This window comes from Mesorhizobium sp. B2-3-4 (assembly GCF_006442315.1).
GTDB lineage: Bacteria > Pseudomonadota > Alphaproteobacteria > Rhizobiales > Rhizobiaceae > Mesorhizobium.
Genome location: NZ_VFVY01000001.1, coordinates 109,494 through 549,844, shown reverse-complemented (window position 1 = coordinate 549,844; position 440,351 = coordinate 109,494). Strand labels below are relative to the sequence as shown.

Genomic DNA, 440,351 nt, shown 5'->3' with positions numbered 1-440,351 from the left:
GCGCAAACTTAGGCGCTGAAAAATATCGAGCTGAAGCGCGAAGAGATTATGCGCGCCTAATCCACTCACCGTCATTTCGGCGGCTTCAGGGAAAGACGCAACTCTTTCCCTCTCATGAAAGCGACTTCTTTAGGAATCGGCTTACGCACTCGTTGGAAGTCGCCCAAATAGCAAAATCTGTTGCAATACGGATTAACAGCACCAACCCGTTCTTCTCCAAAAATCCCATCAATGTTGATCTCGTGGAGTTCGCCGGACTTGCCCATGATCTCGGCCATCCTCCGTTTGGCCACAACGGCGAGGCAACGCTTGATCAGTTGATGCTCGAACACGGCGGGTTTGAAGGCAATGCACAGACTCTACGGCTACTAAGTCGAATTGAGAAAAAGGCCACCACCGAATATCCTGCAATATCTGCTTATCCGCGCTCGGTGGACGCAACAGCGTCGAAGGACTTAAGGCTCGGATTAAATCTCACCTATCGTAGCTTGGCTTCGATCCTAAAGTACGATCGATCGATTCAGGAGACTCTGACGGCGCGCCAACAGGCCAACAACGATAAAAAGCCTGTCAAAGGCTACTATGCCAGCGAGCAGTCGCTGATATCCGCGATCAAGGCCAACGTCGCTCCTGGGTACTCTGGCGATTTCAAAACCGTTGAATGCGCGATTATGGATGTAGCGGATGACATCGCTTATTCTACGTATGACCTCGAAGACGCATTCAAAGCTGAATTCCTGTCGCCACTAATTATGATTTCAAAGGATGATGCTTTTAAGGAGCGCATTGCAAAAAAAGTAAAATCGAACCTCGATGAGAAATACAAAGCCTCCCCAGAGAGCGATCGAATTTTCGACGTTAGTCACGTCAATGACATTCTGGCCGAATTGTTTTATCCGCTTTTCAAACCCGACGACGCGACATTGAAACGGCTTCTGGATGGCGTGACTCCGGAGGAAGCAGCGTTTCTGCTGTCGGCCCAGACTGCTGATCGTTCACAACGCCTTGGCCAAGTCGGCTATTTCCGAACTTCATTCACTTCTGATTTGGTCGGTAGGTTTATAAGAAAGATTGAAGTCGAACCTAATCCTGATTTCCCTTCCATGTCAGCGGTGAGTCTAAATATTTCGACATTCAAATATGTGGAAACTCTTAAGCACTTTGCATTCGAGCTCCTAATATCATCTCCAATGCTGAAGATAGCTGAAAAACGCGGCGATCAGATAATACGTACGCTATTTAAATGTTTCATTGACGATAGGGCGCTCCTGCCAAATGACTGGAGAAACCTATTCGTTGAAATAGATAAAAAAGACTGGCAAGCTCGAGTAGTATGCGACTATATTTCGGGAATGACCGACCGCTATTGCGTAGAAATGTACGCCAGATTGACGAGCGAAAATCCACAATCTATCTGGAAGCCGCATTAAGCACGCCAATTGGTACGAAATTGCTTTAAACGAACTCTATCAGACTTAGCAGCCGCCCGTAATCACGCTACCAGCGTTTGATTTGTTAGTAGCCTATGGTTCTAGAGAAGGAACCACGTGAAAATATCAATAAATCAATGTGAGCTGGCGGAGGGAGTGGGATTCGAACCCACGGTGAACTTGCGCCCACGCCGGTTTTCAAGACCGGTGCCTTAAACCGCTCGGCCATCCCTCCAGTGACTGTCAGCCACTGGCGTCTGCTCTAGAGTGCGTGGCGAAGGCCTGTCAACCGGCTTGCACCATGCGGGCCGCTGTGTGTCGGACGGGGATGGCAGCCGGCGTCACAATCTTGCCCGGTTCCGGCCACAATCGATTAATACCGTGATAAACAATTCCTGCGCACAAAGGATCGGGGTTCAAAGGCGTCGTTGTCGTTGTCGAGTGAGCGCTTTGGCTCCTTCAATGGTCGGATACGATGTCTTTGGTTGAGACTTTAGGGGGCAATCAAGAATGCAGGCTGTGACGCACCCGCGTCTTCGTCGCGTTGCCACAGTTGCGTTGCTGGCGGCTTCGGCTGCATTGCTTGCCGCTTGCGCGTCACAACCCGAGCCGAAAGCGATGGTCTACAAGAAGACCCGCTCCAAGGAATATTTCGCCGAGACCGAATATGGCGTGAAGGCGAGCCCGCGCGTTCAATTCATGCGCCGCGGCGGCGGGCGCGACCAGCTTGGCAAGCCCTATCAGGTGCGCGGCAAGTGGTACTATCCCAAGGAAGACAAGAAGTACGCCAAGGTCGGTCTGGCCTCCTGGTATGGCGACGCCTTCCATGGCCGGTTGACGGCCAATGGCGAGGTCTACGACACCGCGCAACTGACGGCGGCGCATCCGACCATGCCGCTGCCGAGCTACGCCCGCGTCACCAATCTCGAAACCGGCAGCTCCGTCATCGTGCGCGTCAATGACCGCGGCCCCTATCACGAGGGTCGCATCATCGACGTCTCCGAGCGTGCCGCGCAGATGCTCGACTACGCCAAGGTCGGCACCGCCAAGGTGAAGGTCGAATATGTCGGCCGCGCACCGCTCGACGGCAATGACGACCAGTATCTGATGGCCTCCTACCATCCAGGCAACCGCATACCGGATCCATCGGATGGCTTGCCAACCGGCGTCATGGTGGCCATGAACGGACCTTCGCCAAGCCTCCCGGTCGGGGCCGCCGCCGTGCCGTTTCCCGGCCAGCTGATCGATTCCGGCACCCCGGTCCAGGCACAGATGTCGCCGCCGGCCTTCGGCGATCTGGCGCTGCCCGATTTCGGGCCGATCGTGCCGGAGCGGCCGGAGATCGGCCTGCCGCCGCAATCGCCGTTCGCCATGGCCTCGCTGTCCTATGCCGACGAGCGGGTGCGGCGCGCGGATGTCTTTGCCACCCTGGACGACAGCGGCATGGCGCCCGCCGACATCCTGCGGTCGTGGAAAAAGTCCAACCCGCAAGCAGCGCAGCCGAACACCGACTATGTCGCCGCCGGCACCTTCGACGATGCCGCCGAAGCCAAACGCGTGGCCTCGGCACTGAAGCCCTTTGGCAGAATAGAGATCCAGCGTTCCGATCTCGACGGCAATGACTGGTATGCGGTCAATCTCTATCCGAACGGTCATGGCGGGCTGGACGATTTGCTGAAGGCTGCATGGTCGCATGGCGCGCCCGACGCGCTGGTCGTGCGCGACTGATCGCAAAGCCGGCCTTGCGTCCGGCAGTTGATCCGTCACCGAAAAAGCCCGATAGTTTCGGCACGCCGGAGGGGCCGGCCAACGGGTCGCATTTCATGCAGTTTCGCTTGCTTCAGCCTTTCGCCGCGGTTCTTCTTCTCAGTCTCCTGCTTTCCCTGGCGCCGGCCCGCGCGCAGCTTTTCGAGACCAAGGCCGCACAGGCCTTCATGATCGATGCCGACACCGGCACGGTGTTGTTTTCCAAGGACGCCGACAAGCCGATCCAGCCGGCCTCGATGGCCAAGCTGATGACGATGGAAATGGTCTTCAACGCCTTGAAGTCCGGGCGCCTCAAGCTCGACGATGCGTTCGTGGTGAGCGAGAACGCGTGGCGCAAGGGCGGGGCGCCGTCGGGAACCTCGACGATGTTCGCCAAGCTCAAATCGGCAATCCGCATCGAGGACCTGATCCAGGGTGTGACTGTGCAGGCAGCGAATGACGGCTGCATCGTCATCGCCGAAGGGATGGCCGGGTCCGAGGACAATTTTGCCGCGCAGATGACCGAACGCGCGCGGCAGATCGGCCTCAAGACGTCGATTTTCGTCAATTCGACCGGCCTGCCGGCCGACGGCCAGCAGACGAGCGTGCGCGAACTGACGCAGCTCGCCCTGCATCTGTGGCGCGAGTATCCGGATTTCTATCGTTATTACGGCTTGAAGGATTTCAGCTGGAACAAGATATCGCAGAAGAACCGCAACCCTCTGCTGGCGATGGACATTGGCGCCGACGGCCTGGCGGTCGGCGCCAGCGAGGCCTCCGGCTTCGGCATCGTCGCCTCGGTCAGCCATGGCGGCTCACGGGTCATCGCAGCGATGAGCGGGCTGGCCAATGACAAGGAACGCGCCGAGGAGGCGCGCAAGCTGCTCGATTGGGGCGGGCGGTCTTTCGAGAAGACCGAGATTTTCGCCAAGGACGAAGTGGTCGGCGAAGCCCAGGTCTTCGGCGGCGCGAAATCCGGCGTGACGCTGAAGGCGAAAGGGCCGATCGACATCTTCCTGCCGATCACCAATCGCGACAAGCTGACGGCCAGGATCGTCTATACCGGTCCGGTCGCCGCGCCGGTGGCGGAGGGGCAGCCGGTGGGTGCGCTGCGGGTCTGGATCGGCGATACGCTCAGCCAGGAGACACCGCTGTTCGCGGCCGAGTCGATCGGCGTGGGGACGCTGCCGCAGCGTGCCCTCGATGCCGTCAAGGAACTGGCGATCGGCTGGCTGCGATAGCACCGATGGCATGGATTTTTTCCCGGGCGCGGACTATCTAGAGCGCAACAATCCACTCAAACAGGAACAAGGGCCCTCGGTTGGCGCGCGGATTTTTCATCACCTTCGAAGGCGGCGAAGGCGCAGGCAAGTCGACGCAGATCGAGCGGCTGGCCAAGAAGATGCGCGCCAAGAAATATGATGTCGTACGCACGCGCGAACCGGGCGGCTCGCCGGGCGCCGAGGCGATCCGGCATGTGCTGCTTTCAGGAGCCGCCGAACCGTTCGGGCCAAAGATGGAAGCGCTGCTGTTCGCCGCCGCGCGGTCCGACCATGTCGAGCAAGTCATCCGTCCGGCCGTCGAGCGCGGATCGATCGTGCTTTGCGACCGTTTCCTGGATTCCTCGCGCGTTTATCAGGGCGTCACCGGCGGAATAGAGCCGGCGTTCATGGCCACGCTGGAGCAGGTTGCGATCAACGGCATGATGCCCGACATGACGTTGGTCTTCGACATAGACCCGGCCGAGGGCTTGAAGCGCGCGACATTGCGGCGTGGCAGCGATGCCGGTGCCGACCGCTTCGAAAAGGAGACGTTGGCCATCCACCAGGCGCGCCGCGAGGCGTTCCTGGCGATCGCCGCGGCCGAGCCGGGGCGCTGCATCGTCATCGATGCGTCCGCCGATCCGGACACGGTGGAGGATGTCGTCACCGCCGCCGTATTCGCGGCACTGGAGGCGAGGGCGCCGGCGCGCAACAGGCAGGCCGCGCCCGTATGATCTTCGAACGCATCGCGCCCGAACAGCACGACACGCTGGACGGCGTGCCGGAACCCTCCGAAACGCCGCGTCTGGTCGGGCACGGGCAGGCCGCCGCCATGCTTGCCAGCGCCTATCGTGCCGGAAAACTGCCGCATGCGCTGATCTTCGCCGGACCGGTCGGGATCGGCAAGGCGACGCTCGCCTTCCATCTTGCCCATCACCTTTTGAAGCATCCGGCCGTCGACCAGGCACCCGCCAACCTTGCGGTTCCCGATCCGGCCTCGTCGCTGTTTCGCCAGATCGCCACCGGTGCGCATCCCGGCGTGCTGCATCTGACCCGCCCCTTGAACGACAAGACCAAGAGCTTCAAGACCGTCGTCACCGTCGACGAAATCCGCAAGGTCGGCCGCTTCCTGTCGCTGACGTCGCACGACGGCAGCTACCGGGTGGTGATCGTCGATCCGGCCGACGACATGAACGCCAATGCAGCCAATGCCTTGCTGAAGAACCTCGAGGAACCGCCGGCACGGACCCTGTTCATTCTCATCGTCCATGCGCCGGGTAGCCTGCTGCCGACGATCCGCTCGCGCTGCCAGGTCGTGCGGCTGACGCCTCTGGAGCCTGACGACTTGCTGGCGGTGCTGGAGACCGCCGAACCGCCGCCGCCGGTCGATCCGGCCGCGCGCGCAGCACTGGTCGAGCGGGCAGGGGGGAGCGCCCGCAACGCGATCCTGTTGACGCAATATGGCGGGCTGGAGATCGCGCAGACGCTCGATGGCCTGGTGGCGACGGGAAGAAGCGATATCGGCGGTGCCTATCGCCTCGCCGAGGCGGTCGCGGGCAAAGACCAAGCGATCCAGTTCGACATTTTCAACCGCCGGGCGCTGGACCTGCTGTCCGATGCGGCAAGCCGGGCGGCGCTGGCTGGCGATCTCGATCGGGCCAAAACGCTCTCGGATACTTGGCACGAGGCGCTGGACGCGATATCTGAGACGGACACCTACAATCTCGACAAGAAGCAGCACGCCCTGACCATGATCGACCGCCTGAATTCTGCAATGCGAATGTGACGGCCTTTTCGGTGCACGCCGTTGGCCCGCAACCGGGGCCACTTTTGGGCGGCATGCATCGGTCTCGGGATGGCAATCGCCATTCCGATGCGATATCCACCGCCACGGCTTCCATTCAGACATTCATGACGGTTCATTCATGTCACGCGACACATTCTACATCACGACCGCGATCTCCTATCCGAACGGCAAGCCGCATATCGGCCATGCCTATGAACTGATCGCCACCGACGCGCTTGCCCGCTTCCAGCGGCTCGACGGCAAGCAGGTGTTCTTCCTCACCGGCACCGACGAGCACGGCATCAAGATGCTGCAAACGGCCAAGCGCGAAGGCATTTCGGCGCGCGAACTGGCCGATCGCAACTCGGCCGAGTTTAGGCGCATGGCGACCGCGCTCAACGCCTCCAACGACGATTTCATCCGCACCACGGAAGATCGGCACTACGCATCCTCGCAGGCGATCTGGAAGGCCATGGACGCCAATGGCGACATCTACAAGGGTGGCTATGCCGGCTGGTATTCGGTGCGCGACGAAGCCTATTACGGCGAGGAGGAGACCGAGGTCCGCCCCGACAATGTCCGCTACGGGCCGCAGGGAACGCCGGTCGAATGGGTCGAGGAAGAGAGCTACTTCTTCCGCCTGTCCGCCTATCAGGACAAGCTTATCGCGCTTTATGAAACCCAGCCGGACTTCATCGGCCCGGCCGAGCGCCGCAACGAAGTGATGAGCTTCGTCAAGGCGGGACTGAAGGACCTGTCGATCTCGCGCACCACTTTCGACTGGGGCGTGCCGGTTCCGGGCGACGAGAAGCATGTGATGTATGTCTGGGTCGATGCGCTGACCAACTACATCACCGGCGTCGGCTATCCCGATGAAAAAGATGAGAAATGGAAGTTCTGGCCAGCCGATGCGCATATCATCGGCAAGGACATTGTGCGCTTCCACGCCGTCTACTGGCCGGCCTTCCTGATGTCGGCCGGCATACCGCTGCCGAAGCGCGTCTTCGGCCATGGCTTCCTGTTCAACCGCGGCGAGAAGATGTCCAAGTCGGTCGGCAATGTCATCGATCCGTTCACGATGGTCGAACATTACGGCCTCGACCAGGTGCGCTACTTCTTCCTGCGCGAAGTGCCGTTCGGGCAGGATGGCAGCTACAGCCACGAGGCGATCGTCAACCGCACCAATGCGGATCTGGCCAATGGTCTGGGCAATCTGGCGCAGCGCTCGCTGTCGATGATCACCAAGAATTGCGGCGGCGTGGTGCCGAAGCGTGGCGACCTGACCGAAGCCGACAGCGCGATCCTGGACCAGGCGGTCGACGCCTTGGCCACCGCGCGCAAGGCCATGTCCGAGCAGGGCATCCATCTGGCACTGGCGGCGATCTTCGGCGTGGTGGCGGAAGCCGACCGGTATTTCGCCGGGCAAGAACCCTGGGCGCTGAAGAAGACCAATCCGGAGCGGATGGAAACGGTGCTTTGGACGACGGCTGAAGTGGTGCGGCGCGTGGCGGTGCTGTGCCAGCCTTACATTCCGGGATCGGCCTCGAAGCTGCTCGATCTGCTGGCGGTGCCGGCCGACGCGCGCGACTTCGTGCATGTTCATGCCGATCATGCATTGGTGTCCGGTACGGCATTGCCGGCGCCGGAGGGCGTGTTTCCGCGCTATGTCGAACAGACGGACGCGAACGCCTGATGCTCGTCGACAGCCATTGCCATCTGGACTTTCCGGATTTCGCGGAGGAGCGGGCGGCCATTGTCGCCCGCGCCTTAGCCGCCGGCATCGGCCGGATGGTAACGATCTCCACGCGCGTGAAGCGGTTTCAGCAAATCCTTGAAATCGCGGAGACTTTCGACGAAGTCTATTGCTCGGTCGGCACCCATCCGCACAATGCGGCGGAAGAGCTCGACGTCACCACCGCCGACCTTGTCCGCCTGTCAGCCCATCCCAAGGTGGTGGCGATCGGTGAAGCAGGGCTCGACTATTTCTATGACAAGGCACCGCGCGATGCGCAGGCGCAGGGTTTTCGCGCCCACATCGCCGCAGCGCGCGAAACCGGGCTGCCTCTCGTCATCCATTCCCGCGATGCCGACGACGACATGGCCGCCATTCTTCAGGACGAGACAGGGAAGGGCGCCTTCCCTTTCATCCTGCACTGCTTCTCCTCGGGACGGCGGCTCGCAGAGGTTGGCGTCTCTTTAGGCGGCTATGTTTCGTTCTCGGGTATCCTCACCTTCAAGAACTCGGTCGAATTGCGCGCCATCGCCGCCGATGTGCCGCATGACCGTTTGCTGGTCGAGACCGACGCGCCGTACCTGGCGCCAGTGCCATTTCGCGGCAAGCGCAACGAGCCGGCTTACGTCGCCCAAACCGCCCGGGTTCTGGCCGAAACGATCGGTGTCGACGAGGCTGAGATCGCGGCGTTGACAACCGGTAATTTCTTTCGGCTGTTTCGAAAAATGCCCCGCCCCGACCAGCGGGCGCCCGAGGCATGAGCGACCGGCTGCGCCTGACCATTCTCGGCTGCGGGTCGTCACCGGGCACGCCACGTATCACCGGCGACTGGGGCAATTGCGACCCGACCAATCCCAGGAACCGGCGCATGCGCACGGCCGCACTTGTCGAGCGCATTGCCGCCAATGGTGGCCGCACCACGGTCGTCATCGACACCGGCCCGGATTTTCGCGAGCAGATGCTGATGGCTTCGGTGAGGCGCATCGACGGCGTGATCTACACCCATCCGCACGCCGACCACATCCACGGCATCGACGATTTGCGCGGCTATGTGTTGGAGCAGCGGCATCGCATCGACATCCATGCCGACCAGCCGACCATGCTGCGGCTGCGCGAGGCGTTCGGCTACTGTTTCGAGACGCCGCCCGGGAGTTCCTATCCGCCGATCGTCGATGCTCACATCATCGACCATGGCAAGCCGGTCGTGATCGAAGGAGAGGGGGGTGCCCTCACCTTCGATCCGCTGCCACAGATTCACGGCGACATCATCTCGCTCGGTTTCCGCATCGGTGGGCTCGCCTATTGCCCCGATATCAGCGATTTTCCCAAAGCCACCGCCGAGCAGCTGCGCGGTCTCGATGTGCTGGTCATCGACGCGCTGCAATACCACACCCATCCCAGCCATCTGTCGCTCGGCCAGGCACTTGCCTGGATCGAAAAGCTGGCGCCCAGGAATGCCGTGCTGACGCATATGCATGTGCCGCTGGACTACGTCACGGTGATGGCTGAGACGCCAGACCACGTGGCGCCGGCCTACGACGGCATGGTGATCGAAATCTCTTATGACTCAGCGTGATGTGAAGCGCGGTTCATGAAGACCGTTGTTTCTTCGGCGCGAAAATAAACAGCGTTCCAATCTGCTCATAGCCCATACGGAGATACAGCAGCGCTCCGGCATGCATGGCCATCAAAACCGAACTGCGCGCGCCGTGCGCCCGGTCGTCGCGCAGCATTTTTGCCATCAGCGCCTGACCAATGCCGCGCCGCCGGTGCGAAGGTTCGACATCCATGGCCTCGCACCAGGTGATGCCAAGCCCATGAAAATCCCCGGCAATTCCCGGCGGCCTATCAACGTGTTAGTTCCATAATCTATCTTATGCGACTTTTGGACATGGGTCCCGAGGTAAGCCTGGTGGTGTCAAATGCAATGTCGCGCTGGCCCTGCTCTCCAACCTCACTTACAGTTCCGGCAGACCAGTAATCCCGGGATGGATATCCGCAAGAATGGCTAAGCTCGTCTTCGGAATGAACCTGTCTCTAGACGGCTATGTCGACCATCAAGCCTTTGCGCCCGATGTCGTGCTCTTCCGCCACTGGATCGAGCACGTGCAAGGCCTGACGGGCAGCGTGTACGGTCGCCGCATGTATGAGGTCATGCGCTATTGGGACGAGGACCATCCAGAGTGGACGCCGGATTTGCGAGAGTTCGCAGCGGCATGGCGGCGCCTGCCGAAGTGGGTCGTGTCGCGATCGCTGAAATCAGTCGGCCCTAATGCGACGCTTGTCGCTGAAGACACGGAGGCAGCGATACGCAGGCTGAAAGACGAGCTGGCGGGCGAGATTTCGGTTTCAGGACCAGAGATGGCGCAGAGCCTGACCGATCTTGGCCTCATCGATGAGTATCGGCTCTACTTCCATCCCGTAGTACTCGGTAGCGGCAAGCCTTTCTTTGCCGGCCCCCGGCCGCCGCTGCGTCTCGTGGCCAACGACTTGATCGGTGAAGACGTGATCAGGTTGACATATGTTCCCGCCTGAAAGGCTCAAGGCATGACAGCTCCGTCCACCTTTCTCGGCTTGCCCGGCCGCCTCACCGATGGCGCGAAGCCTCGCGCGGTGATCTTCGGCATCGGCCACGGCACCGCCTATCCCGCTGAAGACAGCAGCGGCTATGCCTCGGCGGCCAACACCGTCCGCGCCGCGAGCCTTGATGACGCCGGGTTCCTGGAACACTGGGATTTCGACCTCGGCGGTCCGCTATTCGACGGCAAGCCGGTCTGCTGCGTCGATGCCGGCGATATCGCGTCCACCATGCATGACAATGCCGGCAATCGCGCCCGGATCGAGGCCAGGACGCGCGAAATCCTGGCGGTGCCGGCCGTGCCCATCCTGCTCGGTGGCGACTGCTCAGTGACCATCCCCTTCCTCGCCGGCTTTGCGGATGAAGGACCGGTCTGGGTGCTGCAGATCGATGCCCATATCGACTGGCGCGACGAAGTGCATGGCGAACACCACGGCTATTCGAGCCCGATGCGGCGCGCGAGCGAGATGGCACATGTCGTCGGCATGGTGCAGGTCGGTCTCCGCAGCGTCGGCAGCGCCCGCGCCGGCGACGTCGAAGCAGCACAGCGCTATGGCAGCCGCTTCGTGACCGCCCGTGAGATCCACGCCCAAGGTATCGAAGCCGCTCTGCGGCATATTCCGGAAGCGGCGCAAGTTGTCGTCACCCTGGATTTCGACAGCCTCGACCCTTCCATCATGCCGGGCGTGGCGGCCCGCACCCCCGGCGGCCTTACCTACACGCAAGTGATTGACCTGATCGCGGGCCTTGGCAGGCGGGCCAGAATCGCCGGTTTCGACCTCGTCGAGTACTACCCTCCAGCCGACATCGACAATCTGTCGGCGCTTACCGCCAGCCGGGTCCTGGTCAATGTTATTGGGACCATCGTCCGGCAGGCTTGAAACCCTGGTTTTGAAATTGAATTCGGTCTCGGGCGCCCGTCCGCGGCTCCCTAGCCAAGGCCGATGCGATAACCAAGCAAGCGCCTGGCACCGGGCTCGATCAGCATCACGCCCGGCTTGTCGGCGAATTCGCCGTCAAAATCGACCGGGCTGGCGATGCCGTGCCAGGGCTCGATGCACAAAAACGGCGCGCCGCCCGGCTTGGACCAGATGCCCAGTTCGTTGCACCCGTGCCACGACACTTCGATTGCCGGCCCACGCTCGGCGGAATAGCGCACGCTGGTGCTGGCCGGCCGGTCCAGAATGACGGCGTCATCGTCGAACAGCCGCTCAGAGAGTGCCAGGGTCTTGCCCTGGATCGGCGTGGGTTTTGTCTCGGGCAGCAGCAGGCCGTCCTTCAAACGGCGGATCGGCGCAGGCTCATCCTCGGCAAAGGTCAGGCAATAATCCTCCTTGGGCACCTGCGGCAGCAGCGGCCAATTGAACGCCGGATGCGCGCCGATCGACGCAGGCATCGGCTCGTCGCCTGTGTTGATGATCTCGAATTCTATGTCGAGTTGCCCCTCGCCCAGCCTGTAGGTCACGGCCAGGCGAAACGCGAACGGATAGCGCGTCCGGGTTTCGGCATCGTCGGTGAGCACCAGGGTACAGGATCGAGAACTCCTCTGGGCCCAGGCAAACGGCTTGTCGCGGGCGAAGCCGTGCTGGGTCATCGGATAGGCCTGGCCGCGATGGCGCAGCTGATCGCCCTTCAGGCGGCCGACGATCGGAAACAGCACCGGGGAATGGCGCCGCCAGGCCGGTCCGGCCTGCCACAAAAGCTCCAGCCCATCCGCATTCCGCAGCGAGACCAGTTCGGCCCCCTGCCCGACTATAACGGCCGAGATTCCCTCGCCATGAAGTGCCTGGCTGTCCTGTGCCATATGTCCTCGCGGTTTGCCCTGGCGTGGTCCGCAGGCTAGCAAATGGCCGGACGTAAACTCAAGGCGGCGGTTCGCATTCGTCTTTCACACAGTTGCGATAGACGTGCGACGGCAGAAGCCAGCGGAGGTCGCTCCAGACGAAAAAGTGGCCGGAGGTTTCCCTCCGGCCACGGCAGAACCGAAATGTTGCCTGCTACGGTTCGGACTATTCGCGCTCGCCGGTGAAATTCAGCAGCAGCTGGAAGATGTTGACGAAGTTCAGATAGAGCGAGAAGGCGCCGAACACGGCGAGCTTCTGGCGCGATTCCGCATCGAAATTCTCCGCATACTGTTCCTTGATCGTCTGCGTGTCCCAGGCGGTCAGGCCGATGAACACGGCGATGCCGATCACCGAGATGGCGAACTGCAGCGCCGTCGAGCCGAGGAAGATGTTGACGATGCTGGCGATCACCACGCCGATCAGGCCCATGATCAGGAAGGACGAGAACTGGGTCAGGTCACGCCTGGTCGTGTAGCCGTAGAGGCTGGTGGCGCCGAACATGGTGGCGGCGATGAAGAAGGTGCGCGCGATGCTGGTTCCGGTGAAGACCAGGAACACCGAGGCCAGCGACAGGCCCATGACAGCGCAGAACGCCCAGAACATCGCCTGTGCGCTTGCCGCCGACATGGTCTGCATCTTGAACGAGAACAGGAGCACGAAGGCGAGCGGCGCCAGCATCACCACCCATTTCAGCGGGCTGGAAAAGATCGGCACGTAAAGCGCCGGCGTCGACGACACCATGAAGGCGATGAGGCCGGTGACGACCAGGCCAAGGCCCATATAGTTATAGACGCGCAGCATATGCTGGCGCAGGCCCTCGTCGTAGACGGCTCCGGACTGGGCGCCCGCGCCGACGCGGTATCCCATATTGGGGGTATTCATCTCAATTCTCCTTTGCGGGTCGATCAGTAAAGCGTTCTGGCGAGCGTCTCGGCGGCGCGGTCGAGGTCATGGACCCCGCTTTTCGCGACCACGGCATAGGCGACCTCGCCGATCTGGAAATAGGCCGACGAGATGTCGCCCGAGGGCGCCACGGCCGGCTTGACCACGTCGAAGCTGCCGGGCCGGATCGCGAACAGCGACACCAGCCCCATCTCCTTCGTGTCGAGCGCCATCTCGACGCTCGGTCCGAAGCGCGACGGATAGATCTGCACGTCGCGGACCTTCCAGTCCGCAGGCAGCGAAGGCATGACGATGGCGGTGGCGGCGCGGATTTCGCCGGCATTGTAATTGGGCGCCTCGGTTTGCGAGGGCATGCTCTCGCGCACCAGCGTCGTCCTGTGTGCCCGCACCGCTTCCTCGACATAGGCAGGCGGCTGTGGCGAGGCGACGACCTTGGTCACCGACATCGGCCCGATGATGCCGTTGGCCAGCCAGCCGGCGCCGATCAGGGCGGCAATCGTCGCCGCGCGCTGCAGCACGGCAAAGATACGGCCCTGGCCAAGCCCCCTTTCCAGCCGCCGCGCCGCATCGGCTGTCGCCGGACGCGCCATGCCCTCGGAGCCGGCCAGCGCCACGCGCAGCTCGTCGCGGGTCCTGAGATCCAGCATCACACGCGCGGCCGTCTCCGGGCGCGCCGACAGGAAAGCCTCAACCTCGATGCGGCGGGTGACGTCAAGCTGATCGTCGACATAGGCGTCGAGATCGGCGTCTGTAACCGGGTCGACCAGAGCGGTCATGAGTCGCCTCCCACGATCCTGAGATGATTCTTGCCGCGCGCCGGCGCCTCTTCCATCTGGCGCAACGCAGCGCGCGCCCGGCCGATGCGCGACATCAGCGTGCCCAGCGGCACGCCGCTGGCATTGGCGGCCTGCTGGTAGGAAAGCCCTTCGATGGCAACCAGATGCAGCGCCGAGCGCTGCTCTTCCGGCAGTCTGAAAAAGGCTTCGCGCACCTCGGCCAAACGCACCGAATGCTCCTGCGGCGCCGGCGTGCTGCCGTCGGCAAGATATGCCGCCTGTTCGAGGCGCGCCGCTTCCGACCGGCGCGAACGCACGCGGTCGATGAAGGTGTTATGGACGATCGACAGCAGCCATGCACGAAGGTTTCCGCCGGAGCGGAACGTGCCGCGCCGCTCATAAGCGCGCACCAGCGCGTCATGCACGAGATCCTCGGCCTCGACGCCGTCGCGCGTCAGCGAACGCGCGTAACGCCGCAGCGACCCGAGCTGTCCTATGATGTCAAAGCGTGGCATCGACCGTTTCATGCCCTGTTTACGGAGCATGTGGGGATTTTAATCCCGGCCGCCGGCTTTTTTCTTCGCCTGAATCTGCCGCCGCCTGTCAGACCTCGCGCGGATCCGCCCTTTTGGGAGCGCTCACGCCGCAGGCGCGCAACACCCACCGGCGGCCGTCGCTGCGAAAATCGGTGATGCTCAAGGGCTCGATGTCGATCCTGGCAGCAGCGGCAAGCGGCGCACCGAGAACGTGCAGGATCGCGGTACGGATGACGCTGGCATGCGTCACGGCGATGGTGTGGCCAGCCTGAGCAATCAATCCGTCCATCAGCTTTGACGCCCTGCCCGCTACGTCGGCCAGCGACTCGCCGCCATGCGGGGCCGCATTGGGATCGGTAAGCCAGGCGGCGATGCCGTCGGGCTGTAGTTCCCGTACGTCCTCAAAACCCCTGCCCACCCATCGGCCATAATCCTGGTCCGCCAGCAGCGGTTCGACCGATGCTTGCAATTCCAGCGCCTCGGCGGTCTGGCGCGCCCGCAGCGCCGGAGCGGTCCAGACGCGGTCGGCGCGGCGCAGTGTTCCGCGCATGGCTTTGGCAGAGGTCAGGGACCGAGGCTCCAGCGGCTCATCGACTGGGAACGCGCCCTTTCGGGTCGCGGCCGTTGCGCCGTTGCAGATCATCGTCAGACGTACGAGCATGGACATGCTTTCTGCAAAGTGTGGAAGGCTTCACCATCAGGCGCCCTCTTTCGTACCTGTGCGACCAAAACCGCTGGTGAAACGCGTTCGATTTGCGTATCACTCCGCCGCGCCAACGGAACCATAATTATGTTCGAAGACCTGCAGCCAGCTCCCGCCGACAAGATTCTCGCGCTGATCGGCCTCTATCGTGCCGATCCACGGCCCGGCAAGGTCGATCTCGGCGTCGGTGTCTATAAGGACCGCGACGGCAAGACGCCGGTCATGCGCGCGGTGCGCGAGGCCGAGAAGCGGCTGCTGCAGGGACAGGACACCAAGACCTATCTCGGCCTTGCCGGCGATATCGGCTTCAACACCGTCATGGCAAAGCTCGCCTTCGGCCCGGGTGCCGACCTGACGCGCATCCGCGCGGCACAGGCGCCTGGCGGCTCCGGTGCGCTGCGGCTGGTGGCGGAGCTGCTCAAGCGCACCCGGCCCGACGCGACGGTCTGGGTCTCCGACCCGACCTGGCCGAACCACATGCCGGTGATGCGGGCCGCCGGCCTGCAGATCCGCGAATATCCCTATTTCGATGCGGCTTCCGGTGCCGTTCGTTTCGACGACATGCTGGCCGCGCTGCGGACGGCGCAAAGCGGCGACGTGGTGCTGTTGCATGGCTGCTGCCACAACCCGACCGGCGCCAATCTGGATGCGGCGCAGTGGGCTGCCGTGACCGATCTTGTCGTGGAGCGCGGTCTGTTGCCGTTTGTCGATATCGCCTACCAAGGCTTCGGCGACGGCCTCGAAGCCGACGCCCTCGGTCTGCGGCTGTTGGCGGCGAAAGTCCCGGAGATGGTCGTCGCGTCGAGCTGCTCGAAGAATTTCGCCGTTTACCGTGACCGCGTCGGCGCGGCGATGGTCCTGGCCAGGGACGGTGCCCAGGCCGACGTGGCGATGAGCCAGATGCTGTCGGCGGCGCGCGCCATGTATTCGATGCCGCCGGATCACGGCGCCGCCGCCGTCCGCATCGTGCTCGAAGACGCCGCGCTGCGGGCGGATTGGGAAGCGGAGCTTGAAGAAATGCGCCTGCGCATGCTTCGGCTGCGCGTGCAGTTCGCCGAGGCACTGCGCCGCCAGTCCAACTCCGACCGCTTCGATTTCGTCGCCGATCACCGCGGCATGTTCTCTCGCCTCGGCCTGACCGAGGCACAGGTCGAGCGGCTGCGCGCCGAGTACGGCGTCTATATGGTCGGCGACAGCCGCATCAATGTCGCCGGCCTGCCCGAGGACGGCATGGACGACCTTGCCAAGGCGATCGTTTCGGTTCTCGACTGAAGAGCCCCGCTGACTTGTGGACAAGGCGCGCCGGCCGGCCGACAGCGTTGGCCGCGCAGCTGGCGGCGCGCTAGAATCCGCGGCATGACGCCATCCAAAGACATCTCACGCCTGATCGAGATCATGGCTGCATTGCGTGCGCCAAAGACCGGCTGCCCGTGGGACATCGAGCAGGATTTCTCCTCCATCGCCCCCTATACGATCGAGGAGGCCTATGAGGTGGCCGATGCCATCGCACGCGGCGATCTCGACGATCTGCGCGACGAACTCGGCGACCTGCTGCTGCAAGTCGTCTATCACGCACAGATGGCTGAGGAGGCCGGCGAGTTTGCATTCGGCGACGTGGTCCAGGCCATCACCACCAAGATGATCCGCCGCCATCCGCATGTCTTCGGCGACGAGAAGGCTCGCAGCGCCGGCATGGCCAAGGGCATGTGGGAGAAGATCAAGGCGCAGGAGAAGGCCGAGAAACGGCAGTCCCGGCTAGCGCGCGGGCTCGACCCCGAAGACAATGGCAAGGGCTTCCTGGATAGTGTTCCGGTCGCCCTGCCCGCCTTGACCCGCGCTTTGAAACTTCAGGAAAAGGCCGCCCGCGTCGGCTTCGACTGGAGCGAGGCGGCCCCCATCCTGGACAAGATCGAGGAAGAGATCGGCGAACTGCGCGAGGCGCTGGCAAAGGGCGAGACCGCCGAGATCAAGGACGAGTTCGGCGACATGCTGTTTGCCGTCGTCAATCTCGGCCGCCATTTGAAGCTCGATTCCGAGGCCGCGCTCAGCGGCACGAACGAGAAATTCCGCTCACGCTTCCACTATGTCGAGCAGGCGCTGGAAAAATCCGGCGGCACGCTGGAACAAGCTACGCTGGAGGAAATGGAAGCGCTCTGGCAGGAAGCAAAAACCGCGAAATAACCGAGATTACCCGTTGTTTTTACGGCGCAATCGGCTCTCTATCTCTTCGCGGGCGCTCTGCGTAGCCTTCAATGAAATGGTCGCGCTGCCATCCTCATTGTCGGTCCGCGAAACCACATCACCATTGCGGTAAAGCCAGTCGACCAAGCCGAACTGGGCCGGCTCGATCGTCACTGTCAAATCTTCAAGCTCACCGGCCATCCGCGTTTCGATGATCGCCTTCAGCGCATCGATGCCCTCGCCCGACACCGCCGATACGGCGATTGGCGGCTCCTTGCTGTCGTCGGCACCATCGGCAAGCAGCCTCGCCCTGTTGCCTTCGTCCAGCAGATCGATCTTGTTCCAGACTTCGATCACGCGCTTGGTATCGCCGGCGTCGACGCCAAGGTCGGCGAGGATCCGCTCGACATCTTCGGCCTGCGCCGCCGTATCGGGGTCGGAAATATCGCGCAGGTGGATGACGAGATCGGCCTCGACTACCTCTTCCAGGGTCGCGCGGAAAGCCGCGATCAGATGTGTCGGAAGGTCCGAAATGAACCCGACCGTATCGGAAAGAATAATCGGCGTGCCGTGCGGCAGGCGCACGCGGCGAAGCGTTGGATCGAGCGTGGCGAAAAGCATGTCCTGCGCCAGCACGCCTGCCCCGGTCAGCCGGTTGAACAGTGTCGACTTGCCGGCATTGGTATAGCCGACGATCGCCACCACCGGAAACGGCACCTTCTTGCGCTTGGCGCGGTGCAGGTCGCGGGTGCGGCGCACGGTTTCCAGCTCGTGCTTCAGCTTGATGATCTTTTCCTGCAACTGCCGCCGATCGGATTCGATCTGCGTTTCACCGGGGCCGCCGAGGAAGCCGGCACCGCCGCGCTGACGCTCCAGGTGGGTCCAGCTGCGTACCAGGCGGCCCTTCTGGTAGTTGAGATGGGCAAGCTCGACCTGCAGCGTGCCTTCCTTGGTGCGCGCCCGCTCGCCGAAGATCTCCAGGATCAACCCCGTGCGATCCAGTACCTTGGCGTTGAATTCCTTCTCGAGATTACGCTGCTGAACCGGCGTCAGCGGATGGTCGACGATGACTACTTCCGCGTGCCCTTCCTTGACGATCGCGGAGAACTCCTCGACCTTGCCGCTGCCCAGCAGCGTCGCCGGGCGCGGGTCGTTGACCGTCACGACCGCCGTATGGATCAGATCGAGGTTGATGGCTCGGGCAAGGCCGACCGCTTCGTCGTGACGCGCCTCGGCCGAACGCGTCAGCCGGGGACGGTTGGTGTCGTCGTCCCCGCGCGGCTGGCGGGTCAGCACCGGCACGATGACAACGGCACGGGTCGGGGCTTCGGCTTCCGTCCCGTGATGATGCGCTGTTTTTCCGCGAACCGTGGCGTCCGCGTCTCTCTCACGTGCCAATCAGGCGCCCTGGCTTTCCTCGCCATCGAACATCTGAACCGGCTGGCTCGGCATGATCGTGGAAATGGCGTGCTTGTAGACGAGCTGGGAGTGGCCGTCGCGGCGCAGCAGGACGCAGAAATTGTCGAAGGAAGTGACCACGCCGGTCAGCTTCACGCCGTTGATGAGAAAGATGGTGAGCGGGTTCTTGCTCTTGCGAACTGAATTCAGGAACAGGTCCTGAAGGTTTTGCGATCGTTCCGCCATTGTTCTTGTCTTTCGCCGATCCCCTTCGGTTTGCAGCCAATGCGCCAAATTAGCGGGCACATGTCAAGCGCGCAAACACCCTCTTGCCGTCAGTAACGACAAGCAGAACGAGATATATTGATGTTCATTCCACCTGTGCGGTTATCAGGCTGGACTTTTTTCCGCAATGTCAAAAAAGGCTTGCCGCAACGAAAGTGTTACAGAACCGGGGTGTCCATTGGCCACGGGAACACCGTCAATGGCCACGATCGGCATGGCAATTGTCGTTGCCGAGCTAATGAATGCTTCCCGCGCCGCCTTGGCCTCGGCGACGGAAAATCCGCGCTCCTCGATCTTCAGGCCGAGCTTTGCCGCGACGTCGAACATGGTGGTGCGCGTGATGCCGCGCAGAATGCCATGTTCGGCCGGCCTGGTGACCAGAACGCCATCCCGGGTAACGATCCAGGCATTCGACGAGCCGCCTTCCTTGACGTTGCCGTCGGTATCGACGAACCACGCCTCCTGTGCGCCGGCTTCCTTGGCTTTCTGCTTGGCCAGCACATTGGGCAGAAGCCCGACGCTCTTGATGTCGACACGGTCCCAGCGATTCTCCGGCACGGTGATGACGGCGATGCCGGTTTCGGCCCGCTTGGCGGCGGCGGCAGGATCAGCCTTCTTGGCTGTCACGACCAGAGAGGGCTTGGTGTCGGCCGACGGAAAGACAAAGTCGCGGCTGGCGACACCGCGCGTCACCTGAACATAGACCAGACCATTGACGACCTGATTGCGGTTGACCACCTCGCGCAGGATCAGCGGCAGCACGTTGCGCGTCACCGGCCAGGCGATCGACAGCTCGGAGAGCGAACGGTTCAGCCGGGCCAGGTGGCGCGGCATGTCGACGATGAAGCCGCGCGCCACCTCGCAGACCTCATAGACGCCGTCGGCGAACTGATAGCCACGATCCTCGATATGCACGGCGGCATCGGCATGAGCGATGTAGCGCCCGTTCACATAGGCAATGCGCGGCATTTGTCACCTCGGGGAATTCGGTTCGGCCTGTTTAAGCGATTCCGCCCTGGACGTAATGGACAATCGCGTGGGCCACTGGACGTCTAATCAGACGCCCAGCGACTTCAACTTGCGGTGCAAGGCGGAGCGCTCCATGCCGATGAACTCGGCGGTCTTGGAAATGTTGCCGCCGAACCGGTTGATCTGGGCAATCAGATAGTCCTTTTCGAACTGTTCGCGTGCCTCGCGCAGCGGAAGCGCCATGATATGCTGGTCCGACTGGTTTGGCGTGCGCGGCATGACATCGCCGATCTCGGACGGCAGCAGGTCCGCGGTGATCGGTGCGTCGACGTCCTCGCCCCGCGCCAGGATCATCAGCCGTTCGACATTGTTGCGCAGCTGGCGCACGTTGCCCGGCCAGTTGTGCGCCTGCAACACCGCCAACGCGTCGTCGCCGATACGGCGCGGCTTGATGCCGGCCTGCCGGGCGATCTGCTTCATGAAATTGTCGACGAGATAGGGAATGTCCTCGCGCCGCTCGGCCAGCCCCGGCACCATGACCGGAACCACGGCGAGGCGATGATAAAGATCCTCGCGGAACCGCCCGTCGGCGATCATCGCCTCCAGGTTCTGCGAGGTCGAGGAAATGATGCGGACATCGACCTTCACCCGCTTGGTGCCGCCGACGCGCTCGAACTGCTGTTCGACCAGCACGCGCAGGATCTTGTTCTGCGTCTCGCGCGGCATGTCGGCCACTTCGTCGATGTAAAGGATGCCGCGATGGGCTTCCTCCAGCGCTCCCACCTTGCGCTCGACCCCGTTCGATTCGGTGCCGAACAGTTCGATCTCCATGCGTTCGGGCGTGATGTTGGCGGCGCTCAGCGTCACGAACGGCCCGCTCTTGCGTGTCGACAGCGTGTGGATGGCGCGCGCCGCCAGCTCCTTGCCCGAGCCGGAGGGGCCAACGATCATCACCCGGCTGTTGGTCGGGGCGACGCGTTCGATCGTCTGGCGCAACTGGCTCATCGCCGACGACATGCCGATCAGGTCGAAGGTCTCGCCGCTGCGCTGCTTGAGGTCGGAAACCTCGCGGCGCAGTTTCGAGGTCTCGAGCGCACGTTCGGCAATGAGGATCAGCCGGTCTGCCTTGAATGGCTTCTCGATGAAGTCATAAGCGCCGCGACGTATGGCGGAAACCGCCGTTTCGATGTTGCCGTGGCCTGAAATCATCACGACTGGCAGGTTCGGGTGCATGGTCTTGATCTCATCGAGCAATGCCAGCCCGTCCAGACGCGAGCCCTGCAGCCAGATGTCCAGGAAGATCAACCTTGGCGCGCGATCGGCAATGGCCGCCAGCGCGCTGTCGGCGTCGAATGCCGTCCGGGTTTCGTGACCTTCGTCGCTCAGAATCCCTGCGACGAGTTCGCGGATGTCTTCCTCGTCATCGACGATGAGAATATCAGACGCCATTACCGACCTTTTCAGTTTCTCTTTCGTGTTCCGCCTTGCTTTCGCCGCGTGGTAGCGCGCCGGCCGCAGGCGGCAGGATGATGCTGATCATCGCGCCCCGCCCGCCATGGAAATCGGCGGGCGCATCATGGAGTTCCAGCCGACCGCCATGGTCCTCCACGATCTTCTTGACGATAGCCAGACCAAGTCCGGTGCCCTTTTCGCGTGTCGTCATATAGGGCTCCAGCAACCTTTGGCGATTCTCGCGCGGCAGGCCTTTGCCATTGTCGATGACATCGATTCGAATCGTCCCATTCTGACGGCCGGCTTGAATCCGGATTATGCCGTGCGAGCCGTCCTTCTGTTCCAGCCCGTCGATCGCCTCGGCGGCGTTCTTGATCACATTGCCGAAGGCCTGAGCCATCAACCGGCTGTCGAACGTGCCCTTCAGCGGTTCGTTTCCGAACATCCGCTCGAAGGTGATGTCGGCACGGCTGACCTCGACCAGGAAGGAAGCCTCACGCAGGGATTCACGCAGGTCGATCGCTTTCATCTCGGGCTTAGGCATGCGCGCGAAGGCCGAGAATTCGTCTACCATGCGGCCAATATCCTCCACCTGCCGGATAATGGTATCGGTGCACTGGTCGAAAACCTCGCGGTCTTCGGTGATGACCTTGCCGTAGCGGCGCTTGATGCGTTCGGCGGAAAGCTGGATCGGCGTCAGCGGATTCTTGATCTCGTGGGCGATGCGCCGCGCCACGTCGGCCCAGGCGGACGAACGCTGGGCCTGAACCAGATCGGTGATGTCATCGACCGTCACGACGTAGGACTTCTCCTCCGAGCCGTCATCGCCTGCCTCGATGGTGATCTGCACATTGAAGGTCCGTTCGGCCCCGGTGCGGTAGAAAGTCACCTGCTCGCGGTAGACGGGCTTGCCGGACTTGCGGCCGATCTCGAAGACACGGCCGACATGCGGCAGAATGGCGGAGAGGTTCTGGCCAAGGGCCGCGCTGGCGGAAATGGCCAGCATGGTTTCAGCCGAACGGTTGACGATGGTGACGATGCCGTAGGGATCGACGCCGATGACGCCCGCCGTGACGCCGGCAAGCACCGCCTCGGAAAAGCGGCGGCGCTCGTCGATCAGGTCCTTGGCGGACAGGATTTCGTTGCGCTGCGACTTCAGCTCCAGCAACATCTTGTTGAAGGTGTCGCCAAGCGAGGCAACATCGCCGTCAGAGGGCCGCACCGGCACGGCCACGTCGAGATTTCCGGTCGCGACCTCGTCGGCCGCGCCGATGAGCTGGCGGATCGGCCGCACCAGACGGTCGGCCACGGCAATGCCGGTCCAGATCGCCGACAGGATGACAATCAGCGTCAGCGACAGATAGGGCAGCGCGAAGGCCACTTGCGAGGTACGGCGATTGTCTTCCAGACCACGGTATTCATCGGTGTTGGAGCGCACGATCTGGCGCGCCTTGATCACATCGGGATCGACAAGTCGGATGGTGTAGAGATAGAGCCCTTCGATCTCGCGCAGCTTGACGATGGCGCCCATGATGTTGCGCGTGCGCGGTTCAATCAGCACGGGCTTGCCGTCTTCGGCACTCGACACGGCGCCTTCGGGCGGTTCCGGCATGGCGAAATCAGCATCAGTCTTGGCGCTCATGACGAAGGAGCCGTCGGGCTTGATGAGCGCGGCATGAGCCAGCGAGCGGCCCACGGCCTCCTTGTTCATGAGATCGAGAAAACCAGTTCTATCAAGGCCATAGAGCGTGCGGGAGGCATCGAGGTCGTAGGCCATGGACAGCGTCGTGCCTTGCAGGTTGCGGGCGTTCTCCTGCACGTAGGCGTCGGCGATCGACAGCGACGAATTGACGATCGTCTTGGTGCGAATCTCGAACCAGCGATCGAGGCCGATGTCGAGTGTTATCGAGGCGATGATCGCCACCATGATGGCCGGAATGGCGGCGACCAGCGCGAACATGGCAACGATGCGCACATGCAGCCGCGACGCTGCCTTGCCGTGGCGGCGTGCCATGACGATGCGATGGACCTCACGGCCGATCAGCGCAATCAGGAACAGCACGAAGGCAGCGTTGAGCGCGATCAGCGCCCAGGTCGCCTTGGCGTCAGGCGCGATCGGTGTCGCACCGACCAGGATGGCGAAGGAAATGGCGGCCATGACCAGGGCACCGGCGATCGCCACCACGCCTGGCAGCGCCAGCAGCCGGCGGCCATCGCGCGCGCCGGGTTCGCTGAAAAGCGGTTGGTTGAGTACAGGTGCCTGCGGAGCCATGTCGCCGTCTAGAGCCAATGATTGCGTCCGATCTATGCAACGCATTGTGGCGATTATGCAACAAGTGTGACAATGACGGGACTCTTTCCCGGATCGTTCCCCTGAAAAGATCGTGCGGCTGGCGCGGGCCTCAGGTCTGGCGCGACGATTTGTAGACGTTGACGCCCAGGTCGCGGATCTTCTTGCGCAAGGTGTTGCGGTTGAGCCCCAGCAATTCCGCGGCCTTGATCTGGTTGCCGCGCGTTGCGGTCATGGAGGCCAGGACGAGCGGATATTCGACTTCGGAAAGAATGCGCTGGTAGAGGCCGGCCGGCGGCAGGTCGCCGGCAAACGAGGCGAAATAGCGCTGCAGGAAGTGCTCCACCGCCTGGCCGATCGACAGATCGTCGGGGATGAGGTTGCCGCCGCCGGGCACAACGGGTCGCTCGCCGGTTTTGAGCTCCGCCTCGATGATCTCGGCGGATATTTCGTCCTGGGAATAGAGCGCGGCGAGCCGGCGCACGAGATTCTCCAGCTCGCGCACATTGCCCGGCCACGGGTAGCGCTTCATCAGTTCGATGCCGCCGGACGAGATGCGCTTGGTCTGCAGCCCCTCCATCTCGCCGAGCTTGAAGAAATGCCGCACCAGATCCGGCACGTCCTCGGAGCGTTCGCGAAGCGCCGGCAACCTCAGCGGAACGACGTTGAGACGGTAGAAAAGGTCCTCGCGGAACAGGCCCTGGTTAATCAGGGTGCGCAGGTCCTTGTTGGTGGCGGCGACGATGCGCACATCCGTCTTGATCGGCGTGCGGCCGCCGACCGTCGTGTATTCGCCCTGCTGCAGGACACGCAGCAGGCGCGTCTGCGCCTCCATCGGCATGTCGCCGATCTCGTCGAGGAACAACGTGCCGCCCTCGGCCTGCTCGAAGCGGCCGGTGGAGCGATTCTGGGCACCGGTAAAGGCGCCCTTCTCGTGGCCGAACAGTTCCGATTCGATCAGGTCGCGCGGGATGGCCGCCATATTGATGGCAACGAACGGACCGCCACGACGGCGTCCATATTCATGCAGCGCACGCGCCACCAGTTCCTTGCCGGTGCCCGATTCGCCCGAGATCATCACCGTCAGGTCGGTCTGCATCATGCGCGCCAGCATGCGGTAGATGTCCTGCATGGCGGCCGAACGGCCAACCAGCGGCATCGTTTCGGGCTGTTCTTCGGGTCGTGCGTCGATCTTGGGGCGGCGCGGCTCCGACAGCGCCCGGTTGACGATGTTGAGGAGTTCGGTCAGGTCGAAAGGCTTCGGCAGATATTCGTAGGCGCCGGTTTCGGAGGCGCGGATCGCCGTCATGAAGGTGTTCTGGGCACTCATGACGATGACGGGCAGTTCCGGCCGCGCCTTCTTGATGCGCGGCAGCATGTCGAACGCATTTTCGTCCGGCATCACGACGTCGGTGATGACGAGGTCCCCCTCGCCGGCCGCCACCCAGCGCCACAAGGTCGAGGCGTTGGAGGTGACGCGCACCTCATGGCCGACGCGCGAGAGAGCCTGATTGAGCACGGTGCGGATCGCCGCGTCGTCGTCGGCGACGAGAATATTGCCGCGAGCGGTCATTTGCGGTCTCCTTCGCCGTCCTGATCGGCGCCCAGCGCCGTTTCTTTCCAGGCCGGCATCAAGACCCGGAACGTCGTCGCGCGCGGTGTCGAATCGCATTCGATGATGCCGCCATGTTCACCGACGATCTTGGCGACCAGCGCCAGTCCCAGCCCGGACCCGTTCGGCTTGGTGGTGATGAAGGGATCGAACAGGATCGGCAGGATGTCTTCGGAGACACCGGAGCCATTGTCGCGCACACAGAACTCCAGCGGCAGCGACACGCGATCCTGCGTGCCCGGAACCGAAACACGAATGCCCGGCCGGAAGGCCGTGGACAGGATGATCTCGCCCTGGGGGTCGCTGCCGATCGCCTCGGCGGCGTTCTTGACAAGGTTGAGGAACACCTGAATCAGCTGATCGCGGTTGGCGAAAACCGGAGGCAATGATGGATCATAATCCTCCAATATCTTGATTTTCTTCGCGAAACCGTTCTTGGCAATTGCCTTCACATGGTCGAGCACGACATGGATGTTGACGGGATAGCGATCGATCGGCCGCTCGTCGGAAAACACTTCCATGCGGTCGACCAGAGACACGATGCGGTCCGTCTCGTCGGTGATCAGCCGGGTGAGCGCGCGATCCTCGTCGGACGCGGACAATTCGAGCAGCTGGGCCGCGCCCCTGATGCCGGAGAGCGGGTTCTTGATCTCATGCGCCAGCATCGCCGCCAGGCCGGTCACCGAGCGCGCGGCGCCGCGATGCGTCATCTGGCGATCGATCTTGTCGGCCATCGACCGTTCCTGGAACATCACCACCACGGAGCCCGGAAATTCCGGCACCGGCGCGACATAGAGATCGACGACCTTCTCGATGCCCAGACGCGGCGACGACACGTCGACCCGATATTCGTTGACGGGCGCCCGGCGCTCGCGCACCTGGTCGACCAGCGTCAGCAGCGGGCTGCCGAAAGGTATGAGCTTGGACAGCGTGTTGCGTGCCAGCATGGTTGCGCTGGAGCGAAAGAAATCCTCGGCATCGGCGTTGGCGAAGGTGATGAAGCCTTCCTCGCTGATCATGATCACCGGGCGGCGGATCGTGTTCAGCACGATCTGTGCGGCATCAGCCATTTCAGCGCCCTGGCCGGCGGTGGCGGTCATGCGGCGCTCCGCAGGTGCGAGCTTTGCGGATCGCGGGAAAACACGTCGCGCAGCAAAGCGATGACGCGGGCCGGTTCAAAGGCGGTCAATATCGCTTTTCTGCTGTCGCCAGTGACGTCTCCGGCATGACGGTCGAGATACCAGCCCAGATGCTTGCGCGCCTGGCGTAGGCCGCTCTCGATGCCGTAAAGCGCGAGCATGTCTTCGTAATGGGCAACGACATAGTCGGCGAGCGCCTGGCGGGTCTCGGGAATGCCGGATGCAAATGCCCCGGCGGCTGCCGCAGCGATGCTGCCTGCGATCCAGGGCGCGCCATAATGGGCGCGGCCGGCCATCACCGCGTCGGCGCCCGACTGTTCGAGAATGGCCGAGGCTTCGGCCGGGGAGCAGACATCGCCATTGGCGACGACCGGGATGGATACGGCTTCCTTGACGCGGGCGATGGCGCGCCAGTCTGCCTTGCCCTGGTAGAACTGGCAGCGCGTGCGGCCGTGGACGGTCACCATTTTGACGCCCGCCTGCTCGGCGCGGCGTGCCAGGATCGGCGCGTTGAGCGCGCCTTCATCCCAGCCGAGCCGCATCTTGACCGTCACCGGCACGTCGACGGCGCCGACAACGGCCTCGATCAGCGACAGCGCATGGTCGAGATCCAGCATCAAGGCCGAGCCGGCATAGCCGCCGGTGACCTTCTTGGCCGGGCAGCCCATGTTGATGTCGATGATGTCGGCGCCCTCGCCGGCGGCGATCCGGGCGGCCTCGGCCATGTGCGCGGCCTCGCGGCCGGCGAGCTGCACCATGTGGACGGGCAGGCCGGAATGCCGTATGCGCAGGTCGAAGCCGGCACGGCCCTTGGCAAGCTCGCCGCTGGCCACCATTTCGGACACGACCAGACCGGCGCCATGCGCATGGGCGCGCTGCCTGAAGGGCTCGTCCGTGATCCCGGACATCGGCGCAAGGAAGACGCGGTTGCGGATTCTCACGCCGCCGACGTCGAGAGGTTCGGCCAATCTGATCAAGTTAACCATGCACAAAAACCAAGCATGTCCAATCGTTGCACATTCTCTAGCCAGATAGAGAGAAATGTGCAACGCGCAATGACGCCACATTAAGGCGCAATTGGGAAAAAGCTGGCCTTCGGCCTTGGCCGCGACTAGGACCAGACGGCATGACGGGCGCAACTGAAAATCAGGCTTCGGATCGAGGTGGCAAGGTCGCGGTGGTTATCGTCGCGGCGGGCCGCGGCGCGCGCGCCGGACAGGCCGATGGTCCCAAGCAATATCAACGGATCGGCGGCCGCGCCGTCATCGCCCGTGTCATCGACATTTTTCTGGCCCATCCGCTCATCGGCCCGATCGTCGTGGCCATCCATGCCGAAGACCAGGAGCTTTTCCGGCAGGCCGTCGGCACCGATGCCGATCGGGTAACGGCAATCGCCGGTGGTGCAACGCGGCAGGATTCGGTTCGGCTCGGGCTGCAGGCGCTTAGAAGCCACGCGCCTGACAAGGTCCTCATCCACGATGCCGCGCGCCCCTTCGTCGATATGGACCTGATCGACCGCACCATCGCAGCCATCGGCGAGCGCGAAGGCGCCCTGCCCGCCCTGCCCGTTGCCGACACGCTGAAACGGGAATCGGCCACCGGCACGGTCGGCGAAACGGTCCCCAGGAGCGGGCTGCACGCGGCGCAAACACCGCAAGGCTTTCCATTCCTCGCCATCATGACGATGCATGAGGAAGCCTATACCAGCGGCAAGACCGACTTCACCGACGACGCGTCGATCGCGGAATGGATGCAGATGCCGGTAAAGCTCGTTCCCGGCTCGTCGGACAATGTTAAACTCACATGGGCACGGGACATCGCCATGGCGCACCAGCGGCTTTCCAGCGAGAGGGCACAGTTTCCCGATATCCGCACCGGCAACGGCTATGACGTCCATGCCTTCGAGCCCGGCGACCACGTCACGCTCTGCGGCGTTGCCATCCCGCACGACAGGAAGCTGTCAGGCCATTCCGACGCCGATGTCGGCCTGCACGCACTGACGGACGCGCTACTCGCCACCTGCGGCGCTGGCGACATCGGCACGCACTTTCCTCCCTCCGACCCGCAGTGGAAGGGTGCCGCGTCGCGGATCTTCGTCGAGCATGCGGCAAGGCTGGTGCGCGAGCGCGGTGGGCGCATCGCCAATGCCGATATCACGCTGATCTGCGAGGCGCCACGTGTCGGCCCGCACCGGGAGGCGATGACGGCGGTCCTCTCCCGGATGCTGGGCATTTCCGCCGACCGCATTTCGGTCAAGGCGACAACCAACGAGAAACTCGGCTTCGTTGGCCGCGAGGAAGGCATAGCGGCGATCGCCACCGCGAGCGTGGTGTTCCCCGGCGAGGTTCCCGAATGAGCAGTGGCGACCTGGCGATTGCCCTGTTCGAAGCCTGCCGCGAGCGCGGTATCATGCTGGCCACCGCGGAAAGCTGCACCGGCGGCATGATCATCGCGGCAATGACCGACATCGCCGGTTCCTCGGCCGTGGTCGATCGCGGCTTCATCACCTATTCCAACGAAGCCAAGATGGACATGCTCGGCGTTTCGGCCGCCACGCTCGACGCGCATGGCGCGGTATCGCGCGAAACAGCCATCGAGATGGCGAAGGGCGCGCTCGGCCGTTCCCGCGCCGGTCTTACCCTGGCCGTCACCGGGATCGCCGGACCTGGCGGCGGTTCGCTGGAAAAGCCCGTCGGCCTGGTCTGGTTCGGTGTCGGCGTGGCCGGCGGGACGGTGACCGCCGAACACAGGCTGTTCGCCGACAAGGGGCGCGACTTCATCCGCCGCGAAACGGTCGCCCATGCGCTGGAGCTGGGTCTGCGTGCGCTCGACGAGGCCTAAGCCGACGGCGTGACACCATAGATGACGTCGGCGCGCTTCTCGAAAGCCTCGGCGAACATGCGGAAGGCACGGTCGAACATCGTGCCCATCAGGACGCCCAGGATACGGCTCTTGAATTCGTAGTCGATGAAGAAGCGCACGGCGCAGCCGGCGCCGTCGGGCTCGAAACGCCAGACATTGCTCAGATATTTGAAAGGGCCATCGATATATTTCACGTCGATGGCGTTCTCGTCGGGCTTCAGCAGCACCTGCGTGGTGAAGGTTTCGCGGATCGCCTTGTAGCCGATGCTCATATCGGCGACGAGTATGGTGCGCCCGTCACGCTCCTTGCGAGAGCGGACCGTCAGCGCCTCGCAAAGCGGCAGGAATTGCGGATAGGCCTCGATATCGGCGACCAGCGCGAACATCTGCTGCGGCGTGTGGGCAACGCGGCGGGTGGCTTCGAATTTCGGCATGACCCGGCTCTAGAGGGCGTCGCGTCGGAAATGCATCAGAGCGATTTCGCGAGTTGCGCTTCGCGTGCCGCACGCAGCCTGGCGAAATCGTCGCCGGCATGGTGCGAAGACCGGGTGAGCGGGCTCGACGCCACCAGCAGGAAGCCCTTGGTCCTGCCAACCGTCTCGAAGGACTTGAACTCCTCCGGCGTGACGAAACGGATCACCGGATGGTGCTTCTTCGACGGCTGCAGGTATTGGCCGATGGTCATGAAGTCGACATTGGCGGAGCGCAGATCGTCCATCAATTGCAGGATCTCGTTCCGCTCCTCACCCAGGCCCACCATGATGCCGGACTTGGTGAAGATCGACGGATCGAGTTCCTTGACCCGCTGCAGGAGCCGGATCGAGTGGAAATAGCGGGCGCCGGGACGGACCTTGAGATAGTTCGACGGTACCGTTTCAAGGTTGTGGTTGAATACGTCAGGCCTAGCGGCCACGACGATCTCCAGCGCGCCGTCCTTGCGCAGGAAGTCGGGCGTCAGGATCTCGATCGTGGTCGACGGTGTCGCCGCGCGGATCGCCCTGATAACGTCCGCGAAATGCTGCGCTCCGCCATCGGCAAGATCGTCGCGATCGACCGAGGTGATGACGACGTGGCTCAGCCCCATCTGCTTGACGGCGTGTGCGACGCGGGCCGGCTCGTCCGCGTCGAGCGCGGTTGGAATGCCGGTGGCAACATTGCAGAAGGCGCAGGCGCGGGTGCAGATCTCGCCCATGATCATGAAGGTGGCGTGCTTCTTTTCCCAGCACTCGCCGATATTGGGGCAACCGGCCTCCTCGCACACCGTCACCAGCTTGTGCGATTTCACGATCTCGCGTGTCTCGGCATAGCCCTTCGATACCGGCGCCTTGACGCGGATCCAGTCAGGCTTGCGCAACACCTCCTGGTCGGGCTTGTGCGCCTTCTCGGGATGCCGCAGGCGCGGTGCGTTGGCGATCGTGTCGAGGACTGTGACCATCTCAAACCTGGCTTGGTTCCGCGGCCATCGCTTGCGATAGCCGCCTAAACGTCATCTAGGACTTTTCAACGCAAAGAAAAAGGCCGTCGCGGCGCATGCCGCCACGGCCGTTTTCGCATAGCGGGGATCGTCCGGCCTTAACGGCGCACCAGCCGCCCGGCGAAGATCAGCAGGCAGGCGCCGATGAAGCCGGTGATCAGATAGGCTGTCCAGCCGATGCCGAAGGGCTCGATATTGAGGGCTCGCAGAATGGCGTTCAGCACCACCGCGCCGGCTATGCCCATAATGATGTTCATGAAGATGCCGGTATTGCTCTTCATGACCATTTCGGCGAACCAGCCCGCCAGGCCACCGATGATGATGGCTGCGATCCAGCCCACGCCATTCACGTCCATATGCGCTCTCCTTGAGTAGGTGAAAAAGCACCCGGAAACGAACTACCTTGCCGACGGGTTCCCAAGGCTTGCAAGCCTGAGTCCCGTGCGGCCAATCTATCACGCGTTGAGCGCCCGGCCATAGGCGTCGAGCACGCTCTCCTTCATCATCTCCGACAGGGTCGGATGCGGGAAGATGGTGTGCATCAGCTCTTCCTCGGTCGTCTCCAGGTTCATCGCCACGACAAAGCCCTGGATCAGTTCGGTCACTTCGGCGCCGACCATGTGCGCACCCAGCAGTTGACCGGTCTTCTTGTCGAAGATGGTCTTGATGAAGCCCTGGTCCTCGCCGAGCGCGATGGCCTTGCCGTTGGCGGCGAACTGGAAGCGGCCGACGCGGATGTCCTTGCCTTCGGCCTTGGCTTTCGCTTCCGTCAGGCCGACCGAGGCGACCTGCGGATTGCAGTAGGTGCAGCCGGGAATCTTCAATTTGTCGATGGCGTGCACGCCCGGGAAACTGGCGATCTTTTCAATGCACACAACGCCTTCGTGCTCGGCCTTGTGAGCGAGCATCGGCGGGCCGGCGACGTCGCCGATGGCGTAGATGCCTGGGATGTTGGTCTTGCCGTAACCATCGACGACCACGCATCCGCGATCGGTCTTCACGCCGAGCGCCTCGAGGCCGAGGCCCTCGATATTGCCCTGGACGCCGACGGCCGAGATCATGCGGTCGGCGGTGATCTTCTCGACCTTGCCATCCTTCATCTCGACATGCGCGGTGACCGAGTTCGCACCCTTCTCGACCTTGGTCACCTTGGCCTCGAGGATGATCTTCATGCCTTGCTTCTCGAACTGCTTCTGCGCGAATTTCGAGACTTCGGCATCCTCGACAGGCATCACCGCCGGCAGCAGTTCGACGACCGTCACCTCGGCGCCCATCGTGCGGTAGAAGGAGGCGAATTCGATGCCGATTGCGCCGGATCCCATCACCAGCAGGGATTTCGGCATCTCCTTCGGCACCATAGCCTCGAAATAGGTCCAGATAAGCTTGCCGTCCGGCTCGATGCCGGGCAGTGCGCGCGGCCGCGCGCCCGTCGCCAGGATGATGTGCTTGGCGGTGTAGGTGCCCTCGCCCTTGACGCCCTTCGGCACCGGCGGCTGCGGCTCCATCGGCTTCTTGGCGGTCTTCGAGACAACGATTTCGCCGGGCTTGGAGAGCTTTGCCTCGCCCCAGATCACGTCGACCTTGTTCTTCTTCATCAGGAAGGCGACGCCGCCATTGAGGCGCAGCGAAACCTTGCGCGAGCGATCGACGACAGCTGCGGTATCGGCGCTGATCTTGCCGCCATCGAGCTTCAGGCCGTAATCCTTCAGATGATCGGAATAGTGCATGATCTCGGCCGAGCGCAGCAGCGCCTTGGTTGGGATGCAGCCCCAGTTCAGGCAGATGCCGCCCAGATGCTCGCGCTCGACGATCGCCGTCTTGAAGCCAAGCTGGGCGGACCGCACCGCCGTGACGTAGCCGCCGGGGCCGGAGCCGATGATGATGACGTCGTAGTTCTCAGCCACGATTTTCTCCTTAAAATCACAATTCCAGCATGACGCGCACGAGCGGCGTCAGCGCTTTGCCGATATTTCGCGTGTTTTCGGCATCGAGGTGAACGCCGTCGAGCGGCGTGGTTTGCGCCACCGTGCCGGCATCGAAGAAGCCGCAGCCCGCTTCGTCGGCAAGTGCTTCGTATTGCGGTGCAAGTTGCTTCGAGGCGTCGTCGCCGCCGGCGAACATCTCCTTGAAATCGGCATTATCGGTGCGTGTGACAAGGGGCGGGGAAACGATCAGGATCTGCGGCGCGGCCGAGCCGAATGGATAGTCGTGGCCACGCACAATATCGATCAGCCGCTGGATGCCCTGCTTGGCCGCGACCGGATTGCCGTGGATCCATGGCTTCATGTCGTTGGCGCCAAGCATGATGACAATCAGGTCGATCGGCGCATGCGTCATCAAAACCGTCGGCAGCAACCGCGCGCCGTTGCGGTCGGCTCCGGCCAGATGATCGTCGAAAGCCGTGGTGCGGCCGTTGAGACCTTCGGCGATCACCTCAACGCCGCCACCGAGCCCAGCTTGCAGCACGCTCGGCCAACGATCCTCAAGCGCATGGCGGCCACCCTCGGCATTGTAGCCCCAGGTCAGCGAGTCGCCATAGCAAAGCACCGTCTTCATGCGCTCACCTGTGCTGTGGCCAACCGCGCCGTACCCGCCAGCGCACGAACAGCCATTGTGTGATGATGGTCACCAGACCCGGCAGGGCGAGGCCGATAACCAGGGGCATGTCCTTCTTCACCACTGCGGCGCTGCTGTCGGTATAGAGGATCAGGGCAATCAGAAGGGCTATCAGCACCAAAAACACGATCAGCAGCCACTTGCCTGACGTGGCCACCGCCGCGAGCGGGTCGTTCATGAACTGCGCCACGAAGAAGACGAAGGTGACGACGAAGGTCACCAGCATCGAGGCCATGAAAACGAGGATGTACTCTTCCTGCGCGTCAGCCGCGACAGCAAGCCATTGCGCCACCAGCCCACCGGCGAAGCCGGTGAGCACGAAGGCAAAAAGGCTGGTGAAGAATTTCCGCACCGCCCCCTCCCGTTTCTAGACGAGCATGCCCATCGGGTTCTCGATCAGCCGCTTGAAGGCGACCAGCAGTTCGGCACCCAGCGCTCCGTCGACGGCGCGGTGATCGGTCGACAGCGTCACCGACATCACGGTGGCGATCTTGATCTCGCCGTTCTTGACCACCGCCCGCTCCTCGCCGGCACCGACCGCCAGGATCGTCGCGTGCGGCGGGTTGATGACGGCGGCAAAGTCCTTGATGCCGAACATGCCGAGATTGGAGACGGCCGTCGTGCCGCCCTGGTACTCTTCCGGCTTCAGCTTGCGGCTGCGCGCGCGGCTCGCCAGGTCCTTCATCTCGTTGGAGATGGTGGACAGCGTCTTTTCGTCGGCCTTGCGGACGATCGGCGTGATCAGACCGCCAGGGATCGACACGGCAACGCCGACATCGGCATGCCTGTGCTTGACCATGGCGCTTTCGGTCCAGGACGCATTGGCGTCCGGCACCGCCTTCAAGGCCATCGCCATGGCCTTGATCACCATGTCGTTGACCGACAGCTTATAGACGGGTGCATCGCCCTTGTCGGTCTTCTTCATCGGCGCGGCCGCATTGAGCTGCGAGCGCAGCGCCAGCAGCGCATCGAGCTCGCAGTCGAGCGTCAGGTAGAAATGCGGGATCGTCGACTTCGCTTCGACCAGGCGGCGCGCGATGGTCTTGCGCATATTGTCGTGCGGGACGAGTTCGTAGGAGCCTGCCTCGAACAGTTTCAGCACCTGATCGTCCGACATCGCCTTCACGGCAGGGGCGGATGCGGCGGCGGGAGCACCAGCCGGAGCCTTGGCCGCAGGTGCTGCCTTGGCGCCGCCGCCGGCGATCGCGGCGTCGACATCGGCCTTGACCACGCGGCCATGCGGACCGGTGCCGGTCACCGCAGACACATCCACGCCGGCGTCCTTGGCAATGCGGCGCGCGAGCGGCGATGCGAAGACGCGCTCGCCACCGGCATGCCCACTGGCTGCCGGAGCGGGTTCAGTTTTCGCCGGCGCGGGTGCGGCGGACGCCGACGGCTTGGCTGCTTCCTTGGCTGCCTCGGCCTTCGGAGCATCGGCTTTCGCAGCTTCAGCCTTGGGCGCGGCACCGCTTCCGCCCTTGGCAGCTGCGCCCGCATCCTCGCCTTCACCGGCCAGGATCGCGATCAGCGCGTTGACCTTGACGCCTTCGGTGCCGGCCGGCACGACCAGCTTGGCGACGGTGCCTTCATCGACGGCTTCGACTTCCATCGTCGCCTTGTCGGTCTCGATCTCGGCGATCACGTCGCCGGGCGAAACCTTGTCGCCCTCCTTGACCAGCCACTTGGAAAGATTGCCCTCTTCCATCGTGGGCGAGAGCGCCGGCATGGTGATGTTGATTGGCATTTTGTCCTCCCGCCCGGTTCAGCGATACGTGACGGCTTTGACCGCTTCGATGACCTCGCCGACATTCGGCAATGCCAGTTTCTCGAGGTTTGCCGCGTAAGGCATCGGCACATCCTTGCCGGCGATGGTGATGACCGGCGCGTCGAGGAAATCGAAGGCGCGCTGCGACACCTGGTTGGCGATATGGTCGCCGACCGAGTTCTGCGGGAAACCCTCTTCCACCACGATCAGCCGATTCGTCTTCTTGACCGATGCGATGATCGTCTCGAAATCGAGCGGCCGGATGGTCCTGAGGTCGATGATCTCGGCATCGATGCCCATGCCGCGCAGCTCGGCCTCGGCCTTGACCGCATAGGTCATGCCGATGCCGAACGAGACGATGGTGACGTCTTTGCCCTGTTTGTGGATGCGCGCCTTGCCGATCGGCAGCACGAAATCATCGAGCTTCGGCACATCGAAGGACTGGCCGTAGAGGATCTCGTTCTCGAGGAAGATGACCGGGTTCGGATCGCGGATCGCGGCCTTCAGCAGACCCTTGGCGTCGGCGGCCGTGTACGGCATCACCACCTTCAGACCCGGGACGTGGCTGTACCAGGCGGCATAGCACTGCGAGTGCTGGGCGGCGACGCGGGCGGCAGCACCGTTGGGGCCGCGAAACACGATCGGCGCACCCATCTGGCCACCCGACATATAGAGCGTCTTGGCGGCGGAGTTGATGATCTGGTCGATCGCCTGCATGGCGAAGTTGAAGGTCATGAATTCGACGATCGGCTTCAACCCGGCCATCGCAGCGCCGACCCCGACACCGGCAAAGCCGTGCTCGGTGATCGGCGTATCGACGACGCGGCGCGGGCCGAATTCCTGCAGCAGGCCTTGCGTGATCTTGTAGGCGCCCTGGTATTCGGCCACCTCCTCGCCCATGACGAAGACGTCGCCGTCGCGGCGCATTTCCTCGGCCATGGCATCGCGCAACGCTTCACGCACGGTGGTCGAGACCATCTCCGTGCCGGCCGGGATGTCGGGATCGGCAGCGATTTCCGTTTTCGGCGCGGCCGCGACAGGTGCGGCGGCCTCGCTCTTGGCCGCAGCCGGCGCAGGCGCCGTTGCCTGAGCCTTCGAAGGCTCTTCGCCAATGCCCTCGCCGGCCTTGTCGGTATCTTCGCCGTCAACCGCAAGCACGGCAATCACGGCATTGACCTTGACGCCCTCGGTGCCGGCGGGAACCACGATCTTGGCCAGCGTGCCTTCGTCGACGGCTTCGACTTCCATCGTTGCCTTGTCGGTTTCGATCTCGGCGATCACGTCGCCGGCGACGACCTTGTCGCCCTCGTTCTTCAACCACTTGGAAAGATTGCCCTCTTCCATGGTCGGCGAGAGAGCGGGCATGAGAATTTCGATCGGCATGTCCTGGCCCTCCCTTACAATACGATATCGGTCCAGAGCTCGGACGGATCCGGCTCGGCATCGTTCTGGGCAAATTCGGCGGCGTCGGCGACGATGTCGCGAACCTCCTTGTCGACGGCTTTGAGCTCGTCCTCATCAGCCCATTTCTTCTCCATGAGCCGCGCCTTGACCTGTTCGATCGGATCGTGCTCGGAGCGCATCTTCTGCACTTCCTCCTTCGAGCGATACTTCGCCGGATCGGACATGGAGTGGCCGCGATAGCGATAGGTCTGCATTTCGAGGATCAGCGGGCCATTGCCGGAGCGGCACCATTCGGTGGCGAGATCAGCGGCGGACTTGACGGCACGCACATCCATGCCGTCGACCTGGATGCCGGGAATCTTGAACGAAGCGCCGCGGTGCGAGAAGTCGGTCTCGGCCGAAGAGCGCGACACCGAGGTGCCCATGGCGTAGCGGTTGTTCTCGATGATGTAGATCACCGGCAGCTTCCACAGCGAGGCCATGTTGAAGCTTTCATAGACCTGGCCCTGATTGGCGGCGCCGTCGCCGAAATAGGTCAGCGAGACGTTCTTGTTCTCGCGGTAGCGGTTGGCGAAGGCAAGGCCGGTGCCGAGCGATACCTGCGCACCGACAATGCCGTGGCCGCCATAGAAATGCTTCTCCTTGGAGAACATGTGCATGGAGCCGCCCTTGCCTTTCGACAGGCCGCCGCGGCGCCCGGTCAATTCAGCCATGACACCGCGCGGCGACAGGTCCATGGCCAGCATGTGGCCATGATCGCGATAGGCGGTGATCATCTGATCGCCTTCGATCAGCGCCATTTTCATGCCGGTGACGACGGCTTCCTGGCCGATATAGAGGTGGCAGAAGCCGCCGATGAAGCCCATGCCGTAGAGCTGGCCGGCCTTTTCCTCGAAACGGCGGATGAGCAGCATGTGCCGGTAGGCGGACAGCTCCTCCTCCTTGGTGAAGTCAGCAGGCTTGGGTGCTGAAAGACCGGATTTGCCGTCGGATTTCGATTTGGCAGGCGCTTTTCTGGCTGCGGTGGCCATGCATCACTCCCTGTTGGCGTCTCTTTGCGGACACTGGAGCAGACTGGGTCTGCTCCGGGGAGATCGCCCTCCCCTTCGATTTATGGGAGGCTAACACGGAAAAATGCACTCCGCCATGTCGAAATTGCATAGCTGGCATGCGCCTAAGCGATTAAAATCATTGAAAATATTGTCGATTAACCGAAATACGATTAATTCGCTGAAGCCGGCAGCATTATGGTTATTTCATCCGCCTGGGACAGATTGAGCGCCCTGCGCGCCTGCTCGTCAAGCATGTCCTTCTCCAGCGTGCCATCGTGCATGAGCTTGACGCGCCGCTCAAGCTCCATCCGGCGCGCCTTGATCGCGTCGAGCTGACCCTGCAGCGCGACCGTCTCGGCCTCGAGCTTATATTTGGAATTGATGCCGAATTCACCGTGATAGGCATGGAAGCCGAAATAGGCCAGGAACACCGCGCACAAAGAGGGGATGATCAGCCGCCCGGTGTTTCTCTGCTTGTGCTGACGCGTCCACATGACCGATTCCCCGTGGCCGCGAACTCGAACGGCTCCCAGCCTTTTTCGCCTGATTGTGCTTAACGGACGGTTACGGGGCACCGCGCGGGCCGGCGTGAAATGAAAAAGGGCGGGATAGCCCGCCCTCTCCGTAGCAACGATGCGCGGCCGGATCAGCCCTTGATCACCGACTTGCCGGCATAGCGCGCCTGCTTGCCGAGTTCTTCCTCGATGCGGATCAGCTGGTTGTATTTGGCCATGCGGTCGGAGCGCGACAGCGAGCCGGTCTTGATCTGCCCGCAATTGGTGGCGACGGCGAGATCGGCGATGGTCGAATCCTCGGTCTCGCCCGAACGGTGCGACATGACGGCGGTGTAGGCCGCCTTGTGCGCGGTCTCGACGGCGTCGAGCGTTTCCGTCAGCGAGCCGATCTGGTTGACCTTGACCAGGATCGAATTGGCGACACCCATCCGGATGCCGTCGCGCAGGCGCGCCGTGTTGGTGACGAACAGGTCGTCGCCGACAAGCTGCGTCTTCTTGCCGATCAGGTCGGTCAGGTATTTCCAGCCTTCCCAGTCGTCTTCGGCCAGGCCGTCCTCGATCGAAATGATCGGATAATCGGCAGCGAGCTTGGCGAGGTATTTGGCCTGCGCCTTGGGATCGCGCGTCTTCTTCTCGCCCTCATAGACGTAGTTGCCGTCCTTGAAGAACTCGGTCGCGGCGCAATCGAGGCCGAGTGCGATCTCCTCGCCCGGCTTGAACCCGGCTTTCTCGATCGATTCCATGATGAAATCGAGCGCAACCGGCGCGCTCTTCAGGTTCGGCGCGAAACCGCCCTCGTCGCCGACATTGGTGTTGTGGCCGGCATCCTTCAGCTTCTTGCGCAGCGTGTGGAAAATTTCCGAACCCCAGCGCACGCCTTCGCGCAGCGTTGGGGCGCCGACCGGCAAGATCATGAATTCCTGGAAGTCGATCGGATTGTCGGCATGCGCGCCGCCATTGATGATGTTCATCATCGGCACCGGCAGGACATGCGCCTTGGTGCCGCCGACATAGCGATAGAGCGGCAGGCCGGCGGCATCGGCCGCGGCCTTGGCGACCGCCAGCGAAACGCCCAGAATGGCGTTGGCGCCGAGCCGGCTCTTGTTGGGCGTGCCGTCGAGCTCAATCATGGTCTGGTCGATGTGGATCTGGTTTTCGGCTTCCATGCCGCCGATCGCCTCGAACAGTTCGCCGTTGACCGCCTCGACGGCCTTGAGCACGCCCTTGCCGAGATAGCGGGCGCCGCCGTCGCGAAGCTCGACGGCTTCATGGGCGCCTGTCGAGGCGCCAGACGGCACCGCGGCGCGGCCCATCGAACCGTCTTCGAGAACGACATCGACCTCGACGGTCGGGTTTCCACGGCTGTCCAGGATTTCACGCCCGACAATATCGATGATGGCGGTCATTGCGATGTCCTCGATTTTGATCTGGAGAAAACGTCGCGCCCGTCTTAGCCAAAGCGACGCAAAACGCAATCGGGCCGCGGCCGAATATTGCCGGCCGCCCGATTCACGAAGCGCAAATCTCTGTCATCATAAGTCATGCCATCGAGCATGGTTTTTCGGCTATGGCTATCGCTGCGCGGGGCGAAACAGGAGGAGTTTCGCCATGTCCGAGTTGAGCGGTATCGTCAGTCTGTTCCTGATCGCGGCAGCGTTCCTGACGTCATGCGACAGTCAGCCGCCGGCCAAGGCCGCGACGTCGCTGCCGGCGTTGCACCTCAGCGAATAGGCTTAGTCTTTGAATCAAAGAGGGCCCCGCTGAACGAGGCCCCTTTTGATTGCAGTCAGTGCAGATATTGCAGTCAGTGCCAATAGGGCGTGACCTTATAGTATTCATAAGAGGCGTCGCGCGCGCTCTCGCCGTCCGCTCCGGCCAGTTCGTTGATCGAATAGGCGGGCGCCGCCTTCAGCTGTTCCTTCGAGAAGGGCACGACATAACCGCCCTTGTCCTCGTTGTAATCAAGGCTTGCCCAGGGAACGGCGTGGTATTTCTCGCCGATGCCGAGAAAACCGCCAAAACCGATCACCGCGAACATGATGCCGTTCGACGTCTTGTCGAGCATGATGTCCTCGATACTGCCGATGCTGGTGCCTTCGGTGTTGTAGACCGACGTGCCGATGACCCGCGAAGCGGCAATGGCTTCGGTGTGGCCTGTCTGGGTTGTCATCATCATACTCCTCGTTGTCGTTGATCTCTGCTTCGACAATGAGGGGCGCGGGCGAAAGTTCCCGACTTTCTGGCTATTGTCCGATCACTCTGCCAGGATGAAAGTCACCTTCATGTTGACGCGATAGGCCGCGATCTTGCCGTCTTCGACGACGATCTTCTGGTCCTGGATCCAGGCGCCCTCGACATTCTTCAGGGTCTTCGAGGCGCGCGCGATTCCCTTCTCGATGGCGTCCTGAAAGCTCTTCTTCGATGACGAGGTGATTTCGGTGACGCGGGCAACGGACATGGCTTCCTCCTGCCAAAACGCTCATTTGCCAGCCAAGCGTACAACCGCCGCTTGCCGGCCACAAGCCGGGCGGCGGGGCTGCCTGCCCGCCGCAGTCTTCGCGTCGAGATAGAGGCTGGGGCCTAGCGGCCCTTCGCTATACGGTCGAATGCCATCAGCTTTTCCAGCAGCGCCGGCATGTCTTTCAGCGGCAGCATGTTCGGCCCGTCGGACGAGGTCGAATTGTCGGGATCCTGATGGGTCTCGATGAACACGCCGGCAACGCCGACGGCGACCGCGGCACGGGCCAGCGTTTCGACAAAGCGGCGCTCGCCACCGGACGAACCGCCCTGCCCGCCCGGCTGCTGGACCGAATGCGTGGCGTCGAAGATCACAGGAGCGCCGATCTCGGCCATGACAGGCAGCGCCCGCATGTCGGACACCAGCGTGTTGTAGCCGAAGGAGGCGCCGCGCTCGGTGGTCAGGACATTGGCATTGCCGGAGCCGGTGATCTTGGCGACCACGTTCTTCATGTCCCACGGCGCAAGGAACTGGCCCTTCTTGACGTTGATCACCTTTCCCGTCCTTGCGGCGGCGACCAGCATGTCGGTCTGGCGCGACAGGAAGGCCGGAATCTGCAGCACATCCACATGCGGCGCGACGATCGCGCACTGCTCCTCGGTGTGGACGTCGGTCAGCACGGGAAGCGAGAATTCCTTCCTGAGTTCGTCGAAGACGGGAAGCGCGGCATCCATGCCCGCCCCCCGCGTCGCCGACAGCGAGGTGCGGTTGGCCTTGTCGTAGCTGGTCTTGTAGACGAGACCGATGCCGAGCTTGCCGGTCAATTCCTTCAACGCGCCGGCCATGTCGAAGGCGTGCTGGCGAGATTCGAACTGGCATGGCCCGGCTATCAGCGCCAACGCCGCATTGTTGTCGAAGACAACGTTGCCGACGGTGACGGTGGCGTTGGGCGCCGTCGAATTTGAGGCTTGGGGCTTGCTCATTTGGTCTCCCGGAAGATGAAAGCGGCACCTTGGCCGGCTGTCGGCGGCACGACAATGTCTGTGCCCGCTATATCGTGCTGGATTGCGTTGGCTGCAAGCAGCCGCGCCGCGGCATCGGCACTGCGGACAGCAAAGATGACGGCAGCGAAGCGAAGTTCCGTCGCCGGGCCGGCCGGGATGCCAAAATGCGTGGCGAAGGACGCGGGATCGAGCACACGCAAGTCTGCATTCGGCAAGTGGAACGCGCGGTCTTGGCGGCCGGCGGACGGATCGTTGATCGCCACGGCGATCAGCCTGCGCTGTTCGGCGGGAGCACTGCTGATGGCGATCACCTCGACGATCCCGTCGACGCCGTTGGGATGAGCCTGCAAGGCCGTGCGGTCGACATCGGGCGCGTTGATGCGCTGGCAGGCGAAGAGAAAAGCGTCCCCGGCGTGACTGGCCGAGGCAAAGGCGAGCTTGAAGGAGGCGGTATCGCTTTTGCCCGCCGTGTCGGTGAAAGCGCGCGAAAAGCTCAGCATGTCTCCCGCCGAGAGCCCGGCTTCGGCATAGCGTTCATAGTCGGCATCGGCATTGTCGGTGCCGAGAACCACGGCGGAAAATCCCTCGTCGCCATGGCTTTCACGATAGAGGCGGTCGCGCGCAACGAAGACATTGCCCTTAGCCGCGGCCTCTGCCGTCGCCGCTTCACTGCCGATCGCAAGCGGCTCCATATAGGTGCCGTCAGCAAGGAAAACGCAGCAGTTTTGCGTGCCGAACGGATGGATACCGATCGGGGCGACGACGAAGCCCAATGAACCAAGCCGGGTGCGCGCCACATCGAGGCTCCGTGTCGGCAGAACCAGATGATCGAGTGGATGAATGCCTGATGCGCTCGATGTCATGCAGGCGCGATGTGCATCATTCCAAAGATCGGTTCAAGACTTGATCGCAACGCGGCCGCCGGCAATATCGCAACGCCCCCACGGATAATCATGGACTTTCCCTTCTGCCGTATTCGGATTTGACGTAAGGATATCCCCCGCATGGGGGATGTTCCGAATTCCGGCCTGGACGATTGTCCCAACGTCGCGAGTCGATGCCGACCGCGCCCTGTTGCCCTGCTTGCATGGCTGGAACCACGGATGACGGGCAGACGCATGCTCAGGATCTTGCGGATCACGCCGCATTTCTACCGGCCCGGCAAATGGCCTGTCGCCTTTGATCCGGTCGGCGGATTGCAGAACCAGTCGTGGACGATCGCGAAAGGCATGGACCAGGCGGGCGCCAGCCAGACGATCCTCACCAGCTACATCCCCGGCAGCCCAAGGCACGTCGAATTGTCGCCAACGATGCGGGTCAAATGCGTGGGCCCATGGCTGCCCGGATTCCTCGCCGGCCCGATGCTCTGCTTCAGCTGGTTTCTGGGTGTGATACCGGAATTGCTTCGGGCTCGACGGCACTACGACGTCGTCCACATCCATTTCAACCACTCGATCTGGTGCAGGATCACCGCCATTGTCGTCGGCAGGCTGAAGATACCGCTCGTCGTGTCCATGAATACGCCGCTGTGGTCCGGATTTCGCGATGCGCTTGGCCTCGAAGGCAAGCCGTACGACATCACCTGCTGGTTCGAGCGGATGGCCTTGAAGTCGGCGAACCGGATCGTCGCACTGACCGAGACATATGGCAGGAATGCCGCAGGCGCGTTGGACCTCGATGCCTCGCGCGTCGAGGTGATCCCGGATGCAGTCGACGTCGAGGCGTTCCGGCGGCCAATTGCTCCGACCGCGCTTCAGGCCTTTCGAACCGAGCACGCCATTCCAGAAGGACGTCGCGTCGTCAGTTTCATCGGGCGGATCAGCGCGGAAAAGGGCTGGCAGGATTTGCCCGCGCTCGTCCGGCACCTGTCCGAACAGGGCGTGTTCCTGCTGGTTTGCGGCGACGGTCCCGACCGTCATAGGCTGGAAGCGGCGCTGACCGCGATCGCGCGGCCAGGCTGGTGGACCATCACCGGATTTGTCTCGCCGGCCGAGGTCATGAAGGCGCTCAGGATTTCCGACCTCATGGTCCTGCCGTCCCGGCGCGAAATGTTCGGCAGCGTCCTGCTCGAAGCGATGGCCGCCGACGTGCCGGTGGTCGCTTATGCCGTCGGCGGCGTTTCCGACGTGGCCGGTCGTCCCGAGGCGCTGGCGCTCGTGCCCGAAGGGCGGCGGGAAGACTTCATCGACCGGACGCTCCGCTTGCTTGCAGACGGGCGGGAACGGGGCGTGCTGACCGCAAGAGGGCGTCGGCGCGTCGAGGCGTTTTCGCTGGCTTCGGCCGTAGCGCTCAACCTTGCCCTTTTTTCCTCGGTTCTCGCGAACTCGGCGAAGGGATCGCGACAGGTCGTCGGCGCCCTGACATGGCAGGAGGACGGCGGCCCGCCGGATGGCGCTTGATCAATTTCGTCACCACGCGCAGTCACGGCTACACCGTTCGCCATCTGGTACGCCAGTTGGGCAACGCTTGCCATTGGAGCTATGAACGCCTCTTCCGGCAGAAGAGCCTGCGCTCCGGCACCTGGGTTTTCACGGACCACGAACGGCTTTCGAGCTTCGAGATCGCGCTGGCGGCCAAGGTCGCCAATCGGCTCCAACGCGGCGGTGCCCGTATCCTCAACCATCCTGCCCACGTGCTTGGCCGTCATGACCTGCTGAAAGCGCTGAACGCGGCCGGGATCAACCATTTCTCGGCCTGGCGCTGTGAAAGCGGGCCGCGTCCAAACACCTTTCCGGTCTTCATCCGCAATGAGTTCGACCACCTTTCCGCCGATCTGGAGTTGATCGCGGACCAGCCGGCGCTCGATGCACAGCTCAGCCGAATGAAGGAAGACGGCATACCTTTGGCCGGCAAACTGGTGATCGAATATGCCGGGCAGGAGGTGAGCCCCGGCGTCTGGCAGCGTTTTGCCACCTATCGCGTCGGTCACCGGCTGATTGCCCATCACAATGCCGTCGATTTCCGCTGGGCCGCAAAGGACGTGAAGGACACACAGCGTCTCGTTGCCCACCCTATGTTTTCAGCCTTCCTCGAGAACGAGCGCCGGTTCGTCGAAGGCAATCTCTATGAAGACGTGCTGCGCCGGGCCTTCGATCTTGCGGGAATCGACTATGGACGCGCCGATTTCTCCCTGGTCGACGGACGCCCGCAGATCTTCGAGATCAACACCAATCCAGCGCATGGTTCGCACGCCGTAATCTATCGGGAAACGCACCCGCAGCGGGCCGACACGCAAAGACTTTCCGAGGACAGGCTGTACGCCGCCTTGCGTGCCGTGAATTCGGCGGCGGGCAACCGCATCGCCCTGGACGATCCCGCCCTTGTCCCACAGCAGGCATTCAGAAGACTTTTCACGGGGCTGAAACGTGCTTGACCTCGCCGCCCCGCAACATCCGATCGACGATCGGCCTCTCATTATCGAGGTCGCCGATGGTTTTGACTTCAGCGGCGAGGAATATCGGCGGCTCTATCGCAACGCGTCGGCATCGGCCTTCCAGCATCCCGACTGGCTCGCCGCTTTCTATCGACACCTTGCGGCCGCCCTTGACGCCGAGCCGCTGGTGGTCACCGGCAGGGACAGTGATGGAAAGCTCCAGTTGCTGGTTCCCTTGGTTAAGCGCAAGAGTGGCGGCGGAGCGGGGTTGATCGAATATGCATTTCTGGGCGTCACCGACTATGTCTGCCCGATCGTGGCCAAGGGCGTGACGATCGGCGCCCGGACCAGACGGCATTTTCGCGATGCCCTTGACCCCGACGCGGGCTTGAGAATCGGACCTGTTCATCACGCCCATCTGCAGCAATGGCGGTCATTGCTCGATGCCGAACCCGCGACCATGGGCTTCGGAGCACATGCCGTGCGCTACGGCCATCCCTACGCCGTATGGCGTGGATCCAATCTTGGGTCCCGTCGCGCGGCTGAGCTCGACCGCAAGGCACGCAAGCTCGCCGAGGCAGGCAGGCTCCGGCTGGAATTGCTCAAGCCGCACGAGGCGCGGCAAGCCTTGCTGACAGCGCGCGATTTTCGCGCCGGCCGTTTTCCCGACGATCCGCTGCAGACGAAGCACGGCCTCGAATTCTACATCGAGGTCGCCACCAACGGCGCGTGCTCGGGCCTTGCCAGGACCTATCGCCTCGCCTCGAAGGATGATCCGATCGCCTTTGTCTTCGGCCTGGTCGACAGCGACTGCTTCCGCTACATCCTGCTGGCCTGCGACTACGCTTCTCATGCCCGCTTTTCTCCAGGTCGAGTGGCACTCGACCAGGTGATGGCGGCCTGGGCCGCCGAGGGCGGCAAGGCATTCGACTTCACCATCGGCGATGAACCCTTCAAGGCGCAATTCGGCTGCGTCCGCACCGCCATGCACGAGTTCCGGCCATGACAATGGCGTCGAAAACGCTTCAGGCCGAAACGGACGTCGTCGCCATGCCTCGCCTGGCGGTGGTCATCCCTTCCAGGAACCGCCGCGAAAGCCTGCCGCGCGCGCTGGCGTCGATCCTTTGCAGCCGGCGAACGGACATAGAGCTCGCGGTCATAGACGACGGATCGAACGATGGCACCGACAGCTATCTCGCCTCGCTCGACGATGCGCGCCTGAAATGGCGCCGCTTGCCGGTGCCGGCTGGCGCCAATCAGGCGCGCAACGAAGGCGCGGCGCTGTCCAGCGCGCCGCTCATCGCGTTTCTCGATTCGGACGACGCCTTCCTCCCGGGCCGATTGGACAGGCTGATCGCCTTCTTCGACGAGAACCCCGAAATCGCCTGCAGCATCGATGGTTTCAGCGACATTTCCGGCAACGGCGAACGCATACATCGATTGCCGCTGGTCACTCCCGATGGCGAAAAGCTACGCCAGCTTTTGCTTTGCCATTGCGTGCCGCTGACCAATTCGACGCTCACGGTTCGCCGCGCGGCCTTCGATGCGGTCGGTGGTTACGACGCGAATCTGCGCCGTCATCAGGATCGGGAGTTGCTGCTGCGGCTGGCCAGGCAGCATCGCATCGCCTTCGGCTCCGCCACCGACGTCCACAAATACCGATCGACGAATTCGATCTCGCGCACCCATTCGGGCTATATAAAGGGGCTGGACGACTTCGTCGGCCGCTGTCCCGACTATCGGTCAGCCGGCTATGGGTCGATCCTCAGCTATCTCACCGTGCGCGGTACGCTGAAAGCGGTGGCGCAAGGCCATTTCGGCGTCGCGCTGGCCGAATTGAGGGCGTGGCGAAAGGCCGACAACCTGCCCGGCGGTTTTCACGTTTTGCCGGGCTATTTCGTGGGGCGCCGCGAGCGGCACCTCCTGGAGCAGGCGCTGGATCAGCCGCCGGCCACGACATCGGCGGAATAACGCAGCTCGCGCAATGGTTTGACCTTGCTGGTGGTCTGCGCATAGAGAGGGTGCGCCTTGTAGGCGGCCAGCGCCGCGTCATCGGCGAATTCGGCGTAGACGACGACATCGACTTCATCCGACAGCGGGTCCACCTTGGTGTTCAACGTGACCTCGAAGAGGCTGGAATGAGGAATGCCGCCGAGCGCCAGCAGCCCGGTGCGCACTGCTTCAACATCTTGCCTGTGCCGCGCGCTGAAGAAAACGATATGCCGGATCAATCCCGCCTCCTCGATCTGAATGTCGGGATCTTTTGTGACGGCGGTCTCCTGGCGTCAACCGGTCATGGCGCCACGCGTCCTTGCGACGCGCCTCGATGGTGCTGGATCCGATTTCGCGCATCAGGCACGAAATGCGGGCCGCTTATCCAGAGGGAATGTCTAGACCTTGCCGGTGACGTAGCGCACCGCATGGGAAACTTCCCTGACCGTGACGTCGAGGTACCGGCCCTGATTGTAGAGACCGTCCCAGATCAGGAAGAAAGCGATGGCGGCAATGACGATTACATAACGCATGACTAAAGCTATCGCACAAGCGCAGCGGCTCTCATAGCGTTTTTGATGTTGGGCCGCACCAATCCGACGCCAAGACGGCGGAGGCCAGGCACCGCTTGGCACAGTCCAGCTCTCGGCATGCCTCTTGAAGTTCCCCTCGTGACGTAGAAGATTGTGACAGGTATTCGCCGGGAAACGCTGAAACTTCGGCTAGCAGGCTGCGTTTCTGTTCGAACAGTCCGTCGCCGAACCCTGAAGCAAGCGGGACGAGGCAACGGCGTTCGAATTCGGCGGATGATCCAAGAGAACCGTGGCTCGGCAATTGCGCCGGCACCGCGGAAATCCAGGGGCATGGTATGGCACACAGGGAACATCATGGCGTAGCGCCGGGCGACGCGGTCAGGCTCGACGAGTTCAATTTCGCCGAGATCGTCAAGGGCTTGCCGGCCAAGGCGCGCATGGTGCTGTCGGCGGCGATGAACCTGCCGCGCGGATCGCTGAAGGTCAGGATGCCGGACGGCCGCGCCGTTCTCGTCGGTGGCAAGGCGCCGGGTCCGGACGCCGAACTCGTGCTCAAGAACTGGCGCCTGCCGGGCCGCGCCTTTTCGGGCGGCACGATCGGCGTTGCCGAATCCTATATGGACGGCGACTGGGAAAGCCCGGATGTGACGAGTTTTCTCGAACTGTTCGTGGTCAACTCCGCCTTCGGCGAAAAGGTCGCCGGCGGAGCAAGCTGGCTCATCAACACCGTCCAGCGCATCCGCCACTGGTTCAACGAAAACACACGCTCCGGGTCGAAGCGCAACATCTCGGCGCACTACGATCTCGGCAATGCCTTCTACAAGGAATGGCTCGACCCGAGCATGACCTATTCCTCCGCGCTTTACGCCAATGGCGCCAACGATCTCGAAAGCGCGCAGGCCGCCAAATACCGGGCGCTCGCCAGGGATACGGGCATCGGCGCAAAAGATCATGTGCTGGAGATCGGCTGTGGCTGGGGCGGCTTTGCCGAATTCGCGGCGCGCGAAATCGGGTGCCGGGTTACCGGGCTCACGATCAGCCGCGAACAGCATGACTTCGCCAAGGCGCGCATCGCCAAGGCCGGGCTCGCCGACAAGGTCGACATCAAGTTGCAGGATTATCGCGACGAGACGGGAACTTACGATCGCATCGCCTCGATCGAGATGTTCGAGGCCGTCGGCGAGAAATACTGGCCGGTTTTCTTCTCCAAGATGAAGGCCTGCCTGAGGCCGGGCGGCACGGCCGGGCTGCAGATCATCACCATCAACGAGGCCGCATACGATACCTACCGCGCCAGGCCGGATTTCATCCAGCGCTACGTCTTCCCGGGCGGCATGCTGCCGACGCCATCCATTCTGAAATCGCTTGGCGCGGCACACGGCCTTGCCCATTTGCGCGAACGGGTTTTCCCCGAGGACTATGCCCGCACGCTCGCCGAGTGGCGCCAGCGCTTCTGGGGATCGTGGGAGAAGATCATGCCGCTCGGCTTCGACGACCGTTTCAAGAAGCTCTGGGAATTCTACCTGCACTATTGCGAGGCCGGCTTCCGCGCCAGCTATATCGACGTGCGCCAGGTGGTCTACAAGGCTTAAGCCTTCGTAGCAGAACGATTTCCTCAGCCTAAAGCAATGTCGGTCATGTTCTCGACATTGCCCTACGATGGTCGTCAAAAAGTCCGATCCTGAAGCAGGATGCCGTGCCGGACAGGCGAGCGGGAATCATGCGCAAACGGACAATCTTCTTCACCGGCATTCTCTTCGCCACCGCATGCATCTGGCTCAATAACAGTTCATTGCTGTCGAGCCGTCCCGGCGGCATTCCCACGGTACTGGCCCATCGCGGCCTGGCGCAGGATTTTGACCGCACGGACCTTGGCCCGGACACCTGTACGGCCAGTCGCATGCTGCCGTCGCGACATGCTTACCTTGAAAACACGATCGCCTCGATGGAGGCGGCCTTCGCGCTTGGCGCGGATGCACTCGAGCTGGATATCCACCCGACGACCGATGGCAAGTTCGCGGTCTTCCATGACTGGACCCTGGATTGCCGCACCGAAGGCAAGGGAGAGACGCGCAGCCATTCCATGGCTGAACTGAAGAGGCTGGATATCGGCTACGGTTACACGGCCGATGGCGGCAAGACTTTCCCCTTTCGCGGCAAGGGGATCGGCATGATGCCATCCCTGGATGAAGTGCTGGCCCACTTCCCGACACGCCGCTTCAACATCAACGTTAAGAGCAACGATCCGGGCGAAGGCGAAGCGTTGGCGGCGTGGCTGGGCACGCTGGCGCCTGCCCAGCGCGACTATCTGTCGGTCTATGGCGGCGACAGGCCGGTCGCAGCGGTCAAGAAGGCCCTGCCCGATATGCATACGCTGAGCCACGCGTCACTCACGCAATGCATCATCCGATATGCGGCATTGGGCTGGAGCGGCTATGTTCCGGATGCCTGCAACAAAGGTACGTTGCTTATACCCGTCAACATCGCGGAATGGATGTGGGGTTGGCCCAACCGCTTCCTCGATCGCATGCGGAGTGTCGATACCCGCGTCTATCTGCTGGGGCCGTATTCAGGCGGCGATTTTTCTCAAGGGCTCGATGATCCGCAAATCATCAGACAGCTTCCGGACGGATATTCCGGGGGTATTTCCACCGATGCCCTGGATCTCGTCATGCCGGTGATCAGGGATCGTTTCGGAACGGGGGCTCCCCCACGGAGCTGAATTGCCCAAACGGCCCGCTCGCGATTTCCTGATGCGGCGTGATGAAACCGCGATCATGGAGCCCGCGTTCCGCGGCATCCGACGCCCGCGCCCCAACACCCTCAATGCCCGAGCGCCTCTGGCCATAGGAGGCTTTGTTGAAACGAACCGCCGTCACCGTCCTGATTCTGCTTGCCGCCATATCCGCCGCTGAAGCGCGGCGCATGTCTCCCCCCACCGTCATGAATGATCCTCTTGGTGTCAGCATCAGCCCGACCATGAAACCTGGCACCGGCGACCTCATCGACGACACGCCGACTTCGACCATCCACGAGATCCACGCACCCACGGGAATGACGCCCCTGACCGTGCCGAGCGACCCGACAGGCTCCTCCCTCGAGCCTACGCTACCAGTCAGCCCGCAAGCTCCGGCGACGGCCTTGCCGCTGACGCCAGCCAACTGAATGCATAGTCATGGGAGGGCCCCGCGCCGCTTGTCGCGGCGCGGGGCCCAGGCTGTCGGTGCCGCGGCTCACCAGGGCCAGATGCAGCGCTCGCAGGGCTGACAGGAATATTGCAGGCATTCGGGAATGCAGCGTCCGTCGCCCGTGTACCAGCAATTGCCCCAGAGGATGCAATCGCAGCACTCCGATTCCCAACAGCCCCAGGCGTTCAGGCCGCCATTGCCAAGGCCGCCAAAACCACCGAGCCCGCCGGCGATGCGCGCCGCGGTCTGCGGCCGCCCACCGGTCGAGCCGGACGGCGAACCGCGTCCTTGACCCGAAGCGGCCGCGCGACTGAAACTTGCGCCTGATCCCATCTGGGGCATCATCTGCGGCTGCATCGGAGGCGCTCCCGCGCCCTGCGGGGGACGCCCGCCACCTTGCGGCACCGCGGCCAACAAAGCGGCAAACACCTTTGCCTCGGCATCCTTGGGTTCCTTCAGCGTCAGCTTGAAGATCGGATGCCAGTGGTCCTTGCAAGGCGCCTTGCCGAGTTGCTCGGCCTTTTCGATGACACCAACCGGTATGTCCACCCAGTTTTCGCAACCGGACCGGGTGAAGGCGATATGCCCCGCCTTCTTCGATGCCTTGACCATGCCGGTCATTTCCGTGCCGGACAGGCCAAAATCGTCATTCTTCAAAGCTTCTTCGAGAGTTGCTCCCGTAAAGATCTTGTCGGTCATGCAAGGGCTCCTTTGATCCCCAAAGGGTCCCACCCATGGATTTCCGACGCGGCGCGTCAGGCCGGCCCGCCCGTCACAGGCACGGCTTCGTTGTGCCGGCGGCACGCCGCCGGTCAGTTTCAAAACAAGCTTGAAATGTCACAATCCTGGTCGCCCGACTGCAGGGCTACCAGGAGCCGCGATGATGCCACGACATCAATGGCGAGGTCATCTCCCACACGGGAGATGCGGTCAGAGATCGACCGCATCAGGCCTCGACAGCCGCATCAGAGAAGGATGCGGTACCTGGCAAAGCCGGCTTCGCCGTCACCCGCCGGCTCGATCTTTAGCGACTTCACATCGGCGATGAAGTCCTTTGCCTTGACGCCTGTCTCGAAGACGACACTGGTTCCCGGCAACGGCGCGAACGACCAGTTGGCATCGGCCGAAGGATTGATGGTGCCCTGGCTGACGACGTAGCGGACGATGACGTCGCGGTTGGTGTCCGGCGCCTCATAGATGATCTTGGAAGCGTTGATCTCAGGAAAATTGCCGCCGCCGCCGGCCCGGTAATTGTTGGTCGCGACGACGAATTTCGCCAAGGGATCAATTGGTTTGCCGTCGAACTTGAGATCGACGATGCGGTTGGAACCGGCATTGGCGATGCCGCCCTTGGCATCGTATTTCGGCGGCTGCGACAGGTCTATCCTGTAGCTGACGCCGTCAATAACGTCGAAATTATAGGACGGAAAATCGGTGTTGATCAGGATCTGGTCGGCTTTCCCCGGTTCGATCCGGTTGAAGATGCCGGCTGACATTTCCAGCCATTCCTTGACCTGAGCTCCGGTGATTTCGACCGCGCGCACGGTGTTGGGATAAAGGTAGAGGTCGGCGACGTTTTTGATGGCTATGTCGCCCGCGGGCACGTCGGTATAATAGTCGGCGCCATTGCGGCCGCCGGCCTTGAAGGGCGCGGCCGCCGACAACAGCGGTACGTCCTTCCACTGCGTGCTCTTCAAGATGTCCTTGAGATACCAGGTCTGCGCCTGGCTGACGACCTGCACCGACGGATCGTCCGCGACCAAGGCGAAATAGGAATAGAGCGGCGCGGAGGTCTTGCCGACGGGACGGCGCACATAGGCGAGCGTCGCCTCATGATCCTGTTCGAGCGCGGCGATGATGCGTTTGTCGTCAGGCACTGTCGGCTTGTTCTTGTTGTCGACCCGTTCGAAGATCGGGCGCGCCTCGGAGGTCGCCGAAACCACTTTCCACTTGGCCCCGTCGCGCTCCAGCATCAGGTCGATCAGGCCCATGTGCGAGCCCCAGAAGCCGCCCATGACGGCGGGCTTGCCTTGCAGCGTGCCCTTCTGCGTGTCGACGCCCTCGAGCGCCTGGAAATCCTTCTTCCCAGGGAAAACCAGGTGCTGGTGGCCGGTGAAGACCGCGTCGATGCCCTCGACGCCGGCGACGAAGAACGAGGCATTCTCCATCATGTCGCCATGCTTGATGTCGATGCCGGAATGCGAGAGCGCGATGACGATGTCGGCGCCCTCCTCCTTCATCTGCGGCACCCAGGCCTTGGCCGCTTCGACGATGTCGCGCGTCTTGACGTTGCCTTCGAGGTTCTTGAGGTCCCAGACCATGATCTGCGGCGGCACGAAACCGATGATGCCGATCTTGATCGGCTGCTCGGAGCCTGAACCGTCCTTGATCTTCTTGTCCAGGATCACATAGGGCTTGAGATAGAGCTTGTCGTCGCGCGGATTGGCGGCAAGCTCCGTGCCACGGATCAGGTTGGCGCAGACAAATGGAAAATTAGCGCCGGCCAGCACCTTGTCCAGGAACGACAGGCCGTAGTTGAACTCATGGTTGCCCAGCGTCGAGCACTCGTAGCCGAGCAGGTTCATGCCTTTCATGATCGGATGCAGGTCGCCTTCCTTCAGGCCCTTCTCATAGGCGATGTAGTCACCTATCGGATTGCCCTGCAAAAGATCGCCATTGTCGATCAGCATCGAATTGACGGCTTCCTTGCGCACCGCGTCGATCAGCGACGCCGTGCGCGACAGGCCCATCGTGTCATTGGCTTTGTCGGCGTAGTAATCATACGGCAGCACGTTCACATGGATATCGGTGGTTTCCATGATCCTCAGATGCGCCTGGTTGGCCTGCGCCCGGGCGGAGAAGGGATGAAGCATGATCAGTGCCCCTGTGGCGGCGGCTCCCGCAAGCAGACCACGGCGGGAGATGGGGTGGAGCAGTTGCGACATGTTCTCTCCTTCTTCGACGACCTGAGAAGCCCTGCCCGAAGCGAACTTCGCGCTGAAACCCTGTCGAGTCCATTCAAGAAGTTGCGCGCATCGGAACCGGCAATCGATCAGCAACAGATGACGCGCGGATGAACAGGTGCCGACGTCGAGATCAGCCCTTGTCGTCGTCGCCCTGCGTAATCAGCCGGGCGCTGCGCTGGCCGGTGACATAGATCCATAGCCAGCTCAGCGAAACGGCAAGCCGGTTGCGAAAACCTATCAGGAAATAGATATGGGCAATGCCCCACAGCCACCAGGCGAGCCAGCCGGTGAGCTTGATCCAGCCGAAATCGATGGCGGCGGCGCGCTTGCCGATCGTGGCCAGATCGCCGGCATGCTTATAGTGGAAAGGCCGCGGACTCTGGTCGCCGGCAAGCCTCGACTTGATGGTCGCGGCGACGTGCCGGCCCTCCTGCTTGGCCGAAGGCGCCACGCCGGGCACCGGCCGTCCATCGGGCCGCAGCACGAGAGCAGCGTCACCGATGACAAATATCTCCGGGCTGCCCGGCACGGTCAGGTCGGGTTCGACCAGGACCCTGCCGGCACGGTCCGCCTTTGCTCCCAGCCATTCGGCGGCGGGCGATGCGGCAACGCCGGCTGCCCACAGGATCGTGCGGGCCGGCAGAACCGTGTCGCCAAAGACCACGCCTTCGGCGTCGCAGCGCGTAACGGCCCGGCCAAGCTCGACGGCAACGCCAAGCCGTTCCAGCGCCTTGCCCGCATAGTCGGAGAGCTTTGGCGCGAAATTGGCCAGGATGCGGTCGCCGGCCTCGATCAGCACAACGCGCGTCTGGCGCGTATCGATGTTGCGGAATTCGCCGCGCAACGTGTCATGCGCCAGTTCGGCGATGGTGCCGGCGAGTTCGACGCCGGTCGGGCCACCACCGACAATGGCGATGGTCAGCAGCGCCTGGCGCTTGACGGGATCGGTTTCGCGCTCGGCCTGTTCGAAGGCCAGGAGAATACGCCGCCGGATGGTGGTGGCATCCTCCAATGTCTTCAGGCCCGGCGCGAAGGGCTCCCATTCGTCATGGCCGAAATAGGCGTGCCGCGCCCCGGTGGCGAGCACCATCGTGTCGTAGGCGACCGCGCTGCCGTCATCGAGCAGAACGCGCTTGCCGGCCCGGTCGACCCCCGTGACGTTGGCCAGCAGGGTGGTGACATCCTTGCGCTTGCGCAGGAGATGGCGGATCGGCCAGGCAACTTCCGAAGTCGCCAGCGCCGTGGTCGCCACCTGATAGAGCAGCGGCTGGAAGAGATGATGGTTGCGCTTGTCGATCATGGTGATGCGCACCGGTGCTCCGGCCAGTGCGCGGGTGAATTCGAGACCGCCGAACCCGGCGCCGACAACGACAACATGATGTCTGGCATCGCTCATTTCATTCACCCCTGACGGGCAGGATTGCCTGCCCTGAATGTAGGTACTTTTGTGCAATGCAACAATGGCAGGACAGTGCCCGAGACTCGTCGTTCAATGTCGTGAACGCACAAGATGTATCGTGTCGCGAGGTATAGCGTTATCGGACACGCGATGAGGTGAGGCATGGCTAACGATCATGACGACCGGGGTGCGGCGCAGTATGCCTCGCCTCCCTGCTTCATGCATGAGCTCGATCCCGCTTTTCAGACACCGCCAGCCGACTGGACCGACGTCCGGCGCTGGCGCAAAGCCGAGCGCGAGCGGCTGATCGCCGCCCGTCTGGAAATGTCCGCCGACACCCGGGCCGCGATGTCGCAACGCATCGCGGACGGGATCGATACGATCATCGGCGACATTGCCGGCCGCATGGTCAGCCTTTACTGGCCGTTTCGCGGCGAGCCGGACCTGCGGCCCTGGATGGCCTCGATCAACGAACGCGGCGGCCGCACGGCGCTGCCGATCGTGATCGAGAAGGGACGGCCGTTGATCTTTCGTGCGTACAAACCCGGCGACAGGCTGGAAAAAGGTGTGTGGAACATCCCGATTCCGGCCGAAGGCGACCCGGTATTGCCTGATATCGTGATCTCGCCGATCGTCGGTATCGACCCGGCAAACTATCGCCTGGGCTATGGCGGCGGTTTCTTCGACCGCACGCTGGCCGCCATGCCGTTCAAGCCGCTGGTCATCGGTGTCGGCTACGAATTGCAGCGCATCGCCACCATCTATCCGCAGCCGCACGACATCCCGATGGATCGCATCGTGACGGAGGCGGCCCCGGTATAGGGCTCTAGGCCATCTCCGGCTTCAGACCCATGGCGGTGCGGTCGACGATTTCGCGCAGGGCGAAGGACGAGTTGATCTTGGTCACATGCGGCATGGCCGACAGCCATTCCTTGTGGATGCGCTCGTAGTCGACCAGGTCCTTGGCCGCGATCCTCAGTATATAGTCGTACTCGCCCGACATCAGGTGGCAGGACAGCACGTTGGGACAACGCTTGATCGCCGCCTCGAAATCCGACAGCGTCTTCTCGAACTGGCCGGAGAGCGATATGTGGACGATCGCCGTCATCTGGTGGCCAAGGGCTGCGTTGGAAAGCCGGGCGTGATAGCCGCGGATGGTTCCGGACTTCTCCAGATTGTCGAGCCGCCGCGAGCAGGCCGACTGCGACAGGCCGACCTTTTCGGCAAGGGCCGCGTTCGGCATCCGGCCATCCTTCTGCAACGTCTCAAGAATGGCGATATCGATCCTGTCGAGCGGCATTTTTCGTGATTCCTGCGAATATTTATTCATTTTGCGCAACGATTATCGAACCACACGCGCTTGCGCAAGCGCATTCGCAAACACTTGCGCGTCGATTCATGGTTCACTGCGCCAATACAGGGAGTGAGCCCAAAAGGGCCCGGATCAGGAGAAGAAAATGCGCGTCGGCTGCCCCAAGGAAATCAAGAACCATGAATACCGCGTCGGCCTCACGCCGGGCTCGGTCCGCGAGTATGTCGCCCATGGCCACGAAGTGCTGGTCGAGACCGGAGCGGGTGCCGGCATCGGCGCCGATGACAACGCCTATCGCGCCGCTGGCGCCACCATCGCCAAGACCGCCGCCGACGTGTTCGCCAAGTCGGACATGATCGTCAAGGTCAAGGAGCCGCAACCCAATGAATGGGCGCAGCTGCGCGAAGGCCAGATCCTGTACACCTATCTGCATCTGGCTCCGGATCCTGAGCAGACCAAGGGCCTGCTCGCCTCGGGCGTGACCGCGATCGCCTATGAAACCGTGACCGACGATCGTGGCGGCCTGCCGCTGCTGGCGCCGATGTCGGAAGTCGCTGGCCGCCTGTCGATCCAGGCCGGCGCCACGGCGCTGCAGAAGGCCAATGGCGGCCGTGGCGTGCTGCTCGGCGGCGTGCCCGGCGTGCTTCCCGGCAAGGTCACGGTGCTGGGCGGCGGCGTGGTTGGTCTCCACGCGGCCCGCATGGCCGCCGGCCTTGGCGCCGACGTAACCATCATCGACCGCTCGATCCCGCGCCTGCGCCAGCTCGACGACCTCTTTGCCGGTCGTGTCCATACACGTTACTCGACCGTGGAAGCGCTCGAGGAAGAATGCTTCTCGGCCGATATCGTCGTCGGCGCCGTGCTGATCCCGGGCGCAGCCGCGCCGAAGCTCGTCACGCGCGAAATGCTGTCGGGCATGAAGAAGGGCTCGGTGCTGGTTGACGTCGCCATCGACCAGGGCGGCTGCTTCGAGACCTCGCATGCGACGACCCATGCCGAACCGACCTATGAGGTCGACGGCGTCATCCACTATTGCGTCGCCAACATGCCCGGCGCCGTGCCGGTCACTTCGGCGCACGCACTCAACAACGCGACGCTGCACTATGGCTTGCAGCTCGCCGACAAGGGCCTGAAGGCGCTGATCGACGACCATCACCTGCGCAACGGCCTCAATGTCCACAAGGGCAAGATCACGAATCGCGCGGTCGCCGAAGCCCTTGGCTACGAACTGGTCGAGCCGAAGGCCGTGCTCGCGGCCTGATACACCCAGAAATAGTCAGATTGCTGAATTGCCCGCCGGTTCACCCCGGCGGGCTTTTTCTTGGCCGATCCAGGGCTGCGGGGCTGCTCACAGCCCAGATTGGCATCTGCCCAGGCCGCGGGTTTGCGTAAAACTGTTGCATATTTGTCATTCCTAATCTGGCCAAGGCCAGCTAGAAACAGTCTGGGCTTATTGATTAGGGGTACGGGCTATGTTCGTTCGCGTTTCCGCGAAATCCATTCTTCTCGGTGCAGTTTCTGCGGTGGCACTCATGTCAGCCGCGCATGCTGCCGATATCGTGCAGCCGGTCGAGGCATCCGGTTTCAACTGGAGCGGTGCCTACATCGGCATCGGCGGCGGTTTCGGCGCCAGCGTGCACAAATTCAGCGTGGATCCGCTTGTCGACTTTAACGGCATTGGCGGCAATGGCGTATTCGGCGAACTGACAGCCGGCTACGACTATATGGTCAGCGAACGCTTCCTGCTCGGCGGCTTCATCGACATCAATGGCGGGAATATCGGTCCGTCGATCAGCATTCCGGGCGCGGATATCGACCTCACAAACTCCTACGGTTTCGACGTTGGCCTGCGCGCCGGCTATCTTCTGAACCCCAGCACGCTCGGCTATGTGCTCGGCGGCTACAGCTGGCAGCACTTCAAGCTTGATGGATCGGGCTTTGCCGACGGGCTGAGCTTTACAGAGAACCGCGGCGGCTATGTACTGGGTGCCGGCATGGAAACCGTGCTTAGCGGCAACTGGACCTTGAAGACCGAATATCGTTATGCCAACTACGGCGATAAATCGGTTATTGATTTCGGACCGACGTCCCTGAACGTCGAGCCATCGACTCACACCTTCCACATTGCTGCGAACTATCGCTTCGGTGGCCAGAGCGGCGGTGGTGTGTCCTTTGCGGCACCGACCTATAACTGGACCGGCTTTTATGTCGGTGGCGCGCTTGGCGCGGGCACAGCGGTGCATGATCTCGGCGTGGACCTTGGCGGCGGCGGTCTCGACCTCAACGGTATTGGCAGCGAAGGCGTGTTCGGCGAAGCCAGTGTTGGTTATGACTACGATTTCGGCAGCTGGGTTGCAGGCGTCCAGCTTGACGGAAGCTATTCCGGAATTCGGTCGAAACTCGACATCCTTGGCGGCTCGATCAAGCTGAACAACGACTATGGTTTCGATGCACTGGCTCGCGTCGGCGCCAAGGTCAACGAATCGACCCTGGCCTATGTCATCGGCGGTTACAGCTATCAACACTTCGATCTGAAGGCCTCGGATCCGATCGGCGACATCATCGATTGGGGCAAGAGTGGCTTCACGATCGGTGGCGGCCTCGAAACGGCGGTTTCCAACAACATGACCGTTGGTCTTGAGTATCGCTACTCGCAGTTTGGCAAGAAGGACTTCTCGTCCGAATTCGGAGCGCCGGACGGCACGCTGACCGACAAGGCATCCTTCCAGACCGTGCGTATCGGCGCGAAGTACAAGTTCAACTAAGCCCCTCCAGGCAAACAGTCGAAGCCCGTCGGCCATGCCGGCGGGCTTTTTTCTTGGCGGCGAAGACTTTGGGCTGAGCGCAGGCAACAAAAAAGCGGAGCCTAGGCCCCGCTTCCTCGATATCGAGATTTCCCGCCGGTTCATCCGCGGTCGGCCAATCGATCGACAATCGCCTTATAGATCATCAATGCGACGGGAGTGCGACAATCCAGTCGAGAGCCGGCCAGGCACGCCCCGTCAGGCACGCTCGATGCGGCACTGATAGCAGTTGTTGCGCGCCGAGCGGACATGCACATAGGCAATGTCGTCGCGCTCGAACAGCGTTTCGGCGCGCGCGGCGATGGCTTCGGTCGCAATGACACCGCCGCTGCCATAGACAATGCGATCATCCCTGCCATAGCCGCGCACGATGTAGTCCGGGCTGCCGAGAATCTCGGGGAGCAATTCCGTTTCGCCAGCGCGCTCGCATTCCTGCGCATGTAGGAAGATAGGCCCGGTCTCGGCGTAGGGTTGAAGGCTTGGGAACGGCCGGTAGGCCAGAATGAGGTAGGCATCGCCGGCAGCAATGTTCTTCAGACAGTGCCTGCAGGGCATGCCGTCGCCGTCGGAAATCTTGCGCTCGGGCGTGTGACCATAGGCATCCGGCCCGCCGGACTGCAGCGCCCTTACGTCTTCGGTCGGCAAAGCCTTGAACTGGATCGTCATTGTGAAATCTCCGGTGTGTCGACCGGAAACTATGCGCTCACGCCAAAGCCTCCCACCCGATTCATGCCAAGGGGAGAGGGACTGATTTTTATACCAGTCCCTCGATAGCCGCTTCGCGTCGGCGAGAGCGCGAACCGTGAAACTTAGCCGGGTAACTAATGCGCCAGTCCAGCCGTGATCACCTGATGAAATCGTCGAAGCGGCGCAGCGTCACCCGGCGATTCTGCCAATTTTCACTCTGAGTGGGCACGAGCAGGAACTCCTCGCCATAGCCGACGGTTTCCAATGCATGGCCTGGCACGCCGAATTCGCGCACCAGCGTGCGCTTCAGCGATGCCGCGCGTTGTTCGGACAGGGCCTGGTTGGACTGGAATGAGCCGACCGCGTCCGTATGGCCCTCGATGAGCACGCGCGCGCCGGGGTCGCGGCGCAGGATGCGTTGCAGCGCGTCGGCGATGGTCTCGATCTTGCTGTACTGCGAACTGGAAATGGCAGCGGAGCCGAAGGCGAAATTGATCGACTGGATATCGATCGACCGCGCCATGCGGCGCAGATCCGGCCGGCGCTTGAATTCGCGGATGGTGACGCGCTCGTTCGGCCGCAGCTTGACCCGGGGTGCAGCCTCGAGCTTCCGCTCGATCGTCGCGGCGGAGGGTGTTGTCGCCTGGGCGGCTGCAAGGCTCGGCATGGCAATCGCCGCGATCAACGCGGCGGCAAGAGTGCGTCGGGTCAGCATGTTTTTCTCCTTCGGCTTCGGCCGCATTGGCAATGCGGACAACATGCCAAAGCCAGGCTGAAGCGCCGATGAACGGGAGGTTCAGGTTTCCGGCTGGAGTTACGGCCGCATGACGCTGGCCGAGCGCTCGGCGAAAGGCAGCGGATGCACGACTTCCTTCTTTTGCGCCACCGGCTTGAACCCGAGCTTCTGATAAAGCGGCAGGGCTGCGGGATGATCGAGCGTGCAGGTCTGCACCGTCACCCTTTTCGGCCCATGCGACCATGCGGCCGCGATCGCCGAGCCAAGGAACCAGCGGCCAATGCCTTGCCCGGTGGCGTGTTCCATCATGCCGAAATAGGCGAGTTCGACTTCCTCGGGCAGATGCGGCTTGAGATCGAAGAAGCCCGCCGGCGAACCGTCGAGATAGAGCACCCTGATGTCGCGATCCTCGCGGTGGATTCCGGCGGACAACTCCTCGTCATTCAGCCTCAGAACATTGACCCAGTGCCATTTGCGCCCCACTCGGTCCATCAGGTAGCGGTAGAAATGCAAGGGAACGTCCCTTGTCTTCAGCAGTGCGACCTGGCGGTTGTAGGGCACCGGCGGCGAAACGGCCGGAGGGGCATGCATCTCCAGAAAAGTCACGGTGACTTCGATGTCCTGCAGCACGCCGTTTTCCATCGTCTTCATTCCTTGCCGGCCGTCGCTGGGCCGGTCACGACAGCGGTATCGGAGAGCCCGCCCCATTCGGTCCAAGAGCCGTCATAGAGCCTGTTGTCGGTATGGCCAAGCGTCTCCAGCGCCAGGGTGATCACCGCGGCGGTGACGCCGGAGCCGCAGGAAGTGACCACAGGTCTGGACAGGTCGATGCCGGCGTCCTCGATCACCTTGCGCAAGCGGTTCTTCGGCAGCAGCGTGCCGTTTTCGGAGAGCGCCGAATAGGGGATGTTGCGTGCGCCTGGCATATGGCCGGAGCGGATGCCGGCGCGGGGTTCGGGTTCTGTGCCGGTAAAGCGCCCTGCCCCACGCGCGTCGGCAATCTGGCTTTCGCCCGTATCGACGACGCGGCGCATGTCTGCCAGGCTGACGACGCGCGCGGCATCGAAATCGGCATGGAAGATGCCCGGCGCGATCTTCGTCGGCTCCGCGGTTACCGGGCGGCCTGCCGCCTTCCAGCCGTCCAGGCCGCCGTCCAGAACATAAGTCTGGAAAACGCCCATGATGCGGAACATCCACCACGCCCGGGGCGCCGAGAAGAAGCCTGGGCCATCGTAGACGACGATGGTGTCATCGGCCGAAACACCCATCGCGCCGACATACTGGGCGAAATGCCGAGGCGATGCGAGCGTATGCGGCAAGGCGGCATCGGGATCCGAAACTGCATCCTGATCCAGAAACCGGGCTCCCGGAATATGGGCCGCATCATATTCGGCGCGCGCGTCGCGCTTTTGTGCCGGCAGATACCAGGACGCGTCGACAATCGTCAGGCCCGGCTGGCCCAGGCGCTCCTGCAGCCAGTCCGCATCGACGGTGAAAGCACTGTCTTCGGGCATTGTCTCTCCTGCCGCCTTTGATGGGCTGTTTGTTCAATTCGCCGGCAGTGGACCGAAGCGGATGCGGAAACGCCTGTTCTCGCGGCCCTTCTTCTCGATCTTGCCGATGTGGATTTCGCCGATTTCGCCGGTGCTCTTCACATGCGTGCCGCCGCAGGGCTGGCTATCCACCGAGGCGTTCTCGCCGATGCAGACCAGGCGGATCTTGCCCGTGCCAACGGGCGGCCGGACATTCTTGGATTTCACCAGGCCGGGATTGGCGGCCAATTCCTCATCGCTGATCAGCCTGGTGAAGATAGGATGGTCGGCCCGCACCAGATCCATCAGGCCGGCGGTTGCCTCTTCCTTGGTGAAACTGGCGTCCGGAATGTCGAAATCGACGCGGCTGTCGTCCTCGGAAACCGCCGCCCCGGTGATCGGGAACGGGCAGACCACCGTCAGCAGATGGCAAGCCGCATGCATGCGCATCAGCAGGTGCCGACGCTCCCAGTCGATGGCGAGCTTCACCGTCTCGCCCGCCTCCGGCAGCGCTTGCTCCGGCGCCGGCACATGGATGATCTCGTCCTTGGTCTCGCCGGTAATCGTGGCGGCAATTGCCAATCGGCTGCCGTCGGCGCGCTGGAGATAACCGGTGTCGCCAGGCTGGCCGCCGGAGGTGGCGTAGAAGATCGTCCTGTCGAGAATGATGCCGCCGCGATCGTTGACGGCAACGATCGTCGCGTCCGCCGTGCGCAGATAGGCGTCGTCGCGAAACAGCGCTTCCGTTTTGTGCGCCATCACGCGACCTTTTCGAACGGCACCGAGATCCTGCTCTTGCGTTCCATCCACTCCGGCACAGGCAGGTTCTTCTCGCGCAGGAATTCCGGATTGAACAGTTTCGACTGATAGCGCGTGCCGTAGTCGCAAAGGATGGTCACGATGGTGTGGCCGGGACCCAGTTCCCGCGCCAGCCTGATGGCGCCGGCTATGTTGATGCCGGTCGAGCCGCCGACGCACAGGCCCTCTTCCTGGATCAGGTCGAAGACGATCGGGAGCGCGTCTTCATCTTTGACCTGGAACGAGAAATCCGGCGTGAAGCCATCGAGATTGGCGGTGATGCGCCCCTGGCCGATGCCTTCGGTGATCGAACTGCCCTCGGACTTCAACTCGCCGCTGGTGTAGAAACTGTAGAGCGCGGCGCCCAGCGGATCGGCGAGCGCGATTTTGACGTCCTTGCTTTTTGCCTTCAGGCCCATCGCAACGCCGGCAAGCGTACCGCCCGAACCGACCGCCGAGACAAAGCCGTCGACCTTGCCGCCGGTCTGGCTCCAGATCTCCTGCGCCGTGGTACGGACATGGCCGTCGCGGTTGGCGACATTGTCGAACTGGTTGGCCCAGATGGCGCCGTTCGGCTCGCTCCGGGCCATCTGCTCGGCCAGCCGCCCCGACAGCTTCACGTAATTGTTGGGGTTCTTGTAAGGCACGGCCGGTACTTCGATCAGCTCGGCGCCGAGCAGCCTGATCGTGTCTTTCTTTTCCTGGCTCTGCGTATCGGGGATGACGATGACGGTGCGGTATCCCAGCGCCTTGGCGACCAGCGTCAGCCCGATGCCGGTGTTGCCGGCCGTGCCCTCGACGATGACGCCGCCCGGTTTCAGCAGACCGCGCTTTTCGGCGTCACGGATGATGAAGAGGCCGGCGCGATCCTTGACCGACTGTCCCGGATTCATGAATTCGGCCTTACCCAAGATCTCGCAGCCGGTCGCTTCGGAAGCTTTGTTGAGGCGGATCAAAGGCGTGTTGCCGATCGCGTCGATCACAGAACGGGGCATTCAGGATTCCTTGTGTGCGTGCGCCGAAACCCTAGAAACCCAACGCTCCGGTTTCAAGGCAAGAATTGGTCTGGTCCAGTCGCATTTCCGGCGCCATGCGCGTCAGCGCCCGCCGGGACCGGGCGCGATAGCATACAGTCCATTTGCACTTGTGATCGAAAAGCACCCTTTTCATTCGATTTCTTCGCCGCTAGAGCAAGGCACCAACAAGTCGACAGGGCGCAGCATGACACTCTATCGGGCCGATCCCAAACACGGCGTCGCCTGGGTCACGGGCGGCAGCAGCGGCATTGGCCGCTCGCTGGCCAGGGATCTTGCGTCACAAGGCTATGCGGTGGCGGTGACGGCGCTGGACAACGATCCGATCGATACGCTCATCGTCGAGACCGCGCAGATGCCGGGCAAGGTCGTGTCCTTTCCCTGCGACGTCACCGACGAGCCGCGCATGGCAAAGACGGTCGCCGCGATCGAGAAGGATCTCGGGCCGATCGTGCTCGCGGTCTTCAATGCCGGGAACTACATCTCGACGCCCGGAGAATCCCTCGTCGTCAAAGATTTCCGCCGCTCCTTCGAGGTCAACTATTTCGGCATCATCAACGGTCTGGTGCCTGTCGTCGAGCATATGCGGGTGCGCGCACGCGGCCATGTCGTCCTGGTCGGCTCGGTGACCGCCTATTTCGGCTGGCCGACCACGGCCGCCTACGGCGGCACCAAGGCGGCGATCAATATCCTGGCTGAATCGCTGAAATATGATTTCGACAAGATGAATATCCGCGTCCAGGTGATCAATCCCGGTTTCGTCGACACGCCGCTGACCGAAAAGAACATGCTGCCGATGCCGGGCCTGATGCCGGTCGGCCGCGCGACGCGCCGCATGGTGCGGGGCATCAAATCCGGCGGCTTCGAAGTCACTTTTCCGTACCGGACGAGCTGGCCGCTGAAATTTCTTGGCCTGCTGCCAAGGCCCTTATGCAGGGCGGTGATCAGCCTGATAACCAGCTGGAAGGCAAGGCCGCTGCACTACGAGCGCAAAACGCCAGGCAAATAATACGCCGTCGAAATTGTTGGGGCCGCGCCCGGCCGGCCGTTGCCTGTTTGTGGTCACCACCATACGTTGAGATCATCTAGCGTGGAGTCTGCCATGGGGCGACGGATCGTGCTTGCTGTGCTGGGCCTTGTCGCCATCCTTGCATTGGCCTTCGTGCTTGGTCCACGCGTTCCCGTCGACACCACGATCCGCTTCGATCCTTCCGTCATAGGCGACGACCCGCAAGCCTATGTGGCCAAGGAAGAAGCCGCCATACCTGGCATCCGCGACGGGTTGGAGAAGGAGATCGTCTGGGCGAACCCGATGGTGCACGCCAAGACCCCGCTGGCGATCGTCTACATCCACGGGTTTTCAGGATCCAAGGGCGAGGTCCGCCCGCTGCCCGACGAGATTGCCGACCAACTCGACGCCAACCTGTTCTACACCCGCCTCACCGGCCATGGGCAGGACGGCGAGGCAATGGCTGAAGGCAGCGTCAATGCCTGGATCAACGACTATGAGGAAGCTATCGCCATCGGCCGGGCGATCGGCGACAAGGTTGTCGTCATTTCGACATCGACCGGTGGCTCGCTGGCGGCCTGGGCGGCGACGCAGCCGAACGCATCGGAAGGCGTGGCCGCGATCGCGTTCATCTCGCCGAATTTCGGGGTAAAGGCATCCGGCGCCGAGATCCTGACCATGCCGTGGGGCAAGCAGATCGCCGAACTCGTCATCGGCAGGGAGCGCAGCTTCGTGCCGCGCAATGCTCTGCACGAGAAATTCTGGACCACCAGATATCCCGTCGCCGCGACCTTGCCGATGCAGGCACTGACCGAACTTGCCTATGGCGCGCCGGTGGAGAAAGCCGACATTCCCGCCCTGTTCATCTTCTCGGATTCAGACAAGGTCGTGCGGCCGGACCGCACCCGTGAGATTGCCGCACGCTGGGGGGCGCCGCACGAGCTGGTGCCACTGGAAGCCACGGGCGATCCCGACAATCACGTCATAGCAGGCGATGTGCTGTCGCCTTCGACGACGGCGTTTCTCGCTCAACGGATTTCGGTCTGGATCGAGGCCGTGGTCAAGTAAGCCCGCCGGTACTTAGACAACGGCCGATATGGAAAGAGCGACCACGGCCTTACCGTGGTCGCCCTTGATCCTTGCAATCGGTCCGCCTCGGAAAAGGCGTGGCCGCGACCGAGCCCGGCTTTATGCAGCCCGCGTCGCCGGCCGTTTGCCGCCGAAGCGGCGCTTGTTGTTGCCTTTGAACGGCTTGCGGCCTTCGGGGCGCTCGCCTTGCGGCTTGCCCGCGAACGGACGGTCGCCGGCCGGCTTGCCGCCGAAGCGCTTCTTGCCGTTGCCGTTGCCGCCCGGCCGCCGGCCGTCACGACGGCCATTATGGTCGGCGCGGTCATTCGCCGGCTCGTGGTGACGCTCGTTCCTCTCCGCGGGATTGCGCTGCGGATCCGGGCTGCCGAGATGGTCGGCTATGATGGGCAGCTTGGTGCGGATAATGCGCTCGACCTGGCGCAGCTTACTGTTCTCGGATGGATCGCAAAGCGTGATTGCAATGCCGTCCTTGCCGTTGCGGCCGGTGCGGCCGATGCGGTGGACGTAGCTTTCAGCCTCGTCGGGCAGATCGAAATTCACCACATGGCTGATGCCGGGAACGTCGATGCCGCGCGCCGCGATGTCGGTTGCGACCAGGATGCGCACCGATCCGTCACGGAAATCGTTGAGCGCCTTCTGGCGGGCATTCTGCGACTTGTTGCCGTGGATGACGGCGGCCTTGAAGCCGTCGCGCTCGAGGTCCTTGGTCACGCGGTCGGCGCCATGCTTGGTGCGCGAAAAGATGATGACGGACTTCATCGCCTCGTCGGCGAGCATGGTCGACAGCACCTGGCGCTTCTGCTTGGTGCGGGCAAAGACGACGCTCTGCACGATCTCGGCCGCCGCGGTGCTTTGCGGCGAGACCTCGATGCGGACAGGGTTCTTCAAAAGGCCCTTGGCGAGTTCGGCAATCTCGTCCGGCATGGTGGCGGAAAACAGCGCCGTCTGACGGTCGGGCGCGGTCGCCTTGGCGATGCGCTTGACGTCATTGATGAAGCCCATGTCGAGCATGCGGTCGCCCTCGTCCAGCACCAGCCATTTGGTGTCGGAGAGGATGAGGTCGCCCTCGCGCACCAGGTCGGTCAGGCGCCCGGGCGTGGCGATCAGGACGTCGACGCCGGGAGCGATCTTCTTCACCTGGCTGAAGCGCGAGACGCCGCCCAGCACCAGTGCCGTCGACACATGCGCCCCCTTGGCGAGGATTTTGATGGTCTCCTCGATCTGCACCGCGAGCTCGCGGGTCGGCGCCAGAATCAGCGTGCGGGTCGTCTTGGCGCGGCGCTTGGTGCCCAGCGCGATGATCTTCGACAGGATCGGCAGCGCGAAGGCAGCGGTCTTGCCGGAGCCGGTCTGCGCGATACCGAAAATGTCACGGCCTTCCAGCTGCGGCGGGATCGCCTGCACCTGGATCGGCTTCGGATCGGTGAAACCGGCATTGTGGGTGGCCTTGAGCAGCGCACCGGAAATTCCCAGCGCCGCGAAACCGGAGAGTTCCGCCGGGTTTGTGCCGGGCATAGTGTTTTCGTTGGTCAAAATAATCTTCTTTCACGCGGCCTCTGGCCGCAAACATCGATGGCGGCAGGGCGCAACCTGCCGTCGGATATCTCTTATGGAACGACAAGGCGGCGGACGATTTCGTCCGCGCGGCTGCGCTGTCGTGCCCGCAGGCATTGTGCCTCGGGGCTTTTTCGCCACCTTGCCGATCAGCCGGAAAGAGGGAAAACAGACGCAACCAGTCTCATTCGAGGAGAAGGCCGGATTCGTTCCCGGCCCAAGCGCCTATGGGCTGCATATGGCTGAGTTCGCGCTGAAATGCAAGGGCATCATGTTGCAGTGCAGCAAAACTGGATGAAAATGGGCTTGAAATGGCCGCCTAAACCTCGTCCGGCCACCGCCTCGCACCATGCTGGACGAACAGAACCTCTATCTGAGTGTCCTTCACGCGGTACGCGACGATATAGGGCGTTCCGGGAATCACCAGTTCACGGGTGCCTTTGATCTCTCCAACGCGTCCGATAAAGGGATTGGCCGACATTAGCCGAGCGGTCCTTGAGTGGATGTCATTGACGATCCTGGCGGCAGCCCGTGGGTTGCGCTGGCCGATATAGTCACTGATTGATGTAAGCTCGACCAGATAGTTTCGGGTCCAGACTATCCGCACAGAGCTTTATGCCTGGCCGTACTTGCTGAGGACCGCCGCGATCTCGTCCTCGGTCGCGAAATCACCGCGGTCTGCAGCGTCGATTCCCGCCTGAACGCCGGCAACCCACTTTTCCTGCCACGCCAGCGAACGGCCGTGGGACAAGGCATCCTCGATGATCTGATCGCGCGTAAGTGTCGAACGCGAGGTCAACATCTCGATCCGGCGGTTCAAATCCTCGGATATCTCTATGTTGTTCTTCATGGACCAATTCTGCCATATCTTGCGAATGCCTGCCAACAAACTTCGCGCATGATCGACCAACAGAAAACGATCGGAAGCCGGCGCTTGCGCACGTCTGCGGGCGTCATTACCACAAACGCAGCTTCCGTTTTGAGGGCCGAACGATGAAAGACGTGCTGAAGGAACTCGAGCGCCGGCGCGACATCGCCCGCATGGGCGGCGGCCAGGCCCGTATCGACGCACAGCACAAGAAGGGCAAACTCACCGCGCGCGAACGCATCGAGGTGTTTCTCGACGAGGGCTCGTTCGAGGAGTTCGACATGTATGTCGAGCACCGCTCGACCGATTTCGGCATGGAGAAGACCAAGATCGCCGGCGACGGCGTCGTTACCGGCTGGGGCACGGTCAATGGCCGCCCGGTCTATCTGTTCGCCAAGGATTTTACCGTCTTCGGCGGCTCACTCTCGGAAGCGCATGCCGAGAAGGTCATCAAGGTGCAGGAGATGGCGCTGCGCAACCGCGCGCCGATCATCGGCCTTTACGATGCCGGCGGCGCACGCATCCAGGAAGGCGTGGCGGCGCTTGGCGGCTATGCCGAGATCTTTCAGCGCAATGTGCTCGCCTCCGGCGTCATCCCGCAGATTTCGGTGATCATGGGTCCATGCGCCGGCGGCGATGTCTATTCACCTGCCATGACCGACTTCATCTTCATGGTGCGCGACACCTCCTACATGTTCGTCACCGGGCCTGACGTGGTGAAGACCGTCACCAACGAGACGGTGACAGCCGAGAGCCTCGGCGGCGCGTCCGTCCACACGACGAAATCCTCGATTGCGGACGGCGCCTATGACAATGACGTCGAGGCGCTCTTGCAGATGCGGCGGCTGGTCGACCTGCTGCCGGCCTCCAATACTTCCGATATTCCCGAGATCGAATGCTACCAGTCCGTGTCAGACCATGACATGTCGCTCGACCGGCTGATCCCCGACAACGCCAACAAGCCTTACGACATCAAGGAACTGATCCTGAAGGTCGCCGACGAGGGCGACTTCTTCGAGATCCAGCAGAGCTTTGCCAAGAACATCGTCACCGGCTTCGGTCGCGTCGAGGGACGCACGGTGGGCTTCGTCGCCAACCAGCCGATGGTGCTGGCGGGTGTGCTCGATTCAGATGCCAGCCGCAAGGCGGCCCGCTTCGTGCGCTTCTGCGACTGTTTTTCCATCCCCATCGTCACCTTCGTCGACGTCCCGGGCTTCTTGCCGGGCACCGCGCAGGAATATGGCGGCCTGATCAAGCACGGCGCCAAGCTGCTCTTCGCCTATGCCGAGGCGACCGTGCCGAAGATCACCGTGATCACCCGCAAAGCCTATGGCGGCGCCTATGACGTGATGGCCTCCAAACATCTGCGCGGCGACATGAACTATGCCTGGCCGACGGCGCAGATCGCCGTCATGGGCGCCAGGGGCGCGGTCGAGATCATCTACCGCAAGGACATTGGCGACGCCGAAAAGATCGCAGCCCATACAAAGACTTATGAGGATCGTTTCCTGTCGCCCTTCGTCGCCGCCGAGCGCGGCTATGTCGACGAGGTGATCATGCCGCATTCGACCCGCCGCCGCGTCGCCCGCGCGCTTCGCATGCTGCGCAACAAGGACATGCAGAACCCCTGGAAGAAGCACGACAACATCCCGCTATAGCGCTTCCGGCAGCCTACTCCTCTTCCGCCGCCCCAAACCCGGCCCCCATGGTCGCGCTGGTCGCGCTTGCCCAGGGCGTTGCGTGATTGTCGATGCGCATCTGGAAAATGAAATAGGTCGGCGAGCAGAAGCCGATGCCCTTGACCTTGGCGGCGCCCGGCGTGTCCGGCGGCAGCGACTGGCACATATAGTCCTCGCGGCAGAAACGATCGGCCGAGCAGGCCGGCCGGTTGCCGCGATTGACGGCGCCGCCCAGGCACTGGTCGAAATTGTTGGTCGCCACGCATGTGTCGAACTTCTTGCCGCCGACCATGCCGCAGATTTCGGACGGCATCGGCTTGCCCGCCTTGAAGGCGGCGAAGTTGCGATCGCTGTCGTCGCAGGCGCGGTAGGCGATGCCTGCCGGCACGCCGATCTTCGGTGGCCGGCAGGTGTATTCGGTCCGCGAAAAGGTCGGCGCGAAGGCCGCGAACTGGCCTGATATCTTGTAGCGGTCGTTGAAAGGTTGCGACGGGTTGCTGGCAATCGAGCCGGTCAGGCATGGATGGCCGGAAAACATTTTTGGGCTGTCCTTGGGCAGCAGGCATTGCGCCAGCGTGGTGCGCACGCCCGATGCCGTGGCGAGCGGCGTGCAGACAGTGCCGCCGCCGCATTGCCAGGTCGCGCCGAAGCGCTTGGCATCCTGCGGCAGCAGGCACGGCATGGTCATCTCGGCCGGCGCGTAGTCGACATCCCCGGTGTCGGTCCACGTCGCCGGCGGGGCGAAGGAGAGCGGCCGGTAGCGGTTCGGCGCCTTGCCCTCGTCCGTTGCGCGCAGCCAGGCCCGGCGGCGCGGAATTTCGGCATGGAGATGCGGCGAGATGCCGACCTCGATGCGGTTGAGCGGCGATGTCGTCTTGTCGTCGAGGCCGATGAAGTGGAAGCCGGCCGTGGACCCCGCCTGGTGACAGCCCTGGCAGGCGCCATTGTCCAGCCGCTCGACCAGCGCTTCGGGCGTACGCACCAGTTTCATCGCGGAATAATCTATCCCTGCAAAATCCGTCGGCTGGAATAATGGCGTAAACGGGTGATTGGCTTGTCTCGCGCTGCCGAAGGTCGACCACGAGATGACTTTCCTGGCCAGGAAATCGTCGGGGATTTCATAGACGCCGAGATCGATCGCCGCGACATTGGCACTGACATAGTCGCCAAGCCTTTTCTTGAGCGCGGCATCCTCCGACAACCGCTCGACATCAGGCGTGTTCTCCAGCGGCATCTCGCCGACGGCGGCGCCATCGATCCCAAAAATCCGCATGAGGTAGGCGGCCTGACCGCCGAACTCGGTCTCCTGGCCGGAGGGAAAGCGCACCACCTGCGCGTTGAGCTCGAGTTGCTTGAAGGTCAGTTCTTCCGGCGCCAGCGGCCCGCCGGTCAGCCAGCCGGCATCGACGCTTTCGTCCATCTGCGGCGTCCAGCGTCCGGCAACGCCGACGCAACCGCCATCGGCATCCGGCGCGACGCTGAAGACGGCGTTGAAATTGAACGGCAGCCGCGAGGCCAGCACCTTGCCGTTCTTTCGGAAGCTGTAAGCCAGGCGATAGATGAAGCGCACCTCGCCGCAGCTCTTGTCGCCCTGCAGGACGGCGAAGTCGCGCCGGTCGACCCGGTTGACGACACCGACCAGGCGAAAGCGCGCCGCCTCGGTCTTCAGCCAGCGCATGTCCATGACGCGGCCGACATTGCCGTCGGTCACCTCGTAGAGCGTGCGCCCGCCGGCCTTCATCTCGGCCCGCAGCGCGGCGACATCGGCCGCTATCGTGTCGACAACGGCATGATAGGCCGGCGCTTCGGTGTAGAGCGACTTCAGATCGTCCTCGCCATCGACACCGAAAACACCGGCAAAGCCAAACCCCTTGTCATCGAGGGTGGCTAGCACCGCCGGATCATCGACGATGGTCACCGGCTGTTCGGCGCGCACGCCATGCGGTGCGAACGCGATGATGGCAGCGACGACTCCTGCAAGCAGCTTCATCCGAAGGGCGCCTTCTGCCGCGCCTCGACCAGTTCGCGCAGCGCGGGCACTATCGCCGGCGGCAGATCCTCGGCGATCAGCCCTGGCCCGAACCGGCAGCCTGCCTCCGCATGGATCCACACCGCCGCGCAGGCGGCTTCGAAAGCCGGCATGGCTTGGGCAAGCAGTCCGGCCGCGATGCCTGACAAGACATCACCCGACCCCGCGGTGGCAAGCCAGGCCGCGCCGTTGGAATTGACCGCGGCCCTGCCGTCGGGAGCGGCGATCACCGTGTCGGCGCCTTTGTAGACGATGAAGGCATTGGCTTTCGCGGCGGCCGCGCGTGCCTTGTCCAGCTTGGACAAGGCATCGTCATCGGCGATATCTGGAAAAAGCCGGGCGAACTCGCCTTCATGCGGCGTTATCACCAGCGCGGGCGCGTCCGGCCGGCGGGCGGCCTCGAACAGAATATCCGGAGCCTCACGAAACGAGGTGATTGCGTCGGCATCGAACACAAGGCCATCGATTTGTGCGGCAATCTTCTTCTGCCGGCCGAAGGCGAGAAGAGTGAGCGCGAAGGTCCGTGTTTTTTCGCCGATGCCAAAGCCAGGTCCAAGAACAAAGGCCGACGGCCTGCGCTCGCCGATGAACGCCTCTATGTCCGCGACATCGTCGCTTTTGCGAAGCATGATCGACGTCAGATGTGCGGCATTGACCTGCATGGCGTTACCAGGTGACAGAACCGTCACCGCCCCTGCCCCGCTTCGCGCGGCGGCGAGCGCCGAGAGCCGCGCCGCGCCGGTAGCACTGGGGCCACCGCAAAAGACGCCGACATGGCCACGCTTGTATTTGTGCGCGTCGACGGCCGGCACCGGCAAACCGCGCAACCAGAGTGCCGGCCGGTTCTCGAACGTCCGGGACTGGAGCCTTGCAATGATGTCGTCGCCAATGCCGATATCGGCAAGCACGATCTCGCCGCATCGTTCCCGGCCCGGCAGGAGCAGATGGCCGGGTTTCTTGCGTGCGAAAGTCACGGTGAGGTCGGCTGAGAACGATGTGCCGAGCACCTTGCCGCTGTCACCGGAGACGCCGGAAGGCAGGTCGACCGCGACAACCGGCAGACGTTGCCTGGCTGCGTGATCAACCGCCCTGGCTGCGTCGCCGGACAACGGCTTCGACAGCCCTGCCCCGTAAAGCGCATCGACCACGATGGAGCCCGGCGCGGCATCGAAGTCCGACAGCGGCCGGGGGTGGATTGGGCATTGGGCGGCGGCGAGTGCCGCATCGCTACCCAGTCTCGGCGCACCGGACGCCCAGACCGTGACGGCGACGCCGCTGCCCGCCAGAATGCGGGCAACGACATAGCCATCGCCGCCATTGTTGCCGGGGCCGCACAGAACATGGACATGCGCTGCCGAGGGATAGCACTTGAGCACTTGCGCCGCGACGACCTCGCCGGCACGGCGCATCAACCCAATGCCATCGGTCGGGCCGGCTGCAATCGTCAGCCGGTCCGCCTCGCCCATCTCGGCGGAAAGAAGAAGTTCGTCGCTCATGGATTGCCGATCCGCATTCGATCAAGCATTGTCCAGTTTTCGATCCGACGCAAACAAGGAGGTGTTGTCGACCTGGCGCGGCGGCGAGGATAAATGTCTGGCACAACTGCCCATGATATGGGCGATGTGCCTAATTTTTATGCGGACGCAAGTCCCGCCACTGTGTAGGCTCCGGCGGCCATGCTGCATTCAGCGCCGTGAATGGCGTGATTTTGTGCGCGGATGCGGCAGGGCTTCGAAATCGCAAGAGACCGCTTGAAATCGCTCCAATTGGCACGGTTCGTGCTTGAAGGAGGCGCAAGCGGGGGCTCACAACCCGTTTTTTTGGCAGTGGAGGCCACTTTTTACATGAAAAAGATCGAAGCGATCATCAAGCCATTCAAGCTGGACGAAGTGAAGGAAGCGCTTCAGGAGGCCGGACTGCAAGGCATCACCGTGACCGAGGCCAAGGGCTTCGGGCGTCAGAAAGGTCATACGGAACTCTACCGCGGCGCCGAATACGTCGTCGATTTCCTGCCCAAGGTGAAGATTGAAGTCGTGCTCGGCGACGATGCCGTCGAAGGCGCGATCGAGGCCATCCGCAAGGCTGCCCAGACCGGTCGCATCGGCGACGGCAAGATCTTCGTTTCCAATATCGAGGAAGTCGTGCGCATCCGAACCGGCGAAACCGGAATGGACGCGGTTTGATCCGAGCCGCCCGTCCTCTGCAAAACGCCATCCATCAAAACACGTCATCACACAGGGATACATGACATGACGACAGCCAAAGACATCATGAAGCAGATCAAGGACAACGACGTGAAATTCGTCGACCTGCGCTTCACCGACCCGAAGGGCAAGCTGCAGCACGTGACGATGGATGTGGTCGAAGTAGAGGAAGACATGTTCGCTGACGGCGTCATGTTCGACGGCTCCTCGATCGCCGGCTGGAAGGCCATCAACGAGTCCGACATGGTGTTGATGCCCGATCCGGACACGGTCCACATGGACCCGTTCTTCGCGCAGTCGACGATGGTCATCCTGTGCGACATCCTCGATCCGGTCTCGGGTGAATCCTACAACCGCGATCCGCGCGGCACCGCCAAGAAGGCTGAGGCGTATATGAAGTCGGAAGGCATCGGCGACACCATCTATGTCGGCCCGGAAGCCGAGTTCTTCGTGTTCGACGACGTCAAGTACAAGGCCGACCCGTACAACACCGGTTTCCGGCTGGACTCCACCGAACTGCCGTCGAATGACGACACCGACTACGAGACCGGCAATCTTGGCCACCGCCCGCGCGTCAAGGGCGGTTATTTCCCGGTGCCGCCGATCGACAGCGCGCAGGACATGCGCTCCGAGATGCTGACGGTGCTGGCCGAAATGGGCGTGCGCGTCGAAAAGCACCACCATGAGGTCGCCGCCGCGCAGCACGAACTCGGTATCAAGTTCGACGCGCTGGTCCGCAACGCCGACAAGATGCTGATCTACAAATATGTCGTGCACCAGGTCGCCAATGCCTACGGCAAGACGGCAACCTTCATGCCGAAGCCGATCTTCGGCGACAATGGCTCGGGCATGCACGTCCACATGTCGATCTGGAAGGGCGGCAAGCCGACCTTCGCCGGCAATGAATATGCCGGCCTGTCGGAGAACTGCCTGTTCTTCATCGGCGGCGTCATCAAGCACGCCAAGGCGATCAACGCCTTCACCAACCCGCTGACCAACTCCTACAAGCGCCTGGTGCCCGGCTATGAAGCGCCGGTGCTGCTCGCCTATTCGGCGCGCAACCGTTCGGCTTCCTGCCGCATTCCGTTCGGCTCGTCGCCGAAGGCCAAGCGCGTCGAGGTCCGCTTCCCCGATCCGGGCGCGAACCCGTATCTGGCCTTCGCCGCACTGCTGATGGCAGGCCTCGACGGTATCAAGAACAAGATTCATCCGGGACAGCCGATGGACAAGGATCTCTACGACCTGCCGCCGAAGGAACTGAAGAAGATCCCGACCGTCTGCGGTTCGCTGCGCGAAGCGTTGCAGAGCCTCGACAAGGACCGCGGCTTCCTGAAGGCCGGCGGCGTCTTCGACGACGACCAGATCGACAGCTATATCGAGCTGAAGATGGCCGAAGTGATGCGTTTCGAAATGACCCCGCATCCGGTCGAATACGACATGTACTACTCGGTCTAAGGGCCGGTTGGGATAAGATTGCAAAGCCCTTGAAGGATCTCCCCTTCAAGGGCTTTTTGCTGCCCGAACGCCCATCGAGGGATGCACGCGATCAGCCACGCGACATGGTCGATGCTTTTCGGTTTCAGGAATTTGTTAGCTTTTGCCCAACCTGCGGCCTGCCGGTGGAAGGCGAACGTCAGCGCACGCCGACGAACCGCTCAAAGCGCAATCAATCGCCAGGAGCGAGCGGTACACTGCCTCAGGCTGCAATGCCCGCTCGTCCGGCGCCCCCGCCAATGCTGTCGTTCAAGAAACCCCGCCCCGTTCGAACAGCATCGCTTTGGCGTAACCCCATGGCCACGAATACGCATACCGTGACGTGATATGTCAACGTCACCGCAGCGATCGCGCGGATCGGCGATTTCCTTGTATGAACAGTGGCTTATACAAGGGTTTGTTGGTGTACGGACGAGCCGGAAACAGGCAGTTTTCCGGGCTTTTTTGCCATATCGGGAGACGCTGGCCATCGATGGCGGCATCGCCACGCCAGTCAAAAGCCCGTTCATTCGTCGAAGTTGGCTCGACCTTTTCAGCTTGACTTTTTTTGGGGGTATTCGGGACGCTGCCGTTCGATCGTTTTGTCCGGCACTTCGGCCTTTCCGTCTGGCCACCGCCGACGCGGTATCCGCCGGGCGAGTCTCGCTGAAACGGGCGAGCGTGAGGGCAGGAGGTTGGCGAGACTCGCGCCGATGCCGGCGGCGATCTCGGCCTTGGCGTCGCCGCAGCCGCGGGCGGGTCAAAGATACCGCCTGAAAAAGAACCCCGGCAAAAGCCGGGGTTCCTGCAGGGACAGATCGTCGGAGGGTGACGCCTATCCGGCAAGTTCGTCGGGGCCATGCAGGTTCCAGTCGGATCGCCGTGCCAGGACGAGCACGTAGTAGATCGCCGCCACGGCCATGATCAGCAGCGTCGCGATCAGGCTCGGGCGTCCGAAGGCTGCATCGAGCAGGTTCTGGTAGGCGACGTAGACCAGCGCTACGAAGGCAAGGACGGCCGGGACCGGAAACAGCGGCATGCGGTAGTGTCCGCCGGCCGTGGTGCCGTTGCGGCGGCCCGCGAACACCGCCACGCACAGCAGCGCGTAGATCACCACCAGCGACGTGCCGCTGACCACCAGCAGCAGGTTGATGTCGATGAAACAGGCGAGCGCGGCCAGCACCGCCACGACGATGGTGGCGATCCATGGCGATGCGTAGCTGCCATGGACCGAGGCGACGGCGGCGTTGATCGGGCCAAACCAGGTTTTATCGCGGCCGGAGCTGAACAGCAGCCTGGCCGCCTGCAGGATAATGGCGATGACGGCGTTGAAGATCGCAACCGCGATTGCCAGGCTGATCAGAACCGTCAACGCGTGGCCACCCCGGGCTTCCAGGAAATACTCGATCTTCTGGGGCGCCGAGAGCAGACCCGGAAGATCCGGAGATCCCAGCAATACCGCCGTCAGGGGAATGAGTTCGGCCGCGACGGTAATCACCAATGCCCAGAGCACCACCTTGCCGATGTTGCGTCGGGCGTCATGCGTCTCCTCGCCGAAATAGGCGGCCGCGCCATAGCCATTATAGGCAAACAGCGAGACAGCGGTGGACGCCAGGATGATGCCGGCCGAGGCCGGAACAAGCGTGTTCGTGGTGGCATCGAGCAGTTGCGGCGAGCTGAACAGGCTGGAGAGCGGACGCTCGACATGGGCAAAGCCGAGGCCGGTCAGGATCAGCAGCGCCAGCATTTCGATGCCGAGGAAAATGCCGGTGACGAAGGCATTGAGCTTGATGCGCATCGCCGCGACCGCGCCTGCCAGCGCGATGGTCACCACGCCAACCCATTGCGGACTGAGATTGGGAATGAGCACACCGAGATAGGTGCCGACACCGAGCGCGATGACGGCCACGATCAGCACGATCGAGACGAAGACAAGCACCAGCGTGACGAAGCCCCAGAAGCGGCCGAGCGTGCGGCCGATCATGGTGTATTCGCCGCCGGCCATCGGATAGGCCGATGATAGTTCGGCATAGACGAAGGCCATGAAGAGGCCGATCACGGCGGCGATCACAAAACTGAGGAACGAACCCGTGCCGGCCAGCGCGATGACGCCCGGCACGATGATGAACACCGAGGATGCCGGCGTCACGGCCGACAGCACGATCATCAGCGTGCCGAGCGCGTTGAGCGCCCGATCCAGTCCCTTGGCGGTTGGCGCGGCCTTGTCGGCCGCCCCTGTCGTCACTTCGTTTGTAGACATTGTCCTCCCCTTTTTTTAATAAGATAAAAATTATCCTCCGCAACGGAACCTATCGAGGGAGTCATTCATCGTCAACGAATATGACGTATTGGTGCTTGCAAAATTTTGCAGGCCAGCTTTAAACTGAATTGAATTCAGGAAATAGAGATGGGACGACCCAAAACCCAGACCGATCGCCGGATCACCCTCGTCGCGGCGGCGGAATCGATGATCGCCAGGCGCGGCCTTGCCGGCGTCACGCTGCGCGATGTCGCCAACGAGGCAGGGATGAGTTCAAGCGCCCTGCTCTATTATTATCCGGGCCTGAAGGACCTGTTGGACGACGTGCAGCGCAAGGCCGTCGAACGGTTCTGCACCATGCGGGCGGCGTCGGTCGCAGAGATCGCGGATCCCCGGTCGCGGCTGAAGACGATGATAGAGAACGGCCTGCCGACCGATCCCGACGATCAGCTCTGCCGGCTGCTGCTTGAGCTCGGCGCCTATTCGCGCTCCGACGCAAGCTATGCCGCGCGCCACATCACGCTGTTCGAGCGGCAGGTGTCGATCTATGTCGGCATACTGGAAGCCGGTGCGGCCACCGGTGCGTTCAAACTTAACGCGCCCAGCGAGACAATCGCCCGCAGCCTGGTCGTTCTCGAGGACGGATTGGGCCTGCATCTCGTCAACGTCGTGCCGGCGGTCGATCAAGCCTCGGCGCTGGCGATCCTGACCGGCTACGCCGAGCTTGCCACCGGCTGCAGCCTTCGCTGAGCCGGCTTATTTCAACGGAGCACATTCCAGCATGAGCCAACGGACAGTCCCGACCACCATACCGACAGGCAAGCCGCGCGCCCGCGACCTCGGCATTCCGCTGCCGGGTACGCCCGGGCCAAACAGCGCGATCACCGATGTCGAGGGCGTGCTCGTCGGCTATTCGACCCTCATCGAGGGCGCAGGCAAACTCACTGTCGGCCAGGGACCGGTGCGCACCGGCGTCACCGCCATCCTGCCGCTGGGCCGCGAGGGCGTCGGCGTGGCCTGCGCCGCCGGCTATCATTCCTTCAACGGTAATGGCGAGATGACCGGCGCTTCGTGGATCGAGGAAGCCGGCAGCATCAGCCTGCCGATCCTGATCACCAACACCCATGCGGTCGGCCCCTGTCATCGCGGCATCATCGACTGGGTGGCGCGCCACAAGCCCGACATCGCCAATCAGTGGCTGCTGCCGGTGGTGGCCGAGACCTGGGATGGCTATCTCAACGACATCAACGGCTCGCATGTCACGGTCGATCATGCGATCGCGGCGATCGACGCAGCCGCTGGCGGTCAGGTCGAGGAAGGCTCGGTCGGCGGCGGCACCGGCATGAACTGCTACGCCTTCAAGGGCGGCTCGGGCACGGCCTCGAGGGTCGTCGACTACGGCCACCGCTCCTACACGGTCGGCGTCTTCCTGCAGGCCAATTTCGGCTCCCGCCAGGAACTGACCGTAGCCGGCGCGCCGATTGGGCGTGAGCTGGCGAACGACAATCCGATGGAGGCCTATTTCAGAGGCGGGCCAACCGGCGCCGGCTCCTGCATCGGCATCGTGGCCACCGACGCACCGCTCCTGCCCGGACAATGCAAGGCGCTGGCCCGGCGCGTGCCGCTCGGCCTGGCGCGCACCGGTACCGCCGGCTCGCATTTTTCAGGCGACATCTTCCTGGCTTTCTCGACCGCCAATCCCGATTCGCTCAACGGCCGCTTTCCGCAAGGGGTGCCGACCGAGCAAAGCTACAGCCATATGGATTTCATTCCGTGGGGTCGCATGGACGATTTTTACACAGCCGTCGTGCAAGCGGCTGAAGAGGCGGTTCTAAACGCGCTCATCGCCAACCAGGACATGACCGGCCGTGACGGCAACCGCAGCCCTGCCCTGCCGCATGAAAAGCTGGTGGCATCGCTCAAGTCGCGTGGCGTCATCGGCGCTTGACGGCACAAGGCGATCTGCCCGGTCGGCAATCGCCATGAAAAAAGCCCCGGCGGGTGTTGCGCCGGGGCTTTGCATTCAAAAGGCGGTCGCGATCAGGCAGCCGCAGAGACAGCGGCGGTCGAAACCTCCGAGATCGTCTTCAGGACCTGGGAAGCGATCTGGTAGGGGTCGCCCTGCGAGTTCGGGCGGCGATCCTCCAGATAGCCCTTGTAGTCGTTCTTGACGAAGGAGTGCGGCACGCGGATCGAAGCGCCGCGGTCGGCGACGCCGTAGGAAAACTTGTTCCACGGCGCGGTCTCGTGCTTGCCGGTCAGGCGCTTGTCGTTGTCGGGACCATAGACGGCGATGTGTTCCATCAGGTTCTTCTCGAACTGCCCCATCAACGCCTCGAAATAGGCCTTGCCGCCGATTTCGCGCATGTAGGTGGTGGAGAAGTTGCAGTGCATGCCCGAGCCGTTCCAGTCGGTGTCGCCGAGCGGCTTGCAATGGAATTCGATGTCGATGCCGTACTTCTCGGTCAGGCGCAGCAGCAGGTAGCGCGCCATCCACATCTGGTCGGCGGCCCGCTTGGAACCCTTGCCGAAGATCTGGAATTCCCACTGGCCCTTGGCCACTTCGGCGTTGATGCCTTCGTGGTTGATGCCGGCGGCGAGGCACTGGTCAAGGTGTTCCTCGACGATCTGGCGGGCAACGTCGCCGACATTCTTGTAGCCGACGCCGGTGTAGTACGGACCCTGCGGAGCCGGATAGCCGCTCTCCGGGAAGCCGAGCGGGCGGCCGTCCTTGTAGAAGAAATATTCCTGCTCGAAGCCGAACCAGGCGCCTTCGTCGTCGAGAATGGTCGCGCGGCTGTTCGATACATGCGGGGTGACGCCGTCGGGCATCATGACCTCGCACATGACGAGCACGCCATTGGTGCGGGCCGGATCCGGATAGAGCGCGACCGGCTTCAGCACGCAGTCGGAGCTGCGGCCCTCGGCCTGGTTGGTGGACGAGCCATCGAAGCCCCACAGCGGCAGCTGCTCGAGCGTCGGGAACTCGGCAAACTCCTTGATCTGCGTCTTGCCGCGAAGATTGGCCGGGGCGTAGCCGTCCAGCCAGATATACTCGAGCTTGTATTTGGTCATTCCAGTGCCTCTCGTTGCTTGGATGTCGCCATGGCGACATCGATGCGTGGCCGGACCAAGCCGGCCTGCCGATGGTTAAAAAGCAAGTCGTATGCCACTCGGGTTTCCGCGGGTGCGGCAAAATGGCTATCGCAAGGCGTTGATTTTGCTGAGCCGTCTCAGCAATGCGTCCGGATCATTCAGATATGCAATTTGCCTAAATCATAGGCAAATAGTGATCTTTTCGTAGGCATATTGCCTAATAGAATCGCAGAACCTATGTTGATCGGGAGATGAATCGACCAGCTCCTGAGAAACAGGGAGAACCGGCAGTGCATATTACGCAACCACCCCCGTCGGCGAAAATCCTGATGTTCCCGCTTGCAACGCGCAAGTCTGCCTCAAATTTAGGCGCCAAGGCGAAATTCGCGGCAGAACTCGCGGCGCTACGCGGTGAGCACCCAGACTTTGACGGCTGGTACCACCAAGCCGCCGTCGAGGAAGAGAGCCCGCGCAAGAGCTGACCGGCTCCATTCGTTTCGACGAAAAGCCCGGCGCGATCGCTCGCGCCGGGCTTTTCGTTTGGATCGGCCGATCGCCTATTCCTTGGTCTGGAGATCGGTGCCGAGCGTATCCTTGACGAAGATCATGCCGATGATCAGCGTCATGGCGGCGATCACCACCGGATACCACAGACCGTAGTAGATATCGCCCTTGTAGGCGCTGAACGCGAAGACGATCGCGGGCAACAGGCCGCCGAACCAGCCATTGCCGATGTGATAGGGCAGCGACATACCGCTGTAGCGGATACGGGTCGGGAACATCTCGACCAGGATCGCCGCGATCGGCCCGTAAACCATGGTCACATAAAGAACCAGGATGAACAGGATGCCGATGACCTTGGCCCAGTTGACCTGCGCTGGGTCGGCAAACATGGCGAACGCACCCGATGCCGGAATGCTGTAGACGGTCACTTCGGGGGCGCCGGCTGCCTCATCCTTGGTCAGCAGCTTGTCCTTGATGGCCTGGTCGACGGGAACCATCGCCTTCTCGCCGCCACGGATGGTCGCGGCATCGAGCTTCAGTTCCGGATTGGCGGCGATGAAGGCGTCGAGCTTCTGGTCGGCGACCTTGGCGGTAGCGCGCTTCAGCGGATAGCCGCCATCCTGAAGCGACATGTTGACCGACTTCTTGAACGCTGCGTCGCTTGCGGCCTTCTTGTCGCCGGCAGCCGCTGCATCATAGGATGTCACGGTTTCATCGCCGATCTTGACGGTTGCCGCCGTGCCCGCCGCCGCTGTCGAGACGATGTCGTATGGCACCGAGTTCTTGGACAGGAAGTCGGTTGCGATATCGCAGGACGTGACGGGGACGCGTGTTCCGGTCGGGTTGAACTGGAAGTTGCAGTCTCCAGGTGCCGCCGTGACCGTCGCCCGCGTGTTCTGTTGCGCGGTGGCGAGGGCCGGGTTGGCGGCCCAGGTCAGCGCCTTGAACAGCGGGAAGGTGGTGACGACCGCCAGCGCAAGCCCTGCCATGATGATCGGCTTGCGGCCGATCTTGTCGGACAGCCAGCCGAAGAAGACGAAGAAGCCCGTGCCGAGCGCCAGCGCGATGGCGATCATGACGTTGACCGACTGCGCGTCGACCTTGAGCACATTGGCCAGGAAGAACAGGGCGTAGAACTGGCCGTTGTACCAGACCACGGCCTGGCCGGCGGTCAGGCCGAGCAGCGCCAGGATGGCGATCTTGGCATTCTTCCACTGGCCGAAGGCTTCCCGTAGCGGCGCCTTGGAGCTCTTGCCCTCCTCCTTCATGCGCAGGAAGGTCGGCGATTCCGAAAGCGACAGCCGGATCCAGACCGAAATGGCGAGCAGCACGGCTGAAACGATGAACGGAATGCGCCAGCCCCAGGCCGCGAAAGCATCCTTGCTCAACGAGTTCTGCACGATCAGGATGACGACCAGCGACAGGAAGAGGCCAAGAGTTGCCGTCGTCTGGATCCACGACGTGTAGAAGCCGCGGCGATCGTCAGGCGCATGCTCGGCGACATAGGTCGCGGCACCGCCATACTCGCCGCCAAGCGCCAGGCCCTGCAGCATGCGCAGCGCAATCAGCAGGATGGGCGCCATAATGCCCCAGCTTTCCGAACCGGGCAGCAGACCGACCAGGAAGGTCGACAGGCCCATGATCAGGATGGTCATGAGAAACGTGTATTTGCGGCCGACGAGATCGCCGATACGGCCGAACACCAGCGCGCCGAAGGGGCGCACGATGAAGCCGGCGGCAAAGACCAGCAGCGTGAAGATGTAGCGGGTATTTTCAGGAAACGCATTGAAGAACGTCGCGCCGATCGCGGCCGCCAGCGCGCCGTAGAGATAGAAATCGTACCATTCGAAAACCGCGCCCAGCGAGGAAGCGAAGATGACCTTCTTCTCCTCCCGCGTCATGCCGCGGCTTGCGGCGCCTGCGGTCGATGCCAATGCCATTATACTGTCCTCCCCTGGATTCAGCCTGTCCTCGACGGCTGCGCGCCGGCATCCGTCTGCTTGCGGAAGCGGACTCGAAAATGCAGCCAGCGAAGGAAGAAATGGCAGAAAGCGCCGGCGAAAGGCACCGAGACGATGGGATTATGACTTTGGTATTAGGCGTTGGGCGAGGATGGCGCCGCGCTCAGAGCGGTTCAGCGTTTGGTGGAATCGCCGACCCGCTCTAACTCTTTGTCTTTAGGCAATTCCCAAGGGGAAGCGCTACGCGCTTCTCCCGGGAAAACCGTTGCACGCTTTTCCTGGAATTGCTCAGGCGCGCAGCGCTTCGAGCAGGCCGACGGCGGCCATCATGTCGCGCTTGCGGGCGGAGCGGCGTGCAACCGCTTCGGCGTCCTGCCCCCAATGCGCGATCTGCCAATCCTCGTCGACATGGCCGGCGGCCCAGGCTTCCTCGCCGTCGAGCTCACCGAAATCGACGGCGAGTGCCAGCAATGCCGAGCCGGTCAACGACGTCATGACATGGATCGCGGCCAGGCGCAGCGGCTCGGCGCGCTGGGCCAGATGGCTGCCCAGAACCGCAATGGTTTCGCGCGGCTGCTCGACATGGATGATGCCCTCGGCGAGATTGAAACGAACCCCGAGCGCCACGCGTGCCCAATCGATGACGGGGTCCCACTGCTCGTTCTGCCGTTCGACGAGCCCTTGCGGGGTGTCGGCGCGGTAGCAGAGCATATCCGACGACGCAAAGCGCAATATGTCTTCCAGCACCGCCTGCGGATCGGCTGCGACGCCGTCCAAGGCGGTGTTGACGAGGCGCATCACCGGCATCGATACCGGATCGATGTTCTCGCCCTGGGCGGCGAATTCATCGGCGACGAGCGATGCGGCATTCGCGGTCGGCAATGCCAGCAAGGCCTTGCCTGGCGTGCGCACCGGCCTTCCGTCGAGATGCACGGCAAAACCGGCCTCCACCGGCGCGACAGAGACCTCCTTGTAGAAGCGCTTTGGCAGCGGCGTCTTCATCTGGATCTGGGCACGGCGCAAGGGATCCGGATCGGAAAGATATTTGCCTGCTTCGAGGTCGTTGAGGATGTCGCGCATAAAATCTCTTTTCAGACCGGCGTCAGCTTGCGCGCCGGTCGGTTGACGATGATCAGACCAGCGGCGATGAGACCAAGCGCCAGGAAGATGCGAACGGTCAGCGGCTCATTCAAGAAGACCGCGCCGCACAGCACACCGAAAACCGGTGACAGGAAAGTGAAACTCGACAGGCCCGAGGCCGGATAACGGCGCAGCAGCCAGAACCACAGCACATAGGTGAAGGCGACGATGTAGATTGCCTGGAAAAGCAGAGCCAGCGTTGGCAGCAAGGCCGGATCGCGAACGGGGGGACCAGCGAGCGGCATGACAAGAACACCAACGACGGCCGCGCCGGCGAGCTGGTAGAGCAGGAGTTTCTCGGCGCTCGCCTCGACCAGCTTCGATCGCTTGATGAGGATGTTGGTCAAGGCCCAGAAAAACCCGGAGCCAAGGCTGAGCAGATCGCCGAACAGCATGTCTCCGCCCCCGCCGAGCTTGTCGGAGAAGACGGTGGCAAGACCGGCAAAAGCCAGCAGCAGGCCGAGGAACTTGCGCATGGTGATCTGTTCACCGAGCAGGAAGTGGCCGCCGACCAGCATCCAGAATGGCATCGAATTGACCAGCAGCGTGTTGCGGGCCACGGTCGTATGTTCCAGCCCGACATAGAGGCAGAGGAATTCGATGCCGAACAGCACGCCAACCGCGATGCCGGCAAACAACGTGCCGTCGCGCGCGAACAGCGCGATGCCGCGCCAGCGACACCAGAGGAAAACACAGAAACCACCGATGATCGAGCGCGCGATAGAGAGGAAGACAGGGTCGTAGCCGGCATAGGAGATCTTGGCGGCGACGTAATTCATGCCCCAGGAAAGAGTGAGGCCGACCATGATGGCGGCCGCCGCCATGTCGACCGCGTCGCGCCGATCGAGCGTGTCGGTGGCGCCGCTCACGATCAGTCCTCCGCGCTCTGTTCGTCGAAGCCGATCAGGTTCCAGCTCTGCCGCATATGTGGGGGCATCGGCGCGGTGACGTCGATGACGCCCTTGTCCGGATGTGGGATGATGATGCGGCGCGCGTGCAGATGCAGACGGTTTTGAATGCCGCCTGGGAAATCCCAGTTGGTGTCGGCCTCGAAATATTTCGGGTCGCCGATGATGGGACAGCCGATATGGGCGGCATGGACACGAAGCTGATGGGTGCGGCCGGTATAAGGTTCCATCTCCAGCCAGGTCATCGTCTGCGCCGCCTGCTCGACGATGCGGTAGTAGGACACGGCGTGATCGGCACCCTTTTCACCATGCGCGGCGATGCGTACGCGATCGCCGTCCGGCGTGGCCTCCTTGATCAGCCAGGTCGAAATCTTGTCCTCGCGCTTGGGCGGCACGCCCTTGACCAATGCCCAGTAGGTCTTTTTGGTCTCCCGCGCCCGAAACGCCTCGGAGAGTTTCATGGCGGCCAGTCTCGTGCGGGCCACCACCAGCACGCCTGACGTGTCGCGGTCGAGCCTGTGCACCAGCCGCGGCTTCTCGCCCTTCTGGTTGCGCCAGGCTTCCAGCATGTCGTCGACGTTGCGGGTGACGCCGGAGCCGCCCTGCACCGCAAGGCCAGCGGGCTTGTTGAAGACAAAGACCTTCGGATCCTCGTGGATCAGCATCTTGGCCAGTACATCGGCGTCGCCCTGGTTGCGGATCGAGTGGCCGGTCAGCGGGCTTTCGCCCTTCTTGTCCACTTCCAGCGGAGGAATACGCACCATCTGGCCAGGCTCGACGCGGGTGTCCGCCTTGACCCGGCCGCCATCGACACGGATCTGCCCGGAGCGCAACAGCTTCTGCAGATGGCCAAAGCCAAGGCCCGGGAAATGGGTCTTGAACCAGCGATCGAGCCGCATGCCCGCCTCGCCGGCCTCCACCGTGATCTGTTCAACGCCTGCCATTGTTTTCTTCGCTTATCCGTTTTCCGAGCAGGACTCGGCCTGCTCTGGGCGCGGCAATAGCATTAAGGCAGGCTTCTTGCGAGCCAAAGACCCAAAAACAGGGCTGTGATGGCGCCAATGACGCTGGCCAGCGCATATCCGAACGCCGGCAAGGTGGCGCCCCGCTCCCACAAGGTCGCGAAATCGAGCGAAAAAGCCGAAAACGTGGTGAAGCCGCCAAAGATTCCGGTGGCGACAAAAAGCCTGAGCTCGCTGGATCCGCCACGCCGCACCAGGGTCGCGATAAACAAGCCCATGGCGAAGGAGCCAAGGATGTTGATGACCATCGTACCCCAGGGGTAATTGGGGCCGACAAGGCGCAGCGCACCCAGATTGGTCAGATGACGGATACCGGCACCGATGCCGCCGCCAGTGGCGACGAGAAAGAGATTGAACATCGCCGTCTACTGCTCCCGCAAGGGGAGCGGCGTCAACCCTTTCAGGCCCGCGACGGTATTTCGGGGATGGCACAGACCGTCGAGCGGGTCAAAAACCGCCTTTCGCGCCCGTTATCGAGCGAGAACATCCCGCCCCTGCCCGGCACCACGTCGATGAGCAGGTCGGTATGCTTCCAGACCTCATATTGCGAAGCACTGATATAGACCGGCGTCTCGCCGATCTCGCCCAGCATCACGTCGTTGTCGCCGACGATGAAATCACCGCGCGGATAGCACATTGGCGAGGAGCCGTCGCAGCAGCCGCCCGACTGATGGAACAGCACCGGACCATGGTCGGCGATGATCTCCGCCAGAAAGGCTGCGGCCTCGGGCGTCGCCGAGACTTTTCCCAGGGAAGACTTGTCGGGCATGCCTGCCTCCTCGGTGAGAACCAGGGCTTGGCGCAACGGGCCAACCCCTGGTGATGGAGCGCGCATGGCCCTTCGCAAAGGACCATGCGCGGCCTTGGGAGGCGATCAGAAGAAACCGAGCTTCTTGGGGCTGTAGCTGACCAGCATGTTCTTGGTCTGCTGGTAGTGGTCGAGCATCATCTTGTGATTCTCGCGCCCGATGCCCGACTGCTTGTAGCCGCCGAACGCCGCGTGCGCCGGATAGGCATGGTAGCAGTTCGTCCACACGCGGCCGGCCTGGATAGCGCGGCCGAAGCGATAGCAGCGGTTGGCGTCGCGGCTCCAGATGCCGGCGCCGAGGCCGTAGAGCGTGTCGTTGGCGATCGACAGGGCCTCGTCATCATCCTTGAAGGTTGTAACCGAGACGACCGGCCCGAAGATCTCCTCCTGGAAGATGCGCATCTTGTTGTGGCCCTTGAACACCGTCGGCTTGACGTAGTAGCCGCCGGCCAGATCGCCCGGCAGATGGTTCTGCTCGCCGCCGGTCAGGACCTCCGCGCCTTCCTTGCGACCGATGTCGAAGTAGCTCAGGATCTTTTCCAGTTGCTCGCTCGATGCCTGGGCACCAATCATGGTCGCCGGATCGAGCGGATCGCCCTGAACAATCGCCTCGACGCGCTTCAGCGCCTTTTCCATGAACTTGTCGTAGATCTTTTCATGCACGAGCGCGCGGCTCGGGCAGGTGCAGACCTCGCCCTGGTTGAGCGCGAACATGACGAAGCCTTCGATAGCCTTGTCGAAGAAATCGTCATCCTCAGACGTCACGTCCTGGAAGAAGATGTTGGGCGATTTGCCGCCGAGTTCCAGCGTCACCGGGATGAGGTTCTGGCTGGCATATTGCGAGATCAGCCGTCCGGTCGTGGTCTCGCCGGTAAAGGCGATCTTGGCGATGCGGTTCGACGAAGCGAGCGGCTTGCCCGCCTCGAGGCCGAAGCCGTTGACGATGTTGAGCACGCCGTCCGGCAACAGGTCGCCGATCAGGTCCGCCCACAGCATGATGGTGGCTGGCGTCTGCTCCGCCGGCTTGATCACGACACAGTTGCCGGCGGCCAGTGCCGGCGCCAGTTTCCAGACCGCCATCAGCAGCGGGAAGTTCCATGGAATGATCTGACCGACGACGCCGAGCGGTTCGTGGAAATGGTAGGCGACCGTATCGTGATCGATTTCCGAGATGCCGCCCTCCTGGGCGCGAACGGCACCGGCGAAATAGCGGAAATGGTCAATGGCCAGCGGCAGGTCGGCCGCCGTCGTCTCGCGGATGGGCTTGCCATTGTCCCAGGTCTCGGCAAGCGCCAGGAGATCGAGATTGTCTTCCATGCGATCGGCGATGCGGTTGAGGATCAGCGCACGGGCCGCGGCACTTGTGCGACCCCAGGCGTCCTTGGCCTTGTGCGCGGCATCGAGCGCGGCTTCGATGTCGTTGGCATCGGAACGGGCGACCTCGCCGAGCGGCCGCCCCGTGACCGGCGAAACGTTCTCGAAATATCTTCCAGAATGCGGCGCGACCCATTTGCCGCCAATGTAGTTGTCATAGCGCTTGGCGAACGGAACCGTGCGGGAAAATTCCACCTTGTTCATAATCTTCCTCCCAAGTTACGGCGCCACGGGGGTGCGGCGCGTCGGAGGCAAGAGTTGCGGACGCCTTTAGCTTTGTCAGCCCGGTGCCGAGGCTCGACAATCCCGACTGTCGCAGATCTGCGACAGTCGTTCGGCCCAAAACTCAATGCGGGCGGCGGATGCCGAACCGGGCGAGCTTGCGGTGCAAGGTCGCCCGGGAAATACCGAGATTGCTGGCGGCAGCGGACACATTGCCCTCCGCTCGCGCCATGGCCCGCTGAACCACGCCCCGTTCGGCTTCGTCCAGATCTTCCGACGTCTTGGCGGAGATACCGAGGATGTCGGCGGCGGGAAGGCCCTTGGCCAACGCCTGTTGGGTGATGCCGAGGCCCAGACGCGCGGACCGTGTCGCCCCCACCACCAGGTCATCGGCATCGACGGCGATGAGGGCGCTTGCGTTACGTTCTGCTACTGGCGCGAGCAGGATACGGGCGTCGCAAAACGTCAGGCGAAAATTCTCGGCTTCGATGCGCCGCGCCGCATCGCCGACCGCGATGGCGATGAGGTTGACGAAACCCTCGGTCAGGTCCGACCGGCAGGACGACACATCGAGCGCCGCCGCCAGATTGCCCTCGTGATCGTAGATCGGCGCCGTCGTGCAACTCATCAGCGTGTTGCGCGAAAAGAAGTGCTGGTCGCGGTGGATGGTCAGCGCGCGCTGATCGGCAAGGCAGGTGCCGATGCCATTCGTGCCTTCGCTGTCCTCGCTCCACACGGTGCCAGTCCACAGCCCCCATTCATCGAACGTCTCGTCATCCGCGACGGCGCCGCGGCGTTCGACGGGAACGCCCTCACGGTCGGCCAGCAGCACACAGCAGCCGACGCCGCCTACAGCCAGATAAAGCCGGTCGAGGCTTGCACCCGCGGCGCGCAGCAGTGGCTCGATGCGTTTGCGCGCGTCGCTCAATTCGCTTTCGGTGAGGCGCCGGGGAGCCTTGCGCTCGGCTGGGTCGAGACCATGCAAGGTGAGTGATCGCCGCCAGGACGCGACGAGAGCCGAACGCGCGGCATCACTGCCGGCAATGGAGGCCTGGATGAAATCCGCATGAAGACCCGTCGGCTGCCGTCCGCTCACCTCATCCTCCCAAGGCGATTGTCGCTCCAACTCCGATATCCGGCGTTATATCCGTTCAGATATATCCGCTGCATCGAGTCTTAAGGGATCAAGCCTCGATAGCGCTATAGGACGATGGTGCAACAGACGGTCCCGGGATCAATCCTCCCGGAACAGCCAGCCCGCCATTCACCAGGCAGGTGTTGCCCAGTCAGGATACTTCTTCCTGAATTCACCGTATAGCGCATCGAGTTCCGGCAGCGTCACAGGGCGCATCTGCTCATAGAGATAGCCGGTAACACCGCCCGACAATTGGTACCGCGCAATACGCTTATAAGCGGCGCCGATGCCTTGTCCCTCCACAATATGCTGGTTCGGAATCGTGACGCAAATCTGCGCACCGGGCTGCAAATGAGTAACCGGCGGGTCGGTCACAATGACAAACCTGGATTTCAATACCCCCGGCTGAAAACGGTCACGACTGTCGACCTGGCAAATCCAGCCGATATGCGGAGCGAGTCGTCGATCCATGCCGAGCAACAGCGCATCGCTCATGACACCGCCCGAGGCAAAGACCGAAAAGCGATCCTCTGGCGCCAGTCTGCCGATCAGATCGCCGATCAGGCGGCGATACTCGGCAAGATTGTCGAGATGCAGAGGGAGCGTGGCCTGCCGCGCAAAAACGAATTCGGCCGGCGACAGGAGTTGACGGCCGGCCGGGAAGAAAGTGCCCAGGAAAGCGAGTCCGGCGGCAACCGCGATGCCGCCCGTCGGCCAGGGCGACTTAAGCGCCGGCACCGAAACGATGGCGACGACAGCCTGGGCGTATGCGGGGAAAAGCCATAGGAAAATTGGCAGCGAATGATGGCGGTCCGGATCCTGTGTCCGGGTGAAAATCAAGAATGTGAGGACCGAAGCGATAGCGCACAACAGTGAGAATCCATTGCGGCGAACAATCGAGATGCAAAGCCCGACAATGATCAGAAGCCAATTGAGAAAGCTGAGCCGGTCTCCCATGTCGCCGATCTGGGTGACAAAGTTCGTCCTGTATCCGTTGTAAAGGTCGCCATAGTTCGTTCCCAGAACTCTGGCGATCAGCGGCAGTTGGAAGTTCAATGCGGTTGCGCCGATAACGAAGATCGCACACAGGCCACCCACCACCGCCATGCGGAATGCCGGAAGATCCCGGTCCCTTGCGATCCGCAGCAAGCCCAGCATTGCCGCGGAAAGAGTGACGCCGATAGCGGCATAGGCATACCAGCGACGCAGCATGAACGCCAACCACAGGCTCGCGCCGACGGCTATTCCGCTCGCCACCGGTTCGCGGGTCAGGAATTGTGACTTCCACAGAAGATAAGTTGCGGCGGTGAGAACGAGGCAACCGGCAATATCGGGCAACCCACGCAGGGTCGGCGCCCAGAACGGTGTGTAGAGAAAGGCTGCGATCCAGACTGCGGGCCAGCCTCGAGACGGCACCCTGGAGACCGCCTCCAGATAGCTTATCCTGCTTACGAAAAGAGCCACAGGCACCAGATAGACCGAAACTATCGCGGCGATGAAGGAGAGTCTCGATCCGCCGAAGACGATCTGAAAAGGCATCAACGGCACCAGGATCGCCACACCATAATCTTGCATGGCGATGGAAGTGCCCAGTTGACTCAGCCAGGTGAAGGGTTCCTCGACAAGGAGCGCTCCCTGCTGGTTGAACGTATTGAAATAGGCCGCGAAATCCCAATAGTAGACGGGTTGCTCCAGACCTATGTAGGCAGCGCTGACGGCGAGGCCCAGCATCACGCCGCATAGGTAGTTTGCCGCCCAGAATCCGAAGGTTTTCTTCTCTGACACCTGGATCCGCCGGGGAAGGAAGAGACAGAACTGCGGGGAAGGGATCGAACGTCTGAAGCAGCCAGAGCCGTTCCGACAGATGCGAATCCCGACACCTAATTCTTATCGTGAATTGTCGGGAGCCTGAAGAGGCCGCTAGCGGATCGGAGATAATCCGGGATGCCGCCGGCCCGGCCGGCGGCATCGGCAGATCTTCAGCTCAGGTGGTTTCGACTTTCTTGGGCTTGGAGGAGCCGATCATTTTCCAGTTCTTGTAGAACATCGAATTGATGCGCTCGACGCTGACCGAGACGACCGCGAGCATGCCAGCGATCAGGCGCGGCACCGGAGACGGCCTGATAATGTCCATGAACACGCAATAGCGGCGGCCATCATACTCGTTGACCGAGCGATGCAGCAGCGTGTCGTCGAAAATGAACTGCGGATTCTCGTACCAGTAGTTCTTGACGCTGCCGCATTCGACGAAGATTTCGGCTTTCACCGGGATCAGGTTGTAGAGGATGCGCAGGCTGAGCCGCAGCGGCCCGAAATGCCAGGAGGTCGATTCACGCTTGCTGAAGACGGAAACGGCAATCGTCTTGATGTATTTGAAGTCCTTGTTGAATTCGGGGACGTTGTCGATCTTGTGCTTGCCGTACCATTGGTAGACATACATGCCGCGCCGGCCAGCGCCGAAATTGGCGTCGATGTCGGCGATGATCTCGTCCTTGCGCGCCTTGAAGATATCAAGGACCTCGTTGACCTCACGCTGATAGTCCTGGGGAAACTGCTCCAATTTCCACACGCCCGGATTTCTGTAGCAGAGCAGGTCGACCAGCAGGTTGAAGGGCGAGAGCAGCCAGGTGAAGAGCCCGTTGCCAAGGAAGTAGCCACTGAACAGCGCCATGTCCTTCCTGTCGTTGCGCAGCACATCGATCAGGCCACAGACGATGAATATCGTCGTCAGGATCGGGATGAAGTAGAAGCCAAGGGCGAGAAGCGGGATGGCAATGGCGAATTTGCGAAGGGATTTGCGAAGGGTTTTTGTCATTTTTCCACGCGCGGAGCGCGATCCTGTTGCGAATGAGGTGCCCAAATCATGGCAACGGCCACCGCCCGACCGTGCGCCTTGATAAGGTTTTTTGGGTCACCGCACAACGGCCATGGCATCTGGCCGGGCTGGCTGCCTGGTGGAGCCTGCCTGGCTGTCAATGCACCGCCGGCAGGCCGAGCTCGTCCCATTTATCCCTGGCGACGGGGTCGCCGACCAGGAATTCAAAGCCAATGACGCTTTCACCGTCATGGGCGAGCTGGCATTTGAACTTCAGACTGTACCAGTTTTTGCGGCTGCGAAAAGCCGCACCATCGGCGGCGATCGTCGTGCCGGCGATCTTTTCCTCGGCGGTCGCGTACGGAACCACGCGCTCCGGTTGGAAATCCGCGCGCCATTGGCGGATCTGGTCCATGGCCTCCAGATTGCACAGCTGCACCATGCGCTCATCGGACGCGAAGGTCTTGAGATCGGCGTGGGCCTGTTTGCTGCGCGGATCGGCCAGGGTCCTGGCGGACAGCATCTGGGTCGGGCGGATCATCGCGGGCACGGCGGGAGGCCGGGAGGTGACCGGAGCAGGCGCTGGCGCCGCGGGCATGGGCGCGGGCGCCGTCACCTCGACGGGCGGCGGAGGCGGCCTTGTCGAAGCCTCGAACTGTTGCGGCGTCAGGATGTCGACCGACACGCGCTCCTCTTCGGGCCGGCCCGGCCGCTTGGGCGCCGGTATCAACATAACCGTGGCGGCAAGCAGCGCGTGCAGGAGAACGGAAGTGGAAATGCCCCAGGGCGAGGCCTCGTTTCGCAGCGCCAGGGCTACCGGGCTCCGCAAGCCGGCTATTCCCGCTCTTTGCGCAGCTTCGCCCAGTAGTCGAGCCGCTTTCTGATATCGCGCTCGAAACCACGCTCGGGCGGATCGTAGAATATCTGGCGGCCCATTTTCTCCGGAAAATAGTCCTGGCCCGAAAAGGCGTCCGGCTCATCATGGTCGTAGCGATAACCGGCGCCGTAGTCCTCTTCCTTCATCAGCTTGGTCGGCGCGTTGAGGATATGCTTTGGCGGCAGCAGCGAGCCGTGCTGCTTGGCTGCCTGCGTGGCCGCCTTGAAGGCGGTATAGACGGCATTGGATTTCGGCGCGGTGGCGAGATAGACGGTGGCCTCGGCAAAGGCGAGCTCACCCTCCGGGGAGCCGAGATAGTCGTAGGCGTCCTTGGCGGCATTCGCGACGACCAGTGCCTGCGGGTCGGCAAGCCCGATATCCTCCATCGCCATGCGTACCAACCGACGGCCGAGATAGAGCGGATCCTCGCCGGCGTCGAACATGCGGGCGAGATAGTAGAGCGCGGCATCCGGATCCGAGCCGCGCACCGACTTGTGCAGCGCCGAGATCAGATTGTAGTGACCGTCCTGGCCCTTGTCGTAAATGGGTGCGCGACGCTGGACGATGCGCTGCAACCCCTCGGGATCGAATATCTCGCCAGGCTTGGCGGCACGCCAGACTTCCTCGGCGAGCGTCAACGACGCCCGTCCGTCGCCATCGCTCATGCGGATCAGCATCGTGCGCGCCTCGTCGTCGAGCGGCAGCGCCCTGCCCTCGGTCTCCTCCGCCCGCATCATCAGCTTGGCGATGCTCTCCTCGCCAAGCGAATGAAAGACCATGACGCGCGCGCGCGACAACAGCGCGGCGTTGAGTTCGAAAGACGGATTTTCGGTCGTGGCGCCGACCAGCACGACGGTTCCATCCTCCATGACGGGAAGGAAGGAATCCTGCTGGGCGCGGTTGAAGCGATGGATTTCGTCGACGAAGAGCAGCGTCTGCCGGCCATTGGCGCGACGCAGCTTGGCCGCTTCGAATACTTTCTTGAGGTCGGCGACACCGGAAAAGACCGCCGATATCTGCTCGAAGGCCATGCTGGTTTCGCCGGCAAGCAGCCGCGCCACCGTGGTCTTGCCGGTGCCCGGCGGCCCCCAGAAGATCATCGACCCCAGCGACCCCGAGCCGATCAGCCGGGTCAGCGCGCCATCGGGACCGGTCAGATGCTCCTGGCCGACGACCTCGCCAAGATTCTTCGGCCGCAACCTGTCGGCCAGCGGCCGCCCGGGCGGCGCTTTTTCCGGTTCATCGACGCTGAACAGATCGGCCATGCACTTCTTTTGGTTTGGAGCGCGATCCCTTCAGATCGAACTCAGTAACGCAACACCTGGCGCAGTATCTGCCCGCCACGCTCGACGGTAAAGCGCCACCAGCGCGTGTCCTGCTGGGCGACTTGCGCCAGTGTCGCGGCGGTGTCGATGCTGGTGCCGTTGACCTCGCGCACGATGTCACCCGGCTGGAAGCCGAAATCGGCCGCGGGCGAATCGCGATTGATGTCGATCACCGTCACACCCTTGAGATCGGTCCGCAGGCCAAGCTTCTGGGCAAGCCGCGGCGACAATTCGGAAACCTTGGCGCCCGAGAACGGGCTGCGGCCATGCAGCGTCACCTCGGCCGCCTTCGCACCTTCCGGCGCGCGTTCCAGCGCGATGTCCATCGCCGCCTGCTGTCCCTTGGTCAGGATCGCGAAATTGGCCTTGGTGCCGATCGACAGCGTCGCCATGCGGTAATCGAGCGCCTCGATGCTTTCCACCGGCTTGCCGTTGACCTGAAGGACGACGTCGCCGGGCTTCAGCCCGGCCTTGCCGGCAGGGCCTGTGGCTTCAACCGAGGAGACGAGCGCTCCCGTCGGCTTTTCCATGCCGAGCGACTCGGCGATCTGCGGCGTCACCGCTTCGAACTCGGCGCCGATATAGGGCCGCTCGAAGAAATCGAGGCCGGCCTTGGCGGCGTCGGCGAACGCCCGCACCATGTTGGCTGGGATGGCGAAACCAATGCCGATCGATCCGCCGCTGCGGCTGTAGATGGCGGTGTTGATGCCGACGAGCTGGCCACCCATGTTGATCAGCGCGCCGCCGGAATTGCCGGGATTGATGGCGGCGTCGGTCTGGATGAAGTAGCCCGAATCCGAAACGCCGATATGGCTGCGCGCAAGGGCCGAAACGATGCCGCTGGTGGTGGTCTGGCCGACGCCGAACGGATTGCCGATCGCCAGCACCAGATCGCCGACCTCGAGCGCGTCGGAATCACCGATAGCGATGACCGGGAACGGCTTGTCGGATTCGATCTTGAGCACGGCGAGATCGAGCGTCTCGTCCTTGAGCATCACCTTGCTGGCGAATTCGCGCCCGTCGGCGGTCGCCACCTTGACCTCGTCGGCGTCCTTGATGACGTGGAAGTTGGTGACGATGACACCGCTCGGGTCGACCAGCACGCCCGAACCCAGCGAGGACTGGGCACGAGGCTGCGCGCGGCCGAAAAACTCCTCGAAGAAGGGATCGCCCTCGAAGGGCGATGTCACCTTGGCCGTCTGCGAGGCATAGACGTTGACCACGGCGGGCGCCGTCTGCTTGACCAGCGGGGCGAAGGACAGCTGGACTTCCTCGCGGCCGAACGGCACGCGCTTGTCCGGCCCGGACGTGGCATTCTCGCCTTCAACGCCGTGCAGCAGGTCGGTCAGCACGTCCGAGAGCCCCGGATCGGCGGGCTTGGCGGCGTCTTCGGCCAGCGCCTGCCGGACTGCCGGCGCGGCTGCGAACACCATGAAGGCGCAGAGCAGAACGAGGGACAGTCTTTTGGCGCGCATTCGCGAATCCTCCAAGGCGAGTTCGGGCGCATTGTCCCGACGATTGTGCAAAATGAAAGGCTAAGCCGCTGAAGGGCGGATATTTCGGCTGAAAACTGCCCGGCTGCGTCCGAAACACCGGAAATAAATTTGCGATCTGCCGCATCAGATAAGAAAAAGGGGCCCGCAGGCCCCTTGAACTCTTCAGAAAAAATCGCGGCTTATGCGGCCGCGGCTTCCTCGTTGGCGCCTTCGGCCTCGAGGCGAGCGCGGTCGCCGGCGCCCTTGGCGTCGGTGTCGCGGTCGACGAACTCGATAACCGCCATCGCGGCGTTGTCGCCGTGACGGAAGCCCGCCTTCATGATGCGCAGATAGCCGCCATTGCGGTTGGCGTAGCGCGGGGCGATGGTGTCGAACAGGCGCTTGACGACGCCTTCATTGCCGATCTGGGCGATCACCTGGCGGCGGGCGTGCAGGTCGCCGCGCTTGCCGAGCGTCACCAGCTTCTCGACGATCGGACGCAGGTCCTTCGCCTTCGGCAAGGTGGTGACGATCTGCTCGTGCTCGAGCAGAGACACGGCGAGGTTGGCGAACATCGACTTGCGGTGGCTTACGCTGCGGGCGAAGCGACGGCCTTTGAAACCGTGGCGCATGGCTCTTTTCCTTCTTCAGTTGTTCAAGAGGCCACGGCCTCTGATGGTTTTCCGCATGACCGTCGGACCCGCGGCTCACGCCGCCGGTCCTCGGAATTCATGCTCAATATTGGTCTTCGTAACGCTTTGCGAGGTCTTCGATATTTTCCGGCGGCCAGTCCGGCACTTCCATGCCGAGATGGAGGCCCATCGCCGCCAGCACTTCCTTGATCTCGTTCAGCGACTTGCGGCCGAAGTTCGGGGTGCGCAGCATCTCGGCTTCGGTCTTCTGGATGAGATCGCCGATATAGACGATGTTGTCGTTCTTCAGGCAGTTGGCCGAACGCACCGAAAGCTCGAGTTCGTCGACCTTCTTGAGCAGCGCCGGGTTGAAGGCGAGCTCGGTGACGGCTTCCGCCGCGACTTCCTTCTGCGGCTCGTCGAAGTTGACGAACAGGCCGAGCTGGTCCTGCAGGATGCGGGCGGCGAAAGCGACCGCGTCCTCGCCCGAGATCGAACCGTCGGTCTCGATGGTCATGGTCAGCTTGTCATAGTCGAGAACCTGGCCCTCGCGGGTGTTCTCGACCTTGTAGGAGACCTTCTTGACCGGCGAATAGAGGCTGTCGACCGGAATAAGCCCGATCGGCGCGTCCTCGGCGCGGTTGCGCTCGGCCGGCACGTAGCCCTTGCCGGTGTCGACGGTGAACTCCATGCGGATTTCAGCGCCTTCGTCCAGCGTGCAGATGACGTGGTCGGGATTGAGGATCTCGACGTCGCCAACCGTCTGGATGTCGCCGGCCAGAACCGCGCCCGGGCCCTGCTTGCGAACGACCATGCGCTTGGGGCCATCGCCTTCCATGCGGATGGCGATTTCCTTGATGTTGAGGACGATGTCGGTCACGTCCTCGCGTACGCCGGCGATGGACGAGAACTCATGCAGAACACCGTCGATCTGCACGGCGGTGACGGCCGCACCGCGCAGCGAAGACAAAAGCACGCGGCGCAACGCGTTGCCGAGGGTCAGACCAAAGCCGCGCTCAAGCGGCTCGGCGACCAGCGTGGTCAGCGTCTTCTTCTTCGACGAGAACTCGATCTTGTTCGGCTTGATCAGTTCCTGCCAATTTTTCTGGATCATGATGCTTTCCTTCCGTTGACCCGCCACCATCCAATCGTGGCGGGCGACCTGGAATACCGTGGAGGAACGCTTTTTGGGGCGTTCGCGCGGCGTTCGATACTGTTAGACGCGGCGCTTCTTGCGCGGGCGGCAGCCATTGTGCGGGATCGGCGTCACATCACGGATCGAGGTGATGGTGAAGCCGGCCGCCTGCAGGGCGCGCAGCGCCGATTCACGGCCGGAGCCAGGTCCGCAGACCTCGACTTCGAGCATGCGCATGCCATGTTCCTGGGCCTTCTTGGCGACGTCTTCGGCAGCCATCTGGGCGGCGAACGGGGTCGACTTGCGCGAGCCCTTGAAGCCCTGGGCTCCGGCCGACGACCAGGCGATCGAATTGCCCTGCGCGTCGGTGATGGTGATCATCGTGTTGTTGAAGGTCGAATTGACGTGGGCAACGCCCGACGAAATGTTTTTGCGTTCGCGGCGGCGAACACGTGCGGCTTCCTTGGCCATGGTAGTCCTTTCAGTTGATCTCTACACCGCCGTAATGCCAGCGGCTCCACCTAGAAAGTGAGTGGCGAATTAGTGGGTAGTGACGAGACGCAACCGTTGAAGTCGCCTCTCACTACTCACTACCGGCTACTCACTCCAAATTACTTCTTCTTACCGGCGATCGACTTGGCCGGGCCCTTGCGGGTACGTGCATTGGTGTGCGTGCGCTGGCCGCGAACCGGCAGCGAGCGACGGTGACGCAGGCCGCGGTAGCAGCCGAGGTCCATCAGACGCTTGATGTTCATCGAAACTTCGCGGCGCAGGTCGCCCTCGACCTGGTAGTCGCGGTCGATCGTCTCGCGGATCTGCAGCACTTCCGCGTCGGTCAGCTGGTTGACGCGGCGCTCGGCCGGGATGCCGACCTTGTCGACGATCTCCTGGGCGAACTTCTTGCCAATGCCGTGAATGTACTGAAGCGCGATGACGACGCGCTTGTTGGTCGGAATGTTGACGCCGGCTATACGAGCCATGTTCTTCTCTTCTCCATCTGGGCCGACCAACCTTCGAAACAAGGCAGGCCTGGCGCTGTTCAAATTGCCCCGCGTCCGGTGGAGGCCGGCCCTTGCGGGAGTTTCCAGTTCAAAGCGACTGCCTTGCCCTTGCGGACAAGCAAAGTGCGCATCTGATAGGAGACGGGCCGCCATACCGCAGCGATCCGCCTCTGTCAAGCTTAATCTTTAGAATCCCTTACCGCGCCTTCGCGGCGGCCGCGAGCACCGCTTCGATCTCGGTCGTTACCGCGTCGATGCTGGCCATGCCATCGACAGTCTTGAGCTTGCCCTTGGCGTAATAGTAGCCGGTCAGCGGAGCGGTCTTCTTGTAGTACTCGCGCAGACGCTCTTCGAATACGGCGGGATTGTCGTCCTTGCGCACCGGCTGGCCGGCTGCCTTGGCATCCTCGGCGCGCTTGACGATACGGCCAACCAGGGCCCTGTCGTCGACGACGAGTTCAATGACGGTATCGAGACCGATGCCACGCTCCGAGAGCATCGATTCAACCGCATCGGCCTGGACCAACGTGCGCGGGTAACCGTCGAGGATGAACCCCTTGGCGCAGTCGGCCTGATCGATACGCTCGGCGACGATGGCGTTGACGATGGCATCCGATACCAGCTCGCCGGCATCCATCACCGCCTTGGCGCGCTTGCCGACCTCGGTACCCGCCTGGACTGCGGCACGCAGCATGTCACCCGTCGAAAGCTGGGGTATGCCGTGTTTTTCTACCAGTCTTTGTGCTTGCGTCCCCTTGCCCGCTCCTGGCGGCCCAAGCAAAATCAACCTCATCTGGCTTTCTTCCCCCCGCGCAGCTTCGACTTCTTGATCAGGCCTTCATACTGGTGCGCGATCAGGTGACCCTGAATCTGCGCGACTGTATCGAGCGTGACACTGACCACGATCAGAAGCGATGTGCCACCAAGGTAGAATGGTACGCCAGTCGCCGAGATCAGGAACTCCGGCAGCAGGCACACCAGCACCAGATAGATGGCGCCGACGACGGTGATGCGGGTGAGAACGTAATCGATGTAATCGGCGGTGCGCTCGCCCGGGCGATAACCCGGGATGAAGCCCGAATGCTTCTTGAGCTGGTCGGCGGTGTCCTTCGGATTGAAGACAATCGCAGTGTAGAAGAAGGCGAAGAACACGATCATCGCCGCGTAGAACGCCATGTAGAGCGGCTGGCCGTGGCCGAGCGAGGCCAGGATGGTGCTCGCCCAGGCCGGCATGTTGGTCGTCTGCGAGAAGCCGGCGATGGTGGCCGGCAAAAGCAGCAGCGACGAGGCGAAGATCGGCGGGATGACGCCCGACGTGTTGAGCTTGAGCGGCAGGTGCGAGGTATCGCCCTGGAACATGCGGTTGCCGACCTGGCGCTTCGGATACTGGATCAGCAGCCGGCGCTGGGCGCGCTCGAAGAAAACGATGAGCGCGATGACGACGATGGCCAGAACGATGATCGCCAGGATCAGGCCGGTCGAAAGCGCACCGGTGCGGCCAAGTTCCAGCGTGCCGGAAATGGCATGCGGCAGGCCCGCGACGATACCGGAGAAGATGATCAGCGAGATGCCGTTGCCGATGCCGCGCGCGGTGATCTGCTCGCCGAGCCACATCAGGAACATGGTGCCGCCGACGAGCGTGACGACGGTCGAGATGCGGAAGAACATGCCGGGATCGCTGACGATGCCGTTGCCGTTTTCCAGGCCCACCGAAATGCCATAGGCCTGCACAAGCGCCAGAAGCACCGTGCCGTAGCGCGTGTACTGGTTGATGACCTTGCGGCCCTGCTCGCCTTCCTTCTTCAACGCCTCCAGCGAGGGGATGACGGACGTCATCAGCTGCATGATGATGGAGGCGGAGATGTAGGGCATGATGCCGAGCGCGAAGATCGCCATGCGCTGCACGGCGCCGCCGGCGAACATGTTGAACATGCCAAGCACGCCCTTGCTCTGCGAGGAGAAGGCCTGGGCGAAAGCGTCGGGATTGATGCCGGGAAGCGGAATGTAGGTGCCGAGACGATAGACGAGCAACGCGCCGATCGTGAACCAGATGCGTTTCTTCAGGTCCTCCGCCTTGGCGAAGGCCGAGAAATTCAGATTCGAGGCTAGTTGTTCAGCAGCCGAAGCCATGCCTGATTCTCCGCTTGGTAACGCTTGATGGCCCGTGAGGTCAGGCGGTGCGTTTCACCGAAGCTCACGAGATAAGCTCCGGGCTGTAAACATGCAAGCGGCCGCGTTGACGCGGCCGCTAAATTGAGCAGATCAAAGCGCGATCGAAAGCAAAAACGAATGCCACTCTTGCCGACCGCGCTTCAAATTGCCGTTACTCGGCGGCTGCCTTTTCCGGCACCTTGACCGAACCGCCGGCCTTTTCGATCTTCTCGATCGCGGCCTTGGAGGCGCCAGCGACGTCGAAGGCAAGCTTGGCCTTCAGGTCACCGTCGGAGAGCACGCGCACGCCGTCCTTGGCGCGGCGGATGACGCCGGCGGCAACCAGGGCCTCGGCGGTCACGGTCGCCTTGGCGTCGAGCTTCTTGGCATCGACCGCGGCCTGGATCTTGGCCAGCGACACGACGGTGAAGCTCTTGGCGAACAGGTTGTTGAAGCCGCGCTTGGGCAGGCGACGGTAGAGCGGCATCTGGCCACCCTCGAAGCCGTTGATGGCGACGCCGGAGCGCGCCTTCTGACCCTTGACGCCGCGACCGGCGGTCTTGCCCGAGCCGGAACCGATGCCACGGCCGAGACGCTTCTTGGAATGCGTCGCGCCGTCGTTGTCACGCAGATCGTTGAGTTTCATCTGAGTTCTCCTGCGCTTTTGTTCAGCCCTCGTCCACGACGCGGACGAGATGCTGAACGGCAGCGATCATGCCGCGCACGGAAGGCGTATCTTCCAGGGTGCGCTGCTTGTGCATCTTGTTGAGGCCGAGGCCGACCAGCGTCGCGCGCTGTTCCTTCGGGCGGCGGATCGGCGAACCGATCTGCTCAACGGTGATGGTCTTGGTTGCTTTCTTGGCCATGGTCAAAATCCCTGGTCAGGTCGACTATTCTTCAGCCGCTACGGCGGTGCCGCGGCGGGCCTGAAGGGTCGAATACTTGATGCCGCGCGCGGCAGCCACATCCTTGGGATGCATCTGGCTCTTCAGCGCGTCGAAGGTGGCGCGAACCATGTTGTAGGGGTTCGACGACCCCATCGACTTGGCGACCACGTCATGCATGCCGAGCGTCTCGAAGACGGCGCGCATCGGGCCGCCGGCGATGATGCCGGTACCCTGCTTGGCGGCGCGCAGCAGCACGCGGCCCGCACCCCAGCGTCCTTCGACGTCGTGATGCAGCGTGCGGCCCGAGCGCAGCGGCACGAAAATCATGTCGCGCTTTGCCGATTCGGTCGCCTTGCGGATGGCTTCCGGCACTTCGCGCGCCTTGCCGTGGCCGAAGCCGACGCGGCCCTTCTGGTCGCCGACGACGACGAGCGCGGCGAAGCCGAAGCGACGGCCACCCTTGACGACCTTGGCGACGCGATTGATGTGGACGAGCTTGTCCACCATGCCGTCATCGCGCTCTTCGCGATCACGCTCGCGGCCGCGGCCGCCTTCCCTACGTTCCTGTGCCATATCCTGTTCCTTGTTCTTTTCCGGAAGCACGGGTTTAAGATTGCCGACGCCGCTTTTGGGTCGTCAGCGGCGAAAAATCAGAAGCTCAAGCCGCCTTCGCGGGCAGCCTCGGCCAGCGCCTTGACGCGACCGTGATAGATGTACGGGCCACGGTCGAAGACGACTTCCTTGACGCCGGCCTTGGTGGCGCGCTCGGCGATCAGCTTGCCGATCGCGGCGGCGGCGGCGGTATCGGCGCCGGTCTTGAGCGAACCCTTGAGGTCCTTCTCGAGCGTCGAGGCGGCGGCGATGGTGTGGCCCTTGGCGTCGTCGATGACCTGGACGTAGATGTTCTTCGACGTGCGATGAACCGACAGGCGCGGACGCTCGCCGGCGACCTTCCTGATCTGGCGGCGGACGCGCTGCGCACGGCGCTGAGTGGCTTCCTTGGTACCCATAGTGGTCTTCCTTGCCTTCAAAAAACGGGGGCCGTCCTGTGCGGTAGGCGAAAGCGCCTCCCGCGACCGCTCCCCGCGGCGTTACACTTCTTTGGCTTGGTCCTTTCCGAAAAGTCTGCAACTTTTCGGGGCCAAGCTCACTACTTCTTCTTGCCTTCCTTACGGACGATCTTCTCGCCTGCGTAACGGACGCCCTTGCCCTTGTAAGGCTCGGGACCGCGGTATTCGCGGATCTCGGCGGCAACCTGGCCGACCTGCTGCTTGTCGATGCCGGCCACGGTGATCTCGGTCGGCTTCGGCACGGTGATCGTGATGCCGGCCGGCGTCTCGTAAACGACATCATGGCTGAAGCCAAGGGCCAACTGCAGGTTCTTGCCCTGCAAGGCAGCGCGATAGCCGACGCCGGTGATCTCGAGCTTCTTTTCGAAGCCGTCCTTCACGCCCTGCAGGATGTTGACGATCTGCGTGCGCGACATGCCCCACTTGGAGCGGGCCGTCTTAGACTGGTCGCGCGGCTGGACAGCGATCTCGCTGCCTTCCATCTTGACCAGCACTTCGTCGTTCACCACGAACTTCAGCTCGCCCTTGGGGCCCTTCGCCGTCACGGTCTGGCCATTGACGGTCGCGGTCACGCCCTGCGGCAGCGAAACGGGTTTCTTTCCAATACGAGACATTGTGTTGTCCTCGTCACTTCTCTTGTTTCAGGTCTCTGTCTTCGGATCGATCCGAAGACCGGATTCCAATTCGCGGTGAGCTGCCAGATCAGAAGATCTGGCAGAGAATCTCGCCGCCGACGTTCTGCTCGCGTGCTTCATGGTCGGCCATCACGCCCTTCGGTGTCGAAAGGATGGCGATGCCGAGGCCGTTGGCGACATGCGGGATCGACTTGGCCGAAACGTAGACGCGGCGGCCGGGCTTCGAAACGCGGGCGATTTCGCGCACGACCGGAGCTCCGTCGAAATACTTCAGCTCGATTTCGATCTCGGACTTGCCGTTGTCGAAATCGGTCTGGCTGTAGTCGCGGATATAGCCTTCAGCCTTCAGCACGTCGAGGACGCGGGTGCGCAGACGCGAGGCCGGCGTCGAGACACTCGACTTCTTGCGGCCATAGGCGTTGCGGATGCGGGTCAGCATATCGCCGAGAGGATCGCTCAATGACATCTCAATGTCCTCCTTACCAGCTCGACTTGACCAGGCCCGGGATCTGGCCGTTGTTGCCGAGATCACGAAGCGCGATGCGCGATACTTTGAGCTTGCGATAGTAGGCACGCGGGCGGCCGGTGACTTCGCAGCGGTTGCGGATGCGGATCTTGGCCGAGTTGCGCGGCAGGGCAGCAAGCTTGAGCTGAGCGCGGAAGCGCTCTTCCATCGGCTTGGACTGATCCATGATGATCGCCTTCAGGGCAGCGCGCTTGGGACCGTACTGGTCGGCAAGCTTGCGGCGCCTGTTGTTCTTCTCGACTGAGCTGGTCTTTGCCATTTCAGATTTTTCCTTTTCTCGCTGCCGTTACTGGCGGAAGGGGAAGTTGAAAGCCTTGAGCAGAGCCCTGGCTTCGTCGTCCGTCTTCGCCGTCGTACAAACGATGACGTCCATGCCCCAGACCTGATCAACCTTGTCGTAGTTGATCTCCGGGAACACGATGTGTTCCTTGATGCCCATGGCGTAGTTGCCACGGCCGTCAAAGCTCTTCGGGTTCAGTCCGCGAAAGTCGCGAACGCGCGGCAGCGCGATGTTCACGAGCCGGTCGAGGAATTCGTACATGCGTTCCTTGCGCAGCGTGACCTTGGCGCCGATCGGCATGTTCTCGCGGACCTTAAAGCCAGCGATCGAATTGCGGGCGCGGGTGACGACGGCCTTCTGGCCGGCGATCATCGCCAGGTCCTCGGCCGCGACCGAGGGCTTCTTGGAATCGGCGGTCGCTTCGCCAACGCCCATGTTCAGCACGATCTTGTCGAGGCGCGGAACCTGCATGTCGTTGTCGTAGCCGAACTGCTCCTGCAGCGCCTTGCGGATGGTCTCGTTGTAGACCTTCTTCAGACGCGGCACGTTGGTGGCAGCCGCCTGCTTGGTTTCAGCCTTAGCCATTGATGACTTCTCCCGAGCGCTTGGCGACACGCACTTTCTTGCCGTCCTTCTGGAAGATGAAACCGACGCGGGTCGGCTTGCCATCCTTGGGGTCGGCGAGCGCGATGTTCGACAGGTTGATCGGCGCTTCCTTGGTGATGATCCCGCCCTCTTGGGACTGGGTCTGCTTCTGGTGACGACGGATCATGTTGACGCCGCGCACCAGCGCGGTGTCATCCTTCGGCTGCACCGAAAGGACTTCGCCGGTACGGCCCTTGTCCTTGCCGGCAAGCACGACGACCTTGTCGCCTTTTCTGATCTTCTGCATTGGTCCGGCTCCTTACAGCACTTCTGGCGCGAGCGAGATGATCTTCATGTGGTTCTTGGCGCGGAGTTCGCGCGGAACCGGTCCGAAGATACGCGTGCCGATCGGCTCTTTCTTGTTGTCGACGAGAACGGCCGCGTTCTTGTCGAAACGGATCACGCTGCCGTCCGGGCGGCGAATGTCCTTGGCCGTGCGAACCACGACCGCCTTCATCACATCGCCCTTCTTAACGCGGCCGCGCGGAATGGCTTCCTTGATCGACACCACGATGATGTCGCCCACGGAAGCGTATTTCCGCTTCGAGCCGCCCAGCACCTTGATGCACATGACACGACGCGCGCCGGAATTATCCGCGACGTCGAGGTTTGTTTGCATCTGAATCATGACTGGCCGCCTTCTTCTTTTCTAACGGGACGGGCTCTGAGCCCCTCCCCGGTCTGTCCAAAATTCGTTTGTTTACGCCTAGGATCAGGCTTGATCCGAAGTAACGACGATCCAGCGCTTGTCCTTGGAAATCGGCTTCGATTCCTGGATGAACACCTGATCGCCGACCTTGTGGGCGTTGTTCTCGTCGTGCGCCTTGTACTTCTTGGTCATGCGCACGGTCTTCTTCATCACGGGATGCGTGAAGCGCCGTTCGACCTTGACGACGACCGTCTTTTCGTTCTTGTCGCTGACGACGGTGCCCTGCAGAATGCGCTTTGGCATGGTCTTAACCCTTCTTGGCCGCGGCTTTTTCCGCGGCGATGGTCTTGATGCGCGCGATGTCCTTGCGGACCTGCTTCACGCGCGCGGTCTTTTCGAGCTGACCGGTGGCCTTCTGGAAGCGCAGGTTGAACTGCTCTTTCTTCAGGCTGGCCAGGTCGTCGGTCAGCTGGTCCTGGGTCTTGGTCCGGATGTCTTCGGCTTTCATGATTCAGCCCGTCCTTATTCTGCGATGCGCTGTACGAAGCGCGTCCTGACCGAGAGCTTGGCCGCGCCGAGACGCAGAGCCTCACGGGCGGTTTCTTCACTGACGCCGTCGATCTCGAACATGATGCGGCCCGGCTTGACGCGCGCCGCCCAGTAGTCGACCGCGCCCTTGCCCTTACCCATGCGGACTTCGGTCGGCTTCGAGGTGACCGGCAGATCCGGGAAAATACGGATCCAGACGCGGCCGGCGCGCTTCATCTCGCGGGTGATCGCGCGGCGGGCCGCCTCGATCTCACGCGCGGTGACGCGGTTCGGCTCAAGCGCCTTCAGCCCGAAACCACCGAAATCCAGGTTGGTGCCGCCCTTTGCGGTACCATGGATACGGCCCTTGAACTGCTTACGGAACTTTGTGCGCTTTGGCTGCAGCATCGTTCTAACTCCAAATTCCTAAATGTCTCAGGCGTTCTCGCGACGACGACCGCGTTCGCGCTCGCCACCACCGCCGCCGCCATGCGAATGATCACCCTCGGTGGCGCGACGCTCCGAAGCCATCGGGTCGTGCTCGAGGATCTCGCCCTTGAACACCCAGACCTTGACGCCGCAGATGCCGTAAGCCGTGTTGGCTTCCGCCGTGCCGTAGTCGACATCGGCGCGCAGCGTGTGCAGCGGCACGCGGCCTTCGCGGTACCATTCCATGCGCGCGATTTCGGCGCCGCCGAGACGGCCCGAGCAGTTGATGCGGATGCCTTCGGCACCGAGGCGCATCGCCGACTGGACGGCGCGCTTCATGGCGCGGCGGAACGCGATGCGGCGCTCGAGCTGCTGGGCGATCGACTGGGCGACCAGGGTCGCGTCGATTTCCGGCTTGCGCACTTCGACGATGTTGAGGTGCGTCTCGGACTTGGTCATCTCCATCAGCTTCTTGCGAAGCTTCTCGATGTCGGCGCCCTTCTTGCCGATGATCAGGCCCGGGCGCGCGGCATGGATGGTGACGCGGCACTTCTTGTGCGGGCGCTCGATCACGACCTTCGAGATGGCGGCCTGCTTCAGCTCCTTCTCGAGATACTTGCGGATCTTGATATCCTCATGCAGCAGCTTGCCGTACTCGCCGGTGTTCGCGAACCAGCGCGAATCCCAGGTGCGGTTGATGCCGAGGCGAAGACCGATCGGATTGACTTTCTGGCCCATTATGCGGCCTCCCCTTTTTCTTCGACTTCACGAACGACGATCGTGAGGTGCGAGAACGGCTTCTCGATGCGGCTGGCGCGACCACGGCCACGAGCGTGGAAGCGCTTCATGACGATCGACTTGCCGACATAGGCTTCCGCCACCACCAGCGCATCGACATCGAGGTCGTGGTTGTTTTCCGCGTTGGCAATCGCCGATTCCAGCGTCTTCTTGACCGTGCCGGAAATCCGCTTGGCCGAGAATTCGAGATCGGAAAGCGCTGTCGCGACCTTCTTGCCGCGGATCAGCGCGGCAACCAGGTTCAGCTTCTGCGGGCTGATACGGATCGTGCGCAGAACGGCGCGCGCTTCGTTGTCAGCAAGCCTGCGCGGAGCTTTGGCCTTGCCCATGATTATTTCCTCTTCGCCTTCTTATCCGCGCCGTGACCGTAATAGGTCCGCGTCGGAGCGAATTCACCGAACTTATGACCGACCATGTCCTCGTTCACCGAGACGGGAACATGCTTCTGGCCGTTGTAGACACCGAAGGTGAGGCCGACGAACTGCGGCAGGATGGTGGAGCGACGGCTCCACATCTTGATCACCTCATTGCGACCACCTTCACGAACCTTGTCCACCTTCTTGAGAAGGTAGCCGTCGATGAAGGGGCCTTTCCAAATAGAACGAGTCACTTGGCGTTACCTCTTCTTAGCTCTTGCGCTGATGGCGCGAGCGCAGGATGAACTTGTCGGTCGCCTTGTTGGACCGCGTCTTCTTGCCCTTGGTCGGCTTGCCCCACGGGCTGACCGGATGACGGCCACCGGAGGTGCGGCCTTCACCACCGCCATGCGGATGGTCGACCGGGTTCATGGTCACGCCGCGATTGTGCGGGCGCTTGCCGCGCCAGACCGTGCGGCCGGCCTTGCCGTCGTTGATGTTGCCGTGGTCGGGGTTCGACACGGCGCCGACAGTGGCCATGCAGGAGCCGTGAACGACACGCTGCTCGCCCGAGTTGAGGCGCAGGATCGCCATGCCCTGGTCGCGACCGACGAGCTGGGCGTAACCGCCGGCCGAACGAGCGACCTGGCCGCCCTTGCCCGGCTTCAGCTCGATGTTGTGGACGATCGTGCCGACCGGCATCGAGGCCAGCGGCATCGCATTGCCCGGCTTCACGTCGACCGCTTCGCCAGCCACGATCTTGTCGCCGGCGGCAAGACGCTGCGGGGCGATGATGTAGGACAGCTCGCCATCGTCATACTTGATCAGCGCGATGAAGGCGGTGCGGTTCGGATCGTACTCGATGCGCTCGACCGTGCCGACCACGTCGAACTTGCGGCGCTTGAAGTCGATGATGCGGTACGAACGCTTGTGACCGCCGCCGATGAAGCGGGCAGTGATGCGGCCGGAATTGTTGCGGCCGCCCGACTTGGTCAGGCCTTCGGTCAGGCCCTTGACGGGCTTGCCCTTGTAGAGGCCCGAGCGGTCGACGATGACCAACTGGCGGGTGCTCGGCGTTACCGGGTTGAATTTCTTAAGTGCCATTGTCCTGTCCTCGCGGCCTAGCTCAGAGACCCGTCGCGACGTCGATCGACTGACCATCGGCCAGCGTCACTACCGCCTTCTTGACGTCGCTCTGGCGGCCGATCGTGCCGCGGAAGCGCTTGATCTTGCCCTTGCGGACAAGCGTGTTCACGGCCATCACCTTGACGCCGAACAGCGCTTCGACGGCGGCCTTGATTTCCGGCTTCGACGCCTTCTTGGCGACGTTGAAGACGACCTGGTTCTGCTCGGAAGCCATGGTCGACTTTTCGGTGATCGCCGGGCTGACGATCACGTCGTAATGACGAAGGTCGGTCATTTAAAGCGCTCCTCGAGAGCCTCGACGGCGGCCTTCGAAAGGACCAGCGTGCCGCGGCGCAGAATGTCGTAGACGTTGATGCCCTGGATGGGCAGCACGTCGATGTTGGGGATGTTGGTCGCCGCCAGCTTGAAGTTCTGGTCGAGCTCGGCGCCGCCGATCACCAGGGCGTTGGTCAGGCCCAGCGTCGCGAAATTCGCGACCAGCGCCTTGGTCTTGGCCTCGGTCAGCTTCAGCTCGTCGACGACGATGATCGAAGCGCTCTTGGCCTTGGCCGAGAGAGCATGCTTCAGGCCGAGCGCGCGTACCTTCTTCGGCAGGTCGTGCTCGTGGCTGCGGACGACCGGGCCGTGGGCCTTGCCGCCGCCGCGGAACTGCGGAGCGCGTGCCGAATGGTGACGGGCGCGGCCCGTACCCTTCTGCTTGTACATCTTGGCGCCGGTGCGCGCGATTTCGGCGCGACCCTTGGCCTTGTGCGTGCCCTGCTGCTTCTTGGCGAGCTGCCAGCGCACGACGCGCTGCAGGATGTCGTCGCGCGGATCAAGGCCGAAAATCTCCTCGGAGAGTTTCACCTTGCCGGCGTCCTTGCCGCCCAGCGTTGTGATCTTGAGATCCATTATTCCGCTCCCTCTGTGGCCGGAGCCTCATTCTTCGTGGCGACGCGGATCGCGGCGGGCTTCGGCGCATTGGCCGGAAGCGCAACCTTGGCGGCGTCGCGAACCAGGATCCAGGCGCCCTTGGTGCCGGGGACCGCGCCGCGGATCAGGATCAGGCCGCGATCGGCGTCGGTCGAAACGACCTCGACGTTCTGCGTGGTGACCCTGGTATCGCCCATATGGCCGGCCATCTTCTTGCCCTTGAACACCTTGCCGGGGTCCTGGCGCTGGCCGGTCGAGCCGTGCGTGCGGTGCGAAACCGAGTTACCGTGGGTCGCACGGCCACCACCCATGTGGTGACGCTTGATGACGCCCTGGAAACCCTTGCCGATCGTCGTGCCGGTGACATCGACCTTCTGGCCGGCGACAAAATGCTCGACGGTGATCTCGGCACCGACATCGATCAGATTGTCGGCGGAGACGCGGAACTCGGCGAGCTTCGCCTTGGGCTCGACGGAAGCGGTCGCGAAATGGCCGCGCATCGCCTTCGACGTGTTCTTCACCTTGGCCAGGCCAACGCCGAGCTGAACGGCGGTGTAGCCATTCTTCTCCTGCGTGCGCTGAGCCACGACCTGGCAGTTCTCCATCTGGAGAACGGTGACGGGAACATGTTCCCCGGCATCGTTATAGATGCGGGTCATTCCCACCTTCTTTGCAATCACACCTGAACGCATCGGTTCAATTCCTTTAGAGTTCCGGGCCAGGGGCACCGCCCCTTACCGCGCTCTCATTCCCTTAGAGCTTGATCTCGACGTCGACACCGGCGGCCAGATCGAGCTTCATCAAAGCATCGACGGTCTGCGGGGTCGGATCGACGATGTCGAGCAGACGCTTGTGCGTGCGCATCTCGAACTGCTCGCGGCTCTTCTTGTCGACGTGAGGCGACCGGTTCACCGTGAACTTTTCGATCCGCGTCGGCAGCGGAATGGGGCCGCGGACGTTGGCGCCGGTGCGCTTTGCCGTCGACACGATTTCGCGCGTCGAGGCGTCGAGCACCCGGTGGTCAAACGCCTTCAGGCGGATGCGGATATTCTGTCCGTTCATGCGTCACTTCCTTGTTCTGGCGCGGCGCGGGCAACTTCCGCGCCCGCGACAGATCGGTTTAAGTCCAAATTACTCTTTGATGGTGACGACGATGCCGGCACCGACGGTGCGGCCGCCTTCACGGATGGCGAAGCGCAGCTTCTCTTCCATGGCGATCGGCACGATCAGTTCGACGTCGACCGTGATGTTGTCGCCAGGCATCACCATCTCGGTGCCGGCCGGCAGCGACACGATGCCGGTCACGTCGGTCGTGCGGAAGTAGAACTGCGGACGGTAGTTGGTGAAGAACGGCGTGTGACGGCCACCTTCGTCCTTGGTCAGGATGTAGGCTTCGGCCACGAACTTCTTGTGCGGCTTCACCGAACCGGGCTTGGCCAGAACCTGGCCGCGCTCGACGCCTTCACGGTCGACGCCGCGCAGCAGCGCGCCGATGTTGTCGCCGGCCTGGCCCTGGTCGAGCAGCTTGCGGAACATTTCAACGCCCGTGCAGGTCGTCTTGGTCGTCGGACGGATGCCGATGATCTCGAGTTCCTCACCGACCTTGACCACGCCGCGCTCGACGCGGCCGGTCACGACCGTGCCGCGGCCCGAGATCGAGAACACGTCCTCGATCGGCATCAGGAACGGCTTGTCCAGCGGACGAACCGGCGTCGGGATGTAGGCGTCGACCTGAGCCATCAGCTCGCGGATCGCGTCTTCGCCGATGGTCTTGTTGGAATCTTCCAACGCAGCCAGCGCCGAACCCTTGACGATCGGAATGTCGTCGCCGGGGAATTCGTTCTTCGACAACAGCTCACGAACCTCGAGCTCGACCAGTTCGAGGAGTTCGGCGTCGTCGACCTGGTCGACCTTGTTCAGGAACACCACGATCGAGGGCACGCCGACCTGACGGGCCAAAAGGATGTGCTCGCGGGTCTGCGGCATCGGGCCGTCGGCGGCCGACACGACCAGGATCGCGCCGTCCATCTGCGCGGCGCCGGTGATCATGTTCTTCACATAGTCGGCGTGGCCGGGGCAGTCGACGTGGGCGTAGTGGCGGTTCTCGGTCTCGTATTCGACATGGGCCGTCGAGATCGTGATGCCGCGCGCCTTCTCTTCCGGCGCCGCATCGATCTGGTCATAGCGCTTGTATTCGCCAAAATACTTGGTGATCGCAGCCGTCAGCGACGTCTTGCCGTGATCGACGTGGCCGATCGTGCCGATGTTCACATGAGGCTTAGTGCGCTCGAATTTACCTTTGGCCATGTGATGTCTCCATTTCCTGCTCGCCCATGCGGGCTTTGAATTGCGTTACCGCGGCAGCTCTGTTCGAGTTACGCGTATTTCTTCTGAACTTCCTGGGCGACCGCGGTCGGAACCGCCTCGTAGTGATCGAACTGCATCGTGTAGGCAGCGCGGCCCTGGCTCATCGAGCGCAGGTTGTCGACGTATTTGAACATGTTGGCGAGCGGCACCATCGCGTTGATGACGACGGCCACGCCGCGTGCTTCCTGGCCCTGGATCTGGCCGCGACGGCCGTTCAGGTCGCCGATGACGCTGCCGACATAGTCTTCCGGCGTCACGACCTCGACCTTCATGATCGGCTCGAGCAGCTGAACGCCGAGCTTGGGAGCTGCTTCCTTGAAGCAGGCACGCGAAGCGATTTCGAACGCCAGGACCGAGGAGTCGACGTCGTGGTAGGCACCGTCGATCAGCGTCGCCTTGACACCGATCATCGGGAAGCCAGCGAAGGTGCCGGCGCCCATGACGCTCTGGATGCCCTTCTCGACGCCGGGAACGTATTCCTTCGGAACCGCGCCGCCGACGATCTTGGACTCGAACAGGAACTCTTCACCCTCGGGATTCGGCTCGAAGATGATCTTCACGCGAGCGAACTGGCCGGTACCACCGGTCTGCTTCTTGTGCGTGTAGTCTTGCTCATGCGTGCGGGTGATCGTCTCGCGATAAGCCACCTGCGGCGCACCGACATTGGCTTCGACCTTGAACTCGCGACGCATGCGGTCGACGATGATGTCGAGATGCAGCTCGCCCATGCCGGCGATGATGGTCTGGCCGCTTTCCTCGTCTGTCTTGACGCGGAAGGACGGATCCTCGGCAGCCAGGCGATGCAGGGCAAGGCCCATCTTTTCCTGGTCGTTCTTGGTCTTCGGCTCGATGGCGATCTGGATGACCGGCTCGGGGAATTCCATGCGCTCCAGGATGACCGGATGCAGCGGATCGCACAGCGTGTCGCCAGTGGTCGTGTCCTTGAGGCCAGCAAGCGCGACGATGTCGCCGGCATAGGCCTCTTCCACGTCGGCGCGCGAATTCGCATGCATCTGCAGCATGCGGCCGATGCGCTCTTTCTTGCCCTTGACGGTGTTGTCGACCGAGATGCCCTTGGACAACTTGCCCGAATAGATGCGCGCGAAGGTCAGCGAACCGACGAAGGGGTCGTTCATGATCTTGAAGGCCAGCATCGACAGCGGCTCGTTGTCGTCGGCGTGACGCTCGATCTCGGCGTCGGTCTTGGCGTCGACGCCCTTGATCGCGGGCACATCGGCCGGCGACGGCAGATATTCGACGACAGCGTCGAGCAGCGGCTGCACGCCCTTGTTCTTGAAGGCCGAGCCGCAGAACATCGGGTAGAACTTGACGGCGATCGTGCCCTTGCGGATCAGCGAACGGATCTCGTCATTGGAGGGCATCTTGCCTTCGAGGTAGTTCTCAAGCGCGCCCTCGTCCATTTCGACGGCGGCTTCGATCAGCTTCTCGCGGTATTCCTCTGCACGGTCCTTGAGGTCGGCCGGGATCTCGACGACGTCCCAGGCAGCGCCCAGTGTCTCGTCGCGCCAGACGAGCGCGTTCATCTCGACGAGGTCGACGACACCCTTGAACTCGGTCTCGGCGCCGATCGGCAGCTGCATGACGACGGCCTGGGCGCCGAGGCGCGAGCCGATCATTTCGACCGAGCGGTAGAAGTCGGCACCGATCTTGTCCATCTTGTTGCAGAAGATCATGCGCGGCACGCGGTACTTGTCGGCCTGGCGCCAGACGGTTTCCGTCTGCGGCTCGACACCGGCGTTGGCGTCGAGCAGCGCGATGGCGCCGTCGAGCACGCGCAACGAACGCTCGACTTCGATGGTGAAGTCGACGTGTCCGGGGGTGTCGATGATGTTGAAGCGGCGCATCTTACCGTCACGGCCCTTCCAGAAGGTCGTGGTCGCGGCCGACGTGATGGTGATGCCGCGTTCCTGCTCCTGCTCCATCCAGTCCATGGTGGCAGCGCCGTCGTGCACTTCGCCGATCTTGTGCGACTTGCCCGTGTAATAGAGGACGCGCTCGGTGGTCGTCGTCTTGCCGGCGTCAATATGCGCCATGATACCGAAATTGCGGTAGTCTTCGATTTTGTATTCGCGGGCCATCGTAGCTGCCTCTCAGTCCTGTTCGCGCTTTACCAGCGGTAGTGTGCGAAAGCGCGGTTGGCTTCAGCCATCTTGTGGGTGTCTTCACGCTTCTTGACGGCCGTGCCGCGGTTGTTGGCCGCGTCCATCAGCTCGCCGGAGAGGCGATCGATCATGGTGGTCTCGTTGCGGTTACGGGCAGCCGCGATCAGCCAACGGATGGCCAATGCCTGGCGGCGCTCTGGGCGCACGTCGACCGGAACCTGGTAGGTGGCGCCGCCGACGCGACGCGACCGCACTTCAACATGCGGCGCGACATTGTCGAGCGCCTGATGGAAGACGGTGACCGGCTCCTGCTTGGTCTTCGACTGGACCTGGTCGAGCGCGCCGTAGACGATGGTCTCGGCAACCGACTTCTTGCCGTCATACATGACGGCGTTCATGAACTTGGTAACGATCAGATCGCCGAACTTCGGGTCCGGATTGATCTCACGCTTTTCTGCACTGTGACGACGGGACATGGCTTTTGTCTCTCAATCTTTCATAGCCCGGCGCGGTCAAAAAAAGCGCCGAAGCCGGAAAACCTTACTTCGGACGCTTGGCACCGTATTTCGAACGGCGCTGCTTGCGGTTCTTCACGCCCTGCGTGTCGAGCACGCCGCGGATGATGTGGTAGCGCACGCCCGGAAGGTCCTTGACGCGGCCGCCGCGGATCATGACCACGGAGTGCTCCTGAAGGTTGTGACCTTCGCCGGGAATGTAACCGATCACTTCAAAACCATTGGTCAGGCGGATCTTGGCCACCTTGCGCAGCGCCGAGTTCGGCTTCTTCGGCGTCGTGGTATAGACGCGCGTGCAGACGCCCCGCTTCTGCGGGTTCTGCTGCATGGCCGGGACCTTGTTGCGCTTCACCGGCGCAATGCGCGGCTTGCGGATCAGCTGGTTGACGGTAGGCATTAAACCCTCTTGTCTCTCAATTCCGTGTCTCGTGCCGGTCAAGGCTCGCTCAAAGCGTCATTTCCATACGCAAATTCGGGCCACAAACCGCGCCTCGCGGTCTTGCCCGAACAAATCGCAGAGGAAGCGGAAACCGCTTCGTGCACGCCGGAAATGTCTTTTCGCTCGTAAAACGAACCCTGTTTGAGGCAAACTCCAAAGCGTGTCGCTTCGGAAGCGAGAGCCTCACATCGGTTCTGACTGGGCGGCTTCTACTCGTAAGCCCGCGAACCGTCAACCCCGCAGCGGCAAATATTGCGTTGAAGCCGGGGCTTGGCAGCCATGCGAAAACCGCATGTAATTTTCTTTCGCCGTTTTGCAAGGACGGGGAAGAAAGTGACCGGCTTGCGGCTGTTGCCGGGCCTTTCTTCATGCGAAAAGGCCGCATGAACAGTGACAGTCCCTCGCCGCGGAGGAATCAGCCCGTGAACGACAACGAAGAACGCCCGGTCACCATCATCACCGGCCGGGTTTGGAAGAAGAAGGGCGGCAAGCCGGAAGGCGTCCATGTCATGCTGGTTGCGCCCGATGACGATTCGGCGGTGCGCCGCGCGCTCGAATCGCTCGCCACGGAAGGTTATGCCGAGGCCGAACTCGACCAAATCGGCGACATGGAGGGCGAACCCGACGACGAGCCGCATCTTTCGGCCTTCCAGGGCGCGCTCGAGGGTGAAGTGTCGATCGTGACCTTCGACGTGCCAATCTGAACACGGGCGAGGCGCGCCCTCGCCCGCCCCGCGCCATGATGCCGATTCGTTGAAACCGGTTGGCGTCGCCCGCGCTTGCCCGTCATTGCCGATCTGCTAAGAGACGCGCAGTCGTCCAAACCCGGCGGAGCCTCATGTCCTCATCCCCCATAAGAATCGGCATTGTCGGCGTCGGCAAGATCGTGCGCGACCAACATCTTCCAGCACTCGCCAAGGATCTGGACTACCAGCTGATCGCGGCGGCCAGCCGGCACGGCAAGGTCGACGGCATCGCGAATTTCCCCGACATCGAGACGATGCTTGGCGCGGTTCCCGAACTCGACGCCGTGTCGCTGTGCATGCCGCCGCAGTTCCGCTACGACGCGGCGCGCAAGGCGCTTGAGGCCAAAAAGCACGTTTTCCTGGAAAAGCCGCCCGGCGCCACGGTCAGCGAGGTCGAGGACCTGAAGGCGCTGGCGGCAAGACAAGGCGTCAGTCTGTTCGCAAGCTGGCATTCGCGCTACGCGCCGGCGGTAGAAGCGGCGCGGACATTCCTCGCCTCGACGACGATCCGGTCGGCCGCAATCGTCTGGAAGGAAGATGTGCGCCGCTGGCATCCGAACCAGGACTGGATCTGGCAGCCCGGCGGCTTCGGCGTTTTCGACCCCGGCATCAATGCGCTGTCGATCGCGACCTACATCCTGCCGGCCATGTACATCACCTCGGCCGTTCTCGATTTCCCGGAAAACCGGGACGCGCCGATCGCGGCCCAGGTCGCCTTCCGCGCGGCGAACGGCTCCGATGTGACGATGGATCTCGACTGGCTGCAGACCGGGCCGCAAAGCTGGGACATCCTGGCCGATACGGCTGCCGGCAAGATGGTGCTTTCCGGCGGTGGCTCGAAGCTCGCCATTGAAGGCCGTGTGGTCCATGAGGAGCCGGAAGCGGAATATCCCCAGCTCTACCGGCGCTTCGCCGAGATCGTGCGCGCCGGCGCGTCCGACGTCGACCTGGCGCCGCTCCAGCATGTCGCCGACGCCTTCATGCTGGGCAAGCGCAATGTGGTCGAGGCTTTCTTCGACTGATCGACGACTGGATGTAGAAGCGCGCGGCGATCTTCGCCCATGACTTGACGCTCATCGGCGCTGGCAGAAGGCAAAAGAAGAGTATATCGTCACTCCCGCCTGCATATATTGGGGGGAACGATATGTTTGCAGCAGCAATACCCGTTCTTTTAGGCGCGGCCATTCTCGGAACCACGGTTCCGTCGGCATTCGCATTGGATATTCCGCGTGGCGACCCGAGCCATCACGATACTCAGTTCGGGGGCGCGCGCGAGTATGAGAAGCATCTGGCAGGATATGGGAATGTCGCCGTAAGTGGTGACGGCAAAGCTTCCGCCTGGGCGTTGTTTACCAGTGAGCTAAAATTGCAAGGGACTCGGGACGTTGCGCTGACGACCACGTTGTGGGCGGGAGGTGCCGTGGTTGCCACATTTCCATTTGATGCCCATCTGTCCGATGCCATCCTTCACGGTGGACACGTCAAAGAACGAAGGCAGATCGATTTTGCACTGACGAAAGAACAGTGGTCGCAGGTAACAAAAATCACTTACGAGTTCACGCGCAAATCAACCATGGATTGCGCGCTTTTGCAGCAGAAGTGGCGAGAGGGCATTCTGTTTGTCGATCCCAAGGTCCTAGGCTGCAACTAGGCCGGTTCACCCGATGGAACAGTCCCGTCGTGCGACCCCTCAATCGACAACCGCGATCGCAAATCCGTCATAGCCCTTGGCTCCGACGGTCTGGATGGCGGTTCCATCCAGCCGCTTGTCGTCACCGATGAATGAAAAGGCCGCGCGGGCGCCCTCGACATTGGCATCGCGGCCATCTTCGTTGATGACAGCCCCATCGCGTATGACGTTGTCGCAGACGATGACCGTTCCGGGCCCCGCCAGCCGCATGGCCCAGGCGAGGTAGTTCGGATTGTTGGGCTTGTCGGCGTCGATGAAGATCAGGTCGAACGGACCGGCATTCTCGCCAGCCAGCGTCTCAAGCGATTGCAGCGCGGGACCGACCCTGAGCTCAACCTTGTCCGACACCCCTGCCTGCTCGAAATTCGCACGCGCGACATCGGCGTGGTGCGGATCGAGTTCGAGCGTCACGACCTTGCCGCCGTCGGGCAGTCCCCGCGCCATCCAGATGGTCGAATAGCCACCGAGCGTGCCGATCTCGAGCACGTTTTTCGCGCCGCCGATGCGCACCAGCAGCGAAAGCAGCTTTCCCTGCGCCGCCGAGACGTCGATCGCCGGCAGGCCTTGGTCGCGGTTGGCCGCAAGGACCGCGTCGAGAACGGGATCCGCCTCGAAGAGCGAGGAAACGATGTAGTTGTCGACAGCTGTCCAGGTCTTCGTACTCATCTGCTTTCCACCAACCGTTGAAACGAAAAAGCCGCCGGGTTTCCCCGACGGCTCTGTTGCCTGAGATCCTTGCCGCCGCGCCTACTGCGCGGCGGTCGTCATGTCGGCCAGCATCGGCTCGGCGACTTCAACGCCCGAGGCCTTGCGGCGCTCGTCGATGATCAATTCGTCGCGCGAGGTGGCGATGCGGCGGATCTGGCTCATCGTGCCGCCGGTACCGGCCGGGATGAGGCGTCCGACGATCACGTTTTCCTTCAAGCCCTGCAGCATGTCGGTCTTGCCGGCAACCGCGGCTTCCGTCAGCACCCTGGTCGTCTCCTGGAAGGAGGCGGCCGAGATGAAGGACGGCGTCTGCAGCGAGGCCTTGGTGATGCCGAGCAGCACCGGCTGGCCTTCGGCCGGCTTCTTGCCGTCCTCGACCAAGCGCTCGTTGACCTCTTCCAGCTCGATCACGTCGACGTGGTCGCCCGGGATGTAGGTCGAGTCGCCCTGCGTGGTGATCTCGACCTTCTGCAGCATCTGGCGAACGATCACCTCGATATGCTTGTCGTTGATCGACACGCCCTGCAGGCGGTAGACTTCCTGGATCTCGTTGACGAGGTAGGACGCAAGCGCCTCCACGCCCTTGATGGCCAGGATGTCGTGCGGCGCCGGATTGCCGTCGAGGATGTAGTCGCCCTTCTCGATGACGTCGCCGTCCTGGAGATGGAACGGCTTGCCCTTCGGGATCAGGTATTCGACCGGCTCCAGCGTCGAGTCATGCGGCTCGATGATGATGCGGCGCTTGTTCTTGTAGTCGCGGCCGAAGCGGATCGTGCCATCGATCTCGGCGATGATGGCGTGATCCTTCGGACGACGTGCCTCGAACAGTTCGGCCACACGCGGCAGACCGCCGGTGATGTCCTTGGTCTTGGCGCTTTCCATCGGGATACGCGCCAGGACGTCGCCGGGGCGAACCTGAGCACCCGGCTCGACCGAGAGAATGGCCTCGACCGAGAGCAGGAAGCGGGCATCGCCACCCTTCGACAGCTTGCCGACCTTGCCCTTGGCGTCCTGAACGACGATCGCCGGCTTCAGATCGTTGCCGCGCGGCGTCGAACGCCAGTCGATGACCTCACGCTTGGTGATGCCGGTCGACTCGTCGGCCGTTTCCTGGACGGAAATGCCGTCGACCAGATCCTCAAACGCCACCTTGCCCTCGATTTCGGTGAGGATCGGGCGGGTATAGGGATCCCACTCGGCGATACGCTGGCCGCGCTTCACCTTGTCACCATCGTCCACGAAGATGCGCGAACCATAGGTGACGCGGTGCGTGGCGCGCTCCTTGCCGGCTTCGTCGAGGATCAGCACCGCCATGTTGCGGCCCATGACCATCTGCTGGCCGTCCGAGTTGCGCACCACGTTGCGGTTGCGGATTTCGACCTTGCCCTCATAAGAGGCTTCGAGGAACGAAGAATCCACCACCTGCGCTGTACCGCCCATGTGGAAGGTACGCATGGTGAGCTGGGTGCCCGGCTCGCCGATCGACTGCGCCGCGATGACGCCGACGGCTTCGCCCTGGTTGACCGGGGTGCCGCGGGCCAGATCGCGCCCGTAGCAGACCGCGCAGACGCCGATCCTGACTTCGCAGGTCAGCGCCGAACGGATACGGACCGACTGAACGCCGGCCTTTTCGATCTGCTCGACATCGCGCTCGTCCATCAGCTTGCCGGCCTTGACCAGCAGATCTCCGGTCACCGGATGGTTGATGTCGTCGAGCGCCGTGCGGCCCAGCACGCGCTGGCCGACCGAAGCGACGACCTGGCCGGCATCGACGATCGGCTGCATGGTGAGGCCCTTGTCGGTGCCGCAATCCACGGAGTTGACGATGCAGTCCTGCGCCACGTCGACCAGACGGCGGGTGAGGTAGCCCGAGTTCGCCGTCTTCAAGGCGGTGTCGGCCAAACCCTTGCGGGCGCCGTGGGTCGAGTTGAAGTACTCGAGCACGGTCAGGCCTTCCTTGAAGTTCGAGATGATCGGCGTCTCGATGATTTCACCCGAGGGCTTCGCCATCAGGCCGCGCATACCGGCGAGCTGACGCATCTGGGTGGGCGATCCACGCGCACCGGAGTGCGACATCATGTAGATCGAGTTCATCGGCTTCTGACGGCCATTGTCCTCGAACTCGACCGCCTTGATGCGGGCCATCATCTCGTCGGCGACCTTTTCCGAGCACTTGGCCCAGGCGTCGACGACCTTGTTGTACTTCTCGCCCTGCGTGATCAGGCCGTCATTGTACTGCTGCTCGTATTCCTTGGCCAAAGCCTCGGTATCCGACACCAGCTTGACCTTGGTGTCGGGGATCAGCATGTCATCCTTGCCGAACGAGATGCCGGCACGGCAAGCATGCGCGAAGCCGAGCGCCATGATGCGATCGCAGAAAATGACCGTCTCCTTCTGACCGCAATGGCGGTAGACGGTGTCGATCATCTTGGAGATGTTCTTCTTGGTCATCTCCTGGTTGGCGGTCTCATAGGGCACATTGACGTTCTTCGGCAGAAGCTCGCCGATGATCATGCGGCCAGGCGTGGTGTCGTAGATCTTCGACACGACCTTGCCTTCTGCGTCGACCGTGCGGAAGCGGCCCTTGATCTTGGCATGCAGGGTCACGGCCCTGGTCTCGAGCGCGTGCTGGAGTTCGCCCATGTCGGCAAACACCATGCCCTCGCCCGGCTCGTTCTGGTTGACGATCGAGAGGTAGTAGAGGCCCAGAACCATGTCCTGCGACGGCACGATGATCGGCGCGCCGGAGGCCGGGTGCAGGATGTTGTTGGTCGACATCATCAGCACGCGGGCTTCCAACTGCGCTTCCAGCGACAGCGGGACGTGAACGGCCATCTGGTCGCCGTCGAAGTCGGCGTTGAAGGCCGTGCAGACCAGCGGGTGAAGCTGGATCGCCTTGCCTTCGATCAGGATCGGCTCGAACGCCTGGATGCCGAGGCGGTGCAGCGTCGGCGCGCGGTTCAAGAGAACCGGATGCTCACGGATGACCTCGTCGAGGATATCCCAGACTTCCGGACGCTCCTTCTCGACCAGCTTCTTGGCCTGCTTGACGGTCGAGGAGTAACCCTTGGCGTCGAGGCGGGCATAGATGAAGGGCTTGAACAGTTCGAGCGCCATCTTCTTGGGCAGGCCGCACTGGTGGAGCTTGAGCTCCGGACCGGTGACGATGACCGAGCGGCCGGAATAGTCGACGCGCTTGCCGAGCAGGTTCTGGCGGAAGCGGCCCTGCTTGCCCTTGAGCATGTCGGAGAGCGACTTCAGCGGACGCTTGTTGGCGCCGGTGATGACACGGCCGCGACGGCCGTTGTCGAACAGCGCATCGACGGCCTCCTGCAGCATGCGCTTTTCATTGCGCACGATGATGCCGGGGGCGCGCAGTTCGATCAGCCGCTTCAGGCGGTTGTTGCGGTTGATGACGCGACGATAGAGGTCGTTCAGGTCCGACGTGGCGAAGCGGCCGCCGTCCAGCGGAACCAGCGGGCGCAGGTCCGGCGGGATAACCGGAACCACCTTCATGATCATCCATTCCGGACGGTTGCCGGATTCCATGAAGTTCTCGACGACCTTGAGCCGCTTCAGATACTTCTTCTGCTTCAGCTCGGACGTGGTCGAAGCCAGTTCCGAACGCAGGTCGCCAGCAATCTTCTCGAGGTCCATACCGGCCAGGAGGTCATGGATGGCCTCGGCGCCGATCATGGCGGTGAAGGAGTCCTCGCCATATTCGTCGACGGCGATCATGTACTCCTCCTCGCTGAGCAGCTGGTGCTCCTTCAGCGCGGTGAGGCCAGGCTCGGTGACGATATAGTTCTCGAAGTAGAGGACGCGCTCGATGTCCTTCAGGGTCATGTCGAGCAGCGTGCCGATGCGCGAAGGCAGCGACTTCAGGAACCAGATATGGGCGACGGGCGCGGCGAGCTCGATATGGCCCATGCGCTCGCGGCGGACGCGCGACAGCGTGACTTCGACGCCGCACTTCTCGCAGATGACGCCCTTGTACTTCATGCGCTTGTACTTGCCGCACAGGCACTCATAGTCCTTGATCGGGCCAAAAATGCGCGCGCAGAACAGACCGTCACGCTCCGGCTTGAAGGTGCGGTAGTTGATGGTCTCCGGCTTCTTGATCTCGCCGAACGACCAGGACAGAATCTTCTCGGGGCTGGCAAGCGAGATCCGGATGGAATCGAACACCTGCGCAGGCGCCTGCGGATTGAAGAGATTCATGACCTCTTGGTTCATGCCGTTCTCCTTTTCGGGGTCCTCGAAAACCCCTTGCATCTGACGCGGGCCGAATGCCCGCTGAGTGGTCGGCCCACCGGCCGAAGAAATTGACGCATCCGGTCGCAAGAGCCTCTCCCGCGACCGGATGTCTTGTTACTCGGCTGCGCCCTTATTCGGCAGCATCTGGCAACCGGACAGGGGCATCGTCGAGCTTGGTATTCTCCAGCTCGACATTGAGGCCAAGCGACCGCATTTCCTTGACGAGCACGTTGAAGCTCTCCGGAATGCCGGCCTCGAACGTGTCGTCGCCGCGCACGATCGCCTCGTAGACCTTGGTACGGCCGGCGACGTCGTCCGACTTCACCGTCAGCATTTCCTGCAGCGTGTAGGCGGCGCCGTAGGCTTCCAGCGCCCAGACCTCCATTTCACCGAAGCGCTGGCCACCGAACTGCGCCTTGCCGCCCAGCGGCTGCTGGGTGACGAGCGAGTACGGACCGATCGAACGCGCGTGGATCTTGTCGTCCACCAGGTGGTGAAGCTTGAGCATATAGATATAGCCCATCGTCACCTTGCGATCGAACGGCTCGCCGGTGCGGCCGTCATAGAGCTGCGACTGACCGCTGGAGTGCAGGCCCGCCTGCTCCAGCATGGTGTTGATGTCGGCTTCGTGCGCGCCGTCGAACACCGGGGTCGCGATCGAGACGCCGCGACGCATCTGCTCGCTGAGGCGAACAATGCTCTCGTCGTCATAGTCACGGATCGGCTCGTTGCGATCGTTGGCCGGCATGAAGCTTTCCAGCGTCTTGCGCAGCGGCTTGATGTCGCCCGCCGACTTATAGGCGTCGATCATCTCGCCGATCTTGCGGCCCATGCCGGCGCAAGCCCAGCCCAGATGCGTTTCCAGGATCTGGCCGACATTCATGCGGCTCGGCACACCCAGCGGGTTGAGCACGATATCGGCATGCGTGCCGTCCTCGAGGAAAGGCATGTCCTCGACCGGAACGATGCGCGACACGACACCCTTGTTGCCGTGACGGCCGGCCATCTTGTCGCCGGGCTGCATCTTGCGCTTCACCGCCACGAAGACCTTGACCATCTTCATGACGCCCGGAGGCATCTCGTCGCCGCGCTGCACCTTCTCGACCTTATCCATGAAGCGCTGTTCGAGCGCCTTCTTGGAATCGTCGTACTGGCCACGCAGGGCTTCCAGTTCGCTCTGGAGCTTTTCGTTCTCCACCGCAAACTGCCACCACTGCGAACGCGGATATTCGTCGAGCGTGTCCTTGGACAGCGTCGAGCCCTTCTTGAAGCCCTTCGGTCCAGCGATCGCGTCCTTGCCGACGAGCATGTCGGAAAGACGCGCGTAGACGTTGCGGTCCAGGATCGCCTGCTCGTCGTCACGGTCCTTGGCGAGGCGTTCGATCTCCTCGCGCTCGATCGCCATGGCGCGCTCGTCCTTCTCCACACCGTGGCGATTGAACACGCGCACCTCGACGACAGTGCCGAAGGTACCCGGAGGCATGCGCATCGAGGTATCGCGCACGTCGGAAGCCTTTTCGCCGAAGATGGCGCGCAGAAGCTTTTCTTCCGGCGTCATCGGGCTTTCGCCCTTCGGCGTGATCTTGCCGACCAGGATGTCGCCCGGCTGCACTTCCGCGCCGATATACACGATGCCGGCTTCGTCGAGGTTCTTCAGCGCTTCTTCCGAAACGTTGGGAATGTCGCGCGTGATTTCCTCCGGACCAAGCTTGGTATCGCGCGCCATGACCTCGAACTCCTCGATGTGGATCGAGGTGAAGACGTCGTCGGCGACGATGCGCTCGGACAAGAGGATGGAGTCCTCGTAGTTGTAGCCGTTCCAGGGCATGAACGCGACCAGCACGTTGCGGCCGAGCGCCAGATCACCGAGCTCCGTCGACGGACCGTCAGCGATGATGTCGCCCTTGTTGACCCGGTCGCCCATGCGCACCAGCGGACGCTGGTTGATGCAGGTGTTCTGGTTCGAACGCTGGAACTTCATCAGCCGGTAGATATCGACGCCGGACTTGCCCGGATCGAGGTCTTCCGTCGCACGGATAACGATACGCGTCGCGTCCACCTGGTCGACGATGCCGCCGCGGCGGGCGCCGATCGCGGCGCCCGAGTCACGGGCAACGATCGGCTCCATGCCGGTGCCGACGAACGGCGCTTCGGCGCGCACCAGCGGCACGGCCTGACGCTGCATGTTCGAGCCCATCAGAGCGCGGTTGGCGTCGTCGTTTTCCAGGAACGGGATCAGGGCCGCGGCCACCGACACCATCTGCTTGGGCGACACGTCCATCAGGTCGACGTTTTCGCGCGGCGCCATCATCACTTCGCCGGCGCTGCGGCAAATGACGAATTCGTCGACGAAACCGCCGTTCTTGTCGAGCTCGGCGTTGGCCTGCGCGACATGGTGCTTGGCCTCTTCCATCGCCGACAGATAGACGACGTCATTGGTCAGCTTGCCGTCGACGATCTTGCGGTACGGGCTTTCGATAAAGCCGTACTTGTTGACGCGCGCGAAGGTCGCCAGCGAGTTGATCAGACCGATATTCGGGCCTTCCGGCGTCTCGATCGGGCAGATGCGGCCGTAATGCGTCGGGTGCACGTCGCGCACCTCGAAGCCGGCGCGCTCGCGGGTCAGACCGCCCGGTCCAAGCGCCGAGAGACGACGCTTGTGGGTGATCTCCGACAGCGGATTGGTCTGGTCCATGAACTGCGACAGCTGCGAGGAACCGAAGAACTCGCGCACGGCGGCGGCCGCCGGCTTGGCGTTGATCAGGTCCTGCGGCATCACCGTGTCGATCTCGATCGAGGACATGCGTTCCTTGATCGCGCGCTCCATGCGAAGCAGGCCGACGCGGTACTGGTTCTCCATCAGTTCGCCCACCGAACGCACGCGGCGGTTGCCGAGATTGTCGATGTCGTCGATCTCGCCCTTGCCGTCGCGCAGTTCGACCAGCGTCTTGACCACGGCCAGGATGTCTTCCTTGCGCAGCACGCGCACGGTGTCCTCGGCCTTGAGTTCGAGGCGCATGTTCATCTTGACGCGGCCAACGGCCGACAGGTCGTAGCGCTCACTGTCGAAGAACAGCGAGTTGAACATGGCTTCGGCGGTCTCGAGCGTCGGCGGCTCGCCCGGACGCATGACGCGGTAGATGTCGAACAGCGCGTCCTGACGGCTCTCGTTCTTGTCGACGGCGAGCGTGTTACGGATGTAGGCGCCGACATTGACATGGTCGATGTCGAGGATCTGGACTTCCTGCTCGCCGGTGCCGAGCAGCACCTTCAGCGTCTTCTCGTCGATTTCGTCGCCGGCTTCGAGGAATATCTCGCCGGTAGCGTAGTTGACGATGTCCTCGGCGAGATAGTTGCCCAGAAGGTCCTCGTCGGTCGCCTTGATGGCCTTGAGGCCCTTTTCGCCGAGCTGACGCGCCTGGCGGGCGGTGATCTTCTTGCCGGCCTCGACAACGATCTCACCCGTATCGGCATCGACCAGGTCGCCGACGGCCTTGAGGCCGCGGAAACGCTCGACGTTGAACGGGATGCGCCAGTGGTCGCCGGCGCGCTTGTAGGTGATCTTGTTGTAGAAGGTCGACAGGATTTCTTCGCCATCCATGCCGAGCGCCATCAAAAGCGACGTCACCGGAATCTTGCGGCGACGGTCGATGCGGGCGTGCACGACGTCCTTGGAGTCGAACTCGATGTCGAGCCACGAGCCACGGTAGGGGATGACGCGCGCCGCAAACAGAAGCTTGCCCGACGAGTGCGACTTGCCCTTGTCGTGGTCGAAGAAGACGCCCGGCGAACGGTGCATCTGCGAGACGATGACGCGCTCGGTGCCGTTGACGATGAAGGTGCCGTTCAAGGTCATGAGCGGCATGTCGCCCATGTAGACGTCCTGCTCCTTGATGTCCTTGATGGACTTGGCGCCGGTATCCTCGTCGATATCGAACACGATGAGGCGCAGCGTCACCTTCAGCGGCGCGGCATAGGTCAGGTCGCGCTGACGGCATTCGTCAACGTCGAATTTCGGTCCTTCGAACTCGTACTTCACGAACTCCAGCATCGAGGAGCCGGAAAAATCGGAGATCGGGAAGACCGACTTGAAAACGGCCTGCAGTCCTTCGTCCGGACGGCCGCCCTTGGGCTCGTCCACCATCAGGAACTGGTCATAGGATGCCTTCTGAACCTCGATCAGGTTCGGCATCTCCGCAACTTCCGGGATCTTTCCGAAGAACTTGCGTACGCGTCTGCGGCCATTGAAAGTCTGGGTCTGGGCCATCGTCGCTCCTTAGCTCTAAACTCGGGGCGAACCTCGCCGCGGTTCGCCTTGCATGCCGAGCCACCTGGGCGGCGGCTCTCTGTCTGTTCTCCGGCTTTGCTTGCCAATTGCTTGGCGGCGGCCGGCTAAAACGGGAGAAAACCCGTTTCCTGAAGGTCGCCTGGCGGCCTTCAGGAAAGAGGTTTTCGTACATCTCGCGTTACGCAGCCTCCCCGGGCACGGCCTGAGGGAGTGGCGGACGGCGCGAGGCCGCCCGCCGCTTTATGATTACTTCAGGTCGACCTTGGCGCCGGCTGCTTCCAGCTGGGCCTTGAACTTGTCAGCGTCGGCCTTGGAAACGCCTTCCTTGACCGGCTTCGGAGCCGCTTCGACCAGGTCCTTGGCTTCCTTGAGGCCAAGGCCGGTGATGGCGCGGACTTCCTTGATGACGTTGATCTTCTGAGCGCCGGCGTCGGTGAGGACGACGTCGAATTCGGTCTTCTCTTCGACCGGAGCAGCAGCGGCGGCAGCGCCGCCAGCAGCGGCAACCGCCACCGGAGCAGCAGCCGAAACGCCCCACTTTTCTTCCAGAAGCTTCGACAGCTCAGCCGCCTCGAGGACGGTCAGCTTCGACAGGTCGTCTACGATCTTTGCCAGATCAGCCATTGTTGTATTCCTTCGTTAGGTTCGAACGTGTGTTTTTGATAGCGAGGAACGGCCTCATGCCGCCTCGTCCTTCCGGGCGTAAGCGCCGATGACGCGCGCGACCGAAGCCGCTGGCGCATTGACGATCTGGGCGATCCGGGTTGCCGGCGTGGCGATCATGCCAACCAGCCTGGCGCGCAGCTCATCGAGCGACGGAAGTGTGGCGAGTGCCTTCACACCGTCGGCGTTGAGCGAGGTGGTGCCCATTGCGCCGCCGAGAATGACAAGCTTGTCATTTCCCTTGGCGAAATCGGACGCGACCTTCGGCGCCGCAATCGGATCCTCCGAATAAGCGATCAGCGTCTGACCCTTGAACAGGTCGATGATCGATGCGGAGTCCGTGCCCTGAAGAGCGATTTTGGCGAGACGGTTCTTCGCGACTTTAACGGTGCCACCGGCAGCGCGCATTTTCGACCGAAGGTCGTTCATTTGCGCGACGGTGATACCGGCATAGTGGGCCACGACCACTGAACCCGCGTTTCCGAACGCTTCGTTCAGGCCCGTGACGAGTTCGCGTTTTTCCGCTCTGTCCACTGCCTATCTCCAGTTGACCCCTGCCCCTTCGATGGGAACATTCCCATTTGAGAACAGGCGTCGGGTTGCCTTTGCCGGCCGGGCCATCCAGTAACGGATCTCCCGAACGACGCTCGAGGATCCTGCCCCCTTTCGCCACATCGACGGCCAGGCCGGCGATGCGCAGACAAAAGGCAAACACGGTTCGAACCTTTCATTGGAGCACTTGCTCCGTTGTCGGGTCTTCACCCGTCTCATGCAGGCCCACATGAATTAAGGCCCTCCTCTTGGAATCAAGACTTGGGCCGCCCGCAATCTCGGACAGGATGTCCGGAAGCCTTCCGGCTTCCGGTACCGGGCCCAGGATAAATCCGAGGCCCGGAATTCAGTCATGGATCAGCCTTCCGAAGGCCGATCCAAATGGTCTTCATCAGGACGCTGCGAGCGTCGCGACGTCGAGCTTGAGGCCCGGGCCCATCGTCGAGGTGACGGACACCTTCTTGACGTAGTTGCCCTTGGCGCCAGCCGGCTTTGCCTTGGTCACCGCATCGGCGAAGGCACGGATGTTCTCTTCCAGCGCCTTGACCTCGAACGAGACTTTGCCGACGCCGGCATGAACGATGCCGGCCTTCTCGACGCGGAACTCGACGGCGCCGCCCTTCGATGCCTTGACGGCTGCGGCAACGTCGGTGGTGACGGTGCCGACCTTCGGGTTCGGCATCATGCCGCGCGGGCCGAGCACCTTACCGAGACGGCCGACGAGCGGCATCATGTCCGGCGTGGCGATGCAGCGATCGAAATCGATCGTGCCCTTCTGGACGATGTCGACCAGGTCCTCCGCGCCGACGATGTCGGCGCCGGCGGCCTTGGCTTCCTCGGCCTTGTCGCCACGGGCGAACACGGCGACACGAACCGAGCGGCCGGTGCCGTTCGGCAGGTTGACCACGCCGCGAACCATCTGGTCGGCATGACGCGGGTCGACGCCCAGGTTCATGGCGACTTCGACGGTCTCGTCGAACTTGACCGAGGAACGGTCCTTGAGCAGCTTCAGCGCGTCACCCAGGGCATAAGCCTTGTTGGGATCGATGCCTTCGCGGGACTTGGATACACGCTTTGCAATCTTTGCCATGATCTCAGCCCACCACTTCCAGACCCATCGAGCGGGCGGAGCCCTCGACCATGCGCATGGCCGCCTCGACGTCGTTTGCGTTCAGATCCTTCATCTTCTGCTCGGCGATGGCGCGCACCTTGGCGCGATCGATCGTGCCGGCCTTGACCTTGCCCGGCTCCTTGGAGCCCGACTTCAGGTTCGCGGCCTTCTTGAGGAAATAGCTCACCGGCGGCGTCTTCATGACGAAGGTGAACGACTTGTCCTGGTAATAGGTGATGACGACCGGAATCGGCGATCCCTTTTCCATTTCCTGGGTCTGCGCGTTGAACGCCTTGCAGAACTCCATGATGTTGATGCCACGCTGACCAAGCGCCGGGCCGATCGGGGGCGACGGCGTCGCCGAACCCGCGGAAACCTGGAGCTTGAGCTGGCCTGCAATTTTCTTAGCCATCTCTTTTCCTGCCTTTGTCTATGCCGGCCCCACTAGCTGGGAAATCCCGGCGGTTGCAGTCTGGTGGTGCGGTTCACGCGGCCGGCTAAGCCGCCTTCGCCTCCCACCGTTCTCGAGGCCGCACGCTTGCGCGCCGCCTCCCCTGACCGCCGACCCGGCATCGCCGGACCAGCATCAGGGATTTCGGATCAGCCCTTTTCGACCTGTCCGAATTCCAGATCGACGGGCACGGCGCGCCCGAAGATCGAAACTTCCACCTTGAGCCGCGCCCGCTCCTCGTCCACTTCCTGGACGAAACCATTGAACGACGCGAAAGGACCATCCGAGACGCGGATCGCCTCGCCGATCTCGAACGTGACCGAGGGCTTCGGCCGCTCGACGCCTTCCTGCACCTGGTTCAGGATGCGCTGGGCTTCGGCCTCGGTGATCGGCACCGGCTTGGAGTCGCCGAGAAAGCCGGTGACCTTGGGCGTGTTCTTGACCAGCGAGAAGACGGCGTCGGTCAGGTTGGCCTTCAGGAGCACATAGCCCGGGAAGAACTTGCGCTCGGCATCGACCTTGCGGCCGCGACGAACCTCGACGACCTTTTCGGTCGGCACCACGATCTGCTCGATATCGGCGGACAAGCCCTTCTGCTTGGCCTTGTTCTCAATGTCCTCGGCGACCTTCTTCTCGAAATTCGAATAGGCGTGAACGATGTACCAGCGCGTAGCCATTTTTACGACGTCTCCGTAATCGCCGGACTTAGCGTCCAATGCCCAAAATCTGCTCGACCGCGAGGCCCATGAGCTGATCGGCGGTGAAGAAGAAGATCATCGCGATCACGGCGAAGGCCAGGACCATCACCGTCGAAATCATCGTCTCGCGACGCGACGGCCAAGTCACCTTGGCTGTCTCCGCGCGCACCTGCTGGAGAAAGACGAAAGGATTTGTGGTTTTCGAAGCCATATGCCGCCTGTCTTCAAGACCCGTTGGCCGGGCCCCCTGGATGATCCCGCTGACCGGGACGTGCCGCCTGGGTCCAAATCCGCGCCGAATCAGCGCCATTTCGCCCATGCAAATCAGACGCGTAAAGCCGGCTTCCCAGCTCCACGCGCCGCGTGTCTGTCCTGTCTACATAAAACCGATTCTTGATCCACGCAAGTGGCAAGTGCCCGCTTTATGACCAAACGCCGCCTCGGAACCATCCAGTCGTTCCGTCCCGGCTATGGCGCCCTTATGCCCCAATCGCCCTAATATGGCAAGCGGGTCGCCGATTTTCAAAGGCCCGCCTGCAAAAACCGTTCTGATCGCCATTTTTGAAAATGGCACGGGCAGCAGGGCTCGAACCTACGACCTGCGGTTTTGGAGACCGCCGCTCTACCAACTGAGCTATGCCCGTACGCGCCGCCATATCTGCGGCTGGCGCTTCCTAAAAGCTTCCGCGGGCTCTGTAAAGAGTGGTTTGTGAGCAAACTTGTCATAATCCAGCGCCAGAAATCGGACAGCGACGTCACGGCTCCCCCGGGGCGGCTCGATGCCTATTTTTCTTCCGGCGGCTTATACGGCCCTCCCGGCACACCCCAACCCCAGGCCGGCATCGGTTCCGTCTCAGGATCGCAGGTTTCACCGAGATCGGAATTCATCTTGGCCAGCCTCGATCCCCATTCGACATAGCCCATGAAGGCCGAGCGAAACTCCGGATCGTCAGGCAGGCCGACGACGTCGGCTGCGTCGGAGAGAAGGCTGATCCAGCGGCGGCGCTGCTCCTCCGTCAGGTGCCGGCCCAGATGATGCATGACCATCTCGCGATGACCGCCGAAGCTTTCGCTGTAGGTTTTCGGTCCGCCGAAAACCTCGCCGATGAAGGCCGCGACATGGGCCGGGTGGTCCGGCGACATGGTTTTGAACACCGGCCCGACGACCGGGTCCTCCGCCACCTTGGCGTAGAAGGTTTCCGTCAGCCGGTTCAGCGCCTCGATGCCCCCTGCCCACTCGTATAATGTCGGAACATCACCGCTCATTCTCGATCCTCCAGTTCCGCCGCCACAGCGACGATACCGGAAAGGCCGAGCGAGGCTCAACCTGCCTCGATGGGTAGCTCGCCTATGTCGCGGGAGCTACAGCTTGGCAGGCGTGTCGGCCTGCGCATTGGCGGCCGGCAGGCCCCGGCAATTGCCGGGCTTGGGCATGGCCTTGCAAATCGTGGCGCCGGTCAGCACGTCGACCCGATTGCGGTCCCGTAGTCAGTCCGGCCTTTTGCATTGCTCCAGGGTCAAGCTGGCGCTCGGCCGTGCGGCCCGCAATCGCGGCGAACAGTCCGGGACCGATCCCCATCTCCTCGAGATAGGCCTTGACCGTCTGCTTCTGTCCCATCGGATAGAGGCTGAGCCGCACTTGCTGACCGGCAAGGCGCCTCGCGCCGCCGGCAAGCACCAGCACACAGGCGGAATCGCACTCCACTCCGGCATCGACGCTCAAGCCGGCATAGGCCCCGTCCCTGGCCAGGCAGTTCCATGCGCCGGGATCGCAGTCTACGAAATCGGTGCGGGCAACGGCGATGTCCAGCTTCCTCTCATGGATAAGCCTTCCCATTGCGAGCGCGCTGGACAGGTCGCCTCCGCGCGAACTGATGACGACAGGCAGTCGCCGATCGCCCAGCGTCGCCAGCAGCTGGCGCAGCTTCAGCGGCGTCTGGCTCGTGACCGCGCCTTGCGCCGATATCCATTCCGGGCAGTCGGGATTGCACAGCGGATTGCTGCCGCGTACCACGACAAGGCGCATGTCCCCGCCGGCCTTCGCCTCCGTGGCCGCAGCCGTCGTTGCGGCGGCCGAAGGCGCCGCCTTGTTTCCCGGTCCCGCTATATCCCGGCAGTTCGTGGCCGACTGCTCCGGCCTGCACAGGCTCGCGGTGGTCAACAGATCTACGGCGTCCCGGCTGGTGACGAGCTTCATCGTCAACATCTCGTCGAGAGGAATCTGGCGAATCTCGCTGGCCGGTGTCGCCTTCATGACTTCCAGCACACCGCCGTCTATGCCCATTTCCTTCAGATAAGCCGAGAGCGTCTTCTCGACCGCCTTGCTCATCTCGTAGGTCTTGTAGCTGCCGGCGTTCTTGCGGCTGACCACCTTGGTGTTGATGATCTTCTTCTTGCCGTTCACGATCCGGTAGGTGGTCCGGTAGAGCAGCTTCTCGCGATGAAACGTGGTGGTGATCTGGTGGACGCCGAGATAGCCGAAATCGCCGACCACGCGGCGCACACCGCCCGAAAACATCAATGGACAGGCCGAATTGCACATGGCCCCGTCGTCGAAGGCCATGCCGAAATAAGCGGCGCCCTTACCTTTGTTGTCGCCGCAGTCCGTCGCCTCCGGCTGGCAGCCGGAAAAGACCGTCACGCCGACGGCGATATCGAGCCTGTTCTTGCGGATCATCCGGCCAAGTGCCAGCGCCGCGTCGACGTTGCCGCCGGGCGAATTGACGACAACAGGCAATTGCCTTCCCTTGAGCGCCCGGAGCGTGCGCTTGAAGAGCGCCGGCGTGCCCGCCTCTATGGCGCCGTCCGCCGATATCCATTCAGGACAGTTGGGTTCGCATCCCGGGGCGTTGCTGCGCACGACGACGAAACGCATGGGCGCGATGTCGGGAGGCCCGTCCTGCGCTCGCGCCCCAAGGACGGGCAGCGTCATGGCGACGACGAGGCAAGCAAGTGCCCACAACCGCCATGCCTTCCCATCGAAACGGCGCCCTGAAACCACAGTTGGCAAAGCTCCCTCGGTGCAACCCATACTAGTTGCAGCCATGGCGCTTGCAACAGATTTGAAACAGCCCTCGACACGGCTGCGTCGCCAAGCTCCCGAAACGAAAAAGGGCGGCCCGAGGACCGCCCTTTCCTTGTCGAACCGGCAAAGCCGGTATCGATTATTCCTTGATGGTGACGACGATGCCGGCACCGACGGTGCGGCCGCCTTCACGGATGGCGAAGCGCAGCTTCTCTTCCATGGCGATCGGCACGATCAGTTCGACGTCGACCGTGATGTTGTCGCCAGGCATCACCATCTCGGTGCCGGCCGGCAGCGACACGATGCCGGTCACGTCGGTCGTGCGGAAGTAGAACTGCGGACGGTAGTTGGTGAAGAACGGCGTGTGACGGCCACCTTCGTCCTTGGTCAGGATGTAGGCTTCGGCCACGAACTTCTTGTGCGGCTTCACCGAACCGGGCTTGGCCAGAACCTGGCCGCGCTCGACACCTTCACGGTCGACGCCGCGCAGCAGCGCGCCGATGTTGTCGCCGGCCTGGCCCTGGTCGAGCAGCTTGCGGAACATTTCAACGCCCGTGCAGGTCGTCTTGGTCGTCGGACGGATGCCGATGATCTCGAGTTCCTCACCGACCTTGACCACGCCGCGCTCGACGCGGCCGGTCACGACCGTGCCGCGGCCCGAGATCGAGAACACGTCCTCGATCGGCATCAGGAACGGCTTGTCCAGCGGACGAACAGGCGTCGGGATGTAGGCGTCGACCTGAGCCATCAGCTCGCGGATCGCGTCTTCGCCGATGGTCTTGTTGGAATCTTCCAACGCAGCCAGCGCCGAGCCCTTGACGATCGGAATGTCGTCGCCGGGGAATTCGTTCTTCGACAACAGCTCACGAACCTCGAGCTCGACCAGTTCGAGAAGTTCGGCGTCGTCGACCTGGTCGACCTTGTTCAGGAACACCACGATCGAGGGAACGCCGACCTGACGGGCAAGCAGGATGTGCTCGCGGGTCTGCGGCATCGGGCCGTCGGCGGCCGACACGACCAGGATCGCGCCGTCCATCTGCGCGGCGCCGGTGATCATGTTCTTCACATAGTCGGCGTGGCCGGGGCAGTCGACGTGGGCGTAGTGGCGGTTCTCGGTCTCGTATTCGACATGGGCCGTCGAGATCGTGATGCCGCGCGCCTTCTCTTCCGGCGCCGCGTCGATCTGGTCATAGCGCTTGTATTCGCCAAAATACTTGGTGATCGCAGCCGTCAGCGACGTCTTGCCGTGATCGACGTGGCCGATCGTGCCGATGTTCACATGAGGCTTCGTACGCTCGAATTTACCTTTTGCCATAGTCTCTTTCCTTGGACGGCCTGGACCTTCAGTTCAGTCGAATGCGGGGCGATTAGCGAGAAAGGCCAAAAAACACAAGCGTCTTTTGCCCGGGCGCTATCTCACTCGGTCAGAACCCACGGTCCGATTGCGGAGATATGGCGCGGATATAGGTGGCCGCGGTTGAAAATGGAATGGGTGACGGCCGGCCTCGACAATGGCTGCTTTGCGCAAGCCGGCGCATAAATCGGTGTCGGATTTGACGGCGGTTCATGGCCCATTGCGGCGGCGATCCCGGTCTGATTTCCTGCGCCGATGCATTTCATCCCCTCAGCCATTCGCGGCCCGCTGTTCATGATCGTCTCGACCGGGTCGTATCTGGTCAACGACACGATGATGAAACTCGCGACGGTGGGCCTGCCGTCCTACGAGGTGCTATTGCTGCGTGGCGCGGCTGCAACACTATGGGGCTTTCCGCTGCTGTTCGCGCTTGGCTACGGCAAGCAGATACCACTGATCTTCGACAAGCGGGTGCTGCGCCGGAACCTGCTCGAACTGGCGGCGATCCTCTGTTACGTCGTCGCGCTCGCCAACATGCAGATCGCCGATTCCACCGCGCTCGGCCAGATCACGCCGCTGCTGATGCTGGTCGGTTCCTCGGTCCTGTTTGGCGAGCGCATCGGCGGCCAGCGCCTGGCGCTGATCGGATTGGGCTTCCTCGGCGCGCTGATGGTGGCGCAGCCGACCATGCAAGGCATTTCGGTCTATGCGCTACTGGCGCTCGGCAACGCTGCGCTGGCGGCGGCGCGCGATCTTGCCGGCAGGCGCGTGCCTGCCGAGGTGCCCGGAATGATCGTGGCGATCTCAGCCGTGGTGGTGGTGCTCATCGGCGCGGGCGCCGCGCACCTGGTTTCCGAGCGCTGGATCATGCCTGAGGCCCGCCATCTGCTGCTGATGGCCGGCGCCGGATTCTTCCTGATCTTCGGCCACTTCTTCATCTTCATGGCCTATCGCGTCGGGCCTACCGGAGCGGTGGCGCCATTCTACTATTGCTTCACGGTCTGGGCGGTCATTTCGGGCCTGCTGGTGTTCGGGCAATTCCCGAACATGCTGGCGGTTTGCGGCATCCTGCTGGTGGTCGCCAGCGGGCTGACCATCGTATCGCTCGACCAGCGCCAGCGCCGGCTGACGGTGGTCGCCTAGTTGCCGGCCGGGCGGTTGCCGGAGGCCGTTGCCGACGCCGCCGGGATCCTCTATGCGGCTAGGACGGAACCAATCAGCGACGGGAGCTTGCCATGACCGATTTCGACCAGAACAAAGGCTCGGACGCCGAGCACAAGGCCGCCATCCGCAAGTCGCTTGTCGGCTGGGCGGTTTTTATCGCCGGAACGCTGATCTTCTTCGCCGCCGCCGACGCGGTGTTGATGCCATAGGCAAGCCGGCAGTCGGGGCGGCCCGCTCGGGGCCGCCGCCCGTCCGGCGTAGCCGGTCGCCTCGGGTTGCTAGAGCGTCCGGCTTCCGCTGAACTGGTGATAGGCCCAAAGAACAACCACGGCGCCAACCACCGCGACGATCAGGCTGTAAATGTTGAGCCCGGTCACGCCCGACGCGCCGAAGGCGCTGAAGATCAGGCCGCCGACAATCGCGCCGACGATGCCGAGCACGATGTCCATGATCACGCCCTGGCCGCTCTTGTTGACGATCTTGCTGCCGATGAACCCGGCGATGGCGCCGAGGATGATCCAGCTGATGATACCCATTTTTTCCTCTCCATCCCTCCGCGAAGCGGAGATTTTCATATGATTGTCAAAAGCTCAAGCCAGCTTGAAATTCCGCCCGGATGCGCCATTGTTGGTGATGGGCTGGGCTTGGTCGAGATGGAGGATCCACTATGGGACTTTTTGACAACGCCGTTCCCGGCGGCAACATCACTAAACCATTGATGATCGCGCTCGGCGCGCTGCTGGTCGGCAAGATGCTGAGCGGCAGGAGCGCGGAGCCGGAGCAACCTCAAGCACCGGCCCCGGCCGATCCGACCACCGCCGGAACAACAGCCGGCGACGGCGGTCTGCTCGGCGGATTGGGTGGCCTGCTCGACAAGCTCAAGGATGCCGGCCACGGCAATGTCGCCGATTCCTGGGTCGGCACCGGGCAGAACCAGTCGATCAATCCTGGTGATCTCGGCTCGGCGCTCGGTCCTGCGGTGATCCGCGAGATCGCGCAGCGCACCGGCATGAATGAGCAGGAATTGCTCCAGCAACTTTCCACGGCACTGCCCGGCATCGTCGACAAGCTGACGCCGAACGGCCAGGTGCCGCAGCAGCACCAGGTCGCGTCGGCATTCAACAGCTAGGGCGCGCGCCGCAGACCGATGGCAGAGGCGCTGCGCGCATTGCCGCGCGGCGTTTCGGCTTGGCAGTGGCTGGAGGGCAATCTGGAGCGGGTAGCGGGAATCGAACCCGCATATTCAGCTTGGAAGGCTGCTGCTCTACCACTGAGCTATACCCGCGCCTTGCACTGAAGTACCGGATTCACCCGCAAAGCGCCATGCGCTTTTTGGGTCCGATGCTTTCGCGTTTCAGGGCTTCCGGGCCGGCAGTGGTGGAGAGGGTTGGATTCGAACCAACGTAGGCTAAGCCAACGGATTTACAGTCCGTCCCCTTTAACCACTCGGGCACCTCTCCAGTCTGCCGCCGGAGCCATGCAACGAGGCATTCTTGCCGATCCGGAGACCCGAGTTATCTTTCTCCGAAATCAGCGAAGCGCCTTATGGCGGCAAGGCCAGTGGGTGTCAACCGCGCAGCGGGCGTTTTTCGAACTTGTTCGCCGACTGCGGCGTCAGGCCATATCCTTGACCGTGCCGCACGGCTATAGAAGCCAGCCATGAGCAACAAGACCGGCACTCCCAAAGATACCCATTACGCCAAGCTGCGCCGTGCGCATCGCGACGAGAAGAGCGGCGGCGCGCCGGCATTCCGGCCGCGCCAGCCCGTACCGCCGGGCGAGAACGCCGGGGATGGCCTGGTGCGGCTCTATGGCCTGCATACGGTGCGCGCCGCGCTCGACAATCCGCGCCGCAAGATCCGCAAGATGCTGGTGACGCGCAATGCGGCCGAGCGGCTCGAGATCGCCGATCTCGCTGCCCTGCCCTTCAAGGCCGAACTGGTCGAACCCAGGGACATCGACAGGATCACCGGCTCGGACGCGGTGCACCAGGGCGTGCTGATCGAGGCCGAGCCGCTGAAGCCCAAGCGCCTCGACGCGCTCGGCGACACCAGGCTGGTGCTGGTGCTCGACCAGGTCACCGATCCCCACAATGTCGGCGCCATCCTGCGTTCGGCGGTCGCCTTCGGCGCCGGCGCGCTGATCACCACGGCCCGCCACAGCCCGCAGGAATCGGGCGTGCTGGCGAAATCGGCTTCCGGCGCGCTGGAATATATCGACCAGATCGAGGTGAAGAATCTCGCCGACGCGCTGGGTCAGCTACACGAAGCCGGCTTCCAGACCATCGGCCTCGATTCGGACGGGCCGGCGGAACTCGAAGCCGGTTTTTCAGGCGACAAGATCGCGCTGGTGCTGGGCGCCGAAGGCAAGGGTCTGCGCCAGAAGACGCGCGAGACGGTGACGACGCTGGCCCGCCTCGACATGCCCGGCGCCATCCGCTCGCTCAACGTGTCGAACGCGGCGGCAGTGAGCCTTTATGCCGCAAGGGCTTTCTTGAAACGCTGAGCCGACGGCGCAGCCGTCCTGGGCGTCCTCGAAAACGAGAAACGGGTTCCGGCGGCAAAGCCGAAACCCGTTCTTCGACGGACGGAAGCTGGCGGCTTTGGGAACGTTGTGCCGCCCTCTCCCGGCCTATGCCGCCTTGCCCTTGATTTCCGTTGCCTCCTTGCCGACCTCGAAATTGGCCATCCGCTCCAGCGCTCTCACCATTGCCGAGTGATCCTCCTTCGCCCCGCCGTTGGCGACGCAGGAATTGAACAGCTGCTGCGTGGTCGAGGTGTTGGGCAGCGATACGCCGAGCGCCCTGGCGCCTTCCAGAGCGAGATTGAGATCCTTCTGGTGCAATTCGATGCGGAAGCCGGGTGCAAAGGTGCGCTTGACCATGCGCTCGCCATGCACTTCGAGAATGCGCGACGCCGCCAGCCCACCCATCAGCGCCTGCCTGACCTTGGCCGGATCAGCGCCGGCTTTCGAAGCGAAAACAAGGGCTTCCGCGACGGCTTCAATGGTCAGCGCAACGACGATCTGGTTGGCCACCTTGGTGGTCTGGCCGACGCCGTTCGGCCCGACCAGAGTGATGTTCTTGCCGATCTTCTCAAACACGGGTCTTGCGCGTTCGAAGGCCTTTTCCTCGCCGCCGACCATGATGGTCAGCGACGCGGCCTTGGCGCCGACTTCACCGCCGGAGACCGGCGCGTCGAGGTAATCGCAGCCGAGATCGTTGATTTTCCCTGCGAAAACCTTGGTCTCGATCGGCGAAATCGAGCTCATGTCGATCACGAGCTTGCCCTTGGACAGGCCGGAGGCGACGCCGTTGTCACCGAACAGCACTTCGGCTACCTGCGGCGTGTCGGGCACCATCAGGATGATGATATCGGCCGCTTTGGCCACGGCGGCATGGCCGGTGACGGTCCTCAGCCCTTTGGTGACGAGATCGGCTGAAGGTTTGCTGCGATGATCGCTGGCAATGACCGTGAAGCCGGCGTCGAGCAGATGCCCGGCCATTGGCGCGCCCATGATGCCGAGGCCTATGAAACCGATGGTTTCCATTGCTTTGCTCCCTGAAATTCTCTGTTCAAACGTATCGAAGACGGGCGCTGCCCCTCATCCGCCTGCCGGCACCTTCTCCCCGTATCGAGACGGGGAGAAGGAAGCTCTAAGCCGCGGCGCTCCCCTGCGCGGCCGGGTCCTGGAACCAGCCCAGACCTGCTTCCGTGCCGGCCTTCGGCTTGTATTCCGCGCCGATCCAGCCGGCATAGCCGAGCTTGTCGATGTGGTCGTAGAGGAAGGGATAATTGATCTCGCCCGTCCCCGGCTCGTGACGGCCGGGATTGTCCGCAAGCTGGATATGCGCGATGCGGCTGAGATTGGCCTCGATCGTCCGGGCGAGATCCCCCTCCATGATCTGCATGTGATAGATGTCGTATTGCAGGAACAGGTTCTTCGAGCCGACCCGGTCGATCAAGGCCAGCGCCTGCTCCGAATAGTTCAGGAAGAAGCCTGGGATATCGCGCGTGTTGATCGGCTCGATCAGCAGTCTGATGCCGGCATGTTCGAGCTTTTCCGCCGCGAAGGCAAGGTTCTCGGCAAAGACGTTCTCCAGCACCTTGCGGTCGGCGCCCTGCGGAGCGATGCCGGCCAGGCAGTTGACCTGCTCGCAGCCGAGCGCCTGCGCATAGGTGATCGCCTTGGCCACACCCTGACGGAACTCCGGCACACGGTCCGGCAGCACGGCAATGCCGCGCTCGCCCTTGCCCCAATCACCGGCCGGCAGGTTGAACAGCACCTGCGTCAGGCCGTTCTTCTTCAGTTGCGCGGCAACCACCTCGGGCGCATGGTCGTAAGGGCCGATATATTCGACGCCCTTGAAGCCGGCCCGGGCGGCGGCGTCGAAACGGTCGAGGAAATCATGCTCGCCAAAGAGCATCGACAGATTGGCTGAAAAACGCGGCATTCTTTTTCTCCTAGTCCAACATGACGATCGCGGTGGGCGCGTCTTCCTGATGTTCGGCAAGGTCCTCGAATTCGGTGATCTTGTCGATCTCGGTGCCCATCGAGATGTTGGTGACGCGATCGAGGATGAATTCGAGCACGACGGGAACCCGGTGCTCCTTCATCAGCCGCTGCGCCTCCTTGAATGCGCCGGCGAACTCTTCCGGCTTGCGAACCCTGACTGCCTTGCAGCCCATCGCCTCGGCGACGGCGACATGGTCGACGCCATAACCGGCCTCGGGATCGCCTGATCGATTGATGTTTTCGAAGGCGAGGCTCACCTCGTAATCCATGGAGAAACCGCGCTGCGCCTGGCGGATGAGGCCGAGATAGGCGTTGTTCACGACGACGTGGATGTAAGGCAGCTTATGCTGCGCACCGACCGCCAGTTCCTCGATCATGAACTGGAAATCATAGTCGCCCGACAGCGCGACGATGGTGCGGTCGGGATCGGCGGCGCGCACGCCGAGCGCTGCCGGCAGCGTCCAGCCGAGCGGGCCGGCCTGGCCGCAATTGATCCAGTTGCGCGGCTTGTAGACATGCAGGAACTGGGCGCCGGCGATCTGCGAGAGGCCGATGGTGGTGACATAGGTGACGTCGCGACCAAACGCCTTGTTCATCTCCTCATAGACGCGCTGCGGCTTCAGCGGCACCTGGTCGAAATGCGTCTTGCGCTTCAGGGTTTTCTTGCGGCCCTGGCATTCCCGGGCCCAGCCGGACCAGTCGCGCAGCATCCCCGCCGTCTTCCACTCGGTGGCAACGTCGAGCAGGATTTTCAGCGCCGCGCCCGCATCCGAGACGACGCCGAGGTCCGGCGCGAAGACACGGCCGATCTGTGTCGGCTCGATGTCGACATGGATGAACTTCTTTCCCTTGGTGTAGACATCGACGGAGCCGGTGTGGCGGTTGGCCCACCGATTGCCGATGCCGAAGACGAAATCGGCTTCCAGCATCGTCGCATTGCCGTAGCGATGCGAGGTCTGCAGCCCGCACATGCCGGCCATCAGCCGGTGGTCGTCGGGGATCGCGCCCCAGCCCATCAAGGTCGGGATGACTGGGACGCCCGTGATTTCGGCGAATTCGATCAACAGGTCGGACGCGTCGGCATTGATGATGCCGCCGCCGGCAACGATCAGCGGCTTGTCGGCCGCGTTGAGCATCGTCAGCGCCTTTTCGGCCTGGGCGCGCGTCATCGCCGGCTTGAAGGGGCTGAGCGGCTCGTAGGCGTCGATGTCGAATTCGATTTCGGCCATCTGCACGTCGACGGGCAGGTCGATCAACACCGGACCCGGCCGCGACGAGCGCATCAGATGGAACGCCTTCTGCAGCGCCATCGGCACCAGATAGGGCTCCATGACCGTGACCGCCCACTTGGCGACGGGCGAAGCGATCGCGGCAATGTCGACGGCCTGGAAATCCTCCTTGTTGAGACGCGCTCGCGGCGCCTGCCCGGTGATGCACAGGATCGGGATGGAATCCGCGGCCGCTGAATAGAGACCTGTTATCATGTCGGTGCCGGCCGGACCCGACGTGCCGATGCACAGCCCGATATTGCCTGCCTTGGCGCGGGTATAGCCCTCCGCCATGTGCGAGGCGCCCTCCACGTGGCGGGCAAGGATATGGCGGATGGTGCCTCTGGCTTTCAGCGCCGAATAGAGCGGATTGATCGCGGCACCCGGCACACCGAAGGCGCAGGACATACCTTCCTTTTCGAGAACGAGAACCGCAGCATCGACAGCGCGCATCCTGGCCATTTCCAGCCTCCACGAGATGATTGTTGTATGGCTGAGGATGTCACCGGCTCCGTGATTTTTCAACTTTTTCAGAATATTTTTTCATTTCTAAGAAACTGCGATTATCACCTGATTTTGTTGGGCTTTCCGTTTTCCAGATTTGTGCCTGGAAAGTTTCATGAAAAACTTTTTCATTGCATCTTGGGAGAAACGGCCGAGAATGCCGCCCATGGAAACCAGCGAAAAACGCCAGCGCGGCCGGCCGCGCGCCTTCAACGGTCCGGCCGAAGCGGCCTCGGTTCAATCGCTCGACCGCGCCTTGCGCATCCTGGCCATTGTCGCCGAAGGCAGCGGGCTGTCGCTCAGCGAGATATCGGCGCAAAGCGGCCTCGCCGCCTCGACCGCCTACCGCATGCTGACGACGCTGCAAAACCACGGCATGGTCGAATTCGACACGTCGGACCAGCTGTGGTCGATCGGCGTCGAGACCTACCGCATGGGCGCGGCGTTCCTGCGCCGCCGCAAGCTGGTCGACCGCGCCCGCATCGTCATGCAGGAACTGATGGAGAAAACCGGCGAAACCGCCAATCTCGGCGTTGCCGAGGATGACTGCGTGGTCTTCGTCAGCCAGGTCGAGACGCATCAGGCGATCCGCGCCTTCTTCCGGCCGGGCACGCGCAGCCCCTTCCATGCTTCGGGCATCGGCAAGGCGGTGCTGGCGCATCTCGAGCCGGAACGCGTCGGGACCATCCTGCGCAAGGCGGGCCTGCAGCGCTATACGGACAAGACCCTTTCCGACATCTCCGCCCTTGCCCACGACCTGGCTGTCATCAAGCAGCGCGGCTGGTCGGTCGACGACGAGGAACGTCACCCCGGCATGCGCTGCGTGGCCGCCGCCATCTTCAACGAATATGGCGAGCCGATCGGCGGCGTTTCGGTATCCGGGCCAACGGTACGGGTCACGCCCGAGCGGCTGGCCGAGATCGGACCGCTGGTGCGCAATGCGGCGGTGGAGGTAACAAAAATGATCGGCGGGATGGCTGGCTGATCAGGCAGCGCCGGGCAGCGCGCTCCTCGCCGCCACGTGGAAGACGTCGAGCAGGATTGCCAGACCCACGCCGCTGGCCGTGCAGATGAGGCCGGCCATGAAGATACGGTTGGCACGCGCATAGACCGGCCGCCGCAGCGACGCCGTGTCGAGCAGCAGCGCCAGCGCCCGCATCTGCAGCGCGATACCCGCCAGGATCGGCAGGACAGCGACCAGGTGATAAGTTTGCCAGGGGATAGGGTTGGCGGCCCAATGGGTGATGAAGCCCAGCGAGAACGCCAGCAGAATGCCGACTGTCGTGACGGTGCCGTTGCGGAACACCGGCTCGATCAGGTCTTCCTTCCTGTCCTGCTCGTCCAAGCCACCCTCCCCAGCCGGCGATTGAAGCGATTAGACTAGACGCTCATAGAATCGCTGTACATCTCTGGTTGCTGCGACAAGCGCCGGCATCAGGCGGCGCGGCTGGATCGCATGCGAAAGGGCACGAATGAGGAAAACGGCTCTGCTTCTTGCTGCCGCTTCACTTTGCGGGTGCGTAGCGGCACCGCCTGCGACCACGCCCGATGCCAGCAACCAGCGCGTCGATCCCATGCCGATTTCGCTCGCCCTGGAAGAGATCATCACCAATGGCGTTCGCCAGCATTTGGAGAACCCGGCTTCCGCCAGGTTCGGGACGATGCTTGCCGGAGAACGGACCGTCAACGGTCGCCAGGAGATCGTGGTCTGTGGCCACGTCGCCACAAGGGCGCCGTCGGGAGGCAATGGAACCGACAAGCCTTTCGCCGGTAAAATCTTCCCGGATGCAGGCAGTGCCTTCGAGCTCGTCGCGATCGGCGACGAGTTGCCGAATATGAAGCTGATAGGCGACACTTGCCGCGCGGCCGGATTGCCGATCCTGGACGCCAAAACCGGAGCCCAGTCCTAAACGCGGCATTGGTTCGTTCAAACGCAAGAAAAGGGGCCCGGGAGCCCCTCTTTCCTGCGTTGATCCTCCTCCTGTCTCAGAGCCGGCAGTAGTGGCGGTAGCCGTCGTAGCCGACATAGGTGTCGGAGTCCGGGTCGTAGCTCGAGTAGCGATCGAAACAGCGGCGGACATGCCAGGAACCGCCATCTTCATCGACATAGACGGTGCGCGGCGGCTGCTGGGCGAGCAGGCTGCCGAGGACGAAACCGCCAACGCCGGCCGCAATGCCGATGCCGAGGTCGTGGTGGTGCGAGTGGGCGGCCGAGGGCTGAACGGTGCCGACCAGGGCGGTAGCGGCGACAGTGGTGGCGATGAGGCCGGAAACGAGTGTGCGCGTGAACATGATGATCTCCTTGCTTCGGTTGGAGAGGCGATCCATCCGCCTCTTGATCATCTGTCGTTGCGGCGAGAAAAAAGGTTCGAATCTTTTTTCGTTTCTTTGGAGCAGCCTCCCGCTCGGCAACTCCAGGGTCCATCCGATGAGAGCAAAGGCCATGCGGAACGCAAAAAGGGCGGCCGAAGCCGCCCTCTTGGGGAATTGGGTCCCTCCCATCAAAGGATGATGATCACCTTGCCGTGCTTGTGGTGATGATGGTTGTGCTGCCACCACCAGAACTTCTTGTGATGCTTCTTGAAGTGCTTGTGGTGATGGTTGTGATGATGGTGATGGTTGTGCATGCCGTGGGCGGACGAGGTGCCGACGGTGCCGGCGAGCGCGCCGGCGGTGACGAAGACGGCGACGAGGCCTGAGGTAAGAGTGTGCTTCAACATGGTGATCTCCTGGATCCTTGATCGAGGCGACCCATTCGCCTCTCACCCATCAGTCGGCGCGGCGCGACAAAAGGTTCGACGGGTCAGGAGATTTTTTGGAGGCAGTAGGCAGTAGGCAGTAGGCAGTAGGCAGTAGGCAGTAGGCAGTAGGCAGTAGGCAGTAGTGAAACGGCAGCACGCCCACGGGAGTAATGCAATCCCCTACTCCCTACTCCCTACTCCCTACTCCCTACTCCCTACCCCCTACTCCCTACTCCCTAATCTCACCCCATCCCGGTGATGTGGCGCAGCCAGAAGGCAAGCGCGATGAAGCCGATGATGGTGGTGACGCCCGTCCAGTCTACGTTGGCACTCTTGACGTCCCTGATGAGCTTCACCAGCAGCATCCAGGCCACCACGACGATTGGCAGGATGATGACAAATCTAATCATGCGACAGCCTCGCCCAAGCGATTGCACTTCCAACAGATATAGGAAGGCACTTGGCCCTTTTCAGGATGCAGCCGCCGCCCTCCGCATGACTCATCAGCAACGCAAAAACGGAGTTTTATCTTTACTGGCGCGCCAAATATGGCTAACCGGAGCGCCATGCCCTTGTAGCTCAGCTGGTAGAGCAGCGGTTTTGTAAACCGAAGGTCGCGGGTTCGATTCCTGCCGGGGGCACCAGCCTTCGCTCTTCGAGCTTCGGATGGCAGCCCATTCGAAGCTCAGCTGGAATGTCTTCCGTCGGCGTTAGGGGATCGGCCCTATTGAACGGCCGTTGCAATCCGCGCGCTCGCAGCGCCCCTGTCGAACGTGTTCCTCACCCTGACGGACTTAAAGACATAAGCGACCCAGAGACCGGTCACCACAAGCGAGATTATAGGTGCGGCCAGCGCGTCGCCGCCTGCAAGCGCCTGATTCAGCGGGACATCCAGCACGGATGCGATCAAGATCGTGTCCAGGATGAACACGACCGGGATCGAAAGCCACTGCAAAAGAAACAAGCGCGGGAAGCGGCGGCTTCGTCGCAGCATGAAGACGAGCACGACCAGCTGGAGCGCCAGAAATGCCAGGTTGAGCGCAACCTCGCCATAGACCGCCACCGGCCCGTTTGGCAGTGGCATGAGTTGCTGGTAACCCTCGATCGAATTGGCCAAGTCGGCGATCGTCCGCAGCGGAGACAATGTCTGTCCGATCGCCAGCAGCATCAGCCAGCCACCAAATCCGACAAGCTGTTCTGCGTTTTGCGATGGCCTGGCCGACGACCGGACGGCGAAGAAAACCGGCACGCCGATCAGCAGCAGCACGATTACCCAATGCCAGATGGAAAACGACATCTATCCCCCCTTAATTTTCCCTCCATGGTTGTATCTGGTTTGTCGCTCAACTCAATAGGCTTTCGCCTAAGATAGAAAAAATACTCATAGGGCGACGATCCCCCATCCATCCTCACTCTTTCGCTATCGCCGAAACCAGAATCCGGTTCTGCCTTCGTATCGATGCGCGCAATTCCGGTATCCTCGCCGCGTCGCGCTTCACGAATTCGATGAACATCATGTTCATGTTGTTGAAGATCAGTTCTCCAAGCGCCATCCCGTCAATGTCCGGCCGCGCGAGGCCTACCTCCTGCAACCGGGCTATGAGCGCGCCGATCTGATCGGTGAGCGACCGGTCAAGCGCGGTGTAGGCCTGGCCAAACGGGCTGTCGGGCAGTTGCGTCGAGATCGCCATCGCCTGCCGCCACATCTCCTTGCTGAGATAGTGCAACGAGTGTTCGATATAGATGCCGATCAGCGTGTCGAGCGCATCGCCGACATTGGCCGGCGGCATGGCGACCACACCGCGCCCGGCGTTGAGCACCTCGTTGACCTCCATCGAGACGATGGCGCCGAGGATGTCGCCCTTGTTCTGATAGTAGTTGTAGATCGTGCCGATCGAGACCTCGGCCTGCGCGGCGATCGTCTCGATCTTGGCGCCTTCATAGCCTGCCTCGCGAAAAAGTGCGGCCGCCGCCTCGATGATGCGCCTGTGCCGATCCGCCTTTTGCCTTGCCCGCAATCCGCTCATATCAGCCTCTTGCCATAAAAACAGAATTGACTCAATTTTAGAATTGGTTCAATTTTTTGCAAGAAGCCACAAAGGCAAGGGAGAACACTCGATGTCCGCACCATCCGCATCCAGGAATCCGCTTTCCGCCCTGACAACCCATTTGCGCTCGGCATGCGCCGCCGCGACCTTCCTGCTTGGCGCGGGCAGCGTCGGCCAGGCCGCCGATCTCAACGCCCTGATCTGGTGCGACCATTCCGATCCGGCGCTGCTGCAGCCCTTCGAGGAAGCCAACAACGTCAAGGTCAACGTAAAGGAGTTCGAAGGCACCGGGGCTGGGCTGGCCATCGTCGAGCAGTCGCAGCCCGGCGACTGGGATGTGATGGTGATCGATAGCATCGACGTGCCGCGCGGGATCGAAAAAGGCCTGTTCGAGCCGCTGCCGGAAGACAAGCTGCCCTTCGCCGACCTCTTCCCGCAGGTGAAAATGGACGGTTCGACCATTGTCGGCGGCAAACGCTACGGCATCACCGAAAAATTCGGCTACAACACGATCGGCTTCAACAAGACCAAGGTCGATCCGGCCGACATGCAGTCGCTGGCCTCCCTGACATCGGACAAATACAAGGGCAAGGTCGCCATCTACGATTATTACCTGCCGGTCATCGGCATGGCGGCGCTCGCCATCGGCAAGAAGACGGCCGATCTCACCGAGGCCGACCTGCCCGCGCTCAAGGAAGAGCTGCTGAAGATGAAGGCCAATGCAAAGCTGGTCGGCGAAGTCACGGCCAGTCAGACGGCGCTCGCCACCGGCGAGGTCGACATCCTGGTCGGCGGCGGCGAATGGGTGACGGCGGGCCTCGCCAAGGAGAACCCTGCGCTGGACTTCTCCATTCCCAAAGAGGGCGCGGTGCTGTGGTCGCAGTCGCTGGCCATGTTCAAGGATTCCAAGAACAAGGACATGGCGCTGAAATTCATCCAGTACATACTGAGCCCCGAAGGACAGGCGCGGCTCGCCACCTCGTCCTGCTACTGGGGCATGCCGTCCAACACCAAGGCCGCGCTGACCGACGACCAGAAAAAGGTCCTGCGCTTCGACGAGCAGCCGGGCTTCCTTGCCCGCGCGCAGGCCTATCCCGCGCCGAACGCCGATCTCGACAAGAAGATGCAGGATATGTGGACCGAAATGCTGCAGGCGAAGTGAGCGGTTACCGTTCATGAACCCGTCGGGAAACAGCGGGCGCGCCCTGCCCCGGGCGAGCGATACTCTGCCTTGGGCGCTAGTCACGCCGGCGCTCGGCTGGACGCTGCTGTTCTTCGTGCTGCCGTTCATCGCCATGGGGCTTTCGAGCCTGACGGCGCATGAGGGCGGCGGTTTCACGCTGACCAATTACAGTCAGTTCTTCACCAACCCCTCCTACTGGCAAGCGATGGTGAACTCGCTAGAGGTGACAGCAATCGTCACCGTGATCTCGGTGCTGCTCGCCTATCCCTTTGCCTGGATTCTTGCCGAGCAGGTTCCTGAACGCTGGCAGCGGTTGGCGCTGATGCTCGCCGTGCTGCCGTTCTGGACGTCCTATGTCGTGCGTTCCTATTCCTGGCTGCTGGTGCTGGCGCAGAACGGCGTCATCAACCGGGCGCTGACCGGCATTGGCGTGGTCTCCGAACCGCTGCAGCTCGCCAACACGCGCCTGGCCACCGTCACCGGCTTCGTGCATTTCTTCGTCATGCTGTTGACGCTGACCATCTTCGCCAATCTGAAGCAGCTGAGCCCGAGTTACCGCAAGGCCGCCGCCGATCTCGGCGCCGGACCGGTGCGCACCTTCCTGCATGTCATTTTGCCATTGACCTTGCCCGGCATCATGGTCGGCGCCTTCCTGACCTTCGTGCTCTGCATCGGCGACTATATCACGCCGCAGATCCTGGGCGGCAACAACGAGCTTCTGATGCCGCAACTGGTGATGATGCAAATCGGCCGGCGCGGCGATTTCCCGCTCGCCTCTGCTCTCTCCATCATCCTGATGGCGGTGGTGAGCGTCGCCTATCTCGCCTGCGCCCGCTGGCTGAAGATCGAGCGGACCTGATCATGCGCAGCGTTGCCCGCATCGTTTCCTGGATTTACGCGCTTGCCGTCTATGGCTTCATCTTCCTGCCGGTCGTCGTGCTGGTGCTGTTCTCGCTGCAGTCGACGTCGTTCCCCATTCCGCCGTTCACAGGCCCATCGCTGCGCTGGTACGAGGCAGTCCTTTCCGACAGCCGGCTGACCTCGGCGCTGGTCAATTCGCTGCTCGTCGCGTTGATATCCTCGGCCGCCGCGGTCACGCTCGGCTTCCTCTCGGCCTGGGGGTTCGCGCGGTTCGTCCTGCCCGGTTCCGGCCTGCTGCGCGGTTTGATCACCTTGCCGCTCACCGTCAGCTACCTCATCATCGGCATGGGGCTGCTGGTGCTGTTCAACTGGGCCGGCGTGCCGAAATCGCTGCTTGCCGCCGGCATCGGCCATGTCGTGATCAACCTGCCGCTGTGCTTCGCCATCATCTACAGCCAGATGGGCGACCACCAGATCAACATCGAGCGCGCCGCGCGCGACCTCGGCGCGCCGGAGTGGAAGGTGCTGCTGTTGATCACCGTGCCGGTCATGGCACCGGCCATTTTCGCCGGCTTCTTCCTGTCGATGACCTTCTCCTGGGACGAGTTCGTGATTTCTTTCCTGTTGACGCGCTTCGAGACCACGCTGCCGGTGGAAATCTGGAACCTGCTGCGCTCAGGCCTCAACCCCAAGACCAACGCCGTCGGCTCGCTGGTCTTTGCCGTCTCGATCGTGCTGGTGGTGTTCTTCGAACTGACCCTGCTGCGGAGAAAGCCGGCATGAACGCGCCCCTGGTCGATATCCGCGACGTCTCGCACCGCTTCGGCCAGCATCGCGTGCTGAGGAACGTGTCGCTGACGATCGAGGCCGGCAGCTATACGATCCTGCTCGGGCCATCCGGTTCCGGCAAGACGACGCTGCTGTCGATTCTCGGCGGCTTCGTCAATCCGAGCGAGGGCAAGGTTCTCATCCGGGGCCAGGACTGCACCTCGGTGCCGCCGGCCAAACGCCCGACGACGACGGTGTTCCAGGACTATGCGCTCTTCCCGCATATGAGTGTCGGCGGCAATGTCGGTTTCGGGCTCCGCATGCAAGGTGTCGACGGCACGACACGGGCGGCAAAAGCACGCGATGCGCTGGCCCTGGTGGGTCTCGCCGCCGCCTTCGACAAGAAGCCGCACCAGCTTTCCGGCGGCCAGCGCCAGCGCGTGGCGCTGGCGCGCGCCCTGGTGATCGAGCCGGCCGTGCTTCTGCTCGACGAACCGCTCGGGGCGCTTGACCTGAAACTGCGCCGCCAGATGCAGGACGAGTTGAAGGCGATCCAGAAGCGGGTCGGCACCGCCTTCATCCATGTCACGCACGACCAGGAAGAAGCGATGGCCCTTGCCGACCATTGCGTGGTGATGAATGACGGCCGCATCGAGGACGAAGGCCCTCCCGAACGCGTCTATGCCAGGCCGGCGACGCGTTTTTCCGCGACCTTCATGGGCGAGAGCACTATCCTTGCCGGCACTGTCCTGGAGACCGGGGACAGGACGTGCACCATCGCGACGCCTGTCGGACCGGTTTCCCTGCCCAGCGCCTTGCCGCGGGGATCGGCCGCCGCGCTGGCGATACGACCTGAGCACCTTGTGCTTGGCGCTGCGTCGGCCGGCACGAAACTCGGCAAGGCCGATGTGAGCGACGTCGTCTTCCAGGGCAGTTTCAAGCGTGTGCTGGCGACTTCGGTCGAAGAGCCTTCCCTGCGGTTCATCGCCAAGCTGCCGGCGACCGCTGTCGTCCAAGCCGGCGACAGAGTGGCGATTTCGTGTGATACCGACCAGATCATCCTGCTGACGGATTGAACATGGACACCCTCGCGGTCATCGACGCTCCCGGTTGGTACGAAACCATCCGCATGGCCGACGGCATCACGCTGATCCACGAGCCGTGGATAAAACCGTTCTTCCGCTGCAATATGTGGCATGTGCGCGGACGCGACCGGGACCTCCTGTTCGACACCGGCCTCGGTCATTTCAGCCTGCGCACGCATGTGCCGCTGGTGAGCGAGCGCAAGCTGACCTGCGTCGCCAGCCACACGCATTTCGACCATATCGGCTGCCACCATGAGTTTCCCGACCGCTGCGTGCATTCGGCTGAAGCGGCAATCCTGGCCGACCCGCGCAACGAATGGACTGCCGCCGGCACCTATGCGACCGAAGAGATGTTCGACGGTAGGCCGCGTGGCTGGGACACCGCACGCTACCGCATCCAGCCCGCGCCGGCCGACCGCCTGCTCGCGCAAGGCGATATCATCGATCTCGGCGATCGCGCCTTCGAGGTGGTCCATACGCCCGGCCATTCGCCCGGCGGCATCGCCCTTTACGAGAAGGGGACCGGCATCCTGCTGTCCGGCGACGTCATCTATGACGGTCCGCTGATCGACGACGTCTACCACTCGGATATTCCCGACTACATGGCGACGCTGCTTGCCATGCGCGACCTCGCCGTCTCGATCGTCCATGGCGGCCATTTCCCGAGCTTCGGCAAGGTACGCTACCGCCAGCTGATCGACGAATATCTCGAACGGAAGCGGCAGGCAGGCTGCCATTTGCGGCAGCGCCCCTGAGGGCTGAGTTACGGCATCAAGTCGAAATGCCGCGGAAAAGCCTGGTGCAGCAGGAGCAGCATGGTCTTGCGCACCACGTCGGTGCCGCGGCCGGACGGATTGAGATGATCCCAGTACCATGCGCCATGAACGAGGTAGTTCAGGCTCTCCGACAGCGTGTCTATGTCGACGCCGGCATAGCCGCCACTGCGCGAAATCTCGACCAGGAATCCGCGCGCTTCGGCGGTGTAGGCGAGATCGCTGGGCAGGCCGATTTCATTGTAGATCTGCATGCTTTTGCGATCGCTGGAGAAGGCGACAAAGACCGACACCCATTTCGGATGCTGCCTTGCAAAATCCTGCGCGCAGCCGACCGCGCCCAGAACCCGTTGCACAGGTGACAGGCCGGGCGCCCGCACCCGCGTCAGCCAGAGCGCGTCATACTGATCGCTGAGAAATTGCAGGACGGCCCGGAACAGGTTTTCCTTGCTGCGGAAATGAAAGACCACCAGCGCGTTGGACGAGCCGACATGCTCGGCGATGCGCTGCATGGTGACGCTGGCCAGCCCCTCCTCCGCGATCAGCTCGATGGTGGCGTCGATGATGCGCTGGACGCTCGCTTCGCCACGCTCGCGCCGGCGATCCCTGGGCGCGGCGTCGTTTGCCGACGTCCTGCCCTTGGCCGTGGCGACAGCGCGTTTTGGCGTGGCTTTGCGTTCCACCATTTTCAACAATTTCCCTTGCACCGCCAGATCAAAGCGAGGGGCGTGTCGCAGCGCTTGTGTACCATTGCCCTTGCGCCGTTTCATAGGCCATCGCCGCCCGGAACACATCGGCGTCGCAATAGGTTCGGCCAACGATCTGGAAGCCGGTCGGCACACCGCTCGCCGCCCGGCCAGAGGGCATGGAGAGCACCGGGCAGCGGCTCATCATGTTGAACGGCGTCGTCATAACCCAGCCCAGCGAGGGGTTCACTTGCCTGCCATTGATCTCGACGCTTCCCGTGGTCTGGTCGAACTCCGCCGGCACCGAAGGAAGCGCGTTGGTCGGGCAGATCAGAACGTCATAGGTTTCCAGCAACGGACCCAGCGTCTGATACATCCGGGCGGCTACATCCAGGGTCGCGACGAAGTCGGTCGCCTTCGATTTCTGCCCATCCTCGGCAAACCGCCTGGCGTAGCTGGTCATCTCGCTGCCATGCTCGGCAAGCAGTTGCGACAGCGAAGCACCGAAAAGATGCTCCAGATAGGCCATTCCGGCCTTGAGCACCTTGTCGTCCCAGCCAAGATCGACCTCCTCTACCGTCGCGCCCAGCGAGCGGAACACATCGCAGGCCGCAAGCGTGTTGGCGCGGACGTCGGCATCGACCTCGAAGGAGCCGAGATCCATCGAGAACGCGATCTTCCAGCCCTTGATCGGCTTGTATTCGAGCGGCAGGCGCAGCTTGGGGCGAAGCGTGGCGATGTCGAGCGGGCTTGGCCCCGCCATGACGTTCTGCAGCAGGATCGCATCGCCAACGTTGCGCGCCAGCGGCCCGGTATGGCAGTAAAAATCGAGATTGAAGGGCGGCTCGTCCGGATTGCGGCCATAGGGCGGCTTGAAGCCGACGAGGCCGCATGCCGATGCCGGAATGCGGATCGACCCGGCAATGTCGGAGCCGGTGGCGATCGACGATGTGCCGGAAGCCAGCGTTGCGGCGGCACCGCCCGAGGATCCCCCAGGTGTGAAGTCCCGGTTCCATGGGTTACGCGTGACGCCCCAGCGCTTCGACCAGGTATAGCCGGCGCAACTGAACTCGGGCGTCGCCGTGCGGGCATGGACGATGCCGCCGGCCTTGATGATGCGCTCGTTCATGGTCGAGGTGTGACCGCCTATGGCGTCCCTGGACAAGAGCGAGCCGTGCGACGTCGGCTTGCCCTTGATGTAACTCTCGTCCTTGATGCCGATCGGCAACCCCTCGAGCGCGCCGGTCCTGGCGCCCTTGGCGTATTTCGCCTCGGCCTTGGCGGCGAGCTTCATCGCCTCTTCGAAATGCGTGAAGGTGAAGCAGTTGATTGCCGATTTCGTGGCCTCGGCCCGGCTGATGGTCGCCCGCATCAGTTCGACGGGCGAGAGTTTCTTCGCCTTGAACAACCGCAGCGCCTCGCTGGCCGGCATGTAGCAAAGGTCGAGATCGGACATCGGAAATCTCCCGCGATCACGCGATCGCACTTGGCATGAAGGGGTGACCGGACCGCATGGCGGCCCGGCGGCTTTCTGTCGCGTTCGGCGGCGGCGCTACTTCTGGAGGTCGGTCCAGATCTTGGTGTAGAGGGCCTGCACATCCGCTGGACAGGCCGGCATGAACTGGCCCTTGGCGGCGAACTCGGCCGGAATGTTCACTTCCGGCGCGTTCTTCATGTCCGCTGGCATGAACGCCTCCGAACCCTTGATGCCGTTGGCGTAGCGCGCGAAAGCAGAGATCATCGCGGCGTTCTGCGGGTCCATGATGAAGTTCTGGAAGAGCTTGGCATTCTCGACGTTCTTGGCATCCTTGAGAACCGCGACATTGTCCATCCAGATCGGAAAGCCCTCCTTGGGATAGCCGTAGACGATCTTGTCGTTCTCAAGCCGCTCGCGCAGCGATATGCCGTTCCAGTTGACCCCGGCGGCAATGTCGCCACGGCCCAGGCCGTCGACGGCGGCATAGTCGAGCGAGAGCCATTTCGCCTTCGCCTCGACCAGCTTGTCATGGACTTTCTTCAGCACCTGCATGTCGTTGGTGCAGTACTGGCCGCCTTCAAAGGCGATGGCGAGGAACAGGATGTCGCCCATTTCGGGAACGACGTTGATCTTGCCGACGAGCTCGGCCGGCGGGTCGAGGAAGAGCGCCGACGTGTTCGGGTCCCCGGCATAGACCGACTTGTTCACCGAAATGCCCGTTGTGCCCCACTGCCAGGGAACGGTGTATTTGCGGCCCGGATCGAAGGGAACGTCGACCCATCTGGGATCGACATTCTTGAAATTCTCCATTTTGTTGGGATCGGTTTCGAGCAGCAGGCCTTCGCTGATCCAGATCGGCACCACGCTGGCGGAAGGCACCACAATGTCGTAGCCGGACGCGCCCTGGCGGACCTTGGCCAGCGCGGTGTCGTTGGAATCGTAGTCCGTGACCGTGACCTTGATCTTGTAGGTCTCCTCGAACTTCTTGATGAGCTCGGGACTGGTGTAGTTGCCCCAGTTGTAGATGTTGAGTTCGCCATCGGCGCGGGCGATGCCTGTTGCGGCGAGCAACGACAGCCCGAAGGCGGCCGCGGTCAGTTTCCAGTTCATGCGAGTTGCTCCCATTGTTGGGACCGGAGGCGTCGTCTCAGGTCCATTCCTGCTGATGAAAAGAAAGCCGTATCCGCCGACCGCAACCTCGGGATCGCCCGGAGCCATCGGCGCACAGCACCTCGACGCACCGGAACTTGCCGGATGACCGTCAGGATATTCCCCTTTGTTTCGTGACCATTCACCGGCGCATGCCAGCTGGCCAACTCTGTTTCCGTCGAAATCAATAATTATAACTAAACATACAGTCAATATCTTTTTTGGAGTGCGATTGAGGTCGCATGATCCGCGATGCCGCCGATGCGTGTGAATGCCAGGCCGGGTTCCAGTCGGGATCAGGCGCCTCTATCGACCGCCGCGCAGCCGTTTTCGGGCATAGCGATACCGACACTCTATCCGAGGACGACCGGTCTATCCGGCGACGTGCCGCGGCGGGGGCGTAAACGCATCTACGAGACTGGCGATCGGACCTCCCTCGCCTATGCTTTCCGCGGCAACGCCAACTTCAACAACTGAGCGGCAGGCTCGCGACAATGGCGGGGCCTGCGCTGGTGCGTCACTCGGAAATGGTGGCCGGAAGCGAGATCGTATAGCTTGGCGGCGCCATCCCCCTGCGGCGTCTCCTCCATTGCCTCAGCCGCTCTTTCAAGCGGACGGGAGGTTTTTCGTAGACAGGGGGAGCCAGGCCGGCGAGTTCATAGTAGCGGTCGAGAATGTTAGTACGGAGCAATTCACGCTCCTGCGTATAGAAGCTGAAATGCGCAGCGATCAGGTCGCCAAAAATCTTTCCCGGCCGGTCCAGCTTTGCCGGCAGCGTCGCCGACAACCATTCTTCCTCGTCGCCGCGCGGCTGAAAGCGCTCTCCCAGGCTGACAATGTCCGAACCGAAAAAGCCGATGGCGTTGATCGAAAAGCGTGACAGCCTGATCTCCCGGTCCGGCACGCGAAAGTCTTCAAGCCGATCGGTGCGGACAGCTTCGATGAACACCGGATGAAGCGCCTGCGGGAAGCTCGCATATGCCCAGGAGAATTCGCATGACGCCTGGCAGGTAAGCGGGCCATCCACCAGAACCCTGGAGAGCTGCTTGATCAGCGAATTGCAGATCGCATTGTTGATGATCAGTGGAGCGTACCAGATTGGCGATCCCCTTTCCGCCATGACCCTTGTCATGAATTTTCGAAAGAAGCCGTCTTCGACAAAAATCACATCATCGTCGAGGCGCAGGTAGAAAGCCCCAGGATCGTCGCAAAAACGATAGAAATCGCCGATGACGTTGATGCCACCATCCGCATGGGAAAGCCGCTTGATCCTGCACCGCGGATCGGAGGCCGCCAACCGCTGCAAATAGGCGCGGTCCGCCTCGTTGCGACAATTGTCCCAGAGGTGCCACTCATGAACATCGGGACTTTTCAGAACATGATGGGCAAGCAGGCAAAGGTATTTCTCACGACCGGCCGGGGTGACAACGATCAGTTTCATCGCATTCCTGGTTCCAGAAACGTCAGTGAATCTTGATTACCAGAACGGTCTTACGGGCAATAGCCCTGCGGATGGCGGGCTTCCTCCTGGTTGGATTCGTGTCAAAACACGGCGAGTCGCCATGACGTCTGGATTAAATGTCGGCAGGACTTCATGCCTGGGCAACGCCAGCAGATCTTCGCTCTGTCAGGACCCTTCGCATTCAACTTGCTTTCGTGTAGTGGCTCGCCTCTGGGTCCCGGACCAAAGGCATGAATGTCGGAAACAGAACTTTGACGAACACCGCCCGCCGCGATCTCGTGATAGTCAGAGCCGGCGACAACTCTCTCCATCATGGATGGGGGGCGGCCGATCCCAATTGCCAATTTGATTTGATCGTCAGTTACTTTGGAAGCGATCCGCTGGCGTTCCGGCTACCGCATGAAAACCGGGTCGACTACCAAGGCGGTAAATGGGATGGCATCCATGCTCTGCTGAGCCAACAACCTGAACTCCTTGATCGCTATCGGTATATCTGGTTTCCAGACGATGATCTGGAGGCCGACAGGGCGACCATCGAGGCGATGTTTGCCAACATGCGCCGGCTCGACCTCCATATTGGCCAGCCGGCACTTACGCTGGACAGCTATTACAGCCACCTGCCGTTCCTGCGCTGTAAGAGTTTCGAGTTTCGCATCGTGGACAGGATCGAAATCATGGCCCCCTGCCTGAGAGCCGACGTCGCGGTCAAGATGCTGCCGATGTTCAAGGACTCCATGAGCGGTTTTGGCCTGGACTCCTTGTGGACCAGGCTTGCCAAGGAAAACCGCGGAACATCGGCCGTATTCGACGCCTTGCCTGTGCGCCACACGCGGCCAGTTGGGGCTCACCTGGCGACTGCAATGCTCAAATCAGGCAGAACGCCTGACAACGAACATCGCGAACTGGCGTCGCAATATGGATTCGGCGAGTTCTTTCCATTGTCGTATGAAGCCGTCGATCGCAAAGGCAGGCGCTGGCGATCGAAACCCATGATCGGTCTGCGCATGGTGGCCGACTATCTCTTGGACAGGAAAGCCTTTCGCCAGGCGAATCGACTGATGGAATTGCTATGGCGCCTTCTGCGCAGGCAATACTCCAAGTCCGTCGACCTGTCCCAAATCATTCTCAAGCCCTAGGGATCTGGAACCGCGAATGGACCCGAACCTGATGGCCAAGGCCGATATCCTCATTGTCGGTGCTGGCTTTTACGGGGCGACGCTCGCCGAGCGCATTGCCACCCGGCTTGGCCGGCGCGTGCTGGTGATCGACCGGCGCCGGCACATTGGCGGCAATGCCTATTCCGAACGGGATCCAGTCACCGGTGTCGAGATCCATCGCTACGGCCCGCACCTGTTCCATACCTCCAACGAGGAGGTGTGGAACTATCTGCGCGGCTTCACCGGTTTCACCGGCTATCGCCATCGCGCCTTCTCGACCTATCGCGACAAGGTCTATCCGCTGCCAATCAACCTTGCCACGATCTGCCAGTTCTTCGGCAAGCGGCTGAGCCCCGACGAGGCGCGCGCCATGATCGCCCTGCAGGCGGCGGAACTCGGCGACCGCCAACCGGCCAATCTCGAGGAGAAGGCGATCTCGCTCGTCGGCCGCCCTCTCTACGAGGCCTTCATCAAGGGCTACACCGCCAAGCAATGGCAGACGGACCCGCGCGAACTGCCGGCGCAGATCATTGCGCGCCTACCCGTTCGCTACACGTTCGAGGATGGGTATTTCAACGACCGCTTCCAGGGCCAGCCCGTGGACGGCTACACGGCAATCTTCGAAAAGATGCTCGCGCACGAGCTCATCGAAACACGGCTCGGCGTCGACTTCTTCGATATCAAGCCACTGCTGCGCAAAGACCTGCCGGTGGTCTACACCGGTCCGATCGACCGCTATTTCGACTATGGCGAGGGCGAACTCGGCTGGCGAACCATCGATATCGATCTGGAGGTCATGGAAGCGCCGGACCATCAGGGTACGGCGATCATGAACTATGCCGACGAAGCCGTGCCCTATACCCGCGTGGTCGAATTCCGGCATTTCAACCCGGAACGCCAGCACAAGAGCGACAAGACGCTGATCGGCCGCGAATATTCCCGTTTCGCCGGCCGTGCCGACGAACCCTATTATCCGATCGACACCCGCAAGGACCAGGCGGTCTATCGCCGCTATCTCGAGCGGGCGGCCACGGAGAAAAACCTGCATCTCGGGGGCCGGTTGGGCACCTACCGCTACCTCGACATGCACCAGGCGATCGGCTCGGCCCTCAAGGCCTTCGAAACAGTGTTCGAGCCCCATTTCGCCGGCCGGCTCGAGTCCGTTTCACGTTCGGCATGACGGATGACCGAAGCCGTAAACTCCGGGGCTCAGGCGGTCACCGCCGATTTGCCGGCGGCGGCAATCTGTTGCCTGAACCATTCGAGAGTGCGCCGGATCCCCTCCTGGTAGCCGGTCGTCGCTTCCCATCCGGGCAGAACCCGCCTCGCCAGGGTCAGGTCCGGACACCGGTTCGTCGGATCCTGCGGGACAGGCGCATGGTGTTCGATACGGCTCCCGGGAACCAGCGAGCAGACGAATCTGGCAATATCGAGAACCGAAATCTCGCTGTTATTGCCGATGTTCAGGGGGCCGCGGTGCGAGATTCCGTCACGCCAGAAGAAGCGCTCCAACCCATCGACGATATCGTCGACATATCCCCAACTGCGCGACTGGGAACCGTCGCCGTAAACGGTGAGAACACCCGTCGTCAGCGCCTGGCTGACGAAATTCGAAACGGCGCGACCGTCATCGATGCGCGTCCTCGGCCCATAGGTGTTGAACAGCCTGACGACGCGGACATCGAGCCCGCTGACGCGCTGTTCTTCGAAGAGAAGCGCCTCGGTGCAGCGCTTGCTCTCGTCATAAGACGCCCGTGGCCCGGTGCAGTCGACGGCCCCCCGGTAGCTCTCGGGCTGCGGCGACACCACGGGATCGCCATAGACTTCCGAGGTCGAGGCGAAGCAGAAACGGCCGCCGGGCTTAAGCAGTGATAGAAGATTGAGCGCACCGCCTATGTTGGCTTTGATCGTGCGGGCCGGCTCGCGCATGTACCATACGGGCGACGCCGGTGACGCCAGATGGATGATCTCGTCAAAATGTCCGCCTGCCCTGAAGCTCTCGGCATCGCCAACATGCAGGCTGAAGCGTGGGTCCGAGACATGGGCGATGTTGTCGCGCAATCCGGTCCACAGATTGTCGACGACAACAAGCGCTTCCAGGTCGTCGCGCCGCAGCAAGCGGTCGACAAGATGTGAGCCGATGAAGCCGCAGCCCCCGGAAACCAAAACGCTGCGCGGCATGCACCCACCACTCCAGAACTCGGCCGGTCAACGCGGCGTATGGCTCGTTCCCCGGCGACGAGGAACAGAATCCGATTTCAGATCCGAAGCCTTTCTATCAGTGGTCTTATCGATCCCGCAATCGCAGGGCTCAAACTTGTCTTGCGCCAACGCGACCGGCCGTCTCGCGATCAATGGCAACGACCTGCCGAGCTTTGCAATACTTGGCTGGCGCGAACGGAGACTGTATTTAGGTGACCTACAGCGCTCTCTGCGGGCAAGGCATTCCGGCCGCATCGCCACAGCGTGACGCGGTCGGCACCGGTCTGGCACTCATTTCCTCCGACTGGCGCACCAGTTCGGCGAAGACAAGCGCGAAACTTCCCAACATGACAAAGACGATGATCAGGCGTGCTACCGGCAATATGTCGGCCTCGTCTGGCTGGCACATGTTCCCTACGGTCTGAACTCGCGGAATCATGCACGCAAATCTGAAATGCCGCAGCCTCGTTGCATCCCGAAGGAAAAGGCGGTGCTGCGGGTGCCCCACGCCACCCATGCCGGCTAACATGATCGATCGGGCTTTACGAGAGCTTAAGCACCGTCTTAACCATCACATTCGCGCGCGCCATGACATCAACCGCGACCGGCCATGCGGACGGGGCCGCAGCATCGTCTTTTGACCGCCGGCAGAGGCTCTCTTTGCAGACCTGCCCGGCCCATGCTAACCCGGCGCTGGCGCGACCGGAACCTGCCGACGCCAACCGTGTCGCGATCGGGGAGCCATGAGCACAGCCGCCAACAGCATCGCCTTCGTCTCGTCCGACACAGCAGACGCCAAGGCGGCGCTGGAGAGCCTGTCGGCCCGCTATGGCCAGTGCTCGGTCGCCGATGCGACTGTCGTGGTGGCGCTGGGGGGCGACGGTTTTCTGCTGCAGACCTTGCGTGACACCATGGGCACGGGAAAGAAAGTCTACGGCATGAACCGTGGCACCATCGGCTTCCTGATGAACGAATACCGCTCCGGAGGTCTCACCGAACGCATCGCGGCCGCTGTCGCCGAAACGATCCGCCCGCTCGAGATGCTGGCAACGACCTCGGATGGCGAGCATGTCACGGCGCTGGCGATCAACGAGGTTGCGCTGTGGCGCCAGTCCTATCAAACGGCCAAGATCCGCATCAGCGTCGACGAACAGATCCGGCTCGAGGAACTGAGCTGCGATGGCGTCATGATCGCGACGCCGGCCGGATCGACCGCCTACAATCTTTCCGCGCACGGCCCGATCCTGCCGCTCGACGCGCCGCTTCTGGCGCTCACGCCGGTCAGCCCGTTTCGACCGCGTCGCTGGCGCGGCGCATTGCTCTCCAACAAGGCGACCGTGCGGTTCGACATTCTGGAGCCGGAAAAGCGGCCGGTAAACACCGCCGCCGACCACACGGAGGTCAAGGCGGTGACCTCGGTCACGGTGCGGGAATCGCCGACGGCGACCGCGACTTTGCTGTTCGATCCCAATCACTCCTGGAACGAACGCATCCTGGCCGAACAGTTCCGTTACTGAACCGGCACGGAGACAAGCGGCCGGATTAAGCATTGCGATTAAGGTTACAACTTCACAATCGCACCAATCCCGCCCGTTTCTGTTGACAAATCGCGGACTTGCGCCTAATCGCAATGCCAATCTTGCAGGCGCGTGGCGCTTGCCGCGACGAACAGCGTTGCGCTCCCCCGAACCAGCCAAAGACAACAACACTTGTCCTCAGACACCACGATCGCTCCAGAAGCGTTGACCTTTTCAGACCTTGGCCTGTCGGCGAAGGTGCTTTCCGCAGTCACCGATGCCGGCTACACGCAGCCGACCCCGATCCAGGCCGGTGCGATCCCGCATGCCTTGCTCGGCAAGGACGTGCTGGGCATCGCCCAGACCGGCACCGGCAAGACCGCGTCCTTCGTGCTGCCGATGCTGACCCGGCTCGAAAAGGGCCGGGCGCGTGCCCGCATGCCGCGCACGCTGATCCTGGAGCCGACGCGTGAGTTGGCCGCGCAGGTCGAGGAAAACTTCGTCAAATACGGCAAGAACCACAAGCTCAACATCGCGCTTTTGATCGGCGGCGTGTCGTTCGATGAGCAGGACAAGAAGCTGGAGCGCGGCGCCGACGTGCTGATCGCGACGCCGGGCCGCCTGCTCGACCACCGCGAGCGCGGCAAGTTGCTGCTCAACGGCGTCGAGATTCTCGTCATCGACGAGGCCGACCGCATGCTCGACATGGGTTTCATTCCCGATATCGAGCGCATCTGCGAGATGATTCCATTTACCCGCCAGACGCTTTTCTTCTCGGCCACCATGCCGCCGGAGATCACCAAGCTGACGGAGAAATTCCTGCATGCGCCGGTGCGGGTCGAGGTTTCCAAGGCGGCCTCCACCGCCACCAGCATCACCCAGCGGCTGGTGAAATCAGGCTCGAAGCCTTGGGACAAGCGCGAGACGCTGCGCAACCTGATGCGGGCCGAGGACGCCGAGCTGAAGAACGCGATCATCTTCTGCAACCGCAAGATCGAGGTTTCGGAGCTGTTCCGCTCGCTGCTGAAGTATGATTTCGACGCCGGCGCGCTGCATGGCGACATGGATCAGCGCGCGCGCATGCAGATGCTGGCAAATTTCCGCGACGGCAAGCTTCGTTATCTCGTCGCCTCGGACGTGGCCGCGCGCGGCCTCGACATTCCCGATGTTAGCCACGTCTTCAACTACGACGTGCCGATCCACGCCGAGGACTATGTCCACCGCATCGGCCGGACCGGCCGCGCCGGACGCTCGGGCAAGTCCTTCACCATCGCGACCAAATCCGACACCAAGTATATCGATGCCATCGAGCGGTTGATCGGCACCAAGATCGAGTGGCACGATGGCGACCTGTCGACAGTGGTCGCAAGCGAAGGCGAGGACGATGCGCCGCGCCGCGGCAAGGGTGCACCGCGCCGCGCCGGCCGCAAGGACGAGGACCGCAGGGGCGACCGCAAGAAGGGCGGCGAACGACGCGGCAGACACGCCGAGGACGATGCCTCCACCGCGGTGGCGCAGTTGCAGGAACAGCCGGATACGGTTGAGACGGCGCCCGCCGATATCGGCGAGCGGCGCGCGCGCAAGGAAGCCATCCGCTCGGAAAACACCGAGCGCAAGGCCGAGCGCAACGAGAACCGTACGCCGGAACGTGGCGACACGAGGCCGCAGCGCGACGGCAACCGCCCTGCCCGGCACCGCCAGGAAGACAACGACGGCACCGTGGGCTTCGGCGACGACATGCCGGCCTTCATGCGCATCGTCGCCAAGGTCTGATTCCACCTATCGCGGGCAAGCCGGCCACCGGCTTGCGACCTGGCGCACAGAATTCCGTGAAAAATATAAGTGAAGCCGCGTGTCGACAAGGCACTGGAGGGGTTCAGCGGTTCCGTTGAACGCTGCCCGCTCCAGGGTCCGCTACATCGGCCCGGGCATCATCTTGGTCGGTTTCTCCAGCATCGGAAACTCGGCCTTGTTGCATTTCACCTTCGGATTCGTCGGACTGAACATGCCGTTCGGGTTGTCCTCGAGCCAGGCGTGGAGATCGTAGTGGACGAACTCCCTGGGAATAAGCGGATAGTGGCCCTCCATCGGACCCATGAAGGTCTGGCCAAACAGCTTCGGCGGCGCCTTGATGTCCGGGGTTAGCGGCACCAACCATTCCACGCCGACCAGCTTCAGGCCCTTTTTGGTGGGCTCGTAGATCAGGACGTTGGGCTTCATCGGGTCGAGTTTCTGGCCGACGCTCGGGACGTTGACGAAATGGATGCCCATGGCGCCCTTCGGATAGTCCATGGAGCCGGGTATCTTTTCGCCGCTGTAGTAAACGCAGCCAACTGTCGACAGATAGAGATCGCGGACGGCGGCGGTGTAGTCCTGATATTTGACAAGCGATTTCTTCAACGCCTCGATATCGGCCTTGTTGGCGTCCTCGGCCAGAGCCGTGGTGGCGCCCCACAATGTCCCTATGATGCCCGTCAAGGCGAGGACGCCACAGCGCCCAAGGCTGGCTGTTCTTGTCATGCATTCCTCCCAGATATTCTGATCTGGCCGTGCAAGACCGAGGCGGAAAACACAGATAGCGCGGCCGTTCGTACCGCCTCATCCCCTCTGGAACAGCAACAATGGTATTCCTTTCCACAACCGCGGGAAAGCTATTATTTAGCGATAGCTAATTTTATAAATTGAACTGAGCAGCGTGTTGCCGGCCCAAACAAAAACGGCCCCCGATGGGGCCGTTTTCGCATTGCCTTGCCGACCAGATCAGGTGAGCGGCGAAAGCTGGATCTCGACGCGCCGGTTCTGCTCGCGGCCGGCAGCCGTCGCGTTGGAAGCGATCGGACGGGTCTTGCCGAAACCGGTGACGGCGAAACGGCGCTGATCTACGCCCTGGCCGGAGAGATAGTTGGCGACCGCCAACGCACGGCGCTGCGACAGATCGAAATTGTGCTGGTCGCCACCGGTCGAATCGGTGTGGCCGAAGACGTCGACCGTGGTCTGCTTGAACTTCTTGAGCACCAGCGCGACGGAATTCAGCACCGGATAGAAGCCGGGCTTCACCGCATCCTGATCGATGTTGAAGGTGATGTCGGACGGCATGTTGAGGATAATCTGGTCGCCGCTGCGCGTGACGCTGACGCCGGTGCCCTGAAGCTGGCGGCGCAGTTCCGCCTCGTTCTGGTCCATCGTGGCGCCGATGGCGCCACCGGCCAGCGCGCCGATGCCGGCGCCGATCAGCGCGTTGCGGCGGTCATTGCCGCCGGCAAGCAGACCAAGGCTGGCACCCGCCAGAGCGCCAAGGCCGGCACCCGCGGCCGTGTTGGAAATCTTCTGGTCGCCCGTATACGGATCGGTGGTGGTGCACGCGGTCACGAGCAAAGCCGTCGCCATGACGACGAGCACGGTCTTCTTCATAGATGGTCCCTCTCCAAGTCGCGCCTTTTCGCGGCGCCAAATCAGCCCTTGGTTCGACTTGTACCATGAATTGCGGCAAAAAGCGGAACGGGAAAAGTGCCCGGCGCGGCTTTTCCCTGAAGCCGATCGCGCCTCGACAGACTACCAGAGATTCTTGCCGTCGATCACCACCACTTCGACCTTGTCGAGATCGAAATCATCGAACAGCCGCGAGTTGACGCTGATCTTCGGGTTGTCGAAATCCGGCTCTCCGGTCGACCAGTCCGGCGTCTCGGTGAAGGTGCCGCAGCCGCAGTTGGCGCAGAACCCGTGTTTCACGGTCTTCGAGCCCCACTGGTAGAAGGAGACGTTCTTCAGCGGCGTGACGAGCTTGAACTGCGACGGGATGTAATAAGCCCAGAGCGAACCGCGCTTCGAGCAGAACGAACAGGTGCATTGCGTCACCGTCTGCGGTGCCTCCGAAACCTCGAACATCGTCGCCTTGCAGTGGCAGCTTCCCTTGATGGTCATGAACATCGCCTCTCCATTGTCCGCCGCCCAAGCGGCAAGGCACCATAAAGAAGCGATCCTGACAACTGCCCGTCAGCAGGCACTACACCTGAACAGCGGGCAGCACCCTAATAGGACGATGGCGGCACGAACAGGCAGATGGTCTTGCCGGCATCGAGCCCGGCCTCATGCGCGCACCAATGGAACTCGCCGTCGGGCGAATCCTTGATCCGCCTGTCGCTGTAGGCCAGTACCTCCCCGGTGTCCTTGATGACATAGCCTTCCGGCCGCTCGCTGATGGAGGTTTGCGACACCTCGTGGCAGTCATAATTGGCGCAGCAGGCGAATGGATAGCTCCAGCCTTGCGGCTTGGCCGCGGTCGGTTTGGCGTCATGCGCCTGGGCTGGCGCCGACAGGGCCGCGATCACACAGGCGGCGCACAAGGGAAGCAGGAGTTGGCCAAGCAATGGAACGGCAATGGCCGGTCTGGAACTGGCGGCAAACATGGAAACGTTCCTTTCAGACGAGGTTCAAGCGTTTCGCTTGCCCGTTCCCGGAACGTGTCTTCCCAGCGGCCAAACCGTCAGCAGATATGCCGCGACCGGCCATAAATGCTTTTGTCTCCTCCGCCTGCGATGGTGAGCCGAAATATGAGTCGGCGCAAGAAATTGCTCAAGGCCGGGCCATTTGCCCGGCCTTCGCGGCCACGACTTGCTTTCGCGCAGAGCCCGGCCGGCGGCGACGATGGCCAAACGGGCCGAACCGAAGATTTGCCGACCCGCCGTCCGGGCCCGCATCGCTGAAGGCAGACTTAATCCAGGTCCGCCACCATTTCACCGGCGCCGCCCTCGATGCGCTGCGACAGCGAGGCTTCCATGAAGTCGTCGAGATCGCCGTCGAGAACGCTCGACGGGCTGGTGCTTTCGACGCCGGTGCGCAGATCCTTCACCAGCTGATAGGGCTGCAGCACGTAGGAACGGATCTGGTGACCCCAGCCGATGTCGCTCTTCGACGCCTCGGTGGCGTTGGCGACCGCTTCGCGCTTCTTCAGCTCTTCCTCGTAGAGCCGCGAGCGCAGCATTTCCCAGGCCTTCGCCCGGTTCTTGTGCTGCGAGCGCTCGGCCTGGCAGGCGACCGCGATGCCGGTGGCGATATGGGTGATGCGCACAGCCGAATCGGTGGTGTTGACGTGCTGGCCGCCCGAACCGGACGAACGATAGGTATCGATGCGGACATCGGATTCGGAGACGTCGATCTCGATCCTGTCGTCGACGACAGGATAGACCCAGACACTGGAGAACGACGTATGACGGCGCGCATTGCTGTCATAGGGCGAGATGCGCACCAGGCGATGAACGCCGGACTCGGTCTTCAGCCAGCCATAGGCATTGTGGCCCTTGATCAGCAAGGTGGCGGACTTGATGCCGGCCTCTTCGCCGTCGTGCACTTCCAGCACCTCGACCTTGAAACGGCGGCGCTCGGCCCAGCGCGTATACATGCGCAACAGCATCGAAGCCCAATCCTGGCTCTCGGTGCCGCCGGCGCCGGCATGGATTTCGAGATAGGTATCGTTGGCGTCGGCCTCGCCCGAGAGCAGCGTTTCGACCTGGCGGGCCTTGGCCTCGCCCTGCATCGAGCGGATCGCGGCCTCGGCTTCGGCGATGACGCCGTCGTCACCCTCCTCCTCGCCGAGCTCGATCAGGCCGATATTGTCTTCCAAAGCCTGGGTCAGGCCCTTGACCGCGGCGATGCCCTCTTCGAGACCCTGGCGTTCGCGCATCAGTTTCTGCGCTTCCAGCGGTTCGTTCCAGAGGCTGGCGTCCTCGGCCCGCACATTCAGGTATTCAAGCCGCTTTATGGCCTGATCCCAGTCAAAGATGCCTCCTCAGCAGGGTTATCGCCTGCCTGATCTCGTCGACAATATTCTGCGTTTCCGCGCGCATGGCCTGATATTTTGTCCTGTTGCTGAAGTGACGCTTCGGTCGGCGCGATACATAGGGACGGTGCCGCCATGTGTAAAGCGAAATGGGCCAGCCCGAGGCTGGCCCATTGGGCGTGTGACTTCGTCAGTAAAGGCCGCCGCCGCCGTCCTGGATGGCCTGGTTGGCCTGCGGCGACAGCGCGCCGCCGGAAGCGTTGGAGCCGTCGGCGCCCATGCCGATCACCCAGTAGCTGTCGGCGGGGCCGGTGCCCGGCTTGAAAGCTTCGATGATGGTGCCGGCATCGCCGGAATTGGCGCGCATGCCGGTCTTGCGGTTGATGGCGATCAGGTTCATGCCGTCCGGCACCTTGAAGTCGACATTGGGCGTGCCGTCCAGCGCCACGCGCATGAAGTCCTTGAAGATCGGGGCGGCAAGACCGCCGCCGGTGGCGCCATGGCCAAGACCGCGCGGCGTGTCGTAGCCCATGTAGAGCCCGACCACGAGGTTCGGCGTATAGCCGATGAACCAGGCATCCTTTTCATCGTTGGTGGTGCCCGTCTTGCCGGCGATGTGGCGACCAAGTTCGCCAATGGTGGCACCGGTACCGCGCTGGACGACACCTTCCATCATCGAGGTGATCTGATAGGCGGTCATCGGATCGAGCACCTGCTCGGAATTGTCGACCAGCTCCGGCTCCGGCTGGTTCTTCCATTCAGGCGCGTTGCAGCCTTCGCAGCCGCGCTCGTCCTGCTTGAACACCGTCTTGCCATAGCGGTCCTGGATACGGTCGATGAGCGACGGTTTGATCGACTTGCCGCCATTGGCCATGATCGAATAGGCCGAAACCATGCGCATGACCGTCGTCTCGCCGGAACCGAGCGCCATCGGCAGATAAGGCGCCAGATGATCATAGACGCCGAAGCGCTCGGCATATTCGACGACCAGCTTCATGCCCATGTCGTTGGCAAGCCGCACAGTCATCAGGTTGCGCGACTTCTCGATGCCGGAACGCAGCGTTGCCGGTCCGGCGACGGTGCCGTCATAGTTTTTCGGCGTCCAGGTGGTGTTGCCGCTCTGGATGGTGATCGGGCCGTCCATGATCACCGAGGCCGGCGTGTAGCCATTGTCAAGCGCGGCCGAGTAGACGATGGGTTTGAACGACGACCCCGGCTGGCGCATCGCCTGGGTGGCGCGATTGAATTCGGACTGCGCGTAAGAGAAGCCGCCGACCATGGCCAGAACGCGGCCCGTATGCGGATCCATGGCGATCAGGCCGCCCTCGACCTCGGGAACCTGGCGCAGGCTGTAGGCATTGTCGGAGCCTTCGTTCTTCTGCACGAAGATGACGTCGCCGGGCTTCAGCACTTCGGCCGGCGACTTGGCCTTGACCGTCTTGCCGTCGACCACATGGCGCATGGCAAAGCCCATGTCTTCCTTGCTGACGGTGCCCTCGACGCGTTCCTTGACGATGTCGCCCGAGGCCTGGCGCGCGGGCTGCAGGCCTATCGACAGGCCGGTCGCCGAACTGTCCAACACGACGGCCAGCGACCATTCCGGGACATCTTCCAGTCCCTTTACGGCGCCCAACGGCACGCCCCAGTCGGAGGACACGTCGATCGACGTTACCGGCCCGCGATAGCCGCGCAGCGTGTCGTATTTGATCAGGCCGTTCTGCATCGCCTTGCGGGCGATCAGCTGGATCTTCGGATCGAGCGTGGTGCGAACCGACAGGCCACCTTCGTAGAGCGCGTTCTCGCCGTAGCGGGCGATGATCTGGCGACGCACTTCCTCGGTGAAATACTCACCGGCGAAAAGGTAGGTGCCGGTACGGCGCGGCGTCACGCCGAGCGGCTCGGCCTTGGCCTTGTTGCCTTCCTCACGCGTGACGTAGCCGTTCTCGACCATCTGGTCGATGACCCAGTTGCGGCGCTCGATCGCACGGTCGGCATGCTTGAACGGGTGGTAGTTGTTGGGTCCCTTGGGCAGCGAGGCCAGATAAGCGGCCTCGGCCACGGTCAGCTCGTTCACCGACTTGTCGAAATAGGTCAATGCCGCGCCGGCGACGCCATAGGCGCCGAAACCGAAGAAGATTTCATTGAGGTAGAGTTCGAGGATACGGTCCTTGGGGTAGGCCTGCTCGATGCGGAAGGCCAGGATCATTTCCTTGATCTTGCGCTCGTAGGTCTGGTCCGCGGTCAACAGGAAGTTCTTGGCCACCTGCTGGGTGATCGTCGAGGCGCCGACCTGGCGCCTGCCCGAGCCAAGATTCTGGAAATTGACGATGATGGCGCGGCCAAGGCCGGTCACGTCGATGCCGGGATGGTTGTAGAAGTTCTTGTCCTCGGCGGACAGGAAAGCAGCCTTGACCCGGTCCGGGATGGCCTGGATCGGCAGGTACAGACGCCTTTCGCGCGCGTATTCGGCCATCAGCGACCCGTCAGAGGCATGGATGCGGGTGGTCACCGGCGGCTCGTACTTCGCCAGGACCTCATAGTCGGGCAGATCCTTCGACAGATGGCTGATGTAAATGGCAACACCCGCCGCGACCAGAAGGGCCAGCGTCGTACCGATGCCGAAGAAATAGCCAATGAGACGAATCATACCCGCTCCAGTCCTTGGTTCGGGAATTTCCTAAACGAAGCCGCCTTCCACGCAAGCTTTCGAACCGGTCCCAATCCGTAATCGAAAACCCATGTCGCGACCATGTGGACAAAATACGGCAAGGCCGCGTCTGGCGGCCGCAAGCCGGAAATAAAAGCACCGGGTGTTGTCATCCCGCAACGCCGCCTCTGGTTGCGGGCGCCGCCAGGCATTGTCAACCTCCGGTTCCTGCCCCGGCCCGCGCGGAAGCGAACAATGCGACGGCGTTGGTGATGCTTTGCGCGGCCTTGCCGCGCCACTCGGCATCGAGCAGTTGGGCCTCGTCCTTGGCGTTGGAGAGATAGCCGAGTTCGACCAGCACCGACGGCACGTCGGGCGCCTTCAACACCTTGAAGCCGGCCGAACGCTGCGGATTGTTGATGAGGCCGACGCTGGTCGACAGCTGGCCGACCAATGTGTGGGCGAAACTCATCGAGAACGTGTGCGTCTCGCGACGGATCAGGTCGATCAGGATGTCGGTGACTTCCTTGTTGTCGTCCTTGATGACCATGCCGGCGAACTGGTCCGAGAGGTTTTCCCGGTCGGCCAGCGCCTGTGCTTCCGGGTCGGAAGCCTTGTCGGAGACGGTATAGACGGTGGCGCCGCGGATGCCCTTGACGCTGATCGTGTCGGCATGGATCGAAATCAGCAGGTCGGCCTCATGCTGGCGGGCGATGCGCACACGGTCGTCAAGGCGCAGATATTCATCGGTGTCGCGGGTCATGAAGACATCGTACCTGCCGACAGCGGCGAGCTTGTCGCGCAGTTCCGTGGCGAAGGCCAGCGTGACATTCTTCTCGATGGTGCCGTTCAGGCCCTCAGCGCCGCCGTCGATACCGCCATGGCCGGGGTCGATGACGACCGTGAACCTGTGGCCCGGATTGGAGACGGGCCCGGTGCCGACCCGGCCGCCCTTGTCGGTCGAAACGGTGGAACCGGTGGTCAGCGCCTGATTGGCAAGAGCGGCGTCAAACTCCCGTTCGGAGGCCGCCGACATGTCGACGGCAATGCGGTAGCCGGTTCCGTCCTCGTTCTTGAGCACATCGAGCTTGTCGACAGCGAATGGACCCTTGCCGGTGAGAATCAACCGCGAGACGCCCTCGCCGAGTTCGCCGAGCCGCACGCCCTTGACCAGGCCGCGCGGCTTCAAATCCTTGGCATCGATGGCAAATCGCGTGTTCGCGAGGTCGATGACGAGGCGGTTTGGCCCGCGCAACAGGAACCATTTGATGTCGGGCTCGCGGTCGAAATCCAGGACGATGCGCATCCTGGTGGCATCGCCGGCCATCTTGTAGCCCTTCGCCACCAGCGGCGCCTGGACGGCGCTCGGGTCGGCGTGGGCGCAAAACACCATCAGCAACAAGAGACAGACGGCGCCGAGAATCCGGCCGCCAACACGACATCCCTTGTCTGTGAAGTCCGCCAGTCCCATCTCTCGTCCAGTCGCTCCCGGTTTGGCGCCCGGCGCCCGTTCGTTTCATCGAAGTGCCGGTCAGTCCGCGAACTCGATTAACGATTGGTATCCAGAGAAGGTTAACCAAGCCTTTTCATGCAGGGATCGGCACCAGGCTTACGCTGCGGAACTGCTTTTTGCCGGCATCGGAAATCGGGGTTGCCTTCCAACCCGCCAAATCATAAAAGCGATGGTGGATCACTGCAATCCTGGAACCGCCCTCCTCCGCAGCTTCCTGCTAAAGGGTCAGATGAAAGGCGGTTCCTCTCGCTTCTGCGAGGAGGCCTCAGGTGATCGCGACGAATTTCGCAGGCGTGCTCCCGTGGCGGGGGAATCACCTGCGTGAGGAAAACGGCCGGGTTTGTCCCCGCGCCGGCTCTGTACGAGCAAACAAGCTGGTCCGGTTTCCGGGCTTTGGTTCAAAAGGTCTGCTTGGTGACGATGGCTTCAAGCGCAATCATGGAAAGGTCCGCATCAAACCGCGCCAATATGGCTGCGGGCGGCACCGCCATGACGCGCAGGCACCGTCCGGCGGCCGTTCAAATATCCGGCACCCACTCTCATCCAGACACACAGCAGCGGGCTTTGCCCCGCCAGCTGCGGCTGACGGCTGCCGGGGGGAAACGAAATAATGCCCAACAAAATGCTGATAGACGCCTCCCACCCGGAGGAAACACGAGTTGTCGTCGTACGCGGTAACCGTATCGAAGAATTCGACTTTGAATCCCAGGACAAGAAGCAGCTCAAAGGAAATATCTACCTCGCCCGCGTAACGCGCGTCGAACCCTCCCTTCAGGCAGCCTTCGTCGAATATGGCGGCAACCGTCACGGTTTTCTCGCCTTCAGTGAAATACATCCCGATTACTACCAGATTCCGGTCGCCGACCGTCAGGCATTGCTGCGCGCGGAAGCGCAGGAGGCCGAAGACGAGGACGACGAGGACGGTGACGGCGACGATCGCCAGAGCCGCGACCGCGGACGCCGTGGACGCCGGCGCGGCGGCAAGGGCCGCGAGCGGGCCGAACAAAAACGGGATGCGGGTGCAGCCGATTCCGGTGACGCAGCTGAAACCGCCGGCGAGGCAAGCGAAGACAGCGATGACACGGATACCGTGGTTGCCGAGGACGCCTCCGAGGTTTCCGAGGCCGTCGAACACGCCGCCGATGCGCCCGAACAGACCGACGCACCCGAAGATGATCAGGGTTCTTCCGAACAGGATGAAACCGAAGGCCGCGATGGCGGCCCGACTTCGATTGCCGCCTCCGTCGAAGCCGACGTGATTTCCGAGCCCGCCCCGCAGGCGGAACAGGGCGGCGAAGCCACGTCCACCGACAATGACCGCGGCATGCTGGAAGAAGTATCCTCTTCCCATCCCGACGATCACGAGATCGAATCGGTCGGCGCCGAGGATGCGCTGGAAGAAGTGCGCAACCGCCGCAAGCCGGTGCGCCGCCAGTACAAGATCCAGGAAGTGATCAAGCGCCGGCAGATCCTGCTGGTGCAGGTCGTCAAGGAAGAACGCGGCAACAAGGGCGCGGCACTCACCACCTATCTGTCGCTTGCCGGCCGCTATTCGGTGCTGATGCCAAACACGGCGCGCGGCGGCGGCATCTCGCGCAAGATCACCAGCGCGGTCGACCGCAAGCGCCTCAAGGAAGTGGTGGCCGATCTCGAAGTGCCGCAAGGCATGGGCGTCATCCTGCGCACCGCCGGCGAGAGCCGCACCAAGGCCGAGATCAAGCGCGACTACGAATATCTGATGCGGTTGTGGGAGAACGTGCGCAATCTCACGCTCCAGTCCACGGCCCCTGCCCTCGTCTATGAGGAAGGCAGCCTGATCAAGCGCTCGGTGCGCGACCTCTACAACAAGGACATCGACGAGATTCTGGTGTCCGGCGAGGAAGGATATCGCGAAGCCAAGGACTTCATGCGCATGCTGATGCCGAGCCACGCCAAGGTGGTTCAGCCGTTCCGCGACACGACGCCGATCTTCGTGCGCAACGGCATCGAGGCGCAGCTCGACCGCATGCTGCAGCCGCAGGTAACGCTGAAGAGCGGCGGCTACATCATTATCAACCAGACCGAGGCGCTGGTCGCCATCGACGTCAATTCGGGCCGTTCCACCAAGGAGCACTCGATCGAGGACACCGCGCTCCACACCAATCTGGAAGCGGCCGAGGAAGTCGCACGCCAGCTCAGATTGCGCGACCTCGCCGGCCTGATCGTCATCGACTTCATCGACATGGAGGAGAACCGCAACAACCGCTCCGTGGAGAAGCGGCTGAAGGATCACCTCAAGAACGATCGCGCCCGCATCCAGGTCGGCCGTATCTCGCATTTCGGCCTGATGGAGATGTCGCGCCAGCGCATCCGCGCCAGCGTGCTGGAATCGACCATGAAGCCCTGCCCGCATTGCGGCGGGACCGGCCATGTGCGTTCCGATTCGTCCGTCGCGCTGATGGTGGTGAGGGCGATCGAGGAGTTCCTGCTCAAGGATTCGCGCAGCCACATCACGGTGCGCACGCCGGCCGCCACCGCGCTCTACGTGCTCAACCACAAGCGTGGCACGCTGGTGGAACTGGAGAGCCGCTTCGGACTGACCGTCACCATCGAGGCCGACGACACGGTCGGCTCGCAGCACTATGCGATCTTCCGCGGCGCGCTGGCCGAGAAGCCGGAAGGCTTTGTCGAGGCGCGCAGCCTGCCGGCCTATGTCGAGCCTGAAGAGCCCGAGGACGAGATTGTCGCCGTCGAGGAGGAAGACGAGGCACCGGCCCAAGCAGAACAGCCGCGTCATCCCCAGCAAGGCCAGCAGCAGCGGTCCGGCGAGGATGGCGAAGGCCGCGATCGCAAACGCCGCAAGCGCCGCAGGCGGCGTGGCGGCAAGGACCGGGACCGCGAGCATGGACACAGCGATGGCGCTTCCGTGTCCGCGCAGGCCGACGATCTCTCAGCGGAAGAAAGCGCGGCGGGCAATGACGAGCCCGGGACCGACGACGACGCGCCGATCGGCGCGGCCGAGCCTGTCGAAACGGTGGAAGCATCGGACGAAGGCGCGGGCAAGAAACGCCGGCGCGGCAAGCGCGGCGGCAAACGCAACCGCCGCGAGGACGGCGAAGGTGAGACGGGGGTTGAAACCGGCGAGACGACGGAGCCTGCCGAGGCTGACGCTTCCGAAACGGAGCCCGTGACGATCGAGCCGGTGGCTGCCGCAGCCGTCGAGGAACCGGCGGCTGCCGTAAGCGACGAGGTGCCGAGCACCGAGAAGCCCAAGAAGCCGCGCCGGGCCGCCAAGCCGAAGAAGGCAGCCGCCGAGGCCGTCGCCGAGGCGACGGTTGCCGAAGCAGCCGCGGCAGCGCCGATCGAGGCTCCCATCGCAATTGCGGAGGAGAGCGTGGCCGAGGTTGCCGAAGAGGTGACGTCCTCGAAGGCCAGGCCGTCGCGCCGCAAGCCGGCGGCCATCGACGCCCCGGTCGTGCCGGTCGTCTCCTCGACAGTGGCCGATGAGCCGGAGGCCAAGACCGAGGAAAAGCCGAAGCGTGCCGGCTGGTGGCAGCGCAAGGGCTTTTTCTAAGCTTTTCCAGCTACTTGGTTTGATTGCCTGACAAGAAAAATCCCGCGCCGATCGAAAGATCGCGCGGGATTTTTCTTGTTTGTCGTTGCGAGATGCCGCAAAAAATCACGGCGCGAAAATCGACCAGTTCATCATTTTCGCCAGCTTCTCCAGCGCGATGGAACCCAGCTTCGAATTGCCGTTGGCATTGAGGCCGGGCGACCAGACGGCGAGCGAGGCGACCCCCGGCACGATGCCCAATATGCCGCCGCCGACGCCACTCTTGCCGGGAATGCCGACGCGGAAGGCGAAATCGCCGGAGCCGTCATAGTGGCCGCAGGTCAGCATCATCGCGCCGATGCGACGCGCACGCTCCGCCGACACCACGGAATGCCCGGTTGCCGGGTTCTTGCCGCCATTGGCGAGGAAGCGGCCGGCCATCGCCAGCTGCCGGCAGCTCATGGCGATGGCGCAATGGTGGAAATAGACGCCCAGCGCCAGTTCCGGCGCGTGATGGAGATTGCCGAAGGATTTCATGTAATTGGCGAGCGCGAAATTGCGATAGCCGGTGGCGCGTTCGGATGCGGCGACCTCGCGGTCGATGATGATGGTCTCGTCATCGGCGAGGAACTGGATGAAGCGCAGGATCTCGCCGATCGCCTCGCGCGGCTGGTGGCCGGCGAGCAGGATGTCTGAAATGACAATGGCGCCGGCATTGATGAACGGATTGCGTGGAATACCGTTCTCGTGCTCGAGCTGGACGATCGAGTTGAACGGGTTGCCGGATGGCTCGCGCCCTACCCGCTTCCACAGCGCGTCGCCGACATTGCCGAGCGCCAGCGTCAGGGTAAACACCTTCGAGATGCTCTGGATCGAAAAAGCCTGGTCGGCATCGCCAGCCATCAGGGTCCGGCCGTCATTGGTGACGGCCGCGATGCCGAACTTATTCGGATCGACCTTGCCCAGTTGGGGAATATAGGTGGCGACATCGCCGCGATCGGTGCGTTCAGCCATTTCGGCCGCGACTTCGGCCAATGCCTGATCAAGCTTGGCGACCTGTTCGAGTTCCGGCATGGCGTTATCTCAACCAGCGTTCTATGCGCGCCATCGCCTCGACCATGTCGTCGTGGCTGCCGGCATAGGAAAAGCGCATCGTGCGGTGCCCTGCCCTGGTGTCGAAGTCGCGTCCGGGCGTCGCCGCCACGTGGGCCTCAGCCAGCATCCTGCGCGCGAAGGCCATGCTGTCATTTCTGTGCCGGGTGACATCGCAAAAGGCATAGAATGCGCCATCCATCGGCGCCGCCAGGGGAAAACCGAGTTCCGGCAGTCGCTTCATCAGGAGCTCGCGATTCCAGGCATAGCGCCGCTTGACCGCCTCCAGCTCTTCGGTTGCCGCAAAAGCCTCGATCGCGGCGATCTGCGACAGTTCCGGCGGCGAGATGTAGAGGCTTTGCGCGATGCGCTCGACAGGCCGCACCAACGCTTCCGGCAACACCATCCAGCCGATGCGCCAGCCGGTCATGCAATAGTATTTCGAGAAGGAGTTGATCACCGTCACGCCGTCGCCGTAGCGCAGTGCCGTCGTGTCTGGCGCGGCATAGGCCAGCCGGTGATAGATCTCATCGGAAATGACGGCGATGCCGAGGGCTCCGGCCGTGGTGACCAGCGTCTCGAGTTCGCCGGCGGGAATGACGGCGCCGGTCGGATTGGCGGGACTGGCGAACAGCACGCCTTTCAGAGGTCTCTCCCGGTGTGCGCTCTCCAGATGACCAGCATGCAGGTAAGCCGCCTCGCCGAGCTCTATCTCGACCACCTCGATGCCGAGCGCAGTCATGATGTTGCGATAGGCAGGATAACCGGGCGCGGCGATGGCAACCCGGTCGCCAGGGTCGAACATCGCCAGGAAAGCGAGATTGAAGGCCGCCGACGATCCGGTGGTGACGGCAATCCGGCCGGGATCGACATCGAGATCATAGTGATCCGCGTAGTGATCTGCGATCGCCTTGCGCAACGGGGCCAGACCAAGCGTGTCGGTATAGCCTATGCGCCCGATCTCCAGCGCCCTGGCAGCGGCGGCGCGAACCCGCGCCGGCGCTGGATCGGACGGCTGGCCGACCGCCATGGAAATCACCGGCACGCCCTGGGCCTTCAGCCGGTTCGCCTCGGCCAGCACGTCCATGGCATGGAACGGCTCGACATTGCCGCGATGAGAGAGCGAAACGACCATTTTTACCCCTGTCCCGAGGATTGAGCGCGCCAGGTCCTGACGCATGCGCCGCACAAATGCCCGATTGATGTGAGGATCACAAGTTGAGGAAGTTTTTCCGGCGCCGACTTTTCATCTTTCGCCCGCTCGTCTACCAGTGGACACATTATGTTGAGCCGACCCAGATCGTCGATTGCCCGGGCAGTGCGCGTCCTAGCGACGGTTTCGCTTGCCGCCGCGGTTGCGGTGGCCAGTTCGGTCACCGCCTTCGCCCAGGGCTTACCCGTGATACGCGACGCCGAGATCGAAGCTCTGGTGCGCGACTATGCACGGCCGATCTTCAGGGCCGCCGGGCTGGCCAATGACGGCATCGACATCGTGCTGGTCAACGATTCCAGTTTCAACGCTTTCGTCACCGGCCGAAGGCTGTTCATCAACACCGGTGCGCTGATGACGGCCGAGACGCCGAATGAAATCATCGGCGTCATCGCGCACGAGGCCGGGCATATCGCCGGCGGCCACCAGCAGAAACTTCGCGACCAGCTCGAACGCGCCAAGACCATGGCCATCATCGCCACCTTGCTCGGCGCCGGCGCCATGGTGGCCGGGGCCACCACCAACAGCCGCGGCCTTGCCGGCGCCGGCATGGGCGTGGCGGCCGGCGGTGGCGAGATGGCGCAACGTAGCATCCTTGCCTATCAGCGCACCGAAGAGACAACCGCCGACCGTTCAGCCATCACCTATCTCAATGCCACCGGCCAGTCCGGCATGGGCATGCTGAAGACCTTCCACCGCTTCCAGTCGGCCCTGTCGCTGTCGGGCGCGCAGGTCGATCCCTACCGGATCAGCCATCCGATGCCGCAGGAACGCATCGCGAACCTCGAGGTGCTGGTGAAACAAAGCCCCTATGTCGACAAGACCGACGCCCCGGCGCTGCAGCAGCGCCATGACATGATGCGGGTGAAGATTGCCGTCTATATGGAAGGCCAGGCCGCCGCGACGCGGCTGATGCAAAAGATGCGGGGCACCATGGCCGCGCTGTATGGCGATGCCCAGTCGAGCTATCTCTATGGCAACATCGGTGCGGCGCTCACCAAGACCAATGCCCTGATCAAGGCGCAGCCCAAGAATGCCTACTTCCAGGAATTGCGCGGCGATATATTGATGAAAGCGAACAAGCCCAAGGATGCGGCCGACGCCTATGCCAAGGCAGTCAGCCTCGATCCGGCACGATCCGGCTTGCTGCCGGTCTCGCTTGGTCAGGCACTGATGGCGGTCGGCACACCCGACTCGCTCAAGAAGGCGGTCGTGCAGATCAACAACGGACTGGGGCGCGACAAGGAGAATTCCACCGGGTATCGCTACCTGGCGCAGGCTTACGGTGAGCTGGGAGACATACCGGGTGCCGAGCTTGCCACCGCCGAAGGCCATTTCTATTCCGGTAACTACAAGGATGCCAAGATCTTCGCCATGCGCGCGCAACAGCAGATGAAGCGCGGCGAGCCTCGCTGGATCCGCGCGCAGGACATCATAAACTACAAATCATCAGGCAAGAGCCAGTAGGCTCATGAACCTTCCGGCCGCGTGCTGCGACACAGCCAGACCGGAAAACAGGCAGAAGGAACGAGAACGATGAAAAAGGCACTGCTGCTGGGCACCACGGGGGTCGCGGTCGCCCTTGCCATGCTGGCTTTCGGTTTCGTGGCCGGCAATCCCCAGATTGCGAAGGCTGGAACCGCGCAGCCTGTCCAGACGGCCGTGGCCGATACCAAGATCGACCGCACCGAAGTCGAAGGCATCATACGCGATTATCTCTTGAAGAACCCGGAAGTGCTGCTCGAAGTACAGGACGCGCTCGAGGCCAAGCAGAAGGAGGAGCAGCGCATCGCCCATCTCGGCGTCATCAAGGACGCCAAGGACCAGATCTTCAACTCGGCCTTCGACGGCGTCGTCGGCAATCCGAACGGCAAGGTCACGATCGTCGAGTTCTACGACTACAATTGCGGCTTCTGCAAACGCGCCATCGAGGACATGCAGGCGCTGACCAAGTCCGATCCGGATCTGCGTTTCGTGCTCAAGGAATTCCCGATCCTCGGCCCGGACTCGCAGAAAGCCAGCGTCGTTTCGATGGCATTCCACCTGATGATGCCGCAGAAATACGGCGAGTTCCACAATGCGCTGCTCGGCGGCCAGGGACGTGCCACCGAATCCACGGCGATCAAGATCGCGCTTTCGCTCGGCGCCGACGAGGCGACGCTGCGCGAGAAGATGAAGGACCCGTCCATCACCGAGGCCTTCTCCAAGACCTACGATCTCGCCAACAAGCTGCAGATCACCGGCACCCCCTCCTACGTCGTCGGCAACGAGGTTGTGTTTGGGGCGCTCGGACAGGATGTGCTTGCCGAAAAGATCGAGGCGGCGAAAGCCGCGCTTTGACCGGCGGGCGATTCTCTTCACGGGCGCATTTCGGCCTGTTGTGGACAGTGAAAGAACGCACTTGCGCTCTTTCCGCAGGCGACTATGCCCGGTATAGAGGCCCAGCGCGCCGGCTCGACGCCGGCGCCGGAAAAGGTCGATTTTTTTGAAAACGGTTTTCGTCCTGAACGGTCCCAATCTCAACACGCTCGGCAAGCGCGAGCCGGGGATCTATGGCGGCAAGACGCTTGCCGCCATCGCCGACGACTGCAAGCAGGCAGGCAAATCGCTTGGGATCGAGATCGATTTCCGCCAGTCGAACCACGAAGGCGACCTCGTCGACTGGATCCAGGAAGCCGGCGATAAGGCCGCCGGCATCGTCATCAACCCAGGCGCCTACAGCCATACGTCGATCGCGATTCACGACGCTATCCGTTCGGTCGCGCCGTTGCCTGTCGCCGAAGTTCACCTTTCCAACATCCACGCGCGGGAACCGTTCCGCCACGTCTCCATGGTCGCGCCGGTCGCTGTCGGCATGATCTGTGGCTTTGGGCCGCTCGGCTACCAGCTTGCGCTACAGGCGCTGGCCGCACGCCTATGACCGGCCAACAAACAGAAGGCTCGAAAATGTCGATAAAGAAGACCGGTGTTGACCAGCAACTGATCCGCGATCTGGCGGGCATACTGAACGACACCAACCTGACCGAGATCGAGGTTGAACTCGGCGACCTGAAGGTGCGCGTGTCGCGGCAGGCGCCCGCCGTTCATGCGATTGCCGCACCGCAACCGGCCTACGCGCCGGCCGCGGCCGCCCAATCTGTCGCCATTGCCGTTCCCGCGGCGGTCGACGTCTCCAAGAATGCCGTCCCTTCGCCCATGGTCGGAACAGCTTACCTGGCGCCGTCACCGGACGCCAAGCCGTTCATCGAGGTCGGCCAGAAGGTCAAGGAAGGACAGACGCTCCTGATCATCGAGGCGATGAAGACGATGAACCAGATTCCCTCGCCGCGCGCCGGCACGGTGACGGCGATCCTGTTCGAGGACGCGACGCCGGTCGAATACGGCATGCCGCTCGTCGTGATCGAGTAGAGCGGTCCGGATGTTCCAGAAGATCCTCATCGCCAATCGCGGCGAAATCGCGCTTCGGGTGTTGCGCGCCTGCAAGGAGCTCGGCATCCAGACGGTGGTCGTGCATTCGACCGCCGATGCTGATGCCATGCATGTGCGGCTGGCCGACGAGAGCGTGTGCATCGGTCCGCCGCCGTCGCGCGACAGCTATCTCAACATCCACCAAATCGTCGCGGCCTGCGAGATCACCGGCGCCGACGCCGTGCATCCCGGCTACGGCTTCCTGTCGGAGAATGCCAAGTTCGCCGACATCCTGGCAGCGCACAACATCACCTTCATCGGCCCGTCCGGCGACCACATCCGCATCATGGGCGACAAGATCGAGGCCAAGCGCACGGCAAAACGCCTCGGCATTCCGGTGGTGCCCGGCTCCGACGGAGCCGTCACCGAGGAAAAGGAAGCCAAGCGCATCGCCGCCGAGATCGGCTATCCCGTCATCATCAAGGCATCGGCCGGCGGCGGCGGGCGCGGCATGAAGGTCGCCCATACCGAGGCCGACCTCGAAATCGCCTTGCAGACCGCACGTTCGGAAGCGGGTGCCGCCTTCGGCGACGATGCGGTCTACATCGAGAAATACCTGCAGAAGCCCCGCCACATCGAGGTGCAGGTGTTCGGCGACGGCTTCGGCCGCGGCGTGCATTTCGGCGAGCGCGACTGTTCGCTGCAGCGCCGTCACCAGAAGGTCTGGGAAGAAGCAAATTCGCCGGCGCTCAACGCCGAAGAACGGTCGCGCATCGGCGGCATCTGCGCCAAGGCGATTGCCGATCTCGGCTATTCCGGCGCCGGTACGATCGAGTTCCTCTACGAGAATGGCGAGTTCTACTTCATCGAGATGAACACGCGCCTCCAGGTCGAGCATCCGGTGACGGAAGCGATCACCGGCATCGATCTGGTCCACGAGCAGATCCGCGTCGCCTCCGGCGGCGGTCTTTCGGTCAAGCAGGAAGACATCAAATTCAATGGCCATGCCATCGAATGCCGCATCAATGCGGAGGATCCGCGCACCTTCACCCCCTCGCCCGGCACGATCACCCACTTCCACACGCCCGGCGGGCTCGGCATCCGCGTCGATTCCGGCGTCTATTCCGGCTACAAGATCCCGCCCTATTATGACAGCCTGATCGGCAAGCTGATCGTGCATGGACGCAACCGCGTCGAATGCATGATGCGGCTGCGCCGGGCACTCGACGAATTCGTCGTCGACGGCATCAAGACGACGCTGCCGCTGTTTCGCGATCTCGTCGGCAATGCCGATATCGCCAATGGCGATTACGACATCCACTGGCTGGAAAAATATCTGGCCAAGGAAGAATAAGGCGTGTCGAGATTCAGGTTAGGCCGAGCCGAAAACGGCGGTTTTCGAGAACCGGAGCGGAACGTGCTTGAAGTACGTGAGCACCGGAAGCGCGGTAAATCGACGTTTGCAGGCCGGCATAACCTGATCGATACGCCTTAGCGCGGGACCGCGATGACCCGTCCCTACGCGCCAGGCTATCGCATCCCTACAGACCTCTTGCTCAAGGCATACGCCTCGGGCGTCTTTCCGATGGCCGAAAGTGCTGGCGACCCGGAAGTGTTCTGGGTAAGGCCGGAGACGCGCGGCATCATCCCGCTCGACGGCTTTCACACGCCCAGAAGCCTGAGCAAGGCAATCCGCAGGCACCCGTTCGATATTCGTTTCGACTTCGACTTCGAGGCGACGATCGACGGTTGTGCCGAAAGGCGCGAAGAGCGCCGCTCGACCTGGATCAATGCGCCGATCCGCGAGGCGTACATCCAACTGCATCGCATGGGCCATTGCCACTCGGTCGAGGCGTGGCGCGAGGAGCGGCTGGTCGGCGGCCTCTACGGCGTCTCGCTCGGCCGGGTGTTCTTCGGCGAGAGCATGTTCTCCAAGGAGACGGATGCATCGAAGATCTGCCTGGTGCATCTGGTCGAGCGCCTCAAGGGGCGCGGCTTCGCGCTGCTCGACACCCAGTTCACCACCGAGCATCTGAAACGCTTCGGCGCGGTCGACGTGCCGCGCGGCAAGTATGAGAAGATGCTGGCCGATGCGCTGAAAGGCGAAGCGATCTTTTTTCCGTAGAGATCAGACCCCTATTTGGTGTTGGCCTCGATCGGCGTCTGCGCATGGAACATCATCTTCCAGCCATTGACCCGATGGACATAGCCGGTGCTGACCAAAGCCGCGTAGGGCTCGCCATTCTCGCGCGTCGCGCGCGCCTCGTAGGTCAGCATGACGATATCGCTGCCCGGTTCGATTATCCCCTTGAGCTGGATATCGAGGTCGCGCCAGCGATTGGGCTTGGCCGCGGTCTTGGCAAGATCGGCATTGTCCATCGCCTTGGCCATCTGCGGAAACGCCACCAGGCATTCGACGTCGACGTTGGCGGCATAGTAGGCGCTGTCGCCCGTCCAGAACCCCTTTTCGAGTTCCATCAACTCGGCCTTGTTGGCCATGATCCGCTTGCTGTCCGACATTGGCATATCCTTCGAGCGCGTGGAGATGATCCAACGCGCGCCGGCCATGGCGGTTCCAAGGGATCAGTTGGTGTTCGTCGTATCCGGCTCGGCGGCGGCGTCGGGCTCCGCCACGTCAGGGGTGGCCTGCGGCTTCGGCTTGGCCGAGGCGGGCTTGGCCGCGGCTGGCTTCGAGGCGTCGGCCTTTGTCCCGTCAGCCTTGGGGGCGTCGGGGGCCGGCACGTCGGACTTCTGCTTGCACGCCTTCAGCCAGACGTCATAGACGGCGTGCTCGACGGCATTGAGACCGGGGCTTTCGGCAAACATCCAGCCGGTGAAGATGCGACGGATCTTGCGATCGAGCGTGATCTCGTCGACCTCGACGAAGGAATCGGTCTTGGGCTCTTCGTTCTCCGGCCGGGAATAGCAGACGCGTGGCGTCACCTGCAGGGCGCCGAACTGCACCGTCTCGTCGATATAGACATCGAAGGTGATGATGCGGCCGGTGATCTTGTCGATGCCGGCGAACTCGGCGACCGGATTGGTAATGCGATCCGATCCCGCGGGCGCTGCCGGAGCCGGTGCGGCGGGTGCGGGCGCGGGTGACGCCGCAAAGGCGGCGGTGCCGACGGCGAGGCTGGCGGCTAGCGTCAGGCCGCCCGTCGAAATCAGGTTGAAAAAGCTCATGCAGGGGTACCGGTGGTTCGCGCCCAGGTGATTCCGTCGATCGCCAAGGCTAGTCGCCGTTTTCTGATCAGCAAGCAGCTAAACACCAATTGTGGCGATAAAGGACCGGCCTGCACCTTACCGTTACAAGCCGCGCCGTTACGACCCCGGCGTCCAGGCGTCGTAATCGCCGGTGACCTGTGGGCGATGTTGGTTGGTCAGCACCGAGCCTTTCGGGCGATAGGCCGCAGGCGTGCCGGTCAGATTGGGTTGATGCGGCTTCTGCCAGTCGCGCGGCCGGTAGTCGTCGCCGGGAGGAGCGACATCGACACGATGATGAATCCAGCCATGCCAGCCCGGGGGAATGGCCGAAGCTTCGGAATAGTTGCGATAGATGACCCAGCGGCGCGTACGGCCTTCCGAATCGATGCCACCTTCGTAGTAGACATTGCCGGCCTCGTCCTGGCCGACCTTCTTACCGTACCGCCAGGTGTGCAGGCGCGTTCCCAGTGTCTGGCTGTTCCACCAGGTGAAAAACTGAGTCAGGAAAGTCTTCATCTCAGAACCCTCGCGCTGTCGGCGCCCGTTTCCTGCTTATGGCGTCAGGCCTTCGGGAAGGCAAGGCTTTTGCCACGGGAGCGCGCAAATGGCGCGCCGGGGAACCCAACACATGCCCGTGATCCCTTGGGGTGGCCGGATGCGCGCTTGCCAAGCCCTTCTGCTCTTTCTAAACCTCTGCGCGCCGACGCGGAAATCCGTTCCGCGCAGAGGCTGAAGGAGGCGACGATTGGCCACGCAATTGCCGACCACCGACATTCGTATCGGCACCGAGCTGATCCGCCGTCGCAAGGGCGCCACGCCGATCGTCTGCCTTACCGCCTACACCTACCCGATCGCGCGCCTGCTCGATCCCCATGTCGACCTGCTCCTGGTCGGCGACAGCGTCGCCATGGTCCTGCATGGCCATGAGACGACGCTGGGCGCCTCGCTGGAGATGATGATCGCGCACGGGCAGGCCGTGATGCGGGGGGCGGCCAGGGCCTGCGTCGTCGTAGACATGCCGGCCGGCAGCTATGAGGATTCGCCGGCACAAGCCGTGGCCTCGGCGCGGCGCATCTTTGGCGAGACCGGCTGCCAGGCGGTGAAACTCGAGGGAGGCGTCGATATGGCCGGCCAGATCGCGGCGATCGTCGCAGCCGATATCCCGGTCATGGGCCATATCGGCCTGCAGCCGCAATCGGTGGAAAAGGATGGCGGCTACAAGATCAAGGGCCGCACGGACGAGAATGTCGCGGCCCTCATCGCCGACGCGCTCGCCGTCGAGACGGCCGGTGCGTTTTCGCTGGTCGTCGAAGGCACGATCGAGACGGTCGCCGCCGACATCACGCGCCGCATCGCCATTCCAACCATCGGCATCGGCGCCAGCGGCGATTGCGACGGCCAGATCCTGGTCATCGACGACATGGTCGGGCTGACCGTCGACCGCGTGCCGAAATTCGTCAAGGAGTATGCCGATCTGCGCAGCGTGATCGCGCATGCGGCCGAGCGCTACGCATCGGAGGTCAGGAGCCGCGAATTCCCCGGCCGTGCCCATGTCTTTTCGAAAGCAGATGGCGGGGATGAAGCATGAGCCGACCCGACGTCGTCGACAGCGTTGTGGCACTTCGCGCGCGGATCCGCGACTGGCGGCGCGATGGCCTGCGCATCGCCATGGTGCCGACCATGGGCGCGTTGCATGACGGGCATCTTTCGCTGGTCAAGATCGCGCTCGAAAGAGCCGATCGCTGCGTGGTGTCGATCTTCGTCAATCCGACGCAATTCGCGCCGAGCGAGGATCTCGACAAATACCCGCGCCAGTTGGAGCGCGACCTCGATATGCTGGCGGAGGCCCAGGCCGACCTGGCCTTCACGCCTGATGTCAGCGAGATGTACGCCGCCGGTTTTGCCACGAAAATCTCGGTGGGCGGCCCGTCGGCCGGGCTCGAAACGGCCTTTCGCCCAACCTTTTTCGACGGCGTCGCCACCGTGGTCGCCAAGCTTCTCCTGCAGGCTGCCCCCGACCTGGCCATCTTTGGTGAAAAAGACTACCAGCAGCTTTGCGTCGTGAGGCAGTTGTGCCGCGACCTCGACATGCCGGTCGAGATCATCGGCGCACCGACCATACGCGACGCGCATGGCCTCGCCATGTCGTCACGCAATGCCTATCTCGATGAAGCCGAACTCGAGATCGCCCGCCAGCTCAATCTTATCCTGCGCGAGGCGGCAGCGGCGCTGGCGGCAGGCGCCAACCAACAGCAGACGATCGCCGAAGCGATCCGCGCGCTGACTGCCGCCGGCTTCCACAAGGTCGATTATGTCGAAGCCCGCGAAAGCCTGACGCTCGCGCCATGGCGACAGGACCGCGTGGGCCGCATTCTGGCGGCCGCCTGGCTGGGAAAAACCAGGCTGATCGACAATCTGGAAGTTCCTGCCGTCTAAGCGAAGTGGCCTGCAGGCCAGCCAAATTCGCGACGTGCCATCAGCGCGTCCGGCGTATCACGATGACAATCCAGGCATTATCCTGAGCCTTGTAACAATCGACCGCTGATGCGGCATTGTCAGGTTACACGCCCGCCATACCGTGCAGACTGGCGCATCGTTTTCGTGGAACCCGGCACTGCGCCACCTCCAGGCGGCACGAGAGGGCCCATGTCTGCATTGGCGAACACGATCGACCGCGCTCTGCCGCAGGTCGTCGAAGCCATCTATGATTCGGTTGCCGATATCGGCCGCTGGCAGTCGACGCTCGATGCCATACGCCGGCTGGCGCTCGGCCAGCTTGCCATGCTGGCGGTCGTCGATACCGCTGCCAATTGCGCACGGTTTTCGGTTTCCTGCGGCGACCCGGCGATCCTGGAGCCGCTGGAGAGAGATTATGGTTCGGAGGTTCCCTTCTTCGCCGCCGTCCCAAAGATGGATATCGACATGCCGTTCACGGTCGATGCCATCTATGCGCTGCAGGGGCCCAATGCCCGGCAGACATGGATCGAGAGCCGGATCGTTCGTGAATGGGTCGAACCCAACCGGCTGGACGATTTCTTCTGGGTGGCGCTGATGAAGCGGCCAACCCGAATCGGCACGCTGATGGTGGTGACCGACAAAGACAGGCGGCAGATATCGGCAGGCGATCTCGAACTGGTTTCGGCGCTGGCGCCGCATGTGCGGCGTGCCGTCACCATCGGCGACCTGTTCGAGACCGAACGCCGCAAGGCCGAAATCTTTCGCTCGATCATCGAGAACCTCGACCATCCGGTGATGATCGTTTCCGACGACATGCAGATCATCTTCGCCAATGGTGCGGCCGAAGCCCTGCTGACCGAAAGTTCGGCCGTCTCGTCCGTGCGTGGCCAGTTGTCGTTTGCCTATCCGCAAGCCAATGCCGCGATCAGCTGTGCGGTCGAACTCGGCACGCGCGATGAGTTCGGGCTTGGTCCGTCCGGCATCAACATTCCGCTCGCCAAGGTCGGCGTTCCGGCGGTGGCGCATGTGATGCCGCTGGCCCGGCGCGAGATTTCGGCGCGCATGTCGCAGCGCGCGGCTGCCGCCATCTTCATCGCCGCCGCCGGCGCGACACCAACACCGGCGCTGGAAGCGATCGCCGCGCTGTTTGGCCTGACTGCCGCGGAAAAGCGTGTCGCCGCCCATGTCGCCTGCGGCAGGACGCGCAAGGAGATCGCGACCGCCAGCGGCGTTTCCGACGGCACCATCAAATCGCAGCTGGCGACGATCTTCGACAAGACGGGAACGGGCGACCAGCGCGAACTCGAGCTGTTGATACGCGAATTGTCGCCACCGCTGCGCTCGCGCTGATCCTTGCCTTCCCTCTTGCTTGCGGCTCCCCGGGTCTACTCCTCGGTGGGCATATGCAGATACATCGACTGAATGCCGACCCGGCCCGGGCCGGTGAAGCGGTTGACGATGAAATTCATGTTGGCGCCGAAGAAGCCGCTCGACAGCCGGTCGATCTTGGTTTCCATCCTGACCGAGGCGTCCTTGAACAGCCAGCCGCCGGGTTCGATGTCTATGGTTTCACCCGCAACCAGCGTCTTTTCAAAGACATTGCCATAGCCATGTAGCCAGACGATGCCGTCGCCGGTATCGCCGCGAAACCGATCGATGAAGAAGCCGCTCTGGCCGAACAGCATGGTCGCCAGGCCGCGCACCCGCTCGAACGTGTAGTCGACATTGCCGGTGGCGGCGAGAAACTGGTGCTCGCGCACCTGGATTTCTTCGCCTCGCCGCAGGTGTATGGGCACAATGTGGCCCGGCCCGTCGCGGCTGAAGGCGATGATGCCCGCCCCCGACGCCTCGGTGACGAAGATCTGCATGCCCGCCATCATGCGCTTCAGAGCGCCCTTCAGCGACTTCAGGCCGATGGTTATCGTGGAATTCTTCCACAACAGGATGTGGTGCTCGAAATAGACTGGCATCCGCGTCACGTCGACGGAAAGCACGGGCACCAGTTCGCCCGCTATGTGATAAGTAACGCCACCAAAGGTTTCGTCCGACACCTGTGTCGGCATCAGTTCCGGCAAGCTTGGCATGGTTTCCCCCTCGCCGCCTTGCGCGCCAGCCCATCCGGCTTTCGCTCGGTCAGCTCAAGCAGCTTTGGTGCGGGACCTTCTACCCGTCAAACGAAAACAGGCTCTCCGTCGCGCCGCTCGCGCGAAGGTGATCCGGATTGCCTTAAGACGACGGTCAGCCAGCAAGGGGCCGGAGGTAGACGAGCGCCCCGGCGTGTTCGCCTACATCGCCGGACCGTAAAAAACCGTTGGCTTCGTAGAAGGCGACGGCGCGCGTGTTCTGCGCCTCCACTTCCAGACGAATGGCGTGGGCCTCGGGAAAACTTTCGATGATCTCATCGAGCAGCATGCCGCCGATGCCCCGCCCCTGCAGGCCGGGCAGCACGTAAAGCTGCCTCAGGACGACCGTCTTGCCGCCGTCGATGCTTTCGGCAAAAGCCACGCCGCCAATGCGCTTGCCGTCATCGGCAACAAGGAAGTCGCTGTTCGGCTTGATCAGCCGCGCCTTCAGCGAGGCGATCGAATGCCATTCGTCGGTGATCTCGGTGACCTTGGCGGCGCCGTATATGGCGTCATACGTCGCATGCCAGGTTTCGACCAGCACAGCCCGAATGGCATCAAGGTCGCGTTCCCCTGCGGTGCGGACGAACATGGCCTTACTCGATGCCGAGCTTGGCCTTGACGAGATCGTTGACCGCCTGTGGATTGGCCTTGCCGCCCGTCGCCTTCATCACCTGGCCGACGAACCAGCCGGCCATGGTCGGCTTGGCGCGTGCCTGCTCGACCTTGTCGGGGTTGGCCGCGATCACCTCGTCGACCGCCTTTTCGATGGCGCCGGTGTCGGTGACCTGCTTCATGCCACGGCTTTCGACCAACTGACGCGGGTCGCCGCCCTCGTTCCAGACGATCTCGAACAGGTCCTTGGCGATCTTGCCGGAAATGGTGCCGTCCTTGATCAGGTCGATGACAGCACCCAACTGATCAGGCGAAACCGGAGCATCTTCAATCTCCTTGCCGGCCTTGTTCAACTGGCCGAGCAGATCGTTGATAACCCAGTTGGCGGCAAGCTTGCCATCGCGGCCGGCAGCCACCTTCTCGAAATAGTCAGCGATCGACTTCTCCGAAACCAGGATCGAGGCATCATAGGTAGAGAGGCCCAGCGAGGAGACCAACCGTACCTTCTTGTCGTCAGGCAGTTCCGGCAATTCCTTGGCCAGGGCGTCGACATAGGCCTGGTCGAATTCCAGCGGCAGCAGATCGGGATCGGGGAAGTAACGGTAGTCGTGCGCTTCTTCCTTGGAGCGCATCGAGCGCGTCTCGCCCTTGACCGCGTCGAACAGACGCGTTTCCTGGTCGATCTTGCCGCCATCCTCCAGGATGGCGATCTGCCGGCGCGCCTCGTAGTCGATGGCCTGGCCGATGAAACGGATCGAGTTCATGTTCTTGATCTCGCAGCGCGTACCGAACGCGCCGCCTGGCCGACGAACCGAGACATTGACGTCGGCGCGCAACGAGCCTTCGTCCATGTTGCCATCGCAGGTACCGAGATAGCGCATGATGGTGCGCAGCTTGGTCACATAGGCCTTGGCCTCGTCGCCGGAGCGTATGTCGGGCTTGGAGACGATCTCCATCAGCGCCACGCCCGAACGGTTGAGATCGACATAGGACATGGTCGGATGCTGGTCGTGGATCGACTTGCCGGCATCCTGTTCCAGGTGCAGGCGCTCGATGCCGACCTCGATGTCCTCGAACTCGCCCTGGCGGTCGGGACCGACGGAGACGATCACCGTACCCTCGCCGACGATCGGCTGCTTGAACTGGGATATCTGATAACCCTGCGGCAGATCGGGATAGAAATAATTCTTCCGGTCGAAAACGGACTTGTGGTTGATCTCAGCCTTCAGCCCGAGGCCGGTGCGGATTGCCTGCCTGACGCATTCCTCGTTGATGACCGGCAGCATGCCCGGCATTGCCGCATCGACGAGGCTGACATTGGCGTTGGGAGCCGCGCCGAAAGCGGTCGCAGCGCCGGAAAACAATTTGGCTTCCGATATGACCTGCGCGTGCACTTCGAGGCCGATGATGATTTCCCAATCGCCGGTGGCGCCGGAGATCAAGCGTTTTGCGTCGGGCGTGCGGGTATCTATGAGGGTCATGGTCGCCTGCGAATTACGATGAGTGAACTCACGTTTGAACGTGACTTTCACGTCTAAAGTGAAAGTCATTCGCTAGTGCAAACCGCCAAAAGAGACAAGCGCAAAGCCGCGGGCTGGCCTTTTCAGGCGCCATCGACTATACGCGACGCATCCCAATGGAGAGTGGATGTCCACTTACGCTCAGTCCCGGTAAGGCCCTGACCTCGTAGCGAGGCAGGGCAGAAAACCTGAAACCCCGTGCCGCGAAGCTTCGCGGCGGCGGCATTTTTTTGTTTTCCCGGAAACTCTTCACATGGATATTTCGCGCACTGAACAGCGCATCCTGCACCTGTTGGCACAGGGCGGGCGCATTGAAATCGAAAAGAACCAGAAAAAGCGGATCGCCTCCGTCAAATGCCTGACCCGAGATGGCTGGCATTATCCCGGCGTCGATCTCGACCTGTTTCGAAAACTGAAACGCAAGAAGGCGGTTTCGTCGTCGGGCGGCGGGCCCTACCGCATCACGCGGCGCGGGCTCGAACTCGTCCGTTCCGAACTCGACAACAGGTAGCCCTGGTGCCGCCGGCCAACGTCCGGCCGGCGGTTCCTTCCCCGCTCAGGCGGTGGCGATGTAGGCCCGGATTTCCTCGGCCTCGCGCTCGACGTCCTCGATCCGGCGCTTGACCACGTCGCCAATGGACACGATGCCGTCCAGCAGGCCGTCCTTTTCCACCGGCAGATGGCGGAAGCGGCCCCTGGTCATGATCTCCATCACCTCGTTGACGGTGTGGTTTTCGTTGCAGATTTTCACCTTCGGCGTCATCGCCGAACGTACCGCGATGTCGAGCGCCGCACCGCCTTCCCTGGCTACCACGCGAACGATGTCGCGCTCCGACAGGATGCCTACGATCTTGCGATCGCCATTGGTGATGACCAGCGCGCCGATCTTGTGTTCGGCGAGGATTCGGATGGCTTCGCTCAATTTTTCGTTCGGCCCGAGCGTCAACACGTCATGGCCTTTTTGCTCGAGAATGGCCTTAACCGTCATGGCGTCCTCCTCTACTTTGCCAACCGGTTCCTGCCCTCACCGGCCTTCACATAAGAGTGAACATGGTGCGCCGTCATCGGTTGCATTTCAAGTGCGCTCGGAGGTCTCCCATTCGGGCGCTTGCCATCCCCTGTCGAACCAGCGCAGGCCGAAGAAGCCCGCGACAAAGCCGCCAATATGGGCCTCCCAGGCGATCTGGCCATCCATCCCCGGCACGAAACCGAGAAGGCCGGTGGCGAGATTGATGATCATCCACATCGCCAGGAAGATGACGACGCCGCGCGAGCGCAGCACGACCCTGACCGGCAGCACCGGGCCTGCGAATGCGGCCTTGCCGGCCGAACGGTCCGTGCGGAAACCGAACCGCGCCGCAGCACCCATCATGCCCGATATGGCGCCCGATGCGCCGACCAGCGGCGCCTCTCCATAGGGATGCATCGCCCAGAAGAGCGCCACCGAAGCCAGGCCGGTGACGGCAAAGAACATTGCGAAGCGGAGCGCGCCGAGACGATTGGCCAGCGGCGAGCCAAAGGCGGCGAGCCAGACCATGTTGATGGCGATATGGGCAAGCCCGCCATGCATGAAGGCATAGGTGAAGGGCCGTGTGAGAAGAAACCAGTCGAACCCGTATTTGCCGGTATAGAGCACGGGAATGAAAGCGCCGTCATAGAGCAGCGTCATCTGCTGCTCTTCGCTCAGGACATATTGCTGCAGCAGATAAACGGCCGCGCAGATGCCGATCACCGCCAGGACGATCGGCGGCAGGTTGAACACCGGCTCACGCGCCGGGGGCGGCATGGTCTCGGCCGCTTCGGGCTCGGACGGATCTTGCGGTTCGCTCATCTGCACTCGCACTCGATGACAATTGGATCCGGGATAATTGGATCTGGGATAATCAGGTCCGGGTTGGTTCGGCCTGGCGAGCATCTAGATCACCGCCGAGGGAACCGCAAACGGCGAATCGTCCCGCTGCGAATCGGCGACGCGAATCAAAAAAGAAGCCGCCCAAGGTTTCCCTTGGACGGCCGGTCGAGCCCCTTGCTCCCCTGAAACTCTTGACTGAAGTGCTGCCGATCGTCGCGAAACGACCGCTTCTGGAGTGGTTTTGGTGTGCCACACGGCTCGCCGGGGCGCAACGTAAACCAGTTGTTAACCTTAACGGCCCCGACCCGTGAACAAGTGTTAACGACGCTGGCACGCTTCCTGCTCCGCAACGCATGTAGGTCATCGGAGGGCGCCCTTCTGTTCACCGATGGGACATCAGACGACAGAATGCGCGGAGCTTTTTAGTATGAACCAAAACGGATCGATCACGCTGTTCCAGTATTGGAACCGCCTGCGTGACGGACGCCCTGCTCCGAAACGTTCGGAAGTCGAGCCAGCCGATATCAAGTCGCTGCTGGCCGATACGTTCATCCTGGAAAAGGACACGCGTGGGCAACCCGTATTTCGCCTGGCCGGCACCAGGCTCTGCGCCTATTACGGGCGCGAGCTCAAGGGGTTCTCCTTCCCCTCGCTATGGCGCGAGAAGGATCAGCGGCTGGTTTCGCGGCTGATCCATGGGGTTTTCGATCAGAAATCCGTCGTGCTGATCATTTTCGAGGGCTTCAGCCGCAACGGCCGCTCCAACCGCTTCGAACTCCTCGCCTTGCCGCTCGATGGCGGCATCGAAAATCCGCGCTGTCTCGGCGTGATCAGCGCCGCGGAGAAGCCATTCTGGCTGGGCGCGGATCCGATCACGGACGCCTTGATCGATTCCATCCGCGTCATCGACCCGGAAAAGGAGCTCTTGAACAACCGTCCCGCGATGGACGTTCCCTCGCTCGTTCCAGACGAGATCGAGGCGCCCGAAACGATCTCGGCGCTCGGCCGCGCGCGCCGCATCCGCCATCTCGTCGTCTTCGACGGCGGGCGTGACGAATAGTTGATGATCGCACGATCTTGGGGGCTCGTTTTTCCCCTTTGTTAACCCGCTTTGTTGTACTTCTGTGCTGAAGTTCCTCGCATCCACGCGCGGGAATGCCAAACGGGGTGTAGGCAGTCATGAGGTCAGCGGCGGTCGACTACGCGCCGTCCCAAGCTGAAAGGCGTAACTTTCAGCGCGTCCGGGTCAAGATATACGGACGATTCATGCTGGAGGATCGCACCGAGCACCCGTGCCAGGTCGTGGACATGTCGCCCGGCAATGTCGCGCTTCGCACCGACCGCATCGGCATGCCCGGCGAAAAAGTCATCGCCTATATCGATCATATCGGCCGCATCGAGGGCGTGGTGACACGCACGCTCCAGGATGGCTTCGCCATGACGGTGATCGCGTCCGACCGCAAGAAGGACAAGCTAGCGGCGCAGTTGACCTGGCTCGCCAACAAGCACGAGCTCGACCTGCCCGAAGACCGCCGCCACGAGCGCGTCGCGCCACGCAATCCGACCAGCGTGCTGCAGCTCACCGACGGGCGCCAGTATCAGTGCCGGATCATTGATCTGTCGCTCTCCGGCGCCGCCATCGAAATCGACGTCAAGCCCGCCATCGGCGTCCAGGTCATGCTGGGCACCATGCGTGGCCAGGTCGTGCGACACTTCGAAGATGGCGTGGCCATCGAGTTCGCCGTCATCCAGCGTCCCGAAACGCTCGATTCCGAATTCAACACGCGGCGCGCCTGAAAGTTCGCAAGGCAACCGCAAAACCGGCCCTCGCGGCCGGTTTTTTGATTTCGAGCAACGGTGGTTTATTTACCCTCGACCCAGCGGGGCCGATCGGCTGAAATGGCCGGCGCGGGTACCGGTTTGCCGGCAGCCGATCCGACAATCCAAACAATTTAATACTTAAATGATTCAAATTTTATGTTTATTCTACGGGCGTTTTACTTAATATCTACTTCGCGCCTTTGCGTCAAATAAATCCAGCTGTGGCAATGTCTCCTTCGAACGGGGAGACTGAATAATGAAAAAGACGAGGGGCAAGCTGTTGCTGATGGCAATGGCGATGCAGCTTTCCGCCTGGGGATCAGCATATGCCGCGGGACCGGCCTATATGCACACCGGCGGCCGCACCACCCAGCCGGTTGGCCACTACGAATTCTGCCAACGCATTCCCGGCGAATGCAACGAAAAGACGCCCAAGGGACCGCCGGTCGATCTGACCCGCAAACTCTGGGCAACGATCGTCAACATCAACAATTCGGTGAACACCCGCGTCAAGCCGCGCACCGACATGGAAAACTACGGTGTCGAGGAATACTGGGCGTATCCGGACAATGGCTTCGGCGACTGCGAGGACTACGCGCTGGAAAAGCGCCGCGAGCTGATGGATGCGGGCGTGCCGGCCGGCGACCTCTTGATGACGGTGGCGCGGCAGCCGAATGGCGACGGCCATGCCGTGCTGACGGTTCGCACCAGCCTTGGCGAGTTCATCCTCGACAACCTGCAGACCAAGGTCCTGTCCTGGACAGACACCGAATACACCTATCTCAAGCGCCAATCGACGGAGAATTCCGGCGTTTGGGTGATGATCAACGACGGCCGTTCCGACGCGGTCGCCAGCGTTCGCTAAGGACGCCGAAGAAGTCGGGCGCGCCGCACGATGGCGTCGCGCCCAACGAGAAACCCGGTCGAGTCCCCACCCTCCCCGTCCCCAACGACCGGGTCAAAGGAGCCGGCCCCGTCCCCGGGCCGGCTCCGCCATTTCTGGCGATGGCACTATGTCATTTGCTACCGGCCGCCATCGGATTTCCTGGAAACCCTCGAAAAGGACGGCTACCTAGCGCGGCTATGACCAAACCGGCTGTCGCACCCTCCCAGATCCTGGCGCATCTCGCACGTCGCTTTGCCGACATTTCCGACTTTCAGCGCATGTCCGAAGGCGAGGAATCGCAGGCCTTTGGTTTCGGCGACGCAGGCAGTCCCTACATCGCACGCATCAATCATTCATCGGCGGGCTTCGAAAAGGACCGTTTCCTGTTCCAGCGCTTCGCGAGCGCCGACTTGCCTATTCCGCCGATCGTGACAATCGATCCTCTTGGCGATGGCGACCATTGGTGCTGCGTCTCGCGGCGTGCGGCCGGTATCACCCTGGAGGACATGGCCGTCGCCGACCTGCCCGCCATACTGGACCCGGTATCGAAAATCCTGGACGCGATCGCAGGCGCCGACACAGCCGGAACCAGCGGCTTTGGGCCTTTCGATGCGTCCGGCGTTGGCAGGTTCCGCAATTGGCGCGATTTTCTGCTTGCCGGCAACGAGGATTGCCGTGATTGGGGCAAGGCCGCCATACAGGTCGACATGGGGCGCGTCCGCGCCATTCTTGATCGGACAGGCCAATTGGTCGCGCACTGCCCGGAGATACGTAAACTGGTGCATGGCGACTTCGGCTCAAACAATGTTCTCGCCGATGCGGGCCGCATTACCGGGGTCATCGATTGGTCGGAAGCCTTGCTCGGCGACCCGCTCTACGACGTCGCCAACATCCTTTTCTGGCGCCCATGGCTCGACTGCATGGAACAGCAGGCCCACTTCTTCGAGAGTAGCCAGCCGGACCGGCTTCACCATCGGCAACGGCTGGTTTGCTTTCAGCTCCGGATCGGGATCGAGGTGCTTTATGACGCCGCACTCGAAGGCAGCGATGCGGACATGAGCTGGGCGCTGGCCCGATGCGAGGACATCGCCGAAGCCAATTGAAAGGCTCAAACCTTCTTCAGCCCGGCCTTGAAGCGCTTGGCATTGGCGACGTAATGCGCGGCCGAGCCGCGCAGCCGTTCGACCGCCGCATCGTCCAGCGCCCGGATCGCCTTCGCGGGCGAGCCGACGATCAACGAATTGTCGGGAAATTCCTTGCCTTCGGTGACCAGCGCGCCGGCGCCGACCAGTGAATTCCTGCCTATTTTCGCACCGTTGAGCACGATGGCACCCATGCCGATCAGGCTATTGTCGCCGATCGTGCAGCCGTGCAGCATGGCGCGGTGGCCGATCGTGCAGCCCTGCCCGATGGTCAAGGGAAAACCGGGGTCGGTGTGCATGACGGTATGTTCCTGCACGTTGGTGTCGGCGCCAATGACAATAGGTTCGTTGTCGCCCCTGATGACGACGCCGAACCAGAAGCCGGCATTGCGGCCGATCCTGACATCGCCGATCAGCGTGGCGTCGGGAGCGATCCAGTTTGTATCGGCATCCGCGAAGCTGGGCTCCGTTCCATCGATCGCATAAAGCGGCATTGTCGGTCTCCGAATCGTCTCAGGCTGGAGACCCTAGGAGACGGACCGCCCATGAAGCAATGGCGAGCACGACGATGCCGAGCGCCAGGGACCAGGCAATGGCCGTGCAGCCGCATGACAGGAGCGCCACTGTCGAGATGCGGCCCTCGCGCCGCGCATCGAGCGCTTCATTGACCAGCATGAAAGGCCCGGCGCCGGCTGTGGCGGCCAGTGAACGCAGCACATGCGCTGGCGACACATAGGGTTCAGCGAAGGCGACCCTGCGGCCCGAGATCAACTCCATCGTCGAGCCGGTCAGCCCGCACACCGTCAGCCCGACGACAAAAGCAAACACCAAGAGCTCCACCTGGGCCAAATTAACCCTCCGTTTACCATGAAATCGCACAGTCGTTTCAGCAAGGCTGCAAGAGCCGTGCCGTGCGATGTGTGCCGCCGAGGGACACCCCGGATGGCGGAAGGCGGCGGGATGAGGACTGAAATGAAGCAGGCAGCGATCGCCGACGGGCCAGAACTCACCGTGGTCGATTCTGCGCTGATGAAGCGGGTGTTCTATGCCTTCGCAGTGCTTGCCCTGCTGTCGATAGCGATCAGCCTTGGCGGCAAATGGTTCGGGCGTTCCATTGCCATGGCCGGATATACCGACGATGCGACCGTTCGCGAGGTGGTGATCGGCAAAAACATCATCACCGTGCCGGCCAACTTCATCCGCTTCGAGCAAGCTCGGCGCGACGGCATCGCCTCACGTCTCGACCTTTATCTGCGCTATCCCCAGATGGACGGCTACAGCGCGGCAACGCGTGATGATTTCAACCACGCCGGGGCCAACAGGAACATCGTCTTCCTGTCCTTCGAGCAGCAGATGATGTCGCGCGACATGAGCGGCCGGTTCGGGCCGATCTACAGCGCACTGATCGTCCAGCCCGGCATTCCAGGACCCGGCGGTACGACGATCTACGGGTTCAATGAGAAATCGGGCTACTTGAACGAAGTGCTGGTCGTGGGCAAGCGCGTGGGCAAGGACCCCTTCGTGGCCCGCTGCCTGAGCGGGCCGAGCGCCGGCGAATCGCTGGCTCCTTGCGAGCGGGACATCCAGGTCGGGGACGACCTGAGCCTCACCTATCGCTTTCCCAAGGAATTTCTCGGCGACTGGCAGACGCTCGACGCCGCGATCACGGCCGAGGCGAGGCGCATTCTCAAGACCGGGAATTGATAGGCTGGAAGCAGGGCCGGCCGCGCTTGACGCGGCCGGCCATAGGCTTGTGGGCTCAGCCCAGGTCGATGTCGAGGATTGCCATCGAGAAATTGTAATCGCCGTCGTCCTCATCCTTGAAGACGATGCCGAGGAACTCGTCACCGACATAGACCTCGGCCGAATCTTCCTTGCGCGGCCGTGCCTTGACCACCAGCTTGGGGTTCTGGAAGACGCGCTTGAAATAGGCGTCCAGCTTTCTGATTTCGTCCGGCTTCAACAGTCTTCTCCGATCATCGGGCTTGCTCGTTTGAACGGCGCTTCTGGCACGTCGACAATGGCGATGTAAAGGCAAGCCGGCCTTATTGCACCGGAAGCGGCAGCGCCGCCCGGCAAATCACGCTCATGCCGGACAATTGCAAATCAGATATCGAAACTGATCACGTGGTCCATCTTCTGCGACGGCAGAAGCTGGTCCATCTGGCGCGAGGGCTGGTCGCAACCGGTTTCGCCAACCACGCGGGCCGGCACGCCGGCTACCGTCTTGTTGTGCGGCACGGGCGACAGCACCACCGATCCGGCGGCTATCTTGGAGCAATGGCCGATTTCGATGTTGCCGAGAATCTTGGCACCCGCGCCGATCAGCACGCCATGGCGGATCTTGGGGTGGCGGTCGCCGCCGGCCTTGCCGGTGCCGCCCAACGTGACGCCATGCAGGATCGACACGTCGTCCTCGATCACCGCCGTCTCGCCGACCACGAGGCCGGTGGCGTGATCGATGAAGATGCCCTTGCCGATGCGCGCTGCCGGATTGATGTCGGTCTGGAACACAGCGGACGAACGGCTCTGCAGATAGAGCGCGAAATCCTTGCGGCCGTGGTTCCACAGCCAATGCGCCAGCCGATGGGTCTGGATGGCATGAAAGCCCTTGAAATAGAGCACCGGCATGATGAAACGGTCGCAAGCCGGGTCGCGGTCGAAATAGGCCTGGATGTCGACGCGCACCGTGGTCGGCCAGTCCTTGTCGTCGGCCAGCATCGATTTGAAGGTCTGGCGGATAAGATCGGAGCCGATATCCTGGTGCGCCAGCCGCTCCGCGATCCTGTGGATGACCGCTTCTTCCAGGCTCTCCTGGTTGAGGATCGTCGAATAGAGGAACGCGGCCAGCAACGGATCGCGGTTGACCGCCTCCATTGCTTCGTCGCGGATCGACCGCCAGATCGGATCGACCGGCTGCAACGCGCTGTGGCGGGAAATGCTGATGCTGTTCATCGACGTCTCGTCCTGCGTCCTGCTAGTCTGGCTGGTATCCGGCCGCACATATAAGCCAGATCATAGCACGATTGAACTCAATTTTCCTTAGTGCAGTTTCAAATGGATTTGGTTCGCAGGAATTCAAGCAGCCATGGAAAACGAACCCTTGATAGACAACGCCCTGAAAACCGAGCTTTCGGCGCTCTATGGCGCCGAAAGCCGTCACTATCACGGCCTTGCGCATATCGAGGCGATGCTTGCACTTGCCGGCGAGTATCGAGAGGAGCTCGGCGACCCCGGCGCCGTCGAGGCGGCGATCTGGTTCCACGATGCCATCTACGACAGCCGGGCCAAAGACAATGAGGCGCAAAGCGCCGCCCTTGCCGAAAGGCTCCTGGCGGATCGCGTCGATGCCGCGCGCCTCAAGCGCGTCAGTGCGATGATCCTCGCCACCGCCACGCACCAGTTGCCGCTCTTCGAAGACGCCGCCGCGATGCGGGATGCCAGCCTGTTCCTCGACATGGACCTTTCGATCCTGGGTGCGGCTCCGGACGCGTTCGACGCCTATGAACACGCGGTTCGCCGCGAGTATGACTGGGTGGAGGAGCCGATGTGGCGCGCCGGCCGCGGCGAGGTTCTGAAGGCCTTCCTCGGCCGAGCGCATATCTTCCACACCGAGGAATTTCGCCGGCGCTTCGAGCCGCAGGCGAAACTGAACCTGGCGCGGTCGCTGGAGGCGCTCGCCACCGACGAAAAATGATCAGGTGAAAGCGCCTATCGTCGAGGCCATGGCCGCCAGGATGCCGACCCCCACGGCCACCGAAAACCCGTTGAGGATGATCCCCAGCACGCCGAGCGAGCGGCTGTCGTTCGAACGCGCCAGCGCCATGATGCCGAAGACGAAGCCGGTCAGGTTTGCCAGAGGCCCCGCCAGCAGAAACACAGCCATGAAAAAGCCCGTGGCGAGGTTCTGCACCGGTTGGGATGCATCGCCGGGCATCGCCACCATGATGATGATGGCCAGCAGCCCCGCCGCGAAAGCGCACAGCGCCAGGATCACTGAGCGCTTGCCGAATTTTCCCTGCACGATCGCGGTCGACGCGTCGGCGGCCCTTCCCCATTGCGCCACCACCACCCCCACATTTGCCCCCCGCTTAAAGCGGATGTTGCGCATAAAACTCCAGCACGCGTTGCTTGAAGGTCTTGTCCCCGACCGCCAGCATATGGTCCCGGCCCTCGATGTGGAAGGCCTTGGCGTTAGGCATCAAGGCGGCGAGCTCGTCGGGCGAGCCGCCAATGTCATCTGTCGTGCCGACCGCGACCAGCGTCGGCTGGGCGATGCGGGCGATGTCGTCCTCGCTGAGCAATTCGCGTGACTTGGCGATGCAGGCGGCCAGAGCCTGGCGGTCGCTGCGGGTCTGGTCGGCGAAGGCGCGGAAAGAGCGGCCGCGCGGATGCGTGGTCGTGGCCGGGTCGTCAGCCAGCAGAGCCGCGGCGATCGGATCCCAGTCGCCGACGCCGTCGATCATGCCGATGCCGAGGCCGCCGAAGACCAATGTCGCCACCTTGTCGGGATCGGACAGTGCCAGGAACGCGGCGATGCGCGCACCCATCGAATAGCCCATGACATGGGCCCGCTCGATGCCGAGATGATCGAGCAGGGCGGCTGCATCCGAAGCCATTTTGGCGGGTGTGTAGTCGGCCTCGTCGTAGCTCTTCGACGAGGCGCCGTGGCCGCGATTGTCGAAGGCGATGGCGCGGTAGCCGGCATCGTTGAGCGTCTTGAACCAGCCTGGCGACACCCAGTTGACATAGTGGCTGGATGCGAAGCCGTGGATCATGAGCACCGGATCGCCCTTCCCCGATGCCGGCTGGCGGTCGAGGAAGGCAAGATCGAACCCGTCATGGGAGAAAAACTGCATCGGCTGCATGATCCCTGCGCTCAGCCGCCGTTTGGCGCATCGCCATTGTCCGTGGGCGGCACCCCGGGACCGCCGACCGTGCCGATGGCCGGATGGTGCAGCAGGTTACCATATTCGATGCCATTGGCGGCTGCGGTGCCCGCCTTGAGCTCAAGCACGAAGCGGACCGGCACGCCGGGTGAAACAACGGCCTCCGATTGAGGCTCACCGTGCTTGATCGCGCGGATCTTGCCGTCCTGGCCAATGAAAACCATGTCGAGTGGCATCGGCGTGTTTTTCATCCAGAAGCCGACCTGCTGCTGGATCGGAAAGACGAACAACATGCCGTGATCGCTAGCCATGTCCTGACGGTACATCAGGCCAGCCTCGCGTTCGGCATCGGTGTCGGCGACTTCGATAGAGAAAGACCGGTCGCCGCCCTTCGTGGCGACAATAAGCGGCGCCGGGTCGACCGGGAGGATCATCGCCCTGCTGTCGGCCGCGGTAGGCACTTGGAAATAGAAGAAAGCGGCCGCGGCTATGATGACGGCGGCCACGGCACACATCACGCCCGCCGTCAGCCCGTTCCTGTGTGTCATCTGAAATCCTCGGCCGGGCTCGCCCTAGTGGGAGACCGGCAAGGTGCCCATATCGGGGTGAATTTCGGCGGCCATAAGGCCTTTGTCACCGCGACCGAAACGGACAAGCACGACTTGCCCCGGGCGGAGCTCGGTGATGCCGTAGCGGCGCAAGGTCTCCATATGGACAAAAATGTCCTCGGTGCCCTCGCCGCGCGTCAGGAAGCCGAACCCCTTGGTGCGGTTGAACCATTTGACCAAGGCACGTTCAAGCCCGCTCTCGGGCGTCACCGAGACATGGGTGCGCTGTTCCTGCATTTCCGCGGGATGGACCGCGGTGGTGACATCCATGGATAGTACACGGAAGGCCTGCAGCCCGCGCTCGCCCTGCTTCACAAGACAGACCACCCGCGCGCCTTCCAGGGCTGTCTGGAAGCCGTCCCGTCGAAGACATGTCACATGGAGGAGGATGTCGCCCGAAACACCGTCGTCGGGAAGGATGAAGCCATAACCCTTGGCCACATCGAACCACTTGATGGCGCCGGCAATTTCGGCCAGGTCGGCATCGCCGCCTTCGTCGCGCGTCAAGGCGTCGGCAAGGGTCCCGGCCCGCCCCGTCAAAGAGGCCTTTTCCCCCATAAGAATGCCCCCTTTTTTCAAGAAACACCGCAACTGATTCTTGACACCAGATTAACACCGCGGCTTCCGGTGTGTGCAAGACCTGACGTGCCTTTTTTCACGGTTCATTGCGGGAATACCGGATTTGTTCTTTGCCGGCATTGCCCGAGGCCGGACGATTGCCCTTTGGCCGGGCCGATCCTATGTTGCGCCGCAACCCAACAAATCGAGGAAAACACATGCGCTATCTGCACACCATGGTCCGCGTCGCCGATGTCGATGCCTCACTCGATTTCTACTGCAACAAGCTCGGGCTGAAAGAGGTCCGCCGCTACGAAAACGAGCAGGGCCGCTTCACGCTGATCTTCCTGGCGGCCTCCGAAGACGAGCAGAGCGGCATCAACGAAAAGGCGCCGCTGGTCGAACTCACCTACAATTGGGATCCCGAAGACTACAAGGGCGGACGCAATTTCGGCCATCTCGCCTATGAGGTCGACGACATCTACGCCACCTGCCAGAAGCTGATGGACAACGGCGTCGTCATCAACCGGCCGCCGCGCGACGGCAACATGGCCTTTGTCAGGTCGCCGGACGGCATCTCGATCGAGCTTCTGCAGAAGGGCGCGCCCAAGGCCAAGGCCGAACCCTGGGCATCGATGGCGAACACCGGAAGCTGGTAGCAATCACATCATGTTGAAGCGGGGCGGCCGGGGTAGAATCCGGCCGCCTTTGCCGTTTTGCACAAAGGCACCTATCTAGACGGTCATCGCGCCCAGCCGACAGCCAGCGCCCAGACTCAAAGGAATTCCTTTATGCCGTCCAGCCGTGCCGACGTCGCCACCGAACATGCCAGCCGCTATTTACAGCAACTGTGCAAGCACTGGGCGCACAAATTTCCGGTCGAGTTCGACCCGACCCATGGCAAGATCGATCTTTCGCTGGGCCGCACCGTCATGAATGCCGACGCAAGCGCACTGCACATCACTGTGTCGACGGATGACGGCGGGTCGCTGGAGCGGCTGGAAAGCGTGGTTGCCGATCACATCAAGCGCTTCGCCTTCCGCGAGGAACTGTCCTTCGATTGGAAGCCCGCTCCGGCGGCTTGACAGGTCTAGCTCTTACCGGCCTGACCAGCCATCTCCAGCAGCGCCAGCACCGAGCGCCAGTTGCGCGCGGTGCCCGGCACCTTCAGAACACGCGGGATGAGGTTGGCAAAGACCGATTTGCCGAGCCCGTCCGGCGCGCTGAGATAGAGCACGTCGCCCTTGACTTCGAAACGCTCCGGGCCGGTGCATTTTTCCGCCAGCCGCGCCACCTCTTCGGTGGTCGGCTCGCGCTCCAGCGCATAGGCGTGGAGCTTCGTGTGGTCGGCGGCCGCTTCCGGATAGGGGTTTTCACGCACCAACCGTTCGAGCCAATCGAAATCACGCACCATGATCCGCGAATGGAAACCCCATTTTGCCTCGAAGGCTGCCTCGATCCTTCTGGTCAGCGCGGCCGCGTCGCCCTTGTCTGCCCGGAAGACGGCGTTGCCGCTCTGCACATAGGTGGCGACATCGGAAAAGCCGAGCCCCTCGAAGAAGGCCCGCAACTCCGCCATCTTGACGATGCGGTTGCCGCCGACATTGATGCCGGAAAACAGGGCGATGAAGACTTTGCCGCTCATATGATGAATCCGGCCAATGTCTCGTTCTCGGTGATGTCCTGATACTGGACACCCTCGGCCTCGAAATTCGCCTTGAGCAGATCGAAATTGCGCCGGTCCTTGCTTTCGATGCCGATCAGCACCGAGCCGAAATTGCGCGCCGACTTCTTCAGATATTCGAAGCGCGCGATGTCGTCGTCCGGTCCCAGCATTTCGAGGAAGTCACGCAGCGCGCCCGGCCGCTGCGGAAAGCGGATGATGAAGTACTTCTTCAGCCCCTCGAAGCGCAGCGCCCGTTCCTTGACATCGGGCAGCCGCTCGAAATCGAAATTGCCGCCTGAAACAACGCAGACGATGGTCTTGCCCCTGATCTCCTTCCTGGAAAAATCCTTCAGCGCATCGATCGCCAGCGCGCCGGCCGGTTCCAGGACCACGCCTTCGACATTGAGCATCTCGATCATGGTCGCGCAGAGCCGGTTTTCCGGGACCAGCCTAACGTCGTCCGCGGCAAACTCCTTGAGATATCGCAAGGGTTCGCGGCCGATCTCGGCGACCGCCGCGCCGTCGACGAAATTATCGACCTTGGCGAGCTTCAGCCGTTTTCTCGCCGCGAGGCTTTCGCGCAGGCTCGGCGCGCCGGCCGGTTCGCAGAAGACGAAACGCGCCTCGCGGCCCTGATCGGCGAAATAGTGCGTCACCCCGGCAGCGAGGCCGCCGCCGCCCACCGGCAGCATGACGATGTCGGGCATGCGCGCACCCGGCATCTGGTCCGCGATCTCATAGGCGACCGTCGCCTGCCCCTCGATGATGTCCTTGTGGTCGAAGGGCGGCACCATGTGGGCACCGGAGCTTTCGGTGAATTCAATGGCGGCGCGATAGCAGTCGTCGAAGAAGTCGCCGACCAGCCTGATCTCGACGAAATCACCGCCAAACAGCTTGGTCTTGTCGATCTTCTGCTGCGGCGTCGTCACCGGCATGAACACCACGCCCTTCTTGCCGAAATGGCGGCACACGAAAGCAAAGCCCTGCGCGTGATTGCCGGCCGAGGCACAGACGAACAACTCGGCCTGGTTGCCTTCGCCGAGCGTCTTGCGGAAGAAATTGAAGGCGCCTCGGATCTTGTAGGACCGCACCGGGCTCAGATCCTCGCGCTTCAACAGAATGCGCGCGCCGGTCTTCCTGGACAGATAGTCATTTTCCTGCAGCGGCGTCTCGGGAAAGATCTGGCGGATCGCGGAGGCGGCTGTGGCGACGCGCGCGGAAAAGCTGGTCATGGCAAGTTCATCCCGGATCGCCCGCAGGCGCGTTGGAGAACAACCCTATTACACATCCGGCCCGGCAAGACCATTGGTCGGTTGGGCCTGCGCTGCCTCGGGGCCTTTCACGAAATGCGTGCAAGCGCTTGGCGGCGTTTTTTCATGTTCGCCGCATCGAGACGAACCCGGCCGGCGACGCGGGCGCTGGCCTTCCTGCGGAATGCGTGTCTTCCCGCCGCGCTTTGGCTTTCGCGCAACAGTGCGGTGGCCGCGACAGGACGCTGACCACATTTTGGCTGGACACGACTTACTTCCGCCGCACTTCGCCTGCTGGGGAGATATCGCGGAGGGTGGACGAGCCCTTATTGGGCTTCAATGGAATTTTTGACGTGCATTTGAAGACGATTTGCATTCTAGCGCTTGCCTTGCTGGTCGCGGGCTGCGGCGGCCGCAAAACCGAGGAACTGCTCGGCAGCGCGGTCATGTCCGCGCCGGTGACGGAAATCGCGGGCAACCAGTCGATCTTCATAGCCACGACCCGCAAGAAATCCGACGATCCCAACAAGGTTTTCGACGGCGAACGCTCGGCCACGCTGAACTACGCCCGCGTCAACGTCACTGTACCCGGGCTCCACAAGACCGGCCAGATCGAGCGGCGCTCGCGTGGCAAGTCGAACGATCCGGCCAAGTATTTCATGGCTTCCGAGGTCGTCGGCTACGATACGCAGCCGAAGTTCTCAAGCGCGCTCAACGCCGACATCGCAGCGCGCGGCGGCCGCGTCATGGTCTTCGTCCACGGCTACAACACCGGCTTCGACGATGCCGTCTACCGCCTGACCCAGATCGTGCATGATTCCGGCTATCCGGGAACCCCGCTGCTGTTTTCCTGGGCCTCGGGCGCCAAGACGACCGACTATGTCTACGACAAGGAAAGCGCCAGTGCCGCGCGTGACCAGCTCGAGGTGACGTTGCGAATGCTGGAGCAGTCCGGCGCGCGACGCATCGACATTGTCGCCCATTCGATGGGAACCTGGGTGACGATGGAAACGCTGCGCCAGATGGCCATCAGCGGCGACCGCGACCTCGGTGGCAAGCTCGGCGACGTGGTGCTGGCCTCTCCCGACATCGACGTCGACGTGTTCAAGAGCCAGATGCGACGCTATGGCAAGCCTGACAAGCCGTTCATCCTGCTGCTGTCGGACGACGATCGCGCGCTGCGGCTCTCCGGCCTGATCGCCGGTTCGCGGCCGCGCGTGGGCGACTACAAGGATGCCGCGGACCTTGCCTCCTACGGCGTGACTGTAGTCGACCTGTCCAAGGTCAAGGGCAGCGATAGTTTCAACCATACGAAATTCGCCGACAATCCGGCCCTGGTGAAGATGATCGGCCAGCGGCTGCGCGAGGATGATGGCTTCGCAAGCGACCGGGACGTGACCGATCGCATCAGCCTGCTTGGACAGTAGATGCGGCGCCGCGGTTTTCGCCGTACCTGCCCGTCATTGCCAGCTTGTCGGTGCACTTTGAACTGGACCGCGCCCTTCTCTGGCTTTATCGGAATATCGAGCGACGTCATGCGTTTGACGTCCCCCGTTTCGGGAGCCGGCGCGTGACCTTGCGCTTGAAGAGTTTCGGTGTCGTCGCGTTCGCGCTGCTGGTCGCCGGCTGCGCCGGAAACAGGCATGACCTGCTCAACAAGACGACGGTTGCCGTGCCCGCGTCCGATATTGCGGCCACCCATGAAATATTCGTCGCCACGACCCGCCAAAAAGCGGAGAAAGACCCACGACAGGTCTTCGACGGCGACCGTTCGCTCACCACCAGTTTCGCGCGTGTCGACGTCACCGTTCCGAAGAGCCATCAGGTCGGCAGCATCGAGCGCGCCAAGGGGTCCGCCAACAGCAATCCGGCCAAGGACTTCACGGCCAAGGACGTCACCTTCTACGAAGGCGCGCCGCAATTCGCCAAGGCGGTCGGCGCCGACATCGCCATGCGCGGCGACCGCGCGCTGGTTTTCGTGCACGGCTTCAACAATGGTTTCGACGACGGCATCTACCGGCTGACGCAGATCGCCCACGACACGAAATATCCGGGCACGCCGGTGCTGTTCTCCTGGGCCTCAAGCGCCAAGACGACCGGCTACATCTACGACAAGGACAGTTCCACCGCCGCCCGTGACGATCTCGAGGCGACGCTCAGGATGCTCGCCAAGACGCGGGTCAAGAGCATCGACATCATCGCCCATTCGATGGGTACCTGGCTGACGATGGAGGCGCTGCGCCAACTCGCCATTACCGGCGACCGCGATCTCGGCGGCAAGCTGGGTTATGTCATCCTCGCCTCGCCTGATATCGACGTCGACGTGTTCAAGAAGCAGATGATCCGCTATGGCAGGCCCGACAAGCCGTTCGCGGTTCTGCTTTCGGGCGACGACCGGGCGCTCAAATTGTCCTCGATCATTTCCGGCGACAAGCCTCGCGTCGGCGATTATGGCAACGCCGCCGATCTCGCCTCCTACGGCGTGGCCGTGGTCGACCTGACGAAGACCAAAGGTGGCGACGGCGGCCTCAACCACGCCAAATTCGCCGACAACCCGTTCCTGGTGCAATTGCTCGGCGACCGGCTGCGCACGCCGGCCGGCCTCGCCGCGGACGAGGACCCGGCTCAGCTCAACAGTATCGGCCAGGGCCTGGGACAGGCCGTCGGCTCCGCGGCCGAAGTCATCATCACGACGCCGTTCAAGGTATTGACCATCGCCACCGGCGGGTGAAAGCCCAGCAGGCTGATCTCAAACGAACAGGTCGACCTTCTGGAAGGTCGTCACATCAACGAGCCCGACGTCGGAAATCCTCAATTCCGGAATGACCACCAGCGCCAGCAGCGAGTGCTGCATGTAGGCGTTGTTGAGGGAACAGCCGACCTTGCGCATCGCCTCGGTTAGTTTCTCCGCCTTGGCGGCGACGATCTCGGCGCGCTCGTCGGACATCAGCCCGGCGATCGGCATTTCGACAAGCGCCAGTTCCTTGCCCCTCGAGAACAACACGACACCGCCGCCGACCTCGCCAAGCCGGTTCACCGCCAGCGCCATGTCCTGCTTGTTGGTTCCCACGCAAATGATGTGATGGGCGTCGTGGGCGACGCTGGAGGCCATGGCGCAGTCGTCCATGTAACCGAAACCGGAGACGAAGGCGTTGGTGACGCCGCCCGTGCCCCGGTGCCGCTCGACCAGTGCGATCTGGCATATGTCGTTGCGGCGATCCATGGCGACCTGCCCGTTCTCGACCGGCAAATCCGCTTCCAGCGCACGCGTCGGCGCCTGGTTCTCGATGACGCCGATGACCCTGACACGCACTTCGTTGGCGCCTTTGGGCGCCATGATGTCGAAATCCGCCGCCTTGAGTTTCTTGCCCAATTTGACGGTGTTCTTCGCCGTCTTCGGATAGTCATAGGCCGGAATGTCGAAGTCGAGCTTGCCGCCCCTGGCCAGCCTGACACCGCGGGCATAGACCTCGTCTATGCTCATTGCGGTGAGGTCGGAGACGATCAGCAGGTCGGCGAGCCGCCCCGGCGCGATGGAACCGATCTCACGTTCCAGCCTGAAATGCTGGGCGGTGTTGATCGTTGCCATCTGGATCGCGGTCACCGGCTTCAGGCCTTGCTGGATGGCGTGACGCACCACGCGATCCATGTGGCCTTCGTGCACCAGCGTGCCGGAATGGCTGTCGTCGGTACACAGGATGAAGTTGCGCGGATCGATGCCGCTCTCGGTCACCGCCTTGATCTGCGAGGCGACGTCGTACCAGGCCGAGCCCAGCCTGAGCATCGCCTTCATGCCCTGGCGCACGCGGGCAATGGCGTCCTCGGCGCGCGTGCCCTCGTGGTCATCCTCGGGGCCGCCGGCGACGTAGCCGTGGAACGGCAGGCCGAGATCGCGCGAGGCGTAGTGGCCGCCGACTGTCTTGCCCGCCTTCACGGTCGCACCGATCTCGCCCGACATCACCGGGTCGTTGGCGGCGACGCCGGGAAAGTTCATCACCTCGCCAAGCCCGATGATGTTTTCCCAGGTCATCGCCTCCGCGACATCGGCGACCGTCAGTTCGGCGCCGGCATGTTCGAGCCCGGGCGCGGAGGGCACGCAGGACGGCATCTGCACATGCACGTTGATGGGCATGGCCACCGCCTCGTCATGCATCAGCCGCACGCCGGGCAAGCCCAGCACATTGGCGATCTCGTGCGGATCGATGAACATCGAGGTGGTGCCGTGCGGAATCACAGCGCGGCAGAACTCGGTCACCGTCACCATGCCGCTCTCGACATGCATGTGCGCATCGCAAAGGCCCGGCACGAGGTAGCGCCCGGCCGCGTCGACCACCTTGGTGCCCTCACCAATCGCGTGGCCGGCATTAGGCCCGCAATAGGCGAAACGCCCGCCTGATATGGCGATGTCGGTGCCGGCGATGATCTCGCCGGAATGGACGTTTACCCAGCGCCCGTTGCGGATGACGAGATCGGCGGGTTTTCGGCCCATGGCGACATCGACCAGATAGGTCGCCATTTCGGTCCACGGTCTGGGTTTCGTCGCACTCGCTGGCGGCTTCCTGGCCATCAAAGACTCCTGTTTGCCCGACTGTGCCAAGCCGGCGTCGTTTTGGCCAGCGACGAAGAATGAATTTGCGCTGGGGATCGCCTGTCTATTCCGGTTTCACGTCGACTTCGACGTTGGCGTCGCCGGCTGAAATCCGCTCGGCGATGCGCTCGACCTCGCCCGGCTTGAACGCCCCGCTGACCATGATTTCGCCGCCGCGTATCGGTTCCACGATGCGCGGAGACGTAACCACGGCGCCGTCGATGCTGAGATCGACGGTTCTGCCGACATTTGCCTCGGTGAACGTCGCAAAGGCCTTGCCGCTGTCGGGAGTGAGTTTCAAGCTCAGCATCGTCTGTCCAGAGGCCGGATCGGGAACGGCCATGGCCTTGGCAACGACGAGCCTCAGCGGTTCGGCCACAGCGGTCTCAGCGACCAGCAGCATCGCCGTGACGGCCACGATCAGGCGGAACAGGATGCGCATGAAGGATCCTCCCTTGGGCAGAGGCCTGTTTCGCACGAGGCGCCAGTCGCCGCAACGACGGCAGGGCACCACTCCGCCCACGTCCCCTACCCGCGACCCCGCAGACCGCCTTTGCCGAAATCCGATTCCGTTTTGGGGCAAATCAGGTTAGGTTCCGGCCCAGGATTTTTGTGACTCTTCGTTCGGGGAGTTCGATGTATCGCCTCGTCGTCGCGAGTGCCGGTCTTCTTGCCGCCCTGTCGCTGCCGGCTTTTGCCGCCGACGCGACAGTCGATGTGCCGATGACCGCCCCTGGCATCGACTGGACCGGCTACTATGCCGGCCTGCAGGCCGGATATGGCTGGGGCCGCTCCGATATATCGGCAACCGATGGCGGACCGTTCTCGGCCTCACCTGACCTGGCCGGCGGTTTCGTCGGTGGCCACGTCGCCGGCTTGTGGCAGTTCGACCAGGCGGTGATCGGCGCCGAAGCCGACCTCAGCTATTCCTCGATCGACGGCAAGGCGGAAGCCGGCGGACCGGGAAATGTCGTCGGCACCGACATCAGATGGTTCGGGTCGGTGAACGCCAAGGCCGGCTATGCCAGGGATCGCCTGCTGGTCTATGGCGTGGGCGGCATTGCCTTCGCCGGCGTTGAATCGTCGCAGAACGCCGCAACCGCCTTTTCCGACACGCGCACCAACGTCGGCTGGACCCTGGGCGCCGGCGTCGATTATGCGCTGACCGACAAGTTCGTCGTCGGCGCGCAGTATCGCTATTATGATTTCGGCACCGAGCACTATGACGGATCCGGCGACTTCGTCGACCGCGACCAAGGCGTGAAGCTGAACACCGTCGGCATCAATCTGAGCTATAAATTCTGACTGTCGCCGAGAGCCTCGATGCCCGCCAGACAGCAGGCCGAACAATCTTGCCGTCTTGTGGGATTGGGGGCGGCCGACGCTTCCCAGTGGGCGGGGGAATGGGTTGGGCCTGAGAGGCGCCGGCCATGGCGGATCAATCCGCCGCGCCGATATTTACCGATGCCAGCGGCGCGGATAATTCCGCGATCGCACCAGTATCATCCCGCCAGTCGATCTGGGTTGCGGCGCTCCGTGGCTGGCCGCGCGCTTTATTCACTTGGGAGATGAACGCGTCCCTCCCCGATTAGGCCATAACCTTAGCGTACTTCGTTGCAATCCACTGGTTTCGGCGTAACACCTTGGCGGGGGGCCTCTATGTGCGCAGCATTGAATGCAGTTTGGTTGTTGCTTTACGCACTCGCAGCCATGTTTGCGGTTGATCTGGCGCAGGCTCAGGAATGGTGTCGCGGCACTCCCAATCTGACCGAGGAATTAATATGCCTCAATCCCGAACTCGGCGACCTTGACGCTCGGCTGACAAGAGCGTTTGCGGCAGCCACGAGAATTGAAGACGATAAAGTCCAACTGACGTCGCAGCAGCGGCAATGGGTAAAGCGCAGAAATGCTTGCGAGGACGACTACGACTGCATCTTGATCTCGTATCAGTCCCGAATCAAGGCTTTGGAGCGGATAGCCAAGCGCGCACCGCCCAACGGGCCATTGGAATTCTCTGGAAACGTCGCCGATCCCGAAGTTGTTGCTCTTCCAGCGACTGTCGTCATCCCCCAGCCGCGCCCAATGCCCCAGATCGCGTTCAACGTGCCCGATGCCGATCCTTTGTGTGACTTTGCCACGACACAGTCTCAGAGTTGCGCAACCTACGCGGCAGGCACCATGAAACGTTATTATGAATATCTCCGGCAATCCATCGAAACGTCACCTAACGGCGACACTAGCAAATCAAAAATGGCTCAGAATATAGAATTGTGCGAGCAGGATTCCTGGTGCCTTTGGCGAAAATATTCGCGATCTTCTGAGGTTCTATACAACATTGCTCAATACAGAAAATTGCCCATTGTTGAACCACCCAAACAGGTTCGGCTAGCTCCGTCATATGCCGCAGTTGAATTTACGTGTGAGGAATTCGTGAGGAAATCATCGGCGGAATTTCGAATCCGCCTCACGCCATGGATCGACGATAACGGCAATCGCGTTCTTGCGATGAATGACTATGGCCGATGGAACATCATACTCGTTGACGAGAATGACAAAGACACTGTCAATAACAACGATTCTATCATGTTTTGGTGGCAGGTGCGGCTCATCGAGGACAAGTCATTCCTTGAAAAAATCTGGAGAGACAGCAAAAAAATGCGTGGATCGTCATCCGACACTTGCCCAGGACCGGCACGCTTGAATCGATCTACGCTTTCGGAGACACCAGCGGTCGCTGTGAGGTCTTCCCTGATGCGTTCGAGCCGTTGCGGGAGCTTAGAATGGCTCCTCAGGAAGCAATCGACTATTTTTATCAATCGCTGATAGGCGATTCGATCAATATCCCAACCGAACAACGTTCAGACGACGTTGCATATGACGTCTACCTCGGGAAGATGGATCGTCTCGAAAAATTCTTGGCCAAAGAGAGCTACGTCAAGGAAGAAGAGGCCTCCAAGCGCGCGCGGGACTCAGCAGCGCTGGTCAAGCCATCTGGCGCGGCGACAGCAAGGTCCCAAACCTTAATACCAAGCAAGTAGAAACGACCGCTGGTTTGGCCACACACTTGTGAGGTTTTGGCCATCGCGACAGTTGACGAATTCATCTAGGTAGCTGAAACGAAAGGTTCGCGGACGTGGCGGAATTGGTAGACGCAAGGGACTTAAAATCCCTCGATCTCTGATCGTACGGGTTCGATTCCCGTCGTCCGCACCACCCTTCGCTCTTCGAGCTTCGGGTGGCAGGCCACCAGGCTCACCCCTTCATCGGATGCAGCTTCAAATGCTGGATCAGGATAATCGTCTTGGCGTCGATGATGCGACCATCGGCAATTCCCGCCAGCGCTTCGTCGAGCGGCATTTCCAGGACTTCGATGTCCTCGCCTTCCTCCGGTGCGCCGCCGCCGGCCGAGATGCGGTCGACGGGGGAATAGCGGGCGATGAAGAACCATAGACGCTCGGTGACGCTGCCCGGGCTCATATAGGGCGAAAACAGCCGCTCGATCCTGTCCAGCCGGTAGCCCAGTTCTTCCTCGGCTTCCTTGCGGATGGCGGTCTCCGGATCGTTTTCGTCGAGCAGGCCGGCGCAGGCCTCGATCAGCGGTTCGCGATGGCCGGTGACATAGGCGGGATAGCGGAACTGGCGCACCAGGAGCACGGTCGAGCGCTGGGGGTCATAGGGCAGGATCACCGCGCCGTCGCCGCGATCGTAGGTCTGGCGGATCTGCGTCTCCCATTGGCCATCGCGCCGACGATAGTCGAGCACCGTCTTCTTCAGGATCGCCCAGTCGTCGGAGAGAACTTCTTCCGAGCGGATACGAACGCGGTCTTCCATCTGACACCTCGATGCTGGCTGGCGGACGCAGGCGTAGCCGCGAACCGGGAGGCGTGCAATCGGGTCAGCGATTGGTCCAGCGCGCTTCACTCGCTCGTGTGTGGTATGGAGGAGCGCCCTTGCCTAAATAGCGCCTTCCCCTCGCCGGAGTTCTTTCATGACGACATCGCTTTTCCAGCCGATCACGCTCGATGGGCTCACCTTCCCCAATCGCATCGCGGTGGCCCCGATGTGCCAGTATTCCGCCGATGACGGCTCGGCCAGCGACTGGCATCTCTACCACTGGATGAACCTTGCCATGTCCGGCGCCGGCATGGTCACCGTCGAGATGACCGATGTCGAGCGACGCGGACGCATCAGCCATGGCTGTCTCGGCCTCTATTCCGAAGACAATGAGGCGGCGGCCCGCCGCGCGCTGGACGCGGCCCGCCGCGTGGCCGCACCCGGCACGAAGTTCGGCACGCAATTGGCGCATGCCGGCCGCAAGGCCTCGAACCGCAAGCCGTGGGAAGGCGGCGGCCCGTTGCAGCCTAACGAAGACCCCTGGCAGACCGTCTCGGCCTCGGCCATCGCCTACGACACCGGCTGGAACGTGCCGCACGCGCTGGAGGACGAGGAGATCCTGCTGCTCATCGAACGCTTTGCCGAGGCTGGAAGGCGGGCCGAGCGCGCCGGCTTCGACTTCATCGAACTGCACGCCGCGCATGGCTACCTGATCTTCCAGTTCCTGTCGCCATTGTCGAACCAGCGCACAGATCGTTGGGGCGGCTCGCTGGAAAACCGGATGCGCCTCGTCGTCGAGATCGCCCGCGCGGTGAAGAAAGCCGTGCCGAAGCTGATGCTTGGCGCAAGGCTCTCGGTGACGGACTGGGTCGATGGCGGCTTCGACGTCGCCGACGCGGTCGAGGTGGCGAAAGCGCTGAAGGCCGAAGGTGTCGCCTATCTCTGCTGTTCGAGCGGCGGCAATTCGCCGTTGCAGAAATTGCCCACCGGCCCCGGTTATCAGGTGCATCTGGCGGAAGCCGTGCGCAACGGCGCCGGCATCCCGACCCGCGCGGTCGGCCTGATCGACGATCCCAAACAGGCCGAGGCCGTTATCGCGGAGGGCCGCGCCGACATGGTGGCCCTGGCGCGCGCCTTCCTTGCCGATCCGCGCTGGGGATGGCGGGCGGCGGCCACATTCAGCGAAAAAATCCATCCGGCACCGCAACTCGCCCGCTCGGTGACGACCATGCAACATTGGATGAAGGCCGCCGGCTGACTTTGCCTCTCCCCAACGCTGCTGGACAGCGTGCGCCGGCTCCGCTTTAATCAGCCCGTCACTTGTTCCGGTGGGCAAGGCCGCTTTCGAGCGGCCGGATTTGGGAGCGGACATCATGTCGTTCAGGGCATTTGTGCCGGCTGCAGCTTTCCTGGCTGTGGCCGGATCATGGCTTGGCGCATCCACGCCAAGCGTCGCGCAATATTGCGAGGGCACGGTGCACGGATTGTCGGGGCGCTACAATCTGGCGACCGGCAGCGGGTTTCTGGCGGTGCGCACACGACCCAACTCATCGTCCCGGATGATCGGGCAGTTGTTCAACGGCGACCATGTCGAGATCTTCGACCGGCGCGGCAACTGGTATCAGGTCGAAATCGGCGGCGGGACCGGTTGGGCGAATGCCCGCTGGCTGCGCAACGACTGCGACTACTGAGAGATATCCAGGGGTTGAGCCCGGACGGATTTCGGTTGTGCGGATACGGCAGCGATCCAAGGCACGCCGCTGAGGGGCGCGCCTGAGGCCACGCGACCTTTGGGCGCAGGCCGCGGGCCATTTTTGCAACCAAATTGGCTGTTTTGCGTTGCGGCCATGATGGACAACAAGCCTTTTGAAACGCCCGTCGTGGTCGAGCTCGGCCATGTCGGCAAATATCGCCATATCCGCTCGACCCAGGAGGCGGCGGAGTGCCTGATGACGGTGTGGCCGCTCAATCGCGGACCTCGTCATCGCGATGCCCTCGACACTTGCCTCAAAGTGCTGGAAGGTTATCGTTCGACAGCGGAAGCGCGCAGGGCATTGATCGAAGCCGCCAGGGAATCGGAAGTGCTGGTGCCCGACGACAGGCTGCCAGACGACCGGTTGCATTGAGCAGGCGGAGCTTTAACTGGAGGTTTAGATGGCGAAGCTGACTTACAAGATCGTCGAGCATGACGGTGGCTGGGCCTACAAGGTCGGCGCGACCTTCTCGGAGACATTTCCCACCCATCAGGATGCGTTGCGCGCCGCCGAGATCGCTTCGGCCGAGCAACAGGTTGCCGGTTCCACCGATGGCATCCAATACGAGGACGCCGACGGCAAATGGCACGAAGAACTGGCCGACGGGCGCGACCGGCCTCAGACCGAAATCTCGGATTGATATAGAGCCATGCGCCGGCAGGGACACCAGGAGAGATGGCGTCCTCTGCCGGCGGCAGGCCTGCTGCTGGCTATTTGCCGCAGTACTGATCGTTGACGTTGCCCTGAGCATTGGCATCGGGGCCAGGCGTGCTTGAGGCACAGGGCCCGACCGGGCCAGGATTGCCAAGGGTGTTCAATCCGGAACTATCGATACTGCCGGTAGTGCTCTGGTCGACGCCAGAGGAGTCCTCGTTGCCGAACAGCCACCGATCGTGGTGGTTGGAATAGGTGTCCGATGACTGGGCCATCGCCGACGTGGCGAGACCGATTGTCAGCACGGATGCCGCGAAAAGTTTCCTGTACATTGATTTACTCCGTATCTTGGCCGCCTTGGGATGCGACACGGGGTAAACCGGCAATCAGCCGGATGGTTCATTGAAATTGTCGTGAACCCCTGGTGATGCCGCATCCGAAAAAGCGCGCTCCGCGACACGCTTGATGAAGGCGACGACCCGTTCCGGCTCGACGAATTGCGGCATGTGGCCAAGACCGTCGACAGGTTCGAAATCCAGTCCTTTCACCTTTTGCTTCATCGGTTCGCCGTGGGTGGCAAAGCCGATGACACGGTCGGCGCTGCCGAACAGGATGCCGGCCGGCATGGCGATCTCGCCGTAACGGCGTTCGATGGCGCCGAGATCCTTCTCGACCGCCACGACATCGGCCGACGTCGCCTGGTAGTGGCCGGGCCGCAAGCCGAGCCACCCGCCTCCCCCGGTCATGTAGTCGTCCGGGACGGATTGCGGTGCGAAGATGAAGTCCATCGTCGGCCGGGCATATCTGAGGCTTGCCGGTATCGCTACCGTGTAGGCCAACATCCACCGCCACAGGCGCGAGGGAACATAGAGCAGGTCGAAACCCTGGCGCCTCCTTGTTTCCAGATGCGTCAAGGGCGACAGCAGGGCGATGCCCGAAATCGCCTCGGGATGTTCGACGGCCAGGGTTAGCGTGATGGCGCCGCCCAGCGAGTGGCCCACCACCAGCGGCCTTTCCAGGCCCAGGATTTCGATGAACCGCCTGATGATCTCGGCCTGCTCGGGCAAGCGGCCGGTGGCTCCGCTTACCCGCGTCGAATAGCCCGAGCCCGGGCGGTCGAGCGCGATCAGCCGGTAGCCTGGACCGAAATGGCCAAACACGGTGTGCCGGAAATGATGCAGCTGGCCGCCAAGCCCATGCACGAAGACGATCGGCCGTCCCTCTCCCGCATCGACATAGTGGATGCGATTGCCGTCGATCTCGACGAATTTCCCGACCGGCGGCACCAGTCTTTCCGCTTTCGCCGCGATCCAGAGCGTCGCCAACAGCAGACAGGCAAGCACGAGGATTATCGCGAGAAACGCCGCGCCTAGCAGCCAGAGCAGTATCGATATCAGCATTCATCACCCACGTCCGAGCCGCACCTTACCCGTCCGCGATGCCGCCGCAAGGATGGATAAGCCGGCTCGACCTGGCGAGATGGGCGTTGATCGCTTTCCCGGCACAATCTGGAGAAAGCCATGCCCCGCCATCGCAGGGATGTCCGCGTATGGTCATCCATGCGGCATTGCCGTCGCCCATCCGCCGCGCTATTCAGACGGCCCGTCTGCCGGAGCTTTCCATGCCTGAAATCGTCACAGCCGCCATGCTTGTCATCGGCGATGAAATTCTGTCCGGCCGCACGAAAGACAAGAACATCGGCCACCTCGCCGATATCATGACGGCTATAGGCATCGACCTGAAAGAGGTGCGCATCGTGCCCGACGAGGAGGACGAGATCATAGCCGCGGTGAATGCGGTGCGCGCGCGCTACACCTATGTTTTCACAACGGGCGGCATCGGCCCGACGCATGACGACATTACGGCGGATTCGATCGCCAAGGCGTTCCGCGTGCCCTGCGAATACGATGCCAAGGCCTATGCCCTGCTGGAGGCGAGCTATGCCGCGCGCGGTATAGAATACACCGAGGCCCGCAAGCGCATGGCGCGCATGCCGCGCGGCGCCGACCATATCGACAACCCGGTGTCCGTGGCGCCCGGTTTCCGCATCGGCAACGTCCATGTCATGGCCGGCGTGCCCTCGATCTTCCAGGCCATGCTCGACAATGTGGTGCCGACGCTGAAAGCCGGCACCAAAATGCTGTCGGCGACGGTGCACTGCCCGTTCGGCGAGGGCCTTGTCGGCGGGCCACTGGGCGAAATCCAGAAGGCGCACCCCGATACCATCATCGGCTCCTACCCCAAATATGGCGACGGCAAGTTCTGGACCGAACTGGTGGTCCGCGCTCGCAGCGAGAGTGCGCTCGAGGCCGCGCGCGCCGATGTCGAGGCCATGGTGGCCGGTTTCGCCAGTAGCGCGAGCTGACCCTCAGGGGCCGGAACCAAGAACGACGCTGCAACGTTTCCCTGAGGCGAGGCCCATCACTCGCAAGATTGGGGGCACTCGCAAGATTGAGGGATCATCATGCGTTTCAAGACCATTGTTGCCATTCTGCAGAACGAGCAGGACGCCGAGCGGGTGCTCGACTGCGCCATTCCGCTTGCCAGCCGCTTCCAGAGCCATCTGGTCGGCATCCATGCCGAGGCGCTGCCGGTGCCCTACACGTCGGCGACCGGCTTTCCCGATACGGAGTTCCTGCAGGTCTCGGCCGACATGAACCGGGAGCGTGCCGACAAGCTCCAGGCTGTGTTTCTCAGGCGCATCGAGGATTCCGGCCTTTCCTTCGAATGGCGCAGCCTGGAAAGCTTCTCCGGCGACAGCGCGTTGACCGGCATCTCGACCGTGCGCGCCGCCGATCTCATCATTGCAGCCCAGCGCGACACCGGCGGCGATCCGAGCGCCGACGTCGACACGCTGGTCTATGATGCCGGCAGGCCGGTGCTGGTGGTACCGCACGACGGTCCGCTCGTCACCACGTTCAAACGCGTGCTGGTCGCCTGGAATGGCAGCAAGGAAGCCGCGCGCGCGGCCTTCGATGCCTTGCCCTTCATCATCGAGGCCGAGAAAACCGACATACTGGTGATCGATCCACCCGATACGCTCGACGAAAGCCCGGAGGCCGCAGGCGCCGAAATCGCCTCGGCTCTGTCGCGTCACGGCGCCACCGTCAGCGTCTCGGTGCAGAGATCGGGCGGCACCTCGGTCGATGAATTGATCCAGAGCAGGGTCGCCGAGAGCGGTGCCGATCTCCTCGTTCTCGGCGCCTACAGCCACTCCTGGCTGCGCCAGCTCCTGTTCGGCGGGGTGACGCGCACGGTGCTGCGCACGGCACAGGTGGCTGCCTTCCTGTCGCGATAAGTCCACAGCGATCGCAACCATCCACCCTTGCCAAGCCCAAGGGTTTCCAGTTAATTCCGCGCGCATTCCCCCGTTTTTGTGCACGCGGCCATCGCGTGCCGTGGAGTGCGCGAGACATGTCCCTTCCCGAAAAAGCCTTCCCGGTCTCCTGGGACCAGTTTCATCGCGATGCCCGTGCGCTCGCCTGGCGGCTTGCCGGCGCCAGCAAGGGTCAGTGGAAGGCGATCGTCTGCATCACGCGCGGTGGCCTGGTGCCGGCGGCGATCATCTCGCGCGAACTGGGCATCCGCATCATCGAGACGGTCAGTGTCGCGTCCTATCACGACTATACCAGCCAGGGGCAGTTGCAGGTGCTGAAGGAGATCACGCCGGCGCTTCTGGAAGACGAAGGCGCCGGTGTGCTTATCATCGACGACCTGACCGACACCGGCAAGACCGCCGGCATCGTGCGGGCCATGATGCCCAAGGCCCATTTCGCGACCGTCTACGCCAAGCCGAAGGGCCGGCCGCTGGTCGATACTTTCGTCACCGAGGTCAGTCAGGACACCTGGATCTATTTTCCCTGGGACATGGGCTTCACCTACCAGAAGCCGATCGCCGACGACCACGCCGGCTGATTCGAGGCAAGCCGCTTTTTTCCAATTAAGCGGCCGCCCACGGCACTGTTTGCTTGCGCGGAGCCATGCCGCGAACAGGATATCCTGTGAAATCGACCTTTGTTGACGGGAATCAGCCAGCCCGACCGAAGTTTTTACTTTTATTGGTCACAATTAGCCGTAAGATTCTTGAGGCGGCAAACGATTCTGGAGGCTGGGGCTAGCTTCTCCGATGTTGACACGGCCAACGACGCATAACCATCTGGCTGAAAGGGTCCGGCGACTCTTCGGCACGGCGCCATGCCGCCTGCAGGTTGCCGCCCTGCCCTGGCGCGATGCCGGCAATGGCGTCGAGGTCATGCTGATCACAAGCCGCGATACTGGCCGCTGGGTGCTTCCAAAAGGCTGGCCGGAAGCCCGCGAGCCGCTCTGCGAAGCGGCCGCGCGCGAGGCTACCGAGGAAGCCGGCCTGCGCGGAAACATCTCCCATCTCGAAGCCGGCCGCTATTTCTATGCCAAGGTGCTGGCTTCGGGCGAAGAAGTGCCGTGCGAGGTTCTGGTGTTCCCGCTGCATGTCGACAAAGTCGCCGAGCGCTGGAAGGAAAAGCACTCCCGCACCCGCAGATGGGTGAATTCGGGCGAAGCCGTGCGCATGGTCAACGAGCCCGACCTTTGCCAGATCATTGCCTATTTCTGCGCCGACCCGGGGCGGTTCTCCTAAGGCAGGCCGGCATCCTGTGCGTGCGACACAGACATTTCACAACCCTGTGATGCGCCGCGTGAATGGTTTGCTAATTTTTCTTCGCTAGAGATTGGCCAATCCGGCGTTTGATCGATGGCGAACCCTGTAGATCCACTTGAGCAAAATCCCGGCGAGCCCCAGCGCGAGCATCGCCCACGCGTGCTCAAGGGTGGAACGATCATCACCGGCATCCAGAACTCCGAGGTGGCCTGCACGCTGCGCAATCAGCATACGGGTGGCGCCGAATTGAAGATTGCGCTCGAGGCCCGGGTCCCCGATCGCTTCCTTCTCTACGTGCCGCTCGACGGCGTCGCCTATCGCTGCGAGGTCCGCTGGCGCCGCAGCGACCGGATCGGCGTACAGTTCACCGGCACCGAACCCAAGCCGAAGCTGCACTACGGCTGACCGCCGGGCAGCCATGCCTCGCCGTGGCGCATGACTGCCGCCGGAAAAAGACCCCTTCGGCGGATCAATTCTATCCCCGTTATCCACATGTGTGACACACAAGATGTTGGGGTCACAAAAGCTACGCAAACGAATCCTTGACGGCTTGGAACGAGTCGCCTTTTATAGGCCATGTGCTCCTGTTGAGAGCGCGACCGGAAAGTTCTGAGCCCGGTCTTTTTCCCGGATTATGTGCGTTTTTTCCCGCATTTCCGCCTGTTTACGAGGCCGGCGGAAGCGTTGGGATTGTGGGGTGGCGGGGCGACGAAAGGGAGAATTGTCGGACTGGAATAAATTGTCTGTTAATACTATATTTAGTGTTTGCAGCTAGGTTCGACGCTAGATAGTGTGAATTTCCCTCGGGTGAGGGAATCGGAAAAATTTCAGTTTTGAGGGACCCGCAGGGTCGGTTGGCAGCCTCGGCAAGTGCCTGGCAAGGTGTTTTGCTGCGTGCATGACAGCGTCTGCGAAATGGAGATGCCGGCATTGTTCGCGATGCCGGCAAACGGCGGATCGCGCGTTTCGTCTTTTGGGGCAGAAATCCCCTGATGAAAGCGCTATATATAGACAAAAGGACAGGACCAATGCGCATCGAGCGTCGTTTCACCAAGCCAGGGCAATCAGCCTATGCGGAGATCGAATTCCGCAAGGCCCTTTCCGAGATCAAGAATCCGGATGGCTCGGTGGTGTTCCGCTTGGACAATATCGATGTGCCGGCGCAGTTCTCCCAGGTCGCCGCCGACATCCTGGCCCAGAAATATTTCCGCAAGGCCGGCGTTCCCGCGCGGCTGAAGAAGGTCGAGGAGAACGACGTCCCCTCCTTCCTATGGCGCTCCGTCGCCGATGACGCCGAACTTGCCAAGCTTCCCGAGGCCGAACGTTACGGCTCCGAGATCGATGCCCGCCAGGTCTTCGACCGGCTGGCCGGCACCTGGACCTATTGGGGCTGGAAGGGCGGCTATTTCAAGTCGGAGGACGACGCGCGTGCCTTCCGCGACGAGCTTGCCTATATGCTGGCCACTCAGCGCGTCGCGCCGAACTCGCCGCAATGGTTCAACACCGGCCTGCATTGGGCCTATGGCATCGACGGCCCGAGCCAGGGGCATTTCTATGTCGATCCCTTCACCGGCAAGCTGACCAAGTCGAAATCCTCCTACGAGCATCCGCAGCCGCATGCCTGCTTCATCCAGGGCGTGCAGGACGACCTCGTCAACGAGGGCGGCATCATGGATTTGTGGGTGCGCGAAGCGCGCTTGTTCAAATATGGCTCGGGCACCGGCTCGAACTTCTCGCTGCTGCGCGGCGAAGGCGAAAAACTGTCGGGCGGCGGCCGTTCGTCGGGCCTGATGAGCTTCCTCAAGATCGGTGACCGCGCGGCCGGCGCCATCAAGTCGGGTGGCACGACGCGCCGCGCCGCCAAGATGGTCATCGTCGACGCCGACCATCCCGATATCGAGGAGTTCATCGACTGGAAGGTCAATGAAGAGCAGAAGGTCGCCTCGCTGGTGACCGGCTCCAAGATCGTCAAGAAGCACCTCGAAGCCATCATGAAGGCCTGCGTCAATTGCGAAGGCCATGACGACGACTGTTTCGATCCGGCGATCAACACGGCGCTGAAGCGCGAGATCAAGGCGGCCAAGAAGTCGGCGGTGCCGGAGAACTATATCTACCGCGTCATCCAGTTCGCCAAGCAGGGCTACACCTCGATGTCGTTCAAGACCTACGACACCGACTGGGATTCGGATGCCTACCTGACGGTTTCGGGCCAGAACTCCAACAATTCGGTGTCGCTGAAGGACAATTTCCTGCGCGCCGTTGAGACCGACGCCGACTGGCACCTGACCGCCCGCAAGGACGGCAAGGTCCTGAAGACGCTGAAGGCCAGGGATCTCTGGGAAAAGATCGGTTATGCCGCTTGGGCATCGGCCGATCCGGGCCTGCACTTCAACACGACGATGAACGACTGGCACACCTGCGCTTCGGCCGGTGCGATCCGGGCCTCCAATCCGTGCTCGGAATACATGTTCCTCGACGACACGGCCTGCAACCTGGCCTCCATCAACCTTTTGCCCTACCGCAATGCCGACGGCACGATCGATATCGCTGCCTATGAGCACACGGTGCGGCTGTGGACCATGGTTCTCGAAATCTCGGTGATGATGGCGCAGTTCCCGTCGAAGGAAATCGCCAAGCTCTCCTACGATTACCGCACGCTCGGCCTCGGCTATGCCAATATTGGCGGCCTCTTGATGACCTCGGGCATTCCCTATGACTCGGATGAGGGCCGCGCCATCTGCGCCGCCCTGACTGCCATCATGACCGGCGTCGCCTACTCGACCTCGGCGGAAATGGCGTCCGAGCTCGGCGCCTTCCCCGACTATGACCGCAACGCCCAGAACATGCTGCGCGTCATGCGCAACCATCGCCGTGCCGCCTATGGCGACAAGGACGGCTATGAGAAGCTGGCCGTCAATCCGGTGCCGCTTGTCGCGTCGGACCTGAAGCAGCAGGATTTGGCCACCCACGCCAAGGCAGCCTGGGACCGCGCCATCGAACTCGGCGAGGAGCATGGCTATCGCAACGCGCAGGCGACCGTGATCGCGCCGACCGGCACGATCGGCCTGGTCATGGATTGCGACACCACCGGCATCGAGCCCGACTTCGCGCTGGTGAAATTCAAGAAGCTCGCCGGCGGCGGCTACTTCAAGATTATCAACCGCGCCGTGCCGGAAGCGTTGCGCACGCTCGGCTACTCCGAAAGCCAGATCGCCGAGATCGAGGCTTACGCCGTCGGCCACGGCAATCTCAACCAGGCGCCCGGCATCAACCCCGGCTCGCTCAAGGCCAAGGGTTTTTCCGACGAGAAGATCGCGGCGCTGAACGGCGCGCTGAAGTCGGCCTTCGACATCAAGTTCGTCTTCAACCAGTGGACGCTCGGCGCCGACTGGGTGAAGGAGACGTTCGGCTTCACCGACGAGCAGCTCAACGACTTCTCGTTCGAGATGCTGCCGGCGATGGGCTTCGCGAAGAAGGATATCGAAGCCGCCAACATCCATGTCTGCGGTGCGATGACGCTGGAAGGCGCGCCCTTCCTCAAGGCCGAACACCTGGCGGTGTTCGACTGCGCCAGCCCCTGCGGCAAGATCGGCAAGCGCTCGCTGTCCATCAACAGCCACATCCAGATGATGGCGGCGGCACAGCCCTTCATCTCCGGCGCCATCTCCAAGACCATCAACATGCCGAACGACGCGACGGTGGAGGACGCCAAGAACGCCTATATGCTGTCGTGGAAGCTGGCGCTGAAGGCCAACGCGCTCTACCGCGACGGCTCGAAGCTGTCGCAGCCGCTCAATGCCTCGCTGCTCGCCGATGGCGAGGAGGACGAGGACGAGGCGGTCGAGCAACTCGTCGCCGCTCCGGCGGCGGCACGGGCGGCGCAGATCACCGAGCGTATCGTCGAGCGCATCATCGAGCGCGTGTCGCGCGAACAGGAAAAGCTGCCGGGCCGCCGCAAGGGTTATACGCAAAAGGCCAAGATCGGTGGCAACACCATCTTCCTGCGCACCGGCGAGTATGATGATGGCCGTCTCGGCGAGATCTTCATCGACATGAACAAGGAAGGCGCCACGCTGCGCGGCCTTCTCAACAACTTCGCCATCGCCATCTCGCTCGGCCTGCAATATGGCGTGCCGCTCGACGAATATGTGCACGCCTTCACCTTCACCAAGTTCGAGCCGGCCGGCATGGTCATCGGCAACGATGCCATCAAGAGCGCGACGTCGATCCTCGACTATGTGTTCCGTGAGCTCGCCATCTCCTATCTCGGCCGCAACGACCTCGCCCATGTCGATCAGTCGGACTTCTCCAACACAGCGCTTGGCCGCGGCATCAGCGAAGGCAAGACCGACGCAGTCTCCAAGGGCCTGACCCGCGGTTCGCCGGTGAAGCTGGTTTCCAGGGCAAGCGGCAACGAGCCGAAGGGCTTCGCCGCCTCCGGCACCCCTGCCCGCTCGGCGCCGACGGCCTTCTCCGGCTCGAACGTGCTGGCGTTGAAACCGGCCAGCGACGAGGCGATCGCCTACAAGCGCGACTATGAGGAGCGAGCCAAGGAACTGGCCGAGGACATCGCCTTCGAGGAAGCGGCCTCCGATGCCGCGACCGACACCACCGCGGCGCTGTTCACCGACACGGCGGCCCATGAAGCGGCCGAGGCGAAGAAACTCGCCGCCGACCGCCGCGCCAAGTCGCTGCTACAGGGCTACACCGGCAATTCCTGCTCAGAGTGCCAGAACTTTACGATGGTGCGGAACGGGACCTGCGAGAAGTGCGATACCTGCGGTGCCACGAGTGGGTGCAGCTGAGGTATTTCAAGCTCACGTAGACAAATCAAATCGGCCCGGTCGCAAGATCGGGCCGATTTGTTCACGCCAGGCGCCGGTGGCAGGTCGCGTGAGGGACGCTGTCTCCTCACTCATCGATCGCCATCACGCGAACATATCCCTCCAGTTGAAGCGCCCGATCGCGAATGGCGTCGGTCGAATCCGAGGCCTGCATGGGCACGTACATCGTGCCTTGCCTGGTTTCGTAGAGGGCGTCTCGCGCCTTCGCCTCGGCGTCGCGGAAGGCCAGCCATGCGCGTTGCGACAGGCGAAGCTTCTGCGCGGCCTGTCGCGGCAGTTTTCCGAGGAGCGTCGCATAGGCGGCGTTCATCCGGCGATCGTAGTCGTTCGAGGCCGTCGCCTCGCAGTCGGTCTGGCCTGACGTGGAGGCATTGGCCGCGTCGTTCAGGCAGCGGTCGAGCGCTTCGCCGGTCGGGTCTTTCAGCGTGGAGTCGGCCAGTGCTGCCGTCGGCATGGCCGCCAACAGGCATATCAGCGCCGTGGCAAGAGACTCCCGCCTGAAATGCCAGATCCGCATGTCATCTCCAAGGATTCAAAAAAGGGCGGCGCGAACCGCGCCTGCAAAATCCTCTTGTGACGTCATCATGGCAAGGGCTCTGGCGCGCCGATCGAGCTCCAAGCGACCGCTCCTGGCCATCTCGTCCTCGACATCGGCTCCAGGCATCGTCATCCTGTCATGTCAGGACAAGGTCAGGCGCCACACAATAATGATCGATCACATCACCATCGAAGTCAGCGACCTCGCAAGGAGCAAGCTCTTCTACGAAAAGGCGTTCGCGCCCTTGGGCCACCGTCTGTCCTTCGGCAAGGAGGACGTGTTCTGGGCCTTCGATGTCGGCAATGGCTGCCTGTTCGAAATCCAGCATACCGGCGAGAAGCCGCCGCTCACCCGCCTGCATGTCGCTTTCCGCGTCGGTGGCCGGGCCGAGGTGGAGGCCTTCTACCGGGCCGCGCTCGAAGCTGGCGCGAAGGGCAATGGCGCGCCCGGCCCGCGTCCCGATTACGGCGTGAATTACTACGCCTGCTTCGTGCTCGATCCGGATGGTTATAACATCGAGGCGATGATCAACGAAGTGTAGGGTGCGCTGATCGCATCGCGACAGTCGCCCGGCATCCGGTCAAGGCGAAGGCACCAACCCCACCAGCCACGCCGCGCCACAGAGAAAGGCCAGGGCACAAACCCACAGCAACCACAGCCCGCGCGCCCTGGGTTCGAGCACAGCGGAGGCCGGGTTGGCGGGATCGTAGTGCACGTCGACCTTGCTGCCTTCGGCATAACGCCCGATCTGGCCACTGACCAGGCCTGGCAGCGAAGCCATCACATTGGCCCCGAAAGTGACCCGGGCCGAGGTGTAGTGCCGACCGGCCACCTCATAGCTATAGACGATACGGGAGCGGAAGACGGAGCGCCTGCGCTGATAGGCGCTATCGATCCGGACGGTCTCAAGGCCCGACGCATCGATGCGGCCTGATGTGACCGGCCATTTCGCGGCCTGCCTGGCGAGCGCCTTCTGGGCGATGCCCATGAGCAAGGCGAACACGCCCATGATCGACAGGAACACCGCGACCCCAAGGTTTTCCGGGTTGGGCAGGAGCGGCCTGATGGTCTCCAGAATTCCACCCAAGGAAAACACCATGATCACGGTGGCAATCACCAATCCGGCTGACAGCTTGACCATGAATTTGAAAGCGCCGTCGGGCAAAGTGCGCTCGATCACCGCCTTGCCGGGATCGGCCGGATCGTAGAACACGGTGACTTCGGCGCCGGTTGGGAACTGCGCCAGGGTTTCGGCGACTTCGAAATTCCCCAAATTCTCCTTCACGCTGTAGCGCGAGCCGCGAAACCTCTTGCCGCCCACCTTGTACTCGAAGGTGATCGCCGGAAAATTCCGGACCTCGGTGGCGTCGCTCGTCTCCGGGCCAACGCCCGACATCTTCACCTTGCGGGCCTCGGCGCGCGACGAGATGATCTTTCCCGGCGCCGGCAACCAGTGGCGCATCGCCCTGACTTCGCGCCATTTCGCGAAGGTGATGAGCGACAGCACGCCGGCGACCACGCAGGCGAATCCGACCAGCAGCAGTTTGAGCTCCAACTCGCCCCCCGACGACCAAGAGTGCGGCAATCCGCACATAGGACATCAAGGCGGCGGCAAAGTCTTGTCTATTCGCAAAACCGCGAAGGCCGACCCCACTCGACGCACACGCCGGATTGCGCAATTTGACCGCCGAACCGATCGGCTTAAAAAAGGCAGGTGACATCCCAGAGGCAGCAATCGGGAGACCGATATGAGCGACGAAGCCAACGACGACACCGACATCGTGAACCAGCTCGCCTATGTCAGGGCGGATCCGAGCCAGCACGACACGCTGACGCTTCTGACCATGATCGACGCGGCGATCAGCGAGATCATGAGCCTGCGAACGCAGCTCCGGCTGAGCCAGGAACGCGGCGGCGGCAACCAGTTTCGATAACCGGCGGTGTGCGCCGTGCTTGCTGCCTAATCCGCGTCGGCCATCATCGCCCGACCACCGCCGCCGGCCCAGGCGCGCCATTGCCGCTCGTCGCCGTGGAAGACGTTGAGGTCGATACGGCCGGTCACGCCATGCGACAGGCCGGAGCCGGAATACTGCCAGAACAGCCACTTGCGGCCGGGATAGACCTTTGACGGATGCCTGGCGACCGCGCGCAGCCAGAACGGATAATCCTGGAATGCGCCCTGGAGGTTGTCGCGGTAGAAATCGGGCGCCGTGTAGATGATGGGCCGCTGGCCGTAATGGCGTTCCAGCTTGTCCATGAACACCTGCATCTTCTCCAGTACTTTCTCACGCGACGGCCGCCGCTTGCAGGAGGAATCGCCGTTCCACTCGACATCGATGACCGGCGGCAGCGCGCCCTCGACCTTCGGCACGTTGCGGATGAACCAGTCGGCTTGTTCGCTGGCGACGCGGCACCAATAGAAGAAATGGTAGGCGCCGCGCTTCATGCCGGCGGCGTCGGCGCCGCGCCAGTTTTTCATGAACATCGGATCGAGATGGTCACCGCCATCGGTTGCCTTGATGTACGCGAAGTTGGCGCCCTGAGCGCGCAGCTTCTCCCAATTGACGTTGCCTTGCCAGCGCGACACGTCGACACCATGCACGGCAAGGTGGCGGGGCGATGAACGGCCGAAATTGATCGGCTTGGCATCGCGGAAGCCGTAGCGCGTGACCGGTCCGGCCAGCATCGGCGGAGCCGCCCGTGACAACAGCTTCGGCGGCGACACAAGAGCAGCCTCCTGGACCGGCGGCTCGACGCTGTCGGGCAGTTCGGTCGCGGGAAACGCCACCGTCTCTTCCTCGGCCAGGCCAAAGGGCCGGACCGTGTCGTCCTCGGGCGCGATCTCGATGCGCTTGCGCGTATTGCTTGCCTTGGCCACGGGAGCGGAAGCGATCAGTGCGCTTGGCCGTACCACCGAACTGGTCGTTTCGTTGGAAGGCTTCTGCAGGTCGATCGCATCCATGCCAGATGTCGACGAACAGCCGGCGAGGCACAGCGATGCGATCACGAAACTGATGACGCCTGGTAACCGCATCTGGACCTGTACTCAAAACACAACAGACCGAAGGCGATGGCCGACGGACAACCAGACCAGTTATGAACGAGAAATTACCAATAAAGTTTGAATCAAGTTTTTTACCATAACTGTGACCCCGTTCAGACAGTCGCTCCCACCCGCCCCCGCCAAGCCTTGACAGTGCCATGATGTGGCTGTTGAGAACGGGTATGCGGCGGTTCCCGCCGTGTTCCCGAAATTCCCAGAAGGGCGCCCGATGACTGCCTTGCAGCGACTTCTCCTGGTCCTCCTGCTCGTCGCTCCCTGCGGCGGGGCTGTGTCGATGCAGACGGCGCAGGCGAGCGGCCTGATCGTCGTTCCCCCGGGCAACCGTTCGGCGACCCAGCCGGCCATTCCGGAGGCATCGGCCACGCGAACACGCGCCTTCAAGACCACCTATGACGAGAAGTACGAGAAGATCGTCGCGCTGCTGAAGCGCGAGAAGAAGCTCATGGCGCATATCAAGCAGGTGGCGGCGGCCTACGACATCGATCCCATCCACATCGTCGGCGCGCTGGTGGGCGAGCATACCTACAACGTCACCGCCGTCGGCTCGGTGCAGACCTATTATGTGAAGGCGCTGTCCTATTCCGGCCTCGACTTCGCCTTCCGCTACAAGGGCGTGCCGGTGCAGACCTTTGTCCAGCGACCGGAGTTCGCCGGCTGCGCGCAGGCCAGGGACAGCGCTTCCCTGTGGAGCTGCCGCGACAGGGTCTGGGTCGAGCATTTCCGCGGCAAGACGGTCGATGGCGTCACCTATGACGCGATGACCTTCCAGCAGGCATTCTTCCAGCCCTTCTTCGCCGGCCAGACATTCGGCCTCGGCCAGATCAGCCCGCTGACCGCGCTCGAGGTCACCGACCTCGTGAACAGGGTGAGCGGCTACGACAGGCTGACGCCCGACCATCCGCAGGCGATCTATCGCGATGTGATGGATCCGGACCGCAGCATCGTCTACATCGCCGCGATCGTGCGCGATGCCATCGACGCCTACAAGGAACAGGGCTTCGACATTTCGGGCAATCCCGGCATCACGGCCACGCTCTACAATGTCGGCCAGCCGCGCCAGCGGGCGGCGGCTCTTGCCAACACGAAGGGCCGCAAGCTGCCGGTCGAGAATTATTATGGCTGGCTCGTCAACGACAAGCTCGACGAACTCAAGAGCCTGCTCGGCAGCGGCAGCTGAGAAACACTTACTAGCAGGGAGCTTGCGTGCAGTCGTTCATCGACCAGAGCGTTTGTTTCATCGAGAACCACCAGGCCTGGGCGGGCCTCGTGGTCGGATTGCTGGCATTCGGCGAATCGCTGGTGCTGATCGGCATCTTGTTGCCCGGCACCACGGTGCTGATCATCGTCGGCGGCCTGGTGGGCGCCGGCATCGTCCAACCCCTGCCCGTGCTACTCGCCGCCATGGTCGGCGCGGCACTCGGCGACACCATCTCCTATTTTCTCGGCAGATGGCTCGGGCGCGGCGTCGTGCACAAATGGCCGCTCAACCGCTACCGGCGCGAGGTCGCGCGGGCGCGCCTGTTCTTCCACCGCTACGGTTTCGCCGCGGTCTTCATCGGCCGCTTCTTCGGTCCCGTGCGCGCCACCATCCCGCTGGTCGCCGGCATGATGGGCATGCACCGCCGGCGTTTCCAGGTCGCCAACATCCTGTCGGCGATCATCTGGGCGCCGGTCGTGCTGTCGCCTGGATGGCTGGTGGCCAAAGGCGCCGACAGTCTGCCCGAACTCGACGCGACCAGCCTGTGGGGACTGGCGGTGATCGTGGCGATGGTGGCGGCGATCATCATAGCCGTGATCGTCATCAGGCTGCGCGGCAACAGGCGGACGGCTTAGCTCAAGGTGTGAGCGCATACCTCTGCCCGGAAGGCATTCGAAGCCGCGCCAGGCGATGAAAATAATTCAAGGCCGCTGTCGATTTCCAGGACGCTCATTCGTCTTCGATAGGAAGCCAAGGAAATTCGCCCGGGCAAGGAAACGGATGCCATGACGATCACGATCACAGCGTTTGAACGGTCCCCCGATGGCGGCAAAGGGCTGGCGCGCGATACGCGCGTCCGCTGGGCGCTCGAAGAAATGGGACAGCCCTATGAGGTTCGTTTCCTTTCCTCCGCGGGGATGGCGGCGCCCGAGCATCTGGCCATCCATCCCTTCGGCCAGATTCCCACCTATGAGGACGGTTCCCTCTCGCTGTTCGAGACCGGCTCGATCGTCTTTCATCTTGCCGAGCGGCATGCGGGGCTGCTGCCGACGGAGCGCGATGCCCGTGCGCGTGCGATCACGTGGATGTTCGCCGCGCTGAACACCGTCGAACCGCCGGTCTTCGAATTGACCAACGCCAGAGTATTCGAGGCCGACAAGCCCTGGAGCGAGGCGCGCCTGCCGCTGGTGAAGGACCGTGTCCGGGCCCGGCTGGACAGACTCTCGGCTCACCTGGGCGTCGCCGACTGGCTCGATGGTGCGTTCAGCGCGGGCGATCTTCTGATGGTGTCGGTGCTGCTGCGGCTCAGAATGTCGGGCATTCTGGACGAATATCAAGACCTCGCCGCCTATGTCGCGCGCGGCGAAGCGCGGCCTGCCTATGCCAGGGCTTTCGCCGCCCAATTCGCAGTCAATGCCCCATCGCTCTAGCCGCGCTTCCTGAAGACGCCGATCATCGGCCCCAAATTCCAATAGTCGTCGTTGCGGCCGATGGCTGGGGCGAGCAGGCTCGATATAGTGCCGTCGAGAAAAAGCGCGTTGTCGCAGCCGAGTGCATCGCGAAACAGGCGGGCGAAGGCATGGAACGTCACCGTGCCGTTCGAAATGGCAAAGACGGCCACCCCGTCCTTTCGCACCCCGACACCGTCGCGGCTCTTGCGCGAGGTGCCGTCGGCCTGGAATTTCGGGTGAAGCTGGCCGTCGATGACCAGCATCGGCCCTGATTGCGTCGCATAGTCGGTGGCTGGCCGTTTCCTGACGAAGTCCCTTGTCGCCCGGACCACGGCCTTGCCGCCGCCTATGTAGAAGATGCCGTTTGGCTGCAGCGAGAAATTGCCGCTGCCCGATCCCGTCTTCACCCCAGCCATTTCCTGGCCGCGTTCGACATAAAGGCCGACCGGCCGGAGGTCGGGGTGATACATGCCGGCATTGATGGCAAACAGCATGGTGCGGCCGGCCGCGCGCTGGGCGCTGTCGAGATTGTGCAGCGATTGAAAAGGCTTGCCGGCCGGATCTTTCCAGAACAGTTCAATCGAATAGAGCTTCGGATCGACCTCGCAGACAAGAAAGCTGGCCGCCTCGAAGGTAGCGTCACGGCAGGGCGGCACCGACGCGAACCACTGGCCGAACGCCAACGTCGTGGCCACTGCGTGCGGCAGTGCTGCCTTGACCAAAGCCAAAAGAAGAGGCGCCGAATTCAGGAGTGTCAAAAAATCCATGCGCGTTCCGGATTGTCGGTTCCAACGAATTGTCGTGGATAGCACCGCTTGCCGGCACGATGAAGGATTTGCAGGGGATAAGCGTGGATGACGGCGTGACCGTCCGGCGACGGCTATTTGACGGCGCTGACCAACTTCTCTTCACCGCCAAGGATCGAGACCCAGTGCCCGGTGTTGTCGCTCGCCTGTCTTTTCAGGTAGCGATACGGCGTCTGGTTCCAGAGACGAACCTTGTCGACAAGATTGTCGAGGATCAAGTCGCCCTTGTCGGTGCGCACCGTCAGCACGGCATGGCCTTCGCCGTCCGGCTTGCGAACCACAGTCATCAGGAGATTGGCTATGGCGACGCCCAGGCCGTTGAGCTCACGCCGTTTTTCCAGCGCGTAATCCTCGCAATCGCCGAAGCCATTGTCGGGATAGGCCCACCATTCGTCCTTACCGTAATTGTCCAAGTCGCTCATCGGCTTGACGCGGGTGTTGACCGAGAGATTCACGGCGGAAATCTCGTGCAGCAGTTTGCTGGTCAGATGCTCAGGCACGCTGTTGGGCGAACGGATCGAACATTCGGCGACATGGATCTTGCAAAAATCATAGTGGCCGATCGGCTGGGACGTCGAGCCGCCGACAACCATGGAAGCCGGCGCCGCGTGGGCGGAATTGGCCGCCGAACAGACGCCTATCAGGGCAATCGCAAGCCCCAGCCCCTTCGCCTTCCGGCGCAAACCCAACGAGGATGCCATGCGGCTCCGCCATCTGCTTTTGTTAACAGAACGTTAAGGGCGGAGATTGCCGGAAGTCAATGAAGGCGCCCGATCACATCTTCGGGCATGGATTGATGCCCCAGGGCCGGTGGCAGCCGCGCAACACCTCACGCGATACCCAAGCGGCCTAGGCAAGCCATCCCATCGCGACGCCGAGCAGCAGGACGACCCCGAGCACGCCACGATAGATGACGAAAGGCCAGGCGGAGAAGCGTTCGAGCACGCGCATCAGGCCCCAGATGGCGAAGAAGGCCGATATTGAAGCAACAACCAATCCGGTGGCGAGAACCGACCATCCATGCGCATCGAGATGCACCTTGTGCAGTTCCCACAACTCCTTGAGGCCGGCAAGCGCGATGGCCGGCAGTCCCAGCAGGAACGAGAAACGCGCCGCCTCCGCCCGCTTGAAGCCAAGCCCGAGTGCCGCCGTCAGGGTCGAGCCGGAACGGGAAACTCCGGGTATCAAGGCGCCGACCTGCGCGACGCCGACCAGCAGCGCGTCGGTCAGTGAAGCTTCGGCCATGGTGCGCTTGTGTCGGGCGAGGATTTCCGCCAGCGCCAGCAGCACCGCCATGGCGATACAGGCCCAGCCGATCACGCTCAGGCTGCGCAATGGCGAATTGCAGGCGTTGAGGACGCCGGAGAGCGCCACGCCGGCGATGACGATGGGGATGGTCGCCAGAACGATCCACAAAGCCAGGCGAAAATGCCGATCGGCGAAATCACGTCGCGTCAGGGCGTCGAGCGACCCGAACAGGAGATCCCGAACATCGCCCCAGAAATAGCTGACCACGGCCGCAAGTGCCGCCAGTTGCATGGCGGCGGAGAAGGCGGAGCCGGGATCCTGCCAGCCGAGCACCGCCGGCACGATGCGCATGTGAGCGGTCGAGGAAATCGGCAGCAGCTCGGTGATGCCCTGCACGAGACCGAGGAAAGCGACCTTGGCAAATCCAAGGCCGACAAAGCCCGTGTCGATGCCTTGCGTGCAGATATCAGCCATGTCGGGTTCCATGCGTGAGGGATCGGACTTGCGAAGGCACGATCGCTAGCGATCGGCCCGGGCAAGCCATACCGTCACGTGGCGGAGAATCAATTTACGAATTTGTAAGCTGGTCGCCGGAGCAGGCATCATTGCGTCCCGAAGCGGCTGACGCATTGCAATACGTCCGCGCGCGGCGCGATCCGCATCCAAACCGGCCCATGGGCCGGCCAGTGGTTTTCATGAAGAAACGCAAGGACTTCAGGGGCACAGCCACAGTTTCTGGCAGGTCCGGGCGATCACATGCGCCGGCGGGACGATCGGTTCTTCCGGGGAAGGCCGGCGCGCCCGCTCGAGCAGCATGCGCATTTGTTCCGGGCGCACACGGTCACGCTCCATCACAAGCAGGACCATCGGATCGCTCAAGAGCTCGTCCAGGGTGCTGATGCTATCGTTCATCCGTCGTCTCCTCGAATGCCGGGCCCGCGACGCTTAGATAGGGAGAGAAAGATGGCCCGCCAATGACGCTTTGCCGGCTATCGCGTGTCTCTTTGGATTAATTTTTGGTCATCCCGAGGCACGCCCTCCTTGTTGGCGAAAGCTAGGCCGGTGGAGCGCCTTCATAGTGCGGGAGGCCGTCGTCGAGCATCACCCAGGGTTGCTTCGAGGCGGTCCAGATATGCATCTGGGGCCTGAAGAGCGACGGATCGTCCAGGGAACCGGTGGTCACACCGATGATACCGGCGGAATCGCGCCGCGAAAACATCGTCGTGCCGCAGCTTTGGCAAAACCCCCGTTTGAGATCCGGCGAGGTGTTGACCGTGGCCAGCGGGCCGTCGACCGTCACATCGTCGATCCGGAACAGAACGCGCGCATTGAACGCCGCGCCGATCGCCTTCTGGCAGAGCCGGCAATGACAGATGCGCTCGTTTAGGGGAGCGGCGTCGCTGCGATAACGCACCGCCTTGCACAGGCATCCGCCCTCGTATCTTGCCATGGCCTTGACCCCATTGGTGACGTGAACGGCGGCAAGGTATCGGCGAGGCCGATTGGGTCAATTGAAAAGCTTTGATACAAGGTCATCGATTATCGTGATGCGGGGGGATCGAGATCATGGCGGACATCGAAACGATCGGTATCGCGGACCTGTTCGGACCGCCCTCGCCCGACCGCGACCGCGTCGACGCCAGGATCATGGCCGCCGCGGCCGGCATTGGCTTCATGGCGGTCCGGGATTTTCCGGGTGACGACTGGCTGACGCCGGAGAAGCGTTCGCAACTGCTGCGTATTTTTGGACTTCCCGATGCAGGCAAGCAGGAATTGCTGCGCTGGAACTTCGATAACACGAAGAAGAATTTCTACCGTGGCTGGTTCCCGCTGCAGCCGCATGCCGTTTCCTACAAGGAAGGCATCGACATGGGGCCGGACCTCGCCGATGCGGCGCGAGTCTCGGCTTCCGACGATCCCCTGCGCGAGCCGACACCATTGCCGGCCGAGAATGCGCTGCCCGGCTGGCGCGCCGCCGCAGCCGATTATTATCGCGCGATGGAGACGGTCGGCAACATGCTGATGCGGTCGATCGCCCGCGGGCTTGCACTGCCCGAGACGATCTTCGATGCCTATTTCGATGGCGGCATCTCGACGCTACGTCTGATCCGCTATCCGCTGCGCGACGCCAGTGCCGGCATCGACATCAGCGGGCCGGAATTTTCGGTGATCCACAAGGGCGAGACACGCGGCATCATTGGCCGGGAGCATGCCGATTCGGGTTTCGTCACCTTGCTGGCGCAGGATGGCGTCGAGGGCTTGCAGGCAAAGACCCTTGCCGGAGAATGGATCGACGTGCCGCCAGCCAATGGCACGCTGGCGGTCAATTTCGGCCAGTTGCTGGAACGCTGGACCGGCGGCCGCGTGCGGGCGACACGGCACCGGGTCATCGCGCCGAAAACGGTGCGGTTCTCGATCCCGTTCTTCTACGAGCCGCGCGTCGACGCCGAGATCTCGCCGCTGCCATTGGACGGCGCCGAGCCTTTCGAGCCGTTCCTCTACGGCGACTATCTCTGGGAGTCGGCGACGAATTTCGTCGAGATGAGCGGCATCAAGCATCTGAGGCAACCGCGCCGCGCCTAGGCTTCCTAGACGGCACGCCGGCCGTCTCTCTGGAGACGACCGGCGGTTGGCAGGATCATTCGGCTTCGCCGACCACCTCATCCCAACTCTTCACCCTGGTCTGGCCGTCGAGGAACGGCAGTGCCGCGGCCGTCAGTTCGGGTGCGAAGAAGACGTCGTAGTGGGTGCGATTGGGCAGGATGGCCAGACGGTTCTGCGACAGGTTCTCACGCATCCAGCCGGCATCCTTCAGACCGCCACCGAGCATCTGGTAGAACTTGATCTCGTGCTCGGGCTTGTACATATCGCTGTCGCCATAGGCCAACATGACCGGCATCTTCAACTTGGCGACATCGGCCGAGAAGTCGTAGTCCTGGCGCATGAAATTGCCGAGCGCATCGAGCAGTTTTGGAAACTCCTCGGGATGCGGCGCGACCGCGACATAGGATTTGTACATCGGCGTGTCCTTCATGAAGGGTGCCGCGGCGGCACTCACCTGCGCCTGCTGCGGGCGCATCTCGTCGTAGAAGCCATCGGCCGCATAGCCGGTCGAGACAAGGACAAGCCGGCGCACGGTCTCGGGATGCTGGACCGCCATGCGGAAGGCAACGCCGCCGCCCAGCGAATAGCCCATGACGTCGACTTTGTCGTAACCGAGCGTCTTGACGATACCAGCCATGTCGTCGCCGATCGCCTCCAGGCTGAAAGGCCGGTCGCCAAGCGCGGTGCGGCCGTGCCCCTGCAGGTCGACCCCGATGACGGTGCGGTTCTCGGCAAGCTTGGGCAGGATCGGCGCGAACATGTCGATGGAGCCAAGGCCACCATGCAGCAGCAGCAGCGGCTCACCCTTGCCATAGACGGCGTAATAGTAATTCACGCCGTTGATCGGCAGCAGCCCGGATTTTTCCGGCTTCGGCAGCGTTTTCGTTTCGGTGGTCATGGCGGGCTTCGTCTCCTCTGCATTGATGGTGCCCGGGCAAGCGAAAAACGCCGCGACCGAGGCAAGAATGGCGAAAAACAGGGTTCTGGACATATCCGTCTCCTCCGGGTCCGGCGATGTCAGAGCGTCTTGGCGAGGTCTTCGAGCTGGTCGGTGCATTGCCCCCAACCCGTATGAAAACCCATCGCCTCGTGCTGTTCCCGGTCAGCGACGCTCCAGTGCCGGACGCGCGCGATGTAGCGGGTCTTGCCCTCGCCTTCGTCCTCGAAGGTCAGCACGCCGGTCATGAACGGTTTTTCCGACGGCTCCCACGCCTTTGTATAGGCATCGGTGAAAACGATCTTCCTGCCCGGAACGACTTCCAGGAAAACCCCAGGGTTGGGAAATTCATTGCCGTCAGGGCCGGCCATGACGACAAGGCTGTTGCCGCCGGTGCGCACATCCATCTCGGCACGCGGCGTCGTCCACGGCTTTGGCGCGAACCATTGCGTGATCAGCGTCGGGTCGGTCCAGCAGCGATAGACGTTCTCGCGCGGTGCATCGATGATGCGGGCGAGAACCAGTTCGCGGTCGTTGGCGGGGGCGATGTCTAGCTTGATGGCCACTGTGGTCTCCTCAGAAATTCGGTTTGATCTGGCTTCCGTCCCAAGGACGAGCCAATGCAACGCGACCCGACACGCCAGGTGAAAAATTCTGGAGATCGTGCGTGCCTCGAGCGAAGGAGACCCCGCCTCAGTGGCGCTTGGCTTGCACCAGATAGGCGTCGATCTCGGTCTCGCCGAGCCATTTTGCGGCTTCGAGCCGATGCAGGCCTTCAACGAGAATGTGGCGTTTGCCGTCGTGGCGGACCTGGATCGGCGTCTTCAAACCGTTTTCCAATATGTCCTCGGCCAGATGCCGGACGGTTTCGGGATGCAGTGTCTTCCTGCGCGCGGTCGGCACGTAGATGTCGTCGAGCTTGACCTTTTGCACCCTCAGCATATCGATCCCCATGGCGGAACCGCCGCCTCCCCTGAGATAGTGGGTTTGTTGAGGAGGGCCAAGAGCCCGGCTAACGAATGCCGGCTGCATCGAAGCACCTCGCCATTTCATCCACCGGTTTGCCTGTCGCGACGCGTTTCGATATGGCGTTTGCGATCTCAGATGACCGCGGAGCATATCCCATGAGCAAATCCCTCGACACCTTCGTGGGCGTCGCGCATCCCTGGATGTGCGATGTGATGGGGCACATGAACGTGCGCCACTACGCCGCGATGTTCGACGACGCCAGTTTCCAGTTGCTTGGCCATATCGCCGGACAGGACCATGCCTCGGCGACCGGATGGGCCGACGTGCGCACCGAAATCGACTATCGCCATGAGACCAAGGCCGGTTCGCTCCTTACCATCCGCTCGCATGTGGTGAAGATCGGCCGCACCTCCATCACTTTCGAACAGGTGATGTCGGGATCGATCGATGGCATCGTCCATGCATCGAGCCGGACGACCAGCGTGCGCTTCGACCTCGCGGCCAGAGCCTCCGTGGCGTTGGATGAGCCGATGCGCGACCGCGCCAGCGCCTTTCTTGTCGAATAGACCCGTGTCGGTCCGTCAATCGTCGTAGATGCGCTCCTGCAGGGGTGTTTCGGCGATCAGGGCCTGGATGCCTGACAAGAGGGCCTTCTCGGCCCGGTTCATCGCCTTGTCGGGATTGGTGAGCAGGAAGATATCGATGGCGGGCGGCGCATCGTAAGGCGGCAGCCGCCACAACGTGCCGTCCGCCACGTCGCGCCGCGCCACATGCAGCGGCAGCGGGCCGATGCCAAGCCCGGCGACGATCATGCGGCGCACCTCCTCCAGGCTCGACGACACACCGACGACGTCGGCGTTCAGCCTGGCCTCGCTGCGCAGCAGCGCCACCGGCCGCAAGGCGTCCGAAATGTGATCGGTCTGGAAGGATACGGACGGCTCGCCCCGCAGATCGGCAAGCGTCAGTCCTGGTTTCCCGTAGAGCCTGTGCCGGGGGCCGCAGAAAAAGCCGAAGAACTCGCGGTAGACCATCGCGTAATCCAGCGCAGGATCGCGCTGGCTCACCAGGCAGATACCGAAGGACGCCCGGCGCTCGCGCACCTGCTTGGCCACTTCAGTGCTTGCCGCGACCGAGATGGTGATCGAGGCGCGCGGGTAGTCGCGGTGGAATTGCGCCAGCGCCCGGTCGAAGAGCGGCGAGACCACATGGCTGGCCGTCGCAATCATGACGTGGCCGGTGACGTCGTCGCTGATGCCGCGCATCAGCAGCGGCAGTTGCGATATGGTGCCGAAAACCTCTACGCTCTGCTCGTAGATCAGGCGCCCGACCTCGGTGAGCTCGAAGCGTGTCGCATCGCGTTCGACCAGCCGCCGCCCAACCCGGTCCTCCAGGCGCCGCAGCGCGTTGCTGACGCTGGGCTGCTTGAGATTGAGGCGCTCGGCGGCGCGCGTGATGCTCTTCACCTCGGCGATGACGACGAATGTGCGCAGCAGGTTCCAGTCGAGGTCCCAGACCAGCCGTTCGGGACGTGGTAACGCCATTCTTGATATCTATGCTCCCTATTTCCATTATCTATTTGCGCAATGCTGGAGCAAAGGCAATCATTGCCGTCAGGAGAGCGCCCCAACGCCTCCCAAGAACAAGCCTTCGCGCTCCATCCAGAGGACAGAAATTCAGATGAACAAGGTATTTTCCGGCATCACGGTTGCCGCACTGCTGCTTGCGTCGGCCTTCACCGCCGTTTCGGCCAGGGCCGACGACCTCGAGAAGATCAAGGCGGCGGGCGAATTGAAGATCTCCATGAGCGGGCAGTATCCGCCCTTCAACTTCGTCAACGACCAGAACGAGGTTGTCGGTTTCGACGCCGACATCGGCAAGGCCATCGCCGAGCGCATCGGCGTCAAGGGCACTATCATCACCACCGCCTGGGACGGCATCATCGCCGGCCTGCTCGCCAACAAATACGACACCGTCGTCGGCTCGATGACGATCACGCCCGAGCGCGAGAAAGTGGTCGATTTCGTCGGCCCCTACTACCATGCCGGCCGCGCGGTTTTCGTCAGCCAGGATTCCAAGGTGCAGAGCCTCGACGACCTCAAGGGCAAGACCCTGGGCGTGACGCTGGGCGAGACGCATGAGAAATGGGCGCGCGCGCAAGGCGGCTGGGATGTCCGCACCTACAAGGGTCTGCCGGAACTGCTGCTGGAGCTCAAGGCCGGCCGCGTCGATGCCATTGTCGTGGACAACATTCCGGTCATGGTCGCCATCAAGGAAACCGGCGAGAAGGTGCGCAGGCTCGACACGCCGGACATCGAAGGCGGCGCCGTCGCCATCGGCATCGCCATCCGCAAGGACAATCCCGAGCTCAAGGCCGCGATGCAGAAGGCACTCGACGCCATGATGGCGGACGGCACCTACGAGAAGATATCCAAGCAGTGGATCGGCAGCGACATACGCTGATTTCCCCAGGCCTCGGGCGATGCGAATTCGCCTGAGGCCAAGCGCCACTCCCGCCGGGCTATCCCATGGACTTCTCCTTGATGAGCCGCGTCTTCCCGTTCTTCGTGGAAGCGGCGCTAGTGACGCTGGAACTGACGGTGCTGGCCCTGGTTCTGGGGCTCGCCGCGGCAGCGCTTGCGGCGGCGGCGAAGATGTCGAGATCGGCGATCCTGCGGACCATCGGCACCGCCTATGTCAGCCTGTTTCGCGGCACGCCCTGCCTGATCCAGCTGTTCGTGCTCTATTTCGGCGGACCGCAGATCGGCATCAATCTGGAACCGTTCGCGGCGGGCGTGATCGGTCTTGGCCTCAACATCGGCGCCTATATGGCGGAATCGATTCGCGGCGCGGTGATGGCGGTTGACCGGGGTCAGACGGAGGCTGCCCGCACCATCGGGTTCAGCCGTTTCCAGACCTTGCGCAAGGTGGTGCTGCCGCAAGCAGCGCGGCTGATGATACGCCCGCTCGGCGTCAACACCGTCGCCCTGCTCAAGGGGTCCGCGCTGGTATCCACCATTTCGGTGGTGGAACTGACCTATACGGCCCAACGCTTCATCGGTTCGACCTACAAGCCGTTCGAGATTTTCGGCGTCGCGGCGCTGCTTTACATGATCATGGTCTACGCCATCGCCCGCATCGTCGACATGCTCGACAAACGCTTTGCCATCGTCTGACGGGAGCGCTTGATGCAAGGTCTCGATTTCAGCGTCGTCGTGCCTTACTGGGACCTGCTCGTCACCGGGGCCTGGTGGACATCGGTGCTGACGGTCTCGGCGGGAGCGCTCAGTTTCGTCTTCGGCATTTTGTTTGCCGTGGTTGTGCTTTATGCCCCTGCGGTTCTCGCCTATCCCGTGCGCGCCTTCATGTGGGTGTTCATGGGTACGCCGCTCCTGCTGCAACTTTTCCTGATCTATTTCGGACTGGTGCAGATCGGCATCGACATCCCTGCCCTTGCCGCCGGCATCATCGGACTTGGGCTGCATTTTGCCGTCTACAATGCCGATATCATCCGCGCCGGCATCGTGGCCGTCGACACCGGCCAGACGGAGGGCGCGCGCAGCATCGGCTTCGGCAAATGGCAGGCGCTGCGCTACGTGGTGATACCGCAAGCCATCCGCAACACAGCGCCGCCGATCGGTGGCAATTTGATCGCGCTGCTGAAGGAATCCTCCATCGTTTCGGTCATCGGCATCGCCGAGCTCGTGCACTCGGCGCAACTGGCGATCAGCGAGACGTTCCGTCCGTTCGAATTCTACATCACGGCCGCCGCACTCTATTACATCTTGAACCTTGTGCTGGAAGCGGCCTTGCATCGGTTTGAACGGCATGTGGAGGTTTCCCGATGAGCATGCAACGGCCAATGGTGGAGGTACGCGGCGCCCGCAAAGCCTTCGGCGCCATCGAAGTTCTCAGGGGAATCGACCTGTCGGTCGAGCGCGGGCAGATCGTGGCGATCATCGGGCCGAGCGGTTCCGGCAAGAGCACGCTGCTGCGCTCGATCAACCATCTCGAGACCTTGAACGATGGCGAAGTCTGGCTGGACGGGGTGCAGGTCAACCAGAAGCTGCATGGCCAGGCCTTCGAGCGCCACATCAACGCGGTGCGCCAGCAAATGGGCATGGTGTTCCAGCACTTCAACCTGTTCCCGCATCTGAGCGTGCTCGATAACATCACCATGGGGCCGATAATCCTGAAAGGCATGCCCAAGGCCGATGCCAAGGCGCTTGCGCATGAGCTGCTCTCCAAGGTCGGGCTCGCCGACAAGATCGATGCCTACCCCTCTCGGCTTTCGGGAGGCCAGAAGCAGCGTGTGGCGATCGCCCGCGCGCTGGCCATGCAGCCCAAGGTGATGTTGTTCGATGAAGCCACTTCGGCGCTCGACCCGGAACTGGTCGACGAGGTCAACGCAGTGATGAAACAGCTTGCCGCCGAACACATGACCATGCTCATCGTAACGCACGAGATGCGCTTTGCCGGCGAAGTCGCCGATCGGGTGCTGTTCATGGATGGTGGCGTGGTCGTCGAAGAAGGCCCTCCGGCAGATATCTTTCGCGCGCCGGAGAAAGAACGGACGCGCGCCTTCCTCAAGAAATACCTCTCCACCTGAGTACGATCATGATCAGACTGCCCACGGAATTCCCAGACTTCGGACTGACGGCGGAGCAACGCCGCCACGCGGTGCGCGGCCATTATTACGAATGGCCAGGCATGGATGGCGAACGCGGCGAGATCTGGTGCTACAGCGACCGCTTTTCCTACCGCGCCGGCGAAACGGTTACGCTGCATGTCAGTTCGACAGCGCCATCCTTCGGCATGACCATCGTCCGCGACGGCGCCACCGAGGCGAAAGTGTTCGAGAAATCCGATATCGCGTCGCGCTGGCAGGAGAGCCCGGACCAGTGCTCGGCCGAGGGCTGCGGGTGGGATGCGTCGTTCGAATTCCGCGTCGGACAGGATTGGCCGTCCGGCGCCTACCGGGTCACGCTGACCGCCGATGGGCGCGACGGCAAGCCGATCCAGAGCCACCACATTTTCATCGTCTCTCCGCAACCCGGCAAAAAACCTGGCCGTGTGCTGCAGGTGGCGGCGACAGGCACCTGGCTTGCCTACAACACCTGGGGCGGTTCCAACCATTATCAGGGTATTACCGGGCCCGATCGCAACCAGTATTCCGCCGTCGTGTCGACGCAGCGCCCATGGTGCCGCGGCTTCGTCGTGCTGCCCAAGGATGCGCCGCGCGTGCCGTTGGAGGTCGCGGTGCCGCCGAAGACGGTGCCGCGCTATCCGCATATGGAATGGGCCCTCGCCACCGGTCATTCGAAGAAATACGCCTCGTCCGGCTGGGCCAGCTACGACAGCCACTTCTTCCGCTTTGCCGAACGCGCCGGCTATGGCGTCGACCTTGCCAGCCAGCATGATCTCCATGCCTCGCCTGAGATTCTCGACGGTTACGACTGCGCGGTGTTCGTCGGACACGACGAATACTGGACCTGGGAAATGCGCGATGCCGTCGACCACTATGTCGAGCGCGGCGGCCACGCGGCGCGCTTTGCCGGCAATTTCATGTGGCAGACGCGGCTGGAAGACGAGGGCCGCCGGCAGGTCTGCTACAAATATCGTGCCCGCGCTGAGGATCCGATCTACCGTAATGGCGACGTGACGCGCGCGACCAACTCCTGGGAAGCGCCCGAGATCGGCCGGCCGGGCGCCGAGACCTTCGGGCTCAATGCCACGCGCGGCCTCTATGCCGGCTGGGGCGGCTGCGCGCCGCGCGGCGTGCGTGGCTTTCCGGTTTACCGGCCCGAACACTGGGCATTCGCCGGCACCGGCATCTATTACGGCGACCTGCTCGGCGCCGACAGCCATGTCTATGGCTATGAGGTCGACGGGCTCGATTTCGAGATACGCGGCGGCCTGCCCTATCCGACCGACACGAGCGGTGCGCCGGATGGGCTGCAGGTGCTGGCCGTCGGCATGGCCAGCCAGGTCGAGGAAAGCGCCGACATCCCCATAGAAGACCAGTTCCTGACAGACGAAGATGGCCGCTTCAGCGCCGAAACGCTGTTCGGGGATCGGAGCGATGCAAGCCTCGAGAAGGTCAAGCGCAGCAATGGCATGATCGTCAATTTCCCGCGCGGCAAAGGCGAGGTGTTTCACGCCGGAAGCTGCGAATGGGTCGCCGGCCTGCTAAGACAAGACCCGATGGTCGAACGGGTCACCCAGAATGTCCTCGATCGTTATCTCGGAAAGTCCTGACATGTCGAAAGCCCAGACATCAGCCGAAAGCCGGCGCGAATCGCATCTTTTCTATCTGTCCAGCCTGCGCCGGCCGCTCATCGACCGCGCCGAAGGCATCTATATGTGGACGCAGGATGGCCGCCGTTTCATCGACGGATCGAGCGGCCCGATGGTCGCCAATATCGGCCACTCCAACCGCAATGTGCTCGACGCGATGAAGCGGCAGATGGACAAGGCGACCTTCGCCTACCGCCTGCATTTCGAGAACGAGCCGGCGGAAGAACTCGCGCGCGAGCTGGCCGGCAAATTGCCGGAAGGCATGGACCGTATCTTCTTCGTCTCGGGCGGCTCGGAAGCGACCGAATCCTGCATCAAGCTGGCCCGGCAATGGGCTGTCGCCACCGGCCAGGCCAGCCGCTGGAAAGTGATCACCCGTTTCCCCTCCTATCATGGCGGCACGCTCGGCTCGCTGTCGATCACCGGCGACGATGCGCTGGCCGAGACGTTCGAGCCGATGATGCGGGTCATGCCGACAGTGCCGGCTCCGACCGCCTGGCGCGACCGCGACAATCTCTCGATGGAACAGCGCGGCGTTCGCTACGCCGACATGCTGGAGGAAAAGATCCTCGCCGAAGGCCCCGAAAGCGTGGTCGCCTTCATCATGGAACCGATCGGCGGCGCCGCCACCGCGGCCCTGGTGGCGCCGGACAGCTATTATGCGCGCATCCGCGAGATCTGCGACCGCTACGGCATCCTGCTGATCCATGACGAGGTTATGAGCGGCGCCGGCCGCACCGGCAAATTCCTCGGCGGCGATCACTGGAACTGCAAGCCCGACATCGTCGCGCTGTCGAAAGGCCTGGGTTCGGGTTATGCGCCGCTCGGCGCGCTGGCAGCACCATTGCGGCTGGTGCAGCCGCTGCTTGCCTCCGGCGGCTTCCAGCATGGCCACACCTATGCCGGCAATCCGCTGGCCTGCGCCGCCGGGCTGGCGGTGCTTGGTGAAATGGACCGGCTCGACCTGATCGCCAATGCCGCCGCCATGGGCGACGTGCTCATGGACGGACTGAAAGGGCTCGCGAAACGCTTCCCCTTCATCGCCGATGTGCGCGGCAAGGGCCTTCTCACCGGTGCCGAGATGGTTGCCGATCCCGAGACGCTGAAGCCGATCGACCAGGGCCGAAAGGCAACGCAGCGCCTGCTCGACCTTGCCTATGAGCGCGGGCTGATCATCTATGGTCGCAAGGTCAAGGGCGGCGTTGACGGCGACAATTTCATGGTGGCGCCGCCGATGATCGTCACCAGCGAGCAGGTCGGCGAGATCATCGCCATTATCGGCGATTCGCTGCAGGTTCTGGCCGGCGAACTCGACCTGCCAGTCGACGGCCGGGGGTAGGGAAATGGCACCGCGAAAAGTCATCATCACCTGCGCCGTCACCGGCTCGGTGCACACGCCGTCAATGTCGCCCTATCTGCCGGTGACGCCGGACCAGATCGCCGCCGACGCCATCGCGGCGGCCGAGGCCGGCGCCTCGATCCTGCATCTTCACGCCCGCGATCCCGGCGATGGCCGGCCGACAGCCGATCCAGACGTGTTCATGCAGTTTCTGCCGCGCATCAAGCAGGCGACATCAGCGGTGATCAACATCACCACCGGCGGCTCCTCGCTGATGACGCTGGACCAGCGTCTGGCGGCGCCGCTCAGGGCGGAGCCGGAAATGTGCTCGCTCAACATGGGTTCGATGAATTTCGCGCTGTTCCCGATGCTCGACAAACCCAGGCAGTGGCAGCACGAATGGGAGCCGAAGCTGCTGGAAGCCACGCGCGACACCATCTTCAAGAACACCTTCGCCGACATGGAAGGCGTCTTGGAACGGCTCGGCAAGGGCTGCGGCACGCGCTTCGAATTCGAATGCTACGATGTCGGCCATCTCTACTCCCTGGCGCATTTCCGCGACCGAGGGCTGGTTTCGGGGCCGCTCTTCATCCAGTTCGTGCTGGGTATCCTGGGCGGTATCGGCGCCGACCCGGACAATCTCATCCATATGAAGCGGATCGCCGACAAATTGTTCGGCGACAGCTACCAGTTTTCGGTGCTGGCCGCCGGCCGCAACCAGATGCCGCTGATCTCGATTGCCGCGGCGATGGGCGGCAACGTCCGCGTCGGGCTGGAAGACAGCCTCTATGATGGCCGCCAGTTGGCGAAATCCAACGCCGACCAGGTGCGCCGCATCCGTGGCATTCTCGATGGGCTGTCGCTGGAGGTTGCCACGCCCGCGGAAGCGCGCGACATGCTGGCGCTGAAGGGTGGCGACCGGGTGGCGTTTTGACGCCGATGTTTTGAGAAGAAGACAAGCCGAGATGACTGCCTCCTCCAAAGTCACCCTGCGCCCCGGCAGCATCGACGACGTCGAAACCATTCACACCGCACTGCTCAAACTCGGCACGCATATCGGGGCGCACCAGGAGATTGTCTCGACCGTGGATGATTTGCGCCGCTACGGCTTTGGCGAGAAACCTGCCTTCTCGACGCTGATCGCCGAGGTGGATGGCGAATTCGCCGGGCTTTGCCTCTCTTTCCCGATCTTCTCGACCTGGATGGGACGGCCCGGCGTCTATGTGCAGGATCTCTATGTCGAGGACCGGTTTCGCGGTCGCAAGATCGGGGAACGCCTGCTGCGACGCGTGGCGGCCGAGTGCCGCAGGGATGGCGGCGTCTATCTCAGGCTGTCCGTCGACACCGACAATGAGGGCGCCAAGGCTTTTTACGAGAGACTGGGCATTGGCTGGTCGAGCTACGAGCAGACGCAGAAAATCATCGGCGATGCCTTTTTCGCCTTCGCCGATGCGCCGGAAAATGTGGAGCAGCAATGAAAGTCTTCTACGCGCAGGAACAGAAGCGCCACGACCCCAAGGCCTTTCTGTCCAGCGGCGCCGCGCAGCCCAATCCAGAAAAACCCGAGCGCGTCGAGAGATTGTTAGCCGGCGCAAAATCTGCCGGATGCGTGATCGAGCGCCCGAAAAATCACGGGCTTGCGCCGGTTTCGGCGGTGCATACGCCTGAGTATCTCGATTTCCTCGAACATATTTTCGAGCGCTGGCAGCGGATCGAAGGTGCTTCCGCCGAGGTCATCCCCAACATCCACCCGATCGCGCGCGGCGGATCCTATCCTGCCTCCGCTGTCGGCCAGGCCGGCTACCACATGGCCGATACGGCTTGCCCGATCTCCGGCGAGACATGGCAAAGCGCGCTGTGGAGCGCCTGGAGCGCCGTCGAGGCGGCGGAAACGGTGATGGCAGGCGCTTCCAGCGCCTATGCGCTGTGCCGGCCGCCCGGCCACCACGCCTTCGCCGATGTCGCCGGCGGCTTCTGTTTCATCAACAATTCGGCCGTCGCGGCACAGATATTGCGCAAACAGGCGGCGCGCGTGGCGATCCTCGATGTCGACCTGCATCACGGCAATGGCACACAAGGCATTTTCTATGCCCGCCCCGACGTGCTCACGGTCTCGCTGCACGCCGATCCGGTGCGTTTCTATCCGTTTTTCTGGGGCCATGCGGACGAGCGCGGCGAAGGTCCTGGGCTCGGCTACAATTTCAACCTGCCGCTGCCGCGCAAATCGGCCGACGCGGCATTTCTGGAAGCGCTTGGCGTGGCGTTCCAGCGCATCCGCGCCTTCTCGCCCGACGCGCTTGTCGTAGCGCTCGGCCTCGACGCCTTCGAGGGCGATCCGTTCGGCGGACTTTCGGTGACGACGCCGGGCTTCTCGCGCATCGGCGAGGCCATCGCCGGTCTTGGCCTGCCGACGGTCATCGTCCAGGAAGGCGGCTATCTCTGCGACGCGCTGGGCGACAACCTCACCGCCTTTCTCACCGGGTTTGGCGGCAAGGCGCGGTAAGGGTTCAAGCCAGCGTCAGGAGCGTTGCTGCCTGAGCATGGCAATCACGCGATGCACGCTCTCCAGCGTCTCGTCGATTTCGGCCGCCGTGTTGTAGTGGGCGATGCCGACGCGCACGACGCCTTGTTCGGCCGGAATGCCGAGCTGGTGGACGATCTCCCAGGCATAGTTGTGGCCTGACCACAGGAAGATGTTTTCGGCGTTCATCTGCCGCACGATCGTCTCCGGCACGATGCCGTCCACGGTGAAGGAGACGGTCGGCACGCGCTCATGGATGCGCGCCGGATCGGTGATGCCATGGATCGTCAGCCCTGAGATGTCGGACAGGCCGTCGATCAGCCGCAGCGCCAGCGGATTTTCGTAGCCGATCGACACTTCGAACGCCTTGGCGATCTTCTTCCGTCTCGAGCCGCCCTCGCCTGCCACCGCGCCAAGCCCGGCAAAATAATCAACAGCCGCCGTGAGCCCTGCCATCAGCTCGATCTGCGGCGTGCCGAGCTCGAACCGTTCCGGCAAACCATTCGACGAGCAGCGGCATTTGTAGGCCTTCAGGCCTTCGAGCAGATCGCGCCGGCCCCACAGGATGCCCATATGCGGGCCGAAGAATTTGTAGCCCGAGCAGATCAGAAAGTCGCAGCCGAGGTCCTGCACGTCGACCAGGCCATGCGGCGCGAATTGCACGGCGTCGACATAGACCAGGGCGCCAGCCCTCTTTGCCAGGCCGGTCAGCGACTTGACCCGATTGATCGAGCCCGTGAGGTTGCTGGCGTAATTCAACGCCACCAGCCTTGTCCTGGTGGACAACAGCCCGGCCAGCGTCGCCTCCTCAACCTGCCATGTCTTCTCGTCGAACGGCAGCCAGCGCACGACCAGGCCGAGATCATCAGCCAGTTGCAGCCAGGGCGAGACATTGCCCTCATGGTCCATGCGGGTGAGGATGATCTCGTCGCCTGATTGCAGCGTCCGGCCAAGCGTGCGCGACATGTGATAGGTAAGCGTCGTCATGTTGGCGCCGATGATGATCTCCTCGGCACTTGCCGCGCCGAGAAAATCCGCCATCGCCTGGTGTGCCTGGTCGACGACCTGCTGTGCGGCGATCGTCGTCTCGAAATAGCCGCCCAGATTGGCGTTGGTTGTCAGAAGGCAGTGCGAGACCGCATCGGCAACCGCCCGAGGCACCTGCGTGCCGGCGGGATTGTCGAGATAGATGCGGCGACGGCCCTTGTCGGTGAGGGCAAGTGCCGGAAATTGGGCGCGCACCCCGTCAATCTGAAATGTCATTGGTCCCTCCCCGTTCTGCTGTTCGCTGTCAGGCCGCCCTGCTCAAGGACACGGATTGCCGTTGCGCTGGTGGATGGCATCGACCGCCTTCTGCATCTCCTCGGTCCAGACGACGTCCACCGAGGCCAGCGCCATTTCCAGCTGCGCAATGGTTGTCGCGCCGATGATGTTGGAGGTCACGAAGGGCCGGCTCGAAACATAGGCATTGGCAAACAGCGCCGGCTCCAGGCCGAAGGAGCGCGCCAGTTCATTATATTCGAGCAGCACCTCGGCGGCATTGGGCGTTTCGTAGCGCTGGCCACGGTTGAAGAGTTGCGAGCGCGAGCCCTGCGGGCGGGCACCATGGTCGTATTTGCCGGTCAGGTAGCCCTGCGCCAGCGGCGAATAGGCAAGCAGCGAGACATCCTCGCGCTCGCAGACTTCGGCGAGGTTCACCTCGAAGGTGCGGTTGACCAGATTGTAGGCGTTCTGAATCGATGCGACGCGCGGGCCGCCGCCTTTGTCCGCCTCGGCGAGATAACGCATCGTGCCCCAGGAACTCTCGTTCGAGAGACCGAAATGGCGAATCTTGCCAAGCTTCACCAGTTCCTCGAAAACCGCAAGCGTTTCGGCGATCGGCGTTTCGTTGCTCGGGGCGCCCTGTGCATCGGCGCGCCGCGCCACCGCCCCGACGCGTGTCGGGTTGGCGCCCCAGGGAATATCCCGTTCCGGCCAGTGGATCTGGTAGAGATCGAGATAATCCGTGCCGAGCTTGGCCAGCGACTTGTCGATGGCGTCGAAGATATCGGCCCGCACCAGCTGCGAGGGCCTGTCACCGCGAAACCAGGTGTTGGCGGTGCGGCCGACGACCTTGGAGGCGAGGATCACCTTGTCGCGATTACCCCTGGCCTTCATCCAGCTGCCGATGATCTTTTCGGTCGTCCCTTGCGTCTCCGCCTTGGGCGGGATCGAGTAGAGTTCGGCGGTGTCGATGAAATTCACCCCGCGCGAGAAAGCCAAGTCCATCTGGGCATGGCCCTCGGCTTCGGTGTTCTGCTGACCCCAGGTCATCGAGCCCAGGCAAATCTGGGTCACAAGAAGGTCGGTCCGGCCAAGACGGCGTTTATGCATGGAATTCTGCTCCGAAGGGAAGACTGGCGCGGCTGCGCGGGAGGGAAGCGGTATCCTATAGGAAAGCCGGGCTGCTCTCCAACCCTTGGCACACCGACTTTTGCGTGAATGGCGGTGTTTAGCGGCGGGCCGCGGCCAGCGCGCGGCGCTTGGCTTCGTCGATCAGCATGTTGGCCACCTGCATGCGGATCATCGCGCGCTGGCGCAAATGCGGGGCGACGCGATCGGGATGGTTGGTGAAAGCAAAGCTGCGACGCATGCGGCCGAAATCGGCAACGCTCTTGGAATGATCCAACCCCAGTTCGACCGCTATCGATTCCGGATCGATCGGCGGCAATTTTTCCTCCGGCTTCGGCTCTTCGCCGGCCAGAGCGAGCTTCGCATGGTCAAGCAAGGCGGCGAATTCGGTCGCCAGGTCGGCGCCTGCTTCGCGATAGTCGGAAGCGGACACCTTGATGCGGCCGGAATGGAGTTCGTCGGCAACCGAGAGATAGTCGAACGGAATCGAGGGACGCGCGCCGGTCTCTTCGCCCTCGATGCCGTCGCCCTTGTCGGAGGCGACGAAGAGGTCGTCGAGCAGCGAGGCGAAATCCCGCTTGGCGCCGGTAACGATGTCAGCCTCCCCCGTGCTCGACTGTCCAGTGCCTCTGAACATAGAAGCGGCTCGTTAAAAATAAATGCCACTCTCGCGATGAATTTGGCGGTCTGGCAGCCCGATCCGCGCAAAAAGCCGGACTGCACTTTCATGCAGTCCGGAAATTCGCCAGGAGTGGCGAGGAAAAACTGGCCATGTGCCAGCGTCGAAGCCTACGATTGGCGCGGCGAAAGAGTTTCATCGGCCGCAAAAAAATTTTATGAAAATCGTCCTGACATGGCAGGCATGCAAATGCTGCACTGCACAATTGTCACGATTCACCTATATTGTCTGGCGTGGAGGACCAACCAGGAGCCTGAATCATGGGTTTCTTCACGGAAATGTTCGCCAGGCCGCGCCCGCAGGAACATCAGAGATATCGTTCGGCGCTCGCGCTGCTTCATTCGATGAGCAATGCCGAGCGCGCCGACATCGGCATCAAGCCCGCCGACTTCCCACGTATCGCCCGCGAAATGTCCATCCGCTAAGATGCATTCCACGAGATGTCCCGGATCGATCCGGGACATCGCGAACTTCACGCCTCAACGCGATCCCAGGAAGGTCGCCTTGCCCAGCGGCACGCCATTGTGGCGAAGGATGTCGTAGGCGGTGGTGAGGTGGAAATAAAAGTTGGGCATGGCCACATGCAGCAGATACTGCATGCCGCCCAAGGTCGTTTCGCGGCCTCCCAGTTTCAACTCGATCATCCTGTCGTCCGAGCCGTCCATATCGGCGGCCGAAAAAGTCGCCAGAAGGGCAACGGTCTTGGCTATCCTGGCCTCGAGATCGGCAAAGCTTGCCTCATTGTCCTCGTACTTCGGCACTTCGCGGCCGGCCAGCCGTGACGGCGCGCCCTTTGCATGGTCGGTTGCGATCTGCACCTGCCGGGTCAAGGCGAACATGTCGGGTGCAAGCCGCGCCGTCAAAAACACCTGCGGGTCGATCTTGCGGTCAAGCGCATTCTGTTCGGCTGCCGCAAGCACGTTGGAAAGTGCTTTCAGCCTGGCTGAAAACACGGGCACGGATGCCTCATACATGGATATCGTCACGTCAAATCTCCTGTCCGACCGAACGCCGGCCGACAGGAGGTGCGCCTTCAAACACGATTCTTCAAGCACCACTGACGCGGCGTCACCACGTCGCCGCAATCGGCATGGTAGAATCTTCGTTATCGAGCGGAGATTCCCGATGAGACGCGCCCTTTTCGCAGCGACTGCCCTTCTCTCCCTTGCCACGACAGGCCAAACGGCATTGGCCGCCGAGGATAAGCCCGAAGCGCCCTATGTCGATGATCGCTCGAACGCCGAGGCGGTCGTGCGCTCGCTCTACAGCGCCATCAACCGGCACGAATTCGCCCGCGCCTGGGGCTACTACGGAGATACAAAGCCGGCAAAAGATTTCGACACATTCGTCAAAGGCTATGACGGCACCGATACGGTGGAGGTCAAAACCGGCGCTGTCTCGGACGACGGCGCGGCGGGCAGCATCTATTACAACGTCCCCGTTGCCATCCAGGCAACCGACAAGAAGGGCGAGGCGAAGGTTTTCGCCGGCTGCTACACGCTGCGCCAGGCGAATGCCCAGAACCAGGCAGCACCGCCCTTCGATCCCATCCATATCGAAAAAGGCGCGCTGAAACCCTCTACAGCCGACTTTGAGGAAGCCGTGCCGCCAAGCTGCGGCGACGGCCCACCGCCACCGAAGAAGGATACTGCGCTGGAGCAGGCCAAGAAGGCTTTTCTGGCGACCTATGGCGACCAGTGCGACAAGGACCTTCTGGCCAATGAGCCGGAGGTTTTTTCGATCAAATACAAGGACAAGAATGCTCAGCCGGGCGACGCGGACAAGGAGACCCGCCTGTTCCATTTCTCCTGCTCGGCCGCCGCCTACAATGAAAGCTCGGTCTACTACATGACCGACGAGGTGGACGGTGTCAGGCAATTGCAGTTCGCCGAACCAGAGACCGACATACGCTACGAGAACAATGACAGTGAAGGCAAACTGCTGAGCGTGACGGTGATCGGCTTCCAGACCACGGGGTGGGCGGTCAATTCAGACTATGACGCGGACACTCACACGATCACCACGTTCAACAAATGGCGCGGCGTCGGCGATGCCTCGGACTCCGGGACATACCTGTTCCGCAACGGCGATTTTTCGCTGGTCCAGTATGATGTCGACGCGTCCTATGACGGCGAGGAGAACCCGCAAACCATCGTCGACTACAACACCGCGCCATAGAGCAATTCCAGCAAAAATGTGAGCGGTTTTCCGTCCGGAATTGTGTTAAAACAAAGAGATAGAGTGGCCGTCAAGGCGCTTTAGACAGCATCCAGTTGAGCGTGCCGCGCCAGTCCACCATGCGGATCGGCGTGCCATGGGTGCCGGTCTCGAAACGGACGAAGCGGGTCGGATAGGGATACGCCTTCGATTTCGCGATGATGGAGCGGAAGAAGGCTTCCTGGTTCGCCACGGGAAACACCACGTCGTGACTGCCCTGGCCGAAAAACACCGGGACATGGCGTTTGAAGGCGGGGCTGCCGAAAAAGCTCTCGTCCCATAGCGATCCGAGCAGCAGCAACCCGTTTATGCGCCGGCCAGTATCATTGCGGGCCGCAAGCTTCCAACACAGCGCGCCACCCATCGAGCCGCAGGCGACGAAGATCTTCGCGCCCGGCGATTGTTCGGCATAGTGATCGATCAGCGCCGCGACCTGTGCGGCGCCCTTGTCGCCGAAATCCGGAAAATCGGGGCTGAGATAAAGCCCGCCATTGCCGGCCATCAGGTTCTTGAGCCGGTTGAAGTTGCCGCCGAAGGTGAAGTCGTCGACGCCTTGCTTGCGGCTTCCGCCCTGCCCATGCAGGTAAAGCACGATGACGGCGGCCCCTTGCGTCTTGCCGACGGCGACATGCCTGACATCGCCGGCATCCGTCTTCAGCATCAGGTCCTGCTGCGCCTTGCGCACGCCGGTGTCGGTATACTGGGCGCGCACGCGCTTTTCGGGCACCTCATCGCGCTGGTTGATGTCACGCATCTCACGGTAGTCGATGACCGTGTAGGCACCTTTGCTGTCGGACGAGAGCGCTGCCGGATAGGCGAAGAGATCGTCCTTGAAGGGTTTCAGCTCGAGCGCGTCGGCGTCGGCGACAACGCAAAGAGCAAACGTCGCGGCCAGAAGGGCGTGAAAAGACGAAAGAGCACGAAAAGCCATTCCCGAGGCATGCGGAGTCCAGGCCGGGTTTGTCAATCCTGCAGGACGCCGCCGGCCCCTTCGAGCGCCTCGCGCGTGTCGACATCGACGGATGCCCCCTCGCCGATCTCGACATCGACGACGTCGAGCCCTTCGGCCTCGACCAGATGGCGTGCGCCGGTATCGCCTTCGAGATGGGCGACGGCCGAAAACAGCGAGCGTGGCAGGAGCACCGGATTGCCGCGTTTGCCTTCATGCGAAGCGCGAACCACGCAATTGCCTCCGGCCGCACGGAACGTGTCGATCAGCCGGTCAAGGTCGCCAGGAGCGACGCCCGGCATGTCACCCAGAACGATCATGGCACCCGCGACCTCCTGCGGCAGATAGGCGATACCGGCCTTGAGCGACGTCGACAGGCCATCGGCAAAGTCGGGATTGTCGGCGAAGGTGACGTCGAGGCCAGACAATGCCGCGCGCACCCGCTCGCGCTGATGGCCGGTGACGACCACCGTGCCCGACGCCTTCGAGGCGAGAGCGCGTTCGGCGGTGCGGCGCACCAGCGGCTGGCCGTCGAACAACGCCATCAGCTTGTTCGGTCCGCCCATCCGGCTCGATCGGCCCGCCGCCAGAAGCACAATCCCGACCTTGAGCCGGTTTTTGCCCGGCAGCGGCTCGCGCGGCTGTGGCCGTGTCGGAATTTCCATCAGCAGGCCGCCGACGCCCATGCCGGCAATGTCGCCCGCCGTGACGTCAAGGCCGGCTATCAACCGGTCGAGCACCCAGTCGAAGCCGTTCTCCTTGGGGCTGCGGGCACAACCAGGCGCGCCGATGACGCGCTTGCCGCCGAGCGTGCCCAGCACCAGCAGGTTGCCGGGGTCGACCGGCATGCCGGCGCGGACGACAGTCCCCCCGGCCCTCTCGATCGCCGCCGGAACGACATCGGCGAAATCGCTCATGGCGGAAGCCCCAAAGATCACCACCATGTCGTTGTCGCGCGCGAGCGCGGCGGCGGCCTCGGCGACAGGGCCAATCTCATGCGGGGTGCGGCGTTCCGCCGTCAGCCTGCCGCCCGAGCGTGCCAGCCGCGCTTCGGTAACGCGCAAGGTCTTGTCGAGCACGGTTGGCTTGATGCCCGGCAGCACCGTCTGGATGACGCCGACGCGAACCGGGCGATAGGCGTTGACGGCAAAGATTTCGCCGCCCGCGCAGATCTTCATCACGGCGTCGACCAGTGGGGAGGAGACCGCGAAGGGGATGATCTTGACCGTCGCCACCATCTGACCCTTTTCGACCGGTGCATGCCGGGCCAGGGTCGCGATGGTGATGGCCGGATCGACGGCATTGATGGCGTCGATGAGAGCGGCATCGACCGTGAAGATGCCAGCCGCGCTGGCGTGGAGATTGACCCGACCGGTGGCGGCGGGCCTGGCCTCGATGCCCCTAAAGGTCATGCTCCCGGCAATTTTGTGCGCCGCGGCGTCCTCGCCCAGGTCATCCAGCGCAAGCACGGCGGCGACAACCTGCAGGATACCAGCGCTCCTGAGCAGGGAGACATCTTCGGCGTTCAGCCTGTGCGCCTTTCGGAAACGCTTCTCGCCGGCGGTGGTGGCATGCGCCAGAACCGCTCCCTCGGCCGCCTCGATCGGGATCGGGCCGAACTTCACGCCGCCGCGCCCTTGGCTTGAATACCGCGCGAGCGGAAGGCAAGGATGGTCTGGGCAAGGATTGCGACGGCGATCTCGGCGGGGCTTGCCGCCCCAATGTCGAGCCCGATCGGCGCGTGGATGCGAGCGATCTGGTCGGCACTAGCGCCCAGCGCCAGCAGGCGCTCGACGCGCTTGGCATGCGTCTTGCGGCTGCCAAGCGCCCCGACATAGAAGCAGTTGGCGTCGAGTGCCGCCTTCAGCGCGAAATCGTCGATCTTGGGGTCATGGGTGACGGCGGCGAGCGCCGTGTAGGCGTCGAGCGGCTGGCGTTCGAGCACATCCTGCGGCCATTCGGCACGCAAGGCGACATCGGGGAAACGGTCCGACGTGGCGAAGGCGGTGCGTGGATCGATGATCTCCAAGGGATAGCCTGAGATCCGGGCCATCGGCGCCAGCGCCTGGCTGATATGAACGGCGCCGATCACCACAAGGCGCGGCCGCGGCAGATGCGCGTTGAGAAAGAAAGTCCGCCCTTCCGCCTCGACAGAACCGGAATTGCCCGATCGAAATGTCTTGGCGATCGCCGCTCCGAGATCGCCGGCGACCTGATCGCCCTCTCGCACGATACGATCGCGACCGTCACCAAGATCGGTGACGAGGATCGCCGCGCGGCGGGCGCGTCTTTCGGCATTGAGGGTTTTCAGCGCATAGGGGTCCATTGGATCAGCCGAGCCTCTCCACATAAACCTTGATACGGCCGCCGCAGGACAGGCCCACTTGCCAGGCCGTCTCGTCGGCAACACCGAACTCCAGCATCCTGGCCTTGCCGGAGCCGATGACGTCGACCGCCTCGGTCACCACGGCGCCCTCGACGCAGCCGCCCGAAACCGAACCGTGGAAATTGCCGTCGGCATCGATGACAAGATGGCTGCCGACCGGGCGCGGCGCCGAACCCCAGGTCTCGACCACGGTCGCGATAGCGACATCCTTGCCGTCCTTCATCCAGGCTTCCGCGATGATCAGCGGGTCGCGGGCCTCATCGAGATAGAGATTGTCGCTCATCGTTGCTTCTCTCAGGGTCTGTTTTTCCAGGGAGCCGGAAAATGAAACATATGGCTATGCTGCATGCCTCGCGCCAGCATCCATCCACCGCCGTGGATCGACGGAGAGCGCCGATTTCCTGTCCAGCGAGGCGCAGAGATCTGCGAGCGCGTCGAGATTGTGCACCGGGCGGAATTCGTCGACATGCGGCAACATCGCCTTGACGCCCCGGGCACGCGCCTGAAAACCGTCGAAACGCAGCAAGGGGTTCAGCCAGATCAGCCGCCGGCAGGATTTGTGCAGCCGCTCCATTTCCTGCGAAAGGCCGGCGACATCGTCGCGCTCCAGCCCGTCAGTGATCAGAAGCACGACCGCGCCCTGTCCCAGCACGCGCCGCGACCATATCCGGTTGAACTCGGCCAGCGTATCGCCGATGCGGGTGCCACCCGACCAGTCCTTGACCGCCGCCGAGCAATCGGCAAGCGCGGCGTCGGGATCGCTATGGCGCATTTGCCGGGTCAGGTTGGTGAGCCGCGTGCCGAAGACGAACGTGTGGACGCGGCGGCGCTTCTCCGTCAGCGCGTGCAGGAAATGCAGGAAGATGCGTGTGTACTGGCTCATCGAACCGGAGATGTCGGCAAGCACCACCAGGGGTGGATGCACTTCTCGCGGCGACCGGAATTTCGGCAGGATCAACTCTCCGCCGGTGCGCGCGGCCGAACGCAGCATGGTGCGCGGATCGATGCGGCGGCCATGAGGATCGGCCCTGAAGCGTCGTGTCCTGACCATATCGAAAGGCAGCCGCAACTGGGCGATCGCCTTTTTGGCGTCAGCCATCTCGGCGGCGTTCATCTGGGCGAAATCCTTGCCCCGCAGCACTTCGTTGCCCGAGAAGGTGAAGCGCGCATCGACCTCGATCTCGGGAATTTCCTGCGCTGGCTGGTTCTTCTGGTGGCCCTCGAACATCGCCTGGCTGACCCTGTTTTCGGCGGCACGCGGCTTCTGCTTTTCCCTGATGTCGGGCGCCACCGGAGAAAACATCGCCAAGAGTTTTTCGATCAGTTCGCGCGACTTCCAGAACAGCCGGAACGCCTCATCGAACGTGGCGTGATCCTCGTGCCGCGACACCAGCACGGCGTGCAGCGTCCAGTAGAAATCGTCGCGCGAGCCGATGCCGGCGGCAAGCACCGCCTCGATGGCGTCCTTGACCGAGGCCGGCCCGACCCGCATGCCGGATTTGCGCAAGGCGCGGGCGAAATAGACGATGTTGTCGGCGATGCGCCCGTCCGCAGTCGCTTCCCTTGGTTCGACACACGGCACGGCCCTACTCCGCCGCCGAAAGCTCGGCCTTCACCTCGTCGAGGATGCGCCGGCCTTCGCCCTGTTCGATGCGGGCAATGTCGTCCTGGTATTTCAACAGGACGCCGATCGTGTCGGAAACGGTTTCCGGATCGAGCGCGACCTTGTCGAGTTCGGTCAGCGCGCCGGCCCAGTCGATGGTCTCGGCAACGCCCGGCATCTTGAACAGCTCGACCTGGCGCAGCTTCTGGATGAAGGAGACCACTTCCGCGGAAAGCCGCTGGTTGGCCCGCGGCACCTTGCGGTGCACGATCTCCAGTTCACGTTCCGCGTTGGGATAGTCGACCCAGTGATAGAGGCAACGCCGCTTGAGCGCGTCGTGGATCTCGCGCGTGCGGTTCGTGGTGATGATAACGATCGGCGGTTCTTCGGCCTTGATCGTGCCGAGTTCGGGCACCGTCACCTGGAAGTCGGAGAGGATTTCGAGCAGGAAGGCCTCGAAGGCTTCGTCGGTGCGGTCGAGTTCGTCGATCAGGAAAACCGGGGCTGCGTCCGTCTTGCCGGTCAGCGCATCGAGGACCGGCCGGCGGATCAGATATTTTTCCGAGAAGACGTTACGCTCCATCGCGGACCGGTCGACCTTGCCGGCGGCCTCCTCCATGCGGATTTCGATCATTTGCGCGGCGTAGTTCCACTCATAGACCGCCGAGGAAACATCGAGCCCTTCATAGCACTGCAGGCGGATCAGCCGGCGGCCAAGCGCTTGCGCCAACACCTTGGCGATCTCGGTCTTGCCGACGCCAGCCTCGCCCTCGAGGAAAAGCGGCCGTTTCATGCGAAGCGACAGGAAAAGCACTGTTGCAAGCGACCGGTCCGCGACATAGTCCGCACCGGTCAGGAGATCGAGCGTCTCGTCGATCGTCCGCGGCACGGCGCGCGGTTGCAGGTCGCTCATTCCTTCTCCGTGGGTGCGGCCGCCCCACTTTCCAGAACGTGGTAGCCGCGCGCGTGATAGATCAGCGGCCGCAAATTATCGCCCATGCGCAGGCCTGTCACCTTACCAAAAAGCACACGATGGGTGGCCAGGTCCTTGGTGTCGATCAGTTCGCAGTCAAACACGGCGAGCGCGCCCTTCAGCGTCGGCGCCCCGGTCGAAATCACGTCCCATTCGCCAAGCGCAAAACGCTCCTCGACCGGCAGGCCGGTCATGCCGGAGAATCCGACGGACAGCGGCTGCTGGTGCGAAGCAAGTGTGTTCAGGGCAAATCTGCCGTTCTTGACGAACGGCTCATTCTTCGGATTTTCGCGGTTGAGGCAGACCAGGATGGTGGGCGGCGTGTCCGAAACCGAACAGGCCGCGATCACGGTCGCGCCACGCTTGCCGGCGGGACCGTCGGTGGTCACCACATGGACGTGACCGGCAAAATGGCTCATCGCGTCGCGATAGGCCTGCGGTCCAATGTCATTCTTCTTCAGCACCGGAATTTTCCACAGCCAGAAACCTATCGCTATATATGGCCAGACATGACATGCCACAAGCGAAGTGCTTGGCCCATATCCGGAATTCGCGTGTTGCACCGAAGCCAGGCAGCCTTTAGGTCTTGGCGGGAATTGGCGCCTGCGCGATGGTGCGGGCTTGGAGGGACGGTTCGGCAGGATGCGATCCGGGGCAACGATATCCACCGCACTTGCCTGGCTGTGGCTGAGCAGCGCCGCCGGCGCCCAGACGTTCACGATCGGCGTCGCCGCGCCGCTGTCGGGGCCATCGGCCATTCTCGGCAAGCAGATTGAGGCTGGCGCCGGCCTCGCGGCATCGGCGAACGACATCCAGATCAAGACCGTGGATGACGCCTGCACCGGCGACGGCGGCGCCGCGGCGGCCAAGGAGTTCGTGGCGGCCAAGGTCAGTGTCGTGATCGGTTTCCTCTGCACGGAGGCGATCGAGGCGGCGATGCCTGCCCTGAAGGACGCAAATATTCCTGTCATCACCGTTGGCGTGCGGACCGAAAGCCTGACGGACCGCCGCGCCAAGACCGGCTGGCCGGTCTACCGCCTCGGGCCGCGCGGCGATGACGAGCGCAACGCCGTGGCCTCCACCCTCACCCGGCTGTGGCGGGACGAACTGTTCGCCATCATCGACGACGGCACGATCTATGGCCGCGAGATCGCCGAGACATTTCGCGCCGCGGCAGAGCAGGCGGCGCTCAAACCGGTCTTCGTCGACACGTTCCGGCCGCAGCTCGACAACCAGATCGGCCTCATCGGACGGCTGAAAAAGGCCGGCGCAACGCATGTCTTCGCCGGCGGCGACGGTGATGACATCGCCATCATGGGACGCGATGCCGCCCAACTCCAGGCCGGCATCGTCCTTGCCGGCGGCGAAAACCTGCGCACGCCGCCCGGTGACGTGCCCTACGCGACCGGCACGTTGATGATCGCGCCGCCGGAATGGGCCGATGTGGCCGACCCGAACGTGCTGGAAAGCTTCTCCGCGCAAAAGATCGTACCGGACGGCTATACGCTGCCCGCCTACGCCGCCGTCGAGATCGTCAAGGCGGCGATGGCGGATGCCGCGAGCTCCGGCAAGCCGCTGACCGACGCACTTTCCGGGCACGATTTCACCACGGCGATCGGGTCTTTCCGCTTCGACGCCAAGGGCGACCTTAGCCAGAGCCCCTACCGTGTCTTCCGCTTCGACGGCACGCGCTTCGTACCCCTGGAAAGCAATTGATGGTCCGCACCGGCCCGCGCAATCTGATTTCGGACGTGGCTGGCCTGCGTGTCGGCAATGCTTCCGATGCCAGGTTGAAGTCCGGCGTAACGACGGTGCTTTGCGACGAGCCGGCGGTGGCCGGGGTCCAGATTCTCGGCGGCGCGCCCGGCACCCGCGAGACGGATCTGCTGGAACCGCACAATTCGGTCGAGACAATCCATGCCGTGGTGTTGTCGGGCGGCTCGGCTTTCGGCCTCGATGCCGCTTCCGGCGTGCAGGCGGCGCTGCGTGAGCGCGGCATCGGCTTCGAGGTGGGCGGCTTTCGCGTGCCGATCGTACCGGCGGCGATCCTGTTCGACCTGCGCAATGGCGGCGACAAGGGCTGGAGCCGGTTTCCGCCCTATCGCGATCTCGGCTACGAGTCGGTGCAGGCTGCCACGGTCGATTTCCAGCTCGGCACGGCCGGGGCCGGCACCGGCGCACTGACGTCGGGCCTGAAGGGCGGCCTGGGGTCAGCCTCGACGCTGCTGGACAATGGCGTGACCATCGGCGCGCTGGCCGCCGTCAATCCGACCGGCTCGGTGACCGTCGGCCGCAGCCGTCATTTCTGGGCGGCGCCGTTCGAAATCGGCAATGAATTCGGCGGGCTCGGTTACCCTTCGCCCATGCCGGACGACGCGAAGCGGATTTCACTGAAATATCGCGACAGGCAGATGGAAACCGGCGGCAACACCACCATTGCCGTCATCGCCACGGACGCTGTCCTGACCAAGGCCGCGGCAAAACGGCTGGCGATTTCGGCGCATGACGGCTTCGTGCGCGCCATCTGGCCGACGCACACGCCGGCCGATGGTGACCTTGTGTTTGCGCTGGCGACGGGCAAGAGCGGAATCCGGCTCGAAGCCGATGCGGCAATCGACCTCTATGCGGCTGCCGGCGCCACCATGGCGCGCGCCATCAGCCGCGGCGTGTTCGCCGCAACGCCAGACGACAACGATCTGTTCCCGGTCTGGTCGTCGCGGCGCTAGCCGGGACCTCGCTCAGACAGGATCGGATTTTTCTTCCTCGAACGTCACCGCGACATCGGAATTCGCGGACAGCCACACCTTCTTGCCGTCGACCTCGGCAACCAGGGCGAGGGAAATATAATGGTGGTGGCCCTTGTGAGCGCCCTCGCCGCTGTCGGCCTTGGTCAGCTTGATGCGCTGGCCATCGACCTTGTCGACAGTGCCGATATGCACGCCGTCGGCGCCGACGACTTCCATATGCTCACGAATTTTGCTGGTGTCGGTCATGTCATGTTCTCCATTGGGGTGGTTCCATTGGGACTGCCGACAATAACAAATGACGAGCGGATTGGATGCATCGGCATTCGTCCGCACGACGTTTTGATTTCCTCGTGCTAGGGATCGAACCGACCCGGGCTGACGGAGTGCAACCGATGCGAATGCTTTTCCTGTTTGCCGTTTCCCTGGCCGCACAGCTCGCGGCGCCGATTGCCGCGCAAGCCGGCGATGTCGCCGAGCTTGAAATCCTCGGCTTCACCAAGGACGGCGGCGTGTTTGCCTTCGAGGAATACGGCGTCCAGGACGGATCGGGCTTCCCTTACTCCAATCGCTTTTACATCGACACGAACAATGACAGCTTTCTCAAGGGTACGCCGATCAGGGTCCGGCTCGACGACGAGAGCGCCACGCTCGACGCAGCGCGCCTCCAGGCCCGCCAGAAGGGCGAGGCCATTGTCAGCCAGGCCGAGTTGAGCGCCAACCGCGGCATCACCGCCGGCTTCAATCCGGTGACCGAGCTTTCGGCCGATCCGCATCGCATGGCGGTCAATCCGCGTCCGATCTTTTCTCCGGTCGACCAGCCGCTCGAGTTCCGGTTGGACGAGATCGGCATGAACAACACCGAAGGCTGCGACAGCCAGGGCGAGATCAACGGCTTTCGGCTGCTGCGCATCGAGGCGCAGGATGGCGGTACAACCAAACTTCTGCACGAGGACAAGGCGATCCCCAAGAGCCGGGGATGTCCGAACGGCTACCGGATCGGCGCGGTGCAGACATTCTCGATGGACAGCCTCAGCGCCTACGCGGTCCTGATCGCGGTGCGACAATATGGGTTCGAGGGGCCGGACTTTCGCTGGATCGCCGTGACCGGCCGCCTGTGACAGAGTTTGCGCGACCCGTCAGGCGCAATCGCGCCCTGAACCGCCTTGCCGACGCGGTGCCGACGCTGCGAACGGCGCTTGTCGGTGCCCTGCTGTGGGCCGCCGCGATGGGCGCCAGTGCGCTCGTCAATCTGTTGCTGGACAATTGGGTGACACCGGGCAAGATCAGCACCGTGTCGCTGCTGTTTGCTGGCGGCGGCGCGCTGGCCTTTCCGGTTGGCCTGTTCGCCGCACGGCTGGTCTCGCTCGCAAGAGGCCCGGAGGTCGCCTTCGCGGCGGCATTCGTGGGGCTCGCTGCCGCGACGATCGGTGTGACCGCCGGGCTCTACGCCCTGCAATACCGGTCCTATTATGCCGAATGGCATGCCCCCGTATTCACCCTCACCTGGGGTTTTCAGCTCGTCTTCACGATGGCGGTGGCGTCCTACCAGTTCGTGGTGCTGGGCATCCGGCTGTATTTCCCGCTTGGATTTGTCGCCTTGTTCGCCGCTGGCCTCTGGTTTGCACGGCATCGGCGTTGAGCATTTTGTCGACCTCTGTTAGGAGGCGGACAAAACTCCTCCGATACGTCAGGACGATCCGATGATCCCTCGCTATTCCCGGCCGGAAATGGTCGCCATCTGGTCGCCCGAAACCCGGTTTCGCATCTGGTTCGAAATCGAGGCCCATGCCTGCGACGCGCTGGCCGAACTAGGCGTGATCCCCAAGGAAGCGGCCAGGACCATCTGGGAAAAGGGCGGCGCGGCGGAATTCGAGGTGGAGAAGATCGATGCGATCGAGCGTGTCACCAAGCATGACGTCATCGCCTTCCTGACCCACCTTGCCGAATTCGTCGGCCCCGACGCGCGCTTCATCCATCAGGGCATGACGTCTTCCGACGTGCTCGACACCTGCTTTGCGGTGCAGCTCACCCGCGCCAGCGACATCCTGCTTGCCGACATCGATGCGTTGCTTGCCGCGCTCAAGCGCCGCGCCTTCGAGCACAAGGACACCGTCACCATCGGCCGCAGCCACGGCATTCATGCCGAGCCGACCACCTTCGGCATCAAGCTGGCGCAGGCCTATGCCGAATTCTCGCGTTGCCGCGAGCGCCTGGTGCACGCGCGCGAGGATATCGCGACCTGTGCGATTTCAGGCGCGGTCGGCACTTTCGCCAACATCGAGCCTTACGTCGAGGAGCATGTGGCGGCAAAGCTCGGGCTGACGCCCGAACCGGTATCGACGCAGGTCATACCGCGCGATCGCCACGCCATGTTCTTCGCCACGCTTGGCGTCATTGCCTCCTCGATCGAGCGGCTGGCGATCGAAGTCCGGCATCTGCAGCGTACCGAAGTGCTGGAAGCGGAAGAGTATTTCTCGCCGGGCCAGAAAGGCTCGTCGGCCATGCCGCACAAGCGCAATCCGGTGCTGACCGAAAACCTAACCGGCCTTGCCCGCATGGTGCGCTCCATGGCGCTGCCGGCGATGGAGAACGTGGCGCTCTGGCACGAGCGCGACATCTCGCACTCCTCGGTCGAGCGCATGATCGGCCCGGACGCCACCGTGACGCTCGATTTCGCCCTGTCGCGGCTGACCAGCGTCGTCGACAAGCTGGTCGTCTATCCCCATAACATGCTGAACAACATGAACAAATTCCGTGGCCTGGTGCATTCCCAGCGGGTGATGTTGGCGCTGACGCAGGCCGGCCTGTCGCGCGAGGATTCCTATCGGCTGGTGCAGCGCAACGCCATGAAGGTGTGGGAACAAGGCGCTGATTTCCTTGAAGAACTTTTGGCCGACAAGGAAGTGACCGCAGCGCTGCCCGAAGCCGAAATCCGCGAGAAATTCGACCTTGGCTACCACACCAAGCATGTCGATACGATCTTCAGGCGGGTGTTCGGAGAGGCCTGATCTTTCCTTCTCCCCGTCTCTATACGGGGAGAAGGTGCCCGAAGGGCGGATGAGGGCGGCGCTGACTTCGGCGACGATCGCACCCATGCACGACAATTTCACAACTCGGGGCTGCCCCTCATTGCCCTGCCGGGCATTTCTTCCCGTAAACGGGCAGAAAGAAGCTGTGGCACCGCCGCTCAAGCCTTGCCAGGCACGGTCCTGATCACCGTGCCCCACGGATCCTCGCGGACGACTTCGCCGGTCACATTGTCGGACCGCATCTCGACCCAGGCAAGGCCCGAGCGGGCCGGATCGCGGCGGCCGGCGCCGGCGCTCTGCCAGGCATTGGCGCCGATGTGGTGGTGGTAATGGCCTGACGACAGGAACACCGCCTGGCTGCCATATTTGGCCACCGTGTCGAAGCCGAATTCCTGGTTCCACCAAGCCTCCGCCTCTTCCGGCCTGCCGACGCGCAGGTGAACATGGCCGACAATGCTGTTTTCCGGGGCGCCCTGCCAGCCCGCATCGCCGGCCGGCACTTCGGCAACGACGGACGGGATGTTCATGCGTTCGGTCGCCATGGCGATCTTGTCGCCGTTCCATTTCCAGTCCTGCGGGCGACGGTCGGCATAGATCTCGATGCCGTTGCCCTCGGGATCCGTCAAATAAAGCGCTTCGCTGACGAGATGGTCCGAAGCGCCGTCGATGGCGATCTTGTCCGATATGGCGTGGTTGATCCAGCGGCCGAGATCGGCGCGGCTGGGCAGCAGGAAAGCCGTGTGGAAGAGACCGGCGCTGCGCGGATCGTCCGGCTTGGCGGAGGCGTCCGGCTCGATGACCAGCAAGGGACGGTTGGCGGCGCCGAGCGTGATCGCGCCGTCGGCGCGGCTCAGTTCCCGCAGGCCGACAACCCGGCGGTAATAGGCGGCAAGGCCTTCGGCGTCACGCGCCTTCAGCCCGACCCTGGCGACGCTCACCGGCGTGGTGGCGGCAAATGGCAATTCGCTCATCATTGTCTCCGTTGCGGCGATGCCTGATGAAACTCCCAAAGCCAGGAGTCCCGTGCCGCCGATCATTGTGCGTCGTGTCAGCGCCAAAATCCCGGTCCTTCACGGCTGTTTTCTCTCGACGACAGATCGTCGATTGCGATCGTTCACACAAGACAGCGAAAAGCGAACATCGTGTTCACCATTTGCGAGCATGAGCGCGTCGGTCATGGTTGCATGCGGCCATCGCGCTCGCTATCTCAGCGCCATGAAAGTCAAAGACGCAGATATTCTGATCATCCCGGGATACACCAACTCCGGGCCGGAGCATTGGCAGACCCGCTGGCAATCGAAACTGTCGACGGCGCGGCGCGTGGAGCAGGCCGAATGGTCGAAGCCAGTACGCGAGGACTGGACGGCAAGCGTGGCCAAGGCGGTCAACGAAGCCGAGCGACCGGTCGTGCTCGTCGCCCACTCGCTGGGCGTGGCCGCGGCCGTGCAAGCCATTGCGCAGTTTCAGAAGCCGGTCGCCGGCGCCTTCTTCGTGGCGCCGCCCGATGTTGCCAACCCGCAGATAAGGCCGAGGCATCTGATGACCTTCGGCCCCTATTCGCGCGAACCGCTGCCGTTTCCGTCGATCGTGATCGCCAGCCGCAACGATCCGTTCTGCGCTTTCGACGTTGCCGAGGACATTGCAGGCGCCTGGGGATCGCTGTTCATCGATGCCGGCGAAACCGGGCATCTCAATGAGGACGCAGGCTTCGGGCCATGGCCCGAAGGATCGATGACCTTCGCCAAGTTCCTGACCGAACTGAAGGCCTGAGCGCCTCAGGATCCGATCGAATCCTTGATGCCTTTGAGCAAGGTCTTTGCTCCCAGTGAAATCAGCGCATGCTCGGAGCCCGTGGCGAGCAGGCGGTAGCCCATCGACACGACGCGGCCCGCGATTGCCGGCTCGACGACATAGATCGCCGCATGCTTGCCGGCCTTGCGGGTGCGCTCGGCGACCGAGGCCACCGTCTCCATCATGCTTTCCAGCGTGGAACTGACCGTGGCGCCATTGGTCCAGGCGATCGAGAAATCGGACGGGCCGAGGAAAATACCGTCGATGCCTGCTGTGTCGAGGATGCCGTCGAGCGCATCGAGCGCGGCGCGCGTCTCGACCATCGCAAAAGCCATGGTGCGCTGATTGGTGTCGCGCAGCCATTCGGCGTGGTCGCCCTTGCCATGGCGGGGGAAGGCATAGGTCGGACCCCAGGAGCGCTCGCCGAGCGGCGGGTATTTCATCGCCGCCGCGAACAGCTTGGCGTCCGCCACCGAGTTGACCATCGGCGCGATGACCGCCTCGGCGCCGAAATCCAGCGCCCGGCTCGCCATGTCGAAGCGGCCGACCGGGATGCGCACCAGTGCCGGCTTGCTGGCGGCAAGCACGGGCACAAGGCCGCGCAGCACGCTGTCCTCGTGATGACCGCCATGCTGCATGTCGAGCGTGACCGCATCAAAGCCCTGTTTGGCGAGAATCTCGACGGTCAGGGCGTCCGGCACGCCCGACCAGGCGGTGACCAGCGTTTCGTCTGCGGCGAGGCGGGACTTCAGCGACATCTAATCTCTTTCCTTGTTAAGGATCGCAGTTTCAGCCGGAAACCAAGGCAAAGGCAAAGAAAAACCGCCCGGACTAGCCGGGCGGTCGATTGGTCCAGTCATTCCTGTGGCAGGCTCGTCGCAAGATCACGGCACACTTCAAGATCACGGCACACTTGCGCAGTCGCCTCGGCCGGATCAGGTGTTCTTGATCTGCTCGATCGCCTGCGCCATCAATTCGTCCATGGTGCGGCGGATCTGGTGATCGGACTGGGCGACGCCGGCGGCGTCGAAATCCCGGCGAATCTTGCGGAAAACGTCATGGTCGCCGGCTTCCTCGATGTCGGAAACAACGACTTCCTTGGCGTAGGCGTCGGCATCGGCGCCGGATTTTCCGAGCTTTTCGGCGGCCCACAGGCCAAGCGCCTTGTTGCGGCGCGCCGAGGCCTTGAACCGAAGCTCCTCGTCGAATGCGAATTTGCGCTCGAAGCCCTCTTCGCGGTCTTTCATGCTGCTCATGGCGTCCCTCCGGGTCAAATCCGATTCGTTGGCGGTGGATATGTGTGTTGCCGAAGCACAAACCAAAAGGTCGCGAGCCGGTCAATATGCTTCGTCGAATGCTGCGCTGCGGCATTTCGGTCCCGAAAGCGGTTGATTGGAAGGATTTGCCGATTGAGCAAACGGTGTGATTGGGATAGACCCGGCATTGAACGCTACCGTCGCCGCACTAATTTAGGCGGACGGACAGGAAGTGGTTGCTTGCCGCCTGCCCGCAAATCCAGAGAAAAAATCAGATGAAAAATCGCCGCCGCATTTATGAAGGCAAGGCCAAGATCCTCTATGAGGGACCCGAACCGGGTACGCTGATCCAGTTCTTCAAGGACGACGCGACCGCCTTCAACAAGAAGAAGCACGAAGTCATCGACGGCAAGGGCGTGCTCAACAACCGCATTTCCGAATACATTTTCAACCATTTGAACCGCATGGGCATCCCGACCCATTTCATCCGCCGGCTCAACATGCGCGAGCAGCTGATCAAGGAAGTCGAGATCATCCCGCTCGAAGTGGTGGTGCGCAATGTCGCCGCCGGTTCGCTGTCGAAACGCCTCGGCATCGAGGAAGGCACGGTCCTGCCGCGCTCGATCATCGAATTCTACTACAAGGCCGACGCGCTCGATGATCCTATGGTTTCGGAAGAGCATATCACGGCGTTCGGCTGGGCAAGCCCGCAGGAGATCGACGACGTCATGGCGCTGGCCATCCGCGTCAACGACTTCATGTCCGGCCTGTTCATGGGCGTCGGCATCCAGCTCGTCGACTTCAAGATCGAATGCGGCCGCCTGTTCGAGGGCGACATGATGCGCATCGTCGTGGCCGACGAGATTTCGCCGGACTCCTGCCGTCTGTGGGATGTGGCGACGCAGGACAGGCTCGACAAGGACCGTTTCCGCCGCGACATGGGCGGCCTCGTCGAGGCCTACCAGGAAGTCGCCCGCCGCCTCGGCATCATGAACGAGAACGAGCCGCCGCGCCCCACCGGTCCGGTGCTTGTCGCCTCGACCGACGGCCTCAAAGGCAAGCCGCACTGACAGCGGACTGCGCCCCGACATTTAGAACAGGAGCATCTCCAGCGTGATCAAGGCCCGCATTACCGTCACCCTCAAGAACGGCGTGCTCGACCCGCAAGGCAAGGCGATCGAACACGCCCTGTCAGGGCTTGGCTTCGATGGCGTCGGCGCGGTGCGCCAGGGCAAGGTGTTCGACGTCGAGCTGTCAGGAACCGACAAGGGCAAGGCCGAGACCGACCTGAAAGCCATGTGCGACAAGCTTCTGGCGAATACGGTGATCGAGAATTACGCTGTGGAGATCGCCTGACATGAAATCCGCCGTCGTGCTCCTGCCTGGCCTCAACCGCGACCGCGACATGATCGCCGCGCTGACCAAGATTTCGGGGCAGGCGCCGGCCACCGTCTGGCAGACCGACACGGAGATCCCCGATGTCGACCTGATCGCCATTCCCGGCGGCTTTTCCTTCGGCGACTATCTGCGTTGCGGCGCTATCGCCGCGCGCATGCCTGTCATGCGGGCGGTCGCCGAGAAGGCGGCCAAGGGCGTCATGGTCATCGGCGTCTGCAACGGTTTCCAGATCCTGGTCGAGGCCGGGCTGCTGCCCGGCGCCCTGATGCGCAACACCTCGCTGAAATTCGTCTGCCGGCAGGTCAAGCTCGAGATCGCCAACGCCAACACCATGTTCACCCGCCGCTATCAGCCAGGCCAGATCATCCGTTCTCCGGTGGCGCATCATGACGGCAACTACTTTGCCGATGCCGACACGCTTGCCCGGCTCGAAGGCGAAGGCCAGGTGGTGTTCCGCTATGCCGAAGGCACCAATCCGAACGGCTCGATCAACGACATTGCCGGCATCATCAATGAACGAGGCAATGTGCTTGGGCTGATGCCGCATCCCGAGAACCTGATCGAGGCAGCCCATGGCGGCAATGACGGGCGGGCGCTGTTCGAAGGCGCCCTCGGCATTGCCGCTTGAAGTTTGCAACCGCAGCTTTAAGAATTGCGGTGAATCAAAATAACAATTCCGGGGAGACACGGTCATGAAACTCTATTCGAGGCCGCTGTCGCCTTACTCGTCGATCGTGCGGGCGCTGGCCTATGTCAAGGACGTGCCGCTCAAGATCATCGCGCCGCCGCCGGGCTTTCCGATCCCCGAGGAGTTTCGCGCCATCTCGCCGATGAACCGGATTCCGGTGTTGATCACCGGCTCCGGCGAAACGATCGTCGAATCGGTGGTCATCGCCGAATATCTCGAGGAGCGCTTCCCGGAACCGGCGCTGCTGCCGCCCGATTCCAAGGACCGTGCGCTGGTGCGCATGTTTGCCCGCATCGTCGATCTCGATGTACTGACACCGACGATGAAGCTCTTCGAGTTGCATTTCGTGCCGAAGCGCAACAATGCCGAGATCGATGCCCAATTCGCCCGTCTGCATCATGGGCTGGCGGCCATCGAGGCGCGCATGGCGCAAGGTCCGTTCGCGCTTGGCAGCGACATCAGCTTCGCCGATGCCTGGCTGACGCCGACGCGGTTCATCTTCAACAATTTCCGCGCCATGACGGGCCGGCACGACCTTATCGACGCCTATCCCAAATTCGATGCCTATGAGCAGATCGCCTCGCAGCATCCCGCCTTGTCGCGGGTATGGGGCGAGATGACCGACGGCCTGAAGATCTTTCTGTCCGAACTCGAAATGGGTGCCGCTTGATGAAGAACAGGACGGTCGCCCTGATCGCCATGTCGGGCCTTGCCCTGGCCTCGTGCCAATCGAGCCCGAAGAGCACGCCTGTCCCTTCGGGCAAGAGTGCGGCGCTGCTGGCCATGGAACAGGTAGCGATCTCAGCCCACAAATGCTGGATCGCCAGCAAGGACCCGGCCTTCAAGCAGTACCAGATGGCCAATGAGTTGAACTCGTTCAGCGGCACGCCACGCTTCCTGCTGGTGCCGGCCAAGCATTATGGCGGCAAGCCGTTGCTGGTCGTGCAGGCGCAGGGCAATTCAAGCCGTGTCGACGTCTTCGGGCCCTTGATGAACGACCCGCTGGGCGCCCGCATCAGCTCTGACATCGCGCGCTGGCAGGCGGGCAATCCGGCCTGCGCGGCCACGGCCTGAGCCGGCGATGGGCCGGCTCCTGCAGATCGCGGGATTGGCTGTCGGCCTGATAGCGCTGGTTCTGCAGTTCTCGATCACCATTCCGGCGTCGATGGCGGCGGGTCGCGGCCTGCTCGGTTCGATCGTATTCTATTTCAGCTTCTTCACCATCCTGACCAACATCGGCGCGGTGCTGGTCTACACCTCGCTGCTGTCGCCCAGCACCTATGCCTGGCTGCCGGCCTTTGCCGGATCGCGCATGCGGGCGGGGGTCGCCGTTTCGATTGCGCTGGTGTCGATCGTCTATGTCACTGTGCTCGCCAAGCTGGTGCAGTTGCAGGGCCTGTTTCTGCTCTGCGACGTGCTGCTGCACTATGTTGCGCCGGCGCTGTTCGTGCTGTGGTGGGTGGTATCGGGCGCCGATGGTAGAACGAGATGGAGCGACATCTCCCGGTGGGTTGTCTATCCCGTCGTCTATCTGGCCTATGTGCTGGTGCGCGCACCGATCGCGGGCGAAGTCCCCTACCCGTTTCTAGACGTGGCGCAGAACGGCGCGGCCAGCGTTGCTGTTGCGGCGCTGGCCACGACCGGCCTGTTTCTTCTGCTGTGCGTCGTCGCAGTGCTCGTCGACCATGGCGTCGCCCGCCTGCGGAAATAGCCCGTCACAACGAGACGGTGGCGCGGTCAATCCCAGAGCGGTCTTATGCCTTCGCGATGCGCGTCGCAGCGCGAGACGCCGATGTCCTTGAGCTGATCGTCGGTCATCTCCAGCAATGCCAGCCGGCTGCGCCGGCGTTCCAGCAGATGGTCGATCCATTTCGCCAGCGACCTGACCACCTGCACAAGGCGGCCGGCAAAGCCACGCCGGCCGGACGGGCGAGCAGGCTGGGCAAGCAAATCGCTCGCCGAGTGGCGGAATGTTCCGATTGTACCCATTTTCTTTCTGCCAGATTTGTCAATTGCACCGTTTTTGCGCAGGGTTGATATGTATTGACTCCTTGAACGGTGCAATATAGAAAATTGTCACCATGACAAATTGGATTCCAAATCTCGCCGGTTCAGGTCCGCTGTATCAGCGCCTCGCGGACTCCATCGAGGCGGATATCGACCGCGGCGTGATCGGCGCGGGGGCAAAGCTGCCGCCGCAGCGCGACCTTGCCTACGACATCGGCGCCACGGTTGGCACGGTCGGGCGGGCCTATCAGTTGCTGCGCGAGCGCGGACTGGTGAGCGGCGAGGTCGGGCGTGGAACCTACGTACTTGGCGAAGACACCGGCGTTGCAAAGCCGGAGATCCCCGACGTCAGTGTCGAAGGCACGCGCTATGTCGATGCGCCCAAGGACAAGCTGCGCTTCGACAGCACGGCAGCTCCCGACATTGGCCAGGGTGCCATTGTTGCCGATGTCCTGTCGCGCGCCGCGCAAGATCATCCACACGAGATCTCGAGCTACACACGTGACTTCCCGGATCGCTGGTACGAAGCCGGCGCGCGATGGCTGTCCCGGAATTCCTTCCGGCCAGCGACCGATACAATCGTACCAACCCTGGGGACCCATGCGGCGGTGATGGCCGCGATCGCGGCCCTTACAGCGCCCGGCGACTATGTCGCCTTCGAGCACCTCACCTATTCGCAGATATCCCGGAGTGCCAGCCTGATCGGCCGACGCACGGCGCTGGTCGCATCGGACGATGAAGGTCTCGATCCCCAGGATTTCGAGCGCGTCTGCGCGCAAAAACATCCCAGAATGATATTTTTGATGCCGACGGCGCAGAATCCGACCCTGGTGACCCTGTCGACGGGGCGCCGCGAGGCGATCGCGCGGATCGCTCGCGAGTACAACGTCATCCTCATCGAGGACGATCTCTACGGGCACCTGACCGATGATCCGACGCCGCTGCTCGCGGAATTCGCGCCCGAACGCACCATCATCGCAGGAGGCCTGTCCAAATCGGTCGCCGCCGGATTGCGCGGCGGCTGGCTGTCCTGTCCGCCCGCCTATCGCCACCGTATCCGGGTGGCCCACAAGATGATGACTGGCGGCATGCCATTCCTGCTGGCGGAGGTGAATGCCCGGCTGGTCGTTTCTGGTCAGGCCAGCGAAATCCGCAAGCGCAGCATTGCCGAGATCAGCGCGCGCATATCCATCGTGCGCGCAAATCTTGCAGGCTTTTCAATCAAGTCGCACGACAAGGTGCCGTTCGTCTGGCTCACGCTGCCCGATCCCTGGCTTTCGGGCACGTTCAAGAATGCCTGCCTTGAGCACGGCGTGCTTATCGACGATGAAGACGAGTTCAAGGCGGGACGCTCGGAGCGGGTTTTCCATGGCGTGCGCTTCGGTGTTTCGCAGCCAAGGCGGCGCGACGACATCACCGGCGGCGTAGCGGTGATCAGACGGCTGCTGGACGAAGGACGCGCCGGCTACGACAGTTTTTCCTGAGCCGTTCGCGGGCCGGCCGCCCACACCTGGCTTTGAAGCTGGCTGCAAAACGGTTGCTAGAAGCGGAATCCGATCAGCCCTCGGCTTTGAAATTGCGGGCTTCCTTTTTGGCCTTGTCCTTGCCGTGCTCCTTGGCCAGTTCCTTGGCCTGCCGGGGCGAGACATCGGTAGTCTCCGCCATATGGAGAGCCTCCTTCTCCGTGAGGTGTTTGTCGTTCTTGCCATTCTTGGTGGTCATGAGCCTGTCTCCTGGGTGATAGGACCCTAACGGCTGGGACATCGCGGCGTTCCGTCCGGCTTCGCGCAAACGCATGCCGCGTCCCATCGAGGGCATCCTCTGTTGCTTTCTGCCTTTTTCCTCGGCCGACGGGTGTATCGCCCGCGAAGCTTGCGATAAGAGGAGACTCAAAATCCCTGCTCCATGGACATAAATCACCGCCCATGACCATTTCCAATTCCGTGCCGATCACCCCGGAACTCATTGCCTCACACGGGCTGAAGCCCGACGAATACCAGCGCATCCTCGACCTCGTCGGACGCGAACCGAGCTTTACCGAACTCGGCATCTTCTCGGCGATGTGGAACGAGCACTGCTCCTACAAATCCTCGAAGAAGTGGCTGCGCACGCTGCCCACCACGGGTCCGCAAGTCATCCAGGGACCGGGCGAGAATGCCGGCGTGGTCGACATCGGCGACGGCGACTGCGTCGTCTTCAAGATGGAAAGCCACAACCATCCGTCCTTCATCGAGCCCTATCAGGGGGCAGCGACAGGTGTCGGCGGCATTTTGCGCGATGTCTTCACCATGGGCGCGCGGCCGATTGCGGCGATGAACGCACTGCGCTTCGGCGCGCCCGACCATCCCAAGACCCGGCATCTCGTCGCCGGCGTGGTCGCCGGCGTCGGCGGCTACGGCAACTCCTTCGGCGTGCCGACGGTTGGCGGCGAGGTCAATTTCGACGCCCGCTACAACGGCAACATCCTGGTCAACGCCTTCGCCGCGGGGCTGGCCAAGACCAATGCCATCTTCCTGTCCGAGGCCAAGGGCGTCGGCCTGCCGGTCGTCTATCTCGGCGCCAAGACCGGGCGCGACGGCGTCGGCGGCGCGACCATGGCCTCGGCCGAGTTCGACGACAAGATCGACGAGAAGCGGCCGACCGTGCAGGTCGGCGACCCCTTTACCGAGAAATGCCTGCTGGAAGCCTGCCTCGAATTGATGGCCTCTGGCGCCGTCATCGCCATACAGGACATGGGCGCGGCCGGCCTCACCTGTTCGGCTGTCGAAATGGGCGCCAAGGGCGACCTCGGCATCGAGCTCGACCTCGACAAGGTGCCGGTGCGCGAGGAGCGCATGAGCGCCTACGAGATGATGCTTTCGGAGAGCCAGGAGCGCATGCTGATGGTGCTGCGCCCCGAGAAAGAGAAGGAAGCCGAGGCGATCTTCCACAAATGGGGCCTCGACTTCGCCATCGTCGGCAAGACCACCGACGATCTGCGCTTCCGCGTGCGGCACCAGGGCGACGAGGTCGCCAATCTGCCGATCAAGGATCTTGGCGACAAGGCGCCGGAATACGACCGGCCCTGGGTCGAGCCGAAGAAGCCGGTGCCGCTTGCCGCCAGCGATATCCCGCAGGCCGACCTTGCCGATGCGCTACTGAAGCTGCTTGGCGGGCCGGACCTGTCTTCGCGCCGCTGGGTCTGGGAACAGTACGACACGCTGATCCAAGGCAATTCGCTGCAGCTTCCCGGCGGCGACGCAGGTGTGGTGAGGGTCGAGGGCCATCCGACCAAGGCGCTGGCCTTCTCCTCCGACGTGACGCCGCGCTATTGCGAGGCCGACCCCTATGAGGGTGGCAAACAGGCGGTGGCCGAATGCTGGCGCAACCTGACCGCCACCGGCGCGCTGCCGCTTGCCGCCACCGACAATCTCAATTTCGGCAATCCCGAACGGCCGGAGATCATGGGCCAGTTGGTCGGCGCGGTGAAAGGCATTGGCGACGCATGCCGGGCGCTCGGCTTCCCGATCGTGTCGGGCAACGTCTCGCTCTACAACGAAACCAACGGCCAGGGCATCCTGCCGACACCGACCATCGGCGGCGTCGGCCTGATAACGGACTGGTCGAAAATGACACGGATCGGCTTCGCCGCGGAAGGCCAGATGATCCTGCTGGTCGGCGCGCCCGCCTCCTGGGGCACGCATCTTGGCCAGTCGGTCTATTTCAGGGATATTCACGGCCGCAGCGACGGCCCGCCGCCGCCGGTCGATCTCGCGCACGAGAAGCGCGTCGGCGACCATGTGCGCGCGCTGATCGCGTCCGGCATCGTCACGGCGGCGCATGACGTTTCCGATGGCGGCATCGCCGTCGCCCTGGCCGAAATGGCGATGGCATCCGGCATCGGCGCGACCGTGCCCGGGCTTGTCGGCACCGATCCGATTCCTGTCTGGTTCGGCGAGGACCAGGGCCGCTATCTCCTGACGCTGTCGATCGATCCGCATGGCGAGGAGTGGGATGCCATCCGCAAGCAACAGGCCGAGCTCGGCATCTTCGCGCCGTGGATCGGCTCGACCGGCGGCAACACGCTGAAACTCGGCGATGCCAGGGCAGTAGCGGTCGCCGACCTGAGGGCCGCGCATGAGGGCTGGTTCCCCCGGTTCATGGACCAGGCCAGTTGAACGCACTGGCCGCCCGGGCGCTGCTTGCAGTCGTTTTCTGGCCTTCGCTGTTCTTCTTCTGGTGCCTGGGCCCGTTCGTCTTCTTCTTGTTGTCGACGACGTCGAGCCAGGTTTGCCCGCTCCTGGAAAGGCGGGCGCAGTTCCTGGCCATGGCGAACGCAACGCTGCCGATGCTCGCCCTGCAGAACCTGATCTATGCGATTCCGATCATTTGCCTGATGCTTTGGAACCGCATTGTGCCGGAGCCGGCGCGAGCGAAGCGCATTCTCACCTGCATCAAGCTTTTCCTGGCCTCGGCTGTCATCGGCGCGGTGTGGGAATATGGTTCCTCGCTCATCTGCGATGGCTATGGCCAACCCTTCTTCTCATCCGCCTGGGGGATGACGAGCTACCTGCCGATGGTCAATCTGGTGCTCAACATTCCGCTCTATGTGCTGGCCTTCAGCCTCGGCCGCGCCTTCTCGATGCGTGAGGATGATCCCGTGCAAGACCAGGGCGGGACCCTCCCCTGACCCTCAATCGGAAGGCCTTTGGACGGAACTGCTTCAATCCGGAAGGGAAAGGCTCTAGGCTTGTCCGACTCTCATCGCACGGGCTGCCGCAACACAGCCCGCCCGACACAGGAATTATAGAATGGCAATGGACGCCCGCGACATCGAGAAACTGATCAAGGACGGCATCCCCGACGCGCGGGTGACGATCCGCGATCTCGCCGGCGACGGCGACCACTACGCGGCCGAAGTCGTGGCCGAGAGCTTTCGGGGGAAAAGCCGCGTCCAGCAGCACCAGATGGTCTACGACGCACTGAAGGGCAATATGGGCGGCGTGCTGCATGCCCTTGCGCTGCAGACCAGTGTTCCTGATTGAAAACAGGCTACCCGCATGAGCAGCGAGCCGGCCGGCACGGAAGCCGGAACAATCCCGACATGGTATATCGATCCGGATGCCGAGGACGCGATGGCGGACGGTCACGCGCCGATCTGGCGGCACCTGATCGGACTGATACCGGAGCGTGACCTGTCGGCGAAGGCCGTGCTCGACTATGGCTGCAACCAGGGCGGATTCCTGCGCCATCTCCATGCCGTGAGACCTTTTCGAAAGGCGCTTGGCATCGACATTGCCGAACAGTCGATCGCCAGGGCCAATGCGCTGAAAGGCAATCTGCCGGTCCAGTATCAGCCGGGTTCCCGGCTAGCCGGTTGGGATCAGGAATTCGATCTCGCTTTCAGCCACGAAGTCATCTACCTCGTGCCCGCCATCGAAGAGCACGCCGCAGACATCTGGCAGGCGCTGAAACCGGGGGGCGTCTATTACTCGGTCACCGGCTGCCACACCGACAATCCGCTGTGGCCGAAGTGGCGAAAGCTGGTCGCGGAACGCACCAATACCGTCGTTCAGGATCGCTCGATCAACGACTACGCCAAAGCGTTCGCGGCCGCCGGATTCGCGGTTTCGGCGCGCAAGCTCGAATTCGACGGCTTTATCCCGTACGTTCCTGATGGCTGGATGCCCGATTTCGCCGACGCGCTCGACTATTACACGAGCACCAAGACCGTGTTCCGGCTCGTCAAGACCTGATGGCGCGCCAGCGGGACAGGTGAACGTCGAAATGCGGCGGCGTTTCCGGCGAGAGCTGGACGAAGCGCCCCTCGACGCGAAACACCTTCTCGATCAGCCCGCTTTCGGCCAGTGCGCGCGCCTGGCCGTCGAAAACCACCCTGCCCTTTTCCAGCAATGAGATTCTGTCGCAGATCGACATGGCCTGGTTGAGATCGTGGATGGCCATGACGATGCCGACGCCTCGGTTCCGGCTGAGGCGATGGACAAGGTCGAGAACTTCGATCTGGTAGCCGATGTCGAGGAATGAAGTCGGCTCGTCGAGAAGCAGGATCTTCGCCTCCTGCGCGAGAGCCGCCGATATCCAGGCGCGCTGGCGTTCGCCGCCGGAAAGCTCGCGCAGGCCTCGGTCCGCGAAATCGGCAAGCCCGGTGCTCTCCAGTGCCCAACGAATGGCCTCTTCGTCTCGCGGACCATAGCTTCGAAACAACCCGACATGGCTGAAGCGGCCTTGGCGCACCAATTGTTCGACGGTCATTTCGTCCGGCGCGACCGGTTGTTGCGGCAGGAAGGCCAGATGTCGCGCGATCTCGCGCCGCGACATGGAGGCGACCGGGCGATCGCCGATCGACGCGCTGCCCGCCACCGGTCCGATCAGGCCGGCAAGCGCCTGCAGGGCGGTGCTTTTGCCGGAGCCGTTCGGCCCGATCAGCGCGCGTATCTCGCCCCGCGCAAGCGACAGGCCGAAATCGCTCAGCGCCTCGCGGCGGCCGTATCTCACCGACAATCCCGAACAGGAAAGCATTGGTTCTCTCATGCGGTTCTGCGCAACAAGGCAACGAGGACGGGAACGCCGCAGATCGCGGTGATGACCCCTATCGGAATTTCCTCGGCCTGCCCCAGCAGCCGGCCCGTCAGGTCGCCCAGCGTCATCGTGATGGCACCCAAGGCGATGGTGAGCGGCAAGACAAGGTCGAAGCGCCGCCCGGCGATGAAGCGGGCGAGGTGCGGGACGATGAGGCCGACGAACACCACCGGTCCGACCACGCCAACGGCGCTCGCGGCAAGGCAGCAGGAAATCAGCAGGGCCAGCGAGAACTGGCTGGGATACGCCAGCCCGAAGGAGCGGGCGACGGTCGCTTCGAACCGCAGCAATTCCAGCGGCCGCCGCACCAGAGGCAGGATCGCGAGGCCGGCCAGCGTAAAGGGCAGCAGGAAGACCACATGTTCCCAGCTCCGGGCGTAGAGACTGCCCGAGAACCATTCGAGCAGGACCTCGACGCGCGCCGACCCCCAGCCCGCGATCATGCCGATGCCGATGGCGTGCAGGACGGCTCCAACCGCAATACCACAAAGGGTGATGCGCAGCGGACCGAGATCGCGGCGAAAGGCGAGCGCATAGATGAAACCACCCGCCAGCACCCCGCCGATCGTACCGATGACGGGCAGCCAGTTGAGCGGCAGCTCCTGCAGCGTGTTGGAGCCGGGATCATGGATATAGACAGTGAAGACCAGGAAGCCGCTGACGGCGAGCATGGCGCCTTGCGAAATGCCCATCAGCGACGGATCGGCGAGCGGGTTGCGCGTGATCGTCTGGAGCAACAGGCCGGCGACGGCGAAATGAATGCCCGCCAGGATGCCGGTCAGGATCCGCGGCAGGCGAATGTCGAGGATGATGGAGCGCGCCTCGCTCGATCCATGCCCGGCCAAGGCCGCGGCGACATCGGCTGGAGGCAGGTCGACGACACCGAGGAAGGTGGCGACAACGAGGGCCAGCATGGCGATGCCGGCGAAGATCGCAACGAGCCAGCCGGAAGCCGAGCGTCGCGAGATTTGCGGCTCGGCGGCCATCATGCGGCACCGGAAAGCGCAATGCTGCGGCGCTGGACCAGGTAGACGAAGACAGGCCCGCCAATCAGCGCGGTGACGATACCGACCGGAATTTCCTTTGGCGCCGCGATGCTGCGCGCGATGATGTCGGCGCTTGTCGTCATCAAGCCGCCAAGCACCGCGGTAAGAGCGATCGACCAGGCCGGCGAAGCGGGCCGCATCAGCCGTACGATATGCGGCGTTGCCAGGCCGACAAAAGCCACCGGACCGGCGACCGGAGCCACGCCCGCGACCGGAAGCACGGAGAGCAACAGCACGGCCGACTTCCAGAATGCCAGCCGCAGGCCCATGCCGGCTGCCGCCTGCTCGCTCAGTCCAAGCAGGCCGAGCACCCGGTGGCAGGCCAGCGCACCGGCAATGCCGGCGATCACCCAGGGCGTCATATAAGCGAGATGCGGCCATGAGCGGCCCTGGAACCCGCCCGACAGCCAGAACAGCAGCGACGGTACCTGGGGGCCGCTCAGAAGCAGGACGTAGGTGGTGATGGCGCCCAGAAACAGCGACACGCTTATGCCACCGAGCGCCAGATGCAGCGGCCGCCCCCTCCCGCCCCGGGCGATCCAGAAGGTGACCGAAGCACCCGCCAGGCCGCCGGCCATGCCGACGAACGGATAGAGCGTGGACGACAGCCAGGGCAGAAAGACGAAACAGAAAACGATCGGCGCCACGGCGCCAGCGCTGACGCCGGTCAGGCCCGGCCCCGCAAGCGGGTTGCGGGTCAAGGTCTGCAGCAGGTAGCCGGAGACGCCAAGACCGGCACCTGCGACGAAGGCGACGAGGCTTCGCGGCAGGCGCAGCGTCCAGACGAGAATCGAATCGATCTTGCCGTCCGGCGCAAGCAGCGCCGAGATCACCGCGTGCGGCGACAGCGGCTTGGTGCCGATCATCAGCCCACCCACGATCACCGAGATCGATATGGCCGCAATCACGGCCGTCGCCGCCAGGGCTCGGACATCGAATGCCGGCGGCCGCGCTGCCCGGCCTTGCGTCATTTCCGTACGCTGGCGGGGATGAGCTTTGCTGCCTCGGCCTTGACATCGACTTCCGGAAAGGTAGCGGGATAGAGATAGTGCGCTGCTTCACGCAGCACGATCTCGCGGCCGATCGGCCCATTGGTTTCAGCCCATTCGTCGCCGACATAGTGCACACGCCCATTCTTCACGGCCGAAAGCTGGCTCCAGATCGGATTGTTCTCGTGCGGACGATCCGGGCCGCTGTCCATCACGAAGATGACTTCCGGATCCTTCTCCAGCATGGTCTCCAGGCTGAGCTCGAGGCCGAATTTGCCACCTGATGTCATCGGGCCGGCGATGTTGTCGCCGCCAAGCGCCGCGACGATGGAGGCGGCGGTGTTTTCGGTATGGAACGAAAAAGGCGTGTCGCCGCCCCACATGATCTGGAAGCGCGGATGCGCGTCCTTTGGCGCGCGTGCGGCAAACTCGGCCAGATGCTTCTTGAAGTCGGCGTTGAGTTCCTCACCCCGCTCGGGCTTTCCAAGGACCTTCGACAGTTCGGCGACCTCGCTGTAGCTCTCGCTCAGAAGCTCCATATTATAGGCGACGTAGGGTGCGATCTTCTGCAATTGCCCGGCATTGCCCACCGTATAGCGCTTCATGGCGATGATGAGATCGGGCTTGGTCTCGGACAGGAGTTCGAGATTTGGCTTGGCGCGCTGCCCGACCTGTTTGATGTCCTTTGTCTGGCCAAGCAGAAAGTCGGGGTCGCGGCCCGCGACCATGTAGGTCGTGGCGACGGGCTTCAGGCCGAGCGCCAGGGCGACGTCGGTGGCGAAATAGGAGATGGAGGCGATCCGCTCGGGATGGGCCGGTATCTCGACAGTCACGCCGCGATCGTCAACGAGCGAAAGCGTCTTTGCATCGCCGGCCAACGCCACCCCGGCGGCCAGGCAGGCAGCCAAACCCAAGCCAAGACCACACAGGCCCCGCGACACGTTTCCCATTGCGCACATCCCTCGGTTCACGGTTTGCGCATATGCAGTAATACCAAAACATGATATTGCCAATCATGTTTGCGTCATATCCGCAGTTCGGCTCCGGGACGGCTTGGCCCAAAACGGCCCATCGTTTACGCCATTTCGGCGCTGGCGCGGCTAATGTCTTGTTTCGGGCACCCTATGGGTTTATTTGAAAGACATGCTTCGAGCCTGACTCCCACGGGCGTGAAAGGATGTTCCATGAGCGGTATCAACGACTACATCGACAATGAAGTGAAGGGCAACGACGTCGTCCTTTTCATGAAGGGCACGCCCGGCTTCCCGCAGTGCGGTTTTTCCGGCCAGGTCGTCCAGATCCTCGACTATATCGGCGCCGACTATAAGGGCGTGAACGTGCTGGACTCCGCCGAGCTGCGCCAGGGCATCAAGGAGTATTCCAACTGGCCGACCATCCCTCAGCTCTACGTCAAGGGCGAGTTCGTCGGCGGTTGCGATATCGTGCGCGAAATGTTCCAGGCCGGCGAGTTGCAGACCTTCCTGGTCGAGAAGGGCGTGAGCGTCAAAGGCGCCGCCTGATTTCAATTTCAGGCATGTCCGTACCGACATGCCTGCCGACCGAGGTATCTCGGCCATTCACGTCCCCGGATATCGGGACCAGCACGAGCCAATGCGCCGGCCTGCCGGCGCGTTTTCGTTTGAGAGATCGGACTTGCCGTGGACCAGCAGAAATCAGCGCCGCAAGGGGCAAGCACCTTGCCCCGGGCAAGCCAATTGCTCATTCCGCGCTGGGAGTTCATCGCGCTCTGCGCGGCGCTGATGGCGCTCAATTCGCTGGCCATCGACATCATGCTGCCGGCGCTGCAGCAGATCGGCGCCTCGCTCGGCGTCGAGAATGAAAACCACCGGCAATATGTGGTCACCGCCTACATACTGGGTTTCGGCGGCGGCCAGCTGTTCTTCGGGCCGATCTCCGACCGGTTCGGTCGTCGCTCGCCGCTCGTCGCCGGCCTGATCATCTACGTGGCCGCGGTCTCGGCGGCGGCTATCGCGCCAAGCTTCGAGACGCTTCTGATTTGCCGGGCCGTGCAAGGCATCGGCGCCGCGGCGACGCGCGTCATCGCGGTTTCCATCGTGCGCGATACATTCGACGGCCGGCGCATGGCCGAGGTGATGTCGCTGATCTTCATGGTGTTCATGGCGATACCGGTGATCGCGCCCGGCATCGGTCAGTTCATCATGCTGTTCGCGACCTGGCACTGGATCTTCGTCACCATGGCCATCGGCGCCCTGATCGTCTCGGCGTGGTCGCTGCTACGCCTGCCCGAGACGCTGCATCCCGAATATCGCCGATCCCTGACCGTTCACTCCGTCGTCGGCGGCTTCCGTATCGTGCTCACAAACCGCATCGCGCTTTGCTATGCCTTTGCCAGCACCTTCATTTTCGGGGCGATGTTCGGCTTCATCGCCTCGGCCCAGCAGATCTACGTCAACATCTTCAATGTCGGTGAGATGTTCCCGGTCATTTTCGCCGGCGTTGCCGGGGTGCTCGCCTTTTCCAATTTCATGAACGCGCGCTTGGTCGGCCGTCTCGGCATGCGCCGCCTGTCGCAAGGCGCGCTGCTCTTGTTCCTGGTGATCAGCCTGGCCTGGCTGGTGATTTCACTGGAAATGAAGATGCCGCTGTGGCTGTTCATCACCTTCTTTGCCAGCGCCATGCTGCCGTTCGGCTGCCTAGGCGCCAATTTCAACGCGCTCGCCATGGAGCCGCTCGGCCAACTGGCCGGCACGGCGTCGTCGATCCTGGGTTTCATGCAGACGTTTCTCGGCGGCATTCTCGGCACGCTGATCGGCCAGGCCTTCAACGGCACGGTGACGCCGCTGGCCGCCGGCTTCTGCAGCGTCTCCGTCGCGGCGCTGCTGATGATCCTGATTGCCGAGCGCGGCAAGATGTTCCAGCCGCAGAACGCCCCCGTTTCAGGACACGTCACCGACCTGCACTGATCTTGCCCCCGGGCCGATGGCCTGCCTTTGGGAAGGCAGGCGTCAGACTATTCCGCCCAGAGCTCGCGGCGCAGTTCCCGCCAGCTGTCCTGGTCCGGCGCGACAAGCAAGCCGCCATCGACATGCGAGGGCAGATAGGCGCTGCCGTCGACGCGCGCGGCGTGGCCGCCGGCTTCCTGATGGATCAGCACGCCGGGAAGATGATCCCAGGGCATCAGCTTGTTGTAGACGACAAAATGCGCATGTCCGCTGGCCAGCAAGCGATATTCGTGGGCGGCGCAGCGATAGGAGAACTGCGACAGCGCCTTGGTCTGGTTGCGCGCAAGGCGTGAGCGCTCAGGTTCGCTCAGATACTGCCAGGATACCGCGCCGGTCATTTGCGACATCGGCACGGGCGCCGCGACATGCACCTTCTCCAGATCGCCATGGGCATGCCTGATATGGCTTCCTGCGCCTTTGGCGGCGATGAGCCAGTCCTTGCCGACCGGATCATGGATGATGCCGGCGACCGTCTCGCCCCTGACCACGACCGCCAGCATGACGCCGAACAGCGGCACGCCGGATGCGAAATTGAAGGTGCCGTCGACCGGATCGATGGTGAATGCGAGTTTGGCATCGCCCAGGCCATCGAGCAGCGCCGGATTTTCGGAGCAGGCCTCCTCGCCCACCACCATGGCCGAGGGATAGCGCTCGCGCAGCCTGGCGGTGATCAGCCGCTCGGCATTGACGTCGGCCTCCGTCACCAGGTCGGCGGCGGAGGTCTTCTGCCTGACATCGCCGTCGCCCAATCGGCGAAAGCGCGGCATGATTTCGGCCTGGGCCGCGTCGGCCAGAAGGCCGGCCAGCCAGTCGATCGCTGTATCGTCAAATGTCATCGGAAATGTCTTGCCTGGTCGCGAGGGTTTCATTGAGGGCGGCGAAATCGAACAGTTTCCTGTCCAGCAAATGCGACGGCCTGGTGTTGGACAGAGCGCGGATCATCGTATCCTTGCGGCCGGGCATGCGCTTTTCCAGGTCCTCGAGCATCGCCTTCATGGCGTTGCGCTGCAGGCCTTCCTGGCTGCCGCAGAGATCGCAGGGGATGATCGGGAACCGCATCGCGGCGGCGAACTTTTCGAGGTCGATTTCGGCGCAGTAACTCAACGGCCGCAACACCATGACGTCGCCTTCGTCGTTGAGCAGCTTTGGCGGCATGGCGGCAAGCCGGCCGCCGTGGAACAGGTTCATGAAGAAGGTTTCGAGGATATCCTCGCGGTGGTGGCCGAGGACCAGGGCCGAACAGCCCTCCTCGCGCGCGATCCGGTAGAGATGGCCGCGCCGCAGCCGCGAGCAGAGCGAGCAATAGGTGCTGCCCTGGGGCAGCTTGTCGGTGACCACCGAATAGGTGTCCTGGTACTCGATGCGGTGCGCAATGCCGTTGGCATCGAGATAGTCGGGCAGGATGTTCTTCGGAAAATTCGGCTGACCCTGGTCAAGATTGCAGGCCAGCAATTCGACCGGCAGCAGCCCGCGCCATTTGAGATCCAGCAGCATGGCCATGAGGCCGTAGGAATCCTTGCCCCCCGACAGCGCGACCAGCCAGCGCTGGCCGGGCTTCACCATCGCGAAGTCCTCGATCGCCTGGCGGGTCAGTCGCAGCAGCCGCTTGCGCAGTTTGTTGAACTCGACCGAAGACGGCACGTCGGCGAATAGAGGGTGGGAACCACCTTCGCCGGCCGGCTCAAGCGTCTCGATGTCTGGCAGCATGTTCATGGCGCAGCGGCCCCTGAATGTGACGTCCGCCCGGAGTAGCGCATCGGCCGGAAAATCGAAACGGCAAAGCGGCCGCCCGAAACAAAAAGGCCGCCTCGAAGGCGGCCTTTCCGATATGGCGGAAGCGTTCGCTTAGCGCGAATAGAATTCGACGACCAGGTTCGGCTCCATCTGCACGGCGAACGGAACGTCCGCCAGGCCGGGAATGCGCGAGAAGGTCGCGACCATCTTGTTGTGATCGGCTTCGATATAGTCCGGCACGTCGCGCTCGGCGAGGCCGACCGACTCCAGGACGATGACCAGCTGCTTCGACTTTTCGCGCACTTCCACGACGTCGCCCGGCTTGCAGCGGTACGAGCCGATGTTGACGCGCTTGCCGTTGACGTTGACGTGGCCGTGGTTGACGAACTGACGGGCGGCGAAGATGGTCGGCACGAACTTGGCGCGGTAGACAACCGCATCCAGACGCGACTCGAGCAGGCCGATCAGGTTCTCCGAGGTGTCGCCCTTGCGGCGGTCGGCCTCTTCATAGACCTTGCGGAACTGCTTTTCCGAAACGTCGCCGTAGTGACCCTTCAGCTTCTGCTTGGCGCGCAGCTGCAGGCCGAAGTCGGAAAGCTTGCCCTTGCGGCGCTGGCCATGCTGGCCGGGGCCGTATTCACGCTTGTTGACCGGGGACTTCGGGCGGCCCCAGATGTTTTCGCCCAGACGGCGGTCGATCTTGTATTTCGCGGATTCGCGCTTGCTCATCGCATTCCCTTTTCAAAACAACACACCCGGCACCTCATGGTCCAAGTGAAGGAAACGCGCCCTCCTCTGGCCTCCGTTTTCGAGACCTGACAGGATTTTCCCACGCAACGCGGCGGAAAACCCACGGGACACGTCAGTTCAGACAAGGCCAGAAACAGATAGAAGTGACTGGCTTTGCGTATACAAAAGAAACACCGGACATCGCTGCCCGGCGTTGGCGGCTGGTTAAACCGAGATTTAACCGGTGTCAAGCTTGGGAGTGGCGCGGCGCAACGCAACCGTATAGCGTTCGGGGCGTTGATGCGATGCCGGATGTGGCGGGAGGTCAGCGCCAACGGCACCAGGAAGGGACTGGAGCTAGAGGAGCCAACTACATGAAGAAGTTCTTTCTTACCTTGGCAGGCGCCGCCGTGCTTGCAGGTTCGATGGCGGTAGCGCCGGAACCGGCCATGGCGCGTCATTGGCATGGCCACAAACAGGTCTGCCGCGTCATCGTGAAGAAGAGAGTGGTGTGGCGGCATGGCCACCGCAAGGTGATCGTGACCAAGGTGCGCCGCTGCCACCGCTGGTAAAGCGGACCAAACAGCAATTCAAAGGGCCAGCGAGATTCGCTGGCCCTTTTCATTCAATCCTCAAGATTTTTTCTCGGGCAGCCCTTTGCGCTTGGTCTCGGCGAACTCCTCGAGCTGCTTTTCGCTCATCGATTCATACATTCCCTTGGAAGCGCCCTTGAGTTCGCTCTTCCTGGTCTCGCCGCGTTTGGCCGAGAGGGCGGCGCCCGCGGCTTTCTGCTGGGCTTTCGACGTGGCTGGCATGACGGGTTCTCCTTTGCTGTCAGGAGAAACGCCACGCTTCGGCGGCAGTTCCAGCGCCAATGGTCTTCACGTCTCCAGAGCCCCAGTGTAGGACGGCTGGATGAAATCGCTGACCGATCCCTCACAGGTTCTCACCGCCGGCCTGGCGAAAATCCGCACCGAATTCCACGTACCGGATGGATTTCCCGCTGACGTCACGGCGGCGGCCGAGGCGGCGGCCAAACGCGTTCCCGACCAGCATGCGGACCGCACCGCGATGCCCTTCGTCACGCTCGATCCGGCAAGCTCCACCGACCTCGATCAGGCGTTCTCGATCGAAGCCAGCGCCAATGATCTGCTGCTGCACTATGCAATTGCCGACGTCGCCTGGTTCGTCGAGGACGGCGACGCGATAGATCGCGAAGCCTGGACGCGGGGCGAGACATTCTATCTGCCGGACGGCAAGGCCGGGCTCTACCCGCCGGTGATTGCCGAGGGTGCGGCAAGTCTGCTGCCGGATGGACCCCACCCGGCTGTCATCTTCACGGTCCGGGTCGCGCCCGACGGCGCGGTGAAGCTGGACGGCGCGGAGCGGGCGATCGTTCAAAGCCGCGCGAAGCTCGCCTATGACAGTGTGAAAGCCTCGGACGTTCCGGCCGGCTTCGCCGAGATGGCGCGGCGCATGGCGGCGAACGAGAAGCGCCGCGGGGCATCCCGCGTCGACCCGCCCGAGCAGGAGGTCGAACGGCTTGCCGATGGCACATACCGGCTTGCGTTCAGGCCCTTGCTGCAATCCGAACAGGACAATGCAGCGCTCTCGCTGGCGGCCAACATGGCGATTGCCGACACCATGCTTGCACATCACACGGGCTTGTTCCGGGTGATGTCGGGGCCGGATGATTTCAAGGTGCAGAGACTGCGCAGCGCGGCACAGGCCCTCGGGCTGTCCTGGCCGGCCTCGACCAGCCTGCGTGACTATCAGCGAACCCTTGATCCGGCCGATCCGCAACAGGCGGCGCTGATGCTGGAAATCCGCCATGCGAGCCCCGGCGCTTCCTACCAGCCCTACAAGGACGGCGTTGTCCCCTGGCATGAAGCGATGGCCGCGACCTACGCCCATTCGACCGCGCCACTCAGGCGACTGGCCGATCGCTATGTCGTGCGCTGCACCCTGGCGATCGCCAATGGCCAGGCCGTTCCCCAGGCTGTCACCGAGGCGTTCGCCAGATTGCCGAAGGCGATGGGACGCGCCGAGAGCCGCGCATCGCAGATCAATCATGCGGCCATCGACCTGGCCGAGGCGGTTATGCTCGAGGGGCGCGAGGGCGATACGTTCAAGGCTGCCGTCACCGACTTCACCGATCATGGCGTGCGCGTTCAGCTTGCCGATATGCCTGTCGTTGCCAATGTGAAAGCCTCCGGCCTCAGACAGGGCGATGGTCTGACGCTAAGGCTGGTCCAGGCCGATCCGGATCAACGCAGCATCGTCTTCGAGTCTGTTTGAGCAACAAGCCTGGCGTTTAGCCCGAAATGCCTTAACGCACGGTCAGTCCAAAGCCCTGCATCAGGCGGCTGACGGCGAAATCCGGCTTGCCCGAGGTGAAGACCGCGATATCGGGCTCGCTTTGCGGCCGTGGCCCTTCCAGGGCCGGCAGCAGCGACAGCGCGCGCCGCGCGATCGCCTCGGCCGGATCGATCCAGTCGACCGGCCAGGGCGCGGTCTTGCGCATGCGATTGACCAGAAAGGGATAGTGGGTGCATGCCAGCACGACAATGTCCGTGCGCATGCCGTCGCGCTCGAGGAAGCACGGCGCGATCTCGGCCCGCACAGCCTCCTCGTCGACGAAGCCCTCTCGCATATAGGCTTCGGCCAGCCCCGCCAGCCTGTCGCTGCCGACCAGGCGGACATGGCATTTCTGCGCCCATCTGCTGATCAGGTCGCGCGTGTATTGCCGCTTCACGGTACCCGGCGTCGCCAGCACCGAGACCAGACCCGAGCGGGTGCGCTCTGCCGCGGGCTTGACCGCCGGCACGGTGCCGACGAAGGGATGGCCGGGAAATCGCTCGCGCAGCGCATCGATCACCAGCGTCGAGGCGGTGTTGCAGGCGATGACCGAAATGACCGGATTAAAGCGGCCTAGCAAGCTGGCGAACAGTTCGAGTATGTGGGTTCGCAGCGCCGGCTCTTCCCAGGCGCCAAAGGGAAAGGCGGCATCATCGGCGACATAGATGAAGCGCCGGTCCGGCATCAGGACGCGCGCCTCGCGCAACACGGTGAGCCCGCCGACGCCGGAATCGAACATCAGGATCGGCTGATCAGTCATTGTCGGTTCCCTTGCCGCCGAGCGGCGGCGTGTCCTCATCGTCGCTCGCGGGCGGATGCGGCTGGCGTTCGGCCTCTGCCTTGGCGGCGCGCGCGGCGGCCGGGAGCCGCCTTGGATCGTCGCCCGGAGAACCATCGCCGCGCGGCATCGCCGGCGAAAACCTGTCGAGTGAGGAAATGATGCCGCGCAGCACTTTCAGTTCCGGTTCGGCGAAGCCGGCCCGCGTCAGCACGGCGCGCAGATTGTCGACCATCTTCGGCTTCTTCGGTGCCGGGCGGAAATAACCGCGCGCTTCCAGGGCCCCTTCCAGATAGGCGAACAGGCCGTGCAATTCTTCCTTGCTGGCGGGCTTCATGTCCGGGCCGGTAAAATTGGTCTTGGTCTCGTCCTCAAGGCCCGACTTCATCCACTCATAGGACATCAGCAAGGCCGCCTGGGCGATGTTGAGCGAGGAGAAATCCGGATCGACCGGAAACGTCACGATCTCGTCGGCGAGGCCGACCTCGTCATTATAGAGGCCGAAGCGCTCGCGGCCGAACAGGATGCCGGTGCGCTGTCCCAAGCCATGACGGGCACGCAGCACCCTGCCCGCTTCCACCGGGCCGCGCACGGCCTTGAAACCGTCGCGCTGCCTGGCCGTGGTGGCGAAAACGAAATTCAGGTCGGCAAGCGCGGAGGCCAGGTCGTCGAACACCTTGACGGCATCGATGACGTGGTCGGCGCGGCTGGCGGCGGCACGCGCCTTCTCGCTCGGCCAGCCATCGCGGGGATTGACCAGGCGCAGTTCGGCAAGCCCGAAATTGGCCATGGCGCGCGCGACCATGCCGATATTCTCACCGAGTTGCGGCTCGACGAGGATGATCGCCGGGCCGGCGGCGGCGTGCTGAAAGTCGGTTCCTGTCATGTGTACCAGATTGTTGCACGATAAAGTCTGCGCGTCCTGCCACATCGATATGACTTTTTGAAGGGTTGTCGCCGCCTGATCGGCAATACCGAGATCGATTCGCGGTGTCCTTCAGCTGAGTCAATTATACGGGTCGCTTTTCTGCGGCTCGGCGCCGACATACGTCGTGGTCCAGCAACAAGAATGCTTTTCCGCGTATACCAGCCGTGACCGGATGTTTTTATTTGCAACCGTGCGTCGCATCGCTGGAAAATCAAATTAGAAAGGTATAATATCCGATCTGCTTGGGGTTCAAAATGTATTGGCGGATGGTAATTTTGCGGTGGGACTGCGTCCCGCATCCGCCGACTACTGCTAAGCACACCCCAGGCATCTTTAACGGATTCACCAGCCGGCAAGGGCTGCCGGCTAAATTTTAGGAGGGGCAAATGAAGACAGTAAGGTTCTTCTTTTCATTCGCTATATTGATTCTGGCTTCAGGCTTCCTGATCGCGCCAGCGTCTGCGCAAGCGACAAGAACCTGGGTTTCCGGCGTTGGTGACGACGCCAATCCATGCAGCCGAACAGCACCTTGCAAGACATTTGCAGGCGCGATCTCCAAGACGGCGCCAAGCGGCGAGATCAACGTACTCGACCCCGGCGGTTTCGGTGCAGTGACGATTACGAAGTCCATCACGATTCGATCCGACCATATCGAGGCAGGCGTACTCGTCTCAGGAACCAACGGGATCATTATCAACGCTGGAGCCAACGACAAAGTGGTCTTGGAGGGTCTCGATATTGAGGGCGTTGGTACCGGCCTTAATGGGGTGCACTTCCTCGCCGGCAAGGCCCTCTACATCATTCGATGCGACATCCGGCACTTCACGCAGAATGGTGTCAACTCTGTCAGTAGCACGGCAGGAGCCAGAGTCTTTATCCAAGACTCGACCATCACCCAGAATAACGGAGGTGTGAATGTGCAGGGTAACGCCGTCGGGAACATTGCAGCTCTAAACAGAGTTCTTGTCGACGGTAACACCACTTTTGCAATTCAGGCCACCAACGCTGGCAATGCTCTGGCGGTGGCAAACAGCGTGCTCAATGGAAGCACTAGTGCAATCATTCTAAGCGGCGGCGCAACTGCAACTTCGTTCGGCCCAAGCAATGTTGTTTCGGGAGCGGGCGCGTTCACAACGACGAACCCATTTAAGTAGACGATTCGGGGTGGTCTTCTTCGCCGGGCTTTTAGTTTGATACGCCAAGCGGTCCGGCGGGAAGATGTCGTTATTGAAATCGAAGGCAACATGATGCGATGGAAAGTGAATGACTATCGGATAGGGAAACCGCAATCTTGTCGCCATGATATGCAATAGCGCGAGGATGTCGCGCAAAAGTTACCTCGACTTGCGACAACGACAGCCATCGAGCAACAGGCTAAATCGCGGTGCCTCACCTTGTTTAACTTGAAGGCCTTCAGACGCCGCAACCCTGTGGAAACGAGTTTGACATTTGCATCTCAGTCGACATAGATCGTAGCGCAAATGTCAAACTCGAGGTTCCACTAATGCGTACGCGCAAGAGTGGCATCGGTGTCGCGACAACGATATGCATCAAGCAATAGCCTGGCGTTGCGCGTGACCCTGTTTCAACTCGACACATTTCGGAAAGTCATAGGATCGCGATTGGTCCTCACGGTTCCAATTTCGCTTTGATGGCCGGTATGAGGGCACGCGAATGGTGGAATCGGACCACTGACCTGGGCGAACCAGTGATCTTTGCCCGTGCACTATGGATCAATTGCCGGCCTGCAGATGGAACTGCTTTGGATCAGCTGACTGAAGGTGCCGATCACCTGCGCGCCACATGACGATCAAACTCAAATCGCCCTTTCGGCATCGCGCCGTTGTTCCAAATCTACCCGCTCCGTCGGAGTATTCGGCGCTGCTCGATGAGATGACGGCGAATGGCTGGTACTCCAATTTCGGCCCCCTTGTGCGTCGACTAGAACTCCGTTTACTGGATGCCTTCGGCAGCCCTTCTGAGTGCTGTGTGTCTTGCTCAAGCGCAACGACCGGCTTGTCGGCGGCGTTGCTGGCAGCTGATGTTAGCGGTGCAGTTCTGGTCCCGGCGTTTACGTTTGCTGCATCGCTGGGAGCAATACGAGCAGCGGGAATGACGCCCATCGTCGTCGACGTCGATCCCGAAAGTTGGGTGATAGACAGTCATCTCCTCGGCCAGGCACTGACCGAGACAGGCGCCCGTGCCGTCATGTTGGTGACTCCGTTCGGAATTGCACGCGATTGGACAAAGGAAATAGCTGTGTGCGGAGAGCACGGGGCCGCAGTCATCATCGATAACGCATCGGGCCTTGGCGGCCCCCGCACGCTTCACGGGAATGGTAGGAATATTTTCGAAGTTTTCTCGATGCATGCGACCAAACCCTTCGCGATTGGAGAAGGTGGCGCCATCTTCGCGAATCTAGAAGCTGATACGCCGCTGAGGGCCGCACTTAATTTTGGCCTTGCATCTTACCAAAGCGCGCGCGGTCCCTTCTGGGGGCTCAATGGAAAGATGTCCGAGTTGCATGCCGCCGTCGGCCTCGCACAACTCGCTCGTTTCGATAAAATCGTTCGTCAGCGCCAGGCTTATGTGCGCCGCTATCTGACTAGACTCGCAACCTATTCCAACCTCCGCCATCCCTTGAATCCGGAGGCGGCGTCCTGGCAGCTCTTTCCTATCCTGATGCCGACCCCGCAGATCGCAGAGCGCTTTGTAGCGGCAGCGGCAAAGGGAGGCCTTGAGATCCGCCGCTACTATCGCCCCAGTCTTTCCTCCTGGCCTTCAACGCATATTTTCAACCCATGCAGAGTTGCCGAAGATCTCGCCGACAGGATGTGCGCGCTGCCAGTTCGTTCCGCTGAACCGGATGCAGACTTGGTCATGAAAATCGTGTTTGAGGCACTCGATGTCGCACTTGATTGATCCCTCAGCCGGCAGCCATGTCCGCGATTTGCATGTCGACAGGTCAAAGGCCCCAAGAACGGTTGAATTCAGAATACCGATCTCGCCGACACAGATTTTCTTCTCCCAAGTACGGTTCTTCAATTTTGCACTCCGGCGCTTATCCGATCGCAGGTATCGCGATGCCCGCCTGTCGATCACGGTGGGCGACCGATGCGATCTTGATGCTGTGCGGCGTGAAAACCGATGGAGCGAGAATTTCAACATCAATTGGGAGAGAACACCCGACGATGTTTTTGCGGATTTCCACTGGGCCGGAACAGCAATCTGGCGTTTCTGTACGCCGGCCACTGCGGATGTCATTGTACATTGCGATGCTGACACCGTATTACTTCGTGACATCAACCCCCTTGTGGATGAATTTACTTCGTACGCACCTACAGTAAAAGGACATATGGCGCATTTTCCGCCGGGTCTTGGCGCTAACCCTATTGTCCCCCAACCGAATAGCGCTGATTTTTGGCCAGCCCTGTTCCGGATATTCAGTTTGCCTTGGCCGGCCAAAACTTATCGTTATTCAATCGACCCCGATCACCGCCTTCCAATCTCGCCGCCCTATTTCAATCTGGGGTTCGTAGCCATGAATCCAAAGGCCCTAGATGTTCTAGCAACCGAGATATGGGCGACCATGCGTAGCCTGGCACACGCTATCGGCGATAGTTTAAATGTCAGATTGCGCTTACAATAGCCGCATATCAAACAGGATGCATCATTGGCGTACTGCCTGCAGAGTACAACGCAGCCAACGACCTCGCGCATCTCAACGCGAACAAGATAACGGCAGACAAAATTCGTGTTCTACATTTCCTTCGGACCGACGAAATCAATCGCAACGAACTACAGCCCACTCTCATCGATGAAATGCTTGAGCGAGATCTACATAATCCTGCGAATATTGCTTGGCAAAACCTCGTTCGCGAATACCGGGAATCTAACAGAAACATTTAGATAGAGCTTGAGATGGCTTTTGGGCTGAACAGTGATTTTCTCACACGAGAACAATTAGAAAGTTTGGGATTTTCGAAAATTGGTCATGACGTTCTGATCCACAGCACGGCTGTTATTGTCAATTGCTCTCGGATATCTATTGGCTCACGGGTGAGGATCGATCCATTCGTGGTCATTTCTAATCGGGGCGGGGTGGAGTTCGGGAACAACGTTCACATTGGCAGCCACTCAGTATTGGCAGGAGCAGGTGAGATACGACTGGGAGATTTCGTCAACATATCTCACTACGTGGGCATATACACATCAAACGAGGATACGAGCGGGAGGACATTGAGCCATCCTACCGTCCCAGGTGGAGGCGCCCGCTCGGCATCGATCATCTTTGGCCGGCATTCAGGCGTTGGCCATGGGAGCATGGTCCTCCCCGGAGCTCGATTCGATGAAGGGTCGATACTGGGAGCCATGTCTCGTATCAGCAGGCCGATGAAAGCCTGGACGAACTATGCCGGCGTCCCTGCTCGGCGGATGACGGAGCGTCGACGGGATACGCTGGCTTTTGAAGAAGAATATTTAGCCTCGCTACGAACACCGTGATATCGACCGCTGTACAAGCACGGCGAACCCTGTTTCAACCGGTCGAAAAGCGCCACAGTAGGAGAGGACAGGTGACAACAAGCCTTCGGTGAACCCTTGGCGTCCGGCCATTGCCTTTGCTATAGGGCCGATATCTCACCTGCTTCCCGTAGTAGCGAAAGGCTTCCCCTGTGCCAAAAATCAAAGTCGAAAATCCGGTCGTCGAACTCGACGGCGACGAGATGACCCGCATCATCTGGCAGTTCATCAAGGACAAGCTGATCCACCCTTATCTCGACCTGAAGCTCGAATATTACGACCTCGGCGTCGAGCACCGCGACGCCACCAACGACCAGGTGACGATCGATTCGGCCAATGCCATCAAGAAATGGGGCGTCGGCGTGAAATGCGCGACGATCACCCCCGACGAACAGCGCGTCGAGGAATTCAAGCTGAAGAAGATGTGGAAGTCGCCGAACGGCACCATCCGCAACATCCTCGGCGGCACCATCTTCCGCGAACCGATCATCATGAAGAACGTGCCGCGGCTGGTTCCGGGCTGGACCAAGCCGATCATCGTCGGCCGTCACGCCTTCGGCGACCAGTACCGCGCCACCGACTTCCGCTTCCCCGGAAAGGGCAAGCTGACGATCAAGTTCGTCGGCGAGGACGGCCAGGTGATCGAGCACGACGTGTTCGACGCGCCGGGCTCCGGCGTCGCCATGGCCATGTACAATCTCGACGAGTCGATCCGCGAATTCGCCCGCGCCTCGCTGAATTACGGCCTGCTGCGCAACTACCCGGTCTATCTGTCGACCAAGAACACCATCCTCAAGGCCTATGACGGCCGCTTCAAAGACATCTTCCAGGAAGTCTACGAGCAAGAATTCGAGGCCGAGTTCAAATCGAAGAAGCTTTGGTACGAACACCGCCTGATCGACGACATGGTGGCGTCGAGCCTGAAATGGTCGGGCGGCTATGTCTGGGCCTGCAAGAACTATGACGGCGACGTGCAGTCCGACACGGTGGCGCAAGGTTTTGGCTCGCTCGGCCTGATGACCTCGGTGCTGATGACGCCGGACGGCAAGACGGTGGAAGCGGAAGCCGCGCACGGCACCGTCACCCGGCACTACCGCCAGCACCAGAAGGGCGAGGAAACCTCGACCAATTCGATCGCCTCGATCTTCGCCTGGACGCGTGGCCTCGCCCACCGCGCCAAGCTCGACGACAATGCCGAACTGAAGCGCTTCTCCGAGACACTGGAGAAAGTCTGCATCCAGACCGTCGAGTCGGGCTTCATGACCAAGGACCTGTCGCTGTTGATCGGCCCCGACCAGCCCTGGCTGTCGACCACCGGCTTCCTCGACAAGATCGACGAGAATTTGCAGAAGGTGATGGGGTAAGGATTTCCACATGGCGAAGGCTCCGAAAGGAGCCTTCGTTCGTTTGGGCCGGTAAAACGAAGGGCTGACGGCATGACCAAGCCAATCCTCTACGGCGCGGATTACAGCGTTTACGTGCGCATCGCGCGGATGGCGCTGGAGGAGAAAGGCATCGATTACGAACTGGTGCCGCTCGACATCTTCGCCGCCGACGGCATCCCGGCCTGGTATCTCGAACGTCATCCTTTCGGCCGTATCCCGGCCTTCGAGCATGACGGTTTCCGCCTCTTCGAGACGAATGCGATCGCGCGCTATGTCGACGAAGCCTTCGACGGCCCGGCGCTGCAGCCCGCTGACGCGCGCGGCCGCGCCAGGATGGGCCAGATGACAGGCATGCTCGACGCCTATGGCTATCGCGCCATGGTGTGGGACGTTGCGGTCGAGCGGCTGGAAAAGGCCGAGCCGGACGAGGCGCTGATCGCCGGCGGGCTGAGCCAAGCGGAGACGGTGCTCAGGGTGCTCACTTCACTAAAGGCGCCAGGACCGTGGTTGCTGGGCGACCAGCTGACGTTGGCCGACCTGCACGCCGCACCGATCATCGGCTATTTCTTGAAAGTCGCTGAAGGCCAGAAGCGCCTGGCCCAATTTGCCGAGATCCACGCCTGGTGGGGCCGCATCGCGGCTCGAGTGAGCTTCGCCAAAACCGAAAAGGCAGATTGAGCAGCCCGCCAGACGAGCTCGGCGGAAGGCGATGGGCTAAAACCCTACCTCAGGCCTGGTGACCATCAGCCAGAGAATGGCAAGCACGGCGGCGAAAGCCGGGAAGCCGCAAGCAAACCAAATGCGGAACAGGCGCTGCTCTTCGGCCGGCAGCGGCGCGTTTTCGATGGCCGCCTGCCGCGCGAGATTGCGGATGCGAATCTGAATCCAGACCACCGGCAGCCAGCACAGGCCGGTCACGACATAAAGCAACAAGGACAACACGATCCAGCCTTCGGAGAGCGGCCAGCCCACTGCCCGCGCCAGCAACACGCCGGTGATCGGCTGCACGACGACGGCGGTCGCCGTAAAAATCGTGTCGGCGATGACGACCGTGCCGGCGACATGGGCGACGAGGTCGGCACGGCCGGTGCGCTGCGCCATCAGCATAAAGAAGGCAATGCCCGCGCCGGTGCCGAACAGCACTGTGGCGCCGATGATATGCGCCCAGCGTAGTATGTCGGCCCAGAAGCTCATCGCTCGTCGAGCACCGCCAGCGCCACCAGCACCAGGCAAAGCGCGGGGATCGTCTTGACCATTGCCCCCAGAGGATCGAGCCACAGGCCCGGGACAAGAAGCGTCGCCGCCACCAGATAGGACAGCGTGATCGCGATCATCGCCAGCAGCGCGCGCCGGGCCAGGGAGCGGATCACGACAGCCACGCCAACCAAGATATCCGCCAAACTGCCGGCAAGAATCGAGATATGAGCGAAGCCTGCCGACACGTCGTGCGAAACAAGTACATCCGCCGCCGCTTCTTGCCGGATCAGGCCGATGATGCCTGAAACAAGCCAGAACAGGGACAGGCAAGCGAAGATGACGGGCTTCGCCAGCCAGAGGCGGGCGAACCATCGTTCCTGGACATTTGCGGGCATGTCGGCCAACGTTGCTTCCAGAGGCTGAAGCGGACGGTCGCAAACCTGGTTCCAGGCCGTGGCATTGCCTGTCACGCCGCGTGCCACGGCGGCAAGGGCTGCGCTACGTAGCGGGGACCGCCAGCCGAGCATGCCAAGCATATCGGCACCGGCGCCCGCAAGCCGGCCGAGAATGGCGGGCATCGGCACCACTCTGGCCGGCGGCAGACCAAGCCACGCACGCAGGGCCAGCAGAACATCGGCGAGCGGTCTGGCATTGGCTTCGACGAGATCGGCGGCAAGCCGGGGCGGCAGCGATCCGGCGACCGCGCGCGACACCGCTTCGGCGACGTCGGCGACCGAAACGGTCTGGATCGGCTGGTGCGGCATGACGGCGGGGATAAAACCGGGAAATGCCGCAAGTGCGCGCAGAAGTGCCGTCCCGCCATAGGCGGCGGGCGCGAGCACCAGGCCGGGCCGCAGGATCGTCCAGTCGAGCGAGGAGCCTGTGACGGCCTTATCGCCTTGCGCCTTGCTGCTGAAGAAAGGATTTGCCGAAGCGAGATCGGCGCCGATGGCGGAAATCTGCGCAAAGCGGCGCACATCGGTCCGTTCGCAGGCCGCGACGAGTGCCACCACCGAGCCCCGGTGAACGGCGTCGAGGCGGTCGCGCGGGCCGTCCTGCAAGGCGCCCGCCGCATTGACCACCGCGTCCATGCCCGTGACCAGCGGCAACCAGTCTTCAGCGGCGAGCATTTTCGACATGTCCGCCGCGATCCAGCGAACCGATGGCCGGCGCCGCCCGGCCTCCCCGACATCGCGGCCGAGGCCGGTCACCAGATGGCCGTCGCGAAGCAAACGGCCAATGATGGCGTCCCCGATCAAACCATAGCCGCCGAGGACGAGAATTTTCATGTCGCGGCTTTCAGGCGGCTTCGAGTGCCGCCTTCACAGCCGCGATCGCGTCGTTGGCCTTCGAGGCATCGGGGCCACCGGCCTGGGCCATGTCAGGCCGCCCGCCACCGCCCTGCCCGCCCAAGGCGGCGGAGGCGACGCGCACCAGGTCCACAGCGCTGAAGCGGCCGACCAGGTCGTCGGTGACGGCGACGACGACGCTCGCCTTGTTGTCCTCGCCGGCGCCCACGAAAACGACGACGCCGGAACCAAGCGAGGTCTTGCCGGCGTCTGCCAGCGGCTTCAGATCCTTGGGCGAGACGCCGGAAACCGACTTGCCGAGGAAGCCGACGCCCGCGACCGTCTCATTCTCCGACGCGGCACCCGCTGCCGAGCCGCCGCCCAGCGCAAGCTTCTTGCGTGCCTCGCTCAGATCCTTTTCGAGCTTCTTGCGCTCTTCGAGCAAAGCCTCGACACGCGCCGGCACGTCGGCGGGCGAGATTTTCAGCACGGCTGCCGCCGCCTTCAGTCGCCTGTCCTGTTCGTCGAGATATTTGCGTGCGGCTTCGCCGGTCAGCGCCTCGATACGGCGCACGCCAGCGGCGACCGCGCTGTCGGACACGACGCGGACCAGGCCGATATCGCCGGTCGCCCGGACATGGGTGCCGCCGCAGAGTTCGACCGAGTAAGGCCGGTTAGCCTTGGCGCCATGCAGGCCCGTGCCCATCGACACGACACGCACCTCGTCGCCATACTTCTCGCCGAACAGGGCCATGGCGCCCTCGGCGATGGCATCGTCGACCGACATCAGGCGCGTCGTCACCGGGCTGTTCTGGACGACGATCTCGTTCGCCATGCGCTCGACCTCCTCGAGCTCTTCCGCCGAAATCGGCTTGTTGTGCGAGATATCGAAGCGCAGACGCTCGGGCGCGACCAGCGAGCCTTTCTGCGCGACATGGGTGCCCAGCACCTCGCGCAGCGCCTCGTGGATCAGATGCGTGGCGGAGTGGTTCGCCCGCAGTCTGGTGCGCCTGTTATGATCGACCTTGAGCTCGACTGCGGCGCCCGTCTTGACCGTGCCGCTCGCCACTTTGCCCAGATGCACGAACAGCCCGTCGGCCTTCTTCTGCGTATCTGAAATCTCGATCGAGAAGCCTTCGCCCGAGATGACGCCTGTATCGCCCATCTGGCCGCCGGACTCGCCATAGAACGGCGTCTGGTTGACGACCACCGCGACCGCGTCGCCCTTGCCGGCGCTGTCGACGGTCTTGCCGTCCTTGACCAGCGTTTGGATGAGGCCTTCCGCCGCTTCAGTCTCGTAGCCGAGGAATTCAGTGGCGCCGGTCTTTTCGCGCACGGAGAACCATACCGTCTCGGTGGCGGCCTCGCCGGACCCAGCCCAGTGCTTGCGCGCCTCGGCCTTCTGCTGCTCCATTGCATTGGTGAAGCCAGCAAGATCGACCGAGATGTTGCGCTCGCGCAGCGCGTCCTGCGTCAGGTCGAGCGGGAAGCCATAGGTGTCGTAGAGCTTGAAGGCGGTCTCGCCGTCCAGCATGTCGCCCGCGTGCAGCGTCTCCGTTGCCTCCGAAAGCAGGCCGAGGCCGCGCACCAGCGTCTTGCGGAAGCGCGTCTCCTCGAGCTTCAGGGTCTCTGATATCAACTGCTCGCCGCGCAGCAGTTCGGGATAGGCCTGGCCCATCTCGCGCACCAGCGCCGGCACCAGCTTCCACATCAGCGGCTCGTTCGCGCCGAGCAACTGCGCGTGGCGCATGGCGCGGCGCATGATGCGTCGCAGCACATAGCCGCGGCCCTCGCTCGACGGCAGCACGCCGTCGGCAACCAGGAAGGAGGAGGAGCGCAGGTGATCGGCAATGACGCGGTAGGATGCCACTGTTTCCGCATCCGGCGCGCGGCCCAGCGCGGAAGACGCCGCATCGATCAAATGGCGGAACAGGTCGGTCTCGAAGACGCTCTCCACTCCCTGCAGAATGGACGCCATCCGTTCCAGCCCCATGCCGGTGTCGATTGACGGGCGCGGCAAGTCGATTCGCTCCTCCTTCGTCACCTGTTCATACTGCATGAACACCAGGTTCCAGAATTCGAGGAAGCGGTCGCCATCCTCTTCCGGGCTGCCGGGAGGACCGCCCCAGATGTGCTCGCCACGGTCGATGAAGATTTCCGAGCAAGGGCCGCAGGGACCGGTATCGCCCATCGCCCAGAAATTGTCCGAGGTCGCGATGCGTATGATGCGATCATCGGAGAAACCGGCGATCTTCTTCCAGTAGCCGGCCGCTTCGTCATCGGTGTGATAGACGGTGACCAGCAGCTTGTCCTTTTTCAGCCCGAACTCGCGGGTGATCAGGTTCCAGGCAAGCTCGATCGCGCGTTCCTTGAAATAGTCGCCGAACGAAAAATTGCCGAGCATCTCGAAGAAGGTCAGATGGCGTGCGGTGTAGCCGACATTGTCGAGGTCGTTGTGCTTCCCGCCGGCGCGCACGCTCTTCTGAGCAGTGGTGGCGCGCGAATAGGACCGCTTCTCAAGCCCGGTGAAGACGTTCTTGAACTGCACCATGCCGGCATTGGTGAACATCAAGGTCGGATCGTTGCGCGGCACGAGCGGGCTCGAGGCCACGACCTCGTGGCCTTCCCTGCGGAAATAGTCGAGGAATGTCGACCGGATCTCGTTCACGCCACTCATGACTGCTGCCTTTTCCAGGAAAAACCGCCGGCGACCCGGCCGAAATGGGCTTTTGTGTTTTCAGAAGATGGATTGGCCTTTTAGCGGTAGCTCTTGACCCTGTCCAGAAACACGAAATTGGGCCAATTCGGGAGTCTGCCGGCGGCTGAACGGGCCGCAAACGAAAACCGCCGACCCGAAGGCCGGCGGCTTGGAACTCGATACACAGAACTCGTTACTTAAGCCTGAGATAATGAACCGCGATTGTGGCCGAACTCCGGCGAGCGGCTCACATCGCGCCGGCTTCATCCTCGAAACCGTCCTCGCCACCCTCGGAGCCGCCGTTCTCGAGGAATTTCTCGGCGATCAATCCGGCATTCTGCCTGAGCGCCAGTTCGATCTCGCGCGCGGTGTCGGGATTGTCGCGCAGGAACAGTTTCGCATTCTCGCGACCCTGACCCAGACGTTGCGAATTGTAGGAGAACCAGGCGCCGGACTTCTCGACCACGCCGGCCTTGACGCCGAGGTCGATCAGTTCGCCGGTCTTTGACACGCCCTCGCCATACATGATGTCGAACTCGACCACCTTGAAGGGCGGCGCCAGCTTGTTCTTGACCACCTTGACGCGGGTCTGGTTGCCGACGACCTCGTCGCGGTCCTTGACCGAGCCGATGCGGCGGATGTCGAGACGGACCGAGGCATAGAATTTCAGCGCGTTGCCGCCGGTGGTGGTTTCGGGCGAGCCGAACATGACGCCGATCTTCATGCGGATCTGGTTGATGAAGATGACCATGGTGTTGGAGCGCGAGATCGAGGCGGTCAGCTTGCGCAGCGCCTGGCTCATCAGGCGAGCCTGCAGGCCAGGCAGCGAATCGCCCATCTCGCCTTCGATTTCGGCGCGCGGCGTCAGTGCCGCCACCGAATCGACCACCAGCACGTCGATGGCACCGGAACGCACCAGCGTGTCGCAGATTTCCAGCGCCTGTTCGCCGGTGTCGGGCTGCGAGATCAGGAGGTTCTCGAGGTCGACGCCGAGCTTGCGGGCATAGACCGGGTCGAGCGCGTGCTCGGCATCGACGAAGGCGCAGATGCCGCCCTTCTTCTGGGCTTCGGCCACCGTATGCAGCGCCATCGTCGTCTTGCCCGAGCTTTCCGGCCCGTAGATTTCGATGATGCGGCCGCGCGGCAGGCCACCGACGCCGAGCGCGATGTCGAGGCCAAGCGAGCCCGTCGGTACGGTTTCGATCTCGACGACCTGCTCATTGGCGCCAAGCCGCATGATCGAGCCCTTGCCGAAAGCCCGCTCGATTTGCGACAGCGCCGCATCCAGAGCCTTTGATTTGTCCACTGCCTTGTCCTCTACAAGCCGCAAAGAATTCTGAGCCATGATACATCACCCCTTGGTCGTCAATGAAGGCCGGACAATCCGTAATCCCTGCCAATTTGTACCTTTTTTGTTCTCATTTGGCAAGAGGTGATAACCAGCTGAAAAACAAGCGATATTCGGATTTGTTCTTTTTTTGTCTCGGAAACCATGACAGGACCGAGTTCCATATTGGGCCAGACGGCTCGATCGCCTCCCCGCACCGAATCGCTGCCTTGCGTGCGAAGCTCTGTCGCGCACTCTAGCGCTTGTGCGGCTACTACAACAAAGGTCATATCGCCGCCATGGTGAAATCCCTAGAGATACTGGCCGTGGGCGGCGCCCATATCGATCGGCGTGGCCAGGTGGCCGGCCCTTATGTGCCGGCGGCCTCCAACCCCGGAACGATGCGCGAGGATGTCGGCGGAGGCGTCTTCAACGCGCTGCGCAGCGCGGTGCGGCGCGGCCTCTCCGCCTCGCTGCTTTCGGTGCGCGGCGGCGACGCGGCGGCAGACATGGTTTCACGGGCGATTGCCGAGGCGGGCATCGCCGACCTGTCGGCGGTGTTCCTCGACCGCACCACACCGAGCTACACGGCCCTGATAGACCGCGAAGGCGAGCTGATCGTCGGCTTTGCCGACATGGCGCTGTATGATCTCGCCTTTCCCAAGCAGATCAGGCGTTCCAAGATACGCCAGCAAGTCGCGGCCGCCGATGCCGTTCTGTGCGACGCCAATCTGCCTTCGGCCGCTCTGGAGCGGCTCCTGTCGCTCGCCGCCGGCAAGCCGGTTTTCGCCATTGCGATTTCGCCCGCCAAGGTGACGCGGCTGATACCGGTTCTCGGTGGGTTGGCGCAGCTCTTCATGAACCGGCGGGAGGCTGCCGTACTGGCGGGTATCAATGCACATGCCGCCGAGCGGGAAATGATCGACGGGTTGCGCCGCAGCGGCCTTGCCAGCGGCATCATCACGGCCGGTAGTGCGCCCGTGCTCGGCTTCGATGACACGGGTGCTTTTTCGATCCTGCCGCCTCCTCCCAGAAGAGTTGCCGACGTCACCGGCGCCGGCGACGCGCTGGCGGGGGCGACGGTCGCGGCGCTGCTGCGCGGCCTGCCGCTGCGCCAGGCCCTGCGCGAGGGCGTCGCCGCGGCGACGCTGGCCATCGAAAGCGCCGACGCGGTGCCCGAATTCAGCGCGGCAAGCTTCGCGGAAGCGCTGGCCCTTGTGCCGGATGCACGGGAAGTGGCATGAGACCCGCAGATTCATAGCACCGCGGTGACGTTTGCTTCCCCGATGGACGCGCCGCACCTCCGGATTGGAGATCAGAGATGACGCCAGAGACCGCCCGTCCCTTCATCGACATCCATGCACCGGTGGCGAAGGCGCTGGCCGCGGGGCATCCGGTGGTGGCGCTCGAAAGCACCATCATCACCCATGGCATGCCCTATCCCGACAATGGCGCGATGGCGGCCAATGTCGAGAAGATCATCGCCGACGGCGGCGCGGTGCCGGCAACCATCGCCGTGGTCAACGGCCGCATCAAGATCGGCCTTTCCGATGGCGAGCGCGAATCGCTGGCGATGACGGGCGACGCCATGAAGCTGTCGCGCGCCGATCTCGGCTTCGCCGTCGCGCAAGGCCGTACCGGCGGAACCACGGTCGCCGCCACGATGATCGCGGCCGACATGGTCGGCATCAAGGTGTTCGCCACCGGCGGCATTGGCGGCGTGCACAAGGGCGCGGAAAAGAGCTTCGACATCTCCGCCGATCTCGATGAACTGGCGCGCACCCCGGTCATCGTCGTCTCGGCCGGCGCCAAGGCCATCCTCGACATCGAAAAGACGCTGGAAGTGCTGGAGACGCGCGGCGTGCCGGTGGTCGGCGCCGGCTGCGAGACGATGCCGGCTTTCTGGTCCAGACAGTCGCCTTTCCGCGCGCCGCTGACCTTGCAGACGCCAGAAGACATCGCGCATTTCTACCGGACGCGCCAGGCGCTGGGCCTCGGCGGCGGCATGCTGATCGCCAATCCGGTACCCGAGACTCACGAAATCCCCGCCAAGGAGATGGCCGGCTATATCGAAGCCGCGCAGAAAGCCGCCGAAGCCCAGAGCATCACCGGCAAGGCGGTAACGCCGTTCCTGCTTGGAAAAATCCTCGAACTCACCGGCGGCCGCAGCTTGAAGACAAACATCGCCTTGGTCGAAAACAATGCACGGCTGGCGGCGAGGATCGCAAAGGCGTTGTAGGTCGGCTGCTTATTTGCCTGCCCGGCGGCCCGCCTCATAGGCCCTGCGCGCCCAGAGCGTCATCTCGTCGGGATCGTCGAAGGCGCTGTCGGGTATGCTCCAATAGGGCATTGCCACCAGCTTGCCGTGGCGCGAGCCGGTATAGGTCCACTGCCGGCAGCCGGAGGCCTCGAAATCCGGCGCGCTTTCTTCGTCCGCCTTCAGCAGCAATTCGCCGCGCAGGACGATGGCGACGATGACGCCGTCGAAATAAATGCCCTTGCCGCCGAACAGCCTGCGGATCGAGACCGGCCCCAAGCCTTCGAACAGTTCGGCGATGCGTTCATTGTCCATGACGCGATCATGTCACCGGCATTTGGCATTGTCATCGCCGCAACCAAAATCATGCTGACAGGTTGAGACGATCCTGTCGGAGTTTTTGTCATGCCGCTTCTTCTAAAAGGGTCCTGCCGCTGCGATGCCGTGCGTTTCGAGGTGGAAAGCCACACGCCGGTGCCGTTCATGCTGTGCTACTGCTCCATCTGCCGCAAGCAGCAAGGCGGCGGCGGTTTCGCCATCAATCTCGGCGCCGACCACGAGACGCTGAAGGTCCTGGGCAAGCGGAGCCTCGGCGTCTACCGGGCCGAGATCGAGGACGACGAGCATCCCCACTGCGAGGTCTCGACCGGCGAGCGCAATTTCTGCAGGAAATGCGGATCGGCGCTTTGGCTTTACGACCCGACATGGCCGGAGCTCGTCCATCCCTTCGCCTCGGCAATCGACAGCGACCTGCCCAAACCGCCGGAAAAAGTGCATCTGATGCTGAAATACAAGGCGAACTGGGTCGAGCCGGTGGTCGGCAAGGGCGACAAGACGTTCGATGTCTATCCGGAAGAGTCGATAGCAGACTGGCACAAGCGCACCGGCATGTGGGTGAAGTAGCCTTCCTCGCCCCGTTCACGGGGAGAAGATGCCGGCAGGCAGATGAGGGGCGGCGCGGATTTTGGAAGGCGCAATGCGAAAGGTGGACAAGCTTGCGCTGCCCCTCATCCGTCACTTCGGCCGTTCGTCATTCGAAAAGCCAAGCAATTTGCTTTCGCCCGCTACGCGGACCATTCCTCACCTCCCCGTGAAACGGGGCGAGGTCAGGCCGAGGCGCGTGCCTCGGCCAGCGCCTTGAGGTCGGCCGGCTTCAATTCGACCGATTCGCCGCAGCCGCAGGCCGAACTCTGGTTCGGGTTGTTGAAGGTGAAGCCGGTGCGCAGCACCGTCTGCTCGAAATCCATCTGCGTGCCGAACAGGAACAACGCCGCTTCCGGCGCGACATAGACATGGGCGCCATCGCGCTCGATATGGTCGTCCTTGGCATTGGGCTCGGTCACCAGGTCGACCGTATATTCCATGCCGGCGCAACCACCCTTCTTGATGCCGAGGCGGATGCCGTGCGCGTTGTCACGCGTGGCAACGATCTCGCGCACCCGGTCGGCGGCCTTTTCGGTCATCGTGATGACGGCGAAGCGTCCCATGTCATTCTCCACGTTCTCGCAGGTTCAAGGCCTGTGGAATGAGTCTTCCATTAAAATGGTGAAGATCGACAGCCGGTGCAACCCCTTGATTGCCTTCAAAATCGATCCACGATCTGTGTGCTCGTTAGCAGATTCTGTGTAAGAACGCGATCACGGTGCAGTGCTTCTGGGGGATACCGAATGCTGGTCGATGTAAATCAGACGACGGAATTTCGTGCGTCGTCGGTACGCTTGTTTCTGCTGTCGGCTCTGGCGTTGGCATTGACGGCCGCGAGCTTCGCCTTGGCATGGCCCCTTTTGCCCAATGTCTCGCCCGGAAGTTTCGCCCAGTTTGCCGGCTGGGTGGGCATGCTCCTGTTTTTCGGCGCGTTCCTGCTGGTGGGCTGGAGATGCATTAGATCAGATGTCCCGGTCATCAAAATTTCGCCCACCGGGATTTTTGACAGCAGGCTCTCATCGGCGGTTATTCCGTGGCCTGAAATCGAAGATATGTCGGTGTGGAACTACCGTAACAACAAGATTGTCGTGCTTAAAATCTCGGATCCGGCTTGGCGTGAACTGCCTCTTACCAGGATGGCGCGATGGACGCGTTCGGCCAACCGGTCGATGGGCGCGGACGGCCTATGCATCGCGACGACCGAATTCGGCGTGAAATTCGAGGACTTGCTCCAGACGATCACGGCCTATGCTGACGCCCACAGCGCCAGTACCCGCTAGCGTTCAGTACCAGCCAACCGCCACCTGCGCCTCTTCCGACATGCGGTCCGGCGTCCACGGCGGATCGAAGGTCATGTTGACCTCGACGCCGGACACGCCTTCAACGGCGCCGACGGCATTTTCCACCCAGCCGGGCATTTCGCCGGCCACCGGGCAGCCCGGCGCGGTCAGCGTCATGTCGATCTTGACCGAGCGGTCGTCCTCGATGTCGATCTTGTAGACGAGGCCGAGTTCATAGATGTCGGCAGGAATTTCCGGATCGTAGACCGTCTTCAGAGCCGAGACGATGTCGTCGGTCAGGCGCGCCAGTTCGTCGGCGGGGATTGCCGAGGCCGAGACGATGCCCTTGGCAGCTTCCGGCGCGGTCTCTGTGCTTACGTCGTCCATGGTCATCACCCGAAGAATTTACGCGCTTTTTCAAGCGCCTCGGCCAAAGCGTCGACTTCGGCCCTGGTATTATACATGCCGAACGATGCCCTGCATGTGGAGGTTACGCCAAAACGTTTCAACAGCGGCTGGGCGCAATGGGTGCCCGCGCGGACGGCAACACCTTGCCGATCAATGACCATCGACACGTCATGGGCATGAATGCCTTGCAGTTCGAAGGAGATGATGGCGCCCTTGCCGGGTGCGTCGCCGAAGATGCGCAGCGAGTTGATGGCGCGCAGGCGCTCATGGGCATAATTCTTGAGGTCTTCCTCGTGTGCTGCGATGCGCCCGCGACCGACAGAGTCCATGTAGTCGAGCGCGGCCCCCAGGCCGATCGCCTGCACGATCGGCGGCGTGCCGGCCTCGAAGCGGTGCGGCGGGTCGTTGTAGGTGACGATATCCTCCGTCACCTCCTCGATCATCTCGCCGCCGCCCATGAAAGGCCGCATGCCGGCCAGAATATCCTTCTTGCCGTAAAGCACGCCGATGCCCGAGGGGCCGTAGACCTTGTGTCCGGTGAAGACGAAGAAATCGCAGTCGAGGTCCTGCACGTCCACGGCCATGTGCACCGCGCTCTGGCTGCCGTCGACCAGGACCGGAACGCCGCGCGAATGCGCGATGCGCACGATCTCCTTGATCGGCGTCACCGTGCCCAGCGCGTTCGACATCTGCGTGATGGCGACGAGTTTGGTGCGGTCGGTCAGCCGCTTTTCGAAGTCTTCGATGTGAAAGGCGCCGAGATCGTCGACCGGCACCCAGACCAGCTTGGCGCCCTGCCTCTCCCTGATGAAATGCCAGGGCACGATGTTGGAGTGATGCTCCATGATCGACAGCACGATCTCGTCGCCCTCGCCGATATTGGGCATGCCATAGCCATAGGCGACGGTGTTGATCGCCGAGGTCGTGTTCGAGGTGAAGATGATGTTGTCGGTGCTTGGCGCGTTGAGGAAACGGCGCACCGTTTCGCGCGCCTTCTCGTAGGCATCGGTTGCGGCGTTGGAGAGGAAATGCAGGCCACGATGGACGTTGGCATATTCCTGGGAATAGGCGTGCTGGATGGCGTCAAGCACCACCTGCGGCTTCTGCGCCGAGGCGCCATTGTCGAGATAAACCAGCGGTTTGCCGTAGACTTCTCGCGACAGAATCGGGAAGTCGCGGCGGATCGCTTCGACGTCATAGGGAGCGGTTTCGATCTTCTGGTCCATCACAAGCTCTCTTGAGGCACTCGCCTCACTCTGTCACGCACCCCTCATCCGTCTCGGTGCCGCGCACCGATCCACCTTCTCCCACAAGGGGAGAAGGAGAGGCGCTACCCGTGCGTCACAAACCAATCGTCGAGCCGCGCTTCCAGCGCCTCGACGATCGCCTCGTCGTCCAGTTCCTCGATCACCTCGGCGACGAACGCCTTGACCAGCAGGCCGCGCGCGCTCTTCTCGTCGACGCCGCGCGCCATCAGATAGAACAGATGGTTGTGGTCGATCTCGGTGACGGTCGCGCCATGGCCGCAGACGACGTCGTCGGCGAAGATCTCCAGTTCCGGTTTGGTCGAGAACTCGCCGTCATCGGACAGAAGCAGTGTGTTGCAGGCCATCTTGGCGTTGGTCTTCTGCGCGTATTGATGGACGTTGATGCGGCCCTGGAAGACGCCGCGCGCCTTGCCTGTCACCACGTTGCGGATGATCTCGGTCGAGGTCGTGTGCGGCACGGCGTGGTCGAGGACCATTGTGACGTCCGAGTGGCTGTCGCCGGCCAGAAGGTTGATGCCGCGCAGCTTGAAATCGGCGCCTTCGCCCGTGGTCTTGACCAGAACCTCCTGGCGTACGAGCTTGCCGCCGGCGTTTATGACGAACAGCGTCAGCCTGGCGTTCTTACCGATATGGGCCTTGAACTGCGCCAGATGCGTGGCCGTATCCGGCTGTTCCTGCACGATCAGCCATGTCACCTCGGCATCGTCGTCGAGCACGAGCTGGCTGACGGAGCTGACAAGTGCCGCGCCCTCGCCGGCCTGGCGTTCGACGATGACCGCCTTGGCGCCGGCGCCGACGCGCACGGGCAGGCGCACATGCGCCTGGCCGCCGGCCTGCAAATTCTGCAGTTCGATCGGCTTCTCCAGTTCGACGCCGTCGGCAATATCGACGAAATAGCCGTCGGCGACGAAAGCCGTATTGAGCGCGCCGATGGCGTCATCGCTGCCATAGGGGTCGAGTCCGGGCGCGATGCTGCCGTCGGTCAGCTTCTCCGACAGGCGCTGGAAGGTGACGCCGTCGACGGCAGGCAGCTTGGCCTCGGACTTGCCGTTGAGGATCGGCAGCACCGCGGAACCATCAATGATGGGCGCAAGCGCCTTGGCCATGGCGGCCGGATCGAAATCCGGAACCGAATTCAACAGCCGGCGCAGGTCGGTATAGTGCCAGGATTCGATGCGCCGCGTGGGCAGGCCGTGCTTGACCGCCTCGATGGCGTCGTCGCGCTTCAGCATCACCGCGCCATCGCCCGGCAGCAGCGACAGCCGCTCACCGAACGCATCGATCAACGCGGTCTCGGCGGGTGTGCGCTGCGGTTGTGTGTGCATGTTCATCAGCGTTGCCCCAGACATGTCACGCGGCTTCACCGATCACGCCGGCGTAGCCGTTGGCCTCGAGGTCCAGCGCCAGCGACTTGTCGCCGGACTTGATGACCTGGCCCTTGTAGAGCACGTGCACGCTGTCGGGCACGATGTGCTCGAGCAGGCGCTGGTAGTGCGTGATGACCAGGAAGGCCCGGTCCGGCGCGCGCAGCGCGTTGACGCCGTCGGAGACGATCTTCAGCGCATCGATGTCGAGGCCGGAATCGGTTTCGTCCAGCACGCAGAGCTTCGGTTCCAGAAGCTTCATCTGCAGGATCTCGGCGCGCTTCTTCTCACCGCCGGAGAAGCCGACATTGAGCGGCCGCTTCAGCATGTTCATATCCATCGACAGCGAGGCGGCTGCTTCCTTCACGCGCTTCAGGAATTCCGGGATTTTCAGCGGCTCCTCGCCGCGCGCCTTGCGCTGCTCGTTCATCGCCACCTTCAGGAATTCCATGGTGGCGACGCCCGGTATCTCCATCGGATACTGGAAGGCGAGGAAAATGCCGGATGTGGCGCGCTCGGCCGGATCCATTTCGAGGATCGACTGGCCGTTATAGAGGATGTCGCCTTCGGTGACCTCATAGTCCTCGCGCCCGGCCAGGATGTAGGACAGCGTCGACTTGCCGGAGCCGTTCGGCCCCATGATGGCGGCGACCTCGCCGGCTTTCACCGTCAGGTTCAGGCCGCGGATGATCTCGGTGCCGTCATCGACGATGCGGGCATGCAGGTTCTTGATCTCAAGCATTGTTCTTTTCTCTGAAATAGTCGTCGTAAGTGATCGAATAGTCGGTGTGCCGGCGCTGCAGCGCCTTGAACCACCAGAAGGACAAGCCGAAGGTGATAGCGAAGACGGAGATGCCGACGTAGAGGTTGATGAAGGCTGCCAAAAGGATGCCGGCGAATGCCGAAACGACAGTCGCGCCGGCATATTTCGCCATGGCGATGTTGCCTTCGCGGCGAACAGCCCACAGCCGCCGCCAGCGGACGGCAAACCAGATTTCCTCTCTGGGCAGCCCGCTCGCCATGGTCACTAGCCCACCGAGCCTTCCAACGAGATGCCGATCAGCTTCTGCGCTTCGACGGCGAATTCCATCGGCAGTTGCTGGATGACGTCCTTGACGAAGCCATTGACGATCAGCGCGATCGCTTCCTCTTCGGGAATGCCGCGCTGCATGACGTAGAATTTCTGGTCCTCGGAAATCTTCGACGTCGTCGCCTCGTGCTCGAACTGCGCCGTCGAATTCTTGGCTTCCATGTAAGGCACGGTGTGCGCGCCGCACTGGTCGCCGATCAGCAGACTATCGCAATTGGTGAAGTTGCGGGCGTTGGTCGCCTTGCGGTGCGCCGAGACCTGGCCGCGATAGGTGTTCTGCGAGAAGCCGGCGGCGATACCCTTGGAGATGATGCGGCTCGACGTGTTCTTGCCGAGATGGATCATCTTGGTGCCGCTGTCGACCTGCTGATAGCCGTTCGACACCGCGATCGAATAGAACTCGCCTTGGGAATCGTCACCGCGCAGGATGCAGCTCGGATATTTCCAGGTGATCGCCGAGCCGGTCTCGACCTGCGTCCACGAGATCTTCGAGCGGTCGCCACGGCAGTCGCCACGCTTGGTGACGAAATTGTAGATGCCGCCCTTGCCCTCGGCGTCGCCGGGGTACCAGTTCTGCACCGTCGAATATTTGATCTCGGCATCGTCGAGCGCCACAAGTTCTACCACGGCGGCGTGAAGCTGGTTCTCGTCGCGCTGCGGCGCCGTGCAGCCTTCGAGATAGGAGACGTAAGCCCCCTCCTCGGCGATGATCAGCGTGCGCTCGAACTGGCCGGTGTTCTTCTCGTTCATGCGGAAATAGGTCGAGAGCTCCATCGGGCAGCGCACGCCCTTGGGCACGAAGACGAACGAACCGTCGGTGAATACGGCCGAATTCAGCGTGGCGTAAAAATTGTCCGAGGTCGGCACCACCGAGCCCAGATATTTCTGCACCAGTTCGGGATGCTCGCGGATGGCTTCGGAGATCGAGCAGAAGATCACGCCGGCTTGCGCCAGTTCCTTTTTGAAGGTGGTGACGACGGAAACGGAATCGAACACCGCGTCGACGGCGACGCGGCCCGACTTGTAGACATTGTCGCTGGCTTCCTCGAGTTCAGAAGCGTCGGTCTTCTGCACGCCGGCGAGGATCTCCTGCTCCTTCAATGGAATGCCGAGCTTCTCGTAGACCTTCAGGATCTCAGGATCGACGTCGCTGAGCGAAGTCGGTCCGGGCGTGCTCTTGGGCGCCGCGTAATAGTAGATGTCCTGGAAATCGATCTTGGGATAGTCGACGCGCGCCCAGGTCGGCTCTTCCAGCGTCAGCCAGCGGCGATAGGCTTCCAGGCGCCATTCCAGCATCCAGGACGGTTCGTCCTTCTTGGCCGAAATGAAACGGATGATGTCCTCGCTCAGACCCTTTGGGGCCTTATCGACAGCGATCTCGGTCTCGAACCCGTATTTGTATTGGTCGACGTCGATCTTTCGGACCCGATCGATCGTGTCCTGCACAGCAGGCATCAGCGTTCTCCATCCACGCCGGGGTCAAGGCCCGACAGTTTTCAAACTATGGCACCGCCGAAATGGGCACTTGAGGGCGCCGCGGCAGCGTAAGTTCCATATAGTGCGCCTCGACCGGAAATTCACCCGGCCAAATTGAAACGCACCGCTCTACCAGGCCGAAAGGCCCAAAATCGTCCCACCGCTAGGCGGCTCTCTCCTTGCCCGCCCGGCGAGCGGCTATTCCAGCAAGCGCGGCGCGGAACAGTTCGATGTCCCCGGCAGCCGTCGCCGCACCGATCGATGCGCGAAGCGCGCCGGGGCCTTCGCCGTGGCCCATGGCTTTCAGCACGTGGCTCGGTCCGACCTTGCCCGACGAGCAGGCGGAGCCGGCCGACAGCGCAACGCCGGCCAGATCGAAGGCGATCTGGGCGGTTTCAGCCTTGACGCCGGGAATAGCGAAGAATGTCGTATTGGCAAGCCTCGGCGCGGCCATTCCGAAGATTTCCACCTCCGGTATCAGCATTTTCACGATGGTCTCGATCTCATCGCGACGATGGCGCACGGCCTCGATGGCCTTTAGCCCGGTCAGGGCCTCTCGCGCCGCCGCGCCAAAGCCGGCAATGCCGGGCAGGTTCTCGGTGCCGCCACGGTGGCCCTTCTCCTGGCCGCCGCCATTGATCAGCGGCTTCGGCATCATCAGGTCGGCCGCGGCGATGATGGCGCCGGCGCCCTTGGGGCCGCCGAGCTTGTGCGCGGACAAAATCACATAGTCGGCGTAACCCGCCGACATATCCAAAGGAATGCGGCCCACTGCCTGGACGGCGTCCACCACGAGAATACCGCCCGCCGCCTTGACAATCGCCGCGATGCGATCGACCGGCTGGATGACGCCGGTTTCGTTGTTGGCGGCATGGATCGCGACCAATGGCAGGCCATCAGCCCGGTCGTGACCGGCGAGCGCCGCCGTCAAGGCGTCGAGCCTGACAATGCCATCGGCGTCGACACCGATCCGCGTCACCTGGCTTGAGGGGAATCGACCGCCATTCAGCAGGCACGGATGGTCGGCCTCGCAGACATAGAGACGGCTCATCCGAATGGTGCCGCGCCCCATCTGCCAGTCGGGCGTCAGAAGCGTCGAAGCGGCCTCCGTCGCGCCCGAGGTGAACACGACGTGTTCGGCCTTGCCATTGACCAGTGCCGCCACGTCGCGCCTGGCACTGTCGATCAGCCTGCGTGCGGCCCGGCCCTCGGCATGCACAGAAGAAGGGTTGGCCGCATCGAACGCCGCGACCATGGCCTCGCGCGCCGCTGGGAGCAGCGGTGCGCTGGCATTATAGTCGAGATAGGCGCGTATCGCGGCCATTTTCGTCCAGTTCTTCCCGTCAGATGGCATTCCGCCGACGTATGGCGTTATTTCCTTGAAATTCCAAGGCAAGCCGTCCTATTTACGCGGCTTGCGGCAAGGGCGGCCGGGCGATTGCGTTTCGGCCTCCCAGTTTTGAACAATTCTAAACTAGCTTCTATGAAGACGCTCGCCCTGCGTCAAGGTCTGTGGAAGCGGGGCCAGAGGAAGAGCATTCCCGGCGCCGCACACTTGTATGTCACGTGGAGTATTTCATGCCTGAGGTCATTTTCACCGGTCCGGCCGGCCGCCTGGAGGGACGCTACCAGCCCTCGAAGGAAAAGAGCGCGCCGATTGCCATCGTGTTGCATCCGCACCCGCAGTTCGGCGGCACGATGAACAACAAGATCGTTTATGACCTCTTCTACATGTTCCAGAAGCGCGATTTCACCACGCTTCGCTTCAATTTCCGCGGCATCGGCCGCAGCCAGGGCGAGTTCGACCACGGCACCGGCGAATTGTCGGATGCGGCCGCCGCGCTCGACTGGGTGCAGTCGCTGCACCCGGACTCCAAGAGCTGCTGGGTCGCCGGCTATTCCTTCGGTTCGTGGATCGGCATGCAGCTTCTGATGCGCCGGCCCGAGATCGAAGGCTTCATCTCGATCGCGCCACAGCCCAATACCTATGATTTCTCGTTCCTGGCGCCCTGCCCGTCCTCGGGGCTGATCATCCATGGCGATGCCGACAAGGTGGCGCCGCCGAAGGATGTGCAGGGCCTGGTCGACAAGCTGCACACGCAAAAGGGCATCACCATCACGCAGAAGACCTTGCCCGGCGCCAACCATTTCTTCGCCAACGACGCCGATGTGCTGATCGAGGAATGCGCCGACTATCTCGATCGCCGGCTGGCGGGAGAATTGTCCGATCCGCGGCCGAAGCGGCTGCGCTGAGCCATCAGGCAAAGCATATTCGCGGAGCCACAAACAGGCGGACAATGTCCGCCCGTTTGACATTTGGCTTGCGATGATGCGGTCTCGACCTATTTTTCGGGCGCCACCAATCGGAACGATGGCTTGCGGACCGGCAATCCCGTAGGTGCCGGCCGGAAGATGAAGCCGAGCCTGGCAAAAACCAGTCCGCAGGCAAGCGCGAAGGCGCAACCGAGGCCGAAACCGGCAACGGTGTCGCTCGGATAGTGCGCGCCGACGAAGACCCTGGTCGAGGCGATGCAGGCCGTAACCACAAGGGCAATGTACCAGCGACGTGGAAACAGCAGCAGAAGCACACCGAACACGGCGCCCATCGTCGTGGCATGACCGGATGGAAAGCCTGCGAAGCGCGCATCGAAAGCAAAGGGATGCAGCGCCAGGACGCCGAAATCCTCGAAGTAGAGCGGCCGGGCCCTACCAATGGCATATTTCAGGACGTTGACGGCGAGACCTGACAGGCCAACGGCGCTCAGCACCAGGAAAGCCAGACAAGTCCAGCTATAGACCAGCATCAGCGCGCGCCGCGAAAGGCTTCGCCAATCCGTCAGGTTGGCCGCGACGAGCAAAAGCGCGGACGGGATGAGATACCAGCCGCCCAATCCAAACTGGGTGAAGAACTCGGCAAGCCTGGCCACGCCAGCCGACCATTGGCCATGCGCCAGCCCCGCGGGCGTATCGAGACGAACGAAAGCCGCTGCCGTCAGAAAAGCCCAGACCAGGCCCCACGCCCACCAAGAGACGTTGGGATAGCGAGCGGGGCGAACGGCAAAGCGGCGTTTTGCGATCTGCACGGTGTCGCGAAAATTGTCGAGGGATCGGCGTCCTATCCCAAGGAGCGAGCTGGACACTGGAGGGCGCGATCTCACGAGCATTGGAAACTGGACTCTGTCATCGACCAGCCGTCATTGGCTTACACGATAAAGGCCGAGCGACAGTTTGTCTCCCGACGAATAGTTGAAGCCGTCGACTTCGGCGAGGCGGCTCGCCGACTTGCCTCGCACGGACAGCATGCCATTCAGCTCCTGTTCGTCACCGATCGGCACCAGGCCCAGCGAACAAGCAGGATCGGCTAGCAGATGTTCGGCCACGCCCCCGACATTGGTCAGCACCGTTTTCGTCCCGACCAGAAACACCAGGCTCGGCTCCTGATAGCGCGCCGAGGCCAGAACGGTCGTGTCGCAGGGTTTGTTGGCGAGCACCGCTTGCTTGATCGCCGGGCTCAGCCATAGCGGCTTCAGCGACGGCGCGATGACCCCGAACAGCAAGGCATAGGTGATGCCGGCGCAAACGGCGATGGCGCCAATGCGACGCAGCGGGACCTGCAATTGCCTGGAGAAGGCGAAATAACCGGCGCCGAGCGCGGCGGCCGCCGCCGGAATGCTCCACCAGGAGAAGGTGTGGGTGAGATAGATCGGCGCTCCGATGCAGACGGCGGCCAGGCCGAGACTGACCACGACCAGGCCGAAGGCCGTCGCCCACCACAGCCATTGCTGCCAGCGCTTGAGCGGCGCGTTCGCTTCCTGCGGCGGCAAGGTCAGCAGCCAGCCGATCAGCAGCGCCATGCCGGGATAGGCCGGCAGGACGTAATGCGGCAGCTTGGTCGGGATGAGTTCGAAGACGAGCCAGAACGGGATGTACCAGGCGAGGCAGAAGCGCAGCCTGACATCGTCGCGCAGCCGGTTGAGCGCCTGCAGTCCGGCACCGACCGCGATCAGGCCGAAGGGCCACATGAACAGCGAATAGGTCAGCATGTAGAAGCCGGGCGGCAGGCCGTGCGATTCCTCGCCCGAGGCGACCTTGTTCAGCATGTCCTTGCCGACCGCTTCCTGGAAGAAGGCGCCACCGCTTTTCCAGCCGATAAAGGCGACCCAGGGCAGCACGATGAGCAGCACGAGCGCGACGCCGCGCACGAGCTTCAGCTTCAGAAGCCAGCGCCAGTCCCGTTCGAAGGCGAACAGCGCGGCCGCCGTCAGCAGCGACAAGAGGGGCGCCACCGGGCCCTTGATCAGGATGCCCAGCCCTTGGGCGGCCCAGAATATCCACGGCAAATGGCCGGCCACGGGCTGGTTGCGGCGGGCTGCCAGATAGACTTGCGCCAACGCCCCTTGCGCGGCCACGCAACAAGCCAGAAGCATGGCGTCGGTCTTGGCGTCGCGGCCTTCGAAGGCGGTGGCGAAGATCGCCGCCATCATCAGGCCGGAGGCGAGACCGGCATTGGCGCCGAAAAGCTTCGTTCCTGTCCAGCCGATGCCGACGACGGCGAGCGCGATGCCGAGCATAGAGACCAGGCGATAGACCCAGATCGGCGCGGCAGCGCCCTCGCCGCTCAATGTGACGGCCGCCGATTGCAGCCAGTAGATGCCGATCGGCTTCTTGTAGCGCGAGACATCCTGAAAGCGGATGTCGATATAGTCGCCGGTCTCCACCATCTGCTTGGTCGCCTGGACAAAGCGCGACTCGTCGCGGTCGATCGGCGGAAGGGTCATCAAGCCGCCGAAAGTCATCAGCAGGCTGAACAGAAAGAGGAAGAGGGAGTTCCTGTTCATCGCGGGAGCTTTCCAGGCTGATCTGCGGGATGACCCCGTCGCGGCGCGCAGGCCCGGCCTGGCGCGGGGCCTCAATACGCCAGCCGAATGGATGAGGCAAGAACCGGCCCGGCGCTCGTGAGAGGCGCACGAACGGCCGCGAATCCGGAAACCACTTTTGCTCATCGCGCATGGATGCTAAACGCGCGCGTTCATATATGCCCATGCCGGACCGGGCCTACGCTTTCGGGAAAGAAAACATGCCTGCCTTTAAATCCGATTTCCTGCGCACGATGAGCGAGCGCGGTTTCATCCACCAGATCTCGGATGAGACCGGCCTCGACCAGCTTTTCGCCAAGGAAACGGTCACTGCCTATGTCGGCTACGACGCGACCGCCACCAGCCTGCATATCGGCAATCTGATCTCGGCGACCATGCTCTACTGGCTGCAGGAAACCGGGCACCGGCCGATCGCGCTGATGGGCGGCGGCACGTCGATGATCGGCGATCCTTCCTTTCGCGACGACCAGCGCAGCCTTTTGACGCCGGAGGCGATCGCCACCAACATCGAGGGCATCAAGCGTATCTTCGGCCGCATCCTGCGTTTCGGCGACGGTCCGAACGACGCCATCATGGTCAACAATGCCGATTGGCTGATGAAGCTCAACTATGTCGAGTTCCTGCGCGACGTCGGCCGCCATTTTTCGGTCAACCGCATGCTGACCTTCGACAGCGTCAAGCTGCGGCTCGACCGCGAGCAGTCGCTGTCGTTCCTCGAATTCAACTACATGATCCTGCAGGGCTACGATTTCGTCGAGTTGAGCCGCCGGCAGAACTGCCGCCTGCAGATGGGCGGATCGGACCAGTGGGGCAACATCATCAACGGCGTCGATCTCGGCCATCGCATGGGCACGCCGCAGCTCTACGCGCTGACCACGCCGCTGCTCACGACATCGTCCGGCGCCAAGATGGGCAAGTCGGCCAAGGGCGCGGTGTGGCTGAATGGCGACCTCTTCTCGCCCTATGATTTCTGGCAGTACTGGCGCAACACAGAGGACGCCGATGTCGAGCGCTTCCTGAAGATATTCACCCGCCTGCCGCTCGACGAGATCGCCCGGCTGGCGGCGCTCGGCGGCTCCGAGATCAACGAGGCCAAGAAGGTGCTGGCGACAGAGACGACGGCGATCGTACACGGCCGCGAGGCCGCGCTGGCGGCGGAGGAAACCGCACGCAAGACGTTCGAGGAAGGCGTAACCGCCGAAACGCTGCCGACGGTCGCGGTTAAAGGAACAGATCTCGAAGCAGGTATCGGCATCCTCTCGCTGCTGGTCACCGCCGGCCTGGCCTCGTCCAATGGCGAGGCACGGCGGCATATCCAGGGGGGCGCGGTGCGGCTGAACGATCAGCCGGTAAACGACGACCGTCGGCTGGTCACGCTTCAGGACTTGAGTCCGGAAAATGTCGTAAAGCTCTCATTGGGCAAGAAAAAACACGTGCTGGTGCGGCCGGCCTGAGCACGGGCGGCCGTCATCCCTGGGCTTGTCGCGGGACGGGTCACCGGTACTCGAAGATCGACCTGAAGATGCCCGGAGCGATCACCGACAGCGGATTGACGTCGAGCACCGGCTTGTTGGCATTGCCCCGCAACCGGTAGGTCACGCCGATCAGACCGCGGTCGCGGCCATTGCCGAGCAGCGCGCCGACGATGGGCAATTCGCCAAAGATTCGGTTGAGGCCGTAGACCGGCATGAAGGTGCCGGTCATATCCATATTGTTGTTCTGATCGTAGAGGATGCCCTGGAAGGTCGTGCCGATGCGCGGGCCGCGCAGCACGCCGTTGGTCAGCCGGAGATAGCCGCTGCCCTTGTCGATCTCGGCGTAACCGCGTTCGAATTTCACCCGCGACGTGTCGAGCTTGCCCTTCACCGCCTGGTTTAGGCTGCGGTTGTCGCCGGCCGGCGTGGTCGAGACGATGGAGGCGAGCTTGGGTTCGTTGACGACGAAGAAGTTGCTGGTGTCGACCTTGCCCTTCATCGGGCCGTCGCTGGTCCCAGTCAGCGCCAGCATGATCGACCCGCCTTCCATGTGCTCGTAGATGTTGAGGAACCGCAGGATGGCGCCGGCATCCGCCGACTGCACGTTCAGCGAGCGCCTGCCGTCGCCCGTGGTGTTGCTGATGGCGATAGCGGCGCCCGAACTCGCAGTCGCGCTGACCTTCAGTCCATTCACCCTGGAGCCGGCGGCACTGTAGTCCAGCTTCAGGTTGGACAATTGCTCATCGTGGAAACCGGTCAGTTGATCGACGTCGGCGCTGACGGAGATATTGTCCGATCCCGTCGTCTTCGTTGCGGTGTCGACATCCGAGGTGAACTGCTTGATCAGCGAACGGGCGTCCAGGGCATTGCCGCTGACGGTGACGGCATAACCCTTGCCCGAGCGCTTGACCGATACCGCAACGTCGTCACCCCTGTTCAGGGTGACCTTGCTGAACTTGGCGGACGACAAGGCGCCATTGACCAGCACGATGCTGCCGTCGACGGAGAATGTCTTGCCGTCGAGGTCGAAGTCGGACAGCGTCGTGGTGTCGCCGGACTTGGTCATGACGAAGGTGGCGCTGGCCGGAATTCCCGCCCCCTTGCTCCAGCCGGCCCAAGGGATGTCCAGCCTGGCATTGGTCAGGTCGGCCGAGACGTTCTGGTTGCCGCCGCCGCTCTTGTCGATCGCGACCTTTACCGTTCCGCCAAGCAACGGCGTCAGGCCGGGCATTGCGGCGGCGCGGATCTTGTCGTCGAGCACCAGGGCCACCTTGCGGCTGCGCGCCGGTCCATCATCGCCCAGCGGCTCGACGAGATCGAGTTCGGCCGGAATGCCGTTCAAGGACGCCTTGGCCGAGATGACGGCTTTTTGCGGGTCGACGGTGATCGAACCATCGGCATCGGTCACGGCCTGCCCCTCGAACGGCTTGGCCAGGGAGAGGCCGGTATAGTCGAGCGACACCAGCCAATCGAGCTTGGCGGTGTCGACGCCAGACTGCAGCGGAATGTCCGCCTTGACGTGGCCGGTAACACCGCCGGACAGGTCCTCCGGGAGGATGCCGACATGGCGCATGGCATTGATCGGCTCGTAGGATGCGAGTTCGGCGACGGCGGACGCATCGCCGGCAACGTCGATATCGAGCGCGCCGATGACCGGCGGGCGGTTGGCCGCCTTGACGGCCAATGTCCCGTTGCTGGCAGCGACCGTGCGGCCACTGGGCATGAAGACGGTGCCCGACGACAGCGAAATGTCGACGTCGTTGCCGTGGAACGCGACGACGCCGACCGCGTCGCGGATCGGCGGAATGCGGCCGGCCGTGTCGAAGCGCGCCCCCTCGATCTGGAAGCGGCCGAAGACCTCGTCGGCGGAAAGCGGCACGCCATTGCCGAGGCGGTCCGGCACCACCTGGAACTGCAGGTTGGCGTCGACCACACGGCCGCCGAACAGGTTGCTCAGCACCCAGAGCCGGGCGTTGCGCGCCGAAAACCACGGCCAGAGCTGCTTGACGTGCGAGACCGGCATGTCGTGCACGTTGAGCGCCAGATTGATCCCGGGGGCCTTGCCGTCAACGAACTGCACGGTCGCGGTGCCGAGGACCTCGCTGGTCGCGGCGGACCGAACCGCGATCTGCTCGGCCACCAGCCGATGGCTTTTGATCTCGTAGACGCCGGCGACGCGCGAGAGGAAGGTCAGCGCTGGTTCGGGCGATTCCGACGGCGCCAGGGTCGAGCCATCGCTTGTCAGGTCATAGCGATAGGCAGGCTCCTGATCCGCTGCGCCGGTCGAGGGCCTGGGGCCGATCGAGCCGGCAAAATCGAAAGTCGATCGGCCGGTCTTGAGCAGCAATTTGTCCACCTGGATCTTGTTGGAGCCATGGACAAGCGTCGCTTTGACATCGGCATCGGCGGGCAGCAGCCCGCGCGTGCCAAGATCCAGAACGGATCCGGTGGACGAAAGGTCGGCCGTCAAGCGCGACTCGGTGGCGCCCGAGCCTTCCGATCCCGTCAGCTTCAACGCGACCGCCCCCAGTTTCCCCGTATCGGCGCCGCCGGCATCCGCCAGATCGATGCTGGCATCCAGGCCCGTTACCCGGTGGGCGGCGATATCGCGGGTGGCGGAGGCCGCAACGGTGACAGCCCTGCCATCGACATCCGCCTGCGAGGTGAACTCCATGCCGCCCGGCCCAGACTGGACAACGGCGGCGTTGGCGATCTTGATCAGCTTGACCGGTCCTGCGTCGGGCAGCACGAACTCGACATTGCTGAGATCGATCCGGCGCATCGAATCTTCCCGCACGGCATCGAGTGCGCGATGGATGTTGCCGAACACCGCGTCCGACAGTTTCTCCGGATCGACGAGACCGTCCTCGTTGCGCAGCGCCGCCGTCCAGTCGCCGCCGGACGGCATCGCCGCCATGACGATACGGGCATCTGAAATCCTGGCGCTGGTCAGGCGCACTTCTCCCCACAACAGCGGCACCAGCCGCACGCCGAAGCGCACACGGCCGACATCGGCCATGGGCTTGCCGTCACCGGTCTTGAGGCTGACATCACTGACCTGAAGTGCGACGAAGCTCGAACTGTCGAGCGTGATGCGAGCGGGTCCGACCGCGACATCGACGTCGACACCCGCCAGCCTCTCTATGGCGCTCTCAGCCTCGACCCGCAGCCGGTCCGATCCGATGCCGTAAAGTCCGGCAAGATAGACAGCCATCGCGGCCAACAGCATGAACGCGACCACGCCGGCAAACACGCGCGAAAGAATGCGAAAGCCACGACCGATCGCCGCCTGGCCAAGAGGCGGGACGCGGCAGGCGGACGGCAAGGCCCCCAGGTCGGTGATTTCATCACGCCTGAACCTTATCTTCTCGTGCTGCGGTTGCTCCTGATCCACGCAATCTTCCGTTGTCCGAATTCGCTCGTGGACGAATCCCCGCCCGACACTATATCGGTGTTGCTTCGCGCGTAACCTCAAACAAGGGCATGGATATGGCTGACCTCGACGTAGGCGATCCCGCGCCGCAATTCGACCTGCCTCGGGACGGCGGCGGATCGATCAGCCTCGCCGCGTCCGCCGGCAAGCCGGTGGTGCTCTATTTCTACCCGCAGGACGACACGACAAGCTGCACGCAAGAAGCGATCAGCTTCTCGCAGTTGAAGCCGCAATTCGAGAAGGCGGGCGCCGTCGTCATCGGCCTGTCGCCCGACAGCGCCAAAAAGCACGACAAATTCAAGTCGAAATACGATCTCACCATCGATCTTGCCGCCGACGAGGAGCGCAAGGTGATCGAGGCCTACCATCTGTGGGTCGAGAAATCGATGTATGGACGCAAATACATGGGCGTCGAGCGCGCGACGTTCCTGATCGGCCGTGACGGGCGGATCGCCAGGATCTGGCGCAAGGTCCGGGTCAAGGGCCATGCCGAGGAAGTGCTGGAGGCGGTTCGCGCGCTTTGAGCGCGGCCAGGCCCGGGAAGGTTACCCTAGCAGGCTACTCGTCAGACGCTTGCGCCTTCGGCTGCGAACGCGTCCTCCAGGATTTCGAAACATGGTTCGCATGATCGGCCAGCGCGGCGAGATGCCCGCGCAGACCGCGCGCGCCCATCATCGAGGACAGCGCGACGGATTGCGTCGCGAAACGCCGCTTGAAATCCTCGCCGCCGCAGAGAAAATCGATCGTGTCGAGGCCGCGGTCGAGCGACCACTGGATGTAGTCCATCATCAGCACCATACCCGGCGAGGCGCGCTCATATTCGGGATCGTAGGTGGTGACGAAAGCCATCATCGTGCCGTGCTGTTCGAAATTGATCGAGACGGCGACGATCTTGCCGTCCAGTTCCAGCACGAAGATACGCAACAGCCCGAGATCGGCCAGTACCGAAACGAGCGCGGCGAGAACGGGCGAGCCCTGGTCGAAGAGATCCGAGGCACGGCCATGCCGGGCGAGCCAGAGGCGCTTCAGCGTCGCGACGCGCGCCAGCACAGGCTCGCGCGGTTCGCTCGCGTCCAGCAGGCGGAAACGCAGTGCACCGCCCTCCTCCATGAACTTGCGGCCGCGGCGATAGTTCTGCCGCGCCTTCTTGGACAGCGTCTCGAACCATTCCGCGCCAGTATGCCAGGGGCCGGCGACACGATAGCTGATTTCACCGCGATGATTGGGCCGAAGCGCCTTGCCCTGAAGCGAGGCCGGCTCCATCAAGGCATGAACGCCGGCATCCGGCAGCAGACGGTTGAGATAGGCAAGGTCGAAGCCGCCCTGGTCAAAGACATGTTGCCAGAGGCCGGAGATCGTCCGCGGGTCGCTGTCGGGTGCGACGAGCGCGTCGCCATAGTCGCTGTGTTCCTTCGCCGCCCATTCGAGCATGCGGATGCCGGAGCGCCTGAAGGTCGCGAGCGCTAATACCCCATCGAGCCGGTCGCCATTCCAGGCAAGTCCGATCCGGAGCCCGCGCCGCTGCCGATGCGGGGTGGTGCGCCACCACGCCGCGATCCAGTCCGGGTGCTGGAAGGCAAGCCCCTCGGCTCGCCGCCAGAGCTTGCTCCAGGCCGGCGCGATCTCGGCCAGGCGCTCGGCCGATGTCACCATCTCGAAGGTGCGTGTTCGCGGTACTGCAAGCACAAAGGGGCCATTCATGGCCGTGTCCCTTCCGATGATTGCGGGGTCCGTGGCTTTGCCGGGCGTAGACGCCTGGCCCTGAAACGCTTGGCAATATGCCCCCACATCCGCTTCAGCGGCATGAGGTAGAGGCCGGCAAGCGACTGGTAGTCGCGCACATCGCGGTCGACCAATCCGAACTTGAAGTCCTCGTCGGGCCTCGGCACGCACAATGTTCCGAACAGCCGGTCCCAGAACGAGAAGAGCAGTCCGAAATTCTTGTCGTAGTGGCGCGGATCGGTGCTGTGATGCAGTTGATGCCAATGCGGACACAGGATCACATTGTTGAGCGGACCGAACGAGATCTTGAAATGCGTGTGCCTGACGAAATCCATCATCAGGATGTTGCGCATGACATAGACGTTGACGCCAAAGACGGTCAGTTCGACAAGGTTCAGCGAAATCAGCGACCAGATGCCGAAACAGATGCCTACGATGAGACCGTCCCAGGCGCGATTCATCAACTCGTCGAGCGGATGGACGCGATCCTTGGTGATCCCGACCATCACTTCGGCCGAGTGATGCACCTTGTGCAGTTCCCAAAGCACGGGATAGCGATGCTGGGCGACGTGGTAGAGATAGTAGGAAATGTCGTAGGCGAGCAGCATGGTGATGGTGAAGATCAGCACCGTCACCGGGCCCGCCGGCCCCTCGATCAAAGGCGGCTGGAACTGGAACAGTGTTGAAAACAGCCAATTGGTCCCGTAGCCGACCGCCGAGACGAAGACAATTCCGGCCGGCAGCATCAGGAAAGGCATCAAGGCTTTCTTCGTCACCCAGAACAAAAGATCGGCCTTTGCCGAGGGATGAGTGATGACCTCGTGCGGGATGACGAACTCGAAAAACTCCTTCCAGCTCTTCTCCTCGACCGTGCGCCAATAAGCCACGAGCGCGCTGACCAGTGCCGTCAGCAGCAAAAGCCCGGTCGCCAGCAAACTGGCGCCCGAAAGCTTGTCGAGAATTTTGCCTACCAAATCGTTCAGCATTCCTACCGCCACGGTGATCCAAAGTCCCAGCACGGCTTTACTCGAAAACTGTCAACCAAATACAATCGAAAACAGTTAAAAATCTGAGACTTGCTCTTGGCGGGACTGTCCGCTTCCAGCATCGTATTGGTACTCATTGCCGACGATTTCGCCGCTTGGCGGCTCCGCTTGGCGATTTCCACGCAACCTGATGCCCGCGCCGCGTGCATTGCGCGCCAGACGTTGGATCCGGCAAGCCTTTGTTAACCCTAATAATGTGTAATTAAGCCGTCGTGGTGTCGTAAACGAAAGCTTGGTCCCGTGAACGCAACCGGTCAGTCCGCAGTCTTCGGCAGGCGCAAGGAACCCCACACGGTCATCATCGCCCGGGGCAACGAGATCAGGCACTTCACGATCCGCCCCTGGCTCGCCGCGTTCATCGGTTCGGCACTCGCGGCCATTGCCGTCGGATACCTGCTGGCGACATCCTATCTCGTGCTGCGCGACGACCTGATCGGCGCCACCACCGCGCGTCAGGCGCGCATGCAGCAAGCTTACGAGGACCGCATTTCGGCGCTTCGCGCCCAGGTCGACCGCATCACCAGCAGGCAACTGCTCGACCAGCAATTGATGGAAACCAAGGTCAGCGAACTGCTCGAACGCCAGACGCAGCTCAGCCAGCGTCATGGCCGCCTCGGCCCATTGCTCGAACGCGCCGAAAATGACGTCGGAACGGTGCCCGCCGACCAGCCGGCGGCGGCCGCCAAGCCGGACAAACGCGCCGAGGTTACCGGCAGCATCAACCAGCCCGCGCAGAATTACGCGGTTGCCAGCCTGGCCGCCGACCTCGGCACCGCCGACACCAGGCCCTTCTCCTTGTGGTCGACCCGAACCGATCCGCTGCCCAGCGATTCAGCGGCCGACCGCGCCGACAGGCTGTTCGTCTCGATCAATCAGTCGTTGAAATCCATCGAGAACGAACAGCTCAGCCGCATCAGCACACTGGCCGACAACGCCTACAAGAGCGCCGATGCCATCCAGCAGGCACTGCAGGCGGCCGGACTGCCGGTCGACAGCGATTTCGGCAAGAACGAAAGCGATGTCGGCGGACCGCTTATCCCGCTCGATTCCTCGATGATCTTCGACAGCAAGGTCAAGGAACTGGACGAGGCGCTGGACACGCTCGATCAGTTGAAGAAGGAGGCGCGCCAGCTGCCGCTGACCAATCCCGCCCCCGGCCACTCCGTCACCAGTCCATTCGGAGTGCGCACCGACCCCATTCTCGGCACGGCCGCCCTGCATTCGGGCATGGATTTCAGGGCCCCGATCGGCATGGCGGCGCGGGTGACGGCGCCCGGCGTCGTCACCAAGGCAGGCTGGAATGGCGGCTATGGCCGCATGGTCGAGGTCGACCATGGCAATGGTTTTGCCACACGCTACGGACATCTCAGCGAGATCGACGTGACAGTTGGTGAAAAAGTGGACGCCGGCGCGGTCATCGGCAAGACCGGCAGCAGCGGCCGCTCGACCGGCCCGCATCTGCACTATGAAGTGCGCCACAATGGCGAGGCGATCGATCCGCTGCGCTTCCTGACCGTCGGCAAGAAAGTCGCGCAATATCTCTAGCAACAACGACCGTCCGCTGGCCGGCTGATCTCTCTCAACGCCTCCCGTCAAACCGCTGAACGCCAGCCACCTTCTTGGCGGCATGGCCGACCACGCCTTGCCTGTTGATGATTTGCGGTCGTCGACGCAAGTCCGTTGACTCTAATTGAGTTGTAGGATGATATGTATATCCATACTTCTCAACCTCACCAAGCACAGGCCCACTAGGCATAGGAATGACGGTTCCCGGCATCGCCTCACCAGTTCTCGACGCGCTGCAAGGCATCGTCGGCACGAACGGCGTGCTCGCCGACGCGGCCGGCATGGCCGGATATCTGCGCGACTGGTCGGGCGATTATCGCGGCGCGGCGCTGGCGGTGCTGAGGCCGAGCTCGGTCGCCGAAGTACAGGCGCTGGTGCGGCTTTGCGCCTCGCTCGGGCTCGGCATCATTCCGCAGGGCGGCAATACCGGCCTTGTCGCAGGCGCGATCGACACGAAGGGCGCCGGCGCGCTGATCGTCAGCCTCGACCGGCTGAACGCTATCCGCCTGATCGACGCCGACAATTTTATGCTGCGGGCCGATGCCGGTTGCGTCCTGCAGACGATCAAGGACGCCAGTGAGAAGCAAGACTGCCTGTTTCCGCTGGCGCTCGGCGCGCAGGGAAGTTGCCGGATCGGCGGCAACGCCGCCACCAATGCCGGCGGCGTCAACGTGCTGCGCTACGGCATGGCGCGCGACCTGATCCTCGGACTGGAAGTCGTGCTTGCCGACGGCGAATTGTGGAACGGCTTTTCCGGCCTGCGCAAGAACAATACCGGCTACGACCTCAAGCAGCTCTTCATCGGCGCCGAAGGAACGCTCGGCATCATCACCGGCGTCGAGGTCAAGCTGTTTCCAAAACCGGCGCGCGTCGAAACCGCCTATCTCGGGGTTGCTTCCTTCGAGGCCGCGATCGCGCTGTTTCGCCAGGCACGGCGCGATTGCTCGGATCTGGTGTCGGCCTTCGAAATCATCGGCGCGGAATGCATCGAGTTGGCGCGGCTGATCGATCCCGGCACGACCGCACCGGTGACGGCACCGGTCCAGGTGCTGATCGAACTGTCCTCGAGCGCGCTGGTCGATCTCAACGCCGTCCTGGTTGGCTTCCTCGCCGGCGCGATGGAAAATGGCCTGGTCGGCGATGCGGTGCTGGCCAGCAGCAGCGCGCAGGCGAAGGGCTTCTGGGCGATCCGTGAAGGCCTGGTCGAAGGCCAGGCGAGGCGTGGCTATCACGTGCGCACCGACCTTTCGGTGAAAATCTCCGACATCCCGGCCTTGATCGAGCGCGCCAGGCGCTTCGTGGTAACCGACCATCCCGGCTGGACCCCGCTGGCCTATGGCCATGCCGGCGACGGCAACATCCATTTCAACGTGCTGCCACCGCTCGATCTGGCTGACGGCGAAGCCCGCTCACGAGGCGCCGATGTCACCGCCGGGCTCTACGATATCGCCGTCGGCCTCGGCGGTTCGATCAGTGCCGAACATGGAATCGGCCGCAGCCGCCGGCAGGAATTCTGGAGCGGCCTGTCCCCTGTCCATCGGCGGCTGGCCACGACCCTGAAGGACGCTTTCGATCCCAAGGGGTTGATGAATCCCGGTTGCCTGCTGCCGCCGACGGAGACCACGCCATGAAGCAAAGGCTTGCCGCCATCGGCACCGTCGAGACGCTGCCGCACCGGGTTGCCGCCTTCCTGAGCCGCGAGATCGAATCCGGCGATCTCAATCCCGGCGCGCGGCTGCCCACCGAACAGGAACTGTCCGAAAAATTCGGCGTCAGCCGCAACGTGGTGCGCGAGGCCATCGCCCAGCTCAGGGCCGACGGCATGATCGAGGCACGGCAAGGCATCGGCGCCTTCGTGCTGGCGCCCGAGCAGCGCGCCGCTATCCGCATCGACCGCGAGGCGCTGAAGGACACGCACAATATGGAGCGGCTGTTCGAACTGCGCTGCATATTGGAAGCCGAATCGGCGGCACTCGCCGCGGCACGGCGCAGCCAGGAGCATCTCGACGCCATCAAGGCAGCGCTCGACCGCATGAGCGGCGAGGAGCGCTGGGAGGATGGCAGCATCGACGCCGACCTTCTGTTCCATCGCGAGATCGCGCGGGCCACCGGCAACAGTTATATCCACACCTTCATTTCCTTTGTCTGCGAGCAGATCCGCCAGTCCATCCACTATGCCCGCCTGACCAACCCGCTGCACGACCTGGTCGAGGTCAATGTCGGCGAGCATGTGCGCATCTACGATGCGCTGGTGGCTGGGAACCCCGCAGCGGCCGAGGCGGCGATGCGGGCCCATATCATCGGCGCCGCCAACCGGGTTGGCGTCAGGCTGCCGTCGGCGCGCGGCGACCATACCGACGGAGCACGATGACCATGCCGATCGCCAGCCTGAGCCGCATTTCCGACGTCTGCCTGCTGGTCGCCGACATCGAGCGGACCGTCGAATTCTATGTCGAAAAGCTTGGTTTCCGCTTGCGCCGCCGCGCCGAGGGTTTTGCCGATTTCCATGGCCAGGGTGTGACGCTGGCCGCCTGGGAACTCGATCACATCAACCGGCATACAGGCGTGTCGAACCTGAAATCGCCGCGCCACGCGCACAAGGTCTGCGTCGCCGTGCTGCTCGATAGCCCCGACGAGATCGACCAATTGCATGCGGAACTCAGCGCCAAGGGCGTGCCCTTTTACGGGGCGCCGCAAAACTACGTCTGGAACGCGCGCTGCGCCTACTTCACCGACCCGGACGACACGCTCTGGGAACTCTACGCCTGGCTCGACGGCGGCCCTGGCGACTATCACGACGAACAGCCGTAGACGACGCCGTGCCGTTTGGGAGCGGCGCCTGAAGAAGAGACAAGAAGTCTGAAAACAGGAGCGAAAGATGAGTGGGAACCAGGATTTCAATCTGAACCGCCGTAGCTTGATGAAGGGCGGTCTGGCTGCCGTCGCCGCGGCATCCGCCGGCATGCAGCTCGTGCTGACACCGGGAGCAAAGGCAGCCGGCAAAGTCGTCATCCAGTATGACTGGCTGATGTCGAATGGCCAGATCGGCGACATCGCCGCCGTCGCCAACGGCTATTTCAAGGATGCCGGGCTCGACGTGGAATTCAGCCCGGGCGGCCCGAATGCCTCGACCGTGCCGCCGGTCATCTCGGGCTCCGCGCAGCTCGGGCAGTTCTCCGAAACGCCGCAGCTATACGCGGCGCGCGCCAGCGGCGTGCCGATCAAGATCATCGCCTGCGGTTTCCGCACCGGCCCTTATGCGCTCACCTCGAAAGGCTCGAACCCGATCAAGGGCGTGGCCGACCTCAAGGGCAAGAAGATCGGCATCCAGCCGACGGCCCGTTTCGTGATGGACGAGATCCTCGCCAAGAACGGCATGAGCGCCTCCGACGTCACCGTCGTCAATGTCGGTTTCGACAAGGGACCGCTGATGCGGGGCGATGTCGACGCCATCGGCGGCTGGATCACCAACACGCAGGCGCTGAGCGTCGTCGGCGACGACCGCGTCGACCTTCTGGTACGTGACCTCGGGCTTGCCTCCTATGCCGATGTCTATTTCGCCACCGACGCCGCGATCGAAAAGGATCCGCAGACGCTGGCCAAGTTCATCGGCGCGGTCGCCAAGGGATGGGGCTGGGTGCACGCCAACCCGCAGGAGGCGGTCAAGAAAATGGTCGCCGCCTATCCCGAAATGGACCTGGGCTGGGAAGAAAAGACCGTCAACCTGGTGCTGAAACTCTCCTTCGACGGCACGACGGCCAAGGACGGCTGGGGCACATTCGATCCGGCGTCGATCGAGGAGCAATTGGCGCTGCTCGACAAGGTCGGCCAGTACCCGAACGGCCGGCCCGCCGCCGCGGACGTCTATACGACAAAGATCCTGGAACTGTCGGCCGCCGACCGTCCCAAGCTCGACGCGCCCGCCGCCTGATGGCGAACGCGATCGAAGCCAGCCGGCTCGATGTCGGCTATGGCGGCCGCATCGCGGCCGTCAAGGTGCTCTCCAGTCTCGACCTCACCGTCGAGGCTGGATCCTTCCTGTCGATCCTTGGGCCGTCGGGCTGCGGCAAGTCGACCTTGCTGCGCGTCGTTGCAGACCTGCTCGACCCGCTCGGCGGCACGATCAGCGTGCTCGGCGACACGCCGCACGCGGTTCGCTCGCGCCGCGACGTCGGCTTCGTCTTCCAGGATTCCACCCTCCTGCCCTGGCGCAGCGTGCGCGACAATGTGCGGCTGCCGCTCGGCGTCGGGCAAGGCAGCCTGACCCGCAAAATAGAGGACCGCAGCGACGAACTGCTGGACCTGATGGGGCTGGCAGGCTTCGGTGACCGCCTGCCGCATCAGCTTTCCGGCGGCCAGCGCCAGCGCGTGGCGATCGCCAGGGCGCTGCTGGGAGAACCGAAACTGCTGTTGATGGACGAGCCGTTCGGGGCGCTTGACGAAATCACCCGGGACCGCCTCAACGATGAGTTGCTGAACCTGTGGCGTCGCGCCGGTACCACCATCCTCTTCGTCACCCATTCGATCGCCGAAGCGGCCTATCTGGGTGAGCGGGTGATTGTTCTCGCCGCCAATCCCGGCCGGCTGGTCAAGGATCTCGACATGCGGCCGCTCAAGAAGGACGGCAACCGCTGCTCCCGCGAGGATCCGGCGATCGTTGCCGCCATGGCCGAACTGCGCATCGCGCTGGAGCAGGCATCATGAGGCCGGCGCCGCTCTCTGCGCAGCTGGCCGTCGCGCTCCCCGTCCTGGGGGCGGCATCGCTGCTGCTTGCCTGGCAATTTCTGCTGCCCTGGCTGGGTGTGCCGGCCTATATCGTGCCGACGCCAACGGCGATAGCAGGCGTGTTCCAGAAGAACGCCGCGCTGTTGCTCGACAATCTGCGCCCCACCCTCATCGAGGCCCTGGCCGGCTTCGTCATCGGCAACCTTGCCGGCGTCCTGCTTGCCGTCCTGTTCGTGCACAATCGTATCCTGCAGGCGGCCTATTTCCCGGTGGTGCTGTTCTTCAACACCATTCCGGTCCTGGCGCTGGCGCCGATCATCGTGCTGATCTTCGGTCTCGGCATGACGCCGAAGATCGTCATCGCGGCGGTGATCTGCTTCTTCCCGACACTGGTGAACATGATCCGCGGACTGGACGGTGCCAGCGACAACGAGCACGAGCTGTTCCGGGTTCTGTCGGCGACACGGTGGGAAGTCTTCTGGAGCCTGCGCCTGCCGCGCGCCTTGCCGATGCTGTTCTCCTCGCTCAGGATAGCCTCGGCGACGGCGGTGATCGGTGCCATCGTCGGCGAGTGGATCGGCTCGGACAAAGGCCTCGGCGCTCTGATCATCCAGGCGTCCTTCAACTACCAGTCGGACCGGCTCTACGCCGCGATCGTGCTGTCCTCCGCACTGTCGATCGCATTGTTCTGCGTCGTCGTGCTGGTCGAGCGCCGGATCATAAAATACTAGGGCGCGATCAATCCGCTTGCGCCGACAGGAAACGTGTCGCCGCCGTGGCCAGCGTCGCCGCACCGACTTTCATCGCGTCCTCGTCGACGCGGAACCTGGGATGGTGCAGCGGGAAGACCGACCCGGCCGCCTCACTGCGAATGCCTAGGCGGAAATAGACCGAAGGACGCTTTTCGCTGAAATAGGCAAAGTCGTCGGCAATCGTCCAGCCCGGCATGTTGAGAACGTTTTCGGCCCCGACGCATGCCCTTGCGCTTGCCGAAATGAGCTCGGCCATTTCAGCATCGTTGACGACGCCAGGCTCGCCCGCGTGAATGTCCACCCTGACGCCGGCGCCGTGGCTCGCCGCGATCCCGTCCAGGATTTCACGGACACGGCGTCTGGCCCGTTCGCGTGTGGCAGCGTTGCCGCTGCGGATCGTGCCTTTCAGGACGACCTTGCCGGCAATCACATTGTAGGCGCTGCCGCCATTGATGCCGGTGACGGAAATGATGAGCGGATCGTATGGGTCGATCTCACGCGATACGATCTTCTGCAACTCGCCCACCATCGAGCAGGCCACGGCAATCGCGTCTACCCCCTCATAGGGCTTTGCCGCATGAGCGGCTTCGCCGACGACGACCGCATCGAACGTATCGCATGCCAGCGTGTATGGACCTGAGCCGACCGCGACCTTGCCGGAGGGCGTGTATGGATCGACGTGAAGACAGATTGCCGCGTCGACGTCATCAAGCAGTCCCTCTTCAACGACCCGCTTGCCGCCGGAGGGCTCATCTTCTTCCGCCGGCTGGAAGATCAGGCGCACGGTCCCGCCGAAATCTGCCCTGGAGCGATGAAGATGGGCCGCGACCGCGAAACCCATCGCGGCATGCGCGTCATGACCGCATGCGTGCATCACGCCTGGATTGGTCGAGGCAAAATCGACGCCGGACTCCTCCTCGATCGGCAAGGCGTCGATGTCAGCGCGGATGGCGATCTTGCGATTGGATGGCTTGCCGGTGCCGACGATGTCCACGGCCAGGCCGAAACCCGCCACATCGCGCACCGTGTCGATACCATGGTCCGCCAGCGCCTGCCTGAGATAGCGCTGCGTGTCCGCCTCCCGGTTGGACAGTTCCGGATTGCGGTGCAGATGGCGGCGGATCTTGATCATCTCATCGAGAATGCCGGAATCGATTTGCGCCGCGCCGGCATCGGCAACGCCCGACGATGTCGCGTCCTCAGGATTTGACATGAATTTCTCTGGGGAATCGGGTCAGTGTCTCATGGCCGGTTTCGGTCACGAGGATCGTCTCGCTGACCTCGATGCCCCAACCATCCATCCACATGCCGAGAATGGAGTGAAGGACATTGCCCGGGACAAGCACCGTCTTGTCGCCCGGCCTGAGGCTGATTGTGTGTTCACCCCAGTCCGGCGGATAGGCAACGCCGATGGAATAGCCGATGCGCGATTCCTTTTTCAGGCCATGGCGCTCGATGACCTTGCGCCACGCGCCTTCGACCGCTTCCGCCGTCGTACCGGGCCTGACGGCCTCAAGCACCGCGTCCATGCCCTCGATGACGGCCTTTGCCGTCTCCGAGACACGCGTCGGCGTCTTGCCGAGTTGCATGGTTCTTGCGAGCCCGGCAGCGTAACGGCGGCAGACACCGGCAAGTTCGAGCGCGATCGTCTCATTGTCTCCGAACCGCCTGTCACTCCACATGATGTGCGGAGCCGAGGCATTTTCGCCGCCGAGGATCGTCGGCGGCAGCGCCGTGATGTCGCCCGCGAAATCCGGGCTTCCGGCGACCTGCGCCGCCTGGATCGCGGCAATGGCATCGCATTCGCGCACGCCTGGCGCGATGACTTCGTAGGCCCGGGTGACGGCGGCCTCTGCCAAGGCGGACGCCTTGCGCAGATACGCGATCTCGGGTGCGGTCTTGACGGCACGGATCCAGTTCACCAGCAGGTCGGCATCGTGCCATTTCGCATTCGGAAGCCCCGCGACAAGCCGCGCATGCGCTTTGGGCGAGAAATAATAGGCTTCGAGCTCGATGCCGATATGCCGGCTCCCCCAGCCTTTGGCCACGATCCAGCTGGCGATCCAGTCCATCGGGTGGCGATCGGTGCGCTGAACGTGGTCCTCCGGGAAGCCGACCACGTTTTCGGGCTTCATCCAGGCCGTCAGCAGACCACCGGCCGCATCCATGGCGCGCCCGATCCACACCGGCTCCACCTCCTCTATCGGGACCAGAACCACCTGCGGTGTATAGAAGGACCAGCCGTCATAGGCGGTGATGTAGTGCTGGTTGGCGACGTCGTTGACGATCAGGAGCTCAAGACCGCGTTTCGCCATTTCGGCACGGATTGCGCGAAGGCGTCGTTGATATTCCTCGCGGGCAAACGGCAATTCGATCATTTTTGCTCCCTGTTCCTGACCCATTTCGCCTACCCTTGCGGCGGTTTTGCCGCGGCGACAATCGGCCAACAAGGGATGCGGCCTTCTCCCAGGACAACTGGGCTCGATCTATTTTTGAATTCCATTTGACTGAATAAATGTTTGATGCGAACCTTACGTCAACAGGGGCGCAAGGCATGGCATTGCGGGGGACCAATCAGGAGTTCGGGCGGCCGTACAACCGGCGCATCGTGCTTGAGTCCATCCGCCTTCACGGGCCAACCGCCCGTGGCGAGATCGCCGCCCGCGTCGGGCTCACTGTCCAGACCGTATCGACCATCGTTCGCGAACTGGAGGAACAGGGCTATATCCTGTCGGTGCGCGAGGAGCCGAAGGGGCGCGGCCTGCCGCCGGCGACGCTGCGCATCAATCCGGAAGGCGGCTATGCGGTCGGCATCCACCTGACGCCGCTTGGAATAGATGCCGCGCTGATCAATCTCAGCGGCGACGTCATCGAGAGTTCACACCGCGAAGCGCCCAACGCCGCGCCCGATCACGCGTTCGAACAGATTGGCGTCATGGTCGGCGACCTGACGGGCAAGCGGCCCGGCGGCCGTGTCATCGGCATCGGCATGGCGCTTCCCGGCCCGTTCGACGTGGACTCGATGAGCTTTGTCGGCCCGACCACGATGGCCGGCTGGAAGCACGTGGCGCTGCGTGAGCGGCTGACTGCCGCGACGGGATTGCCGGCGTTCTTCGAGAGCGACATGGCCGCCGCCGCGATGGGCGAGCGGCTCTATGGCATCGGCGCCCGCCATTCCGACTATTACTACCTCTATTTCGGCGTCGGACTGGGCGGCGCCATGATGCATGACGGCAGCGTCCTGCGCGGCGCCTGGGGCAATGCGGGCGAAATCGGCCATATTCCCGTCGTCCCTGATGGCGAACTTTGCCCCTGCGGCAACCGAGGTTGCCTTGAGCGCTATATCTCGCTCGAAGCGCGAGGCCGCCGGGCCGGCAATGACGCCGACTGGGTGGCGCAGGTCGGCCCGATCTTCCGCAATGCCATCGCCATCATCGAAAACCTCTTCGATCCCGAGACGGTCGTGCTCGGCGGACTGGCGACGTCGGACCTGCTCGAACACCTGGCAGACGCGGCCGAACCGCTGCACAATTCGGTTTCGGCCCGCGCCGACCGTAAGACGCCGCGCGTCATCGTCGCCAGCGGCGGCCAGCATGCCGTGCTGCGCGGCGCGGCGGCACTTGCCGTCTCGGGGGTGCTGTCGCCGCGCTTCGGCCAGATGTTCGCCGCCGAGCGCGAGCGCGGCCGCGATATCCTGTCGGCCAGGGGGATAGCCGCATGAGCGAACCGCTGCTGGTGCTCGACAACGTCACCAAGAACTATGGTGCCATCGAAGCGCTGAAGGGAATCAGCTTTTCCATCGGCAAGGGCGAAGTGGTCGCGTTGCTCGGCGACAACGGCGCCGGCAAATCGACGCTGGTCAAGATCATCGCCGGCGGGCTGGAGCCGACCTCCGGCCGCATGCTGTTCGAAGGCAAGGAGTTCCTGGCCCGGTCGCCGGCGGAGGCCAAGGCGGCGGGCATCGAAACCGTCTACCAGGACCTGTCGCTGTGCACCAATGTCGATGTGGTGGCCAATTTCTTCATGGGCCGCGAGATCACCAGGAAAGTGCTTGGCATTCCCGTGCTCGACGAGCGCGCCATGGAAGCCGTCGTCGGCAAGGCGCTGGCCAGCGCCGGCACGCGCATTCCATCCCTGCGCACCAATGTCGAGCATCTCTCGGGCGGCCAGCGGCAGGCGATCGAGCTCAACCGCTTCGTGCATTGGGGCGGCAAGCTGGTGCTGCTCGACGAGCCGTTCGCCGCCCTTGGCGTCGAACAGACGCGGCGCGGTCTCGACATGATCCGCCAGGTCGCGAAGCAGGGCATTGGCGTCGTCATCATCACCCATATCATGCAGCAGGCCTTTCAAGTCGCCGACCGGATCGTGGTGATCCGCCAAGGCGTCGTGGCGGGGGACGTTGCGCGCAACAAAACAAGTCCCGATGCGGTGATCAACATGATCACCGGCGAGACGCTTGCCGGTGCCGGACCGGCGGGCTGAGGGACAAGGAGGGGTCCGGCTCAACAGGGAGCGAACGACATGAAGCGAATACTTCTTGCTGTCTTCGGTATCCTGGCACTGGCCTTTGCCACGCTCACGCCGGCATTCGCCCAGTCCAAGGGGACCGTCTATTACATGGTGCCGACATTGCTCGACGAGTTCCAGACCGGCTCGGTGACCGCGCTTGAGCTGTTCCTGAAACAGGTCGGCTACGAGATGAAGACGCTGAACGCCGACAACAAGACCGACGCCCAGCAGTCGCAGATGAACGACGTCATCGCGCTGAAGCCCAAGGCCATCATCCTGGCCGCTGTCGATTTCAACGCACTGAAACCGTCGATCGAGGCCGCCCGCGCCGCCGGCATCCCGGTGGTCGAGTTCGACCGCCAGATCACCTCGACGCCCTCCGATTTCACATCCGTGGCGGGCACGGTCGAGATCGGCCATATCGCCGCCGACCAGGCCGAAAAGCTTCTCAAAGCCAAGAACGGGTCGGTGAAGGGCAAGGTCCTGCAGGTGCTGGGTGACCCCGGCGACCCCTACACGCTCGACATCCAGAAGGGTTTCGAGGAGAAAATGAAGGCGTTCCCGGACGTCAAGATCATCTCGCTGCCGGCCATGCAATGGGAAGCCAGCAATGCCGGCACCATCGTCGCCGACCAGATGCTTGCCAATCCCGACATCGACCTCATCTTCAGCCATGCCGCTCACCTGTCGGTCGCCGCCGTCGCCTCGCTCGAGGCCGCCGGCAAGAAGCCGGGCGACGTCATGCTGATGAGTTCGAACGGCGCGCCGGTCGGCCTCGACCTGATTCGCAAGGGCTGGCTCAACGTCGAAGTCGAGCAGCCGCTCTACGCGCAGGCAGCGGCCGTCGCCATGTTCATGGACAAGGTCGCCAACAAGCAGGAGATCAAGCCCGGCGACTATGACGTGCTCGGTCTGAAATCGGTCGTCACCAAGGAAGCGTGGGGTCCGAACATCAAGATTCCGGGCGCCGCGATCACCAAGGAAAACGTCGACAATCCCGCCTTCTGGGGTAACCAGAAGCCGCCGACGGATACGGTCAAGTCGGTCGAATAGGCACGTCGCCTGAAACCGCTCCGGGCCATCCCGGTCCGGAGCCAATATCCTGCAATTCCAATCCGCGCCTTTTCGAAGATCGGATGATCGTCGAGCCGTGCGCCAGCCGGATCAGCCCATGAACCCCCGCACCCGCCATGCCCTGGAGTTCGTCCTCGACAACCTCGTCTGGTTCATGCTGCTGTTCGTGCTGGTGGTCTTTTCCATCTTCATCCCGAACTATTTCCAGCTCGGCATTTTCGCCAACATCATCGAGGCATCGAGTGTGCTCGGCGTGATGTCGATCGGCCTGGCGCTGGTCATCATTGCCGGCCACATGGACCTGTCCGTCGAGTCCGTCGCCGCGCTCAGCGCCATGGCGGTGGGTATCCTGTTCTGTTCATCGGGCATCGGCATGGGCGTTCAGTTGCACCCGGAATGGCTGATGGTGCCGGTGTCGCTGCTACTGGCGCTTGCCGTCGGCGGCCTCATCGGCGCGTTCAACGGCTATCTCGTGGTCAAGGTCAAGATGAGCGCCTTCATCATCACGCTCGCGTCCTACATCTGGGTGCGCGGCCTGGTGCTGGTCATTTCGGGCGGCCGCTCGGCGCAGGACCTGGCGCCGGCCATCCGCTGGTTCGGCATCCAGCGGCTGATCGGCCTGCCGCTCACCGCCTGGATCGCCATCGCCTGCTTCGTCGTCTTCTCGCTGATCATGGCCAAGACCCCGTTCGGCCGGCATCTCGTGATGATCGGCGGCAATGAGACGGCAACCTTCCGCGCCGGCATCCGGGTGAACCGCAACCTGATCATCGCTTTCGTGCTTGCCGGCGCCATCGCCGGCCTTGCCGGATGGCTGCTGGCCATCCGCACGTCGGGCGCCACCGCCAATCTCGGTGTCGGGCTTCTGTTCAACGCCTTTGCGGCGGTGGTCATCGGCGGCGTCAGCCTGAAAGGCGGGGTCGGCACCCTGCCCGGCGTCTATGCCGGCGTGCTCCTGCTCTCGGCCATCAACACGGCGATCAACCTGATGGGGCTGCCCGCCAACTTCACCCAGGTCATCCACGGCCTTCTGGTGCTGGCCGCCGTGCTGCTCGACGCATTCAAGCAAACCATTCGCCAAAGACTGGCGTGACAGGACGGCTCGCATGACCGGACGATTGAAGGACAAGGTGGCGCTGATCATCGGCGCTGCGCGCGGCATCGGCAAGGGCATCGCGTTGCGCTTCGCCGAGGAAGGCGCAAGGCTGGTGCTGGCCGATTCGGATGATAAAGTCGGGCAAGCAAGTGCCGATGAACTCGGCGTCCCCTTCATCCGCACCGACATCTCGCAAATGGGCGACGCCGAGGCCGCGGTGGCGCTTTCGCTGAAACACCATGGCCGCCTCGACATCATCGTCCAGAATGCCGGCATCTATCCCTGGCAGTTGATCGAGAACACCAGCGCCGACGACTGGGACCGCGTCATGGCCGTCAATCTGCGCGGCACCTTCAATGCCAGCCGCGCGGCGCTGGTGCCGATGAAGGCACAGCGCTTCGGCCGCATGCTCTACACCTCCTCCATCACCGGTCCGCATGTCACCAGCCCTGGCCACGGCCACTATGCGGCGACCAAGGCCGGCATCAACGGCTTCATCCGTTCCGCGGCGCTCGAATTCTCCGGATACGGCATCACCGTCAACGGCGTCGAACCCGGCAACATCCTCACCGAAGCCATCCAGGAGCATCGGGGCGCGGCCTATATCAAGAACATGGAGGATTCGATCCCGCTCGGCCGGCTCGGCAGTCCGCGCGACGTGGCCAACGCCTTCCTATTCCTCGCCTCGGACGACGCCAGCTACATCACCGGCACGACGATCGTCGTCGACGGCGGACAATTGCTGCCGGAGGGAAAGGATTTCCGGATGGTGCCGCCGTGAGCCTGGCTCGGGGCGCCGCTTTTCGGCCCTATCGAAACCAGTTCAACAATTGTTGGAACATTCCGGGCGGCTCCAGCGAGAACACGGCGCGAAAGGTCGTGGGCCGGTCGCTCGAAAATACCGTGGCGAGCGGTCGCGAATATGACGCGGTCCGTCCGTCTTCCGAAATGGTGCCGCTGGTCTCGATGATGCGCGGTGCGGTCAGGGTCCAGGCGATGTGCCTGCCGGACATCTTCGCCAGGATGAGCGTACGCAACCCCTGCGCCATCGGGTCGTTGGAATACTTGTCCGTTGGCTTCAGACTGGGGAAATCGACGACGAATTCGTAGTTTTCCCCAATACGGTTGAGTTGAACGCCTTGCCTCTTGTCGCCCCCGACATTTGCGTTCGAAAGAGCGGCGACGAGATCCTCCGTCTTTCCGGAGAAAGACACGGAGCAGACTTCATCCCCTCCTTCGGTCGTGCGCTCGGTGCTTCCGGTGATTCCCTTGAAAGACAACAGCTTTTCAGAACTGCACCATTTGCTGTTGACGTCCTTGGCCATTGCAAGCGCCGTGGCATCGACAGCTATGCGGACGTTGGCCGTAGCCGTCCCGTCACGCCGGAATGCCAGATCCTGCTTCAGGTCGAAGCAGCCGGAAACCAGCAGGCATGCAATCAGGGATGCCAAAATGTCTCGACGAAAGGGAAACATCCAAAAGCGCATCACACCTGTCTTTTAGATGTCGGCTCGGGCCCTTACGGCCGGCCGACGATGCGAAATAGTTAAAAACCAGATGGCCAAGTGGTGGGCGATGACGGGCTCGAACCGCCGACATCTTCGGTGTAAACGAAGCGCTCTACCAACTGAGCTAATCGCCCGCTCCGGGCCGGACCTTTAAGCGGTCGGGACCCGCTTCGCAAGGCCAAATGATCAGCCGGCGCCGTGTTCGGCGGCCTTATCTGCGACCAAAACGCCGGCTGTCAAAAAACCTTCTCCAGTTTGCTGTTATGATGGTTTGGTGCGCTTGACACCCGGTGGCGAACCCCTTATCCAGCGCCCCAACGACGAACACGGCTGACACGTGCTCGTCAATGCGCGGGTGTAGCTCAGTTGGTTAGAGTGCCGGCCTGTCACGCCGGAGGTCGCGGGTTCGAGCCCCGTCACTCGCGCCATTTATTCCAAGGGGTTGAGCTGCCCCCCTTGGAAAAGTTTCAACTTTCATTTTTCGGATAGTTTCAACTTTTTGTATTCGTTGCGTTCCTGACCGAGCAGCGCCCTGCCCTTGCGGCGGCTGGCGTCGGCGGCACGGACGGCTGCGAGATTGACCGGCATATAGGTCTTCTGCAGCGCCTTGTTCTCGTCGATGGAATTGCCCATCTTGGCTGAGATCGCCTCGACGGACGCGCCGCCGGCGTTGGCTTCGACCGCGCCCGATCGCCGCATGTCCATCAATCGGCGCTTTTCCCCTGCCCCGAACACCAGCCTGCGCAAGTCGGCGAAATCGTCGACCAGCGAATCCTTGGTGTAGGGCGCGCCGGCGCGGGGGCGCCCGCCCTTCGGTCCCGGGGCAAAGCCGCGGGAGCGAAAGATCGGCGCATCGTCGAGCAAGGTCGCGCCGAGCTGGTCGATATAGGCCAGCACCAGGCGCTGGGTGCGCGCCGACAGCGTGCCGAAGGCTGATTCGCCGCTCTTGGTGCGTTCGATCAGGAAACCCCATTCCTTCGCCGTCTGCATGGCCTGCGCCGGGGTCAGCGTGCGCACGTCGACCGGCGAGAAACTGGTGTCCCATGCGACGGCGACGATGCAGGCGAGGCCGCGGAAGCCGTTGCGCCATGCGCCCTTGACCAGCCGCACCGCTTCGCCCTCGGTCCACACCTGGTGGCGGGCGTTTGGTGTCTTGCGGCGAATGGCCAGCGACGGATCCGCCTTGGGCGTGCATAGTTTCAGCCCGGCCATGACGTTGTAGAGCGACCGCCATGTCTTCACGGCGCGATAGGCGATGTCGATGCCCTTGGCGCGCAGCAGCCGTGCATACCAGTCGTCGAGCAGCTCGAGGGTGATGTCGGCTGGTGGCAGGTCGGCGAAATAGGGTTCGATGTAGGTCCAGCCGCGTTCCCAGTCCTCGCGGGTGCGCGGCGCCATGCGCTTCCAGGCCTCCATGCGGCGGTAGCGGGCGAACGCATCGCCGATGGAATCCTTCGGCCATGTGTCGAGCCGCGGCGTCTCCAGCCCCTTGCGAGCCAATTGCCAGCGGTCTTCCCATTCCCGGGCGACCGCCCACGCCTCCGGCCCGTCGAGGCCGCAGGAAATGCAGGAGAAGCCGGCCGCGACCATCTTCGGCGTCGGCAGCCAGTAGCCGTACTTGCCCTTGCGGACGACGTAATGCTTCAGCTTGATCTTAGCCAAGGGTCGCCAGCCTCGCCTTTGCGATGTCGGCGCTAGACTGCGCCGACGGCGCGCCGCCGGCAAGGCCGGAGCGCTTGTCCTGCCACGCGTCGATCGCCACAAGGTCGTAATTGCCGGTGATCGGGCATGCCTTGGGAAAGCCCTGCATTTGCAGCGCCGACAGCTTTTCGGCGAATTCGGCCAGCGTCAAATGCAGATAGCGCGCCGCCTTGATCGGCGGCACCAGGCGCGGCTGCACCGGGAAGCGGACGGATGACGGTTGCGGAGGGTGGGCGTGTGTCACGTTCCCTCCTCCAGCCCAAGGCTGCGCATCAGATTGTGGCTGTCGGCCCAGCCGGCATGACCGGTCCAAGCGGCGAGGAACTTATTCAGCCGCGTATAATCGCCGGACGCGCGGTAGGCGCTGATCTTGCGGCGCGCCCTGGTGACGCTGTCGCGTCGCAACAGTTTGTGGGTGGCCCAGATGCGGTAGCCGACGAAGTTGACGCCCCGGCCAGCCGGCTGGATAGACCATTTGGAGAAGCGCAGGCCGAGCTGCTCGCGCGATAGCACCTCGATCGACTGCCGCACCCTGGCCAGATGCTCCGACGAGCGGCCCAGGATGACGATGTCGTCCATGTAACGGTACCACCAGCGCTCGCCGAGATCCTGCTGAAGATGCCTGTCGACGATGCCGCCGTAGACATTGGCGAATATCTGGCTGACCAGGCTGCCGATCGGCAGGCCGATGCCCTGGCGCGGCAGCATTTCCTCGATGAGGCGCAAGGTTGCCATGCAGGAAATCTTGGCTTCGATGAGCCGCCACAGAACAGCGCGGTCGATCGAAGCGAAGTATTTCGAGAAATCGGTTTTCAGGACGAACAGCGGATCGCCATTCCGGGTGAGGCGGCGGATGTCCGCCTGCAGCATGATCATCGCCGCATGCGTTCCCTTGCCGGGCCGGCAGGCGAAAGTGCGCGGCAGAAGCGTGGCGTCGAAGATCGGCGCGATGACATGGAACAGCGCGTGTTGCGCGATGCGGTCGCGAAACGGCAGTGCCGATATGGTGCGCAGCTTGGGATCGAAGATGTTGAACTCGTGCGGCTCGCCCTGCTGGTAGCTACCGTCTGCCATTTCGCGCGCCAGGCGGTCGAGATTGAGTGCGGCGAATTCCTTGAACTCCAGGCGGGCTGGCGCAAGCCGCTTGCTGCGGCTGGTCAGGCGCAGCGCCTCGAGCATGGTGGCGTCGCTGGTGATCGCCTGAATGAGATTACGGTATTTCATGGCCAAGGGCTTTCTCCCCCTCGTTGCCGGTCGCGGGTTTCGACGGGCTGTGCCCGCTACTCCCCGCTGTACCGGACCGCTTGATGTGTTCGCCGAAGCCGGATGACCGGGCTGACCACCCTGTTCGATTGCCCCGCCCTTAAGTTTCGCGCTGGCGCGCTCACTGGCGGGGACCTCGTACAAAGCAGATGGCCGGCGTGGCCTTGACCGCCGCCGAGCCGGGAAAGGATCGTCACTGCGGCCCCGCGCGGAGATGTCGTCGTTCGAGTTCTCCGGCCAGTAGTCCAGGTTCGCGTAGCGGGAACCGGCGTTGTCGCCGGAGTACCAGCTGCCGCCGAAGATGGACGCGCGCCGCATCATGTCCCCGTTCACCCGTTGCCCTTGGCGGTCTTGATCCAGGCCCCAAGCATCGCGCCGACCTCGGCCAGCAGGCGAAGCATCGCCTTGTGCTGGCCGGTCGAGATGATCTTGAGCCTGCGGTCAGCCGCAAAGCGCAACCAGAAACGCAGCGTCGCCAAATTGGCGTCGGCCGCGTAAAGTTTCGAGGGCTGCCGTGACTTGGCGGCCTGGTAGAACAGGCCGACCTGGTCGAACAACACCGCCATCATCGTGTCGCGGACATTGCCGTGCACGCGCGGGCAGCGTTGCAGGATCGGGTAGAGATAGGTCACGGCTTCCTCGTATTTGTCGATGATCGCCAGCCCGGGCGTTGCGGCATGCTCGTCACGGATTATGGTCATGGCGACGCTCCGGGCTGAAGGGAGCCGGCGCTTTCGCGCCGGCTAGGTGGCAGGATTCAGGTGGTCACTGCGGCCCCGCGCGGAGATGTCGTCGAGCGAGACCTCCGGCCAGTAGACCAGGCTCGCGTAGCGGGAACCGGCGCGGCCGCCGGAGTACCAGCAGCCGCCGAAGATGGACGCGCGGGGGTTGTCGGGATCGCCATCGGTACCCCACTGCCACATCGTGCCGGTGACGTCGAACAGGCCCCACATGGAGACGAATTTTTTACCGCCGTCCGCCATGTCGCCGGTCTTGTCGGGTTCCTCGTCACGGGCGGCGCGCTCGGTTGTGCCATGAGCGGCGCTGAAGAATTCCTCGGCGTCGAGCAGGCGCTTGCCGTGATGCGCGTATATCGCCGTCGCCGTGGCGTAATCGAGTTTGTCCCATTTGCCCTTGCCGTCGGCCTTGACCGGCAGGCTGACGCCGTCGGCAATGGTTGCGCCGCAGCGGCTTGTGCCATCGGAAATATGGTCGGTGCCGAGCAGATAGATGTCTGCCCAGAAGCGGCCCTCGACGAGCGCCATGCCGCGAGGATCCGGACAGGCCGGGCGGAAGCCGATGTCCCAGCATGAGAACGGGTTGATGGCCGGGACGCCATCGCCGCCGGCGCGAGCCAAGGCATTGCCGCTTGGCGCAAAATGGAAGCCGCCGAACCTCTCGGCATCGCCGACGATGCCGGCGCCGATCGGAATCGCCACGGGGTTTCGATCGGCGCCGATATGGACACCGTAGTCCTGTCCCGGAACCAGAGTGATCGTCTCGATCGGCGTTTCCTGTTCGAAGGCGTGGGCGATGCCGGCGACGGTAACAATCGTTCCAGCCTTGATCGCGATGGCAGTGGGGCCGGTGACGGCAAAGATCGATGCGGCAAGATCGGCGCGCTCGATGACGATGGAGGGGATTTTCGCAGTCGCGTTCATTGTCATATCCTCATTGTCTGAAAGGGGGTGAGGATCGGCGCTTTCGCGCCGATCAGGCATGCCTCAGGTGGTCACTGCGGCCCCGCGCGGAGATGTCGCCGGCCGAGAGCCCCGGCCAGTAGACCAGGAACGCGGAGCGGGAACCGGCGTGGACGCCGGAGTACCAGCTGCCGCCGAAGATGGACGCGCGGGGGTTGTCGGGATCGCCATCGTGGCCCCAGTCCCAGAGATTGCCGGTCGCCTGCATGATGCCGCGTTGCGACGTCCGGGCGGCGTCCAGCCCGGTCACCTTCGGGTCACGATCCGCCGATGTCTTTTCGGTCACGCCATAAGCTGCGATGCGGAATTCGTCATAGGACAGGAGTTGCTTGCCGTGATGCGCGTAGATCGCCACCGCCGTGGCATAGTCCAGTGCCTGCACGCTGCCATTGCCGTCGGCCTTCTCCGGCAGGTCGCGCCCGTCGGCAATCGTCTCGCCGAAGCGGCTCGTACCCTTACCCCTGTGGTTGACGCCGAGCTTGTAGATGTCGACCCAGATTTCATGGCCGTCAGGCATATCGATCAGCGCCATGCCCGACGGGTCCGGACAGGCTGGCCGAAAATTCAAATCCCAGCATGAGAACGGATTGATCGCCGGCCCGCTATCGCCGCCGGCGCGGCCGGTGGCGTTGCCGCCGGGTGCGAAGTGAAAGCCGCCGATCTGGACGAAACCTTCGGCGATATCGTCGCCATCGGGAATCGCCACCACCTCGCCCTCGTCATTGGCAAGGACGGCGAAATCCCGCCCCCCGACCAGGTCGGCGGTGTTGATCGCGATCTCATGGTCGGACTGGTTTTCGACGCCGCCGGCGCCGAAGCTGACGACAGTGCCGGCTTTGAGGAAAAGGCGGCGGCGATCCTCGACGCGGAAGGCCGGACTATCGGGGTCGGCCTTGGTCAGGATCGACGCCGGCACGGTAGATTTCAAGGCTGCGGATGGCATGTGCTTTCTCCTTTGGGGTTGAATTTGCGGATGGCATTGCCGCTGGTGATCATCACGTAGCCGTCGGCGAACTCGACGCGGATCGAGTTCATCTTGCCGCGCGCGGTGACGCGGCATGGCTGGCCTTTCCGGCCTTGGCGATTCCATCGGTAGATGTGCGTCAAAGCAGGCTCCCCTGAGCGGAGATCGGCTTTGCCGCCGGCGCGACATTGAGATTGTCACGCCATCTGAAGAAGCCGAGCGCGCCCTTGACCGGGATCATTTCGGGTAGTGGTTCTGGATTGCGTAGCACGAAGCCGTAGCGCCCAAAGAACCAGGGGCTCTTGCTGGCGCTGACGCAGTCGGTGATGTCGACGGTACCGACTATGCCGCCGCGATCGAGCTTGTCGAAGGCCGGCAGCGTCAGGCGTGGCGGGAAATGATGGCCAAGACTTATGCCATGCAAGGTGTCGAGGCAGTCTTCGTACTCATCGCGCGTCATGCCTTTGGCGGCATGCAGGCAGATGCGTCCCCGAACCCGCGTTGGCCAGTCGCGGTTCTCGATGTCCTTGCCGGCGTGCATGATCGACCAGGTCCAGGGCTGGCGGACTGACAGGGCGAGTTCGGGGAGGTCGATCATAGAAGCGCCCCCTGCTTCGGATCGGCTGGCGGCGCGCCAGCGCCAAAGCCCTTCGCGCGCAGCGCGGCTATCTGGTCGAGCTTTGCCTGATCTCCCTTCAGCCGAGCGGTGAATTCGACAGGACCATACTTGTCCGTCTCGATCGCGCCGGCCGCGACAGCCATCGCGCGCTTGGACTGGGCAATGTCGAAATGCTCCCACGATGCATCCATGCCGGCGATGCCGATACCGGGCGGGCGCTGGAACCATTTGCGCTGGACGCCAATGCGATCGGCCATGGCGAACAGCTCGGCGCGCGTGTCAGCCCACATGTGGCACATCAAAAGACGGCCCAAGGGGTGCTTGGCATTGTCGACGTAGACACTCATAGCGCAGGCACCTCGATTGGGCCGGGCATGGCGTTGTGCTCGACACCGTCGAGCATCCGACCGGCGGCCTTCTTGCCCATATTTTCTACGAACTCGGCTCCCGCCTCGGGATAGAGTTCGTCTACCTTCGGCACGTGCGGGTGAGCGGCGAGGCAGCGCCATCCTGATCTAGGGTTGCCCTTGGCCTGCTCCGGTGTCGAAGGCCGCCACTCGCCCCATTGCTTGAAGAAGAACGAGACACCGGCGGCAGCGCATTGGTCGCGGATCGAACGCGGCCACGCAGGATGCATCGCCCGCGCCTGGTGCCCGCTCTCGCCGCCGGCGATGATCCAGTCGAGCATGGTGCGCTCTTGGCCGGAACCAGAGATCGCGTCAGCGATCGCGTACCCCTCCAGGGCGTCGATAATTGTGTGGTGATCAGGCGCGACCCGAATACGTCGAAAGTTGATCGGCCCGAGCAGCGGCTCGGCGGAGACGAAGCGGATTGCCGCCGGCGTGGCGAGCAGATCGGGGATACGCTCGTCGGCTTCCTGCTGGCGCTCGGCGGAGATGCCAAGCCAGACGTTTGGCAGGGGCTGACGTGGCCATGCCGGCCGGCCGATGAGAGAACCTTGCGGCGTCCAGAAACGATCATCGTCGAACAGCGTGTCCTCGGTCACGCGATCGATGGCGAGATCTATCTGGTGCCAGCGATCGGTCACACCGACCGGCTGCGCCGGGATCGTCATGCCGTCAATCTCAAGAGCAGCACGCGCCGGCCGCTGCCAAGTTTCGGCAAAGTACTCCCGCATGCGCTTCGCGCGCTTGGTCAGCACCTGGAATGTGTGCTGCGGGGCGAGCGCCATGACGGCGAACACCCTGTCGATCCACTCGTCGGGCACGTCTTCGTGGAAGAGATCGCCCATGGAGTTGACGAAGATGCGACGTGGGGCGCGCCAGGCCAGCGGCTGCAGCAGGGTCTTTTCCGGCGCCAGGGCCAGCTTGCCGGTCCAGACGGTGTTGCCGTTCACCTTCTTCGTGGTGCCGGCATAGTGCTTTGCGCCGGGGTTCTTGCTTCCCTGTTCGCTGCGCTCACCGCCTCTTGCCATGGCCTCGATGCGGCCGGCCATCTTCATGGCGTAGCAGTTGGTGCAGCCGGGCGAGACGATGGAACAGCCGACGATGGGATTCCACGTCGCGTCGGTCCATTCGATGGGGGATTTGTCAGCCATTCGCCCAGCCCTCCAAGTCGTCGGCGTCGTCCAGAACGGCGTCGATCATCTTCTCGTCGCTGACCGTCTCGACGATGAGACGAGCCAAGCGGTTTGGGTGCATGTTTCGCTTCGCCGCGTGAGGACCCAATGCGTTGAGAACGTCGATCGGAAACAAGACCGTCCGACATAGTTCTTCGAGCGGGCGCGGGGCACGCTTGGCACGACCTGCGGAATGCTCCAGCGCAGAGACGGTCGTGGTCTTTATCCCGATGCGGGCGGCGATTTCCGCTGTCGAAATGCCTTGCCGCCGCAATGCAAGAACGGCATCGGTCCGGCTCGGATAGCCTAGGGTCTTTATGCGGACACCCATCACCGCAACCCCACATAGACCAGCCCTGCCCCGATCAGGGCCACGGCGATCATCAGGGCGAGCAGGACGCGGCGGGCGAACGGCGAATCCTCGGGGGATTGCTGGGTGCAGTCGTCGCCGCAGCCGCAGCTCGGCCAGTTGTGGCAGACGATGCGCACGCCGCCGTGGGGCGGGATGGCGATGCGCTCATAGTCGAGGGGGTGCACCATCAGCGCAGCCCCATCGCGGTCCAGACGAAGGCCAGCGCGAAGGTGGCCGACGAGGCGAAGGCAAGCCTGATGCCGACCGCCGCCATGGCGGCGCAGATGCGGTCGGCCGTGGTTTCGAGGTCGCGCAGGATCTCGGACGGCTTGCGGCCGGCCGCGATCTGGCGCGAAATCCAGTCGAAACGCTCGGGCGAGGTCTCGGATGCCGCAATGAGGCGGCTGGCGACAGTCTTCATGGCCGTCAGCCGACCTGACGCACGGCACGGTGGCGCGCGAGGTTCGCGGCCTCGGCGCCGTGCTTGTCGATGTCTTCGCGGGTGAAGTCGGAATTTTCAAACAGCGTGTCGGCGGTGACAGCCGTGCTGTTCATGCCCATCTCGAGCATCTTGTCGGCCATGCGATCGACGATGGATTGAGCGGTGAGGATGCCGGACGGAACGGACGGCGCCGGGCGCTGCTGCGTGGTGATCATGGGTCTTGCCTCCATCGCGGGATAGCGATTGGAGGGGAACATCACATATCAACACAAAACATGTCAACATATATCGTGTTGATTTTTAGCTTAACGCCTTTCCCGGGGAGCTACTGCCGAATCATTTTCGCCCTAATTTGTTCTTGATGTGTTCCGGCAAGTGAGTCATGCTGCCGCACATAAAACAAGGCAGGGAGCCACCGGAAATGAGTGCTGAGTATGCCGGTTCACCGGCCGGAAACGTGCGCGCATCAAACGACAATCCGGACGCGTCGAGGCTGATCATTGAGCTCGCAAGTGTCTATGTGGCCTGCGACGATTGCGGTCATTCCCGGATCTTGCGGCTTTCCAATCTGGTAAAGGCAAATGAACTTGGCGCCCATACCTATCGTGCGCTGTGCCGCCACCTAAGTTGCAGCGAGTGCCCGCGCAAGCCGCCGAGATCGCGCAATTTGACCATCCGGCCTACCTGGGTCGAGAGGACTATAGGCTCGCCTGAAATACAATCTTATGAACTGAGAAAACCCGCTTTGTCGGGAAATCTAGCATCTCGTTTTCGCCTTCGTCAGGGTTCAGCTGACGTAGGCGCACCAAGCTATTCGACCGAGATACAAACTGCTTGATATAGCTGTCACGATTGTCATCCTCGTCGTCGCCAACGACTTGAACCACCACGAAATCCCCTGATCTGACGGGCTCGTGCGGGTTGATCCATATCGTCTCCCCGGCGAAATAGCGAGGTTCCATCGACGTGCCGTAAACCCGGACCGCATAAGCTCCTTCCACATTTTCAAGCATGGGCGGGCAAAAGACACGTCCTGCATCCTGGCCGTTCAGCACAAACCGCCCGTTCGGTCCACCAACTGACTGCCCAAGCACCGGTATCGTGCCGACTTGCGGGAACTGTTCGTACCGGGGTGGGAAACTGGCGTTCGGCTTGGGCAGCGATTCTCTATCGAGAACGGGCAGGCGCTCAATGGTGGCAGTTGCCCCGGTTAAAAGGTGCGCAGCCGACGTCCCGAAGCGTCGGGCATATCGCTCTGCCTCGACTGGACCGAATTCGTTCTGCCCATTTTCATGGGCGCGGAAGGTCGAAGCTGAAACACCCAGCGCTGCTGCCGCCTTGGCCGCAGAACTGTAACCAGCCTTTTCTCTAGCTGCACGCAGCCGATCGCCCATTGTGTTCATGGGCCGGACAATCGCAAATGCTTCAACACTAATCATGTTGACACACCAACACGAATGATGTTGTATCCGCGACCATGCAAACGGTGCACGACATCTTCGAGGCTTTGGGCGGGACCGGCGCGGTGGCGAAAGTCATTGGGGTCAAGCATTCGGCAGCATCCGAGATGCGCCGGCGCCAATCGATACCCGTGAAATATTGGCCGGCCCTTATGGCGAAGGCGTCGGAAGAGCGCATTCCGATCGATAGCGATGTCTTGGTCTGTGTCCATGTTTCGGCGGAAGAGGGGCGCGCCGCATGATCAAGATGCGCCTTTCGTCTCCCGCTCTGGCCGATCGCGGCGCGCGCCTTGCCGGCGCCGGCTTCACCGAACGCCTGGTGCCGCGCCAGGTCGGCGCCAGCGACTATGAATTCCCCACAGCGTGTCCTCCTCCCCACGCTGACCGCGCCGCTCCGGATGCACCTCCTCCCGCATCCGGGGCGGTTCCTTTCGAAACCTGCCCGGCAGTCCCCGCCGCCGGTCGGGAGTGCGCGCCGGCGGTTGTTGCCCCTTCCGCCGGCGCGCTCTCGAACTCCGCGCCTCGCTTTAACGGAAGCACCGAGGATGAGACGGCGCCGATTTCTCCTGCGCTCCCTGACGCTGGCGCCGTCACCCTTTCCGATCACCAGATCATCCTTCTGCATTTCGTCGCGGCCGACATGCGCTGCGGCCTGATGCGAGCGCTCGACGACCTGCTGATCCATTACGTCAACAGCCACGGCGGCGCGCATCTGGCGCGCGTGCTGCTGGACCACATGCAGCAACGCTGCACGGATCGGTATCGAGGTGGCGGACCATGAGGACATCTGCTTGCGGGCCTCCATGAGGTGATAGCCGCACACTGAATCAACCACGCCCTGCCTGCACGGAATCTTTTCGCAAGAGAAATTCCTTGATGGCTTTGCTTTGTCCGAAAGCTGCCAATGTCGAAGCTCGATCCAGCCCTTTTCCTGACCACGCCAGAAGACCGCATCCGCATCAAGGCGCGCACCGAGCAGCTGATCAAGCTGGCAGGCGGGCCGGGTGTCTTCCAGCATGTGGCCGGCGTGCCGACCGACATGCTCTCCAAATACGGATCGCGATCGGAGCCGAACTTCATCAACGCCGCCGTGATCGTTGCGCTCGACCGGCAGCTCGGCGCGCCGCTGATGCTGGGCGAGCTTGCCGCCATGCTCGGCTATCGGCTCGAGCCGATCGACGGCGGCGGCGGCGATGAGGTCACTTTGTCCGACGTGACCGACCTGCGGCGCGCCGACAGCGATGTCTCGCTGACGCTGATGGAGGCGCTTGAAGACGGGGTGATCGACATTTCCGAGCGCCGCAAGGCCCGCACGGCCATCGCCTCCAAGGTGGCCAAGCTTCACCGCATCGACCGCAAGCTCGCAAAGGGATGATGATGGACCACCGCATCAGTTGCCTAGCCTGCGCCAATCCGATCGAGGACGGCGCGCCGACCTATCCCGACATGTCCGGCACGCTGTGTGCGGGCTGCTCGCCGACCTTCGACATGCTGATCGACGCAGCGGAGTCCTTCGCCTTCGTCCATCTCGATACCGGCGAGCCGATGTCGGACGCCGAGCGCCGCGCGGCCTATGACGCGCACATCGCCGCCGGCGGCAAGCCGACCGACAGCATGGCGGAGCGCGATTGATGCGCCAGGTGGCCGCTCTTCATTTCGCCGATCTTGCACCGGCCGTCATCACGACATCGCCGCCCGAACTGAGGATGGTTCACCCCGCTGCGTTGCTCATCGACGAGAACTATCAGCGCGGCCTTTCCGAGCGTTCCGTTCGCCTGATACGCAAGATCGTGTCCGAATGGGACTGGCGGGCGTTCAAGCCGCCGGTTGTTGTCGATGTCGACGGCGACCTTCACGTCATCGACGGCCAGCACACCGCGATCGGCGCGGTCACGCATGGCGGCATCGATCTACTGCCTGTCCTGGTTGTCGAGGCGAGTGCCCAAGAGGCGCGTGCCAGCGCCTTCGTGCGGCATAATCGCGACCGCATTCAGGTTACGCCCACGCAGCTGCACAACGCGATGGTCGCCGCCGGCGACGATGACGCGGTGACGATCGACCAGGTCTGTTCGCGGGCGGGCGTGACCGTGCTGCGCAATCCGCCGGCCTTCGGGAAGTTCAGGCCCGGCGATACCCTTGCGATCTCGACAATCCGTGCGCTGATCTCCCGGCGCCATGCCAAGGGCGCACGCGAGGTTCTGGAAATCTGCGTCAAATCCGGCGCATCACCGGTTGCCGCCGCGACAATCAAGGCGGTTGAGCACCTTCTTTTCGCGCCTGAATACAAAGGCGAGCTGCAGCACGAGCGGATCGCGTTGATCCTTTCCGCCCATGCTTCGACCATCGACCAGGAAGCGGCGCGCTTTGCGGCCGAGCGACGGGTTCCTCTTTGGCGAGCGCTTGCGAGCGTCATCTACATGAACCGTCGGAAGGCGAGACATGGATGACCTCGTGATCCGACAGCAGCAGGAAATCGAGACGCTGCGCGAGCGTGTGCGCCAGTTGGAGGATGCCTTGGTGCCTCCGGATGTTTCCGTTCCGCTCGAATGGCTGCTGACGGGGAGGGAAGCCCGCGTATTCGCCTTTCTCACGACGCGAGACGTCGCCAGCAAGAGCGCGATCATGCAGGCCATCTACACCGCCGGCGTGGACGACGAGCCCGAGATCAAAATCGTCGACGTTTTCGTCTGCAAGATCCGCAAGAAGCTCAAGCCGTTCGGCGTGACCATCGCAACGGTCTGGGGGCAAGGCTACAGCCTTACCAACAGACAGGATTGGAGGGCGGCTGCATGACCGATCTCCTTCCGCACCCGCTCGCCGAGCTGTTCCCGATGCTGTCCGACAAGGAAATCGGTGAGCTTGCCGACGACATCGTCACCTATGGCCAGCGCCAGCCGATCGTGCTGCTCGACGGCAAGGTGCTGGATGGGCGCAACCGGCTGGCGGCCTGCCGCTTCGCCGAGGTCGAGCCGGTCTTCACCGACTATGACGGCGAGGATCCGCTCGGCTTCGTGCTGTCGCTCAACCTGCACCGCCGGCACCTGTCGGAAAGCCAGCGCGCCATGGTGGCGGCGCAGATCGTCGACTGGGATTTCGGCATGAACCAGGCCACCGCCGGGTCAGCAAATTTGCCGACCCGGGAGGCCGCGCGCCGGCTGTCGATCTCCGAGCGCGCCGTCATCGCCGCCAAGCGCATCCGCGACCATGGCGCGGGCGAGCTGGTCGAGGCTATCCGCGACGGCCGGCTTTCCGTGCATGCCGGCGAGGCGCTGTCCGACCTGGCGGTCGAGGCGCAGCGCGAGGTGCTGCATCAGGAGGAAAAGCAGATCGTGGCGCGGGCAAAGGAAATCCGCGCCGCCCGGCAGAAGCTGCGCCACGCCGTGCGGCTGACCAACATGGAGCTGATCGCCAAGCGCGGGCGCCAGAGCGCGCCGGCGCGGTTGTCGCGCCTCTATCCCGTCTATTACGCCGACCCCTGCTGGCAGTACGCCGTGCGCTCGGAGGTGACCGGCCGCGAGAAGAGCGCCGAAAACCACTATCCGACGATGCCGACCGACGAAATCTGCACGCTGCTTTCAGGGCTGATCGGCGGCCAGCATCCGGCGGTGTGCTTCCTGTGGGCGACGAACCCGATGCTGCTCGACGGCCTGCGCGTGCTTTCCGCCTGCGGCTTCACCTATGTGCATCACTGGATCTGGGACAAGGAAGTCGCCGGCACCGGCTATTGGGGCCGCGACCGGCACGAGATCCTGCTGATCGGCCGCCGCGGCGACATCGCCGCCCCCCTGCCCGGCACGCAACCCGAGACGGTGTATCGCGAGCGAAAAGGCCGGCATTCGGCCAAGCCCGACTGGTTCGCCGAGCAGATCGACAAGCTGTTTCCGGGCCTGGCCAAGCTGGAGCTGTTCGCCCGCGCGGCACGGCCCGGCTGGGACAGCTGGGGGTTTGAATCCAATCCCGAAGCGAACGCCTCCGAGGACAACGGTGGGATCAGCGCCATTGAGGGCGCCCCCATGCCGGGAGAGGCAAGTCGGCCCGTTGCCGGGCGGTCGGCATCTGCAACGTCTGAGATCATGGACGCGACAGCCGGAGAGACGGCACCTCAATCAAAGCGTGGCCGCGCGCGCAAGGCGGTGCCGGCATGAGCGTCAACCTCTTCGCCGGCATGAGCGTCAACCTCTTCGCCGGCATGGGCTCTCACCAGTCGGCGCGCTCCGAAACCAACACCTGGTTTTCTCCACCCGACATTGTCGATGCGCTGGGCGGAGCCGACAGTTTCGACCTCGACCCGTGCAGCCATGTCGACCGGCCCTGGGCGACGGCGCGGCAGCACTACACGCAAGAGGACAATGGCCTGATCCTGCCGTGGTTCGGCCGGGTCTGGCTCAATCCGCCCTATTCGATCGCGCTGATCACCAAATTCCTCGGCCGCATGGCCGCGCATGATCGCGGCGTGGCGCTGATCTTCGCCCGCACCGAAACCGATCCGTTCCATCGCTTTGTCTGGGGCGCGGCCTCGGGACTGCTGTTTTTGCGCGGGCGGCTGAATTTTCACTATGCCGACGGCAGCCGCGCTGCCGCCAATGGCGGCGCGCCGTCGGTGCTGATCGCCTATGGCGCCGAGGACCGCGACATCCTCGCCGCCGCACCTATCGACGGTGCTTTCGTGCCGCTGCGCTTGAATCTGTCCATGCTGATGCCGGTCCTGCTGCCGACATGGCGAGAGGCGCTGGCCGACTACTTCGCCGGAAGAAGCGAGCCGGTGACACTTGCTGAACTCTACCGCGCCTTCGCCGACCACCCCAAGGCGCGCGCGAACCAGCACTGGCGCGACAAGCTCCGCCAGGTGTTGCAACGCGGCCAGTTCGAGCGCGTCGACAAGGGGCTGTGGCAGCGGAGGGCAGCGGCATGAGTGTGCGCATCCTCGAAGGCGATTGTCGCGCGATGTTGGCCGATCTGGCTGACGGCTCTGTCAACTGCTGCGTGACGTCGCCTCCCTATTTCGGGCTGCGCGACTATGGCGTCGATGGGCAGATCGGCCTCGAGGACACGCCTGATGCATTCATCGCCGAGATGGTGTCCGTGTTCCGCGAGGTGCGCCGCGTGCTGCGCGATGACGGCACGTTGTGGATCAATTTGGGCGACAGTTATGCCGGATCATGGGGGGCGCAAGGGCATCGGATTACAGAAGGCGACGACCCGTCTTGGCATGGATCGCAGATCAAGAATCATCCAAAGCGCGCGTCACGTACAGGAACAATTCGACAGGAGGGTTTGAAGCCGAAAGACCTGATCGGCATTCCTTGGATGGTGGCCTTCGCGCTGCGCGCCGATGGCTGGTATCTGCGGCAAGACATCATCTGGCACAAGCCTAATCCGATGCCGGAGAGCGTCACGGACCGCTGCACGAAGGCCCACGAATATCTGTTCCTGCTCACTAAGAGCCAGCGCTATTACTTCAATGCGGAGGCTATCGCGGAAGAGCGCACTTCCGATGAAGACAGCAGCACATTTCGCGGCGGCGCCTATGTTGGCGGCGCAATCGACAATGGCACGATGGGGAAGCGTGCTGTTCCCGGCAACGTCAAACGTCCGCAAGCGCAGCGCGCGGCTCAACTTGCCGAGCAACATGGCCTCACCGATGCCCACATAGCCGCCATCCGATCCGTCGGCATCACCGACGCTGGAAAGGCTCGCGTCACACAAGACGGCACCGGCAAGAACGATCCCGTTGTGCAAGCTTTGGCAGACGAGGCGAAGGCTGTCCTCGGCGGCTACTATCGCGAATTCCTGATTTCGGCCAAGCGCAACAAGCGGTCGGTTTGGACCGTTGCGACGCAACCCTTCAAGGAGGCGCACTTCGCCACCTTCCCGCCCGAACTCATCGATCCTTGCATCAAGGCGGGATGTCCTGTCGGCGGCACGGTCCTCGACCCCTTCGGCGGCGCCGGCACCACCGGCCTCGTCGCTGACCGGCTCCAGCGGAACGCTATCCTGATCGAACTCAACCCAGCCTATGCCGACATTGCGCGCCGGCGCATCGCGGCCGATGCCGGATTGTTCGGGGCAGTCGCATGAGCACCGACACCTCCATCCTCCGCGGCATGGCGCGGCTGCGCAAGGCGCTGGAAAAGCGCATGCGCATGGACGACCGCGCCGAGGAGTTGGCGGCGCGCGAGGGCGCCCGGCCGATCCGCTCGGGCACGCTGGCCGCCTTCGACACCGCCGCGCTTGGCCGGCGTCTGCGGCCGATGCTGGAGTTCGACGGCCGGGGCTGGCGGGTGCTGGCCGATGAGATCGGTGTGACCTCGCCGGACCTGTCGCGCGTCATGGCCGGGCAGGACATCGCCACCGGCAAGGTGTTCGCCATCTGCGATTGGGCCGGGCTCGACGCCCGCGCCTTCTACCGGCCGCCGCTCGGCGCGCCAAAGCCGCGCAAGAGGCCACGGCGCACGCGGCGGTCCCAAAGGGTGTTTCACGGGAAAAGCACTGAAACAGGAGTTCGCGGATGAGCGACCTTTCGCAAGCAATGCACGATGTTTTCGCCGAGCGACAGCGTCAGATGACAGTCGAGGACTCCGATTCTACGAAGCCGCGCGCATGAGCGACGCTTCTTGGAAATCCGAACAGGACAGGCAGACGCTGGCGCTTTCGGAAAGCCTGCAGCAAACGATCGACGCGTTTGGCAAAGAACTCTCCGGAGCCGGCAGACAGCCCATTCTCAACGCTGTCGCCAGCGCTCTGGTCTGCGTCACCGGCGCCATGCTGGCGTCTGTTGAGGATCGCTGCATCCGCAAGGAACTTCGCCGGGTCATGGACAGAGGCCTGTCGCGGGCAATCGCGGCGAATGAGGGAAAGCAGGGTTCGGCCCAGATCGTTCGCCCGGGCAGGAGGGCTGACGCATGAGCGATTCCATGCTGCCAATGCTGCGCCAGCTTCACGATGCGGACGGCAACCAGGTGCGCGCCGATGTGCTGTTGCGCATGCCGGATTCGGTGATGCTGGAATATCATGAGGTGATCCTCAATGCCTGTCGGCGCGGCGGCTTCGAGGTCGGCATGGCGTTTGTCGACCTGCGCATTTCGCTGCTGCTGGCCGTTCGTGACGATCAGGGCCGCGCGCCTGCAGACCTAGCCAAGGTTGCCGAGCACTATCGCGAAACACTCGCCGCTTTCGTTTCGGGAGGCGCGTCATGACCGCACCGCTCAGTCAACGTGTCGATCCCCTCGCGCGCAAGCTGGCACCGGTCGTGCGCGAAATGCTGCTGGCCGAGGTCGAGCGGCTGGCCGCAGCAATCAAGCCGGTCGGGAAACCGAAGCCCAGCAAGGCCGATGAGGATATCATGCAGGCCTGCCGCACCGTTGCCGCCGCCGCCGACAGGCTGGCGCAGGCGAAGTATGGACCGGGCGAAATCGCCGCCCGCAAATCGCTGGAGAATGCCGCGACGAAACTCCGCCGCGCCATGGAACGGCATGGGCGGATGCCATGAACGCCGTCGCGCTGTCGCCCGATGCCCGAAAACTGCGCGCCGTCGATGCCGCCCTGGCGGCCATCGCGCCGGCCGACTGGACGCGCGTGCATGGCGAGGGCGGCGCGTTCATCGAGGCGCGCGGCGAGATGGGCGAGCTTTTCGTGCTGGCGCGCTTCGATGCCGCGACGCCCGATGAAATCAGTTTCCTGTGCGACGCGCCCGACACGGTGCGCTTCCTGCGCCGGCTGTTGAAGGAAGCTTTCGACAGGATCCGCGACCTGCGCGGCGAACCGACGCGCCGCAACCCGGCGGCCGAACCGCCCGAGGCCAGCAAGCCGAAGGACTTCGCCGCCGAATGCGCCATGAAGTGCCAGGAGCCGGCCTTCAAGGTGTTTCTGGAAGAGCAGCACGGGCTGGAACGCCCGCTGACCGACGAGCGCGTCGCGCAACGGGTGCGCTCGCTGCTCGGCGTCACCTCCCGAAAAGAACTCAACGAAGGCGGAAGGCCCGGCGACGCGTGGAAAGCGCTGCGGACCGATTTCGCCACATGGCTGAAGGCGCAGAGATGAAAAACCGACTTACCGATCTCAATGATCATCTTTTCATGCAGCTGGAGCGGCTAGCGAATGAAGAGCTCACCGCCGAGCAAATATCGAGCGAAGTCGATCGCGCCGACGCGATCGTGAAGGTGGCGGACAAGATCGTGGATAATGCCCGTTTGACGCTGCAGGCCTGCGCCCTGGTCGCCAAGCATGGCGACCGCTTCATGAAACACCTGCCGATGATCTCCGGACCGGAGGCACCGCCAGCGGTTGTCGATTTCAAGAAGAAGGTCGAGGGCGGACAATGAAGGGTCGTCGGATCATCTACAGTGCCGCCGAGATGGACTGGCTGGAAGCAAACCGCCTCATGGTCATCAGCGACTATCACCGCGCGTTCCGTGAAAAATTTTGTAGGCCCGAAATCTCGGCGCTGAACCTGCACAGCCTGCGCAAGCGCAAGGGTTGGAAGACGGGCCGCGAGGGCGACCGATACAAAGGGCGGCATCGGCGATTCAACCAAGAAGAGATGGCATGGCTCGCGGCGAACCACGCGCTGCCGATAAGCGAATATCACGCCGCTTTCACCGCGTCATTTCCTCGCGAGGACGTGCGGCCAAAGAACCTTCACGCGCTCCGCAAGCGGATGGGATGGAAGACGGGTCGCACCGGATGTTTCGTCAAGGGGCATGCACCACTGAACAAGGGCAAGTCCTGTCCTCCCGGTAAGGGAGGGAACCATCCGAATGCCCGCGCGACGCAGTTCAGGACGGGCCATGGGCGCAGCGGTATTGCGGTCGACCTCTACAAGCCAGTCGGCACGGAACGTCTGAGCAAGGACGGCTATCGGGAGGTCAAGATACATGACGGCATGCCGCTGCAATCGCGGTGGCGCGGCGTGCACCTGGTCGAATGGGAAAGGTTGAACGGCCCCGTTCCGAAGGGCTGCGCGCTCAAATGTTTGGATGGCAATCGCAAGAATACCGATCCATCGAACTGGGAGGCAGTGCCGAGGGGCCTGTTGCCGCGCCTTAACGGCAAGTCCAGGCGCGACTATGACCATGCTCCCGCCGAACTGAGACCGACCATAATGGCGATTGCCAAACTGGAGCATCGGGCGGCGCGGGCCGGCCGGCGTCGGGAGGCGGCGGAGTGATTTCGGCACGAGACATCCTCGACGCTCTGGTTGCGCTTTCCGATGGCCGAATATGGGCCAGCGAGGTTGGCTTCTTCTCAGGATCCAGGCGCATCGACTTCTGGACGCTGGAGCCGACGCATTCGCAAGGCTTCCGGGCCAGCGCCTATGAGATCAAGATCAGCCGTGCCGACTTCCTGCGCGATTCCGTCGAAAAGCAGGATGGCGCGCTGCGCTGGTCCGATCGCTTCTGGTATGTCACGCCGCCAGGAATCCTGACCGTGGCCGATCTCCCCGACTGGGCCGGTTTGCAGGAATGGGACGGGGCGGCGTTCAAGGTCCGCCGCAAGGCGCCGCCGCGCGCAAAGCAGGCGCCGGACTGGGAATTGATCGTCTCGCTGCTTCGCAACTCCGGCGACTGCCGCCGCGATGTCGCCCTCATCAAGGCGCAGGCGATATTCCTTCAAAGCCGTGTCGACCAGATGCAGCGCCAGGAGAAGCTGCGCAACGACTATCAGCTCCAACGCTGGATTAAGCGCGGCGCGAAAGCGGTGCCGGCATGAGCGGACCACGCCTTTCCATCATTCCGGCGCGTGCCGCAACTGACAGGTCGCTCAAACCGCGCGACCTGCAGGTGCTTTGCGTGCTCGGGCGTCATACCGACGATCTCGGCTGGTGCCGGCGCAGCCAGGTCAAAATGTCAGAGGAAATGGGCTGCGCACGCTCGACGGTGTTCGAGGCTGTCGAGCGGCTTGTGAAGTCCGGCTATCTTGAAAAACACGAGCAGGAGGAGATTTCCGGCCGCGACAGCGCGCACTGGTATCGCGTCATCCTTGATCCGGTGCACCCGAATCTCGCGCTGGTGAAGGAAGCCGACGAACCGGCTGATTCCAAGTCGGAAATACCCTGCCGGCCCGTCGGCACCCCTGCCGGTATATCGGCACCCCCTGCCGGTCCTGAACCGGCACCCCCTGCCGGTCCTGAACCGGCACCTATTAACGACACTTCTCTAACGACCCCTGTTAACGTCGAGAGAGAGCGTGCGCGGGAACAGGAAAAACAGATCGAGCGCTGGCTGAAGAAAACGCACCCGGCGTGGCCGAGCTACATCAGCGACAGCGGTCCCAAGGCGCTGGCCGAGGCGCGCAAGCTGACCGACGAGGAGCGCGACGCCGCGGCCGACCGCATGGCGGATTACGTTGCCAGCGCCAAGGTGGGCGGGCGCACCGTGATTTGCACCTTCGCGGTGTATCTGTCCGAAAAGCGCTGGGAGAAGCTGCCGGCCAAGACCGCACCTGTCGCGGCAGCGGACGACTATGCGCCGCCCTTCGGGCCGGTCTGGATGGCGTGGGTGATCGCCAACATGCTGGAAGGTCCGGCCAACGCCGCGGCGACGGCGTTCGCCGAGCGCTGGCCGCAACTGTTCTTCCTGTTCGGCAATGCGCGCTCCGGACGCGGGCACCGGTTTGGTGAGCGCTGGCATGCGCTGAAGGGCCAGATGGTGGCCGTTCCCGTCGACACGTCGCAGTGGGACGACTGGAAGGCGTGCTTCCAGCAGCGCGGCTGGCCATGGCTGCCAGACCCCGGACGCGTCGCCTACTTCCCGGTTGGCGGACCGGCAGGACTGGAAGCATTCGAACAGGCGGTACGAGGGAACCATGATGCGGGCGGACGTGAAGCGGCTGAGTGAGGCGGACCCGATCAACCTCGACCGCTGCTATGCCGAATCGGATCGGCAACAAGGGCTGAGCCGGAAGGCGCAGGCTCTCCTTGCTGCTGCTGGCGAATCAGGGCCGGCGATGCGCTGGTTTGTCGTTCGTGTGGTGCCGAACTGCGAAAAGGTTGTGGAAGAATCGTTGGGCGGCGTCGGTATCGAATGCTGGCGACCGATGGAAAAGCGGCTGCGCCGCGCGCCTCACGCCAAGCGTCAGGTCGTCTACACCGTACCCGTTTTCCCCGGATATCTGTTCGTCAAAGTGGTGAATCAGGATGCGACATGGTCCGGCATCTTGTCCGTCGAAGGTGTGCTTTCCGTGCTTGGCGGGCGTTCAGGTCCGGTGCCAGTTCCGGAGGCTAACCTGTTGCAGTTTCGCAAGAAACTCAGCGAGAAGTCCACTGACAAGGATGTGGTCGAAGCCGCGTTCCCTCTGGGTGCCGAGGTGCTCATAGAGGAAGGCCCATTCGCGTCGTTCCCCGGTGTGATCGAGAGCGTGATGGAAGAGCGGTCCGCCGTGGTGTTGGTCGAGATATTCGGACGCTTCACCCCGGTCGAGCTCTCTCTTGCGCAAATCACCAAAAGGGATTAGCGAGTCCGTCCCAGGATGATCCGTTGACCTGAAGCGAAAGCTTCTAAAACCGAGTGGCAGCCGAACCGGCCGAGCCCCGAACGGACCCAGGCGAAGCAAACCAGCTTCGCCGCAATGGAAAAGATTCCGGGTATCATGGCGAGGATTAAGACGATGGCGCCGGCCATTCGCTCAATCGACACGCGTGCCGTGAAGGTGGCGCCCAAGGTCGCCGACGCCGAACTGCAATCGGCCGAGTACAGGCAATGGCGCAACGCCGTGTATCGTCGCGCCGGGTACCGATGCGAAGCGATGGACAATGGCCACCGCTGCACCAAAGCGGCACCTACGCACCGCATGTTCGCCGACCACATTGTTGAGCGCCGCGATGGCGGCGCGCTTCTCGACGCAGCCAACGGGCAATGCCTCTGCGGCTCGCACCACAGCCGCAAGACCGTCGCGGCCAGAGCGGCACGCCTCTCATTCCGAACAAGGGGGGGCGGGTCAAATCTCTAGGGCGGCATGGGGCCTCCAACCGCTTGGGGCTCATTCAGAGGTTTTTTTTCCATGGCTGAGATTTTTGACTTGTTTGGCGAGCCGGTGCCGGCGAACTGGGGTGAGCGCGGACGGCCGCAGCACATCGCCAGTCAGCAAAATCGGAATCGGGTCAGCATGTTAGTGGCAATGGGCTGGTCCAACGCCCGCATTGCCGCGGCACTTTTCGTCACGCTCCCGACTTTGCGGAAGCATTATTTTTCCGAGCTGAAGTTTCGTGACGTGGCACGAGACCGGCTCAATGCGACAATGGCGACGAAGCTTTGGGAGTTGTTCATGTCGGGCAACGTCGCCGCAGGAAAGGAATTCCGCGACTTCGTCGAGAAGAACGACCTCATGCTCTACGGCCAGACCGAACGGCCGGCAGCGAAGCTGAAGGCCGTCAAGCTCGGCAAGAAGGAAGAAGCTGCCCTTGCGGCTCACCAACCTGATCGCGGAAACCGCCTCGGCGACCTGATGGCCCGCCGGCAGGATCCGGTTAACTGACGCCACGATGTGGGACCTGAGTTGCCCGGATTGGGAGGACAGGATCCGCGAGGGGCGTTCGCTTATCCCGCAAGTGCCGCTAATCCGGTCAGAGGCAGATATGGGCCTCGCGTTCTACGACGAGTTGAGACTTCCGGACGTGCCGGGCAAGCCGCGCCTCGGTGACGCAACAGGACAGTGGTTCCGGGATATAGTGTCGACATCGTTCGGATCATGGGACCCGGTCTCGCAGCAAAACTTCATTCGGGATATTTTCGTCCTGGCGCCGAAGGGTTCTTCCAAGACGTCATACGGCGCCGGCATGGCGTTGACCGTTATGCTGATGAACCGCCGTCCTCGAGCCGAGGCGCTGTTCATCGGCCCGACCCAGGCAATTTCTGATCGCGCTTATGAGCAGGCGGTCGGCATGATCGAGGAATCGCCTGACCTGAAGCGTCGCTTCCGACCGCGCGACCACCTGAAGACGATCGAGGATCTGGTCAACCAGTCGGAGATGAAGGTGAAAACCTTCGATCTCAAGATCCTGACCGGCGGCATTCTGATTTTCGCGCATCTAGACGAGGTGCACCTGCTCGGCAAGACACACTATGCGGCCAAGGTCATCCGTCAGATTCGCGGCGGCATCGACAAGACGCCAGAGGGCAAGTTCCTTATCACCACGACACAGAGCGACGATATTCCCGCCGGCGCGTTCAGGGATGAGTTGCACAACGCCCGCCGACATCGCGATGGCGCGTTCCGCGGCAAGAACGCTCGGCCCACTCTGTCGGTGATGTTCGAGTTTCCCGACGACATAGCCAAAGAGCCCGCGGCGTGGAAAGACACAGCCAACTGGCCAATGGTGATGCCGAACCTTGGCCGCTCGGTTCACCTTGCCACGCTCGTTCCGGACTGGAATTCGGAGAAGGAAAAGGGCGACCAGGCCATCCGCGTCTGGGCCTCGCAATATCTCAACATCGAGATGGGCGTCGGCATGAAGACCGACGGCTGGCCTGGCGCTGAATTCTGGAGCGATGCGGAGGAACCCGGCCTGAACTTAGACGGCATATTGGCGCGGTCCGAGGTGATCGTCGTTGGCGCGGATGGCGGCGGGCTGGACGATCTTTTCGGCGCGACAGTGCTTGGCCGAGAGATCGGTGCAAGGACATGGCTCAGTTGGTCGCACGCCTGGTGCCATCAGGGCGTGCTGAAGCGGCGCCAGACGATTGCGTCTCGCCTGGAGGATTTCGAGAAGGCCGGTGACCTCGAGATCATAGATGACGAATTCGAGGACGTCGCCGGCGCCGTCACACTGCTCAATCGTGTCAACGAACTGTTTCTGCCGAAGGATGTCGCTGGCTTTCTCAAGCTGGTCGACCGGATCAACCAGGCCGGGCTTCTGGCGGCCGTCGCGCTCGACGTCGAGGGTCCTTACGGCGAGTTGGTCGACGCGCTTGCATTGATCGGGGTCACTGTCGAAAGCGGCCAGATCGTCGGCGTCGGCCAGGGCTACAAGCTGATGAACGCGCTCAAGACGACGGAGCGCAAACTGGCCAACGGAACGCTGAAGCATTGCCCCAGCCCGATGATGGATTGGTGCGTCGGCAACATAAAGATCGAGCCTACGGCAACCGCGATCCGAGCAACGAAACAGAACGCCGGCGACGCCAAGATCGACCCCGCGATGTCGCTGCTCGATGCCAGCAGCGTAATGCTTACGAACCCGCAGGCGAAAGCTGTGCTCGACGTCGCCGCTATGGTCGCCTGACCCTTCAACCGGAGTGCTCAAAATGACTACGTACCGCACGACGGCTTCGGCCGGCGAAGGCATGGACTTTGTCATCTCTGATGGCAGCCTCGATCGCCATGGCACTCGGATCAACCCAAAGGGTTGGGTCCTAGCATCCTTCAACCGGAACCCGATCGCATTGTTTGGCCACTCCGGTGGCTTTCCAATCGGGCGCTGGGAAAACCTGAGGATGGAGGCGGACAAGCTTGTCGGGCGGCTCGTCATAGCCGCCGAAGGAACGAGCGCTCGCATTGACGAACTGCGCAAGCTGGTCGAGCAGGGTATCCTTCGGGCGGTTTCGGCAGGATTTAACGTCCTGGAATATGGCGTGCCCGGGAAAAGCGACTTTGACTTTGAGAAGCAGGAGCTGATCGAAGCCTCGCTGGTCTCTGTCGGCTCCAACACTAATGCGCTCGCAAAAGCGCGCGAACTCAACATTTCCGAAGAAACACTTTCCCTGGCGTTTGGCGAGCATGCCGATACGACGCCCAGGAGAGTGCCCAATGGCGAGCATGCCGAACCTCCGACTGCGGACAGGGAGCGCACCCGTGGGGGCCTTCATCCGCTACCGAAAGCAAAAAACATGTCCAATCTTGCACAGCGCATTACCGATGCGCAGACCGCCTACAATACAGCCCGTGATGCCTATCAGGATCACGTCGGCCAGGATGACTACGACCTTGAGCAGGCCGAAGCCTTGAAGGAAGAGATGGAAGGTCGCCAAGCCCGCCTGACTTCCCTCAAGGATGCCGAGCGCGCTCTTGGCGCCACCGCCGGTCAGCGCGGCGAAGGCGACCCGCTTCCCAAGCCAGCAAATCGCCGTCCGCTCGGCATCAGGGAGCGCGAGCCCAAGCCCGGCGATCTCGTGATCCGCGCGGCGGTCTGTACCGCCCTGGCAAAGCTGACGAATCGCGACACGCTGACCGTCCTCGAGGAGCGTTACCGAGACCATGAGGCCACCAACGTCTTCGTGCGTGCGGCTGTGGATCCTGCCAAGACCACGGTCAGCGGCTGGGCATCCGAGTTGATCGAGACGGAAACCATCGCCTTCCTGGAGACGCTGCGCGACATCTCATTCTATCCGCGTCTCGCCGCGCTCGGCGCCAACCTGCAATTCGGTCCTGGCCGCGGCGCGGTCAAGATCCCGTCGCGGGCGGCGACGCCATCGATCAGCGGCTCCTTTGTCGGCGAAGGGTCGCCGATTCCGGTTCGCCGGTTCGGTCTGACCTCGACGACGCTTACGCCGCACAAGATGGGCGTCATTTCCTACTTCACCAAGGAAATGGGCGCCTATTCTACGCCGCAGATCGAAAACCTGCTTCGTCAGGAAATCCGCAACGATACGGCGGAAACGGTCGACACGCTGCTGACGGACGCAAACGCAGGGTCGACCACGCGCCCAGCCGGCCTTCTCAACGGTGTTGCGGCGCTGACGGCTTCCACGGACGGCGGATGGGCCGCGATCATGCAGGACATCGACACTTTGGCGGCTCCGTTTGATGCCGCAAAAGCCGGTCGACAGCTCGTGCTGCTGATGAACAAGCGCGAAGCCCGCAAGCTGGCGTTCACGCCCGGCCCGGACAAGGTGCTCGGTTCAATGCGCCAAATCCTGACGGAATCAGGCATCACCCCGATTTCGTCTGTAAATGTGCCGGCGGGCCGTCTGATCATGATCGACGCGGCTGACTTTGCCACGTCGGCCGACGATCAGCCAGTGTTCGATGTCAGCGAGGAGGCGGTGTTCCACGCGGAAGACACGTCACCGCAGCAGATCAGCACCGCCGGCGCCCCGAATGTGGTGGCTGCACCCGTCATCTCCATGTTCCAGACCGCCAGCATCGCGCTCCGCATGCTGATGGACATGACCTGGGCGATGCGTCGTGCGGGTATGGTCCAGTGGATCGATGGGGCCGACTGGTCCTACACGCCCTGAGTTTTATGAGCAGCTTGGGTGAGGCGGAATCGCCTCACCCCTTTTCATCAAAGGAGAATGGCGATGAAGCACCCCGTTAAATCCGAAAAGGCATTTCCTTCCCAAATTGGAGCCGATAGCGGCCTTGCGCATGCAAAAGAGACCGCTTCTGAACCGTCTCCGAAGTCGAAGGCAAAGGCCGCGAACCCAGACACACCTTACCCGACCCAGGCGGATCTCGACGCCATCAAGGATGGGAGTTTTCATGGTCGCGAAGCCAAGTCCGAAGGTGACAACGCTACCTATAAGACGCGCTGAACATGAGCGTAGCGTTAGCCATTGTTGCATTGTTGTTTCTCGCCAGCGCCGCCTTTCTGGTCGCCGGTGTGCAGATGCTCGCGGGCATGGCTTGGGCTTTCATCCTGATCGGCCTTCTCCTTTTCGGAGCAGGCGTCTTTCTCCGCATGGGGCTGAAGCCAAATGGCTAATGCACTGACGCTGCTCTCTCGGGCGTTTATTCCGCAGGCACGGGTAGCCAAGGAGGGCGAGTACCGTCCGGGCCCCTACGCGCTGTCGAATGGTTGGCTTTCGGCGTCCGCCGGACGGTTTTTAAACTGGTGGCAGATGGGTTATTCGCTCAACCCATACGGCCAGAGTTCAGCAATGGTCGAGGCATGTATCTCGGCCTATGCGCAGACAGTGGCCATGTGTCCTGGAGATCATTGGGTGACGCTCGCCAACGGCGGGCGCGAGCGTGTTGTCACTTCGGCGCTGACGCGTATCCTGCGCAAGCCGAACGACTATCAATCGATCTCGGACCTGTTGTTGAATCTGACCAGGCGCCTCTACGACAAAGGCGAGGCGTTTGCCGTGGCTATCCGAAACAACCGTGGTGAGCCGGGCGAGTTGCATATGATGCGCGACGGCCGCCCCTTGCTCGCGAACGACGGATCAATCTTCTACAGCCTGGCCGGAAATGAAATCGTTGAGCAGCGTTTCGACCTGTCCGATCCGATCCCGGCGCGTGATGTCATGCACATTCGCCTTCACACGCCACGTCATCCGCTGAAGGGTGAGAGCCCGATCCTTGCCACCGTTCTGGAGCGCGCCATGGCGGGAGCAGCGCTCAACCAGCAGGTGGCGTTCTACGTGAACCAGGCGCGGCCCAGCTTCATGTTGGAGACCGACGAGAAGCTGACGCCGCAACAGGTAAAAGACCTTCGTGACCGGTGGAACGAGCAGACGCAGGGCGACAATGCCGGGGGTACGCCCATCCTGTCTTGGGGCTTGAAAGCCAAGCCTGTTTCTATTTCCGCAGCAGATGCGGAAATAGCCAACATGCTGAAGATCACGGATCAAAGCATTGCTTTGGCATTCCGCATGCCGCTGGCTGTTCTGGGCATAGGAGATACGCCATTTGCGTCCACCGAGGCTCTGATGTCGTCGTGGAAATCATCCGGGCTTGGGTTCTGTTTGAATCATATCGAAGAAGCCTTCGGCCTTCTTTTCGGTCTCAAAGGTCAGCCCGACGAGTATGTTGAATTCGACACCTCGGCCCTGATGCGCTCCAACTTCAAGGAGCGGATGGAAGGTTGGGCCATCGCGACCAAGTCCGGTATCGGGATCAACGAGTTCCGCAACGCCGAAGGCTACGCCTCGGTGGCGCATGGCGATGAGCCTCGCGTGCAGCAGCAAGTCGTTCCGCTGAGCTATGGTGCCAAAATGCAGCCGCCCGACCCAAACAAGGCCGCACTGGCTCCGCCTGCTCCCGATCGCGAGGAAAACAATGAAGAAGCAGGCCGCACGTACGATGACCATATCCGAGACATCGATGCCCGCATCGCTGCGCTCCTTCATTGAAGCTGCCTCCGATACCGTCGCGCGTGAGATCGCTGAGTTGCGGCGGCAAGCGCTCGCTGAGCGGGAACTGCGCAATGCACAATTTTCCGCCCGAATGTCGGAACTTGAGACGCGCATCGCGTCTGTGGCTGAAATCGAACGCAGGCTGGCGGAGCGTATCACGACGCTGAAGGACGGCGAACCCGGCAAGGACGGAGAAAGAGGCGAGCCCGGAGAAAGGGGCGGGCCAGGTCCGCAAGGCGAGCGTGGCGAACCGGGACCGCCCGGTGCAGACGGCCGGGACGGCGTCGACGGGCAAGCAGGAGAGCCCGGAGAGAGGGGCGAGTCAGGTCCGCAAGGCGAACGCGGCGAACCGGGACCGTCCGGTGCAGACGGCCGGGACGGCGTCGACGGGCAAGTAGGAGAGCCCGGAGAGAGGGGTCCGCAAGGTGAGCGCGGCGAACCTGGTCAGCCAGGGGCCGATGGGCACGACGGCGTTGACGGTCAGACTGGCGAGCGTGGGGCGGAAGGTCCCGCCGGGTCGCTGCCGATCGTCGCTGAGTGGGAAGATCGCGTCTATTACCAGGGCGAGGTTGTCACTCGTGACGGTAGCATTTTCCAAGCTGTCCGTGACACGGGTAAGCAACCCGGCCATGATCATTGGCGCTGCATCGTGGCGGCCGGATCGAACGGCATGGACGGTCAGGACGGGCGCTCTTTCACCATCCGTGGCACCTTCCTCGAGATCAATGACTATCGCGAAATGGACGTCGTTGCGCTTGGCGGCGCGTCGTTTGCCGCCAAGCGCGATAATCCGGGCATATGCCCCGGTGACGGCTGGCAGTTGATTGCCTCACAAGGCAAACGCGGCAGCCCCGGAGAGGCTGGGAGCCCCGGTCCTAAAGGGGAGCGCGGAGATGCAGCGCAAGCTGTTGTCTCTATCACCGTCGATGATGAAGGATTGCAAACGCTGATCAGCGGAGATGGTTCGAAGGTTCAGTGTGACCTCTATCCGGTCCTCGCCAGGCTGAAGCAATAGGGCCGGCTATCCGGCAGTTCGGGGCAACGTCGCCCTCAGGATCCAAGAGAAATGGAGAACTCCAATGCGCCTTTACGAGGTGACTGTCACTACTGCTGCCGACGGCTCCGCCACAGCTTACGCTCCGTCTTCCGGCCGAGCTCGAGGTCTGCTGGAATCGATCCAATATGAGAAGGTCGACTTCGCCGATGGCGTCGACTTCACGATCACGGACGAGGAAACCGGCGAAAGCCTGTGGACAGACACCAACATCAACGCGTCGGAAATCGTCAGGCCGCGCGCTCCTACGCATGACCAGGGTGGTGTGGCGAAGTTGTATGCGTCTGGTGGTACGGCGGTCGGCGAGCGGATAGGGATCGTCTCTCGAATCAAGATCGCTATTGCTCAGGGTGGCAATGTGAAGTCCGGTACGTTCCGGTTCATCGTGAGCTGATATGTCCACTCGCGTGATGGTCCCTCCGGATCCGCTTGTCTCCCCGGCCGACGTGCCGGGGGGGCATGGGCCCGACGATGCCGCAGTTGCCGCGATGATCGTTGCTGCGCAACGTCTCATTGACGGACCCAGCGGATGGCTGGGTATATGCCTCGGACCTCAAACCCTTGAGACGGTCGTTAGGTGCTGGAGCGACGTCGAAACCGCTCTCTTTGGACCTGTCATCGACATTGAAAGCATCCTTTATATAGACGCTTCAGGCGACGAACACCAGGTGCCCGACGATGATTGGTTGCTCGATGGGGGTCGACTGTACCTTGCCTCATCATGGGTCCGTCCGGCACTGGCGTCTCGGCGGTTTCCCATCAAGATAACCTATGATGCGGGTTACAACGAAAGCGATCCCTATTCGGGCGGCACAGGCGACATCCCTGAAAACGCCAAGGCTGCGATCATCGACGCTGTTCAGCAACTGATCCTAGCACGGTCCGATACCCTCGGCCTGCGCTCGGTCGAAACAGTCGATGTCGAAACCATTACCTATCTCGACGCAGACAAGGTCAGTGCGATCATGCGCAACGCATCATCTGACCTTCTTTCGGGTCTATGGGTCCCGCGCATTTGATGGCGATCACGTCCGATACTCCGGATGGCATGATCGCACGCCTAGACGCGTCTCTAGCGCGCCGCGGCGAGAACTGCATCTTGCGCCGCAAGGAAGGCTCGCCCTTGGCCGACAAGGATGTCACCGTGCGCGCCTCGGTGCGCGGTCTTCGGGCGGCGGAGATCGTCGGCACGGCGACGCAGGCCTATTCGAGGGCGGTGATCTCGATGACGCAGATCCTGGCCGACGGCTGGCCGGCCGGGCACACCGTCACCCCGGGCGCCGTCGATCCGCGCATTCCGCGCGAGAACGACTCCCTTGTCGTCAAGGGCAAGGTCCGGCAGATCAAGTTCGCCGACCCAATCGCCGTCGACGGCGTCGTGGTGCGCGTCAACCTCACGGTGGCAGGCTGATGGCGACCGGGTTCGAGTTCTTCGAGCGCGACCTGCGCGTTGCCACCGCTGGCCTCGAACCGGAGGAGATCAACCGGCAGGTCGCGGCATTCGCGAAGCTCGAGGTCGCGCGCGTCATCGCCGAGGGCCTTGCGACGCCGAACTACACGCGCATTGTCAATGGCGTCGCCGGTGCCGCCGAGGAAAGCTACCGGGCGCCTGGCGCGATCGTCTACGAATTCACCAACTGGGACCTGGTCATCAAGGCGGCGTTGGCGGAACTGCAGAAGAGGTCGCCGCGCAAGTCCGGCCGCTTCGCCTCCTCCTTCATCGTCGTCGTCGGCGGGCGTACCGTCGTGACCGACTTCACCAGGATCCGGCCCGACGCCGAGATCATCATCACCAATTTCCAGCCCTATGTCCGCAAGGCCGAAGTCGGCATGCTTGGCGTTGCGGAACGCTACCTGTTCGCCGGCACAGCGCGGGCGATGGCCAGCCGGTTTCGCGGTGCCTTCACCTTCACGTCGAAGTTTCTCGACGTGCCGGCCGGCATCCATTCCGGCATGCCCTATCGACTGAAGGGTCGCGGCAGCAATGACCGCATCAGCCGCAAATCGGCCGTGTTGAGTTATCCCTCCATCATCATCAACCCGGTGAACTGATGTCCAGCCCCGAAGCCTTCGACGCGTTCAAGGGTGTGCTCGACGATTATGCCGCCGGCGATGACGCGTTGCCGGTCCGCTATGAAAATGAATTCGTGCAGGACCTGATCGACGCCAATACGCCGGCGTGGGTCTATGTCGAAATCTACGGCGATTCCTACAATCAGGACACGATGGGCGCGCCGGGCGCAAACGCGTGGGAAGAACGCGGCGTTGCCTATCTTCACGTCATGACGCCCAGCGGTAGCGGCAGCCGTGACGGCCGCGTTCATGCCAATCAGCTTCTCTACCTCTTTCGCGAGAAGCCGATCGGCAACATGTTCATGCCGGAAATGTCGATCGGTGCCGGCGCCCCCGGCCAGGACTTTCCGAACTATTACTCGACCGCGGGAACCATCTTCTGGACCCGCCGCGACATCACGTCGACCCCGACGACCTAACCCCGGCTCGACCGGCTTTCTGAAACAAGAGGAGAAGCACCATGTCGTTCGCTGACGGCAGTCAAGTCCGTTTGGCCGACGTGTCGGAAACGACGCCCGGCACCATCCCCGCGACGCCGGGGTTTCAGGTCATGCGCTATCGGACGGCCAGCGTCCGGATCAACAAGCAGACGGACATCTCCGACGAAGTCCGTTCCGATCGCAACGTGCCCGGCATCACCGATGTCGGCCGTGCCGTCACCGGCACGATCGAAACCCGGTTCTCCTACAACACCTACAACACCTGGCTGGAGCGGCTGCTGTGCTCGACCTTCGCCACCGGCGTGCTGAAGAACGGCATCACCCACAAGACCGGCGCGCTGGAATTCACCTATGAGCAGGGCGCGACCGACACCTACATCCGTTACGCCGGCTGCCGCTGGAACACGCTCGACCTCAACCTGCGCTCGCGCGCGCCGGTGCAGGCGTCGTGGGGCATCATGGGCATCGACAGCCCGACGCCAACCACGGCCATCATCGCCGGCGCCACCTATGCCGCGCCAACGACGACAGAGGATTTCAACGCCGGTCTGAACGTCGCCGCCCTGTCGATCACCTCGGCGGCCCTGGTGTCGTCGCCGAAGGTGCAGGCGATGAGCCTTCGCATCACCAACAACATCTACCAGGTCGACGTCGTCGGCGCCTATGCACCCTACGGCCACGGCCTTGGCCGGTTCGAGGTCAGCGGCACCATGACGGTGCTGTTCGAAAGCCTGGCGGCCTACACCGCCATCCTCAACCATGAGGACGTCGCGATCGGCTTCACCTTGCAGGACAAGTCGGGCAATACGCTGGCCTTCGCCCTGCCGAAGTTGAAGTTTCTCGACGGCGGCCCAGCCGCTCCGGGCAACGGCCAGCCTGTCGTCATCGAAGTGCCTTTCCAGGGCTTCTATGACGCCAGCTCAGCAGCAACCATCACCATCACCAAGACGGATGCACCCTGATGCGCAAGCCCTCGAAACCCGTCCAGACCGCCGATGGCGGCCCGGTAGCAATCCTCCCCCTCACAGATTTCCGCGCCGATCCATGGGGCACCGGAAATGAGACCGCCGTTGCGTTTCGAGCCGGCATAACGTCCTCGCCGGTGCCGGCTGAATTCGCGCAAAAGGCGCGCGATGACGGCAGGGCCGCTCCGGCTTGCGAACCTGCTCCCGAAAAGCAGGACTGATCAGTCTTACAAGACTGGTTTCTGCGCAGAACGGCCGGAGCGTTCGGGCGCTCCGGCCACAATCCTCCCGAAAGGATAATTCCCTATGACCATCAAGCTTTCATCGGTGAAAGCCGATCTTTCGCGCGAAGAAAAGGGCGACTGGATTCCGTCGCCGGATTTCCCCGGCGTCGAGTTCAATGTTTCGTCGCTGCATTTGCCTGCCTACCAGACCGCACTGGCAATGACGGAACAGCGTCTGGCGCGCGCCTACAAGGGTGTTCCGGTGCTGCCGCATGTCCGTACGGTCGAAATCGGCAAGCTGCTGCACAAGCATATCCTGCACGACTGGCGCGGCTTCGACGAGCCGTACAGCGAGGAGGTCGCCCGTGGGATGATGTGCGAGCCGGAAGGCCGCAACTTCATTGCAGCGGTGCAGAACTGTGCCGCCATGGTTTCGCTCACCGATGTCGAGTTCGTCGAGGACGCGGGAAAAAACTCCTCCAGGCCTTCCGCGACAGGATCTGGCGAGAAGGCCTAGACGCCGAACGGCAGGACTGGCTTGAAGAACTGGCGGCCGAAGAGGACGCCGAAGACTGGGTCATCAAGGCGGCTTATCCAGCCGGTCGCATAGAATTCGAACCGGAGCCATGGCACCGGCTCTATTGGCAGGCGTGGGAAGCGCTCCGGTTTGACCGCTTCTATGGCGCCATGGGTGGCGAGGGTCCGCTACCCTACATGGTGATCCGGGCCTATGCCGAGGATCACGGCATATCGGGCGACGACTTCAAACTGTTCCGGGCCTTTTTCAAGATCCTCGACAACGCATGGCTGTCGCATGTCGCGGAACGCGACAGGGCCGCCGCGCAACAACCATCCGATCCGTCTCATCAATAGGTTTGCGGGAATTTCATGGTCCAGCAACTATCCTCCCTGCGGGTCGCGCCCGAGCTGGACGCCAGCAAATATGCCGCCGGCGCCCAGCAGAAGGTCGCGGCCGACAAGGCCATGGCGGCGTCAAACCGCGAGGTTGCCGCCACCGCGGCGCAGACGGATGCCAAGATCGTCCAGTCCGGCGACGTGCTGGCGCGCCTGTCGCGGCAGTTCGTCGACGGCTATGCCTCCGCACAGCGCATGAACTCGGCGCTGAACTCGCTTTCGCGCGGCATCGACAGCGGCAAGATCAAGATGGAGCAGGCGGGGCCGATCCTCGACGGCATCTACCGGAAATTCCAGCTTGCCGGCGATGCGTCGTTGTTCATGGCGCGTGGCCAGACCGAGCTTGCCGCGGCTGTCTCTGCCGCGAATGCCAAGCTGACCGCGCAAAAGCAGATCGCGCCGGCAAACAGCAATGTTGGTGCCCCAGGCGCCGGCGGAAACGATTCCTTCCGCCGTACCAATCTTGGCTACCAGGCTTTCGACATCGGCCAGGGCCTCGCCGCCGGCACGCCGCTGGCGATGATCGCCGCGCAGCAAGGTCCGCAGATCGCCCAGATGTACGCGGGTCAAGGCGGCCTCAATGCGCTGCTGAAGGATAGCGTCGGCATCCTTGGCAGTGTCGCTCGCGCCGCCGGTCCGTGGATAGCCGCGCTTGCCGCCATCTACGGGGCCTACAGGCTCATCGGCTCGTTTTCCGCCGAGGCGTCGCTTGGCGTCGATGCGGCGACCCGTGCGCTGGCTGCGCAGGCTGGCTCCGTTGATGCCATCGACGGCAAGATCAAGGACCTTGTCTCGATCCAGAGCGAGTATCAGAAGGCCATTACCACCACCGCTGACGCGCAGTCGGCCGCATCCGCTTCGATCGTCGCCAGCACGCAGCGTGAATTCGACGCCAAGAAACAGTTGCTCGAATTGGAACTGAAGCGTCAGGAAGCTTCCATCAAGCTGCAGGAATCCGAGCTTGCGATCGCCGGCCTCGAACTGCGCAAGAGCGTCAACCAGCAGGTCTTCACGCGCAGCGACCTCGAGCGGCAGGGCTACGCCGACCCCCGCATCAATGGCGGCATTCCCTTCGTCCGCCTGCCCGACGATGTCACCGGCCTGCAGAAGACGCAGGACGTGCTCGACAACAACCCGCTGTTCGACCAGATCAAGGAATTGCAGGCCAATTTGCAATTGACCGAATTGGGCGCCGAGCGGCTGCGCGAGGCGGTCAAGAAGGTATTCAACGATGCCGGTGGCGTCGGCGGCCCTACCTTCGCCGGCGGCAACATCCCCATCCCGCATTTCCGTGGCGTGGACGACAACCCGGCCGATCAGGATTTCATGAATGATTTCGGCAAATCGTCGTCGCGCCAGATTGCCGACTTGCAGAACCAGGCAACCGCGCTCGGCCTGACGGGTGCGGCATTGGAGGCCTTCACCTTCAAGCAACAGGCGCTGAATGCCGCGCTCGCACAAAACATCGAACTCGGGCCTGACCAGGTCGCGATCATCGAGAAACAGGCCAAGGCTTATGGCGAGGCCGCTGAGGCCTTGTCGCGGGCAAGGCTCGACAAGGATCTGGCGTTTGAGCGCGACCAGATGTTCCGGTCGGCCCAGGACCAGCAAATCGCCTCCCGGCAGCAGGGCGCCGGACTGGCCGTCGATCTCAATTCGCCGGCCGCGCAACAGATGCGCGACATGGCGAAATTCACCGACGCCAGGGACCTGGCGAACGGCTTCCTGACCGACTTCAAGACGGAATTGCTGCGCAATGGCGGCGACGTCGGCAAGGCGCTGGGCACGTCGATCCTCAACGCTTTGACCAAGTCGATGGACGATCAGCTCGGCAAGATCTTCGACAGCATCGCAAGCTGGTTGGCCTCTGCGATCACCGGCCAGCGTCCCGGCGTGACGGGCACTGCGGCGTTCGGCACGGCGGACGGCTTTGCCAGCATGCTCGGTATCGGTGCAAACGACAACTATGCGCCCGGCGCCGTCACGCGCGCACCATTGGCTGCGGTAACGTCGCTTTCGGCCTCCCCCACCAGCGACGTCGCAGCCTATATCAGGCAGGCGTCGCTTCTTCGAAACATCGATCCGGACATCGCCCTGAAGGTCGCCAAGTCGGAAGGCCTTGGCCCCGGGATATGGCAAAGCAACTATGTCAAGAACGGGTTTCGCGAGCCGTCTTTTGGCCCATTCCAATTGCTCAAGGGCGGAGCCGGAACCGGTTTTCCGACAGGTCTCGGCAATCAGTTCATGGCGCAGACCGGACTCGACCCCAGCAATCCGGCCAACGTCGGCCCTGGTATCGATTTTGCACTCAATCATGCCGCCAAAAGCGGCTGGGGCGCATGGTATGGGGCGAAGGCCGCCGGCGTTGGCAACTGGGAAGGCCTGTCAGGGGCTTCCCCGGTGGCAATCGGCTCCTCTGCTACCAAGGCGAGCGAGGCGCTGGACAAGATGTCCACGTCGGCGATGGATGCCGGCAAGAACCTGACCGACAGCATCGGCAACCTTGGCAAGACCCTAACCGGCGGTGTCGACGGCAAGGGTGGCCTTGCGTCCATCCTGGACGGCCTCAAGCCGCAGAATTTCCAGGCGAACACCACGCTCTCCGACATTCTGGGCTATTCCGGCGGCGGCGCCGCCTCCGGCTCTTCCGGTAGCGGATTCCTCGGTACGCTGCTCGGTTTCATTCCGAAGCTGTTTGGCTTTGCCGGCGGCACGGATTTCGCGCCCGGTGGGCTGGCCCGCATCAATGAACAGGGTGGCGAAATCGTCGATCTTCCCCGCGGCTCACGCGTCATCCCGCATGACGTTTCGATGCGGATGGCGGCCAATGCCAACCGGCCGGCGCCGTCGCCGGCCAAGATCGAACTGCATACCCACATCTACGGCGGTTCCGGCGACGATCATATCCGCACGCTGTCCAAGCAGGGCGCGCAGGAGGCTATCGCCGAATATCACGAGGGGCAGGTCAGCGGCGGCTTTGGCGAGACGCAACGCCGCTACACCTCGCAGAAGGCCTAGGTTATGGGCTACATCAAACTCCCCACGCTCGACATCGACTTTCTGAAACCGGCCAGGCTCTCCTTCGACACCAAGGGCGGCGGGCTTGAGGGTGGCCGCAATGGCCTTGGGGAATCGGTCACGATCGAAACCAGCGGCGGCGGCGTCCTGATCGGTTCGTATGAAGGCTGCTTCGTGCAGGCGCGCGAAGAGCACGAATACATCAACTGGATCGCGGCGCGCATGAACAGCTCGGTGCGGTTCATGAACGTCCCGATCAAATCCGACTGGATGGGCCCCTTCCCTGTCGATGCGAGAAATATCCCGCAGCCGATTGTCGGCGGCATTCCGCATTCGGACACGTCGCTGTTTTCCGATGGCGCCGGCTACAGCCAGGGCACTGTGTTCGGCACGATGGGCGCCAATGCAGCACTCAATGCCGGACAGATCACGCTGAACATCTACGGCGCCGAGCGCAATCTGCGCTGGTCGGACTGGTTTTCGATCTATCATCCGACCAAGGGCTGGCGTGCCTATCGCTACTGGGAAAGCTCCGACCCCGTCCCGGTGACGGAGACCGTGGAGGGTGTCGTCGTCACCGGATCGCAATATGTGCTCTCGCTCGACAAGCCCTTGCGTGAGGCCGTCCCGACCGGGACCCGCATCGAGTTCGCCCGGCCGCGTTGCGTGATGAAGTTTCCGGCCAGTTTCTCGCTGGCCTGGGAAGCGGAAGGTTTCTGGCGGTCGTCTCCAACCCTGCAGTTCGTCGAGGGCTTCTGAAGTCATGGCCTGGGAAGACCTGATCGGCTCCTACAGCCTCGACTACGTGCCGCAGGACGTGCTTGACCGAATGGGGTCCAGTCACACGCTCGGCATCTTCTTCCGGCTCGACACCGATCCCGGTTTGCACATCTGGGCCGGCGTCAACGACATCCCGGCCGGATTCGACAGTCTCGATGAGGACGGCACGGTCTATCTCGGCGGCGGCCGGCTGCTGAACATTCCAACGCTCGAGGTGTTGGTCAACGGGCAGAGCTCCAGCGTCGAATTCGGCATTTCCGGCATCGACCCCGACACTGCTGCAAGCGTGCTCGACACGATGCCCGACGTGCGCGGCAAGGACCTGAAAATCGGCTTCACGACGCTGGACGATTATTACCAGCCGACCAGCCCGATCATCGCGCTGTGGACCGGCACGGCGTCGCATCCGACGGAATCGAGCCCTGCGGTATCGGGCACGGAAAACCCGACGACAACAGTGACGCTGGCCACCGTATCGGGCAACAACACCAGGTCGCGCGCTTCGCTGGTCCTGTGGTCCGGGCCACACCAGAAGGCGATGTATCCGACCGACAAATTCTGCGACGGCACGGCGCGGCTCGCCCGCGGCGTCGCGCCGGCATGGCCGAACTACTGATCTGTTGACCAATCGTACATCGCCGTAGCTTCATCGTAGTCGATGCCTTCGACGGTCAAAGTTCCCGGAGAATACTCGACCTTCGTAAGTAACAACGTGCTTGCGTGAGTACGGAATGGTTTGTGGAGGTGAAGGCATCTGAAGGCCTTGATTGCCAAGTCATCATCAGCGCCGACCTCAATATCTTCACGAACCGATTGTTGCCACCTCGACCATAGGGTTTTCGGCAATCGTCCCGACGGATACGCCTGCGGAAACTCGTCTGCTTTCGATGTCATTTCCCCTCTCCCGTCTTGAGGCGAGAAACCTTAGCACATGACCCTGCAAGAATACATCCGGCTGCCGCATCGCTGGCGGTGGGGGTTCACCGATTGCACCCTGTTCGCGGCCGACTGGGTTGTCGAGGCGACAGGCAAGGACCCGGGCGCCGACCTGCGCGGGACATATTTCGACGCCGAAGGCGCGGCGATGGTCCTGCGGGCAGCGGGCGGCGTGGAGCGGCTTGTCGACAAGAAGCTCCGCGCGCTTGGCTTTGCCGGCACCGATGAACCGCGCGACGGCGATATCGGTATCGTGCTTGCGATGGCGGGCTTCGACGCAGCCGGAGCGGTGGTCAAGGAAATCCCGGCCATCCGCTTCGGCCCGCTCTGGGCCGTGATGTCGGCGCGCGGCGCCATGGTCAAATCCCTGGAATGGACCGGCGTGGCATGGCGCATAGCGTGAACCCTTTCGACGATGCGCTGCGCCAGGCGCTGGCAACGGCATCGCGCAAGGGCACTTACAGTCCCGCCATCGGCGCATTCGAAACAGCGTCGACCCAGGAGATCATGGCCGAAGGCTGGACCGGCGAATACCGCTGGCCGGTTCATCGTGATCCGATCTTCACGCCGATCTTCACCGCCATTCTCGGTACCGGCGGCTTCTCGCTCTTCGGCGCGACCATCTCTTATGCCGCCATCGCCTCGGCGATCGTCACCACGGCGATCGTCGCCGGTGTGCAATATCTGCTGACTCCGAAGCCGCCCAAGCCCGAGGATGGCCGCGCACCGCTGACGCAGCCCATTCCCTATAGGTTCTGGGGCGTCGGCGAAGCCCGGCTGGCCGGCGCCCTGATGTTGTGGGAAGCGCTCGACAACAAGATGTATTCCGTCCAGGCGATCGTCGGCCACCGCATCAATGCCTACACCGGCTACTACCTCAATGACGACAAGGTCACGCTCAGCGGCAATCGCGTCGTCAGCCCGGACGGAAAACGCTACGGCGACGACGCCCGCGAATGGGTGATGATCTACAGCCGGCTCGGCCTGACGCCGGAGACGGCGATCGCTGAATTCGTCACGCCTCTCTCGGGTCAGGGCATCTGGACCAGCAATCATCGGGGAGACGGGCAGGCCTCGGTCGGCATGCGATGCATGAGCCCGAATGTCGAATATTTCCAAAAGTTCTTCCCTTATGGGAAGCCCGCCCTGTCCGTTGTCGCGCAGCTTGCCCTGGTCTGGGATTTTCGCAATCCGGCACAAGATCCCGAAGACCCCTCGACCTGGGCATTCTCGAAGAACTCGATCCTCAATCTTGCCTGGCACGAGTGCTTCAACCCGTTCGGCACCAAGCGCGATTTCCGCAAGGCGATCCTGCCTGTTCTCGACATGTGGCAGGAAGAGGCCGATGTCTGCGACGAGGATGTGCCGCGGGCGGCCGGCGGCACGGAGAAGCGCTACGAATGCGGCGGCTTCGACACCACCGACCATGATCCGAAAAGCGGCACCAATGCCATCCTCGCCACCTGTGACGGCTGGATGTGCGAGCGCGGCGATGGCGCCCTCCTCGTCGTCGCCGGCAAATTCCGGGAGAAGTATGTCGCCACCCTGACCGATGCCGACATCGTCGGCCACACCGTGCAGCACGACGTTTTGCCGGAAGAGGAGGTTAACCAGTTCATCCCGAAATTCACCTATCCGGCGACCGACTACACGACGACGGATACCGACTATTTCGAGGATACCGCGGCACAGATCGATGCCGGCCGGGTCTTGCCGCAGGACGGCAGCTACATCTGGGTGCAGCAATGGCGCCAGGCACGCCGGCTTGGCAAACGGGAATTCGCCCGGGCACGCGCCAAGAAACGCGGCACGCTCGACGTGCGCTTCACAGGCATCAACGCGATTTACGCGCCGTGGGTGCGGCTGGACACGCCGCGCCGGCTTCCATCGCTGGACGGTGCGCTGATCAACAACAGGCGTTCGGTGCTCTCGGTGTCTCGGGGCGGGTTCCAGATGACCTTCGTCAAGATGCCCGACGATATCGATGCATGGAACCCGGCCGATGATGAGGGTGCCGCGCCTCCCGTGCCGCCAAAGCCGGTTTCGGACGGCATTCCGACGCCCTCGATCGACACTGCGACGGCCGTTTCAGGTGGCGGCACCGTCTATGTCAGGGTGGTGCTTGTCGATCCGAACCGCGATGACGTCACTCCATCGATCCGCTACCGCATCACCGATGTCGGCGGCGGCACGCCAGGGGCCTGGGTCGAGCAGAAATTCCCCGACGCCACGCCTTCGGGCGGGTTGATCGTTGCCAACACCAATCCGGTTCCGGCCAACACATCGATCGATATCCAGGCCGCCTTCATCGGCTCGAACAATTCCTATGGTCCATGGACCGGCAGCGTCACGCTGGTCTCGACGGTCGACACGACGCCGCCGGCAGCCGTCTCGGGCGTGGTCGCGACCGGCGGCGTCGGTCAGGTGGCGCTGACCTGGAACACGCCGAACTCGGCCAACTATGTCGCCACCAACATCCGGCGCAACACCGTCAACAATGAAGGCACAGCGACCGTCGTGCGCACTGAGTACGGCGCGCCGTCGTCGGCCGACGCCTGGACCAACACCGGGCTTACCGCCGGCACCTATTACTATTGGCTGCGCGCGGCAAACGGCTCGGCAGTCGAAAGCACCAGCAGCGTCGCCACCGGCGCGGTCAACGTCACCTGACAGGACCCTTCGTTTCGCACCCTCATTCGCCCTGCCGCCTCGGCGGGGTCTCCAGCCCTGGAGCTTTCGCATGCCCGAACTGATGAATACGATCATGGCGGATGGCCCGTCCTCCAATCCGCAACAGCCGGTCAAGGCGCAACTGCGGGCATGGGGAACCTGGGTCGAAGGGATCATCACCGCTTTCCTGTCGAGCGGTGGGCTGATCTACGACACCAAGGCCCATCTCGACGCCGATCTTGCTCATCCGGCCAACTCCATGGCATGGGTTCTTGGTGACGCCACCGTCGCCAACAATGGCGTCTATCGCAAACTGCTTGGCACGGGCGTAGGGTCCTGGACCCGCGTCGCCGATCTGCCCTACAGCTTCATCGCCGCCGTCGACGCCGGCGCCGGCACGCCGAACGCGATCATTGCCACGTCGAGCATTCCCCTGCCGGCGGCCGATGCTGGGGCACTCATCGCCTTCAGCGTCTTCGAAGCCAATGTCGGCTCGCCCGTGACGGTGGCCTTCAACGGCGCTGCCGCGCTGACCATCAAGACCAATTCAGGCAACAACGTCGTCGCCGGCGGCCTGACAGCGGGCATGGTCGTTGCGGGCTACAAGTCGGGCACGACCTTCCGGCTCTTATCGGACCAGGCGAGCGCGGCCATTCAGGCCGCTGCCGAAGCCGCCGCGTCCGCAGCTGCGACTTCGGCAGCGGCTGCTGCGGCTTCGGCAGCGGCAATCAATCTGCCGTCGCCTGTGGCCAGCACCCTACTGGTGCGAAATCCGGCGAATTCGGCCTACGATCCGAAGCCTTTCCCCGAAGTGCGCAATCTGCTTGCAACAGCCTCCTATGTCGCGACGCGCACGGCGCTCAAGGCACTCGATACAACGAAGGATGCTACTGTTCATCTCACGGAAAATGGCCGAGAGGGAATGTTTGTTTGGCGCGCGGGCGATTTCTCCGCGCTAATCGCTCTGGACACGCAAGAAGGCGTTTGGCTCAAGGCGGATGCGATTGCAGCAAATGCTGGCGCATGGGTTCGCCAGCATGAGGGTGAATTGTTGCCCGAGTGGTTCGGCGCGGTTGGTAATGCGGTTGCAAACGACCGTGCTGCAGTTCTCGGGTCCCTAGCTTTTGGCTTCCCGGTCCTTCTCTCTAGGGTTTACGCCATTGGCAGCGCGATGACGCTGAACAATAAATCAGTCAGCATCAGGGGCACCGGCCAGTATATTTCGGGGTTGTTGGACACGGGTGTCGCCGCTGGAGCTTACGTGCTTTCGATCACGAACACTGACTACACCAACCCCGTGAGCCTTCGCGACTTCTCCATCCTGACCGACCAGGCGACCGTATCGCGCGGACTGAATGTCGCCTTTGGTGTTTTCGATGGCGAGTTCAATCGGCTTCCGTTCCGCCTGCTGATGGAGAACATGGAAATCCGAGGCAGGGCAGTGGACATCAATGGCCGCCTAACCAAGGGGTTTGCGCGGGGCGTGACGTTGAAAAACGTCATCAGGCCGCAAATCACCAACGTTGTCGTTGCCGGGCGCGGCGACGGGCTTCTTCAGGCCAACAACACGTACATGGACAAGGGGTGGGAGCTTTTGTCCGACTATCACGCGACCGATCCCTACCAGCGCGCGTCTCCCACCGACCCGGTTTTCCGTGACTGCCACGTCTACTCGGCAGACAAAGGCTGGAGCATCGACGGACATTGGGAAGGGTTGATCTTCGACCACTGCGTTTCCGTGCTGGTCAACTATTGCTGGTATGCGGAGGCCAACAATCCCCCCGGCACCGGCGGCATCGCCTATCCGTGGATTGTCTTCGACAACTGCCACGGCAATTTCTTCTATGAGGGCATCCACATCAAAGAGTACTTCGACGTTCGGCTGACCAAACCGCTTCTCTATAAATGGTCAGTCGCTCCCGTCGGCTTCGTATCCACGGCAATCAACCTCATCAACTGCCCGCGTGTCGACATCGATGCGCCCGGCTTGGTCAACCTTACGAATGGCATCGACAACCAGCAACTTAACGGCATCTATATGGACGGCTGTCTTGGCGGTTCCATTCGTCGCCCGCAGTTTTCCGGCGTGACGTACGGGGTGCAGTTGGCCAACGCGACCGCGGACGTGGTGTATGACCGTGGCACGTGGCGAGACCTGCCGGGCTTTGGTCCTACGCCTATTGAATATCAAGACCTTGGGACCGGTGCGAACAATGGACAGCGAGACGTGCCCTTAGAGGTGACTGCGACCAATGCTGCCACGAACAGCATCACCACCGCCCAAACTGACCTTGTGACACTCGATCTTGGGACCGTCTGGAAGAACGACGAAATAGTCATCGACTATACGGTCACGGCGACGAAGGATGCGACCGCCGCCCCGGTCTCGTTCACGTTAAGCAAATCGGCAGGCACGTCCGCTGTCCAATTCTATGGCGGTCAGACATTTGCCGCCGATAGTCTTTATGCCTTGGGGGGCTTGGCTTTCACCAAATCAGGGAGCGTGCGCGCGAAGATCACCGCCTCGGGAACCTGTACGATCAAGCTCCAGGCCGCCTGCGTTGCGGGAGCGGCCTCGGTGGCGATCAACGGTGTGCGGTCCAGGGTTGTCCGGCCGTTCTAAAGTATCATGCAGGGTGCATCGAACAGAACCTGGTTCGCGTTGTGATACCCGGTCTCGGCAAGCTTCAGATATCTGCTTGCACAAGGGATATCCGAATTCTGTTCGCAGAACTCGATCATGCCCTGCCTGTACCGCTCGTGCCACTCGTGATGGCAGGAGTAGAGCTTGTTGAGGCAGAACGCGAATGGGACCAGCCTATGCCGGTTGTGCGTGAGAAAGAACCTGGCGATGCCATCCATTAGACCGATCATCGCCCAATTGCAGAAATCGTCCGAGGAGACCACGCCGCCCCTGAGCAGGGCATCGGCGCAGATCGCGTGATCGTGCAAGACGGGCCAGGAGCTATGGTCGCCGTCGATGGAAATGAAAGCTGGCTTGGAGCCGCAAAGCGCAAGGATGTCGTCCGTACGGGATTCCTGCGAGTTGCGAACCTCAATCTTAATCTCGTCGGTCGACCCGAAAAGCTTCTTGAAGGTATCTTGGGCCTCGTCCTCCTTCGAGAACCAGAACACATCCATGCCGTAGGACTTCGGCGATTGCTGGCCACCGTACACCTTTGCGCAGTGGTGCATGGCTGACAGGTACTTGCCATGATAGACGCCGATTTCGAAGTTTGGCCCTGCGATGCCGTGTTTTGCCATGGTGTGCATGATAGCGGCAGTAACAAAGACATTGTCGTCGTGCAGCCATCCTTGGATGCCAGCGAGGTCCCTTGAAACGAAATCTTTCGTCTGTCGCTCTATTAGCATGTCTGCACTTTCAGCTTCTGATGGGTTGTTCTCGGCCAAGTAGCCCTTCGCGCTGAATCGCGTCAACCCTCGAAGACCGATCAACCAAGCCTAAACCAGTTCGTCCGTCCACTGACGAACTGCGTAACCCGTATCCACTCGCCTGACTTCGGCTCACGCCCCAGACCGTCGGTGACAGGCCCGAGCGTCGCCGCAGCTTCATCGAAGCTTTCCGCCTGAACGTCGGTGAGCGTCAGTGCCACGCCATCACGCATCGTTTCGATTGTGAAAATCATCGGCCCGCTCCCTAGCGCCGACCATAGCCAATCATCACCCGAAAGGAAAACATCATGCAGACCAGTCCAGCCGGACGGGCGGCGATCGCTCGTCGTGAAGGAAACAAGCTGACGGCATACCGCGATACCGGCGGCGTGCTCACCATCGGGGTCGGCCACACCTCGGCGGCCGGGCCGCCCAAGGTCACGGCCGGCATGAAGATCACCGCCGCACAGTCGGACGAAATCCTTGGACGCGACCTGGCCACGTTCGAGGCTGCGGTGAACAAGGCCGTGAAGGTGTCGCTATCCCAGAACCAGTTCGATGCGCTGGTGTCGCTGGCTTTCAACATCGGCGCTGGAGCGTTTGCAAGCTCGACCCTGGTCAAGCGCCTCAACAAGGGCGACTACGCCGGCGCCGGCGATGCGTTCATGATGTGGAAGAAGCCGCCCGAGATCATCGGCAGGCGAAAGACGGAGCAGAAGCAGTTCCTGTCCGGCAAGGCCCCGTCCGCACCCCAGCCGGCCCCGCCAGCGCCTGTCCCCGCCGCGCCGGTCCAGCCGCAGCCCGAAGCGCCTGCCGCCGCTCCCGCGGCTCCGGTCGCCACGGAACAGGCCACGGTCGCGCGGGTGCAGGAGCAGTTGTGGAACCTCGGCTATACCGAGGTTGGATCGCGCGGCGCCGACGGCAAGTTCGACGGCAAGGCCGGCACGATGACGGCGACGGCCGTGCGCGCCTTCCGGGCCGACAACGGCCTGCCCGAGGGTGACGCGATCGACGATGATCTGTTGCTCGCCCTCCAGAAGGCGAAGCCCCGCGTCATTGCGCCGGAGCGTGCCAATGCGCCGGCCGACGTCGTGCGCGACAAGGTGCCTGAGGTGAAGGCGAACTGGCTGTCCAAGATCGGCGGCTACATCTTCGGCATTCCGGCGGCGATCGGCGCCGTGCTCAAGCCGGCGCTCGACAACATCCCGGTCGCCAAGACCTACATCGACCCGCTGACCTTGATGGCGAGCGACATTCCCGGTTGGGTCTGGCTCGCCGGCGTCGCCGGTATCGCGGGCGCCCTGGTGGTGATTTCCCGCCATGGCGAGGCCAAGGGCGTCGAGGCGTTCAAGACCGGGGCGCGGCGATGAGCGAGGTCAAGACGGAGCCGGTTACGGCCACCTATTTTGACGATTGGCACAAGCAGAGAACCGCGAAGGTTGCCGGCAGCATCAGCGTTTCGCCTTTCCCTGATGAGGACGGTAACCAGTACCTCTCATATTGTTGCCCGTGTGGATGCGGTCGCCTTGCGCCGCTTTTGGTCGGCAATGGCTTTAAACCTGCCGAAAGCCCGTCATGGCAATGGAACGGCTCGCGCGAAAAGCCGACCCTCACGCCCTCCATCAACCATATCGGCCATTGGCACGGCTATCTCACGGACGGTGTCTGGAGATCATGCTGATGATCGAGCTTGTTGCCGTTGCGCTGCGCAACTGGAAGCTGGTGGCGCTCTGCGCGCTCATCGCCGCCGTGCCGGCCGGCTACCTGATCGGCCACTGGCAAGGCGATTCTCAGGGTTACAGCCGTCGCGTCGCCGAAGTCGCGGCGGCCGATGTTAAAGCCGAACTGGAAAGGAAAGGCGACAATGCGAAACTTCAGGGCATGTCCGATTATGATCTGTGTGTTGCTGGCCTTCGCGGTAACGGGATGCCAGTCGACGCCTGCGAGCAGTTGCGCGGGGTTCCGGGCGAACAGCTTAAGCCCTGAAGGCACCATCGCCCTCATCAAGGCGAACCGGCCAGGCTATGAGCGCGTGATCGGGAATGACCGCAACGGCCAACGCCGAGGTTGCTGGAGATGATCACCGGCCGGATCGTCGAGCGCTTCCGCGAGCGCGTCTCGGAATGGTTCTGCGCGGGCTATCTCTTCATCTGGGGTGCATCGCTGCTGCATCCCAGCGCGGCGTTCAGCGCGCCTGGCTACGCTTTTTTTCGCAAGTTCGGTGAGAACGACGTCGGCTGGACGTTGGCCGGCATAGGTCTCCTCTGGCTGCTGGGTCTCATCGTCAATGGCTCGCGCCAGAAAGCGACGTCGACAATCCGGCTCTGTTGCGGCGTGGTCGGGTCCGTCACGTTCGGCCTGTTCGGTATGGGGTTTGTGGGGTCGTATTACATCACCGGCATTCTGAGCGCCGGTCTGGGTCTCAACTTCCTGCTGTCCCTTCTGGCGCTCTACTGCCTTTACTGGATCGCGGTGGACAAGCGGACAAATGGCTGATGGACGGCAGTGCAGGCATTCCCGAATGGGTGATGTGGGTTGGTGCGGCGATCGGCTCCATGCTTGGCGCCCTGGTCATCCGCTTGGGCTGGAAGTCGGCTGGCGGTGAGAAGAGCGGGCCAAGCGACGGCAAGACCTTCACGCTAGACGCTGCCCTTGTCGATAGTGGCGCCGTGCGCCTGCTGACCGCCGCGATCGAGGCGCACACCATGGAAGCCGTCGCGCACCGCTCGGAGGCCGAGAAGGCGCGTCAGATCGGCTATCGCATGGTCGAGGCCGTCAACAGTTGCGCCGGCGAGATCGAAGAGCTTCGACGCGAGATCGGCGACCTGTCCAGGGAAATCGCCAGGTCGAAGTAATCCGCGCCCGGCGGTTCCGGGCAGTCACAAAGGAAAATACCCATGACCACAAATATCAAGGTGAACACCAACGGCAACTACGTTTCGACGATCAAGATCAACGGCGTCGAGGCTGGCACTGTCGGTCCCGGCACGATGGTCGAGAAGTCTTTCGGTCTGCCGCACAACAATGGCGGGCCTTCGGTTTTCGAGGTGTTCGAACGCCCGGCCACGGCCGAAGAGATCGAAGCGGCGAAAGCTGCATCCGCCTAGTTAGGCCCAAACTGGAGGCTCAGAGCCGCCGTGCCGAAAGGTCCGGCGGCTTTTTTTCGTTTCAGACCTTGATATTCGGCGCTGGCGGCTTGGTCGTGGTGCTCAACTGCAGCCTGTCCACCGTCGCCACGATGGCGGCGGCGAGCGCTTCAGCCTCGTCCATGACGCAGGGTCCGTAGAGCCCGTTGACGGCTTCCTCGCTCGGGAGAACGCCCGGTGGACAGTGCTGCTCGATCGCTTCCCTGATCATCCGCAAGGCGGCGCGGCAGTGGAGATCGTTCCTCATGGACGATTCGAACACGGCGGCACGGTAAAAGTTCCGGAACCATTTTAGCGCAGGCTTATTGAATCGCGGTTTTGCGTGAGTGCGTGCATGCGTTTGAAGTTCGTCGACCCGCTGTTGCCGACCCTGGTCGAAAAGCCTCCCGAAGGCGACGGGTGGATTCACGAAATCAAATTCGACGGCTATCGCTCCCAGATCATCATCGACAAGGGCGTTCGGATTTTCACCCGCAACGGCATGGACTGGACGACCAAATATCGCGACCTGGCCGCCGCGGCGAAGCGCATCGAGGTCGATGACGCCATCATCGACGGCGAGATTGTCGTGCTGAACGAAGCCGGGCTGGCGGACTTCGCCGCGCTGCGCAAGGCCATCACGCGCCGGCAGCAGGACCTCTATTTCGTCGCCTTCGACATCCTGCACCTCAACGGCCACGATCTGCGCGACATGGCGCTGGAAGAGCGGCGCACGGTGCTGGAGGGGCTGATTGAACCGGGAAGCAGGATCCAGTTCAGCCAGGCGATGGAAGGCGACGCCAAGGCGATCTTCCACCTGATCGACCAAGCCGGCATCGAGGGCATGGTTTCGAAGCGGGGCGACAGCAAGTATCGCAGCGGCCGGTCCACCAACTGGCTGAAGATCAAGAGCTATGCCGTCGAGGAATACGACCTGCTCGGCGTCGAGCGGGAAGCCGGCAAGCCCGCCTTCGCCCTGATGGCCGACCGCGCCACCGGCAAGTATGTCGGCTCCGCCTTCATCAATTCCAGCCGCGCCATCCGCGAACGGCTGTGGAAGCGCGTCCAGGAGCATGCCGGCCCGGCGCCCAAGGGCATGAAGCGGCCGGCGACGCAATGGGTGAAGCCGGGTATCATCGGCCGTGTGAAGCACTTGCGCGGCGAAGAGGATTTGCGGCACGCTTCGTTGCAGGATTTTCGGGAGGAAAAAGATGGGGGTCGCTAAAAAGGATCAGGAGCGCGCCGGCTACGCCTGGATGTATGGAGCGCAGGCGCGCAAGGACGGCAAGGAACGAGCCGTACCGGAATACTGGGAAGAGTGGCGAGATGCCCTAGTTGCAGGGCTTCGATGGCGTCCCGCTTGACGGGGGTGTGAAGGTCGCGTCGGTCAGCGGGCAGATGGAAGCGGAAGTTGACGAGAGCGCGGTAGGAAAGAGGAAGGGAACCTAAGCGTTAGCCTGAGCTTATGTGCTCCATGAGCACACGCGGCATCAACTTTCTCGACAAATGGATGGCAGAGCAACTGCCCGAAACCGCAACCGACGATCCAACCGTCATCAGCGACCTCGCCGACGAAGCGATGGAAGCTGCCGACAAGGCGGGCATTTCGACCAGCGAAATCACCGAGGAGGTGCCGAGCGTGTTCGAGGTCATCGCCGAAGCCATGGACCACCGCGAAGGCGGCACGCCCTGACCCTGATCGGGTCCTACAAATAACGCTCGCCATCATCCTTGTGCTCGAAACAGAACCAGTGCGATTCCTGACGTGGCCTGTTGAACCCAAAGCCGGCATGTTTGCCGCAGCCTTCATGCTCGCATGTGTGGCCCAGCACCCTGGCACGCTCTCGCGGCGCCGGCGTCATGCCGTCGGCGAGTTTGGTTGGTTCGTCACTCATGGGGGATAGATTCCACAAGACGACTTGACGGGCAAGGAATTTGTTCCTTTTCTGTTCTCATGGCGCACGATCCGATCGACACGCTAGGCAAAGCGACCCGGCACAACATGCTTGTGAAGGCGGAATGCAGTTGTGGCAACGTCCGCTACTGCAGATCGGCCGATCTGATGATGGTCTATGGCGGCGGCGTCGATCCGCTGAAGCTGAAATTCGACTGCAGCCGGTGCAAGCCACAAGTGAAGATCACCTTGCTCGAGGTCCATCCCGAGCACCTGCCCAAGAAACTGATGATCCACAAGCCGATGAAGGTCGGTGACAAGATCACCTGGTACACCGAGCGGTTCCGGGGATGACCAAGACGCTAGCCGACACCCTGGCGGCACGTGAGCGCGTTTTCGTCAACTGCTCGCATCCAATGTGCTGTCGATCGACCAAGCTGGACATCCAGTCGCTCATTGATCGCCTGGGACCTGATCACGGCTCCATGCACGATGACCTGGTTGGCCTATTCAAATGCTCCCGTTGTGAAGCCGCCGGGCGCGACCGTAGACCTGTCTTCTTCACGTGCGTCCCCGATTATGACGGTATCGACAAAGCGAGGACCCGCGATGGGAAACCCACGGTCAAGCGCTAGTTACACCGAGGCTGTCACTTGAACGCTACAGCAGTTTCAACTTTACCCGCTTTTGCCGGCAATTCGAGCCTCTGGAAAATCGAAACATCCGCTGAGGCTATTGCGCATTTCACTGGCCTGTCACGCCGGAGGTCGCGGGTTCGAGCCCCGTCACTCGCGCCATTTCCCTCAAGGATTGCAAGTCCTTGGCTCCAGGGAAATGCCGACATGAATTGTCAAACTTCTCCTTCAGAAATGAAGCATCGCGACGTGGTCTTATCGCCTTTGTCGCTGGTTTGTGTGCTGGCCGCGATGATCCTGCCCAGGCCTAGCGCACGCGGGTCGACCGTTTCACAGCACCTCAAAAAACCAGTCATGTAAGAGCGACAATGTGGCTAACGGGACGCCACTCCAATAGGTTGAGAGCAGCTTCGCAAGCGACTCGGCCCGTGTTGAACCGCGTTTGATCTTGCGATTCCCACTTGCGGATTTGCCCACAAAGCGCTCGATTCATTTCGCAGGTAACTGAACTGCATCAGTATGCTGCCCGAACGGCATGGAGGACTTATAGTGTCGATCACATCAAACATTCCTATGCGTACGATATTCACGCTCATGTATCTCGGCGGTGTGGCGACGGTCGCCACCGCCCTTTTCCCGACGACCGCGTCGGCCGACCGCCTGCAGCGATGCGCCAGGGAGGGTGGCATCTGCCGGCTGCCATATCCGGCCGAAGTGGTTTTTGGCGCCAATGGCCGCACCACGTCCCGTTTCATCGACCGTGACGCGGTCCCCTGCTCAACTCGCGTTTTTGGCGACCCTGCGCGCGGCCATGAAAAGGCGTGCTATATCGTGATGCGCGACCGCGGCGGGTCCGGTGACGATTACGATGAACCGCGCCGCGAGAAGTGGGTGGCCTGCGCCGATGAAGGCGAGTTCTGCGATTTCTATGGCCGCAAGGTGGTGAGATACGGGGCGCGCGGCCGGTTCACGCAAGATGTGTTCCGCAATGGCGTGGAATGCGACAACGATACGTTCGGCGACCCCATCCCCGACGCCGGAAAGCGCTGCTATATCAAGCAGTAAGCCACGCTGAGCGGACCTCGACCGGCGCGTGAACGCCCGGCGCGACGACAGGCGCCGGGCTCAACCTTTCGCCAGCAGCGCCTCGACCTCCCGCAGCGTCGGCATCGAAGGCGCCGTCCCCGCCCGGGTCACGGAGATGCCGGCCACCGCGCAGGCAAAGCGCACTGCCTGCAGCGGCTCCACGCCGCGCGACAGCGCCGCGGCCAGGCCGCCATTGAACGCATCGCCGGCGCCCGTGGTCTCGACCACGGGTCCCGCGCCGATAGCGGGGACATGCTCCGAACGGTGCTTGGTGTGCAGCAGCGCGCCCTTGTCGCCGAGCGTGACGATGACCGTGCCGACGCCCTTTTCGAGCAGCTTGCCGGCGGCGGCGCGCGCTTCATCGACCGAGGAGACTTTCAGCCCGGTCAATTCCTCCACCTCGGTCTCGTTGGGCGTGAGATAGTCGCAGAGCGTGTAGACGCGGTCGGGAAGCAATGCGGCCGGCGCAGGATTGAGGATGGTCGTCACCCCTGCCCCACGCGCTATCTCGAGCGCCCGCAGAGCCGCGTCGATGGGCTGCTCGAGCTGCGTGACAAAGACCCCGGCACCACGAATGAGATCGGCATGGGCTTCGATGTCCCCAGGCGAGATCAGCGTGGCCGCGCCGGGGCTGACGATGATGGCGTTGTTGCCGCTTCCCTCCTCGACGAAGATGTAGGCGGCTCCCGTATAGCTGTCCGGCGTGTCGATGGCGGCGCTCTTGACGCCGGCATCCTTCCAGGTCCGTTTGGCCATGTCGGCGAAAGCATCGACGCCGAGCCGGGTCAGGAACGTGACGTCCGCCTCCAGCTTGCCAGCGGCCACGGCCTGGTTCGACCCCTTGCCGCCTGGTCCGAGCTTGAAGGAATTGCCGAGGATGGTTTCGCCCATGCGCGGCTGGCGCTCAGCCCTGTAGGCCGTATCCGCGACGAAGACACCGAGGATGACGATCGGCTTGCCGGAGGTCATGCCGCTACTCCGCGTCCGGCGGCACGACGCCCTTGCGGAAGGCGAAGCAGCCGTAGAAACGGCGCTCGCCTGTCTGGATGACGCAATAGGCCTGCTTGGCGCGTTCGTAGAAGGCGTAACGCTCGACCGGCACCATCGGCCAGGACTTGCCCTCGGCGGCGTCGATCTGTTTTTGCACTTCCTTCTGCACGGCCGGGATCTCGTCGGGCTTGCCGACGATCTCCATGCGGGCAGCCGAGTCGTCGACGAACGTGTCCAGCGGGTAGAGCGACAGCACCGCCTTGACCACTTGCGCGGCGGGCGCGTCGATGCGCAGCACCCGACCGAGCGCGGTCTGGCGCGCCACGGAATCGGAGGGAAAGTTGGTGTCGGCGATGATCAGGTCGTCGCCATGTCCCATCGCCCGCAATGCCTGGAGCACGTCGGCATTGAGCAACGGATCGATCCCTTTGAGCATGATGGGTCCTCGTGAAGTGCGTTTGAGATCAAAGACGCTTGCCGGTCTCGGCGTCGAACAGATGGATATGGTCGAGCCTTGGCCGCAGCGTCAGCGTATCGCCCGGCTTGAAGTCATGGCGCTCGCGAAACAGCGCCACCATTTCGCCGTCGCCGAAGCGCAGGAAGACCAGCGTCTCGGAACCGGTCGGCTCGACCACCGAAATCTTGGCCGGCACGCCGTCGGGGTGGATTTCGAGATGTTCGGGCCGCACGCCATAGACGACGGCGCGCCCCTCCTCGACGGCATTGCCAGCAGCAACCGGAAACAACGCGCCTGCAATGTCGACGCCGCCCTTGCGCACCACGCCCTTGAGCAGGTTCATCGACGGCGAACCGATGAAACCGGCAACGAAAAGGTTCGCCGGCCGGTCGAACAGTTCCAGCGGCGCGCCGACCTGCTCGATGCGGCCATCGCGCATGACGACGATCTTGTCGGCCATGGTCATGGCCTCGATCTGGTCGTGGGTGACATAGATGGTGGTGGTCTTCAGCCGCTGGTGCAGTTCCTTGATCTCGGTACGCATCTGCACGCGCAGCTTGGCGTCGAGGTTGGAAAGCGGCTCGTCGAACAGGAAGACCTGCGGATTGCGCACGATGGCGCGTCCCATGGCGACACGCTGCCGCTGGCCACCCGACAACTGGCGGGGATAGCGCTTAAGATAGGGACTGAGGTCGAGGATGTCGGCGGCGCGCTTGACCCGCTCGGCAACCACGGCCGGATCGGTCTTGCGCAGCTTCAGGGCGAAGGCCATGTTCTGCTCGACCGTTTTGTGCGGATAGAGCGCATAGTTCTGGAACACCATGGCGATGTCGCGCTTGGCGGGCGGCAAATGATTGACGACACGGTCACCGATGGCGATCGTGCCCCCGGAGACGGTCTCCAGCCCCGCGACCATCCTGAGCAGCGTGGACTTGCCGCAACCGGACGGGCCGACGAGCACAACGAACTGGCCATCGGCAATATCGACGCTGACTTCATGCAGGACCTTGACGGTTCCAAATGCCTTGGCCACATTGCTGATCGCGACTTGAGCCATCGTTCCCCCATCGGCTCCACCGGCCGTAGGGGCAGAAGCTAACCAACGCGACCGGTCAGGGCAAGTCAGTCTCTTATAGATAAAAACCTGTTCTCGTTGACACGGCGTTTGGTTGTGAGAATAGTGGCCGGTGCTAGTCCTGATATCGGTACACGACCCGAAAATCGGAACTCCAGGCGACGCAGGGGTGGGGTCCTGCGTTTTCGTTTTCACAAGGGAGAACCGTGGCGCTCCAGCGTCCGACAAGACTGGCCATATCCATTCACGCTGATGTTCTGGGAGGAATAATCGATGAGAGTAGGTCTTTATGAGAATTTGATGCGCGCGGGGGCAACCCGGCGTGACATATTGAAGGGTGCGGCGAGCATGGCCGCGATCGCGGCCGCATCCGGCGCCGGACTTGGCGCCCTGACGCGCCCGGCCTCCGCCGCGAGCGAACTGCGCTCGAAAATCCTGCAGATCCCCGGGGTCGGCAAAGGCCAGCCGACCGACGCCGACTTCCAGAAGGTCGGCGAGCTCTGCCTCGAGGCGACCAAGGCCAACGTCAAGGAAGGTGAATTCGCCGGGGTCGAGCTCACCTTCATGGGCCTCAACAACCAGAACCTGCACAATGTGCTGTTCCGTGGTTTCCTGAAGCCGTGGGAGACCTATACCGGCGCCAAGATCAGCTGGATCGACCTTGCGCAGGCCGACTACAATGCCCGCCTGCAGCAGTCGATCGCCACCGGCACCGTCGACTTCGACATTATCGAAATGGGCGCACCGTTCGAGGGCGACGTCTGCGGCAAGGGCCTGACTTCCGAAATGCCGGACTGGGTCAAGAAGCAGATCGACTTCGACGATCTGGTCAACTATCTCAAGCCGCCCGTCGGCACCTGGGACGGCAAGCAGTACCGCGTCACCATCGACGGCGACACGCACAACTTCAACTACCGCACCGACGTCTTTGCCGATGCCGACCTCGCCAAGCAGTGGAAGGATGGCGGCGGTGAGGGCGAATGGGGCGTGCCGAAGACCTGGCAACAGGTGCAGGCTGTGACCAAGTTCCTGAAGGGCAAGAAGTTCAAGGGCCAGGATGTCTACGGCTATCTCGACGCGCCCAAGCCATGGGGCGGGTTCGGCTTCTACTTCCTGGGCAGCCGCGCCACCGCCTATGCAAAGCATCCCGACGACAAGGCCTGGCTGTTCGACGCCGACACGATGAAGCCGCGCGTCAACAATCCGGCCTGGGTACGCGCCATCCAGGACGTCATCGACGCGCTGCCTTCCGAACCGGCCGACCAGATCAACGCCGACCCGAACACCACCGCCTTCCAGCAGTTCCTGGCCGGCACCGGCTCGATGATCCCCTGGTGGGGCGACGTCGGCTCGAACGTCAAGACCAACGACTCCTCTGTCATCGGCGACGTCACCGGCTTCTCGATCCTGCCGGGCTCCGACGATGTCTACAACGCCAAGACCGGCAAGTGGGACAAGCTCGCCAGCGGCCCGAACTATTCGCCGAACTGCGCCTATCTCGGCTGGGGCGTCTACGTCATGGCCCGCGTCGACAGCGACGAGAAGAAGAAGAAGGCGGCATGGTCGGCTGCAGCCCATCTCGGCGGCAAGGACCTGTCGATCTGGACGGCGATGTATCCGTCGGGTTTCCAGCCCTACCGCAATTCCCATTTCGACATTCCCGAATGGGTGGCGGCCGGCTACGACGAGGCGTTCATCACCTCGTATCTCAAATCGGAAGGCGACAGCTACAACCATCCGAACGCGGCGATCGAGCCACGCATCCCCGGCATCTTCCAGTACTATTCCGCCGCCGAGGACATTCTGGCCAACACCTTCGCCGGCAAGATGAAGGCGCAGGAAGGCGCCGATGCCATCGCGGCGGCCTGGGAGAAGCTCACCGACCAGATCGGCCGCGACAAGCAGATCAAGCTCTACAAGGCTTCGCTCGGCATGGCCTGATCCTTAGACCTGGTCCGGCGGCTCACCCCGCCGGACCATATCCGACCGGTCCTGGAGATTCCGGACCTATGCAAAACGGGCGAGATTTGTGGCTGACCAGACTTCGACCGCGACCCAGTGGCCGGCAGACGCCGCGCCTCATGACCTGATCCCGCCAGGCCGCAAGCGTCTGGGTTGGGCGCTGATGGCGATCGCCACGCTCGGCCTGCTGGCGACGATCGTGCTGCAAATCCTGTACAAGACCGAGGTCGACGCGATCGGCTTCGAGACGTGGCGGCCCGTGGTCTATGCCTATGTGGCGTGGGGCGTGGCGATCGGCATTGGCCAGGTCCTGACACGCGGCGAGGACGGACAGCGTGCGCTGTTCCTGCTGCCTGCCCTTCTGTTCACGATAGCGATGGTGATCTTCCCGACGCTGTTTGGTTTCTACATCGCCCTCACCGACTGGAACCTCTCCTCCTTCAGTGGCCGCAGGTTCAACGGGCTCGACAATTTCTGGCAGATGCTCGCCGACCCCTACTACCGTAACGCCCTGTTCAACATGGTGCTCTACGTGCTGGCGGTGCTGGTCGAATATGTCATCGCCTTTGGCCTGGCGCTGCTGCTCAACGCGCAGATCCGCGCCCGGAAATTTTTCCGGGTGGTGTTCCTGATGCCGCTGATGCTCTCGCCGGTGGCGGTGTCGTGGATGATCGGCAAGTCGCTGATGGAGTACCGCTTCGGACCGGCAGCGACGCTGGCGCGGCATCTGGGCTGGGAAGACCCGGCCTTCTTCTCGAACCCGATCACCGCCCGCATAGCGATCATGGTGCTGGACGCCTGGACCTTCATTCCATTCATGATGATCATGCTGCTGGCGGGGCTGCAGGCGATGTCACGGGAGGTGCTGGAGGCGGCGCGTGTCGATGGCGCAACGGCCTGGCAGACCTTCTGGCAGGTCACCTTTCCGCTGATGCTGCCGGTGTCGGTGACGGCGGTGATCCTGCGCATCATCTTCAAGCTCAAGCTTGCCGACATCATCATCACCGTCACCTCCGGCGGTCCGGGCGGCGCCACCGATTCGGTGTCGAGCTTCATCTACCGCGAGTACCGCGACCGTTCGAACGTCGGCTACGGCACCATGCTGGCGATGGCCTATCTCGTCATCATCGTGGTGTTCGTGACCTGGCTGTTGAAGTTCGCCAGCCGTTTCGTGCGCAATGTGAATTAGGCAGAGATGAGCGTCCAGACCACCGACTACGTCGCATCCGATATCCGCTCGCCGGCGAGCTTCGTCGCCAGCCGCGTCTTCATCTATGGCGCGCTCGCCTTCTGGGCCTTCATCTGCCTGTTTCCGATCTACTGGACCATCACCACCTCGTTCAAGACGGCGGTGGACGTCACCCAGGGCCACCTGATCCCGTTCGTCGACTTCCAGCCCGACTGGAAAGGCTGGCGATCGCTTGGCCTGTCGCCGGACTCGATCTTCCAGACCTCGACGGTGCGCGACGAGTTCCTCAAGCGCTTCATGAATTCGGTCATCACCTCGGTTGGCGCGTCGAGCCTGGCGATCGTCATCGGCAGCCTCGCCGCCTATGGCCTGACCCGCTATCGCTATCATTTCGCCTGGTTCAAGAACGAGGATATCTCCTTCTTCTTCCTGTCGCAGCTGATCCTGCCGCCGGTGGTGCTGGCCCTGCCCTTCCTGGTGCTCTACCGCGAAGTCGGGCTGCTCGATACGCGCGTCGGCCTGATCCTGCTCTACACGCTGATGGTGCTGCCGATCGTCATCTGGATCATGCGCGACCAGTTCAATTCCATCCCCGTCGAGCTCGAGGAAGCCGCCCTCGTCGACGGCCTGTCGATCTGGGGCGCTTTCTTCCGCATCGTCATGCCGATCGCGCTGCCGGGCATTGTCGCCGCCTTCATCCTGGCGATGGTGCTGTGCTGGAACGAGTATTTCTTCGCTGCCCTTCTGACCTCGACGGATGCCAAGACAATCCCGGTGATGGTGGCGAGCCAGACAGGCTCGCAAGGCATCAACTGGTGGTCGATGGCGGCACTCGCCACTGCCGCGATCGCGCCGCTTGCCGTCATCGGCATCGCCCTGGAGCGCTACCTGATCATGGGCATGACGGCGGGGGCGGTGAAATAGGCATGGCCGGGCCGTACTGGTTCGCACGCAACATCCGTGTCGGTTATGTCGGCCGCGACCGCTACGGCAAGGGCGTGATGCCGATCGCCTGGCAGGGGCGCGCCGTCATTGCAGGCTTCGTGCTGGCAATGATCTGCGGCGGCCTGCTGATGGCCCTGGTGGGGTTCTACGCCAACCACCTTGCCATCGGGATAGCGCTCTACGTCATCCTGGCGATTTCAGGCGCCGGCACTTTCATCTGGGCCGTGGCCGCCAAGAGCGATCCCGACAAATCCATCGCCGACTACCGTGCGGAGCGGATGAGGACCAAAGGCTAGCTCTTCAGGATCGCGCGCAGGTTCCCCATGATCATGGCGACGCCCTGGTGGCCGAGCTCCGCTGACGCCTCCCTGGCGCTTGCCGTATACCAGCCGGTGTTGTCGGCGAAGTGAGCCGGATCCACCGCTTCGGGGCATAGCGCCAGCATCAGGGATGTCTCGCCGATGCCGGCATGGTCGAACGGATATTTGCCGTTCATGGTGGCCGGCATCAGCGGATGCACCTGGACCCAGTTGAAGAAATTCTCGCCCGCGGCATGTCCGGCATAGTAGTCGGCCATATCATTGGAACCCCACCAGCCTTCGCCGCGCTGCTTTTCGAGGAAGCGGAAGATCGCCTGGCGGCCGGCCGTCTTGAAGGCGAGGTCGGTCGGCATGCCGGCGGCGAAATTCTCGGTCTGGTGGTGGATGATGGCGTGGATGTTGCGAAAACCGATGCGCAGCAGGCTGTAGAACAGTTCCTCGCCGAACGGCGCCAGCTGATTGCCGCCGACCTGAACGGAGCCGCTGCCTTCCGGCGGCGCCACGGCATAGCTCGCCGCGCCGTAGTAAAAGGGCGGCAGGATGACGATGTCGCTCTCCTTCTCGAACAGTTCCAGCGTCTTGACGACGGCCAACGTGTCCATGCCCACGGCCATGTGCTCGCCATGGTACTCCAGCACGCCGAGCGGCAGGACGACCGGCCAATTGTCGGCAATCGCCTTGCGGATCTGGTGCGGCAGCATCAGTTCGTAGCGCATGATCTATTCCATGTTGGTATGGCGGGCGCGCATGGCCTCGGGCGACGCCGCGGTCATGTCCCTGAGTTTCAGCACCATGATCTCGAACATGAGGAACAACGCGCCCTCGAACACCGAACCCATCGGCAGCACCGACGTTTTTTGCGCCCCCTGGTCGCTGGCCATGGTCTGCGCGGGGATCAGCAGTGTGAAATCGGCCAGACTTGCGGCACTGCCGCCCACCTGGGCGGTCAGGAGCAGGACGGTCGCGCCGGCCTCGAGCGCGATGCGCATCAGGGTGAGGACTGTCGCGGTCTCGCCAGGCCCGGAACTGACAAGGAAGACATCGCCCTGCCCCACCGGCGGCGCGGTCATGTCGCCGACCACCGAAACCGGCAGGCCCAGATGGTAGAGCCGCATGGCAAAGCCCTTCACCTGCAAGGCTTCGCGGCCGCAGCCATAGGCGACGATCTGTCTGGCTTCGGCGAGCAGCTTGCAGGCGGCGTCGATGCGGTCACCGTCGACGCGCGCCAACACCGCGCCGAGCTCATCAAGCGCCGTCCCGAACATCGGCTGGCCGGCGTTGCTCACGGCTGAACCCATGGCTTGCCGGCGACCGAGGATACCGGGCAATTGCTGGTCACGTCTTTCCCCCGAACGGCTTGTTTTCATTCATGCTACCACCGCGAAAATGACTGTCCAACGGCCCCCGGCGCTTTTGCTGTGCCACGGGCATGATAGTGTCATGTCAGACAAATCAGCGAAGCAAACGGGCAGGACATGAAGACACGGCATTTCGACCGCATAGGCAATGGCGGCATCACTTTCACGGAGCTGGGTTTCGGCACGGCGCCGCTCGGCAATCTTTACCGCGCCGTCTCCGACGAGGATGCCAATGCGACGCTGGAGGCCGCCTGGGCGACCGGCTGCCGTTACTATGACACCGCGCCGCTCTATGGCCTCGGCCTGTCTGAAACGCGTCTCAATCCCTTCCTGCGCTCCAGGAAGCGCGACGACTACGTGCTGTCGAGCAAGGTCGGCCGCATCATGCGCGCCTGCCCGCCGCAAGAGCGTACCGGCATCGGCAAGTTCTTCGACACGCCGTCGCGCAAGGAGGTCTACGACTACAGCTATGACGGTGTCATGCGCTCGTTCGAGGCGTCGCTGGAGCGGCTCGGCGTCGACCGCATCGACATCCTGTTCGTGCACGATGTCGACATCTTCACCCATGGCAGCAAGGAGGCGTCCGACCGGCGCATCGAGGAGTTCATGCGCTCGGGCTATTACGGCCTGCTGGCCTTGCGCGACCAGGGCGTCATCAAGGCGTTCGGCGGCGGCATAAATGAGTGGCAGGTCGCGCAGACGCTGGCCGAGCGCGGCGACTTCGACCTGTTCCTGCTTGCCGGGCGCTACACGCTGCTGGAACAGGAGGCGTTGACGTCCTTCCTGCCGCTCTGCCAGAAGCGCGGCATCGGCATCGTTCTGGGCGGTCCCTACAATTCCGGCATCCTGGCGACGGGACCGAAGCCCGGCGCCTTCTACAACTACTCCGAAGCGCCGCAGGATGTGCTCGACCGGGTGGCCCGCATCGAGGCCGTCTGCAGGCGTCACGGTGTCAGGCTGATCGAGGCCGCCCTGCAATTCCCGCTTTTGCACCCCTCGGTGGTTTCGGTGATCCCCGGCGGCCAGCGGCCTGGAGAAGTCGAGAGCAACCGGTCGCTGCTCGACGCGAAGCTTGCCGCGGCGCTGTGGATCGATCTCAAGCAGGAAGGCCTGATGGCCGTCGAAGCGCCGACAGGGTGACCGTGCTTCCGAGCCGGCTGCGTCTATCAAGCTGCGTCTCTCAAAATGAAAAGCCGGGCAAGCCCGGCTTTTCTGTCTTTTTGAAATAAAAACGCGCTTAGTTGACGGCGTCCTTGAGGCCCTTGCCGGCCGAGAACTTCGGCACGGTGCGCGCCGGAATCTTCACTTCGGCGCCAGTCTGGGGGTTGCGGCCGGTGGACGCAGCGCGCTTTGACACGGTGAAATTGCCAAAGCCGACAAGCCGGACATCGCCGCCCTTCTTCAGTTCGCCGGTGATGACGGAAAACACCGCATCGACCGCCGACTGCGCGTCACCCTTCGAAATGCTCGCGGCGTCGGCGACAGCGGACACCAGTTCGTTCTTGTTCATAAAAATTCCCTTCCATGAGAACACCGGAACTTACGACTCATCCGGCAGGAAACGGACTTTAGAAAGAAGCGTTCCCGCAACCAAGTCGAAAAGGCAGGAAAAAAGCGGAAAAAGCCCGGAATTCCGGGGTTTTTCACATGAAAAAGCCGGGCGCGAGGCCCGGCTTTCTGTTTGTGCGCTGCAACTTTAGCAAAAACTAACGCATGGCCCCGAAAACCGTGACGAGTTTTCGGAAAGGACCATGCGCAAGTCCAAAGCGTTAGAGCGTCCTTTGCCCGTCCAAGTGGACGCGCGGTGCTCTAATGCGCAAGCGACTTTCCGGCGTCATCGGAGGTGTCGGTCGAGGCCGGCGGATTGACCGGTTCGACCCATTCGATCGGCTCCGGCATCCGCACCAGCGCGTGGCGCAACACCTCACCGACCCGTGAAACCGGTATGATCTCCATGCCGTTCTTCACATTGTCCGGAATCTCCGCCAGATCCTTGGCGTTATCTTCCGGGATCAGCACCTTCTTAATGCCGCCGCGCAGTGCGGCCAGCAGCTTTTCCTTGAGGCCGCCGATCGGCAAGATGCGGCCGCGAAGCGTTATCTCGCCGGTCATCGCCACATCGGCGCGGACCGGAATGCCCGTCAGCACCGACACGATGGCCGTGGCCATGGCGGCACCCGCGGACGGACCGTCCTTCGGCGTAGCGCCTTCCGGCAAGTGGACGTGGATGTCGCGCTTGTCGAACAGCGGCGGCTCGATGCCGAAATCGAGAGCCCTCGAGCGGACATAGGAGGCCGCCGCCGAGATCGATTCCTTCATCACGTCGCGCAGATTGCCGGTCACCGTCATGCGGCCCTTGCCGGGCATCATGACGCCTTCGACCGTCAGCAGTTCGCCGCCGACTTCCGTCCATGCGAGACCGGTGACGACACCGACCTGATCGTCAGCCTCGACCTGGCCAAAGCGATAACGCTGAACACCGAGGTAATCGGCGAGGTTCGCCGCCGTGATGCTCACCGTCTTCTTCTTCGTCTTCAAGATCTCGGTCACCGCCTTGCGGCCGAGCTTCATCAGCTCGCGCTCCAGGCTCCGCACGCCCGCTTCACGGGTGTAGGTCTGGATGATGGCGCGGATCGCGTCCTCGCCGACGGAGAATTCCTTCGGCTGCAGGGCATGGTCGCGCACCACCTTGGGCATCAGGTGCCGCTTGGCGATTTCGATCTTCTCGTCCTCGGTGTAGCCGGCGATACGGATGATCTCCATGCGGTCCATCAAGGGCGCAGGGATGTTCAGCGTGTTCGCCGTCGTCACGAACATCACGCTCGACAGGTCGTATTCGACCTCGAGGTAATGGTCCATGAACGTTGCGTTCTGCTCGGGGTCGAGCACCTCGAGCAGAGCCGATGACGGGTCGCCACGGAAGTCCTGGCCCATCTTGTCGATCTCGTCGAGCAGGAAGAGCGGGTTGGACTTCTTGGCCTTCTTCATCGACTGGATGACCTTGCCGGGCATCGAGCCGATATAGGTGCGCCGATGGCCGCGGATCTCGGCCTCGTCACGCACGCCGCCAAGCGCCATGCGGATGAATTCGCGCCCGGTCGCCTTGGCGATCGACTTGCCGAGCGAGGTCTTGCCGACGCCGGGAGGGCCGACGAGGCACAGGATCGGCCCCTTCAGCTTCTTCTGGCGGCTCTGCACGGCCAGGTACTCGACGATGCGGTCCTTGACCTTGTCGAGACCGAAATGGTCGGTGTCGAGCACGTTCTGCGCGTAGGCGAGGTCCTGTTTGACCTTGGAGTTCCTGCCCCACGGGATCGACAGCAGCCAGTCGAGATAATTGCGCACGACGGTCGATTCCGCCGACATCGGCGACATCGTCCTCAGCTTCTTCAATTCGGCCTCCGCCTTTTCGCGGGCCTCCTTGGAGAGCTTGGTCTTCTTGATGCGCGCCTCGATCTCGGCAGCCTCGTCACGGCCGTCCTCACCCTCGCCGAGCTCCTTCTGGATCGCCTTCATCTGCTCGTTGAGGTAGTATTCGCGCTGCGTCTTCTCCATCTGGCGCTTGACGCGCGAGCGGATGCGCTTCTCCACCTGCAGAACGGAGATCTCGGCTTCCATGAAGCCCATCGCCTTTTCCAGCCGCTCCTTGACCGAGAGCGTGGCCAGCATTTCCTGCTTTTCAGGGATCTTGATGGCAAGATGCGAGGCAACCGTGTCGGCGAGCTTGGAATAGTCGTCGATCTGGCTGGCGGCACCCACCACTTCGGGCGAGATCTTCTTGTTCAGCTTGACGTAGTTCTCGAAGTCGGTGACGACCGAGCGGGCCAGAGCCTCGACCTCGACCTCTTCCTCTTCCGGCTCGACCAGCGCCGCGGCCTTGGCCTCGTGGAAGTCGGGACGGTCGGTGAAGGAGACGATCTTCGCACGCGAAGCGCCCTCGACCAGAACCTTGACGGTGCCGTCGGGCAGCTTCAGCAATTGCAGCACATTGGCGAGCGTGCCGATGTCGAAGATCGCATCGGGCTCGGGATCGTCATCGGCGGCATTCATCTGGGTGGCAAGCAGGATCTGCTTTTCCTGACCCATCACCTCTTCCAGCGCCTTGATCGACTTTTCACGCCCGACGAAGAGCGGAACGATCATGTGCGGGAACACCACGATGTCGCGCAGTGGGAGGACTGCGAAGACGCCGTCGCTGGGAGCCTTGGATATTTTGGCCATTGTCCAACCTTTCATGTCGCGGCCACCATCAGGCCAACCGCGAATCTCATATTAACGACCGGGGATCGTTCCGCCTACCACCGTTTGTGACGGGAGTTTTACAGCACGAAATCGGGCACCTCGGCCTTCTCGTGTTAGGTGGATGCAAGCGGGGCAAAGATCAAGAGTTAACATCGTCCGCGAACCCACTCCGTCGCACAGGCCGTATGCCCGTCACAGCAAAACGGCGCCACGAGGGCGCCGTTCCACAAAAAACAGGGGTCGAGAGCCATATCAGGCGCTGACATTGCCCTTCTTTTCCTTCTGCTCGGAATAGATGTAGAGCGGCCGGGCGCTGCCGGTCACCACTTCTTCCGAAATCACCACCTCGCGCACGCCTTCGAGCGCGGGCAGTTCGAACATCGTGTCGAGCAGGATCGCTTCCATGATCGAGCGCAGGCCGCGCGCGCCGGTCTTGCGTTCGATGGCGCGCTTGGCGATCGCCGACAAAGCGTTCTCGTGGAAAGTCAGGTCGACGCTCTCCATCTCGAACAGGCGCTGATACTGCTTGACCAAAGCGTTCTTCGGCTCGGTCAGGATCTGGATCAGCGCCGGCTCGTCAAGGTCTTCCAGCGTTGCCAGAACCGGCAGACGGCCGACGAACTCCGGGATGAGGCCGAACTTCAACAGATCCTCGGGCTCGACCTGGCGGAAGATGTCGCCGGTACGCCGGTCCTCGGGTGAAGCGACGGTGGCGCCGAAGCCGATCGAGGTCTTGCGGCCGCGATCCGAGATGATCTTGTCCAGCCCGGCGAAGGCGCCGCCGCAGATGAACAGGATGTTGGCGGTGTCGACCTGCAGGAACTCCTGCTGCGGATGCTTGCGGCCACCCTGCGGCGGCACGGAGGCAACCGTGCCTTCCATGATCTTCAGCAGCGCCTGCTGCACGCCCTCGCCCGACACGTCGCGGGTGATCGACGGGTTGTCGGACTTGCGCGAAATCTTGTCGATCTCGTCGATGTAGACGATGCCGCGCTGGGCGCGCTCGACATTGTAGTCTGCCGACTGCAGGAGCTTCAGGATGATGTTCTCGACGTCCTCGCCGACGTAACCGGCTTCGGTAAGCGTCGTGGCGTCGGCCATGGTGAAGGGCACGTCGATGATGCGGGCCAGCGTCTGCGCCAGCAGCGTCTTGCCGCAGCCGGTCGGGCCGATCAGCAGGATGTTGGACTTGGCCAGCTCGACATCGTTGTTCTTGCCGGCATGCGCCAGGCGCTTGTAGTGGTTGTGGACCGCCACCGACAGCACGCGCTTGGCGTAAGGCTGGCCGATGACATAGTCGTCGAGAACCTTGAGGATTTCCTGCGGGGTCGGCACGCCCTCGCGCGACTTCACCATCGAGGTTTTGTTCTCCTCGCGGATGATGTCCATGCAGAGCTCGACGCATTCGTCGCAGATGAACACCGTGGGACCGGCGATCAGCTTGCGAACTTCATGCTGGCTCTTGCCGCAAAACGAGCAATAAAGCGTGTTCTTGGAATCACCGCTATTGTTGCCGACCTTGCTCATTTTCATGTCCTTTCATGGCCGCCCGCCGATGGTCTGGCTGAAAGGGCGCATACTCTATTTATCGCGGGAATCCGCCGCCGCCAGTGTCCCGGCTCCCGCAACGTATTCCGTACGAAACACAAATCAGAAAACGTAGCAATGATTCGCAGCTTCCCCACGCAAAGCTAAGCCGTCGAAAATCAACATAGCCTTAACGTAGGCAATCCTGACCCCCGAGGGAACAGCCAATTGTGGCCGAAATGCCGCAAGACGCGCCAAAAGCGCGTGATGCCGCCATCCAACTGCCAACTAGCCTTTATGCCAGTGCCCCTTCGGCGGCCTCGCGCGACGAAATGACCTTGTCGATGAGGCCGAAATCCTTGGCCTCGTCGGCGGTCATGAAATGGTCGCGGTCGAGCGTCTTTTCGATCTCGTCATAGCTCTTGCCGGTGTGCTTGACATAGACCTCGTTGAGGCGACGCTTCAGCTTGACGATATCCATGGCGTGGCGCTCGATGTCGGAGGCCTGGCCCTGGAAGCCGCCCGACGGCTGGTGAACCATGATGCGGGCGTTCGGCGTGGCGAAGCGCATGTCCTTGTGGCCGGCGGTCAACAGCAGCGACCCCATCGAGGCCGCCTGGCCGATGCACAGCGTCGACACGGCCGGCTTGATGAACTGCATGGTGTCGTAGATCGCCATGCCCGAAGTCACCACGCCGCCCGGCGAATTGATGTAGAGGTTGATTTCCTTCTTCGGGTTCTCGGCTTCGAGGAACAGAAGCTGCGCGCAGACCAGCGTCGCCATGCCGTCCTCGACCGGCCCGGTGATGAAAATGATGCGCTCCTTGAGGAGGCGCGAGAAAATGTCGTAGGCCCGCTCGCCGCGATTGGTCTGTTCGACCACCATCGGAACGAGGTTCATGTAGGTTTCGACAGGGTTCTTCATCTTTGTCTCTTGTCTCGCGGTGGGATTCCGGCGCCGGACAGGCTGGCAGCTCGGGCAGAATCGGTTTTCGATCTTTACGATGTAAATAGGATGCCGGCTCATCCTTGTGCAAGGCCGACCCGTCCTAGCCATCTGGGTAAGTCGAATCAAGCTTTTCGGCCAGGGATTCACCGCTGGCGCCCGGTTATGCCGGTCCAGAGCGCCATCCGGCCCAGCTGACGTAGCAATTTCTTAACCGCGTCACTTAACGAAATACGTCGAAACCGCTTTCCAGCCGAACCGCTTACCCTACAATCCAACGTTGAACCGTCATTGTGCCGTTCAACAGGGGGAATGTCATGTCCAGGAAAACCGCATGCTTCGCCATTGCCGGGCTGACCATGCTCGGCTCGATTTCGCAGACCGCGGCCGGCGGTCGCGCCGTCGAATGCTACGAGCCCGTACGCACGCCCGACGTCTATGACACGGTCTACGAGGACGTCATGGTCAGCCCTCCCGGTCAGCAGGTGATCGATTACGACCCGCCGATCTACGGCACGCGCGAGCGCGTGGTGATGACCGTGCCGGCCCAGGTTCAGTATGAGGTGGTGCCCGCGGTCACCCGGACCGTCTACCACACCGTCAGGGTCGATGGTGGCGGCTATGCCTGGGAATGGCGCGTCATCCATGGCCGCAAGGTGCTGTGCAAGGTCTGGCGCAAAGCCCGCTACGAGCGCGTCGCCGAGACGGTTGTGATCCAGCCGGAGCGGACGCGGCGCGTCGTCATCCCGGCGCAGTATGACAGGATCGCCGAGGAGGTGCTGGTGCGGCCGGAGCAGCGGCGGATCATCGATGTTCCCGCCTCCTACCAGACCGTCCAGCGGCGCGTACTGGTCAGGGAAGGCTCATCCGGCTGGCGGCGGGTGCATATTCCCAGGCATTGTGGCGGATAGCTCGGGCGGCAACCCTTGCGTCGGTTGCCCGCCCTGTGTCCGGCCTGCGGCCGTCGCGCCCGGCCGAAACAAGCGTCAAACCGCGCGGCGGCGCCGGCCCGTATGTATCAGTCGCTTGTCGAATGCAGACTGGTCGCGCCGTCAGACCGCTTCAGCCCGAAGCCAGGCCTTAAGACCGGCGACATCACCATCGCCGATGGCCTTTGCGACGCGCCGGCCAACCGCCGCGCCGAATTTATAACCGTGGCCCGAACAGGCTGAGACGACCAGGCACTTGCCTGTCTCATGGGCGAGGAATTTCTCGTCATCGGTGAAGGTGTAGGCGCAGGTGACCACCTCGGTGATCTCGTATTCCTCGATGCGGGCGATCGGCGGCGAGAACAGGTTGCGGATCGCCTCGCCCTCGCCCGGCACCGGATCGCGGTTCCAATCGGCATCGCTGGTCGGGACTTTGTGAAGGCCGGAGCCGAACTTCATGCCGGCGCCGCGGCTGATCGGGATCATGTAGCCGTCGGTCTTGCCGCCGACATCGAGGACGACAGGTGCTGCCTCCCATGTGGCCCTGAGATCGGCCGGCGGCTCGACATAGGCGAGCGCGGTGCGAAAGGTTTTCAATTCGCCGCCGAGTTCGGGAAACAGTTTCAGCACCCAGGCGCCGGCGGCGACGACGATGTGGTCGGCCTGCATCGTCTCGCCGGATTCGAGCACGATGTGGCCGGCTTCGGCGTCGATCTCGGTCACCTTGCTGTGCTCGTAGACGTTGGCGCCGTTGGCGCGCAGCCATTTGGCCAGGCCCGCCGCGATCTTGCGGCAATGCAACGCTCCGCCCTCGGGCGAGAAATAGGCGTAGCGGAATGTGCCCGGTTCGAGGAATGGCCAGCGTTCGACCGCCGCGTCCGGTCCCAGCAATTCAAAGGGGAAATTGCCCTCTTCCAGGCCCTCGCGGTATTCCTCGGCCTCATCGCCGGGCTCACGCGAAACACAGACGAATCCCCTGGAATCGAGGTGGCTCTCGCCGAGATCGACCCACATCTCGTCCCAGGCCTGATAGGCTTCGGTGATCAGCCGCCCATAGCCGGTTCCCGCGCGGTAGGCGCGGCGGATGATGCGGTGATGATCGCCCGAGGCGGCCAGCGGATTGGGAATCGGCCCCTGCTCGACGATCGAGACCCCGTGGCCCGCCTTGACCAGCGACCACGCGGTGGAAAGACCGGCGATACCGGCGCCGACAACGATCACATTCATCCGTTCAGACCTTTTGCAGACGTATCCGCTGGCTCAACCAATCGGGCCGCCGGGCGCCAACATACGGTCTGGAATCGGGCTGGCAAGCCGCGCTATGGGTCTGGCATGACCAAATCGACGATCTCCTACCTGGCCTTTGATCCAGCCGCTCTCCGGCTCAATCTCGATCCGCGAGAGCCGGCTTTCTTCCTCAACCCGTATGAGGCCTATGCATTCCTGCACAACGCGTCGAATGCGTTTTTCTGGGAAGAGTTCGGTTTCTGGTGCTTTGGCGGCTTCGACGACGTCAACAGGCTCTTGCGCGACCGGCGCTTCGGCCGCCAGAATCCGGCCGGCATTCCCGACAGTCGCGGCGTCGGCCAGGACAGGAGCCACCTCGAGGCATTCGACGGCGTCGAGGCCAATTCGATGCTGGAGCTGGAGCCGCCGGTGCACACGCGGCTGAGAACCCTGGTCAACCGGGCCTTCGTCTCGCGTCAGGTCGAGCGGTTGCGGCCGCGCATCGAAGCGCTCGCCAACGAACTGATCGACCGTTTCGAGCCCGGCAAAACCGTCGACCTGCTGCCGGCCTTCGCCTCGCCGCTGCCGATCACCATCATCGCAGAAATGCTCGGTGTGCCGGTCGAAATGGGGCCGCAACTGCTCGACTGGTCGCATCGGATGGTCGCCATGTACATCCATGGCCGCACGCGCGACACCGAGGACACGGCCAACCGCGCCGCTGGCGAATTCTCGGACTTCCTGCGCGGCTATGTCGCGAAGCGGCGCAAGAACCCCGGAGACGACCTGCTGTCGCTGCTGATCTCGGCCCAGGAAGACGGCCAGAAACTGTCCGAGGACGAACTGGTTTCCTCGGCCATCCTGCTGCTCAATGCCGGCCATGAGGCGACCGTACACCAGACCGGAAATGCGGTACGCTCGATCCTGGCGCAAGGCGGTGACCCCAGCCGCTTTTTCACCTCACCCGAGGCAACCGCTGCCACGGTGGAGGAATGCCTGCGTTTCGACGCGCCGCTGCACATGTTCACCCGCTACGCCTATCAGGAGACCGAAATCGCGCCCGGCATCGTCGTCCAGCCCGGCCAGACGGTCGGATTGCTGCTCGGCATGGCCAATCACGATCCGCGCGCCTTTGCCGAACCACATGATTTTCGTCCGGAGCGCACCGACCAGAAGAACGTGTCGTTCGGCGCCGGCATCCATTTCTGCATCGGCGCGCCGCTCGCCAGGCTTGAACTGCAGGTTTCGCTGAAGACTTTGTTCGACCGGCACCCGAAGCTGCATCTTGCCGAACGGCCTCGCTTCCGCGACACTTACCACTTCCATGGGCTGGAAACGCTCGCCGTCGGCTTCTGACGACCGCGGGCCTGGGGCTGCGCGATGAGACTGTTTTCGAGAGGCGCGATCGCGCTGGTCATGCTGGTGGCATGCCTTGGGGCCGCACGCGCCCAGCAGCAACAGGAAAACATCCCCTGGGAAAACAGCATGGCCATCGCGCAGAAGATGGCGCAGGGTCTGCTGGAGCGGCAAACCGGATCGCAGGGCCTGCCGCCGGCGTCCTTCGCCATCGAGGTCGACCTCAATCTCGACGGCCTGCCCGAAATCTTTGCCTACCGCGCCGCGCCGGGTTGCGACGGCGTCAATTGCGGCAACTTCCTCTTCATCCTCGAAGGCGACAGCTATCACGAAGTCCTGGGTGACATTCCCGGCGCGAGGCTCGTGCCGCAGGACAAGATCGGTCTCAGCGCCTTCAAGCGGAACGGCTTTCTGGAAATCCAGCTGGACAAGATGACAATCGCCTGGGATGGCACGCGCTATGTCGATGCTTCCACCTTTCCAGCCTCGTCGCTTGATGGCGCCGCCTTTGTCGCCGCCTGTGAGAAGTACAGATCCGGCCAGCAACCGGAAAGCGTGACCGCCGCCTGCCAATGCCAGTTCAACCGGTTCCAGCAGATCGACCTCAAACAGGCAGATCTCGACAGCTATGCGGCCTCGCTGGGCGAGAACTTCCAATACCCCACCGGTGAAAAGGGGGATGCCTGGGTCGTGCTGTCGAAAACCGCCGAGGATGTTGTCACCGGCTGCGACGTCGCGATCGGCAAAAGCCAATGGCCGCCGGGTTACCTCGTTCATGGCGACCAGCCGCAGGTGAAACTGGACTTCGGCAGCTTCCTCGACGCCTGTCCCAGACAGGATTTCATCCTGACCAATCACAAGACCGGCACGCCGGACCGCGCGCTGGCGCTTTGCGGTTGCCTCTCTCGTGAGATCCCGACCTATGGCGTCGGCCAAGAGGGTATGGACCTCCTGGCGCAATATTATCGCGACGAGGTGTCCGATGCCGATGTCGATACCCAGGATGCGGAGTTGCTGGGAGCGCACGACAAGGCGTCCGAGGCATGCCTCAGCGCATTCCCGGCGAAGTGATCAGAGCTTGATCACATACTCCTTGCGAGTCGTTTCAAGCACTTCCCAGCTTCCCTTGAAGCCCGGACGTAGCACGAAACTGTCGCCGACCCGCACGGTGCGGGCGTCGCCGCCGTCCTCGGCGATCACCGAGACGCCGGAGAGAATGTGGCAGAACTCCCATTCGTCATAGACGATGCGCCATTTCCCGGGGGTCGATTCCCAGATGCCGGCATAGAGGCCGCCGTCACGCTCCTCGACATTCCAGGTACGGAACTTGGGATCGCCCGAGATCAACCGATCCGGCGCGGGCGCGCCGGATTCTGCTTCGACGATTTTGGTGTCGACGGGAAGAAACAGCGTCATGTCGGATCAGACCTTGGCGAGTGCCTGTTCGAGGTCGGCGACGATGTCGGTCACATCCTCGATACCGATCGAAAGCCGCACGGTGTCCGGTCCGGCGCCAGCCTTGACCTTCTGCTCGTCGGAAAGCTGGCGGTGCGTGGTCGAGGCCGGATGGATGACCAGCGACTTGGTGTCGCCGACATTGGCCAGGTGCGAGAACAGTTCGAGCGCCTCGACGAATTTGACGCCGGCCTCATAGCCGCCCTTGAGGCCGAAGGTGAACACGGCGCCGGCGCCTTGAGGAGAATATTTCTTCTGCAAGGCGTTGTTCTTGTCGCCGGGAAGGCCGGGATAGTTAACCCAGGCGACCTTCGGATGGTTGGACAGCCAGCCGGCGACCGTGATCGCGTTGTCGCAATGGCGCTGCATCCTGAGCGGCAGGGTTTCGAGGCCGGTCAGGATGAGAAAGGCGTTGAAGGGCGAGATCGCCGGTCCGAGGTCGCGCAGGCCGAGCACGCGTGCGGCAATGGCGAAGGCGAAATTGCCGAAGGTTTCGTGCAGGACGAGGCCGCCATATTCGGGGCGCGGCTCCGACAGCATCGGGTACTTGCCCGACTTCGACCAGTCGAAGGTGCCGCCATCGACAATGACGCCGCCGATCGAATTGCCGTGGCCACCGATGAACTTGGTCAGCGAATGGACGACGATGTCGGCGCCGTGCTCGATGGGCCGGATCAGATAGGGCGAGGCCAGCGTGTTGTCGACGATGAGCGGCAGGCCATGCTTGCGCGCGATGTCGCCGATCTTCTCGATGTCTACGAAAGTGCCGCCTGGATTGGCGAGGCTTTCGATGAAGATCGCCTTGGTCCTGTCGTCGATCTGGTTTTCGAAGGTCGAGAGGTCGTTGGTGTCGGCCCAACGCACCTCCCAGCCGTAGTTCTTGAAGGCATGGCCGAACTGGTTGATCGAACCGCCATAGAGCTTGTTGGCGGCGACGAAATTGTCGCCCGGCTGCATCAGATTGTGGAAGACGATGACCTGCGCGGCATGGCCAGAGGCGACCGCCAAAGCGGCCGTGCCGCCCTCGAGCGCGGCGACGCGCTCTTCGAGCACGGCCTGGGTCGGGTTCATGATGCGGGTGTAGATGTTGCCGAAAGCCTTCAGCCCGAACAGCGAAGCCGCGTGATCGGCATCGTCGAAGACAAAGGAGGTCGTCTGGTAGATCGGCGTGGCGCGCGCGCCGGTGGCCGGATCGGGCTTGGCGCCGGCATGGACGGCGAGCGTGTTGAAACCGGGCGTACGGGTCACTGAAACCTCCCTCGAGAACCTTCTCAAAATTCGCTGGGCATTCTTGGCGAAGCGCGGCCTGGAATGCAAAGAAGAAAATACCTTTCGGCGTGCGATCTGCGATGAATGCGCTGGAAACTCAATCGCTTCCCGAAAAAATTTTGCGCGGCTGGGGCCGACCGGAATCCTTCGCGAAAAAAGCGATCCCGATTTACCTCATTTCTGGCGCACGCCGAAACTTTGAAAACCCTGGCGCATAAGCGGCTTCTTGGACGACAGCACGCCGGAATTGACACCGGTCCAGCCGATCTCGCCGGACAGCTTGCCATATTCGATCTTGGGGCAGCGGTTCATCACCACCTTGATGCCGGCGGCCTCGGCGCGGGCGGCGGCCTCGTCGTGACGCACACCAAGCTGCATCCAGATGACTTTGGGCAAGGGGGCGAGTTGCAGCGCCTCGTCGACAATACCGGGCACCGCCGCTGGCGCGCGGAAGATGTCGACCATGTCGATCGGCTCCGGTATGTCGGCAAGCCTGGCATAGGTCATCCGGCCGAGGATTTCCTTCCCGGCCTGGCCGGGATTGATCGGAAACACCGAAAAGCCCTTGGCCAGCAGGTATTTCAGCACGAAATAGCTCGGCCGCACGTCGTTCGCCGACGCGCCGACCATGGCGACGGTCTTCACCGAATTGAGGATGCCGGCAATGTAGGCGTTGTCATAGCTGTCGTGGTTCATGCGGCTTCCTGCGGTAGTGATATCGGTAGAGTTCATGGCTGAATCCGAGCGAGGCATAGAGCGCACGGGCCGGTGTGTTGTCGGCAACGACCTGCAGGCATGCCGCCGACGCACCCGCCCTTCGCGCCCAATCGACCAGGGTGCCGACCGTCCTGCGGCCGAGGCCTTGCTGCCTGAAATCGCTGTCGGTTTCAACCGATTCCACGACAAGCAGGCCATCGTGGATGACGCCAAAGGCGACTGCGACGATGAGGCCGTCGCGCTGGCTCGACACGAAGGCCCTGTCGCCGACGATCAGTCCCGTCATCCGTCGAAAAATGCGGCGCTCGGCCTCGTCATAAGCGCTCATGCGAAACCGCGCCTCGAACCAGTCCTCGCCCGGCGTCGGCGACACCGCGACCTGAACGTCACGAACCTGCGGCATCCCGTCGATCCCGGCATGGAGATGGATTGTTCCGCCTTCCGGCCGGTAGCCGCGATGATCGAGGGCGGTTTCGAGTTCGCCGGCGATATCAGGCACGCGGAACAGCGGCGTCTGGCCGTGGCCGACGTAGAAAGCCTCGGCCGCGTCGATCACCTTGTCCGGTGCACCGCGCTCGACACGCAGGGGATTGGCCGAGTTCGGGCGCCGGATCCGGCCGCCCGACCGTCTCAGGAGCCAACCTTCGACGACGGTCTCGGTGGCCGCCGGCCAGGCTTCGCGGCAAGCCTGCTCGACCCGCCAGTTGAGATCGTCGCTGCTCATCCGCACCGTCACGCGTCTTCGTCCCTCAAGGCTTCCTCCATGAAGGCCTGCGGGTCGGTGCAGAAGTCGCGCATCATGCGGAAATGATCGGTGTCGCTGAAATCCGTCGGATCGAGCCCGAAGCGGCTGATGCGGAACAGGCGCGCGCCCGGGCACGCCATCAATAGCGGAGAATGCGTCGCCATGATCACCTGCGCGGTGCCCGACTGGTCCATGCGCCGCAGCATCCTCAACAGCTCGATCTGGCGCGACGGCGAGAGCGCGCTTTCCGGCTCGTCGAGGATGTAGATGCCTTGCCGGCGGCAACGCTCCTCGAAGAAGCGGATGAAACCCTCGCCGTGCGACCAGGACAGGAAATCCGGCGCAGGCGGCCCAAACGGATCGTCCAGCGCAGCCTGATCGAGATAGCGGGCGACGGAGTAGAAGGATTCGGCTCGGAAGAACCAGCCGGCGGTGACTTTTGGCAGCCAGTGGGCACGGAATGTATCGGCCAGGGCCGCACCACTCTTGTCGATGGCGCTGGAATGGTCGACCGGCCGATAGCCCTTGCCGCCACCGGCTTCGTCGTAGCCGGCAAGCGCGCCGATCGCCTCGAGCAGGGTGGATTTGCCGGTGCCGTTCTCGCCGACGATGATGGTGATCGGCGCCTTGAATTCGAGTTCGAAGGCCTGGCCGCGGAACAGCGGCAGGTTCCAGGGGTATTTTTCCCAATCCGCCACGCGCTCGGGATCAAGCAGGATGCGCTTGAGATAGGGGGCCTTGAGCCGCGTCAGTTGCTTGCGGTAGGCCATCAACCGGGCAGCGAGATGGTGCCGTCTTCCGCGATCGGAAAGGCCGGGTTGTGCGCGACTTCCCAGACATGCCCGTCCGCATCGGCGAAATAGCCGTACCAACCGCCCCAGAAGGCGCGGCCCGCCGGCTTGACGATGCGGCCGCCAGCCTTTGCGGCCAAAGCGAGCACTTCGTCGACCTCGGCGTCGGAGCGGGTGTTATAGGCGAGATAGACGGCGGATGGCGCCTTGGCGAAGGTGATGCCGGAGTCCTCCTCGGCGCTGTGGCGCGGGAACAGGCCGAGAATGGCTCCGCCCATCTGGAAGAAGGCCACGCCATCGGTGATCCCGGCATGGCGTTTCAGGCCCATCGCCTCGTAGAAGCGCACGGCGCGGTCGAGATCGTCGGTGGCGACAGTGATGATGGAAATGCGCGGTTCCATGACCAACTCCCCAGCTATTCATCAGTCCATTGCGGCTTGCGCTTGCCGATGAAGGCGCCGATGCCTTCCTCGGCGTCGCGTGCGAGCATGTTCTCGACCATGACGCGGCCGGTATGGGCATACGCGTCCGCCAGGCCCATCTCGGCCTGGGTGTAAAAGGCCTCCTTGCCGGTCTTGACCACCAAAGATGATTTGGAAGCAATGGTTTGGGCGTATTTGGTGACGATCTGATTCAGGTACTCGCGTGGCACGACGCGGTTGATCAGGCCGAATTCCTTGGCGGTTGCCGCGTCGATCGTCTCACCGGTCAGAAGCATCTCCATCGCCTGCTTGCGCGAGACGTTGCGTGACAGCGCCACCATCGGCGTCGAGCAGAACAGGCCGATATTGACGCCCGGCGTGCAGAAGGTCGCTTCATGCGAAGCGATCGCCAGATCGCAACTCGCGACCAGTTGCAGGCCGGCGGCGGTGGCGAGGCCATCGACTTCGGCGATGACCGGCAGGGGATGGCGCACGATCGCCTGCATCAGGGCGGCGCAGGCGGCAAAAGTCTCCTCGAAGAAGGCCTTGCCGCGATCGGCATCGGCGCGTCTTGCGGTCATCTCCTTGAGATCGTGGCCGGCGCAGAACACCTTGCCGGCCGCCGACAGCACGATGACGCGCACGCTCTTGTCGGTCTCGGCGCGTTCCAGTTCCGCCGTCAGCGCCGCCATCACGGCCAGCGACAGGGCATTGGCGGGCGGATTGGTGAGCGTCAGGCGCAGCACGCCCTTGTCCAACCTTGTCGTGACCGGGCCCTCGTCGGCGGCAGCAGCAGGCTTGATGGCAAGGATTTCGGCCATGGCTAAGGTCTCCGCGATTCCGGTCGGCTCGGCAGTATCTAATATCGGATCGGGTTTCGTCCAACACGATCGTTTGCGCCAGGAAGGCAAAGGTGTTGCCAGAAACGCCGGCCTGCGCCCATACAGACATGCGCAGAACGAGAGACCGAGATGCCCGCCCAAACCAACCTCAAGCCGGTGCTGACCGCAGCGCAAATCAACACGCTGATGGCGGCCGTCTTCCCGCAACTCAACGAGAATTCGGCCGCCTATGAGGCGATCGATGTTTTTCCCGGCGGATGCACAGTGCGGCTCAATGCCGGCGAACGGCATTTGCGCCCCGGCGGCACGGTTTCGGGTCCTGCCCTGTTCACGCTGGCCGACATTGGCGGCTACGCCTGCGTGCTCAGCCATGCCGGGCCGGATGCGCTCTCGGTCACGACCAACCTCAACATCAACTTCGTGCGTAAGGCGCAGGCCGGGCCGATCGACGGCCATTGCCGCATCCTGAAGTTGGGAAAAAGCCTGATGGTGTTCGACATCGACATCGTTGCCGGCCCGGAAGGGCAGACCGTGGCGCATGCGACAGGGACCTATTCGATCCCGCCAAAACGAAGTGACAGTGTGGTAAAATAATACCTTTTACCTAAGCCATTATTTTTACTATATTATTCCCTGCATCGAGCTTTTCGCTCGCCTTGACGAGATCCCTGCCCTCGCCTATAAGCCCTCCCGAAGCAGCGGCCCGCAAAGGCCGCCGTTTTGTTATTGGCCGATGGCGTCAGCCTTTTGCCAATCCAAGCAACAAGAAACGCCTTCTCCGGAAGGTCAAACAGAAAGTAGCAAATCCATGGCAACCTTTTCGCAGAAGCCTGCGGATGTGGTGAAGAAGTGGGTCCTGATCGACGCCGAGGGTCTCGTCGTTGGTCGTCTCGCCACTGTCATCGCCAATCATCTTCGCGGCAAGCACAAGCCGACCTTCACCCCGCATGTCGACGACGGCGACAATGTCATCGTCATCAATGCCGACAAGGTGGTGTTCACCGGCAAGAAGTTCACCGACAAGGTCTACTACTGGCACACCGGCCACCCCGGCGGCATCAAGGAGCGCACCGCGCGCCAGCTGCTCGAGGGTCGTTTCCCCGAGCGCGTCGTCGAGAAGGCCGTTGAGCGCATGGTCCCGCGTGGCCCGCTCGGCCGTCGCCAGATGAAGAACCTGCGCGTCTATGCAGGCGCGGAGCATCCGCATGTCGCCCAGCAGCCCGAGATTCTCGACGTGGCCAAGCTGAATTCCAAGAACAAGAAGGTCGCATAAGATGGCTGAGCTTTCCTCGCTCGCAGAACTGGGCGCCGCCACCGGCAACACGAACACGCAGGCCGCAGCCCCCGTCCACGTACAGAAGCTCGACAAGTCGGGCCGCGCCTATGCCACCGGCAAGCGCAAGAACGCCATCGCGCGCGTCTGGGTGAAGCCGGGTTCCGGCAAGATCGTCGTCAACGACAAGGAATTCGCGACCTATTTCGCGCGTCCGGTCCTGCAGATGATCCTCAACCAGCCGATCATCGCCTCCAACCGTTCGGGCCAGTACGACATCGTCGCCACTGTCGTCGGCGGCGGTCTCTCCGGCCAGGCCGGTGCCGTTCGTCACGGCATCTCCAAGGCGCTGACCTATTACGAGCCGGCACTGCGCGCCGTGCTCAAGAAGGGCGGCTTCCTGACCCGCGACAGCCGCGTCGTCGAGCGCAAGAAGTACGGCAAGGCGAAGGCCCGCCGCTCCTTCCAGTTCTCGAAGCGCTAAGCGTTTTCGCATTTCTCGCTATCGAAAAGGCCGCCTCCGGGCGGCCTTTTTGCATCGGGGGCTCATTCAGCGGAATGATCGGCATCGCGGATGAGCAGGAAGGCGCAGAGCGCGGCACCGGCCACGGCAAGCGCCGAGCCCACGAAGGCCAGCCGCATGCCGTCGATCGTGCCCAGCGCCAGGGCGGAGCCGAACAGCGCCACGCCGATCGCGCCACCGGACTGGCGCACGGTGTTTAGCACGCCGGACGCGGTCCCCGACATCGCGGTGGGTACGGAGGACAGTAACGCGGTGGTCATGGCGGGTACGGCCAGGCCGATGCCGACCGGCAGGAACAGCAAGCGCCAGAGCAGCGACGGATAGGACGTATCGGCCTCGATCAGCGCCATCAGCGCGAAACCGGCCGCGCCGATGAACAGGCCGATCGCCATCGGCAATCGTGGACCATAGGTCGCGGCGATGCGTCCGGCGGCGATATTGGACACGGTGACGGCCGCCATGAACGGCAGGAAGGCGAGCCCGGTCAATTCAGGCGAAAAATGCCTCTCCTGCTGGAAATAGAGGCTGAGCATGAAGATCGTGCCGTAGAGTGTCAGGTTCACCGCCAGTCCGACCACGCTTGTCACCGCCGGCACGCGGCTGGCGAACAGGCTGAGCGGGAACATTGGAGCGCGCGTTCTGCTCTCGACCAGCAGGAACAAGCCTCCGGCCACCACAGCCAATACCAGCCCACCGACGACCGGCCACGACGTCCAGCCGGACGAGCCGGTTTCGATGAAGGCGCCGGTCAGTGCGAACAGGGTCACCACGACAAGCCCCTGCCCGGCCCAGTCGACCGGCGGCTTCCGCGCCTCGACCGGCGTCTCCCGCAGGAACCGGTAGGCCATCCAGATCGCGAAAGCCCCGATCGGCAGGTTGACCAGGAAGATGCTTTGCCAGCCGAGCGACCCGACCATGAAACCGCCGAGCACCGGCCCCGCAGACAGGGCGATGCCGCCCGCCGCGGTCCACAGGCCGACGGCATGCGCACGACGTGCCTTGTCGGCGGCATAGGCGCGATTGAGCAGCGCCAGCGAACAGGGCATCAGCAATGCCGCACCCGCCCCCTGCACGGCGCGTGCGGCGATCAGCACCCAGGGGCTCTGCGCCAGGCCGCATGCCAGCGAGGCGATGCTGAACAGCGCCATGCCGCCGACGAAGACGCGGCGAGCGCCGATCCTGTCGCCGAGCGCTCCGCCGGCGAGCAGCAGCGATGCAAAGGCAAGCGTATAGGCGTCGACCACCCATTGCAGGCCGCCTATGCCCATCGAGAGCGCCGCCCCGATCCTGTTCAGCGCGACATTGACGATGGAGACATCGAGCTGCACGACCACGAAGCCGAGACTGGTCGCGGCGATCGTGGCGGCGTAGGCCGCGGGGCGGCTGGAGACCATGGTATCGGGCATGCCCATGGATAACGGCTTCCCCCTGACACCGTTGCGTCAGGAGACGCCGGCACGCGACAACTAGGCCGGCATGCCGATCACGGCAAATCAATTGATGCTGGTGGTCGCCACCGATCGCGGCCATGGCCGCCTTCCCGTCGCGCGCGGCACGGCACCATGCTACGAAACAGGGACCGGCCTTTTCGGCCCGAAGGATACTTGGACAGGTAATTCTTAGGGGAGATCTCAGATGTCGTCACCCGAACCGATCAAATTCACCGATGGCGCGGCCTACGAGCGCTTCATGGCTCCCTGGAGCCGATCCGCCGGGGCTTTGTTCCTCGATTGGCTGGCGCCGGACTCCGGATGGGCCTGGGTTGATGTCGGTGCCGGCAACGGCGCGTTCACTGATCTCATTCTAGCGAAGTCCGCCCCTTCGTCCGTTTGCGCGATCGATCCCTCCGACGCGCAGATTGCGGCTGCTCGGCAAAAAATCTCGGCAAAGCAGGTCGAACTTTCGATTGGCGATGCGATGGCCCTTCCCTACGACGCCAACCGCTTCGACGTCGCTGTGATGGCGCTGGTGCTGTTCTTCGTCCCCGACCCGCGCAAGGGCGCCTCGGAAATGCTCCGCGTCACCAAGCCCGGCGGCATTGTCGCGTCCTACACCTGGGACGTCATGCGCGGCGGCACCCCTACGCAGCATTTGTGGGAAGAGATGGATGCGATGGGCAAACCGGCCGCACGTCCGCCGAGCGCGGAAGTCTCGCGTTTCGCGGCGCTGAAGGCGCTTTGGGCGGAGCTCGGCATCCGCGATGTCGAGACGCGCGAGCTTGTCGTCGAACGCACCTTCGCCGACTTCGACGATTATTGGCTATCCATGGTCGTGAGCAGCCCGAGCGGAATCGTCGGGAAGCTGTCGGATGGGGAGAGCGCGGAGCTGAAACGCCGACTAAAGGACAGATTGCCGGCAAGCGCCACGGGAGCGATCACGGTTCACGCCTGGTCGACGGCGATCAAGGGGCGAAAGGCCGCTTGATGCGTGCGGCGCCTTACGTCGCCGCATTCTTCTTCGCTTTCGCCGTTGAACAGCGGCGCCATGCGCTCGTAGCTCTGGCTCAATTGATGCTGGCTGTTGCGGCAGGTTCAAGGCGTTCGCCCGTCCCCGCATAAGGCACGCGAAAACCGTTCGCCGCCAGCCAGGCGATGGCCGCCTTCGGCTCGTCGGTCTGGATGATTGTGGCGCCGCGATCGGCCCAGAAACCCCAGGCCTCGCGCGGCAGGCTGGCCTGCACCGCCAGTTCGTCGCCGCGCCCGCCGGCGAGGAAGCCGCCCGGCTTGTTGACGATGGCATAGGTGTCGGCCCAGATATGCCAGTCGCCCCTAACCGCCGCCGCGCGCATGCGTGCGCTGAACAGCGGCCCGCCGGTCTGGGTCAGTGTCTCGGCGCCAGCCCGCCAGTTGATCATCTCGATCGCGCGCGGCGCGAAAGCGTGATCGACCGTTTCGGCGAAGCCGGCATCGTGCACGGCGTCATCAGCGATGATCGGCATGAACTGGAAGCCGCCGCCCGCCGCGGCCATGGCGACCTTCACCGTGGTGATCCTATTTTGATTCCACAGATTTTCCTTGACGATGACCTGATCGGCCATGCCGATATCCCGAGCCACCGCGATCATGTCCGGCAAATCGCCCACTTCCAGCTTGTTGTCGAGATTTATGAGAATCCTGTCCTTGGTCGTCATCAGCATCTCGCGCAGCGTCGAGACGGTCTCGCCGGTGACGGCGCCGGTACCCTCGATGACCAGCCGGCACCGCCTCAATTCGGCCAGCGTGTATTTGACCACCTCGCCCTTGCATGTCGTCGTGCGATCCAGCCAGCTGTCATGCATGACGACAAACTCACCGTCCTTCGAGCGCCTGATGTCGACCTCGACGATCTCAGCGCCGATCGCAATCGACCCTGCCACGGCGGCAAGCGAATTTTCGGCATAGAGTGTCTTGCCGGCCTGCATACTGCCGGCGCGATGGGCGGCCACCATGACGTGGTCACGCCACTGGTTGGCATGCTGGAAACGGTCGAGAATCAGCCTGGCGCGGCTTTCGCCGGCCCAGGACTGGCCGATCGAGGCCGCCAGCGCGACAGCGGAAAGCAGAAGGCTAAGCCAGATCGTCCGCATCGAGAATCGCTCCTTGCCGGATCGAGCCGGGGATAGGCGACCTCAGTGACATCCAGGTGAACGAAGCCGGCTAGCGGTCGGCCCGATGTCTCATGTCAGATGCGTTTCGACAGCCGGCGAAACCAGGCCATTGCAGGCATTTCGACCAGGCGCCAGGTGATCCACGACATGGCGATGGTGGCGGCGAGCATGACGACGATCGCCACGGTCCCAGTCCAGCCGGCGCCAAAGCCGGCTGCCGGCTGGCCACGCAGCACGATGTCGCCGACGAGGCCAAGGCCGAGCTTGCGCTCGACCAGCCCGGCGACATTGATGAGGCGCGCCTGAACGAAGATGTGGACCATGTAGATCGAATAGGACAGCGCGCCGAGCGTCAGCATGAACGGTGTCCGCAGCAAAGCGCTGATCCAGCCGCCTTCATGGGCAAAGAGGAACAGCGCCAAGACGAACACCAGCGGCGCGGCAATGCCGGCGTCGTTGTCGCCCGCCAGCGAAACAAAGACGACGATGACAGCGACCATGACGATTTCGGCAACAGTCCAGCTCATGCGTGGACCGCATCTGACCAGCAGTTGTCGTGCCCCTGCAATGGAATCATGCTGAAACCAGGCCAGCAGCGCACCAAGCGAGAAGCCGTAGAGGCAGCGGATGAAGCCGAAATCGTAGGACACATCCATATGATGCGTGGAGAAGCCAAGCAGGAAGAGCGGCGCGGTGACGGCCGCCGCAACGAACCATATCCAGGCGCGCGCGCCGGCGATGAAGACCACGCCGGCAAACAGAAGATAGGCAAAAAACTCCGCCGAGATGCTCCAGCTCGGCGCGTTCCACGTCAGCCGGTCCTCGAAGCCCATGCCTTGCAGCAGGAAGAGATTGGCGACCAGGCTCTTGAGGTCGAAGCCGCCGGTGAAGGGAGCGGCGCCGGCGCCATGCAGTTGCGGCAGCACCAGCCGCAGCAGTTCGAAGCCGGCAAAGGCGGCAAGCATGACCAGATGCAGCGGATAGATGCGACCGAAGCGGACCAGCGCGAAGCGGGCGACCTCCTGCGGCCGGCTCAGCCGATTGGCATAGCTGGAGGCGATGACGAAGCCCGACAGGACGAAGAAGAAGTCGACGAAAAGATAGGACGAGCCGACAAAGCTGCTCTGCGAGATCGCCGAGGCGGTCGGGAAATGAAACAGCGCCACCAGCAACGCGCAGATGCCGCGCCACGAATCGAGAACCTGGAAGCGTTCGCCGGCGATCGTGCCGGCGTGGGTCGACACCAAGGCATCGGACGGATTAAGAAACGCGGTCTGCGTCATGATGATACAAATCCTGTCTTGCCGTGGCACCCGGGCGGCGCGTTTTCGTCTCCCCAAGCTGTGACTGGCATCTTCCATGCCGGTTCTGTAGTTGTTGCACCCCGATGAAAACCGAGGACCAGTAATGGCGACCAAGAACATCGACCACGCCTTCACCGCCCGCTCCAAGACGGGCGCCGCCTACGAGCCGACCTACTCCGGCGCGTTGTCGTTCATGCGGCGCAAATACACCAAGGACGTGAAGGGCGCGGACGCGGTCGTGTGGGGCATTCCCTTCGACGCCGCCGTTACCAATCGGCCCGGCGCCCGTTTCGGGCCGCAGGCGATCCGCCGCGCTTCGGCGATCCTCGACAATGATCCGCAATACCCGTTCTCGCGCGACCTCTTCGAACACCTCGCCGTGGTCGACTATGGCGACTGCCTGCTCGATTCGGGCAACCATCAGAAGACGCCCGGCACGATCGAGCGCGAGGCTGCCAAGATCCTCAAATCGGGCGCCTTCCTGCTGACGCTCGGCGGCGACCATTTCGTCACCTGGCCGCTTTTGAAGGCACATGCCGCCATCCATGGTCCGCTCGCCCTGGTGCAGTTCGACGCCCACCAGGACACCTGGCCCGATGACGGCAAACGCATCGATCATGGTTCCTTCGTCGGCCGCGCGGTCACCGAAGGCATCATCGATCCCGACCGTTCGATCCAGATCGGCATCCGCACCCATGCGCCCGACACGTTCGGAATCAAGATCCTGCACGGCCATGAAATCGAGGAGATGCGGGCCTCCGACATCGCCTACGCCATCGTCGACCGCACCGGCGGCAAGAAGACGTATCTGACCTTCGACATCGACTGCCTGGATCCTGCCTATGCGCCGGGAACCGGCACGCCGGTTTCGGGCGGCCCGTCCTCGGCCAAGATCCTGTCGACGCTGCGTCAGCTCAACCAGGTCGATATTGTCGGCGCCGATGTCGTGGAGGTTGCGCCGGCCTACGATCACGCCGATATAACGGCGATCGCCGGCTCCATGGTCGCCATGCAGTATCTCGGCCTGCTGGCGGAACGGAAGGCGCGACAGGAAGAACTGAACAACGGCAGCCACAATGGTGCCGCGGTCAATCACGGCAACGGCATATAGTCCCAGGCTATCAAGGAATTCGATCAGGCAATGAAACCGAAAATCTTCATCGACGGCGAGCACGGCACCACCGGCCTCCAGATCCGGGCGCTGCTTGCCGAGCGTGGCGATCTGGAGATCATTTCCATTCCGACCGAGCGGCGCAAGGAAACGGCCGCGCGCGCCGAATTCCTCAATGCGGCCGATATCGCGATCCTGTGCCTGCCCGACGACGCAGCCAGGGAAAGCGTCTCGCTGATCGCCAACGACACCACCAAGGTCATCGACGCCTCGACCGCGCATCGCGTCGCCGAAGGCTGGGAATACGGCTTTGCCGAAATGGACAAGGAACAGGCTGGGAAGATCGCCTCGGCCAAGCGCATCGCCAACCCGGGCTGCTGGCCGCAGGGACCGATCGCGACGCTCAGGCCACTTGTCACATCAGGCCTGTTGCCGGCCAATTTCCCCATCGCGGTCAACGGCATTACGGGTTATTCGGGCGGCGGAAGGCCGATGATCGAGGATTATGTCGCCAAGGGCGAGGACGCCTCGGAGTTCCTGCCCTATGGCCTCACCCTGCAGCACAAGCACGTGCCGGAACTCAAGGCCTATGCGAAGCTGTCAAATGATCCAATCATGCAGCCGGCGGTGGGCAATTTCGCGCAAGGCATGATCACGGTGGTACCGTTGCAGCTCGGCGGCCTCGATCGCGTACCGGCGGGCGCCGAACTTCACGCCGCCATTGCCGACCATTTCGCCGCGATCAAGGGTGGTGTGGTCGAGGTGGCGCCTTATGCGCATCTGGAGCGCGTGCCGGACATCGATCCTGAGGTCTATAACGGCACCAACCGCATGAAGGTCTATGTCTTTGCCAACGACAGCAGAGCGCAGGCGCTGCTGCTGGCGGTCTACGACAATCTCGGCAAGGGTGCCTCGGGCGCCGCCGTCCAGAACATGGACCTTATGCTCGGCCTGTGACGGACGCTCCCGTCTTTCCGGCGCGTTGGAAGGTCGTCGCGCCCGAACTCGTCGCCGAGACTTTTTCGAGCCGCATCTGGAAGGTGCGGCGCGAGGACGGCTCGCCCGCGATCGTCAAGGCGCTGAAACCGTTCGACGACGTTGCCGACGAACTTCGCGGCGAGCACTATCTCGCCTGGCGGCGTGGCGAGGGCGCGGTACGGCTGCTCGGCCGCGACGGACATTCCATGCTGCTCGAATATGGCGGCGACAGGCTGCTCTCGCAGGTTATCGACGAACAGGGTGACGATGCGGCGACCGCCATCGCGGCCGACGTGATGGCGAAACTGGTCTCGCCTGGAAAAGTCCCCTACCCGGCCGAACTGCAGCCGCTCAGGGAGCGGTTCTCCAGCCTGTTCAGCAAGGCCAGGGCCGACCTCAGGGCCGAAATCAACAGCATCTATGTCGAAGCCGGCGCGATCGCCGATCGCCTGCTGGCCAATCCGCGCGATGTCCGGCCGCTCCATGGCGACCTGCACCACGAAAACATCCTGCATGGCCCGCGCGGCTGGTTGGTGATCGATCCCAAGGGCGTGCTCGGCGATCCCGGCTTCGATGCGGCAAACATGTTCTACAACCCGCTCGATCGCGATGCACTTTGCCTTGATCCCTCGCGGATCGCGCATATGGCCGAAACCTTTGCCCGGACGCTGGAGCAATCGCCGCCGGCGATACTCGATCATGCCATCGCCTATGGCTGCCTGTCGGCGGCCTGGCACCGTGAGGGCAGCAATGCGGTCGAGGAGAACCGCGAACTGTCGATCGTCAGGGCAATCACGACTGTGCGAGCGCGTTTCTGACAGAGGGAAGAGCTGAGGTAACCGCTCGTTCACCATGATCGGCTACCGATGAGCCTTGGCTCCCACCCAAGGATTTCTCATGGTCAGCGCGATCTCGGGCTCCTCCGCAGCGCAGTATTCCTCGTCCAGTTCCTCGAGCAATGCAGCCCAGGAGGCCGCGCTCGAAAAGCAGATCCAGGATCTGGAGGACCAGGCCAAGGCGATCACCGATGAGGTCAAGGCCGCGCAGGTGCGGCAGGATATCGCCGTGGCCCAGGCCAAGCTCGACGCGCTCAGGGCCGCCGACGCCGACAAGGCAGCCAAGGCCGCTCAGAGCCAGTCGACACCATCCGCCGCCGCAGTGCGTCAGGCGGAATTCGATGGCCAGAAGACAACGACGCAGTCGAACGAATTCTGGATGTGACGGGCCAGCCGGAATTCAGTTTAGGGCAGCTACTTGCTCGTCATATGTACGGTGCCGACTACAAAGTAGCCCGCCAGCAAAACCAGAACAGGTATGGCAATATACCTGCGCCTCATCGGAGGCCTTGTGGGCAAGGGGTAAGCGCCCTTGGTGCCGCGCCAGTGAGCTGCGGCAAAGCCCAGTACGATCAGCGCGAAACCCTGGTGCGTCAGCGCCATGTGCAACGGCACCTGCATCAGCAGCGTGCCGATGCCGATCGAGGCCTGCACCAGCACCAGCAGAAATAGCAATGTCGCCCGGCGGGCGTGCGTTGAGCCCGGTAGGCGGATCCGTGTCGCGATCATATGCCAGAGCGCGACGGCGAAGACCGTGTAGGCGCCGAGCCGGTGGACGAACTGCACCGTCTTCGGGTTCTCGAAGAAGTTGCGCCACGCCGGCTCGAGGATCAGCAGGTCGCCGGGGATGATCTTGCCATCCATCAATGGCCAGGTGTTGTAGCTCATGCCGGCGTCGAGACCGGCGACCAGGCCACCGAGATAGATCTGGATCAGCGCCAGAAGCACGATGACACCGGCCAGCCTCTGCGTCGAGCGATCGGCGGCGGGTTCGGAATGCGGCGCCAGCCCACGCGCGACGACCATGGTGGCGGTGAAGATCAGCGCCGCAAGCGTCAAATGCGTCGCCAGCCGGTACTGGCTCACCGACACGCGGTCGACCAGGCCGGAAGCCACCATCCACCAGCCGATGGCGCCCTGGAGGCCGCCGAGAACCAGGATGCCGACGAGCTTGGGCCCAAGGCCGCGCTCGATGCGGCGCGCCGCCCAGAAGACCAGCAGCGGCAAGGCAAAGACCAGGCCGACGGAGCGCGCCAGCAAGCGATGCGCCCATTCCCACCAGAAGATCGACTTGAACGCCTCGACGCTCATGCCCTTGTTGAGCTCGGTGTATTGCGGGATCTGCTGATAGCGCTGGAATTCTTCCTGCCATTCGGCGTCGTTGAGCGGCGGAATGACGCCATGGATCGGCTGCCATTCGGTGATCGACAGGCCAGACTCGGTCAAACGCGTGGCGCCGCCGACCAGCACCAGCGCGAACAGCACCAGGATCACGACGTATAGCCAACCACGCACCAGTGCCCGGTTGTGCAGGTCGCGGTCGCGGGCCTGGTAAGGCGCAGCAGCAGATATGGCGGCCATGGGTTCATTTCCGGCGGTTTTCGATGTCGCGGATTGGTGGACCATCGCACTACTGCTGGCAAGACCGGGCAGCGCGGCACGCCGTCGCGCCCGATGTCGCGGGTTGCGTGCGTCCCGCGTTCGGCCTAGAGCGGGATGCGATGGATCGCAATTCCGTTCCATCTCATCGTTTCACGCATGATGTGAAACCGAAAAGTCCGCAACTTTTCGGCGTCATGCTCCAAGCGGTGGCAATCAACGAGACCGTACCATGCCCATTCGCCTGAAAAAGCTGATCGGAATGTTCCTGCTGGTGGCATTGGTCATCGTCTATGCGCTGGTGGCGTCGATCTTCGCTGTGGCGCGGCTGTCGGAGTCGGGCGCGCTGGTGCAATTCCTGTTCTTCCTGTTCAGCGGCCTGCTGTGGGTCCTGCCGGCGATGGGCATCATCAAATGGCTGATGCTGGAGCCGCGCTCGAAAAGCTGAAATATCCTGCCCGCATTGGGCGCTGGCCTGTAAACGCGAACGTGATTCATCCGCGCGCGGCCCGAGCGCTATCCTGACGGCGTTCATCAGTGGAGGCCGGCATGCTGAAAGGGATGTTCGCGGGACTGCTTCTTCTGTTCGTTTCACTCAGCGCATCGGTCGCGGCGGCCGAAACCATCAACGTCTCCGACGACCACGGCGGCAGCGTTGCCGCCTACAGCCAGCGCTGGAAAGCGCTTGCGGCGCGCGGCGTCAACGTACGCATTGTCGGCAAATGCCAGTCCGCCTGCACGGTGTTGCTCGGCTACATACCCCGCAGCCGCATCTGCGTGATGCCGGCGGCGAGTTTCGGCTTCCACCTCGCCCATCGCACCGACATGACCGGTGTGCTGTGGAACGCCTATGCGTCCGATATCAGGGGCTGGATCAACGCGCATGGCGGCTTGACGGCAAATCTCAAATGGATGAGCGCACCGGACACCTACCGCTACTTCCACAAATGCTGATCAGATCGTAACGACCATCTTGCCGGCATTGGCGAGCGGCGTCGTCACGCCCGACAGCATCGTGCGGATATGGGCGAGGTTCTGGTAACGGCCATTGACCGAAATGCGCGGCAAGGCATGCAGGAAGCCCGCATGTTCGGCCCGCAACACGCCGTGGCGGGTGGTGACAGCCGAGGCATAGCCGGCGTCGCGCGCAAAACCCACCTCGCGGCAACCGACGGCCCTGGCATAGCCGTAGGGATAGGCGAAATGCCGCGGCTCCTTGCCAAGCTCGGCCAGCAACTTGTCCTTGACCGCGCCGATCTCGTGCCGCGCATCAGCCTCGGAAAGCCGCTTGAGATTGCTGTGGCTGATCGTGTGGGCACCGATCGTCACCAGTGGATGCGCGGCCATGGTGCGGATCTCGTCCCAGTTCATCAGCGTTCGCAGGCGCGGGGCGTCGGCGTCGACGCCGTTCGACGCGGCGAGCGCGCGCAGCACACCGCGCAACTCTTCCTCGCGAACCTCGGTGGTGAAATAGGCATGCAGGCGGGCGATGGCCTGATGTTTCCTGGCGGGGGTCGCGCAATCAATGACCGTGGGGCCGTCGGCTGTCGCCAGGGTCAAGCCGTCAGAGGCGTTGACGATATCCTCGACGACATCCCACCAGAGATGGGCGGTGCCGTCGATCAGTCCGGGCGCGACATAGATGGTGAGCGGCGCGCCATGTTTTTCCAGAACCGGCAGCGCCTCGGTCATGTTGTCGCGATAGGCATCGTCGGCGGTGATGGTGGCGAACCGGCCACCCTTGCCGCCTGCCTTGATGCGCTCAACGGCTTCGTCCATCGAGACGAAGGCATAGCCGTCCGCTTTCATGTCGGCGATCAGGGCATCGAGGAAGCGCGGCGCGATGTTCAGGTGGCGGTTGACGCTATCGGGCTTTTCGGGTGTCGCCGTCACGCGGTGCAGCATCAGGATAGCGCCGATGCCGCCGACAAACGGCCTGGCCAGCGGTGCGAGGCCGGTAAAGCGGGCGACGTTGAGCGCCAGTTTCCGGATTGCCTCCCCACCGTCGATCATTCATTCACCTTTTGCGCCTAGGCTATCCAAGCATGGAATACGCCTGAGCGCCCCCCAAATCGGGATCAATACGCCCTAAGGATTGAGGTATGGTTGACGCAACCGCGTCATTTGACGGCAAGCGGCTCGCGGCGAACGAGGCTTCGCCACGCGCGCTGCCCAAGGATGACACGGGGCTGACGGTTTCCATTGCCGCCGCCGAAGGACTCGCGGCCTATGCGACCTTCTGCCGTTCGGCGCTCAGCGCGCCGGCGCAGAGCGCGGCATGGGTCTCGACCTGGGCCGCCGAGGTCCGGCCCGATCTGCTTGTCGCCACCCTCGAACTGGACGGCAAGCCGGTCTTCGCGCTGGCGTTGGAAGTCGTCAAGCGCGGCCCGTTGCGGGTAGCCCAGTTCATGGGCGGCCGCCATGCCAACGGCAATTTCGCCGCCGCCAACCCGCAATGGCTGGCCAAACCCGACATCACGGCCGTCCGATCGATGCTCGCGACGATCGCCAGGTCGCGGCCCGATATCGATCTCATTGCGCTGGAAAGATTGCTGCCCGATCTCGACGGCGTCGCCAATCCGCTGGCGTCGCTGGAGCATTTCACCAGCCCCAACCTTTCGCTGGCCGTCGACCTCAGCGGCGGATTCGATGCGCTGCTGCTGCGCGCCAGCGGCAAGCGCAAGCGCAAGAAGCATCGTTCGCAGACGCGCAAGTTCGAGGCTGTCGGCAGCCACCGGCGCATCGAGGCAAGCAGCGCCGACGAGGTGGAGAGGCTGCTCGAAGCGTTCTTCGAAATGAAGGAGCAGCGCTTCCGCAAGATGGGTATTGCCAACGTCTTCGGCGACGCGCGCACGCGCTCCTTCTTCCGAGGCCTGTTCACCCAGGCACTCGCCGAGGCCAGACCTTCCTTCGTGCTGCACGGGCTGGAGGTCGCCGGCAAGCTGCGCGCCGTCACTGGATCGAGCCGCTCGGGCAAGCGCCTGATCTGCGAGTTCGGAGCGATCGCCGAGGACGACCTCTCCAATACCAGTCCGGGCGATTTCCTGTTCTTCGACAACATCCAGGATGCCTGCCGGACCGGCTTTGCGGTTTACGACTTTTCCGTCGGAGACGAGCCCTACAAGCGGCTATGGTGCGATATCGAAACGCGGCATTTCGAGGTCCTGGTGCCACTGACGCTCAAAGGTCGGGCGCTGGGACTGGCGCTTCGCCAGGGCGCACGCGTGAAAACCCTGATCAAGAACAGCCCGACGGTCTGGAAGCTGACCAAGATGCTGCGCCGCAAGGCCGCGGGGCAGGCTGCGCCTGCGGTCGGCGAGGACGACAGCTAGACCTGCCCTTGCGTTCGCTGACCTCGAGCCGCAGCAGTGCCCAAGGGGCCGCTGGCCGAGACCTCCATCCCATGCTGAAATCCCACGACCGAACACTATCGCTGCCGAGCATCATGAAACCGATCATCCGCACGCTGTCGCTGGGACAATTGGTCAATCTCGTCGACTGGGCGGCCGCGGAGGGCTGGAACCCCGGCCTCGACGATGCGGCGATGCTCCAGGCTGCGGACCCCGAGGGTTTCATCGGTGCATTTGCCGGAAACGAAATGGTCGCCGGAATCTCGGCGGTTGCCTATGGCAGCGATTTTGGTTTCGTTGGCCTCTACATCTGCCGGCCTGATATGCGCGGCAAGGGCTATGGCAAGGCGGTATGGACCGCGGGCATAGAACGGCTGGCCGGACGCACTATCGGGCTCGATGGCGTCGAAGCGCAGCGCGCCAACTACGAGAGCAAAGGGTTCAGGCCGGTCTACGAGACCATTCGCTACAGCGGGCGCCCGACGGCACTGCCCAGTGGCATCAGGCGGCCTCGCATGGTGACGGCGCGGATGGTGCCCGACATCATCGCCTATGACGCGCTTTGCTTTCCCGCGCCCCGCGATTCTTTCCTGCGGCGATGGCTGCAACCGCCGCACCACGCCGTGGCGATGATCGCATCACAGGCAACGGCCGGTTACGCCGTGGCGCGTGCCTGCCGCAGCGGTTTCAAGGTCGGCCCGCTGTTTGCCGACGACATGCGGACCGCACTGGAATTGCTCGAAGACCTGGCGGCCACCTGCAAAGGAGGCGACCTCAATATCGACGTTCCCGCCACTCAGTCGGACTTCATCGCAGCGCTCGAGGCGGCAGGCTTCTCGGCGACCTTCAGCACCACGCGCATGTACAAGGGTCCGCCGCCGAGGCTGGACACCAACAGGATGTTTGGCGTGACGACGCTGGAACTGGGATAGGGCAGGCAGTCGCCCGCGGCTCTCTCAAGCCGCGGAGCGCCGGCCCGGCAACGGGGTTCCAGGCGGTTCGTGACCGAGCGGCGTCACCAGCGTCAGGTCGGGATAGCCGCTCTCGATGAGCTTGACTGCAGCCTGTGTGACCTCGTCGTCCGGTTCCAGCATCGACAGGAACACCTCGGTGGCCTCGCCACCCAGACGACTGATGCCCTGAGCGTCGGCCGGCCCGCATTCGACCACGACCAGATCATAGGCCGTCGTCAGCGACTGCATGATGATCGGCAGCCGATCGGCGGCGCGCATGGCACGGACCGGATCGGCTGTGCCAACGGGAATGACATGGCAGTCGGAATAGAGGTCGGCATGGATCACGTCGCTGAACTGGGACTGCGACGCCAGCAGGTTGGTGATGCCGGGGAAAAGCCCGCTGTCCAGCATGGGTCGCGAGGCGGCGCCAGAGGCCGTGAGGTCGAGCAACAGCACGCGCAGGCCGGCGTCGGAAACCTCGCGCGCCACCAGGATCGCCGATGCCGCCGCTTCATCGCCCTCTGGGGAAACGAATATGGCGCGCGCGGCGCCGCTCGCGATCAGCTTCTCGGCGGCTTTCTCGATGTCGATCTCGCCCAGCACCGAACGCGGCCGTCGAACCTCCCGGGCGGGTTCGGGCTCAGCCGCGGGTTGAGGCTCGGCGACGGCTTCAGGCTCAGCCATCGGTTCAGGCTCGGCGACTGGCTCCGCCCTGGCGATCGGTTCGGCGGGCCATTGCGGTGCCGGCGGCTGCGCGACACTTTCAGGCCATGACGGTTCGGCGGCACCCTTGGGGAACTCGTTGACGGCTGCCGGCTCCAGGCGGGCGTCCGGTTCCTGATGAGCGGCCGGCGGCATCGGCACCTCGTCGATCGGTTCAAACCGGGCGCCCCTGGCCGGGCGCATGGCGCGGCCCGAGAAAAGCTCGCGCAACAGCGTGAACACCGCCGCCAGCAGCAGCGAGGCCGCCGCGGCAGCGCCGACGATCGGCCCAATTTTCGGGAAGTATGGCTCGGAAGGAACCGAAGCCGGCGACGCGATGCGGGCATCGACCGGAACATAGTTGCGATCCTGGCGCGACGCCGCCTCGCGATAGTTGGTCAGGTAGAGTTCGAGTTGCTGGCGCTTGGCGGCCGCATCGCGCTGCAGCGCGTCGAGACCGACCTGCTGTTCGCCAGCCTGCGCCGAAGCAGCCTTGAGCGTGTTTACGTCGGCGACAAGCTGGCTTTCGCGCGCCTTGGCGGCATCGGCCTGCATCGCAAGGCCCTTCATGATCTTCTGGGCCTCACTGCGGATTTGTGCGTCGAGATCGGCCAGTTGCGATTTGGCCGCGCGAATACGCGGATGATTGTCGAGCAGCGTCGTCGACAGATCCGCGATATTGGCGCGCAGCTCGACCTGCCGTTCCCGCAAGCGCTGGATCAGATCGGAAGACAACACTTCCGGCAGCGAATCCAGCGATCCGCCATTCTGCAGTGCCTTGCGCACGCTCTCGGCGGTGCCTTCAGCCGCGGCGCGGTTGGCCCGCACCCGCGACAATTCGGTCGACAGTTCGGCCAGTTGCTGGGTGGCCAGCGTGGAATTGTTGCCGCCCATCAGGAGGTCCGACTGGGCGCGGTAGGCCGCGACCTTGGCCTCGGCATCCTTGACCTGCTTGGACAGGTCGGCGATCTCGGGCGCCAGAAAATCCGCGGCTGCGCTGTTCGATTCGCGCTTGGTCGCACCCTGCCCCGCAATGTAGGCGGCGGCGATGGCGTCGGGAATGGCCGCTGCCAGCTTGGGATCCTCGGAAGAGAACTCGACGGTAATGATGCGGGTCTTTTCAACGCCGAAGACGTTGAGCTTCTCACGCATCTTCTTCAGGACGCGTTCGTCGGCCGGAACGTCCATCGGGTCGGTTTTCAATCCGAGCAGGATCAACACGCGGCTCAAGGACGACATATTGATCGTCTCGTCGAATTCGGACAGCCGCGACAGGCCGAGTTTCTGGGCGACCTGCTTGAGGATTTCGTTGGACGAAATGATCTGGACCTGGGTGGCGACGCCTTGCTCATCGAGGATCGGCTTGTCGGCGTCCGGGTTGCTGCTCGCGGGCCGCGTGTAGACGGATTCCCGTGGAACGATTTCCACCTGCGTCTGGGCCTTGTAGTGCTTGGTCGCGAACGACGCGGCCGCGTAGGCCAGACCCGTCACTACCAGAACGAAGACCAGAATCCGCAGCCAGTTCCGACCCAGGCTGGCGAAGAGCTGCTTGAGATCGACGTCGACGTCTGCGGCCGCGGATTGAACGGACATGCATCCCTACTCCGAAACTGGGTCAGGATGCACCGTAAACAACTATGGTAACTCAGCCGTTAAGATCGCGGTAAGCTTCCATTAGGGTTTACTGGCGGCCGAAAGCAAAAATCGATAAAACCGCAAAACCTTGCCGGCGCGAGCGCTATTGGCTGGGTCCTTTACCGGCCATTAACCCTAACAGGATGATAACGGACCCGATCCCAGATGTTTGCTGCGACGCCGCAGCGGCCAGTCGAAGGTACGTATCCGGTCATGAAAAGCACTGCTTCCCTCTTTCGCGCACTGCTTGCCGTATCGATGCTCGCCGGCTGCTCCAGCTACCGGCCGACGCCGGCCGCCTTTCACGAGGTCCTCGATCAGCCCTATCGCCTCGGCGCCGGCGACCGCGTCCGCGTCACCGTGTTCGAGCAGGACGGCTTGACCAATAGCTACAGCGTCGACCAGTCCGGCTACATTTCCTTCCCGCTCGTCGGCGCCATCCCCGCACGCGGCCACACCGCGCAGCAGATGGAAAAGGAGATCGCCGACAAATTGCGGCAAGGCTATCTGCGCGACCCGGACGTCTCCGTCGAGATCGATCGTTACCGGCCGATCTTCGTCATGGGCGAAGTGGGCGCTGCCGGCCAGTATTCCTATGTGCCCGGCCTGACCGTGCAGAAGGCGATCGCCATCGCCGGAGGCTTCTCGCCGCGCGCCAACCAGGAGAGCGTCGACATTACCCGCGATATCAATGGCAAGGTGATAACCGGCCGCGTGGTCACCTCCGACCCGTTGCTGCCGGGAGATACCGTCTACGTCCGCGAACGCCTGTTCTGACAGACACCTCGTGGCGGACAAGCTCAGGATCGTCCACTGCTTTCGCTCACCTGTCGGAGGAATTTTCCGCCACGTGCGCGACCTCACGGAAGCGCAGGTCGCTGCCGGCCACATGGTTGGCATCGTCTGCGACTCGACCACCGGCGGCGAATTGGAAGAGCACCTGTTCGAGCAGATGAAGGACATGCTGGCGCTCGGCATCCATCGCACGCCGATGCAGCGCCATGTCGGACCGGGCGACCTCGCCTCCGCCCGGCGCACTTACAGGATCATCAAGGAATTGCGGCCGGACGTGCTGCACGGGCATGGCGCCAAGGGTGGCGCCTATGCCCGTCTGTTCGGCTCATTGTTGCGGGTTTCAAGGTCTCGCGTGGCCCGCCTCTATTCGCCGCATGGCGGCTCTCTGCACTATGACGAGAGCACGGTCACCGGGAAGCTGTTCTTCGCGCTCGAGCACCTCATGGCGCGCTTCACCGATTGCCTGCTGTTCGTCTCCGACTACGAGCGGCGAGCCTATCGCAGGAAGGTGGGCGTGCCGCCGATCCCGAACATGCTGGCCTACAACGGACTTCGCGCCGCCGAATTCGAGCCGGTGACCACCCGGGCCGATGCAGCCGACATGCTCTATATCGGCATGATGCGGGACCTCAAGGGCCCCGACATCTTCATCGATGCGCTGGCCGCCGCGGCTCCCCGGCTCGGACGGGCACCGAGCGCGGTGATGGTCGGCGACGGCGACGACCTGCCACGCTACCACGCACAAGTGAAGCGCCTCGGGCTTGAAGGCAATGTCCGCTTCCTGCCGCCGATGCCGGCCCGGGAGGCCTTCTTGCTGGCGACGCTCGTCATCGTTCCCTCGCGCGCCGAAGCCATGCCCTATATCGTGCTGGAGGCACTTGCAGCGGCAAGACCCGTCATCGCGACCGCCGTCGGCGGCATACCGGAGATTTTCGGTCCGGACTCCCCTGCCCTGATCCGGTCGGATCCGGTCGAGCTCGCAGACAAGATGAGCCAGGCGCTGGGCGACCTTGCCGCTTATGGCAAATTGATGCCGGATGAATCCTCCCTCAAAGCGCGCTTCGGAGCCGACGTCATGGCCGCCGAAATCGAGAAGGCCTATTTCGCCGCGCTCGGAAAGTAGTCCCAAGCCCGTTCAAAGCCACAGGTTGTTTCAAGGGTTTCTTAGCTCTCTTTTGCTAATCACCCTGGGGAAGCTTGCGGACTGTTCCATGAACGAGATCGACCCCGCGCACCGCTTTTCGCCTGAAGCGGTGCGTAAATTCGACGGCCCTGCCGATGGCGACAAGCCCGGCGGCATGAACGACGTCGCCCGTCAGGTGGCGTCGCAATACCGGCGCGATACGATGTCGCCGATTATGGTCAGCGGCGTGCTGCGCATGGTCGAATTCGGGGTGCTGTTCGCCTCGGGGCTCTGCGTCTATTTCTACTATGTCGGCTTCTTCAACTACCTCGCTTGGCAATACCCGCTGACCATCGCGGCCGCGTCGTTCCTCGCCGTGGTGCTGCTCGATGTCAGCGATTGCTACCAGGTGGTCTCCCTGATGCGGCCGATCGCCAATTTCGGGCGCATCCTGCTGGTCTGGGCCGGAACCTTCGCTCTGATGGCGCTGACGGCATTCGCCATGAAGATGTCGGAAGACTATTCGCGCCTGCTGTTCGGCACCTGGTTTGTCGTCGCCTTCGTCTGCCTCTTCGGCCTCAGGCTGGTGATGTCCAAGCTGATCCGTCGCTGGGCGCGCGATGGCAGCATGGAACGGCGCGCCGTCATCGTCGGCGGCGGCAAGGCGGCGGAAGTGCTCATCCGCTCGGTGGAAAAGCAGCCCTACAACGATATCCGCATCTGCGGCATCTTCGACGATCGCAGCGACAAGCGTTCGCCAGCCATCGTTGCCGGCTATCCCAAGCTCGGCACCATCTCGGAACTGATCGAATTCGCCCGCATCGCCCGTATCGACATGCTGATCGTGTCGCTGCCGCTGACCGCCGAATCGCGCGTGCTGCAATTGCTGAAGAAACTGTGGGTGCTGCCGGTCGACATCCGGCTGTCGGCGCATTCCAACGCGCTGCAGTTCCGCCCACGCGCCTATTCCTACATCGGTTCGGTGCCGATGCTCGATATCTTCGACAAGCCGATCAACGATTGGGATTCGGTCGCCAAACGCGCCTTCGACATCATCTTCAGCGTCATCGGCATCGTCGTGTTCTCGCCGGTCATGCTGGCCACGGCAATCGCCATCAAGCTCGACAGCAAGGGACCGGTGCTGTTCAAGCAGAAGCGGCACGGTTTCAACAACGAGGTCATCGAGGTCTATAAATTCCGCTCGATGTACACCGACAGGTCGGACCCGACCGCCAAGCAGACCGTGACCAAGAACGACCCGCGCGTCACCCGGGTCGGGCGCATCATCCGCAAGACCTCGATCGACGAACTGCCGCAGTTCTTTAACTCGCTGTTCGGCTCGTTGTCGCTCATCGGGCCACGTCCGCACGCCATTGCCGCGCAGTCGCACAATTTGCTCTACAACGAGGTGGTGGATGGCTATTTCGCGCGCCACAAGGTCAAGCCCGGCGTTACCGGCTGGGCGCAGATCAATGGCTGGCGCGGCGAGATGGACACCAATGAAAAGATCCGCATGCGGACCGAATACGACCTCTATTACATCGAGAACTGGTCGCTGCTGTTCGATCTGCGGATACTGTTCCTGACGCCGATCCGCCTGCTCAACACGGAAAACGCCTATTGAGCGCGATCAGCCATGACCTGCCGCGCGCGACGGTCAACGCCAAGCTGATCACGCTGATCTCCTCGAGCGCGGTGGTGCTCGGCATTCTTTTGTCGGGCTTCGTCATCAGCGAACCGGCGCCCTACGAAATCTACATGGCCGGCCTGATTGCCGTCTGGGCTCTGTTCGGCCTGAGGATTTCGCGCGCGACCATGCCGCTGCTGGTGCTGCTGGTGACGATGAACATCGGCGGCATGATCTCCATGACGCAGATGGCGGACCTCGCCAACACGCCGCTCTACCTTGCCGTGTCGCTGTTCCTGGCGTTCAGCGCGGTGTTCTTCGCATCGGTCACCGCCGTGCAGCCGAGCCTCTACCGGCTGATCTTTATCGCCTATGTGATGTCGGCCGTAATCACCGCGCTGCTTGGTATAGCAGGCTATTTCCACGCCTTCCCGGGTGCTGAGGTCTTCACCAAATACGACCGCGCCGCCGGTGCCTTCCAGGACCCGAACGTGTTCGGTCCGTTCCTGGTGCTGCCTGGCATCTACCTGCTCTATCTCATGCTGACCGGGCCGGTCGCGCGCATGCCGCTTTTGGCGGTGCCGCTGCTGATCATCAGCGCCGGCATCTTCTTCTCCTTCTCGCGCGGCGCCTGGGGCATGTTCGCGGTCTCGGCCGTCCTGCTCACAGGTTTGCTGTTCCTGCAGAGCGCCAGCGGCATGTTCCGGCTGCGCGTAGTGATCATGACGATCGCAGCCCTGTCGCTGCTGGCCATCACCATCCTCGTCATATTGCAGTTGCCGGGGGTGGCGGAGATGTTCTCCAGCCGCGCCCATCTCGAACAGAGCTACGACACCGCCCGCCTCGGCCGCTTTGCCCGCTACACGATCGGCTTCCAGATGGCGATGGAACATCCGTTCGGCATCGGGCCGCTGGTGTTCGGCACGATCTACGGCGAGGACACGCATGACATCTGGCTGAAGATGCTGATGGACTATGGCTGGATCGGCTTCGTGTCGTTCCTGACGCTGGTGGTGTGGACGATTTCAGCCGGATTCCGCATCCTGCTGC

476 protein-coding genes, 8 tRNA genes and 1 pseudogene (2 of these 485 cut by a window edge) are annotated in these 440,351 nt (G+C 62.8%); 226 read left to right on the top strand and 259 right to left on the bottom strand.

The window, feature by feature from the left end; translation table 11 throughout:
* On the top strand, positions 1-1,430 hold the 3' portion of the coding sequence (gene dgt, locus FJ967_RS03070) for a dGTP triphosphohydrolase (RefSeq protein WP_181175645.1). 64 nt of this gene lie to the left of the window's left edge; the window shows 1,430 of its 1,494 coding nt (coding positions 65-1,494); its start codon lies beyond the left edge, outside the window; its stop codon occupies positions 1,428-1,430.
* Between the two features lie 145 nt (positions 1,431-1,575).
* Here dgt and FJ967_RS03065 read toward each other — a convergent pair.
* Positions 1,576-1,665 (bottom strand) — tRNA-Ser (locus tag FJ967_RS03065).
* A gap of 275 nt (positions 1,666-1,940) precedes the next feature.
* Between FJ967_RS03065 and FJ967_RS03060 the strand changes: the two genes are divergently transcribed.
* The 7 genes from FJ967_RS03060 to FJ967_RS03030 all read left to right on the top strand — a co-directional run bounded on the left by FJ967_RS03060 (position 1,941) and on the right by FJ967_RS03030 (position 9,532).
* A complete protein-coding gene (locus FJ967_RS03060) occupies positions 1,941-3,158 on the top strand; it encodes a septal ring lytic transglycosylase RlpA family protein (RefSeq protein WP_140730206.1) in 1,218 nt (405 codons plus the stop codon).
* Positions 3,159-3,253: 95 nt separating this feature from the next.
* A complete protein-coding gene (locus FJ967_RS03055; RefSeq protein WP_140730205.1) occupies positions 3,254-4,417 on the top strand; it encodes a D-alanyl-D-alanine carboxypeptidase family protein in 1,164 nt (387 codons plus the stop codon).
* 80 nt (positions 4,418-4,497) lie between these two features.
* Positions 4,498-5,172 carry a dTMP kinase gene (gene tmk / locus FJ967_RS03050; RefSeq protein ID WP_140730204.1) on the top strand — a complete coding sequence of 225 codons (675 nt, stop codon included), beginning with the start codon at positions 4,498-4,500 and terminating at the stop codon, positions 5,170-5,172.
* Entirely contained in the window at positions 5,169-6,224 is a 1,056-nt protein-coding gene (locus FJ967_RS03045) for a DNA polymerase III subunit delta' (RefSeq protein ID WP_140730203.1), read from the top strand. Before tmk ends, FJ967_RS03045 begins: the two co-directional genes overlap by 4 nt.
* A 139-nt stretch (positions 6,225-6,363) precedes the next feature.
* Positions 6,364-7,917 (top strand): methionine--tRNA ligase, encoded by a 1,554-nt coding sequence (gene metG, locus FJ967_RS03040; RefSeq protein ID WP_140730202.1) that lies wholly within the window; start codon positions 6,364-6,366, stop codon positions 7,915-7,917.
* Entirely contained in the window at positions 7,917-8,717 is an 801-nt protein-coding gene (locus tag FJ967_RS03035) for a TatD family hydrolase (RefSeq protein ID WP_140730201.1), read from the top strand. The genes metG and FJ967_RS03035 overlap by 1 nt, the downstream gene beginning before the upstream one ends.
* Positions 8,714-9,532 (top strand): MBL fold metallo-hydrolase, encoded by an 819-nt coding sequence (locus tag FJ967_RS03030; protein WP_140730200.1) that lies wholly within the window; start codon positions 8,714-8,716, stop codon positions 9,530-9,532. The genes FJ967_RS03035 and FJ967_RS03030 overlap by 4 nt, the downstream gene beginning before the upstream one ends.
* Positions 9,533-9,545: 13 nt before the next feature.
* On the opposite strand, the gene FJ967_RS03025 is transcribed toward FJ967_RS03030, so the two are convergent.
* The gene (locus FJ967_RS03025) at positions 9,546-9,764 is read right to left on the bottom strand and encodes a GNAT family N-acetyltransferase (protein WP_348643061.1); all 219 of its coding nucleotides are present in this window, start codon (positions 9,762-9,764) and stop codon (positions 9,546-9,548) included.
* Between the two features lie 196 nt (positions 9,765-9,960).
* On the opposite strand from FJ967_RS03025, the gene FJ967_RS03020 reads away from it, so the two are divergent.
* Together FJ967_RS03020 and FJ967_RS03015 are read left to right on the top strand one after the other, a co-directional pair.
* Positions 9,961-10,491, top strand: coding sequence for a dihydrofolate reductase family protein (locus FJ967_RS03020; protein WP_140730198.1), 531 nt, complete (start codon positions 9,961-9,963; stop codon positions 10,489-10,491).
* 12 nt (positions 10,492-10,503) lie between these two features.
* On the top strand, positions 10,504-11,415 hold the full coding sequence (locus FJ967_RS03015; RefSeq protein WP_140730197.1) for an agmatinase: 912 nt from the start codon (positions 10,504-10,506) through the stop codon (positions 11,413-11,415).
* A 50-nt stretch (positions 11,416-11,465) separates the two neighbouring features.
* Here FJ967_RS03015 and FJ967_RS03010 read toward each other — a convergent pair whose 3' ends face one another.
* From FJ967_RS03010 to FJ967_RS02990, 5 genes are all read right to left on the bottom strand, one after another.
* A complete protein-coding gene (locus tag FJ967_RS03010) occupies positions 11,466-12,338 on the bottom strand; it encodes an aldose 1-epimerase family protein (RefSeq protein ID WP_140730196.1) in 873 nt (290 codons plus the stop codon).
* Positions 12,339-12,543: 205 nt separating this feature from the next.
* Positions 12,544-13,260, bottom strand: coding sequence for a Bax inhibitor-1/YccA family protein (locus FJ967_RS03005; protein ID WP_140730195.1), 717 nt, complete (start codon positions 13,258-13,260; stop codon positions 12,544-12,546).
* 23 nt (positions 13,261-13,283) lie between these two features.
* Positions 13,284-14,057 (bottom strand): anti-sigma factor, encoded by a 774-nt coding sequence (locus tag FJ967_RS03000; protein WP_140730194.1) that lies wholly within the window; start codon positions 14,055-14,057, stop codon positions 13,284-13,286.
* Entirely contained in the window at positions 14,054-14,572 is a 519-nt protein-coding gene (locus tag FJ967_RS02995; RefSeq protein WP_246675149.1) for a sigma-70 family RNA polymerase sigma factor, read from the bottom strand. The genes FJ967_RS03000 and FJ967_RS02995 overlap by 4 nt, the downstream gene beginning before the upstream one ends.
* A gap of 88 nt (positions 14,573-14,660) precedes the next feature.
* On the bottom strand, positions 14,661-15,254 hold the full coding sequence (locus FJ967_RS02990) for a histidine phosphatase family protein (RefSeq protein WP_140730192.1): 594 nt from the start codon (positions 15,252-15,254) through the stop codon (positions 14,661-14,663).
* Between the two features lie 129 nt (positions 15,255-15,383).
* Between FJ967_RS02990 and FJ967_RS02985 the strand changes: the two genes are divergently transcribed.
* Together FJ967_RS02985 and mazG are read left to right on the top strand one after the other, a co-directional pair.
* Positions 15,384-16,568, top strand: a complete 1,185-nt coding sequence (locus FJ967_RS02985; RefSeq protein ID WP_140730191.1) for an amino acid aminotransferase — start codon at positions 15,384-15,386, stop codon at positions 16,566-16,568.
* 84 nt (positions 16,569-16,652) lie between these two features.
* Entirely contained in the window at positions 16,653-17,477 is an 825-nt protein-coding gene (mazG, locus tag FJ967_RS02980) for a nucleoside triphosphate pyrophosphohydrolase (RefSeq protein ID WP_140730190.1), read from the top strand.
* Between the two features lie 6 nt (positions 17,478-17,483).
* On the opposite strand, the gene hflX is transcribed toward mazG, so the two are convergent.
* The 8 genes from hflX to dusB form a co-directional block, all read right to left on the bottom strand.
* A complete protein-coding gene (gene hflX, locus FJ967_RS02975) occupies positions 17,484-18,875 on the bottom strand; it encodes a GTPase HflX (RefSeq protein ID WP_140730189.1) in 1,392 nt (463 codons plus the stop codon).
* Positions 18,876-19,121, bottom strand: a complete 246-nt coding sequence (gene hfq, locus FJ967_RS02970; protein WP_006202172.1) for an RNA chaperone Hfq — start codon at positions 19,119-19,121, stop codon at positions 18,876-18,878. It abuts the gene before it with no gap.
* A gap of 144 nt (positions 19,122-19,265) precedes the next feature.
* Positions 19,266-20,129 (bottom strand): D-amino-acid transaminase, encoded by an 864-nt coding sequence (locus FJ967_RS02965; RefSeq protein ID WP_140730188.1) that lies wholly within the window; start codon positions 20,127-20,129, stop codon positions 19,266-19,268.
* A gap of 87 nt (positions 20,130-20,216) precedes the next feature.
* Entirely contained in the window at positions 20,217-21,578 is a 1,362-nt protein-coding gene (locus FJ967_RS02960; RefSeq protein WP_140730187.1) for a sigma-54 dependent transcriptional regulator, read from the bottom strand.
* The gene (locus FJ967_RS02955; RefSeq protein WP_181175644.1) at positions 21,568-23,853 is read right to left on the bottom strand and encodes a PAS domain-containing sensor histidine kinase; all 2,286 of its coding nucleotides are present in this window, start codon (positions 23,851-23,853) and stop codon (positions 21,568-21,570) included. The genes FJ967_RS02960 and FJ967_RS02955 overlap by 11 nt, the downstream gene beginning before the upstream one ends.
* A 130-nt stretch (positions 23,854-23,983) precedes the next feature.
* A complete protein-coding gene (gene ntrC / locus FJ967_RS02950; RefSeq protein ID WP_140730185.1) occupies positions 23,984-25,444 on the bottom strand; it encodes a nitrogen regulation protein NR(I) in 1,461 nt (486 codons plus the stop codon).
* Complete coding sequence (locus FJ967_RS02945) at positions 25,441-26,583, bottom strand: nitrogen regulation protein NR(II) (protein ID WP_140730184.1); 1,143 nt, start codon at positions 26,581-26,583, stop codon at positions 25,441-25,443. Before FJ967_RS02945 ends, ntrC begins: the two co-directional genes overlap by 4 nt.
* Positions 26,580-27,608: a tRNA dihydrouridine synthase DusB gene (dusB, locus tag FJ967_RS02940; RefSeq protein WP_140730183.1), complete on the bottom strand. Its 1,029-nt coding sequence runs from the start codon at positions 27,606-27,608 to the stop codon at positions 26,580-26,582. The genes FJ967_RS02945 and dusB overlap by 4 nt, the downstream gene beginning before the upstream one ends.
* Before the next feature lie 140 nt (positions 27,609-27,748).
* Between dusB and FJ967_RS02935 the strand changes: the two genes are divergently transcribed.
* Together FJ967_RS02935 and FJ967_RS02930 are read left to right on the top strand one after the other, a co-directional pair.
* A complete protein-coding gene (locus FJ967_RS02935) occupies positions 27,749-28,978 on the top strand; it encodes a bifunctional 2-C-methyl-D-erythritol 4-phosphate cytidylyltransferase/2-C-methyl-D-erythritol 2,4-cyclodiphosphate synthase (RefSeq protein WP_140730182.1) in 1,230 nt (409 codons plus the stop codon).
* On the top strand, positions 28,975-29,463 hold the full coding sequence (locus FJ967_RS02930; protein ID WP_140730181.1) for a CinA family protein: 489 nt from the start codon (positions 28,975-28,977) through the stop codon (positions 29,461-29,463). The genes FJ967_RS02935 and FJ967_RS02930 overlap by 4 nt, the downstream gene beginning before the upstream one ends.
* Here the strand turns inward: FJ967_RS02930 and FJ967_RS02925 are convergent.
* The 11 genes from FJ967_RS02925 to eno form a co-directional block, all read right to left on the bottom strand.
* Complete coding sequence (locus FJ967_RS02925) at positions 29,460-29,918, bottom strand: type II toxin-antitoxin system RatA family toxin (protein WP_140730180.1); 459 nt, start codon at positions 29,916-29,918, stop codon at positions 29,460-29,462. The two genes, FJ967_RS02930 and FJ967_RS02925, sit on opposite strands and share 4 nt — an antisense overlap.
* 35 nt (positions 29,919-29,953) lie before the next feature.
* The gene (lipA, locus tag FJ967_RS02920) at positions 29,954-30,919 is read right to left on the bottom strand and encodes a lipoyl synthase (RefSeq protein ID WP_140730179.1); all 966 of its coding nucleotides are present in this window, start codon (positions 30,917-30,919) and stop codon (positions 29,954-29,956) included.
* 137 nt (positions 30,920-31,056) lie between these two features.
* Positions 31,057-31,314, bottom strand: a complete 258-nt coding sequence (locus FJ967_RS02915; RefSeq protein WP_140730178.1) for a GlsB/YeaQ/YmgE family stress response membrane protein — start codon at positions 31,312-31,314, stop codon at positions 31,057-31,059.
* A 99-nt stretch (positions 31,315-31,413) separates the two neighbouring features.
* Positions 31,414-32,862: a dihydrolipoyl dehydrogenase gene (gene lpdA, locus FJ967_RS02910; protein WP_140730177.1), complete on the bottom strand. Its 1,449-nt coding sequence runs from the start codon at positions 32,860-32,862 to the stop codon at positions 31,414-31,416.
* A 16-nt stretch (positions 32,863-32,878) separates the two neighbouring features.
* Positions 32,879-33,514, bottom strand: coding sequence for an SGNH/GDSL hydrolase family protein (locus FJ967_RS02905; RefSeq protein WP_140730176.1), 636 nt, complete (start codon positions 33,512-33,514; stop codon positions 32,879-32,881).
* 4 nt (positions 33,515-33,518) lie between these two features.
* A complete protein-coding gene (locus FJ967_RS02900) occupies positions 33,519-33,926 on the bottom strand; it encodes a hypothetical protein (RefSeq protein WP_140730175.1) in 408 nt (135 codons plus the stop codon).
* Between the two features lie 15 nt (positions 33,927-33,941).
* On the bottom strand, positions 33,942-35,318 hold the full coding sequence (locus FJ967_RS02895; protein WP_140730174.1) for a pyruvate dehydrogenase complex dihydrolipoamide acetyltransferase: 1,377 nt from the start codon (positions 35,316-35,318) through the stop codon (positions 33,942-33,944).
* 18 nt (positions 35,319-35,336) lie between these two features.
* Positions 35,337-36,722, bottom strand: coding sequence for a pyruvate dehydrogenase complex E1 component subunit beta (locus FJ967_RS02890; RefSeq protein ID WP_140730173.1), 1,386 nt, complete (start codon positions 36,720-36,722; stop codon positions 35,337-35,339).
* Between the two features lie 14 nt (positions 36,723-36,736).
* Positions 36,737-37,774, bottom strand: a complete 1,038-nt coding sequence (gene pdhA, locus FJ967_RS02885; RefSeq protein ID WP_140730172.1) for a pyruvate dehydrogenase (acetyl-transferring) E1 component subunit alpha — start codon at positions 37,772-37,774, stop codon at positions 36,737-36,739.
* A gap of 191 nt (positions 37,775-37,965) precedes the next feature.
* On the bottom strand, positions 37,966-38,289 hold the full coding sequence (locus FJ967_RS02880) for a septum formation initiator family protein (protein WP_140730171.1): 324 nt from the start codon (positions 38,287-38,289) through the stop codon (positions 37,966-37,968).
* A gap of 152 nt (positions 38,290-38,441) precedes the next feature.
* Positions 38,442-39,716 (bottom strand): phosphopyruvate hydratase, encoded by a 1,275-nt coding sequence (gene eno / locus FJ967_RS02875; RefSeq protein WP_140730170.1) that lies wholly within the window; start codon positions 39,714-39,716, stop codon positions 38,442-38,444.
* Between the two features lie 202 nt (positions 39,717-39,918).
* Here eno and FJ967_RS33905 point away from each other — a divergent pair, with 202 nt between their 5' ends.
* Positions 39,919-40,041, top strand: a complete 123-nt coding sequence (locus tag FJ967_RS33905) for a hypothetical protein (protein WP_140730169.1) — start codon at positions 39,919-39,921, stop codon at positions 40,039-40,041.
* 73 nt (positions 40,042-40,114) lie between these two features.
* Here FJ967_RS33905 and FJ967_RS02865 read toward each other — a convergent pair whose 3' ends face one another.
* The 4 genes from FJ967_RS02865 to FJ967_RS02850 form a co-directional block, all read right to left on the bottom strand.
* Positions 40,115-40,480 carry a PRC-barrel domain-containing protein gene (locus FJ967_RS02865; RefSeq protein WP_140730168.1) on the bottom strand — a complete coding sequence of 122 codons (366 nt, stop codon included), beginning with the start codon at positions 40,478-40,480 and terminating at the stop codon, positions 40,115-40,117.
* A gap of 84 nt (positions 40,481-40,564) precedes the next feature.
* Positions 40,565-40,768 (bottom strand): dodecin family protein, encoded by a 204-nt coding sequence (locus tag FJ967_RS02860; protein WP_027045027.1) that lies wholly within the window; start codon positions 40,766-40,768, stop codon positions 40,565-40,567.
* A 122-nt stretch (positions 40,769-40,890) separates the two neighbouring features.
* Complete coding sequence (gene kdsA, locus FJ967_RS02855) at positions 40,891-41,751, bottom strand: 3-deoxy-8-phosphooctulonate synthase (protein ID WP_140730167.1); 861 nt, start codon at positions 41,749-41,751, stop codon at positions 40,891-40,893.
* Positions 41,748-42,635, bottom strand: a complete 888-nt coding sequence (locus FJ967_RS02850; protein WP_140730166.1) for a VOC family protein — start codon at positions 42,633-42,635, stop codon at positions 41,748-41,750. The genes kdsA and FJ967_RS02850 overlap by 4 nt, the downstream gene beginning before the upstream one ends.
* 240 nt (positions 42,636-42,875) lie before the next feature.
* Here FJ967_RS02850 and FJ967_RS02845 point away from each other — a divergent pair, with 240 nt between their 5' ends.
* The 4 genes from FJ967_RS02845 to FJ967_RS02830 are packed head-to-tail and all read left to right on the top strand — an operon-like array spanning position 42,876 to position 47,116.
* Positions 42,876-44,171, top strand: a complete 1,296-nt coding sequence (locus FJ967_RS02845; RefSeq protein WP_181175643.1) for a glycosyltransferase — start codon at positions 42,876-42,878, stop codon at positions 44,169-44,171.
* Entirely contained in the window at positions 44,168-45,145 is a 978-nt protein-coding gene (locus FJ967_RS02840; protein WP_140730164.1) for a hypothetical protein, read from the top strand. Before FJ967_RS02845 ends, FJ967_RS02840 begins: the two co-directional genes overlap by 4 nt.
* Positions 45,138-46,151 (top strand): GNAT family N-acetyltransferase, encoded by a 1,014-nt coding sequence (locus FJ967_RS02835; RefSeq protein ID WP_140730163.1) that lies wholly within the window; start codon positions 45,138-45,140, stop codon positions 46,149-46,151. Before FJ967_RS02840 ends, FJ967_RS02835 begins: the two co-directional genes overlap by 8 nt.
* Positions 46,148-47,116, top strand: coding sequence for a glycosyltransferase family A protein (locus FJ967_RS02830; RefSeq protein ID WP_140730162.1), 969 nt, complete (start codon positions 46,148-46,150; stop codon positions 47,114-47,116). The genes FJ967_RS02835 and FJ967_RS02830 overlap by 4 nt, the downstream gene beginning before the upstream one ends.
* Here FJ967_RS02830 and FJ967_RS02825 read toward each other — a convergent pair.
* Entirely contained in the window at positions 47,086-47,376 is a 291-nt protein-coding gene (locus tag FJ967_RS02825) for a Dabb family protein (protein ID WP_140730161.1), read from the bottom strand. The genes FJ967_RS02830 and FJ967_RS02825 overlap by 31 nt on opposite strands.
* Positions 47,377-47,535: 159 nt before the next feature.
* The gene (locus FJ967_RS33900; protein WP_281405670.1) at positions 47,536-47,670 is read right to left on the bottom strand and encodes a hypothetical protein; all 135 of its coding nucleotides are present in this window, start codon (positions 47,668-47,670) and stop codon (positions 47,536-47,538) included.
* A gap of 335 nt (positions 47,671-48,005) precedes the next feature.
* Between FJ967_RS33900 and FJ967_RS02820 the strand changes: the two genes are divergently transcribed.
* The 3 genes from FJ967_RS02820 to FJ967_RS02810 all read left to right on the top strand — a co-directional run bounded on the left by FJ967_RS02820 (position 48,006) and on the right by FJ967_RS02810 (position 50,835).
* Positions 48,006-49,262 carry a cyclopropane-fatty-acyl-phospholipid synthase family protein gene (locus FJ967_RS02820; RefSeq protein ID WP_140730160.1) on the top strand — a complete coding sequence of 419 codons (1,257 nt, stop codon included), beginning with the start codon at positions 48,006-48,008 and terminating at the stop codon, positions 49,260-49,262.
* 128 nt (positions 49,263-49,390) lie between these two features.
* Positions 49,391-50,392: a glycerophosphodiester phosphodiesterase family protein gene (locus FJ967_RS02815; RefSeq protein ID WP_140730159.1), complete on the top strand. Its 1,002-nt coding sequence runs from the start codon at positions 49,391-49,393 to the stop codon at positions 50,390-50,392.
* A 137-nt stretch (positions 50,393-50,529) separates the two neighbouring features.
* On the top strand, positions 50,530-50,835 hold the full coding sequence (locus FJ967_RS02810; RefSeq protein ID WP_140730158.1) for a hypothetical protein: 306 nt from the start codon (positions 50,530-50,532) through the stop codon (positions 50,833-50,835).
* A 68-nt stretch (positions 50,836-50,903) separates the two neighbouring features.
* Here the strand turns inward: FJ967_RS02810 and FJ967_RS02805 are convergent, their stop codons facing one another.
* The 3 genes from FJ967_RS02805 to FJ967_RS02795 all read right to left on the bottom strand — a co-directional run bounded on the left by FJ967_RS02805 (position 50,904) and on the right by FJ967_RS02795 (position 55,220).
* Positions 50,904-51,557, bottom strand: coding sequence for a hypothetical protein (locus tag FJ967_RS02805; protein WP_140730157.1), 654 nt, complete (start codon positions 51,555-51,557; stop codon positions 50,904-50,906).
* 266 nt (positions 51,558-51,823) lie between these two features.
* The gene (locus FJ967_RS02800) at positions 51,824-53,803 is read right to left on the bottom strand and encodes a bifunctional 2',3'-cyclic-nucleotide 2'-phosphodiesterase/3'-nucleotidase (RefSeq protein ID WP_140730156.1); all 1,980 of its coding nucleotides are present in this window, start codon (positions 53,801-53,803) and stop codon (positions 51,824-51,826) included.
* Between the two features lie 151 nt (positions 53,804-53,954).
* A complete protein-coding gene (locus tag FJ967_RS02795; protein ID WP_140730155.1) occupies positions 53,955-55,220 on the bottom strand; it encodes an NAD(P)/FAD-dependent oxidoreductase in 1,266 nt (421 codons plus the stop codon).
* Between the two features lie 165 nt (positions 55,221-55,385).
* Here FJ967_RS02795 and FJ967_RS02790 point away from each other — a divergent pair, with 165 nt between their 5' ends.
* Complete coding sequence (locus FJ967_RS02790) at positions 55,386-56,045, top strand: 5-formyltetrahydrofolate cyclo-ligase (protein ID WP_140730154.1); 660 nt, start codon at positions 55,386-55,388, stop codon at positions 56,043-56,045.
* 4 nt (positions 56,046-56,049) lie between these two features.
* On the opposite strand, the gene FJ967_RS02785 is transcribed toward FJ967_RS02790, so the two are convergent.
* Positions 56,050-56,523, bottom strand: a complete 474-nt coding sequence (locus FJ967_RS02785) for an Lrp/AsnC family transcriptional regulator (RefSeq protein ID WP_015317948.1) — start codon at positions 56,521-56,523, stop codon at positions 56,050-56,052.
* Between the two features lie 157 nt (positions 56,524-56,680).
* On the opposite strand from FJ967_RS02785, the gene ald reads away from it, so the two are divergent.
* Together ald and FJ967_RS02775 are read left to right on the top strand one after the other, a co-directional pair.
* Positions 56,681-57,796, top strand: coding sequence for an alanine dehydrogenase (ald, locus tag FJ967_RS02780; RefSeq protein WP_140730153.1), 1,116 nt, complete (start codon positions 56,681-56,683; stop codon positions 57,794-57,796).
* Between the two features lie 211 nt (positions 57,797-58,007).
* Positions 58,008-59,300 (top strand): outer membrane beta-barrel protein, encoded by a 1,293-nt coding sequence (locus FJ967_RS02775; protein ID WP_181175642.1) that lies wholly within the window; start codon positions 58,008-58,010, stop codon positions 59,298-59,300.
* A 237-nt stretch (positions 59,301-59,537) separates the two neighbouring features.
* Here FJ967_RS02775 and FJ967_RS02770 read toward each other — a convergent pair whose 3' ends face one another.
* The 6 genes from FJ967_RS02770 to FJ967_RS02745 all read right to left on the bottom strand — a co-directional run bounded on the left by FJ967_RS02770 (position 59,538) and on the right by FJ967_RS02745 (position 64,087).
* Entirely contained in the window at positions 59,538-60,005 is a 468-nt protein-coding gene (locus tag FJ967_RS02770; protein WP_140730152.1) for a DUF1203 domain-containing protein, read from the bottom strand.
* Between the two features lie 178 nt (positions 60,006-60,183).
* Positions 60,184-60,741 carry an OmpA family protein gene (locus tag FJ967_RS02765; RefSeq protein ID WP_140730151.1) on the bottom strand — a complete coding sequence of 186 codons (558 nt, stop codon included), beginning with the start codon at positions 60,739-60,741 and terminating at the stop codon, positions 60,184-60,186.
* A 99-nt stretch (positions 60,742-60,840) separates the two neighbouring features.
* A complete protein-coding gene (locus tag FJ967_RS02760) occupies positions 60,841-61,404 on the bottom strand; it encodes a GNAT family N-acetyltransferase (protein WP_140730344.1) in 564 nt (187 codons plus the stop codon).
* Between the two features lie 5 nt (positions 61,405-61,409).
* On the bottom strand, positions 61,410-62,276 hold the full coding sequence (gene sseA / locus FJ967_RS02755) for a 3-mercaptopyruvate sulfurtransferase (protein WP_140730150.1): 867 nt from the start codon (positions 62,274-62,276) through the stop codon (positions 61,410-61,412).
* Between the two features lie 33 nt (positions 62,277-62,309).
* A complete protein-coding gene (locus FJ967_RS02750; RefSeq protein WP_140730149.1) occupies positions 62,310-63,053 on the bottom strand; it encodes an alanyl-tRNA editing protein in 744 nt (247 codons plus the stop codon).
* Entirely contained in the window at positions 63,053-64,087 is a 1,035-nt protein-coding gene (locus FJ967_RS02745; protein ID WP_140730148.1) for a cysteine synthase A, read from the bottom strand. The genes FJ967_RS02750 and FJ967_RS02745 overlap by 1 nt, the downstream gene beginning before the upstream one ends.
* Positions 64,088-64,313: 226 nt before the next feature.
* Here FJ967_RS02745 and FJ967_RS02740 point away from each other — a divergent pair, with 226 nt between their 5' ends.
* Together FJ967_RS02740 and FJ967_RS02735 are read left to right on the top strand one after the other, a co-directional pair.
* Positions 64,314-65,135: an SDR family oxidoreductase gene (locus FJ967_RS02740; RefSeq protein ID WP_140730147.1), complete on the top strand. Its 822-nt coding sequence runs from the start codon at positions 64,314-64,316 to the stop codon at positions 65,133-65,135.
* 93 nt (positions 65,136-65,228) lie between these two features.
* Positions 65,229-66,203, top strand: coding sequence for an alpha/beta fold hydrolase (locus FJ967_RS02735; RefSeq protein ID WP_140730146.1), 975 nt, complete (start codon positions 65,229-65,231; stop codon positions 66,201-66,203).
* Positions 66,204-66,323: 120 nt separating this feature from the next.
* Here the strand turns inward: FJ967_RS02735 and FJ967_RS02730 are convergent, their stop codons facing one another.
* Positions 66,324-67,739: a DEAD/DEAH box helicase gene (locus tag FJ967_RS02730; protein WP_246675148.1), complete on the bottom strand. Its 1,416-nt coding sequence runs from the start codon at positions 67,737-67,739 to the stop codon at positions 66,324-66,326.
* Between the two features lie 94 nt (positions 67,740-67,833).
* Between FJ967_RS02730 and FJ967_RS02725 the strand changes: the two genes are divergently transcribed.
* Complete coding sequence (locus FJ967_RS02725; protein ID WP_140730144.1) at positions 67,834-68,076, top strand: hypothetical protein; 243 nt, start codon at positions 67,834-67,836, stop codon at positions 68,074-68,076.
* Between the two features lie 21 nt (positions 68,077-68,097).
* On the opposite strand, the gene FJ967_RS02720 is transcribed toward FJ967_RS02725, so the two are convergent.
* Together FJ967_RS02720 and FJ967_RS02715 are read right to left on the bottom strand one after the other, a co-directional pair.
* A complete protein-coding gene (locus tag FJ967_RS02720; protein WP_140730143.1) occupies positions 68,098-68,385 on the bottom strand; it encodes a type II toxin-antitoxin system RelE/ParE family toxin in 288 nt (95 codons plus the stop codon).
* A 6-nt stretch (positions 68,386-68,391) separates the two neighbouring features.
* Positions 68,392-68,628, bottom strand: a complete 237-nt coding sequence (locus tag FJ967_RS02715) for a transcriptional regulator (RefSeq protein WP_140730142.1) — start codon at positions 68,626-68,628, stop codon at positions 68,392-68,394.
* A gap of 143 nt (positions 68,629-68,771) precedes the next feature.
* Between FJ967_RS02715 and FJ967_RS02710 the strand changes: the two genes are divergently transcribed.
* Positions 68,772-70,304 carry an acyl-CoA carboxylase subunit beta gene (locus tag FJ967_RS02710; protein ID WP_140730141.1) on the top strand — a complete coding sequence of 511 codons (1,533 nt, stop codon included), beginning with the start codon at positions 68,772-68,774 and terminating at the stop codon, positions 70,302-70,304.
* A gap of 13 nt (positions 70,305-70,317) precedes the next feature.
* Here FJ967_RS02710 and FJ967_RS02705 read toward each other — a convergent pair whose 3' ends face one another.
* Positions 70,318-72,315 (bottom strand): hypothetical protein, encoded by a 1,998-nt coding sequence (locus tag FJ967_RS02705; protein WP_140730140.1) that lies wholly within the window; start codon positions 72,313-72,315, stop codon positions 70,318-70,320.
* Positions 72,312-73,850: an NAD(P)H-hydrate dehydratase gene (locus FJ967_RS02700; RefSeq protein WP_140730139.1), complete on the bottom strand. Its 1,539-nt coding sequence runs from the start codon at positions 73,848-73,850 to the stop codon at positions 72,312-72,314. The genes FJ967_RS02705 and FJ967_RS02700 overlap by 4 nt, the downstream gene beginning before the upstream one ends.
* A gap of 348 nt (positions 73,851-74,198) precedes the next feature.
* Between FJ967_RS02700 and FJ967_RS02695 the strand changes: the two genes are divergently transcribed.
* Both FJ967_RS02695 and glnA read left to right on the top strand, forming a co-directional pair.
* Complete coding sequence (locus FJ967_RS02695) at positions 74,199-74,537, top strand: P-II family nitrogen regulator (protein WP_006205430.1); 339 nt, start codon at positions 74,199-74,201, stop codon at positions 74,535-74,537.
* Positions 74,538-74,603: 66 nt separating this feature from the next.
* Positions 74,604-76,013, top strand: a complete 1,410-nt coding sequence (glnA, locus tag FJ967_RS02690; protein ID WP_140730138.1) for a type I glutamate--ammonia ligase — start codon at positions 74,604-74,606, stop codon at positions 76,011-76,013.
* 853 nt (positions 76,014-76,866) lie between these two features.
* On the opposite strand, the gene FJ967_RS02685 is transcribed toward glnA, so the two are convergent.
* A complete protein-coding gene (locus FJ967_RS02685; protein ID WP_140730137.1) occupies positions 76,867-78,291 on the bottom strand; it encodes an APC family permease in 1,425 nt (474 codons plus the stop codon).
* Positions 78,292-78,438: 147 nt separating this feature from the next.
* On the opposite strand from FJ967_RS02685, the gene FJ967_RS02680 reads away from it, so the two are divergent.
* Both FJ967_RS02680 and FJ967_RS02675 read left to right on the top strand, forming a co-directional pair.
* The gene (locus FJ967_RS02680; protein ID WP_140730136.1) at positions 78,439-79,041 is read left to right on the top strand and encodes a TetR family transcriptional regulator C-terminal domain-containing protein; all 603 of its coding nucleotides are present in this window, start codon (positions 78,439-78,441) and stop codon (positions 79,039-79,041) included.
* A gap of 31 nt (positions 79,042-79,072) precedes the next feature.
* Positions 79,073-80,239: a P1 family peptidase gene (locus FJ967_RS02675; RefSeq protein ID WP_140730135.1), complete on the top strand. Its 1,167-nt coding sequence runs from the start codon at positions 79,073-79,075 to the stop codon at positions 80,237-80,239.
* 92 nt (positions 80,240-80,331) lie between these two features.
* On the opposite strand, the gene FJ967_RS02670 is transcribed toward FJ967_RS02675, so the two are convergent.
* Positions 80,332-81,366, bottom strand: coding sequence for a glutamine synthetase beta-grasp domain-containing protein (locus tag FJ967_RS02670; RefSeq protein WP_140730134.1), 1,035 nt, complete (start codon positions 81,364-81,366; stop codon positions 80,332-80,334).
* Between the two features lie 311 nt (positions 81,367-81,677).
* Between FJ967_RS02670 and FJ967_RS02665 the strand changes: the two genes are divergently transcribed.
* A complete protein-coding gene (locus FJ967_RS02665) occupies positions 81,678-81,869 on the top strand; it encodes a DUF2735 domain-containing protein (RefSeq protein ID WP_246675147.1) in 192 nt (63 codons plus the stop codon).
* Between the two features lie 75 nt (positions 81,870-81,944).
* Here FJ967_RS02665 and FJ967_RS02660 read toward each other — a convergent pair whose 3' ends face one another.
* The 44 genes from FJ967_RS02660 to rpsL form a co-directional block, all read right to left on the bottom strand.
* Positions 81,945-83,831 (bottom strand): MFS transporter, encoded by a 1,887-nt coding sequence (locus FJ967_RS02660; protein ID WP_140730132.1) that lies wholly within the window; start codon positions 83,829-83,831, stop codon positions 81,945-81,947.
* A gap of 309 nt (positions 83,832-84,140) precedes the next feature.
* Positions 84,141-84,932: an ATP12 family chaperone protein gene (locus tag FJ967_RS02655; protein ID WP_140730131.1), complete on the bottom strand. Its 792-nt coding sequence runs from the start codon at positions 84,930-84,932 to the stop codon at positions 84,141-84,143.
* A gap of 11 nt (positions 84,933-84,943) precedes the next feature.
* Positions 84,944-85,816, bottom strand: a complete 873-nt coding sequence (locus tag FJ967_RS02650) for a DMT family transporter (protein ID WP_181175655.1) — start codon at positions 85,814-85,816, stop codon at positions 84,944-84,946.
* A gap of 47 nt (positions 85,817-85,863) precedes the next feature.
* Positions 85,864-86,844, bottom strand: a complete 981-nt coding sequence (locus tag FJ967_RS02645) for an RluA family pseudouridine synthase (protein ID WP_140730129.1) — start codon at positions 86,842-86,844, stop codon at positions 85,864-85,866.
* Positions 86,845-86,906: 62 nt separating this feature from the next.
* Complete coding sequence (gene crcB / locus FJ967_RS02640) at positions 86,907-87,281, bottom strand: fluoride efflux transporter CrcB (protein WP_140730128.1); 375 nt, start codon at positions 87,279-87,281, stop codon at positions 86,907-86,909.
* A gap of 41 nt (positions 87,282-87,322) precedes the next feature.
* On the bottom strand, positions 87,323-87,691 hold the full coding sequence (locus FJ967_RS02635; RefSeq protein WP_140730127.1) for a DUF779 domain-containing protein: 369 nt from the start codon (positions 87,689-87,691) through the stop codon (positions 87,323-87,325).
* A 105-nt stretch (positions 87,692-87,796) separates the two neighbouring features.
* The gene (gene adh / locus FJ967_RS02630) at positions 87,797-89,308 is read right to left on the bottom strand and encodes an aldehyde dehydrogenase (RefSeq protein ID WP_140730126.1); all 1,512 of its coding nucleotides are present in this window, start codon (positions 89,306-89,308) and stop codon (positions 87,797-87,799) included.
* 142 nt (positions 89,309-89,450) lie between these two features.
* On the bottom strand, positions 89,451-90,422 hold the full coding sequence (locus FJ967_RS02625; RefSeq protein WP_140730125.1) for a helix-turn-helix domain-containing protein: 972 nt from the start codon (positions 90,420-90,422) through the stop codon (positions 89,451-89,453).
* A 168-nt stretch (positions 90,423-90,590) separates the two neighbouring features.
* The gene (locus FJ967_RS02620; RefSeq protein ID WP_140730124.1) at positions 90,591-92,246 is read right to left on the bottom strand and encodes a hypothetical protein; all 1,656 of its coding nucleotides are present in this window, start codon (positions 92,244-92,246) and stop codon (positions 90,591-90,593) included.
* Positions 92,247-92,445: 199 nt separating this feature from the next.
* Positions 92,446-93,276 carry an aspartyl/asparaginyl beta-hydroxylase domain-containing protein gene (locus FJ967_RS02615; protein WP_140730123.1) on the bottom strand — a complete coding sequence of 277 codons (831 nt, stop codon included), beginning with the start codon at positions 93,274-93,276 and terminating at the stop codon, positions 92,446-92,448.
* Positions 93,277-93,433: 157 nt separating this feature from the next.
* Positions 93,434-94,105 (bottom strand): DUF930 domain-containing protein, encoded by a 672-nt coding sequence (locus FJ967_RS33645; protein ID WP_246675146.1) that lies wholly within the window; start codon positions 94,103-94,105, stop codon positions 93,434-93,436.
* Between the two features lie 5 nt (positions 94,106-94,110).
* Entirely contained in the window at positions 94,111-95,418 is a 1,308-nt protein-coding gene (locus tag FJ967_RS02605; RefSeq protein WP_140730122.1) for a replication-associated recombination protein A, read from the bottom strand.
* A gap of 41 nt (positions 95,419-95,459) precedes the next feature.
* Positions 95,460-96,953 (bottom strand): DegQ family serine endoprotease, encoded by a 1,494-nt coding sequence (locus FJ967_RS02600; protein ID WP_140730121.1) that lies wholly within the window; start codon positions 96,951-96,953, stop codon positions 95,460-95,462.
* 200 nt (positions 96,954-97,153) lie between these two features.
* Positions 97,154-97,585 carry a 50S ribosomal protein L17 gene (gene rplQ, locus FJ967_RS02595; RefSeq protein WP_140730120.1) on the bottom strand — a complete coding sequence of 144 codons (432 nt, stop codon included), beginning with the start codon at positions 97,583-97,585 and terminating at the stop codon, positions 97,154-97,156.
* 103 nt (positions 97,586-97,688) lie between these two features.
* Entirely contained in the window at positions 97,689-98,699 is a 1,011-nt protein-coding gene (locus tag FJ967_RS02590) for a DNA-directed RNA polymerase subunit alpha (protein WP_006205443.1), read from the bottom strand.
* A 102-nt stretch (positions 98,700-98,801) separates the two neighbouring features.
* Positions 98,802-99,191, bottom strand: coding sequence for a 30S ribosomal protein S11 (gene rpsK / locus FJ967_RS02585; protein WP_006205444.1), 390 nt, complete (start codon positions 99,189-99,191; stop codon positions 98,802-98,804).
* A 140-nt stretch (positions 99,192-99,331) separates the two neighbouring features.
* Positions 99,332-99,700 carry a 30S ribosomal protein S13 gene (gene rpsM, locus FJ967_RS02580; protein WP_006205445.1) on the bottom strand — a complete coding sequence of 123 codons (369 nt, stop codon included), beginning with the start codon at positions 99,698-99,700 and terminating at the stop codon, positions 99,332-99,334.
* 217 nt (positions 99,701-99,917) lie between these two features.
* Complete coding sequence (locus FJ967_RS02575; protein ID WP_140730119.1) at positions 99,918-100,514, bottom strand: adenylate kinase; 597 nt, start codon at positions 100,512-100,514, stop codon at positions 99,918-99,920.
* Complete coding sequence (gene secY, locus FJ967_RS02570; protein WP_013895692.1) at positions 100,511-101,851, bottom strand: preprotein translocase subunit SecY; 1,341 nt, start codon at positions 101,849-101,851, stop codon at positions 100,511-100,513. Before secY ends, FJ967_RS02575 begins: the two co-directional genes overlap by 4 nt.
* 193 nt (positions 101,852-102,044) lie before the next feature.
* The gene (gene rplO / locus FJ967_RS02565; RefSeq protein ID WP_140730118.1) at positions 102,045-102,518 is read right to left on the bottom strand and encodes a 50S ribosomal protein L15; all 474 of its coding nucleotides are present in this window, start codon (positions 102,516-102,518) and stop codon (positions 102,045-102,047) included.
* A gap of 22 nt (positions 102,519-102,540) precedes the next feature.
* Positions 102,541-102,738, bottom strand: coding sequence for a 50S ribosomal protein L30 (gene rpmD / locus FJ967_RS02560; protein WP_006205449.1), 198 nt, complete (start codon positions 102,736-102,738; stop codon positions 102,541-102,543).
* Between the two features lie 24 nt (positions 102,739-102,762).
* Positions 102,763-103,332, bottom strand: a complete 570-nt coding sequence (rpsE, locus tag FJ967_RS02555) for a 30S ribosomal protein S5 (protein WP_140730117.1) — start codon at positions 103,330-103,332, stop codon at positions 102,763-102,765.
* Between the two features lie 77 nt (positions 103,333-103,409).
* Positions 103,410-103,769 carry a 50S ribosomal protein L18 gene (gene rplR / locus FJ967_RS02550; protein ID WP_140730116.1) on the bottom strand — a complete coding sequence of 120 codons (360 nt, stop codon included), beginning with the start codon at positions 103,767-103,769 and terminating at the stop codon, positions 103,410-103,412.
* A 140-nt stretch (positions 103,770-103,909) separates the two neighbouring features.
* Positions 103,910-104,443: a 50S ribosomal protein L6 gene (gene rplF / locus FJ967_RS02545; protein ID WP_140730115.1), complete on the bottom strand. Its 534-nt coding sequence runs from the start codon at positions 104,441-104,443 to the stop codon at positions 103,910-103,912.
* An 88-nt stretch (positions 104,444-104,531) separates the two neighbouring features.
* Positions 104,532-104,930 carry a 30S ribosomal protein S8 gene (gene rpsH / locus FJ967_RS02540; protein ID WP_006205453.1) on the bottom strand — a complete coding sequence of 133 codons (399 nt, stop codon included), beginning with the start codon at positions 104,928-104,930 and terminating at the stop codon, positions 104,532-104,534.
* A 13-nt stretch (positions 104,931-104,943) separates the two neighbouring features.
* Positions 104,944-105,249, bottom strand: a complete 306-nt coding sequence (rpsN, locus tag FJ967_RS02535) for a 30S ribosomal protein S14 (protein WP_010909282.1) — start codon at positions 105,247-105,249, stop codon at positions 104,944-104,946.
* Positions 105,250-105,276: 27 nt separating this feature from the next.
* The gene (gene rplE, locus FJ967_RS02530; RefSeq protein WP_140701054.1) at positions 105,277-105,855 is read right to left on the bottom strand and encodes a 50S ribosomal protein L5; all 579 of its coding nucleotides are present in this window, start codon (positions 105,853-105,855) and stop codon (positions 105,277-105,279) included.
* The gene (gene rplX, locus FJ967_RS02525) at positions 105,848-106,162 is read right to left on the bottom strand and encodes a 50S ribosomal protein L24 (protein ID WP_137934270.1); all 315 of its coding nucleotides are present in this window, start codon (positions 106,160-106,162) and stop codon (positions 105,848-105,850) included. Before rplX ends, rplE begins: the two co-directional genes overlap by 8 nt.
* 12 nt (positions 106,163-106,174) lie before the next feature.
* Positions 106,175-106,543, bottom strand: coding sequence for a 50S ribosomal protein L14 (gene rplN / locus FJ967_RS02520; RefSeq protein ID WP_006205457.1), 369 nt, complete (start codon positions 106,541-106,543; stop codon positions 106,175-106,177).
* A gap of 84 nt (positions 106,544-106,627) precedes the next feature.
* Positions 106,628-106,867, bottom strand: a complete 240-nt coding sequence (gene rpsQ / locus FJ967_RS02515; protein ID WP_027170362.1) for a 30S ribosomal protein S17 — start codon at positions 106,865-106,867, stop codon at positions 106,628-106,630.
* Positions 106,868-106,871: 4 nt separating this feature from the next.
* Positions 106,872-107,072, bottom strand: coding sequence for a 50S ribosomal protein L29 (gene rpmC, locus FJ967_RS02510; protein WP_140701052.1), 201 nt, complete (start codon positions 107,070-107,072; stop codon positions 106,872-106,874).
* 14 nt (positions 107,073-107,086) lie between these two features.
* Positions 107,087-107,500: a 50S ribosomal protein L16 gene (gene rplP, locus FJ967_RS02505; protein WP_010909279.1), complete on the bottom strand. Its 414-nt coding sequence runs from the start codon at positions 107,498-107,500 to the stop codon at positions 107,087-107,089.
* 27 nt (positions 107,501-107,527) lie between these two features.
* Positions 107,528-108,259 carry a 30S ribosomal protein S3 gene (gene rpsC, locus FJ967_RS02500; protein ID WP_140730114.1) on the bottom strand — a complete coding sequence of 244 codons (732 nt, stop codon included), beginning with the start codon at positions 108,257-108,259 and terminating at the stop codon, positions 107,528-107,530.
* On the bottom strand, positions 108,259-108,648 hold the full coding sequence (rplV, locus tag FJ967_RS02495; protein WP_010909277.1) for a 50S ribosomal protein L22: 390 nt from the start codon (positions 108,646-108,648) through the stop codon (positions 108,259-108,261). The genes rpsC and rplV overlap by 1 nt, the downstream gene beginning before the upstream one ends.
* Positions 108,649-108,650: 2 nt before the next feature.
* Positions 108,651-108,929, bottom strand: coding sequence for a 30S ribosomal protein S19 (gene rpsS, locus FJ967_RS02490; protein WP_015317982.1), 279 nt, complete (start codon positions 108,927-108,929; stop codon positions 108,651-108,653).
* A 16-nt stretch (positions 108,930-108,945) separates the two neighbouring features.
* Positions 108,946-109,779 carry a 50S ribosomal protein L2 gene (gene rplB / locus FJ967_RS02485; RefSeq protein ID WP_140730113.1) on the bottom strand — a complete coding sequence of 278 codons (834 nt, stop codon included), beginning with the start codon at positions 109,777-109,779 and terminating at the stop codon, positions 108,946-108,948.
* Between the two features lie 22 nt (positions 109,780-109,801).
* On the bottom strand, positions 109,802-110,095 hold the full coding sequence (locus FJ967_RS02480; protein WP_006205465.1) for a 50S ribosomal protein L23: 294 nt from the start codon (positions 110,093-110,095) through the stop codon (positions 109,802-109,804).
* A complete protein-coding gene (gene rplD / locus FJ967_RS02475; protein ID WP_140730112.1) occupies positions 110,092-110,712 on the bottom strand; it encodes a 50S ribosomal protein L4 in 621 nt (206 codons plus the stop codon). Before rplD ends, FJ967_RS02480 begins: the two co-directional genes overlap by 4 nt.
* Positions 110,712-111,425, bottom strand: a complete 714-nt coding sequence (gene rplC, locus FJ967_RS02470; RefSeq protein WP_140730111.1) for a 50S ribosomal protein L3 — start codon at positions 111,423-111,425, stop codon at positions 110,712-110,714. Before rplC ends, rplD begins: the two co-directional genes overlap by 1 nt.
* A 61-nt stretch (positions 111,426-111,486) precedes the next feature.
* Complete coding sequence (gene rpsJ / locus FJ967_RS02465; protein ID WP_006205468.1) at positions 111,487-111,795, bottom strand: 30S ribosomal protein S10; 309 nt, start codon at positions 111,793-111,795, stop codon at positions 111,487-111,489.
* Between the two features lie 69 nt (positions 111,796-111,864).
* Positions 111,865-113,040 carry an elongation factor Tu gene (tuf, locus tag FJ967_RS02460; protein ID WP_140730100.1) on the bottom strand — a complete coding sequence of 392 codons (1,176 nt, stop codon included), beginning with the start codon at positions 113,038-113,040 and terminating at the stop codon, positions 111,865-111,867.
* Positions 113,041-113,108: 68 nt separating this feature from the next.
* Positions 113,109-115,199, bottom strand: coding sequence for an elongation factor G (gene fusA / locus FJ967_RS02455; protein ID WP_140730110.1), 2,091 nt, complete (start codon positions 115,197-115,199; stop codon positions 113,109-113,111).
* A gap of 29 nt (positions 115,200-115,228) precedes the next feature.
* Positions 115,229-115,699, bottom strand: coding sequence for a 30S ribosomal protein S7 (gene rpsG, locus FJ967_RS02450; protein ID WP_006202127.1), 471 nt, complete (start codon positions 115,697-115,699; stop codon positions 115,229-115,231).
* Positions 115,700-115,763: 64 nt separating this feature from the next.
* On the bottom strand, positions 115,764-116,135 hold the full coding sequence (gene rpsL / locus FJ967_RS02445; RefSeq protein WP_006333356.1) for a 30S ribosomal protein S12: 372 nt from the start codon (positions 116,133-116,135) through the stop codon (positions 115,764-115,766).
* 464 nt (positions 116,136-116,599) lie between these two features.
* On the opposite strand from rpsL, the gene FJ967_RS02440 reads away from it, so the two are divergent.
* The 3 genes from FJ967_RS02440 to FJ967_RS02430 all read left to right on the top strand — a co-directional run bounded on the left by FJ967_RS02440 (position 116,600) and on the right by FJ967_RS02430 (position 118,574).
* A complete protein-coding gene (locus FJ967_RS02440; protein ID WP_140730109.1) occupies positions 116,600-116,881 on the top strand; it encodes a transcriptional regulator in 282 nt (93 codons plus the stop codon).
* A gap of 134 nt (positions 116,882-117,015) precedes the next feature.
* A complete protein-coding gene (locus FJ967_RS02435) occupies positions 117,016-117,945 on the top strand; it encodes a Gfo/Idh/MocA family oxidoreductase (RefSeq protein ID WP_140730108.1) in 930 nt (309 codons plus the stop codon).
* A 122-nt stretch (positions 117,946-118,067) separates the two neighbouring features.
* The gene (locus FJ967_RS02430) at positions 118,068-118,574 is read left to right on the top strand and encodes a hypothetical protein (protein WP_140730107.1); all 507 of its coding nucleotides are present in this window, start codon (positions 118,068-118,070) and stop codon (positions 118,572-118,574) included.
* A gap of 39 nt (positions 118,575-118,613) precedes the next feature.
* On the opposite strand, the gene FJ967_RS02425 is transcribed toward FJ967_RS02430, so the two are convergent.
* From FJ967_RS02425 to tuf (FJ967_RS02365), 13 genes and pseudogenes are all read right to left on the bottom strand, one after another.
* Positions 118,614-119,279: an O-methyltransferase gene (locus FJ967_RS02425; RefSeq protein WP_140730106.1), complete on the bottom strand. Its 666-nt coding sequence runs from the start codon at positions 119,277-119,279 to the stop codon at positions 118,614-118,616.
* 81 nt (positions 119,280-119,360) lie between these two features.
* Positions 119,361-123,557, bottom strand: coding sequence for a DNA-directed RNA polymerase subunit beta' (gene rpoC / locus FJ967_RS02420; protein ID WP_140730105.1), 4,197 nt, complete (start codon positions 123,555-123,557; stop codon positions 119,361-119,363).
* A gap of 151 nt (positions 123,558-123,708) precedes the next feature.
* Positions 123,709-127,845, bottom strand: a complete 4,137-nt coding sequence (gene rpoB / locus FJ967_RS02415) for a DNA-directed RNA polymerase subunit beta (protein WP_140730104.1) — start codon at positions 127,843-127,845, stop codon at positions 123,709-123,711.
* Between the two features lie 267 nt (positions 127,846-128,112).
* Complete coding sequence (gene rplL / locus FJ967_RS02410) at positions 128,113-128,490, bottom strand: 50S ribosomal protein L7/L12 (RefSeq protein ID WP_006202136.1); 378 nt, start codon at positions 128,488-128,490, stop codon at positions 128,113-128,115.
* 54 nt (positions 128,491-128,544) lie between these two features.
* Positions 128,545-129,063: a 50S ribosomal protein L10 gene (rplJ, locus tag FJ967_RS02405; protein WP_019857958.1), complete on the bottom strand. Its 519-nt coding sequence runs from the start codon at positions 129,061-129,063 to the stop codon at positions 128,545-128,547.
* 409 nt (positions 129,064-129,472) lie between these two features.
* A complete protein-coding gene (gene rplA, locus FJ967_RS02400) occupies positions 129,473-130,171 on the bottom strand; it encodes a 50S ribosomal protein L1 (RefSeq protein ID WP_140730103.1) in 699 nt (232 codons plus the stop codon).
* A gap of 4 nt (positions 130,172-130,175) precedes the next feature.
* Positions 130,176-130,604 (bottom strand): 50S ribosomal protein L11, encoded by a 429-nt coding sequence (gene rplK / locus FJ967_RS02395; RefSeq protein WP_140730102.1) that lies wholly within the window; start codon positions 130,602-130,604, stop codon positions 130,176-130,178.
* A 188-nt stretch (positions 130,605-130,792) separates the two neighbouring features.
* Positions 130,793-131,320 carry a transcription termination/antitermination protein NusG gene (nusG, locus tag FJ967_RS02390; RefSeq protein WP_015317996.1) on the bottom strand — a complete coding sequence of 176 codons (528 nt, stop codon included), beginning with the start codon at positions 131,318-131,320 and terminating at the stop codon, positions 130,793-130,795.
* A 28-nt stretch (positions 131,321-131,348) separates the two neighbouring features.
* A complete protein-coding gene (secE, locus tag FJ967_RS02385) occupies positions 131,349-131,552 on the bottom strand; it encodes a preprotein translocase subunit SecE (protein WP_013531408.1) in 204 nt (67 codons plus the stop codon).
* Between the two features lie 357 nt (positions 131,553-131,909).
* Positions 131,910-131,985, bottom strand: a tRNA-Trp gene (locus FJ967_RS02380).
* 139 nt (positions 131,986-132,124) lie between these two features.
* Positions 132,125-132,607 carry a group II truncated hemoglobin gene (locus FJ967_RS02375; RefSeq protein ID WP_140730101.1) on the bottom strand — a complete coding sequence of 161 codons (483 nt, stop codon included), beginning with the start codon at positions 132,605-132,607 and terminating at the stop codon, positions 132,125-132,127.
* A gap of 96 nt (positions 132,608-132,703) precedes the next feature.
* Positions 132,704-134,372, bottom strand: a pseudogene (locus FJ967_RS02370) (hypothetical protein).
* 133 nt (positions 134,373-134,505) lie between these two features.
* A complete protein-coding gene (gene tuf / locus FJ967_RS02365) occupies positions 134,506-135,681 on the bottom strand; it encodes an elongation factor Tu (protein WP_140730100.1) in 1,176 nt (391 codons plus the stop codon).
* Between the two features lie 294 nt (positions 135,682-135,975).
* Here tuf (FJ967_RS02365) and FJ967_RS02360 point away from each other — a divergent pair, with 294 nt between their 5' ends.
* Both FJ967_RS02360 and FJ967_RS33275 read left to right on the top strand, forming a co-directional pair.
* On the top strand, positions 135,976-136,863 hold the full coding sequence (locus FJ967_RS02360; RefSeq protein ID WP_140730099.1) for a DMT family transporter: 888 nt from the start codon (positions 135,976-135,978) through the stop codon (positions 136,861-136,863).
* A gap of 92 nt (positions 136,864-136,955) precedes the next feature.
* Positions 136,956-137,093 carry a hypothetical protein gene (locus tag FJ967_RS33275; RefSeq protein WP_181175641.1) on the top strand — a complete coding sequence of 46 codons (138 nt, stop codon included), beginning with the start codon at positions 136,956-136,958 and terminating at the stop codon, positions 137,091-137,093.
* 69 nt (positions 137,094-137,162) lie between these two features.
* Here FJ967_RS33275 and FJ967_RS02355 read toward each other — a convergent pair whose 3' ends face one another.
* Entirely contained in the window at positions 137,163-137,420 is a 258-nt protein-coding gene (locus FJ967_RS02355) for a GlsB/YeaQ/YmgE family stress response membrane protein (RefSeq protein WP_140730098.1), read from the bottom strand.
* Positions 137,421-137,551: 131 nt separating this feature from the next.
* On the opposite strand from FJ967_RS02355, the gene FJ967_RS02350 reads away from it, so the two are divergent.
* Positions 137,552-138,013, top strand: coding sequence for a YidB family protein (locus FJ967_RS02350; protein ID WP_140730097.1), 462 nt, complete (start codon positions 137,552-137,554; stop codon positions 138,011-138,013).
* Positions 138,014-138,095: 82 nt separating this feature from the next.
* Here FJ967_RS02350 and FJ967_RS02345 read toward each other — a convergent pair.
* Both FJ967_RS02345 and FJ967_RS02340 read right to left on the bottom strand, forming a co-directional pair.
* Positions 138,096-138,169 (bottom strand) — tRNA-Gly (locus FJ967_RS02345).
* A 90-nt stretch (positions 138,170-138,259) separates the two neighbouring features.
* A tRNA-Tyr gene (locus tag FJ967_RS02340) sits at positions 138,260-138,344 on the bottom strand.
* A gap of 199 nt (positions 138,345-138,543) precedes the next feature.
* On the opposite strand from FJ967_RS02340, the gene FJ967_RS02335 reads away from it, so the two are divergent.
* Positions 138,544-139,389 carry an RNA methyltransferase gene (locus FJ967_RS02335; RefSeq protein ID WP_140730096.1) on the top strand — a complete coding sequence of 282 codons (846 nt, stop codon included), beginning with the start codon at positions 138,544-138,546 and terminating at the stop codon, positions 139,387-139,389.
* A gap of 126 nt (positions 139,390-139,515) precedes the next feature.
* Here FJ967_RS02335 and FJ967_RS02330 read toward each other — a convergent pair whose 3' ends face one another.
* The 3 genes from FJ967_RS02330 to gcl form a co-directional block, all read right to left on the bottom strand.
* Positions 139,516-140,433: a 2-hydroxy-3-oxopropionate reductase gene (locus FJ967_RS02330; protein WP_140730095.1), complete on the bottom strand. Its 918-nt coding sequence runs from the start codon at positions 140,431-140,433 to the stop codon at positions 139,516-139,518.
* Positions 140,434-140,539: 106 nt separating this feature from the next.
* Positions 140,540-141,337, bottom strand: coding sequence for a hydroxypyruvate isomerase (gene hyi / locus FJ967_RS02325; RefSeq protein ID WP_140730094.1), 798 nt, complete (start codon positions 141,335-141,337; stop codon positions 140,540-140,542).
* Positions 141,338-141,347: 10 nt separating this feature from the next.
* Positions 141,348-143,129 (bottom strand): glyoxylate carboligase, encoded by a 1,782-nt coding sequence (gene gcl, locus FJ967_RS02320; protein ID WP_140730093.1) that lies wholly within the window; start codon positions 143,127-143,129, stop codon positions 141,348-141,350.
* A 208-nt stretch (positions 143,130-143,337) separates the two neighbouring features.
* On the opposite strand from gcl, the gene bhcR reads away from it, so the two are divergent.
* A complete protein-coding gene (bhcR, locus tag FJ967_RS02315) occupies positions 143,338-144,156 on the top strand; it encodes an HTH-type transcriptional regulator BhcR (RefSeq protein WP_140730092.1) in 819 nt (272 codons plus the stop codon).
* Here bhcR and FJ967_RS02310 read toward each other — a convergent pair whose 3' ends face one another.
* Positions 144,157-144,516 (bottom strand): hypothetical protein, encoded by a 360-nt coding sequence (locus FJ967_RS02310; RefSeq protein ID WP_140730091.1) that lies wholly within the window; start codon positions 144,514-144,516, stop codon positions 144,157-144,159.
* Positions 144,517-144,745: 229 nt separating this feature from the next.
* On the opposite strand from FJ967_RS02310, the gene FJ967_RS02305 reads away from it, so the two are divergent.
* Positions 144,746-145,081 (top strand): hypothetical protein, encoded by a 336-nt coding sequence (locus tag FJ967_RS02305; protein WP_246675145.1) that lies wholly within the window; start codon positions 144,746-144,748, stop codon positions 145,079-145,081.
* A gap of 76 nt (positions 145,082-145,157) precedes the next feature.
* Here the strand turns inward: FJ967_RS02305 and FJ967_RS02300 are convergent, their stop codons facing one another.
* The 3 genes from FJ967_RS02300 to FJ967_RS02290 form a co-directional block, all read right to left on the bottom strand.
* The gene (locus FJ967_RS02300; protein ID WP_140730089.1) at positions 145,158-145,463 is read right to left on the bottom strand and encodes a BA14K family protein; all 306 of its coding nucleotides are present in this window, start codon (positions 145,461-145,463) and stop codon (positions 145,158-145,160) included.
* A gap of 209 nt (positions 145,464-145,672) precedes the next feature.
* Positions 145,673-145,891: a hypothetical protein gene (locus FJ967_RS02295; RefSeq protein ID WP_140730088.1), complete on the bottom strand. Its 219-nt coding sequence runs from the start codon at positions 145,889-145,891 to the stop codon at positions 145,673-145,675.
* Positions 145,892-146,154: 263 nt separating this feature from the next.
* Positions 146,155-146,322 carry a hypothetical protein gene (locus tag FJ967_RS02290; RefSeq protein ID WP_140730087.1) on the bottom strand — a complete coding sequence of 56 codons (168 nt, stop codon included), beginning with the start codon at positions 146,320-146,322 and terminating at the stop codon, positions 146,155-146,157.
* 158 nt (positions 146,323-146,480) lie between these two features.
* Between FJ967_RS02290 and FJ967_RS02285 the strand changes: the two genes are divergently transcribed.
* Positions 146,481-146,556 (top strand) — tRNA-Thr (locus FJ967_RS02285).
* A gap of 80 nt (positions 146,557-146,636) precedes the next feature.
* Here the strand turns inward: FJ967_RS02285 and FJ967_RS02280 are convergent.
* Together FJ967_RS02280 and FJ967_RS02275 are read right to left on the bottom strand one after the other, a co-directional pair.
* Entirely contained in the window at positions 146,637-147,209 is a 573-nt protein-coding gene (locus FJ967_RS02280) for a DUF2569 family protein (protein WP_140730086.1), read from the bottom strand.
* Between the two features lie 112 nt (positions 147,210-147,321).
* Positions 147,322-147,939: a TetR/AcrR family transcriptional regulator gene (locus FJ967_RS02275; protein ID WP_140730085.1), complete on the bottom strand. Its 618-nt coding sequence runs from the start codon at positions 147,937-147,939 to the stop codon at positions 147,322-147,324.
* Positions 147,940-148,030: 91 nt separating this feature from the next.
* Here FJ967_RS02275 and FJ967_RS02270 point away from each other — a divergent pair, with 91 nt between their 5' ends.
* The 5 genes from FJ967_RS02270 to FJ967_RS02250 are packed head-to-tail and all read left to right on the top strand — an operon-like array spanning position 148,031 to position 152,612.
* Positions 148,031-149,122: a spermidine/putrescine ABC transporter substrate-binding protein gene (locus FJ967_RS02270; protein WP_140730084.1), complete on the top strand. Its 1,092-nt coding sequence runs from the start codon at positions 148,031-148,033 to the stop codon at positions 149,120-149,122.
* A gap of 13 nt (positions 149,123-149,135) precedes the next feature.
* Positions 149,136-150,002: an ABC transporter permease gene (locus FJ967_RS02265; protein ID WP_140730083.1), complete on the top strand. Its 867-nt coding sequence runs from the start codon at positions 149,136-149,138 to the stop codon at positions 150,000-150,002.
* A 2-nt stretch (positions 150,003-150,004) separates the two neighbouring features.
* Entirely contained in the window at positions 150,005-150,787 is a 783-nt protein-coding gene (locus tag FJ967_RS02260; RefSeq protein ID WP_140730082.1) for an ABC transporter permease, read from the top strand.
* Positions 150,784-151,848 carry an ABC transporter ATP-binding protein gene (locus tag FJ967_RS02255; RefSeq protein ID WP_140730081.1) on the top strand — a complete coding sequence of 355 codons (1,065 nt, stop codon included), beginning with the start codon at positions 150,784-150,786 and terminating at the stop codon, positions 151,846-151,848. Before FJ967_RS02260 ends, FJ967_RS02255 begins: the two co-directional genes overlap by 4 nt.
* A gap of 2 nt (positions 151,849-151,850) precedes the next feature.
* Positions 151,851-152,612, top strand: a complete 762-nt coding sequence (locus FJ967_RS02250; protein ID WP_140730080.1) for an MBL fold metallo-hydrolase — start codon at positions 151,851-151,853, stop codon at positions 152,610-152,612.
* 8 nt (positions 152,613-152,620) lie between these two features.
* Here the strand turns inward: FJ967_RS02250 and FJ967_RS02245 are convergent, their stop codons facing one another.
* The 4 genes from FJ967_RS02245 to FJ967_RS02230 form a co-directional block, all read right to left on the bottom strand.
* Complete coding sequence (locus FJ967_RS02245) at positions 152,621-153,316, bottom strand: TetR/AcrR family transcriptional regulator (RefSeq protein ID WP_140730079.1); 696 nt, start codon at positions 153,314-153,316, stop codon at positions 152,621-152,623.
* Positions 153,317-153,344: 28 nt separating this feature from the next.
* Entirely contained in the window at positions 153,345-154,772 is a 1,428-nt protein-coding gene (locus tag FJ967_RS02240; RefSeq protein WP_140730078.1) for an amidase, read from the bottom strand.
* A gap of 96 nt (positions 154,773-154,868) precedes the next feature.
* On the bottom strand, positions 154,869-155,903 hold the full coding sequence (locus FJ967_RS02235; RefSeq protein WP_140730077.1) for an extracellular solute-binding protein: 1,035 nt from the start codon (positions 155,901-155,903) through the stop codon (positions 154,869-154,871).
* A gap of 556 nt (positions 155,904-156,459) precedes the next feature.
* Entirely contained in the window at positions 156,460-157,383 is a 924-nt protein-coding gene (locus FJ967_RS02230) for a hypothetical protein (RefSeq protein WP_140730076.1), read from the bottom strand.
* 272 nt (positions 157,384-157,655) lie between these two features.
* Here FJ967_RS02230 and FJ967_RS02225 point away from each other — a divergent pair, with 272 nt between their 5' ends.
* On the top strand, positions 157,656-158,540 hold the full coding sequence (locus FJ967_RS02225; RefSeq protein WP_140730075.1) for a hypothetical protein: 885 nt from the start codon (positions 157,656-157,658) through the stop codon (positions 158,538-158,540).
* A 16-nt stretch (positions 158,541-158,556) separates the two neighbouring features.
* On the top strand, positions 158,557-159,741 hold the full coding sequence (gene glf, locus FJ967_RS02220; protein ID WP_140730074.1) for a UDP-galactopyranose mutase: 1,185 nt from the start codon (positions 158,557-158,559) through the stop codon (positions 159,739-159,741).
* Positions 159,742-159,770: 29 nt separating this feature from the next.
* On the opposite strand, the gene FJ967_RS02215 is transcribed toward glf, so the two are convergent.
* Entirely contained in the window at positions 159,771-160,742 is a 972-nt protein-coding gene (locus FJ967_RS02215) for an NAD-dependent epimerase/dehydratase family protein (protein WP_140730073.1), read from the bottom strand.
* A gap of 233 nt (positions 160,743-160,975) precedes the next feature.
* On the opposite strand from FJ967_RS02215, the gene FJ967_RS33270 reads away from it, so the two are divergent.
* From FJ967_RS33270 to FJ967_RS02200, 3 genes are all read left to right on the top strand, one after another.
* Complete coding sequence (locus FJ967_RS33270; protein ID WP_181175640.1) at positions 160,976-161,188, top strand: hypothetical protein; 213 nt, start codon at positions 160,976-160,978, stop codon at positions 161,186-161,188.
* Between the two features lie 318 nt (positions 161,189-161,506).
* Positions 161,507-162,280 (top strand): NAD kinase, encoded by a 774-nt coding sequence (locus tag FJ967_RS02205; protein ID WP_140730071.1) that lies wholly within the window; start codon positions 161,507-161,509, stop codon positions 162,278-162,280.
* Between the two features lie 192 nt (positions 162,281-162,472).
* On the top strand, positions 162,473-164,053 hold the full coding sequence (locus tag FJ967_RS02200; protein ID WP_181175639.1) for a DEAD/DEAH box helicase: 1,581 nt from the start codon (positions 162,473-162,475) through the stop codon (positions 164,051-164,053).
* A gap of 141 nt (positions 164,054-164,194) precedes the next feature.
* Here the strand turns inward: FJ967_RS02200 and FJ967_RS02195 are convergent, their stop codons facing one another.
* The 7 genes from FJ967_RS02195 to FJ967_RS02165 form a co-directional block, all read right to left on the bottom strand.
* The gene (locus tag FJ967_RS02195) at positions 164,195-164,800 is read right to left on the bottom strand and encodes a hypothetical protein (RefSeq protein WP_140730070.1); all 606 of its coding nucleotides are present in this window, start codon (positions 164,798-164,800) and stop codon (positions 164,195-164,197) included.
* Positions 164,801-165,040: 240 nt separating this feature from the next.
* The gene (locus FJ967_RS02190) at positions 165,041-165,691 is read right to left on the bottom strand and encodes an OmpA family protein (RefSeq protein WP_140730069.1); all 651 of its coding nucleotides are present in this window, start codon (positions 165,689-165,691) and stop codon (positions 165,041-165,043) included.
* Between the two features lie 141 nt (positions 165,692-165,832).
* Positions 165,833-166,201, bottom strand: a complete 369-nt coding sequence (locus FJ967_RS02185) for a GFA family protein (protein ID WP_140730341.1) — start codon at positions 166,199-166,201, stop codon at positions 165,833-165,835.
* A gap of 107 nt (positions 166,202-166,308) precedes the next feature.
* Positions 166,309-166,686: a hypothetical protein gene (locus tag FJ967_RS02180; protein ID WP_140730068.1), complete on the bottom strand. Its 378-nt coding sequence runs from the start codon at positions 166,684-166,686 to the stop codon at positions 166,309-166,311.
* Between the two features lie 305 nt (positions 166,687-166,991).
* A protein-coding gene (gene prfB, locus FJ967_RS02175) for a peptide chain release factor 2 (RefSeq protein WP_140730067.1) occupies positions 166,992-168,123 on the bottom strand; the annotation gives its coding sequence in 2 pieces (ribosomal slippage) (positions 166,992-168,056 and positions 168,058-168,123; 1,131 coding nt in all).
* Positions 168,124-168,246: 123 nt separating this feature from the next.
* Entirely contained in the window at positions 168,247-170,703 is a 2,457-nt protein-coding gene (locus FJ967_RS02170; protein ID WP_140730066.1) for a penicillin-binding protein 1A, read from the bottom strand.
* A gap of 214 nt (positions 170,704-170,917) precedes the next feature.
* Positions 170,918-172,174 carry an N-acetylmuramoyl-L-alanine amidase gene (locus FJ967_RS02165; RefSeq protein WP_140730065.1) on the bottom strand — a complete coding sequence of 419 codons (1,257 nt, stop codon included), beginning with the start codon at positions 172,172-172,174 and terminating at the stop codon, positions 170,918-170,920.
* Positions 172,175-172,826: 652 nt separating this feature from the next.
* On the opposite strand from FJ967_RS02165, the gene FJ967_RS02160 reads away from it, so the two are divergent.
* Positions 172,827-175,769, top strand: coding sequence for a ribonuclease E/G (locus tag FJ967_RS02160; protein WP_140730064.1), 2,943 nt, complete (start codon positions 172,827-172,829; stop codon positions 175,767-175,769).
* A gap of 105 nt (positions 175,770-175,874) precedes the next feature.
* Here FJ967_RS02160 and FJ967_RS02155 read toward each other — a convergent pair whose 3' ends face one another.
* Complete coding sequence (locus FJ967_RS02155) at positions 175,875-176,822, bottom strand: glutaminase (protein WP_140730063.1); 948 nt, start codon at positions 176,820-176,822, stop codon at positions 175,875-175,877.
* A 4-nt stretch (positions 176,823-176,826) separates the two neighbouring features.
* Complete coding sequence (locus FJ967_RS02150; protein WP_140730062.1) at positions 176,827-177,975, bottom strand: aminotransferase class I/II-fold pyridoxal phosphate-dependent enzyme; 1,149 nt, start codon at positions 177,973-177,975, stop codon at positions 176,827-176,829.
* 147 nt (positions 177,976-178,122) lie between these two features.
* On the opposite strand from FJ967_RS02150, the gene FJ967_RS02145 reads away from it, so the two are divergent.
* From FJ967_RS02145 to aat, 6 genes are all read left to right on the top strand, one after another.
* On the top strand, positions 178,123-179,517 hold the full coding sequence (locus FJ967_RS02145) for a M48 family metalloprotease (RefSeq protein ID WP_140730061.1): 1,395 nt from the start codon (positions 178,123-178,125) through the stop codon (positions 179,515-179,517).
* 69 nt (positions 179,518-179,586) lie between these two features.
* Positions 179,587-180,390, top strand: a complete 804-nt coding sequence (locus tag FJ967_RS02140) for a DsbA family protein (RefSeq protein ID WP_140730060.1) — start codon at positions 179,587-179,589, stop codon at positions 180,388-180,390.
* A 145-nt stretch (positions 180,391-180,535) separates the two neighbouring features.
* Positions 180,536-180,970 (top strand): type II 3-dehydroquinate dehydratase, encoded by a 435-nt coding sequence (gene aroQ, locus FJ967_RS02135; RefSeq protein ID WP_140730059.1) that lies wholly within the window; start codon positions 180,536-180,538, stop codon positions 180,968-180,970.
* Positions 180,971-180,996: 26 nt separating this feature from the next.
* Entirely contained in the window at positions 180,997-181,458 is a 462-nt protein-coding gene (gene accB / locus FJ967_RS02130; RefSeq protein WP_140730058.1) for an acetyl-CoA carboxylase biotin carboxyl carrier protein, read from the top strand.
* A 10-nt stretch (positions 181,459-181,468) separates the two neighbouring features.
* Entirely contained in the window at positions 181,469-182,812 is a 1,344-nt protein-coding gene (accC, locus tag FJ967_RS02125; RefSeq protein ID WP_140730057.1) for an acetyl-CoA carboxylase biotin carboxylase subunit, read from the top strand.
* A 153-nt stretch (positions 182,813-182,965) separates the two neighbouring features.
* A complete protein-coding gene (gene aat / locus FJ967_RS02120) occupies positions 182,966-183,583 on the top strand; it encodes a leucyl/phenylalanyl-tRNA--protein transferase (RefSeq protein WP_140730056.1) in 618 nt (205 codons plus the stop codon).
* 11 nt (positions 183,584-183,594) lie between these two features.
* Here the strand turns inward: aat and FJ967_RS02115 are convergent, their stop codons facing one another.
* The 3 genes from FJ967_RS02115 to FJ967_RS02105 form a co-directional block, all read right to left on the bottom strand.
* Positions 183,595-183,978, bottom strand: a complete 384-nt coding sequence (locus FJ967_RS02115; protein WP_140730055.1) for a hypothetical protein — start codon at positions 183,976-183,978, stop codon at positions 183,595-183,597.
* A 63-nt stretch (positions 183,979-184,041) separates the two neighbouring features.
* A complete protein-coding gene (locus tag FJ967_RS02110) occupies positions 184,042-184,644 on the bottom strand; it encodes a DUF2155 domain-containing protein (protein WP_140730054.1) in 603 nt (200 codons plus the stop codon).
* A 138-nt stretch (positions 184,645-184,782) separates the two neighbouring features.
* Positions 184,783-185,181 carry an NADH:ubiquinone oxidoreductase subunit NDUFA12 gene (locus FJ967_RS02105; protein ID WP_140730053.1) on the bottom strand — a complete coding sequence of 133 codons (399 nt, stop codon included), beginning with the start codon at positions 185,179-185,181 and terminating at the stop codon, positions 184,783-184,785.
* 229 nt (positions 185,182-185,410) lie between these two features.
* Between FJ967_RS02105 and panB the strand changes: the two genes are divergently transcribed.
* The 3 genes from panB (at position 185,411) to FJ967_RS02090 (ending at position 188,472) form a co-directional block, all read left to right on the top strand.
* Positions 185,411-186,253, top strand: a complete 843-nt coding sequence (gene panB, locus FJ967_RS02100) for a 3-methyl-2-oxobutanoate hydroxymethyltransferase (protein WP_140730052.1) — start codon at positions 185,411-185,413, stop codon at positions 186,251-186,253.
* Complete coding sequence (gene panC / locus FJ967_RS02095; RefSeq protein WP_140730051.1) at positions 186,250-187,101, top strand: pantoate--beta-alanine ligase; 852 nt, start codon at positions 186,250-186,252, stop codon at positions 187,099-187,101. The genes panB and panC overlap by 4 nt, the downstream gene beginning before the upstream one ends.
* 210 nt (positions 187,102-187,311) lie before the next feature.
* Positions 187,312-188,472, top strand: a complete 1,161-nt coding sequence (locus tag FJ967_RS02090; RefSeq protein ID WP_140730050.1) for a PAS domain-containing protein — start codon at positions 187,312-187,314, stop codon at positions 188,470-188,472.
* A gap of 35 nt (positions 188,473-188,507) precedes the next feature.
* On the opposite strand, the gene FJ967_RS02085 is transcribed toward FJ967_RS02090, so the two are convergent.
* The 3 genes from FJ967_RS02085 to gatB form a co-directional block, all read right to left on the bottom strand.
* Complete coding sequence (locus tag FJ967_RS02085; RefSeq protein ID WP_140730049.1) at positions 188,508-189,206, bottom strand: AIM24 family protein; 699 nt, start codon at positions 189,204-189,206, stop codon at positions 188,508-188,510.
* Between the two features lie 154 nt (positions 189,207-189,360).
* On the bottom strand, positions 189,361-189,837 hold the full coding sequence (locus FJ967_RS02080) for a GNAT family N-acetyltransferase (protein WP_140730048.1): 477 nt from the start codon (positions 189,835-189,837) through the stop codon (positions 189,361-189,363).
* Between the two features lie 4 nt (positions 189,838-189,841).
* Positions 189,842-191,341, bottom strand: a complete 1,500-nt coding sequence (gene gatB / locus FJ967_RS02075; protein WP_140730047.1) for an Asp-tRNA(Asn)/Glu-tRNA(Gln) amidotransferase subunit GatB — start codon at positions 191,339-191,341, stop codon at positions 189,842-189,844.
* Positions 191,342-191,633: 292 nt separating this feature from the next.
* On the opposite strand from gatB, the gene FJ967_RS02065 reads away from it, so the two are divergent.
* Positions 191,634-191,891 (top strand): YjhX family toxin, encoded by a 258-nt coding sequence (locus tag FJ967_RS02065; protein ID WP_013895772.1) that lies wholly within the window; start codon positions 191,634-191,636, stop codon positions 191,889-191,891.
* Between the two features lie 45 nt (positions 191,892-191,936).
* Here FJ967_RS02065 and FJ967_RS02060 read toward each other — a convergent pair whose 3' ends face one another.
* Positions 191,937-192,368 (bottom strand): CBS domain-containing protein, encoded by a 432-nt coding sequence (locus FJ967_RS02060; protein WP_140730046.1) that lies wholly within the window; start codon positions 192,366-192,368, stop codon positions 191,937-191,939.
* An 87-nt stretch (positions 192,369-192,455) separates the two neighbouring features.
* On the bottom strand, positions 192,456-193,211 hold the full coding sequence (locus tag FJ967_RS02055) for a rhomboid family intramembrane serine protease (RefSeq protein WP_140730045.1): 756 nt from the start codon (positions 193,209-193,211) through the stop codon (positions 192,456-192,458).
* A 448-nt stretch (positions 193,212-193,659) separates the two neighbouring features.
* On the opposite strand from FJ967_RS02055, the gene FJ967_RS02050 reads away from it, so the two are divergent.
* The 4 genes from FJ967_RS02050 to FJ967_RS02035 all read left to right on the top strand — a co-directional run bounded on the left by FJ967_RS02050 (position 193,660) and on the right by FJ967_RS02035 (position 197,042).
* The gene (locus FJ967_RS02050; RefSeq protein WP_140730044.1) at positions 193,660-194,292 is read left to right on the top strand and encodes a PAS domain-containing protein; all 633 of its coding nucleotides are present in this window, start codon (positions 193,660-193,662) and stop codon (positions 194,290-194,292) included.
* A gap of 119 nt (positions 194,293-194,411) precedes the next feature.
* Positions 194,412-195,029 carry a PilZ domain-containing protein gene (locus FJ967_RS02045; protein ID WP_140730043.1) on the top strand — a complete coding sequence of 206 codons (618 nt, stop codon included), beginning with the start codon at positions 194,412-194,414 and terminating at the stop codon, positions 195,027-195,029.
* A 280-nt stretch (positions 195,030-195,309) separates the two neighbouring features.
* On the top strand, positions 195,310-195,918 hold the full coding sequence (locus FJ967_RS02040) for a transglutaminase-like cysteine peptidase (protein WP_140730042.1): 609 nt from the start codon (positions 195,310-195,312) through the stop codon (positions 195,916-195,918).
* A 299-nt stretch (positions 195,919-196,217) separates the two neighbouring features.
* Positions 196,218-197,042 carry a phosphotransferase gene (locus FJ967_RS02035; RefSeq protein ID WP_181175638.1) on the top strand — a complete coding sequence of 275 codons (825 nt, stop codon included), beginning with the start codon at positions 196,218-196,220 and terminating at the stop codon, positions 197,040-197,042.
* Between the two features lie 5 nt (positions 197,043-197,047).
* Here the strand turns inward: FJ967_RS02035 and FJ967_RS02030 are convergent, their stop codons facing one another.
* Together FJ967_RS02030 and FJ967_RS02025 are read right to left on the bottom strand one after the other, a co-directional pair.
* Entirely contained in the window at positions 197,048-197,575 is a 528-nt protein-coding gene (locus FJ967_RS02030) for a gamma carbonic anhydrase family protein (protein ID WP_140730040.1), read from the bottom strand.
* A 19-nt stretch (positions 197,576-197,594) separates the two neighbouring features.
* A complete protein-coding gene (locus FJ967_RS02025) occupies positions 197,595-197,930 on the bottom strand; it encodes a hypothetical protein (protein WP_140730039.1) in 336 nt (111 codons plus the stop codon).
* A gap of 123 nt (positions 197,931-198,053) precedes the next feature.
* Between FJ967_RS02025 and FJ967_RS02020 the strand changes: the two genes are divergently transcribed.
* A complete protein-coding gene (locus FJ967_RS02020; RefSeq protein ID WP_140730038.1) occupies positions 198,054-198,785 on the top strand; it encodes a hypothetical protein in 732 nt (243 codons plus the stop codon).
* A 55-nt stretch (positions 198,786-198,840) separates the two neighbouring features.
* Here the strand turns inward: FJ967_RS02020 and FJ967_RS02015 are convergent, their stop codons facing one another.
* Positions 198,841-199,044: a DUF3126 family protein gene (locus FJ967_RS02015; RefSeq protein ID WP_127280040.1), complete on the bottom strand. Its 204-nt coding sequence runs from the start codon at positions 199,042-199,044 to the stop codon at positions 198,841-198,843.
* A 143-nt stretch (positions 199,045-199,187) separates the two neighbouring features.
* Positions 199,188-200,036: a serine O-acetyltransferase gene (gene cysE / locus FJ967_RS02010; RefSeq protein ID WP_140730037.1), complete on the bottom strand. Its 849-nt coding sequence runs from the start codon at positions 200,034-200,036 to the stop codon at positions 199,188-199,190.
* A gap of 133 nt (positions 200,037-200,169) precedes the next feature.
* On the opposite strand from cysE, the gene FJ967_RS02005 reads away from it, so the two are divergent.
* Entirely contained in the window at positions 200,170-200,778 is a 609-nt protein-coding gene (locus tag FJ967_RS02005; RefSeq protein WP_140730036.1) for a hypothetical protein, read from the top strand.
* Here the strand turns inward: FJ967_RS02005 and FJ967_RS02000 are convergent, their stop codons facing one another.
* The 4 genes from FJ967_RS02000 to FJ967_RS01985 are packed head-to-tail and all read right to left on the bottom strand — an operon-like array spanning position 200,779 to position 203,136.
* Positions 200,779-201,192, bottom strand: coding sequence for a hypothetical protein (locus tag FJ967_RS02000; protein WP_140730035.1), 414 nt, complete (start codon positions 201,190-201,192; stop codon positions 200,779-200,781).
* Positions 201,173-201,940, bottom strand: coding sequence for an alpha/beta hydrolase (locus FJ967_RS01995; protein ID WP_140730034.1), 768 nt, complete (start codon positions 201,938-201,940; stop codon positions 201,173-201,175). The genes FJ967_RS02000 and FJ967_RS01995 overlap by 20 nt, the downstream gene beginning before the upstream one ends.
* Before the next feature lie 20 nt (positions 201,941-201,960).
* The gene (locus FJ967_RS01990) at positions 201,961-202,518 is read right to left on the bottom strand and encodes a DUF192 domain-containing protein (protein WP_140730033.1); all 558 of its coding nucleotides are present in this window, start codon (positions 202,516-202,518) and stop codon (positions 201,961-201,963) included.
* A 24-nt stretch (positions 202,519-202,542) separates the two neighbouring features.
* The gene (locus FJ967_RS01985) at positions 202,543-203,136 is read right to left on the bottom strand and encodes a cold-shock protein (protein WP_140710911.1); all 594 of its coding nucleotides are present in this window, start codon (positions 203,134-203,136) and stop codon (positions 202,543-202,545) included.
* Between the two features lie 218 nt (positions 203,137-203,354).
* On the opposite strand from FJ967_RS01985, the gene FJ967_RS01980 reads away from it, so the two are divergent.
* Positions 203,355-203,795 (top strand): VOC family protein, encoded by a 441-nt coding sequence (locus tag FJ967_RS01980; protein ID WP_140730032.1) that lies wholly within the window; start codon positions 203,355-203,357, stop codon positions 203,793-203,795.
* Positions 203,796-203,927: 132 nt separating this feature from the next.
* Positions 203,928-204,221: a DUF2218 domain-containing protein gene (locus FJ967_RS01975; RefSeq protein ID WP_140730031.1), complete on the top strand. Its 294-nt coding sequence runs from the start codon at positions 203,928-203,930 to the stop codon at positions 204,219-204,221.
* A gap of 5 nt (positions 204,222-204,226) precedes the next feature.
* On the opposite strand, the gene FJ967_RS01970 is transcribed toward FJ967_RS01975, so the two are convergent.
* Positions 204,227-204,781, bottom strand: coding sequence for a DUF1697 domain-containing protein (locus FJ967_RS01970; protein ID WP_140730030.1), 555 nt, complete (start codon positions 204,779-204,781; stop codon positions 204,227-204,229).
* On the bottom strand, positions 204,778-206,034 hold the full coding sequence (gene ilvA, locus FJ967_RS01965) for a threonine ammonia-lyase IlvA (RefSeq protein ID WP_140730029.1): 1,257 nt from the start codon (positions 206,032-206,034) through the stop codon (positions 204,778-204,780). The genes FJ967_RS01970 and ilvA overlap by 4 nt, the downstream gene beginning before the upstream one ends.
* 371 nt (positions 206,035-206,405) lie before the next feature.
* Between ilvA and FJ967_RS01960 the strand changes: the two genes are divergently transcribed.
* Both FJ967_RS01960 and FJ967_RS01955 read left to right on the top strand, forming a co-directional pair.
* Positions 206,406-207,479, top strand: a complete 1,074-nt coding sequence (locus FJ967_RS01960) for an alpha/beta hydrolase (RefSeq protein ID WP_140730028.1) — start codon at positions 206,406-206,408, stop codon at positions 207,477-207,479.
* A 143-nt stretch (positions 207,480-207,622) separates the two neighbouring features.
* Positions 207,623-208,783, top strand: a complete 1,161-nt coding sequence (locus tag FJ967_RS01955; protein WP_140730027.1) for an alpha/beta hydrolase — start codon at positions 207,623-207,625, stop codon at positions 208,781-208,783.
* Between the two features lie 18 nt (positions 208,784-208,801).
* On the opposite strand, the gene ade is transcribed toward FJ967_RS01955, so the two are convergent.
* Together ade and FJ967_RS01945 are read right to left on the bottom strand one after the other, a co-directional pair.
* Positions 208,802-210,619 carry an adenine deaminase gene (ade, locus tag FJ967_RS01950; RefSeq protein ID WP_140730026.1) on the bottom strand — a complete coding sequence of 606 codons (1,818 nt, stop codon included), beginning with the start codon at positions 210,617-210,619 and terminating at the stop codon, positions 208,802-208,804.
* A gap of 85 nt (positions 210,620-210,704) precedes the next feature.
* Entirely contained in the window at positions 210,705-211,082 is a 378-nt protein-coding gene (locus FJ967_RS01945; RefSeq protein WP_140730025.1) for a hypothetical protein, read from the bottom strand.
* Between the two features lie 194 nt (positions 211,083-211,276).
* Between FJ967_RS01945 and FJ967_RS01940 the strand changes: the two genes are divergently transcribed.
* The 4 genes from FJ967_RS01940 (at position 211,277) to FJ967_RS01925 (ending at position 213,853) form a co-directional block, all read left to right on the top strand.
* Entirely contained in the window at positions 211,277-211,945 is a 669-nt protein-coding gene (locus FJ967_RS01940; protein WP_140730024.1) for an outer membrane protein, read from the top strand.
* Between the two features lie 354 nt (positions 211,946-212,299).
* On the top strand, positions 212,300-213,463 hold the full coding sequence (locus FJ967_RS01935) for a lysozyme inhibitor LprI family protein (RefSeq protein WP_140730023.1): 1,164 nt from the start codon (positions 212,300-212,302) through the stop codon (positions 213,461-213,463).
* On the top strand, positions 213,421-213,678 hold the full coding sequence (locus FJ967_RS01930; RefSeq protein WP_140730022.1) for a hypothetical protein: 258 nt from the start codon (positions 213,421-213,423) through the stop codon (positions 213,676-213,678). Before FJ967_RS01935 ends, FJ967_RS01930 begins: the two co-directional genes overlap by 43 nt.
* 89 nt (positions 213,679-213,767) lie before the next feature.
* Positions 213,768-213,853 (top strand) — tRNA-Leu (locus tag FJ967_RS01925).
* 39 nt (positions 213,854-213,892) lie between these two features.
* Here FJ967_RS01925 and FJ967_RS01920 read toward each other — a convergent pair.
* The gene (locus tag FJ967_RS01920; RefSeq protein WP_140730021.1) at positions 213,893-214,471 is read right to left on the bottom strand and encodes an NUDIX domain-containing protein; all 579 of its coding nucleotides are present in this window, start codon (positions 214,469-214,471) and stop codon (positions 213,893-213,895) included.
* Between the two features lie 157 nt (positions 214,472-214,628).
* Between FJ967_RS01920 and FJ967_RS01915 the strand changes: the two genes are divergently transcribed.
* From FJ967_RS01915 to FJ967_RS01900, 4 genes are all read left to right on the top strand, one after another.
* Entirely contained in the window at positions 214,629-215,732 is a 1,104-nt protein-coding gene (locus tag FJ967_RS01915) for an NADH:flavin oxidoreductase/NADH oxidase (RefSeq protein ID WP_140730020.1), read from the top strand.
* Positions 215,733-215,847: 115 nt separating this feature from the next.
* Positions 215,848-216,165: an SH3 domain-containing protein gene (locus tag FJ967_RS01910; protein WP_140730019.1), complete on the top strand. Its 318-nt coding sequence runs from the start codon at positions 215,848-215,850 to the stop codon at positions 216,163-216,165.
* A gap of 156 nt (positions 216,166-216,321) precedes the next feature.
* Positions 216,322-216,600, top strand: coding sequence for a DUF982 domain-containing protein (locus FJ967_RS01905; RefSeq protein ID WP_032916788.1), 279 nt, complete (start codon positions 216,322-216,324; stop codon positions 216,598-216,600).
* 28 nt (positions 216,601-216,628) lie between these two features.
* Positions 216,629-216,868, top strand: a complete 240-nt coding sequence (locus FJ967_RS01900) for a DUF2188 domain-containing protein (RefSeq protein WP_140730018.1) — start codon at positions 216,629-216,631, stop codon at positions 216,866-216,868.
* Between the two features lie 70 nt (positions 216,869-216,938).
* Here FJ967_RS01900 and FJ967_RS01895 read toward each other — a convergent pair whose 3' ends face one another.
* The gene (locus FJ967_RS01895; protein ID WP_140730017.1) at positions 216,939-217,214 is read right to left on the bottom strand and encodes a hypothetical protein; all 276 of its coding nucleotides are present in this window, start codon (positions 217,212-217,214) and stop codon (positions 216,939-216,941) included.
* A gap of 54 nt (positions 217,215-217,268) precedes the next feature.
* Entirely contained in the window at positions 217,269-218,282 is a 1,014-nt protein-coding gene (locus tag FJ967_RS01890; protein ID WP_140730016.1) for an alpha/beta hydrolase, read from the bottom strand.
* Positions 218,283-218,503: 221 nt separating this feature from the next.
* Between FJ967_RS01890 and FJ967_RS01885 the strand changes: the two genes are divergently transcribed.
* The 6 genes from FJ967_RS01885 to FJ967_RS01860 all read left to right on the top strand — a co-directional run bounded on the left by FJ967_RS01885 (position 218,504) and on the right by FJ967_RS01860 (position 226,323).
* On the top strand, positions 218,504-219,247 hold the full coding sequence (locus FJ967_RS01885) for a competence/damage-inducible protein A (RefSeq protein WP_140730015.1): 744 nt from the start codon (positions 218,504-218,506) through the stop codon (positions 219,245-219,247).
* A gap of 99 nt (positions 219,248-219,346) precedes the next feature.
* Positions 219,347-220,180 carry a universal stress protein gene (locus FJ967_RS01880; protein ID WP_140730014.1) on the top strand — a complete coding sequence of 278 codons (834 nt, stop codon included), beginning with the start codon at positions 219,347-219,349 and terminating at the stop codon, positions 220,178-220,180.
* Between the two features lie 116 nt (positions 220,181-220,296).
* Positions 220,297-220,797, top strand: a complete 501-nt coding sequence (gene gpt / locus FJ967_RS01875; protein WP_140730013.1) for a xanthine phosphoribosyltransferase — start codon at positions 220,297-220,299, stop codon at positions 220,795-220,797.
* A 211-nt stretch (positions 220,798-221,008) separates the two neighbouring features.
* Positions 221,009-221,497 carry an NUDIX hydrolase gene (locus FJ967_RS01870; RefSeq protein WP_140730012.1) on the top strand — a complete coding sequence of 163 codons (489 nt, stop codon included), beginning with the start codon at positions 221,009-221,011 and terminating at the stop codon, positions 221,495-221,497.
* 114 nt (positions 221,498-221,611) lie between these two features.
* Positions 221,612-221,923 (top strand): PilZ domain-containing protein, encoded by a 312-nt coding sequence (locus FJ967_RS01865; RefSeq protein WP_140730011.1) that lies wholly within the window; start codon positions 221,612-221,614, stop codon positions 221,921-221,923.
* A gap of 623 nt (positions 221,924-222,546) precedes the next feature.
* Positions 222,547-226,323: a vitamin B12-dependent ribonucleotide reductase gene (locus FJ967_RS01860; RefSeq protein ID WP_140730010.1), complete on the top strand. Its 3,777-nt coding sequence runs from the start codon at positions 222,547-222,549 to the stop codon at positions 226,321-226,323.
* A 106-nt stretch (positions 226,324-226,429) separates the two neighbouring features.
* Here the strand turns inward: FJ967_RS01860 and FJ967_RS01855 are convergent, their stop codons facing one another.
* A complete protein-coding gene (locus tag FJ967_RS01855; protein ID WP_246675157.1) occupies positions 226,430-226,816 on the bottom strand; it encodes a lysozyme inhibitor LprI family protein in 387 nt (128 codons plus the stop codon).
* 253 nt (positions 226,817-227,069) lie between these two features.
* Between FJ967_RS01855 and FJ967_RS01850 the strand changes: the two genes are divergently transcribed.
* On the top strand, positions 227,070-227,441 hold the full coding sequence (locus tag FJ967_RS01850; RefSeq protein WP_140730340.1) for a VOC family protein: 372 nt from the start codon (positions 227,070-227,072) through the stop codon (positions 227,439-227,441).
* Positions 227,442-227,480: 39 nt separating this feature from the next.
* On the opposite strand, the gene FJ967_RS01845 is transcribed toward FJ967_RS01850, so the two are convergent.
* Positions 227,481-228,455 (bottom strand): DUF3592 domain-containing protein, encoded by a 975-nt coding sequence (locus FJ967_RS01845; RefSeq protein WP_246675144.1) that lies wholly within the window; start codon positions 228,453-228,455, stop codon positions 227,481-227,483.
* Positions 228,456-228,648: 193 nt separating this feature from the next.
* On the opposite strand from FJ967_RS01845, the gene FJ967_RS01840 reads away from it, so the two are divergent.
* Positions 228,649-228,834 carry a hypothetical protein gene (locus tag FJ967_RS01840; RefSeq protein WP_140730007.1) on the top strand — a complete coding sequence of 62 codons (186 nt, stop codon included), beginning with the start codon at positions 228,649-228,651 and terminating at the stop codon, positions 228,832-228,834.
* A gap of 26 nt (positions 228,835-228,860) precedes the next feature.
* Here the strand turns inward: FJ967_RS01840 and FJ967_RS01835 are convergent, their stop codons facing one another.
* A complete protein-coding gene (locus tag FJ967_RS01835; protein ID WP_140730006.1) occupies positions 228,861-229,934 on the bottom strand; it encodes a GH25 family lysozyme in 1,074 nt (357 codons plus the stop codon).
* Between the two features lie 304 nt (positions 229,935-230,238).
* Here FJ967_RS01835 and FJ967_RS01830 point away from each other — a divergent pair, with 304 nt between their 5' ends.
* The 3 genes from FJ967_RS01830 to FJ967_RS01820 all read left to right on the top strand — a co-directional run bounded on the left by FJ967_RS01830 (position 230,239) and on the right by FJ967_RS01820 (position 232,592).
* Positions 230,239-231,141, top strand: a complete 903-nt coding sequence (locus FJ967_RS01830) for a DUF1402 family protein (protein WP_246675156.1) — start codon at positions 230,239-230,241, stop codon at positions 231,139-231,141.
* Positions 231,142-231,167: 26 nt separating this feature from the next.
* Entirely contained in the window at positions 231,168-231,797 is a 630-nt protein-coding gene (locus tag FJ967_RS01825; protein WP_140730004.1) for a DedA family protein, read from the top strand.
* A gap of 150 nt (positions 231,798-231,947) precedes the next feature.
* On the top strand, positions 231,948-232,592 hold the full coding sequence (locus tag FJ967_RS01820) for a glutathione S-transferase family protein (RefSeq protein ID WP_140730003.1): 645 nt from the start codon (positions 231,948-231,950) through the stop codon (positions 232,590-232,592).
* Here FJ967_RS01820 and FJ967_RS01815 read toward each other — a convergent pair.
* The 5 genes from FJ967_RS01815 to FJ967_RS01795 all read right to left on the bottom strand — a co-directional run bounded on the left by FJ967_RS01815 (position 232,589) and on the right by FJ967_RS01795 (position 236,117).
* Positions 232,589-233,380 (bottom strand): phosphodiester glycosidase family protein, encoded by a 792-nt coding sequence (locus tag FJ967_RS01815; RefSeq protein WP_140730002.1) that lies wholly within the window; start codon positions 233,378-233,380, stop codon positions 232,589-232,591. The genes FJ967_RS01820 and FJ967_RS01815 overlap by 4 nt on opposite strands.
* A 113-nt stretch (positions 233,381-233,493) precedes the next feature.
* Positions 233,494-234,120: a transglutaminase-like cysteine peptidase gene (locus tag FJ967_RS01810; RefSeq protein WP_140730001.1), complete on the bottom strand. Its 627-nt coding sequence runs from the start codon at positions 234,118-234,120 to the stop codon at positions 233,494-233,496.
* Between the two features lie 148 nt (positions 234,121-234,268).
* Positions 234,269-235,141 carry an undecaprenyl-diphosphate phosphatase gene (locus FJ967_RS01805; protein ID WP_140730000.1) on the bottom strand — a complete coding sequence of 291 codons (873 nt, stop codon included), beginning with the start codon at positions 235,139-235,141 and terminating at the stop codon, positions 234,269-234,271.
* Between the two features lie 240 nt (positions 235,142-235,381).
* Entirely contained in the window at positions 235,382-235,579 is a 198-nt protein-coding gene (locus FJ967_RS01800; RefSeq protein WP_140729999.1) for a hypothetical protein, read from the bottom strand.
* Between the two features lie 142 nt (positions 235,580-235,721).
* Positions 235,722-236,117: a GFA family protein gene (locus tag FJ967_RS01795; protein ID WP_140729998.1), complete on the bottom strand. Its 396-nt coding sequence runs from the start codon at positions 236,115-236,117 to the stop codon at positions 235,722-235,724.
* Between the two features lie 116 nt (positions 236,118-236,233).
* Between FJ967_RS01795 and FJ967_RS01790 the strand changes: the two genes are divergently transcribed.
* Positions 236,234-237,250: a 2OG-Fe(II) oxygenase family protein gene (locus FJ967_RS01790; RefSeq protein WP_140729997.1), complete on the top strand. Its 1,017-nt coding sequence runs from the start codon at positions 236,234-236,236 to the stop codon at positions 237,248-237,250.
* A 55-nt stretch (positions 237,251-237,305) separates the two neighbouring features.
* Here the strand turns inward: FJ967_RS01790 and FJ967_RS01785 are convergent, their stop codons facing one another.
* From FJ967_RS01785 to FJ967_RS01775, 3 genes are all read right to left on the bottom strand, one after another.
* Complete coding sequence (locus FJ967_RS01785; protein WP_140729996.1) at positions 237,306-238,262, bottom strand: alpha/beta hydrolase; 957 nt, start codon at positions 238,260-238,262, stop codon at positions 237,306-237,308.
* Positions 238,263-238,288: 26 nt separating this feature from the next.
* On the bottom strand, positions 238,289-238,774 hold the full coding sequence (locus tag FJ967_RS01780) for an SRPBCC family protein (RefSeq protein WP_140729995.1): 486 nt from the start codon (positions 238,772-238,774) through the stop codon (positions 238,289-238,291).
* Between the two features lie 127 nt (positions 238,775-238,901).
* Positions 238,902-239,150, bottom strand: coding sequence for a ParB N-terminal domain-containing protein (locus FJ967_RS01775; protein WP_140729994.1), 249 nt, complete (start codon positions 239,148-239,150; stop codon positions 238,902-238,904).
* Positions 239,151-239,332: 182 nt separating this feature from the next.
* On the opposite strand from FJ967_RS01775, the gene FJ967_RS01770 reads away from it, so the two are divergent.
* Positions 239,333-239,743, top strand: a complete 411-nt coding sequence (locus tag FJ967_RS01770; RefSeq protein WP_140729993.1) for an acyl-CoA thioesterase — start codon at positions 239,333-239,335, stop codon at positions 239,741-239,743.
* 15 nt (positions 239,744-239,758) lie between these two features.
* Here the strand turns inward: FJ967_RS01770 and FJ967_RS01765 are convergent, their stop codons facing one another.
* Positions 239,759-240,718: a LysR family transcriptional regulator gene (locus tag FJ967_RS01765; RefSeq protein WP_140729992.1), complete on the bottom strand. Its 960-nt coding sequence runs from the start codon at positions 240,716-240,718 to the stop codon at positions 239,759-239,761.
* Positions 240,719-240,854: 136 nt separating this feature from the next.
* Between FJ967_RS01765 and FJ967_RS01760 the strand changes: the two genes are divergently transcribed.
* From FJ967_RS01760 to FJ967_RS01720, 9 genes are all read left to right on the top strand, one after another.
* The gene (locus FJ967_RS01760; protein ID WP_140729991.1) at positions 240,855-241,637 is read left to right on the top strand and encodes an ABC transporter substrate-binding protein; all 783 of its coding nucleotides are present in this window, start codon (positions 240,855-240,857) and stop codon (positions 241,635-241,637) included.
* Positions 241,638-241,702: 65 nt separating this feature from the next.
* A complete protein-coding gene (locus FJ967_RS01755; protein WP_140729990.1) occupies positions 241,703-242,350 on the top strand; it encodes an amino acid ABC transporter permease in 648 nt (215 codons plus the stop codon).
* 12 nt (positions 242,351-242,362) lie between these two features.
* On the top strand, positions 242,363-243,022 hold the full coding sequence (locus tag FJ967_RS01750) for an amino acid ABC transporter permease (protein WP_140729989.1): 660 nt from the start codon (positions 242,363-242,365) through the stop codon (positions 243,020-243,022).
* Positions 243,019-243,783 (top strand): amino acid ABC transporter ATP-binding protein, encoded by a 765-nt coding sequence (locus FJ967_RS01745; protein ID WP_140729988.1) that lies wholly within the window; start codon positions 243,019-243,021, stop codon positions 243,781-243,783. The genes FJ967_RS01750 and FJ967_RS01745 overlap by 4 nt, the downstream gene beginning before the upstream one ends.
* Before the next feature lie 8 nt (positions 243,784-243,791).
* Positions 243,792-245,432, top strand: a complete 1,641-nt coding sequence (locus FJ967_RS01740) for a N,N-dimethylformamidase beta subunit family domain-containing protein (protein WP_140729987.1) — start codon at positions 243,792-243,794, stop codon at positions 245,430-245,432.
* A 1-nt stretch (position 245,433) separates the two neighbouring features.
* Entirely contained in the window at positions 245,434-246,810 is a 1,377-nt protein-coding gene (locus FJ967_RS01735; RefSeq protein ID WP_140729986.1) for an aspartate aminotransferase family protein, read from the top strand.
* Positions 246,811-246,814: 4 nt separating this feature from the next.
* Positions 246,815-247,744: a 3-keto-5-aminohexanoate cleavage protein gene (locus tag FJ967_RS01730; RefSeq protein ID WP_140729985.1), complete on the top strand. Its 930-nt coding sequence runs from the start codon at positions 246,815-246,817 to the stop codon at positions 247,742-247,744.
* Positions 247,745-247,775: 31 nt separating this feature from the next.
* On the top strand, positions 247,776-248,288 hold the full coding sequence (locus tag FJ967_RS01725; RefSeq protein WP_140729984.1) for a GNAT family N-acetyltransferase: 513 nt from the start codon (positions 247,776-247,778) through the stop codon (positions 248,286-248,288).
* On the top strand, positions 248,285-249,313 hold the full coding sequence (locus FJ967_RS01720; RefSeq protein ID WP_140729983.1) for a histone deacetylase family protein: 1,029 nt from the start codon (positions 248,285-248,287) through the stop codon (positions 249,311-249,313). Before FJ967_RS01725 ends, FJ967_RS01720 begins: the two co-directional genes overlap by 4 nt.
* A 15-nt stretch (positions 249,314-249,328) precedes the next feature.
* Here the strand turns inward: FJ967_RS01720 and FJ967_RS01715 are convergent, their stop codons facing one another.
* From FJ967_RS01715 to FJ967_RS01705, 3 genes are all read right to left on the bottom strand, one after another.
* Positions 249,329-250,594 carry a cysteine desulfurase-like protein gene (locus FJ967_RS01715; RefSeq protein WP_140729982.1) on the bottom strand — a complete coding sequence of 422 codons (1,266 nt, stop codon included), beginning with the start codon at positions 250,592-250,594 and terminating at the stop codon, positions 249,329-249,331.
* Positions 250,595-250,636: 42 nt separating this feature from the next.
* On the bottom strand, positions 250,637-251,704 hold the full coding sequence (locus FJ967_RS01710) for an aldo/keto reductase (RefSeq protein WP_140729981.1): 1,068 nt from the start codon (positions 251,702-251,704) through the stop codon (positions 250,637-250,639).
* Positions 251,705-251,822: 118 nt separating this feature from the next.
* The gene (locus tag FJ967_RS01705; protein ID WP_246675143.1) at positions 251,823-252,359 is read right to left on the bottom strand and encodes a hypothetical protein; all 537 of its coding nucleotides are present in this window, start codon (positions 252,357-252,359) and stop codon (positions 251,823-251,825) included.
* A gap of 302 nt (positions 252,360-252,661) precedes the next feature.
* On the opposite strand from FJ967_RS01705, the gene FJ967_RS01700 reads away from it, so the two are divergent.
* Positions 252,662-252,826 carry a hypothetical protein gene (locus tag FJ967_RS01700; RefSeq protein WP_140729980.1) on the top strand — a complete coding sequence of 55 codons (165 nt, stop codon included), beginning with the start codon at positions 252,662-252,664 and terminating at the stop codon, positions 252,824-252,826.
* A gap of 54 nt (positions 252,827-252,880) precedes the next feature.
* Here FJ967_RS01700 and FJ967_RS01695 read toward each other — a convergent pair whose 3' ends face one another.
* Positions 252,881-253,387: a DUF1993 family protein gene (locus FJ967_RS01695; RefSeq protein ID WP_140729979.1), complete on the bottom strand. Its 507-nt coding sequence runs from the start codon at positions 253,385-253,387 to the stop codon at positions 252,881-252,883.
* A gap of 139 nt (positions 253,388-253,526) precedes the next feature.
* Between FJ967_RS01695 and FJ967_RS01690 the strand changes: the two genes are divergently transcribed.
* Positions 253,527-254,579, top strand: coding sequence for a DUF1176 domain-containing protein (locus FJ967_RS01690; RefSeq protein ID WP_140729978.1), 1,053 nt, complete (start codon positions 253,527-253,529; stop codon positions 254,577-254,579).
* Between the two features lie 70 nt (positions 254,580-254,649).
* On the opposite strand, the gene FJ967_RS01685 is transcribed toward FJ967_RS01690, so the two are convergent.
* From FJ967_RS01685 to FJ967_RS01655, 7 genes are read right to left on the bottom strand one after another with little or no spacing between them, the layout of a single operon-like run.
* Positions 254,650-255,549, bottom strand: coding sequence for an alpha/beta hydrolase (locus FJ967_RS01685; RefSeq protein WP_181175637.1), 900 nt, complete (start codon positions 255,547-255,549; stop codon positions 254,650-254,652).
* 32 nt (positions 255,550-255,581) lie between these two features.
* Positions 255,582-257,192 (bottom strand): molybdopterin-binding/glycosyltransferase family 2 protein, encoded by a 1,611-nt coding sequence (locus tag FJ967_RS01680; RefSeq protein ID WP_140729977.1) that lies wholly within the window; start codon positions 257,190-257,192, stop codon positions 255,582-255,584.
* Positions 257,189-257,893, bottom strand: coding sequence for an XdhC family protein (locus FJ967_RS01675; protein WP_140729976.1), 705 nt, complete (start codon positions 257,891-257,893; stop codon positions 257,189-257,191). The genes FJ967_RS01680 and FJ967_RS01675 overlap by 4 nt, the downstream gene beginning before the upstream one ends.
* A gap of 4 nt (positions 257,894-257,897) precedes the next feature.
* Complete coding sequence (locus tag FJ967_RS01670; RefSeq protein ID WP_140729975.1) at positions 257,898-258,236, bottom strand: XdhC family protein; 339 nt, start codon at positions 258,234-258,236, stop codon at positions 257,898-257,900.
* A 54-nt stretch (positions 258,237-258,290) separates the two neighbouring features.
* A complete protein-coding gene (locus FJ967_RS01665; RefSeq protein WP_140729974.1) occupies positions 258,291-259,535 on the bottom strand; it encodes a VWA domain-containing protein in 1,245 nt (414 codons plus the stop codon).
* Between the two features lie 4 nt (positions 259,536-259,539).
* Complete coding sequence (locus tag FJ967_RS01660) at positions 259,540-260,469, bottom strand: MoxR family ATPase (protein WP_140729973.1); 930 nt, start codon at positions 260,467-260,469, stop codon at positions 259,540-259,542.
* A complete protein-coding gene (locus FJ967_RS01655; RefSeq protein WP_140729972.1) occupies positions 260,466-260,993 on the bottom strand; it encodes a flavin reductase in 528 nt (175 codons plus the stop codon). The genes FJ967_RS01660 and FJ967_RS01655 overlap by 4 nt, the downstream gene beginning before the upstream one ends.
* 178 nt (positions 260,994-261,171) lie before the next feature.
* Here FJ967_RS01655 and FJ967_RS01650 point away from each other — a divergent pair, with 178 nt between their 5' ends.
* Complete coding sequence (locus FJ967_RS01650) at positions 261,172-262,245, top strand: branched-chain amino acid ABC transporter substrate-binding protein (protein WP_140729971.1); 1,074 nt, start codon at positions 261,172-261,174, stop codon at positions 262,243-262,245.
* Entirely contained in the window at positions 262,245-263,255 is a 1,011-nt protein-coding gene (locus tag FJ967_RS01645) for a P1 family peptidase (protein WP_140729970.1), read from the top strand. Before FJ967_RS01650 ends, FJ967_RS01645 begins: the two co-directional genes overlap by 1 nt.
* A gap of 12 nt (positions 263,256-263,267) precedes the next feature.
* On the opposite strand, the gene FJ967_RS01640 is transcribed toward FJ967_RS01645, so the two are convergent.
* Positions 263,268-263,522 carry a DUF2171 domain-containing protein gene (locus FJ967_RS01640; RefSeq protein WP_023773164.1) on the bottom strand — a complete coding sequence of 85 codons (255 nt, stop codon included), beginning with the start codon at positions 263,520-263,522 and terminating at the stop codon, positions 263,268-263,270.
* Positions 263,523-263,668: 146 nt separating this feature from the next.
* Here FJ967_RS01640 and FJ967_RS01635 point away from each other — a divergent pair, with 146 nt between their 5' ends.
* The 3 genes from FJ967_RS01635 to purB all read left to right on the top strand — a co-directional run bounded on the left by FJ967_RS01635 (position 263,669) and on the right by purB (position 266,284).
* The gene (locus FJ967_RS01635) at positions 263,669-264,394 is read left to right on the top strand and encodes a DUF2259 domain-containing protein (RefSeq protein ID WP_140729969.1); all 726 of its coding nucleotides are present in this window, start codon (positions 263,669-263,671) and stop codon (positions 264,392-264,394) included.
* A gap of 56 nt (positions 264,395-264,450) precedes the next feature.
* Entirely contained in the window at positions 264,451-264,915 is a 465-nt protein-coding gene (locus FJ967_RS01630; RefSeq protein WP_181175652.1) for a hypothetical protein, read from the top strand.
* A 61-nt stretch (positions 264,916-264,976) separates the two neighbouring features.
* On the top strand, positions 264,977-266,284 hold the full coding sequence (gene purB / locus FJ967_RS01625) for an adenylosuccinate lyase (protein WP_140729968.1): 1,308 nt from the start codon (positions 264,977-264,979) through the stop codon (positions 266,282-266,284).
* Between the two features lie 179 nt (positions 266,285-266,463).
* On the opposite strand, the gene FJ967_RS01620 is transcribed toward purB, so the two are convergent.
* On the bottom strand, positions 266,464-267,276 hold the full coding sequence (locus FJ967_RS01620) for a VOC family protein (RefSeq protein ID WP_140729967.1): 813 nt from the start codon (positions 267,274-267,276) through the stop codon (positions 266,464-266,466).
* A gap of 244 nt (positions 267,277-267,520) precedes the next feature.
* On the opposite strand from FJ967_RS01620, the gene FJ967_RS01615 reads away from it, so the two are divergent.
* Positions 267,521-268,075 carry an alpha/beta hydrolase gene (locus FJ967_RS01615; protein ID WP_140730336.1) on the top strand — a complete coding sequence of 185 codons (555 nt, stop codon included), beginning with the start codon at positions 267,521-267,523 and terminating at the stop codon, positions 268,073-268,075.
* 5 nt (positions 268,076-268,080) lie between these two features.
* Here the strand turns inward: FJ967_RS01615 and FJ967_RS01610 are convergent, their stop codons facing one another.
* Together FJ967_RS01610 and FJ967_RS01605 are read right to left on the bottom strand one after the other, a co-directional pair.
* A complete protein-coding gene (locus tag FJ967_RS01610; RefSeq protein ID WP_140729966.1) occupies positions 268,081-268,854 on the bottom strand; it encodes an HpcH/HpaI aldolase/citrate lyase family protein in 774 nt (257 codons plus the stop codon).
* Between the two features lie 177 nt (positions 268,855-269,031).
* The gene (locus FJ967_RS01605) at positions 269,032-269,352 is read right to left on the bottom strand and encodes a DUF1476 domain-containing protein (RefSeq protein ID WP_140609359.1); all 321 of its coding nucleotides are present in this window, start codon (positions 269,350-269,352) and stop codon (positions 269,032-269,034) included.
* Positions 269,353-269,627: 275 nt separating this feature from the next.
* Here FJ967_RS01605 and purC point away from each other — a divergent pair, with 275 nt between their 5' ends.
* The 6 genes from purC to FJ967_RS01575 all read left to right on the top strand — a co-directional run bounded on the left by purC (position 269,628) and on the right by FJ967_RS01575 (position 273,149).
* Positions 269,628-270,422, top strand: coding sequence for a phosphoribosylaminoimidazolesuccinocarboxamide synthase (gene purC / locus FJ967_RS01600; RefSeq protein ID WP_140729965.1), 795 nt, complete (start codon positions 269,628-269,630; stop codon positions 270,420-270,422).
* A 43-nt stretch (positions 270,423-270,465) separates the two neighbouring features.
* A complete protein-coding gene (gene purS, locus FJ967_RS01595; protein ID WP_140729964.1) occupies positions 270,466-270,708 on the top strand; it encodes a phosphoribosylformylglycinamidine synthase subunit PurS in 243 nt (80 codons plus the stop codon).
* Between the two features lies 1 nt (position 270,709).
* Positions 270,710-271,378: a phosphoribosylformylglycinamidine synthase subunit PurQ gene (purQ, locus tag FJ967_RS01590; RefSeq protein WP_140729963.1), complete on the top strand. Its 669-nt coding sequence runs from the start codon at positions 270,710-270,712 to the stop codon at positions 271,376-271,378.
* 64 nt (positions 271,379-271,442) lie between these two features.
* Positions 271,443-272,108, top strand: a complete 666-nt coding sequence (locus FJ967_RS01585; protein ID WP_140729962.1) for a glutathione S-transferase family protein — start codon at positions 271,443-271,445, stop codon at positions 272,106-272,108.
* The gene (locus FJ967_RS01580; RefSeq protein WP_181175636.1) at positions 272,108-272,512 is read left to right on the top strand and encodes a hypothetical protein; all 405 of its coding nucleotides are present in this window, start codon (positions 272,108-272,110) and stop codon (positions 272,510-272,512) included. Before FJ967_RS01585 ends, FJ967_RS01580 begins: the two co-directional genes overlap by 1 nt.
* Before the next feature lie 7 nt (positions 272,513-272,519).
* The gene (locus tag FJ967_RS01575) at positions 272,520-273,149 is read left to right on the top strand and encodes a Pr6Pr family membrane protein (RefSeq protein WP_140729960.1); all 630 of its coding nucleotides are present in this window, start codon (positions 272,520-272,522) and stop codon (positions 273,147-273,149) included.
* Positions 273,150-273,175: 26 nt separating this feature from the next.
* Here the strand turns inward: FJ967_RS01575 and FJ967_RS01570 are convergent, their stop codons facing one another.
* The gene (locus FJ967_RS01570) at positions 273,176-273,427 is read right to left on the bottom strand and encodes a DUF1127 domain-containing protein (RefSeq protein ID WP_140729959.1); all 252 of its coding nucleotides are present in this window, start codon (positions 273,425-273,427) and stop codon (positions 273,176-273,178) included.
* Positions 273,428-273,519: 92 nt separating this feature from the next.
* Here FJ967_RS01570 and FJ967_RS01565 point away from each other — a divergent pair, with 92 nt between their 5' ends.
* Positions 273,520-274,929: a PLP-dependent aminotransferase family protein gene (locus tag FJ967_RS01565; protein ID WP_140729958.1), complete on the top strand. Its 1,410-nt coding sequence runs from the start codon at positions 273,520-273,522 to the stop codon at positions 274,927-274,929.
* 73 nt (positions 274,930-275,002) lie between these two features.
* On the opposite strand, the gene FJ967_RS33265 is transcribed toward FJ967_RS01565, so the two are convergent.
* Entirely contained in the window at positions 275,003-275,167 is a 165-nt protein-coding gene (locus FJ967_RS33265; protein WP_181175635.1) for a hypothetical protein, read from the bottom strand.
* A 203-nt stretch (positions 275,168-275,370) separates the two neighbouring features.
* Here FJ967_RS33265 and purL point away from each other — a divergent pair, with 203 nt between their 5' ends.
* The 4 genes from purL to FJ967_RS01545 all read left to right on the top strand — a co-directional run bounded on the left by purL (position 275,371) and on the right by FJ967_RS01545 (position 279,180).
* On the top strand, positions 275,371-277,602 hold the full coding sequence (purL, locus tag FJ967_RS01560) for a phosphoribosylformylglycinamidine synthase subunit PurL (protein WP_140729957.1): 2,232 nt from the start codon (positions 275,371-275,373) through the stop codon (positions 277,600-277,602).
* A complete protein-coding gene (locus FJ967_RS01555; protein ID WP_140729956.1) occupies positions 277,599-278,114 on the top strand; it encodes a hypothetical protein in 516 nt (171 codons plus the stop codon). Before purL ends, FJ967_RS01555 begins: the two co-directional genes overlap by 4 nt.
* 121 nt (positions 278,115-278,235) lie before the next feature.
* Positions 278,236-278,469 (top strand): BolA family transcriptional regulator, encoded by a 234-nt coding sequence (locus FJ967_RS01550; RefSeq protein ID WP_056562227.1) that lies wholly within the window; start codon positions 278,236-278,238, stop codon positions 278,467-278,469.
* 15 nt (positions 278,470-278,484) lie between these two features.
* Positions 278,485-279,180: a class I SAM-dependent methyltransferase gene (locus FJ967_RS01545; protein ID WP_140729955.1), complete on the top strand. Its 696-nt coding sequence runs from the start codon at positions 278,485-278,487 to the stop codon at positions 279,178-279,180.
* Here the strand turns inward: FJ967_RS01545 and FJ967_RS01540 are convergent.
* The 4 genes from FJ967_RS01540 to FJ967_RS01525 are packed head-to-tail and all read right to left on the bottom strand — an operon-like array spanning position 279,170 to position 283,009.
* Positions 279,170-279,976, bottom strand: a complete 807-nt coding sequence (locus FJ967_RS01540) for an ABC transporter ATP-binding protein (protein WP_246675142.1) — start codon at positions 279,974-279,976, stop codon at positions 279,170-279,172. The two genes, FJ967_RS01545 and FJ967_RS01540, sit on opposite strands and share 11 nt — an antisense overlap.
* Complete coding sequence (locus tag FJ967_RS01535; protein ID WP_246675141.1) at positions 279,973-281,010, bottom strand: iron ABC transporter permease; 1,038 nt, start codon at positions 281,008-281,010, stop codon at positions 279,973-279,975. Before FJ967_RS01535 ends, FJ967_RS01540 begins: the two co-directional genes overlap by 4 nt.
* Positions 281,010-281,978, bottom strand: a complete 969-nt coding sequence (locus FJ967_RS01530) for an iron ABC transporter permease (protein WP_281405669.1) — start codon at positions 281,976-281,978, stop codon at positions 281,010-281,012. Before FJ967_RS01530 ends, FJ967_RS01535 begins: the two co-directional genes overlap by 1 nt.
* A gap of 59 nt (positions 281,979-282,037) precedes the next feature.
* Entirely contained in the window at positions 282,038-283,009 is a 972-nt protein-coding gene (locus FJ967_RS01525) for an ABC transporter substrate-binding protein (protein ID WP_140729952.1), read from the bottom strand.
* A 234-nt stretch (positions 283,010-283,243) separates the two neighbouring features.
* Here FJ967_RS01525 and grxD point away from each other — a divergent pair, with 234 nt between their 5' ends.
* On the top strand, positions 283,244-283,579 hold the full coding sequence (gene grxD / locus FJ967_RS01520; RefSeq protein ID WP_013532137.1) for a Grx4 family monothiol glutaredoxin: 336 nt from the start codon (positions 283,244-283,246) through the stop codon (positions 283,577-283,579).
* Positions 283,580-283,717: 138 nt separating this feature from the next.
* Positions 283,718-285,004, top strand: a complete 1,287-nt coding sequence (locus FJ967_RS01515) for a multidrug effflux MFS transporter (protein ID WP_140729951.1) — start codon at positions 283,718-283,720, stop codon at positions 285,002-285,004.
* A gap of 47 nt (positions 285,005-285,051) precedes the next feature.
* Here the strand turns inward: FJ967_RS01515 and FJ967_RS01510 are convergent, their stop codons facing one another.
* From FJ967_RS01510 to rpsD, 3 genes are all read right to left on the bottom strand, one after another.
* Positions 285,052-285,879 (bottom strand): inositol monophosphatase family protein, encoded by an 828-nt coding sequence (locus FJ967_RS01510; RefSeq protein ID WP_140729950.1) that lies wholly within the window; start codon positions 285,877-285,879, stop codon positions 285,052-285,054.
* Positions 285,869-286,756, bottom strand: coding sequence for a tRNA 2-thiocytidine(32) synthetase TtcA (gene ttcA, locus FJ967_RS01505; RefSeq protein ID WP_140729949.1), 888 nt, complete (start codon positions 286,754-286,756; stop codon positions 285,869-285,871). The genes FJ967_RS01510 and ttcA overlap by 11 nt, the downstream gene beginning before the upstream one ends.
* Positions 286,757-286,888: 132 nt before the next feature.
* Entirely contained in the window at positions 286,889-287,506 is a 618-nt protein-coding gene (gene rpsD, locus FJ967_RS01500) for a 30S ribosomal protein S4 (protein ID WP_013895883.1), read from the bottom strand.
* Between the two features lie 374 nt (positions 287,507-287,880).
* On the opposite strand from rpsD, the gene FJ967_RS01495 reads away from it, so the two are divergent.
* The gene (locus FJ967_RS01495; RefSeq protein ID WP_027028656.1) at positions 287,881-288,078 is read left to right on the top strand and encodes a hypothetical protein; all 198 of its coding nucleotides are present in this window, start codon (positions 287,881-287,883) and stop codon (positions 288,076-288,078) included.
* A 60-nt stretch (positions 288,079-288,138) separates the two neighbouring features.
* On the opposite strand, the gene FJ967_RS01490 is transcribed toward FJ967_RS01495, so the two are convergent.
* Positions 288,139-288,321 (bottom strand): DUF3008 family protein, encoded by a 183-nt coding sequence (locus FJ967_RS01490; RefSeq protein ID WP_140730334.1) that lies wholly within the window; start codon positions 288,319-288,321, stop codon positions 288,139-288,141.
* Between the two features lie 100 nt (positions 288,322-288,421).
* On the opposite strand from FJ967_RS01490, the gene FJ967_RS01485 reads away from it, so the two are divergent.
* Positions 288,422-289,804 (top strand): RNB domain-containing ribonuclease, encoded by a 1,383-nt coding sequence (locus tag FJ967_RS01485; RefSeq protein ID WP_140729948.1) that lies wholly within the window; start codon positions 288,422-288,424, stop codon positions 289,802-289,804.
* A 31-nt stretch (positions 289,805-289,835) separates the two neighbouring features.
* Here FJ967_RS01485 and murI read toward each other — a convergent pair whose 3' ends face one another.
* Positions 289,836-290,624 (bottom strand): glutamate racemase, encoded by a 789-nt coding sequence (gene murI, locus FJ967_RS01480; protein WP_140729947.1) that lies wholly within the window; start codon positions 290,622-290,624, stop codon positions 289,836-289,838.
* Entirely contained in the window at positions 290,617-291,528 is a 912-nt protein-coding gene (locus FJ967_RS01475; RefSeq protein WP_140729946.1) for an RNA methyltransferase, read from the bottom strand. Before FJ967_RS01475 ends, murI begins: the two co-directional genes overlap by 8 nt.
* A gap of 428 nt (positions 291,529-291,956) precedes the next feature.
* On the opposite strand from FJ967_RS01475, the gene FJ967_RS01470 reads away from it, so the two are divergent.
* The 5 genes from FJ967_RS01470 to FJ967_RS01445 all read left to right on the top strand — a co-directional run bounded on the left by FJ967_RS01470 (position 291,957) and on the right by FJ967_RS01445 (position 298,154).
* Positions 291,957-292,724, top strand: a complete 768-nt coding sequence (locus FJ967_RS01470; protein ID WP_140729945.1) for a hypothetical protein — start codon at positions 291,957-291,959, stop codon at positions 292,722-292,724.
* 649 nt (positions 292,725-293,373) lie between these two features.
* Positions 293,374-294,492, top strand: coding sequence for a DegT/DnrJ/EryC1/StrS family aminotransferase (locus FJ967_RS01465; protein WP_140729944.1), 1,119 nt, complete (start codon positions 293,374-293,376; stop codon positions 294,490-294,492).
* Positions 294,476-295,219 carry a hypothetical protein gene (locus tag FJ967_RS01460; RefSeq protein WP_140729943.1) on the top strand — a complete coding sequence of 248 codons (744 nt, stop codon included), beginning with the start codon at positions 294,476-294,478 and terminating at the stop codon, positions 295,217-295,219. The genes FJ967_RS01465 and FJ967_RS01460 overlap by 17 nt, the downstream gene beginning before the upstream one ends.
* Positions 295,220-296,243: 1,024 nt before the next feature.
* Entirely contained in the window at positions 296,244-297,455 is a 1,212-nt protein-coding gene (locus FJ967_RS01450; RefSeq protein ID WP_140729941.1) for an NADP-dependent isocitrate dehydrogenase, read from the top strand.
* Positions 297,456-297,527: 72 nt separating this feature from the next.
* A complete protein-coding gene (locus tag FJ967_RS01445) occupies positions 297,528-298,154 on the top strand; it encodes a glutathione S-transferase family protein (protein WP_140729940.1) in 627 nt (208 codons plus the stop codon).
* Positions 298,155-298,190: 36 nt separating this feature from the next.
* Here the strand turns inward: FJ967_RS01445 and FJ967_RS01440 are convergent, their stop codons facing one another.
* The 4 genes from FJ967_RS01440 to recA form a co-directional block, all read right to left on the bottom strand.
* On the bottom strand, positions 298,191-298,670 hold the full coding sequence (locus FJ967_RS01440) for a DUF2269 domain-containing protein (RefSeq protein ID WP_140729939.1): 480 nt from the start codon (positions 298,668-298,670) through the stop codon (positions 298,191-298,193).
* Positions 298,667-299,962, bottom strand: a complete 1,296-nt coding sequence (locus FJ967_RS01435; protein WP_140729938.1) for an SDR family oxidoreductase — start codon at positions 299,960-299,962, stop codon at positions 298,667-298,669. Before FJ967_RS01435 ends, FJ967_RS01440 begins: the two co-directional genes overlap by 4 nt.
* Before the next feature lie 10 nt (positions 299,963-299,972).
* Positions 299,973-302,639, bottom strand: coding sequence for an alanine--tRNA ligase (gene alaS / locus FJ967_RS01430; RefSeq protein ID WP_140729937.1), 2,667 nt, complete (start codon positions 302,637-302,639; stop codon positions 299,973-299,975).
* Between the two features lie 268 nt (positions 302,640-302,907).
* Complete coding sequence (gene recA / locus FJ967_RS01425) at positions 302,908-304,005, bottom strand: recombinase RecA (protein ID WP_140729936.1); 1,098 nt, start codon at positions 304,003-304,005, stop codon at positions 302,908-302,910.
* 281 nt (positions 304,006-304,286) lie between these two features.
* Here recA and FJ967_RS01420 point away from each other — a divergent pair, with 281 nt between their 5' ends.
* Together FJ967_RS01420 and FJ967_RS01415 are read left to right on the top strand one after the other, a co-directional pair.
* Entirely contained in the window at positions 304,287-305,231 is a 945-nt protein-coding gene (locus FJ967_RS01420; protein WP_140729935.1) for a carbohydrate kinase family protein, read from the top strand.
* 77 nt (positions 305,232-305,308) lie between these two features.
* The gene (locus FJ967_RS01415; RefSeq protein ID WP_140729934.1) at positions 305,309-306,226 is read left to right on the top strand and encodes a pseudouridine-5'-phosphate glycosidase; all 918 of its coding nucleotides are present in this window, start codon (positions 305,309-305,311) and stop codon (positions 306,224-306,226) included.
* A gap of 9 nt (positions 306,227-306,235) precedes the next feature.
* On the opposite strand, the gene FJ967_RS01410 is transcribed toward FJ967_RS01415, so the two are convergent.
* Entirely contained in the window at positions 306,236-306,559 is a 324-nt protein-coding gene (locus tag FJ967_RS01410) for a TfoX/Sxy family protein (protein WP_140729933.1), read from the bottom strand.
* Between the two features lie 90 nt (positions 306,560-306,649).
* Here FJ967_RS01410 and FJ967_RS01405 point away from each other — a divergent pair, with 90 nt between their 5' ends.
* Positions 306,650-307,147, top strand: a complete 498-nt coding sequence (locus FJ967_RS01405) for a GFA family protein (RefSeq protein WP_140729932.1) — start codon at positions 306,650-306,652, stop codon at positions 307,145-307,147.
* Positions 307,148-307,350: 203 nt separating this feature from the next.
* On the opposite strand, the gene sufA is transcribed toward FJ967_RS01405, so the two are convergent.
* The gene (gene sufA, locus FJ967_RS01400; RefSeq protein WP_140729931.1) at positions 307,351-307,731 is read right to left on the bottom strand and encodes a Fe-S cluster assembly scaffold SufA; all 381 of its coding nucleotides are present in this window, start codon (positions 307,729-307,731) and stop codon (positions 307,351-307,353) included.
* A gap of 180 nt (positions 307,732-307,911) precedes the next feature.
* Between sufA and FJ967_RS01395 the strand changes: the two genes are divergently transcribed.
* Positions 307,912-308,448, top strand: a complete 537-nt coding sequence (locus tag FJ967_RS01395; protein WP_140729930.1) for an STM3941 family protein — start codon at positions 307,912-307,914, stop codon at positions 308,446-308,448.
* A 3-nt stretch (positions 308,449-308,451) separates the two neighbouring features.
* Here FJ967_RS01395 and FJ967_RS01390 read toward each other — a convergent pair whose 3' ends face one another.
* From FJ967_RS01390 to FJ967_RS01360, 7 genes are all read right to left on the bottom strand, one after another.
* Positions 308,452-308,835, bottom strand: a complete 384-nt coding sequence (locus tag FJ967_RS01390; RefSeq protein ID WP_140729929.1) for an SUF system Fe-S cluster assembly protein — start codon at positions 308,833-308,835, stop codon at positions 308,452-308,454.
* Between the two features lie 5 nt (positions 308,836-308,840).
* The gene (locus tag FJ967_RS01385; RefSeq protein ID WP_140729928.1) at positions 308,841-310,082 is read right to left on the bottom strand and encodes a cysteine desulfurase; all 1,242 of its coding nucleotides are present in this window, start codon (positions 310,080-310,082) and stop codon (positions 308,841-308,843) included.
* Between the two features lie 104 nt (positions 310,083-310,186).
* Entirely contained in the window at positions 310,187-311,455 is a 1,269-nt protein-coding gene (sufD, locus tag FJ967_RS01380) for a Fe-S cluster assembly protein SufD (protein ID WP_140729927.1), read from the bottom strand.
* Positions 311,456-311,474: 19 nt separating this feature from the next.
* Positions 311,475-312,230: a Fe-S cluster assembly ATPase SufC gene (gene sufC, locus FJ967_RS01375; RefSeq protein ID WP_140729926.1), complete on the bottom strand. Its 756-nt coding sequence runs from the start codon at positions 312,228-312,230 to the stop codon at positions 311,475-311,477.
* Entirely contained in the window at positions 312,223-312,510 is a 288-nt protein-coding gene (locus FJ967_RS01370; RefSeq protein WP_140729925.1) for a hypothetical protein, read from the bottom strand. Before FJ967_RS01370 ends, sufC begins: the two co-directional genes overlap by 8 nt.
* A gap of 5 nt (positions 312,511-312,515) precedes the next feature.
* Complete coding sequence (gene sufB, locus FJ967_RS01365; RefSeq protein ID WP_140729924.1) at positions 312,516-314,033, bottom strand: Fe-S cluster assembly protein SufB; 1,518 nt, start codon at positions 314,031-314,033, stop codon at positions 312,516-312,518.
* Positions 314,034-314,217: 184 nt separating this feature from the next.
* On the bottom strand, positions 314,218-315,378 hold the full coding sequence (locus FJ967_RS01360) for a cysteine desulfurase family protein (RefSeq protein WP_140729923.1): 1,161 nt from the start codon (positions 315,376-315,378) through the stop codon (positions 314,218-314,220).
* A gap of 254 nt (positions 315,379-315,632) precedes the next feature.
* Between FJ967_RS01360 and FJ967_RS01355 the strand changes: the two genes are divergently transcribed.
* Positions 315,633-316,307: an alpha/beta hydrolase gene (locus FJ967_RS01355; protein ID WP_027028091.1), complete on the top strand. Its 675-nt coding sequence runs from the start codon at positions 315,633-315,635 to the stop codon at positions 316,305-316,307.
* Positions 316,308-316,396: 89 nt separating this feature from the next.
* Here FJ967_RS01355 and FJ967_RS01350 read toward each other — a convergent pair whose 3' ends face one another.
* Both FJ967_RS01350 and FJ967_RS01345 read right to left on the bottom strand, forming a co-directional pair.
* Positions 316,397-317,137, bottom strand: coding sequence for a phosphatase PAP2 family protein (locus FJ967_RS01350; protein WP_246675140.1), 741 nt, complete (start codon positions 317,135-317,137; stop codon positions 316,397-316,399).
* Between the two features lie 111 nt (positions 317,138-317,248).
* A complete protein-coding gene (locus FJ967_RS01345) occupies positions 317,249-318,892 on the bottom strand; it encodes a glycosyltransferase family 39 protein (RefSeq protein WP_140729921.1) in 1,644 nt (547 codons plus the stop codon).
* A 239-nt stretch (positions 318,893-319,131) separates the two neighbouring features.
* On the opposite strand from FJ967_RS01345, the gene tyrS reads away from it, so the two are divergent.
* The gene (gene tyrS / locus FJ967_RS01340) at positions 319,132-320,385 is read left to right on the top strand and encodes a tyrosine--tRNA ligase (protein WP_140729920.1); all 1,254 of its coding nucleotides are present in this window, start codon (positions 319,132-319,134) and stop codon (positions 320,383-320,385) included.
* A gap of 40 nt (positions 320,386-320,425) precedes the next feature.
* On the opposite strand, the gene FJ967_RS01335 is transcribed toward tyrS, so the two are convergent.
* Entirely contained in the window at positions 320,426-323,800 is a 3,375-nt protein-coding gene (locus FJ967_RS01335) for a DUF3971 domain-containing protein (protein ID WP_140729919.1), read from the bottom strand.
* Between the two features lie 95 nt (positions 323,801-323,895).
* Between FJ967_RS01335 and FJ967_RS01330 the strand changes: the two genes are divergently transcribed.
* The gene (locus FJ967_RS01330; RefSeq protein WP_140729918.1) at positions 323,896-324,363 is read left to right on the top strand and encodes a peroxiredoxin; all 468 of its coding nucleotides are present in this window, start codon (positions 323,896-323,898) and stop codon (positions 324,361-324,363) included.
* Between the two features lie 34 nt (positions 324,364-324,397).
* Here FJ967_RS01330 and FJ967_RS01325 read toward each other — a convergent pair whose 3' ends face one another.
* Positions 324,398-325,540 carry a GNAT family N-acetyltransferase gene (locus FJ967_RS01325; RefSeq protein WP_140729917.1) on the bottom strand — a complete coding sequence of 381 codons (1,143 nt, stop codon included), beginning with the start codon at positions 325,538-325,540 and terminating at the stop codon, positions 324,398-324,400.
* Positions 325,537-326,547, bottom strand: coding sequence for a sterol desaturase family protein (locus FJ967_RS01320; protein ID WP_140729916.1), 1,011 nt, complete (start codon positions 326,545-326,547; stop codon positions 325,537-325,539). Before FJ967_RS01320 ends, FJ967_RS01325 begins: the two co-directional genes overlap by 4 nt.
* A 300-nt stretch (positions 326,548-326,847) precedes the next feature.
* Here FJ967_RS01320 and FJ967_RS01315 point away from each other — a divergent pair, with 300 nt between their 5' ends.
* The 7 genes from FJ967_RS01315 to FJ967_RS01285 all read left to right on the top strand — a co-directional run bounded on the left by FJ967_RS01315 (position 326,848) and on the right by FJ967_RS01285 (position 333,629).
* Positions 326,848-328,152 carry a M23 family metallopeptidase gene (locus FJ967_RS01315; protein WP_140729915.1) on the top strand — a complete coding sequence of 435 codons (1,305 nt, stop codon included), beginning with the start codon at positions 326,848-326,850 and terminating at the stop codon, positions 328,150-328,152.
* Positions 328,153-328,367: 215 nt separating this feature from the next.
* Positions 328,368-329,804: an FAD-binding oxidoreductase gene (locus FJ967_RS01310; RefSeq protein ID WP_140729914.1), complete on the top strand. Its 1,437-nt coding sequence runs from the start codon at positions 328,368-328,370 to the stop codon at positions 329,802-329,804.
* Positions 329,801-330,544 carry a FadR/GntR family transcriptional regulator gene (locus tag FJ967_RS01305; RefSeq protein ID WP_140729913.1) on the top strand — a complete coding sequence of 248 codons (744 nt, stop codon included), beginning with the start codon at positions 329,801-329,803 and terminating at the stop codon, positions 330,542-330,544. The genes FJ967_RS01310 and FJ967_RS01305 overlap by 4 nt, the downstream gene beginning before the upstream one ends.
* Positions 330,541-330,984: a VOC family protein gene (locus tag FJ967_RS01300; protein ID WP_140729912.1), complete on the top strand. Its 444-nt coding sequence runs from the start codon at positions 330,541-330,543 to the stop codon at positions 330,982-330,984. Before FJ967_RS01305 ends, FJ967_RS01300 begins: the two co-directional genes overlap by 4 nt.
* A gap of 67 nt (positions 330,985-331,051) precedes the next feature.
* Entirely contained in the window at positions 331,052-332,104 is a 1,053-nt protein-coding gene (locus FJ967_RS01295; RefSeq protein WP_181175634.1) for an ABC transporter substrate-binding protein, read from the top strand.
* Positions 332,104-332,877 carry an ABC transporter ATP-binding protein gene (locus FJ967_RS01290; protein WP_140729911.1) on the top strand — a complete coding sequence of 258 codons (774 nt, stop codon included), beginning with the start codon at positions 332,104-332,106 and terminating at the stop codon, positions 332,875-332,877. The genes FJ967_RS01295 and FJ967_RS01290 overlap by 1 nt, the downstream gene beginning before the upstream one ends.
* Complete coding sequence (locus FJ967_RS01285) at positions 332,874-333,629, top strand: ABC transporter permease (RefSeq protein ID WP_140729910.1); 756 nt, start codon at positions 332,874-332,876, stop codon at positions 333,627-333,629. Before FJ967_RS01290 ends, FJ967_RS01285 begins: the two co-directional genes overlap by 4 nt.
* A gap of 7 nt (positions 333,630-333,636) precedes the next feature.
* Here FJ967_RS01285 and FJ967_RS01280 read toward each other — a convergent pair whose 3' ends face one another.
* Complete coding sequence (locus FJ967_RS01280) at positions 333,637-334,863, bottom strand: amidohydrolase (RefSeq protein ID WP_140729909.1); 1,227 nt, start codon at positions 334,861-334,863, stop codon at positions 333,637-333,639.
* Complete coding sequence (locus tag FJ967_RS01275) at positions 334,850-336,028, bottom strand: M24 family metallopeptidase (protein ID WP_140729908.1); 1,179 nt, start codon at positions 336,026-336,028, stop codon at positions 334,850-334,852. Before FJ967_RS01275 ends, FJ967_RS01280 begins: the two co-directional genes overlap by 14 nt.
* A gap of 176 nt (positions 336,029-336,204) precedes the next feature.
* Here FJ967_RS01275 and FJ967_RS01270 point away from each other — a divergent pair, with 176 nt between their 5' ends.
* The 5 genes from FJ967_RS01270 (at position 336,205) to FJ967_RS01250 (ending at position 341,110) form a co-directional block, all read left to right on the top strand.
* A complete protein-coding gene (locus FJ967_RS01270) occupies positions 336,205-337,371 on the top strand; it encodes an ROK family transcriptional regulator (RefSeq protein ID WP_140729907.1) in 1,167 nt (388 codons plus the stop codon).
* A complete protein-coding gene (locus FJ967_RS01265; RefSeq protein ID WP_140729906.1) occupies positions 337,368-338,132 on the top strand; it encodes an ATP-binding cassette domain-containing protein in 765 nt (254 codons plus the stop codon). The genes FJ967_RS01270 and FJ967_RS01265 overlap by 4 nt, the downstream gene beginning before the upstream one ends.
* A 39-nt stretch (positions 338,133-338,171) precedes the next feature.
* A complete protein-coding gene (locus FJ967_RS01260; RefSeq protein WP_140729905.1) occupies positions 338,172-339,212 on the top strand; it encodes a sugar ABC transporter substrate-binding protein in 1,041 nt (346 codons plus the stop codon).
* A gap of 118 nt (positions 339,213-339,330) precedes the next feature.
* The gene (locus tag FJ967_RS01255) at positions 339,331-340,326 is read left to right on the top strand and encodes an ABC transporter permease (RefSeq protein WP_140729904.1); all 996 of its coding nucleotides are present in this window, start codon (positions 339,331-339,333) and stop codon (positions 340,324-340,326) included.
* Positions 340,327-340,339: 13 nt separating this feature from the next.
* Positions 340,340-341,110 carry an SDR family NAD(P)-dependent oxidoreductase gene (locus tag FJ967_RS01250; protein WP_140729903.1) on the top strand — a complete coding sequence of 257 codons (771 nt, stop codon included), beginning with the start codon at positions 340,340-340,342 and terminating at the stop codon, positions 341,108-341,110.
* Positions 341,111-341,138: 28 nt separating this feature from the next.
* Here the strand turns inward: FJ967_RS01250 and FJ967_RS01245 are convergent, their stop codons facing one another.
* Entirely contained in the window at positions 341,139-341,816 is a 678-nt protein-coding gene (locus FJ967_RS01245) for a hypothetical protein (RefSeq protein ID WP_140729902.1), read from the bottom strand.
* A 79-nt stretch (positions 341,817-341,895) separates the two neighbouring features.
* A tRNA-Val gene (locus FJ967_RS01240) sits at positions 341,896-341,971 on the bottom strand.
* 217 nt (positions 341,972-342,188) lie between these two features.
* Here FJ967_RS01240 and FJ967_RS01235 point away from each other — a divergent pair.
* Positions 342,189-342,265, top strand: a tRNA-Asp gene (locus tag FJ967_RS01235).
* A 46-nt stretch (positions 342,266-342,311) separates the two neighbouring features.
* On the opposite strand, the gene FJ967_RS01230 is transcribed toward FJ967_RS01235, so the two are convergent.
* The 15 genes from FJ967_RS01230 to FJ967_RS01155 all read right to left on the bottom strand — a co-directional run bounded on the left by FJ967_RS01230 (position 342,312) and on the right by FJ967_RS01155 (position 351,896).
* Positions 342,312-343,499, bottom strand: coding sequence for a hypothetical protein (locus FJ967_RS01230; protein ID WP_140729901.1), 1,188 nt, complete (start codon positions 343,497-343,499; stop codon positions 342,312-342,314).
* A complete protein-coding gene (locus tag FJ967_RS01225; protein WP_140729900.1) occupies positions 343,492-343,782 on the bottom strand; it encodes a hypothetical protein in 291 nt (96 codons plus the stop codon). Before FJ967_RS01225 ends, FJ967_RS01230 begins: the two co-directional genes overlap by 8 nt.
* Entirely contained in the window at positions 343,779-344,762 is a 984-nt protein-coding gene (locus FJ967_RS01220; RefSeq protein ID WP_246675154.1) for a reverse transcriptase/maturase family protein, read from the bottom strand. Before FJ967_RS01220 ends, FJ967_RS01225 begins: the two co-directional genes overlap by 4 nt.
* Positions 344,763-345,130: 368 nt before the next feature.
* Positions 345,131-345,502 carry a diversity-generating retroelement protein Avd gene (gene avd, locus FJ967_RS01215; protein ID WP_140729898.1) on the bottom strand — a complete coding sequence of 124 codons (372 nt, stop codon included), beginning with the start codon at positions 345,500-345,502 and terminating at the stop codon, positions 345,131-345,133.
* A 42-nt stretch (positions 345,503-345,544) separates the two neighbouring features.
* The gene (locus FJ967_RS01210) at positions 345,545-346,462 is read right to left on the bottom strand and encodes a hypothetical protein (RefSeq protein ID WP_140729897.1); all 918 of its coding nucleotides are present in this window, start codon (positions 346,460-346,462) and stop codon (positions 345,545-345,547) included.
* Positions 346,463-346,514: 52 nt separating this feature from the next.
* Positions 346,515-347,444, bottom strand: a complete 930-nt coding sequence (locus FJ967_RS01205) for a hypothetical protein (RefSeq protein ID WP_140729896.1) — start codon at positions 347,442-347,444, stop codon at positions 346,515-346,517.
* Positions 347,426-347,608 carry a hypothetical protein gene (locus tag FJ967_RS01200; protein ID WP_140729895.1) on the bottom strand — a complete coding sequence of 61 codons (183 nt, stop codon included), beginning with the start codon at positions 347,606-347,608 and terminating at the stop codon, positions 347,426-347,428. Before FJ967_RS01200 ends, FJ967_RS01205 begins: the two co-directional genes overlap by 19 nt.
* A complete protein-coding gene (locus FJ967_RS01195) occupies positions 347,605-348,063 on the bottom strand; it encodes an ASCH domain-containing protein (protein WP_140729894.1) in 459 nt (152 codons plus the stop codon). Before FJ967_RS01195 ends, FJ967_RS01200 begins: the two co-directional genes overlap by 4 nt.
* The gene (locus FJ967_RS01190) at positions 348,060-348,431 is read right to left on the bottom strand and encodes a DUF4031 domain-containing protein (RefSeq protein WP_140729893.1); all 372 of its coding nucleotides are present in this window, start codon (positions 348,429-348,431) and stop codon (positions 348,060-348,062) included. Before FJ967_RS01190 ends, FJ967_RS01195 begins: the two co-directional genes overlap by 4 nt.
* Positions 348,428-349,642: a phage Gp37/Gp68 family protein gene (locus tag FJ967_RS01185; protein ID WP_140729892.1), complete on the bottom strand. Its 1,215-nt coding sequence runs from the start codon at positions 349,640-349,642 to the stop codon at positions 348,428-348,430. Before FJ967_RS01185 ends, FJ967_RS01190 begins: the two co-directional genes overlap by 4 nt.
* Positions 349,635-349,994, bottom strand: coding sequence for a hypothetical protein (locus FJ967_RS01180; RefSeq protein WP_140729891.1), 360 nt, complete (start codon positions 349,992-349,994; stop codon positions 349,635-349,637). Before FJ967_RS01180 ends, FJ967_RS01185 begins: the two co-directional genes overlap by 8 nt.
* Positions 349,994-350,203 (bottom strand): hypothetical protein, encoded by a 210-nt coding sequence (locus FJ967_RS01175; RefSeq protein ID WP_140729890.1) that lies wholly within the window; start codon positions 350,201-350,203, stop codon positions 349,994-349,996. Before FJ967_RS01175 ends, FJ967_RS01180 begins: the two co-directional genes overlap by 1 nt.
* Positions 350,203-350,436, bottom strand: a complete 234-nt coding sequence (locus FJ967_RS01170; RefSeq protein ID WP_140729889.1) for a hypothetical protein — start codon at positions 350,434-350,436, stop codon at positions 350,203-350,205. Before FJ967_RS01170 ends, FJ967_RS01175 begins: the two co-directional genes overlap by 1 nt.
* A gap of 5 nt (positions 350,437-350,441) precedes the next feature.
* Positions 350,442-350,672: a hypothetical protein gene (locus FJ967_RS01165; protein WP_140729888.1), complete on the bottom strand. Its 231-nt coding sequence runs from the start codon at positions 350,670-350,672 to the stop codon at positions 350,442-350,444.
* A 483-nt stretch (positions 350,673-351,155) separates the two neighbouring features.
* Entirely contained in the window at positions 351,156-351,896 is a 741-nt protein-coding gene (locus tag FJ967_RS01155; protein WP_140729887.1) for a helix-turn-helix transcriptional regulator, read from the bottom strand.
* A gap of 259 nt (positions 351,897-352,155) precedes the next feature.
* Between FJ967_RS01155 and FJ967_RS01150 the strand changes: the two genes are divergently transcribed.
* From FJ967_RS01150 to FJ967_RS00975, 36 genes are all read left to right on the top strand, one after another.
* On the top strand, positions 352,156-352,698 hold the full coding sequence (locus FJ967_RS01150; RefSeq protein WP_140729886.1) for a hypothetical protein: 543 nt from the start codon (positions 352,156-352,158) through the stop codon (positions 352,696-352,698).
* Positions 352,699-352,821: 123 nt separating this feature from the next.
* Positions 352,822-353,292, top strand: coding sequence for a hypothetical protein (locus tag FJ967_RS01145; RefSeq protein ID WP_140729885.1), 471 nt, complete (start codon positions 352,822-352,824; stop codon positions 353,290-353,292).
* A 2-nt stretch (positions 353,293-353,294) separates the two neighbouring features.
* Positions 353,295-353,549, top strand: a complete 255-nt coding sequence (locus FJ967_RS01140; protein ID WP_140729884.1) for a hypothetical protein — start codon at positions 353,295-353,297, stop codon at positions 353,547-353,549.
* Positions 353,549-354,364 (top strand): DUF6551 family protein, encoded by an 816-nt coding sequence (locus FJ967_RS01135; RefSeq protein WP_246675139.1) that lies wholly within the window; start codon positions 353,549-353,551, stop codon positions 354,362-354,364. Before FJ967_RS01140 ends, FJ967_RS01135 begins: the two co-directional genes overlap by 1 nt.
* Positions 354,357-354,710: a winged helix-turn-helix domain-containing protein gene (locus tag FJ967_RS01130; RefSeq protein ID WP_140729883.1), complete on the top strand. Its 354-nt coding sequence runs from the start codon at positions 354,357-354,359 to the stop codon at positions 354,708-354,710. Before FJ967_RS01135 ends, FJ967_RS01130 begins: the two co-directional genes overlap by 8 nt.
* Complete coding sequence (locus FJ967_RS01125; protein ID WP_140729882.1) at positions 354,707-356,062, top strand: MT-A70 family methyltransferase; 1,356 nt, start codon at positions 354,707-354,709, stop codon at positions 356,060-356,062. The genes FJ967_RS01130 and FJ967_RS01125 overlap by 4 nt, the downstream gene beginning before the upstream one ends.
* Entirely contained in the window at positions 356,059-356,829 is a 771-nt protein-coding gene (locus FJ967_RS01120; protein ID WP_246675138.1) for a phage N-6-adenine-methyltransferase, read from the top strand. Before FJ967_RS01125 ends, FJ967_RS01120 begins: the two co-directional genes overlap by 4 nt.
* Entirely contained in the window at positions 356,826-357,995 is a 1,170-nt protein-coding gene (locus FJ967_RS01115; protein WP_140729881.1) for a site-specific DNA-methyltransferase, read from the top strand. The genes FJ967_RS01120 and FJ967_RS01115 overlap by 4 nt, the downstream gene beginning before the upstream one ends.
* On the top strand, positions 357,992-358,429 hold the full coding sequence (locus FJ967_RS01110; RefSeq protein WP_140729880.1) for a hypothetical protein: 438 nt from the start codon (positions 357,992-357,994) through the stop codon (positions 358,427-358,429). Before FJ967_RS01115 ends, FJ967_RS01110 begins: the two co-directional genes overlap by 4 nt.
* An 88-nt stretch (positions 358,430-358,517) precedes the next feature.
* On the top strand, positions 358,518-358,823 hold the full coding sequence (locus FJ967_RS01105) for a hypothetical protein (RefSeq protein ID WP_140729879.1): 306 nt from the start codon (positions 358,518-358,520) through the stop codon (positions 358,821-358,823).
* Positions 358,820-359,113: a hypothetical protein gene (locus FJ967_RS01100; RefSeq protein ID WP_140729878.1), complete on the top strand. Its 294-nt coding sequence runs from the start codon at positions 358,820-358,822 to the stop codon at positions 359,111-359,113. Before FJ967_RS01105 ends, FJ967_RS01100 begins: the two co-directional genes overlap by 4 nt.
* The gene (locus FJ967_RS01095) at positions 359,110-359,406 is read left to right on the top strand and encodes a hypothetical protein (protein ID WP_140729877.1); all 297 of its coding nucleotides are present in this window, start codon (positions 359,110-359,112) and stop codon (positions 359,404-359,406) included. Before FJ967_RS01100 ends, FJ967_RS01095 begins: the two co-directional genes overlap by 4 nt.
* Positions 359,403-359,957 carry a hypothetical protein gene (locus FJ967_RS01090; protein WP_140729876.1) on the top strand — a complete coding sequence of 185 codons (555 nt, stop codon included), beginning with the start codon at positions 359,403-359,405 and terminating at the stop codon, positions 359,955-359,957. Before FJ967_RS01095 ends, FJ967_RS01090 begins: the two co-directional genes overlap by 4 nt.
* Positions 359,936-360,238 carry a hypothetical protein gene (locus FJ967_RS01085; RefSeq protein WP_210243538.1) on the top strand — a complete coding sequence of 101 codons (303 nt, stop codon included), beginning with the start codon at positions 359,936-359,938 and terminating at the stop codon, positions 360,236-360,238. The genes FJ967_RS01090 and FJ967_RS01085 overlap by 22 nt, the downstream gene beginning before the upstream one ends.
* On the top strand, positions 360,235-361,083 hold the full coding sequence (locus FJ967_RS01080; RefSeq protein ID WP_210243537.1) for an HNH endonuclease: 849 nt from the start codon (positions 360,235-360,237) through the stop codon (positions 361,081-361,083). The genes FJ967_RS01085 and FJ967_RS01080 overlap by 4 nt, the downstream gene beginning before the upstream one ends.
* On the top strand, positions 361,080-361,625 hold the full coding sequence (locus tag FJ967_RS01075) for a hypothetical protein (RefSeq protein ID WP_140729875.1): 546 nt from the start codon (positions 361,080-361,082) through the stop codon (positions 361,623-361,625). The genes FJ967_RS01080 and FJ967_RS01075 overlap by 4 nt, the downstream gene beginning before the upstream one ends.
* Positions 361,622-362,752 (top strand): helix-turn-helix domain-containing protein, encoded by a 1,131-nt coding sequence (locus FJ967_RS01070; protein WP_140729874.1) that lies wholly within the window; start codon positions 361,622-361,624, stop codon positions 362,750-362,752. The genes FJ967_RS01075 and FJ967_RS01070 overlap by 4 nt, the downstream gene beginning before the upstream one ends.
* Positions 362,721-363,368, top strand: a complete 648-nt coding sequence (locus FJ967_RS01065; RefSeq protein ID WP_140729873.1) for a transcription termination/antitermination protein NusG — start codon at positions 362,721-362,723, stop codon at positions 363,366-363,368. The genes FJ967_RS01070 and FJ967_RS01065 overlap by 32 nt, the downstream gene beginning before the upstream one ends.
* Before the next feature lie 153 nt (positions 363,369-363,521).
* A complete protein-coding gene (locus FJ967_RS01060) occupies positions 363,522-363,863 on the top strand; it encodes an HNH endonuclease signature motif containing protein (RefSeq protein ID WP_246675137.1) in 342 nt (113 codons plus the stop codon).
* Positions 363,864-363,914: 51 nt separating this feature from the next.
* A complete protein-coding gene (locus tag FJ967_RS01055) occupies positions 363,915-364,388 on the top strand; it encodes a hypothetical protein (RefSeq protein ID WP_140729871.1) in 474 nt (157 codons plus the stop codon).
* A gap of 100 nt (positions 364,389-364,488) precedes the next feature.
* The gene (locus FJ967_RS01050) at positions 364,489-366,135 is read left to right on the top strand and encodes a terminase large subunit (protein WP_246675136.1); all 1,647 of its coding nucleotides are present in this window, start codon (positions 364,489-364,491) and stop codon (positions 366,133-366,135) included.
* A gap of 22 nt (positions 366,136-366,157) precedes the next feature.
* On the top strand, positions 366,158-368,089 hold the full coding sequence (locus FJ967_RS01045; protein WP_140729869.1) for a phage major capsid protein: 1,932 nt from the start codon (positions 366,158-366,160) through the stop codon (positions 368,087-368,089).
* A gap of 63 nt (positions 368,090-368,152) precedes the next feature.
* The gene (locus tag FJ967_RS01040; protein ID WP_140729868.1) at positions 368,153-368,386 is read left to right on the top strand and encodes a hypothetical protein; all 234 of its coding nucleotides are present in this window, start codon (positions 368,153-368,155) and stop codon (positions 368,384-368,386) included.
* 162 nt (positions 368,387-368,548) lie between these two features.
* Positions 368,549-369,928 (top strand): phage portal protein, encoded by a 1,380-nt coding sequence (locus FJ967_RS01035; RefSeq protein ID WP_140729867.1) that lies wholly within the window; start codon positions 368,549-368,551, stop codon positions 369,926-369,928.
* Positions 369,855-370,946: a collagen-like protein gene (locus FJ967_RS01030; RefSeq protein ID WP_181175633.1), complete on the top strand. Its 1,092-nt coding sequence runs from the start codon at positions 369,855-369,857 to the stop codon at positions 370,944-370,946. The genes FJ967_RS01035 and FJ967_RS01030 overlap by 74 nt, the downstream gene beginning before the upstream one ends.
* A 64-nt stretch (positions 370,947-371,010) precedes the next feature.
* Positions 371,011-371,379 carry a hypothetical protein gene (locus tag FJ967_RS01025; protein WP_140729865.1) on the top strand — a complete coding sequence of 123 codons (369 nt, stop codon included), beginning with the start codon at positions 371,011-371,013 and terminating at the stop codon, positions 371,377-371,379.
* Between the two features lies 1 nt (position 371,380).
* A complete protein-coding gene (locus tag FJ967_RS01020) occupies positions 371,381-372,004 on the top strand; it encodes a hypothetical protein (protein ID WP_140729864.1) in 624 nt (207 codons plus the stop codon).
* 29 nt (positions 372,005-372,033) lie between these two features.
* Positions 372,034-372,396: a hypothetical protein gene (locus tag FJ967_RS01015; protein WP_140729863.1), complete on the top strand. Its 363-nt coding sequence runs from the start codon at positions 372,034-372,036 to the stop codon at positions 372,394-372,396.
* Complete coding sequence (locus FJ967_RS01010; protein ID WP_140729862.1) at positions 372,396-373,037, top strand: hypothetical protein; 642 nt, start codon at positions 372,396-372,398, stop codon at positions 373,035-373,037. The genes FJ967_RS01015 and FJ967_RS01010 overlap by 1 nt, the downstream gene beginning before the upstream one ends.
* On the top strand, positions 373,037-373,477 hold the full coding sequence (locus FJ967_RS01005; protein WP_140729861.1) for a hypothetical protein: 441 nt from the start codon (positions 373,037-373,039) through the stop codon (positions 373,475-373,477). The genes FJ967_RS01010 and FJ967_RS01005 overlap by 1 nt, the downstream gene beginning before the upstream one ends.
* Positions 373,478-373,518: 41 nt before the next feature.
* Positions 373,519-374,460: a phage tail tube protein gene (locus FJ967_RS01000; RefSeq protein WP_140729860.1), complete on the top strand. Its 942-nt coding sequence runs from the start codon at positions 373,519-373,521 to the stop codon at positions 374,458-374,460.
* A gap of 309 nt (positions 374,461-374,769) precedes the next feature.
* On the top strand, positions 374,770-375,204 hold the full coding sequence (locus tag FJ967_RS00995) for a hypothetical protein (protein WP_140729859.1): 435 nt from the start codon (positions 374,770-374,772) through the stop codon (positions 375,202-375,204).
* 170 nt (positions 375,205-375,374) lie between these two features.
* Positions 375,375-375,560 carry a hypothetical protein gene (locus FJ967_RS00990; RefSeq protein WP_140729858.1) on the top strand — a complete coding sequence of 62 codons (186 nt, stop codon included), beginning with the start codon at positions 375,375-375,377 and terminating at the stop codon, positions 375,558-375,560.
* A 15-nt stretch (positions 375,561-375,575) separates the two neighbouring features.
* Complete coding sequence (locus FJ967_RS00985) at positions 375,576-378,620, top strand: hypothetical protein (protein ID WP_140729857.1); 3,045 nt, start codon at positions 375,576-375,578, stop codon at positions 378,618-378,620.
* A 3-nt stretch (positions 378,621-378,623) separates the two neighbouring features.
* Positions 378,624-379,379, top strand: coding sequence for a hypothetical protein (locus FJ967_RS00980; RefSeq protein WP_140729856.1), 756 nt, complete (start codon positions 378,624-378,626; stop codon positions 379,377-379,379).
* A 4-nt stretch (positions 379,380-379,383) separates the two neighbouring features.
* Positions 379,384-380,016 (top strand): hypothetical protein, encoded by a 633-nt coding sequence (locus FJ967_RS00975; RefSeq protein ID WP_140729855.1) that lies wholly within the window; start codon positions 379,384-379,386, stop codon positions 380,014-380,016.
* On the opposite strand, the gene FJ967_RS00970 is transcribed toward FJ967_RS00975, so the two are convergent.
* Positions 380,010-380,294 (bottom strand): hypothetical protein, encoded by a 285-nt coding sequence (locus FJ967_RS00970; RefSeq protein WP_140729854.1) that lies wholly within the window; start codon positions 380,292-380,294, stop codon positions 380,010-380,012. The genes FJ967_RS00975 and FJ967_RS00970 overlap by 7 nt on opposite strands.
* Before the next feature lie 37 nt (positions 380,295-380,331).
* On the opposite strand from FJ967_RS00970, the gene FJ967_RS00965 reads away from it, so the two are divergent.
* From FJ967_RS00965 to FJ967_RS00955, 3 genes are all read left to right on the top strand, one after another.
* Positions 380,332-380,739 carry a hypothetical protein gene (locus FJ967_RS00965; protein ID WP_140729853.1) on the top strand — a complete coding sequence of 136 codons (408 nt, stop codon included), beginning with the start codon at positions 380,332-380,334 and terminating at the stop codon, positions 380,737-380,739.
* Positions 380,736-383,006, top strand: a complete 2,271-nt coding sequence (locus tag FJ967_RS00960; RefSeq protein ID WP_246675135.1) for a hypothetical protein — start codon at positions 380,736-380,738, stop codon at positions 383,004-383,006. The genes FJ967_RS00965 and FJ967_RS00960 overlap by 4 nt, the downstream gene beginning before the upstream one ends.
* 70 nt (positions 383,007-383,076) lie before the next feature.
* On the top strand, positions 383,077-385,629 hold the full coding sequence (locus FJ967_RS00955; RefSeq protein ID WP_140729851.1) for a hypothetical protein: 2,553 nt from the start codon (positions 383,077-383,079) through the stop codon (positions 385,627-385,629).
* Here the strand turns inward: FJ967_RS00955 and FJ967_RS00950 are convergent.
* The gene (locus tag FJ967_RS00950; RefSeq protein ID WP_140729850.1) at positions 385,626-386,417 is read right to left on the bottom strand and encodes a class I SAM-dependent methyltransferase; all 792 of its coding nucleotides are present in this window, start codon (positions 386,415-386,417) and stop codon (positions 385,626-385,628) included. The genes FJ967_RS00955 and FJ967_RS00950 overlap by 4 nt on opposite strands.
* A 41-nt stretch (positions 386,418-386,458) precedes the next feature.
* Complete coding sequence (locus FJ967_RS00945; protein ID WP_140729849.1) at positions 386,459-386,653, bottom strand: hypothetical protein; 195 nt, start codon at positions 386,651-386,653, stop codon at positions 386,459-386,461.
* A 54-nt stretch (positions 386,654-386,707) separates the two neighbouring features.
* Here FJ967_RS00945 and FJ967_RS00940 point away from each other — a divergent pair, with 54 nt between their 5' ends.
* From FJ967_RS00940 to FJ967_RS00915, 6 genes are all read left to right on the top strand, one after another.
* A complete protein-coding gene (locus FJ967_RS00940; protein ID WP_140729848.1) occupies positions 386,708-387,769 on the top strand; it encodes a glycoside hydrolase family protein in 1,062 nt (353 codons plus the stop codon).
* Positions 387,766-388,080: a DUF6527 family protein gene (locus FJ967_RS00935; RefSeq protein ID WP_140729847.1), complete on the top strand. Its 315-nt coding sequence runs from the start codon at positions 387,766-387,768 to the stop codon at positions 388,078-388,080. The genes FJ967_RS00940 and FJ967_RS00935 overlap by 4 nt, the downstream gene beginning before the upstream one ends.
* A complete protein-coding gene (locus FJ967_RS00930) occupies positions 388,080-388,385 on the top strand; it encodes a hypothetical protein (protein ID WP_140729846.1) in 306 nt (101 codons plus the stop codon). Before FJ967_RS00935 ends, FJ967_RS00930 begins: the two co-directional genes overlap by 1 nt.
* A 90-nt stretch (positions 388,386-388,475) precedes the next feature.
* Complete coding sequence (locus tag FJ967_RS00925) at positions 388,476-388,895, top strand: hypothetical protein (RefSeq protein ID WP_140729845.1); 420 nt, start codon at positions 388,476-388,478, stop codon at positions 388,893-388,895.
* On the top strand, positions 388,895-389,254 hold the full coding sequence (locus FJ967_RS00920; RefSeq protein WP_140729844.1) for a hypothetical protein: 360 nt from the start codon (positions 388,895-388,897) through the stop codon (positions 389,252-389,254). Before FJ967_RS00925 ends, FJ967_RS00920 begins: the two co-directional genes overlap by 1 nt.
* A 42-nt stretch (positions 389,255-389,296) precedes the next feature.
* Complete coding sequence (locus FJ967_RS00915) at positions 389,297-389,506, top strand: hypothetical protein (protein ID WP_140729843.1); 210 nt, start codon at positions 389,297-389,299, stop codon at positions 389,504-389,506.
* Between the two features lie 61 nt (positions 389,507-389,567).
* Here the strand turns inward: FJ967_RS00915 and FJ967_RS00910 are convergent, their stop codons facing one another.
* Positions 389,568-389,792, bottom strand: a complete 225-nt coding sequence (locus tag FJ967_RS00910) for a hypothetical protein (protein ID WP_140729842.1) — start codon at positions 389,790-389,792, stop codon at positions 389,568-389,570.
* Positions 389,793-389,879: 87 nt separating this feature from the next.
* Between FJ967_RS00910 and FJ967_RS00905 the strand changes: the two genes are divergently transcribed.
* The gene (locus FJ967_RS00905; protein WP_140729841.1) at positions 389,880-390,749 is read left to right on the top strand and encodes an ATP-dependent DNA ligase; all 870 of its coding nucleotides are present in this window, start codon (positions 389,880-389,882) and stop codon (positions 390,747-390,749) included.
* A 249-nt stretch (positions 390,750-390,998) separates the two neighbouring features.
* Positions 390,999-391,217 (top strand): DUF768 domain-containing protein, encoded by a 219-nt coding sequence (locus FJ967_RS00895; protein WP_140729840.1) that lies wholly within the window; start codon positions 390,999-391,001, stop codon positions 391,215-391,217.
* Between the two features lie 13 nt (positions 391,218-391,230).
* Here FJ967_RS00895 and FJ967_RS00890 read toward each other — a convergent pair whose 3' ends face one another.
* Positions 391,231-391,419, bottom strand: coding sequence for a hypothetical protein (locus FJ967_RS00890; RefSeq protein ID WP_140729839.1), 189 nt, complete (start codon positions 391,417-391,419; stop codon positions 391,231-391,233).
* Positions 391,420-391,526: 107 nt separating this feature from the next.
* Between FJ967_RS00890 and FJ967_RS00885 the strand changes: the two genes are divergently transcribed.
* Both FJ967_RS00885 and FJ967_RS00880 read left to right on the top strand, forming a co-directional pair.
* Entirely contained in the window at positions 391,527-391,772 is a 246-nt protein-coding gene (locus FJ967_RS00885) for a hypothetical protein (protein WP_246675134.1), read from the top strand.
* 830 nt (positions 391,773-392,602) lie between these two features.
* Positions 392,603-393,118, top strand: coding sequence for a hypothetical protein (locus FJ967_RS00880; protein ID WP_246675133.1), 516 nt, complete (start codon positions 392,603-392,605; stop codon positions 393,116-393,118).
* A 60-nt stretch (positions 393,119-393,178) separates the two neighbouring features.
* Here FJ967_RS00880 and rbsK read toward each other — a convergent pair whose 3' ends face one another.
* The 3 genes from rbsK to ugpC are packed head-to-tail and all read right to left on the bottom strand — an operon-like array spanning position 393,179 to position 395,643.
* Positions 393,179-394,108 carry a ribokinase gene (rbsK, locus tag FJ967_RS00875; protein WP_140729837.1) on the bottom strand — a complete coding sequence of 310 codons (930 nt, stop codon included), beginning with the start codon at positions 394,106-394,108 and terminating at the stop codon, positions 393,179-393,181.
* 4 nt (positions 394,109-394,112) lie between these two features.
* Positions 394,113-394,565, bottom strand: coding sequence for an RbsD/FucU family protein (locus FJ967_RS00870; protein ID WP_140729836.1), 453 nt, complete (start codon positions 394,563-394,565; stop codon positions 394,113-394,115).
* A gap of 28 nt (positions 394,566-394,593) precedes the next feature.
* Positions 394,594-395,643 (bottom strand): sn-glycerol-3-phosphate ABC transporter ATP-binding protein UgpC, encoded by a 1,050-nt coding sequence (ugpC, locus tag FJ967_RS00865; protein ID WP_140729835.1) that lies wholly within the window; start codon positions 395,641-395,643, stop codon positions 394,594-394,596.
* A 291-nt stretch (positions 395,644-395,934) separates the two neighbouring features.
* On the opposite strand from ugpC, the gene FJ967_RS00860 reads away from it, so the two are divergent.
* The 4 genes from FJ967_RS00860 (at position 395,935) to FJ967_RS00845 (ending at position 400,053) form a co-directional block, all read left to right on the top strand.
* Positions 395,935-397,602 carry a sugar ABC transporter substrate-binding protein gene (locus FJ967_RS00860; protein ID WP_140729834.1) on the top strand — a complete coding sequence of 556 codons (1,668 nt, stop codon included), beginning with the start codon at positions 395,935-395,937 and terminating at the stop codon, positions 397,600-397,602.
* Positions 397,603-397,690: 88 nt separating this feature from the next.
* Positions 397,691-398,812: a sugar ABC transporter permease gene (locus tag FJ967_RS00855; RefSeq protein ID WP_140729833.1), complete on the top strand. Its 1,122-nt coding sequence runs from the start codon at positions 397,691-397,693 to the stop codon at positions 398,810-398,812.
* 6 nt (positions 398,813-398,818) lie between these two features.
* Positions 398,819-399,736: a carbohydrate ABC transporter permease gene (locus FJ967_RS00850; RefSeq protein ID WP_140729832.1), complete on the top strand. Its 918-nt coding sequence runs from the start codon at positions 398,819-398,821 to the stop codon at positions 399,734-399,736.
* 2 nt (positions 399,737-399,738) lie between these two features.
* Positions 399,739-400,053 carry a hypothetical protein gene (locus tag FJ967_RS00845; RefSeq protein ID WP_140729831.1) on the top strand — a complete coding sequence of 105 codons (315 nt, stop codon included), beginning with the start codon at positions 399,739-399,741 and terminating at the stop codon, positions 400,051-400,053.
* Here FJ967_RS00845 and FJ967_RS00840 read toward each other — a convergent pair.
* A complete protein-coding gene (locus FJ967_RS00840; RefSeq protein WP_140729830.1) occupies positions 400,050-400,793 on the bottom strand; it encodes a creatininase family protein in 744 nt (247 codons plus the stop codon). The two genes, FJ967_RS00845 and FJ967_RS00840, sit on opposite strands and share 4 nt — an antisense overlap.
* Before the next feature lie 3 nt (positions 400,794-400,796).
* Positions 400,797-401,363 (bottom strand): SIS domain-containing protein, encoded by a 567-nt coding sequence (locus FJ967_RS00835; protein ID WP_140729829.1) that lies wholly within the window; start codon positions 401,361-401,363, stop codon positions 400,797-400,799.
* 189 nt (positions 401,364-401,552) lie between these two features.
* Here FJ967_RS00835 and FJ967_RS00830 point away from each other — a divergent pair, with 189 nt between their 5' ends.
* On the top strand, positions 401,553-402,575 hold the full coding sequence (locus FJ967_RS00830; protein WP_140729828.1) for an aldo/keto reductase: 1,023 nt from the start codon (positions 401,553-401,555) through the stop codon (positions 402,573-402,575).
* Positions 402,576-402,672: 97 nt separating this feature from the next.
* On the opposite strand, the gene FJ967_RS00825 is transcribed toward FJ967_RS00830, so the two are convergent.
* The 4 genes from FJ967_RS00825 to FJ967_RS00810 form a co-directional block, all read right to left on the bottom strand.
* Positions 402,673-402,945, bottom strand: coding sequence for an HU family DNA-binding protein (locus FJ967_RS00825; protein WP_006201846.1), 273 nt, complete (start codon positions 402,943-402,945; stop codon positions 402,673-402,675).
* Between the two features lie 299 nt (positions 402,946-403,244).
* Positions 403,245-405,656 carry an endopeptidase La gene (gene lon / locus FJ967_RS00820; RefSeq protein ID WP_140729827.1) on the bottom strand — a complete coding sequence of 804 codons (2,412 nt, stop codon included), beginning with the start codon at positions 405,654-405,656 and terminating at the stop codon, positions 403,245-403,247.
* A 273-nt stretch (positions 405,657-405,929) separates the two neighbouring features.
* Positions 405,930-407,204, bottom strand: a complete 1,275-nt coding sequence (gene clpX, locus FJ967_RS00815; protein WP_135900785.1) for an ATP-dependent Clp protease ATP-binding subunit ClpX — start codon at positions 407,202-407,204, stop codon at positions 405,930-405,932.
* A 295-nt stretch (positions 407,205-407,499) separates the two neighbouring features.
* On the bottom strand, positions 407,500-408,129 hold the full coding sequence (locus tag FJ967_RS00810; protein WP_140729826.1) for an ATP-dependent Clp protease proteolytic subunit: 630 nt from the start codon (positions 408,127-408,129) through the stop codon (positions 407,500-407,502).
* Positions 408,130-408,467: 338 nt separating this feature from the next.
* Here FJ967_RS00810 and FJ967_RS00805 point away from each other — a divergent pair, with 338 nt between their 5' ends.
* Positions 408,468-409,061: a hypothetical protein gene (locus FJ967_RS00805; RefSeq protein WP_140729825.1), complete on the top strand. Its 594-nt coding sequence runs from the start codon at positions 408,468-408,470 to the stop codon at positions 409,059-409,061.
* Between the two features lie 141 nt (positions 409,062-409,202).
* Here the strand turns inward: FJ967_RS00805 and FJ967_RS00800 are convergent, their stop codons facing one another.
* On the bottom strand, positions 409,203-410,306 hold the full coding sequence (locus tag FJ967_RS00800; RefSeq protein ID WP_140729824.1) for an FAD-binding oxidoreductase: 1,104 nt from the start codon (positions 410,304-410,306) through the stop codon (positions 409,203-409,205).
* A 105-nt stretch (positions 410,307-410,411) separates the two neighbouring features.
* Here FJ967_RS00800 and FJ967_RS00795 point away from each other — a divergent pair, with 105 nt between their 5' ends.
* The gene (locus tag FJ967_RS00795) at positions 410,412-411,662 is read left to right on the top strand and encodes a cytochrome P450 (protein ID WP_140729823.1); all 1,251 of its coding nucleotides are present in this window, start codon (positions 410,412-410,414) and stop codon (positions 411,660-411,662) included.
* A 24-nt stretch (positions 411,663-411,686) separates the two neighbouring features.
* Positions 411,687-412,733 (top strand): hypothetical protein, encoded by a 1,047-nt coding sequence (locus tag FJ967_RS00790; protein ID WP_246675132.1) that lies wholly within the window; start codon positions 411,687-411,689, stop codon positions 412,731-412,733.
* Here FJ967_RS00790 and FJ967_RS00785 read toward each other — a convergent pair whose 3' ends face one another.
* The 7 genes from FJ967_RS00785 to FJ967_RS00755 all read right to left on the bottom strand — a co-directional run bounded on the left by FJ967_RS00785 (position 412,734) and on the right by FJ967_RS00755 (position 417,882).
* On the bottom strand, positions 412,734-413,078 hold the full coding sequence (locus FJ967_RS00785) for a cupin domain-containing protein (RefSeq protein ID WP_140729822.1): 345 nt from the start codon (positions 413,076-413,078) through the stop codon (positions 412,734-412,736).
* Between the two features lie 6 nt (positions 413,079-413,084).
* Positions 413,085-414,365, bottom strand: coding sequence for an O-acetylhomoserine aminocarboxypropyltransferase (locus FJ967_RS00780; RefSeq protein ID WP_140729821.1), 1,281 nt, complete (start codon positions 414,363-414,365; stop codon positions 413,085-413,087).
* Between the two features lie 195 nt (positions 414,366-414,560).
* Positions 414,561-415,082, bottom strand: a complete 522-nt coding sequence (locus FJ967_RS00775; RefSeq protein WP_140729820.1) for a CoA-binding protein — start codon at positions 415,080-415,082, stop codon at positions 414,561-414,563.
* Positions 415,063-415,827, bottom strand: a complete 765-nt coding sequence (locus tag FJ967_RS00770) for a GNAT family N-acetyltransferase (RefSeq protein WP_140729819.1) — start codon at positions 415,825-415,827, stop codon at positions 415,063-415,065. Before FJ967_RS00770 ends, FJ967_RS00775 begins: the two co-directional genes overlap by 20 nt.
* Before the next feature lie 8 nt (positions 415,828-415,835).
* A complete protein-coding gene (locus FJ967_RS00765; RefSeq protein ID WP_140729818.1) occupies positions 415,836-416,618 on the bottom strand; it encodes an AAA family ATPase in 783 nt (260 codons plus the stop codon).
* Positions 416,618-417,040, bottom strand: a complete 423-nt coding sequence (locus FJ967_RS00760; protein WP_140729817.1) for a VOC family protein — start codon at positions 417,038-417,040, stop codon at positions 416,618-416,620. Before FJ967_RS00760 ends, FJ967_RS00765 begins: the two co-directional genes overlap by 1 nt.
* A gap of 14 nt (positions 417,041-417,054) precedes the next feature.
* Positions 417,055-417,882, bottom strand: a complete 828-nt coding sequence (locus tag FJ967_RS00755) for an enoyl-CoA hydratase (RefSeq protein ID WP_140729816.1) — start codon at positions 417,880-417,882, stop codon at positions 417,055-417,057.
* A 150-nt stretch (positions 417,883-418,032) separates the two neighbouring features.
* On the opposite strand from FJ967_RS00755, the gene FJ967_RS00750 reads away from it, so the two are divergent.
* From FJ967_RS00750 to rpsI, 3 genes are all read left to right on the top strand, one after another.
* Positions 418,033-418,497, top strand: coding sequence for a PaaI family thioesterase (locus tag FJ967_RS00750; RefSeq protein ID WP_140729815.1), 465 nt, complete (start codon positions 418,033-418,035; stop codon positions 418,495-418,497).
* A gap of 214 nt (positions 418,498-418,711) precedes the next feature.
* Positions 418,712-419,176, top strand: coding sequence for a 50S ribosomal protein L13 (rplM, locus tag FJ967_RS00745; protein ID WP_135900798.1), 465 nt, complete (start codon positions 418,712-418,714; stop codon positions 419,174-419,176).
* Between the two features lies 1 nt (position 419,177).
* On the top strand, positions 419,178-419,660 hold the full coding sequence (rpsI, locus tag FJ967_RS00740; protein WP_010915637.1) for a 30S ribosomal protein S9: 483 nt from the start codon (positions 419,178-419,180) through the stop codon (positions 419,658-419,660).
* Positions 419,661-419,722: 62 nt separating this feature from the next.
* Here the strand turns inward: rpsI and FJ967_RS00735 are convergent, their stop codons facing one another.
* Positions 419,723-421,111 (bottom strand): MFS transporter, encoded by a 1,389-nt coding sequence (locus FJ967_RS00735; RefSeq protein WP_246675131.1) that lies wholly within the window; start codon positions 421,109-421,111, stop codon positions 419,723-419,725.
* 307 nt (positions 421,112-421,418) lie between these two features.
* On the opposite strand from FJ967_RS00735, the gene FJ967_RS00730 reads away from it, so the two are divergent.
* Positions 421,419-422,123 (top strand): class I SAM-dependent methyltransferase, encoded by a 705-nt coding sequence (locus FJ967_RS00730; protein WP_246675130.1) that lies wholly within the window; start codon positions 421,419-421,421, stop codon positions 422,121-422,123.
* Positions 422,124-422,202: 79 nt separating this feature from the next.
* On the opposite strand, the gene FJ967_RS00725 is transcribed toward FJ967_RS00730, so the two are convergent.
* Together FJ967_RS00725 and FJ967_RS00720 are read right to left on the bottom strand one after the other, a co-directional pair.
* The gene (locus FJ967_RS00725) at positions 422,203-423,264 is read right to left on the bottom strand and encodes a glycerophosphodiester phosphodiesterase family protein (RefSeq protein ID WP_140729813.1); all 1,062 of its coding nucleotides are present in this window, start codon (positions 423,262-423,264) and stop codon (positions 422,203-422,205) included.
* 95 nt (positions 423,265-423,359) lie between these two features.
* Positions 423,360-424,568 (bottom strand): acyltransferase, encoded by a 1,209-nt coding sequence (locus tag FJ967_RS00720; RefSeq protein WP_140729812.1) that lies wholly within the window; start codon positions 424,566-424,568, stop codon positions 423,360-423,362.
* Between the two features lie 124 nt (positions 424,569-424,692).
* Here FJ967_RS00720 and speB point away from each other — a divergent pair, with 124 nt between their 5' ends.
* The 4 genes from speB to FJ967_RS00700 all read left to right on the top strand — a co-directional run bounded on the left by speB (position 424,693) and on the right by FJ967_RS00700 (position 427,899).
* A complete protein-coding gene (gene speB, locus FJ967_RS00715; RefSeq protein WP_140729811.1) occupies positions 424,693-425,700 on the top strand; it encodes an agmatinase in 1,008 nt (335 codons plus the stop codon).
* Positions 425,701-425,730: 30 nt separating this feature from the next.
* Entirely contained in the window at positions 425,731-426,657 is a 927-nt protein-coding gene (gene argC, locus FJ967_RS00710) for an N-acetyl-gamma-glutamyl-phosphate reductase (protein ID WP_140729810.1), read from the top strand.
* The gene (locus tag FJ967_RS00705) at positions 426,654-427,496 is read left to right on the top strand and encodes an aminoglycoside phosphotransferase family protein (RefSeq protein WP_140729809.1); all 843 of its coding nucleotides are present in this window, start codon (positions 426,654-426,656) and stop codon (positions 427,494-427,496) included. Before argC ends, FJ967_RS00705 begins: the two co-directional genes overlap by 4 nt.
* Before the next feature lie 79 nt (positions 427,497-427,575).
* Entirely contained in the window at positions 427,576-427,899 is a 324-nt protein-coding gene (locus tag FJ967_RS00700; RefSeq protein WP_140729808.1) for a hypothetical protein, read from the top strand.
* A gap of 29 nt (positions 427,900-427,928) precedes the next feature.
* Here FJ967_RS00700 and FJ967_RS00695 read toward each other — a convergent pair whose 3' ends face one another.
* Positions 427,929-429,095, bottom strand: coding sequence for a COX15/CtaA family protein (locus FJ967_RS00695; protein ID WP_246675129.1), 1,167 nt, complete (start codon positions 429,093-429,095; stop codon positions 427,929-427,931).
* Positions 429,096-429,345: 250 nt separating this feature from the next.
* Here FJ967_RS00695 and FJ967_RS00690 point away from each other — a divergent pair, with 250 nt between their 5' ends.
* Together FJ967_RS00690 and FJ967_RS00685 are read left to right on the top strand one after the other, a co-directional pair.
* Positions 429,346-429,561: a DUF2842 domain-containing protein gene (locus FJ967_RS00690; RefSeq protein WP_140729807.1), complete on the top strand. Its 216-nt coding sequence runs from the start codon at positions 429,346-429,348 to the stop codon at positions 429,559-429,561.
* Positions 429,562-429,662: 101 nt separating this feature from the next.
* Positions 429,663-430,067: a hypothetical protein gene (locus tag FJ967_RS00685; protein WP_140729806.1), complete on the top strand. Its 405-nt coding sequence runs from the start codon at positions 429,663-429,665 to the stop codon at positions 430,065-430,067.
* Here FJ967_RS00685 and FJ967_RS00680 read toward each other — a convergent pair whose 3' ends face one another.
* Positions 430,068-431,126: a polysaccharide deacetylase family protein gene (locus tag FJ967_RS00680; protein ID WP_140729805.1), complete on the bottom strand. Its 1,059-nt coding sequence runs from the start codon at positions 431,124-431,126 to the stop codon at positions 430,068-430,070.
* 89 nt (positions 431,127-431,215) lie between these two features.
* Here FJ967_RS00680 and FJ967_RS00675 point away from each other — a divergent pair, with 89 nt between their 5' ends.
* Positions 431,216-432,445, top strand: a complete 1,230-nt coding sequence (locus FJ967_RS00675) for a GNAT family N-acetyltransferase (RefSeq protein ID WP_140729804.1) — start codon at positions 431,216-431,218, stop codon at positions 432,443-432,445.
* 113 nt (positions 432,446-432,558) lie between these two features.
* A complete protein-coding gene (locus tag FJ967_RS00670) occupies positions 432,559-433,395 on the top strand; it encodes a GNAT family N-acetyltransferase (RefSeq protein WP_140729803.1) in 837 nt (278 codons plus the stop codon).
* Between the two features lie 24 nt (positions 433,396-433,419).
* Here the strand turns inward: FJ967_RS00670 and FJ967_RS00665 are convergent, their stop codons facing one another.
* The gene (locus tag FJ967_RS00665) at positions 433,420-435,714 is read right to left on the bottom strand and encodes a Wzz/FepE/Etk N-terminal domain-containing protein (protein ID WP_140729802.1); all 2,295 of its coding nucleotides are present in this window, start codon (positions 435,712-435,714) and stop codon (positions 433,420-433,422) included.
* A gap of 255 nt (positions 435,715-435,969) precedes the next feature.
* Here FJ967_RS00665 and FJ967_RS00660 point away from each other — a divergent pair, with 255 nt between their 5' ends.
* From FJ967_RS00660 to FJ967_RS00645, 4 genes are all read left to right on the top strand, one after another.
* Positions 435,970-436,533 (top strand): polysaccharide biosynthesis/export family protein, encoded by a 564-nt coding sequence (locus FJ967_RS00660; protein ID WP_140729801.1) that lies wholly within the window; start codon positions 435,970-435,972, stop codon positions 436,531-436,533.
* Positions 436,534-436,543: 10 nt separating this feature from the next.
* Positions 436,544-437,674 (top strand): glycosyltransferase, encoded by a 1,131-nt coding sequence (locus FJ967_RS00655; RefSeq protein WP_140729800.1) that lies wholly within the window; start codon positions 436,544-436,546, stop codon positions 437,672-437,674.
* An 88-nt stretch (positions 437,675-437,762) separates the two neighbouring features.
* Positions 437,763-439,298 carry an undecaprenyl-phosphate glucose phosphotransferase gene (locus FJ967_RS00650; protein WP_140729799.1) on the top strand — a complete coding sequence of 512 codons (1,536 nt, stop codon included), beginning with the start codon at positions 437,763-437,765 and terminating at the stop codon, positions 439,296-439,298.
* Positions 439,295-440,351: the 5' portion of an O-antigen ligase family protein gene (locus tag FJ967_RS00645; RefSeq protein WP_140729798.1), read on the top strand. 212 nt of this gene lie beyond the right edge of the window; 1,057 of the gene's 1,269 nt are visible here — the first part of the coding sequence; the start codon lies at positions 439,295-439,297; its stop codon lies off the right edge, out of view. Before FJ967_RS00650 ends, FJ967_RS00645 begins: the two co-directional genes overlap by 4 nt.

Excerpts from the sequence above, each read along its gene's own strand:
- FJ967_RS00660 (WP_140729801.1), top strand. The coding sequence starts at position 435,970 with ATGAAAAGCACTGCTTCCCTCTTTCGCGCACTGCTTGCCGTATCGATG.
- FJ967_RS00770 (WP_140729819.1), bottom strand. The coding sequence starts at position 415,827 with ATGAGCAGCGACGATCTCAACTGGCGGGTCGAGCAGGCTTGCCGCGAA.
- FJ967_RS02140 (WP_140730060.1), top strand. The coding sequence starts at position 179,587 with ATGAAAAAGGCACTGCTGCTGGGCACCACGGGGGTCGCGGTCGCCCTT.
- FJ967_RS01790 (WP_140729997.1), top strand. The coding sequence starts at position 236,234 with ATGGCGGACATCGAAACGATCGGTATCGCGGACCTGTTCGGACCGCCC.
- FJ967_RS01175 (WP_140729890.1), bottom strand. The coding sequence starts at position 350,203 with ATGGTGCACCCCCTCGACTATGAGCGCATCGCCATCCCGCCCCACGGC.
- FJ967_RS00805 (WP_140729825.1), top strand. The coding sequence starts at position 408,468 with ATGTCCAGGAAAACCGCATGCTTCGCCATTGCCGGGCTGACCATGCTC.
- FJ967_RS00810 (WP_140729826.1), bottom strand. The coding sequence starts at position 408,129 with ATGAAGAACCCTGTCGAAACCTACATGAACCTCGTTCCGATGGTGGTC.
- FJ967_RS00885 (WP_246675134.1), top strand. The coding sequence starts at position 391,527 with ATGCTTGTGAAGGCGGAATGCAGTTGTGGCAACGTCCGCTACTGCAGA.
- rpsD (WP_013895883.1), bottom strand. The coding sequence starts at position 287,506 with ATGAGCAAGCGCGAATCCGCGAAATACAAGATCGACCGCCGTCTGGGC.
- FJ967_RS01730 (WP_140729985.1), top strand. The coding sequence starts at position 246,815 with ATGGCACCGCGAAAAGTCATCATCACCTGCGCCGTCACCGGCTCGGTG.
- FJ967_RS01100 (WP_140729878.1), top strand. The coding sequence starts at position 358,820 with ATGAGCGATTCCATGCTGCCAATGCTGCGCCAGCTTCACGATGCGGAC.
- FJ967_RS02915 (WP_140730178.1), bottom strand. The coding sequence starts at position 31,314 with ATGGACGTGAATGGCGTGGGCTGGATCGCAGCCATCATCATCGGTGGC.
- crcB (WP_140730128.1), bottom strand. The coding sequence starts at position 87,281 with ATGTTCAATCTCTTTCTCGTCGCCACTGGCGGCGGCATCGGTGCCGGT.
- FJ967_RS01460 (WP_140729943.1), top strand. The coding sequence starts at position 294,476 with ATGTCGCACTTGATTGATCCCTCAGCCGGCAGCCATGTCCGCGATTTG.
- FJ967_RS01815 (WP_140730002.1), bottom strand. The coding sequence starts at position 233,380 with ATGGATTTTTTGACACTCCTGAATTCGGCGCCTCTTCTTTTGGCTTTG.
- FJ967_RS01710 (WP_140729981.1), bottom strand. The coding sequence starts at position 251,704 with ATGCATAAACGCCGTCTTGGCCGGACCGACCTTCTTGTGACCCAGATT.
- FJ967_RS01765 (WP_140729992.1), bottom strand. The coding sequence starts at position 240,718 with ATGGCGTTACCACGTCCCGAACGGCTGGTCTGGGACCTCGACTGGAAC.
- FJ967_RS02700 (WP_140730139.1), bottom strand. The coding sequence starts at position 73,850 with ATGAGCGACGAACTTCTTCTTTCCGCCGAGATGGGCGAGGCGGACCGG.
- FJ967_RS01445 (WP_140729940.1), top strand. The coding sequence starts at position 297,528 with ATGACCAAGCCAATCCTCTACGGCGCGGATTACAGCGTTTACGTGCGC.
- FJ967_RS00775 (WP_140729820.1), bottom strand. The coding sequence starts at position 415,082 with ATGAACCACGACAGCTATGACAACGCCTACATTGCCGGCATCCTCAAT.
- FJ967_RS02480 (WP_006205465.1), bottom strand. The coding sequence starts at position 110,095 with ATGACCGACCTTCGTCATTACGACGTGATCGTCAGCCCGGCGATCACC.
- FJ967_RS02650 (WP_181175655.1), bottom strand. The coding sequence starts at position 85,816 with ATGGCGGCGGCCGCCATCATGGTCGGCCTCACTCTTTCCTGGGGCATG.
- glf (WP_140730074.1), top strand. The coding sequence starts at position 158,557 with ATGGACCCGAACCTGATGGCCAAGGCCGATATCCTCATTGTCGGTGCT.
- rpsQ (WP_027170362.1), bottom strand. The coding sequence starts at position 106,867 with ATGCCAAAGCGCATTCTGCAGGGCACCGTCGTCAGCGACAAGAACGAA.
- rpsC (WP_140730114.1), bottom strand. The coding sequence starts at position 108,259 with ATGGGCCAGAAAGTCAATCCGATCGGTCTTCGCCTCGGCATCAACCGC.
- FJ967_RS02045 (WP_140730043.1), top strand. The coding sequence starts at position 194,412 with ATGAGGTCAGCGGCGGTCGACTACGCGCCGTCCCAAGCTGAAAGGCGT.
- FJ967_RS02820 (WP_140730160.1), top strand. The coding sequence starts at position 48,006 with ATGGCACACAGGGAACATCATGGCGTAGCGCCGGGCGACGCGGTCAGG.
- rpsG (WP_006202127.1), bottom strand. The coding sequence starts at position 115,699 with ATGTCCCGTCGTCACAGTGCAGAAAAGCGTGAGATCAATCCGGACCCG.
- FJ967_RS01835 (WP_140730006.1), bottom strand. The coding sequence starts at position 229,934 with ATGCGGTTACCAGGCGTCATCAGTTTCGTGATCGCATCGCTGTGCCTC.
- FJ967_RS00845 (WP_140729831.1), top strand. The coding sequence starts at position 399,739 with ATGGCCGGGCCGTACTGGTTCGCACGCAACATCCGTGTCGGTTATGTC.
- FJ967_RS01605 (WP_140609359.1), bottom strand. The coding sequence starts at position 269,352 with ATGAGCAGCATGAAAGACCGCGAAGAGGGCTTCGAGCGCAAATTCGCA.
- FJ967_RS01130 (WP_140729883.1), top strand. The coding sequence starts at position 354,357 with ATGGATGACCTCGTGATCCGACAGCAGCAGGAAATCGAGACGCTGCGC.
- FJ967_RS01440 (WP_140729939.1), bottom strand. The coding sequence starts at position 298,670 with ATGAGCTTCTGGGCCGACATACTACGCTGGGCGCATATCATCGGCGCC.
- FJ967_RS02335 (WP_140730096.1), top strand. The coding sequence starts at position 138,544 with ATGAGCAACAAGACCGGCACTCCCAAAGATACCCATTACGCCAAGCTG.
- FJ967_RS01575 (WP_140729960.1), top strand. The coding sequence starts at position 272,520 with ATGGGCCGGCTCCTGCAGATCGCGGGATTGGCTGTCGGCCTGATAGCG.
- FJ967_RS01620 (WP_140729967.1), bottom strand. The coding sequence starts at position 267,276 with ATGAGCGAATTGCCATTTGCCGCCACCACGCCGGTGAGCGTCGCCAGG.
- FJ967_RS00665 (WP_140729802.1), bottom strand. The coding sequence starts at position 435,714 with ATGTCCGTTCAATCCGCGGCCGCAGACGTCGACGTCGATCTCAAGCAG.
- FJ967_RS01840 (WP_140730007.1), top strand. The coding sequence starts at position 228,649 with ATGAGCGACGAAGCCAACGACGACACCGACATCGTGAACCAGCTCGCC.
- FJ967_RS00870 (WP_140729836.1), bottom strand. The coding sequence starts at position 394,565 with ATGCTCAAAGGGATCGATCCGTTGCTCAATGCCGACGTGCTCCAGGCA.
- adh (WP_140730126.1), bottom strand. The coding sequence starts at position 89,308 with ATGAACAAGGTGGAATTTTCCCGCACGGTTCCGTTCGCCAAGCGCTAT.
- FJ967_RS02605 (WP_140730122.1), bottom strand. The coding sequence starts at position 95,418 with ATGGCCGATCTGTTCAGCGTCGATGAACCGGAAAAAGCGCCGCCCGGG.
- FJ967_RS00955 (WP_140729851.1), top strand. The coding sequence starts at position 383,077 with ATGCCCGAACTGATGAATACGATCATGGCGGATGGCCCGTCCTCCAAT.
- FJ967_RS00940 (WP_140729848.1), top strand. The coding sequence starts at position 386,708 with ATGCAGACCAGTCCAGCCGGACGGGCGGCGATCGCTCGTCGTGAAGGA.
- rpsK (WP_006205444.1), bottom strand. The coding sequence starts at position 99,191 with ATGGCCAAGGAAGCCGCACGTGTTCGCCGCCGCGAACGCAAAAACATT.
- FJ967_RS00915 (WP_140729843.1), top strand. The coding sequence starts at position 389,297 with ATGACCACAAATATCAAGGTGAACACCAACGGCAACTACGTTTCGACG.
- FJ967_RS02375 (WP_140730101.1), bottom strand. The coding sequence starts at position 132,607 with ATGAGCGGTGATGTTCCGACATTATACGAGTGGGCAGGGGGCATCGAG.
- FJ967_RS01260 (WP_140729905.1), top strand. The coding sequence starts at position 338,172 with ATGAAGCGAATACTTCTTGCTGTCTTCGGTATCCTGGCACTGGCCTTT.
- secE (WP_013531408.1), bottom strand. The coding sequence starts at position 131,552 with ATGGCTTCGAAAACCACAAATCCTTTCGTCTTTCTCCAGCAGGTGCGC.
- FJ967_RS01390 (WP_140729929.1), bottom strand. The coding sequence starts at position 308,835 with ATGGACGACGTAAGCACAGAGACCGCGCCGGAAGCTGCCAAGGGCATC.
- FJ967_RS01885 (WP_140730015.1), top strand. The coding sequence starts at position 218,504 with ATGCCTGAAATCGTCACAGCCGCCATGCTTGTCATCGGCGATGAAATT.
- FJ967_RS00760 (WP_140729817.1), bottom strand. The coding sequence starts at position 417,040 with ATGGAACCGCGCATTTCCATCATCACTGTCGCCACCGACGATCTCGAC.
- FJ967_RS02240 (WP_140730078.1), bottom strand. The coding sequence starts at position 154,772 with ATGTCCGATCTCGACCTTTGCTACATGCCGGCCAGCGAGGCGCTGCGG.
- FJ967_RS02145 (WP_140730061.1), top strand. The coding sequence starts at position 178,123 with ATGTTGAGCCGACCCAGATCGTCGATTGCCCGGGCAGTGCGCGTCCTA.
- FJ967_RS02185 (WP_140730341.1), bottom strand. The coding sequence starts at position 166,201 with ATGACCATCAAGGGAAGCTGCCACTGCAAGGCGACGATGTTCGAGGTT.
- FJ967_RS02005 (WP_140730036.1), top strand. The coding sequence starts at position 200,170 with ATGGAAAACGAACCCTTGATAGACAACGCCCTGAAAACCGAGCTTTCG.
- FJ967_RS01095 (WP_140729877.1), top strand. The coding sequence starts at position 359,110 with ATGACCGCACCGCTCAGTCAACGTGTCGATCCCCTCGCGCGCAAGCTG.
- FJ967_RS01865 (WP_140730011.1), top strand. The coding sequence starts at position 221,612 with ATGGCGAACCCTGTAGATCCACTTGAGCAAAATCCCGGCGAGCCCCAG.
- FJ967_RS02985 (WP_140730191.1), top strand. The coding sequence starts at position 15,384 with ATGTTCGAAGACCTGCAGCCAGCTCCCGCCGACAAGATTCTCGCGCTG.
- recA (WP_140729936.1), bottom strand. The coding sequence starts at position 304,005 with ATGGCTCAGAATTCTTTGCGGCTTGTAGAGGACAAGGCAGTGGACAAA.
- FJ967_RS02635 (WP_140730127.1), bottom strand. The coding sequence starts at position 87,691 with ATGCCCGACAAGTCTTCCCTGGGAAAAGTCTCGGCGACGCCCGAGGCC.
- FJ967_RS02735 (WP_140730146.1), top strand. The coding sequence starts at position 65,229 with ATGGGGCGACGGATCGTGCTTGCTGTGCTGGGCCTTGTCGCCATCCTT.
- rpoC (WP_140730105.1), bottom strand. The coding sequence starts at position 123,557 with ATGAACCAAGAGGTCATGAATCTCTTCAATCCGCAGGCGCCTGCGCAG.
- FJ967_RS00975 (WP_140729855.1), top strand. The coding sequence starts at position 379,384 with ATGGCCTGGGAAGACCTGATCGGCTCCTACAGCCTCGACTACGTGCCG.
- FJ967_RS01910 (WP_140730019.1), top strand. The coding sequence starts at position 215,848 with ATGTCGTTCAGGGCATTTGTGCCGGCTGCAGCTTTCCTGGCTGTGGCC.
- FJ967_RS02705 (WP_140730140.1), bottom strand. The coding sequence starts at position 72,315 with ATGAAGCTGCTTGCAGGAGTCGTCGCTGCCATCATCGCGTTCGCACCG.
- FJ967_RS01675 (WP_140729976.1), bottom strand. The coding sequence starts at position 257,893 with ATGGACCCCTATGCGCTGAAAACCCTCAATGCCGAAAGACGCGCCCGC.
- FJ967_RS00920 (WP_140729844.1), top strand. The coding sequence starts at position 388,895 with ATGGACGGCAGTGCAGGCATTCCCGAATGGGTGATGTGGGTTGGTGCG.
- FJ967_RS02150 (WP_140730062.1), bottom strand. The coding sequence starts at position 177,975 with ATGGTCGTTTCGCTCTCTCATCGCGGCAATGTCGAGCCGTTCCATGCC.
- FJ967_RS02305 (WP_246675145.1), top strand. The coding sequence starts at position 144,746 with ATGCCGATTTCGCTCGCCCTGGAAGAGATCATCACCAATGGCGTTCGC.
- FJ967_RS00970 (WP_140729854.1), bottom strand. The coding sequence starts at position 380,294 with ATGACATCGAAAGCAGACGAGTTTCCGCAGGCGTATCCGTCGGGACGA.
- FJ967_RS00990 (WP_140729858.1), top strand. The coding sequence starts at position 375,375 with ATGGGTGGCGAGGGTCCGCTACCCTACATGGTGATCCGGGCCTATGCC.
- FJ967_RS01065 (WP_140729873.1), top strand. The coding sequence starts at position 362,721 with ATGATGCGGGCGGACGTGAAGCGGCTGAGTGAGGCGGACCCGATCAAC.
- FJ967_RS02590 (WP_006205443.1), bottom strand. The coding sequence starts at position 98,699 with ATGATCCAGAAAAATTGGCAGGAACTGATCAAGCCGAACAAGATCGAG.
- FJ967_RS00765 (WP_140729818.1), bottom strand. The coding sequence starts at position 416,618 with ATGGCCTACCGCAAGCAACTGACGCGGCTCAAGGCCCCCTATCTCAAG.
- FJ967_RS00675 (WP_140729804.1), top strand. The coding sequence starts at position 431,216 with ATGGTTGACGCAACCGCGTCATTTGACGGCAAGCGGCTCGCGGCGAAC.
- FJ967_RS01275 (WP_140729908.1), bottom strand. The coding sequence starts at position 336,028 with ATGATCGAATTGCCGTTTGCCCGCGAGGAATATCAACGACGCCTTCGC.
- FJ967_RS01060 (WP_246675137.1), top strand. The coding sequence starts at position 363,522 with ATGGCGCCGGCCATTCGCTCAATCGACACGCGTGCCGTGAAGGTGGCG.
- FJ967_RS01070 (WP_140729874.1), top strand. The coding sequence starts at position 361,622 with ATGAGCGGACCACGCCTTTCCATCATTCCGGCGCGTGCCGCAACTGAC.
- FJ967_RS01760 (WP_140729991.1), top strand. The coding sequence starts at position 240,855 with ATGAACAAGGTATTTTCCGGCATCACGGTTGCCGCACTGCTGCTTGCG.
- FJ967_RS01045 (WP_140729869.1), top strand. The coding sequence starts at position 366,158 with ATGACTACGTACCGCACGACGGCTTCGGCCGGCGAAGGCATGGACTTT.
- FJ967_RS02660 (WP_140730132.1), bottom strand. The coding sequence starts at position 83,831 with ATGGCATTGGCATCGACCGCAGGCGCCGCAAGCCGCGGCATGACGCGG.
- nusG (WP_015317996.1), bottom strand. The coding sequence starts at position 131,320 with ATGGCTACGCGCTGGTACATCGTTCACGCCTATTCGAATTTCGAGAAG.
- hyi (WP_140730094.1), bottom strand. The coding sequence starts at position 141,337 with ATGCCGCGTTTTTCAGCCAATCTGTCGATGCTCTTTGGCGAGCATGAT.
- FJ967_RS02160 (WP_140730064.1), top strand. The coding sequence starts at position 172,827 with ATGCCCAACAAAATGCTGATAGACGCCTCCCACCCGGAGGAAACACGA.
- gpt (WP_140730013.1), top strand. The coding sequence starts at position 220,297 with ATGTCCCTTCCCGAAAAAGCCTTCCCGGTCTCCTGGGACCAGTTTCAT.
- FJ967_RS00695 (WP_246675129.1), bottom strand. The coding sequence starts at position 429,095 with ATGGCCGCCATATCTGCTGCTGCGCCTTACCAGGCCCGCGACCGCGAC.
- FJ967_RS01295 (WP_181175634.1), top strand. The coding sequence starts at position 331,052 with ATGAGTGGGAACCAGGATTTCAATCTGAACCGCCGTAGCTTGATGAAG.
- FJ967_RS02085 (WP_140730049.1), bottom strand. The coding sequence starts at position 189,206 with ATGCCAAGCTTGCCGGAACTGATGCCGACACAGGTGTCGGACGAAACC.
- FJ967_RS33265 (WP_181175635.1), bottom strand. The coding sequence starts at position 275,167 with ATGACCACCAAGAATGGCAAGAACGACAAACACCTCACGGAGAAGGAG.
- rpsH (WP_006205453.1), bottom strand. The coding sequence starts at position 104,930 with ATGTCATTGAGCGATCCTCTCGGCGATATGCTGACCCGCATCCGCAAC.
- FJ967_RS00650 (WP_140729799.1), top strand. The coding sequence starts at position 437,763 with ATGAACGAGATCGACCCCGCGCACCGCTTTTCGCCTGAAGCGGTGCGT.
- FJ967_RS02255 (WP_140730081.1), top strand. The coding sequence starts at position 150,784 with ATGAACGCGCCCCTGGTCGATATCCGCGACGTCTCGCACCGCTTCGGC.
- rplV (WP_010909277.1), bottom strand. The coding sequence starts at position 108,648 with ATGGGCAAGGCCAAAGCTCCGCGCAGGCTTGCTGACAACGAAGCGCGC.
- FJ967_RS02050 (WP_140730044.1), top strand. The coding sequence starts at position 193,660 with ATGAACCAAAACGGATCGATCACGCTGTTCCAGTATTGGAACCGCCTG.
- FJ967_RS02295 (WP_140730088.1), bottom strand. The coding sequence starts at position 145,891 with ATGTTGAAGCACACTCTTACCTCAGGCCTCGTCGCCGTCTTCGTCACC.
- metG (WP_140730202.1), top strand. The coding sequence starts at position 6,364 with ATGTCACGCGACACATTCTACATCACGACCGCGATCTCCTATCCGAAC.
- FJ967_RS01795 (WP_140729998.1), bottom strand. The coding sequence starts at position 236,117 with ATGGCAAGATACGAGGGCGGATGCCTGTGCAAGGCGGTGCGTTATCGC.
- FJ967_RS01420 (WP_140729935.1), top strand. The coding sequence starts at position 304,287 with ATGGTGAAATCCCTAGAGATACTGGCCGTGGGCGGCGCCCATATCGAT.
- FJ967_RS01415 (WP_140729934.1), top strand. The coding sequence starts at position 305,309 with ATGACGCCAGAGACCGCCCGTCCCTTCATCGACATCCATGCACCGGTG.
- FJ967_RS00945 (WP_140729849.1), bottom strand. The coding sequence starts at position 386,653 with ATGATTTTCACAATCGAAACGATGCGTGATGGCGTGGCACTGACGCTC.
- FJ967_RS01565 (WP_140729958.1), top strand. The coding sequence starts at position 273,520 with ATGACAAATTGGATTCCAAATCTCGCCGGTTCAGGTCCGCTGTATCAG.
- FJ967_RS02265 (WP_140730083.1), top strand. The coding sequence starts at position 149,136 with ATGAACCCGTCGGGAAACAGCGGGCGCGCCCTGCCCCGGGCGAGCGAT.
- FJ967_RS02360 (WP_140730099.1), top strand. The coding sequence starts at position 135,976 with ATGCATTTCATCCCCTCAGCCATTCGCGGCCCGCTGTTCATGATCGTC.
- FJ967_RS01810 (WP_140730001.1), bottom strand. The coding sequence starts at position 234,120 with ATGGCATCCTCGTTGGGTTTGCGCCGGAAGGCGAAGGGGCTGGGGCTT.
- FJ967_RS01125 (WP_140729882.1), top strand. The coding sequence starts at position 354,707 with ATGACCGATCTCCTTCCGCACCCGCTCGCCGAGCTGTTCCCGATGCTG.
- FJ967_RS00830 (WP_140729828.1), top strand. The coding sequence starts at position 401,553 with ATGAAGACACGGCATTTCGACCGCATAGGCAATGGCGGCATCACTTTC.
- FJ967_RS02715 (WP_140730142.1), bottom strand. The coding sequence starts at position 68,628 with ATGAAGAACAACATAGAGATATCCGAGGATTTGAACCGCCGGATCGAG.
- FJ967_RS01290 (WP_140729911.1), top strand. The coding sequence starts at position 332,104 with ATGGCGAACGCGATCGAAGCCAGCCGGCTCGATGTCGGCTATGGCGGC.
- rplQ (WP_140730120.1), bottom strand. The coding sequence starts at position 97,585 with ATGCGCCACGGTTTCAAAGGCCGTCGCTTCGCCCGCAGCGTAAGCCAC.
- FJ967_RS00935 (WP_140729847.1), top strand. The coding sequence starts at position 387,766 with ATGAGCGAGGTCAAGACGGAGCCGGTTACGGCCACCTATTTTGACGAT.
- FJ967_RS01705 (WP_246675143.1), bottom strand. The coding sequence starts at position 252,359 with ATGTTCAGAGGCACTGGACAGTCGAGCACGGGGGAGGCTGACATCGTT.
- FJ967_RS02795 (WP_140730155.1), bottom strand. The coding sequence starts at position 55,220 with ATGAGCGATGCCAGACATCATGTTGTCGTTGTCGGCGCCGGGTTCGGC.
- FJ967_RS01405 (WP_140729932.1), top strand. The coding sequence starts at position 306,650 with ATGCCGCTTCTTCTAAAAGGGTCCTGCCGCTGCGATGCCGTGCGTTTC.
- FJ967_RS01115 (WP_140729881.1), top strand. The coding sequence starts at position 356,826 with ATGAGTGTGCGCATCCTCGAAGGCGATTGTCGCGCGATGTTGGCCGAT.
- FJ967_RS02205 (WP_140730071.1), top strand. The coding sequence starts at position 161,507 with ATGAGCACAGCCGCCAACAGCATCGCCTTCGTCTCGTCCGACACAGCA.
- sufB (WP_140729924.1), bottom strand. The coding sequence starts at position 314,033 with ATGCCTGCTGTGCAGGACACGATCGATCGGGTCCGAAAGATCGACGTC.
- FJ967_RS01280 (WP_140729909.1), bottom strand. The coding sequence starts at position 334,863 with ATGTCAAATCCTGAGGACGCGACATCGTCGGGCGTTGCCGATGCCGGC.
- argC (WP_140729810.1), top strand. The coding sequence starts at position 425,731 with ATGAAACCGAAAATCTTCATCGACGGCGAGCACGGCACCACCGGCCTC.
- FJ967_RS02990 (WP_140730192.1), bottom strand. The coding sequence starts at position 15,254 with ATGCTCGTACGTCTGACGATGATCTGCAACGGCGCAACGGCCGCGACC.
- FJ967_RS01585 (WP_140729962.1), top strand. The coding sequence starts at position 271,443 with ATGAAACTCTATTCGAGGCCGCTGTCGCCTTACTCGTCGATCGTGCGG.
- FJ967_RS01850 (WP_140730340.1), top strand. The coding sequence starts at position 227,070 with ATGATCGATCACATCACCATCGAAGTCAGCGACCTCGCAAGGAGCAAG.
- FJ967_RS02435 (WP_140730108.1), top strand. The coding sequence starts at position 117,016 with ATGTCCTCATCCCCCATAAGAATCGGCATTGTCGGCGTCGGCAAGATC.
- FJ967_RS01370 (WP_140729925.1), bottom strand. The coding sequence starts at position 312,510 with ATGGCGAGCGGGCTGCCCAGAGAGGAAATCTGGTTTGCCGTCCGCTGG.
- rplN (WP_006205457.1), bottom strand. The coding sequence starts at position 106,543 with ATGATTCAGATGCAAACAAACCTCGACGTCGCGGATAATTCCGGCGCG.
- FJ967_RS01170 (WP_140729889.1), bottom strand. The coding sequence starts at position 350,436 with ATGAAGACTGTCGCCAGCCGCCTCATTGCGGCATCCGAGACCTCGCCC.
- FJ967_RS02115 (WP_140730055.1), bottom strand. The coding sequence starts at position 183,978 with ATGTCGGACAGCAAGCGGATCATGGCCAACAAGGCCGAGTTGATGGAA.
- FJ967_RS02895 (WP_140730174.1), bottom strand. The coding sequence starts at position 35,318 with ATGCCAATCAACATCACCATGCCGGCGCTCTCGCCCACGATGGAAGAG.
- FJ967_RS01195 (WP_140729894.1), bottom strand. The coding sequence starts at position 348,063 with ATGATCGACCTCCCCGAACTCGCCCTGTCAGTCCGCCAGCCCTGGACC.
- FJ967_RS02355 (WP_140730098.1), bottom strand. The coding sequence starts at position 137,420 with ATGGGTATCATCAGCTGGATCATCCTCGGCGCCATCGCCGGGTTCATC.
- FJ967_RS01035 (WP_140729867.1), top strand. The coding sequence starts at position 368,549 with ATGGCTAATGCACTGACGCTGCTCTCTCGGGCGTTTATTCCGCAGGCA.
- FJ967_RS01025 (WP_140729865.1), top strand. The coding sequence starts at position 371,011 with ATGCGCCTTTACGAGGTGACTGTCACTACTGCTGCCGACGGCTCCGCC.
- clpX (WP_135900785.1), bottom strand. The coding sequence starts at position 407,204 with ATGAGCAAGGTCGGCAACAATAGCGGTGATTCCAAGAACACGCTTTAT.
- FJ967_RS01220 (WP_246675154.1), bottom strand. The coding sequence starts at position 344,762 with ATGAAATACCGTAATCTCATTCAGGCGATCACCAGCGACGCCACCATG.
- FJ967_RS01410 (WP_140729933.1), bottom strand. The coding sequence starts at position 306,559 with ATGGACAATGAACGCATCGCCGAACTGTTCGAAGGCTTGGGGCCGGTC.
- rplC (WP_140730111.1), bottom strand. The coding sequence starts at position 111,425 with ATGCGTTCAGGTGTGATTGCAAAGAAGGTGGGAATGACCCGCATCTAT.
- rplK (WP_140730102.1), bottom strand. The coding sequence starts at position 130,604 with ATGGCTAAGAAAATTGCAGGCCAGCTCAAGCTCCAGGTTTCCGCGGGT.
- secY (WP_013895692.1), bottom strand. The coding sequence starts at position 101,851 with ATGGCTTCGGCTGCTGAACAACTAGCCTCGAATCTGAATTTCTCGGCC.
- FJ967_RS00690 (WP_140729807.1), top strand. The coding sequence starts at position 429,346 with ATGCCCATTCGCCTGAAAAAGCTGATCGGAATGTTCCTGCTGGTGGCA.
- FJ967_RS01040 (WP_140729868.1), top strand. The coding sequence starts at position 368,153 with ATGAAGCACCCCGTTAAATCCGAAAAGGCATTTCCTTCCCAAATTGGA.
- FJ967_RS01355 (WP_027028091.1), top strand. The coding sequence starts at position 315,633 with ATGCCTGAGGTCATTTTCACCGGTCCGGCCGGCCGCCTGGAGGGACGC.
- dusB (WP_140730183.1), bottom strand. The coding sequence starts at position 27,608 with ATGGTTAACTTGATCAGATTGGCCGAACCTCTCGACGTCGGCGGCGTG.
- FJ967_RS02965 (WP_140730188.1), bottom strand. The coding sequence starts at position 20,129 with ATGCCGCGCATTGCCTATGTGAACGGGCGCTACATCGCTCATGCCGAT.
- FJ967_RS02765 (WP_140730151.1), bottom strand. The coding sequence starts at position 60,741 with ATGCTGACCCGACGCACTCTTGCCGCCGCGTTGATCGCGGCGATTGCC.
- FJ967_RS02110 (WP_140730054.1), bottom strand. The coding sequence starts at position 184,644 with ATGAGCTTTTTCAACCTGATTTCGACGGGCGGCCTGACGCTAGCCGCC.
- FJ967_RS01725 (WP_140729984.1), top strand. The coding sequence starts at position 247,776 with ATGACTGCCTCCTCCAAAGTCACCCTGCGCCCCGGCAGCATCGACGAC.
- FJ967_RS01475 (WP_140729946.1), bottom strand. The coding sequence starts at position 291,528 with ATGACAGGAACCGACTTTCAGCACGCCGCCGCCGGCCCGGCGATCATC.
- FJ967_RS02760 (WP_140730344.1), bottom strand. The coding sequence starts at position 61,404 with ATGGAAAACGGCGTGCTGCAGGACATCGAAGTCACCGTGACTTTTCTG.
- FJ967_RS02105 (WP_140730053.1), bottom strand. The coding sequence starts at position 185,181 with ATGAAGACTTTCCTGACTCAGTTTTTCACCTGGTGGAACAGCCAGACA.
- FJ967_RS00890 (WP_140729839.1), bottom strand. The coding sequence starts at position 391,419 with ATGAGTGACGAACCAACCAAACTCGCCGACGGCATGACGCCGGCGCCG.
- FJ967_RS00800 (WP_140729824.1), bottom strand. The coding sequence starts at position 410,306 with ATGAATGTGATCGTTGTCGGCGCCGGTATCGCCGGTCTTTCCACCGCG.
- FJ967_RS01210 (WP_140729897.1), bottom strand. The coding sequence starts at position 346,462 with ATGAACGCGACTGCGAAAATCCCCTCCATCGTCATCGAGCGCGCCGAT.
- FJ967_RS02860 (WP_027045027.1), bottom strand. The coding sequence starts at position 40,768 with ATGTCCGTTGCCCGCGTCACCGAAATCACCTCGTCATCGAAGAAGAGC.
- FJ967_RS33900 (WP_281405670.1), bottom strand. The coding sequence starts at position 47,670 with ATGCGTTATGTAATCGTCATTGCCGCCATCGCTTTCTTCCTGATCTGG.
- FJ967_RS02350 (WP_140730097.1), top strand. The coding sequence starts at position 137,552 with ATGGGACTTTTTGACAACGCCGTTCCCGGCGGCAACATCACTAAACCA.
- FJ967_RS02680 (WP_140730136.1), top strand. The coding sequence starts at position 78,439 with ATGGGACGACCCAAAACCCAGACCGATCGCCGGATCACCCTCGTCGCG.
- accC (WP_140730057.1), top strand. The coding sequence starts at position 181,469 with ATGTTCCAGAAGATCCTCATCGCCAATCGCGGCGAAATCGCGCTTCGG.
- FJ967_RS02030 (WP_140730040.1), bottom strand. The coding sequence starts at position 197,575 with ATGCCGCTTTATGCGATCGATGGAACGGAGCCCAGCTTCGCGGATGCC.
- FJ967_RS00930 (WP_140729846.1), top strand. The coding sequence starts at position 388,080 with ATGATCGAGCTTGTTGCCGTTGCGCTGCGCAACTGGAAGCTGGTGGCG.
- FJ967_RS01525 (WP_140729952.1), bottom strand. The coding sequence starts at position 283,009 with ATGGGAAACGTGTCGCGGGGCCTGTGTGGTCTTGGCTTGGGTTTGGCT.
- FJ967_RS02685 (WP_140730137.1), bottom strand. The coding sequence starts at position 78,291 with ATGTCTACAAACGAAGTGACGACAGGGGCGGCCGACAAGGCCGCGCCA.
- FJ967_RS02235 (WP_140730077.1), bottom strand. The coding sequence starts at position 155,903 with ATGAACTGGAAACTGACCGCGGCCGCCTTCGGGCTGTCGTTGCTCGCC.
- FJ967_RS00910 (WP_140729842.1), bottom strand. The coding sequence starts at position 389,792 with ATGAGGAACGATCTCCACTGCCGCGCCGCCTTGCGGATGATCAGGGAA.
- FJ967_RS01890 (WP_140730016.1), bottom strand. The coding sequence starts at position 218,282 with ATGCTGATATCGATACTGCTCTGGCTGCTAGGCGCGGCGTTTCTCGCG.
- ttcA (WP_140729949.1), bottom strand. The coding sequence starts at position 286,756 with ATGAACATGCTGCCAGACATCGAGACGCTTGAGCCGGCCGGCGAAGGT.
- FJ967_RS01930 (WP_140730022.1), top strand. The coding sequence starts at position 213,421 with ATGGCTCCTCAGGAAGCAATCGACTATTTTTATCAATCGCTGATAGGC.
- FJ967_RS01750 (WP_140729989.1), top strand. The coding sequence starts at position 242,363 with ATGCAAGGTCTCGATTTCAGCGTCGTCGTGCCTTACTGGGACCTGCTC.
- FJ967_RS02300 (WP_140730089.1), bottom strand. The coding sequence starts at position 145,463 with ATGTTCACGCGCACACTCGTTTCCGGCCTCATCGCCACCACTGTCGCC.
- FJ967_RS03035 (WP_140730201.1), top strand. The coding sequence starts at position 7,917 with ATGCTCGTCGACAGCCATTGCCATCTGGACTTTCCGGATTTCGCGGAG.
- FJ967_RS01715 (WP_140729982.1), bottom strand. The coding sequence starts at position 250,594 with ATGACATTTCAGATTGACGGGGTGCGCGCCCAATTTCCGGCACTTGCC.
- rplR (WP_140730116.1), bottom strand. The coding sequence starts at position 103,769 with ATGGGTACCAAGGAAGCCACTCAGCGCCGTGCGCAGCGCGTCCGCCGC.
- FJ967_RS02290 (WP_140730087.1), bottom strand. The coding sequence starts at position 146,322 with ATGATTAGATTTGTCATCATCCTGCCAATCGTCGTGGTGGCCTGGATG.
- FJ967_RS02275 (WP_140730085.1), bottom strand. The coding sequence starts at position 147,939 with ATGAGCGGATTGCGGGCAAGGCAAAAGGCGGATCGGCACAGGCGCATC.
- FJ967_RS01005 (WP_140729861.1), top strand. The coding sequence starts at position 373,037 with ATGTCCAGCCCCGAAGCCTTCGACGCGTTCAAGGGTGTGCTCGACGAT.
- FJ967_RS01860 (WP_140730010.1), top strand. The coding sequence starts at position 222,547 with ATGCGCATCGAGCGTCGTTTCACCAAGCCAGGGCAATCAGCCTATGCG.
- FJ967_RS01995 (WP_140730034.1), bottom strand. The coding sequence starts at position 201,940 with ATGCAGTTTTTCTCCCATGACGGGTTCGATCTTGCCTTCCTCGACCGC.
- FJ967_RS00965 (WP_140729853.1), top strand. The coding sequence starts at position 380,332 with ATGACCCTGCAAGAATACATCCGGCTGCCGCATCGCTGGCGGTGGGGG.
- FJ967_RS00735 (WP_246675131.1), bottom strand. The coding sequence starts at position 421,111 with ATGGGCATGCCCGATACCATGGTCTCCAGCCGCCCCGCGGCCTACGCC.
- FJ967_RS01470 (WP_140729945.1), top strand. The coding sequence starts at position 291,957 with ATGAAGACAGTAAGGTTCTTCTTTTCATTCGCTATATTGATTCTGGCT.
- FJ967_RS02260 (WP_140730082.1), top strand. The coding sequence starts at position 150,005 with ATGCGCAGCGTTGCCCGCATCGTTTCCTGGATTTACGCGCTTGCCGTC.
- FJ967_RS01545 (WP_140729955.1), top strand. The coding sequence starts at position 278,485 with ATGAGCAGCGAGCCGGCCGGCACGGAAGCCGGAACAATCCCGACATGG.
- FJ967_RS01305 (WP_140729913.1), top strand. The coding sequence starts at position 329,801 with ATGAAGCAAAGGCTTGCCGCCATCGGCACCGTCGAGACGCTGCCGCAC.
- FJ967_RS00895 (WP_140729840.1), top strand. The coding sequence starts at position 390,999 with ATGAGCACACGCGGCATCAACTTTCTCGACAAATGGATGGCAGAGCAA.
- kdsA (WP_140730167.1), bottom strand. The coding sequence starts at position 41,751 with ATGAGCAAGCCCCAAGCCTCAAATTCGACGGCGCCCAACGCCACCGTC.
- FJ967_RS01870 (WP_140730012.1), top strand. The coding sequence starts at position 221,009 with ATGTTGACACGGCCAACGACGCATAACCATCTGGCTGAAAGGGTCCGG.
- fusA (WP_140730110.1), bottom strand. The coding sequence starts at position 115,199 with ATGGCCCGCGAATACAAAATCGAAGACTACCGCAATTTCGGTATCATG.
- FJ967_RS02830 (WP_140730162.1), top strand. The coding sequence starts at position 46,148 with ATGACAATGGCGTCGAAAACGCTTCAGGCCGAAACGGACGTCGTCGCC.
- rpsL (WP_006333356.1), bottom strand. The coding sequence starts at position 116,135 with ATGCCTACCGTCAACCAGCTGATCCGCAAGCCGCGCATTGCGCCGGTG.
- FJ967_RS02800 (WP_140730156.1), bottom strand. The coding sequence starts at position 53,803 with ATGTCGCAACTGCTCCACCCCATCTCCCGCCGTGGTCTGCTTGCGGGA.
- FJ967_RS01345 (WP_140729921.1), bottom strand. The coding sequence starts at position 318,892 with ATGAACAGGAACTCCCTCTTCCTCTTTCTGTTCAGCCTGCTGATGACT.
- FJ967_RS01300 (WP_140729912.1), top strand. The coding sequence starts at position 330,541 with ATGACCATGCCGATCGCCAGCCTGAGCCGCATTTCCGACGTCTGCCTG.
- FJ967_RS01150 (WP_140729886.1), top strand. The coding sequence starts at position 352,156 with ATGATCAAGATGCGCCTTTCGTCTCCCGCTCTGGCCGATCGCGGCGCG.
- gatB (WP_140730047.1), bottom strand. The coding sequence starts at position 191,341 with ATGACCCTCATAGATACCCGCACGCCCGACGCAAAACGCTTGATCTCC.
- rplF (WP_140730115.1), bottom strand. The coding sequence starts at position 104,443 with ATGTCTCGTATTGGAAAGAAACCCGTTTCGCTGCCGCAGGGCGTGACC.
- FJ967_RS00825 (WP_006201846.1), bottom strand. The coding sequence starts at position 402,945 with ATGAACAAGAACGAACTGGTGTCCGCTGTCGCCGACGCCGCGAGCATT.
- FJ967_RS01250 (WP_140729903.1), top strand. The coding sequence starts at position 340,340 with ATGACCGGACGATTGAAGGACAAGGTGGCGCTGATCATCGGCGCTGCG.
- FJ967_RS01090 (WP_140729876.1), top strand. The coding sequence starts at position 359,403 with ATGAACGCCGTCGCGCTGTCGCCCGATGCCCGAAAACTGCGCGCCGTC.
- rpsN (WP_010909282.1), bottom strand. The coding sequence starts at position 105,249 with ATGGCAAAGACCAGCTCAGTCGAGAAGAACAACAGGCGCCGCAAGCTT.
- FJ967_RS01775 (WP_140729994.1), bottom strand. The coding sequence starts at position 239,150 with ATGCTGAGGGTGCAAAAGGTCAAGCTCGACGACATCTACGTGCCGACC.
- FJ967_RS01050 (WP_246675136.1), top strand. The coding sequence starts at position 364,489 with ATGGGCCTCGCGTTCTACGACGAGTTGAGACTTCCGGACGTGCCGGGC.
- FJ967_RS02245 (WP_140730079.1), bottom strand. The coding sequence starts at position 153,316 with ATGGTGGAACGCAAAGCCACGCCAAAACGCGCTGTCGCCACGGCCAAG.
- FJ967_RS03060 (WP_140730206.1), top strand. The coding sequence starts at position 1,941 with ATGCAGGCTGTGACGCACCCGCGTCTTCGTCGCGTTGCCACAGTTGCG.
- FJ967_RS00925 (WP_140729845.1), top strand. The coding sequence starts at position 388,476 with ATGATCACCGGCCGGATCGTCGAGCGCTTCCGCGAGCGCGTCTCGGAA.
- FJ967_RS02270 (WP_140730084.1), top strand. The coding sequence starts at position 148,031 with ATGTCCGCACCATCCGCATCCAGGAATCCGCTTTCCGCCCTGACAACC.
- lipA (WP_140730179.1), bottom strand. The coding sequence starts at position 30,919 with ATGGTCACAGTCCTCGACACGATCGCCAACGCACCGCGCCTGCGGCAT.
- FJ967_RS01155 (WP_140729887.1), bottom strand. The coding sequence starts at position 351,896 with ATGATTAGTGTTGAAGCATTTGCGATTGTCCGGCCCATGAACACAATG.
- FJ967_RS01670 (WP_140729975.1), bottom strand. The coding sequence starts at position 258,236 with ATGAGCGACAATCTCTATCTCGATGAGGCCCGCGACCCGCTGATCATC.
- FJ967_RS01360 (WP_140729923.1), bottom strand. The coding sequence starts at position 315,378 with ATGGCCGCGATACGCGCCTATCTCGACTATAATGCCAGCGCACCGCTG.
- FJ967_RS03045 (WP_140730203.1), top strand. The coding sequence starts at position 5,169 with ATGATCTTCGAACGCATCGCGCCCGAACAGCACGACACGCTGGACGGC.
- FJ967_RS00750 (WP_140729815.1), top strand. The coding sequence starts at position 418,033 with ATGCCCGCCCAAACCAACCTCAAGCCGGTGCTGACCGCAGCGCAAATC.
- FJ967_RS01915 (WP_140730020.1), top strand. The coding sequence starts at position 214,629 with ATGACGACATCGCTTTTCCAGCCGATCACGCTCGATGGGCTCACCTTC.
- FJ967_RS01610 (WP_140729966.1), bottom strand. The coding sequence starts at position 268,854 with ATGTCGCTGAAGTCCCGCCTCGCCGCAGACGAAACGCTGGTCACCGCC.
- lon (WP_140729827.1), bottom strand. The coding sequence starts at position 405,656 with ATGGCCAAAATATCCAAGGCTCCCAGCGACGGCGTCTTCGCAGTCCTC.
- FJ967_RS02195 (WP_140730070.1), bottom strand. The coding sequence starts at position 164,800 with ATGACAAGAACAGCCAGCCTTGGGCGCTGTGGCGTCCTCGCCTTGACG.
- FJ967_RS00985 (WP_140729857.1), top strand. The coding sequence starts at position 375,576 with ATGGTCCAGCAACTATCCTCCCTGCGGGTCGCGCCCGAGCTGGACGCC.
- FJ967_RS02670 (WP_140730134.1), bottom strand. The coding sequence starts at position 81,366 with ATGACCAAATACAAGCTCGAGTATATCTGGCTGGACGGCTACGCCCCG.
- FJ967_RS02190 (WP_140730069.1), bottom strand. The coding sequence starts at position 165,691 with ATGAAGAAGACCGTGCTCGTCGTCATGGCGACGGCTTTGCTCGTGACC.
- bhcR (WP_140730092.1), top strand. The coding sequence starts at position 143,338 with ATGGAAACCAGCGAAAAACGCCAGCGCGGCCGGCCGCGCGCCTTCAAC.
- FJ967_RS01880 (WP_140730014.1), top strand. The coding sequence starts at position 219,347 with ATGCGTTTCAAGACCATTGTTGCCATTCTGCAGAACGAGCAGGACGCC.
- FJ967_RS02815 (WP_140730159.1), top strand. The coding sequence starts at position 49,391 with ATGCGCAAACGGACAATCTTCTTCACCGGCATTCTCTTCGCCACCGCA.
- cysE (WP_140730037.1), bottom strand. The coding sequence starts at position 200,036 with ATGAACAGCATCAGCATTTCCCGCCACAGCGCGTTGCAGCCGGTCGAT.
- FJ967_RS01820 (WP_140730003.1), top strand. The coding sequence starts at position 231,948 with ATGACGATCACGATCACAGCGTTTGAACGGTCCCCCGATGGCGGCAAA.
- rplE (WP_140701054.1), bottom strand. The coding sequence starts at position 105,855 with ATGGCTAAGGCTGAAACCAAGCAGGCGGCTGCCACCAACGTGCCGCGT.
- ade (WP_140730026.1), bottom strand. The coding sequence starts at position 210,619 with ATGGCCAGGAAGCCGCCAGCGAGTGCGACGAAACCCAGACCGTGGACC.
- FJ967_RS02280 (WP_140730086.1), bottom strand. The coding sequence starts at position 147,209 with ATGTCGTTTTCCATCTGGCATTGGGTAATCGTGCTGCTGCTGATCGGC.
- rpoB (WP_140730104.1), bottom strand. The coding sequence starts at position 127,845 with ATGGCCCAGACCCAGACTTTCAATGGCCGCAGACGCGTACGCAAGTTC.
- FJ967_RS01935 (WP_140730023.1), top strand. The coding sequence starts at position 212,300 with ATGTGCGCAGCATTGAATGCAGTTTGGTTGTTGCTTTACGCACTCGCA.
- FJ967_RS01010 (WP_140729862.1), top strand. The coding sequence starts at position 372,396 with ATGGCGACCGGGTTCGAGTTCTTCGAGCGCGACCTGCGCGTTGCCACC.
- grxD (WP_013532137.1), top strand. The coding sequence starts at position 283,244 with ATGAGCGGTATCAACGACTACATCGACAATGAAGTGAAGGGCAACGAC.
- FJ967_RS02805 (WP_140730157.1), bottom strand. The coding sequence starts at position 51,557 with ATGACCGACAAGATCTTTACGGGAGCAACTCTCGAAGAAGCTTTGAAG.
- avd (WP_140729898.1), bottom strand. The coding sequence starts at position 345,502 with ATGACCATAATCCGTGACGAGCATGCCGCAACGCCCGGGCTGGCGATC.
- purQ (WP_140729963.1), top strand. The coding sequence starts at position 270,710 with ATGAAATCCGCCGTCGTGCTCCTGCCTGGCCTCAACCGCGACCGCGAC.
- FJ967_RS00840 (WP_140729830.1), bottom strand. The coding sequence starts at position 400,793 with ATGCGCTACGAACTGATGCTGCCGCACCAGATCCGCAAGGCGATTGCC.
- FJ967_RS01905 (WP_032916788.1), top strand. The coding sequence starts at position 216,322 with ATGATGGACAACAAGCCTTTTGAAACGCCCGTCGTGGTCGAGCTCGGC.
- FJ967_RS01920 (WP_140730021.1), bottom strand. The coding sequence starts at position 214,471 with ATGGAAGACCGCGTTCGTATCCGCTCGGAAGAAGTTCTCTCCGACGAC.
- rplO (WP_140730118.1), bottom strand. The coding sequence starts at position 102,518 with ATGAAACTCAACGATCTGCGTGACAACGACGGCGCGACGCATTCCAAG.
- FJ967_RS01495 (WP_027028656.1), top strand. The coding sequence starts at position 287,881 with ATGAAGAAGTTCTTTCTTACCTTGGCAGGCGCCGCCGTGCTTGCAGGT.
- accB (WP_140730058.1), top strand. The coding sequence starts at position 180,997 with ATGTCGATAAAGAAGACCGGTGTTGACCAGCAACTGATCCGCGATCTG.
- FJ967_RS02775 (WP_181175642.1), top strand. The coding sequence starts at position 58,008 with ATGTTCGTTCGCGTTTCCGCGAAATCCATTCTTCTCGGTGCAGTTTCT.
- FJ967_RS01855 (WP_246675157.1), bottom strand. The coding sequence starts at position 226,816 with ATGCCGACGGCAGCACTGGCCGACTCCACGCTGAAAGACCCGACCGGC.
- FJ967_RS02960 (WP_140730187.1), bottom strand. The coding sequence starts at position 21,578 with ATGGCGTCTGATATTCTCATCGTCGATGACGAGGAAGACATCCGCGAA.
- aat (WP_140730056.1), top strand. The coding sequence starts at position 182,966 with ATGACCCGTCCCTACGCGCCAGGCTATCGCATCCCTACAGACCTCTTG.
- FJ967_RS00700 (WP_140729808.1), top strand. The coding sequence starts at position 427,576 with ATGGTCAGCGCGATCTCGGGCTCCTCCGCAGCGCAGTATTCCTCGTCC.
- FJ967_RS00860 (WP_140729834.1), top strand. The coding sequence starts at position 395,935 with ATGAGAGTAGGTCTTTATGAGAATTTGATGCGCGCGGGGGCAACCCGG.
- FJ967_RS02890 (WP_140730173.1), bottom strand. The coding sequence starts at position 36,722 with ATGCCGATCGAAATTCTCATGCCCGCTCTCTCGCCGACCATGGAAGAG.
- FJ967_RS01945 (WP_140730025.1), bottom strand. The coding sequence starts at position 211,082 with ATGCGCATCCTGTTCCGCCTGATCGTGGCCGTCACGGCGATGCTGCTG.
- FJ967_RS01900 (WP_140730018.1), top strand. The coding sequence starts at position 216,629 with ATGGCGAAGCTGACTTACAAGATCGTCGAGCATGACGGTGGCTGGGCC.
- FJ967_RS02745 (WP_140730148.1), bottom strand. The coding sequence starts at position 64,087 with ATGCCCCGTTCTGTGATCGACGCGATCGGCAACACGCCTTTGATCCGC.
- FJ967_RS01745 (WP_140729988.1), top strand. The coding sequence starts at position 243,019 with ATGAGCATGCAACGGCCAATGGTGGAGGTACGCGGCGCCCGCAAAGCC.
- FJ967_RS01140 (WP_140729884.1), top strand. The coding sequence starts at position 353,295 with ATGGACCACCGCATCAGTTGCCTAGCCTGCGCCAATCCGATCGAGGAC.
- FJ967_RS02155 (WP_140730063.1), bottom strand. The coding sequence starts at position 176,822 with ATGCCGGAACTCGAACAGGTCGCCAAGCTTGATCAGGCATTGGCCGAA.
- FJ967_RS01310 (WP_140729914.1), top strand. The coding sequence starts at position 328,368 with ATGACGGTTCCCGGCATCGCCTCACCAGTTCTCGACGCGCTGCAAGGC.
- FJ967_RS01895 (WP_140730017.1), bottom strand. The coding sequence starts at position 217,214 with ATGTACAGGAAACTTTTCGCGGCATCCGTGCTGACAATCGGTCTCGCC.
- gcl (WP_140730093.1), bottom strand. The coding sequence starts at position 143,129 with ATGGCCAGGATGCGCGCTGTCGATGCTGCGGTTCTCGTTCTCGAAAAG.
- FJ967_RS01270 (WP_140729907.1), top strand. The coding sequence starts at position 336,205 with ATGGCATTGCGGGGGACCAATCAGGAGTTCGGGCGGCCGTACAACCGG.
- FJ967_RS01320 (WP_140729916.1), bottom strand. The coding sequence starts at position 326,547 with ATGCTGAACGATTTGGTAGGCAAAATTCTCGACAAGCTTTCGGGCGCC.
- FJ967_RS03015 (WP_140730197.1), top strand. The coding sequence starts at position 10,504 with ATGACAGCTCCGTCCACCTTTCTCGGCTTGCCCGGCCGCCTCACCGAT.
- FJ967_RS01435 (WP_140729938.1), bottom strand. The coding sequence starts at position 299,962 with ATGAAAATTCTCGTCCTCGGCGGCTATGGTTTGATCGGGGACGCCATC.
- FJ967_RS01030 (WP_181175633.1), top strand. The coding sequence starts at position 369,855 with ATGAAGAAGCAGGCCGCACGTACGATGACCATATCCGAGACATCGATG.
- alaS (WP_140729937.1), bottom strand. The coding sequence starts at position 302,639 with ATGAGTGGCGTGAACGAGATCCGGTCGACATTCCTCGACTATTTCCGC.
- FJ967_RS01615 (WP_140730336.1), top strand. The coding sequence starts at position 267,521 with ATGAAAGTCAAAGACGCAGATATTCTGATCATCCCGGGATACACCAAC.
- FJ967_RS01205 (WP_140729896.1), bottom strand. The coding sequence starts at position 347,444 with ATGCCATCCGCAGCCTTGAAATCTACCGTGCCGGCGTCGATCCTGACC.
- FJ967_RS01580 (WP_181175636.1), top strand. The coding sequence starts at position 272,108 with ATGAAGAACAGGACGGTCGCCCTGATCGCCATGTCGGGCCTTGCCCTG.
- FJ967_RS01325 (WP_140729917.1), bottom strand. The coding sequence starts at position 325,540 with ATGAATGGCCCCTTTGTGCTTGCAGTACCGCGAACACGCACCTTCGAG.
- FJ967_RS02000 (WP_140730035.1), bottom strand. The coding sequence starts at position 201,192 with ATGCGCAACATCCGCTTTAAGCGGGGGGCAAATGTGGGGGTGGTGGTG.
- FJ967_RS01465 (WP_140729944.1), top strand. The coding sequence starts at position 293,374 with ATGACGATCAAACTCAAATCGCCCTTTCGGCATCGCGCCGTTGTTCCA.
- FJ967_RS02020 (WP_140730038.1), top strand. The coding sequence starts at position 198,054 with ATGAAGCAGGCAGCGATCGCCGACGGGCCAGAACTCACCGTGGTCGAT.
- FJ967_RS01970 (WP_140730030.1), bottom strand. The coding sequence starts at position 204,781 with ATGAGCGGCAAAGTCTTCATCGCCCTGTTTTCCGGCATCAATGTCGGC.
- FJ967_RS01185 (WP_140729892.1), bottom strand. The coding sequence starts at position 349,642 with ATGGCTGACAAATCCCCCATCGAATGGACCGACGCGACGTGGAATCCC.
- FJ967_RS02425 (WP_140730106.1), bottom strand. The coding sequence starts at position 119,279 with ATGAGTACGAAGACCTGGACAGCTGTCGACAACTACATCGTTTCCTCG.
- FJ967_RS02165 (WP_140730065.1), bottom strand. The coding sequence starts at position 172,174 with ATGGGACTGGCGGACTTCACAGACAAGGGATGTCGTGTTGGCGGCCGG.
- FJ967_RS02725 (WP_140730144.1), top strand. The coding sequence starts at position 67,834 with ATGGAACGACAAGGCGGCGGACGATTTCGTCCGCGCGGCTGCGCTGTC.
- FJ967_RS03030 (WP_140730200.1), top strand. The coding sequence starts at position 8,714 with ATGAGCGACCGGCTGCGCCTGACCATTCTCGGCTGCGGGTCGTCACCG.
- FJ967_RS02730 (WP_246675148.1), bottom strand. The coding sequence starts at position 67,739 with ATGCCCGGCACAAACCCGGCGGAACTCTCCGGTTTCGCGGCGCTGGGA.
- FJ967_RS01700 (WP_140729980.1), top strand. The coding sequence starts at position 252,662 with ATGGGTTTCTTCACGGAAATGTTCGCCAGGCCGCGCCCGCAGGAACAT.
- FJ967_RS01645 (WP_140729970.1), top strand. The coding sequence starts at position 262,245 with ATGGTCCGCACCGGCCCGCGCAATCTGATTTCGGACGTGGCTGGCCTG.
- pdhA (WP_140730172.1), bottom strand. The coding sequence starts at position 37,774 with ATGGCCACCGCAGCCAGAAAAGCGCCTGCCAAATCGAAATCCGACGGC.
- FJ967_RS02905 (WP_140730176.1), bottom strand. The coding sequence starts at position 33,514 with ATGAAGACGGTGCTTTGCTATGGCGACTCGCTGACCTGGGGCTACAAT.
- rbsK (WP_140729837.1), bottom strand. The coding sequence starts at position 394,108 with ATGACCTCCGGCAAGCCGATCGTCATCCTCGGTGTCTTCGTCGCGGAT.
- rplM (WP_135900798.1), top strand. The coding sequence starts at position 418,712 with ATGGCAACCTTTTCGCAGAAGCCTGCGGATGTGGTGAAGAAGTGGGTC.
- FJ967_RS33275 (WP_181175641.1), top strand. The coding sequence starts at position 136,956 with ATGACCGATTTCGACCAGAACAAAGGCTCGGACGCCGAGCACAAGGCC.
- FJ967_RS01120 (WP_246675138.1), top strand. The coding sequence starts at position 356,059 with ATGAGCGTCAACCTCTTCGCCGGCATGAGCGTCAACCTCTTCGCCGGC.
- FJ967_RS01085 (WP_210243538.1), top strand. The coding sequence starts at position 359,936 with ATGGCTGAAGGCGCAGAGATGAAAAACCGACTTACCGATCTCAATGAT.
- FJ967_RS02750 (WP_140730149.1), bottom strand. The coding sequence starts at position 63,053 with ATGGCGCACAAAACGGAAGCGCTGTTTCGCGACGACGCCTATCTGCGC.
- FJ967_RS02230 (WP_140730076.1), bottom strand. The coding sequence starts at position 157,383 with ATGAAACTGATCGTTGTCACCCCGGCCGGTCGTGAGAAATACCTTTGC.
- FJ967_RS02080 (WP_140730048.1), bottom strand. The coding sequence starts at position 189,837 with ATGTTCGTCCGCACCGCAGGGGAACGCGACCTTGATGCCATTCGGGCT.
- rpsI (WP_010915637.1), top strand. The coding sequence starts at position 419,178 with ATGGCTGAGCTTTCCTCGCTCGCAGAACTGGGCGCCGCCACCGGCAAC.
- FJ967_RS01740 (WP_140729987.1), top strand. The coding sequence starts at position 243,792 with ATGATCAGACTGCCCACGGAATTCCCAGACTTCGGACTGACGGCGGAG.
- FJ967_RS01485 (WP_140729948.1), top strand. The coding sequence starts at position 288,422 with ATGAAATCGCTGACCGATCCCTCACAGGTTCTCACCGCCGGCCTGGCG.
- murI (WP_140729947.1), bottom strand. The coding sequence starts at position 290,624 with ATGACTGATCAGCCGATCCTGATGTTCGATTCCGGCGTCGGCGGGCTC.
- purL (WP_140729957.1), top strand. The coding sequence starts at position 275,371 with ATGACCATTTCCAATTCCGTGCCGATCACCCCGGAACTCATTGCCTCA.
- FJ967_RS01265 (WP_140729906.1), top strand. The coding sequence starts at position 337,368 with ATGAGCGAACCGCTGCTGGTGCTCGACAACGTCACCAAGAACTATGGT.
- ald (WP_140730153.1), top strand. The coding sequence starts at position 56,681 with ATGCGCGTCGGCTGCCCCAAGGAAATCAAGAACCATGAATACCGCGTC.
- FJ967_RS00995 (WP_140729859.1), top strand. The coding sequence starts at position 374,770 with ATGACCATCAAGCTTTCATCGGTGAAAGCCGATCTTTCGCGCGAAGAA.
- FJ967_RS02675 (WP_140730135.1), top strand. The coding sequence starts at position 79,073 with ATGAGCCAACGGACAGTCCCGACCACCATACCGACAGGCAAGCCGCGC.
- rplB (WP_140730113.1), bottom strand. The coding sequence starts at position 109,779 with ATGGCACTTAAGAAATTCAACCCGGTAACGCCGAGCACCCGCCAGTTG.
- FJ967_RS02575 (WP_140730119.1), bottom strand. The coding sequence starts at position 100,514 with ATGAGGTTGATTTTGCTTGGGCCGCCAGGAGCGGGCAAGGGGACGCAA.
- FJ967_RS01055 (WP_140729871.1), top strand. The coding sequence starts at position 363,915 with ATGGCTGAGATTTTTGACTTGTTTGGCGAGCCGGTGCCGGCGAACTGG.
- FJ967_RS01720 (WP_140729983.1), top strand. The coding sequence starts at position 248,285 with ATGAAAGTCTTCTACGCGCAGGAACAGAAGCGCCACGACCCCAAGGCC.
- FJ967_RS01020 (WP_140729864.1), top strand. The coding sequence starts at position 371,381 with ATGTCCACTCGCGTGATGGTCCCTCCGGATCCGCTTGTCTCCCCGGCC.
- FJ967_RS01535 (WP_246675141.1), bottom strand. The coding sequence starts at position 281,010 with ATGGCCGCCGAGCCGCAAATCTCGCGACGCTCGGCTTCCGGCTGGCTC.
- FJ967_RS02845 (WP_181175643.1), top strand. The coding sequence starts at position 42,876 with ATGACGGGCAGACGCATGCTCAGGATCTTGCGGATCACGCCGCATTTC.
- rplP (WP_010909279.1), bottom strand. The coding sequence starts at position 107,500 with ATGCTGCAGCCAAAGCGCACAAAGTTCCGTAAGCAGTTCAAGGGCCGT.
- rplL (WP_006202136.1), bottom strand. The coding sequence starts at position 128,490 with ATGGCTGATCTGGCAAAGATCGTAGACGACCTGTCGAAGCTGACCGTC.
- tyrS (WP_140729920.1), top strand. The coding sequence starts at position 319,132 with ATGCCTGCCTTTAAATCCGATTTCCTGCGCACGATGAGCGAGCGCGGT.
- FJ967_RS01980 (WP_140730032.1), top strand. The coding sequence starts at position 203,355 with ATGCGCTATCTGCACACCATGGTCCGCGTCGCCGATGTCGATGCCTCA.
- FJ967_RS01330 (WP_140729918.1), top strand. The coding sequence starts at position 323,896 with ATGGCTGACCTCGACGTAGGCGATCCCGCGCCGCAATTCGACCTGCCT.
- FJ967_RS02850 (WP_140730166.1), bottom strand. The coding sequence starts at position 42,635 with ATGACATCGAGCGCATCAGGCATTCATCCACTCGATCATCTGGTTCTG.
- FJ967_RS02170 (WP_140730066.1), bottom strand. The coding sequence starts at position 170,703 with ATGATTCGTCTCATTGGCTATTTCTTCGGCATCGGTACGACGCTGGCC.
- FJ967_RS00755 (WP_140729816.1), bottom strand. The coding sequence starts at position 417,882 with ATGGCCGAAATCCTTGCCATCAAGCCTGCTGCTGCCGCCGACGAGGGC.
- FJ967_RS01285 (WP_140729910.1), top strand. The coding sequence starts at position 332,874 with ATGAGGCCGGCGCCGCTCTCTGCGCAGCTGGCCGTCGCGCTCCCCGTC.
- FJ967_RS00685 (WP_140729806.1), top strand. The coding sequence starts at position 429,663 with ATGCTGAAAGGGATGTTCGCGGGACTGCTTCTTCTGTTCGTTTCACTC.
- FJ967_RS01640 (WP_023773164.1), bottom strand. The coding sequence starts at position 263,522 with ATGACCGACACCAGCAAAATTCGTGAGCATATGGAAGTCGTCGGCGCC.
- FJ967_RS02615 (WP_140730123.1), bottom strand. The coding sequence starts at position 93,276 with ATGACAAAAACCCTTCGCAAATCCCTTCGCAAATTCGCCATTGCCATC.
- FJ967_RS01245 (WP_140729902.1), bottom strand. The coding sequence starts at position 341,816 with ATGCGCTTTTGGATGTTTCCCTTTCGTCGAGACATTTTGGCATCCCTG.
- FJ967_RS03000 (WP_140730194.1), bottom strand. The coding sequence starts at position 14,057 with ATGACCGCTCTGGTCGACCCGGTTACAGACGCCGATCTCGACGCCTAT.
- FJ967_RS01990 (WP_140730033.1), bottom strand. The coding sequence starts at position 202,518 with ATGACACACAGGAACGGGCTGACGGCGGGCGTGATGTGTGCCGTGGCC.
- FJ967_RS01805 (WP_140730000.1), bottom strand. The coding sequence starts at position 235,141 with ATGGCTGATATCTGCACGCAAGGCATCGACACGGGCTTTGTCGGCCTT.
- speB (WP_140729811.1), top strand. The coding sequence starts at position 424,693 with ATGGCGACCAAGAACATCGACCACGCCTTCACCGCCCGCTCCAAGACG.
- panC (WP_140730051.1), top strand. The coding sequence starts at position 186,250 with ATGAGCCGACCCGACGTCGTCGACAGCGTTGTGGCACTTCGCGCGCGG.
- FJ967_RS01190 (WP_140729893.1), bottom strand. The coding sequence starts at position 348,431 with ATGAGTGTCTACGTCGACAATGCCAAGCACCCCTTGGGCCGTCTTTTG.
- FJ967_RS02215 (WP_140730073.1), bottom strand. The coding sequence starts at position 160,742 with ATGCCGCGCAGCGTTTTGGTTTCCGGGGGCTGCGGCTTCATCGGCTCA.
- FJ967_RS01395 (WP_140729930.1), top strand. The coding sequence starts at position 307,912 with ATGCTGGTCGATGTAAATCAGACGACGGAATTTCGTGCGTCGTCGGTA.
- FJ967_RS02600 (WP_140730121.1), bottom strand. The coding sequence starts at position 96,953 with ATGCGCGCCAAAAGACTGTCCCTCGTTCTGCTCTGCGCCTTCATGGTG.
- FJ967_RS01165 (WP_140729888.1), bottom strand. The coding sequence starts at position 350,672 with ATGATCACCACGCAGCAGCGCCCGGCGCCGTCCGTTCCGTCCGGCATC.
- FJ967_RS02330 (WP_140730095.1), bottom strand. The coding sequence starts at position 140,433 with ATGGAAACCATCGGTTTCATAGGCCTCGGCATCATGGGCGCGCCAATG.
- ugpC (WP_140729835.1), bottom strand. The coding sequence starts at position 395,643 with ATGGCTCAAGTCGCGATCAGCAATGTGGCCAAGGCATTTGGAACCGTC.
- FJ967_RS02695 (WP_006205430.1), top strand. The coding sequence starts at position 74,199 with ATGAAAAAGATCGAAGCGATCATCAAGCCATTCAAGCTGGACGAAGTG.
- FJ967_RS02065 (WP_013895772.1), top strand. The coding sequence starts at position 191,634 with ATGGATATTTCGCGCACTGAACAGCGCATCCTGCACCTGTTGGCACAG.
- tuf (WP_140730100.1), bottom strand. The coding sequence starts at position 135,681 with ATGGCAAAAGGTAAATTCGAGCGTACGAAGCCTCATGTGAACATCGGC.
- glnA (WP_140730138.1), top strand. The coding sequence starts at position 74,604 with ATGACGACAGCCAAAGACATCATGAAGCAGATCAAGGACAACGACGTG.
- FJ967_RS00720 (WP_140729812.1), bottom strand. The coding sequence starts at position 424,568 with ATGACGCAGACCGCGTTTCTTAATCCGTCCGATGCCTTGGTGTCGACC.
- rpsM (WP_006205445.1), bottom strand. The coding sequence starts at position 99,700 with ATGGCTCGTATAGCCGGCGTCAACATTCCGACCAACAAGCGCGTCGTC.
- FJ967_RS03055 (WP_140730205.1), top strand. The coding sequence starts at position 3,254 with ATGCAGTTTCGCTTGCTTCAGCCTTTCGCCGCGGTTCTTCTTCTCAGT.
- FJ967_RS02930 (WP_140730181.1), top strand. The coding sequence starts at position 28,975 with ATGAGCAGTGGCGACCTGGCGATTGCCCTGTTCGAAGCCTGCCGCGAG.
- FJ967_RS33905 (WP_140730169.1), top strand. The coding sequence starts at position 39,919 with ATGTCCGAGTTGAGCGGTATCGTCAGTCTGTTCCTGATCGCGGCAGCG.
- FJ967_RS01510 (WP_140729950.1), bottom strand. The coding sequence starts at position 285,879 with ATGACATTTGACGATACAGCGATCGACTGGCTGGCCGGCCTTCTGGCC.
- FJ967_RS02040 (WP_140730042.1), top strand. The coding sequence starts at position 195,310 with ATGAAAAAGACGAGGGGCAAGCTGTTGCTGATGGCAATGGCGATGCAG.
- FJ967_RS02180 (WP_140730068.1), bottom strand. The coding sequence starts at position 166,686 with ATGTTTGCCGCCAGTTCCAGACCGGCCATTGCCGTTCCATTGCTTGGC.
- FJ967_RS01570 (WP_140729959.1), bottom strand. The coding sequence starts at position 273,427 with ATGGGTACAATCGGAACATTCCGCCACTCGGCGAGCGATTTGCTTGCC.
- tuf (WP_140730100.1), bottom strand. The coding sequence starts at position 113,040 with ATGGCCAAAGGTAAATTCGAGCGCACTAAGCCTCATGTGAACATCGGC.
- FJ967_RS02035 (WP_181175638.1), top strand. The coding sequence starts at position 196,218 with ATGTCCGAAGGCGAGGAATCGCAGGCCTTTGGTTTCGGCGACGCAGGC.
- FJ967_RS02770 (WP_140730152.1), bottom strand. The coding sequence starts at position 60,005 with ATGACGATCCAGTTCAAGGCTTTGCCGACCGAAGACGTAAGGGCGCTG.
- FJ967_RS01650 (WP_140729971.1), top strand. The coding sequence starts at position 261,172 with ATGCGATCCGGGGCAACGATATCCACCGCACTTGCCTGGCTGTGGCTG.
- FJ967_RS03005 (WP_140730195.1), bottom strand. The coding sequence starts at position 13,260 with ATGAATACCCCCAATATGGGATACCGCGTCGGCGCGGGCGCCCAGTCC.
- FJ967_RS00905 (WP_140729841.1), top strand. The coding sequence starts at position 389,880 with ATGCGTTTGAAGTTCGTCGACCCGCTGTTGCCGACCCTGGTCGAAAAG.
- FJ967_RS02785 (WP_015317948.1), bottom strand. The coding sequence starts at position 56,523 with ATGCCGCTCGACAGGATCGATATCGCCATTCTTGAGACGTTGCAGAAG.
- FJ967_RS01770 (WP_140729993.1), top strand. The coding sequence starts at position 239,333 with ATGAGCAAATCCCTCGACACCTTCGTGGGCGTCGCGCATCCCTGGATG.
- purC (WP_140729965.1), top strand. The coding sequence starts at position 269,628 with ATGAAAAATCGCCGCCGCATTTATGAAGGCAAGGCCAAGATCCTCTAT.
- FJ967_RS00795 (WP_140729823.1), top strand. The coding sequence starts at position 410,412 with ATGACCAAATCGACGATCTCCTACCTGGCCTTTGATCCAGCCGCTCTC.
- FJ967_RS02865 (WP_140730168.1), bottom strand. The coding sequence starts at position 40,480 with ATGACAACCCAGACAGGCCACACCGAAGCCATTGCCGCTTCGCGGGTC.
- hfq (WP_006202172.1), bottom strand. The coding sequence starts at position 19,121 with ATGGCGGAACGATCGCAAAACCTTCAGGACCTGTTCCTGAATTCAGTT.
- FJ967_RS01540 (WP_246675142.1), bottom strand. The coding sequence starts at position 279,976 with ATGAGAGAACCAATGCTTTCCTGTTCGGGATTGTCGGTGAGATACGGC.
- FJ967_RS00850 (WP_140729832.1), top strand. The coding sequence starts at position 398,819 with ATGAGCGTCCAGACCACCGACTACGTCGCATCCGATATCCGCTCGCCG.
- FJ967_RS01135 (WP_246675139.1), top strand. The coding sequence starts at position 353,549 with ATGCGCCAGGTGGCCGCTCTTCATTTCGCCGATCTTGCACCGGCCGTC.
- FJ967_RS02925 (WP_140730180.1), bottom strand. The coding sequence starts at position 29,918 with ATGCCGAAATTCGAAGCCACCCGCCGCGTTGCCCACACGCCGCAGCAG.
- FJ967_RS01660 (WP_140729973.1), bottom strand. The coding sequence starts at position 260,469 with ATGAGCGACCTGCAACCGCGCGCCGTGCCGCGGACGATCGACGAGACG.
- FJ967_RS01490 (WP_140730334.1), bottom strand. The coding sequence starts at position 288,321 with ATGCCAGCCACGTCGAAAGCCCAGCAGAAAGCCGCGGGCGCCGCCCTC.
- eno (WP_140730170.1), bottom strand. The coding sequence starts at position 39,716 with ATGACCGCCATCATCGATATTGTCGGGCGTGAAATCCTGGACAGCCGT.
- FJ967_RS01755 (WP_140729990.1), top strand. The coding sequence starts at position 241,703 with ATGGACTTCTCCTTGATGAGCCGCGTCTTCCCGTTCTTCGTGGAAGCG.
- FJ967_RS01000 (WP_140729860.1), top strand. The coding sequence starts at position 373,519 with ATGTCGTTCGCTGACGGCAGTCAAGTCCGTTTGGCCGACGTGTCGGAA.
- FJ967_RS02740 (WP_140730147.1), top strand. The coding sequence starts at position 64,314 with ATGACACTCTATCGGGCCGATCCCAAACACGGCGTCGCCTGGGTCACG.
- FJ967_RS00680 (WP_140729805.1), bottom strand. The coding sequence starts at position 431,126 with ATGATCGACGGTGGGGAGGCAATCCGGAAACTGGCGCTCAACGTCGCC.
- FJ967_RS00670 (WP_140729803.1), top strand. The coding sequence starts at position 432,559 with ATGAAACCGATCATCCGCACGCTGTCGCTGGGACAATTGGTCAATCTC.
- FJ967_RS01080 (WP_210243537.1), top strand. The coding sequence starts at position 360,235 with ATGAAGGGTCGTCGGATCATCTACAGTGCCGCCGAGATGGACTGGCTG.
- FJ967_RS02055 (WP_140730045.1), bottom strand. The coding sequence starts at position 193,211 with ATGAGCGAACCGCAAGATCCGTCCGAGCCCGAAGCGGCCGAGACCATG.
- FJ967_RS01975 (WP_140730031.1), top strand. The coding sequence starts at position 203,928 with ATGCCGTCCAGCCGTGCCGACGTCGCCACCGAACATGCCAGCCGCTAT.
- rpsE (WP_140730117.1), bottom strand. The coding sequence starts at position 103,332 with ATGGCACAGGAACGTAGGGAAGGCGGCCGCGGCCGCGAGCGTGATCGC.
- mazG (WP_140730190.1), top strand. The coding sequence starts at position 16,653 with ATGACGCCATCCAAAGACATCTCACGCCTGATCGAGATCATGGCTGCA.
- ntrC (WP_140730185.1), bottom strand. The coding sequence starts at position 25,444 with ATGACCGCTCGCGGCAATATTCTCGTCGCCGACGACGACGCGGCGATC.
- rpsJ (WP_006205468.1), bottom strand. The coding sequence starts at position 111,795 with ATGAACGGACAGAATATCCGCATCCGCCTGAAGGCGTTTGACCACCGG.
- FJ967_RS01685 (WP_181175637.1), bottom strand. The coding sequence starts at position 255,549 with ATGGCTTTTCGTGCTCTTTCGTCTTTTCACGCCCTTCTGGCCGCGACG.
- FJ967_RS01385 (WP_140729928.1), bottom strand. The coding sequence starts at position 310,082 with ATGGACCAGAAGATCGAAACCGCTCCCTATGACGTCGAAGCGATCCGC.
- sufC (WP_140729926.1), bottom strand. The coding sequence starts at position 312,230 with ATGCTTGAGATCAAGAACCTGCATGCCCGCATCGTCGATGACGGCACC.
- FJ967_RS02945 (WP_140730184.1), bottom strand. The coding sequence starts at position 26,583 with ATGACCGCCACCGCCGGCCAGGGCGCTGAAATGGCTGATGCCGCACAG.
- FJ967_RS00980 (WP_140729856.1), top strand. The coding sequence starts at position 378,624 with ATGGGCTACATCAAACTCCCCACGCTCGACATCGACTTTCTGAAACCG.
- rpmC (WP_140701052.1), bottom strand. The coding sequence starts at position 107,072 with ATGAAAGCCGAAGACATCCGGACCAAGACCCAGGACCAGCTGACCGAC.
- FJ967_RS02060 (WP_140730046.1), bottom strand. The coding sequence starts at position 192,368 with ATGACGGTTAAGGCCATTCTCGAGCAAAAAGGCCATGACGTGTTGACG.
- purB (WP_140729968.1), top strand. The coding sequence starts at position 264,977 with ATGATCCCTCGCTATTCCCGGCCGGAAATGGTCGCCATCTGGTCGCCC.
- sufD (WP_140729927.1), bottom strand. The coding sequence starts at position 311,455 with ATGAACATGCACACACAACCGCAGCGCACACCCGCCGAGACCGCGTTG.
- FJ967_RS00725 (WP_140729813.1), bottom strand. The coding sequence starts at position 423,264 with ATGCGGACGATCTGGCTTAGCCTTCTGCTTTCCGCTGTCGCGCTGGCG.
- FJ967_RS01145 (WP_140729885.1), top strand. The coding sequence starts at position 352,822 with ATGTCGAAGCTCGATCCAGCCCTTTTCCTGACCACGCCAGAAGACCGC.
- FJ967_RS01550 (WP_056562227.1), top strand. The coding sequence starts at position 278,236 with ATGGCAATGGACGCCCGCGACATCGAGAAACTGATCAAGGACGGCATC.
- FJ967_RS02430 (WP_140730107.1), top strand. The coding sequence starts at position 118,068 with ATGTTTGCAGCAGCAATACCCGTTCTTTTAGGCGCGGCCATTCTCGGA.
- FJ967_RS02655 (WP_140730131.1), bottom strand. The coding sequence starts at position 84,932 with ATGCGCGACATCCTCAACGACCTCGAAGCAGGCAAATATCTTTCCGAT.
- FJ967_RS03020 (WP_140730198.1), top strand. The coding sequence starts at position 9,961 with ATGGCTAAGCTCGTCTTCGGAATGAACCTGTCTCTAGACGGCTATGTC.
- FJ967_RS02955 (WP_181175644.1), bottom strand. The coding sequence starts at position 23,853 with ATGGCTCCGCAGGCACCTGTACTCAACCAACCGCTTTTCAGCGAACCC.
- FJ967_RS03010 (WP_140730196.1), bottom strand. The coding sequence starts at position 12,338 with ATGGCACAGGACAGCCAGGCACTTCATGGCGAGGGAATCTCGGCCGTT.
- rplX (WP_137934270.1), bottom strand. The coding sequence starts at position 106,162 with ATGCAGAAGATCAGAAAAGGCGACAAGGTCGTCGTGCTTGCCGGCAAG.
- ilvA (WP_140730029.1), bottom strand. The coding sequence starts at position 206,034 with ATGACCAGCTTTTCCGCGCGCGTCGCCACAGCCGCCTCCGCGATCCGC.
- FJ967_RS02880 (WP_140730171.1), bottom strand. The coding sequence starts at position 38,289 with ATGTGGACGCGTCAGCACAAGCAGAGAAACACCGGGCGGCTGATCATC.
- FJ967_RS01985 (WP_140710911.1), bottom strand. The coding sequence starts at position 203,136 with ATGGGGGAAAAGGCCTCTTTGACGGGGCGGGCCGGGACCCTTGCCGAC.
- FJ967_RS02790 (WP_140730154.1), top strand. The coding sequence starts at position 55,386 with ATGGCTAACGATCATGACGACCGGGGTGCGGCGCAGTATGCCTCGCCT.
- sseA (WP_140730150.1), bottom strand. The coding sequence starts at position 62,276 with ATGCCCGAAGACAGTGCTTTCACCGTCGATGCGGACTGGCTGCAGGAG.
- FJ967_RS01105 (WP_140729879.1), top strand. The coding sequence starts at position 358,518 with ATGAGCGACGCTTCTTGGAAATCCGAACAGGACAGGCAGACGCTGGCG.
- FJ967_RS01180 (WP_140729891.1), bottom strand. The coding sequence starts at position 349,994 with ATGGGTGTCCGCATAAAGACCCTAGGCTATCCGAGCCGGACCGATGCC.
- FJ967_RS01785 (WP_140729996.1), bottom strand. The coding sequence starts at position 238,262 with ATGTCCAGAACCCTGTTTTTCGCCATTCTTGCCTCGGTCGCGGCGTTT.
- FJ967_RS01255 (WP_140729904.1), top strand. The coding sequence starts at position 339,331 with ATGAACCCCCGCACCCGCCATGCCCTGGAGTTCGTCCTCGACAACCTC.
- rplD (WP_140730112.1), bottom strand. The coding sequence starts at position 110,712 with ATGGATCTCAAGATCACAACGCTGGGCGGCAAGGACGCCGGCAAGGTG.
- FJ967_RS02995 (WP_246675149.1), bottom strand. The coding sequence starts at position 14,572 with ATGCCACGCTTTGACATCATAGGACAGCTCGGGTCGCTGCGGCGTTAC.
- FJ967_RS01735 (WP_140729986.1), top strand. The coding sequence starts at position 245,434 with ATGTCGAAAGCCCAGACATCAGCCGAAAGCCGGCGCGAATCGCATCTT.
- FJ967_RS01940 (WP_140730024.1), top strand. The coding sequence starts at position 211,277 with ATGTATCGCCTCGTCGTCGCGAGTGCCGGTCTTCTTGCCGCCCTGTCG.
- rplA (WP_140730103.1), bottom strand. The coding sequence starts at position 130,171 with ATGGCAAAGATTGCAAAGCGTGTATCCAAGTCCCGCGAAGGCATCGAT.
- FJ967_RS00785 (WP_140729822.1), bottom strand. The coding sequence starts at position 413,078 with ATGACGCTGTTTCTTCCCGTCGACACCAAAATCGTCGAAGCAGAATCC.
- rpmD (WP_006205449.1), bottom strand. The coding sequence starts at position 102,738 with ATGGCCAAGAAAGCAACCAAGACCATCACCGTTGAGCAGATCGGTTCG.
- FJ967_RS02090 (WP_140730050.1), top strand. The coding sequence starts at position 187,312 with ATGTCTGCATTGGCGAACACGATCGACCGCGCTCTGCCGCAGGTCGTC.
- FJ967_RS02710 (WP_140730141.1), top strand. The coding sequence starts at position 68,772 with ATGAAAGACGTGCTGAAGGAACTCGAGCGCCGGCGCGACATCGCCCGC.
- sufA (WP_140729931.1), bottom strand. The coding sequence starts at position 307,731 with ATGGGACGCTTCGCCGTCATCACGATGACCGAAAAGGCCGCCGACCGG.
- FJ967_RS01015 (WP_140729863.1), top strand. The coding sequence starts at position 372,034 with ATGATCGCACGCCTAGACGCGTCTCTAGCGCGCCGCGGCGAGAACTGC.
- FJ967_RS01635 (WP_140729969.1), top strand. The coding sequence starts at position 263,669 with ATGCGAATGCTTTTCCTGTTTGCCGTTTCCCTGGCCGCACAGCTCGCG.
- FJ967_RS02250 (WP_140730080.1), top strand. The coding sequence starts at position 151,851 with ATGGACACCCTCGCGGTCATCGACGCTCCCGGTTGGTACGAAACCATC.
- FJ967_RS02935 (WP_140730182.1), top strand. The coding sequence starts at position 27,749 with ATGACGGGCGCAACTGAAAATCAGGCTTCGGATCGAGGTGGCAAGGTC.
- FJ967_RS01830 (WP_246675156.1), top strand. The coding sequence starts at position 230,239 with ATGCAGACGGCGCAGGCGAGCGGCCTGATCGTCGTTCCCCCGGGCAAC.
- FJ967_RS01690 (WP_140729978.1), top strand. The coding sequence starts at position 253,527 with ATGAGACGCGCCCTTTTCGCAGCGACTGCCCTTCTCTCCCTTGCCACG.
- FJ967_RS02645 (WP_140730129.1), bottom strand. The coding sequence starts at position 86,844 with ATGGCAGGCGTTGAACAGATCACGGTGGAGGCCGGCGAGGCGGGCATG.
- FJ967_RS00790 (WP_246675132.1), top strand. The coding sequence starts at position 411,687 with ATGAGACTGTTTTCGAGAGGCGCGATCGCGCTGGTCATGCTGGTGGCA.
- FJ967_RS01800 (WP_140729999.1), bottom strand. The coding sequence starts at position 235,579 with ATGAACGATAGCATCAGCACCCTGGACGAGCTCTTGAGCGATCCGATG.
- FJ967_RS01110 (WP_140729880.1), top strand. The coding sequence starts at position 357,992 with ATGAGCACCGACACCTCCATCCTCCGCGGCATGGCGCGGCTGCGCAAG.